At 73.6% G+C, this 453,968-nt stretch carries 438 protein-coding genes, 6 tRNA genes, 1 other RNA gene, 7 pseudogenes and 1 riboswitch (2 of these 453 only partly in view); of the genes and pseudogenes, 259 read left to right on the plus strand and 193 right to left on the minus strand.

Features of this window, described 5'->3' with window-relative positions; all coding sequences use genetic code 11:
- A protein-coding gene (locus ABC795_RS02145; RefSeq protein ID WP_347059211.1) for a DEAD/DEAH box helicase crosses the window boundary here: on the minus strand, positions 1–1,194 show its 5' end (the start). 1,323 nt of this gene lie to the left of the window's left edge; only the first 1,194 of its 2,517 coding nucleotides appear in the window; it begins with the start codon at positions 1,192–1,194; the stop codon falls past the left edge of the window.
- 278 nt (positions 1,195–1,472) lie between these two features.
- Here ABC795_RS02145 and ABC795_RS02150 point away from each other — a divergent pair, with 278 nt between their 5' ends.
- The 4 genes and pseudogenes from ABC795_RS02150 to ABC795_RS02165 all read left to right on the plus strand — a co-directional run bounded on the left by ABC795_RS02150 (position 1,473) and on the right by ABC795_RS02165 (position 7,646).
- Positions 1,473–3,737, plus strand: coding sequence for a sodium-translocating pyrophosphatase (locus ABC795_RS02150; RefSeq protein WP_347059212.1), 2,265 nt, complete (start codon positions 1,473–1,475; stop codon positions 3,735–3,737).
- 283 nt (positions 3,738–4,020) lie between these two features.
- Entirely contained in the window at positions 4,021–6,882 is a 2,862-nt protein-coding gene (topA, locus tag ABC795_RS02155) for a type I DNA topoisomerase (protein ID WP_347059213.1), read from the plus strand.
- Between the two features lie 184 nt (positions 6,883–7,066).
- Positions 7,067–7,299: pseudogene (locus ABC795_RS02160) on the plus strand (class I SAM-dependent methyltransferase).
- Positions 7,296–7,646, plus strand: a complete 351-nt coding sequence (locus ABC795_RS02165; protein ID WP_347059214.1) for a hypothetical protein — start codon at positions 7,296–7,298, stop codon at positions 7,644–7,646. Before ABC795_RS02160 ends, ABC795_RS02165 begins: the two are co-directional and overlap by 4 nt.
- Here the strand turns inward: ABC795_RS02165 and ABC795_RS02170 are convergent.
- Positions 7,633–8,472: a trans-aconitate 2-methyltransferase gene (locus ABC795_RS02170; RefSeq protein WP_347059215.1), complete on the minus strand. Its 840-nt coding sequence runs from the start codon at positions 8,470–8,472 to the stop codon at positions 7,633–7,635. The two genes, ABC795_RS02165 and ABC795_RS02170, sit on opposite strands and share 14 nt — an antisense overlap.
- A gap of 205 nt (positions 8,473–8,677) precedes the next feature.
- On the opposite strand from ABC795_RS02170, the gene tmk reads away from it, so the two are divergent.
- The 3 genes from tmk (at position 8,678) to ABC795_RS02185 (ending at position 12,260) form a co-directional block, all read left to right on the plus strand.
- Positions 8,678–10,945 (plus strand): dTMP kinase, encoded by a 2,268-nt coding sequence (gene tmk, locus ABC795_RS02175; RefSeq protein ID WP_347059216.1) that lies wholly within the window; start codon positions 8,678–8,680, stop codon positions 10,943–10,945.
- A complete protein-coding gene (locus ABC795_RS02180) occupies positions 10,942–12,129 on the plus strand; it encodes a DNA polymerase III subunit delta' (protein ID WP_347059218.1) in 1,188 nt (395 codons plus the stop codon). The genes tmk and ABC795_RS02180 overlap by 4 nt, the downstream gene beginning before the upstream one ends.
- A 58-nt stretch (positions 12,130–12,187) precedes the next feature.
- Positions 12,188–12,260, plus strand: a tRNA-Thr gene (locus ABC795_RS02185).
- Positions 12,261–12,508: 248 nt separating this feature from the next.
- Here ABC795_RS02185 and ABC795_RS02190 read toward each other — a convergent pair.
- Positions 12,509–13,003 (minus strand): inorganic diphosphatase, encoded by a 495-nt coding sequence (locus ABC795_RS02190; protein WP_347059220.1) that lies wholly within the window; start codon positions 13,001–13,003, stop codon positions 12,509–12,511.
- 55 nt (positions 13,004–13,058) lie between these two features.
- Between ABC795_RS02190 and dacB the strand changes: the two genes are divergently transcribed.
- The 12 genes from dacB (at position 13,059) to ABC795_RS02250 (ending at position 24,143) form a co-directional block, all read left to right on the plus strand.
- Positions 13,059–14,486, plus strand: coding sequence for a D-alanyl-D-alanine carboxypeptidase/D-alanyl-D-alanine-endopeptidase (dacB, locus tag ABC795_RS02195; RefSeq protein ID WP_347059221.1), 1,428 nt, complete (start codon positions 13,059–13,061; stop codon positions 14,484–14,486).
- A 99-nt stretch (positions 14,487–14,585) separates the two neighbouring features.
- Positions 14,586–15,674, plus strand: coding sequence for a zinc-dependent metalloprotease (locus ABC795_RS02200; RefSeq protein ID WP_347059222.1), 1,089 nt, complete (start codon positions 14,586–14,588; stop codon positions 15,672–15,674).
- A 7-nt stretch (positions 15,675–15,681) separates the two neighbouring features.
- Positions 15,682–16,710, plus strand: coding sequence for a tRNA lysidine(34) synthetase TilS (gene tilS, locus ABC795_RS02205; protein ID WP_347059224.1), 1,029 nt, complete (start codon positions 15,682–15,684; stop codon positions 16,708–16,710).
- The gene (gene hpt, locus ABC795_RS02210; RefSeq protein WP_347059226.1) at positions 16,707–17,291 is read left to right on the plus strand and encodes a hypoxanthine phosphoribosyltransferase; all 585 of its coding nucleotides are present in this window, start codon (positions 16,707–16,709) and stop codon (positions 17,289–17,291) included. The genes tilS and hpt overlap by 4 nt, the downstream gene beginning before the upstream one ends.
- Positions 17,292–17,729: 438 nt before the next feature.
- On the plus strand, positions 17,730–19,706 hold the full coding sequence (gene ftsH / locus ABC795_RS02215; RefSeq protein ID WP_347059227.1) for an ATP-dependent zinc metalloprotease FtsH: 1,977 nt from the start codon (positions 17,730–17,732) through the stop codon (positions 19,704–19,706).
- Positions 19,703–20,320 carry a GTP cyclohydrolase I FolE gene (gene folE, locus ABC795_RS02220; protein ID WP_347059228.1) on the plus strand — a complete coding sequence of 206 codons (618 nt, stop codon included), beginning with the start codon at positions 19,703–19,705 and terminating at the stop codon, positions 20,318–20,320. Before ftsH ends, folE begins: the two co-directional genes overlap by 4 nt.
- Before the next feature lie 13 nt (positions 20,321–20,333).
- A complete protein-coding gene (gene folP / locus ABC795_RS02225; protein ID WP_347059229.1) occupies positions 20,334–21,188 on the plus strand; it encodes a dihydropteroate synthase in 855 nt (284 codons plus the stop codon).
- A complete protein-coding gene (gene folB, locus ABC795_RS02230) occupies positions 21,181–21,558 on the plus strand; it encodes a dihydroneopterin aldolase (RefSeq protein ID WP_347059230.1) in 378 nt (125 codons plus the stop codon). The genes folP and folB overlap by 8 nt, the downstream gene beginning before the upstream one ends.
- Positions 21,555–22,058 (plus strand): 2-amino-4-hydroxy-6-hydroxymethyldihydropteridine diphosphokinase, encoded by a 504-nt coding sequence (folK, locus tag ABC795_RS02235; protein WP_347059231.1) that lies wholly within the window; start codon positions 21,555–21,557, stop codon positions 22,056–22,058. The genes folB and folK overlap by 4 nt, the downstream gene beginning before the upstream one ends.
- Positions 22,059–22,065: 7 nt before the next feature.
- Complete coding sequence (locus tag ABC795_RS02240; RefSeq protein ID WP_347059232.1) at positions 22,066–22,581, plus strand: DUF3180 domain-containing protein; 516 nt, start codon at positions 22,066–22,068, stop codon at positions 22,579–22,581.
- 81 nt (positions 22,582–22,662) lie between these two features.
- Positions 22,663–23,583 carry a helix-turn-helix transcriptional regulator gene (locus tag ABC795_RS02245; RefSeq protein ID WP_347059233.1) on the plus strand — a complete coding sequence of 307 codons (921 nt, stop codon included), beginning with the start codon at positions 22,663–22,665 and terminating at the stop codon, positions 23,581–23,583.
- Positions 23,583–24,143, plus strand: coding sequence for a dihydrofolate reductase family protein (locus ABC795_RS02250; protein ID WP_347059234.1), 561 nt, complete (start codon positions 23,583–23,585; stop codon positions 24,141–24,143). Before ABC795_RS02245 ends, ABC795_RS02250 begins: the two co-directional genes overlap by 1 nt.
- A 5-nt stretch (positions 24,144–24,148) precedes the next feature.
- Here ABC795_RS02250 and ABC795_RS02255 read toward each other — a convergent pair whose 3' ends face one another.
- Entirely contained in the window at positions 24,149–25,357 is a 1,209-nt protein-coding gene (locus ABC795_RS02255) for an ATP-binding cassette domain-containing protein (protein WP_347059236.1), read from the minus strand.
- Positions 25,358–25,455: 98 nt separating this feature from the next.
- Between ABC795_RS02255 and ABC795_RS02260 the strand changes: the two genes are divergently transcribed.
- The 3 genes from ABC795_RS02260 to ABC795_RS02270 all read left to right on the plus strand — a co-directional run bounded on the left by ABC795_RS02260 (position 25,456) and on the right by ABC795_RS02270 (position 27,948).
- Positions 25,456–26,082, plus strand: a complete 627-nt coding sequence (locus ABC795_RS02260; RefSeq protein ID WP_347059238.1) for an ABC transporter permease — start codon at positions 25,456–25,458, stop codon at positions 26,080–26,082.
- Positions 26,079–26,807, plus strand: a complete 729-nt coding sequence (locus ABC795_RS02265) for an ABC transporter permease (protein WP_347059240.1) — start codon at positions 26,079–26,081, stop codon at positions 26,805–26,807. The genes ABC795_RS02260 and ABC795_RS02265 overlap by 4 nt, the downstream gene beginning before the upstream one ends.
- Before the next feature lie 142 nt (positions 26,808–26,949).
- The gene (locus ABC795_RS02270; RefSeq protein WP_347059241.1) at positions 26,950–27,948 is read left to right on the plus strand and encodes a glycine betaine ABC transporter substrate-binding protein; all 999 of its coding nucleotides are present in this window, start codon (positions 26,950–26,952) and stop codon (positions 27,946–27,948) included.
- A gap of 69 nt (positions 27,949–28,017) precedes the next feature.
- On the opposite strand, the gene ABC795_RS02275 is transcribed toward ABC795_RS02270, so the two are convergent.
- Positions 28,018–28,626: a DUF1684 domain-containing protein gene (locus ABC795_RS02275; protein ID WP_347059242.1), complete on the minus strand. Its 609-nt coding sequence runs from the start codon at positions 28,624–28,626 to the stop codon at positions 28,018–28,020.
- A gap of 82 nt (positions 28,627–28,708) precedes the next feature.
- Between ABC795_RS02275 and ABC795_RS02280 the strand changes: the two genes are divergently transcribed.
- Positions 28,709–30,148, plus strand: a complete 1,440-nt coding sequence (locus ABC795_RS02280) for a DUF6779 domain-containing protein (protein WP_347059243.1) — start codon at positions 28,709–28,711, stop codon at positions 30,146–30,148.
- A 4-nt stretch (positions 30,149–30,152) separates the two neighbouring features.
- Here ABC795_RS02280 and ABC795_RS02285 read toward each other — a convergent pair whose 3' ends face one another.
- Positions 30,153–30,905 (minus strand): SDR family oxidoreductase, encoded by a 753-nt coding sequence (locus ABC795_RS02285; RefSeq protein WP_347059244.1) that lies wholly within the window; start codon positions 30,903–30,905, stop codon positions 30,153–30,155.
- Positions 30,906–31,203: 298 nt separating this feature from the next.
- On the opposite strand from ABC795_RS02285, the gene ABC795_RS02290 reads away from it, so the two are divergent.
- The 7 genes from ABC795_RS02290 (at position 31,204) to ABC795_RS02320 (ending at position 39,224) form a co-directional block, all read left to right on the plus strand.
- Positions 31,204–32,196: a DUF2520 domain-containing protein gene (locus tag ABC795_RS02290; protein WP_347059246.1), complete on the plus strand. Its 993-nt coding sequence runs from the start codon at positions 31,204–31,206 to the stop codon at positions 32,194–32,196.
- On the plus strand, positions 32,193–33,077 hold the full coding sequence (gene panC / locus ABC795_RS02295) for a pantoate--beta-alanine ligase (RefSeq protein ID WP_347059247.1): 885 nt from the start codon (positions 32,193–32,195) through the stop codon (positions 33,075–33,077). Before ABC795_RS02290 ends, panC begins: the two co-directional genes overlap by 4 nt.
- Positions 33,074–33,499, plus strand: coding sequence for an aspartate 1-decarboxylase (gene panD, locus ABC795_RS02300; RefSeq protein ID WP_347059248.1), 426 nt, complete (start codon positions 33,074–33,076; stop codon positions 33,497–33,499). The genes panC and panD overlap by 4 nt, the downstream gene beginning before the upstream one ends.
- Before the next feature lie 10 nt (positions 33,500–33,509).
- Positions 33,510–34,316 (plus strand): type III pantothenate kinase, encoded by an 807-nt coding sequence (locus tag ABC795_RS02305; protein ID WP_347059249.1) that lies wholly within the window; start codon positions 33,510–33,512, stop codon positions 34,314–34,316.
- Positions 34,317–34,327: 11 nt separating this feature from the next.
- Positions 34,328–35,848 carry a bifunctional lysylphosphatidylglycerol synthetase/lysine--tRNA ligase LysX gene (gene lysX / locus ABC795_RS02310; RefSeq protein WP_347059251.1) on the plus strand — a complete coding sequence of 507 codons (1,521 nt, stop codon included), beginning with the start codon at positions 34,328–34,330 and terminating at the stop codon, positions 35,846–35,848.
- A 146-nt stretch (positions 35,849–35,994) separates the two neighbouring features.
- Complete coding sequence (locus ABC795_RS02315; protein ID WP_347059252.1) at positions 35,995–36,348, plus strand: Lsr2 family protein; 354 nt, start codon at positions 35,995–35,997, stop codon at positions 36,346–36,348.
- A gap of 338 nt (positions 36,349–36,686) precedes the next feature.
- Positions 36,687–39,224 (plus strand): ATP-dependent Clp protease ATP-binding subunit, encoded by a 2,538-nt coding sequence (locus tag ABC795_RS02320; RefSeq protein WP_347059253.1) that lies wholly within the window; start codon positions 36,687–36,689, stop codon positions 39,222–39,224.
- 84 nt (positions 39,225–39,308) lie between these two features.
- On the opposite strand, the gene ABC795_RS02325 is transcribed toward ABC795_RS02320, so the two are convergent.
- Positions 39,309–40,268, minus strand: a complete 960-nt coding sequence (locus tag ABC795_RS02325) for an A/G-specific adenine glycosylase (RefSeq protein WP_347059254.1) — start codon at positions 40,266–40,268, stop codon at positions 39,309–39,311.
- Positions 40,269–40,345: 77 nt separating this feature from the next.
- Between ABC795_RS02325 and ABC795_RS02330 the strand changes: the two genes are divergently transcribed.
- Positions 40,346–41,017, plus strand: coding sequence for a MucR family transcriptional regulator (locus ABC795_RS02330; RefSeq protein WP_347059255.1), 672 nt, complete (start codon positions 40,346–40,348; stop codon positions 41,015–41,017).
- A gap of 18 nt (positions 41,018–41,035) precedes the next feature.
- Here the strand turns inward: ABC795_RS02330 and disA are convergent, their stop codons facing one another.
- From disA to ABC795_RS02350, 4 genes are all read right to left on the minus strand, one after another.
- Entirely contained in the window at positions 41,036–42,121 is a 1,086-nt protein-coding gene (disA, locus tag ABC795_RS02335) for a DNA integrity scanning diadenylate cyclase DisA (RefSeq protein ID WP_347059256.1), read from the minus strand.
- A gap of 117 nt (positions 42,122–42,238) precedes the next feature.
- Positions 42,239–43,606 carry a DNA repair protein RadA gene (gene radA, locus ABC795_RS02340; protein ID WP_347059257.1) on the minus strand — a complete coding sequence of 456 codons (1,368 nt, stop codon included), beginning with the start codon at positions 43,604–43,606 and terminating at the stop codon, positions 42,239–42,241.
- A gap of 99 nt (positions 43,607–43,705) precedes the next feature.
- Entirely contained in the window at positions 43,706–44,377 is a 672-nt protein-coding gene (locus tag ABC795_RS02345; RefSeq protein ID WP_347059258.1) for a copper chaperone PCu(A)C, read from the minus strand.
- 147 nt (positions 44,378–44,524) lie between these two features.
- Entirely contained in the window at positions 44,525–45,352 is an 828-nt protein-coding gene (locus ABC795_RS02350) for a UbiA family prenyltransferase (RefSeq protein WP_347059260.1), read from the minus strand.
- Between the two features lie 154 nt (positions 45,353–45,506).
- Between ABC795_RS02350 and ABC795_RS02355 the strand changes: the two genes are divergently transcribed.
- Genes ABC795_RS02355 through rlmB form a run of 5 tightly spaced genes read left to right on the plus strand, consistent with a single transcriptional unit; the run spans position 45,507 to position 49,689 of the window.
- The gene (locus ABC795_RS02355) at positions 45,507–45,989 is read left to right on the plus strand and encodes a CarD family transcriptional regulator (protein ID WP_347059261.1); all 483 of its coding nucleotides are present in this window, start codon (positions 45,507–45,509) and stop codon (positions 45,987–45,989) included.
- Between the two features lie 38 nt (positions 45,990–46,027).
- Complete coding sequence (gene ispD / locus ABC795_RS02360; protein WP_347059262.1) at positions 46,028–46,786, plus strand: 2-C-methyl-D-erythritol 4-phosphate cytidylyltransferase; 759 nt, start codon at positions 46,028–46,030, stop codon at positions 46,784–46,786.
- Complete coding sequence (ispF, locus tag ABC795_RS02365) at positions 46,783–47,295, plus strand: 2-C-methyl-D-erythritol 2,4-cyclodiphosphate synthase (protein WP_347059263.1); 513 nt, start codon at positions 46,783–46,785, stop codon at positions 47,293–47,295. The genes ispD and ispF overlap by 4 nt, the downstream gene beginning before the upstream one ends.
- Positions 47,296–47,320: 25 nt before the next feature.
- On the plus strand, positions 47,321–48,727 hold the full coding sequence (gene cysS / locus ABC795_RS02370) for a cysteine--tRNA ligase (protein ID WP_347059264.1): 1,407 nt from the start codon (positions 47,321–47,323) through the stop codon (positions 48,725–48,727).
- Positions 48,727–49,689: a 23S rRNA (guanosine(2251)-2'-O)-methyltransferase RlmB gene (gene rlmB, locus ABC795_RS02375; protein ID WP_347060672.1), complete on the plus strand. Its 963-nt coding sequence runs from the start codon at positions 48,727–48,729 to the stop codon at positions 49,687–49,689. The genes cysS and rlmB overlap by 1 nt, the downstream gene beginning before the upstream one ends.
- Before the next feature lie 2 nt (positions 49,690–49,691).
- Here the strand turns inward: rlmB and ABC795_RS02380 are convergent, their stop codons facing one another.
- The 3 genes from ABC795_RS02380 to ABC795_RS02390 all read right to left on the minus strand — a co-directional run bounded on the left by ABC795_RS02380 (position 49,692) and on the right by ABC795_RS02390 (position 53,156).
- Positions 49,692–50,972, minus strand: coding sequence for a DUF445 domain-containing protein (locus tag ABC795_RS02380; RefSeq protein ID WP_347059265.1), 1,281 nt, complete (start codon positions 50,970–50,972; stop codon positions 49,692–49,694).
- A gap of 42 nt (positions 50,973–51,014) precedes the next feature.
- On the minus strand, positions 51,015–52,277 hold the full coding sequence (locus ABC795_RS02385) for a trypsin-like peptidase domain-containing protein (protein ID WP_347059266.1): 1,263 nt from the start codon (positions 52,275–52,277) through the stop codon (positions 51,015–51,017).
- A 105-nt stretch (positions 52,278–52,382) separates the two neighbouring features.
- Entirely contained in the window at positions 52,383–53,156 is a 774-nt protein-coding gene (locus ABC795_RS02390) for an ABC transporter permease (RefSeq protein WP_347059267.1), read from the minus strand.
- A 139-nt stretch (positions 53,157–53,295) separates the two neighbouring features.
- Here ABC795_RS02390 and ABC795_RS02395 point away from each other — a divergent pair, with 139 nt between their 5' ends.
- Both ABC795_RS02395 and ABC795_RS02400 read left to right on the plus strand, forming a co-directional pair.
- Positions 53,296–53,988 (plus strand): hypothetical protein, encoded by a 693-nt coding sequence (locus tag ABC795_RS02395; RefSeq protein WP_347059268.1) that lies wholly within the window; start codon positions 53,296–53,298, stop codon positions 53,986–53,988.
- A 201-nt stretch (positions 53,989–54,189) separates the two neighbouring features.
- A tRNA-Thr gene (locus ABC795_RS02400) sits at positions 54,190–54,262 on the plus strand.
- Here the strand turns inward: ABC795_RS02400 and ABC795_RS02405 are convergent.
- The gene (locus ABC795_RS02405) at positions 54,262–54,660 is read right to left on the minus strand and encodes a DUF5313 family protein (RefSeq protein WP_347059269.1); all 399 of its coding nucleotides are present in this window, start codon (positions 54,658–54,660) and stop codon (positions 54,262–54,264) included. The genes ABC795_RS02400 and ABC795_RS02405 overlap by 1 nt on opposite strands.
- A gap of 74 nt (positions 54,661–54,734) precedes the next feature.
- On the opposite strand from ABC795_RS02405, the gene rarD reads away from it, so the two are divergent.
- The 5 genes from rarD to ABC795_RS02430 all read left to right on the plus strand — a co-directional run bounded on the left by rarD (position 54,735) and on the right by ABC795_RS02430 (position 61,432).
- Positions 54,735–55,652 (plus strand): EamA family transporter RarD, encoded by a 918-nt coding sequence (rarD, locus tag ABC795_RS02410; RefSeq protein WP_347059270.1) that lies wholly within the window; start codon positions 54,735–54,737, stop codon positions 55,650–55,652.
- Positions 55,653–55,768: 116 nt separating this feature from the next.
- On the plus strand, positions 55,769–56,107 hold the full coding sequence (locus tag ABC795_RS02415; RefSeq protein ID WP_347059271.1) for a DUF3263 domain-containing protein: 339 nt from the start codon (positions 55,769–55,771) through the stop codon (positions 56,105–56,107).
- A 323-nt stretch (positions 56,108–56,430) separates the two neighbouring features.
- A complete protein-coding gene (locus tag ABC795_RS02420; RefSeq protein WP_347059272.1) occupies positions 56,431–57,612 on the plus strand; it encodes a LytR C-terminal domain-containing protein in 1,182 nt (393 codons plus the stop codon).
- A gap of 56 nt (positions 57,613–57,668) precedes the next feature.
- Positions 57,669–60,560 carry an alpha/beta fold hydrolase gene (locus tag ABC795_RS02425; RefSeq protein WP_347059273.1) on the plus strand — a complete coding sequence of 964 codons (2,892 nt, stop codon included), beginning with the start codon at positions 57,669–57,671 and terminating at the stop codon, positions 60,558–60,560.
- On the plus strand, positions 60,560–61,432 hold the full coding sequence (locus ABC795_RS02430; RefSeq protein ID WP_347059274.1) for an ABC transporter permease subunit: 873 nt from the start codon (positions 60,560–60,562) through the stop codon (positions 61,430–61,432). Before ABC795_RS02425 ends, ABC795_RS02430 begins: the two co-directional genes overlap by 1 nt.
- Before the next feature lie 67 nt (positions 61,433–61,499).
- Here the strand turns inward: ABC795_RS02430 and ABC795_RS02435 are convergent, their stop codons facing one another.
- The gene (locus ABC795_RS02435; RefSeq protein ID WP_347059275.1) at positions 61,500–62,321 is read right to left on the minus strand and encodes an HAD-IIB family hydrolase; all 822 of its coding nucleotides are present in this window, start codon (positions 62,319–62,321) and stop codon (positions 61,500–61,502) included.
- Positions 62,322–62,379: 58 nt separating this feature from the next.
- Positions 62,380–62,521, plus strand: a riboswitch (SAM riboswitch).
- A 12-nt stretch (positions 62,522–62,533) separates the two neighbouring features.
- Between ABC795_RS02435 and thrC the strand changes: the two genes are divergently transcribed.
- The 4 genes from thrC (at position 62,534) to ABC795_RS02455 (ending at position 67,371) form a co-directional block, all read left to right on the plus strand.
- A complete protein-coding gene (gene thrC / locus ABC795_RS02440) occupies positions 62,534–63,835 on the plus strand; it encodes a threonine synthase (protein ID WP_347059276.1) in 1,302 nt (433 codons plus the stop codon).
- Between the two features lie 212 nt (positions 63,836–64,047).
- Complete coding sequence (locus ABC795_RS02445) at positions 64,048–64,248, plus strand: cold-shock protein (protein WP_089306482.1); 201 nt, start codon at positions 64,048–64,050, stop codon at positions 64,246–64,248.
- Between the two features lie 297 nt (positions 64,249–64,545).
- Positions 64,546–66,171, plus strand: a complete 1,626-nt coding sequence (gene groL, locus ABC795_RS02450; protein WP_347059277.1) for a chaperonin GroEL — start codon at positions 64,546–64,548, stop codon at positions 66,169–66,171.
- Between the two features lie 402 nt (positions 66,172–66,573).
- Positions 66,574–67,371: a DUF72 domain-containing protein gene (locus ABC795_RS02455; RefSeq protein ID WP_347059278.1), complete on the plus strand. Its 798-nt coding sequence runs from the start codon at positions 66,574–66,576 to the stop codon at positions 67,369–67,371.
- A gap of 9 nt (positions 67,372–67,380) precedes the next feature.
- On the opposite strand, the gene ABC795_RS02460 is transcribed toward ABC795_RS02455, so the two are convergent.
- The 3 genes from ABC795_RS02460 to ABC795_RS02470 all read right to left on the minus strand — a co-directional run bounded on the left by ABC795_RS02460 (position 67,381) and on the right by ABC795_RS02470 (position 69,952).
- Positions 67,381–68,022 (minus strand): hypothetical protein, encoded by a 642-nt coding sequence (locus ABC795_RS02460; RefSeq protein ID WP_347059280.1) that lies wholly within the window; start codon positions 68,020–68,022, stop codon positions 67,381–67,383.
- A gap of 107 nt (positions 68,023–68,129) precedes the next feature.
- Positions 68,130–68,960: an NmrA family NAD(P)-binding protein gene (locus ABC795_RS02465; protein WP_347059281.1), complete on the minus strand. Its 831-nt coding sequence runs from the start codon at positions 68,958–68,960 to the stop codon at positions 68,130–68,132.
- The gene (locus tag ABC795_RS02470) at positions 68,957–69,952 is read right to left on the minus strand and encodes a Gfo/Idh/MocA family oxidoreductase (RefSeq protein ID WP_347059282.1); all 996 of its coding nucleotides are present in this window, start codon (positions 69,950–69,952) and stop codon (positions 68,957–68,959) included. The genes ABC795_RS02465 and ABC795_RS02470 overlap by 4 nt, the downstream gene beginning before the upstream one ends.
- 38 nt (positions 69,953–69,990) lie before the next feature.
- Here ABC795_RS02470 and ABC795_RS02475 point away from each other — a divergent pair, with 38 nt between their 5' ends.
- On the plus strand, positions 69,991–70,275 hold the full coding sequence (locus tag ABC795_RS02475; RefSeq protein ID WP_347059283.1) for a DUF4031 domain-containing protein: 285 nt from the start codon (positions 69,991–69,993) through the stop codon (positions 70,273–70,275).
- On the opposite strand, the gene ABC795_RS02480 is transcribed toward ABC795_RS02475, so the two are convergent.
- The 3 genes from ABC795_RS02480 to ABC795_RS02490 all read right to left on the minus strand — a co-directional run bounded on the left by ABC795_RS02480 (position 70,232) and on the right by ABC795_RS02490 (position 74,379).
- A complete protein-coding gene (locus tag ABC795_RS02480) occupies positions 70,232–70,873 on the minus strand; it encodes a metal-dependent phosphohydrolase (protein ID WP_347059284.1) in 642 nt (213 codons plus the stop codon). The genes ABC795_RS02475 and ABC795_RS02480 overlap by 44 nt on opposite strands.
- The gene (locus ABC795_RS02485) at positions 70,870–72,144 is read right to left on the minus strand and encodes an ArgE/DapE family deacylase (protein ID WP_347059285.1); all 1,275 of its coding nucleotides are present in this window, start codon (positions 72,142–72,144) and stop codon (positions 70,870–70,872) included. Before ABC795_RS02485 ends, ABC795_RS02480 begins: the two co-directional genes overlap by 4 nt.
- Positions 72,145–72,594: 450 nt before the next feature.
- Entirely contained in the window at positions 72,595–74,379 is a 1,785-nt protein-coding gene (locus ABC795_RS02490) for a DEAD/DEAH box helicase family protein (protein ID WP_347059286.1), read from the minus strand.
- A gap of 365 nt (positions 74,380–74,744) precedes the next feature.
- Between ABC795_RS02490 and ABC795_RS02495 the strand changes: the two genes are divergently transcribed.
- Positions 74,745–76,832, plus strand: coding sequence for a DUF222 domain-containing protein (locus ABC795_RS02495; protein ID WP_347059287.1), 2,088 nt, complete (start codon positions 74,745–74,747; stop codon positions 76,830–76,832).
- Between the two features lie 151 nt (positions 76,833–76,983).
- On the opposite strand, the gene ABC795_RS02500 is transcribed toward ABC795_RS02495, so the two are convergent.
- A complete protein-coding gene (locus tag ABC795_RS02500; protein WP_347059288.1) occupies positions 76,984–78,669 on the minus strand; it encodes a DNA repair helicase XPB in 1,686 nt (561 codons plus the stop codon).
- A 104-nt stretch (positions 78,670–78,773) separates the two neighbouring features.
- On the opposite strand from ABC795_RS02500, the gene ABC795_RS02505 reads away from it, so the two are divergent.
- Positions 78,774–79,274: a DUF1648 domain-containing protein gene (locus tag ABC795_RS02505; RefSeq protein WP_347059289.1), complete on the plus strand. Its 501-nt coding sequence runs from the start codon at positions 78,774–78,776 to the stop codon at positions 79,272–79,274.
- A gap of 7 nt (positions 79,275–79,281) precedes the next feature.
- Here ABC795_RS02505 and ABC795_RS02510 read toward each other — a convergent pair whose 3' ends face one another.
- Entirely contained in the window at positions 79,282–81,534 is a 2,253-nt protein-coding gene (locus ABC795_RS02510) for a helicase C-terminal domain-containing protein (protein ID WP_347059291.1), read from the minus strand.
- A 52-nt stretch (positions 81,535–81,586) separates the two neighbouring features.
- On the opposite strand from ABC795_RS02510, the gene ABC795_RS02515 reads away from it, so the two are divergent.
- The 3 genes from ABC795_RS02515 (at position 81,587) to ABC795_RS02525 (ending at position 84,119) form a co-directional block, all read left to right on the plus strand.
- The gene (locus ABC795_RS02515; protein ID WP_347059292.1) at positions 81,587–82,111 is read left to right on the plus strand and encodes a hypothetical protein; all 525 of its coding nucleotides are present in this window, start codon (positions 81,587–81,589) and stop codon (positions 82,109–82,111) included.
- A gap of 114 nt (positions 82,112–82,225) precedes the next feature.
- The gene (locus ABC795_RS02520; protein ID WP_269191625.1) at positions 82,226–82,456 is read left to right on the plus strand and encodes a hypothetical protein; all 231 of its coding nucleotides are present in this window, start codon (positions 82,226–82,228) and stop codon (positions 82,454–82,456) included.
- A 7-nt stretch (positions 82,457–82,463) separates the two neighbouring features.
- Positions 82,464–84,119, plus strand: coding sequence for an AMP-binding protein (locus tag ABC795_RS02525; protein WP_347059294.1), 1,656 nt, complete (start codon positions 82,464–82,466; stop codon positions 84,117–84,119).
- On the opposite strand, the gene ABC795_RS02530 is transcribed toward ABC795_RS02525, so the two are convergent.
- The gene (locus ABC795_RS02530) at positions 84,116–84,427 is read right to left on the minus strand and encodes a hypothetical protein (RefSeq protein WP_347059295.1); all 312 of its coding nucleotides are present in this window, start codon (positions 84,425–84,427) and stop codon (positions 84,116–84,118) included. The two genes, ABC795_RS02525 and ABC795_RS02530, sit on opposite strands and share 4 nt — an antisense overlap.
- Positions 84,428–84,479: 52 nt before the next feature.
- The gene (locus ABC795_RS02535; protein WP_347059296.1) at positions 84,480–85,247 is read right to left on the minus strand and encodes an endonuclease/exonuclease/phosphatase family protein; all 768 of its coding nucleotides are present in this window, start codon (positions 85,245–85,247) and stop codon (positions 84,480–84,482) included.
- Between the two features lie 71 nt (positions 85,248–85,318).
- On the opposite strand from ABC795_RS02535, the gene ABC795_RS02540 reads away from it, so the two are divergent.
- On the plus strand, positions 85,319–85,891 hold the full coding sequence (locus tag ABC795_RS02540) for a hypothetical protein (protein ID WP_347059297.1): 573 nt from the start codon (positions 85,319–85,321) through the stop codon (positions 85,889–85,891).
- Positions 85,892–85,930: 39 nt separating this feature from the next.
- On the opposite strand, the gene ABC795_RS02545 is transcribed toward ABC795_RS02540, so the two are convergent.
- The 6 genes from ABC795_RS02545 to ABC795_RS02570 form a co-directional block, all read right to left on the minus strand.
- Positions 85,931–86,395 (minus strand): hypothetical protein, encoded by a 465-nt coding sequence (locus tag ABC795_RS02545; RefSeq protein WP_347059298.1) that lies wholly within the window; start codon positions 86,393–86,395, stop codon positions 85,931–85,933.
- A 154-nt stretch (positions 86,396–86,549) separates the two neighbouring features.
- Positions 86,550–87,008 (minus strand): hypothetical protein, encoded by a 459-nt coding sequence (locus ABC795_RS02550; RefSeq protein WP_347059299.1) that lies wholly within the window; start codon positions 87,006–87,008, stop codon positions 86,550–86,552.
- Positions 87,009–87,123: 115 nt separating this feature from the next.
- Entirely contained in the window at positions 87,124–88,755 is a 1,632-nt protein-coding gene (locus ABC795_RS02555; RefSeq protein ID WP_347059301.1) for a 3'-5' exonuclease, read from the minus strand.
- Positions 88,752–90,506 (minus strand): hypothetical protein, encoded by a 1,755-nt coding sequence (locus ABC795_RS02560; protein ID WP_347059303.1) that lies wholly within the window; start codon positions 90,504–90,506, stop codon positions 88,752–88,754. The genes ABC795_RS02555 and ABC795_RS02560 overlap by 4 nt, the downstream gene beginning before the upstream one ends.
- A 323-nt stretch (positions 90,507–90,829) precedes the next feature.
- Positions 90,830–91,147 (minus strand): DUF202 domain-containing protein, encoded by a 318-nt coding sequence (locus ABC795_RS02565; protein ID WP_347059305.1) that lies wholly within the window; start codon positions 91,145–91,147, stop codon positions 90,830–90,832.
- A complete protein-coding gene (locus ABC795_RS02570; RefSeq protein WP_347059308.1) occupies positions 91,144–91,503 on the minus strand; it encodes a DUF202 domain-containing protein in 360 nt (119 codons plus the stop codon). The genes ABC795_RS02565 and ABC795_RS02570 overlap by 4 nt, the downstream gene beginning before the upstream one ends.
- 158 nt (positions 91,504–91,661) lie before the next feature.
- Here ABC795_RS02570 and ABC795_RS02575 point away from each other — a divergent pair.
- Positions 91,662–91,847: pseudogene (locus ABC795_RS02575) on the plus strand (cold-shock protein); the annotation flags it as partial.
- A 223-nt stretch (positions 91,848–92,070) separates the two neighbouring features.
- Here ABC795_RS02575 and ABC795_RS02580 read toward each other — a convergent pair.
- Both ABC795_RS02580 and ABC795_RS02585 read right to left on the minus strand, forming a co-directional pair.
- The gene (locus ABC795_RS02580) at positions 92,071–92,532 is read right to left on the minus strand and encodes a DUF2771 family protein (protein ID WP_347059309.1); all 462 of its coding nucleotides are present in this window, start codon (positions 92,530–92,532) and stop codon (positions 92,071–92,073) included.
- Entirely contained in the window at positions 92,529–94,058 is a 1,530-nt protein-coding gene (locus ABC795_RS02585; protein WP_347059311.1) for an MFS transporter, read from the minus strand. Before ABC795_RS02585 ends, ABC795_RS02580 begins: the two co-directional genes overlap by 4 nt.
- 64 nt (positions 94,059–94,122) lie before the next feature.
- On the opposite strand from ABC795_RS02585, the gene ABC795_RS02590 reads away from it, so the two are divergent.
- Complete coding sequence (locus ABC795_RS02590) at positions 94,123–94,935, plus strand: DUF3027 domain-containing protein (RefSeq protein ID WP_347059312.1); 813 nt, start codon at positions 94,123–94,125, stop codon at positions 94,933–94,935.
- 7 nt (positions 94,936–94,942) lie between these two features.
- Here ABC795_RS02590 and ABC795_RS02595 read toward each other — a convergent pair whose 3' ends face one another.
- Positions 94,943–95,182 carry a DUF2530 domain-containing protein gene (locus tag ABC795_RS02595; RefSeq protein WP_347059314.1) on the minus strand — a complete coding sequence of 80 codons (240 nt, stop codon included), beginning with the start codon at positions 95,180–95,182 and terminating at the stop codon, positions 94,943–94,945.
- A 105-nt stretch (positions 95,183–95,287) separates the two neighbouring features.
- Between ABC795_RS02595 and ABC795_RS02600 the strand changes: the two genes are divergently transcribed.
- From ABC795_RS02600 to thpR, 5 genes are read left to right on the plus strand one after another with little or no spacing between them, the layout of a single operon-like run.
- Positions 95,288–96,850 (plus strand): NCS2 family permease, encoded by a 1,563-nt coding sequence (locus tag ABC795_RS02600; RefSeq protein ID WP_347059315.1) that lies wholly within the window; start codon positions 95,288–95,290, stop codon positions 96,848–96,850.
- Positions 96,851–96,877: 27 nt separating this feature from the next.
- The gene (locus ABC795_RS02605; RefSeq protein WP_347059316.1) at positions 96,878–97,312 is read left to right on the plus strand and encodes a MarR family transcriptional regulator; all 435 of its coding nucleotides are present in this window, start codon (positions 96,878–96,880) and stop codon (positions 97,310–97,312) included.
- 47 nt (positions 97,313–97,359) lie between these two features.
- Positions 97,360–98,694 carry an MFS transporter gene (locus ABC795_RS02610; protein WP_347059317.1) on the plus strand — a complete coding sequence of 445 codons (1,335 nt, stop codon included), beginning with the start codon at positions 97,360–97,362 and terminating at the stop codon, positions 98,692–98,694.
- A gap of 57 nt (positions 98,695–98,751) precedes the next feature.
- The gene (locus ABC795_RS02615) at positions 98,752–99,135 is read left to right on the plus strand and encodes a hypothetical protein (protein WP_347060750.1); all 384 of its coding nucleotides are present in this window, start codon (positions 98,752–98,754) and stop codon (positions 99,133–99,135) included.
- A 20-nt stretch (positions 99,136–99,155) separates the two neighbouring features.
- A complete protein-coding gene (gene thpR, locus ABC795_RS02620) occupies positions 99,156–99,698 on the plus strand; it encodes an RNA 2',3'-cyclic phosphodiesterase (protein WP_347060673.1) in 543 nt (180 codons plus the stop codon).
- Between the two features lies 1 nt (position 99,699).
- Here thpR and ABC795_RS02625 read toward each other — a convergent pair whose 3' ends face one another.
- The gene (locus tag ABC795_RS02625; RefSeq protein ID WP_347059318.1) at positions 99,700–100,200 is read right to left on the minus strand and encodes an aldo/keto reductase; all 501 of its coding nucleotides are present in this window, start codon (positions 100,198–100,200) and stop codon (positions 99,700–99,702) included.
- Positions 100,201–100,227: 27 nt separating this feature from the next.
- Between ABC795_RS02625 and ABC795_RS02630 the strand changes: the two genes are divergently transcribed.
- Positions 100,228–101,058, plus strand: coding sequence for a thioesterase family protein (locus ABC795_RS02630; RefSeq protein ID WP_347059319.1), 831 nt, complete (start codon positions 100,228–100,230; stop codon positions 101,056–101,058).
- A gap of 6 nt (positions 101,059–101,064) precedes the next feature.
- Here ABC795_RS02630 and ABC795_RS02635 read toward each other — a convergent pair.
- From ABC795_RS02635 to ABC795_RS02645, 3 genes and pseudogenes are all read right to left on the minus strand, one after another.
- Positions 101,065–101,406, minus strand: a pseudogene (locus ABC795_RS02635) (hypothetical protein); the annotation flags it as partial.
- Positions 101,407–101,530: 124 nt separating this feature from the next.
- A complete protein-coding gene (locus ABC795_RS02640; protein ID WP_347059320.1) occupies positions 101,531–101,980 on the minus strand; it encodes an ATP-binding cassette domain-containing protein in 450 nt (149 codons plus the stop codon).
- A gap of 136 nt (positions 101,981–102,116) precedes the next feature.
- Positions 102,117–102,419: pseudogene (locus ABC795_RS02645) on the minus strand (ATP-binding cassette domain-containing protein); the annotation flags it as partial.
- Between ABC795_RS02645 and ABC795_RS02650 the strand changes: the two are divergent.
- Positions 102,400–103,206 carry an RNA methyltransferase gene (locus ABC795_RS02650; protein ID WP_347059321.1) on the plus strand — a complete coding sequence of 269 codons (807 nt, stop codon included), beginning with the start codon at positions 102,400–102,402 and terminating at the stop codon, positions 103,204–103,206. The pseudogene ABC795_RS02645 and the gene ABC795_RS02650 sit on opposite strands and share 20 nt — an antisense overlap.
- On the opposite strand, the gene ABC795_RS02655 is transcribed toward ABC795_RS02650, so the two are convergent.
- Together ABC795_RS02655 and sepH are read right to left on the minus strand one after the other, a co-directional pair.
- Positions 103,203–103,676, minus strand: coding sequence for a general stress protein (locus ABC795_RS02655; RefSeq protein ID WP_347059322.1), 474 nt, complete (start codon positions 103,674–103,676; stop codon positions 103,203–103,205). The two genes, ABC795_RS02650 and ABC795_RS02655, sit on opposite strands and share 4 nt — an antisense overlap.
- Before the next feature lie 180 nt (positions 103,677–103,856).
- The gene (gene sepH / locus ABC795_RS02660; protein WP_347059324.1) at positions 103,857–104,777 is read right to left on the minus strand and encodes a septation protein SepH; all 921 of its coding nucleotides are present in this window, start codon (positions 104,775–104,777) and stop codon (positions 103,857–103,859) included.
- 255 nt (positions 104,778–105,032) lie between these two features.
- Between sepH and ABC795_RS02665 the strand changes: the two genes are divergently transcribed.
- The gene (locus ABC795_RS02665; RefSeq protein ID WP_347059325.1) at positions 105,033–106,502 is read left to right on the plus strand and encodes a circularly permuted type 2 ATP-grasp protein; all 1,470 of its coding nucleotides are present in this window, start codon (positions 105,033–105,035) and stop codon (positions 106,500–106,502) included.
- 13 nt (positions 106,503–106,515) lie between these two features.
- Here the strand turns inward: ABC795_RS02665 and ABC795_RS02670 are convergent, their stop codons facing one another.
- The 3 genes from ABC795_RS02670 to ABC795_RS02680 all read right to left on the minus strand — a co-directional run bounded on the left by ABC795_RS02670 (position 106,516) and on the right by ABC795_RS02680 (position 111,555).
- Positions 106,516–109,116: an ATP-binding protein gene (locus ABC795_RS02670; RefSeq protein WP_347059326.1), complete on the minus strand. Its 2,601-nt coding sequence runs from the start codon at positions 109,114–109,116 to the stop codon at positions 106,516–106,518.
- A 104-nt stretch (positions 109,117–109,220) separates the two neighbouring features.
- A complete protein-coding gene (gene serC / locus ABC795_RS02675; RefSeq protein ID WP_347059327.1) occupies positions 109,221–110,333 on the minus strand; it encodes a phosphoserine transaminase in 1,113 nt (370 codons plus the stop codon).
- Between the two features lie 103 nt (positions 110,334–110,436).
- Positions 110,437–111,555 carry a citrate synthase 2 gene (locus ABC795_RS02680; RefSeq protein ID WP_347059328.1) on the minus strand — a complete coding sequence of 373 codons (1,119 nt, stop codon included), beginning with the start codon at positions 111,553–111,555 and terminating at the stop codon, positions 110,437–110,439.
- Between the two features lie 204 nt (positions 111,556–111,759).
- Between ABC795_RS02680 and pdxH the strand changes: the two genes are divergently transcribed.
- Both pdxH and ABC795_RS02690 read left to right on the plus strand, forming a co-directional pair.
- Positions 111,760–112,407 carry a pyridoxamine 5'-phosphate oxidase gene (gene pdxH / locus ABC795_RS02685; protein ID WP_347059329.1) on the plus strand — a complete coding sequence of 216 codons (648 nt, stop codon included), beginning with the start codon at positions 111,760–111,762 and terminating at the stop codon, positions 112,405–112,407.
- A gap of 110 nt (positions 112,408–112,517) precedes the next feature.
- A complete protein-coding gene (locus ABC795_RS02690; RefSeq protein ID WP_347059330.1) occupies positions 112,518–113,771 on the plus strand; it encodes an MFS transporter in 1,254 nt (417 codons plus the stop codon).
- A gap of 118 nt (positions 113,772–113,889) precedes the next feature.
- On the opposite strand, the gene ABC795_RS02695 is transcribed toward ABC795_RS02690, so the two are convergent.
- On the minus strand, positions 113,890–114,573 hold the full coding sequence (locus tag ABC795_RS02695; RefSeq protein WP_347059331.1) for a UdgX family uracil-DNA binding protein: 684 nt from the start codon (positions 114,571–114,573) through the stop codon (positions 113,890–113,892).
- A 142-nt stretch (positions 114,574–114,715) separates the two neighbouring features.
- Between ABC795_RS02695 and ABC795_RS02700 the strand changes: the two genes are divergently transcribed.
- From ABC795_RS02700 to ABC795_RS02725, 6 genes are all read left to right on the plus strand, one after another.
- Complete coding sequence (locus tag ABC795_RS02700; RefSeq protein ID WP_347059332.1) at positions 114,716–115,633, plus strand: ATP-binding cassette domain-containing protein; 918 nt, start codon at positions 114,716–114,718, stop codon at positions 115,631–115,633.
- Positions 115,630–116,820 (plus strand): ABC transporter permease, encoded by a 1,191-nt coding sequence (locus ABC795_RS02705; RefSeq protein WP_347059333.1) that lies wholly within the window; start codon positions 115,630–115,632, stop codon positions 116,818–116,820. Before ABC795_RS02700 ends, ABC795_RS02705 begins: the two co-directional genes overlap by 4 nt.
- A gap of 38 nt (positions 116,821–116,858) precedes the next feature.
- On the plus strand, positions 116,859–117,839 hold the full coding sequence (locus ABC795_RS02710; RefSeq protein ID WP_347059335.1) for a TIGR03557 family F420-dependent LLM class oxidoreductase: 981 nt from the start codon (positions 116,859–116,861) through the stop codon (positions 117,837–117,839).
- A 117-nt stretch (positions 117,840–117,956) separates the two neighbouring features.
- On the plus strand, positions 117,957–118,817 hold the full coding sequence (locus ABC795_RS02715; protein ID WP_347059336.1) for a tetratricopeptide repeat protein: 861 nt from the start codon (positions 117,957–117,959) through the stop codon (positions 118,815–118,817).
- A 107-nt stretch (positions 118,818–118,924) separates the two neighbouring features.
- Entirely contained in the window at positions 118,925–121,729 is a 2,805-nt protein-coding gene (ppc, locus tag ABC795_RS02720; protein WP_347059337.1) for a phosphoenolpyruvate carboxylase, read from the plus strand.
- A complete protein-coding gene (locus ABC795_RS02725) occupies positions 121,722–122,828 on the plus strand; it encodes an inositol monophosphatase family protein (protein ID WP_347059338.1) in 1,107 nt (368 codons plus the stop codon). Before ppc ends, ABC795_RS02725 begins: the two co-directional genes overlap by 8 nt.
- Here the strand turns inward: ABC795_RS02725 and ABC795_RS02730 are convergent, their stop codons facing one another.
- Positions 122,829–124,232, minus strand: a complete 1,404-nt coding sequence (locus tag ABC795_RS02730; protein WP_347059339.1) for an NADP oxidoreductase — start codon at positions 124,230–124,232, stop codon at positions 122,829–122,831. It abuts the gene before it with no gap.
- Between the two features lie 83 nt (positions 124,233–124,315).
- On the opposite strand from ABC795_RS02730, the gene ABC795_RS02735 reads away from it, so the two are divergent.
- Positions 124,316–124,624, plus strand: coding sequence for a putative quinol monooxygenase (locus ABC795_RS02735; protein WP_347059340.1), 309 nt, complete (start codon positions 124,316–124,318; stop codon positions 124,622–124,624).
- Here ABC795_RS02735 and ABC795_RS02740 read toward each other — a convergent pair.
- From ABC795_RS02740 to ABC795_RS02750, 3 genes are read right to left on the minus strand one after another with little or no spacing between them, the layout of a single operon-like run.
- The gene (locus ABC795_RS02740) at positions 124,621–125,469 is read right to left on the minus strand and encodes a hypothetical protein (RefSeq protein WP_347059341.1); all 849 of its coding nucleotides are present in this window, start codon (positions 125,467–125,469) and stop codon (positions 124,621–124,623) included. The genes ABC795_RS02735 and ABC795_RS02740 overlap by 4 nt on opposite strands.
- Positions 125,470–125,517: 48 nt before the next feature.
- On the minus strand, positions 125,518–126,327 hold the full coding sequence (locus ABC795_RS02745; RefSeq protein WP_347059342.1) for a zinc finger domain-containing protein: 810 nt from the start codon (positions 126,325–126,327) through the stop codon (positions 125,518–125,520).
- A gap of 33 nt (positions 126,328–126,360) precedes the next feature.
- On the minus strand, positions 126,361–126,681 hold the full coding sequence (locus ABC795_RS02750) for a GNAT family N-acetyltransferase (protein WP_347059343.1): 321 nt from the start codon (positions 126,679–126,681) through the stop codon (positions 126,361–126,363).
- Positions 126,682–126,866: 185 nt separating this feature from the next.
- On the opposite strand from ABC795_RS02750, the gene ABC795_RS02755 reads away from it, so the two are divergent.
- Positions 126,867–126,939, plus strand: a tRNA-Arg gene (locus ABC795_RS02755).
- Here ABC795_RS02755 and ABC795_RS02760 read toward each other — a convergent pair.
- A complete protein-coding gene (locus ABC795_RS02760) occupies positions 126,901–127,716 on the minus strand; it encodes an alpha/beta fold hydrolase (RefSeq protein ID WP_347060674.1) in 816 nt (271 codons plus the stop codon). The two genes, ABC795_RS02755 and ABC795_RS02760, sit on opposite strands and share 39 nt — an antisense overlap.
- A 225-nt stretch (positions 127,717–127,941) precedes the next feature.
- Between ABC795_RS02760 and ABC795_RS02765 the strand changes: the two genes are divergently transcribed.
- The 5 genes from ABC795_RS02765 (at position 127,942) to ABC795_RS02785 (ending at position 132,003) form a co-directional block, all read left to right on the plus strand.
- Positions 127,942–128,637, plus strand: a complete 696-nt coding sequence (locus ABC795_RS02765; protein ID WP_347059344.1) for a response regulator transcription factor — start codon at positions 127,942–127,944, stop codon at positions 128,635–128,637.
- Positions 128,638–128,681: 44 nt separating this feature from the next.
- Positions 128,682–129,527, plus strand: a complete 846-nt coding sequence (locus ABC795_RS02770; RefSeq protein WP_347059345.1) for a sulfotransferase — start codon at positions 128,682–128,684, stop codon at positions 129,525–129,527.
- A 90-nt stretch (positions 129,528–129,617) separates the two neighbouring features.
- Positions 129,618–130,064, plus strand: a complete 447-nt coding sequence (locus ABC795_RS02775; RefSeq protein ID WP_347059346.1) for an SRPBCC family protein — start codon at positions 129,618–129,620, stop codon at positions 130,062–130,064.
- A gap of 62 nt (positions 130,065–130,126) precedes the next feature.
- A complete protein-coding gene (locus ABC795_RS02780) occupies positions 130,127–130,984 on the plus strand; it encodes an NAD-dependent protein deacetylase (RefSeq protein ID WP_347059347.1) in 858 nt (285 codons plus the stop codon).
- On the plus strand, positions 130,981–132,003 hold the full coding sequence (locus ABC795_RS02785; protein WP_347059348.1) for an MSMEG_6728 family protein: 1,023 nt from the start codon (positions 130,981–130,983) through the stop codon (positions 132,001–132,003). The genes ABC795_RS02780 and ABC795_RS02785 overlap by 4 nt, the downstream gene beginning before the upstream one ends.
- Here ABC795_RS02785 and ABC795_RS02790 read toward each other — a convergent pair.
- A complete protein-coding gene (locus ABC795_RS02790; RefSeq protein WP_347059349.1) occupies positions 132,000–132,416 on the minus strand; it encodes a PaaI family thioesterase in 417 nt (138 codons plus the stop codon). The two genes, ABC795_RS02785 and ABC795_RS02790, sit on opposite strands and share 4 nt — an antisense overlap.
- Entirely contained in the window at positions 132,413–132,772 is a 360-nt protein-coding gene (locus ABC795_RS02795) for a VOC family protein (protein ID WP_347059351.1), read from the minus strand. Before ABC795_RS02795 ends, ABC795_RS02790 begins: the two co-directional genes overlap by 4 nt.
- A 134-nt stretch (positions 132,773–132,906) precedes the next feature.
- Here ABC795_RS02795 and ABC795_RS02800 point away from each other — a divergent pair, with 134 nt between their 5' ends.
- A complete protein-coding gene (locus ABC795_RS02800) occupies positions 132,907–133,623 on the plus strand; it encodes a YbaK/EbsC family protein (RefSeq protein WP_347059352.1) in 717 nt (238 codons plus the stop codon).
- A 10-nt stretch (positions 133,624–133,633) separates the two neighbouring features.
- Here the strand turns inward: ABC795_RS02800 and mscL are convergent, their stop codons facing one another.
- The 3 genes from mscL to ABC795_RS02815 form a co-directional block, all read right to left on the minus strand.
- A complete protein-coding gene (mscL, locus tag ABC795_RS02805; RefSeq protein ID WP_347059354.1) occupies positions 133,634–134,071 on the minus strand; it encodes a large conductance mechanosensitive channel protein MscL in 438 nt (145 codons plus the stop codon).
- Between the two features lie 43 nt (positions 134,072–134,114).
- Positions 134,115–134,738: a Flp pilus assembly protein CpaB gene (gene cpaB / locus ABC795_RS02810; protein WP_347059357.1), complete on the minus strand. Its 624-nt coding sequence runs from the start codon at positions 134,736–134,738 to the stop codon at positions 134,115–134,117.
- Between the two features lie 92 nt (positions 134,739–134,830).
- Complete coding sequence (locus ABC795_RS02815; protein WP_347059359.1) at positions 134,831–135,166, minus strand: FmdB family zinc ribbon protein; 336 nt, start codon at positions 135,164–135,166, stop codon at positions 134,831–134,833.
- Between the two features lie 264 nt (positions 135,167–135,430).
- Here ABC795_RS02815 and ABC795_RS02820 point away from each other — a divergent pair, with 264 nt between their 5' ends.
- Positions 135,431–137,821: an excinuclease ABC subunit UvrA gene (locus tag ABC795_RS02820; protein ID WP_347059360.1), complete on the plus strand. Its 2,391-nt coding sequence runs from the start codon at positions 135,431–135,433 to the stop codon at positions 137,819–137,821.
- Between the two features lie 13 nt (positions 137,822–137,834).
- Here the strand turns inward: ABC795_RS02820 and ABC795_RS02825 are convergent, their stop codons facing one another.
- The 5 genes from ABC795_RS02825 to ABC795_RS02845 form a co-directional block, all read right to left on the minus strand.
- A complete protein-coding gene (locus ABC795_RS02825) occupies positions 137,835–138,308 on the minus strand; it encodes a DUF5313 family protein (RefSeq protein ID WP_347059361.1) in 474 nt (157 codons plus the stop codon).
- Between the two features lie 53 nt (positions 138,309–138,361).
- On the minus strand, positions 138,362–139,891 hold the full coding sequence (locus ABC795_RS02830) for a carboxyl transferase domain-containing protein (protein WP_347059363.1): 1,530 nt from the start codon (positions 139,889–139,891) through the stop codon (positions 138,362–138,364).
- Positions 139,888–141,075, minus strand: a complete 1,188-nt coding sequence (locus ABC795_RS02835; protein ID WP_347059364.1) for a CoA transferase — start codon at positions 141,073–141,075, stop codon at positions 139,888–139,890. Before ABC795_RS02835 ends, ABC795_RS02830 begins: the two co-directional genes overlap by 4 nt.
- Before the next feature lie 83 nt (positions 141,076–141,158).
- Entirely contained in the window at positions 141,159–142,496 is a 1,338-nt protein-coding gene (locus tag ABC795_RS02840) for an SLC13 family permease (RefSeq protein ID WP_347059365.1), read from the minus strand.
- A 41-nt stretch (positions 142,497–142,537) separates the two neighbouring features.
- Positions 142,538–143,131 (minus strand): 5-formyltetrahydrofolate cyclo-ligase, encoded by a 594-nt coding sequence (locus ABC795_RS02845; RefSeq protein ID WP_347059366.1) that lies wholly within the window; start codon positions 143,129–143,131, stop codon positions 142,538–142,540.
- A 26-nt stretch (positions 143,132–143,157) separates the two neighbouring features.
- Here ABC795_RS02845 and galU point away from each other — a divergent pair, with 26 nt between their 5' ends.
- The 6 genes from galU (at position 143,158) to ABC795_RS02875 (ending at position 148,123) form a co-directional block, all read left to right on the plus strand.
- Positions 143,158–144,078, plus strand: a complete 921-nt coding sequence (galU, locus tag ABC795_RS02850; RefSeq protein ID WP_347059367.1) for a UTP--glucose-1-phosphate uridylyltransferase GalU — start codon at positions 143,158–143,160, stop codon at positions 144,076–144,078.
- Between the two features lie 112 nt (positions 144,079–144,190).
- Positions 144,191–145,642 (plus strand): gephyrin-like molybdotransferase Glp, encoded by a 1,452-nt coding sequence (gene glp, locus ABC795_RS02855; protein ID WP_347059368.1) that lies wholly within the window; start codon positions 144,191–144,193, stop codon positions 145,640–145,642.
- Positions 145,643–145,650: 8 nt separating this feature from the next.
- Positions 145,651–146,283: a GNAT family protein gene (locus ABC795_RS02860; protein WP_347059370.1), complete on the plus strand. Its 633-nt coding sequence runs from the start codon at positions 145,651–145,653 to the stop codon at positions 146,281–146,283.
- Positions 146,284–146,473: 190 nt separating this feature from the next.
- Positions 146,474–147,193 carry a hypothetical protein gene (locus tag ABC795_RS02865; protein WP_347059372.1) on the plus strand — a complete coding sequence of 240 codons (720 nt, stop codon included), beginning with the start codon at positions 146,474–146,476 and terminating at the stop codon, positions 147,191–147,193.
- Between the two features lie 77 nt (positions 147,194–147,270).
- A tRNA-Ala gene (locus tag ABC795_RS02870) sits at positions 147,271–147,347 on the plus strand.
- A 131-nt stretch (positions 147,348–147,478) separates the two neighbouring features.
- Positions 147,479–148,123, plus strand: a complete 645-nt coding sequence (locus ABC795_RS02875) for a ScbR family autoregulator-binding transcription factor (RefSeq protein ID WP_347059373.1) — start codon at positions 147,479–147,481, stop codon at positions 148,121–148,123.
- A 147-nt stretch (positions 148,124–148,270) separates the two neighbouring features.
- Here the strand turns inward: ABC795_RS02875 and ABC795_RS02880 are convergent, their stop codons facing one another.
- A complete protein-coding gene (locus tag ABC795_RS02880; RefSeq protein ID WP_347059374.1) occupies positions 148,271–149,806 on the minus strand; it encodes a phospholipid carrier-dependent glycosyltransferase in 1,536 nt (511 codons plus the stop codon).
- 104 nt (positions 149,807–149,910) lie between these two features.
- Here ABC795_RS02880 and rsmI point away from each other — a divergent pair, with 104 nt between their 5' ends.
- Positions 149,911–150,765, plus strand: a complete 855-nt coding sequence (gene rsmI / locus ABC795_RS02885; RefSeq protein ID WP_347059375.1) for a 16S rRNA (cytidine(1402)-2'-O)-methyltransferase — start codon at positions 149,911–149,913, stop codon at positions 150,763–150,765.
- A 63-nt stretch (positions 150,766–150,828) separates the two neighbouring features.
- Here rsmI and ABC795_RS02890 read toward each other — a convergent pair whose 3' ends face one another.
- Positions 150,829–151,752, minus strand: a complete 924-nt coding sequence (locus ABC795_RS02890; RefSeq protein ID WP_347059376.1) for a DUF559 domain-containing protein — start codon at positions 151,750–151,752, stop codon at positions 150,829–150,831.
- A 163-nt stretch (positions 151,753–151,915) separates the two neighbouring features.
- A complete protein-coding gene (gene corA, locus ABC795_RS02895) occupies positions 151,916–153,040 on the minus strand; it encodes a magnesium/cobalt transporter CorA (protein ID WP_347059377.1) in 1,125 nt (374 codons plus the stop codon).
- Between the two features lie 199 nt (positions 153,041–153,239).
- On the opposite strand from corA, the gene ABC795_RS02900 reads away from it, so the two are divergent.
- The 7 genes from ABC795_RS02900 (at position 153,240) to ABC795_RS02930 (ending at position 160,891) form a co-directional block, all read left to right on the plus strand.
- On the plus strand, positions 153,240–153,911 hold the full coding sequence (locus ABC795_RS02900) for a hypothetical protein (protein WP_347059378.1): 672 nt from the start codon (positions 153,240–153,242) through the stop codon (positions 153,909–153,911).
- A 60-nt stretch (positions 153,912–153,971) separates the two neighbouring features.
- Positions 153,972–155,771, plus strand: coding sequence for a methionine--tRNA ligase (gene metG / locus ABC795_RS02905; RefSeq protein WP_347059379.1), 1,800 nt, complete (start codon positions 153,972–153,974; stop codon positions 155,769–155,771).
- The gene (locus tag ABC795_RS02910; protein WP_347059380.1) at positions 155,768–156,670 is read left to right on the plus strand and encodes a TatD family hydrolase; all 903 of its coding nucleotides are present in this window, start codon (positions 155,768–155,770) and stop codon (positions 156,668–156,670) included. The genes metG and ABC795_RS02910 overlap by 4 nt, the downstream gene beginning before the upstream one ends.
- Positions 156,671–156,789: 119 nt before the next feature.
- Positions 156,790–157,629 (plus strand): hypothetical protein, encoded by an 840-nt coding sequence (locus ABC795_RS02915; RefSeq protein WP_347059381.1) that lies wholly within the window; start codon positions 156,790–156,792, stop codon positions 157,627–157,629.
- A 346-nt stretch (positions 157,630–157,975) separates the two neighbouring features.
- Positions 157,976–159,067 carry a ubiquitin-like domain-containing protein gene (locus ABC795_RS02920; RefSeq protein WP_347059382.1) on the plus strand — a complete coding sequence of 364 codons (1,092 nt, stop codon included), beginning with the start codon at positions 157,976–157,978 and terminating at the stop codon, positions 159,065–159,067.
- Complete coding sequence (gene rsmA, locus ABC795_RS02925; protein ID WP_347059383.1) at positions 159,024–159,941, plus strand: 16S rRNA (adenine(1518)-N(6)/adenine(1519)-N(6))-dimethyltransferase RsmA; 918 nt, start codon at positions 159,024–159,026, stop codon at positions 159,939–159,941. Before ABC795_RS02920 ends, rsmA begins: the two co-directional genes overlap by 44 nt.
- Positions 159,938–160,891 (plus strand): 4-(cytidine 5'-diphospho)-2-C-methyl-D-erythritol kinase, encoded by a 954-nt coding sequence (locus ABC795_RS02930; protein WP_347059384.1) that lies wholly within the window; start codon positions 159,938–159,940, stop codon positions 160,889–160,891. The genes rsmA and ABC795_RS02930 overlap by 4 nt, the downstream gene beginning before the upstream one ends.
- A 24-nt stretch (positions 160,892–160,915) precedes the next feature.
- Here ABC795_RS02930 and ABC795_RS02935 read toward each other — a convergent pair whose 3' ends face one another.
- Together ABC795_RS02935 and ABC795_RS02940 are read right to left on the minus strand one after the other, a co-directional pair.
- Complete coding sequence (locus ABC795_RS02935; RefSeq protein ID WP_347059385.1) at positions 160,916–161,557, minus strand: TetR/AcrR family transcriptional regulator; 642 nt, start codon at positions 161,555–161,557, stop codon at positions 160,916–160,918.
- 89 nt (positions 161,558–161,646) lie between these two features.
- On the minus strand, positions 161,647–162,612 hold the full coding sequence (locus ABC795_RS02940) for an acyl-CoA desaturase (RefSeq protein WP_347059387.1): 966 nt from the start codon (positions 162,610–162,612) through the stop codon (positions 161,647–161,649).
- Positions 162,613–162,843: 231 nt separating this feature from the next.
- Between ABC795_RS02940 and ABC795_RS02945 the strand changes: the two genes are divergently transcribed.
- The 4 genes from ABC795_RS02945 to cysC all read left to right on the plus strand — a co-directional run bounded on the left by ABC795_RS02945 (position 162,844) and on the right by cysC (position 166,547).
- Positions 162,844–162,919: transfer RNA gene (locus ABC795_RS02945), tRNA-Gln, on the plus strand.
- A 30-nt stretch (positions 162,920–162,949) separates the two neighbouring features.
- Positions 162,950–164,458: a bifunctional UDP-N-acetylglucosamine diphosphorylase/glucosamine-1-phosphate N-acetyltransferase GlmU gene (glmU, locus tag ABC795_RS02950; RefSeq protein WP_347059388.1), complete on the plus strand. Its 1,509-nt coding sequence runs from the start codon at positions 162,950–162,952 to the stop codon at positions 164,456–164,458.
- A 13-nt stretch (positions 164,459–164,471) separates the two neighbouring features.
- Positions 164,472–165,452, plus strand: coding sequence for a ribose-phosphate diphosphokinase (locus ABC795_RS02955; RefSeq protein WP_347059389.1), 981 nt, complete (start codon positions 164,472–164,474; stop codon positions 165,450–165,452).
- 57 nt (positions 165,453–165,509) lie between these two features.
- Positions 165,510–166,547, plus strand: coding sequence for an adenylyl-sulfate kinase (gene cysC, locus ABC795_RS02960; RefSeq protein ID WP_347059390.1), 1,038 nt, complete (start codon positions 165,510–165,512; stop codon positions 166,545–166,547).
- A 102-nt stretch (positions 166,548–166,649) separates the two neighbouring features.
- Here the strand turns inward: cysC and ABC795_RS02965 are convergent, their stop codons facing one another.
- The 3 genes from ABC795_RS02965 to ABC795_RS02975 are packed head-to-tail and all read right to left on the minus strand — an operon-like array spanning position 166,650 to position 169,575.
- Positions 166,650–167,891 carry a GTP-binding protein gene (locus ABC795_RS02965; protein ID WP_347059391.1) on the minus strand — a complete coding sequence of 414 codons (1,242 nt, stop codon included), beginning with the start codon at positions 167,889–167,891 and terminating at the stop codon, positions 166,650–166,652.
- Complete coding sequence (gene cysD, locus ABC795_RS02970) at positions 167,891–168,802, minus strand: sulfate adenylyltransferase subunit CysD (RefSeq protein ID WP_347059392.1); 912 nt, start codon at positions 168,800–168,802, stop codon at positions 167,891–167,893. Before cysD ends, ABC795_RS02965 begins: the two co-directional genes overlap by 1 nt.
- Positions 168,799–169,575, minus strand: coding sequence for a 3'(2'),5'-bisphosphate nucleotidase CysQ (locus ABC795_RS02975; RefSeq protein WP_347059393.1), 777 nt, complete (start codon positions 169,573–169,575; stop codon positions 168,799–168,801). The genes cysD and ABC795_RS02975 overlap by 4 nt, the downstream gene beginning before the upstream one ends.
- 241 nt (positions 169,576–169,816) lie before the next feature.
- Between ABC795_RS02975 and ABC795_RS02980 the strand changes: the two genes are divergently transcribed.
- From ABC795_RS02980 to ABC795_RS02990, 3 genes are all read left to right on the plus strand, one after another.
- Positions 169,817–170,530, plus strand: a complete 714-nt coding sequence (locus tag ABC795_RS02980; RefSeq protein WP_347059395.1) for a 50S ribosomal protein L25/general stress protein Ctc — start codon at positions 169,817–169,819, stop codon at positions 170,528–170,530.
- An 88-nt stretch (positions 170,531–170,618) separates the two neighbouring features.
- A complete protein-coding gene (gene pth / locus ABC795_RS02985) occupies positions 170,619–171,185 on the plus strand; it encodes an aminoacyl-tRNA hydrolase (protein WP_347059397.1) in 567 nt (188 codons plus the stop codon).
- 210 nt (positions 171,186–171,395) lie between these two features.
- Entirely contained in the window at positions 171,396–172,901 is a 1,506-nt protein-coding gene (locus tag ABC795_RS02990; protein ID WP_347059398.1) for a sugar transferase, read from the plus strand.
- Between the two features lie 65 nt (positions 172,902–172,966).
- On the opposite strand, the gene ABC795_RS02995 is transcribed toward ABC795_RS02990, so the two are convergent.
- Positions 172,967–173,914, minus strand: coding sequence for a glycosyltransferase family 2 protein (locus ABC795_RS02995; protein WP_347059399.1), 948 nt, complete (start codon positions 173,912–173,914; stop codon positions 172,967–172,969).
- Positions 173,911–174,897 (minus strand): sulfotransferase, encoded by a 987-nt coding sequence (locus ABC795_RS03000; protein WP_347059400.1) that lies wholly within the window; start codon positions 174,895–174,897, stop codon positions 173,911–173,913. The genes ABC795_RS02995 and ABC795_RS03000 overlap by 4 nt, the downstream gene beginning before the upstream one ends.
- A gap of 109 nt (positions 174,898–175,006) precedes the next feature.
- Between ABC795_RS03000 and ABC795_RS03005 the strand changes: the two genes are divergently transcribed.
- Positions 175,007–175,795 (plus strand): WecB/TagA/CpsF family glycosyltransferase, encoded by a 789-nt coding sequence (locus ABC795_RS03005; RefSeq protein WP_347059401.1) that lies wholly within the window; start codon positions 175,007–175,009, stop codon positions 175,793–175,795.
- A gap of 57 nt (positions 175,796–175,852) precedes the next feature.
- On the opposite strand, the gene ABC795_RS03010 is transcribed toward ABC795_RS03005, so the two are convergent.
- The 7 genes from ABC795_RS03010 to ABC795_RS03040 form a co-directional block, all read right to left on the minus strand.
- Complete coding sequence (locus ABC795_RS03010; protein WP_347059402.1) at positions 175,853–176,827, minus strand: sulfotransferase; 975 nt, start codon at positions 176,825–176,827, stop codon at positions 175,853–175,855.
- A gap of 5 nt (positions 176,828–176,832) precedes the next feature.
- Positions 176,833–178,413 (minus strand): oligosaccharide flippase family protein, encoded by a 1,581-nt coding sequence (locus ABC795_RS03015; protein ID WP_347059403.1) that lies wholly within the window; start codon positions 178,411–178,413, stop codon positions 176,833–176,835.
- A 10-nt stretch (positions 178,414–178,423) separates the two neighbouring features.
- Positions 178,424–179,311 (minus strand): sulfotransferase domain-containing protein, encoded by an 888-nt coding sequence (locus ABC795_RS03020; RefSeq protein WP_347059404.1) that lies wholly within the window; start codon positions 179,309–179,311, stop codon positions 178,424–178,426.
- Complete coding sequence (locus ABC795_RS03025; protein ID WP_347059405.1) at positions 179,308–180,537, minus strand: hypothetical protein; 1,230 nt, start codon at positions 180,535–180,537, stop codon at positions 179,308–179,310. The genes ABC795_RS03020 and ABC795_RS03025 overlap by 4 nt, the downstream gene beginning before the upstream one ends.
- Positions 180,534–181,958: an O-antigen ligase family protein gene (locus tag ABC795_RS03030; RefSeq protein WP_347059406.1), complete on the minus strand. Its 1,425-nt coding sequence runs from the start codon at positions 181,956–181,958 to the stop codon at positions 180,534–180,536. Before ABC795_RS03030 ends, ABC795_RS03025 begins: the two co-directional genes overlap by 4 nt.
- A complete protein-coding gene (locus ABC795_RS03035) occupies positions 181,955–183,595 on the minus strand; it encodes a Wzz/FepE/Etk N-terminal domain-containing protein (protein ID WP_347059407.1) in 1,641 nt (546 codons plus the stop codon). Before ABC795_RS03035 ends, ABC795_RS03030 begins: the two co-directional genes overlap by 4 nt.
- 170 nt (positions 183,596–183,765) lie before the next feature.
- Complete coding sequence (locus tag ABC795_RS03040) at positions 183,766–184,818, minus strand: sulfite exporter TauE/SafE family protein (protein ID WP_347059408.1); 1,053 nt, start codon at positions 184,816–184,818, stop codon at positions 183,766–183,768.
- A 240-nt stretch (positions 184,819–185,058) separates the two neighbouring features.
- Between ABC795_RS03040 and ABC795_RS03045 the strand changes: the two genes are divergently transcribed.
- The 3 genes from ABC795_RS03045 (at position 185,059) to mfd (ending at position 194,849) form a co-directional block, all read left to right on the plus strand.
- Positions 185,059–186,066 carry a hypothetical protein gene (locus tag ABC795_RS03045; RefSeq protein WP_347059409.1) on the plus strand — a complete coding sequence of 336 codons (1,008 nt, stop codon included), beginning with the start codon at positions 185,059–185,061 and terminating at the stop codon, positions 186,064–186,066.
- Between the two features lie 330 nt (positions 186,067–186,396).
- Positions 186,397–191,148, plus strand: coding sequence for a PKD domain-containing protein (locus ABC795_RS03050; protein WP_347059410.1), 4,752 nt, complete (start codon positions 186,397–186,399; stop codon positions 191,146–191,148).
- 161 nt (positions 191,149–191,309) lie between these two features.
- The gene (mfd, locus tag ABC795_RS03055; protein WP_347059411.1) at positions 191,310–194,849 is read left to right on the plus strand and encodes a transcription-repair coupling factor; all 3,540 of its coding nucleotides are present in this window, start codon (positions 191,310–191,312) and stop codon (positions 194,847–194,849) included.
- A 28-nt stretch (positions 194,850–194,877) separates the two neighbouring features.
- On the opposite strand, the gene ABC795_RS03060 is transcribed toward mfd, so the two are convergent.
- Entirely contained in the window at positions 194,878–197,820 is a 2,943-nt protein-coding gene (locus ABC795_RS03060) for an acetoacetate--CoA ligase (protein ID WP_347059412.1), read from the minus strand.
- Entirely contained in the window at positions 197,817–198,488 is a 672-nt protein-coding gene (locus ABC795_RS03065) for a 4'-phosphopantetheinyl transferase superfamily protein (RefSeq protein WP_347059413.1), read from the minus strand. Before ABC795_RS03065 ends, ABC795_RS03060 begins: the two co-directional genes overlap by 4 nt.
- A gap of 136 nt (positions 198,489–198,624) precedes the next feature.
- Here ABC795_RS03065 and ABC795_RS03070 point away from each other — a divergent pair, with 136 nt between their 5' ends.
- From ABC795_RS03070 to ABC795_RS03115, 10 genes are all read left to right on the plus strand, one after another.
- On the plus strand, positions 198,625–199,647 hold the full coding sequence (locus tag ABC795_RS03070) for a SurA N-terminal domain-containing protein (protein WP_347059415.1): 1,023 nt from the start codon (positions 198,625–198,627) through the stop codon (positions 199,645–199,647).
- Positions 199,648–199,651: 4 nt separating this feature from the next.
- Positions 199,652–200,584, plus strand: a complete 933-nt coding sequence (locus ABC795_RS03075; protein ID WP_347059416.1) for a MazG family protein — start codon at positions 199,652–199,654, stop codon at positions 200,582–200,584.
- On the plus strand, positions 200,581–201,837 hold the full coding sequence (locus ABC795_RS03080; protein WP_347059418.1) for a mechanosensitive ion channel domain-containing protein: 1,257 nt from the start codon (positions 200,581–200,583) through the stop codon (positions 201,835–201,837). The genes ABC795_RS03075 and ABC795_RS03080 overlap by 4 nt, the downstream gene beginning before the upstream one ends.
- Positions 201,838–201,902: 65 nt before the next feature.
- Positions 201,903–203,180: a phosphopyruvate hydratase gene (eno, locus tag ABC795_RS03085; protein ID WP_347059419.1), complete on the plus strand. Its 1,278-nt coding sequence runs from the start codon at positions 201,903–201,905 to the stop codon at positions 203,178–203,180.
- A gap of 10 nt (positions 203,181–203,190) precedes the next feature.
- On the plus strand, positions 203,191–203,793 hold the full coding sequence (locus ABC795_RS03090) for a septum formation initiator family protein (RefSeq protein ID WP_347059420.1): 603 nt from the start codon (positions 203,191–203,193) through the stop codon (positions 203,791–203,793).
- Positions 203,790–204,305, plus strand: coding sequence for a DUF501 domain-containing protein (locus ABC795_RS03095; protein WP_347059422.1), 516 nt, complete (start codon positions 203,790–203,792; stop codon positions 204,303–204,305). The genes ABC795_RS03090 and ABC795_RS03095 overlap by 4 nt, the downstream gene beginning before the upstream one ends.
- Positions 204,302–205,252 carry a Ppx/GppA phosphatase family protein gene (locus ABC795_RS03100; RefSeq protein WP_347059423.1) on the plus strand — a complete coding sequence of 317 codons (951 nt, stop codon included), beginning with the start codon at positions 204,302–204,304 and terminating at the stop codon, positions 205,250–205,252. The genes ABC795_RS03095 and ABC795_RS03100 overlap by 4 nt, the downstream gene beginning before the upstream one ends.
- A 10-nt stretch (positions 205,253–205,262) precedes the next feature.
- Positions 205,263–206,030, plus strand: coding sequence for a uracil-DNA glycosylase (locus ABC795_RS03105; protein ID WP_347059425.1), 768 nt, complete (start codon positions 205,263–205,265; stop codon positions 206,028–206,030).
- A gap of 12 nt (positions 206,031–206,042) precedes the next feature.
- Positions 206,043–206,116, plus strand: a tRNA-Leu gene (locus ABC795_RS03110).
- A gap of 128 nt (positions 206,117–206,244) precedes the next feature.
- Positions 206,245–207,114, plus strand: coding sequence for a Bax inhibitor-1/YccA family protein (locus ABC795_RS03115; RefSeq protein ID WP_347059426.1), 870 nt, complete (start codon positions 206,245–206,247; stop codon positions 207,112–207,114).
- Positions 207,115–207,246: 132 nt separating this feature from the next.
- On the opposite strand, the gene ABC795_RS03120 is transcribed toward ABC795_RS03115, so the two are convergent.
- Together ABC795_RS03120 and ABC795_RS03125 are read right to left on the minus strand one after the other, a co-directional pair.
- Entirely contained in the window at positions 207,247–208,467 is a 1,221-nt protein-coding gene (locus tag ABC795_RS03120; RefSeq protein WP_347059427.1) for an acetyl-CoA C-acetyltransferase, read from the minus strand.
- Between the two features lie 124 nt (positions 208,468–208,591).
- Positions 208,592–209,623: an SGNH/GDSL hydrolase family protein gene (locus tag ABC795_RS03125; protein ID WP_347059428.1), complete on the minus strand. Its 1,032-nt coding sequence runs from the start codon at positions 209,621–209,623 to the stop codon at positions 208,592–208,594.
- 92 nt (positions 209,624–209,715) lie between these two features.
- Here ABC795_RS03125 and ABC795_RS03130 point away from each other — a divergent pair, with 92 nt between their 5' ends.
- Positions 209,716–211,086 (plus strand): DUF2252 domain-containing protein, encoded by a 1,371-nt coding sequence (locus ABC795_RS03130; RefSeq protein ID WP_347059429.1) that lies wholly within the window; start codon positions 209,716–209,718, stop codon positions 211,084–211,086.
- A gap of 58 nt (positions 211,087–211,144) precedes the next feature.
- Here ABC795_RS03130 and ABC795_RS03135 read toward each other — a convergent pair whose 3' ends face one another.
- The gene (locus ABC795_RS03135; RefSeq protein ID WP_347059430.1) at positions 211,145–213,130 is read right to left on the minus strand and encodes a VWA domain-containing protein; all 1,986 of its coding nucleotides are present in this window, start codon (positions 213,128–213,130) and stop codon (positions 211,145–211,147) included.
- Position 213,131: 1 nt separating this feature from the next.
- Positions 213,132–214,598, minus strand: coding sequence for a sigma 54-interacting transcriptional regulator (locus ABC795_RS03140; protein ID WP_347059431.1), 1,467 nt, complete (start codon positions 214,596–214,598; stop codon positions 213,132–213,134).
- A 70-nt stretch (positions 214,599–214,668) separates the two neighbouring features.
- Here ABC795_RS03140 and ilvA point away from each other — a divergent pair, with 70 nt between their 5' ends.
- From ilvA to ABC795_RS03160, 4 genes are all read left to right on the plus strand, one after another.
- Positions 214,669–215,934, plus strand: coding sequence for a threonine ammonia-lyase (ilvA, locus tag ABC795_RS03145; RefSeq protein WP_347059432.1), 1,266 nt, complete (start codon positions 214,669–214,671; stop codon positions 215,932–215,934).
- Positions 215,935–216,039: 105 nt separating this feature from the next.
- Positions 216,040–217,032: an ATP-binding cassette domain-containing protein gene (locus ABC795_RS03150; protein ID WP_347059434.1), complete on the plus strand. Its 993-nt coding sequence runs from the start codon at positions 216,040–216,042 to the stop codon at positions 217,030–217,032.
- Positions 217,029–217,832: an ABC transporter permease gene (locus ABC795_RS03155; RefSeq protein ID WP_347059436.1), complete on the plus strand. Its 804-nt coding sequence runs from the start codon at positions 217,029–217,031 to the stop codon at positions 217,830–217,832. The genes ABC795_RS03150 and ABC795_RS03155 overlap by 4 nt, the downstream gene beginning before the upstream one ends.
- 88 nt (positions 217,833–217,920) lie before the next feature.
- Positions 217,921–219,981: a M3 family metallopeptidase gene (locus ABC795_RS03160; RefSeq protein ID WP_347059437.1), complete on the plus strand. Its 2,061-nt coding sequence runs from the start codon at positions 217,921–217,923 to the stop codon at positions 219,979–219,981.
- Between the two features lie 93 nt (positions 219,982–220,074).
- On the opposite strand, the gene ABC795_RS03165 is transcribed toward ABC795_RS03160, so the two are convergent.
- Entirely contained in the window at positions 220,075–220,407 is a 333-nt protein-coding gene (locus ABC795_RS03165) for an RNHCP domain-containing protein (protein ID WP_347059439.1), read from the minus strand.
- 7 nt (positions 220,408–220,414) lie between these two features.
- The gene (gene greA / locus ABC795_RS03170; RefSeq protein ID WP_347059440.1) at positions 220,415–220,981 is read right to left on the minus strand and encodes a transcription elongation factor GreA; all 567 of its coding nucleotides are present in this window, start codon (positions 220,979–220,981) and stop codon (positions 220,415–220,417) included.
- Between the two features lie 181 nt (positions 220,982–221,162).
- Between greA and mca the strand changes: the two genes are divergently transcribed.
- The 3 genes from mca (at position 221,163) to ABC795_RS03185 (ending at position 223,859) form a co-directional block, all read left to right on the plus strand.
- The gene (gene mca, locus ABC795_RS03175) at positions 221,163–222,050 is read left to right on the plus strand and encodes a mycothiol conjugate amidase Mca (RefSeq protein ID WP_347059441.1); all 888 of its coding nucleotides are present in this window, start codon (positions 221,163–221,165) and stop codon (positions 222,048–222,050) included.
- Positions 222,047–222,376: a hypothetical protein gene (locus ABC795_RS03180; RefSeq protein ID WP_347059442.1), complete on the plus strand. Its 330-nt coding sequence runs from the start codon at positions 222,047–222,049 to the stop codon at positions 222,374–222,376. The genes mca and ABC795_RS03180 overlap by 4 nt, the downstream gene beginning before the upstream one ends.
- Before the next feature lie 232 nt (positions 222,377–222,608).
- The gene (locus ABC795_RS03185) at positions 222,609–223,859 is read left to right on the plus strand and encodes a geranylgeranyl reductase family protein (protein ID WP_347059443.1); all 1,251 of its coding nucleotides are present in this window, start codon (positions 222,609–222,611) and stop codon (positions 223,857–223,859) included.
- Between the two features lie 117 nt (positions 223,860–223,976).
- Here ABC795_RS03185 and ABC795_RS03190 read toward each other — a convergent pair whose 3' ends face one another.
- A complete protein-coding gene (locus ABC795_RS03190) occupies positions 223,977–224,789 on the minus strand; it encodes a hemolysin III family protein (protein ID WP_347059444.1) in 813 nt (270 codons plus the stop codon).
- A gap of 131 nt (positions 224,790–224,920) precedes the next feature.
- Here ABC795_RS03190 and ABC795_RS03195 point away from each other — a divergent pair, with 131 nt between their 5' ends.
- The 4 genes from ABC795_RS03195 (at position 224,921) to ABC795_RS03210 (ending at position 229,079) form a co-directional block, all read left to right on the plus strand.
- Entirely contained in the window at positions 224,921–225,709 is a 789-nt protein-coding gene (locus tag ABC795_RS03195; RefSeq protein ID WP_347059445.1) for an isoprenyl transferase, read from the plus strand.
- 60 nt (positions 225,710–225,769) lie between these two features.
- Complete coding sequence (locus tag ABC795_RS03200; protein ID WP_347059447.1) at positions 225,770–226,987, plus strand: DUF885 domain-containing protein; 1,218 nt, start codon at positions 225,770–225,772, stop codon at positions 226,985–226,987.
- 3 nt (positions 226,988–226,990) lie between these two features.
- On the plus strand, positions 226,991–227,380 hold the full coding sequence (locus ABC795_RS03205) for a hypothetical protein (protein WP_347059449.1): 390 nt from the start codon (positions 226,991–226,993) through the stop codon (positions 227,378–227,380).
- Between the two features lie 403 nt (positions 227,381–227,783).
- A complete protein-coding gene (locus ABC795_RS03210; protein ID WP_347059450.1) occupies positions 227,784–229,079 on the plus strand; it encodes a PhoH family protein in 1,296 nt (431 codons plus the stop codon).
- 85 nt (positions 229,080–229,164) lie between these two features.
- Here the strand turns inward: ABC795_RS03210 and ABC795_RS03215 are convergent, their stop codons facing one another.
- The 33 genes from ABC795_RS03215 to ABC795_RS03375 form a co-directional block, all read right to left on the minus strand.
- Entirely contained in the window at positions 229,165–229,311 is a 147-nt protein-coding gene (locus ABC795_RS03215) for a hypothetical protein (protein ID WP_347059451.1), read from the minus strand.
- Positions 229,312–230,265: 954 nt separating this feature from the next.
- Positions 230,266–230,511: a hypothetical protein gene (locus ABC795_RS03220; protein WP_347059452.1), complete on the minus strand. Its 246-nt coding sequence runs from the start codon at positions 230,509–230,511 to the stop codon at positions 230,266–230,268.
- A complete protein-coding gene (locus tag ABC795_RS03225) occupies positions 230,508–233,033 on the minus strand; it encodes a hypothetical protein (protein ID WP_347059453.1) in 2,526 nt (841 codons plus the stop codon). Before ABC795_RS03225 ends, ABC795_RS03220 begins: the two co-directional genes overlap by 4 nt.
- Complete coding sequence (gene flhA, locus ABC795_RS03230; protein WP_347059454.1) at positions 233,014–235,059, minus strand: flagellar biosynthesis protein FlhA; 2,046 nt, start codon at positions 235,057–235,059, stop codon at positions 233,014–233,016. The genes ABC795_RS03225 and flhA overlap by 20 nt, the downstream gene beginning before the upstream one ends.
- Positions 235,060–235,145: 86 nt before the next feature.
- Positions 235,146–236,297 carry an EscU/YscU/HrcU family type III secretion system export apparatus switch protein gene (locus tag ABC795_RS03235; protein ID WP_347059455.1) on the minus strand — a complete coding sequence of 384 codons (1,152 nt, stop codon included), beginning with the start codon at positions 236,295–236,297 and terminating at the stop codon, positions 235,146–235,148.
- Positions 236,297–237,061: a flagellar biosynthetic protein FliR gene (gene fliR, locus ABC795_RS03240; protein WP_347059456.1), complete on the minus strand. Its 765-nt coding sequence runs from the start codon at positions 237,059–237,061 to the stop codon at positions 236,297–236,299. The genes ABC795_RS03235 and fliR overlap by 1 nt, the downstream gene beginning before the upstream one ends.
- A 4-nt stretch (positions 237,062–237,065) precedes the next feature.
- Positions 237,066–237,341 carry a flagellar biosynthesis protein FliQ gene (gene fliQ / locus ABC795_RS03245; protein ID WP_347059457.1) on the minus strand — a complete coding sequence of 92 codons (276 nt, stop codon included), beginning with the start codon at positions 237,339–237,341 and terminating at the stop codon, positions 237,066–237,068.
- A gap of 2 nt (positions 237,342–237,343) precedes the next feature.
- A complete protein-coding gene (gene fliP / locus ABC795_RS03250) occupies positions 237,344–238,192 on the minus strand; it encodes a flagellar type III secretion system pore protein FliP (protein WP_347059458.1) in 849 nt (282 codons plus the stop codon).
- Entirely contained in the window at positions 238,189–238,626 is a 438-nt protein-coding gene (locus ABC795_RS03255; RefSeq protein WP_347060676.1) for a flagellar biosynthetic protein FliO, read from the minus strand. The genes fliP and ABC795_RS03255 overlap by 4 nt, the downstream gene beginning before the upstream one ends.
- A 5-nt stretch (positions 238,627–238,631) precedes the next feature.
- The gene (gene fliN / locus ABC795_RS03260) at positions 238,632–239,372 is read right to left on the minus strand and encodes a flagellar motor switch protein FliN (RefSeq protein WP_347059459.1); all 741 of its coding nucleotides are present in this window, start codon (positions 239,370–239,372) and stop codon (positions 238,632–238,634) included.
- Positions 239,369–240,349, minus strand: coding sequence for a flagellar motor switch protein FliM (locus ABC795_RS03265; protein WP_347059460.1), 981 nt, complete (start codon positions 240,347–240,349; stop codon positions 239,369–239,371). Before ABC795_RS03265 ends, fliN begins: the two co-directional genes overlap by 4 nt.
- A gap of 277 nt (positions 240,350–240,626) precedes the next feature.
- Positions 240,627–240,818, minus strand: coding sequence for a hypothetical protein (locus tag ABC795_RS03270; protein ID WP_347059461.1), 192 nt, complete (start codon positions 240,816–240,818; stop codon positions 240,627–240,629).
- Between the two features lie 186 nt (positions 240,819–241,004).
- On the minus strand, positions 241,005–241,487 hold the full coding sequence (locus ABC795_RS03275; RefSeq protein WP_347059462.1) for a flagellar basal body-associated FliL family protein: 483 nt from the start codon (positions 241,485–241,487) through the stop codon (positions 241,005–241,007).
- Positions 241,484–242,383: a flagellar motor protein MotB gene (locus tag ABC795_RS03280; protein WP_347059463.1), complete on the minus strand. Its 900-nt coding sequence runs from the start codon at positions 242,381–242,383 to the stop codon at positions 241,484–241,486. Before ABC795_RS03280 ends, ABC795_RS03275 begins: the two co-directional genes overlap by 4 nt.
- A gap of 28 nt (positions 242,384–242,411) precedes the next feature.
- Positions 242,412–243,182, minus strand: coding sequence for a MotA/TolQ/ExbB proton channel family protein (locus ABC795_RS03285; RefSeq protein ID WP_347059464.1), 771 nt, complete (start codon positions 243,180–243,182; stop codon positions 242,412–242,414).
- 3 nt (positions 243,183–243,185) lie between these two features.
- Entirely contained in the window at positions 243,186–243,467 is a 282-nt protein-coding gene (locus ABC795_RS03290; protein WP_347059465.1) for a flagellar FlbD family protein, read from the minus strand.
- 211 nt (positions 243,468–243,678) lie between these two features.
- Entirely contained in the window at positions 243,679–244,920 is a 1,242-nt protein-coding gene (locus ABC795_RS03295; protein WP_347059466.1) for a flagellar hook protein FlgE, read from the minus strand.
- Between the two features lie 67 nt (positions 244,921–244,987).
- Positions 244,988–245,410: a flagellar hook capping FlgD N-terminal domain-containing protein gene (locus ABC795_RS03300; protein ID WP_347059467.1), complete on the minus strand. Its 423-nt coding sequence runs from the start codon at positions 245,408–245,410 to the stop codon at positions 244,988–244,990.
- A gap of 19 nt (positions 245,411–245,429) precedes the next feature.
- The gene (locus tag ABC795_RS03305; protein ID WP_347059468.1) at positions 245,430–246,731 is read right to left on the minus strand and encodes a flagellar hook-length control protein FliK; all 1,302 of its coding nucleotides are present in this window, start codon (positions 246,729–246,731) and stop codon (positions 245,430–245,432) included.
- Between the two features lie 8 nt (positions 246,732–246,739).
- A complete protein-coding gene (locus tag ABC795_RS03310; protein ID WP_347059469.1) occupies positions 246,740–247,690 on the minus strand; it encodes a transglycosylase SLT domain-containing protein in 951 nt (316 codons plus the stop codon).
- Positions 247,678–248,160: a flagellar FliJ family protein gene (locus ABC795_RS03315; RefSeq protein WP_347059470.1), complete on the minus strand. Its 483-nt coding sequence runs from the start codon at positions 248,158–248,160 to the stop codon at positions 247,678–247,680. The genes ABC795_RS03310 and ABC795_RS03315 overlap by 13 nt, the downstream gene beginning before the upstream one ends.
- Positions 248,130–249,440, minus strand: a complete 1,311-nt coding sequence (locus ABC795_RS03320) for a FliI/YscN family ATPase (RefSeq protein ID WP_347059471.1) — start codon at positions 249,438–249,440, stop codon at positions 248,130–248,132. Before ABC795_RS03320 ends, ABC795_RS03315 begins: the two co-directional genes overlap by 31 nt.
- On the minus strand, positions 249,437–250,291 hold the full coding sequence (locus ABC795_RS03325; RefSeq protein ID WP_347059472.1) for a FliH/SctL family protein: 855 nt from the start codon (positions 250,289–250,291) through the stop codon (positions 249,437–249,439). Before ABC795_RS03325 ends, ABC795_RS03320 begins: the two co-directional genes overlap by 4 nt.
- Complete coding sequence (gene fliG / locus ABC795_RS03330) at positions 250,275–251,333, minus strand: flagellar motor switch protein FliG (RefSeq protein ID WP_347059473.1); 1,059 nt, start codon at positions 251,331–251,333, stop codon at positions 250,275–250,277. The genes ABC795_RS03325 and fliG overlap by 17 nt, the downstream gene beginning before the upstream one ends.
- Positions 251,330–252,922, minus strand: coding sequence for a flagellar basal-body MS-ring/collar protein FliF (gene fliF / locus ABC795_RS03335; protein ID WP_347059474.1), 1,593 nt, complete (start codon positions 252,920–252,922; stop codon positions 251,330–251,332). The genes fliG and fliF overlap by 4 nt, the downstream gene beginning before the upstream one ends.
- On the minus strand, positions 252,922–253,236 hold the full coding sequence (locus ABC795_RS03340) for a flagellar hook-basal body complex protein FliE (protein WP_347059475.1): 315 nt from the start codon (positions 253,234–253,236) through the stop codon (positions 252,922–252,924). The genes fliF and ABC795_RS03340 overlap by 1 nt, the downstream gene beginning before the upstream one ends.
- Positions 253,236–253,640 (minus strand): flagellar basal body rod C-terminal domain-containing protein, encoded by a 405-nt coding sequence (locus ABC795_RS03345; protein WP_347059476.1) that lies wholly within the window; start codon positions 253,638–253,640, stop codon positions 253,236–253,238. The genes ABC795_RS03340 and ABC795_RS03345 overlap by 1 nt, the downstream gene beginning before the upstream one ends.
- Before the next feature lies 1 nt (position 253,641).
- On the minus strand, positions 253,642–253,989 hold the full coding sequence (locus ABC795_RS03350) for a flagellar basal body protein (RefSeq protein WP_347059477.1): 348 nt from the start codon (positions 253,987–253,989) through the stop codon (positions 253,642–253,644).
- Between the two features lie 325 nt (positions 253,990–254,314).
- A complete protein-coding gene (locus tag ABC795_RS03355) occupies positions 254,315–254,743 on the minus strand; it encodes a hypothetical protein (RefSeq protein ID WP_347059478.1) in 429 nt (142 codons plus the stop codon).
- Positions 254,740–255,126, minus strand: coding sequence for a flagellar export chaperone FliS (fliS, locus tag ABC795_RS03360; protein ID WP_347059479.1), 387 nt, complete (start codon positions 255,124–255,126; stop codon positions 254,740–254,742). The genes ABC795_RS03355 and fliS overlap by 4 nt, the downstream gene beginning before the upstream one ends.
- Positions 255,127–255,154: 28 nt before the next feature.
- On the minus strand, positions 255,155–256,549 hold the full coding sequence (gene fliD, locus ABC795_RS03365; protein WP_347059480.1) for a flagellar filament capping protein FliD: 1,395 nt from the start codon (positions 256,547–256,549) through the stop codon (positions 255,155–255,157).
- A gap of 127 nt (positions 256,550–256,676) precedes the next feature.
- The gene (locus ABC795_RS03370; protein WP_347059481.1) at positions 256,677–257,570 is read right to left on the minus strand and encodes a flagellin; all 894 of its coding nucleotides are present in this window, start codon (positions 257,568–257,570) and stop codon (positions 256,677–256,679) included.
- Positions 257,571–257,709: 139 nt separating this feature from the next.
- Entirely contained in the window at positions 257,710–258,690 is a 981-nt protein-coding gene (locus ABC795_RS03375; RefSeq protein WP_347059482.1) for a sigma-70 family RNA polymerase sigma factor, read from the minus strand.
- Between the two features lie 198 nt (positions 258,691–258,888).
- On the opposite strand from ABC795_RS03375, the gene ABC795_RS03380 reads away from it, so the two are divergent.
- The 9 genes and pseudogenes from ABC795_RS03380 (at position 258,889) to ABC795_RS03420 (ending at position 265,785) form a co-directional block, all read left to right on the plus strand.
- Positions 258,889–259,374: a flagellar protein FlgN gene (locus tag ABC795_RS03380; protein ID WP_347059483.1), complete on the plus strand. Its 486-nt coding sequence runs from the start codon at positions 258,889–258,891 to the stop codon at positions 259,372–259,374.
- Between the two features lies 1 nt (position 259,375).
- Positions 259,376–260,779 carry a flagellar hook-associated protein FlgK gene (gene flgK, locus ABC795_RS03385; protein ID WP_347059484.1) on the plus strand — a complete coding sequence of 468 codons (1,404 nt, stop codon included), beginning with the start codon at positions 259,376–259,378 and terminating at the stop codon, positions 260,777–260,779.
- A gap of 5 nt (positions 260,780–260,784) precedes the next feature.
- Entirely contained in the window at positions 260,785–261,666 is an 882-nt protein-coding gene (flgL, locus tag ABC795_RS03390; protein ID WP_347059485.1) for a flagellar hook-associated protein FlgL, read from the plus strand.
- Positions 261,666–262,109, plus strand: coding sequence for a flagellar assembly protein FliW (locus ABC795_RS03395; RefSeq protein ID WP_347059486.1), 444 nt, complete (start codon positions 261,666–261,668; stop codon positions 262,107–262,109). The genes flgL and ABC795_RS03395 overlap by 1 nt, the downstream gene beginning before the upstream one ends.
- 92 nt (positions 262,110–262,201) lie before the next feature.
- Positions 262,202–262,375: pseudogene (gene csrA / locus ABC795_RS03400) on the plus strand (carbon storage regulator CsrA); the annotation flags it as partial.
- Positions 262,376–262,697: 322 nt separating this feature from the next.
- Complete coding sequence (locus ABC795_RS03405; protein ID WP_347059487.1) at positions 262,698–263,204, plus strand: hypothetical protein; 507 nt, start codon at positions 262,698–262,700, stop codon at positions 263,202–263,204.
- A gap of 71 nt (positions 263,205–263,275) precedes the next feature.
- Positions 263,276–264,367 carry a flagellar biosynthesis protein FliA gene (locus tag ABC795_RS03410; RefSeq protein WP_347059488.1) on the plus strand — a complete coding sequence of 364 codons (1,092 nt, stop codon included), beginning with the start codon at positions 263,276–263,278 and terminating at the stop codon, positions 264,365–264,367.
- Positions 264,368–264,673: 306 nt separating this feature from the next.
- On the plus strand, positions 264,674–265,021 hold the full coding sequence (locus ABC795_RS03415) for a hypothetical protein (protein WP_347059489.1): 348 nt from the start codon (positions 264,674–264,676) through the stop codon (positions 265,019–265,021).
- Positions 265,018–265,785 carry a hypothetical protein gene (locus ABC795_RS03420; RefSeq protein ID WP_347059491.1) on the plus strand — a complete coding sequence of 256 codons (768 nt, stop codon included), beginning with the start codon at positions 265,018–265,020 and terminating at the stop codon, positions 265,783–265,785. Before ABC795_RS03415 ends, ABC795_RS03420 begins: the two co-directional genes overlap by 4 nt.
- A 27-nt stretch (positions 265,786–265,812) precedes the next feature.
- Here ABC795_RS03420 and ABC795_RS03425 read toward each other — a convergent pair whose 3' ends face one another.
- The 4 genes from ABC795_RS03425 to ABC795_RS03440 form a co-directional block, all read right to left on the minus strand.
- On the minus strand, positions 265,813–267,459 hold the full coding sequence (locus ABC795_RS03425; RefSeq protein WP_347059493.1) for an NlpC/P60 family protein: 1,647 nt from the start codon (positions 267,457–267,459) through the stop codon (positions 265,813–265,815).
- 648 nt (positions 267,460–268,107) lie between these two features.
- Complete coding sequence (locus ABC795_RS03430; protein WP_347059494.1) at positions 268,108–268,299, minus strand: hypothetical protein; 192 nt, start codon at positions 268,297–268,299, stop codon at positions 268,108–268,110.
- A gap of 155 nt (positions 268,300–268,454) precedes the next feature.
- The gene (locus ABC795_RS03435; RefSeq protein ID WP_347059495.1) at positions 268,455–269,756 is read right to left on the minus strand and encodes a citrate synthase; all 1,302 of its coding nucleotides are present in this window, start codon (positions 269,754–269,756) and stop codon (positions 268,455–268,457) included.
- Positions 269,757–269,879: 123 nt separating this feature from the next.
- Positions 269,880–271,295: a class II fumarate hydratase gene (locus ABC795_RS03440; protein ID WP_347059496.1), complete on the minus strand. Its 1,416-nt coding sequence runs from the start codon at positions 271,293–271,295 to the stop codon at positions 269,880–269,882.
- 171 nt (positions 271,296–271,466) lie between these two features.
- On the opposite strand from ABC795_RS03440, the gene ABC795_RS03445 reads away from it, so the two are divergent.
- Positions 271,467–272,120 carry a hypothetical protein gene (locus ABC795_RS03445; RefSeq protein ID WP_347059497.1) on the plus strand — a complete coding sequence of 218 codons (654 nt, stop codon included), beginning with the start codon at positions 271,467–271,469 and terminating at the stop codon, positions 272,118–272,120.
- Between the two features lie 95 nt (positions 272,121–272,215).
- On the opposite strand, the gene glpX is transcribed toward ABC795_RS03445, so the two are convergent.
- Complete coding sequence (gene glpX, locus ABC795_RS03450; protein WP_347059498.1) at positions 272,216–273,268, minus strand: class II fructose-bisphosphatase; 1,053 nt, start codon at positions 273,266–273,268, stop codon at positions 272,216–272,218.
- 131 nt (positions 273,269–273,399) lie between these two features.
- Here glpX and ABC795_RS03455 point away from each other — a divergent pair, with 131 nt between their 5' ends.
- On the plus strand, positions 273,400–274,029 hold the full coding sequence (locus ABC795_RS03455) for a DUF4245 domain-containing protein (RefSeq protein WP_347059499.1): 630 nt from the start codon (positions 273,400–273,402) through the stop codon (positions 274,027–274,029).
- A gap of 196 nt (positions 274,030–274,225) precedes the next feature.
- Positions 274,226–274,447 (plus strand): hypothetical protein, encoded by a 222-nt coding sequence (locus ABC795_RS03460; RefSeq protein WP_347059500.1) that lies wholly within the window; start codon positions 274,226–274,228, stop codon positions 274,445–274,447.
- 26 nt (positions 274,448–274,473) lie between these two features.
- On the opposite strand, the gene ABC795_RS03465 is transcribed toward ABC795_RS03460, so the two are convergent.
- The 3 genes from ABC795_RS03465 to ABC795_RS03475 all read right to left on the minus strand — a co-directional run bounded on the left by ABC795_RS03465 (position 274,474) and on the right by ABC795_RS03475 (position 277,363).
- Positions 274,474–274,695 (minus strand): exodeoxyribonuclease VII small subunit, encoded by a 222-nt coding sequence (locus tag ABC795_RS03465; protein WP_347059501.1) that lies wholly within the window; start codon positions 274,693–274,695, stop codon positions 274,474–274,476.
- Entirely contained in the window at positions 274,692–275,951 is a 1,260-nt protein-coding gene (xseA, locus tag ABC795_RS03470) for an exodeoxyribonuclease VII large subunit (RefSeq protein ID WP_347059502.1), read from the minus strand. Before xseA ends, ABC795_RS03465 begins: the two co-directional genes overlap by 4 nt.
- Before the next feature lie 104 nt (positions 275,952–276,055).
- Entirely contained in the window at positions 276,056–277,363 is a 1,308-nt protein-coding gene (locus tag ABC795_RS03475) for a hypothetical protein (RefSeq protein WP_347059504.1), read from the minus strand.
- A 137-nt stretch (positions 277,364–277,500) separates the two neighbouring features.
- Here ABC795_RS03475 and ABC795_RS03480 point away from each other — a divergent pair, with 137 nt between their 5' ends.
- On the plus strand, positions 277,501–278,466 hold the full coding sequence (locus tag ABC795_RS03480) for a 4-hydroxy-3-methylbut-2-enyl diphosphate reductase (protein ID WP_347059505.1): 966 nt from the start codon (positions 277,501–277,503) through the stop codon (positions 278,464–278,466).
- A gap of 63 nt (positions 278,467–278,529) precedes the next feature.
- Here ABC795_RS03480 and ABC795_RS03485 read toward each other — a convergent pair whose 3' ends face one another.
- The 4 genes from ABC795_RS03485 to ABC795_RS03500 all read right to left on the minus strand — a co-directional run bounded on the left by ABC795_RS03485 (position 278,530) and on the right by ABC795_RS03500 (position 282,522).
- On the minus strand, positions 278,530–279,189 hold the full coding sequence (locus ABC795_RS03485) for a DUF6542 domain-containing protein (protein WP_347059506.1): 660 nt from the start codon (positions 279,187–279,189) through the stop codon (positions 278,530–278,532).
- A gap of 233 nt (positions 279,190–279,422) precedes the next feature.
- The gene (locus ABC795_RS03490; protein WP_347059507.1) at positions 279,423–280,502 is read right to left on the minus strand and encodes a DNA recombination protein RmuC; all 1,080 of its coding nucleotides are present in this window, start codon (positions 280,500–280,502) and stop codon (positions 279,423–279,425) included.
- Between the two features lie 119 nt (positions 280,503–280,621).
- The gene (locus tag ABC795_RS03495) at positions 280,622–281,152 is read right to left on the minus strand and encodes a methylated-DNA--[protein]-cysteine S-methyltransferase (protein WP_347059508.1); all 531 of its coding nucleotides are present in this window, start codon (positions 281,150–281,152) and stop codon (positions 280,622–280,624) included.
- Positions 281,152–282,522 carry a helix-turn-helix domain-containing protein gene (locus ABC795_RS03500; RefSeq protein ID WP_347059509.1) on the minus strand — a complete coding sequence of 457 codons (1,371 nt, stop codon included), beginning with the start codon at positions 282,520–282,522 and terminating at the stop codon, positions 281,152–281,154. Before ABC795_RS03500 ends, ABC795_RS03495 begins: the two co-directional genes overlap by 1 nt.
- A gap of 152 nt (positions 282,523–282,674) precedes the next feature.
- On the opposite strand from ABC795_RS03500, the gene ABC795_RS03505 reads away from it, so the two are divergent.
- The 5 genes from ABC795_RS03505 (at position 282,675) to ABC795_RS03525 (ending at position 287,655) form a co-directional block, all read left to right on the plus strand.
- Positions 282,675–283,574, plus strand: coding sequence for an ABC transporter ATP-binding protein (locus ABC795_RS03505; protein ID WP_347059511.1), 900 nt, complete (start codon positions 282,675–282,677; stop codon positions 283,572–283,574).
- Positions 283,571–284,413 (plus strand): ABC transporter permease, encoded by an 843-nt coding sequence (locus ABC795_RS03510; RefSeq protein WP_347059513.1) that lies wholly within the window; start codon positions 283,571–283,573, stop codon positions 284,411–284,413. The genes ABC795_RS03505 and ABC795_RS03510 overlap by 4 nt, the downstream gene beginning before the upstream one ends.
- Entirely contained in the window at positions 284,410–285,672 is a 1,263-nt protein-coding gene (locus ABC795_RS03515) for a sensor histidine kinase (RefSeq protein WP_347059515.1), read from the plus strand. Before ABC795_RS03510 ends, ABC795_RS03515 begins: the two co-directional genes overlap by 4 nt.
- Positions 285,669–286,301, plus strand: coding sequence for a response regulator transcription factor (locus ABC795_RS03520; protein WP_347059516.1), 633 nt, complete (start codon positions 285,669–285,671; stop codon positions 286,299–286,301). Before ABC795_RS03515 ends, ABC795_RS03520 begins: the two co-directional genes overlap by 4 nt.
- Before the next feature lie 97 nt (positions 286,302–286,398).
- Positions 286,399–287,655: a DUF222 domain-containing protein gene (locus ABC795_RS03525; RefSeq protein ID WP_347059517.1), complete on the plus strand. Its 1,257-nt coding sequence runs from the start codon at positions 286,399–286,401 to the stop codon at positions 287,653–287,655.
- 7 nt (positions 287,656–287,662) lie between these two features.
- On the opposite strand, the gene ABC795_RS03530 is transcribed toward ABC795_RS03525, so the two are convergent.
- Positions 287,663–287,860, minus strand: coding sequence for a hypothetical protein (locus ABC795_RS03530; protein WP_347059518.1), 198 nt, complete (start codon positions 287,858–287,860; stop codon positions 287,663–287,665).
- Between the two features lie 35 nt (positions 287,861–287,895).
- Between ABC795_RS03530 and ychF the strand changes: the two genes are divergently transcribed.
- On the plus strand, positions 287,896–288,969 hold the full coding sequence (gene ychF, locus ABC795_RS03535) for a redox-regulated ATPase YchF (protein WP_347059519.1): 1,074 nt from the start codon (positions 287,896–287,898) through the stop codon (positions 288,967–288,969).
- Positions 288,970–289,567: 598 nt separating this feature from the next.
- Complete coding sequence (locus tag ABC795_RS03540; protein WP_347059520.1) at positions 289,568–290,389, plus strand: DUF6602 domain-containing protein; 822 nt, start codon at positions 289,568–289,570, stop codon at positions 290,387–290,389.
- A 275-nt stretch (positions 290,390–290,664) separates the two neighbouring features.
- Here ABC795_RS03540 and ABC795_RS03545 read toward each other — a convergent pair whose 3' ends face one another.
- A complete protein-coding gene (locus tag ABC795_RS03545) occupies positions 290,665–291,402 on the minus strand; it encodes a tyrosine-type recombinase/integrase (protein ID WP_347059521.1) in 738 nt (245 codons plus the stop codon).
- Positions 291,403–291,616: 214 nt separating this feature from the next.
- On the opposite strand from ABC795_RS03545, the gene ABC795_RS03550 reads away from it, so the two are divergent.
- A complete protein-coding gene (locus ABC795_RS03550; protein WP_347059522.1) occupies positions 291,617–291,814 on the plus strand; it encodes a hypothetical protein in 198 nt (65 codons plus the stop codon).
- 57 nt (positions 291,815–291,871) lie between these two features.
- Here ABC795_RS03550 and ABC795_RS03555 read toward each other — a convergent pair whose 3' ends face one another.
- The 4 genes from ABC795_RS03555 to ABC795_RS03570 all read right to left on the minus strand — a co-directional run bounded on the left by ABC795_RS03555 (position 291,872) and on the right by ABC795_RS03570 (position 294,729).
- Positions 291,872–293,056 (minus strand): FAD/NAD(P)-binding oxidoreductase, encoded by a 1,185-nt coding sequence (locus ABC795_RS03555; RefSeq protein WP_347059523.1) that lies wholly within the window; start codon positions 293,054–293,056, stop codon positions 291,872–291,874.
- 199 nt (positions 293,057–293,255) lie between these two features.
- Positions 293,256–293,756 carry a hypothetical protein gene (locus tag ABC795_RS03560; protein ID WP_347059524.1) on the minus strand — a complete coding sequence of 167 codons (501 nt, stop codon included), beginning with the start codon at positions 293,754–293,756 and terminating at the stop codon, positions 293,256–293,258.
- Between the two features lie 125 nt (positions 293,757–293,881).
- Positions 293,882–294,118, minus strand: a complete 237-nt coding sequence (locus ABC795_RS03565) for a hypothetical protein (protein WP_347059525.1) — start codon at positions 294,116–294,118, stop codon at positions 293,882–293,884.
- A gap of 71 nt (positions 294,119–294,189) precedes the next feature.
- Positions 294,190–294,729 (minus strand): dihydrofolate reductase family protein, encoded by a 540-nt coding sequence (locus tag ABC795_RS03570; protein WP_347059526.1) that lies wholly within the window; start codon positions 294,727–294,729, stop codon positions 294,190–294,192.
- 155 nt (positions 294,730–294,884) lie between these two features.
- On the opposite strand from ABC795_RS03570, the gene ABC795_RS03575 reads away from it, so the two are divergent.
- The 4 genes from ABC795_RS03575 to ABC795_RS03590 all read left to right on the plus strand — a co-directional run bounded on the left by ABC795_RS03575 (position 294,885) and on the right by ABC795_RS03590 (position 298,265).
- Complete coding sequence (locus ABC795_RS03575; RefSeq protein WP_347059527.1) at positions 294,885–295,337, plus strand: nuclear transport factor 2 family protein; 453 nt, start codon at positions 294,885–294,887, stop codon at positions 295,335–295,337.
- Between the two features lie 295 nt (positions 295,338–295,632).
- On the plus strand, positions 295,633–296,250 hold the full coding sequence (locus ABC795_RS03580) for a hypothetical protein (protein WP_347059528.1): 618 nt from the start codon (positions 295,633–295,635) through the stop codon (positions 296,248–296,250).
- A 73-nt stretch (positions 296,251–296,323) separates the two neighbouring features.
- Complete coding sequence (locus ABC795_RS03585; RefSeq protein ID WP_347059529.1) at positions 296,324–297,313, plus strand: LLM class flavin-dependent oxidoreductase; 990 nt, start codon at positions 296,324–296,326, stop codon at positions 297,311–297,313.
- Positions 297,314–297,359: 46 nt separating this feature from the next.
- The gene (locus ABC795_RS03590; protein ID WP_347059530.1) at positions 297,360–298,265 is read left to right on the plus strand and encodes a DUF1028 domain-containing protein; all 906 of its coding nucleotides are present in this window, start codon (positions 297,360–297,362) and stop codon (positions 298,263–298,265) included.
- Between the two features lie 107 nt (positions 298,266–298,372).
- Here ABC795_RS03590 and ABC795_RS03595 read toward each other — a convergent pair whose 3' ends face one another.
- The 3 genes from ABC795_RS03595 to ABC795_RS03605 are packed head-to-tail and all read right to left on the minus strand — an operon-like array spanning position 298,373 to position 301,816.
- A complete protein-coding gene (locus tag ABC795_RS03595; RefSeq protein WP_347059531.1) occupies positions 298,373–299,197 on the minus strand; it encodes a succinate dehydrogenase/fumarate reductase iron-sulfur subunit in 825 nt (274 codons plus the stop codon).
- Positions 299,194–301,140 carry a fumarate reductase/succinate dehydrogenase flavoprotein subunit gene (locus tag ABC795_RS03600; RefSeq protein ID WP_347059532.1) on the minus strand — a complete coding sequence of 649 codons (1,947 nt, stop codon included), beginning with the start codon at positions 301,138–301,140 and terminating at the stop codon, positions 299,194–299,196. Before ABC795_RS03600 ends, ABC795_RS03595 begins: the two co-directional genes overlap by 4 nt.
- 13 nt (positions 301,141–301,153) lie before the next feature.
- The gene (locus tag ABC795_RS03605) at positions 301,154–301,816 is read right to left on the minus strand and encodes a succinate dehydrogenase cytochrome b subunit (protein ID WP_347059533.1); all 663 of its coding nucleotides are present in this window, start codon (positions 301,814–301,816) and stop codon (positions 301,154–301,156) included.
- Positions 301,817–302,022: 206 nt separating this feature from the next.
- Between ABC795_RS03605 and ABC795_RS03610 the strand changes: the two genes are divergently transcribed.
- From ABC795_RS03610 to ABC795_RS03620, 3 genes are all read left to right on the plus strand, one after another.
- Positions 302,023–302,631, plus strand: a complete 609-nt coding sequence (locus ABC795_RS03610) for a sulfite oxidase-like oxidoreductase (protein ID WP_347059534.1) — start codon at positions 302,023–302,025, stop codon at positions 302,629–302,631.
- Positions 302,624–303,358, plus strand: a complete 735-nt coding sequence (locus ABC795_RS03615; RefSeq protein ID WP_347059535.1) for an FAD-binding oxidoreductase — start codon at positions 302,624–302,626, stop codon at positions 303,356–303,358. Before ABC795_RS03610 ends, ABC795_RS03615 begins: the two co-directional genes overlap by 8 nt.
- 335 nt (positions 303,359–303,693) lie before the next feature.
- Positions 303,694–304,524 (plus strand): formate/nitrite transporter family protein, encoded by an 831-nt coding sequence (locus ABC795_RS03620; protein WP_347059537.1) that lies wholly within the window; start codon positions 303,694–303,696, stop codon positions 304,522–304,524.
- A 70-nt stretch (positions 304,525–304,594) separates the two neighbouring features.
- Here the strand turns inward: ABC795_RS03620 and ABC795_RS03625 are convergent, their stop codons facing one another.
- Positions 304,595–305,140: a DUF1990 domain-containing protein gene (locus ABC795_RS03625; RefSeq protein ID WP_347059538.1), complete on the minus strand. Its 546-nt coding sequence runs from the start codon at positions 305,138–305,140 to the stop codon at positions 304,595–304,597.
- 43 nt (positions 305,141–305,183) lie between these two features.
- Here ABC795_RS03625 and ABC795_RS03630 point away from each other — a divergent pair, with 43 nt between their 5' ends.
- The 4 genes from ABC795_RS03630 to ABC795_RS03645 all read left to right on the plus strand — a co-directional run bounded on the left by ABC795_RS03630 (position 305,184) and on the right by ABC795_RS03645 (position 308,278).
- Positions 305,184–306,038, plus strand: coding sequence for a HipA family kinase (locus tag ABC795_RS03630; protein ID WP_347059539.1), 855 nt, complete (start codon positions 305,184–305,186; stop codon positions 306,036–306,038).
- Positions 306,035–306,439 carry a DUF3037 domain-containing protein gene (locus tag ABC795_RS03635; protein WP_347059541.1) on the plus strand — a complete coding sequence of 135 codons (405 nt, stop codon included), beginning with the start codon at positions 306,035–306,037 and terminating at the stop codon, positions 306,437–306,439. The genes ABC795_RS03630 and ABC795_RS03635 overlap by 4 nt, the downstream gene beginning before the upstream one ends.
- Before the next feature lie 217 nt (positions 306,440–306,656).
- The gene (locus ABC795_RS03640; RefSeq protein WP_347060677.1) at positions 306,657–307,928 is read left to right on the plus strand and encodes an alkaline phosphatase PhoX; all 1,272 of its coding nucleotides are present in this window, start codon (positions 306,657–306,659) and stop codon (positions 307,926–307,928) included.
- Positions 307,859–308,278 (plus strand): alkaline phosphatase PhoX, encoded by a 420-nt coding sequence (locus ABC795_RS03645; protein WP_347060678.1) that lies wholly within the window; start codon positions 307,859–307,861, stop codon positions 308,276–308,278. The genes ABC795_RS03640 and ABC795_RS03645 overlap by 70 nt, the downstream gene beginning before the upstream one ends.
- 257 nt (positions 308,279–308,535) lie before the next feature.
- Here the strand turns inward: ABC795_RS03645 and ABC795_RS03650 are convergent, their stop codons facing one another.
- The 5 genes from ABC795_RS03650 to ABC795_RS03670 all read right to left on the minus strand — a co-directional run bounded on the left by ABC795_RS03650 (position 308,536) and on the right by ABC795_RS03670 (position 312,204).
- Positions 308,536–308,826 (minus strand): 4a-hydroxytetrahydrobiopterin dehydratase, encoded by a 291-nt coding sequence (locus ABC795_RS03650; protein WP_347059542.1) that lies wholly within the window; start codon positions 308,824–308,826, stop codon positions 308,536–308,538.
- Between the two features lie 82 nt (positions 308,827–308,908).
- Positions 308,909–309,619 (minus strand): phosphoadenylyl-sulfate reductase, encoded by a 711-nt coding sequence (locus ABC795_RS03655; RefSeq protein ID WP_347059544.1) that lies wholly within the window; start codon positions 309,617–309,619, stop codon positions 308,909–308,911.
- Positions 309,616–309,789, minus strand: a complete 174-nt coding sequence (locus tag ABC795_RS03660; protein ID WP_347059545.1) for a hypothetical protein — start codon at positions 309,787–309,789, stop codon at positions 309,616–309,618. The genes ABC795_RS03655 and ABC795_RS03660 overlap by 4 nt, the downstream gene beginning before the upstream one ends.
- Positions 309,786–311,459 (minus strand): nitrite/sulfite reductase, encoded by a 1,674-nt coding sequence (locus tag ABC795_RS03665; protein ID WP_347059546.1) that lies wholly within the window; start codon positions 311,457–311,459, stop codon positions 309,786–309,788. The genes ABC795_RS03660 and ABC795_RS03665 overlap by 4 nt, the downstream gene beginning before the upstream one ends.
- Before the next feature lie 262 nt (positions 311,460–311,721).
- Positions 311,722–312,204: an Rrf2 family transcriptional regulator gene (locus tag ABC795_RS03670; protein ID WP_347059548.1), complete on the minus strand. Its 483-nt coding sequence runs from the start codon at positions 312,202–312,204 to the stop codon at positions 311,722–311,724.
- A 27-nt stretch (positions 312,205–312,231) separates the two neighbouring features.
- Between ABC795_RS03670 and ABC795_RS03675 the strand changes: the two genes are divergently transcribed.
- Positions 312,232–312,993, plus strand: a complete 762-nt coding sequence (locus tag ABC795_RS03675; protein ID WP_347059549.1) for a (deoxy)nucleoside triphosphate pyrophosphohydrolase — start codon at positions 312,232–312,234, stop codon at positions 312,991–312,993.
- A 72-nt stretch (positions 312,994–313,065) separates the two neighbouring features.
- Here ABC795_RS03675 and ABC795_RS03680 read toward each other — a convergent pair whose 3' ends face one another.
- Positions 313,066–313,239 (minus strand): CsbD family protein, encoded by a 174-nt coding sequence (locus tag ABC795_RS03680; RefSeq protein ID WP_347059550.1) that lies wholly within the window; start codon positions 313,237–313,239, stop codon positions 313,066–313,068.
- Between the two features lie 370 nt (positions 313,240–313,609).
- Between ABC795_RS03680 and ABC795_RS03685 the strand changes: the two genes are divergently transcribed.
- The 6 genes from ABC795_RS03685 to mshB all read left to right on the plus strand — a co-directional run bounded on the left by ABC795_RS03685 (position 313,610) and on the right by mshB (position 320,335).
- The gene (locus ABC795_RS03685) at positions 313,610–315,265 is read left to right on the plus strand and encodes an ABC transporter substrate-binding protein (protein ID WP_347059551.1); all 1,656 of its coding nucleotides are present in this window, start codon (positions 313,610–313,612) and stop codon (positions 315,263–315,265) included.
- A gap of 184 nt (positions 315,266–315,449) precedes the next feature.
- On the plus strand, positions 315,450–316,373 hold the full coding sequence (locus ABC795_RS03690; RefSeq protein WP_347059552.1) for an ABC transporter permease: 924 nt from the start codon (positions 315,450–315,452) through the stop codon (positions 316,371–316,373).
- Positions 316,366–317,313 carry an ABC transporter permease gene (locus ABC795_RS03695; protein WP_347059553.1) on the plus strand — a complete coding sequence of 316 codons (948 nt, stop codon included), beginning with the start codon at positions 316,366–316,368 and terminating at the stop codon, positions 317,311–317,313. The genes ABC795_RS03690 and ABC795_RS03695 overlap by 8 nt, the downstream gene beginning before the upstream one ends.
- A complete protein-coding gene (locus ABC795_RS03700; RefSeq protein WP_347059554.1) occupies positions 317,310–318,362 on the plus strand; it encodes an ABC transporter ATP-binding protein in 1,053 nt (350 codons plus the stop codon). The genes ABC795_RS03695 and ABC795_RS03700 overlap by 4 nt, the downstream gene beginning before the upstream one ends.
- Positions 318,355–319,410 (plus strand): dipeptide ABC transporter ATP-binding protein, encoded by a 1,056-nt coding sequence (locus ABC795_RS03705; protein WP_347059555.1) that lies wholly within the window; start codon positions 318,355–318,357, stop codon positions 319,408–319,410. The genes ABC795_RS03700 and ABC795_RS03705 overlap by 8 nt, the downstream gene beginning before the upstream one ends.
- A gap of 34 nt (positions 319,411–319,444) precedes the next feature.
- Positions 319,445–320,335, plus strand: coding sequence for an N-acetyl-1-D-myo-inositol-2-amino-2-deoxy-alpha-D-glucopyranoside deacetylase (gene mshB / locus ABC795_RS03710; RefSeq protein WP_347060679.1), 891 nt, complete (start codon positions 319,445–319,447; stop codon positions 320,333–320,335).
- A gap of 200 nt (positions 320,336–320,535) precedes the next feature.
- On the opposite strand, the gene ABC795_RS03715 is transcribed toward mshB, so the two are convergent.
- The 3 genes from ABC795_RS03715 to ABC795_RS03725 form a co-directional block, all read right to left on the minus strand.
- On the minus strand, positions 320,536–321,207 hold the full coding sequence (locus ABC795_RS03715; RefSeq protein WP_347059557.1) for an EAL domain-containing protein: 672 nt from the start codon (positions 321,205–321,207) through the stop codon (positions 320,536–320,538).
- Positions 321,177–321,818, minus strand: a complete 642-nt coding sequence (locus ABC795_RS03720) for a GGDEF domain-containing phosphodiesterase (protein ID WP_347059558.1) — start codon at positions 321,816–321,818, stop codon at positions 321,177–321,179. Before ABC795_RS03720 ends, ABC795_RS03715 begins: the two co-directional genes overlap by 31 nt.
- Before the next feature lie 183 nt (positions 321,819–322,001).
- Positions 322,002–322,538: a GAF domain-containing protein gene (locus ABC795_RS03725; protein ID WP_347059559.1), complete on the minus strand. Its 537-nt coding sequence runs from the start codon at positions 322,536–322,538 to the stop codon at positions 322,002–322,004.
- 837 nt (positions 322,539–323,375) lie between these two features.
- Here ABC795_RS03725 and fdxA point away from each other — a divergent pair.
- Both fdxA and dapC read left to right on the plus strand, forming a co-directional pair.
- Positions 323,376–323,702, plus strand: a complete 327-nt coding sequence (fdxA, locus tag ABC795_RS03730) for a ferredoxin (protein WP_347059560.1) — start codon at positions 323,376–323,378, stop codon at positions 323,700–323,702.
- A 29-nt stretch (positions 323,703–323,731) separates the two neighbouring features.
- Positions 323,732–324,820: a succinyldiaminopimelate transaminase gene (gene dapC / locus ABC795_RS03735; RefSeq protein ID WP_347060680.1), complete on the plus strand. Its 1,089-nt coding sequence runs from the start codon at positions 323,732–323,734 to the stop codon at positions 324,818–324,820.
- Here dapC and ABC795_RS03740 read toward each other — a convergent pair whose 3' ends face one another.
- From ABC795_RS03740 to dapD, 4 genes are all read right to left on the minus strand, one after another.
- A complete protein-coding gene (locus ABC795_RS03740) occupies positions 324,821–325,351 on the minus strand; it encodes a YetF domain-containing protein (protein WP_347059562.1) in 531 nt (176 codons plus the stop codon).
- 1 nt (position 325,352) lies between these two features.
- On the minus strand, positions 325,353–326,348 hold the full coding sequence (locus tag ABC795_RS03745) for a potassium channel family protein (RefSeq protein ID WP_347059563.1): 996 nt from the start codon (positions 326,346–326,348) through the stop codon (positions 325,353–325,355).
- A gap of 573 nt (positions 326,349–326,921) precedes the next feature.
- Entirely contained in the window at positions 326,922–327,599 is a 678-nt protein-coding gene (locus ABC795_RS03750) for a hypothetical protein (protein ID WP_347059564.1), read from the minus strand.
- 47 nt (positions 327,600–327,646) lie between these two features.
- Positions 327,647–328,627 carry a 2,3,4,5-tetrahydropyridine-2,6-dicarboxylate N-succinyltransferase gene (gene dapD, locus ABC795_RS03755; protein ID WP_347059565.1) on the minus strand — a complete coding sequence of 327 codons (981 nt, stop codon included), beginning with the start codon at positions 328,625–328,627 and terminating at the stop codon, positions 327,647–327,649.
- 72 nt (positions 328,628–328,699) lie between these two features.
- On the opposite strand from dapD, the gene dapE reads away from it, so the two are divergent.
- The 9 genes from dapE to ABC795_RS03800 all read left to right on the plus strand — a co-directional run bounded on the left by dapE (position 328,700) and on the right by ABC795_RS03800 (position 336,470).
- The gene (dapE, locus tag ABC795_RS03760) at positions 328,700–329,827 is read left to right on the plus strand and encodes a succinyl-diaminopimelate desuccinylase (protein WP_347059566.1); all 1,128 of its coding nucleotides are present in this window, start codon (positions 328,700–328,702) and stop codon (positions 329,825–329,827) included.
- Complete coding sequence (locus tag ABC795_RS03765; protein ID WP_347059567.1) at positions 329,824–330,654, plus strand: TIGR00730 family Rossman fold protein; 831 nt, start codon at positions 329,824–329,826, stop codon at positions 330,652–330,654. The genes dapE and ABC795_RS03765 overlap by 4 nt, the downstream gene beginning before the upstream one ends.
- Position 330,655: 1 nt before the next feature.
- Entirely contained in the window at positions 330,656–331,024 is a 369-nt protein-coding gene (locus ABC795_RS03770; protein ID WP_347059569.1) for a DivIVA domain-containing protein, read from the plus strand.
- Positions 331,017–331,487 (plus strand): SRPBCC family protein, encoded by a 471-nt coding sequence (locus ABC795_RS03775; RefSeq protein ID WP_347059570.1) that lies wholly within the window; start codon positions 331,017–331,019, stop codon positions 331,485–331,487. The genes ABC795_RS03770 and ABC795_RS03775 overlap by 8 nt, the downstream gene beginning before the upstream one ends.
- Entirely contained in the window at positions 331,484–332,386 is a 903-nt protein-coding gene (locus ABC795_RS03780; RefSeq protein WP_347059571.1) for a DMT family transporter, read from the plus strand. The genes ABC795_RS03775 and ABC795_RS03780 overlap by 4 nt, the downstream gene beginning before the upstream one ends.
- A 126-nt stretch (positions 332,387–332,512) precedes the next feature.
- The gene (locus ABC795_RS03785; RefSeq protein ID WP_347059573.1) at positions 332,513–333,064 is read left to right on the plus strand and encodes a DNA-3-methyladenine glycosylase I; all 552 of its coding nucleotides are present in this window, start codon (positions 332,513–332,515) and stop codon (positions 333,062–333,064) included.
- Positions 333,065–333,170: 106 nt separating this feature from the next.
- Positions 333,171–333,338, plus strand: coding sequence for a DUF3117 domain-containing protein (locus ABC795_RS03790; RefSeq protein ID WP_347059575.1), 168 nt, complete (start codon positions 333,171–333,173; stop codon positions 333,336–333,338).
- 116 nt (positions 333,339–333,454) lie between these two features.
- Positions 333,455–334,948: a peptidase M17 gene (locus tag ABC795_RS03795; protein WP_347059577.1), complete on the plus strand. Its 1,494-nt coding sequence runs from the start codon at positions 333,455–333,457 to the stop codon at positions 334,946–334,948.
- 58 nt (positions 334,949–335,006) lie between these two features.
- On the plus strand, positions 335,007–336,470 hold the full coding sequence (locus ABC795_RS03800; RefSeq protein ID WP_347059578.1) for a hypothetical protein: 1,464 nt from the start codon (positions 335,007–335,009) through the stop codon (positions 336,468–336,470).
- Positions 336,471–336,473: 3 nt separating this feature from the next.
- Here the strand turns inward: ABC795_RS03800 and crtI are convergent, their stop codons facing one another.
- From crtI to ABC795_RS03815, 3 genes are all read right to left on the minus strand, one after another.
- Positions 336,474–337,976 carry a phytoene desaturase family protein gene (gene crtI, locus ABC795_RS03805; RefSeq protein WP_347059579.1) on the minus strand — a complete coding sequence of 501 codons (1,503 nt, stop codon included), beginning with the start codon at positions 337,974–337,976 and terminating at the stop codon, positions 336,474–336,476.
- A 54-nt stretch (positions 337,977–338,030) separates the two neighbouring features.
- Positions 338,031–339,692, minus strand: coding sequence for a SpoIIE family protein phosphatase (locus tag ABC795_RS03810; protein WP_347059580.1), 1,662 nt, complete (start codon positions 339,690–339,692; stop codon positions 338,031–338,033).
- Between the two features lie 137 nt (positions 339,693–339,829).
- Positions 339,830–340,948, minus strand: a complete 1,119-nt coding sequence (locus ABC795_RS03815; RefSeq protein WP_347059581.1) for a spore photoproduct lyase family protein — start codon at positions 340,946–340,948, stop codon at positions 339,830–339,832.
- A 52-nt stretch (positions 340,949–341,000) separates the two neighbouring features.
- On the opposite strand from ABC795_RS03815, the gene ABC795_RS03820 reads away from it, so the two are divergent.
- The gene (locus ABC795_RS03820; protein ID WP_347059582.1) at positions 341,001–341,777 is read left to right on the plus strand and encodes a 5-oxoprolinase subunit PxpA; all 777 of its coding nucleotides are present in this window, start codon (positions 341,001–341,003) and stop codon (positions 341,775–341,777) included.
- A 13-nt stretch (positions 341,778–341,790) separates the two neighbouring features.
- Here the strand turns inward: ABC795_RS03820 and ABC795_RS03825 are convergent, their stop codons facing one another.
- Together ABC795_RS03825 and ABC795_RS03830 are read right to left on the minus strand one after the other, a co-directional pair.
- Complete coding sequence (locus ABC795_RS03825) at positions 341,791–342,519, minus strand: ANTAR domain-containing protein (protein ID WP_347059583.1); 729 nt, start codon at positions 342,517–342,519, stop codon at positions 341,791–341,793.
- Positions 342,520–342,702: 183 nt separating this feature from the next.
- Positions 342,703–343,908, minus strand: a complete 1,206-nt coding sequence (locus ABC795_RS03830; protein ID WP_347059584.1) for a SpoIIE family protein phosphatase — start codon at positions 343,906–343,908, stop codon at positions 342,703–342,705.
- Between the two features lie 101 nt (positions 343,909–344,009).
- Between ABC795_RS03830 and ABC795_RS03835 the strand changes: the two genes are divergently transcribed.
- Both ABC795_RS03835 and ABC795_RS03840 read left to right on the plus strand, forming a co-directional pair.
- Positions 344,010–344,639 carry an allophanate hydrolase subunit 1 gene (locus tag ABC795_RS03835; protein WP_347059585.1) on the plus strand — a complete coding sequence of 210 codons (630 nt, stop codon included), beginning with the start codon at positions 344,010–344,012 and terminating at the stop codon, positions 344,637–344,639.
- Positions 344,640–345,491, plus strand: coding sequence for a biotin-dependent carboxyltransferase family protein (locus ABC795_RS03840; RefSeq protein ID WP_347059586.1), 852 nt, complete (start codon positions 344,640–344,642; stop codon positions 345,489–345,491).
- Between the two features lie 79 nt (positions 345,492–345,570).
- Here the strand turns inward: ABC795_RS03840 and lepB are convergent, their stop codons facing one another.
- Entirely contained in the window at positions 345,571–346,005 is a 435-nt protein-coding gene (lepB, locus tag ABC795_RS03845; RefSeq protein ID WP_347059587.1) for a signal peptidase I, read from the minus strand.
- Positions 346,006–346,152: 147 nt separating this feature from the next.
- The gene (gene glgA / locus ABC795_RS03850; RefSeq protein ID WP_347059588.1) at positions 346,153–347,325 is read right to left on the minus strand and encodes a glycogen synthase; all 1,173 of its coding nucleotides are present in this window, start codon (positions 347,323–347,325) and stop codon (positions 346,153–346,155) included.
- A gap of 72 nt (positions 347,326–347,397) precedes the next feature.
- On the opposite strand from glgA, the gene glgC reads away from it, so the two are divergent.
- Complete coding sequence (gene glgC / locus ABC795_RS03855) at positions 347,398–348,618, plus strand: glucose-1-phosphate adenylyltransferase (RefSeq protein ID WP_347059589.1); 1,221 nt, start codon at positions 347,398–347,400, stop codon at positions 348,616–348,618.
- Positions 348,619–348,632: 14 nt separating this feature from the next.
- Here glgC and ABC795_RS03860 read toward each other — a convergent pair whose 3' ends face one another.
- Positions 348,633–349,292, minus strand: a complete 660-nt coding sequence (locus ABC795_RS03860; RefSeq protein WP_347059590.1) for a class I SAM-dependent methyltransferase — start codon at positions 349,290–349,292, stop codon at positions 348,633–348,635.
- Positions 349,293–349,491: 199 nt separating this feature from the next.
- Between ABC795_RS03860 and sigE the strand changes: the two genes are divergently transcribed.
- From sigE to ABC795_RS03880, 4 genes are all read left to right on the plus strand, one after another.
- Positions 349,492–350,082, plus strand: coding sequence for an RNA polymerase sigma factor SigE (sigE, locus tag ABC795_RS03865; RefSeq protein WP_347059591.1), 591 nt, complete (start codon positions 349,492–349,494; stop codon positions 350,080–350,082).
- Entirely contained in the window at positions 350,079–350,642 is a 564-nt protein-coding gene (locus ABC795_RS03870; protein ID WP_347059592.1) for an anti-sigma factor, read from the plus strand. Before sigE ends, ABC795_RS03870 begins: the two co-directional genes overlap by 4 nt.
- Before the next feature lie 260 nt (positions 350,643–350,902).
- A complete protein-coding gene (locus tag ABC795_RS03875) occupies positions 350,903–352,186 on the plus strand; it encodes a trypsin-like peptidase domain-containing protein (RefSeq protein ID WP_347059593.1) in 1,284 nt (427 codons plus the stop codon).
- A gap of 82 nt (positions 352,187–352,268) precedes the next feature.
- A complete protein-coding gene (locus tag ABC795_RS03880; protein ID WP_347059594.1) occupies positions 352,269–352,634 on the plus strand; it encodes a twin-arginine translocase TatA/TatE family subunit in 366 nt (121 codons plus the stop codon).
- A gap of 91 nt (positions 352,635–352,725) precedes the next feature.
- Here the strand turns inward: ABC795_RS03880 and ABC795_RS03885 are convergent, their stop codons facing one another.
- Positions 352,726–353,877, minus strand: a complete 1,152-nt coding sequence (locus ABC795_RS03885; protein WP_347059595.1) for an Mrp/NBP35 family ATP-binding protein — start codon at positions 353,875–353,877, stop codon at positions 352,726–352,728.
- Positions 353,878–354,040: 163 nt separating this feature from the next.
- On the opposite strand from ABC795_RS03885, the gene ABC795_RS03890 reads away from it, so the two are divergent.
- Together ABC795_RS03890 and ABC795_RS03895 are read left to right on the plus strand one after the other, a co-directional pair.
- Complete coding sequence (locus ABC795_RS03890; protein WP_347059596.1) at positions 354,041–354,730, plus strand: AzlC family ABC transporter permease; 690 nt, start codon at positions 354,041–354,043, stop codon at positions 354,728–354,730.
- Positions 354,727–355,038, plus strand: coding sequence for an AzlD domain-containing protein (locus tag ABC795_RS03895; protein WP_347059597.1), 312 nt, complete (start codon positions 354,727–354,729; stop codon positions 355,036–355,038). The genes ABC795_RS03890 and ABC795_RS03895 overlap by 4 nt, the downstream gene beginning before the upstream one ends.
- Before the next feature lie 145 nt (positions 355,039–355,183).
- On the opposite strand, the gene ABC795_RS03900 is transcribed toward ABC795_RS03895, so the two are convergent.
- Together ABC795_RS03900 and ABC795_RS03905 are read right to left on the minus strand one after the other, a co-directional pair.
- The gene (locus tag ABC795_RS03900; protein ID WP_347059598.1) at positions 355,184–355,711 is read right to left on the minus strand and encodes a DUF1003 domain-containing protein; all 528 of its coding nucleotides are present in this window, start codon (positions 355,709–355,711) and stop codon (positions 355,184–355,186) included.
- Positions 355,704–356,942 (minus strand): CBS domain-containing protein, encoded by a 1,239-nt coding sequence (locus ABC795_RS03905; protein WP_347059599.1) that lies wholly within the window; start codon positions 356,940–356,942, stop codon positions 355,704–355,706. The genes ABC795_RS03900 and ABC795_RS03905 overlap by 8 nt, the downstream gene beginning before the upstream one ends.
- A gap of 23 nt (positions 356,943–356,965) precedes the next feature.
- On the opposite strand from ABC795_RS03905, the gene ABC795_RS03910 reads away from it, so the two are divergent.
- The 3 genes from ABC795_RS03910 (at position 356,966) to ABC795_RS03920 (ending at position 359,920) form a co-directional block, all read left to right on the plus strand.
- Positions 356,966–357,874, plus strand: a complete 909-nt coding sequence (locus ABC795_RS03910; protein WP_347059600.1) for a PhzF family phenazine biosynthesis protein — start codon at positions 356,966–356,968, stop codon at positions 357,872–357,874.
- A complete protein-coding gene (locus tag ABC795_RS03915) occupies positions 357,871–358,845 on the plus strand; it encodes a DMT family transporter (protein ID WP_347059601.1) in 975 nt (324 codons plus the stop codon). Before ABC795_RS03910 ends, ABC795_RS03915 begins: the two co-directional genes overlap by 4 nt.
- Positions 358,846–358,966: 121 nt before the next feature.
- Positions 358,967–359,920, plus strand: a complete 954-nt coding sequence (locus ABC795_RS03920; protein ID WP_347059602.1) for a CoA ester lyase — start codon at positions 358,967–358,969, stop codon at positions 359,918–359,920.
- Positions 359,921–360,005: 85 nt separating this feature from the next.
- Here ABC795_RS03920 and ABC795_RS03925 read toward each other — a convergent pair whose 3' ends face one another.
- Positions 360,006–360,413: a DUF4190 domain-containing protein gene (locus ABC795_RS03925; protein WP_347059603.1), complete on the minus strand. Its 408-nt coding sequence runs from the start codon at positions 360,411–360,413 to the stop codon at positions 360,006–360,008.
- A 196-nt stretch (positions 360,414–360,609) separates the two neighbouring features.
- On the opposite strand from ABC795_RS03925, the gene ABC795_RS03930 reads away from it, so the two are divergent.
- The 8 genes from ABC795_RS03930 (at position 360,610) to ABC795_RS03965 (ending at position 370,900) form a co-directional block, all read left to right on the plus strand.
- The gene (locus ABC795_RS03930) at positions 360,610–361,809 is read left to right on the plus strand and encodes an acyl-CoA dehydrogenase family protein (protein ID WP_347059604.1); all 1,200 of its coding nucleotides are present in this window, start codon (positions 360,610–360,612) and stop codon (positions 361,807–361,809) included.
- A 114-nt stretch (positions 361,810–361,923) separates the two neighbouring features.
- Positions 361,924–362,859, plus strand: a complete 936-nt coding sequence (locus ABC795_RS03935) for an NADP-dependent oxidoreductase (RefSeq protein ID WP_347059605.1) — start codon at positions 361,924–361,926, stop codon at positions 362,857–362,859.
- 79 nt (positions 362,860–362,938) lie between these two features.
- On the plus strand, positions 362,939–363,250 hold the full coding sequence (locus ABC795_RS03940) for an EthD family reductase (RefSeq protein WP_347059606.1): 312 nt from the start codon (positions 362,939–362,941) through the stop codon (positions 363,248–363,250).
- Positions 363,251–363,435: 185 nt separating this feature from the next.
- A complete protein-coding gene (locus ABC795_RS03945; protein WP_347059607.1) occupies positions 363,436–367,857 on the plus strand; it encodes an FtsK/SpoIIIE domain-containing protein in 4,422 nt (1,473 codons plus the stop codon).
- 34 nt (positions 367,858–367,891) lie between these two features.
- Entirely contained in the window at positions 367,892–368,188 is a 297-nt protein-coding gene (locus ABC795_RS03950; protein WP_347059608.1) for a hypothetical protein, read from the plus strand.
- The gene (locus tag ABC795_RS03955) at positions 368,185–369,429 is read left to right on the plus strand and encodes a hypothetical protein (RefSeq protein WP_347059609.1); all 1,245 of its coding nucleotides are present in this window, start codon (positions 368,185–368,187) and stop codon (positions 369,427–369,429) included. The genes ABC795_RS03950 and ABC795_RS03955 overlap by 4 nt, the downstream gene beginning before the upstream one ends.
- Positions 369,426–370,091 carry a hypothetical protein gene (locus tag ABC795_RS03960; RefSeq protein ID WP_347059610.1) on the plus strand — a complete coding sequence of 222 codons (666 nt, stop codon included), beginning with the start codon at positions 369,426–369,428 and terminating at the stop codon, positions 370,089–370,091. Before ABC795_RS03955 ends, ABC795_RS03960 begins: the two co-directional genes overlap by 4 nt.
- Positions 370,088–370,900 carry a hypothetical protein gene (locus ABC795_RS03965; protein WP_347059611.1) on the plus strand — a complete coding sequence of 271 codons (813 nt, stop codon included), beginning with the start codon at positions 370,088–370,090 and terminating at the stop codon, positions 370,898–370,900. The genes ABC795_RS03960 and ABC795_RS03965 overlap by 4 nt, the downstream gene beginning before the upstream one ends.
- Before the next feature lie 104 nt (positions 370,901–371,004).
- Here ABC795_RS03965 and ABC795_RS03970 read toward each other — a convergent pair whose 3' ends face one another.
- Entirely contained in the window at positions 371,005–371,301 is a 297-nt protein-coding gene (locus ABC795_RS03970) for a WXG100 family type VII secretion target (RefSeq protein ID WP_347059612.1), read from the minus strand.
- Positions 371,302–371,513: 212 nt separating this feature from the next.
- Here ABC795_RS03970 and ABC795_RS03975 point away from each other — a divergent pair, with 212 nt between their 5' ends.
- On the plus strand, positions 371,514–373,052 hold the full coding sequence (locus ABC795_RS03975; RefSeq protein WP_347059613.1) for an acetolactate synthase large subunit: 1,539 nt from the start codon (positions 371,514–371,516) through the stop codon (positions 373,050–373,052).
- A gap of 40 nt (positions 373,053–373,092) precedes the next feature.
- Here the strand turns inward: ABC795_RS03975 and codB are convergent, their stop codons facing one another.
- Together codB and ABC795_RS03985 are read right to left on the minus strand one after the other, a co-directional pair.
- Complete coding sequence (gene codB / locus ABC795_RS03980; RefSeq protein WP_347059614.1) at positions 373,093–374,400, minus strand: cytosine permease; 1,308 nt, start codon at positions 374,398–374,400, stop codon at positions 373,093–373,095.
- Entirely contained in the window at positions 374,397–374,894 is a 498-nt protein-coding gene (locus ABC795_RS03985) for a nucleoside deaminase (RefSeq protein ID WP_347059615.1), read from the minus strand. The genes codB and ABC795_RS03985 overlap by 4 nt, the downstream gene beginning before the upstream one ends.
- 378 nt (positions 374,895–375,272) lie before the next feature.
- On the opposite strand from ABC795_RS03985, the gene ABC795_RS03990 reads away from it, so the two are divergent.
- Entirely contained in the window at positions 375,273–376,487 is a 1,215-nt protein-coding gene (locus tag ABC795_RS03990; RefSeq protein ID WP_347059616.1) for an MFS transporter, read from the plus strand.
- A gap of 44 nt (positions 376,488–376,531) precedes the next feature.
- Here the strand turns inward: ABC795_RS03990 and ABC795_RS03995 are convergent, their stop codons facing one another.
- Positions 376,532–376,717: a hypothetical protein gene (locus ABC795_RS03995; RefSeq protein WP_347059617.1), complete on the minus strand. Its 186-nt coding sequence runs from the start codon at positions 376,715–376,717 to the stop codon at positions 376,532–376,534.
- 121 nt (positions 376,718–376,838) lie between these two features.
- Here ABC795_RS03995 and ABC795_RS04000 point away from each other — a divergent pair, with 121 nt between their 5' ends.
- From ABC795_RS04000 to ABC795_RS04010, 3 genes are all read left to right on the plus strand, one after another.
- A complete protein-coding gene (locus ABC795_RS04000) occupies positions 376,839–377,345 on the plus strand; it encodes a hypothetical protein (RefSeq protein WP_347059618.1) in 507 nt (168 codons plus the stop codon).
- A 234-nt stretch (positions 377,346–377,579) separates the two neighbouring features.
- Positions 377,580–378,128: a DUF4365 domain-containing protein gene (locus tag ABC795_RS04005; protein ID WP_347059619.1), complete on the plus strand. Its 549-nt coding sequence runs from the start codon at positions 377,580–377,582 to the stop codon at positions 378,126–378,128.
- Complete coding sequence (locus ABC795_RS04010) at positions 378,125–379,354, plus strand: hypothetical protein (RefSeq protein WP_347059620.1); 1,230 nt, start codon at positions 378,125–378,127, stop codon at positions 379,352–379,354. Before ABC795_RS04005 ends, ABC795_RS04010 begins: the two co-directional genes overlap by 4 nt.
- Positions 379,355–379,480: 126 nt before the next feature.
- On the opposite strand, the gene ABC795_RS04015 is transcribed toward ABC795_RS04010, so the two are convergent.
- The 4 genes from ABC795_RS04015 to ABC795_RS04030 form a co-directional block, all read right to left on the minus strand.
- Positions 379,481–380,059 carry a hypothetical protein gene (locus ABC795_RS04015; protein ID WP_347059621.1) on the minus strand — a complete coding sequence of 193 codons (579 nt, stop codon included), beginning with the start codon at positions 380,057–380,059 and terminating at the stop codon, positions 379,481–379,483.
- 56 nt (positions 380,060–380,115) lie between these two features.
- The gene (locus ABC795_RS04020) at positions 380,116–380,484 is read right to left on the minus strand and encodes a hypothetical protein (protein ID WP_347059622.1); all 369 of its coding nucleotides are present in this window, start codon (positions 380,482–380,484) and stop codon (positions 380,116–380,118) included.
- Between the two features lie 16 nt (positions 380,485–380,500).
- Positions 380,501–380,863, minus strand: a complete 363-nt coding sequence (locus ABC795_RS04025; RefSeq protein ID WP_347059623.1) for a hypothetical protein — start codon at positions 380,861–380,863, stop codon at positions 380,501–380,503.
- A gap of 180 nt (positions 380,864–381,043) precedes the next feature.
- The gene (locus ABC795_RS04030; protein WP_347059624.1) at positions 381,044–381,253 is read right to left on the minus strand and encodes a helix-turn-helix domain-containing protein; all 210 of its coding nucleotides are present in this window, start codon (positions 381,251–381,253) and stop codon (positions 381,044–381,046) included.
- 1,050 nt (positions 381,254–382,303) lie between these two features.
- Between ABC795_RS04030 and ABC795_RS04035 the strand changes: the two genes are divergently transcribed.
- The 5 genes from ABC795_RS04035 (at position 382,304) to ABC795_RS04055 (ending at position 386,790) form a co-directional block, all read left to right on the plus strand.
- A complete protein-coding gene (locus ABC795_RS04035) occupies positions 382,304–383,443 on the plus strand; it encodes an ArdC family protein (RefSeq protein ID WP_347059625.1) in 1,140 nt (379 codons plus the stop codon).
- Between the two features lie 241 nt (positions 383,444–383,684).
- Complete coding sequence (locus tag ABC795_RS04040) at positions 383,685–384,866, plus strand: ParB N-terminal domain-containing protein (protein ID WP_347059626.1); 1,182 nt, start codon at positions 383,685–383,687, stop codon at positions 384,864–384,866.
- A 69-nt stretch (positions 384,867–384,935) separates the two neighbouring features.
- Positions 384,936–385,130, plus strand: coding sequence for a hypothetical protein (locus ABC795_RS04045; protein WP_347059627.1), 195 nt, complete (start codon positions 384,936–384,938; stop codon positions 385,128–385,130).
- Between the two features lie 263 nt (positions 385,131–385,393).
- Positions 385,394–385,810 (plus strand): hypothetical protein, encoded by a 417-nt coding sequence (locus ABC795_RS04050; RefSeq protein WP_347059628.1) that lies wholly within the window; start codon positions 385,394–385,396, stop codon positions 385,808–385,810.
- Between the two features lie 56 nt (positions 385,811–385,866).
- A complete protein-coding gene (locus tag ABC795_RS04055; protein ID WP_347059629.1) occupies positions 385,867–386,790 on the plus strand; it encodes a diacylglycerol kinase family protein in 924 nt (307 codons plus the stop codon).
- Positions 386,791–387,120: 330 nt separating this feature from the next.
- Here ABC795_RS04055 and ABC795_RS04060 read toward each other — a convergent pair whose 3' ends face one another.
- Positions 387,121–388,194: an LLM class flavin-dependent oxidoreductase gene (locus ABC795_RS04060; protein ID WP_347059630.1), complete on the minus strand. Its 1,074-nt coding sequence runs from the start codon at positions 388,192–388,194 to the stop codon at positions 387,121–387,123.
- The gene (locus ABC795_RS04065; protein WP_347059631.1) at positions 388,191–389,246 is read right to left on the minus strand and encodes an iron-containing alcohol dehydrogenase; all 1,056 of its coding nucleotides are present in this window, start codon (positions 389,244–389,246) and stop codon (positions 388,191–388,193) included. The genes ABC795_RS04060 and ABC795_RS04065 overlap by 4 nt, the downstream gene beginning before the upstream one ends.
- A gap of 191 nt (positions 389,247–389,437) precedes the next feature.
- On the opposite strand from ABC795_RS04065, the gene ABC795_RS04070 reads away from it, so the two are divergent.
- The 17 genes from ABC795_RS04070 to ABC795_RS04150 all read left to right on the plus strand — a co-directional run bounded on the left by ABC795_RS04070 (position 389,438) and on the right by ABC795_RS04150 (position 405,855).
- A complete protein-coding gene (locus ABC795_RS04070) occupies positions 389,438–390,310 on the plus strand; it encodes a transketolase (RefSeq protein ID WP_347059632.1) in 873 nt (290 codons plus the stop codon).
- On the plus strand, positions 390,307–391,362 hold the full coding sequence (locus tag ABC795_RS04075) for a transketolase C-terminal domain-containing protein (protein WP_347059633.1): 1,056 nt from the start codon (positions 390,307–390,309) through the stop codon (positions 391,360–391,362). Before ABC795_RS04070 ends, ABC795_RS04075 begins: the two co-directional genes overlap by 4 nt.
- The gene (locus ABC795_RS04080; RefSeq protein WP_347059634.1) at positions 391,359–392,147 is read left to right on the plus strand and encodes an SDR family oxidoreductase; all 789 of its coding nucleotides are present in this window, start codon (positions 391,359–391,361) and stop codon (positions 392,145–392,147) included. The genes ABC795_RS04075 and ABC795_RS04080 overlap by 4 nt, the downstream gene beginning before the upstream one ends.
- A 107-nt stretch (positions 392,148–392,254) precedes the next feature.
- Positions 392,255–392,524 (plus strand): hypothetical protein, encoded by a 270-nt coding sequence (locus ABC795_RS04085; protein WP_347059635.1) that lies wholly within the window; start codon positions 392,255–392,257, stop codon positions 392,522–392,524.
- On the plus strand, positions 392,521–392,799 hold the full coding sequence (locus tag ABC795_RS04090; RefSeq protein WP_347059636.1) for a hypothetical protein: 279 nt from the start codon (positions 392,521–392,523) through the stop codon (positions 392,797–392,799). The genes ABC795_RS04085 and ABC795_RS04090 overlap by 4 nt, the downstream gene beginning before the upstream one ends.
- 340 nt (positions 392,800–393,139) lie before the next feature.
- Positions 393,140–394,141, plus strand: coding sequence for a tripartite tricarboxylate transporter substrate binding protein (locus ABC795_RS04095; RefSeq protein WP_347059637.1), 1,002 nt, complete (start codon positions 393,140–393,142; stop codon positions 394,139–394,141).
- A 42-nt stretch (positions 394,142–394,183) separates the two neighbouring features.
- On the plus strand, positions 394,184–394,600 hold the full coding sequence (locus ABC795_RS04100; protein ID WP_347059638.1) for a tripartite tricarboxylate transporter TctB family protein: 417 nt from the start codon (positions 394,184–394,186) through the stop codon (positions 394,598–394,600).
- Positions 394,597–396,102 carry a tripartite tricarboxylate transporter permease gene (locus ABC795_RS04105; protein WP_347059639.1) on the plus strand — a complete coding sequence of 502 codons (1,506 nt, stop codon included), beginning with the start codon at positions 394,597–394,599 and terminating at the stop codon, positions 396,100–396,102. Before ABC795_RS04100 ends, ABC795_RS04105 begins: the two co-directional genes overlap by 4 nt.
- Before the next feature lie 303 nt (positions 396,103–396,405).
- Positions 396,406–397,209: an IclR family transcriptional regulator gene (locus ABC795_RS04110; protein ID WP_347059640.1), complete on the plus strand. Its 804-nt coding sequence runs from the start codon at positions 396,406–396,408 to the stop codon at positions 397,207–397,209.
- Between the two features lie 155 nt (positions 397,210–397,364).
- Entirely contained in the window at positions 397,365–398,354 is a 990-nt protein-coding gene (locus ABC795_RS04115) for a substrate-binding domain-containing protein (protein WP_347059641.1), read from the plus strand.
- A 45-nt stretch (positions 398,355–398,399) separates the two neighbouring features.
- On the plus strand, positions 398,400–399,953 hold the full coding sequence (locus ABC795_RS04120; RefSeq protein ID WP_347059642.1) for a sugar ABC transporter ATP-binding protein: 1,554 nt from the start codon (positions 398,400–398,402) through the stop codon (positions 399,951–399,953).
- The gene (locus ABC795_RS04125; RefSeq protein WP_347059643.1) at positions 399,950–401,005 is read left to right on the plus strand and encodes an ABC transporter permease; all 1,056 of its coding nucleotides are present in this window, start codon (positions 399,950–399,952) and stop codon (positions 401,003–401,005) included. The genes ABC795_RS04120 and ABC795_RS04125 overlap by 4 nt, the downstream gene beginning before the upstream one ends.
- Positions 401,005–402,540, plus strand: a complete 1,536-nt coding sequence (locus ABC795_RS04130; protein ID WP_347059644.1) for an FGGY family carbohydrate kinase — start codon at positions 401,005–401,007, stop codon at positions 402,538–402,540. Before ABC795_RS04125 ends, ABC795_RS04130 begins: the two co-directional genes overlap by 1 nt.
- 10 nt (positions 402,541–402,550) lie before the next feature.
- The gene (locus tag ABC795_RS04135) at positions 402,551–403,471 is read left to right on the plus strand and encodes a hypothetical protein (protein WP_347059645.1); all 921 of its coding nucleotides are present in this window, start codon (positions 402,551–402,553) and stop codon (positions 403,469–403,471) included.
- Positions 403,468–404,154, plus strand: coding sequence for an HAD hydrolase-like protein (locus ABC795_RS04140; RefSeq protein ID WP_347059646.1), 687 nt, complete (start codon positions 403,468–403,470; stop codon positions 404,152–404,154). The genes ABC795_RS04135 and ABC795_RS04140 overlap by 4 nt, the downstream gene beginning before the upstream one ends.
- Before the next feature lie 10 nt (positions 404,155–404,164).
- On the plus strand, positions 404,165–405,712 hold the full coding sequence (locus ABC795_RS04145; RefSeq protein WP_347059647.1) for an AMP-binding protein: 1,548 nt from the start codon (positions 404,165–404,167) through the stop codon (positions 405,710–405,712).
- Positions 405,709–405,855, plus strand: a complete 147-nt coding sequence (locus ABC795_RS04150; protein ID WP_347059648.1) for an SDR family NAD(P)-dependent oxidoreductase — start codon at positions 405,709–405,711, stop codon at positions 405,853–405,855. The genes ABC795_RS04145 and ABC795_RS04150 overlap by 4 nt, the downstream gene beginning before the upstream one ends.
- A gap of 339 nt (positions 405,856–406,194) precedes the next feature.
- Here the strand turns inward: ABC795_RS04150 and ABC795_RS04155 are convergent, their stop codons facing one another.
- Positions 406,195–406,347 (minus strand): hypothetical protein, encoded by a 153-nt coding sequence (locus ABC795_RS04155; protein ID WP_347059649.1) that lies wholly within the window; start codon positions 406,345–406,347, stop codon positions 406,195–406,197.
- Between the two features lie 589 nt (positions 406,348–406,936).
- Between ABC795_RS04155 and mobF the strand changes: the two genes are divergently transcribed.
- The 3 genes from mobF to ABC795_RS04170 all read left to right on the plus strand — a co-directional run bounded on the left by mobF (position 406,937) and on the right by ABC795_RS04170 (position 412,138).
- Positions 406,937–410,590 (plus strand): MobF family relaxase, encoded by a 3,654-nt coding sequence (gene mobF / locus ABC795_RS04160; protein ID WP_347059650.1) that lies wholly within the window; start codon positions 406,937–406,939, stop codon positions 410,588–410,590.
- A 120-nt stretch (positions 410,591–410,710) separates the two neighbouring features.
- A complete protein-coding gene (locus ABC795_RS04165) occupies positions 410,711–411,820 on the plus strand; it encodes a tyrosine-type recombinase/integrase (RefSeq protein ID WP_347059651.1) in 1,110 nt (369 codons plus the stop codon).
- A 36-nt stretch (positions 411,821–411,856) separates the two neighbouring features.
- The gene (locus ABC795_RS04170; protein WP_347060681.1) at positions 411,857–412,138 is read left to right on the plus strand and encodes an ATPase, T2SS/T4P/T4SS family; all 282 of its coding nucleotides are present in this window, start codon (positions 411,857–411,859) and stop codon (positions 412,136–412,138) included.
- 343 nt (positions 412,139–412,481) lie between these two features.
- On the opposite strand, the gene ABC795_RS04175 is transcribed toward ABC795_RS04170, so the two are convergent.
- A complete protein-coding gene (locus ABC795_RS04175) occupies positions 412,482–413,417 on the minus strand; it encodes an IS3 family transposase (RefSeq protein WP_347060682.1) in 936 nt (311 codons plus the stop codon).
- Positions 413,418–413,618: 201 nt separating this feature from the next.
- Between ABC795_RS04175 and ABC795_RS04180 the strand changes: the two genes are divergently transcribed.
- Entirely contained in the window at positions 413,619–414,668 is a 1,050-nt protein-coding gene (locus ABC795_RS04180; RefSeq protein ID WP_347059652.1) for an IS110 family transposase, read from the plus strand.
- A gap of 20 nt (positions 414,669–414,688) precedes the next feature.
- Here the strand turns inward: ABC795_RS04180 and ABC795_RS04185 are convergent.
- The 5 genes and pseudogenes from ABC795_RS04185 to ABC795_RS04205 all read right to left on the minus strand — a co-directional run.
- A pseudogene (locus ABC795_RS04185) lies at positions 414,689–414,991 on the minus strand (transposase); the annotation flags it as partial.
- Between the two features lie 44 nt (positions 414,992–415,035).
- The gene (locus tag ABC795_RS04190) at positions 415,036–415,191 is read right to left on the minus strand and encodes a hypothetical protein (RefSeq protein ID WP_347059653.1); all 156 of its coding nucleotides are present in this window, start codon (positions 415,189–415,191) and stop codon (positions 415,036–415,038) included.
- Between the two features lie 52 nt (positions 415,192–415,243).
- Positions 415,244–415,966, minus strand: coding sequence for a class F sortase (locus ABC795_RS04195; protein WP_347059654.1), 723 nt, complete (start codon positions 415,964–415,966; stop codon positions 415,244–415,246).
- 20 nt (positions 415,967–415,986) lie between these two features.
- Entirely contained in the window at positions 415,987–416,535 is a 549-nt protein-coding gene (locus ABC795_RS04200) for an excalibur calcium-binding domain-containing protein (protein ID WP_347059655.1), read from the minus strand.
- A 128-nt stretch (positions 416,536–416,663) separates the two neighbouring features.
- The gene (locus tag ABC795_RS04205) at positions 416,664–418,019 is read right to left on the minus strand and encodes a DUF1524 domain-containing protein (RefSeq protein ID WP_347059656.1); all 1,356 of its coding nucleotides are present in this window, start codon (positions 418,017–418,019) and stop codon (positions 416,664–416,666) included.
- Positions 418,020–418,400: 381 nt separating this feature from the next.
- Between ABC795_RS04205 and ABC795_RS04210 the strand changes: the two are divergent.
- Positions 418,401–419,548 (plus strand): annotated as a pseudogene (locus ABC795_RS04210) (IS3 family transposase).
- 293 nt (positions 419,549–419,841) lie between these two features.
- Here ABC795_RS04210 and ABC795_RS04215 read toward each other — a convergent pair.
- Positions 419,842–420,000 carry a hypothetical protein gene (locus ABC795_RS04215; RefSeq protein ID WP_347059657.1) on the minus strand — a complete coding sequence of 53 codons (159 nt, stop codon included), beginning with the start codon at positions 419,998–420,000 and terminating at the stop codon, positions 419,842–419,844.
- Positions 420,001–420,305: 305 nt separating this feature from the next.
- On the opposite strand from ABC795_RS04215, the gene ABC795_RS04220 reads away from it, so the two are divergent.
- Positions 420,306–420,968, plus strand: coding sequence for a hypothetical protein (locus tag ABC795_RS04220; RefSeq protein WP_347059658.1), 663 nt, complete (start codon positions 420,306–420,308; stop codon positions 420,966–420,968).
- A gap of 258 nt (positions 420,969–421,226) precedes the next feature.
- Here ABC795_RS04220 and ABC795_RS04225 read toward each other — a convergent pair whose 3' ends face one another.
- On the minus strand, positions 421,227–421,430 hold the full coding sequence (locus tag ABC795_RS04225) for a hypothetical protein (protein ID WP_347059659.1): 204 nt from the start codon (positions 421,428–421,430) through the stop codon (positions 421,227–421,229).
- A gap of 177 nt (positions 421,431–421,607) precedes the next feature.
- Here ABC795_RS04225 and ABC795_RS04230 point away from each other — a divergent pair, with 177 nt between their 5' ends.
- The gene (locus ABC795_RS04230; RefSeq protein WP_347059660.1) at positions 421,608–422,030 is read left to right on the plus strand and encodes a WhiB family transcriptional regulator; all 423 of its coding nucleotides are present in this window, start codon (positions 421,608–421,610) and stop codon (positions 422,028–422,030) included.
- 14 nt (positions 422,031–422,044) lie between these two features.
- On the opposite strand, the gene ABC795_RS04235 is transcribed toward ABC795_RS04230, so the two are convergent.
- On the minus strand, positions 422,045–422,575 hold the full coding sequence (locus ABC795_RS04235) for a DUF4352 domain-containing protein (RefSeq protein WP_347059661.1): 531 nt from the start codon (positions 422,573–422,575) through the stop codon (positions 422,045–422,047).
- A gap of 273 nt (positions 422,576–422,848) precedes the next feature.
- On the minus strand, positions 422,849–423,163 hold the full coding sequence (locus ABC795_RS04240) for a hypothetical protein (RefSeq protein ID WP_347059662.1): 315 nt from the start codon (positions 423,161–423,163) through the stop codon (positions 422,849–422,851).
- A gap of 373 nt (positions 423,164–423,536) precedes the next feature.
- Here ABC795_RS04240 and ABC795_RS04245 point away from each other — a divergent pair, with 373 nt between their 5' ends.
- The 4 genes from ABC795_RS04245 to ABC795_RS04260 all read left to right on the plus strand — a co-directional run bounded on the left by ABC795_RS04245 (position 423,537) and on the right by ABC795_RS04260 (position 429,157).
- Entirely contained in the window at positions 423,537–424,250 is a 714-nt protein-coding gene (locus ABC795_RS04245; protein ID WP_347059663.1) for a pentapeptide repeat-containing protein, read from the plus strand.
- A gap of 1,500 nt (positions 424,251–425,750) precedes the next feature.
- A complete protein-coding gene (locus ABC795_RS04250; protein WP_347059664.1) occupies positions 425,751–426,602 on the plus strand; it encodes a hypothetical protein in 852 nt (283 codons plus the stop codon).
- 1,239 nt (positions 426,603–427,841) lie between these two features.
- A complete protein-coding gene (locus tag ABC795_RS04255) occupies positions 427,842–428,282 on the plus strand; it encodes a hypothetical protein (protein WP_347059665.1) in 441 nt (146 codons plus the stop codon).
- A gap of 335 nt (positions 428,283–428,617) precedes the next feature.
- Positions 428,618–429,157 (plus strand): class F sortase, encoded by a 540-nt coding sequence (locus ABC795_RS04260; RefSeq protein WP_347059666.1) that lies wholly within the window; start codon positions 428,618–428,620, stop codon positions 429,155–429,157.
- A gap of 345 nt (positions 429,158–429,502) precedes the next feature.
- On the opposite strand, the gene ABC795_RS04265 is transcribed toward ABC795_RS04260, so the two are convergent.
- The gene (locus ABC795_RS04265; RefSeq protein WP_347059667.1) at positions 429,503–430,039 is read right to left on the minus strand and encodes a hypothetical protein; all 537 of its coding nucleotides are present in this window, start codon (positions 430,037–430,039) and stop codon (positions 429,503–429,505) included.
- A 192-nt stretch (positions 430,040–430,231) separates the two neighbouring features.
- On the opposite strand from ABC795_RS04265, the gene ABC795_RS04270 reads away from it, so the two are divergent.
- The 3 genes from ABC795_RS04270 (at position 430,232) to ABC795_RS04280 (ending at position 431,298) form a co-directional block, all read left to right on the plus strand.
- Positions 430,232–430,432 (plus strand): hypothetical protein, encoded by a 201-nt coding sequence (locus ABC795_RS04270; RefSeq protein ID WP_347059668.1) that lies wholly within the window; start codon positions 430,232–430,234, stop codon positions 430,430–430,432.
- The gene (locus ABC795_RS04275) at positions 430,422–430,835 is read left to right on the plus strand and encodes a TadE/TadG family type IV pilus assembly protein (RefSeq protein WP_347059669.1); all 414 of its coding nucleotides are present in this window, start codon (positions 430,422–430,424) and stop codon (positions 430,833–430,835) included. Before ABC795_RS04270 ends, ABC795_RS04275 begins: the two co-directional genes overlap by 11 nt.
- Positions 430,836–431,061: 226 nt before the next feature.
- Positions 431,062–431,298, plus strand: coding sequence for a hypothetical protein (locus ABC795_RS04280; protein WP_347059670.1), 237 nt, complete (start codon positions 431,062–431,064; stop codon positions 431,296–431,298).
- 155 nt (positions 431,299–431,453) lie between these two features.
- Here the strand turns inward: ABC795_RS04280 and ABC795_RS04285 are convergent, their stop codons facing one another.
- Together ABC795_RS04285 and ABC795_RS04290 are read right to left on the minus strand one after the other, a co-directional pair.
- Positions 431,454–432,050, minus strand: a complete 597-nt coding sequence (locus ABC795_RS04285) for a nitroreductase family protein (protein ID WP_347059671.1) — start codon at positions 432,048–432,050, stop codon at positions 431,454–431,456.
- Between the two features lie 366 nt (positions 432,051–432,416).
- Positions 432,417–432,653: a hypothetical protein gene (locus tag ABC795_RS04290; RefSeq protein ID WP_347059672.1), complete on the minus strand. Its 237-nt coding sequence runs from the start codon at positions 432,651–432,653 to the stop codon at positions 432,417–432,419.
- A gap of 68 nt (positions 432,654–432,721) precedes the next feature.
- Between ABC795_RS04290 and cutA the strand changes: the two genes are divergently transcribed.
- From cutA to ABC795_RS04305, 3 genes are all read left to right on the plus strand, one after another.
- Positions 432,722–433,048, plus strand: coding sequence for a divalent-cation tolerance protein CutA (gene cutA / locus ABC795_RS04295; RefSeq protein ID WP_347059673.1), 327 nt, complete (start codon positions 432,722–432,724; stop codon positions 433,046–433,048).
- 124 nt (positions 433,049–433,172) lie between these two features.
- Positions 433,173–434,921 carry an EAL domain-containing protein gene (locus ABC795_RS04300; RefSeq protein WP_347059674.1) on the plus strand — a complete coding sequence of 583 codons (1,749 nt, stop codon included), beginning with the start codon at positions 433,173–433,175 and terminating at the stop codon, positions 434,919–434,921.
- Positions 434,922–435,052: 131 nt separating this feature from the next.
- On the plus strand, positions 435,053–436,084 hold the full coding sequence (locus tag ABC795_RS04305; protein ID WP_347059675.1) for a lipase: 1,032 nt from the start codon (positions 435,053–435,055) through the stop codon (positions 436,082–436,084).
- A 23-nt stretch (positions 436,085–436,107) separates the two neighbouring features.
- On the opposite strand, the gene ABC795_RS04310 is transcribed toward ABC795_RS04305, so the two are convergent.
- Positions 436,108–436,398, minus strand: coding sequence for a DUF6343 family protein (locus tag ABC795_RS04310; RefSeq protein WP_347059676.1), 291 nt, complete (start codon positions 436,396–436,398; stop codon positions 436,108–436,110).
- Between the two features lie 46 nt (positions 436,399–436,444).
- Between ABC795_RS04310 and prfB the strand changes: the two genes are divergently transcribed.
- The 15 genes from prfB to ABC795_RS04385 all read left to right on the plus strand — a co-directional run bounded on the left by prfB (position 436,445) and on the right by ABC795_RS04385 (position 451,171).
- Positions 436,445–437,554 carry a peptide chain release factor 2 gene (gene prfB, locus ABC795_RS04315; protein ID WP_347059677.1) on the plus strand — a complete coding sequence of 370 codons (1,110 nt, stop codon included), beginning with the start codon at positions 436,445–436,447 and terminating at the stop codon, positions 437,552–437,554.
- A 237-nt stretch (positions 437,555–437,791) separates the two neighbouring features.
- Positions 437,792–438,472, plus strand: coding sequence for a cell division ATP-binding protein FtsE (gene ftsE, locus ABC795_RS04320; protein ID WP_347060683.1), 681 nt, complete (start codon positions 437,792–437,794; stop codon positions 438,470–438,472).
- A gap of 59 nt (positions 438,473–438,531) precedes the next feature.
- Complete coding sequence (gene ftsX, locus ABC795_RS04325; RefSeq protein WP_347059678.1) at positions 438,532–439,416, plus strand: permease-like cell division protein FtsX; 885 nt, start codon at positions 438,532–438,534, stop codon at positions 439,414–439,416.
- Between the two features lie 129 nt (positions 439,417–439,545).
- Positions 439,546–440,022 carry an SsrA-binding protein SmpB gene (smpB, locus tag ABC795_RS04330; protein WP_347059679.1) on the plus strand — a complete coding sequence of 159 codons (477 nt, stop codon included), beginning with the start codon at positions 439,546–439,548 and terminating at the stop codon, positions 440,020–440,022.
- Positions 440,019–440,942, plus strand: a complete 924-nt coding sequence (locus ABC795_RS04335) for an NADP-dependent oxidoreductase (RefSeq protein WP_347059680.1) — start codon at positions 440,019–440,021, stop codon at positions 440,940–440,942. The genes smpB and ABC795_RS04335 overlap by 4 nt, the downstream gene beginning before the upstream one ends.
- Positions 440,939–441,832 (plus strand): amidohydrolase family protein, encoded by an 894-nt coding sequence (locus tag ABC795_RS04340; protein WP_347059681.1) that lies wholly within the window; start codon positions 440,939–440,941, stop codon positions 441,830–441,832. The genes ABC795_RS04335 and ABC795_RS04340 overlap by 4 nt, the downstream gene beginning before the upstream one ends.
- Positions 441,829–442,014, plus strand: coding sequence for a hypothetical protein (locus ABC795_RS04345; protein ID WP_347059682.1), 186 nt, complete (start codon positions 441,829–441,831; stop codon positions 442,012–442,014). The genes ABC795_RS04340 and ABC795_RS04345 overlap by 4 nt, the downstream gene beginning before the upstream one ends.
- A 9-nt stretch (positions 442,015–442,023) precedes the next feature.
- Complete coding sequence (locus tag ABC795_RS04350; protein ID WP_347059683.1) at positions 442,024–442,902, plus strand: hypothetical protein; 879 nt, start codon at positions 442,024–442,026, stop codon at positions 442,900–442,902.
- Positions 442,903–443,261: 359 nt separating this feature from the next.
- Positions 443,262–444,410, plus strand: coding sequence for a magnesium and cobalt transport protein CorA (locus ABC795_RS04355; RefSeq protein WP_347059684.1), 1,149 nt, complete (start codon positions 443,262–443,264; stop codon positions 444,408–444,410).
- Between the two features lie 98 nt (positions 444,411–444,508).
- Positions 444,509–444,883: a transfer-messenger RNA gene (ssrA, locus tag ABC795_RS04360) on the plus strand.
- Positions 444,884–444,995: 112 nt separating this feature from the next.
- Positions 444,996–446,486, plus strand: a complete 1,491-nt coding sequence (locus ABC795_RS04365; protein WP_347059685.1) for a hypothetical protein — start codon at positions 444,996–444,998, stop codon at positions 446,484–446,486.
- Complete coding sequence (locus ABC795_RS04370) at positions 446,483–448,180, plus strand: hypothetical protein (RefSeq protein WP_347059686.1); 1,698 nt, start codon at positions 446,483–446,485, stop codon at positions 448,178–448,180. The genes ABC795_RS04365 and ABC795_RS04370 overlap by 4 nt, the downstream gene beginning before the upstream one ends.
- Positions 448,167–450,215, plus strand: coding sequence for a hypothetical protein (locus tag ABC795_RS04375; RefSeq protein WP_347059687.1), 2,049 nt, complete (start codon positions 448,167–448,169; stop codon positions 450,213–450,215). The genes ABC795_RS04370 and ABC795_RS04375 overlap by 14 nt, the downstream gene beginning before the upstream one ends.
- The gene (locus ABC795_RS04380; RefSeq protein WP_347059688.1) at positions 450,215–450,646 is read left to right on the plus strand and encodes a hypothetical protein; all 432 of its coding nucleotides are present in this window, start codon (positions 450,215–450,217) and stop codon (positions 450,644–450,646) included. Before ABC795_RS04375 ends, ABC795_RS04380 begins: the two co-directional genes overlap by 1 nt.
- Positions 450,647–451,171, plus strand: a complete 525-nt coding sequence (locus ABC795_RS04385) for an ATP-binding protein (protein ID WP_347059689.1) — start codon at positions 450,647–450,649, stop codon at positions 451,169–451,171.
- Positions 451,172–451,359: 188 nt separating this feature from the next.
- On the opposite strand, the gene ABC795_RS04390 is transcribed toward ABC795_RS04385, so the two are convergent.
- Positions 451,360–451,920, minus strand: a complete 561-nt coding sequence (locus ABC795_RS04390) for an isochorismatase family protein (protein ID WP_347059690.1) — start codon at positions 451,918–451,920, stop codon at positions 451,360–451,362.
- A gap of 140 nt (positions 451,921–452,060) precedes the next feature.
- On the opposite strand from ABC795_RS04390, the gene ABC795_RS04395 reads away from it, so the two are divergent.
- Complete coding sequence (locus ABC795_RS04395; protein WP_347059691.1) at positions 452,061–453,647, plus strand: adenylate/guanylate cyclase domain-containing protein; 1,587 nt, start codon at positions 452,061–452,063, stop codon at positions 453,645–453,647.
- Positions 453,648–453,723: 76 nt separating this feature from the next.
- Here the strand turns inward: ABC795_RS04395 and ABC795_RS04400 are convergent, their stop codons facing one another.
- Positions 453,724–453,968: the 3' end of a potassium channel family protein gene (locus tag ABC795_RS04400; protein WP_347059692.1), read on the minus strand. 814 nt of this gene lie beyond the right edge of the window; 245 of the gene's 1,059 nt are visible here — the last part of the coding sequence; the start codon falls outside the window, past its right edge; the stop codon is at positions 453,724–453,726.

The raw sequence follows: 453,968 nt of genomic DNA on the forward strand, positions 1-453,968 counted from the left end.
CAGGGCGTTGGTGGTGGCGACGCCGAGCAGGTCGCCGGCGGAGAGGGCCCGTTCCAGCTCGCGCCGCTCCTCGGGCAGGTATCCGCCGCGGTAGGAGTCGACCCGGCGCACCAGGTCACCGCGCCCGCGGTCGGCCAGGATCCGGCGCGCCTGCTCGGCCACCGACTCGGCGCTGCGCCGCGACCGCACGAACGCCAGCGTCCGCGCGCCCCGCTCGACCAGGTCGGCGAGCAGGCCGGCGGCATCGGCGGCGGCCGACCGGCGCAGCGGCGCCCCGTGCTCGCCGGTGCGCTCGGTGAGCGGGGGCTCCCACAGCGCGAAGGTGGCTCCGGGGCGCGGAGAGCCGTCGTCGGTCACCGCGACGACGTCCTCGCCGACCAGCCGGGTCGCCGCGGCCGCGGGGTCGGCGACCGTGGCCGACGCCAGCACGAACACCGGCTCGGCGCCGTACCGCCGGCAGATCCGCCGGAGCCGGCGCAGCACGTGGCCGACGTGCGAGCCGAAGACCCCGCGGTAGGCGTGGCACTCGTCGATGACCACGTAGGCCACCCGCCGCAGGGTGCTCGACCAGCGTTGGTGGGCCGGCAGGATCCCGCGGTGCAGCATGTCGGGGTTGGTGACGATCCAGCGGGAGTGCCGCCGCACCCAGTCGCGCTCCTCGGCCGGGGTGTCGCCGTCGTAGGCCGCCGGCCGCACCGAGGGGTCGGCCAGCGCGGCCACCGACGCCAGCTGGTCGCGGGCCAGCGCCTTGGTCGGCGCCAGGTACAGGACGCAGGCCCGCGGGTCCTCGGCCAGCCGGGTCAGCGCCGGCAGCTGGTAGGCCAGCGACTTCCCCGACGCGGTCCCGGTGGCGACGACGACGTGGCGGCCCTGCCGGGCCAGCTGCGCGGCCGCCACCTGGTGCTGCCACGGCGCCCGGACGCCCCGGGCCGCCAGCCGCTCGCGGAGCCCGGGCTCCGTCCACGCCGGCCAGTCGAGGGTGCGGCTCTCCCGCACCGGGACGTGGTGCACGTGCGTGACGGGCCGCTCGTCGTCGGCGGTGTGCGCCAGCAGGTCGGTCAGCAGCTCGCCGCCGGGCGGCAGGGCGCCCGCGCCCGGCCCGCCGGGGGACGCCCCACCTGCCCGGTCCTCGCGCGCGAGGTCGTCGTCCGGGCCGGGAGGGGTGGCCGACCGGACCGGGTGGATCGTGGTCACGCGAACTCCTCGCTGGCGCTCGTCGTCCGCGCCCCCAGGGCTGCTGTCTGTCCGGGTGACCTCGCGAGCTCGGTCACCTCCCCACTGTCACACCTTCCGGCAAGCCGCCGCTGCGCCCGCCGAGGAAGCGGAGCGCGAGACGGTCTCACCAGGCGTGATCTCCCTTACACTTCCGGCGTCCTCGCCCCGGCCGGTCCCGGTCGGTACGCAGGACGCCGACCTCCGCCGATCCGGGGAGCACGGCGCCTCCCGGGCGGCCGCCGATGCTTGGAGGACACATGCCCGACGGTTCGCTGTCCGGCGGGGAGACGGCGCTGGTCGCCGTCATCCTCGTCATCTCCCTGGCCGCCCTGGCCTTCGCCGCCTACCTGGTCCGCGCGGTCGTCGCCGCCGATCAGGGCACGGAGAAGATGCAGGAGATCGCACGGGCGGTGCAGGAGGGAGCGGCGGCCTACCTGCGCCGGCAGTTCCGCACCCTCGCCGTCTTCGCCGTGATCGTCTTCGCCCTGCTGCTGGTCCTCCCGGTGGCCGACGGCGGGCTGGGCACGCGGCTGGGCCGGGCGGTGTTCTTCCTCGTCGGCGCGCTGTTCTCGGCGCTGGTGGGCTTCATCGGCATGACGCTGGCCACCCGCGGCAACGTCCGGGTGGCCGCGGCGGCCCGCGACGGCGGCTACCGGCCGGCCTTCCGCATCGCGTACCGCACCGGCGGCGTCTGCGGGATGATCACCATCGGTCTGGGCCTCTTCGGCGCCGCGCTGGTCCTGCTGCTCTTCGACGACACCGCGCCGGTGGTCCTCGAGGGCTTCGGCTTCGGCGGCGCGCTGCTGGCGATGTTCATGCGCGTCGGGGGCGGCATCTTCACCAAGGCCGCCGACGTCGGCGCCGACCTGGTGGGCAAGGTGGAGGCCGGCATCCCGGAGGACGACCCGCGCAACGCCGCGACCATCGCCGACAACGTCGGCGACAACGTCGGCGACTGCGCCGGCATGGCCGCCGACCTCTTCGAGTCCTACGCCGTCACCCTCGTGGCGGCGCTCATCCTGGGTCAGGTCTTCTTCGGCTCGGTGGGCATGGTCTTCCCGCTCGTGGTGGCCGCGATCGGCGTCATCGCCTCGGTCGTGGGCATCCTGGCCACCAACCCGGGCAAGAGCGACCGCAACGGCCTGGCCCCCATCAACCGCGGCTTCTTCGTCTCCGCCGCGGTGTCGCTGCTGCTGGTCGCGGTCGCCGCGTTCACCGTGCTCCCCGACACCGGCGGCGGCACCGACCTGCCGGTCAGCCCGCAGGTGCTCGGCCTCGTGGCCGTGCTCGTCGGCGTGGTCCTGGCCGCGGCCATCCAGCAGCTCACCGGCTACTTCACCGAGACCAGCCGCAAGCCGGTCAAGGACGTCGGCCGCAGCTCCCTCACCGGGCCGGCCACGGTCATCCTCTCCGGCATCTCGCTCGGGCTGGAGTCGGCGGTCTACGCCGCGCTGCTCATCGGCGGCGCGGTCTACGGCGCCTTCCTCATCGGCGGCGGCGCCGCTCTCTACGCGGTCGCGCTCGCCGGGTGCGGGCTGCTGACCACGGCCGGCGTGATCGTCTCCATGGACACCTTCGGCCCGGTCAGCGACAACGCCCAGGGCATCGCCGAGATGTCCGGCGACATCGACGCCGACGGCGCCCGCGTGCTCACCGACCTCGACGCCGTCGGCAACACCACCAAGGCGATCACCAAGGGCATCGCCATCGCCACCGCGGTCCTCGCCGCGACGGCGCTGTTCGGCTCCTACAACGCCCAGGTCGACGCCGCGCTGGCCGACGCGGGGACCACGCTCGGGAACGCCTTCAGCCTGGTGAACCCGAACAACGTCGTCGGCGCGGTGCTGGGCGCCGCGGTGGTCTTCTTCTTCTCCGGGCTCGCCATCAGCGCCGTGTCGCGGGCGGCCGGCCGGGTCGTGTTCGAGGTGCGGGAGCAGTTCCGCACCCACCCCGGGATCATGACCTACGAGGAGCGGCCGGACTACAGCAAGGTCGTCGACATCTGCACCAAGGACTCGTTGCGCGAACTGGCCACGCCGGGCCTGCTGGCCGTGCTCGCCCCGGTGGCCGTGGGCTTCGGGCTGGGCATCGGCCCGCTGGCCGCCTACCTCGTCGGCGCGATCGCGGCCGGCACCCTCATGGCGGTGTTCCTCTCCAACTCCGGTGGCGCCTGGGACAACGCCAAGAAGATGGTGGAGGACGGCAGCTACGGCGGGAAGGGCAGCGAGGCCCACGCGGCCACCGTCATCGGCGACACCGTGGGCGACCCGTTCAAGGACACCGCCGGCCCGGCGATCAACCCGCTGATCAAGGTGATGAACCTGGTGGCGCTGCTCATCGCGCCCGCTGTGGTCGCCCTGTCGGTGGGGGAGGACGCCAACACCCCGGTCCGGGTGGCGATCGCGCTCGCCGCGGTGGTCGTCGTCGTGGCCGCGGTGGTGGTCTCCAAGCGCCGCTCGGTCGTCGTCGGCGAGACGTCGTCGGCGCCGGACGACACGCGGCTCACCACCGCGGCCCCCTGACCGCCCGCCTGCCGTCCCCGGGGGCGACCGACCCCGTGGCCGGGACCGCCTCTGCCCGGGCCGGGAACACCGCCGCAGCAGTCACGTTGGTGCGGATGACGGCACGCCCACCGAGGGTCGCGCCCGGCGGCCCGGCCGCGGGGTGGCTTACCGTGGCCCGCCGAGGGGCGTTGCGCGGTGGCGCCCGTCCGGTCCCGGAGCCCCGGGCCCGGTGCACCAGGGCCACCTGGTGCGGACCGGTACGCCGCGCCGGCACCACCTCAGCACCACCGACAGGAGTCCCGTGCCCACGAAGACCACCAAGCCCGCGGCCGAGAGCGACCCGACGACCGACGGGGCGGCGAAGACGCCTGCCCGCCGGAGGTCGGCCGCGCCCGGCGGCAGGCCGCTGGTCATCGTGGAGTCGCCGACCAAGGCCAACAAGATCGCCGGCTACCTCGGCAGCGGCTACGTGGTCGAGGCGAGCGTCGGCCACATCCGCGACCTGCCGCGCAACGCCGCCGACGTGCCGGCCGAGCACAAGGGCGCGGCGTGGGCCCGGCTCGGGGTCGACGTCGACAACTCCTTCGAGCCGCTCTACGTGGTCAGCCCCGACCGCAAGCAGCAGGTCACCCGGCTCAAGCAGCTGGTGAAGGAGGCCAGCGAGGTCTACCTCGCGACAGACGAGGACCGCGAGGGCGAGGCCATCGCCTGGCACCTGGTCGACACCCTGAAGCCGCGCGTGCCGGTGCGCCGGATGGTCTTCCACGAGATCACCCCCGAGGCCATCGCCCGCGCCGTCGCCAACCCCCGCGAGCTCGACACCGACCTGGTCGACGCCCAGGAGACCCGGCGCATCCTCGACCGCCTCTACGGCTACGAGGTCAGCCCGGTGCTCTGGAAGAAGGTGCTGCCCAAGCTGTCGGCCGGCCGCGTCCAGTCGGTGGCCACCCGGATCGTCGTGGAGCGCGAGCGGGAGCGGATGGCCTTCACCTCGGCCGACTACTGGTCGCTGGAGGGCACCTTCGCGGTCACCGGCCGCGCCGCCGGCGCCGACGAGGGCGAGCCCACCACGGTGCGGGCCAAGCTGGTCAGCGTCGACGACAGCCGGGTCGCCACCGGCCGCGACTTCGACGCCGCCACCGGCCGCACCACCGGCGAGGTCGTGCACCTCGACGAGGCCGGCGCCCGCGGCCTGGCCGCCCGGCTCGAGGGTCGCCAGGTGAGCGTCAGCCGGGTCGACGAGAAGCCCTACCGCCGTCGTCCGTACGCGCCGTTCACCACCTCGACCCTGCAGATGGAGGCCGGCCGCAAGCTCGGCTGGTCCTCGGCGCAGACGATGCGGGTGGCGCAGCGGCTGTACGAGAACGGCCACATCACCTACATGCGCACCGACTCGACCAACCTGTCCGACGAGGCGATCAACGCCGCTCGTCAGCAGGCGCGCGAGCTGTACGGCGACGCCTACGTGCCCACCGAGGCCCGGCGCTACAAGAGCAAGGCCAAGGGCGCGCAGGAGGCGCACGAGGCCATCCGCCCGGCCGGCGACAGCTTCCGCACACCCGGCCAGCTCGCGGCCGGCCTTGCCCGGGACGAGTTCCGGCTCTACGAGCTGATCTGGCAGCGCACCGTCGCCTCGCAGATGGCCGACGCCGTCGGCCAGACCGTCAGCGTCCGGCTGGCCGGCCGCAGCAGCACCGACGAGGCGGTCGAGTTCACCGCCAGTGGCCGCACGATCACCTTCCCCGGCTTCCTGCGCGCCTACGTCGAGTCCCGCGACGAGGGCGCCGCGAAGGACGGCGACGACGACCACGGCAGCGACGACGCCGAGCGCCGGCTGCCCCGCCTGGAGCGCGGCCAGCAGCTGGACACCCAGGCGCTGGACGCCAAGGGCCACACCACCCAGCCGCCGTCGCGCTACACCGAGCCCAGCCTGGTCGCCCGGCTGGAGGAGCTGGGGATCGGCCGCCCCTCGACCTTCGCGTCGATCATGCAGACCATCCAGGACCGCGGGTACGTCTGGAAGAAGGGCAACGCACTCGTCCCCTCCTTCGTGGCGTTCGCGGTGGTCAACCTGCTGGAGCAGTACTTCACCCAGCTCGTCGACTACGACTTCACCGCCTCGCTGGAGGAGGAGCTCGACGAGATCGCCGGCGGGAACCTGCAGCGCGTCACCTGGCTGACCGAGTTCTACTTCGGCGGCGAGGGCCGGCACGCCGGCGCCATCGCCCAGTCCGGTGGGCTCAAGCACGTGATCGGCCAGCGGCTGGAGGAGATCGACGCCCGCGGCATCAACTCGATCCCGCTGCGCGCCACCGACCCCGAGGGCCGCCCGGTCGTCGTCCGGGTCGGCCGCTACGGGCCGTACCTGCAGGCCGGGGACGACGGCGGCCGGGTGAGCATCCCCGAGGACCTCGCGCCCGACGAGCTGACCGAGGAGAAGGTCCGCCAGCTGCTCGAGGCGCCCTCGGGCGACCGGGAGCTGGGCACCGACCCGGAGTCGGGGCACCCGGTCGTGGTCAAGGCCGGCCGCTACGGCCCGTACGTCACCACCGTCGTGCCCGAGGACAGCAAGGAGTCGCCGCGGACGGCGAGCCTGTTCTCCTCCATGTCGCCGGAGACGGTCACGATCGACGACGCGCTGAAGCTGCTGACGCTGCCGCGCACCGTGGGCACCGCGCCGGACGGCGAGGAGATCCAGGCGCTCAACGGCCGCTACGGGCCCTACCTGAAGAAGGGCACCGACTCCCGCTCGCTGGACGGCGAGGAGAAGCTCTTCACCGTCACCCTCGACGAGGCGCTGGCGCTCTTCGCCCAGCCGAAGCAGCGCGGGCGGGCGGCGGCCAAGGCCCCGCTCAAGGAGCTCGGCCCCGACCCGGTCACCCAGGGGCAGGTCACTGTGCGAGAGGGCCGCTTCGGGCCCTACGTGACCGACGGCGAGACCAACGCCAGCCTGCGCAAGGGCGACGACGTCGAGTCGATCACCATCGAGCGGGCGGCGGAGCTGCTGGCCGACCGCCGTGCGCGCGGCCCGGCGACCAAGAAGAAGGCCGCGAAGAAGACCACCGCCACGAAGGCGGCGGCGAAGAAGACGACCGCGAAGAAGACCGCGGCGGCGAAGAAGACGACCGCGAAGAAGACGGCCGCTCCGGTCACCGCGGGCTGATCCGGTGCCGTCGTCGGAGGACGACGCGCCGCGGGCCCGGGCGCGCTCGTTCGGGGTGGTCGCGGCCGGGTACGCCACGCTGCGCCCGACCTACCCGGCCGACGCGGTCGCCTTCGTCGTCGGCCGGGACCGGTCGCTCGACGTGCTCGACGTCGGCGCCGGGACCGGTCTGCTGACGGCGGTGGTGCGGGACCTGGGGCACCGGGTCCGTGCGGTCGACCCGTCCCCGGAGATGCTCGCCGAGCTCACCGCCCGCCTGCCCGGGATCGCACGGCCGTCGGGTCGGCCGAGGAGCTCCCGGCCGGCGACGGTTCGGTGGATGCCGTCGTGGCCGGGCAGGCGGCGCACTGGTTCGACCCGGTGCCGGCGGCGCGGGAGATCGGCCGCGTGCTGCGCCCGGCGGGATCCTCGGCTTGATCTGGAACACCCGCGACGACCGCGTGCCCTGGGTCGCCGCGCTGGAGGAGCTGATCGCGGACGAGTCGCGCGGGCACGAGGCCGACCAGGGGGTCGTCGACCGGTTCGCCCGGGAGCTGGCGGCCGACGTGCAGCTGACCGAGTCGGGCACGGTGCAGCGGGTACCCCCCGAGGACGTGGTCGGCGGCATCGCGACCCGCAGCTACGTGGCGGTCATGGACGACGCCCGCCGCGAGCAGTTCCTGGGGGAGGTCAGGCGGCTGCTGGCCGACCACCCCGGCACGCGGGGGCGCCCGGAGGTCGAGCTGCCCTACCGCACGCACGCCTACCGGCTCACCCCTCGCTGAGCGGCTCCAGGGAGCCGACGGCGAAGACGCGCCGGAAGGGCAGCAGCGTCGTCCCGTCGGCTCGGGGCGGGTAGGCCGTCCGCAGCGCGGCGGCGTAGGCGTCGGTGAACCGGCCGGCATCCGCGTCGTCGAGCCGGGCGAGCACGGGCCGCAGGACGGTGGACCGGACCCACGCCAGCACCGGGTCGGGTCCGGAGAGGACGTGCAGGTACGTCGTCTCCCAGACATCGGCCGACAACCCGGCCGCGGTGAGCACCTCGGCGTAGCCGGCGGGTTCCAGCACGGCGTCGGCCCGGGGCGCCACGTCGGCGAGCCGGTCGGCCCACTCCGCCGACCGGCACAGCGCGGCCAGCAGAGCGTGCGTGGGCGCGCGGAAGTTGCCCGGCACCTGGACGGCGAGCCACCCAGCCGGTGCCAGGTGTCCGGCCCAGCGGGCCATCAGGCCCGGGTGCCCGTCCACCCAGTGCAGGACGGCGTTGCTGACGACGACGTCGACCGGCCCGGCCGGCGCCCAGTCGCGCACGTCGCCGAGCTCGAAGGCGACCCGGCCCGGCAGCGCCCACGCCGTCGCGGCGGCCAGCATCTCGGGGGAGGAGTCGACGCCGGTGACGCGCGCGGCCGGCCAGCGCCGGGCCAGCGAGGCGGTGAGGGCGCCCTCCCCGCAACCGAGGTCCACGACGCGGCGCGGCGACTCCGCACCCACCCGGGAGAGCAGGGCGGCGAACGGCCGGGCGCGTTCCCCGGCGAAGCGCAGGTAGGTGTCCGGCTGCCAGCGGCCGGGTGAAGAGCCGCCGACCGGGTGCGTCGGATCCCCTGCCGCGGTCATCGTCCCCGACCCTAGCGGCGGCGTCACGGGGCAGCGGAACAGCCGGTACCGCATCCGCTGCCGGGTGGTTTGTCGGCGAAATCGTCGCGGCGGCCCGGTACCGTGACCCCGCCGCGGCCTGCTCCGCCCCGCCGACCACCGACTCTGGGAGCTCACGATTCCGGCCGACCCGACCGCACCGGTACCACCACCGCCCGACGAGTCGGTGGCGGCCGTTCCGGTCGAGGACCCGGCCACGCCGGGTGACGGCCTGCCCCCGGCCGGCACACCCGTGCCGCCGGACGCGCCGCCGCCGCTGCCCGAGGACGCTCCCGGGGCGGATGCCGTGCACGGTTCCGACGGCGACAGCGGCGTCGGGCAGGTGGCGAAGATCCGCGCGGTGCTGCGGATCCCCGACTTCCGCAAGCTGTGGCTGTCGATGTCGTTGTCCAGCTTCGGCGACTGGCTGGGCCTGCTCGCGATCACCGCGACCGCCACGATGGCCTTCGAGGACTACGCCGCGCAGAACTACGCCCTCGGCGGGGTGCTGCTTTTCCGGCTGCTGCCGGCGATCGTCCTGGGCCCGCTCGCCGGCGCGTTCGCCGACCGGTTCGACCGGCGCAAGACGATGGTGATCACCGACATCTTCCGCTTCGCGCTGTTCGCCTCGATCCCGATCGTCGACAACCTGCTCTGGCTGTTCATCGCCCAGTTCGTCATCGAGGCCTTCAGCCTGTTCTGGATCCCGGCCAAGGACGCCGCCGTCCCGAACATGCTGCGCAAGGACCAGCTGGAGCCGGCCAACCAGCTGTCCCTGGTCACCACCTACGGCCTGACCCCGGTCCTCGCCGCCGTCGTCTACGCGGTGCTCACCAGCGTGGGCAGCCGGGTCAGCGACGTGCTGCCGGGCGTCAACGAGGTCGACCTGGCCCTGTACCTCAACGCCCTCACGTTCCTGGTCGCCGCCGTGGTCATCTGGAACCTCCCCTCGATCAGCGGTCGCCGCGCCGCCGGGGCGGTCGTGGGCCAGCAGGAGAGCTTCCTGGGCTCGCTGGTCAAGGGCTTCTCCTTCGCCGGCCACACCCGGCTGGTGCGGGGCCTGGTCGTGGGCATCACCGGAGCCTTCGTCGCGGCGGGCGCGATCATCGCGACCGGGCAGGCCTACGTCTTCGCGCTGGGCGGCGGCCAGGCGGCCTACGGGCTGCTGTTCGGCGCCGTCTTCGTCGGCCTCGGCCTGGGCATCGGGATCGGTCCGAGCGTCGCCCGGGACCTGGCCCGCGAGCGCATCTTCGGGGTGGCGATCGTCGGCGCCGGGATCGTGGTGCTGCTGCTGTCCTGGTCCCCCGCGCTGTGGATCTCCCTGCTGCTGGTCGTCGTCATGGGCTTCTTCGCCGGCATGGCGTACCTCGCCGGCTTCACCCTGATCGGCACCGAGGTGGAGGACTCGATCCGCGGTCGCACCTTCGCGATCGTGCAGTCACTGGTCCGGGCGGCGCTCATCCTGTCCCTCGGCCTCGTGCCGTTCGGGGTCGGGGCGCTCGGGCAGCACGAGGTCGACCTCGGCGCGGTCACGCTGCCGCTCTCCGGCGAGCGGATCATGCTGTTCGCAGCCGGGCTGCTGGCCGTCTGCGTCGGCGTGCTGGCCTACCGGCAGATGGACGACGGTCGTCCGGTGCCGCTAGTCGCCGACGTCGTGACGGCGCTGCGCCGGGACACCACCGCCCGCCGCCGGTTGGCCGGCGGCGGGGTGCTCATCGCCTTCGAGGGCGGGGAGGGGGCCGGCAAGTCCACGCAGGTGCGCCGGCTGCAGGAGTGGCTGACCCACGAGGGGCTGGTCGCGCGGGCCTCGTTCGAGCCCGGGGCGACGCCGTCCGGGGCCGGGATCCGGTCCATCGTCCTGGACAAGGCGCACACCGGCATCGCGCCGCGGTCGGAGGCCCTGCTCTACGCCGCCGACCGGGCGCAGCACGTGCAGGACGTGCTGCGGCCGGCACTGGACGCCGGCGAGGTGGTGATCACCGACCGGTTCATCGACAGCTCGCTGGCCTACCAGGGCGCCGGGCGCACGATCCCGCTCGACGACGTCCGGATGCTCTCCCGCTGGGCGACCCAGGGGCTGCGGCCCGATCTCACGGTGCTGCTCGACCTGCCGCCGGAGGTGGGGCTGGCACGGGCCCGCGGCCGGGCGGCCGCCGACCGGCTGGAGTCGGAGTCCCTGGAGTTCCACCAGCGGGTGCGCCAGACGTTCTGCGCGCTGGCCGAGTCGGAGCCGGACCGGTACCTGGTGCTCGACGCGCGCAGGTCACCCGACGAGATCGCCGCCGCCATCCGCGTGCGGGTCGCGCAGCTGCTGTCCGGCCTCCCGCTGCAGACGCTCGCCCAGCCGGCCGAGCAGGCCCGCACGGCGCCCGCGCCCCACCACGACGAGAAGGCGGAGCCGGTGGGCCACCGCCCGCACGCGCAGACCGGCTCGACCACCCAGCTCCACCCGTGACCGCGCCGGTGACGGCGCCCACCGAGGGCGTCTGGACCCAGGTGGTCGGCCAGCCGGCCGTGGTCGCCGAGCTGCGGGCGGCGATCGCCGACCCGGCGGCGATGACCCACGCCTGGCTCTTCACCGGGCCGCCCGGCTCCGGACGGTCGGTGGCCGCGCGCGCGTTCGCCGCCGCGCTGCAGTGCCCCGCGGGCGGGGACGGCACCTGCCACGCCTGCCGGACCGTGCTGGCCGGCACGCACGCCGACGTGCACGTCATCGTTCCCGACGGGCTCTCGATCGGCGTGCTCGAGGCTCGCGAACTGGTGCGGGTGGCGGGGCGGGCGCCGTCCCAGGGCCGCTGGCAGATGATCATCGTCGAGGACGCCGACCGGATGAGCGAGGCGGCCGCCAACGCCGTGCTCAAGATGATCGAGGAACCGCCGCCGCGGACCGTGGTGATGCTCTGCGCGCCCAGCCTGCACCCGGACGACGTGCCGGTCACCATCCGCTCCCGCTGCCGGGTCGTCGCGCTGCGCACCCCGACGGTGGACGCCATCGCCGAGGTGCTGGTGCGGCGCGACGGCATCGACCCGGCGCTCGCCGCCTGGTCGGCGGCCGCCTCGGGCGGGCACGTCGGCCGGGCCCGGCGGCTGGCCCGCGACGAGGAGGCGCGGATGGTGCGCAAGGCGGTGCTCGACGTCCCGCTCCGGCTGGTCTCGCTGGCCGCGTGCCTCGACGCCGCCGACGACCTCGTCGGCTCGGCCAAGGAGGAGACCGAGGCCGCCACCGGGGCGCTCGACGGCGCCGAGACGGAGGCCCTGAAGACGAGCCTGGGCATGGGTGCGCGGGGTCCGGGCGTCGTCGCGGCGAGCCGGGGCGGCGCCGGCCAGCTCAAGGAGCTCGAGCGCCGGCAGAAGTCCCGGGCGACCCGCATCGGACGGGACTCGCTCGACCGGGCCCTGGTCGACCTCGCGGGGCTCTACCGCGACGCGCTGTTGCTCGACACCGCACCCGCGGAAAAGCTCCCGCTCACCCACCCGGACCGCCGCGCCGACGCCGAGGAACTGGCGCGCCGGATCGGTGCCGAGGGGGCGCTGCGCCGCATCGACGCCATCCTGGCCTGCCGCGAGGCGCTGGAGCAGAACGTGAAGCCCCAGGTGGCCCTGGAGGCGCTCACCGTGGCGCTGCGCCTGCCCTCGTGAGGCCCCCGGCCCCTGCGCGGAGCCACGCGAGCGGTGTCGTAGGCTGTGCGGGCAGTTCGCCGCCTTAGCTCAGTCGGTAGAGCATCTCACTCGTAATGAGAAGGTCGTCGGTTCGATTCCGACAGGCGGCTCCCATCAGCGGGCTCGTCCACGAGGACGGGCCCGCTGCGTCGTTCGGGGGCCGCGATACCGGTCGGCCCCAGCCCGGGTGCGGACGAGGCGACCCGCGGGCCCGCAGCCGTGCGCATCCGGGCGGCGTTCCGGGCGCCGGACGCGGCCGGCGGGCCTGCGCGCGGGCACGGCTGACGGCGGCACGCCTCCCGGGAGGTTGTGCCGCCGTCGGTGCGCTCGACGCCCGGGCCGAGGACCGGGCGATCGATCAGTGGTGCGCGGATGCTTCCTTGGCGCGCTCGATCGAGGCCAGGATCTCGGCCTCGGCGGCCGCGCGGCCGACCCACTCGGCGCCCTCGACCGACTTGCCCGGCTCGAGGTCCTTGTAGGTTTCGAAGAAGTGCTGGATCTCCAGGCGGTCGAACTCCGACACGTCCTCGATCTCCTTGAGGTGCGCCACCCGCGGGTCCGTCGCCGGCACGCAGAGGACCTTGTCGTCCCCTCCTGCCTCGTCGGTCATGCGGAACATGCCGATGGCCCGGCAGGTGACCAGGCACCCGGGGAACGTCGGCTCCTCGAGGATCACCAGGGCGTCGAGCGGATCGCTGTCCATGCCCAGGGTGTTCTCGATGTAGCCGTAGTCCGCCGGATAGCGGGTGGAGGTGAACAGCATCCGGTCCAAGCGGATGCGTCCGGTCTCATGGTCCAGCTCGTACTTGTTCCGCTGGCCCTTCGGGATTTCTACCGTCACGTCGAACTGCACGGACGTAGTGTGGCCCACGGGGGTCGACCCGGTCGGCGCAGGGCCCCCTCAGGGGGTGGGCACCATCTCGTCGAGCGGATCGACGATCGTCACGGCGAACTACGGGCGCTTCCGCCGGCGCATGGCGATGGGCATCGTGGCGCTGGTCCTGCTCCTCGCCGGCGGCGGCGTCGGGCTGGGCGTCCTGCTGGGCCCCGACGCGGGCTCCGACGGTGACGCCGTCGCCGTCCCCGACGCCCAGCTGCCCGAGCTGGGCGCCGTCGACCCGGTCCTGGCCGCGCTGTCCGCCGACGCGCCCGTCCCCAGCCCCGCCGTCCTCGAGGCCACGCTGACCCCGCTGGTGACCGGTCCGGCGCTGGGCCCCGGCACGACGGCCCAGGTGGTCGACGTCGCCACCGGCCGGGTGCTCTACGACCAGGACGCCGCGGCGCCCCTGACGCCCGCGTCCACCGTCAAGCTGCTCACCACCGCCGCGGCCCTGATCACCCTGGACCCGGCCGAGCGGTTCGAGACGACGGTCGTCAGCGGCGCGGCCCCCGGAGAGGTCGTGCTCGTCGGGGGAGGGGACCCCACCCTGTCGCGCACCGAGCCCTCGCAGACCTACCCGGGGGCGCCCACCATGGCCGACCTCGCCACCCAGGTGGTCGCCGGGCTGCCCGCCGGCACCGCGGTGACCCGCGTGGTCGTCGACAACTCGCTGTTCACCGGCCCGCTCACCGCCGGCGGCTGGGGGCCCGGCGACGCCCCCTCCAGCTACGCCGCACCGATCACCGCCGCCGCCGTCGACGGCGCCCGGGTCAGCCCCGGGGCGACGGCCCGCAGCGGACAGCCCGGCCTCGACGCCGGGGCGGCGCTCGCCGACGCCCTCGGCGCCCCGGGCGCCGCCGTCGTCCTCGGTCAGGCGCCCGCGGACGCGAAGACGCTCGGCACCGTGGAGTCGGCTCCGGTGTCCCGGCTGGTGGAGCAGGCCCTGTCGATGTCGGACAACGTGCTCGCCGAGTCGCTGGCCCGGCAGGTCGCGCTGGCCCGGAACGAGCCGGCCAGCTTCGAGGGCGCCGCGCGCGCCGTCGTCGACGCGCTCGAGGAGGCCGGGCTGGACGTCTCGGGCGTGACCCTCGCCGACGGCAGCGGTCTCGCGCAGGGGAACAGGGTGACCGCCGAGGTGCTCATCGCGGTGATGCGCGGCGCTGCCGACGGCAGCCTGGGCGACGCCTCGGGCCTGCTCGCCGGCCTGCCGGTCGCCGGGTACGACGGCACGCTCGCCGACCGCGGGGACGACGACCCCGCCACCGCGCCGGGCACCGTGCGCGCCAAGACCGGCACGCTGCTGGGGGTCAACGCGCTCGCCGGCACGGTGGTGACCGCGGACGGGCGGCTGCTGGCCTTCGCCGTGGTGGCCGACGAGGCCACCGGCAGCGAGGCGGCGGCGGAGGCGGCGCTCGACCAGATCGCCGCCACCCTCGCCGCCTGCGGCTGCCGCTGAGGACGGAGCCGGTCTCCCGGGCAGGCCGCGCGTACGGTGAGGCGAGATGTGCTTGTCAGCGTGGCGGAGCCGCTCCGCTCCTACACCGGAGGTGGGTCGATGAGCAGCGCCTCCTCGATGGTCGACTGGGACCTCGCCGGACGCACGGCCCGACGCCTGGTGAACTCGGGCCCGCGGACGACGCGGGAGGAGGCCGCCTCCGTCGTCGCCGAGCTGCACCGCGCGGCCGCCACCGCCGTGGCGCACGTCGAGGCGCTCACCGGTCTACGGCCGGTCCCCGGCGGAGCCATCCCCGAGGTGGCGGTCGTCGACCGGCCCGGCTGGGCCGACGCCAACGCCCGTGGCATGGCCGCGCTGCTGGACCCGCTGGTCGACGAGCTCGTCGCGCGCCAGGGCTCCCGGCCCGGCGCCCTGGCCACCGCCATCGGTGCCCGCGCCACCGGCGTGCAGGCAGGAGGGCTGCTCGCCTTCCTGTCCTCCCGGGTCCTCGGGCAGTACGAGATCTTCGGCACCGGCGGCCGGCTGCTCCTGGTGGCCCCGAACATCGTGGCGACCGAGCGGAAGCTCGGCGTCGACCCGTCGGACTTCCGGCTCTGGGTCTGCCTGCACGAGGTGACCCACCAGCTGCAGTTCACCGGGGTCCCGTGGTTGACCGGTTACCTGGAGGAGCAGATCGCGGAATTCGTGGCCGCCACCGACCTCGCTCCCGACGTGCTGCGCGACCGTCTGCAGGACGTGCTGCGCAGCGTCGCGGACGCGGTGCGGGGCGGCAGCGGCGACGGGGAGCCCGAGGGGCTGATGGCGCTGGTGCGCGACCCCCGCCAGCGCGCGGTCCTCGACCGGGTAACCGCGGTCATGAGCCTGGTCGAAGGGCACGCCGAGTACGTGATGGACGGGGTCGGGCCGGACGTCGTGCCGTCGGTGCGCACGCTGCGCAAGCGGTTCGCCCAGCGGCGCAAGGGGCGCGGCCCGGTCGACCGGGTGCTGCGCCGCCTGCTCGGGCTGGAGCAGAAGATGAAGCAGTACGCCGACGGCCGGACCTTCGTCGGCGGCGTCGTGGACCTCGCCGGCATGGAGGGCTTCAACCGGGTCTGGGAGGGCCCGGCGAACCTGCCGCTGATCGAGGAGCTCACCGCGCCGGAGCTGTGGGTCGAGCGGGTGCTCGGCCGCCCGGCCCTGCCCGCCTGACCGACGCGTGAGCGGGCCACCCCGCGCGGTCGCGGTGCTGCGCCACGCGGTGCGTGCCGGGCTGCGCGGCAGCGACCGGCCGGTGCTCGCCGCGTGCAGCGGGGGAGCGGACTCGATGGCGCTCGCCGCCGCACTGGCCTTCGAGGCGCGGAGCGCCGGAGTTCGCGTCGGCGGGGTCACCGTCGACCACGGCCTGCAGCCCGCCTCGGACCTGCGCGCCCGCCGGACCGCCGCGGTGCTCGGCGAGCTGGGCCTCGACCCGGTTCTCGTGCTGCCCGTCCGGGTGGGGGACGACGGCGGCCCCGAGGGTGCTGCCCGCAGCGCCCGGTACGCGGCCCTCGCCGACGCGGCCACCGAGCAGGGCGCCCGCGTCGCCCTGGGGCACACGCTCGACGACCAGGCCGAGACCGTGCTCCTGGGGCTGGGCCGCGGCTCCGGGCCGCGCTCGGTCGCCGGCATGGTGCCGGAGCGGGCCGACGGCGCGGTCACCTGGTGGCGCCCGCTGCTGGGCGTGCGCCGCGCGACGGCCCGCCAGTCCTGTGCCGACCAGGGGCTGCCCGTGTGGGACGACCCGTGGAACGCCGACCCCGCCTACACCCGGGTGCGGCTGCGCACCGAGGTGCTGCCGCTGCTGGAGGAGGTGCTGGGTGGCGGGGTGGCGCCCGCGCTGGCCCGCACCGCCGCGCTGCTCCGCGAGGACCTCGACGCCCTCGACGGCCTGGCCGCCACCGAGCTGGCCCGCCTGGCGGCGGAGTCCGCGGACGGCGGCCTGCCCGCCCGTCCGCTGGAGCCGTTGCCCGCCGCGCTGCGCCGCCGAGTGCTGCGGGGCTGGCTGCGCGCGGCCGGCGTCCCCGACCTGCAGGCGGTCCACCTGCGTGCGGTCGAGAGCCTCGTCACCCGGTGGCGGGGGCAGGGGGTCGTGGACCTACCCGGCGGCTCGGGTGTCGCCCGGGCGTCTGGCACTCTGGTGGTGCTGCCGCCGGGAGCCCGGGGCCGCACCCCCGGACCCGCACCCCGTGAGGAGCCCCTCCCGTGACCGAGACAGCCAGCACTCCCGGGCCGCTCGGTCCCGACCACGGCTACGGGCCGGACATCGACCACGTGCTGCTCAGCGAGGAGCAGATCCGGGAGAAGATCGCCGAGCTCGCCGCCCAGGTCGCCGCCGACTACGCGGGCACGGAGGTCCTGCTCGTCGGCGTGCTGAAGGGCGCCGTGCTGTTCATGAGCGACTTCGCCCGCGCCCTGCAGCTGCCCACCCAGATGGAGTTCATGGCGGTGTCGTCCTACGGGTCGTCCACCAGCTCCTCGGGTGTCGTGCGCATCCTCAAGGACCTCGACCGGGACATCACCGGCAAGCACGTGCTGGTCCTGGAGGACATCATCGACTCCGGCCTGACGCTGTCCTGGCTGCTGAAAAACCTCGGTGGCCGCGCGCCTGCGTCCCTCGAGGTCTGCGCCCTGCTGCGCAAGCCCGACGCGGTCAAGGTCGAGGTGCCGGTCAAGTACATCGGCTTCGACATCCCGAACGAGTTCGTCATCGGCTACGGGCTCGACTACGCCGAGCGGTACCGCGACCTGCCCTACATTGGGACGCTCAAGCCCGAGGTGTACCAGTAACTCCGTGACTCTGTCGTCCTCCGGACGACGATCGCGGCCAGGTGCCGTCCCCCTGCTGCGTTGAGCCGTTCTCGGCGCGCCTCGGAGGGCCTCCGGCCCCCGCTCGGCGTGCCGGTCTCGCGGAGCGGCTCGCCTCAGGTGCCGCGACTCCTCGCCGTTCCCGGCTCTCGTCCGGCGTGTCCTCGGCGCGCCTCGGGGAGCCTCCGGCCCCCGCTCGGCGCACCGACCTCGCCCGCGTGCCCGCGACGCTTCCCTCGGGGGAGGGACGGGTGGGGGTCCCCAGGTCGCACGCGGGAGTCGGACAGGATCGCCGGTGTACCGTCGACGGCGACGACGCTGCACCGAGCGCCGGGGTCCGCACCCGGGCCGTTGGCGGTGTCCCGGGACGATCAGGAGGGTCGACGGGCAGGCCGGCACGCCGGCGCCCGGCATCGGTGTATGGAACGCAAGAAGATCTTCCGCTCCGTCTGGTTCTGGGTCGTCCTCGTCATCCTGCTGGCCCTCACCGTCTCGTCGCTGTTCAGCGGCAGCGGCGGCCTGAAGGAGATCACCACCTCGACGGCCCTCGAACAGATCGAGGAGGGCAACGTCGAGTCGGCGACCCTCAACACCAAGGAGCAGACGCTCGACCTGGTGCTCACCGACGAGGTCGAGGGCGCCACCGAGGTCACGACGTCCTACCCGGTCGCGGTGGAGGGCGACATCGTCGACCTCCTGCGCGCGCAGGAGGGTGAGGACGCCTCGTTCGACACCAACGTCACCCAGGACAGCCTCCTGGTGAGCCTGCTGGTCAGCTTCCTGCCGTTCCTCATCCTGCTGCTGCTGCTGTTCTGGCTGTTCAACTCCATGCAGGGCGGCGGCCGCGGCGTCATGGCCTTCGGCAAGTCCAAGGCCAAGCAGATCACCAAGGACATGCCGAAGACGACGTTCGCCGACGTCGCCGGCGCCGACGAGGCGATCGAGGAACTGCACGAGATCAAGGAGTTCCTGGCCAACCCGGTGAAGTTCCAGGCCGTCGGCGCGAAGATCCCCAAGGGTGTGCTGCTGTTCGGCCCGCCCGGTACCGGCAAGACGCTGCTGGCCCGCGCCGTGGCCGGCGAGGCGGGCGTGCCGTTCTTCTCCATCTCCGGCTCGGACTTCGTCGAGATGTTCGTCGGTGTCGGCGCCAGCCGGGTCCGCGACCTGTTCACCCAGGCCAAGGAGAACTCCCCGGCGATCATCTTCGTCGACGAGATCGACGCCGTCGGCCGGCAGCGCGGCGCAGGCATGGGCGGCGGGCACGACGAGCGCGAACAGACGCTCAACCAGATGCTCGTCGAGATGGACGGCTTCGACGTCAAGGGCGGGGTCATCCTGATCGCCGCGACCAACCGGCCCGACGTCCTCGACCCCGCGCTGCTCCGCCCGGGCCGCTTCGACCGGCAGATCGCCGTCGACCGGCCCGACCTCATGGGGCGCAAGAAGATCCTCGAGGTGCACGCCAAGGGCAAGCCGCTGGCGCCCGACGTCGACCTGGAGACCGTGGCCCGCCGCACGCCGGGCTTCACCGGCGCCGACCTCGCCAACGTGCTCAACGAGGGCGCGCTGCTCACCGCTCGCAACAACGGCTCGCTGATCACCGACGAGACCCTCGAAGAGGCGATCGACCGCGTCATCGCCGGCCCCGAGCGCAAGACGCGGGCGATGAGCGAGAAGGAGAAGAAGGTCACCGCCTACCACGAGGGCGGGCACGCCCTGGTGGCGCACGCACTGCCCAACCTGGACCCGGTGCACAAGGTGACGATCCTGCCGCGCGGCCGTTCGCTGGGGCACACGCTCGTCCTCCCGACCGAGGACAAGTACACCCAGACGCGCTCGGAGATGATCGACACCCTCGCCTACGCCCTCGGCGGGCGCGCGGCCGAGGAGCTGGTCTTCCACGAGCCGACCACCGGTGCCGGCAACGACATCGAGAAGGCCACCTCGATGGCCCGGGCGATGGTCACCCAGTACGGCATGAGCGCCAAGCTCGGCGCGGTGAAGTACGGCAGCACCGACTCGGAGCCGTTCCTCGGCCGGGACATGGGTTCGCGTCCGGACTACTCCGAGGCCGTGGCCGCCGACATCGACGCCGAGATCCGGGCGCTGATCGAGGCCGCGCACGACGAGGCGTGGGAGATCCTGGTCGAGTACCGCGCCGTCCTGGACCAGCTCGTGCTCGAGCTGATGGAGAAGGAGACGCTGTCGAAGGAGGACATGGCGCGGATCTGCGCGCCGGTCGCCAAGCGCCCGTCGCTGGCCCCCTACAGCGGTTTCGGCAAGCGCACACCGTCGGACCAGCCGCCGGTGCTCACGCCGGCCGAGCGGGCCGGGCACAACGGCTCCGTGCCGCAGACCACCCCCGTCGGGGACGTCGGGGCCCCGGCCCAGCGATGAGTGAGATCCCGGCCGCACCGGAGGACCTGCTGCTGCAGCCGGCCGCCGGGGTCGACCAGGAGCGGGCGGCGGCGGCGGTCCGCGAGCTGCTGATCGCCGTCGGCGAGGACCCGGACCGGCCCGGCCTGCAGGACACCCCCGCCCGGGTCGCCCGCTCCTACGCGGAGACGTTCGCCGGCCTCTGGCAGGACCCGTACGACATCCTCGCGACGACGTTCGACGAGGACCACGACGAGCTGGTGCTGGTCAAGGACATCCCGATGTACTCGACCTGCGAGCACCACCTGGTGCCCTTCCACGGGGTCGCCCACGTCGCCTACATCCCGGGGGAGGACGGCCGGGTGACCGGCCTGTCCAAGCTGGCCCGGCTGGTGGAGGTCTACGCCCGCCGCCCCCAGGTGCAGGAGCGGATGACGCGGCAGATCGCCGACGCGCTCGACGACGCCCTCAAGCCGCGCGGCGTCCTGGTCGTGGTCCAGGCCGAGCACCTGTGCATGGCCATGCGGGGCATCCGCAAGCCCGGGTCCTCCACGGTGACCTCGGCGGTGCGGGGCCTCTTCCGGGAGAACGCGGCCACCCGCAGCGAGGCGATGAGCCTCGTGCTCGGCCGGTGAGCGCGGCGCGGCGATGAGCACGGAGCCCCTGCCGCGGACGGGACGCTGCCTGGTCATGGGCGTCCTCAACGTCACCCCCGACTCGTTCTCCGACGGCGGCTGCTTCGCCGACCCCGCCACCGCGATCGCCCACGGGCTGGCGATGCACGCGGCCGGCGCCGACTACGTCGACGTCGGCGGGGAGTCCACCCGCCCCGGAGCCGACCGCGTGGACGCCACCGAGGAGTGCCGCCGGGTGCTGCCGGTGATCCGCGAGCTCTCGGCCGCCGGGGTGCGCACCAGCGTGGACACCACCCGGGCCGAGGTCGCCGAGGCCGCGCTGGACGCCGGCGCCGTGCTGGTCAACGACGTCAGCGGCGGCCTGGCCGACGAGGGCATGGCCAAGCTGGTCGCCGGCGCCGGCGCCCCCTGGGTGCTCATGCACTGGCGGGGGCACAGCCGGGAGATGTACGCGGCGGCGCAGTACGGCGACGTCGTCACCGAGGTCTGCGCCGAGCTCACCGCACGGGTGGAGGACGTCGTCTCCGCCGGCGTGCACCCCGGGCAGCTCGTGCTCGACCCCGGTCTCGGCTTCGCCAAGCGCGCCGAGCACAACTGGGCGCTGCTGGCGGGGCTCGACCGGCTCGTGGCCCTGGGGCTGCCGGTCCTCGTCGGCGCGTCCCGCAAGACGTTCCTCGGCAAGCTGCTCGCCGGGCCCGGCGCTGGGGCCCGGCCCGCGGAGCAGCGCGACGCCGCCACGCTTGCCACCACGGTGCTCGCCGCCCAGGCTGGGGCGTGGGGCGTGCGCGTCCACGACGCCGCGGCGTCGGTCGACGCGGTCCGCACGCTCGAGGCCGTCCGAGCCGTGAAGGGAGCCGGTCGTGGCTGACCACCGCACGCCGGACCGGATCGTCGTCCGCGGCATCCGCGCCCACGCCCACCACGGCGTCTACGCCTTCGAACGGGAGCGCGGTCAGGTGTTCCGCGCCGATGCCGTGCTCGAGGTGGACACCTCCGCCGCCGCCGCCGGGGACCACCTGGACCGCACGGTCGACTACGCCGACCTGGCCCAGCAGCTGCACGCGGTGCTGAACGGGGAGCCGGTCAACCTGCTGGAGACCCTGGCCCAGCGGCTGGCCGACGTGTGCCTGGCCAACCCGCTCGTCGACGCGGTGGAGATCACCGTGCACAAGCCCGAGGCCGAGCTGGGCGTCCCGTTCGACGACGTCATGGTCACCATCCGGCGAGAGCGCCGGTGAGCCGCGCCGTCCTGTCGCTGGGAGCCAACCTCGGCGACCGCGCCGGCGCGCTCCGCGCAGCGCTGACGGCGCTCAAGGAGCACGGCCTCGTCGCCCGCTCCACGCTGTACGAGACGCCGCCGTGGGGACCGGTCGAGCAGCCGCCGTACCTGAACGCGGTCGCCGTCGTCCGGGGGGACCGTGACGCGCGCGGCTGGCTGGACCTGGCGCACGAGCTGGAGCAGGCGGCCGGCCGCACCCGGGAGGTGCGCTGGGGCGCGCGCACCCTCGACGTCGACGTGGTCACCGTGACGGGGGACGACGGCACGCCGGTGATCTCCGACGACCCGGAGCTGACCCTGCCCCACCCGCGGGCGCACGAGCGCGCGTTCGTGCTGGTCCCGTGGCTCACCCTGGACCCGACCGCGGCCCTCCCCGCACGGGGGAAGGTCGCCGACCTCGTGGCTGCCCTCGACCCCGCCGACGTGGCGGCGGTCGTGCGCTGGGACCACCTCCACTGAGCCGGCCGTGACCCCCGTCCGCCGCCCCGACCTCGCCGTGCTCGCCCTCGGGCTGGCCGTGGCGGCGTGGCTGCTCGTGCGCACCTGGTACGGGGAGCTGCCACCGCTCCGCTGGTGGCTGCCGGCGCCGCTGGCCGTGCTCGCCCTCGCCGAGGCGCTGGGGGCCCGCACCCTCCGGATCCGGCTGTCGGCGCTGCGCGAGGCCCGCGCCGGCCGGGGCCCCACCGACGGAAGGGCGCCCGCGGTGCGGCCGGTGGAGCCGATGCTGGTGGCCCGCCTGGCGGTCCTGGCCCAGGCCAGCGCCTACGTGGGTGCGGTGGTCACCGGCATCTGGCTCGGCGTGCTGGCCTACACCGGTCCGGCGGTCGGCCGGCTGCAGGCGGCCGGGAACGACACCGTCACCGCGCTGCTCGGCCTGGTGGCCTCCGTGGCGCTGGTCTCCGCCGCGCTGTGGCTGGAGTCGGTCTGCCGCGTTCCACCGGGCTCGGCCGACGACGAGCCGGCGCCCGGGGTGTCGGCCTAGCCCGGACATGCGCCGCCCGTACGGGGGACGGCGCAAGAACGGTCAAGCAGCTCCGCCTCCCCGCGACGCACCCTGGACCGCATGACGGGACGGGACCGGCTGCGCGAACTGCTCGACGCCGTGCTCGACGAGGACAACCACACCCTCGCGGAGATGGCCGGCGAGGCCTACGCCTCGCCGTTCCACTTCAGCCGGGTGCTGTCCCGCGACGCCGGCGAGGCGCCCGTGGCGATGCGGCGACGGGTGATGCTCGAGCGCGCCGCGTGGCAGCTGCGGCAGGGCGGCAGCGTCACCGAGGCGGCCTGGGCCGCGGGGTACGAGTCGGTCGAGGGCTTCAGCCGCGCCTTCGCCCGGGCCTTCGGCCGGGCCCCCAGCACGGTCGACGCGACGACCGGCCACTGGCTGCCGGCGCCGAACGGCATCCATTTCCACCCGCCCACCTCGCTGTGGGTGGAGAGCACGGAGCACGCCATGAACCCGCTCACCGAGCAGCTGGTGGCGCACGCGCTGGACGACACCCGCCACCTGATCGAGGTCGCGGCGGGCCTGACCGGCGAGGAGTACCGCGCGCGGCGGCTGCCCGGCCTGGTGGTGCAGCCGTGGGACGGCCCGGAGGAGTCGGTCCAGGCGGTGCTCGAGCACCTGGTGTGCACGGTGGAGGTCTGGCTGGCCTCGATCGAGGGCCGCGACCTGCCCGATCGCGACGACGACCCCGGCGCGGCCCGGCTGCTGGAGCGGCACGACGCAGCGGCGCCGGGCTGGCTGGCCGTGGTGCGGGACGTCGACCGGCGGGGCGGCTGGGACGACCGGCTGATCGACGCGCTGTGCGAGCCGCCGGAGAGCTTCGTGCTCAGCAGCGTCGTCGCGCACGTGCTCACGTACTCGGCGCACCGCCGCCAGCTCGTCCGTCACCTGCTGCGCTCCGCCGGCCGGGACATCGACACCGGCGACCCCATCGACTGGCTCCGCGCCCGCCGCGGCGAGACCCCTGGAGGAATTTGATGCTGACCTACTACACCGCCACCACCCTGGACGGCTGGATCGCCGATCCCGACGACTCCCTCGACTGGCTGTTCCGGCAGGAGGAGGGCGAGGGCGGGACGTCCGGGTTCGACGCGTTCATGTCCGGGATCGGGGCGCTCGTCATGGGATCGACCACCTACGAGTGGGTCCTCGCGCACGAGGCCGCCGCCGGGAACGGGTGGCCGTTCGCGCTGCCGACGTGGGTCATGACCAGCCGCGACCTGCCGGCCGGCGAGGGCGCCGACGTCCGGTTCGCCTCGGGCGACGTCCGTGCGGTGCACCACGCGATGACCGCCGCGGCGGGCGGGCGGCACCTCTGGCTGGTCGGCGGGGGAGACCTGGCCGGCCAGTTCGCCGACGCCGGGCTGCTCGACGAGGTCGTCGTCTCCGTCGCGCCGGTGACCCTCGGCGCGGGGCGGCCGCTGCTCCCACGACGGCTGGACCTGGAGCTGGTCGACGCCGCGGTCAGCGGCACGTTCGTGGCCGCGCGCTACCGCGTGGCCGGCCCGCTGCTCGAGGACCGGCGCGAGCGCCCCTGACACCCCTACCCGGATGCCGCGCCGGCGGTCTCGGGGGCCCGGCCCTCCACCGAGCGGCGCAGGGCCGCATGCAGCGACTCGGGGGTGAGCACGCCCAGGAAACGGTCGCCGTCCAACACGGCCACCCAGCCGGCCTCGTGCTGGAGCATCGTGGAGAACGCAGTCTTGAGCGACGCCTCCACCGGGACCCAGGCCTCCATCCGTCTGCCGGCGTCGCGCACGATGCCGCTGCCGGAGGCCCGGTCGGCCGACAGCCAGCCGTGCAGCGCCTGCCGGTCGTCGAGGACGACGGCCCAGCGGGCGCCGTTCCGGGCGAGCACGCTGCGCGCGTCGGCGAGCCCGTCGTCGACGTGCACGACCGGCGGGTGCTCGAGGTCGGCGGCGTCGATGCCGGTGACGGCCAGGCGCTTGAGGCCCCGGTCGGCACCGACGAAGTCGGCCACGAAGGGGGTCGCGGGGTTCCCCAGCAGCTCGGCGGGGGTGGCGAACTGCTCGACCCGGCCGCCGTGGCTCATGACGGCGATCCGGTCGCCGAGGCGCACGGCCTCCTCGATGTCGTGGGTGACGAAGACGATCGTCTTGCGCACGGTCTCCTGCAGCCGCAGGAACTCCGACTGCAGCCGCTCCCGCACGATGGGGTCCACCGCCGAGAACGGCTCGTCCATGAGCAGGACGCCCGGGTCGGCGGCCAGGGCCCGGGCCACGCCGGCCCGCTGCCGCTGACCGCCGGACAGCTGGTGGGGGTAGCGGTCCCCGTGGACGGCGGGGTCGAGCCCCACCACGTCGAGCAGCTCGTCGACGCGGGCGCGGGTGCGTCTCTTGTCCCAGCCCAGCAGCCGCGGCACGGTGCCCACGTTGACCCGCACGGTCTGGTGCGGGAAGAGGCCGACGTTCTGGATGACGTAGCCGATCCGCCGGCGCAACCGCACCGGATCGGCCCGCGTGACGTCCTCCCCGCCGATCAGGATGCGCCCCGTCGACGGCTCGATGATCCGGTTGATCATCTTCATCGTGGTCGTCTTGCCGCATCCGGATGGCCCCACCAGGACGGTCAGCTCGCCGGCGGCGAAGGTGAGGTCGAGCTCCTCGACGCCGACGGTGCCGTCGGCGTAGACCTTGCTCACCCCCTCGAGCCGGATCTCCGCAGCGCCGCCGGCCTCGCTGGGGGAGGCGGCAGGGGGCGGCGGCGGAGTCGGTGACGAAGTAGCGTCCACGTGGTGATCCTCCTGGGAGGCGCCCGGTGCTGAGCGCGGCGAGCGTCGAGCCGCTCGCGGTCGATGCGGCGCCGAATCCCTGGTTCGACCCGTCCTACGTGACATCCAACTGGACCACCATTGTGGGGTACCTGGGCGAGCACGTCCGGCTCACGACCGCCGCCGTGGTCCTCGGTGCGCTGATCGCGCTGCCGCTGGCCCTCCTGGCCCGCCGCAGCCGGTGGCTCGCCGGTCCGGTCCTCGGGCTCTCCACGCTGATCTACACGATCCCCTCGCTGGCGATGTTCGCCTTCGTCGCGCCGATCACCGGCATCACCGCGACGACGGTGCTCATCGGCCTGGTCCTGTACTCGCTGGTGATCCTGGTCCGCAACTTCCTCGCCGGGCTGCAGGCGGTACCGGCCGACGTCCGGGAGGCCGCGCGGGGCATGGGCTACGGGCCGGTCCGGCTCTTCTGGCAGGTGGAGCTCCCGCTGGCGCTGCCGGCGTTCATGGCCGGCATCCGGGTCGCCACCGTGTCCACGGTGGCGTTGGTGACCGTGGGCGTCATCGTCGGCCACGGCGGGCTCGGTCAGCTGATCACCGGCGGGTTCGCCGCGAACTTCTACCGCGCGCAGATCGTGACCGGCGCCGTGGGCTGCGTCCTGCTCGCCCTGCTCGCCGACCTGCTCCTGGCCGGCGTCGAGCGCCTGCTCACCCCCTGGGCCCGGCAGGCACGGGCATGAACCGGCTCGGCGACGCGCTCCTGTACCTCAACGACCCGTTCAACTGGACCCGGGCCGGCGGCATCCTCGACCTGCTCGCCGAGCACCTGCGGATCTCGGTCCTCGCCGTGCTGGCCGCCATGGTGGTGGCCCTGCCGGTGGGGATCGCGCTGGGGCACACCGGCCGCGGGGGCGCGTTCACCGTGGCGCTGTCCAACGTGTCCCGCGCCGTGCCGACGCTCGCACTGCTCACCGTCTTCGCGGTCACCCCGATCGGCTTCGGGCCGACGGCGACGACGATCGCGCTCGGCGTCTTCGCCGTCCCCCCGATCCTCACCAACACCTACGTCGGCTTCCGCGGGGTGGACCGGGACGTCGTCGAGGCAGCGCGGGCGATGGGCTTCTCGGGGTGGCAGGTGGCGATGCGGGTGGAGCTGCCGCTGGCCGCTCCGCTGCTCATGACCGGCGTCCGCACCGCCGCGGTACAGGTCGTGGCCACGGCCACGCTCGCCGCGCTGGTGGCCGGCGGGGGGCTCGGCCGGATCATCACGCTGGGGTTCCGCCAGCAGGACTACGGCGCCGTCGTCGCCGGCGCGATCCTGGTCGCCGCTCTCGCCGTGCTCACCGAGCTGCTCCTGGTGGCCGTGTCCTGGGCGCTCACGCCGGGGGAGAAGCGGCTGCCCTTCCTGCGGGTCCGCCGGGGCGGCCCGACCCCGGAGCCGACGTCGTCCAGCGTCCCCCTCTGATCACGCCTCGGTAACGGAATCCCGCAGGCGGCCGACTCGATTGCGTTGCGTGCAACGGAGCGGTTCGATGAGGCTGCGGGAGTCCTCCCGCCAGACACGCGTGACTGCGACAAGGCGGTCACGGGACACAGAAGGCGGGCTCATGCGCGCACGTATCCGATACATCGCCCCCCTCGCCATGGCCGCGGCCCTCACCGCGGCCTGCGGCGAGTCCGGCTCCTCCGGCACCGGCGGTGGCGAGGCCGGCGGTGACGCCCAGGCGTCGGGTGATGCCTGCGCCCCCGTCCCCGGCGACCAGCTGGTCGTGCTCGAGGACGACCGGCAGCTGCAGAACGCCGACAACATCATCCCGGCGGTGAACGCGGCCGCGGCCGAGGCCAACCCGGCGCTGCTCCCGACGCTGAACAGCGTCTCCGAGGTCCTGACCACCGACGACCTGATCGAGATGAACGCCGCCGTCGACGTCGAGCGGCAGGCCGTCGACGAGGTGGCCGCCGCCTACGTCGCCGAGCAGGGCCTGGACTCCGGGGTCAGCGGCGGGAGCGGCCCGATCGTCGTCGGAGCCGCCGACTTCACCGAGTCGCAGATCCTGGCCACCGTCTACGCCGACGTCCTCACCGCGGCCGGCTTCGACGCGAGCGTCCAGACCGTGGGCAACCGGGAGCTCTACCTGCCGGCCCTGCAGCGCGGCGAGATCCAGGCCTTCCCCGAGTACCTCGCCACCGTCACCGAGTTCATCGAGGGGGACGACAGCACCGAGGTCGCCTCGGGCGACGTCGAGGCCACCGTCGAGGCGCTGAGGCCGCTGGCCGAGGGCTACGGGCTGGTGTTCGGCGAGCCGGCCGAGGCGGCCGACCAGAACGCCTTCGCCGTCACCCAGGCGTTCGCCGACCAGGTCGGCGTCAGCACGCTGTCGGAGCTGGCCGACGCCTGCGGGGACGGATCGCTGATCCTCGGCGGGCCGGGCGAGTGCCCGACGCGGCCGGCGTGCCAGCCGGGACTGGAGGAGACCTACGGCCTGGAGTTCGCGAGCTTCCAGGAGTACGACGCCGGTGGCCCGCTGACCAAGGCCGCCATCCAGCAGGGCGAGGTCTCCCTCGGCCTGGTCTTCAGCTCCGACGGCGCCCTCGCCCAGCAGTAGAAGGACCCCCGCGCCCCCCGACGCTCGCAGGCTCGCGTCGGGGCCCTGCACGGGGGTCGTTCCAGCTCGTCACCGGTACCAGCCGCCGGGGGGCAGTTGCTCCCCGGCGGCAACGGGGGTGAGGACCCGGTTGCCCTCCGGGGCGAGGGGGCAGGACCACCGCGCGTCGTAGGCGCAGGACGGGTGGTAGGCGAAGTTGAGGTCGACGACCAGCCGGTCACCGGCCCCGCCCAGGTCGGCGCCCTTGACGGTGTCCAGCAGGTAGCGCCCGCCGCCGTAGGTGGTGCCGCCGGCGGTGCCGTCGCGCAGCGGCAGGAACACCCCGCCGCCGTAGAGCGCCACCCACCAGACGTCGAGCCGGCCCACGCCCGGCAGCGTCACCACCCCGATCCGGTCCAGCGGGACCACGCCGTCGGCGGCCGTGGGCACCTCCAGGCGCAGCGGTCCGGCCGGCTCCAGGGCCGGCTCGAACCGCAGCGCCGGATCGTACGGGGCCACCGGCAGGCCGGAGAACGCCGCCCGTGCGGCCGTGTCGAGCGGTGACTGGGGGTGGCCGGCGAACAGCTCGTCGCGGCCCGAGCGCCACTGCCGCCAGCCGGCCTCCGGATCGGCGGCGTCCCGGACGGCGGCGTGCAGCGCGGCCACGCGGCGGCGCCAGTCCAGCAGCGAGAGGTCCACCGGAGCACTGTCGCACTTCCGACCACGGTCGGCGCAGGAGCGGCTCCTCCCCGTGAGCGCCCCTCGTCGCTAGGCTGGCCTCATGCCCCGCCGTGAGGACGACGACGTCGCCCGCGGCCCTACCCTCCTGGGTGCCCGGACGCTGCTGCAGGCCGGTGGGTTCCTGCTCGCCGTCGGCGCCACGTCGGTGGTCTTCCTCACCGACGACGCCCAGCTGCTGCGGGTCGCCGTCGTCGCGGTGGCCTGGGCTTTCGTGCTCGCCACCTTCGCCGCGGGCCGCCGCGGCGCCGACCGGGTGCGCGCCGCGGCACGGGAGGCAGACCTGCGCCGCGCCTACGAGCTCGAGCTCGAGCGCGAGGTCGCCGCGCGCCGCGAGTACGAGCTCGAGCTGGAGAACCAGCTGCGCCGCGAGACCGAGGGCACGATGCGCGAGGAGTTCGACGCCCTACGCGGGGACCTCGCCGCGCTGACCGGCCTGCGCGACGAGGTGGCGCGGCTGTCGGCCCTGCGCGGGGACCTCGCCGCACTCGGCGGGCTGCGCGAGGAGGTGGCGCGGGTGGCCGCGCTCCGGGACGACGTCGCCACGCTGACCGGTCTCGCGGGCGAGCTGGGCCAACTGGCCGCGCTGCGCGAGGACATGGGCCGGCTGCGCGCGGAGCTGGCCGAGCAGCTGTCCAGCGAGATGCTGGTCGAGCGGATCGTCATGCGTACCCAGGCGAGCCGGCTGCCGGGCGAGGCGGCCGGCCTCGACGGGCCGGCCCGGACCCTCGACGGCGGGGCGACCTGGGCCGACGAGGCGCCACCCCGGGAGCTGACCGGTGGCTGGCCGGCGATCCGGCTGGACGAGCCGCGCCCCACCCGGCAGTTCGAGCAGGTGCGCACGAGCACGTGGTCAGCGGTGTCCCCGCCGGCTCCCACGCCCGTGCCCGTGACGCCCCCGCCGCCGGCCGCAGCTCCGCCGCCGGCCGCAGCTCCGCCGCCGGCCGCGGTGCGCCCGCCGGTGCCGGCGGCCCCCGCCCGCCGGGCACCCGCCGCGCCTCCGGCACCCGCCGCACCGGCCGCGCCGCCCGTCCCGGCGCGGGAGCCGGTGGCCTTCGGCCGGCACGACCGGGCCGCCGCGCACGACGGAGACCCGTACCCCGGCTTCCGCTGGTCGCAGCACTCGGCCGACGCCCACCTGCCGGTCACCGTCGCCTCCTCGGTGGTTCCGCCCTCTGCCGCGCAGCCTGCCGCCCCCCCGGCGACCCCGGCCGAGGACGCCCCGCGCCGCCGGCGGACGGACGGGTCCGTGGCCCCCCTGCCCGGCGAGGCGGCGCCCACGACCGCGCACCCGGCGGTGACGCCGCACTGGGCGGCGCCGCGACCGGAGACGGACGGGGTGCCGGGTCCGGGCACCTCCGACCGGCTCGCGCAGATCCTCGCGGAGAACGGCGTCAGCCCGTCGTCGGGCGGTCGCCGCCGGCGGCGCTACCGGGAGGACGGCGACTCCGACGACGTCCTGGCCCGGGTTCTCGGCCGCTGATGTCTCAGCGGGGGCCGCGCGAGAGCCCGCCGCCGTCGATCACGAGCGTCTGGCCGGTGACCCAGCCGGCGCCGTCGCCCAGCAGGTAGGCCGCGGCCTCGCCGATGTCCTCCGGCGTTCCCAGGCGGGCCATGGGGTAGGCCTGCGCGGCCTCCGCCTCGCGCCCCTCGAACAGGGCTCCGGCGAACCGGGTCTTCACGACCGCCGGTGCCACCGCGTTCACCCGCACCTTCGGCGCCAGCTCCACGGCGAGCTGCGTGGTCAGGTTGATCAGCGCCGCCTTGCTCACGCCGTAGGCGCCGATCTGCTGCGAGGACCGCAGCCCCGCCACGGAGGCGACGAAGAGCACCGATCCGCCGTGCTCGGACATCCAGGCCCGCCAGGCCTCCTGCACCAGGCCCAGCGAGGCCACGACGTTGGTGTCGAGGATCTTGCGGCAGGCATCGAGGTCCAGGTCCATGAGCGGTCCGTAGGCGGGGTTGATGCCGACGTTGCCGACGAGCACGTCCAGGCTGCCGAACGTCTCGACCGCGGTGCGCACGGCGGTCGCCCGGTGCTCCGGGTCGCCGGCGTTGCCGGCCACCGCCACGGCCACCTCCGGGCCGCCCAGCGTCTCGACCGCCTCGGCCAGCGCGTCGGGCTTGCGGGCGGTGAGCACCACCCGGGCCCCGCGGTCGACCAGGCTCCGGGCGATGCCCAGGCCGATGCCCCGGCTGCCGCCGGTGACCAGTGCGGTGCGTCCCTCGAACGTGTGCACGCTGCCTCCCTCGCCGATGTGCAGGCCGTCACGGTAGGGGGCGGGGCCGTTCGGCCGCCCGCCAGGGCCCGCCCGCCGGGGGCCACCGCGGGCGTGAGCCAGCACACAGCAACGAGGCGTTGCGGCGGGCGCACACTCGACACAGACTCGCCACCGGCAGGTCACCCGCGTGACACACACGGTTGCAGCGGACGCCGGCCGGCACGACCCGCACCACCCTGCACGACCGCGATCTTCGACCGCGGAGATCGCGCCCGACGTCCGGTACCCGCCAGGGACTGGAACGAGAGGTGCACCGATGCCTGCTGCCCGCAGGACCGCCCGTCCGACGCTGGGCCCCGCCCACGCGCCCCTCCGTCCGTCCGACGCGCCCGCACGCCTCCGCGTGGGCGTCATCGGCGCCGGCCGCGTCGGTGCCGTCCTCGGCGCCGCCCTCGCCGCCGCCGGCCACGAGGTCGTCGCCGCCTCCGGCCTCTCTGCCGCCTCCGCCGAGCGCGCCGCCCGGCTGCTGCCCGGTGTTCCGCTGCTGCCGGCCGACGCAGTGGTCTCCGCCGCCGACCTGGTGGTCCTCGCCGTACCGGACGACACTCTCCCCGGTCTCGTCGCGGGGCTCGCCGAGACCGGTGCGTGGCGCGCCGGTCAGCTCGCGTTCCACAGCTCGGGCGCCCACGGGCTCGCCGTCCTCGCCCCCGCGGAGCAGGCCGGGGTCCTTCCCCTGGCGCTGCACCCCGCGATGACCTTCACCGGCGCGCCCGAGGACGCCGACCGCCTCCCCCTCGCCCCCTTCGGCGTCACCAGCCGCCCGGAGCACCGCCCCGTGGCCGAGACGTTGGTCCTCGAGATGGGCGGCGAGCCGTTCTTCGTCGCCGAGGTCGACCGCGCGCTCTACCACGCGGCGCTGGTCACCGGCGCGAACCACCTGGTCACCCTGGTGGCCGAGGCAGCGGACCTGCTGCGCACCGCCGGTGTGAGCGAGCCGGCCCGGGTGCTGGCCCCCCTCCTCGGGGCCGCCCTCGACAACGGCCTGCGCCGGGGCGACCGCGGGCTCACCGGGCCGGTCAGCCGCGGGGACGCCGGCACCGTCGCCCACCACCTGGCCACCCTCGCCGAGCGCGCCCCGGACTCGGTGGCCGCCTACGTCGCCATGGCCCAGCGCACCGTGGAGCGGACGCTCGAGGCAGGCCGGCTCAAGGCGCACGAGGCCGCGCCGCTGCTGGACCTGCTGCGTCGGTCCACCCACCCCACCACCCCGCCGAGCGCGCGCTCCGACGACCCGGCCGGCTCGCGGTGAGCGCCGTCCGCGCCCAGCCGCCGACCCGCCCCACCACCCCCAGCCCAGCCGTCGCCGAGTCCGTCGCCGAGCTACGCCACCTGGTGGCCGGGCTGCCCGGCCCGGTCGCCCTGGTGCCGACCATGGGTGCGCTGCACGAGGGGCACCGCACCCTGGTCCGGAACGCCCGTGCGCGCGCCGGCGGCGTCGTCGTCTCCGTCTTCGTGAACCCGACCCAGTTCGGCCCCGGTGAGGACTTCGACCGCTACCCCCGCACCTGGGACGCCGACCTGGCCGCGCTCGCCGAGGAGGGCGCGGACGTGGTCTTCCACCCGCCGGTGGAGGAGGTCTACCCGCCCGGCGCGGTGGGCGTGACCGTCGACCCCGGCCCGCTCGGCGGCGTGCTGGAGGGTGCGGTGCGACCCGGTCACTTCGCCGGGGTGCTCACCGTCGTCGCCAAGCTGTTCGGCCTGGTCCGCCCCGACCTCGCCCTGTTCGGCGAGAAGGACTACCAGCAGCTCACGCTCATCCGGGCGATGGCCCGGGAACTGGCCCTGGGGGTGGAGGTCGTCGGCGTGCCCACCGTCCGCGAGGACGACGGCCTGGCGTTGTCCAGCCGGAACCGGTACCTGGACCCGGAGCAGCGCCGGACGGCCGTGGTGGTGAACCGGGCGTTGCGGGCCGGTGCCGCGGCCGGACGGCAGGGGGCCGACGCCGTCCTCGCCGCCGCGCGGGGCGTGCTCGCCGATGCGCCGCAGCTGGTCCAGGACTACCTCGAACTCACCGATACCGACCTGGGGCCGCCGCCCGCCACCGGCCCCGCCCGGCTGCTGGTCGCCGTCCGCGCCGGCAGCACCCGACTCCTCGACAACATCACGATCCAGCTGGGAGAGACCCGATGATGCGCACGATGCTCAAGTCCAAGATCCACCGCGCCACGGTCACCCAGGCCGACCTGCACTACGTGGGCTCGGTGACCGTCGACGAGGATCTCCTCGACGCCGCCGACCTGCTGCCCGGCGAGCAGGTCGCGATCGTCGACATCACCAACGGCGCCCGGTTGGAGACCTACGTCATCCCCGGTGAGCGGGGGACCGGCGTGCTCGGCATCAACGGTGCCGCCGCGCACCTCGTCCACCCCGGCGACATGGTGATCCTGATCAGCTACGGCGTCATGGACGAGACCGAGGCGAAGAGCTACATCCCGAAGGTCGTGCACGTCGACGGCGCCAACCGCGTCGTCGAGCTCGGCGGGGACCCGTCGGCCCCGGTGCCCGGGGCTCCCGACCAGCGGCGCAGCGACCTCGGCGTGCCCGTCCGGTGAGCGCACGGCCGTGCTGCTGACCGTCGACGTCGGCAACAGCCAGACCGTCCTCGCCACGTTCGACGGCGACCGGCGGGTCGGGTCCTGGCGGGTGACCACCGCGCCGCGGTCCACCGCCGACGAGCTGCGCATGCTCTGGCGGGGTCTGCTGCGCGACACCGAGGTGACCGGCGTCGCCGCCTGCTCGACCGTCCCGGCGCTGCTGCCGGCGCTGCGGCAACTGCTGGACTCCCTCGAGGTGCCGGTGGTGCTGATCGGCCCCGGCGTGCGCACCGGCGTCCCCCTGCACGTGGACAACCCGCGCGAGGTGGGCGCCGACCGCGTCGTCACGGCCCTGGCGGCCGCGGAGATGTTCGGGCGGTCGCCCGACGGCGGCCGCCGACCGGTCGTCGTCGTCGACTTCGGGACGTCCACCAACGTCGACGCCGTCGGCCCCGACGGGCAGTTCCTCGGCGGGGCCCTGGCCCCCGGCGTCGAGGTCAGCCGGGACGCGCTCGCCAACCGCGCCGCGCAACTGCGCTCGGTCGAGCTGACCCGCCCGCCCCAGGCGATCGGCAAGAACACCGTCGCCGCGCTCCAGTCGGGGCTCGTGCTCGGCTTCGCCGGCCTGGTCGATGGGCTGGTCGCCCGCATCGCGGCGGAGGTCGTGGCCCAGTTCGGCACCCCGCCGGTCGTGGTCGCCACCGGGGGGCTGGCCCCGCTGCTGGTCGACAGCTGCCGGTCGATCCGGGAGCGCGAACCCGACCTGACCGTCCACGGGCTGCGACTGGCCTTCCAGCGGCAGCAGGCCGCCGAGCGGCGGGCGGGCGCCCCGTAGGCTGGGCTCCCGTGACCGACGAAGGACCGAACGGGACGGGCGGCGACGACGGCGGCGAGGAGCTGCCGGAGCAGATGCGGGTCCGCCGGGCGAAGCTGGACCGGCTGCGCGACTCGGGCGTCGACCCGTACCCGGTGAGCGTCCCCCGGACGACGACGCTCGCCGACATCCGGGCCGCCCACCCGGACCTGGAGCCGGACACGCTGACCGGCGAGCGGGCCGGCGTCACCGGCCGCGTGATCTTCTACCGCAACACCGGCAAGCTCTGCTTCGCCACCTTGCGCGAGGGGGACGCCGAGCTGCAGGTGATGCTCTCCCGCGACCGCGTCGGCGAGGAGTCGCTGGCGGCCTGGAAGTCCGACGTGGACCTCGGCGACCACGTGTTCGTCACGGGCGAGGTCGGCACGTCCCGCCGGGGCGAGCTCTCGGTCTTCGCCGACTCCTGGCAGCTGACCGCCAAGGCGCTGCGCCCGCTGCCCGTGGCGCACAAGCCGATGAGCGAGGAGTTGCGGGTCCGCCGCCGCTACGTCGACCTGATCGTGCGCGACGAGGCCCGGCGCACGGTGCGCCAGCGCGCGACCGTGATGTCGACCCTGCGCGCCGGCCTGCGCTCCCGCGGCTACCTCGAGGTCGAGACGCCGATGCTGCAGACGGTGCACGGGGGAGCGGCCGCCCGGCCGTTCCGCACCCACATGAACGCCTTCGACCTCGACCTCTACCTGCGCATCGCACCGGAGCTGTTCCTCAAGCGCTGCATCGTCGGGGGCCTGGACCGGGTGTTCGAGATCAACCGGAACTTCCGGAACGAAGGCGCCGACAGCTCGCACTCCCCGGAGTTCGCGATGCTCGAGGCCTACCAGGCCTACGCTGACTACCAGGTGATGGCGACGGTCACCCGGGAGCTCATCCAGGAGTGCTCCGAGGCGCTCTTCGGCGACCACGTCGCCCGGCACCACGACGGCACCGAGGTCGACCTGTCGGGCGAGTGGCCGCAGATCCCGCTCTACACGGCGGTGTCCGAGGCGCTGGGGGAGGAGGTCTCCCCGGAGACGCCGATCGAGCGGCTGCGCGAGCTCGCCGAGCGGCACGACGTGGGCGTCGACCCCGCCTGGATCCACGGCAAGCTGGTCGAGGAGCTCTTCGAGGCGCTCGTCCAGCACACGCTGGAGGCGCCGACCTTCGTCATCGACTACCCGGTGGACACCTCGCCGCTCACCCGCGCGCACCGGTCGGCACCCGGCGTGGCCGAGAAGTGGGATCTGTACATCGGTGGCATCGAACGGGCCACCGCCTATTCGGAACTCGTGGATCCGGTCGTGCAGCGGGAACGGTTCACCGCGCAGGCGGCGCTCGCCGCGGCCGGTGATCCCGAGGCGATGGCGGTCGACGAGGACTTCCTCGAGGCGCTCGAGTACGGAATGCCGCCGACGGGTGGCATGGGCATGGGCATGGACCGCCTGATGATGACCCTGACCGGTCTCGGAATTCGTGAGACGATACTGTTCCCGTTGGTCCGCCCGATCAGTTCCTGATTAGGTCCGCAGCTCCGGCGTCATCCGTTAGGGCGGCGAGCGCTCCGCCATTACGGGAAAACAGTTCTCCGTGCTCTAATGGTCCTCGCACCCGCCGGGTGCTATTTCCGTCCGGCTCACCAGCCGCAGCGATTAGCGAGGAACGAATGGCACGCAAGGTCCAGGTCATCCTGAGCGACGACCTCGACGAGAATCTCCCGGCCGACGAGACCGTCAGTTTCTCGCTCGACGGCACCTCGTACGAGATCGATCTGGCGGAGAAGAACGCCCAGGAGATGCGTGACGTCTTCGCCCGGTACGTCTCTGCGGCCCGCAAGGTCGGCCGGGGCGCCGGTCGGGCCTCCGGCGGTGGCCGGACACGCGCCACCGGTGGCGGCGGGCGCATGGACCGCGAGCAGGCCGGCGCCATCCGCGACTGGGCCCGCAAGAACGGTCACGCCGTCAGCGACCGCGGCCGCATCCCCGCCAGCGTCGTCGAGGCCTACGAGGCCGCCCACTGACGCAGCTCCGCTGGGGAGCGGACCGCCTCACGGCGGGCTGATCCTCCTGCAGCACGAACCGCCGCGCTGCCCGCGGTGGGACGCGGAAGGCCCCGGGAAGCTTCGCTTGCCGGGGCCTTCCGCGTCGTCCGCTCACGGCGTAACGGGGGCGGAACACCACCCGGGTGGGGCCCGTTGCACCGGGCAGCCATCCACCGCACCGTCGCGTCACGACGGGGCGGCGTGGTCCGCGACTACAGTGGAAAGACCGGTGCCCCCGCGCGCCGACGGACGTCGGGTGCTCCTCCCCAGAACGGGGAGGGCAGTGCCGGACCAGCCGGTCAGAGGAGAAGCAGCAGATGTTCGAACGGTTCACCGACCGAGCCCGTCGAGTCGTCGTCCTGGCCCAGGAAGAGGCCCGGATGCTCAACCACAACTACATCGGCACCGAGCACATCCTCCTGGGCCTGATCCACGAGGGTGAAGGCGTCGCCGCCAAGGCCCTGGAGTCCCTCGGCATCTCGCTCGAGGGCGTCCGCCAGCAGGTCGAGGAGATCATCGGACAGGGCCAGCAGGCGCCGTCCGGTCACATCCCCTTCACCCCGCGGGCGAAGAAGGTGCTGGAGCTGTCGCTGCGCGAGGCGCTGCAGCTCGGCCACAACTACATCGGCACCGAGCACATCCTGCTGGGCCTGATCCGCGAGGGCGAGGGCGTCGCCGCCCAGGTCCTGGTGAAGCTCGGCGCCGACCTCAACCGCGTGCGCCAGCAGGTCATCCAGCTGCTGAGCGGCTACCAGGGCAAGGAGCCGGCCGCCGCCGGCGGGCCCGCCGAGGGCACCCCGTCGACCTCGCTGGTCCTCGACCAGTTCGGCCGGAACCTGACGCAGGCCGCGCGCGACCAGAAGCTCGACCCGGTCATCGGGCGGGCCAAGGAGATCGAGCGGGTCATGCAGGTGCTGTCCCGCCGCACGAAGAACAACCCGGTCCTCATCGGCGAGCCCGGCGTCGGCAAGACCGCCGCCGTCGAGGGGCTGGCGCAGGCCATCGTCAAGGGCGAGGTGCCCGAGACGCTGAAGGACAAGCAGCTCTACACCCTCGACCTGGGCGCGCTCGTCGCCGGTTCCCGCTACCGCGGTGACTTCGAGGAGCGGCTGAAGAAGGTCCTCAAGGAGATCCGCACCCGCGGCGACATCATCCTGTTCATCGACGAGATCCACACCCTCGTCGGGGCCGGTGCCGCCGAGGGTGCGATCGACGCCGCCAGCATCCTCAAGCCGATGCTCGCCCGGGGTGAGCTGCAGACCATCGGTGCCACCACGCTGGACGAGTACCGCAAGCACCTGGAGAAGGACGCCGCCCTCGAGCGCCGCTTCCAGCCCATCCAGGTCAGCGAGCCGACCCTCGCCCACACCGTGGAGATCCTGAAGGGGCTGCGCGACCGGTACGAGGCGCACCACCGGATCAGCATCACCGACAGCGCCCTCGTGGCCGCTGCGACGCTGGCCGACCGGTACATCTCCGACCGCTTCCTGCCGGACAAGGCGATCGACCTGATCGACGAGGCCGGCGCCCGGATGCGGATCAAGCGGATGACCGCCCCGCCGGACCTGCGCGAGTTCGACGACAAGATCGCGGCTGTGCGCCGCGAGAAGGAGTCGGCGATCGACGCCCAGGACTTCGAGAAGGCCGCGTCGCTGCGCGACACCGAGAAGCAGCTACTGGGCGAGAAGGCCGAGCGCGAGAAGCAGTGGAAGGCCGGCGACATGGACGTCGTCGCCGAGGTCGACGACGAGCAGATCGCCGAGGTGCTGGCCAACTGGACCGGCATCCCCGTCTTCAAGCTCACCGAGGAGGAGACCACGCGTCTGCTCCGCATGGAGGACGAGCTCCACAAGCGGATCATCGGCCAGGAAGAGGCCATCAAGAGCGTCAGCCAGGCGATCCGGCGCACGCGTGCGGGCCTCAAGGACCCGCGCCGTCCGGGTGGTTCGTTCATCTTCGCCGGCCCCTCGGGTGTCGGTAAGACGGAGCTGGCGAAGGCTCTGGCGCAGTTCCTGTTCGGTGAGGACGACGCGCTCATCCAGATCGACATGGGTGAGTTCCACGACAAGTTCACCGTGTCCCGCCTCGTCGGTGCCCCTCCCGGTTACGTCGGTTACGACGAGGGTGGTCAGCTGACCGAGAAGGTGCGGCGCAAGCCGTTCTCGGTGGTCCTCTTCGACGAGATCGAGAAGGCGCACGCGGACGTGTTCAACACGCTGCTGCAGGTGCTCGAGGACGGCCGGCTCACCGATGGTCAGGGTCGGATCGTGGACTTCAAGAACACGATCCTGATTCTCACGACCAACCTCGGTACGCGGGACATCTCGAAGGCCGTCGGTCTCGGCTTCCAGGCCGGGAACGACAACCAGAGCAACTACGAGCGGATGAAGCTCAAGGTCAACGAGGAGCTCAAGCAGCATTTCCGGCCGGAGTTCCTCAACCGCATCGACGACATCGTCGTGTTCCACCAGCTGACCGAGGACGAGATCGTCCACATCGTGGACCTCATGCTGGGCCGGCTGGAGACGCAGCTGAAGAACAAGGACATGGCGATCGAGGTCACCCCGGCGGCGAAGAAGCTGCTGGCGGCCCGCGGGTTCGACCCCGTCCTGGGTGCCCGGCCGCTGCGCCGGACCATCCAGCGCGAGATCGAGGACGCGCTGAGCGAGAAGATCCTCTACGGCGAGCTGGCCAGCGGCCAGATCATCGTGGTCGACGTCGACGACGCCGAGGGTCCCGCGCAGAAGTTCACCTTCCGCGGGGAGCCGAAGCCGCTCGACCTGCCCGACACCCCGCCGGTGGCCCTCTCGGGCGCCGACGGTGACGAGAACGGTTCCTCGGCCCAGGCCGAGTGACCCGGTAGCACCGACGACAGGGGCCGCTCCCACCGCGAGGTGGGGGCGGCCCTGTCGTCTGTCGTCCTCCGGCCCCTGTGACGATCAGGTCACCCGGGCTGAGGAGGTGTTGCATCCACCCCCTGAGCCCGGATCACCATGATCACCATGGTCGCCGGGGAGGCGGAAGAGGCCGTCCTCGGTCTGCTCGGCCAGCCCGTCGGTGAGCAGGGAGTCCAGGCAGCGGCTGCGCTGCGCCGGGTCGTCCCACGCCGGCTCCAGGGCGGCGGCGTCCACGGGCTCGGAGGCGGCGCGCAGGACGTCCAACAGCCGTCCGCGCACCTGCCGGTCGGTACCGGCGAACTTCTGCACCCGCCGGGCCGGCCCGTCGTGCGCCGGCGAGCCGGCCAGCCGCCAGGCGCACCGGTCGCGCACCGGGCACGCGCCGCACCTCGGCGTGCCGGTGACGCACACGAGCGCCCCCAGTTCCATCACGGCCACGGAGAAGCGCACGGCGCGGGCGTCGTCCTCCGGTGCCAGGGCGGCGATGTCGGAGAGATCGCCGGCCCGGGGGTTCCCCGCCTCCACGCGACCGTGCACCAGCCGCGAGACCACGCGGCGGACGTTGGTGTCGACCACCGGCTGCCGCTGGCCGTAGCCGAAGCAGGCGACCGCCCGGGCGGTGTACGTCCCGACGCCCGGGAGCGCCTCCAGCGCCGCCACGTCGGCCGGGACGACGCCGCCGTGCCGCTCGGTCACGGCGATCGCCGCCTCGCGCAGCCGCAGGGCGCGGCGGGGGTAGCCGAGCTTGCCCCACGCCCGGATCACCTCGGCCGGCGGTGCGGCAGCCAGATCAGCGGGGGTGGGCCACCGCTGCAGCCAGGCGCGCCACACGGGCTCCACGCGCGCCACAGGGGTCTGCTGGAGCATCACCTCGCTGACCAGCACGGCCCACGGGTCGACACCCGCGGCCCGCCAGGGAAGGTCGCGTGCGGCGGTCGCGTACCAGTCGACGATCGTCTCGCCGGCGGGCTCGGAGCCGGAGGTGGGGGACGGACCGGTCACGGTCACCCAGTCTGCCGTGCCGACGGCGCGGCGTGCCGAGCGGACCGGGCCCCACCGGGCGCACTACCGTTCCCGGCGTGTTGCACCCGGTCGGCCCGCTGCCCGCCGCCGTCTACTGGCGGCGCCGGCTGGTCGTGCTGGCCGTGCTGCTGACGGTCCTCGCCGGCCTGGTGTGGCTGACCGTCCGCTTCCTGTCGGGCGAGGAAGTGACCGCTCGGACGGAGGTCTCGGCGACCGAGCCGGCGGAGCTGCCGGCACTCGAGCGGGTCGTGCCCCCGGTGGAGCAGGTCCAGCCGCCCTCGACCGAGCCGGTGACCGCGCCGCCGGTGACCCCCGAGGCGCCGGCCGGACCCGCTCCGGGTGGGCCCTGCACCGACGACATGCTCGGGTTGGAGGTGCGCACCCCTGGGCAGGCGGCGGTGGGCAGCAAGCCCACGTTCGAGCTCGTCGTGGTCAACACCTCGTCGGTGCCCTGCGTGCGGCCGCTGGACAAGCAGCTGCAGGAGCTGGTGATGGTCGACGCCGCGGGCGCCCGGGTCTGGGGCAGCAACGACTGCTTCCCGGAGAGCAGCAGCGATCCGCGCACCCTGGCGCCGGGGGAGTCGGTGGTCTTCCCGGTGGTCTGGGGTGGGCTGACCAGCGAGCCCGGCTGCGCAGCCGAACGGGTGACTCCGCCGCCGGGCGCCTACGTGCTGCGTGGCCGTCTCGACACCAAGGTCTCCGGCGACGCCCCGCTCGTGCTCCGGTGAGGGAGACGTGGTCCTCGCTCAGCTGTAGCGGTCGAGGATCGAGGTCTCGGCCAGCCGCGACAGGCCCTCGCGGATGCCGCGGGCCCGGGCCTCACCGACACCCTCCACGGCCAGCAGGTCCTCGATGGTGGCCGCGAGCAGCTTCTGCAGACCGCCGAAGTGGTCCACGAGCCGGTCGATGATGCCCGCGGGCAGCCGGGGCACCCGGGCCAGCAGGCGGTAGCCGCGCGGGCTGACGGGGGAGTCCAGCGCATCCGGCGACGTGGGGAGCCCGTAGCAGCGGGCGACGGCCGAGAGGTCGAGGAGCTCGGTCGCCGTCAGGGCGCGCAGGTCGGTGAGCACCTGGTCGATGGTGCGGGGACGGCGGCCGCTGGGCGGGAGGTAGTCGCGCACCAGGAGACCGCGGTCCTCCTCGACGCCGGCCAGCATCTCGTCGAGCTGCAGGGCGAGCAGTCGCCCGTCGGTGCCGAGCTCGACGACGAAGCCCTCGATCTCGTCGGCGATGCGCCGCACCATCTCCAGCCGCTGGCTGACGCTCATCGCGTCGCGCACGGTGACGAGGTCCTCGATCTCCAGTGCGGAGAGGGTGCTGGCGACCTCGTCGAGGCGCAGCTTGTAGCGCTCCAGCGCCGCGAGCGCCTGGTTGGCGCGGGCCAGGATGGTGGTCGGGTGCTCGAGGGTGTACCGCCGGCCGGTGACGTACACGCTGATGATGTGCATCGACTGGCTCACCGAGATCACCGGGAAGCCGGTCTGCACGGCGACCCTCTCGGCGGTGCGGTGCCGGGTGCCCGACTCCTCCGTCGGGACCGTCGGGTCGGGCATGAGGTGCACGCCGGCCCGGACGATGCGGCTGCCGTCGTAGGAGACGATCACCGCGCCGTCCATCTTCGCCAGCTCGCGGAGCCGGGTCGCGGAGAGCGCCACGTCCAGCGCGAACCCACCGGTGCACAGCGACTCGACCACGCGGTCGTAGCCGAGCACGATCAGCGCGCCGGTGCGTCCGGCGAGGATGCGCTCGAGGCCGTCGCGCAGCGCCGTGCCAGGGGCGATGCGGCCGAGGAGCTCGCGCAGAGCGACCTCGGGGTCCACAGCGGCGGGCACGAGCGCTCCTGACGGTCGAGTGGTACGGGGGCTGAGTCTACGTCCCCGGAGAGGGGTCCGGGCGCGCTCGGGGTGGCCGCCCCGGTGGGCGACCTCTCGATACGAGACCCTACGGGCTCAGAACAGCTTGTGGAAGGCCGTTCCGAGGTCGGGGACCTCGATCAGGCGCATGCCTGCGGGGGCGTTGCCGGCGTCGGGGGGGACGAGCGCGACCCGGTATCCCTGGCGGGCGGCCTCGGCCAGCCGGCGACCGGTCCCGCCCACCCGCCGGATCTCGCCGGAGAGCCCGACCTCGCCGAGGGCCACCATGCCGGCGGGGAGCGGGGTGTCCTTGGCGGCGGACGCGATCGCCAGGGCCAGGGCCAGGTCGGCCGCCGGCTCGGCGATCCGCACGCCACCGACCGAGGCCGCGAACACGTCGGCATCGGCGAGCTTCACGCGCCCGCGCCGCTCCACCACGGCGTTGACCATGGCCACCCGCTGCCCGTCCAACCCGCTGACGGCGCGGCGCGGGGACCCGCCCCCGCCGGTGCTCGCCACCAGCGCCTGGACCTCGGCCACCAGTGGCCGGCTGCCCTCCAGCGTCACGGTGACGCAGCTGCCGGGAACCGGATCGGCCCGCCGTGACACGAAGAGCGCCGACGGGTCGGGAACGCCGACGACGCCGCTGTCGCCGATCTCGAAGCAGCCGATCTCGTCGGCGGGGCCGAACCGGTTCTTGGTGGCCCGCACCAGGCGCAGGGTGGAGTGCCGCTCGCCGTCGAAGGAGATGACCACGTCGACCAGGTGCTCGAGCGTGCGGGGACCGGCGATGGCGCCGTCCTTCGTCACGTGGCCGACCAGGATGGTCGTCATGCCGCGGCTCTTCGCCACGCCGGTGAGCGCCGAGGCCACGGCGCGCACCTGGGTGGAGCCGCCGTCGGTGCCCTCGACGGCGGGGGAGCGCACGGTCTGCACGCTGTCGAGGACCAGGAGCGAGGGGTTGACCGCCTCCACGTGAGCCAGCACGGCGGACAGCTCGGTCTCCGCGGCCAGGTACAGCTGGTCGTGCAGGGCGCCGATCCGCTCGGCCCGCAGCCGCACCTGCCCGGCGGACTCCTCGCCGGACACGACCAGCGCCGGGCCGTTGGCGGCGGCGACGCGCTGGGCGACCTCGAGCAGCAGGGTGGACTTGCCGACCCCCGGTTCGCCGGCGACGAGCAGGACGGCGCCGGGCACCAGGCCGCCACCGAGCACACGGTCGAACTCCGCGATGCCCGTGGGCACCGCGCGGGCCCCGGCCAGCTCCACCTGGGCGATCGGCCGGGCCGGGGCGCTGACCTGGCCGGCGGAGACGGCGCGGAGGCCGCTCACCGCGGCGCCGGTCTCCTGCAGCGTGCCCCAGGCTTGGCACTCGGGGCAGCGCCCGACCCACTTGGCCGATGCGTGGCCGCACTCGGTGCAGCGGTGGGCGGGGCGAGCGGACTTCACTCCGGGGGCGGGCACGGGCTGGACGCTAACCGCGGCTACCGACACTTCCGCGGAGAACGCGCGACGGCGGCTCCCCGGGAGGAGCCGCCGTCCACCGGTGGTGCGGGGGAGGGGTCAGCCGTGCTGCTCGTCGACGTTCTCCGGGTTTCCGCCGCCGGCGACCTCGGTGTCCCGCTGGTTGGCCCCCTCGCCGTGCTCCTCCTGGTGGAAGTCGAAGGACTCGTCGCGCTCGAGGACCTCGTCGGGCGTGGCCACCGGGGCGCCCACGCTGACCTCGCCGGCGTTCTCGAAGGTGAGGACCAGCTCGACGCGCTGGCCGGTGGTCAGCGCCTGGTCCAGGTCGGTCAGCGTGATCACCGGGCCGCCCTCGGCGCCGACGAACACGGTGGAGCGGGCCGGGATCTCGAGCTCGTCGGCGGCCCCCGCGCCGCCGCCGGAGGGGGTCGGCGCCTGCGGCGCCGCGCTGGTGGACGGCGAGGCCGCGGCGGTGTCGATGACCGCCTCGCCGAACCCCTCGCCGGTGATGCCGGTCAGCGTGTCGGCCTCGTTGGAGCCGTTCACGATGGCCAGCTCGAGGGTGGCGTCGTCGCCGGCCTCGTACGCGCCGCCCTCGGGGTAGGCGATGTTGACGGCGCGCAGGGTGATGTCGCCGACCTGGGCCATGGCGCCGGCCTTGTCGCGCTCCTGGGTGGCGGTCTGCGTCACCTGCCCCGCGCTGCACGCGGCGAGCGCGGGCGGGGAGAGGAGCAGAACGCCCATCGTGGCGGCGCGCAGAGCGCGGTTCACAGCCGTCGACCTCCAGCAGGACCGTGCCGGCCACCGCGGGATCGGTGGCACGGAGACCCCAGGAGCCTATCGGTCGCCTTCCTGCCCCGCCCGCAGGGACAGGTCGGCGCCGCGCCGCCCGGCTGCGGGCGGTGCCCGGCCGGGGGCTCAGGCCAGGGCTGCCCCGCCGCTGACCAGCAGGACCACGTCGAGGACCGTCAGGAGCAGCACGGCCGGGAAGGCCAGCCTGCGGAAGCGCGGCACGCCGCCCGACAGGCCGGCCACGACGGCGGCCGGTGCGGTCAGCGCGAGCGCCGCCCAGCCGGCCGCCGTCGGTGCGCCGCGCGGGCCGAGCACGAGTACCAGGGACGCCGCCGCGAGGAGCAGCGCCCCGGAGACGGCCGACGCCCGTGGCCCCAGCCGGTGGGGCAGCCCCCGGACGCCGGTGGCCAGGTCGTCCTCGAGGTCCGGCGCGACGTTCGCGAGATGGGCGGCCGCGCCGAGGGCGGCGCCCGCGGTGACGAGCCACCACGGGGCGACCGCGGTCCCGGGCGCGGCGGCGACCACCCCGGCGGGCAGGGCGCCGAAGCCGACGACGTAGCCGGCGCCGGACCACGCCGTGCGCTTGAGGCCGGCGTTGTAGGCCCAGCCGCTGGCGACGAGCAGGAGGAGGAGCAGGCCGGGCACGGCGCCGAGGAGGAGGGAGAGGACGACGGCGGTGGCGGCTGCCAGCACGGCCGCGCCGCGCAGCGACCGGGGCGTCAGGGCGCCCTGCACGACCGGCTTGTCCGCGCGCGCCACGGCCCGGTCGCGGTCGGCGTCGAGCCAGTCGTTGCTCCAGCCGATGGAGGCCTGACCTGCGAGAACGGCGGCGCAGAGCAGTGCGGCCCGGCCGGCCGGGACGTCCGCGGCGACCGCCAGGAGGGTGGCGACGACGGTGACCGCGACCGCCGGGCCGGGGTGGGTCGCGAGGACCAGTGCCCGGATGGTGGCCATCGGCCGGAACACCTCCGCAGGCACATGAATCACGCCGTGTCAACCCCTCCAGGGCTCCGGACCAGGCCGCTGACCTGCATCTTTACTGACCTGGCCCGATCCGTTCGCAAGTTTGCCGTGCTAACCTGGGGGAAGCGAAAGGGGTCACATACACATGGGCTTCACTGTCGGCGAGACCGTCGTCTATCCGCACCACGGGGCCGCTCTCATCGAGGCGATCGAGAAGCGAACCATCAAGGGCGTAGAGAAGGCCTACCTCGTGCTGAAGGTCGCCCAGGGCGACCTCACCGTGCGCGTGCCGGCCGACAACGCAGAGATCGTCGGCGTCCGTGACGTCGTCGGTCAGGAGGGGCTCAACCGCGTGTTCGAGGTGCTCCGCGCCCCGCACACCGAGGAGCCGACGAACTGGTCGCGCCGCTACAAGGCCAATCTCGAGAAGTTGGCCTCGGGTGACGTGAACAAGGTCGCCGAGGTCGTGCGTGACCTCTGGCGTCGTGACAAGGACCGGGGCCTCTCCGCGGGCGAGAAGCGCATGCTGTCCAAGGCCCGCCAGATCCTGGTGAGCGAGCTCGCGCTCGCCGAGGGCACCAACGAGGACAAGGCCGAGGTCCTGCTCGACGAGGTCCTCGCCAGCTGAGCGCTCCGCGCGACCCCAGGACGAACCGAACCGCTCCCGTGCACGCTGCCGCCATCGTCGCAGCGGCCGGGAGCGGTTCGCGTCTGGGCGCCGACCGGCCGAAGGCGCTGGTCCCGCTGGCGGGGCGCCCGCTGGTCACCTGGGCCGTCGAGGGCCTGCTGGCCGCCGGCGTGACCGAGGTCGTCGTCACCGTGCCGCCCGCCGAGCGCGCAGCCTTCGCGGCCGCCCTGCCCGCGGCGGTGCGGTTGGTCGACGGGGGCAGCACCCGCACGGCCTCCGTCCGGGCCGGTCTGGCCGCCCTGAGCGGCCCCGGCCGCCCCGTGGCCGACGTCGTCCTCGTCCACGACGCCGCGCGCCCGCTGACCCCGTCCGACGTCGTCGCCCGGGTGCTCGGTGCCCTGGCCGCCGGCGCCCCGGCGGTCGTGCCGGTCCTCCCCGTCGTCGACACCACGGTGGCGGTCGACGACGACGGCGTGGTCGTCGAGGCGGTGCCGCGCGCCCCGCTGCGCCGGGTGCAGACGCCGCAGGGTTTCGACCGCGCGATCCTGGTCGCCGCCTACGCCGCCCTGGACGACGCCGCCGAGCTGACCGACGACGCCGCCGTCGTCCGGGCCGCCGGCGTTCCGGTGCGCACGGTTCCCGGTGACGAGCGCGCCGCCAAGATCACCGTTCCGCACGACCTGGTCCTCGCGGAGATGAGCGTGCGGACGACGGGCGAGCGGGCATCGCAGGGAGCGCCGGCGACCGAGGAGCGGAACGAGCCCGGAGCCGAGCCGTCGTGCGAGGTGGCGCGATGACCGTTCCGGACCTGCCGCGCGTCGGCATCGGCACCGACGTCCACCCGATCGAGCCGGCCCGGCCTTGCTGGCTGGCCGGGCTCGAGTGGCCGGGTGCCGACGGCTGCGCCGGGCATTCGGACGGCGACGTCGTGGCCCACGCCCTCACCGACGCCGTCCTCTCCGCCGCCGGGCTCGGCGACATCGGCGGGCTGCTCGGCACCGACGACCCCCGCTGGGCCGGGGCGCGCGGCGCCGACGTCCTCGCCCACGTCCGCGAGGTGCTGGACGCGGCGGGCTGGCGGGTGGGCAACGCCTCGGTGCAGCTGGTGTCCACGACGCCGAAGCTGGGACCGCGTCGCGGCGAGGCCGAGGCGGTCCTGACCGCGGCCCTCGGCGCCCCCGTGAGCGTCACCGCGACCACCACCGACGGGCTCGGGCTCACCGGCCGGGGCGAGGGGCGGGCCGCCGTGGCCACGGCCCTGGTCGTCCGGACGGGAAGGCCGACGGTGCAGGCGCGCCGGCCCTGACCGGGGCCTCCGTAGACTCTGCGCAGTGAGCCTCCGCCTCTTCGACACCGCAGCCCGTGCGGTCCGGGACTTCGCGCCCCTGCGTCCGGGAGAGGCATCGGTCTACGTCTGCGGGCTCACCGTCCAGGGCCCGCCCCACGTGGGCCACGTACGCGCCGCCCTCGCCTTCGACGTGCTGCGCCGCTGGCTGACCGCCCAGGGGCTCGACGTCACCTACGTCCGCAACGTCACCGACATCGACGACAAGATCCTGGCGAAGGCCGCGGCGGCCGGCGTCCCGTGGTGGGCGTGGGCCTACGAGAACGAGCGTGCCTGCACCCGTGCCTACGACGTCCTCGGCGTCCTGCCGCCCACCTACGAGCCGCGGGCGACCGGGCACGTTCCCGAGATGGTCGAGCTGATGGCCCGCCTCATCCAGCGCGGCCACGCCTACGCCGTCGACGGCGACGTCTACTTCGACGTGCGGTCCTTCCCGGAGTACGGCGCCCTGACCGGGCAGCGGCTTTCCGAGCTGCAGCCCGCGGCCGACACCGAGACCGACGAGCGCAAGCGGGACCCGCGTGACTTCGCGCTGTGGAAGGCCGCCAAGCCCGGCGAGCCGGAGACCGCCTCGTGGCCCACGCCGTGGGGCCGCGGCCGGCCGGGCTGGCACCTGGAGTGCTCGGCGATGGCGAGGCGCTACCTCGGGGCCGAGTTCGACATCCACGGGGGCGGGCTCGACCTGCGCTTTCCGCACCACGAGAACGAGCAGGCGCAGTCCCGCGCTGCCGGTGACGGGTTCGCGCAGTACTGGTTGCACAACGGCTGGGTGACCCTCGGCGGCGAGAAGATGAGCAAGTCGCTGGGCAACACCGCCCTGGTCGACGAGGTCGTGCGGCGGGTGCGCCCCGTCGAGCTCCGGTACTACCTGGTGGCGCCGCACTACCGCTCGACCATCGAGTTCACCGACTCCGCACTGGAGGAGGCCGGGTCGGCCTACCGCCGGATCGAGTCGTTCGTGAAGCGGGCGGTCGAGCGGGTGGGCGCCGACGCGGGCGCGCCGGTGCTGTGCGCCGACTTCAGCAACGCCCTCGACGACGACCTCGGCACCCCGGCGGCCGTGGCCGCGATCCACGAGACGGTCCGCGAGGGCAACACCGCCCTGGCCGACGGGGACGACCGGGCGGTCGCGGGCACGCTGGGGTCGGTCCGGGCCATGCTCGGCGTGCTGGGCCTCGACCCGCTGGACCCGCAGTGGGCCGCCGCCGGCGCCGATGACGAGAAGCTGACCCGGGCAGCCGACGGACTGGTCGCCCTTGCCCTGGAGCAGCGCCAGGCTGCCCGGGCACGCAAGGACTTCGCGGCCGCGGACGCCATCCGCGACCAGCTCGCCGCCCTCGGCGTCACCGTCGAGGACACCCCTTCCGGACCCCGATGGGAGCTGACCTCCTGATGGCCGGCAACAGCCAGCGCCGCGGCCGCAGCGACGGAGCGGGCAAGAAGCGCGCCACCGCCGGGACCGGCGGCAAGAACCGCCGCTCCCTCGCCGGCCGGGGTGCCACCCCGCCCGCCGAGGCGCGGCCCGGGCACCCGGCCCAGCGCCGGGCGGCCGCCGACGCGAAGGCGCGGGCCGACCGAGCCCGCGCCCGCCAGCGCGCCGAGGAGTCACCGGAGCTGCTGCTCGGCCGCAACCCGGTGGTCGAGGCGCTGCGCGCGCAGATCCCCGCCACGGCGCTCTACGTCGTCACCGGTGACACGACGCGCGGCGGCACCGACGAGCGGATCGCCGAGGCCCTCGCGCTGGCGGCCGACCGTGGCCTGCCGCTGCTCGAGGTCGGCAAGGGCGAGTTCGACCGGATGTCTCAGGGTGCGCTGCACCAGGGCATCGGCCTGCAGGTCCCGCCGTACGACTACGCCCACCCCGAGGACCTGCTCGACATCGCCCGCGACTCCGGCCGGGCACCGCTGATCGTGGCGATGGACGGCGTCACCGACCCCCGCAACCTCGGCGCGGTGGTCCGCTCCGCGGCCGCCTTCGACGCGCACGGGGTCGTCGTTCCGCAGCGCCGCGCCGTCGGCATGACCGCCTCGGCCTGGCGCACGAGCGCCGGCGCGGCGGCCCGCCTGCGGGTGGCCCGCGCGGTCAACCTGCCGCGGGCGCTCGCCGCCTACCAGGACGCCGGGCTGCAGACGGTGGGCCTGGCCGGCGACGGCGACGTCGACCTGCACGAGTACGACGGCTTCGCCGACCCGGTGGCGCTCGTCGTCGGCGCCGAGGGCACCGGCCTGTCGCGGCTGGTGCGGGAGAAGTGCGACGTCGTCGTGCGCATCCCGATCGACCGGGACACCGAATCGCTCAACGTCAGCGTCGCCGCAGGCATCGCGCTCCACGCCGCGGCGGCCGCCCGCCGCTGAACTCAGCCGAGCAGCTGCGCCACGGTGTAGATGACCAGGCCGGCGAGACCGCCCACCACGGTGCCGTTGACCCGGATCCACTGCAGGTCGCGGCCCACCTGGAGCTCGATGCGGCGACTGGTCTCGTCGGTGTCCCAGCGCGCGACGGTGCTGCTGACCAGGTCTGCGAGGTCGCCGGAGAAGCGCTCCACGACGTAGCTGGCCGCGCGGGCGCTGTGCCGCTGCACCAGCTCCCGCACCGCGGGGTCGGTCTGCAGGAGGCGGGCTCCGTCGCGGATCAGCGCCGTCACCCGCGCCCGCAGCGGGGAGTCCGGGTCGGCGGCCGCGGCGAGCAGCCCGTCCTTGGCGGTGGTCCAGAGGGAACCCGACCAGGTGCGGACGGCGGGGTGCTCCAGCAGCTCCTTCTTGAACTCCTCGACCCGGGCGGCGGTGTCCGGATCGGTGCGCAGCGCGTGCACGTAGGCCTGCAGCCGGGCGTCGTAGGAGCGCCGCAGCTCGTGCCGGGGGTCGGCGCCGACCTCCTCCAGGAAGGCCTGCACACCGGCGAAGGCGCGGTCGAAGACCCGGTCGTCGACCCAGTCGGGCACCCAGGCGGGCGACGCGTCGCCCAGCTGCGCGCGGAAGACCAGCCGGTTCTCATCGAGGAAGCGGGCCATCAGCCGCAGCGCCGCGGACAGCACCTCCTGGTGCCGGCCGCCGTCGACCACCAGCTCGACGACCCGCGCCAGTGGCGGGGCGGCCGGCGTCTCGTGCAGCTTCCGGTCGACGAGCGCCGCGACGGCGGGCTGCACGTCCTCGTCCTTGAGCAGGTCGGTGAGGCCGGAGAGCACGGTGGCGGCGTCCCCGCCCAGGCGCTCGGCCCGGCCGGGCGCGGCCAGGAAGGCACCCAGCCGGCCCGGGACGTCGATGTTCCCCAGCTTCTCCTCGACGACCGCGCGGGTGAGGAAGTTCTCCTGCACGAAGGCGCCCAGGCTCTCGCCGATCTGGTCCTTCTTGCGCGGGATGATCGCGGTGTGCGGGATCGGCAGCCGCAGCGGGTGCCGGAACAGCGCGGTGACGGCGAACCAGTCCGCGAGCGCGCCGACCATGGAGGCCTCGGCCGTGGCCCGCACGTAGCCGACCCAGGCGCCGGCGTCCTCACCGAGCAGCACGCACCCGAGGAAGACCGCGGCGGCGAGCAGGAACAGCCCGGTCGCAAACCGCTTCATCCGGGCCAGGTCACGGGCCCGCGCCGGGTCGTCGAGCGCCCCGGTCAGGGGTGCGGTCGGTCGGGGTGCGGCCACCCGGCCCAGCCTAGGGACCGGGCCGGGAGCCGCCTCCGGGTGTCAGTTGGTCTTCCCCAGGGTGACCTCGACGGTCCGGGCGTCCGAACCACGGCGGACGGTCAGCTCGACGGTCTTGCCGGGCGCCTGGCTGCGGATCGCGGCGGTCAGCTCCGTGGACGTGGTCACCGGGCGGTCGCCGACAGCGGTGACGACGTCGCCGGCCTGCAGCGCGGCCTCATCGGCGGCGCTGCCCGGCTCGACGGTGGCCACCTCCGCGCCCGTGCCGACCTCGCGGTTCTGGTCGTCGGTGGCGGTGCGCGCGGTCACCCCGAGGAAGGCGCGGCTCGCGGTGCCGGTCGAGATGATCTCCTGGGCGACGCGCTGGGCGGTGTTGCCCGGGATCGCGAAGCCGACGCCGATGTTGCCGCTCTGCGACTGCCCACCCGGGAGGCCGGAGGCGACGGTCGCGATGGCGGTGTTGATGCCGATCACCTCGCCGGCGCCGTCGACCAGCGCGCCGCCGGAGTTGCCGGGGTTGATCGCGGCGTCGGTCTGGATGGCGTCCAGCACGGTGGCGTCGTCCTGCGTCGATGCGGTGGCGACGGCGCGCCCGGTGGCGCTGATGATCCCGTCGGTCACCGTGTTCGACAGGCCCAGCGGGGCGCCGATGGCGACGGCGACGTCGCCGATCTGCACCTCGTCGGAGTCGGCGAACGTGGCCGGCACGAGGTCCTCGGCGCCGTCGAGGCGGAGCACGGCGAGGTCGAAGTCGGGGTCGGTGCCCACGATCTGGGCGTCGTAGAGCGTGCCGTCAGCGGTGCGCACCTGCACCGTGCCGGAGCCCCCGCCGTCGCCCGCGACGACGTGGTTGTTGGTGAGCACGTAGCCGTCGGCGGTGAGGATGACACCGGAGCCGCTGCCCGCGCTGGCGCCCGTGCTCACGTAGACGGTGACGACGCTCGGCGCGGCCTTGGCCGCGGCGGCCGTGGCGGTGGTCGCCCGCTCCGGGTTCTCGATGGTCACGCTCTGCGCGGACGCCGAGGACGCCGTGGAGCCGGCCGGCTCGTCGAGCAGCGCGGTCACGCCGGCGCCGGCGCCGCCGCCGATGAGCGCGCCCGCGACCAGGCCCGCGAGGCCGATCCGCAGCCGTCCACCGCGTCGGGTCGTCGGCTGCTCGGGGGCGGGGGCGGGAGCGGATGAGGGCAGACCGCCGTAGCCGGGGTAGGTCACGGGGAACATGGGCTGCGGCGTCGTCGGCTGCTGCGGGGGCTGCCAGGTGAACTGGTGGCCCGCGCCGGGGTACTGGTGCTGGTGCTCGCTCACTGGTGGTCCTCTCCTCGCACAGCCGTCTGCGGCTGCTGCGTCGCTGTCCACTGTGCGACCGTCCTCTGGCGCAACGCTGGGGGGAGGCTGTGAGCTTCCTGGGTGCTACCGCGGCACGGGCAGGAGCCGCCCGCGCGCCACGAGCTCGGTGACCGCCCAGACGGCCAGCACCTCCGCCGCCAGCAGCCCGATGAGCACGAGCAGCTGCGCAGCGCCGGCCTCCAGCGGGTTGCCGCCGCCGAGCAGCACGCCGACGAAGGCGCCCGGCAGGGTGACCAGCCCGACGGTGCGCGTCTGGTCCAGCGGGGGCACGAGCGCGGTGCCGGCGACCGGCCGCGCGACCAGGAGGACGGCGTCGCGCGGTGGGAGCCCGAGGGCGAGCGCGGCCTCCACCTCGCCGTGCCGCTGGGCCAGCTCCTCCCGCAGCCGCCGGCCGGCCAGGGAGGTGGCGGTCATGGCGCCGCCGACGAGGATGCCGGCGATCGGGATGACGGCCTCTCCGCGCAGCGGCACGGTGCCGCTGACCAGGACGAGGGCCACGATGGGCGCCGCGCCGCCGAGGACGGGCAGTGCAGTGGCAGCCAACCGGGCGAGGGCCCCGGCGGAGCGCAGCGGCAGGTCGGTGGTGCGGCCGGCGGCGGTGACGGTCGCGACGGTGACCATGAGCAGCACGAAGGCGGCGGAGAGCCACAGGAAGTCGACGACGACCAGCAGGACGGCCGAGACGACGGCGAGCTGCACCGTGGCCCGCACCGCGGTGACCAGCACCGCGCGGTCCTCGCCGAGGCCGGACAGCCGGCCGCTGACGGCGGCCACTGCCGTCAGGGCGAGGAGGACGACGCCGAGCCGGAGGTCGAGGTCGACCACGGAGGAGCCCACGACCGCCGATCCTGCCGGGTGGGGCCGGCGTGCCCCGTGGCGGGTGATCGATCCGTGGCTCCGTGTGCATCACCGCCGGCGACGGGGTAGTGGCGGGGACGACGGGCGGTGCCCGTCATCCGCCCCGTTCCATCGCGCCGTGGAGACTGCCGTGCCCATCCGTGGTCCCTTCCTCCGGTTCCTGATCGGTCTCGGCCTGGCCTGCGCCGCCGTGGTGGCCGTCGTCGGCGGCATCGCCCTGCGCGGTCCCGGGCTCGTCGCCGTCTGCGTGTCCGGCGCCCTGGCCGGGTGCGTGGCCGCGGGGGTGGCCCGCGAGAACCCGACGCCCGCGCGCTGCTCCGCCCTCGAGGCAGTCGGCATGGTCGCAGCGGTGACGATCGGAGCGCTCCTGGTCGTCAGCGGCACGGCCGTGCTGGCCGGCGGCGCGGCGGCTCTGCTGCTCGTCGGTGTCGGGGTGGCCGCCTGGGCCGCGCTGCGCTGGGCGCGCGACCGCCGGGCGGCCGCCGCCCGGCCGGCCTCCGTGTCCGGCATCCACGCCGTCGCCGGCGGGTGGGTCCCGGCGCCGTCCCCGGCCGTCGCCGGGCAGGCGACCGCGGCGCTGGGCGAGGAGTGGCTGCGCACCGGCACCGAGCTGCAGGGCCCCCTCGCCCCGGCGGCGCGGCAGCGGATCGTGAGCCGGCGGGCCCAGGTGCTCGACGAGCTCGAGCGCCGGGACCCGGCCGGCTTCGCCCGCTGGCTCGCCGCCGGCCCCATGCACGGCCGCGACCCGGCCGGCTACGTCCGCAGCGAGCCGCCGCGCGCCGACCCCAGCACCGAGACCGAGGCGGCCTGAGGCGACCCTGCGTCGGCGCGCGGCCCGGTGGACCGGTCGGGTGGCGGTGGCGGGCACCCGGCGCCGTTCCGATGATCGCTCCGGGTCGACTCCGATCCCCGGCTCCCCGGACGACGCGCGGCAGCAGACGTCCTGACCGAGGTCCCGGAGCCGTGGCCCGGGATGTCCCTATCCTGGTGCGGGGCCTGGAGCTCATGTCCCGCCGGCGTGGCGCAATTGGTAGCGCACCCGACTTGTAATCGGGCGGTTAGGGGTTCGAGTCCCCTCGTCGGCTCAGTCGAAGCTGCCCGCGCCGTCCCGCCGATAGGGGGCCAGCCGCTCGACCCGGTCCCGCTCGGCCCGCTCGGTGCGCACCCGCGTGGCGGTGCCCGGCTCGTAGCCGGCCTTGGCCACCCGGTGCTCGATGGTCTCCACCATGTACGCCAGCGAGAAGAGCAGGCCCAGCAGCAGCCCGCCGCCCGCGGCGCTGAGCCGGTACACGAGCGGGACGGGGACCAGCAGCAGGCAGACGACGACGAGGGGCAGCAGCTGCACGGCCGCCCGCGCCAGGTGGCGCCACACCCAGGTGCTGCGCGTCGTGTCGGCCAGCACCCACGGCGCCAGTTCCCGGGGAAGCCCTCCACCGAGGGCGTACCAGACCCATTGCGCGGGGGTCGGCCGCTGTCTGCGCACGCTCCGACGGTAGGCCGCCGCGGAGCCGGGCGGCGCCCCGTCACGCCCGCCGGGCCCCGGCGTACCGTGCGGCCGTGGACGAGCGTCGCCTGGGGGTGGTCTCCGGGCTCGGCGCCTACGCGCTCTGGGGCGTGTTCCCGCTCTACTTCCCCCTCCTCGAGCCCGCCGGCGGGCTCGAGATCGTCGCGCACCGGGTGCTCTGGTCGCTGCTGTTCGTCGGGCTGCTGCTGACCGTCGTCCGCCGGTGGGGGCACGTGCGCGCGGCGGTGGGCAGCCCGCGCACGCTCCTGGTGCTGGCCGGGGCCGCGGTGCTCATCGCCGTGAACTGGCTGATCTACGTCTACGGCGTGAACTCCGGCCAGGTCGTGGAGACCTCGCTCGGCTACTTCATCAACCCGCTGGTCAGCGTGCTGCTGGGCGTGGTGGTCTTCGCCGAGCGGCTGCGCCCGCTGCAGTGGGTGGCCGTCGGCATCGCCGCCGTCGCCGTCGTCGTGCTGACCGTCGACTACGGGCGACCGCCGTGGATCGCGCTGGGCGTGGCCCTCAGCTTCGGCCTCTACGGCCTCATGAAGAAGCTCGTGAAGGTCGAGGCGGCGCCCGGGTTGTTCCTGGAGACGGCCCTGGTCGCCGTCCCTGCCGGCGTCGTCCTGGCGGTCCTGCACACCGGGGGCAGCGGGACCTTCGCCAACGCCGGCGTCGGGCACGCCTTGCTCCTGGCCAGCGCGGGGGCGGCGACGGCGGTGCCGCTCCTGCTCTTCGCGGCGGCCGCTCGGCGGATCCCGCTGTCGACGGTGGGGCTGCTGCAGTACCTGACCCCGCTGATGCAGCTGGCGATCGGCGTCTTCTTCTACGGCGAGCCGATGCCGCCCGCGCGGCTGGCCGGTTTCGTCATCGTCTGGGTCGCCCTCGCCGTCTTCACCGTCGACACCCTGCGACACGCCCGGGCCGGGGCCCGGAGGGCCGGCCGGGACGTGGTGGTCGCCACTCCCTGAGATCACCGGGAGCCCGGCGCGGCGCTCGGCCGGAAACGTCGGTGGCCGGGGCTACCGTCCTCCTCGAGCCGCCCGGGGTCCCCGGGAGGCGGAGCGTGGCAGGAGATGGACGAACCATGAGCAGCGACCCAGCCCCCGTGGTCTCCCCGCCCCGGGCCGAGGGGTCAGGGGAGGGAACCGCGCAGGTCGGCGGCGCGGCGCTGTCCCGGCGGGAGCACGACATGCTCGGTTTCGAGCGGCAGTGGTGGCGGCGGGCCGGTGCCAAGGAGACGGCGATCCGCGACCTGTTCGGCACGACGCCGACCCGGTACTACCAGGCGCTCAACGCCCTGGTGGACCGTCCGGAAGCGATGGCCGTCGATCCGTTGCTGGTCCGGCGTCTCCGTCGGCTGCGCACGGCGCGGCAGCGGACGCGTTCCTCGCAGATCCTGGGCAAGGGGAATCACATCGATTAGATTCGGTGACCGTGGGCAGGCACGCCGCGTCAGGCAGTGACGGACTAGGTCGAGGGAACCCTTCTGCGACCGCTGGGCGGCGCAGGACCGATGCCCCCGACGGTCTGTGGCCCGACGCGGACGTGCGCCTGAGCGACCACCCCACGGCTCCGGGGCGCGAGCGCTCCGAGCGCCGTCGGGACGCCCTGCTGAGCACGCCCACCGGCGAGGCCGCGCGTCAGGTCTCGCGCTCCCGCCTGCCGCTGCCCCCGGTCCCCGCCGGTGCCCGCCCGGCCGCATCCGCCGCCCCGGCCGCGCCCCGTCAGGCCGGGCACAGTCCTGCCGTGCCCCGTCCTGCCGTGGCGTCCGCGCCGCTCACCAGCGTCGCCCCGTTCCGCGCGGTGCCCACGCCCGAGCCGCGGGAGGAGTCCGCGGCACCGGTCCGCGGCGCCGACCTCCTCTCGCCGGCCGGCGCGGGCGACGCGCTCTTCGGCGCACCCACCCCGGCCGCCCCCCGCCCCGCCTCGTCGGTCCTGGTCGACGACGAGCCCCTCGCCACCACCGGCCCGAGCCGCGGCTCCGGCGGGCACGCCCCCGCACCCCGCGTGCCCCGCGTCCCGCGCCAGACGACGCCGTCGGGGGCGCCGTCGTCCTCCTACGGGGACTGGACCAAGCCCTCTCGCACCGAGGACACCGGCCGCTCCCGGCTCGGCGTGGACACCGGCGCGGACGTGCTGCGCGGGCCGGTGGCGCCGCCCACCACCGCCATCCCGGAGCGGAGGACGACCCGCGGTGGCGAGGCGGCGGAGCCCGAAGCCGAGTTCGAGGCCGCGTACGACGACCTCGACGCCGACGACCGCGCGGCCGCAGACGTCGTCCACGGCGCTGTGACCGGCCCGGTCAAGGGCGGACGGGCCGCCAACCGCGCCGAGCGCCAGGCCGCCGACGCCGCGCGCCGCAAGGCCGCCAAGCGCAACGGCACCCCCGAGGTGATCTTCGACGACGAGCCGGAGCGCAAGCCGCGCCGCGTCCTCACGGGCCTGGTGGCCATGGTCGTCGTCGCCGGCACCGTCCTCGGCGTCTACACGGTCACCGCCCCCGAGAACCAGGAGGCGGCGGCCCGGTCGGCGTCGGCCCCGCCCAGCGTGCCGACCGTCGCCCCGCCGAGCGCGGCCCTGCCGCCGCTCACCGTCGACCCGGTTCCCGTCGAGCCGCCGGTCACCACCCCCGTCCGGGTCCCGGTCACCGTCCTCAACGCCACCAACGTGACCGGGCTGGCAGGCAAGATCTCCGGGGTCGTCGTCGCCGGTGGCTGGGAGTCGCCCGGCGTGGGCGCCTACCCCGGCACGGACGTCGCCACCACCACCGTCTTCTTCACCGAGGGCGACGAGCAGCAGCGCCAGGCCGCCCTGCAGCTGATCGACCAGTTCCCCGACCTCGCCGGCCCCGCGCCCCGCTTCTTCGAGGTCGCCGACGTCCCGGCGCCCGGGCTGGTCGTCGTCGCCACGGGCAACTGGCAGCCCTGACCCGGGTCGCCCCGGGCTGCCGGAACACGGGCGGGCACCCGGCCGTTGGGCGCTTCGTGCGCTCCCTCCGCGGGCTCGTGCGTCCCCGCCCGCGCTCCGCAGCGCGCGCCTCGGCCGCCGCCCTGCTCGCCCTCGCCCTGCCGACCGGTCTGGTCGTGCTCGCCCCCCCGGCGGCGGCTGCGGAGGTCGGCACCGAGGTGGCCCGGGTGCCGTCGGGCTCCGGGGAGGACGCCGTCGAGCTCGACACCACCCTCTACCTCCCGGACACCGACGACCCGGCTCCCGCGATCGTGCTCGCGCACGGCTTCGGCGGCAGCAAGCGGTCGGTCGCCGACGACGCCGCCGACCTGGCCGGGCGCGGCTACGTCGTCCTCACGTACTCGGCTCGCGGGTTCGGGGAGAGCACCGGCCGGATCGGGCTCAACGACCCGCGCTACGAGATCGCCGACCTCTCCACGCTGCTCGACCTCCTCGCCGAGCGCGAGGAGGTCGAGCTCGACGCCGACGGCGACCCGCGGGTGGGGGTGGCCGGCGGGTCCTACGGCGGTGCACTCGCCCTGCTCGGCGCCGCCTACGACGAGCGGGTCGACGCCATCGCGCCGCAGATCACCTGGAACTCCCTGACCACCGCGCTCTTCCCGTCGCAGACCGGCGAGACGCCGGCCGACACGGTGGCCGCGGTTCCCCAGACGGAGGCGGCCGGTGTCTACAAGCGGCTATGGTCCGGGCTGTTCTTCGGCATCGGCTCCTCCTCGGGCGGCCCGCTGGACGCGCTCGGTGGCGCCGGCGGGGCGGCCGGCGGTGCCTCCCTCGGCGCACTCCCGCCCGCGCTGCTCGAGCAGGCCGCCGAGAACCCGGAGGCCGCCGGGCTGCTGCTCACCTGCGGCCGGTTCCGGGTCGAGGTGTGCGAGGCGTACCAGACGGCCGCGGCCTCGGGCACGCTCACGCCGGAGGTGGCCGCGGTGCTCGACCGCAGCAGCCCCGACGGCGTGCTCGACCGCATCGACGTGCCGACGCTGCTGGTGCAGGGCACCCAGGACTCGCTCTTCGGCCTCGGCCAGGCCGACGCGAACGCGCGTGGCATCGCGGCGGACGGGACCCCGGTCAAGGTGGTCTGGTTCGCCGGCGGCCACGACGCGTCCTCGTCGGACCGGCAGACGCAGGAGCTGCGCGACCAGATCGCCGGCTGGTTCGACTGGCACCTGCGGGGACAGGGCGAGGACCCCGGCACGGGCTTCGAGTTCCCGGCGCCCACCGGGCTGGGCGCCACGATCGGCCGGGTCCAGGGCGGCGGCCAGACCGTCGCCGCGGAGGCCTACCCCGGGCTGGACGGCGCGGAGCCGGCCACCCGCCGGTCGGTGACCGTCTCCGGGCCCGTGCAGCCGGTCGTCACCCCGGCCGGTGGCACGCCGGCCGCCCTCACCACCGTGCCGGGGCTGGGTGCGCTGACCTCCGCCCTGGGCGGGTCGACCGCGGAGATCCCCGGCCAGTACGCCGCCTTCGACAGCGCTCCGCTGGAGGAGGCCGTCGAGGTCGTCGGCGCCTCGACCGTCGACCTCGTGGTCGCCTCGCCCAGCGGATCGGCGACGCTGTTCGCCAAGCTCTACGACGTCGGTCCCGACGGCGCCACCACGCTGCCCGGTGGCCTGGTCGCGCCCCTCGCGCTCACCGGCCTCTCCACCGATCCGACCGCCCCGACGCGGGTGGGCGTCACGCTGCCGGGGATCGTGCACCGCTTCGAGGCCGGCCACCGGATGCGGGTGCTGGTGTCCTCCACCGACCAGGCCTTCGCGCTGCCCGACGAGGCGGCCGTCTACTCCGTCGGCCTGGCCTCGGCCGGTGCCGCGAACGGCGTGGCCGCGGGCGAGACGCAGCTCGCGGCGCCCGAGGTCAGCGGCCGGAGCGAGTCGACCGGCGGCACCTCGCGCTGGTGGGTGCTGCTCGCCGTCGTCGCCGGTCTGGGTCTGCTCGGCTGGCTGGCCGCCCGCTGGTGGGGGAGCCGGCGACGCCGGCAGATCTCGCAGGTGGAGCCGGACGGCGAGGACGTCCCGCTGCGGTTCACCGGCGTGACCAAGGCCTACAAGGACGGCTTCGTCGCCGTGCGCGACCTGTCGTTCGAGGTGCGGCGCGGCCAGGTGCTCGGCCTGCTCGGGCCCAACGGCGCCGGCAAGACGACGTCGCTGCGCATGCTGATGGGCCTCATCCGGCCGACCGAGGGGCGGATCAGCGTCTTCGGGCACGCCGCCGGTGCCGGCGCCCCGGTGCTGTCCCGGCTCGGCTCCTTCGTGGAGGGCACCGGCCTGCAGCCGCACCTGTCCGGCCGGGACAACCTGAGCCTCTACTGGGCCGCCACCGGCCGGCCGGCCGAGGACGCGCACATGGACGAAGCTCTCGCCGTCGCCGGCCTCGGCGCGGCCATCGACCGGCCGGTGCGCCGGTACAGCCAGGGCATGCGCCAGCGGGTCGCGATCGCCCAGGCCATGCTCGGGCTGCCCGATCTCCTCGTGCTCGACGAACCGACCAACGGGCTCGACCCGCCGCAGATCCACGCGATGCGCGACGTGCTGCGCTCCTACGCCGCCACCGGGCGCACCGTGATCGTCTCCAGCCACCTGCTCAGCGAGATCGAGCAGACCTGCAGCCACGTGGTCGTCATGGCCAAGGGGCAGAAGATCGCGCAGGGCACGGTGGAGGAGATCGTCGGCACCGGTGGCTCGGTGCTCGTGGGCCTGGCCGACGACGCCGACACCGACCGGGCGATCGCCGTCCTCTCGTCGCTGCCCGGGGTCACCGCCGCGCGCGGCGACGACGGCCTGGTCGCCGAGCTGGACGGCTCCCGCCGCGCCGACGTGCTGCAGGCGCTGGTGTCGGCCGGCATCGCCGTCGAGCAGTTCACGCCGCGACGACGCCTGGAGGACGCCTTCCTGGCCCTGGTGGGGGAGAGCTGATGGCCACGACCGACCACGTGCAGCCGACCGGCGCGGTCGCCGGCTACCGGCCGGAGCGGACGCTGCGGGTGTCGGTGGAGCTGCGGCGGCAGTTCAAGCGCCGCCGCACCCTCGGCGTCTTCGCCCTCATGATCGCGCTGCCGCTGGTGCTCATCGCCGCCCTCCAGCTGGGCGCCAGCGAGGAGGCGGCGGAGAACAGCCGGATCAACCTGGTCGACGTCGCGACGGCGAGCGGGCTGAACTTCACCCTGTTCGTGCTGTTCGCGACGACCAGCTTCTTCCTCGTGGTGGTCTACGCGCTGTTCTTCGGCGACACCGTCGCCGTCGAGGCGCAGTGGGGCTCGCTGCGGTACGCGCTGGCCACGCCGATCCCCCGGATGCGGCTGCTCCGGCAGAAGTGGCTGGCCGCGCTGGTGCAGTCGGTCGCGGCGCTGGTCACGCTCGCCGCGGTCGCGGTGGTCGCCGGCGGGATCGCGTTCGGCTTCGACGACATCAGGACGCCGGTCGGTGTGGGGATCGACCAGGGTGAGGGCATGCTCCGGCTGGCCGGGATGCTCGGCTACCTCGCCGTCCACCTGCTCGTCGTCGGTGCGCTGGCGTTCTGGTTCTCCACGATCACCGACGCACCGCTGGGGGCGGTCGGTGGCGCGGTGTTCACCATGTTCGTCTTCGCGATCCTCGACCAGGTGGAGCAGCTCGGGTCGATCCGCGACTGGTTCCCGACGGCGGAGGAGTTCGCCTGGACCGACCTGCTGCAGACACCGGTCGACGACGGCGACCTGTTCCGCGGCGTGATCCAGTCGCTGGTCTACATCGCCGTCTTCACGGCGCTCGGCTTCCGGCACTTCGCCCGCAGGGACGTGACCAGCTGACAGCCGTTCGTGCACGAACCGTCGTCCCGGACTGCCCAAGGCGACCGTTCGTGCACAGAATGCCGGGTCACAGGCTCTGGCGCACCGCCTGCGCCCAGCCCTCGCCCATGGCGGCGGCGGTCACCGAGGCGTTGGGGACCGCGGCCAGCGCCGCGGCCATCCCGTCGACCGCGCCGCCGTTCGCGGTGATCCACAGCCGGCCCACGGCGGGGGCCATGTCCAGGTCGCTGAGGCTGTCGCCGATCGCCACGGCGTCGTCGGGGAACAGGCCCCGGCGCTCCAGGTCCCAGGCGATCGCCGCCCCCTTGGAGATGCCGCGCGGCATCAGGTGGTAGACCCGCGGCGGCGCCGGGTCGTCGTGGAGGCCGAACCGGGACGACGCGGGGATGGCCCCGTTGTCCTTGAGCGTCAGCCACCCCACCCCGCGTTCGGCCAGCCAGGCGTCGGCGGCGAGCGGGTCCACCCGGCCGCGCAGCAGCGCGTCGGTGTGGTGGGTCGCGTGCCAGGGGGCGTGCCACTCCAGCCGGCCGGGGTGCGCGGCGACGAGGTCCTCGACCACGCCGAGCTCGGCCATCACGTCCATCGGCGCCCGGTCGCCGTAGCCGGCGGGCAGCTCGCCGCGCAGCCGGTGGGTGTGCCGCCCGGAGCCCCAGCCGATGATGGCGCCGAGCTCCGCGATGGCGCCGTCGGCGGCGAAGATGCGCGCGGCCTCCACCACCTGCTCGTAGGTCCGGCCGCTGACCAGCACCAACGCCACCCCGGCGCGGTGCAGGTCGAGCAGGGCGCCGGCCGGGCCGTCGGTCAGCTCCCGGCCGGCGGTGTGCCAGAAGGAGCCGCGCGGGCCGACCATGGTGCCGTCGAGATCGGTGTAGACGATGCGCGCTGCCACGCCCTCATCCTGTCCGCCGCGAGGTGCCGTACCGCCCGCGGGTACGCTTCGGATCGTTCACTCATCCAGAGGGGCAGAGGGACACGGCCCGATGAAGCCCCGGCAACCGCCGTCCGCGCAGCGATCTCATGGAGCAGCGCGGCGGGAGGTGCCAATTCCGTCCCGCGCGGCTCGACGGCCCGCTGCGGGGAAGATGAGGAGGTAGTCGTCGCATGACTCTCACCGCTCCCGGTTCCGTTCAGGCCGACTCGTCGGCAGGCGGCCCCACCCCGCCGTGTCCGGCTCGCGGGCTGGTCTGCCGCAACTGCGGCGCCACCTTCGGGCTGATCGCCGAGCACGCCTGCGCCGAGTGCTTCGGCCCGCTGGAGGTCGACTACGACCCCGAGCTGATGCGCGCGGTCACCCGTGAGCAGATCGAGGCCGGCCCGCAGAACATCTGGCGCTACGTCGCGCTGCTGCCCGTGGGCCAGGATCCCGCCGAGCGCGTGTCCCTCGACCCGGGCATGACCCCGCTGGTGCGTGCCGACCGGCTGGCCGCCGAGCTGGGCCTGACCGGCGGGCTCTGGGTGAAGGACGACTCGGCCAACCCCACCCACTCCTTCAAGGACCGCGTCGTCAGCCTCGCCGCCACGGCCGCCAAGGGCCTGGGCTACCGGAAGATCGCCTGCGCCTCGACGGGCAACCTGGCCAACTCCGTCGCCGCGCACGCCGCCCGCGTCGGGCTGCCGTCGATCGTGTTCATCCCGAGCGACCTGGAGCCGGGCAAGGTCGTGCAGTCGGCGGTCTACGGCCAGACGCTGGTCGCCGTCGACGGGTCCTACGACGACGTCAACCGGCTGACCAGCGAGCTCGCCGAGACGGACGAGTTCGAGGACACCGCGTTCGTGAACCAGAACGTGCGGCCGTACTACGCCGAGGGCTCCAAGACGATGGGTTACGAGCTCGCCGAGCAGCTCGGCTGGCGGATCCCGGCGCAGGTCGTCATCCCGATGGCGTCCGGCTCGCTGCTCACCAAGGTCGACAAGGCCTTCCGGGAGCTCACCGCCGCCGGCATCGTCGAGGCCACGGAGTGGACGATCTTCGGCGCCCAGTCGGCCGGCTGCGACCCGATCGCCACCGCCTTCGACAACGGCTGGGACGTCGTGAAGCCGGTCAAGCCCACCGGCATCGCCAAGTCGCTCAACATCGGCAACCCGGCCGACGGCCCGTACGCGCTCGACGCCATCCGGCGCACCGGCGGTGCCGTGGCCCGCGTCGGCGACGACGAGATCGTCCAGGGGATCCGCGACCTCGCCCGCACCACCGGGGTCTTCGCCGAGACCGCCGGCGGCGTGACCGTCGCGGTGCTGCGGAAGCTCGTCGAGGGCGGGCTCCTGGACCCGGCCAAGGAGACCGTCGTCCTCAACACCGGCGAGGGCCTGAAGACCCTCGACCCGCTGGAGCCGGTCGTCGGTCCGACGCACCGCGTCGAGCCGTCCCTGAAGTCGGTGCGGGCCGCAGGCCTCATCGACTGAGAGACGACGCCGTCCTCCGCATCCCTCGCAGGCTCGGGGCGGTGCCCGGGACGGGGCCGGTATCGATCGGGCGAAGACGACCCGACCAGGGCTTTCCTGATGTACCTTCTCGCGCGGATCCAGTTCCATGTTCGTGTTCGAGCGGGCGGAAGAGGTGGACCCGGTTCCCCGATCCAGAGGAGCCGTCCGCAGGTACGAACGTGGGAGCACACGTGGCACAGGGCACCGTGAAGTGGTTCAACGCCGAGAAGGGCTTCGGCTTCATCGCCGTCGACGGCGGCCAGGACGTCTTCGTCCACTACTCGGCCATCCAGATGGACGGGTACAAGAGCCTCGACGAGGGTCAGCGCGTCGAGTTCGAGGTCGTCCAGGGGTCGAAGGGGCCGCAGGCCGACGCCGTCCGCTCTGCGTGACCTGTCGTCCTCCGGACGACGCACCGCACCACCCGTGAGGCCCGGTTCCCCGCTCGGGGGGCCGGGCCTCCGTGCACGTCAGGCCACCCGCAGGAACGCCGACCGACCCCCCGTTCTTGCACTCGCCAAGGTCGAGTGCCAGACTCGTTTCTGGCACTCGGGGCTCCTGAGTGCCAATCAGGTCGGAACGGTGAGGCACCGGTCCGTGGGCCGACGGAGCGTCCACGTCGCTGGTGTCGTCCGTCGCGGGCGCCGAACCCGGCCGTGCAGCGATCGATGCATGGAGGACACCACCACATGGCCAAGATGATCGCCTTCGAGGAAGAGGCGCGCCGCGGCCTCGAGCGGGGCATGAACACCCTCGCCGACGCCGTCAAGGTGACCCTCGGCCCCAAGGGCCGGAACGTCGTGCTGGAGAAGAAGTGGGGCGCCCCCACGATCACCAACGACGGTGTGAGCATCGCCAAGGAGATCGAGCTCGAGGACCCGTGGGAGAAGATCGGGGCCGAGCTCGTCAAGGAGGTCGCGAAGAAGACCGACGACGTCGCGGGTGACGGCACCACCACCGCCACCGTGCTCGCCCAGGCGCTCGTGCGCGAGGGCCTGCGCAACGTCGCCGCCGGCGCCAACCCGATGGCCCTCAAGAAGGGCATCGAGAAGGCCGTCGCCTCGGTCACCGAGTACCTCCTCTCCACGGCCAAGGACGTCGAGACCAAGGAGCAGATCGCCGCCACCGCGTCGATCTCCGCCGCCGACCCCGCCATCGGTGAGCTCATCGCCGAGGCGATGGACAAGGTGGGCAAGGAAGGCGTCATCACCGTCGAGGAGAGCAACACCTTCGGCCTCGAGCTCGAGCTCACCGAGGGCATGCGCTTCGACAAGGGCTACATCTCGCCCTACTTCGTCACCGACGCCGAGCGCATGGAGGCCGTCCTCGACGACCCGTACGTGCTCGTCGTCAACGGCAAGATCAGCTCGGTCAAGGACCTGCTCCCGCTGCTGGAGAAGGTCATGCAGTCGGGCAAGCCGCTGGCCATCATCGCCGAGGACGTCGAGGGCGAGGCCCTGGCGACCCTGGTCGTGAACAAGATCCGTGGCACCTTCAAGTCCGTCGCCGTCAAGGCACCGGGCTTCGGTGACCGCCGCAAGGCCATGCTGGGTGACATCGCCATCCTCACCGGTGGCCAGGTCATCAGCGAGGAGGTCGGCCTCAAGCTCGACACCGCCGGCATCGAGCTGCTCGGCCGCGCCCGCAAGGTCGTCGTCACCAAGGACGAGACGACGATCGTCGAGGGTGCCGGGGACACCGACCAGATCCAGGGTCGGGTCAACCAGATCCGCAGCGAGATCGAGCGGTCGGACTCCGACTACGACCGGGAGAAGCTGCAGGAGCGCCTGGCCAAGCTGGCCGGTGGCGTCGCCGTCATCAAGGCCGGCGCCGCGACCGAGGTCGAGCTCAAGGAGCGCAAGCACCGCATCGAGGACGCGGTGCGCAACGCCAAGGCCGCCGTCGAGGAGGGCATCGTCGCCGGTGGTGGCGTCGCTCTCGCACAGGCCACGGCCGTCGCGTTCGACAAGCTCGAGCTCGAGGGTGACGAGGCGACCGGTGCCAACATCGTGCGCGTCGCGCTCGAGGCGCCGCTGAAGCAGATCGCCATCAACGCCGGCCTCGAGGGCGGCGTCGTGGCGGAGAAGGTCCGCAACTCGGAGACCGGCTGGGGCCTCAACGCCGCCACCGGCGAGTACGTGGACCTGGTCGCGGCCGGCATCATCGACCCCGCCAAGGTCACCCGCTCGGCGCTGCAGAACGCCGCCTCCATCGCGGCGCTCTTCCTCACCACCGAGGCCGTCATCGCCGACAAGCCGGAGAAGAACGCTCCGGCCATGCCGAACAGCGATGGCATGGGCGGCATGGACTTCTGAGTCCGGCCCCCTCGTAGCACCAGCACTGCCCGGCAGGGGCGGTCCGCTCTCCAGCGGGCCGCCCCTGTCGGCGTTCCGGGGCCCGCTCGCTGGACCAGTGGTGACCACCCGGGGGCGGAGCGGCAGGACGCAGGCCGAGGGCCCGCCATCGGCTGGTGACGGGGGGGAACCACGGTCGCGTGCGCACCGCCGCGACCCCTGTGCCGGGTGGGTCCTGTTCTGGTCATCGACTACTCCGCTGTCGCGCCGTCCCTACACCGCTGTGGGCCGGTCTCGTGGACGGAACAGTGGTCCGCGGGCACCGTTGCGGGCAGCCGAGCGCAGGGAGGCGACCTGTCCCCAATACGGGGGGCAGGCGGCTGCCGTCGCGTCAGCCCGCGCACCGCGGGGTAGCCGTCGGGCGTGACGGTGATCATCGGTACGTCGGGGTGGCAGTACCGCGACTGGCGCGGCGCCTTCTACCCGCAGAAGCTGGCGCAGCGGCTGTGGCTCGAGCACTACGTCGAGCACTTCGCCACCGTCGAGAGCAACAACGCCTTCTACCGGCTGCCCGAGCGGGAGACGTTCGTCAAGTGGCGGGAGCGCACGCCACCGGACTTCCGGTGGGCGGTCAAGGCCAGCCGGTTCCTCACCCACATCAAGCGGCTGCGCGAGCCGGAGGAACCGGTCGCCCGGCTGATGGGCCGCGCGGAGGGTCTGGAGGCCAAGCTGGACACGATCCTGCTGCAGCTGCCGCCCACGCTGAAGGCCGACCCGGAGCTGCTGCGCACCTGCCTGGCCCAGTTCCCCAGCGGAACGCGGGTGGCCGTGGAGCCGCGGCACGAGTCGTGGTGGACCGACGAGATCCGGGCGCTCCTGGAGCGCTACGGCGCGGCGCTGTGCTGGGCCGATCGGATGGAGCAGCCGGTCGCCCCGCTCTGGCGCACCGCCGACTGGGGATATCTGAGGTTCCACACCGGGCTGGAGAACTGGCGCTACCGGCCGGAGACCCTCCAGCTGTGGGCCGACCGGCTGGCCGCCACGTACGGGGAGGACGACGTCCTCGTCTACTTCAACAACGACCCGGGCTGCGCCGCGGTCATCGACGCATGCCTGTTCGCCGACGCGGTGCGCCGGACCGGGGGGACGCCGACGCGGGTGCCCACGGCCGACCAGGCGACCGGTCTGGCCTGGGCGCCGGTGGAGGTCCCCCCGGTCTGACGGCTCCGGTCAGCCCTTGCCGTTGCCGTTGCCGTTGCCCTCGCCGTTGCCCCGCCCTGCGCCCGCCGCGGCCCCGTCGGCTTCCTCGGCGCTCTCCTCGACCTGCTCGTCGGCGTCGCGGGCGGCCTTCTCGGCTGCCTTCTGGGTGCCCTTGGGCGCCTTCTCGGCCGCACGCGCGGTTTCCTCCCCGTCGTGAGTCACCTGGCGGTCCTGGGCCGCGGCGAGCGCGTCCCGGGCGTTGGCGTTGGCGTGGAAAAGGGCGTTGACCAGCCCGCGGCGGTCGCCGTCCTCGATGACCACCTCGGCCCCGGTCTCGACCTCGCTGGGCTCCTCGGTCTCGGTCTCGGTCTCGCTCTCGATCTCGGTCTCGCTCTCGATCTCGGTCTCGGTCTCGGTCTCGGTCTCGGTCTCGGGGGTGTCGTCGGTCGACCGGGCGGGAAGGGCGAGGTCGTAGGACCGGGGGAAGTCGAACGGCGTCACGGTCTCCACGGCGGAGGCGACGGTGTCCTGCACCGGGGCCGGCAGGACGCCGGCCGCACCGGCGCCGGTCACCCCCGCGGCCGCGATGCCCAGGCCGGTGGCCACCTGCGCCGCGGTGCCGGCACCGGCGATCTTGGCGACGACGGCGGCGAGCCCTTCGAGCAGTGCCATGGGTGGAGCTCCTTCCGAACGGGAACCGCGGATGCGGCGCTTCGAACGGGTATCGGCTCCAGGCGGAGGCGGCTGTAGCGGTGCGGCCCGATTCACCCGGACGGGCGCTACCCGGTCGGGGCGTCGGTCAGGTGCTGGGCGAACGTGCGCGGTGATCGGCCGAGCAGGTCGGTGAGCACCCGCGGGCTGCCGGTGAACCCGTGCGCGCGGTACCAGTCGAACATCGCGGTGCGGCAGTGACCGGCGTAGGTCGCGTCGTTGCCGGTCGGCGCGTCAACCGCGGCGACGGGGCGCCCGGAGCGGGCGGACAGCAGGCCGGCGACGTCGGGTGCGGTCAGCTCCTCGGGCCCCGCGGCCTCGAAGGTGCCGCTGTCCAGCCCGTCGGCCGTGAGCAGCACCGCCGCGGCCTCGGCGACGTCGCGCAGGTCGACGAAGGACTGCGCCTTCTCCAGGCCCCACGGGCTGCGCAGCTCGCCGCTCTCCGCCGCTCCGGCCAGCTGACCGTCGAGGTTGTCGGCGTAGGCGCAGGGCTGCAGCACCCGCCACCGCGCCGCCGTCCCCGCGACGGCGCCGTCGAGGGCCTCCTCGACCCGGTCCTTCGCCGCGTGGTGCGGCATCGCGCGGATCTGCGGCCGCAGCACCGAGTGGTAGACCAGCCGGCGCACCCCCACGCGGGCGGCGGCGGTGAGGACCGCGGGGGCGCCGGTGGCCTCCGACGGGTCGAAGTTGGGCCATATCAGGTAGAGGGCGTCCGCGCCGGCGCACGCGGCGGACAGGTCGCCGGTGAGGTCGCCGACGACCACCTCGGCGCCGAGGGCGTCCAGCTGCGGGCGCGGCCGGCGCGAGGGGACGACGGCGCGCACCTGCTTCCCGCGCGCCAGCAGGGCACGGACGACGGCGGTGCCGGTGGAGCCGCCGGCGGCGGTCACGACGATCACAGGACGTCGACCGCCTCGGCGTGCCGGACGCCGAGCTGCTCCGCCGCCTGGCCCAGCACGTCCTGCACGACGAGCGTGTCGGCCAGCGGCATGACGGCGCTCTCGGCCCGGCCCGCCCGCAGGCAATCGGTGACCTCGATCAGCTCGTGCGCGTACCCGGTGCCGGCCGGGGGCTTCGTGATCGTCTCCGGTTCGGCGCCGGTGCGGTGCAGCACGAACGTCGCCGGGTGGTGGAACCGGGGGAGGACGTCGATCCAGCCGGTCGTCCCGAACACCCGCGCCTGCCCGGGGAGGGCGTTGCGCAGCGAGGTGGTGAGCGCGGCCGTGCGGCCGTCGCCGAAGTCGAGGAGCAGGGCGGCGTCGGCGTCGGCCCCGGAGGGGAACACCGAGCCGGCGGCGAGGACGCGCTCCGGCGTCCCCAGCAGCATCTGGGCGAAGGAGACGACGTAGACGCCGAGGTCCAGCAGCGCGCCACCGCCGAGCTCCATGGCGAAGAGCCGGTCGAGCGGGTCGTACTCGCGGGCCACGCCGAGATCGGCCTGCACCGACCGAACCTCACCGATCGCGCCGTCGGCGATCAGCTCGCGCACGGCGACGACGGCGGGCTGGAAGCGCGTCCACATGGCCTCCATGGCGAAGACGCCGGTCTCCCGGGCCAGGTCGACCACCTCGTGCGCGCCGGCGGTGGTGGCGGTGAACGACTTCTCCACCAGCAGCGCCTTGCCCGCGCGGAGGGCGGCCAGCGCGAGCGCGTGGTGCTGCGGGTGCGGGGTGGCGAGGTACAGCACGTCGACGTCCGGATCGGCGATGATCGCGGCGTAGGAGCCGTGCGCCCGGTCCAGGCCGTGCCGGGAGGCGAAGGCGTCGGCCCGCTCCGGCGACCGCGAGGCGACCGCCACCGCCCGCGCGCCCGGCACGTGCGCGAAGTCGTGCATCACATTCTCGGCGATGCGGCCCGGCCCGATGACTCCCCAGCGGATCTCTGCACTCACCCGGCAGACGCTAGTCGGGGCGCGGCAGACTGCCTCCCGTGGCCGTGCTGATCGACTCCCCGGTGTGGCCCTGGCGCGGCCGCCGCTGGTCCCACCTGGTCAGCGACGTCAGCTACGAGGAGCTGCACGCCTTCGTCGCGGCGGAGCTGGGCATCCCGCGGCGGGCCTTCCAGGGCGACCACTACGACATCCCCGAGGACCTCTACGACGTCGCGGTCGCGGCGGGAGCGCAGCCGGTCGAGTGCCGCGAGCTGCTGCAGCGCCTGCTCGCGGCCGGGCTCAGGCTCCGGAAGGCCCGCCGGCCCGCTGCCTCAGCAGGGTGAGCTCCGCGGTCAGGTTCGCGCGGGCGAGCGGCTCCCACTCCGCGGCGGCGGGCAGCCGGTAGAGCCGGGGGAGCGCCAGCAGCTGATCCAGGACGGCGATCCGCCCGGCGGTGAACGTCTCGTCGTCCAGGTGCCCGTACTCGGCGCGGATCGCCGACGCGTAGCCCGCGTACGCCCCCGGCGGGCTGGCGAGCACCGCGAGGTCGGCGTCGCAGAGGGCTGCGCCGTCGGCGTCGCCGGGTGCCACGTCGTGCCCGTCGGTGAGCAGCACCAGCCGCACCACCTCCTCGACCCGCTCGTCCGGGACGAGCCCGCGCAGGCCGGCGCGGGCGCGGGCGGCGCTGAGCTGCTCGTTGTCCGTCCGCTGCGGGTCGTAGACGACGTCGTGGTACCAGGCGGCCAGCCGCACGGCGTCGGGGTCGGGGACGTCGGCGACCAGCCGCTCGACCAGGCCGAGGACCGCCGCGAGGTGTGCCAGGTCGTGGTACCGGCGGTGCGGCTCGCTCCACGCGGCGACGACGGCGGCCCACTCGGTGCGCGAGGTGGGGGAGTCGCCGGCCAGCGCGGCCCAGGCCTCGAAGCCGACCGGGCCGCTCACCGGAGGACCCCGCACGTGCGCACCGCGAGCAGGGCGAACGCGCGGGCGGCGGTGACCAGGTCGGCCACGGGTACCGACTCCAGCGGCCCGTGCGCGAGGTGCAGGTCGCCTGGGCCGTAGTGCAGCGTGGGGATGCCCGCGGCGGCGTACAGCCGCAGGTCGGTGCCCGCGGCGATGGCGCGCTCGGCCGGCTCGGCGCCGCCGGCGTCGACCACGGCGGACATGACCGCGGGCAGCAGCGGGGAGCCGGCCGGCAGCTCGCCGCTGGCGAAGGCGCCGCCGGTCCAGGTGAGCCGGACCGGGTGCGCGGCCAGCCACGGGTGCGCCGCGCAGAGCTCGGCCAGCCGCGCCTCGAGCGCCGCCCTCGCCGTCTCCAGGGGTTCACCGACCCGCACCCCGTACCGGCCCTCGGCGACCAGCCGGTCCGGGACGGAGCTGGCCCAGTCGCCCGCCTGTACCCGGCCGATGGAGATGCCGTGCGGGAAGCGGGCCTCGCCGAAGCGCGGATCGGCGTCGCGCTGCCGCTCGGCCTCGAAGGCGAGCAGCTCCCCGTGCACGTGCGCGAACAGCTCGACGGCGCTGACGCCGCGGTCGCGCATGGCGGCGTGGGCGGCGTGGCCGCTCACCTCCAGCCGGAAGGTGAGGGCCCCGCCGTGGGCGGTGACGACGGCCCGGGCGGTGGGCTCGGGGATGACGCACAGCTCGCCGGTGTGGCCGCGGCGCAGCGTGGCCCAGGCGCCGAGGCCGCCGTCCTCCTCGCCGACGACGCCGTGCAGCGCGAGCGGGCGGGCCAGGCGCACCCCCGCCGTCCGGAGGGCGTGCACTGCCGCCAGCAACGAGACCACCCCGGCCTTCATGTCGCACGCGCCGCGGCCGTGCACGGCGCCGCCGCTGATCCGGGGGACGAACGGATCGCCGGCCCACAGGTCGCGGTCGCCGGGCGGGACGACGTCGGTGTGCCCGGCGAACACCAGCGCCGGCGCGCCGTCCTCGGCGCCGTCGACCGTGCCGACGACGCCCCACGCCTCGCTGCGCACGACCTCCTGGCCGGGGGCGCCGGGGGCGCTCGCGGCCTCCACCAGGTCGATCGGCCACCGGTCGACGGTGCAGCCGAGCTCGTCCAGCCAGTCGCCGAGCAGGTGCTGGACCTCGCTCTCGGCCGCGCTCCCCCCGACCGACGGGACGGCGATCATGGTGCAGAGCCGGTCCACCGCCCACTGCTCGTCGACGGCGGACAGCACGCGCGCCTCGACGGCGGTGAGGTCGGCCATGCGCGGGAGTCTGGCACGCGTCGCCGACGGGCCGGGACGGTGCGGCGCCGGCGTGCGCGGGGACCTCGGACCGGCGCGGTCGTCCAGGCCGGGCAGACCGCCGCGAAGAAGCCGGCGTGGTCATCGTGTCAGCGCCCACGGTCGACTCCGCACGCAGGGCGAGCGCGGAGAACTGAAAAGTCCTGCCGGACGGGTGTCGGCCCGGAGTGCGCGGGTAGCCTCGAAGACGTCCGGGCCGGGTGCATCGTGCCCCCGGGTGCCATTTGGTTACGCCTTCACGGACTACCGCCCCGACCTCGGTCGGGGGCCTGGAGCCGCGTTGTGCATCTCGCCGCGAGGCGGCCGTCATCCGGTCCGGACCTCACTTCCCGATCGGCTCCACCCTCAGGGTGGGGCCGATCGTCGTGAGGGCCGCTCGGACCGCTCACCGCCCAGCGGGGGTCGCTCCACCTAGAGCATCGTGCGCAGGCGCTCCCGGCGCGCGCGGAGCACGTCGACCGACGCCGACGCCGACGGCGGGCCGGGCACCGACTGGCGCAGCTGGGTGTGCACCACGGCCTGCGGCTGCGAGGTGCGCGCCGCCACCCGGTTGACCAGCCGGTTGATCTCCCGGCGCAGCTCCGCGGCGTCGCGCCAGGAGCGGCCGGCGTCGTCCTCGTCGGGGTGGTCCTCGACGACCATGAAGTCGTCGCCGTCGTTCCGGTGGCTCGCCGCGATCCGCACCCGCAGCTCGTCGTCCCGCTTGGCCAGCAGCGACGCCGTCTGCTCGGGGGTGAGCAGGCCGGGGATGCCGAGGAAGTCCTCCTCCTCGGGCGCGACGAGCGCCGGGCGGCCCTCACCGGTGTGCGCCGTCCCGCCGTGGAGGACGTGCGCGAAGCGGGCGTCGGCCTCCAGCGCCTCCCACTGCTTCAGCTCGCCCTCGCGCGGCTCCCGTGGCGGCAGGTCGAGCGCCTCCAGCTCCTCGTCGGGCTGGGTCCTGGGCGGCGGCATCACGTGGTTGCGCTGCTCCTCCATGGACGCGGCCAGCGACAGCAGCGGACGGACGGCGGGGAGGAACACCGTCGCCGACTCGTGCGAGGCCCGGGAGCGGACCACGCGGCCGACGGCCTGGGCGAAGAACAGCGGCGTCCGGTAGGAGGTCATCCAGGCCAGGACGGCGGCCCGCGGGACGTCGACGCCCTCGGAGATCATCCGCACGCAGACCGCGATCCGGGCACCGCCCTTGTTGAACTTCTCGATCTTCTTCGACGCCTTCGGGTCGTCCGACAGGATCAGCTCTGGCGCCTTGCCGGTGACCCGCCGCACGATCTTGGCGTAGTCGCGGGCGTCGTCCTGGTCGCTGGCGAGGATCAGCCCGGCGGCGTCGGGCATGCCGCCCTCCTCACGGAGGTGGGTGATCCGGTCGTCCATCGCGGCGATGACGTGCGGCACCCACTGGCCCTTGGGGTCCAGCGCGGTGCGCCAGGCCTGCATCTCCACCGACTTGGTGCCGGCCTCGCTCAACGAGGCGGCGACGACCTCGCCGGCGGAGTTCCGCCAGCGCGAGGTGCCGGTGTACGCGGCGAAGACGACGGGGCGGACGACGTTGTCGGCGAGCGCCTCCTTGTAGCCGTAGGTGTAGTCAGCCCTGCTGACCAGCCCGATCCCGCCGGAGCCGTCGTCGCCCTCGAAGGAGTCCTCCTCGTAGCGGACGAAGGGGATGCGCTCGTCGGGCTTGGTGCGGAACGGCGTCCCGGTGAGGCAGAGCCGGCGGGCGGCCATGCCGTACGCCTCCTCGACCGCCTCGCCCCACGAGAGGCCGTCGCCGGCGTGGTGGACCTCGTCGAGGATCACCAGCGACTTCACGGCCGTGGAGCGAGCGGCGTGCAGCATCGGCTTGCCGGCGACCTGCGCGTAGGTGGTCACGTAGCCCTGCGTGCCGGCGCGGACCGGCCCGACGGCGTTGGTCAGGTTCGGGTCGAGGACGATGCCCATCGCGTCGGCGGCCTCGGCCCACTGCAGGCGCAGGTGGTCGGTCGGGCAGACGACGACGACGCGGGCGACCTCACGGCGGGACAGCAGCCGGGCGGCCAGCGTCAGGGCGAAGGTCGTCTTGCCGGCGCCCGGCGTAGCGGTGACCAGGAAGTCCTTGGGGGAGGCTTCCTCGTACTGGCCGAGGGCAGCCTGCTGCCATGCCCGGAGCGGTCGGCTGGTCGTCTGCGGGGCCCGGGCCGCCGCTGCTGCTGCAGTCGCCATGTCGGGGCCCATTCTGGTCGGCGACCGGGCAACACGCCCAACGGGGCCCTCCCGCGCGCCACCGCCACCGCCCCGTATGGAGGCGGCCACGCACGCCGCTGACCAGCGGTCTTTCGCTCGAGTCCCGACGGCGGTATGGCGTGGATCACCGGCGTGCCGGACCGACCCGTCACGTCACGCCGGTCACGCCCGACGCACGGGTCAGGGCAGCCCCGGGAGAAGCTCGTCCAGCGTCACCGGGAGGTCTCGCACCCGCGCGCCCGGCTGCTGGCCCGGTGCGCAGCAGATCACCGCACTGCCCGACTCGTCCCCGCTCCTGCCCGGGTCGGCGAGAACTGTCGGTGGTCGAACATACGATCGATCCCATGAAGGATGTCGCCCCGACGACGGGTGCCCCGCCGCGTGCGCCGTCGGCGGCCTGGGCGTCCGGGCCCCTCGGTGCGGTGCAGGCCGCCGACCGGGAGATCGCCCGGCAGACCGCACTGCGGGCGCGGGCGGTGGCCGAGTTCGCCGCCACCCGGCCCGCGTCGGCCGACCGGCAGCCGGGGGAGCCGGGTGCCATGAGCGGCGAGCGCCGGGCCTCCCGTCCCGAGGTGCTCGCCGACGTCAGCGAGTGGGCGGCTCAGGAGCTCGTCGTCGCGCTGTCGATCTCGTCGCAGGCGGCCGAGGCGCTGCTCGCCCGGTCGCTCACCCTCGTGCACCGGCTGCCTCGCACCCTGGCCGGGCTGGAGTCGGGCGCGCTCCACGTCGGGCAGCTGTGGCCGATGCTGGACAAGGTCGCGCCGATCGCCGACGCGACGGTCCGCGGTGAGGTCGAGGCCGAGCTGCTGGCCTGGGCGGCGGGACGGGTCGCCACACCCGCGCATCTGGGCGCCAAGGCGCGGCGCCTGGTGCTCCGGCGGGACGCCCGCGACGCCGCCGACCGGCTGCACCGGGCGCTGCGCCGACGCGGGGTGTCGGTGCGGCCCCACACTGAGGACGGGATGGCCGTGCTGAGCGCCCTGCTGACCGTGCCCGAGGCGCAGGCGCTGCTGGCTGCGCTCGGTCGGTACGCCGATGCCCTCGACGCCGACCCGGACGACCAGCGCACCCGCGGCCAGAAGATGGCCGACTGCCTGCTCGACCTCGTGCTGCGGCCCGGCGAGAACGGCCTTCCGCCCGTGCAGGCGCAGCTCACCGTGGTCGCCGGCGTGCGCACCCTGCTGGGTGGCGACGAACCGGGGGAGATCGGCGGGCAGCCGGTCCCGGCGGAGATGGTCCGCGCCCTCTCCCGCGCCCTGGGGCTGCTGCCCGATCCCGCGCCGCCCGGGAGGTGGCCAGGCGTGCCGCCGGGTGCCCGGTCGGCGGACCCGAACCGGATCGAGGGGCCGGGAGCGAGCGACGAGGAGGCCCTCGCCGACTGGTGGACGGCCACCGAGGCGCGGGTCCTCGAGGAGTGGGGCGGCGAGGACGATCCGCCACCCGAGGAGATGGCCCGGTACTGGGCAGAGGTCGCTCGCTGGGAGCGGATGCCCTCGGCGGCCGACCTCGGGAATCCGGACGACCCGGGGCCACCGGACGACCCGGGGTCACCGGCCGACGCCGGCTCGCCGGACCACGCGCTCGACCCCGTGCCCGACGAGGCGCTCGATTCCTGGTCCGACCGTGCGGCCGATACCTCGCCCGAAGACGCGATCGACCATGCGCCCGAGGAGGATCCCGCTCCAGGCGTGGCCGCGGGGCCCTCGGGGGGCGGCTGGGCTGCGGCGGACCGTGCCGTCCAGTCGGCGGGTGGGGTCCTGCTCGATCTGCAGCGGGCGGTCGGCCGTGCCCAGTGCGCGGTGACGGCGGCGCAGCGCCTCGACGCCCACGATGAGGACGCATGGCAGCGCGGCCCGGCAGGGCAGGTGTCCGCTGCGGCCGACGCGCTGGCCGCGCTCCGCGTCGCCGGCGTCGCGCAACGGACCGCGCTGACCTCCCTGCTCGACGCGACGGCCGGCGGCGGCCTGGTGGACCGCCCCCGGGTCGCGGTCGTCGACGAGCTGACCGGCGCCCTCCTGGCGCTGACCGACAGCCGGGAGCTGCGGCGGCTGGCGCACTGCGGCGCCGCGAGCTGCCGCCGCGACCCCGTCCGGTGCGACCACGACCTCGCCGGGCGACCCGGGCTCGGCCCGCCATCACCCACCGACGGCTACCGCCCCAGCGCAGCGCTGGACCGCTACGTCCGTGCCCGCGACCGCCGGTGCCGGTTCCCCGGCTGCCACCGGCCGGTGCCACGCGGTGGCGAGCTCGACCACGACCGGCGGTGGCCCGACGGCGAGACGAGCACGGCGAACCTCGTCGGCTACTGCACGTCCCACCACCGCGGAAAGCACCAGGCGCCCGGGTGGACGCACCACCTGGCCGCCGACGGCACGCTGACGGTGACGAGCCCGACCGGCCTGGTGGCGGGCACCTCGCCGCCGCCCTACTGAGGCGTCGACGGCACCACGGTCCGGCCGCATGGCGCGCTGCGTCACCGTCGCGCTCGGGGCGGACGCCCCGCAGGCGGTGGCCCGGGTGGAAGGTGTGGTGCCGGTCGGCTCCGTCGATCACCTGCCGACCGGCATCCGGTGACGCGAGGGGTCAGTCCGCGGGCTCGTCCACCCAGTCGGGGCCGTTGACCTCGCCTGGGCCGGCCAGGTCGGCGGCGTCGACGATCGTGTAGGCGTAGCCCTGCTCGGCGAGGAAGCGCTGCCGGTGCGCGGCGTACTCGCTGTCGAGGGTGTCGCGGCTGACCACCGTGTAGAAGTGCGCCTGCCGGCCGTCGGCCTTCGGGCGCAGCACCCGGCCGAGCCGCTGGGCCTCCTCCTGCCGAGAGCCGAACGTCCCCGACACCTGCACCGCGACGGCGGCCTCGGGCAGGTCGATGGAGAAGTTGGCGACCTTGGAGACGACCAGGGTCTTGATCTCCCCGGTGCGGAACGCCTGGAAGAGCCGCTCCCGCTCCTTGTTCGTGGTCGAGCCCTGGATGACCGGGGCGTCGAGCGTGGTGCCGAGCTCCTCGAGCTGGTCGAGGTAGGCCCCGATGACGAGCTTCTGCTCTTCGGGGTGGCGCTCGAGCACCCGCCGGATCACCGGCAGCTTCGACTGCGCGGTGGCCGCGATCCGGTACCGCTCCTCGGGCTCGGCGACGGCGTAGGTCATCCGCTCCTCGTCGTCGAGCGAGACCCGCACCTCGATGCACTCGGCCGGCGCGATGTAGCCCTGCGCCTCGATGTCGCGCCACGGGGCGTCGTACCGCTTGGGGCCGATCAGCGAGAACACGTCGTCCTCACGCCCGTCCTCGCGCACCAGCGTCGCGGTCAGCCCCAGCCGGCGGCGGGACTGCAGGTCGGCGGTCAGCCGGAAGATCGGCGCCGGGAGGAGGTGCACCTCGTCGTAGACGATCAAGCCCCAGTCCTGGGCGTCGAACAGGTCCAGGTGCCGGTACTCGCCCTTCCGGCGGGTGGTGATCACCTGGTAGGTCGCGATGGTGACCGGCCGGATCTCCTTGCGCTCACCGGAGTACTCGCCGATCTCGTCCTCGGTCAGCGACGTGCGGGCGATCAGCTCGCGCTTCCACTGCCGCCCCGCGACGGTGTTGGTCACCAGGATCAGCGTGGTGGCCTTCGCCTCGGCCATCGCCGCGGCGCCGACCAGGGTCTTCCCCGCGCCGCAGGGCAGCACGACGACGCCCGAGCCACCGGCCCAGAAGCCCTCGACGGCTTCCTGCTGGTAGTCGCGCAGGTGCCAGTCGGCCTGGTCCAGCTCGATCGGGTGGGCCTGGCCGTCGACGTAGCCGGCCAGGTCCTCGGCCGGCCAGCCGACCTTCAGCAGGGCCTGCTTGAGCCGGCCGCGCTCCGACGGGTGGACGACGACGGAGTCGGAGTCGATCCGCGCGCCCAGCATCGGGGCGACCCGCTTGGAGCGGATGACCTCCTCCAGCACCGCGCGGTCGGTGGTCGTGAGCACCAGCCCGTGCACCGGGTTGTTGGCCAGCGTCAGCCGCCCGAACCGGTCCATCGTGTCGGCGACGTCGACCAGCAGCGCGTGCGGCACCGGGTAGCGGGAGTACCGCACCAGGGCGTCGACGACCTGCTCGGCGTCGTGCCCGGCCGCCCGGGCGTTCCACAGCGCGAGCGGCGTCACCCGGTAGGTGTGCACGTGCTCGGGTGAGCGCTCCAGCTCGGCGAACGGCGCGATCGCCGACCGGCAGTCACGGGCCAGCGGGTGGTCGACCTCGAGCAGCAGGGTCTTGTCCGACTGCACGATGAGCGGACCGTCGTTCACGCATCACTCTTTCCGTCGCGGGAGGTGCCGGGCGCGAGCCGCCGCACCGGACCATCCACCGTAACCCCGTGCGGCCCCGGGACCTTCCCGCCTAGGTTGCTCCCATGGGCCGCCCGCGCACGTGGTTCGCCGCCTGCGCGGTGCTCTACGCCGCCGTCTGGGCGTGGTCCTGGACCCGGCTGCCGGAGCGGGTGCCCACCCACTTCGGCGGCGGCGGCCAGCCCGACGACTGGAGCAGCCGGGCCGCCGCGCTGTGGTTCAGCGGGCTGCTCGGCCTCGGCATGGTCCTGCTCTTCGCCGGCCTGGTCCAGCTCGTACGGCGGGCTCCGGCGGCGATGGTGGACGCGCCACGCCCCGAGTACTGGAAGCGGCCGGAGAACCTCGGCCGGCTGCGGAAGATCGCCGTCGCGGATCTCTGGCTGCTCGGCGCCTGGACGCTGCTGCTGCTCACCGCCGTCGACTGGCTGGTCGTCCGGGCCGCGACGGCGGAGGACCCTGCTCTGGGCCCGTGGCCGCTGCTCCTGGTGGGCGGCTACCTCGTCGGCGTCCTGGGCCGGGTGGTGTGGATGGTCACCCGCCGTTATCCGGTGCCGGAGAACGGCTGACCCGGGCTCAGACCGTGTCGTCGGGCTCGACGAGGGCGACCGAGGTGATCCGGTGCACGGCGAACGTGCGGTTCTCCCCGCGCCGCTCGTCGTAGCCGGAGAGGAAGCCGCCGGCCAGCGACACCGGCTGCACCACCCGCTGGCTGCCGCTGCCCTGGGCGTCGACGTAGCCCAGCCACACGGGCACGCCCTCGCGGACCGCGCGGGACAGCAGTTCCAGCGTCGACGCCGTCGTCACGCCGGGCACCTGGCGCACCGCCTCGCCGCGGCGGGCGGCCAGCGCGGCGTCGCCCGCGCGGATCTCGCGGACCGTGGCGTCCAGGTCGTCGGCCGAGAGCGGGCGCGGCGCCGGATGCGACTCGCTGCCGGTCCGGCGGCCGGCGGCGCGGGGCCGGGCCGGCGGGCGGGTGAGGACGGCGCCGCCCGGGTTCTCGCCGGCCGGCGCGTAGCCCGCCTCGCGGAGCACCGTGAGCACCTCGTCAGCCCCCAGCCCGCTGACCAGCACGCCGGGTGCCAGCCGGCGCAGCTCGGCGGCGGCGGTGCGGCGGTCGTTGAGCACCTGGGAGAGCAGCCCGTGGTCGTCCGAGCGCACGTACGACTCGATCGCGCCCACCCGCAGCCGCCCGTGCTGGCGCGCGACGTCGTCGACCAGGTAGTCCAGGGCCTGGGGCACCGGCGTGCGTGACGCGCGGGCGAAGAAGTCGTGCAGGTCCGAGGCCGACCACCCGGCGTCGAGCGCGCGGCGGATCGAGGACTCCGAGACCCGGAACACCGTCGCACCGCCGGAGGACTCGACGTCGGCGACGACGGACAGGGTGTCGGCCAGCTCCGCGACCAGGGGACCGGGGGCGATCAGCGAGAGGTCGGGCTGGGCGAGCACGTGGTCGACCGGCTCGGGCAGCAGCCCCCGCATGCCGTCCGCGGCGCCGTCCTCGCCCGCCGCGAGCAGCCCGCGGCCGGCGCTGGTGAGCACCCCGGACACCAGGACGCCGAGCCGCGCGGCCTCGGTGAGCATGTCGGGCACCGGGGCGAGCCGGTCGGCCCGGCGCGGGGTGCGCCAGCGCAGCAGCGCGGTCAGGTCCTCCGGCGCCAGTCCGGAGCCCGGGGGCTGCTCGGCGAGCACGGTGAGCGCCGCGCGGCGGATCGCCGGTGCGGTGTGCCGCACCAGGTCGGGGGAGAGCGCGTTGGCCGCCTTGCCCGCGAGGTCGCGCACCCCGACCAGCGAGGGCAGCCGCACGCACTCCAGCCAGCCGGCGGCCAGCACGGCCCAGCGGTCGGCGAGGTCCTGCTCCCGCCACAGGTCGTAGGCTCGGGTGGGCAGCCACTCGTCGCGGTGCGGCCCGCCGACGTCGAGCAGCCCGCCGGCGTTCGCCAGCTCCAGCAGCCAGGCCGCCTCCGGCTCCGTCACGTGCAGCGCCCGCGCCAGGCGCTTCTGGTCGCGCACGCCCACGCCGCCGCTGCGCAGCAGCCCGGCGGGCTCCTCCTCGAGCAGCGCGAGCAGCTCGCCGATCCGGCCGACCGCCTCCAGCGCGGCGCCCGCGGCCCGGCGATCGAGCACCGCGCGGTCCTGGGTGACGAGGTCCGGCTCGGGCCGGTGCCGCGGCGGGCCGTAGGGCCGGTCGCCGCGCAGCAGCAGGCCGATCTCGCGGGGCAGCTCGACGTTCAGCGCGTCGATGCGGGCGAGCAGGCCCCGCTGCAGCAGCCGGCGGGCCGGCGTCGCCGAGCCGTTGGTGGGCGCGTCGGGGAGGTGGCCCACCGGCCGGTCGCCGGCCAGCTTCTCCAGGACGGCGCGCTCCTCGGGGGCGAGCTCGGCCACCGCGGCGGGGAGGTCGGCGGGCAGCTGCACGCGCAGGTCGAGCGCGCGGCGCCCCAGGCCGGCGGGGTGCCGGACGGCGCGGCGCACCGGGTCGGGGGCGTGCAGCAGGTCGTCGCCCCACAGCAGCGCCCGGGTGGTGAGGACCTCGACCGCGCCGGTGAGGACGTCGTCGGCCACCTCGGGCAGCGCGGCGATCAGCTCGTCAGGGGCCATGCCGTCGGTGGGTGCGAGCAGGACCACGTCGAGCACCTGCAGGGTGGTGGCGTCCAGCTCGTCGAGCGCGCGGTCGACCGACACCGGCACCGCCAGGCGGCTGGCCAGCGCCACGACGTCGGAGGGGGCGGGGCGGGCGACGTCGGGCCGGGCCACCAGCAACGCGCGCAGCTGCTCGTCGCTGCGGGTGCGCAGCCAGGCAGCGAGCGTCGCAGGGGCTTCCGTGGACATCCGGTCCACGCTACGTCGCCGACCGCGCCGGTGCTGCTGCCAGCATGGGTGCATGCACCCGGCGAGTGACGATCCGCAGACCAGGACGGCCCTCGCCGCGTACCAGGTGGGTGCCCTGCGCTGGCTCGGGGGCGGCGTGATCGCCATCGTCCTGGGGGCCCTGCTCGGTGCCGCCGCGGTGTCGGCCGCCGGTGAGGGCGGTGGGCGCATCCCCGGGGCCGGGCTCGCCGTCATCGCCCTGGTGGCAGGCGGGCTGGCCGCCGTGGTCGCGGGGGCCGGCGCGCTGCTGCGCACCCGCCGCTGGGCGCGGGCCCTCGCGGGCGCTCCCTGGCGCACCGGGACGCTGCGGATCGCCGGCCCCGCGCTGCTGGCGTTCGAGCCGGCGGGCTACGACGAGCTGAGCGGCGAGCCGGTGCGGCTGCGGCTGCTCAGCACCGCCGTCTGGCGCACCCGGGCGGTGCAGGCCCTCGACGGCGGCACCGTGCAGGCCGCGCCGGTCGGCGGCGGCCGGTGGGTGCTCACCGCCGATGGCGCGGGCACCGTCTACGGCGCGCGCGAGGTGGCCCGGCCGCGCTGAGCGCGACACCGGCCACCCCTGCCGGGGCGGGCGTGCGCCTCCCGGGCGGGATCGGCCAAGATGAGGAGGGACGGTGCACCGTGCGGTGCACCCGGTACCGCACACGGAGGCGTCATGGCCAAGCGCAACGAGAAGCACGCGCACCTCGTGGAACCCACCTGGGGCGAGTCCGAGGACGGCGGCCCGCCGCTGACCGAGCTCTCGGCCTCGGTCGCCGGAGGGCTGTCGCCGTTCGGGCAGGACCACGACTTCCCGCTCCCGGCCGACCGGCTGCGCTACGCCCACCCGACGGACAAGCCGAACCGGGCCGGCGTGCAGACCCCCGAGGGTCGGCGCCGGCGGTGAGCGAGCGATGACCGCACCCGCGCTGCCGTCCTACAGCAGCGGAGCCTCGACCATCCCCCTGCTCGGGGACACCATCGGGGCGAACCTCGATCGGACGGCGGCGCGGGTGGGCGACCACGAGGCGCTCGTCGAGTGCGCCTCCGGTCGCCGCTGGACCTATCCACAGCTGGTCGACGACGTCGACGCCTGCGCACTCGGCCTGGACGCCCTCGGCGTCCGGAAGGGCGATCGGGTGGGCATCTGGGCCCCCAACTGCGCCGAGTGGGTCTTCGTCCAGTACGCGACGGCCAAGCTCGGCGCGATCCTGGTCAACATCAACCCGGCCTACCGCACCCACGAGCTCGGCTACGTGCTGAAGCAGGCCGGCATCTCCGTGCTGGTGAGCGCGCCGGAGTTCAGGACCAGCGACTACCGCGCCATGGTCGGCGAGGTCCGCGGTGAGTGCCCCGCCCTGCGCGAGGTCGTCTTCCTCGGCTCGCCGGAGTGGGCGCGGCTCGTGGCGACCGGCCGGGCGGGTGACCGCGGGCTCCTCGCCCAGCGGGAGACGGAGCTCTCCGCCGACGACGCGATCAACATCCAGTACACCTCGGGGACGACGGGCTTCCCGAAAGGCGCCACGCTCACCCACCACAACCTGCTCAACAACGGCTTCTTCGTGGGCGAGGGCTGCGGCTACACCGAGGCCGACCGCGTCTGCATCCCGGTGCCCTACTACCACTGCTTCGGCATGGGCATGGGCAACCTCGGCGCCACCTCGCACGGCGCGACGATGGTCATCCCGGCGCCCGGCTTCGACCCCGCGCTGACGCTGCAGGCCGTCCAGGACGAGCGGTGCACCTCGCTGTACGGCGTCCCCACGATGTTCATCGCCGAGCTCGGCCTGCCCGACTTCGCCGACTACGACCTCTCCAGCCTGCGCACCGGCATCATGGCCGGCTCGCCGTGCCCGGTGGAGGTGATGAGGCGGGTGGTCAGCGAGATGGGCATGACCGAGGTGACCATCTGCTACGGGATGACCGAGACCTCACCGGTGTCCACCCAGACCGGCGCCGACGACGACCTGGAGCGCCGCACCGCGACGGTCGGGCGGGTGCACCCGCACCTGGAGGTGAAGGTCGTCGACCCGGCGACGGGGCTGACCGTGCCGCGCGGGACGCCGGGGGAGTTCTGCACCCGCGGGTACTCGGTGATGCTCGGCTACTGGAACGAGCCGGAGAAGACCGCCGAGGTCGTCGACCGCGCCCGCTGGATGCACACCGGCGACCTCGCCGTCATGGACGACGCCGGCTACCTGAACATCGTCGGCCGGATCAAGGACATGGTCATCCGCGGCGGGGAGAACGTCTACCCGCGGGAGATCGAGGAGTTCCTCCACACCCACCCCGACGTCGTCGACGCGCAGGTGATCGGCGTCCCCGACGAACGCTACGGCGAGGAGCTCATGGCCTGGGTCCGGCTGCGCGAGGGAGCCGAGCCGCTCACCGCCGAGGCGCTGCGGGAGTTCTGCGCCGGCAGGCTGGCGCACTACAAGGTGCCGCGGTACGTGAAGGTCGTCGACGACTTCCCGATGACGGTCACCGGCAAGATCCGCAAGGTGGAGATGCGCCAGGTGTCGGTCGAGGAGCTGGGGCTGCAGGGGGCGGCGGCGATCCGGAACGCTTAGGCGTTCACCTTCGACGACGACGGCGCGAGCCGGACGATCAGCGTGGAGATCAGGCTGCCCGCGACGACCCAGATCACCGCGGCCAGGGCGGCGTTGACCGCCTCGGCGATCCTCGGGTCCGACGGGGTGAACAGGTCCTCGGTGAACCAGCCGAACGAGTTCCGCCAGCCGGCGGCGAACTCGACCAGCGGGTTCGCCGGGTTCGCCTGGAACAGCACGAACACCGCGTGCACCACGAGGACCGCGGCGATGACCGCGAACACCACGCGCACGATGCTGGCGACGAGCGACAGGATCCGGGCGGCCATGCGGATCATGATCCCACCCGGTGACGACGCTCCGCGACCGGGCGTCCGCAGGTCAGCCCGCCTCGACGGGCACCACGAGCGCCCGGTGGTCCGACAGCGGCAGGCGGACCGCCTCGGCCGGGCCGCTCGCGCGGAGGGCCCCGCGCACCAGCACGTGGTCCAGCTGCCGGGTCGGCCGGGGCGCCGGGAAGGTGTCGGCCGTGGCGATCGGCGTCAGCCTGCTGTTCCGGGCGGCGGCGCGCTGCTGCATGTTCAGGTCGCCCATCAGCACCAGCGGCTCCCGCGTGCCCTCGAGCGAGCGCACCAGGGTGCGCAGCTGCCGGCCGTTCCAGCGCGGGATGAACGACAGGTGGGTGTTGCAGACGGTGAACTGGCCGAACGGGCCGTCCAGCACGGCGGCCACGGCCACCCGCGGCTCGTCGCGGGCCAGGAACGGCCGGCGGGAGTCCGGCGACCACAGCGGCACGCTGACCTGCAACGGGGCCAGCCGGACCACCCGCCAGGAGACGACGGGGTGACGCGACAGCAGGGAGACGCCGTAACTGGCCGATCCGGGCTGCTCGTCACCGGTGGCGGCCATCCAGGTGCCACCGGGCGTTCCGGAGAGGGCGGCGACGAACTGCGAGTCCACCGCGCCCATCGCCTCGGCCGCGACGGCGGTGAGGTCGGCGCCGAGCGACCGCGGCTGGTCGCGATCGACCTCCTGCAGGCCGAGGACGTCGGCGTCCAGCGCCTTCACCGCCGCGGCGAGCCGGTCGACGTCGACCCGGCCGTCGTCGAGGGAGCGTCCGTGCAGGAGGTTGAAGGTCGCGATGCGCACGGGACCTCCATAGCCGCGCAGTGGCCCGATACACCGTGCACATCCCGCCCGATGCGGGTAGCAGCACCGTCGTGCCGCATCCTGAGGAGCTCCGTGAGGACGTCCGCGACCTGCTCAAGCGCACGGGCGTCGCGCTCAAGCAGGCCGGGGTCCCGTTCGCGCTGTGCGGCGGCTACGCCGCGTGGATGCGGGGCGCGCCCGAGCCCGACCACGACGCGGACTTCCTCGTTCCGGCAGCCGAGGCCGAACGGGCCGCCAAGGCGCTGGCCGACGCCGGCCTGGAGGTGACCGACCCGGCCGAGGACTGGCTGCTCAAGGTGGTGCGCGGCGACGTCTTCGTCGACGTCCTGTGGCGCACCTGCGGCCGGCCCGTCGAGGCCGACCTGATCGAGCGGGCCGACCTCATGCCGGTGCTCTCGGTGGAGATGCCGGTCCTCGCCGCCACGGACATCCTGGCCGGCAAGCTCATGGCGCTCGACGAGCACTACTGCGACTTCGCCCGGCTGCTGCCGGTGGCCCGGGCGATGCGCGAGCAGGTCGACTGGCCGCTGGTGGCCTGCGAGGTGGCCGGCAACGACTTCGCCGTCGTCTTCCTGGCCCTGCTGGACCGGCTGGGCATCGTTCCCGACGTCGTCCCCCGATGACCTCCGCGGCCGCGTGGGTGGCGGCCCCCTCGGTCCGGTCTACCGCACCGGGTCCAGGACGCGGTCGAACACCGCACCGGTCGCCTGCGCCTGCACGTACTTGTCCACGACGTCGACCACCAGGTCCCTCGCCGACCACCGCAGCGGGTGGTACAGACCCAGGGCGGTGTTCAGCGCCACGTCCCCGGCGTACACGACGGCGAACACGGCGTTGACCGCTCGCTGGCCCCGCAGCGCCCGGGCGGCGGCGACGCCGTAGGCCGCCCCCCACACGGCCCCGAGCGCGACGTGGGTGAACCGGTTCAGCCGTCGGCGACCCTCGGGCGACCGCGGGCGCACGGGGGTCACCTCCTCGGCGAGCTGGGCCGGGGCGTAGCTGTCGCCGCGCCCGGTGAGGGGCATCTCCACGAGCCGCTGGAACCCCGTCATGACGACGGTTCCGGCCAGCCCGGCGACGACGCCCCGCACGATCAGGTCTCCGGTCGGTAACTGCTGCTTCCGCATGGGAGTCGGCGTACCCCGGCCGTCCAACCCGACACGGGTGGGACCGGACTCAGCCCGGGATGAGTTCGGCAGCAAGATGAGTTGGTGGGTATAAATCGCGGACGGTGAAATGCCCAACGGCGTCCCGCGTTGGGGCCCTTCCGGACCGCCGTCTCTACACGAGGTCGACGAAGGTGTCCTCGCCTGGTCGCCAGACGTCCCACTCCTTCGTCTCGAAGAAGTGCAGGAGCGCAATCTCCGGGCCCGGCAACTCGTCCAAAGTCGGCCGAATCTCGAGAATCCGGTCGTCGAAGTGGAGTTGCATGCCGCTCGACGGGTCGTCCCGAACAAGGGTCACCGTGGCTCCGATGCACTCGCAAAGCGCATCCCGGTAGCCGGGCGCTCCGAACGTCAATGAGTGGGTGGCAGTCACGGCCTTCGGCCACACCAGACAGTCCAGCCTGGGGCTGTCGATGAGATGGCCGTCTTCCCCGGTCTCCTCGAAAGTGAGTTCGAGGAAATCGTGGATAAAGGTCACCGAGATCAGTTTCGCGCCCAGCAGGCGATGTAGCAGCGACTGCCGAGGCGACGGACCGCTACCTGAATCGGGCCGGTCTTGCCGGTTCCACTTCACGCACCCATCCTGGCCGAGCCATCCGCCGGCAGTCGGGAAGCTGGCCGAAGGTCGCCGTGAAGCCGCTGTCAGAGCTGGCTTCGGACAGGGCCAGACCAGGCCGTTGGCCGGACGTTCAGTGGTCGATCGCGAACCGGCCCGGACGGGTCCGCTCGGGGTGCCCAGGATGGTGGCGGCGGACCGGAATGGGGTTGCCGTTGCGGTCCGCCTTGCCGCTCGGACGGAACTGTCGGCGGGCGAGCTGGCCGGCGATGCGGTTGCGGACCTCACGTAGTTCGGTCCAGCCGTCGTCGGTGCTGTCGCCGCGGTGCAGGAGGGCTTCGTCGCAGATGTTCCGCGCCTCGGTGAGGCGCTCGGTGCTGGCGGCGGTGGCCACGCGGCGGGCGTGGGCGGCGACCAGGCGGGGGTCGCGGCCCCCGGCTGCCCAGGCGTAGCGGCCGACGAGTTCGGCCCGGTTGGGCTGCCCGGTGGTCATCCAGTGCTGGTGGACCAGCCAGGCGGCGTGATCGGCCAGCACGGACATCTTCTTGTCCCGCCAGGTGGTGAACACGCCGCGGCCGGTGTCCACGCCGCTGGTGTGCAGGAAGGAGCGGGCCGACTGGCCGCCGTCGAGACGGCCGAGGGCGGCAGCGGCGACCGGCTGGTGCCAGGTGTCCAGCGGGCAGGGCCGCCGCTCGCGGCAGGCCGGGCACCGGTCGTCGTCCGGGCAGGAGCCGACGGCGGTCAGCTTCGGACGCCACTTCGTGAACCAGCGCAGCGCGGTCGACCGGTTGGGCAGCGCGGCCAGCAGCGGATGCAGCGCGCCGAGCACGGTGGCGGCACCCGCGGCGTCGGTGGCGAGCGCGGTGGCAAGGGCCGGTTCCAGAGTGGTGAGCAGCTCGTCGGGCGGCAGGCCGGCCGTGGCGACCCGGTCGTCGAGGTAGGGACAGCGCAGCCGGGCACACTCGGCGACCTGGTCCAGCCACGCGGCGAGGTCGTCGCGCTTGGGGCGCGCCGGCAGCAGCTGGGCGTGCCCGGCGGTGTGTTCCTCGGGCAGGTCGAGGGCCGGGGTGTCGTCGGGCTGGCGGTCCCGGCGGCGGGACTTGCCGGCGGCCTTGATGGCGCCGGTGCGGGACTTGCGCCCTGCCATCGCGGTGGTGAGCAGTTCGTCGAGGTCGTGGGCACCGGCCGCGGCGGCGCGACGTAGCAGGGCGAGGGCGGCGCGGGCGGTGGCGTCGGCGTCGCCGTGCGCGGTGTGCGGGGCGGTGTTCACCAGGTCCAGGGCGTCGAGCAGCTCGGCCAGGGAACCGACGCGCAGCCCGACGTGCCGGGCCAGGGCGCCGGTGTCGAGCACGGCCACGTCGGGCAGCTGCGCCCCGGCACGGGCGAACTCGAGCTGGAGCCGGGACACGTCGAAGGGGGCGTTGTGCGCGACGAGCACCAGCCGCTCACCGTCGGTCGGGGTGAGGACGGCGGTCAGCTCGGCGACGGCCTCGCCGAAGGGCCGCTCGTGGGCGAGGTCGGCGTCGGTGAGCCCGTGCACGGCCTGGCTGTCGGCGTCCACCGGCACGCCGGGCTGGAACCGTCGCGACCAGGTGCCGACCAGGCGGCGCTGGCGGTAGGTCAGAACGGCCAGGTCGATGATGTGGTCGCCGTCGGTGCCGTTGCAGGTCTCGACGTCGAGCACGGCCAGCCGCAGGGCGCCCCACAGCGCGGTGAGCGCGACCTCGACGTCCGCGCCGTGCCCGGCGTGGGTGTCGGCGTTCACGCCAGCCCCCGGCTCTCGGCGAGGTCGAGGATGAGCAGGGCGTCGCGGAGCGAGGAGTAGCGGCCGTCCTCCGGCCGCGGATCGGCGATGGCGCGCAGCGGCGTGGTCCACCCGGCGGTGCCGGTCCGCTGCCCGACCGCCCGGGTGGCGTCCTCGCGCAGCAGCGCCACGACGTGGCCGATGTCGTCGAACGCGCCGTGCTCACGGGCGACGACGAGGTCGAACAGCCGGTTCGTGCGCTCGATGTTGCCGAACGCGGTGCGACGCAGCGCCAGCAGCGGCTCGACCCGCTTGGCCATCACCTTTTCCAGCCCGCCGGTGCTGACCGGCACCTCCGGGTGCAGGCGCAGCCGCGGGATGGCCGCGGCGAACGGCTCCTCGTAGTTGTTCCGCCGCCGGCGCACCTTGTCCAGCGGCAGCCCGAGGCGGACACAGCGCGCTTCGAGCTCATCCCACCAGCGGGACCACGCGGCGAGGTCGGTGAGCGCCTCGGCACGGCTGAGCGTGGCCAGGTGCTCGGCCAGCTCCGGCCGCAGCGCGTTGCCGGTGGGTCCCTTCACGAACGCGCCGCGGGTGTCGGCCAGGCCGGTGCGCACCGCCCGGCCGACGTGCCACAGCGACGGAACGAACGTGGTTCGGCTCGGGTCGTAGTGGCTTTCCACCGCCCGGGCGATGCCGGTGCCCGCGTCGGCGACGACGAAGTCCGGCGTGTAGCCCAGCTCGTCGAACAGCAGCCGCCAGGCCGGGGCGTTGCTCTTGGGCATCGCCCGCACCAGGCGCAGCGGCAGCGAGCGGTCCGGTCGGGTCATCGGGTCCGGCGGCGGGGCTCCCCACCCCACCTCGCCCGCGACCAGCAGGAAGAACCCGTCGTCGCGGCGGGCAACACCGCCGGTGGCCCGGTTGCGGCCGTAGACCGGGATGTCGTCGAGCAGCAGCACCTGCGGCCGGTCCAGCGGCGTCCCGGCGGCACGCTGCGGATCGAGCCGGGCGGTCTCGGCGGCGGCCTGGGCGCGCAGCCGCCGCTCCACGTCCTCGAAGACCACGGGAGCGAACGCCTCGCACCAGTCGGCGGCTACGTGCCAGACGTTGGTGCTGTCCGCGGTCCGCCGGTTCTTCACCTTCGCCTTCGGCTCCCCGCCATCGGCGGCAGGCTCATCGGTGGTGGCGCTCGGCGCGGCGGTGGTGGTCGGCTTGTTCGCCCGGCTCTTGCGCGGCCGACGCCCCTTGACCCGCACCCGGGCCGGGCGGCGCAACGGCCGCGGCGCGGTCTGCGACGGAGCCGGTGCCGCAGCCTCCGTGGCCGCGGCGGCAGCCGCCGCCTCCGCCTCCACCCACCGAGCGGCGTCGGGCTCGCTCATCCCGTCGGCGACCAACTCGGCGAACCGGTCCGCGTCGGCCTGCGCCATCCGCAGCGCCCAGCGCGACACGTCGGCGTAGGACCCGCCCAGGGACAGTTCCAGCAGCCCACGGGCCACGATGCGGGTCGGCCAGGTGTGCCGGCGGGCGACCGCAGTCTCTCCGTGATGGTGCCCGCGCAGCTCCTCGCACTCCGCGCAGCCGCCCTCGGCCGGATGGACGTGCGCACGCGGCAGCGGCGGGGTGAACACGTGCTTGACCAGCCTGGGTCGGCCGCGCTCGTCGAGCACCGGCTGCCCATTCTCGTCCAGCTCCTTGCGCCTGCACTGATAGCGCTGCCGCGGCTGTGGCGTGCTCCGGGCGTAGCGGCCGAATCGGATGACCGAATGGTCCACATTCGCGTGCTGCGCGCATTCCGGCGGCTTGGTCCGCGGCCGGGGGTCGCGCACCGGCTCCGCCCTATCGACGGCGACGGAGAACTTGTGCCGGTCCCCGCCCTGCGGTGAGCAGCGGTAGCGCCGCCGGACCCCGGTCGTCGTGGTCAGCAGGCCAACTGACGCAACCAGCGAACCGGGGTGTTGGGGGCACACCTGAACCGGCGCCGTCTTCGGTCGCCCACGCGTTGCCGCCAACTCCACCCCCGGAAAGTGCTTTCACGGGGGAAATCGGCATTCGAATGGACTTCCTTTATACCCACCAACTCATCTTGCTGCCGAACTCAGCCCGGGACGAGCACGGCGACGGCGGCGGCGAGCGCGGTGAGCACCACCACGCCGGTCGCCGCCAGTGCCGGCACCGACGTGGTCACCGCCCGGCCGCCGGCCACCCGGTCCTGCACCTGCCGGTAACGCGCCGGGGCCAGGCCGCCCAGCACCCCCAGGCCCAGCAGCGCGGCCACCCCGGCCACGACGAGCAGGGCCGGGTGCCCGACCTCGAGCGCGCGGTGGCCGAGCAGCGCGGCGACGGCCAGCACGCCCAGGCCGGTGCGCTGCCAGGCCAGCGCGGTGCGCTCGGGCTGGGTCTCCACCGGCGTCACCCGCGCATCACCTCGACGCCGACCAGCACGCCGACCACGACCACGACCGCGGCCACCGCGGCAGCGATCGCGGGCACGGCGTAGCTCGACGGGAGCGCCCGCCCCGCGGCGATCGCCGCCTCGTTGCCCCGCCACCGGCGGTAGCCGGCCAGCGCGGTTCCCAGCCCGATCAGCACGAGGGCCAGGGCCACGGCGGCGCTGCCCCAGCGCACGCCCAGGTCGGGGGCGTAGGTGGCGACGGCGACCCCGCCGGCGACCAGGGCCAGCCCGGTCCGCAGCCAGGCCAGCAGCGTGCGCTCGTTGGCGAGGGTGAACCGGTAGTCGGGATGGTCGGGGCCGTCGGCGCGCTCGGGCACCGGCCCAGGGTAGGGACGGCGGCGCGCGTCCGCCGCAATCGGCAGGTCGGGGGTGCGTCGCGGCGGCTAACCTGTGCAGCGGGTGGAGCGTGCCGCCCGTCCTCGTCGTCCGACCGGCCCGCGGGCCCCGCCATACCGAGAACTGAGGGGAATCCACCGTGCCCACCGGCAGAGTGAAGTGGTTCAACGCGGAGAAGGGGTTCGGGTTCCTGTCCCGCGAGGACGGTCCCGACGTCTTCGTGCACAAGGACGCGCTCCCCGCGGGTACCGACCTCAAGCCCGGTCAACGCGTGGAGTTCGGCATCGTTGCCGGCCGCCGCGGTGACCAGGCGCTGCAGGTGCGGCTGCTGGACCCGCTCCCATCGGTCGCCGCCACCGTGGCCGCGAAGAGCCGCAAGAAGCCCGACGAGCTGGTGCCGATCATCGAGGATCTGATCAAGCTCCTCGACGACGTGTCCGAGGGCCTGCGCCACGGCCGCCACCCCGAGCGCGGGCACGCCCGCAAGGTCGCCTCGGTGCTGCGCGCGGTCGCCGGCGACCTGGAGGGCTGAGTCCCGCGGGGGACGTTCAGCCGGTCAGGTCGCCCCCGGCACGCAGGAAGCCGATCGGCCAGGCGCCGGTGAACTCGCCGCAGTCGCCACCCTTGTCCTCGACGACGACGAGGTAGAACGCGGGGGGGACGACGTCGGAGGAGCTGATCTCCGCGAACGTCTCCGTGCCCGCCGGGACGTCGACCTCGCCGATCACCTCCTGCAGCGACTCGTCGAACACCTGCACCTGCCAGCCGCGCTCGGCGATCGGCTCGGGGACGGTCAGCGAGATGGCGGTGCCGGGGGAGACCTCGACCACCGGGGGCGTGGTCGCGTAGCGCTGCCCCTCGCCGTCCAGGCAGTACTGGGTCGGCCGGGCGGTCACGTCCTGGCTCCCGGCCTGCACCCGGACGTCGCCGGGGGTGTCGGGCTCGCTCGCGCAGGCGGCCAGGGAGCCGGCGGCGCAGAGGGCGAGCAGGGACGCGGTCGGCCTTCTCACGTCCACGACGGTCCCACCGGCGTCGTCGGCGCGTCCGGGGACCCCGTCGCCGCCAGCGGCGTGCGGCTGCGGTAGAGGGTCCACAGGACCAGCCCGACGGCGAGCGCGAGCAGCGCCGCGGCGACGGTGAACCCGATCCAGCCGGTGGGCGGCAGCGCGATGCCCAGCGCCCCGCCGACGACCCAGGACAGCTGCAGCATCGTCTCCGACCGGGCGAAGGCCGAGGCCCGCAGGCTCTCGGGCACCTCGCGCTGGATGATCGCGTCCAGGGACACCTTGCCCAGCGCGTTCGCGACGGCGGACACGGCGGCCACCACCACCGCCATGCCGAAGCCGTAGAACACCGCGGCGAGGACGGTGACCACCGTCGCGCCCGAGGCCGCCCACAGCACCAGCCGGTCGGGTGCGGCGGTGTGCAGCCGGGAGCCGACCGCCGTTCCGGTGAAGCTGCCGGCACCGGCCGCGACCGCGAGGGCCCCCAGGGCGAGGGTCGCCTCCCAGCCGTCGGCGAAGGTCGCCTGCACCAGGAACGCCATGAAGATCGTGAGGAACCCACCCAGCCCGCGGAGGGCCGCGTTGGCCCGGAGCGCGAGCACCACGTGCGGGGTGACCCGGCGCCGTCGGCCGGGCAGCGGGATCTCCGTGGTGGTGAGCACGTCGGCCGGCTCCTCCCCGGTGGGGACGTCGACGTGCGGGGGCAGCCGGACGGCGAGCACCGCGCCGGTCAGGAACACCGCGGCCGTCGCCCACAGCTCCCAGTCGAAGCCGACGAGCGCGGCGACCCCGGCGGCGAGCCCGCCGGCGACCCCGGCGGTCGCCAGGCCGAACACCGACAGCCGGGCGTTCGCCGAGGTCAGCGACATGGCGACGGGCAGCACGCGGGGCACCACGGCGGCCCGCAGCACGTTGTGCGCCTTGGAGAGCACCAGCACCCCGAGCGCCGCCGGGTACAGCCAGAGGTCGTCGAAGTGGGCGGCCATCACCAGCGCCAGCACCGCACGGCCGCCCAGCGAGACGCCCATGGCCCACCGCCGGCCGCGCTGCAGCCGGTCCAGCGCCGGCCCGACGACCGGGGCGAGGAGGGCGAACGGGGCCATCGTCACCAGCAGGTAGAGCGCGACGTTGCCGCGCTGGGCGTCGGTCGTGGCGGCGAAGAAGAGCGTTCCGGCGAGCGAGACGGCGATCATCGCGTCCCCGGCCATGTGCAGGGCGTTGACCCACAGCAGGTGCGTCAGGCCGCTCTCGCCGGCGCCGTCGGCGCGGCTGGCCGTCCGCACCTTCCGCGCCGCGGCGACGGTGAGCTCACGGCTGCGTGCGGCGGCGACGCGGGTGACCGTGAGCTTGGCCGGTCCGGCCGCCGCCGGGCCCGGTGGCGGGGTCGCCGACGGAAGCGGCCGGGTCTGCGCCCGCGCGACGTCGAGGGGTGCCGTGCCGACCCGGTCCGGGTCGGCGGGCACCGACCGGCGGGACAGCCGCGACCGCCGGGGAGCGCCGGGCGGACGACGGGAGGCGGACACGATCGCCATGGTGCCGCACCGACCCGGGAGTCCGGTCGGAGCCGGACGCGGGGTCGTCCGCCACAATGGGTGGGTGTCCGAGTCCTCCGCAGCAGCCCGGCCCGCCTCCGCCGCGGTCGACCCGCTGACCGCCGCGATCGAGCCGGCCCGCGCGGCCGCCGTCGAGACGGCCGGCGACGCCGACGCAGTCGGCGAGCACCTGGGCGCCACGCCCGAGACCATCCCCTCCGGCGAGGCCGGGTCCTCCCTGGGTGAGGTGCTCACCCACACCTTCGCCAGCCGGCTGCCGGGGTACGTCGGCTGGCACTGGGCGGTCACCATCGCGCGCGTTCCGGGCGAGGACCGGATCACCGTGGACGAGGTGGTGCTGCTCCCCGGTGACCAGGCGCTGCTGGCGCCCGCCTGGGTGCCGTGGCACGAGCGGCTGCGCCCGGGCGACCTGTCGGTGGGCGACGTCCTGCCGGCCACCGAGGACGACCCGCGGCTGGCGCCGGCGTACACGGTCGACGACGACTCCGCCGACGACCCGGAGGGCCGGGTCGTCGCCGGGGAGATCGGCCTGGGCCGGGAGCGGGTGATGTCCCGGGAGGGCCGGTCCGAGGCGGTGTCCCGCTGGAGCGCAGGGGAGTTCGGCCCGACGTCGCCGATGGCGCGGCAGGCACCCGGCCCGTGCGCCACCTGCGGCTTCTACCTCCCGCTGGCCGGGTCGTTGCGGCAGACGGTCGGCGCCTGCGGCAACGCCTACTCACCCGGCGAGGGGCGGGTGGTCACCGCCGACTACGGCTGCGGCGCGCACAGCCAGGCCACGCTGGTGGTCGTCCAGGACACCGAGGTGGTCACCTCCGCCCGCTACGACACCTCGGAGTACGACGTCCTGAGCGACTGACCGCGGCTCAGCCGCGGTCGCGGTCGCGGTCGCGGTGCTGCAGCTGGCCCTGCAGCTTCATGACGCCCAGGCCGAGCACCGCCAGCCCGATGGCGGCGACGCAGGTCCAGGTCCACATCCGGTCCACGCGGTCGCCCAGGAGCAGCAGCACGACGAGGGCCACCGCCCACACCCCGGTCCCGGCCAACACGACGCGGGCGGTGTCGACCTGGAGCGGCGGCGGGGCCTGCTTGAGTGGACCGGGCACGAGGGCACCCTAGATCGCCGCTGGGGCACGGGTGGACGTGCCCGGCCCGGCCGTGTGGCACGCTGTCGCCGCTCGTTGGCCACCCGCACCGCCCGGAGAGTCCGCATGCCCCAGCAGTCCCGTCCTTCCGGTGGCGCCAGCGCCTCGGGCTCCCCGGCCGACGGCGGCACCCCGGCCGACGTCTCGGCCGGCACCCCGACGCCGCGACGCAGCGAGGGCCCGCGGTCCAGGCCGAAGAACGGCCTGGACCGGTACTTCGAGATCAGCGCCCGCCGCTCGACGGTCACCCGCGAGGTGCGCGGCGGTCTCACCACCTTCTTCACGATGGCCTACATCGTGGTGCTCAACCCGATCATCCTGACCAGCATCGCCGGGCCCGACGGCACGCCGGGCGCCGACGTCGAGGGCACCGTGCTGCCCTTCGGCTCCATCGCCGCGGTCACCGCGCTGCTCGCCGGCGCGCTGACGCTGCTCATGGGGATCGTCGGCCGCTACCCGTTCGCGCTGGCCACCGGCCTCGGCATCAACGCGCTGGTCGCCGTCTTCGCCGCCACGCAGCTCTCCTGGCCCGAGGTCATGGGCCTGGTCGTGCTCGAGGGTCTACTGATCACCGTGCTCGTGCTCACCGGCTTCCGCAAGGCCGTCTTCGAGGCCATCCCGGCCCAGCTGAAGACGGCGATCGCGGTCGGCATCGGCTTCTTCCTCGCCATCATCGGGCTGGCGGACGCCGGCATCATCCGCCCCGGGAACCCGCTGATCAGCTTCGGCATCGGCGGGCAGCTGGCCGGCTGGCCGATGCTCGTCTTCGTCGTCGGCCTGCTGCTGAGCAGCCTGCTGGTCGTCCGCAAGGTCAAGGGCGCGCTGCTCATCGGCATCGTGGCGACGACGGTGCTCGCGATCGTCGTCGAGGCGATCGCCGAGGTCGGCCCCCGCTTCGGGGCCGACGGCGCGGAGAACGAGCGCGGCTGGGCCCTGCAGGTGCCGGCGCTGCCCGAGGACGTCGTCGGCAGCCCCGACTTCTCGCTGCTGGGCAACTTCTCGCTGTTCGGCGGGTTCGAGCGGATCGGCGTCCTCGCCGCCCTGCTCATCGTCTTCTCGATCATGATCGCCGACTTCTTCGACACGGTCGGCACGGTCACCGCCGTCGGGGCCGAGGGCGGCATGCTCGACGAGAACCGCAACCTGCCGCGGTCGCAGCCGGTCCTGCTGGTCGACTCGCTGGCCGCCGCCGCGGGTGGCGCCGGCAGCGTCTCGTCGAACACCACCTACATCGAGAGCACCGCCGGTGTGGCCGACGGCGCCCGGACCGGGCTGGCCAGCATCGTCACCGGCCTGCTCTTCCTGGTCGCGGTGTTCTTCACCCCGCTGGTGGCCGTGGTCCCGTCGGAGGCCGCCGCCCCGGCGCTGGTCATCGTCGGCGCGCTGATGATCAGCCAGATCAAGCACCTCACCTGGGACGACATGTCCCTGGTCATCCCCGCGTTCCTCACCATCGCGCTGATGCCGTTCACCTACTCGATCACCAACGGCATCGGGGCCGGCGTCGTCAGCTTCGTCCTGCTCCGCGTGGCGGTGGGACGGCGCCGGGAGATCCATCCGCTGATGTGGGTGGTGGCCGCGATGTTCCTCGTCTACTTCGCCCTCGAGCCGCTGCAGCAGCTCTTCTGAGCGGCCTCCTGAGTTATGCTAACGATCGTGGGCCGGACGACGCTCGGCACCGCCGCGCTCGCCCACGAGCTGCGGCTGGCGGTCATGCGCTTCTCGCGGCGGCTGCGCAACCAGCGGGTGGACACCTCGGTCACGCTCACCCACCTCGCGGCGCTGTCGACGTTGCAGCGGCACGGCCCCATGAGCCCGGGTGAGCTGGCGAGCCACGAGCGGGTCCAGCCGCCGTCGATGACCCGGGTCGTCGTCGCGCTGGAGAGCGCTGGGCTGGTCACCCGCACCCCGCACCCGACCGACGGGCGCCAGGTGATCATCGACCTGACCCCGGCCGCCGAGGAGTTGCTCTCGGCGGAGGCGCGGGCGCGGGAGGCGTGGCTGGCCGGCCGGCTCCAGGAGCTGACCGCCGAGGAGCGGGCGGTGCTGCGCGAGGCGGCCGAGATCATGGACAAGCTCGCCAGTGGGTGACCTGCACGAGCACTGACCAGCGGGCGCCGTCCGAGCAGGGCAGGGGGATGTTCCGGGCCCTCCGGGTGCGGAACTTCCGCCGCTACGCCTCGGCCAACCTGCTCAGCCTCACCGGGACCTGGATGCAGCGCATCGGCCAGGACTGGCTGGTGCTGCAGCTGTCCGACGACAGCGGCGTCGCCCTCGGCCTGATCACCGCGCTGCAGTTCGGGCCGTCGCTGCTGTTGAGCATGTACGGCGGGGTCCTCGCCGACCGCTACCCCAAGCGCCGGCTGCTGCTGATCAGCCAGGGGCTCATGGGGCTGCTGTCGCTGGTGCTGGGGACGCTGGTGGCTACCGGCGCGGTCCAGCTGTGGCACGTGTTCGTGCTGGCCGGGGCCCTCGGCTCCGTCTCGGCCGTCGACGTGCCGGTGCGGCAGGCGTTCGTCTCGGAGATGGTCGGGCCGGGGCTGATCACCAACGCCGTCAGCCTCAACTCGACGATCTTCAACGGTGCCCGGCTGGTCGGGCCGGCGCTGGCCGGCCTGCTCATCGGAGCGGCGTCGGGGAACACCGCACCGGCCTTCTTCCTGAACGCGGCCAGCTTCGCCTTCACCATCGCCGCGCTGGCCGGCATGCGCGCCGACGAGCTGCTGCCCAGCCCTCCGGTCGCCCGGGGCCGGGGCCAGCTGCGCGCCGGGCTGGCCTACACCTGGGCCCATCCCGACCTGCTGCTCGCGATGGGCCTGGCGTTCGTGACCGGCACCTTCGGCTTCAACTACCAGGTCACCATCGCGCTGATGGCCCGCGAGACCTTCGACCTCGGTGCCCAGGCGTTCGGCCTGCTGTCCACCTGCTTCGCCGTCGGCTCGCTCAGCGGCGCCCTGCTGTCCACCCGGCGCAGCGTCCGCCCGCGGCAACGGTTCCTCATCGGCTCGGCGGTGCTGTTCGGCGTCTGCACCGTCGTCGCCGGGCTCATGCCCACCCACGTCGCCTTCGCGCTGCTCCTTGTGCCGACCGGTGCGGCGGCGCTGGTCTTCAGCGTGGCCAACAACAGTTTCGTCCAGCTCGGTGTCGAGCCGCAGATGCGCGGCCGGGTCATGGCGCTGTACTTCATGTGCTTCATGGGCGGCACGCCCGTCGGGGCGCCGCTGGTCGGCTGGGTCTCCGAGCACCTCGGCGCGCCGTGGGGCCTCATCCTCGGCGGGGGAGTGTGCGTCGTCGCCGGGCTCGGTGCGGCCGCGGTGCTGGCCCGCCATCGATCGGTGCGCGTGCGGCTGGACCGGGCGCCGCTGCGGTTCCGCCTGCAGGTCGGCCCGCAGGGCCCCGTCGTCCCGCCCCCGCAGGTGCGGGCCGCGGAGGAGAGGCTGGCCGAGAAGGCGCCGGGGCAGCAGTCGCTCTGAGCGGGCTCGCGCGCGTACCGTCGGCGGCACGATTCCGCACGTGCGCAGGGGAACGCCATGGTCGCTCTCGTCCAGCTCGTCGCGCTGCTCGCCGCGTTCGCCGCGCTGGTCGCCGGCATCGGCCCGCTGACCCGGTGGCTGGAGGCGTGGTCCGCGCGCCGCCACGCCGCCCGCCACCCGGCGCCGCCCGGCCGGCCGTTGCAGCTCGTGGCGGCGGACCTGCGCCGGCTCGGCTGCCAGGTCGAGCTCCTCCCGGCCGGGGCGCCGATGGCCCGCCGCCGCGCCGTGCAGGCCGCCTACGACGACGTGCTGCTCGAGGCCGCCGCGATGCTCGGCGAGGCCTCGGACCTGGGCGCCCTGCGGGACGACCGGGCCCGCGCGATCGAGCGGCTGCGGCTGGTGAGCGCCCTCCGCCGGGCCGGTCTGCAGGTGCCGGCCTGAGCCCCGGCCCCGCGCACCGGCTGTTCGTCGCCGTCGACCCGCCCGGGGAGGCCCGACGGCACCTCGACCGCGCGCTCGCCCCGCTGCGCGACGCCCCCGGTGCGCCCCGCTGGAGCCGTTCCGAGCGGTGGCACCTCACGCTGCTGTTCCTGGATCGCGTGCCGGACGCCGTGGTGCCGGCCCTGGTCTCCGCCGCCGGACCGGCGATCGCCGCCACCCCGCCGATGACGCTGCGGCTGGCCGGGGCAGGGCGGTTCGGCTCGCTGCGCCGTCCGCAGGTCGCCTGGGCCGGGGTCGAGGGCGACGTCGCCCCGCTGGTCGGGCTCGCCGGCCGGCTGGCCGACGCCGCGCGGGGTCTCGGCATGCCGGTGGAGAACCGCCCGTTCCGGCCGCACCTCACCCTCGGCCGGTGGCGGCCCGGCCGGCCCGCCGACGGCAGCCTGACCGACCGGCTGGCCGGCTACCGGGGGCCCGGGTGGCCGGTGACCGAGGTGCGGCTGGTCGAGAGCCACCTCGGCGCGACCGCCCGGTACGAGGCGCTCGCCACGTGGCCCTGCAGCTGAGCTACGGCCCCGCGTCAGGGGCCCGGCCCGACGATCGGCGCGGTGACCGCGGGCTGGTGCAGCAGCCAGGCCAGGCCGACGTCGGCCGGGGCGTGCCCCAGGTCCCGGAGAGCGCCTCGTAGGCCTCCAGGGCGGGGCGGTGGGCCTCGATCCGCTCCTGCCGGCGCAGCGACCCCTCGCAGGCTCGGACGATGTTGCGGGCGGAGAGGAACCTGTCGTTGGGCCAGTCCGACATCCCGCCGTAGACCTTGGTGGCCAGCACAGTCTTCTCCCTGCGCCCCTCGCCGCGGGCGAACCAGCTGCCGAGCACCTCCTCGGTGCGGCCCTTGCCGGCGTCGACGCCGTAGACGTTGGCGGTGTCGAAGAAGTTCACGCCCTCGGCGAGGGCCCGGTCCATGGTCGCGTGGGAGTCGCCCTCCTCGGTCCTCCAGCCGAAGTTCATGGTGCCCAGGCACAGCCGGGAGACCGAGAGGCCGCTGCGGCCGAGGTGGGTGTAGTCCATGCCGGCGGCCCTGGCACCCTGTCCGGCGTGCCGCAGAACGATGACCGGGTCCTCTCCGACTTCGACGCCGCCACCGCGGTGCGTCGGGGGGAGGGCGGCGCGCTGGTCGCCGACCTGCACCCCGGGTGGGAGGTCGGCGGCGGCATCCTCAACGGCGGCTACCTGCTGTCGGTGGCCGGCCGGGCGGCGGTGCTGGAGAGCCCGCACGCGCACCCGGTCGCGATGTCGGCGAGCTACCTGCGCGCGGGCGCAGCGGGCCCGGCCGGCCTCGCCGTGACCCCCGGCCCGGCCGGTCGCACGCTGGCCCACTCGACGGTCGTCCTCTCCGACAGCAAGGGTCCGGTCGTCACCGTGCAGGCCACCACGGCCACCCTGGGCGACGGCGAGGTCGAGTACTCGACGCCCATGCCGCAGGTGCCCGCCCCCGAGCAGTGCCTCGACATGGCCGCGAACGCCCACCTGGCCGCGGTGCCGATGCACCTGCCGGGCCTCACCGCGCACGTGCAGAGCCGGCTGGACCCGGCGACCGCCACGTGGGCGATGGGGCAGCCCTCGGAGGAGCCCGTGCTGCGGGCGTGGGTGCGGCTGGCCGACGGCCGCCCCGCCGATCCGCTGGCGCTGCTGACCTTCGCCGACGTCCTGCCGCCCACCAGCTTCGCGACCGGCCGGATGGGCTGGGCGCCGACGGTGCAGCTCCAGGTCCTCGTCCGTGCGCTGCCGGCACCGGGCTGGTGCCTGGTGGAGGCACGGGCCACCGAGATCGCCGACGGCTGGTCCGACGAGGACTACCGGGTCTGGGACTCCACCGGCCGGCTGGTGGCGCAGAGCCGCCAGCTGGCGCGCACCGCCCGTCGGTGAGGCCGGTCAGCGGGGGAGGTCGAGCTCTCCGGTGAGGTAGCGCTGGACGGTGGGAGCCATCCCCGCGACCAGCGGCTCCGGTGCGGACGAGGCCAGCGGCTCCACCTTCAGGACGTACCGCGCCATGACCAGCCCGATCAGCTGGCCGGCCACCAGCGCCCCCCGCGCCTCGCGTTCGGCCGGCGGCAGGTCCAGCGTGCCGACGACCCGGCGCAGCACCTGCGACACGAGGAACTCCCGCAGCAGCTTCGCCGTCCACTCGTTGCCCACGGCGGACCGGACGAGCGCCAGCGCCGCCGGCTGCATGGGGCCGTCCCAGACCCGCAGCAGCGTCCGGACGAGGTTCTCGCCGAGGTTGTCGCGCCCCCCCCCCCCCCCCCCCCCCCCCCCCCGCGAGCACCTCGGGCAGCAGCTCGGCCGGGTTCGCCGGTGCCTCGATCGCGGCCAGGAAGAGGACTCCCCGGGGCGGCGGTCACGCCGCGACCTCCGTCCGGGCGCGGACGACGGCGAGGAACGCCGCCTCGAGGTCCTGGGAGCCGCCGTCGGCCCGCAGCTGCGCGGGCGTGGAGTCGGCGAGCAGCTCCCCGTCGTGCAGCAGGAGCAGCCGGTCGCACCGGCCCGCCTCGTCCATGACGTGGCTGGACACGATGAGGGTCGTGCCCCCCGCCGCCAGGGCGTGGAACCGGGCCCACAACTCGGCCCGCAGGACGGGGTCGAGCCCGACGGTCGGCTCGTCGAGCACCAGCACCTCGGGATCGCCGACCAGGGCGCAGGCCAGAGACGCGTGCCCGCGCTGGCCGCCGGAGAGGTCGCCCACCAGCTGTCGCGCCGCACCGGCCAGGCCCACGTCGGCGATGGCGGTGTCGGCTGCGGCCGCATCCCGCCCGTGGAGCGCGGCGAAGTAGCGGGCGTTCTCCCGCACGGTGAGGTCGGGGTAGACGCTCAGGGCCTGGGTGACGTACCCGACGCGGGCGCGCAGCGAGGGGGGGAGGGGGGCCGGCCGGTGCGCCCAGGACGGTGACGGTGCCCGAGCGCACCCGCTGCACGCCGACCACGGCGCGCAGCAGGGTGGTCTTCCCGCTGCCGCTCGGCCCGAGCAGCCCGGTCACCTGCCCCCGGGGGACGGTGAAGGAGAGACCGGGGAAGACGCGGCGGCGCCCCCGGTCGACGACGAGGTCGGTGGCGGTGACGGCGTCCATGACGCGCCCCCCAGAACTCATCCAGTGATGAACTCGACGCTGGATGAGTTGCCGGCGCGGCGTCAACGGGGCTCGTGGTCCCGTCGGGCCCAGGGGGTGGGTGCGGTGGGCCGGCCGGTCAGCGGCGGGCAGAATCGGCGGCGTGCCCGCTCCCGTCGTCATCACCGATCCGCGCGACGAGCGGGTGGCCGACTTCCGCGACCTGAAGGCCGGTGACCGCCCGGCCGGCACCCCGCGCGGCACCGGGCCGGTGATCGTGGAGGGCGTTCCGGCGGTGCAGCGGCTGCTGGCCTCCCCGTACCGGGTGCGGGCGGTCTTCGGCGTGCCCGGGCGGGTGGCCGCGCTGGGCCTGCCCGACGACGTCCCGGCCTACGAGGCGGACAAGTGGGTGCTCTCGGAGGTCATCGGGTTCCGGCTCACCCGGGGCGTGGTCGCCTCCGCCGACCGCCGGCCCGCCGACGACCTCGACGTCGTGCTGGCCGGATCCGAGCCGGCGGCGCCGCGCCGGCTCGCCGTCCTCGAGGCGCTCAACGACGCCGAGAACCTCGGCTCGATCGCGCGCTCGGCGGTGGCGCTCGGCGTGGACGGGCTGCTGCTGGACCCGCGCTGCGCCGACCCGCTGTACCGCAGGTCGGTGCGGGTCTCGATGGGGCACGTGCTGTCACTCCCGTTCGCCGTGCTGCCCGGGTGGCCGGCCGGGATCGAGCGGCTGCACCAGGCCGGGTACCTGACGGTCGCGCTCACCCCGGCCGCCGACGCCGTCGACCTCGCCGACGTCGATCCGCGGGCGCACCCGCGCACCGCGGTGCTGCTCGGCGCCGAGGGGCCGGGGCTCACCCCGGAGGCGCAGCAGGCGGCGCGGGTGCGTGCCCGCATCCCGATGCGGACGGGGGTGGACTCCCTGGGCGTCGCCGCCGCGGCGGCGGTCGCCTTCGCCGCGCTGCGCTAGCCGCGCAGCGAGAATCGGGCGAGCAAGGCGCGGGCCTCCTCGGCGTGCGCCGGGTGGCACATCACGTCGTAGCGGCTCGCGGTGATCTTGCTCGTGCTGGTGAAGTCGCGTCGGCCGCGGGTGGCGGCGTACCCCATTCCGCCGAAGGCCGCACCGAACGCCAGACCGATGAGCAGGCCGGTGAGGACCGAGCCGACCCAGCTGCCTCCGTCGGGCGTGAAGATGCCCAGCAGCAGGCCGACGAACAGACCCCACCAGGCGCCGCCGGCCGCACCGGCGGCCACCGCCCGCCCCATGGTCATGCGGCCGGTGACCGTCTCCACCATGCGCAGGTCCGTGCCGATGATCGTCACGTTCTCCACGGCGAACTTCTCGTCCGACAGGTAGTCGACCGCCGCCTGCGCCCGCTCGTAGCTGTCGTAGGACCCGACCTGCACGCCGCCCAGCGGCATCGACACCGAAGCACCCATGCCTGGTCGACTACCCGGCGGAGGCCGGTTTTCCACTCGGACGAGGCTGTCGGCCCGAGCCCGGTGCACTCCGGCGGATCGGCCGGTACCCGCGGTCAGGTCGGCGGGGACCATCCTCGTCCACGACGAGCTCGCTGCACACGCCGGGCGCAGTGGTGACCGGGCGGACGACTCTCGCCACTAGCGGTTGCGGCGGACCCCGAAGACGATGTCCTCCCACGCGGGGATGCGGGCGCGCGGGTCTTCGTCGTCGTCCGGGGCCGCACCGCCGCCGCGGCCGAGTACCACCGTGTCGTGCTCGGCCACCTCGTCGAGGAGCGCGGCCATCGCCTCGTCGTCCTCGGGGGAGCCGTCGGGTGCGTGGACGTCGCGCACGACCGCGTCGCCCTCCGCCGGTGGGAGGGGGTCGGGTGGGGGGGGAACCGGCTCGGGGGCGCGGACCACCGCGACCGGGCGGCTGCGGGTGATCGGTGCGGGCCCCCCGGAGGGCACGTCGGGAACCACCCGGACCAAGCGGGTGCCCTCGGCGAAGTCGGTCGTCGCGGCGTCGGCGGGGGTGACCGTGCGGGAGGGCAGGTCGTAGTTCCACCGGGCGGTGCCGGATTTCGCCCCGGCGCGCCAGGCGGCGGTGACCACCCAGGTGCCTTCGTCGCCCCGGAAGGCGTCCCACTCCACCGCGTCGATGTCGGTGTCGATCAGCCGCAGCCGCTCCACCATGAACTGCTGGAGGACCGCGCCGGGAGCGCCCTCGCTGAGCCGGACCCGGGCCTCGCGGGCCTGCCCGGCCACGCGCTCGCGCTCCTGCAGCACCGGGTGGGCGAAGCGCATGATCCGCTCCACCCGCGCGCCGGTGGCGGCGGCGACCTGCTCGGGCGTCTCGCCGGAGCGGATGCGGGACTGGATCACCCGCGGCGGCAGCTCGGTGCCCAGGTCGACGTCGATCTGGGTGAGCCGGCGGGCGTCCCCGCGGGCGGCGGCACGGAGGCGGTCGTCGATCGGGAGCTCGAACCGCTCCCCGCTGTCGGGGGAGTCGGGGCCCTCCGCGGAGAGGATGAGACTCTTCCCGTCGTCGGAGAGCGCCACGAGGCGCAGCGTGCGCATGGGCGACCTCCTGCAACCGGCGCGGCGGGCCCGAGAGGGGGCCCGGTCCCCGAGGCTATCGGGGCCCGGCGGGCGCCGCGCGCAGGCGGCCCGGCGTGGCGCGCAGGGCCGCGGGCACCGCGTCCCCCGGTGGGGGTCCCTGGATGGGCGGACCTCGCCGGTGCTGCTGCTCGCCGGCGAGGGGCACGCCATCGTGAGCCGCGACCACCTGGTCGAACTGGGCGGGCGCCTGGCCGCCTGGTTCGATCGGTGGCTGTGAACGGGGAGCTCTTCGCCGGATACGCCAGCGCCCGCACCGACGAGGCCGTCGATGCGGCCGGTCGCCTGCGCGACGGGTGGGCCGTGCCCACCGCCACCCTGGAGCAGCTCGGCACCGACGGGCTGACCGCCGCCGGCCGGCACCTGGCGGCCTGGCGCGAGGAGCACGGCGTCACCGTCTCGACCTGGGTGGACGGCCGGCAGGAGGTGCGCCCGGTGCCCACCGACCCGGTGCCCCGGCTGGTCGACGCCGCCACGTGGGCCGCGCTGGCGGCGGGTGTGGCCCAGCGGCACCGGGCCCTCAACGCCTTCCTCGCCGACGTCTACCGCCCGGCCGGGCGGCGGCGGGGCGACAGCGACCGCGCCCCGGAAGTGGTGCGGGCCGGCGTGCTGCCCGAGTGGGCCGTGGCGCACGCACCCGGCCGAGACCCGGAGGCGGTGGCCCGTGCCTGGCCGGGCCAAGCCCGGGCAACGGTGGCGGCGGCCGACCTGGTGCGCACCAGCGGCGACCGCTGGGTGGTCGCGCGCGACGACCTGCGGGTGCCGTCGGGGATCGGATACGCGCTGGCCGACCGGGCGAGCGCGCGAGCGGCCGTGCCGGAGCTGTTCGCCGGTCTGCAGCCGAGGGAACCGGCCGATGCCGTCGCGCTGCTGGCCGAGGCGCTGACCGCCGCTGCGCCGCCGGCGACGGCCCGCCCGCCGCGGATCGCCGTGCTCACCCAGGGTGAGAGCGCCGGCGCCTGGTTCGAGCACCGGGTGCTGGCGGAGGCGCTGGGAGTGCCGCTGGTGCGGGCCGGTGACCTGTGGCCGCGCGGCGACGGGGGGCTGGAGGCCGCCGTGGACGGCGGCCGGGTGCCGGTCGACGTCCTCTACCGGCGGTTCGACGACGCGCTGCTCGGCGTCTACCCCACGGGAGCGGGCCTGCCGCTGGACCTCGCCCTCACCGAGGCCGTCCGGGCCGGCCGGCTCGGGGTCGCCAACGTGCCGGGGAACGGGGTGGCCGACGACGCGGCGGCTTACGCCTGGGTGCCGGCGCTGATCGGCTTCTACCTGGGGGAGGAGCCGCTGCTGGACTCGGCGCGGACGTGGGTGCTCGCCGACCCCGCCGCGGAGGCGGCCGTCCGGGACCGGCTGCACGAGCTGGAGGTGGAGTCGGTCGCCGGGTACGGCGGCCGGGACGTCGTCTCCGGCCCGGCCTGCTCGGGGGCCGAGCTGGCCGCGTTGCGCGAGGAGATCGCCGCGGCGCCGCACCGGTTCGTGGCCCGCGAGCCACTGGAGCCCTCGACGTCCCCGACGCTGGTCGACGGGGTGCTGCGGCCGCGGCCGGTGGACCTGCGGGTCTTCTCCGTGGCCGGTGCCACCACCACCGCGCTGCCCCTGGCCCTGACCCGGGTGGCCGCCGGGGACGGGCCGGACCTGCCGGGCGCCCCCGGCGACGGGACCAAGGACACCTGGCTGCTGCGCTGAGACCGGCCGTCGGTCAGACGGCGGAGAGCCCCGACCGGATCCGCACCGTCGTGCCGGAGGGGCTGGGCACGGCGGTGACGTCGCCGAAGGCGCTCATCAGCGTCGAGCCGCGACCGCGGTCCATGCTGGGCACCCGTTCCCGCCACTGCCCGTAGTCGCGGATCGTGATCTCGACGAGGTCGCTGCTGACGGCGGCGGACACCTCGACGAACGGCTCGATCGGGTGCTGGGCGTGCTCGATCGCGTTGCTGGCCGCCTCGCACGCGGCGAGGAGCAGGTCGTAGGCGTGGTCGGGGTCGACCCCGGCCTCGTCCAGCAGCGCGCGCAGCCCGCGCCGCACGACCGGGATCGACGCCGGTTCCGACGGCAGCCGCCAGTGCGCCCGGTGGGGGCCGGCGGAGGTGGCGGCCGGTGGCACGGGCGACGGATCCGGACGGCCGACCGGGGTGGCGGCCGGCGGTGCGGGCAGCGGCACCGGCTCCGGGGCCCGGACGGGTGCCGGCTCCGGTGAGCCGGCGGGGGCCACAGCGCGCCCGGCGGCCCGCTCGAGCGCCACGCGCACCCGGGCGATGAGCTCGGCGGCGCGGAACGGCTTGGCCAGGTAGTCGTCGGCGCCGGCTTCCAGCCCCTCGACCGAGGCGTCCTGCCCGGCCCGGGCGGTGAGCATGATCACCGGGATGTGCCGGGTGGCCGGGTCCGCCCGCAGGGCGCGCAGCAGCTCGAAGCCGTCGATGCGCGGCATCATCACGTCGGTCAGCACCAGGTCCGGCGCGCGCTCGGCGACCGCGGTGAGCGCCTCCTCGCCGTTCGCCGTCGTGCGCACCGTCCAGTGCGGGCCCAGCAGCCGGGTCAGGTAGGCGCGCATGTCGGCGTTGTCGTCGACGACGAGCACGTCGGCGCCGCCGGCCGTGCCCGGAGCCGTGCCGGCGGGCCGCGAGGTCTCCTCCTCCCAGCTGGCCGCCTCGCCGCGAGCGGCCTCGGACGGAACCGCGGACGGGCCGGCCGGCGCGGCGTCGGGGTGCCCGGACGGGAACGCCACGGTGAACGTGCTGCCCCGCCCCGGCTCGCTGGTGACCGTGACGGCGCCTCCGTGCAGCGCGGCCAGCTCCTGCACCAGGGCCAGGCCGATGCCGGTGCCCTCCCGGGTGCGTGCGGCGGACCCCCCGACGCGGTGGAACCGCTCGAACAGGTGGGGCAGCTCCTCGGCGACGATGCCCACGCCGGTGTCGGTGACGGTCAGCACGAAACCGTCGTCCGCGCCGCGCAGGGTCACGCCGATGCCGCCGACGAAGGTGTACTTCACCGCGTTGGCCAGCAGGTTGACGACGATCTTCTCCCACATCCGCGGGTCGACGAAGGCCGGCCGGTCCAGGGGTGGGCAGTCCACGGTGAGCCGCAGGCCGGCCCGCTCCGCGGCCGACCGGAAGATGCCGGCGAGCTCCGCGGTGAAGGCGGCGACATCGGTCTCCACCCGGACCGGCGTCGCCCGTCCGGCCTCGATGCCGGCGAAGTCCAGCAGGTCGTTGACCAGCCGCTGGAGCCGCTGCCCGTTGCGCAAGGCAAGGGTGAGCTGCTCGCGGACGTCGTCGGTCAGCGGCGGCTCGGCGTCGTCCAGGACGTCGTTGATCGGCCCGAGCAGCAGGGTGAGCGGCGTGCGCAGCTCGTGGCTGACGTCGGCGAAGAAGGTGGTCTTGGCGCGGTCCAGCTCAGCCAGCGACTCGGCCCGCTCACGCTCACGCTCGAACGCGCGGATGTTCACCACGGCACCGGCGAACTGGCCGGCCACGAGCTCGAAGAACGAACGGTACTCGGCGTCGAGTGCCCGGTTCGGGCTCTTCCCGGCCAGGAGCAGGCCCACCGGCTCCTGCTCGCCCGCAGCCGTGAGCGGGAGGACGACGGCCTCGGAGACCGGGTCACCGAAGGGGCCGCCGGTGATGCGGAGCCCGTGCACAGCCGAGCGGAGCTGCTCTCCGTCGCCCGCCGCGGTCTCCGGGAGGAGTGCGCTGTCGCAGCCGATCGATGCCACGCGGCGGAGCACCGGTTCCCCGGGCTCTGACAGGTAGAGGGCCGCGAAGGGCACGTCCAGGCCGTCGTCCTCCAGTGCCCGGCACATGGCCGTCACCGTGTCCCGCTCGTCACCGAGCCGGTTGCCGACCGTCGACAGGTGGTGCAGCAGCCGCTGGCGCCGGGCGGCCAGCACCTCACCGGTCACCTCGGTGCAGACGGCGTGCATGCCGGCCACCCGACCGGCGTCGTCGAAGGCGGGTGCGTGGGACACCGTGAAGTAGGTCTCCTCGCGGTAGCCGGAGCGGGTCAGCAGCACCAGCAGCTTCGGGATCCATGAGGACTCCATCGTCGCCATGGCGTGCTCGATGGGCGGGCCCACCGTGTGCCATGTCTCGGCGAGGGTGTCCCGGATGCGGTCACCGATGGCCGGGTGCTTCTCGCCGATGACCGGGGCGAAGGCGTCGTTGTAGAACTGCAGCTGGTCCGGTCCCCAGGTCAGCAGCATGGGGAAGCGGGACACCAGGACGGTCCTGATGGCGAACCACAGGCTGGCCGGCCAGGAGTCCACGGGGCCGATGGACGTGCTCGCCCAGTCGATGCCGGCCATGATCCGCCCAGCCTCACCGCCGACGGCGAAGAGGTCGCCCCGTCGGGACCCGACCTGCCGAACTCCATCGCCATCTCGCGCCCGGGGCACCTGCTCGTCCCCGTTCAGATACGCTCAGCCACGTAATCGATGCAGGCGGTCAGCGCCGTCACGTCGTCGGGGTCGACGGCGGGGAACATGCCGACGCGCAGCTGGTTGCGGCCGAGCTTGCGGTACGGCTCGACGTCGACCACGCCGTGCGCGCGCAGCGTCGTGGCCAGCGCGGCGGCGTCCACCGAGTCGGCGAAGTCGATCGTGCCCACCACGTAGCTGCGGTGGTCGGGGTCGGCGACGAACGGCGTCGCGTAGGACGACCGCTCCGCCCAGCCGTAGAGGCGGCTCGAGGACTCCCGGCTGCGGCCGACGGCGCCGGAGAGGCCGCCGAGGGAGAGCATCCAGTCGATCTGGTCGGCCAGGAGGAAGAGGGTGGCGACGGCCGGGGTGTTGTAGGTCTGGTCCCTCGAGGAGTTGTCGACGGCGATCGACAGGTCGAGGAACCCGGGGATCCAGCGGCCCGACGCCTTGATCTCGGCGATCCGCTGCAGCGCGTCCGCCGACATGAGGGCCACCCAGAGGCCGCCGTCGGCGGCGAAGGACTTCTGCGGCGCGAAGTAGTAGACGTCGGTCTGCGAGACGTCGACGGGCAGGCCGCCGGCGCCGCTGGTGGCGTCGACGAGCACGAGCGCGTCCTCGGTGCCTGACGGGCGGGCGATGGGCGCCATCACGCCGGTCGAGGTCTCGTTGTGCGCCCAGCCGTAGGTGTCCACGCCCGCGGTGGCGGTGGGGAGGGCCAGCGAACCGGGGGCGGCCGACACGACCACCGGGTCACCGAGGAACGGGGCCTCGTTCGCGCTGGAGGCGAACTTGGCGGAGAACTCCCCGTAGGTGCCGAAGGCGGCGCGGTCGCGGATGAGGCCGAAGAGCGCGGCGTCCCAGAAGGCGGTGGTGCCCCCGTTGCCCAGCACGACCTCGTAGCCGTCGGGCAGGTCGAACAGCGCGGTGAGCCCCTCGCGGACCCGCCGGACCAGGGTCTTCACCGGCGCCTGCCGGTGCGAGGTGCCCATGACGGCCGCACCCTCGCCGGCCAGCGCCCGCAGTGCCTCGGGGCGCACCTTGGACGGCCCACACCCGAACCGGCCGTCGGCAGGCAGGAGTTCGGCGGGGATGGTGATGCTCATCCGTGGGGAGCCTTCCGGTTCACGTGCGTGGGGTGCGCCAGGCCCCGAGGACGACCCGGGTCGCGGAGTGCTGCCGGGCCGTCGTCGTCGGGAGCAGGCCTGCTCAGATCGAGGCGGCCTCGGGGTCGATGGTGTTCCAGCCCTCGACCTCCTGGGGCTTGCGGGAGTCGGGACCGATGTAGCGGGCCGACGGTCGCACGAGGCGGCCGGTGTTCTTCTGCTCGAGGATGTGCGCGCACCAGCCGGCGGTGCGGGCACAGGTGAACATCGAGGTGAACATGTGGCTGGGGACCTCGGCGAAGTCCAGGACGATGGCCGCCCAGAACTCCACGTTCGTCTCGACCGGCCGGTCGGGACGCCGCTCCCGCAGCTCCTTGAGGGCGGCGTTCTCCAGGGCGAGGGCGGCCTCGAAGCGGGGCGCACCCAGCTCCTGGGCCGAGCGGCGGAGCACGCGGGCGCGGGGGTCCTCGGCGCGGTACACCCGGTGGCCGAAGCCCATCAACCGCTCCTTGCGGTCGAGCAGGTCCTTGACGTACTTCTCGGCGTCGCCGGTCTTCTCGACCTCGTCGAGCATGTGCAGCACGCGGGAGGGGGCGCCGCCGTGCAGCGGGCCGGACATCGCGCCGATGGCGCCGGACATGGCGGCGGCGACGTCGGCACCGGTGGAGGCGATGACGCGGGCGGTGAACGTCGAGGCGTTCATGCCGTGCTCGGCGGCCGACGTCCAGTAGGCGTCGACGGCGGCGACGTGGCGGGGGTCGGGCTCGCCGCGCCAGCGCACCATGAAGCGCTCGACGATGGTGGAGGCCTCGTCGATCCGGCTCTGCGGAACGGCGGGGACGCCGATGCCCCGGGCGGACTGCGCGACGTAGGACAGCGCCATGACCGCGGCGCGGGCCAGCTGGTCGCGGGCCTCGTCGGCGCTGATGTCGAGCAGCGGGCGGTAGCCCCAGAACGGCGCGAGCATGGCCAGCGCGGCCTGCACGTCGACCCGCACGTCACCGCTGTGCACCGGGATCGGGAACGGCTCGGCCGGCGGCAGGCCCGGGCCGAACTTGCCGTCGACCAGCAGGGCCCAGACGTTGCCGAACGTGACCTTGCCGACCAGGTCCTCGATGTCGACGCCGCGGTAGCGCAGCGAACCGCCGTCCTTGTCGGGTTCGGCGATCTCGGTCTCGAAGGCGATGACGCCTTCGAGGCCGGGTACGAAGTCGTCGGCCATCTCGCATGCTCCTCTGCGCGCGGACCCACGTGCGCGCAGGGGGCTGGCGCACGATTGCGCAACGACCCTAAAGCCGTCGGCCCGGTCCTGGCACACGGGGGGCGCTCCCGTGACCTCCGGGCGGCCCGGCCGGGTGCCGGAGCGCCGCACCCGGCGTGCCTCCCCTCGCGCGCCGATGCCGCCCGGCGGTGCCAGCATGACGGCGTGCCCGACCTGACCCGCATGCGGAACGACTACACGCTCGGCAGGCTGCGCGAGGAGGAGCTGGCCCCCACCTGGGTCGAGCAGTTCGACCGCTGGTTCGCCGACGCCGTCGCCGCGCAGATCCCCGAGCCCAACGCCGTCGTGGTGGCGACCGCCGACGCAGCCGGAGCGCCGGACGCCCGGATCGTGCTGATGAAGGGCTACGACACCGACGGCATCGTGTTCGGCACCAGCTACGCGTCGGCCAAGGGGGCGCAGCTGGCGGTCAACCCCCGGGCGGCGCTGGTCTTCCCGTGGCACGCGCTGCAGCGCCAGGTGCGGGTGACCGGGCGGGTGGAGCGGATCGGCGACGCGGCCTCCGACGGGCTGTGGGACCCGCGGCCGCGCGGGTCGCAGCTGGCGGCGGCCGCCTCGGTGCAGTCGACCGTCGTCGACTCCCGGCAGGAGCTCGAGCGGCGCGTGCGGCTGCTCGACGAGCAGACGCCGGAGGGCAAGCTGCCCCGGCCGGCGGCGTGGGGCGGCTACCGGGTGGTTCCGGAGCGGGTCGAGTTCTGGCAGGGTGGCGCCGACCGGCTGCACGACCGGTTGCGGTTCGTGCGCGACGACGCGGAGGGTGGGAGCTGGCTCGTGCAGCGGCTGGCCCCGTGAGCGCTCCGCACCCCCCTTCGGGTCCGCTGGACCCGGTGGACCCCGTCGAGCCCGGCCGGGGGGTGGAGGAGCCGGTCCCGGCACCGGTGCGCAGGCGTCGCGGCTGGGCTGTGGACACCACTCCGCTGCAGAACCCGGCCTACCGCCGGCTGTTCGGCGGGGTGGCCCTCACGATGATCGGCCAGCAGATGACGCTGGTCGCCGTCCCCTTCCAGGTCTACGCGCTGACCGGTGACAGCTTCTTCGTCGGCGTCACGTCCGTGGTCGCGCTGGTCCCCCTGATTGTGTTCGGTTTGCTCGGCGGCGCGATCGCCGATGTCATGGACCGGCGGCGGCTGATGCTGATCACCTCCACCGGAACGGCGGTCGCCAGCGCGTTGCTCGCCGTCCAGGCGCTGCTTCCGGGCGGCGGCAACCTGGCGCTGCTGTGGGTCCTCACCGCCTGCGTGTCGGGGTTCGCGGCGGTGAACCAGCCGGCCCGCAGCGCCGCCATCCCAGCTGTCGTCGGCATCCCGCTGGTCCCGGCGGCCAACGCGCTGGCGATGACGGTCCGCCAGGTGGGCGTGATCGCCGGGCCGCTATTGGCCGGCGTGCTCATCGCCAGTGGCGAGGTGTTCCTGACCTACCTGGTGGATGCGGTCGGTTTTTTCGTCGCGGCGCTCCTGCTCCGCGGGCTGCCGGCGCTGCCGCCCGGCGGTCGCACCGCCGCGGTGCGGCTGGGTGCAGCGGTGCGCGGCGTGGGGGAGGGGTTCGCCTTCCTGCGCACGCAGCCGGTGCTGCTCATGACGTTCGTCGTCGACATCGTCGCCATGCTCTTCGCCTGGCCGCAGGCGGTGTTCCCGGAGCTGTCCCAGACCAGGTTCGACGACGCGCCCAACGCACTGGGCTGGCTGTTCGCCGGCGTCTCCGTCGGCGCGCTGCTGATGGGGCTCACGTCGGGCTGGGTGTCCCGGATCGACCGGCAGGGTGCGGTCGTGCTGGTCGCGATCGTTGTCTGGGGCGTGGCGATCATCGGGTTCGGCATGGCGTCGACGCTGTGGTCGGCGGTCCTGTTCCTCGCGGTGGCCGGCGCGGGCGACATGGTCAGCGCGGTCCTGCGGTCGGCGATGCTGCAGCTGGCGGCGCCCGACGACATGCGCGGGCGGATGCAGGGCGTCTTCCTCGTCGTCGTCGCCGGTGGACCCCGGCTCGGTGACCTGCGGGCCGGGGCGCTGGCCAGTGCGACGGGCGTGACCGTCGCGATGGTCTCCGGCGGGGTCGTGGTGGTGCTGGCCATGGTCGCCGTCGCGCTGCTCGTGCCGTCGTTCTGGCTCTTCCGCGCCTCCCGGTCGACCGTCGACCGGGCCCCGGGTCCCACCGCCTGACCGCGGGGCGGGTCCGACCGAGCTCGCCCGCCCCCGAGAGTGGCGAGGCCGGCCGGACCCCGGGTCTGCATATCCGATCCTCCCCGGTCCTACCCATCGGTAACGGAACGGGGCGGAGTCAGGCCAGCGCCGCGGCGACCACCGCGAGGTCGGCGACCAGGGCGTCGTAGGCGGCCGCGCGGGCCACGTCGGGGGTGCGCAGGATCGCCGACGGGTGCGTGGTCGCGAGGATCCAGGTCTGGTGCGGGGCGTCCTCCTCCTGGTCGGCCTCGGGCAGCGCGGCCTCGGCCGTCCGCACCCCGGGCGGGGTCCAGGGCATCAGCTGCCCGTGCTCGCGGGTGATCCGGAACGACGGCGAGATCAGCGCCCTGGCCGCTGTCGCGCCGAGGGCGACGACGACCTCCGGCTGCAGGACGGCGAACTCCGCCTCCAGCCACGGCCGGCATGCCCGCAGGTGCTCGGGGCGCGGCGTCTGGTGGATCCGCCGCTTGCCCTTGACCACGTGCCCGAAGTGCTTCACGGCGTTGGTCACGTAGGTCGCCGACCGGTCGATCCCGGCATCGGTCAGCGCCTTGTCCAGCAGCCGCCCGGCGGGGCCGACGAACGGCTCCCCCCTGCGGTCCTCCTGGTCGCCGGGCTGCTCGCCGATGAACACCACCCGGGCGGTCTCCGGGCCCTTCCCGAACACGGTCTGGGTCGTGTCCTGCCACAGCTCGCAGGCGCGGCACCCGGCGGCGGCGCCGCGGAGCTGGTCCAGGCCGGCGCCGGGGGGCGGCTGGGCCACCCCGTCGTCCTCGCTCATGCCCCGATGACACCGCATGCAGGCACCGGCCGCGAGGCGGGCGGTCACCCGCCGTCGACCTGCGGGCCGCGGCGTCCCACCCTGCGAGATCGTGAGGAGCGCTACGGTTCGGCGCGGCAGCGCTCGACGGCAGGGGGGACAGGTGCTCGAGTTCGACGGCCTCCGCAAGAGCTACGGCGACAACCCGGTGCTCGACGACGTGGGCTTCAGCGTCCGCCCGGGATCGATGTTCGGCTTCTGCGGCTCCAACGGGGCGGGGAAGACGACGACGATGCGGATCGCCATGGGGCTGGTCGTCGCCGATGCCGGCGAGGTGCGCTGGCACGGCCGGCCGCTGGACCAGCAGCTGCGCCGCCGGGTGGGCTACATGCCCGAGGAGCGCGGGCTCTACCCGAAGATGAGGGTCGGCGAGCAGATCACCTACTTCGCCCGGCTGCACGGGCTCGACGCCGCCGCCGCCGGGCGGGCGTCGGCGGAGTGGGTCGAGCGGCTGGGCCTGGGCGCCCGACGGGGTGATGCGGTCGAGAAGCTGTCCCTGGGCAACCAGCAGCGCGTCCAGCTCGCCGCCGCGCTGGTGAGCCGGCCGGAGGTGCTCATCCTCGACGAGCCGTTCTCCGGACTGGATCCGGTGGGCGTCGACTCCCTGGCCGAGGCGCTGCTGGACCAGGTGCGCACCGGCGTCCCGGTCGTCTTCTCCAGCCACCAGCTCGACCTGGTCGAGCGGCTCTGCGACTCCGTCGGCATCCTCGCCCGCGGCCGCATGGTGGCGGCCGGCACCGTCGACGAGCTGCGCCGGCGGGAGGCCGGCCGGCTGCTGCGTGTCGTCGTCCCCGACGCGGCTCCGGGCTGGGCCACCGCGCTCCCCGGCGTCCGGGTGGTCTCCGAGCAGGCGGGCGACACGCTGCTGGAGCTCGCCCCCGGCACCGACGACCAGACCGTCCTGGCGGCCGCCCTGGGCACCGGCCGGGTCGCGCACTTCGCGTGGCGCGAGCCCAGCCTGGTCGAGCTGTTCCGCGAGGCGGTCGCCGATCCGCGCACCGACGAGGAGGTGGCGGCGTGACCGCCCCGACCCGCTCTCCGGAGCAGACGCCGGGCAGCGCCGAACTCGTGCGGCTCGTCGCCGGCCGCGAGATCTCCACCCGCCTGCGGGACAAGAACTTCATCGTCGGCGTGGTGCTGACGGTCCTGCTGCTCGTCGGGATCATGGCGTTCCAGGTGGCCATCGGCTCCAGCGGCCAGGAGAGCCGGCTCGGTGTCGTGGGCGACGCCTCGCGGCTGGCTCCGGCCGTCGAGGCGCAGGGCGAGGCCGTCGGCCTCGACGTCACCGTGGTCGAGCTCGCCGACGAGGCGGCCGGGCGGCAGGCCCTCGAGGACGAGGACGTCGACGGCGTCCTCCTTCCCGGCGCCCGCCCCGAGCTGCTGGTCGACGACCGCGACTCGACGATGGAGGCGGTGGTGAGCGCGGCGGTCAGCGGGGTCGCCGTCGGCCAGCAGCTCGCCGAGGCCGGGGTCGACCTCACCGCGGTGCCGGAGGTCGAGGTCACGGCCCTCCAGGGGGACGGCGACGAGCAGCAGGTGCTGGTCGCGATCATCGGCGTCGCGCTGCTCTACGGCCTGCTGATCCTGTTCGGCCAGTTCGTCGCGCAGGGGGTGGTCGAGGAGAAGGCGAGCCGCGTGGTGGAGCTGCTGCTGGCCACGATGCGCCCCTGGCAGCTGCTCGCCGGGAAGATCATCGGGCTGGGCGTCCTCGGCCTCGCCCAGATCGTCCTCATCGGTGTGATCGCCGTGGGTGGTGCGTTCGCCTTCGACCTCGTCGCGGTGCCCGGCGACCTCATCGGCACCGTCGTCTCCGTGGTCGCCTGGTTCGTGCTGGGATACGCCTTCTACGCGGCGGCCTTCGCCGTGGCGGCGTCCCTGGTCAGCCGGCAGGAGGACCTCGGCAGCGTGCTGACGCCGATGATGCTGCTGCTCGTGGTCGGCTTCTTCATCGGCATCCAGGCCGCCGCCGAGCCGGGCGGCACGCTCGCCGTCGTCACCTCGTACGTGCCCGGGCTCTCGCCCCTGGTCATGCCGGTCCGGCAGGCGGCGGGTGAGGCGGCGCTGTGGGAGGTGGCTCTGGCGGTCGTGCTCATGCTCGGCGCCATCGTCGCGGCGGTCCGGCTGGGCGGGCGGGTCTACGCCGGGGCTCTGCTGCGCACGAGCGGGAAGACGAAACTGCGGGAGGCGCTGCGCGGCGGTCGCGGCTGAACCGGTTGGGCGCAACCGGGCCGGGGTAGCCGCGCGGCATGGCGATGCAGCTGGGCTACACGATGATGACCGAGCAGGCCGGCCCCAAGGACCTGGTGGGGCACGTGGTGGGGGCCGAGGGAGCGGGCTTCGACTTCGCGGTCAGCAGCGACCACTACTTCCCGTGGCTGGACGAGATGGGCCACTCGCCCAACGCCTGGGTCACCCTCGGCGCGGCCGCCCAGGCCACCAGCCGCATCCCGCTCATGACCTACGTGACGTGCCCGAGCTTCCGGTACCACCCGGCGGTCGTCGCGCAGCAGGCCGCCACGCTGCAGATCCTCTCCGACGGACGCTTCACGCTGGGGCTGGGCGCTGGGGAGAACCTCAACGAGCACGTCGTCGGCGCCGGTTGGCCGCCGGCCGACGTCCGCCAGGAGATGCTGGTCGAGGCCATCCAGATCATCCGGAGCCTGTTCGACGGCGACGGCTACACCAACTTCCGCGGCGAGCACTTCGACGTCGAGTCGGCCAAGCTCTGGGACCTCCCGGAGAAGCGGGTGCCGATCGGCGTCGCCTCCGGGGGCAAGCAGGCGTCCACGATCGCCGGTGAGCACGCCGACGCGCTCATCGCCACCGAGCCCAAGCCCGGGCTGGTGGAGCAGTTCGACGCCGCCGGCGGCACGGGCAAGCCGCGGATCGCCCAGATGCCGATCAGCTTCGGCACCGACAAGGCCGCCGCCGTCAGCCGGGCGCACGCCCTGTTCCGCTGGTTCGGCCTGGGCTGGAAGGTCAACTCCGAGCTCCCCGGCCCGACGGCCTTCGACGCCGCCAGCCAGTTCGTCCGCGAGGAGGACGTGGAGGGCAGCATCCCGTGCGGGGACGACGTCGAGGCGGTGATCGCCGGTGCGAAGGCGTACGCCGACGCCGGCTTCACCCACCTGGCGCTGGTGCAGATCGGCGGCGACCAGCAGCAGCCCTACCTTGAGTGGGCCCGGCGCGACCTCATGCCGGCCTGGCGCGAGGCGTTCGGCAGCTGATCTCCCGGCCCGGGGACAGCTGATCGGGTGACCGGAGCCCCCCGGGCCGCTCCCTTGGGGTGAGGTTCCCGCGCAGAGGGGCGCGCGAGCGGTCATGGCGCCGCGATCATCGACGTCATGACCGAGGACCTGGACGGGCGGCTGCGGCGGCTGCTCGGCTCCGACGACGCCGACGCGCTGATCGACCTCGGCTGCGACCTGGCCGACGCCGGCCGGCAGACCGACGCCGAGCACTGCTTCCGGCGCGCCTTCGACCTCGGTGACTCGATGGCCGCGTTCAACCTCGGGAACTCCCTCGCCGCCCAGAACCGCTGGGCCGAGGCGGTGGACGCCTACGAGACCGCCCTGCGCGGTGGCGAGGCCCACGCCTGGCGCAACCTCGGCCTGGTGCTGGAGGACCTCGGCGACCTGGCCGGCGCGATGCGCGCCTACCGGGGCGCCGCGGCCGCCGGCGACCTGGAGGGCGGGCTGCAGCTGGCCTTCCTGCTGCGGGAGCAGGGCGAGCGGGAGCAGGCGATGGCGGTGGCGGAGGAGTTCGCCGCTGCCGGTGACGAGGAGGCGGCGGCCGTCGTCGCCTGCTGGCGTTGGTGCTCGACGCTGGACCCCGCCCTGGAGGACGCGCTGCGCGCCGGCCAGCACCACTTCCCGGCCGCCCGCGCCGACCTGGCGCACCTGCTGCGCGAGACCGGCCGCTCGGCCGAGGCCCGTGCGGTGCTGGAACGCGGCGCCAAGCTCGGGGAGCAGGTGGCCTGGCTGCCGCTGGGCAACCTCTACCGCGAGGAGCTGGGCGACGAGGAGGCAGCCGAGGAGGCCTACCGCAGCGGCATCGCCGCCGGTGATCCGTACTGCCACCAGAACCTGGCGGTGCTGCTGGCCGACCGCGGCGATCTGGAGGGCGCCGTCGAGCAGTTCCGGCTCGGCGCCGAGGCCGGGGACCAGCTGGCCGCCCAGTGCCTGCGGGAGCTGGAGCTCGACTGAAGAACGACCCCGTCCCCCTCACCCTTCGCAAGCTCAGGGCGAGCCTCCGGACGGGGCCGTTGCGGGCAGGACATGAACGCGACACCTGCGTCCCCGATACTCGGGATGTGTCCGAAGCCACGGTCGACGTCGCTGATCTCCGCCACCACGGGTCCTCCGGTCCCGGTGACCGCGCCGACGACGAGCCGCTGCGCGCGGACATCCGGCTGCTCGGGCGCGTCCTCGGCGAGGTGATCGGCGAGCATGCCGGCCCCGACGTGCTGGAGCTGGTCGAGTCCACCCGCGTGGAGGCCTTCCGCATCCGCCGCTCGGAGGTCGACCGGGCCGACCTCGCCCGCCGGCTGGCCGGGCTCGACGTGCGGTCGGCCAACCACCTGATCCGCGCGTTCAGCCACTTCTCCGTGCTGGCCAATCTGGCCGAGGACATCCACCACGAACGCCGCCGCCGGCACCACCGGCGCGCCGGGTCCCCGCCGCAGCAGGGCAGCCTGGCAGCGTCCTTCGCGCTGCTCGACCAAGCGGACATCCCGGTCGACACGGTGGCCCGCGAGCTCGCCGGCGCCCTGGTCTGCCCGGTGGTCACCGCGCACCCTACCGAGGTCCGCCGCAAGACCGTGTTCCAGGTGCAGCGCCAGGTCAGCCGGCTGATCCGGGAACGGGACCGCGCGGGCGACGGCGACGGCGACGCCGACTGGTCCGCGCAGCTGTGGCGCTCGGTGCTCACCCTCTGGCAGACGGCGCTGCTGCGGCTGTCCCGGCTGCGGCTGCAGGACGAGATCGACGAGGCGCTGCGCTACTACGAGCTGTCGCTGTTCGACGTCGTACCTGCCATCAACGCCGAGCTCCGGCAGGCCGTCGAGCAGCGGTGGCCCGGCGCCGGGGTGCTGCGCCGGCCGATGCTCCTGCCCGGCTCCTGGATCGGCGGGGACCGGGACGGCAACCCCTTCGTCACCGCCGAGGCGCTGCGCCGGGCCACCACCCGGCAGGCGGAGACCGCGCTGGGCCACCACCTGGCGGAGCTCGCGCAGCTGCGCAGCGAGCTGTCCATGTCCGATCGACTGGTCACGCCCACTCCGCAGCTGTACTCGCTGGCCGAGGCCTCGCGTGACGACTCCCCGTTCCGCGCCGACGAGCCCTACCGGCGGGCGCTGACCGGGATCTCCGCGCGGCTGGCGGCCACCGCCGTCCGGGTGCTGGGCTCCGTCCCCGGTGGCGCCGAGGCCGCTGGCATCCTCCCGCCCTACGAGAGCCCCGACGAGCTGCGCGCCGACCTCGACGTCGTCGACACCTCGCTGCGCAGCCACGGCGCCGGGCCGCTCGCCGACGACCGGCTGCTGCGGCTGCGGGGGGCGGTCGAGGTCTTCGGCTTCCACCTGTGCGGGCTGGACCTCCGGCAGAACTCCGCCGTCCACGAGCAGGTGGTCGCCGAGCTGCTGGCCTGGGCCGGGGTGTGCGAGGACTACGCATCCCTCGACGAGCCGGCGCGGGTGGCGCTGCTGGCCGGCGAGCTGACGCTGCGCCGGCCGCTGGTGCGCCCGGACGCCGAGCTGTCCGACGAGACCCGCAAGGAGCTCGACGTCCTGCTCGCCGCCGCCGACCAGGTGGCGCTGCTGGGCCCGCGGACCATTCCCAACTACGTGATCAGCATGTGCGGGTCGGTGAGCGACGTGCTGGAGGTCGCGGTCCTGCTCAAGGAGGTCGGCCTGCTCGACCCGGCCGGTGCCGACGGCCCCACCTGCCCGGTGGGCATCTCGCCGCTGTTCGAGACGATCGACGACCTGCAGGCCGCCGCCACCACGCTCGGCGCCGTCCTCGACCAGCCGCTCTACCGCTCGCTCGTCGCGGCCCGGGGCGACGCGCAGGAGGTCATGCTGGGCTACTCCGACAGCAACAAGGACGGCGGCTACCTCGCCGCGAACTGGGCGCTGTACCGGGCCGAGCTGGACCTGGTGGAGGTCGCCCGCCGCGAGGGCATCCGGCTGCGGCTGTTCCACGGCCGCGGCGGCACCGTCGGCCGCGGGGGCGGCCCCAGCTACGAGGCGATCCGGGCCCAGCCGCCGGGCGCGGTGGCCGGCGCCCTGCGCATCACCGAGCAGGGGGAGGTGATCGCCGCCAAGTACGCCGACCCCGACCTCGCCCGCCGCAACCTCGAGGCCATGGTCGCCGCCACCCTGGAGTCCACCCTGCTGGACGTCGAGGGCCTCGGCGACGACGCCGAGGAGGCCTACGCGCTGCTCGACGACCTCGCGGCCCGCGCCCGGCAGGCCTACCGGGACCTGGTGCACGAGACGCCCGGCTTCGTGCAGTGGTTCCGGGCGGCCACCCCGATCGGGGAGCTGGCCGAGCTGAACATCGGCAGCCGGCCGCCGTCGCGCAAGGCCGGCGACTCGATCGCCGACCTGCGCGCGATCCCGTGGGTGTTCAGCTGGTCGCAGACCCGGATCATGCTGCCCGGCTGGTACGGCACCGGATCGGCGCTGGAGTCGTGGGTGGACGGCTCCGAGGAGCGGCTGGAGCGGCTGCGCGACCTGCACCGGCGGTGGCCGTTCTTCCGCACGGTGCTGTCGAACATGGGCATGGTCCTGGCCAAGACCGACCTGGGGCTGGCCGCCCGGTACGCGGAGCTGGTGCCCGACGAGGAGCTGCGGGCCCGGGTCTTCGACCGGATCACCGAGGAGCACGGGCGCACCTGCCGGATGGCGCTGGCCATCACCGGCGACGACGACCTGCTGGCCGACAACCCGGCGCTCGCCCGCTCGATCCGCAACCGGTTCCCGTACCTGGAGCCGCTGCACCACCTGCAGGTCGAGATGCTGCGGCGCCGGCGCAGCGGCGAGGACGACGAGCTCACCAGCCGCAACATCCAGCTGACGATCAACGGGATCGCGACCGCGCTGCGCAACAGTGGCTGAGCGCTGGTTCCTGCGCCGGCCCGCACCGGACGGTGACCACCTGCGGGTGGCGGTCGGCGGCGCCGACGTGCGGGCCGCGGCGCTCACCCTGGGGATGCCGCCCGCCGGGCTGGCGCCGGCGGTGCACGACCCGCGGTTGCGGGCGCTGCTGGGCGGCGGGCAGGCCGCGCTGGTGCGACGGCAGTGGCATCCGGACGGCTACGCCGAGGCGGTCGTGCTCCGGCGCACGGGCGTTCCCCTGGACCACCCGGCAGTGCGCGCGCTGGCCGCCGGGTGGGGCTGCGAACGGGCCCGGCTGGGCAGCACCGACCGGTCGATCGCCGTCCCGGCGCCCGGGCCCGACGCGACCGAGGCCGACCGGTTCCGCCACCTGGCGGCGCTGGCCGCGACCCGGGTGGAGATTGCGGTGGCGCTCGCCCGCGACAGCGGCGAGGAGCGCACCAAGGGCGACGGCAGCCCGTCGATCGCCGCCGACGAGGCCGCGCACGCTGCCGCGGTGGAGGTGCTGGGCCCGCTGGGGATCACCGTGCTGAGCGAGGAGCGGCGGGACCGCCCGGTCGGCGCGGGGGAGCCGTGGATCGTGCTGGACCCCCTCGACGGCACCGGCAACTTCTCCGCGGGGCTGCCGCCGTGGGCGTTCTCGGCGGCGCTGGTGCGCGACGGCGTCCCGGTCGCCGGTCTGGTGGCCGACCTGGCCTCGGGGCGGCGGTGGACCGGGCTGGGCGGGGTGGGCGCCGAGCGCGACGCGGTGCCGATCTCCCCGCGGCCGGGCAGCACCGTGGTGGTGCCGAGCGGGCCCGAGGGCGGGGCGGTCGTCGTCCCCTCGACGGCGCGCCGGGTCCGGGTGACCGGCTGCACCGCCGTCGACCTGTGCCTGGTGGCCGACGGCTCGGCCATGGCCTGGCACGACCTCGACCGCAGCGGCACCCACGTGCACGACGTCGCCGGTGGCCTGGCGGTGCTGCTGGCGGCGGGCGGGGTGGCGCGCACCGGCGACGGGCGGCCGCTCACGCTGGACCCGGACACCGACGGGCTGATCCGGTTCGTGGCCGCCGGGTCGGCCGGGGCCGCCGAGGAGCTGATCCGCGCGGTGGGCTAGCTAGCCCGCCGTGGCCGCGCGGACGGCGGCCATCAACGTCTCCCGCTCGTGCAGCGTGGTCCGTGCCCGGCCGCGGGTGGCGCCCAGGGCCTGCTCGGCGGCGTCGATCGCGCGCCAGTCGTCGAGCAGCACCGGTTCTGCGCCCCGGGCCTGGAGGGTGTGCACGAGGTCGTCGACCGGCCCTCGCACGCGCAGCGTGCCGTCCGCGGCGTCGGCCAGGAGCCCTGCGACGGTCTCCCGCGCGTCGTGCTTGTTGTGCCCGACCACGCCGCTGGGACCCCGTTTGATCCACCCGGCGACGTACTCACCGGCCGAGGGACGGCCGTCGCGCAGCACCCGCCCGATGCCGTCGTGGGCAACGGTCCCGGTGCGCTCGTCGACCGGCAGCCCGGGCAGCGGCGTCCCGAGGTAGCCCACCGACCGCACCACGAGGTCGGCCGGGACCACCTCGAACCGGCCGGTGCCGATCGCCCGGCCGTCCCCGTCGACGGCGGTGCGCTCCACCTCGACGCCGGTGACCCGGTCGGTGCCCAGCAGCCGCACCGGCCGCGAGTAGAAGCGCAGCCGCACCCGGGTACGGCCGGCCTCGGGCACGTGGCGCGACCAGTCGCGCAGTACCTTGAGGTTGCGGCTGGCGTTCCGGTCGGTGGCCGCGCGCGCCTCGGCGTCGGCGTCGAGCTCGAGGTCGGCGGGGTCGACCAGCACCGTGGCCGCGGCCAGCTCGCCGAGCTCGCGCAGCTCCTGGGTGGTGAAGGTGGCCTGCGCCGGGCCGCGGCGGCCGAGCACGGTGATCTCCTCCACCGGCGCGGCGGCGAGCACGTCGATGACGTGCTGCGGCATGTCGGTGGGCTCCAGCTCCTCGGCGGTGCGGGCGAGGATCCGGCCGACGTCGAGCGCGACGTTGCCCACGCCGATCACCACGGCCGACCGGACGCCGGCGAGGGCCGCCTCCACGGTGGCGCGGTCGGCGTCGGGGTGCCCGGTGTACCAGGCCACCACGTCGGTGGCCGCCAGGCTGCCGGGCAGCTCCTCGCCCTCGATGCCCAGGTGCCGGTCGAGGGCGGCGCCGTAGGTGTAGACGACGGCGTCGACGTGCGCGCGCAGCTCGGCCAGGGTGAGGTCCGTGCCGACCTCCACGTTGCCGACGAACCGGACCAGTGGGTGGTCGAGACTGCGGTGCAGGGTGTCGCGGATGGCCCGCATCTTCGGGTGGTCGGGGGCGATGCCGTGGCGGACGAGGCCGAACGGTGTCGGCAGCCGGTCGACCAGGTCGACGGCGACGGGGATCTCGCTCTGCCGGGTGAGCGCGTCGGCGGCGTAGATGCCGGCGGGGCCGGCGCCCACGATGGCGACCCGCAGCGGGGCGCCGGTGGTCGGGGGAGGGGGAGCGCTGTCGTCGACCACGACTGGCATCCTGACCCGACCGGGGCCGCTCCACCAGAGCAATCGCCCGGGCCGTCCCGTTCCCGCTGCCCCAGGAGGCATCCGTGTCCGTCGTCGTCGTCGCCACCATCACCCCGAAGCCGGACGCGGTGGACGCCGTCCGGGAGGCGATCCTCGCCGCCGTGCCGAAGGTGCACGCCGAACCCGGGTGCGAGCTCTACGCCCTGCACGAGGCCGATGGCGTCTTCGTGATGGTGGAGCGGTGGGAGAGCCCCGAGGCGCTGCGCGCGCACGGCAAGGCCGAGGCCCTCACCACCCTGGGTGCGGCGCTGGCCGACAAGCTGGCCGCCCCGCTGGACGTGCGCCGGCTCGCCGCCGTTCCGGCCGGGGACCCGGACAAGGGCGCGATCTAGCCCCGGGCGGGCGCTTCGCGGCAGGCGTGGTCGTGGTCGAGGTCGTCCTCGACGTACTGGACCAGGGCCACGCCGCCGCCGGGCACCAGCGGGTCGTCGTCGCAGGCGGTGCGGGCGTCCGCGCGGTCGTCGGCCCCGGCGAGCCAGCTGTCGAGGCCGGCCAGGTTGCTGTCCCCGGGCACCTCGCCGACGATCCGGCGCCACTGGTAGCCGGTGGAGTACACGCCTACCCGGCCGCCCCGGTCGGTGAGGTACTCGGTCATGCCCTCGAGCGTCGCGCGGTTGCGCTCCAGGGCGTCACCGGACCCCGACTGCCAGGTGTTCGTCGTCTCGACGTCCAGCCACCAGGTGTAGTGCTCCGGCCGGCTGTCCAACTGCACCGCCCGGGCGGCGGGCCAGAAGAACGACTGGACGCTGGTGCGCGCCCGTTCCCAGCCGTACTGCCAGCTGCAGGCCGTGGAGTTGGCGCCGTCGCAGTCGCCGTAGGGCGTCTCCCCGGCGGACGGCCACGTGGTGACCAGGTCGCGCACCTGGCCGGGGTTGGCGGTGTTGAGGTACAGCTGCAGCGGCGGCTGACCGGGCACCGCGCCCGACGAGCCCACCGCCCACTCCAGCTGCTCGGACAGGCAGGGGTTGGTGCGGGTGGCCAGCCCGCCGTTGACCCCGACGACGGCGAACGCGGCGTCGCCGGGCAGGTCGGTGCCGCACTGCGGGTAGGAGACGTCGTAGCCGGTGCTGCGCGAGGACTCGCTCCGCTCCACGGGGGCGGCCGAGGCCGCGGCGGGGACGCCCAGCAGGCCGGCCACCGCGGTCAGCGTGATGGTCCATCGTGACCGGCGCCTCATCCTTCCCGACGGTACACGCGAGGAAGGGCGTCGGGGCGGAGCCGCAGGTCAGACGGCCTGGCAGACCGGGCACCAGTAGAGATTGCGCCCGGCCATCACCTGGGTGCGGATCTCGGTGCCGCAGAGCCGGCACGGCAGGCCCGTGCGGCGGTAGACGTAGTGCGCGTCCTCCCGCCGGACCGCGCCGCTGCGCCGGGAGCGGTCCTCGGGCCGGGTGGTGACGATCCGGCCCATCCGGACGCCGCTCCGCAGCAGGGTGACCAGGTCCCGCCACATCGCCGCCCACAGGTCGGCGTCGACCTGCCGGCCAGGGCGGAACGGCGAGACGCGGTGCCGGAAGAGCACCTCGGCCCGGTACACGTTCCCGACGCCGGCCAGCACCGACTGGTCCATCAGCAGGGCACCGATGGCGGTGCGGCTGCCGGCGATGCGCCGGTGGGCGGCGGTGCCGTCGGCGCGGGGGCGGAGCGGGTCGGGGCCCAGCCGGTCCAGGATCCGGTCCACCTCGGGGGTGGCCAGGACCTCGCAGGCGGTGGGCCCGCGCAGATCGGTCCACACGCCGGCGCCGTCGGGCCCGTCGGCCTCCCAGCGCATCCGCAGCGCCCCCTTCGCCGGGGGCGGCGTGCCGGCGCCGGTGGTGAAGCTGCCGTAGAGGCCCAGGTGCACGTGCAGGCTGTCGCCGCCGAAGCGCGCGAAGAGGTGCTTGCCGTAGGAGAAGACCTCGTCGAGCACCCGGCCGTCGAGCAGACCGGCGCCGGCCTCGAAACGCCCCTGCGGGCTGGTGACGTGCACCGGCCGGCCGGCGAACAGCAGCTGCTGCTCGCGCGCGAGGCGGAACAGGGTGTGGCCCTCGGGCATCCGCGCAGCCTAGGTGGCCCCGCGGAACGGCGCTCAGTGGTCGGCGGTCTCCAGCCCGAAGTGCGGGCGGTCGTCGACGGCCACCAGGTAGGTCAGCTCCGGGTGCTGCTGGATGTAGCGGCGGACGAAGGAGCAGTACGGCAGCACGGTGAGCCCGCGCTCGCGGGCAGCGTCGAGCACGCCGGCGACGAGCGTCGTCCCGATGCCCTGGCCGCCCACGGACGGGTCCACCTCGGTGTGCGGGAGGGTCATCTGCCCGTTCTCCACGTGGTAGCTGGCCAGTCCGACGACGCGCTCGCCCTGCCGGACCTCGAAGCGTCCCCGTTCGGGGACGTCGACCACCGTGGTCTCCATCGTTCGTCCACCCTCCCTGGGCTCCGACGTCGGTGCCGGAACTCGGCATGCGTCCCAGTACGGTAACCCGCTGGAACCGCGCCGTCTCTCCTCCGTACGGGCGAGAGTCGGGTGCAGCGCGGGTTCCACCAGGCCACCCGCTAGCCTCTCGGCGAAGGTCCGGGCGCGGGTCAGACCGCGCCGAGGCCCCCGTAGCTCAGGGGATAGAGCATCGGTTTCCTAAACCGTGTGTCGCAGGTTCGAATCCTGCCGGGGGCACGTCGAGCGCGCCGAGGCGTTCCCGGCGGCTCGATCGGGGAGCTCCCGGCCGCGGGCGGCGGTCTGCTCGACGATCCGGACGATCGTCCCGGGCCGGTCCGAATGGGGCGCGTGACCGGCGGCCAGCAGCGGGCGGAACCGGGAGCCCGGGATCCAGGGCAGGTAGCGGACGGTCTGGCCGGAGCTGATCCAGTCGGCGGCGCCCTGTACCAGGGTGACCGGGCACCCGATCCGGTCCATGCCGCGGGGGACGTCGAGCAGCAGCGCCCAGAGCAGGATCCGCCAGTAGTCGCGGGAGTCGGCGAACCCCTCGCGGGCGCCGATCGCCTCGTCGCGCCGGGTCGCCCACGGACGGGCCTTGAGCGGGAACAGCATCGCCGCCCGGCCGACGGCGGAGCGGGAGAGCGGCTCCACCAGCGGCTGCGCGGTGCGCATGACGACCCGGGCGAGCGCCATGCCGCTGCCCTGGACGACGCGCTCGGGCAGGACGTTCAGCCCGGACGGGCCGATGGCGACCACCGAGCGGGCGCGGCCGCGACGGGCGAGCTCCAGCGCGAGCCGGGCGCCCAGGGAGTTGCCGAGCACGTGCACCCGCTGGAGTCCCGCCTCGTCCAAGGTGCGTTCCACCGCGTCGGTGAGCGCGGCGACGGTCGGGCGCTCGGGCAGGTGCGGCGAGCGGCCGGTGCCCGGGAGGTCGACGTTGAGCAGGTCGAAGCGCTCGGCCAGGGCGGGGACGACGGCGGTGAAGTCGCGGTGCGAGCTGCCCATGCCGTGCATCAGGAGCAGAGGCTCGCCCGATCCGGATCGGGACCCCCACAGCAGCGGTGCGGTCACCGTCCGGTCGTACCCGCCGGGACGCCAGCCGTGGCGTGACGTGCACCACCGGGGGTGCGGTCCGCGGGCGCCGTGTCCGCTGCCGTGAAACTGCTGCTCAAGCACTGGGTTCACCCGGTCGATGGAATGCAGGTCAGGTCGTCACCCCACGTGAGCGGAGCAACCAGCGTGTCCATCCCCAGTGCCGCCGTCACCCGGGTCCTCGTCCTCGCCGACGCGCCGGTCCTGCGTCGCGGCCTCGTCGGCATGATCGACGAGACCGCCGGCATGCAGTCCGTCGGCGCCCCCGGGGAGACCCGGCGGGCGGTCCCGCTGGCCGAGTCCGCCCGCCCCGACGCCGTCGTCGTCGAGCTCGGGGCCGGACGCGGCGCCACGCTGAACGCCTGCCGCGACCTGCGGCGCCGTTTCCCGCGGGCGGCGATCGTCGCCGTGTCGACCTCCGAGGACGCGGCCGTGGTCAACGAGGCGCTGGCCGCCGGCATCCGCGGCTACCTGCTGATGAACACCTCCGCGACCCTCCTCGGCTGGGCGATCCTGGCCGCCCGCGCCGGGCGCACGGTCGTCGACCCGCAGATCCGCCGGGTTGAGGGCGGCGCCGCGCCGGTGGGCCGCGAGCTGACCCCCGAGGTGCCGCTGACCCGACGCGAGTCCGACGTCCTCGACGAGCTGATCCTCGGCCAGTCGAACCGGAAGATCGGCGAGAACCTCTTCATCTCCGAGGACACCGTGAAATCCCACGTCAAGGCGATCCTGCGCAAGCTCGGCGCCCGCGACCGGGCGCACGCGGTCTCCATGGTCCTGTCGGCCCGCAACGGCTGCACCTGCGGCGCGCACAGCCTGACCGCCGCGCCCGTCGAGGTCTGACCCGGGCAGACGGCGAGCACCCGGGGTGGCGCTAGGTTGCCCCGATGCGTCCTCCGACCGTCGACAGCGGCAGTGCCCGTGCGCAGGTGCAGCGGCTCTTCGTCGTCGGCTGCCCGCGGTCGGGCACCACGCTGCTGCAGTCCTTCCTGGCCGCCCACCCCGACGTCCACTCGTTCCCGGAGACGCACTTCTTCTACCGGCTGCGGGCCGCCGGTGACCGCGCCGAGCGGGGGCTGATCGGCGCCGAGCTCGCGGCGGACCTGCCCCAGGTCGCCCGTTTCCTGGGCCGGCCCGGTCTGCCCTGGCCGGTCCCCCCGACCGTGCGGTCAGTGGCCGGTTCGTTCGTGGCGACCGCGGACGCGGTGACCAGGGACGCGGGCCGCACCGCATGGGTGGAGAAGACCCCGGCCAATCTCTACGCGATCGACCTCATCGAGCGCCTCGTGCCCGGTGCGCGCGTCCTGCACATCGTCCGGGACGGCGCTGACGTGGTCACCAGCCTCTGCGCCGTGGCCGGCGGCTGGGGCAGCACCTACACCGTCGACCAGGCCCTCGACCTGTGGAGCGAGTGCGTCGCCCTCACCGCAGCGCACCGCGACCGGCCGGGCCACCACGTCGTCTCCTACGCCGACCTCGCGCAGCAGCCCGAGCCCACGCTGCGGGCCACCTGCTCGGCGGTCGGGCTGGAGTACTCCCCGGCGATGGTCGAGGGCCGGGCCGCCGCCGCGCGCGGCCTGATCAAGGACTTCGAGCACTGGAAGGGCGACAACGTCGGTCCGCTGCGGTACCGCCCGCGCGAGAGGTTCGCGCAGGCGTTCGACGCCGCGACCCGCCGTCGGATCGAGGAGCGGGTGGGCGCCGTGCAGCTGCCGGAGGCCGCCGTCCGCTGAGCCGTGGAGCCCGGCCGGGCGGGCCCCTGTGGGTTCCCGTGCTGGGCCACGGTGGGCACAGCCGGTCCACCGGCGGGCAGGATGGGTGGCATGGGTCAGGTCGTCGCCACCACCGAACGGGTCCTTCGCGCACCGGCGGACGTCGTCCGTGCCGCGCTCGCCGACTACGCCGTCACCCGGCCGCAGGTGCTGCCCGAGCAGTACAGCGACTACCGGGTGGACGCCGGCGGGCAGGGCGCCGGCACGACGGTGCACTGGCGTCTGCAGGCCACCTCCAAGCGGGTGCGCGAACAGGACGTCGTCGTCACCGAGACCCCGGACGGGGCGCTCGTGGAGACCGACACCAACTCCACCATGGTGACCACCTGGACCGTCTCCGGCGCCGACGCCGGGGTCAGTACGGTGCGGGCCCGCACCACCTGGACCGGCGCCGGCGGGATCGGCGGCTTCTTCGAGCGCACGTTCGCCCCGAAGGGGCTGGCCCGCATCCAGGACGCCATGCTGACCCGGCTCGAGCAGGTGCTCTCCGCTCGCTGACCGGGAGGCCCGAACGACCGGTGCCGGCGGCGCATCCGCCGTTCGGCAGGGACGATGGGCGGGTGACCCTCGCACCACCCGCCGTCCCGGGGGCCGGCGCCGCGCTGGACGCCCTCGCCGACCTCGTCGCCGACGGAGACGTCGTGGTCCTGTCCGGGGCGGGTCTCTCCACCGACTCCGGCATCCCCGACTACCGGGGCGCCACCGGCAGCCTGCGCCGGCACACCCCCATGACGTACCAGACGTTCACCCGCGACCCGCTCGGCCGGCACCGCTACTGGGCCCGCAGCTTCGTGGGCTGGCGGCAGATGCGCGCGGCCCGGCCCAACGACGGGCACCGCGCGGTCGCCGCCCTGCAGGAGGCCGGGCTGCTGTCCGGCGTCGTCACGCAGAACGTCGACGGACTGCACCAGGCCGGCGGCGCCCGGGACGTCGTCGAGCTGCACGGTGGGCTGGACCGCACCGTCTGCCTGGGCTGCGGCGACGTCGCCGACCGCGCGGCGCTGGACGAGCGGCTGCGGGACGCGAACCCGCACTTCGGCCCGCAGGCCGACGAGATCAACCCCGACGGCGACGCCGAGCTCCCCGACGACGTGCTGGACGGCTTCGTGATGGTCGACTGCCTGGCCTGCGGGGCCGGGCCGCTCAAGCCCGACGTCGTCTTCTTCGGTGAGACGGTGCCCCGCGACCGGGTCGACCACTGCTTCTCCCTGGTGGAGGACGCCGGCAGCCTGCTGGTGCTCGGGTCCTCCCTCACCGTCATGAGCGGCTACCGCTTCGTGCTGCGGGCGGCCAAGCTGGGCATCCCGGTGGGGATCGTCAACGTCGGCGCCACCCGCGGTGACGCGAAGGCCGACGTGCGGGTCGACGCACCGCTGGGCGAGGTCCTGCCGGCGCTGGCGGCCCGCCTGGCCGCATGAGCCGGGAGGTCCAGCGCACCGACGACGCGCGGCGCGAGCGCTGGGAGGCCGCCCTGCGCGCGCCCGGGGTTGACCGCGTGTCGGACCGGGCAGGAACCGCCGCGATGCAGACCTTCGTGCCCGTGGCCGACTTCGAGGAGAGCGCGCGGCTGCTCGACTCCCCGCGGCTGGGCAAGCAGCGGGTGGAGACGCTCCAGATCCTCCGGGCGCTGGAGCTGCCCGACTACGGCTGGGCGAGCCATCCGGTGGTGGCGATGTGGCGCGGCCGGACGGCGGCGCTGGTGAGCTACGGCCTGGCCATGGTGCGGGTCTGGCGCGAGCGCGGTTTCGCCGACACCACGGGGACGCTGATCGGCGAGTTCGCCCCCGACGTCGTCGGCGTGCCCCAGGCCGAGCTGGCGGCCGCCGGTCTGCTCCCGTCCTGGATCGGCAACGAGGCGCTGCACCTCTCGCACCGTTCGAACCTGATCGCCAAGGACCCGGACTTCTACCGCGGCCGGTTCGCCGAGCTGTTCGGCCCCGAGCCCGACGACCTGCCCTACCTCTGGCCCGGTCCGGACGACCTGCCGCCGGCGCCCGAACCCGAGGGCGTGCGGGTGTGGGTGGTGCGGCCGCGTGCGCACAACGAGCTGGGAGCCTGCCTGGCGGCCGGGGTGATCGGGCTGGGTACGCAGTCGGGCATCGACGTCGACGCCACCGGGATGGATCCTCCCGAGCTGCGGGCGCTCTCCAAGGACATCTCCGGCCGCCGCCCGGCCAAGGACCTCCGCCAGCTGTCGGCGTTCCTCGACGAGATGAAGCCCGGGGACCCGGTGGGCCTGCCCATCGAGCACGGCGCCGGGCTGCTGGTCGGCGAGGTGGTGGGGGACTACCTGTTCCAGGGCCGCGAGCTGCTGCCGCACCGGCGGCCGGCGCGCTGGGACAGGGTGGTGCCGCGCGCGGCCGCCCGGCCGCCCGCGACCCTCCAGGACCCGCGCGCGCTGTTCCAGGTCGTCCTCGACCCGGCGGTGCTGGGCTAACCCGGCAGCGGGACGTTCTGCAGCCGCACCTGGCCGCGGGCGACGAGCTTGCCGTCCTCGGCGCGGGTGAGCAGCACCTGCCAGAGCTGCTGGGTCCGGCCCTGCTGGACCGGCTCGGCGACGACCTCGACCCGGCCCCTGGTCGTGGAGCGGATGAAGTCGGTGTTGTTGTTGACGCCGACGGAGAACTGGCCCTGGTCCCGCACCGCCGTGCTCGCGCCGATGCTGGCGGCGGACTCGACGACCGAGCAGTAGACGCCGCCGTGCACCACGCCCCACGGGGTGTGCTGGTCCGGGCCGAGGTCCACGTGGCCGGCCACGCGGGTGGCGGTGGACTCGGTGACGGTGAACTGCATCGCCGCCACGAACGGGCTCGCGACCCTGGGGTCGTCCGGCGGCTGTTGCTCGCTCACGCGTCCCACACCAGGCAGAAGGGGTGGCCCACCGGGTCGGCGTAGACCCGGAAGTCACCGCCGCCGCCCGGGAGCGTGCGGGCACCCAGCGCCAGCGCCTTCGGCTCGGCCTCCTCGATGTCGGCGACCCGGATGTCGAGGTGGAACTGCTGCGGGCGGTCGGGGTCCGGCCACGCGGGAGGCTGCAGGTCCGGCGCCTGCTGGAAGGCGATCCGGTACCCGGCGCCGGAGACGACGACCCAGTCGTCGCCGGGGCCGCCCTTGCTCACCTCCATGCCGAGCAGCTCGGCGTAGAAGCCGGCGAGCGCGTGCGGGTCGGGCGCGTCGATCACGACGGAGTGCAGCTGACCGATCATGGCTCCATCCTGGCGCTCCGCCCGGTGCGGCGACAGCCGTTTCCCGGCCACCGGCCGCAGCGATCCGGCCCCGGGATGCACGCCCGGCGGCGCGTGACCGAGGATCGAGCCGTGCCGTCCCCCCACGCCGCCCGATGACCGCCCCCGCCCTCGGCTCGCTCCGCTGGCTGCCGGCGGCCGAGCGCCCCGACCTGCTGGGGCCGCCGGTCGCCGCCGCGCTGCCGGGGCTGCCCGGCTCGGCGTGGGTCGCCGAGATCGCCGAGGACCTCGCCGACACCGCCGCGTTCTCCGAGGCCTACGCGGTGCCGCTGGCCGCCTCCGCCAACTGCGTGGTCGTCGCCGCGCGCCGGGGCGGGGAGACCACGCTGGCCGCCTGCCTGGTGCTGGCCACCACCCGCGCCGACGTCAACGGGCTGGTGCGCCGCCACCTCGGGGCGCGGAAGGTCTCGTTCGCCCCGCAGGACGTCGCCGTCGCCGAGACCGGCATGGCCTACGGCGGCATCACGCCGGTGGGGCTGCCTGCGTCCTGGCCGGTGCTGGTCGACGCCGCGGTCGCCGCGGCCGAGCTGGTCGTCATCGGCTCGGGCACCCGGGGCAGCAAGCTCGCGGTGCCCGGGGCGCTGCTGACAGCGCTGCCCGGTGCGGTGGTGCTGGACGGTCTCGGCCAGCCGCTGCCGAGCGTCCCGCCCGCACCGGATCTGGCTACTGCACCGGCTCCCGCTCCGGTGCTCTCGCCGCGGGAGCGGGTGCCCGACGACAGCGACGTCGGCTGGGGCGAGCGCCCCTCGGACGTCTCCGACGACGACCGGCGCTACCTGGAGGACCGGCCGCCGCACTGGGGGAGCGACTGAGCCGTCGCGCTCAGGGAGCCGGGGGGCCGGGCTGCCCCGCGCCGGGCCCTGCCGGGCCCAGGCCCTGCTGGGCGCGCAGCAGGTCGCGGATCTCCACCAGGAGCTCCAGCTCCGTGGGGCCGACCGGCCCCGGCTCCTCGCCGCGCGCGCGACGGTCGAAGAGCCGGTGCACGGGCAGCACGACCAGGAAGTAGATGATCCCCGCCGTCAGCACGAAGGTGATGACGGTGCTCAGGAACGCGCCCCAGGTGAAGTCCTGACCGTCCACCCGGACGGTGCCGCCGAGCTCGCCGCCACCGCCGATCAGGCCGATGAGCGGGGTCAGGAACGACGAGGCGAACGCGTTGACCACGTCGGTGAACGCCGCGCCGATCACCACCGCGACGGCCAGGTCGACGACGTTGCCGCGGATCAGGAAGTCCTTGAAACCGTTCAGCACGCCGACCATCCAAGCCGTACCATCCGCGCACGCTGCGGGCAGCCGGTGCCGGTCAGGGCGGGGGCAGGCTGACCGTGAGCGTCGCGCCGGCCGAGGCGGCGGCGAGCCGCGCCGCGGTGGCCTCGTCGACGGCCAGGACCAGCAGCCCGGCACCGGGGTCGTCGGCGTCCGACGCTGGTGCGGCCAGGACCCGGGCGCCCGAGGCCACCCGCTCGGCGGACGAGGCGTCGGTGCCGGTGGCCAGGACGTCGACCCGGTCACCGGCGCGGACCAGGGCGGCGACCGTCAGGTCCGCCAGCCGCACCGGGGCCGCCACCTGCCCCGGGAGCAGCAGGGTGCTCAGCCCGGCCCCGACCAGTCGCGCGTCGCTGAGCGGCTCACCGCGGCGGACGTGGCCGGCGAGCACCCGGTGCACCAGCAGGTCGGGCGCGCCGACCACGCCGTCGGGCACCGCCTCCGGCGGCAGCCGGACGAGCGACAGGTCGCCCTGGGCCAGCGCCGTGCCGGCGGGCAGGTCGGCCGCGGCGACCACCACTGGGACGGGAGCCGGCCCGGTCGCCCCGGCCGGGGTCTCTGCCGGCTGGAGCGCGAGCACCAGCGCCAGGACCGCCAGCAGGGCGGCCGCGGCCCGGCGGGCCACCAGCAGGGGAGAGCGGGGACGGCGCAGACGCGGCATGCGACGACCATGCCCGGAGCCGGGGCGGTCCCGGAGGGGCCGGCGGGAGCTGTGGAGGAGCGGCGGGCCTGTGGATGCGGTACCCGCCGTCGTCAGTTGGCGGCCTTGGCCCCGCTGCCGGGCGCCGAGGAGGTGGTCGACGAGGTCGAGGGGGAGGAACTCGACGAGCTCTCCTTCGCGGGGGCCGACGAAGACGTGCCGGAGGAGGAGCCGTTGCTGCCCGAGCTCTCCGACGCCGTGCTGCTCTTCCGGCTGTCGGTGCGGTAGAAGCCCGAGCCCTTGAAGACGACGCCGACCGAGCCGTAGACCTTGCGCACCGGGGCGCCGCACTCGGGGCACTCGGTCACCGGAGCGTCGGTGAACGACTGCACGACCTCGAACTCGTGCTTGCCCTCGGTGTTGGTGCAGGCGTACTGGTACGTGGGCACGGCGTGGCTCTCCCTGGTCGAGCGGAGGTGGGTGCCGGGTTGGCACTCTCGCCCGGCGACTGCCAATGATGCGCCATGCCGCCACCCCCGTCCACGTGTGTGGGCGGGTGTCCGCCTCCGGCGCCCCGTGCGGGTGATCACACGGCGGTAGGAGCGACGCGCCGGACCCGGTGGGCCCGACCGGTGCCGCGCGCGCACCGCTCGACCAACCACCCCGGGGCTTGGCACGATCCGGGTCGTGACCAGCGCATCCACCGCGGCACCATGAGCACCGACACGACGGCGGCCCCCCGGGCGGCCGCGCCGCACGTCGCCGACAGCCACGACGTCATCCGGGTGCAGGGCGCCCGGGTGAACAACCTCGAGGACGTCAGCCTCGAGATCCCGAAGCGCCGGCTGACGGTGTTCACCGGGGTCTCCGGCTCGGGCAAGAGCTCGCTGGTGTTCGGGACGATCGCCGCGGAGTCGCAGCGGCTGGTCAACGAGACCTACAGCGCCTTCGTGCAGGGCTTCATGCCGACGCTCGCGCGGCCCGAGGTCGACCGGCTCGACGGCCTGACGACGGCGATCGTCGTCGACCAGGAGCGGATGGGCGCCAACCCCCGTTCCACCGTGGGCACGGCCACCGACGCCAACGCGATGCTGCGCATCCTGTTCAGCCGGCTCGGGCAGCCGCACATCGGTCCGCCGACCGCCTTCGCGTTCAACGTGCCGACGCGCAAGGCGAGCGGTGTCATGAGCACCGAGAAGGGCGGCCGGGTCGAGAAGAACGTGGTGCGCGACGTCGTCTACCTGGGCGGCATGTGCCCGCGGTGCGAGGGCATGGGCTCGGTCTCCGACGTCGAACTCGCCGCGCTGTACGACGAGGACAAGTCGCTGGCCGAGGGGGCGCTGAGGATCCCCGGCTACAGCATGGACGGCTGGTACGGCCGGATCTTCCGCGGCGCCGGCTTCGACATGGACAAGCCGATCGCGAGATTCAGCGAGGAGGAGCTGCACGACCTCCTCCACAAGGAGCCGACCAAGATCGAGGTCGAGGGCATCAACCTCACCTACGAGGGCGTCATCCCCAAGATCCGGAAGTCGATGCTCTCGAAGGACGTCGACGCGATGCAGCCGCACATCCGCGCCTTCGTGGAGCGCGCGATCACGTTCCAGCCCTGCCCCGAGTGCGACGGCACCCGGCTGAGCCCCGGGGCCAGGTCGTCGCGGATCCGGGGCGAGAACATCGCCGACCTCTGCGCGATGCAGATCAGCGACCTCGCCGACTGGATCCGTGAGCTGCACGAGCCCACCGTGGCGCCGGTGCTCGCCGGCCTGCAGCACCTGCTCGACTCGTTCGCCGAGATCGGGCTGGGCTACCTCTCGCTCGACCGCCCGGCCGGCAGCCTCTCCGGCGGTGAGGCGCAGCGGACCAAGATGATCCGCCACCTCGGGTCCTCGCTGACCGACGTCACCTACGTCTTCGACGAGCCGACGATCGGCCTGCACCCGCACGACATCGCGCGGATGAACGAGCTGCTGCTGCGGCTCCGGGACAAGGGCAACACGGTGCTGGTCGTGGAGCACGAGCCGGAGACGATCGCGATCGCCGACCACGTCGTCGACCTCGGTCCCGGCGCCGGCACGGGCGGCGGCGAGGTCGTGTTCGAGGGCACGGTGGACCGGCTGCGGACCAGCGGCACGCTGACGGGCCGGCACCTGGACGACCGGGTCTCCGTGAAGCCGTCGGTGCGCGCGCCGTCGGGCGCGATGGAGGTGCGCGGCGCCGGCACCCACAACCTGCGCGACGTCGACGTCGACATCCCGCTCGGCGTGCTGGTCGCCCTCACCGGCGTGGCCGGGTCCGGGAAGAGCTCGCTCGTCTCGGGCTCGGTCGCCGGGCGGGACGGCGTCGTGGTGGTCGACCAGGGGGCGATCCGCGGTTCGCGCCGGAGCAACCCGGCCACCTACAGCGGCTTGCTGGACCCGATCCGCAAGGCGTTCGCGAAAGCCAACGGCGTGAAGCCGGCGCTGTTCAGCGCCAACTCCGAGGGCGCCTGCCCGACCTGCAACGGCGCGGGGGTCGTCTACACCGACCTCGGGGTCATGGCGACCGTCGAGTCCACCTGCGAGGACTGCGAGGGAAAGCGGTTCCAGGCGGCGGTGCTGGCGTACGCGCTCGGCGGCCGGAACATCGCCGAGGTGCTGGCGATGCCGGTGACCGAGGCGGCCGGGTTCTTCGGCGAGGGCGAGGCGCGCACCCCGGCCGCGCGCACCATCCTCGAGCGGCTCGCCGACGTGGGGCTCGGCTACCTCACCCTGGGGCAGCCGCTCACGACGCTGTCGGGCGGGGAGCGGCAGCGGCTGAAGCTGGCCACCCAGCTGGCGGAGAAGGGGACCGTCTACGTCCTCGACGAGCCGACGACCGGCCTGCACCTGGCCGACGTCGCGACCCTCCTGGCCCTGCTCGACCGGCTGGTCGACTCCGGCCGGTCGGTGATCGTCATCGAGCACCACCCGGCGGTGATGGCCCACGCCGACTGGATCATCGATCTCGGTCCCGGCGCCGGCCACGACGGCGGGCGGGTCGTCTTCGAGGGCACGCCCGCCGACCTCGTCGCCGCCCGGTCCACGCTCACCGGCGAGCACCTCGCGGCCTACGTCGGCCGCTGAGCGCCCGCCTCGCTCAGCGGCCGGTGCGGTCGCGGTAGCGGGCGGCGCGCTTGGCCGCGGCGGCCCGCTTCCGTTCGGTCTCCCGCTGCTGGCGGCCGACACCGGCCCGGTCCCGGAGCGCGGTGGCGGTGCCCGCCGGATAGCCGGCCTTGACCACCCGGTTCTCGGTGGTCTCCGGCATGTAGGCCAGCGAGAAGATGAGCCCCAGGAAGATCCCGCCGCCGACGACCGCGAGGCGCAGCGCCAGCGGGGCGGGCAGCAGCGTCACGACCAGCGCGATGGGCACGGCCAGCTGCACCAGCATCCGGGCGATGTGCCGCACCCACCAGGTTCCGGTGGTGGTGTCGTGCAGCACCCAGCCGCGGTGCCGCCCGGGCAGCCCGCCGCCGAGGGCGTACCAGAGCCACCGGTGGGGCGCCGGCCGGACGACCGGGTCGTCCTGCTCCGGGCGGGGGTCGGCCATGGCGCTGCCATCCGCGGGGTCCACGCCCCCATGGTCCCAGCACCCGTGATGACCAGGTGGCCTGATCATCACGGAGGTCAGCGGCCGAGGTGGCGGTAGCGGTGCAGCCGGGTGCGGAAGCGCTCGGTGTCGTCCCGGCCGAGCAGGCCGGCCAGCTCCTCGCCCAGCACCCGGCCGAGCCGCAGGCAGAACTCGGTCGGCTCGTCGGCGGCGTCGGGCCGCTCGGGCACCACCCGGTCGACGATCCCGGCCCGCCAGAGGTCGGTGGCGCGCACGCCCTGGTCGGCCGCCATCTCGTCGGCGCGCTCGACGGTGCGGTGCACGATCGCCGAGGCGCCCTCCGGGGGCAGCGGCCCCAGCCAGCCGTTGGCCGCGGCCAGCACCCGGTCGGCGGGGACGAGTGCGAGCGCCCCGCCGCCGGTGCCCTGCCCGAGCAGGACCGCCAGCGTCGGGGCCTTGAGCACCACCAGGTCGTGCAGGCAGCGGGCGATCTCCCCGGCCAGCCCGCCTTCCTCGGCCTCGCGGGAGAGCGCGGCGCCGGGGGTGTCGATGAGGGTCACCAGCGGCAGCCGCAGCTGCTCGGCCAGGTGCATGCCGCGGCGGGCCTCCCGCAGCGCGGCCGGGCCCAGCGGCGCCGAGAACGACTGCCCCCGCCGGTCCTGCCCCAGCACGACGCACGGAGCCCCGCCGAATCGGGCCAGCGCCAGCAGCAGGCCGGGGTCCTTCTCGCCCGCCCCGGTGCCGGAGAGGCCGACGACGTCGGTCGCCGCGGTGCGCAGCAGCCGCCGCACCCCCGGCCGGTCCTCCCGCCGGGAGGCGGTCACGACGTCCCAGGCGGTCCGGTGGTCCTCCGGGTCGTCGGCGCCGGTGCCGTCCTCGGGCGTGGGCCGTTCGGCGTCCCGGACGTCGAGGTGCCAGGTCTGCCGGGCCGACAGCACGCGCAGGGCGCGGTCGGCGACCTCGGCGATCTGCTCGTGCGGGACGACGGCGTCGATCAGCCCGTGCTCGGCCAGGTTCTCGGCGGTCTGCACGTCGGCCGGGAAGGGCTCGCCGTAGAGCGCCTCGAACACCCGGGGCCCCAGGAAGCCGATCGAGGCGCCCGGCTCGGCGATGGTGACGTGGCCGAGCGACCCCCAGGAGGCGAGCACGCCGCCGAAGGTCGGGTGCCGGAGGTACACGAGGTACGGCAGCCCGGCCTCCTTGTGCCGGGCGATGGCGGCGGTGATGCCGATCATCTGGAGGAAGGCGACCGTGCCTTCCTGCATGCGGGTGCCGCCGGACACCGGGGCGGCCAGCAGCGGGAGCCCCTCGTCGGTGGCCCGCTCCACGGCGGCGATCAGCCGTTCCGCGGCGGCGACCCCGATGGAGCCCGCGAGGAAGCCGAACTCCCCGGCGACGACGGCGACACGGCGGCCGCGCAGCGTCCCCTCGCCGGTGATGACCGACTCGTCCTGCCGGCTCTTCTCCGCGGCGCGGGCCAGCTCGGCGGCGTAACCCTCGCTGACGTCGCGGGGCGGGATGGGGGAGTCCCAGGACTGCCACGACCCGGGATCGAGCACCAGGTCGCGCAGGGCCCGGGCATCGAGGCGGGCGGGGGTGGCCCTCACGTGGCGGGGCCGTTCAGCCAGGCGCGGATCGCGTCGCCGTCGGCACCGAGCACCGGGGGAGCGGCGTGCTCCCGGCGGGTGGTCTCCGTCTCGCCGTCCGGACCCGGGTGGAAGAAACGCAGCGGCGGGCCGGGCAGCTGCAACGGGCCCAGCGTGGCGTGCTCGACGTCGACGAGCAGGCCCTGGGACAGCGCCTGGTCCCAGGTGTAGACCTCGTCGAGGGTGCGGACCTTCCCCGAGGGGATGCCCACCCGGCCGAGCCGGGCCAGCAGCTCCTCGGCGGAGATGTCGGCGAAGGCGCCCTCGAGCAGCGCGATCACCTCCTGGCGGTGCTCCACCCGGTCGCCGTTGGTGGCCATCCCGGGTGCTTCGGGGTCGAACCCGAACTCGGCGCAGAGCCTGCGCCAGAGCGAGTCGTTGGCGCAGGCCACCTGCACGCTGCCGCCCTTGCAGCGGAACAGCCCGTAGGGGGCGATCGAGGGGTGGTGGTTGCCCTGCGCGGCCCCGACCTCACCGGCGACGGTCCACCGGGTGCCCTGGAAGGCGTGCACGCCGACGATCGCAGCGAGCAGGGAGGTGCGCACCACCTGCCCGCGACCGGTCCGCTCCCGTTCCATCAGCGCGGCCACCACGCCGTAGGCGCCGTACATGCCGGCCAGCAGGTCGCCGATCGGCACGCCGACCCGCTGGGGGTCGTCCGGCCCGGAGCCGGTGAGCGACATGAGGCCGCCCTCGCCCTGCGCGATCTGGTCGTAGCCGGCCCGACCGCCCTCGGGGCCGTCGTGGCCGAAGCCGCTGATCGCCAGGGTCACCAGCCGGGGGTTCAGCTCGGCGAGCACGTCGGTGCCGAAGCCCAGCCGCGCCAGCGTGCCCGGGCGGAAGTTCTCCATCAGCACGTCGGCACGGCGGAGCAGCTCGGTGAGCACCGCCTTGTCCCCGTCGTCCTTGAGGTCGAGGGTGATCGACTCCTTGTTCCGGTTGGTCGAGAGGAAGTAGGTCGACTCCCGGTCGCCCTGGTCGGGCTGGACGAACGGCGGCCCCCAGCTGCGCGTGTCGTCACCGCTGCCGGGGCTCTCCACCTTGATCACCCGTGCGCCGAGATCGCCCAGCATCATCGCGGCGTGCGGCCCCGCCAGGGCGCGGGTCAGGTCGACGACGAGCACGCCGTCCAGCGGTCCGGACACAGGTCTCTCCCTCGGTCATGCCCCGCTCCCGCGGTGGCGTGCGTGCAGTCTCTCAGCGCTAAGCAATCTGGGCCAGGATCCCCTCAGAGCCAGCCGGGGACGACGAAGACCAGCCACGACAGCAGCGGCCCGACGGCCACGACGATCGCGGCGTAGGCCAGGATCTGCTTGTAGAAGCGGTCGCGGTCGATGTCCTGCGCATTCGCCAGCACCAGCGCACCGTTCGTGGAGAACGGGCTCACGTCGACGATGGTCGAGGCCACGGAGAGCGCGACCACCACGCCCACCGCGCTGATCTGCCCGGCCTCGAGGAACGGCACGGCGAGCAGGATGGCCACGCCGATGATCGCCGTCGACGACGCGAAGGCCGAGACCACTCCGCCGATGTAGGCGAGGAGCAGGGCGATGAGCAGCGGCACGCCGAGCCCGATGACCGCGTCGCCGACGTAGTCGATCGTGCCGGCCTCCTCCAGCACGGACACGAAGGTCAGCACGCCGGCGATGAGCAGGATCGTCGACCAGCTGATCTGCGTGACCGCCCCCTTGTGCTGCTGCGCCGAGAACAGCGCCAGGACGACGGCGACCGTGATCGCCACGAAACCGATGTCCAGGTCGAAGGCGAGCGCCAGGACCGCGACGACGACCAGCCCGATCAGCGTGAGGACCTGCTCGAACCGGACGGGTTGGGGGCGGTCGGGGTGGATGTGCTCGTCGTCGTCGCCGCCGACCGCGGGGCCGGGCGCCGCGCCGTGGCCGCGGACCAGCGTGCCGTGGGCGTGCTCGGTGTGCGCGATGGGCTCGGCGGCCACCGTGCGGCCGATCAGCTTCCGCCCGCCCAGGACGAAGAACAGCACGACCGCGATGGCGATGTTGAACAGGAGCGCACCGAGGAAGACCGTCAGCGGGCTGCTGGGCAGGCCCTCGCCCTCGACGATCGTGTTGACCGTGACGCCGTAGACGCTGATCGGGGAGAAGCCGCCGCCCTGGGCGCCGTGGATGACCATCATGCCCATCAGCAGCGGGCTGATGTCGTGCCGCGCGGCGAAGGTGAGCGCGATCGGCGCGATGATCGCCACCGCGGCCGGGGAGAGCGCTCCGATGGCGGTGAGCACCGCGGTGACGAAGAACATCACCCACGGGATCGCGGCGACGTGGCCGCCGACCATCTTCACCGCGCCCCTGACCAGCAGGTCGACGGTGCCGTTGTTCTGCGCGATGGCGAACAGGTACGTGACGCCGATGAGCGTCAGCACCAGCCCGGCGGGGAAGCCGGCGATGATGTCGTCGGTCGTCATCCCCACCGACAGGGTGCCGACGACGAAGGCGGCGACGAACGCCAGCGCCCCCATGTTGATCGGCAGGAACGTGGCGATGGCGAAGATGACGACCAGCGCCACGATGGTCACGATCTCTGGGGACACGATCCCTCCACGGCGTCGGGGGCGACGAGGGTCCCACTGTCTCAGTGACCCGCTGGTAGCGCCTGCCATCCGCCGGACGGGGTGACCACGGCGGTCACACGCACGTCGTGGGCCTCGGTGGGCAGGTGGTCGACCAGTTCGTCGTCGAAGACGACGGCCACCAGCACCACGTCCGGGCGGGTGTGCCGCAGGGCGCGGTCGTAGTACCCGCCGCCGCGGCCCAGCCGCGCCCCGTCGCGGGCGACCGCCGCGGCCGGGACGACCACGGCACCGGCCGCCCCGATCGCCGCCGGGCCCAGCCGCGGACCGGGAGGCTCGAGCAGGCCGAACCGCCCGGGCGCCAGCTCTCCGGTGTGCTCCGCCCAGTCCAGCTCCCGGCCGCGGGCGGGCACGACCGGGAGGAGCACGCGGGCGCCGCCGACGCCGAGGGCTGCGGGGAGGTGGCCGTGCCCGGCCTCGGTCGGGTCGGGCACGAACGCGGCGATCACCGGGGTGCCCGCCAGCCGCCTCGCGAGCGTCGCCGCCACCGCCGCCGAGCCCGCCGCCCGCTCGCCGCCCGGCCGCGTCGCCCGGCGCCGCAGCAGCTCCGCACGGACCGCCGACTTGGCGATGCCTCCCTCGGGCGAGGTGCTCACCGGCGCAGGCTAGCTAGGCTGCCTGCATGTCGACGTCCAGCACCCGTCCGGCCCGGAAGGCGGTCATCCCCGTCGCAGGCATGGGCACCCGGTTCCTGCCCGCCACCAAGGCCGTGCCCAAGGAGCTGCTGCCGGTGGTGGACCGGCCAGCGCTGCAGTACATCGTCGAGGAGGCCGCCCGCGCCGGGCTGCCCGAGGTCTTGATGGTCACCGGCCGGAACAAGGCCGCCATCGAGGACTTCTTCGACCGCACGCCCGAGCTGGAGGCCGCCCTGGAGAAGAAGGGCGACGCCTCGCGGCTGGCCGCCGTGCACGAGTCCACCGAGGTCGCGCAGGTGCACTTCGTCCGCCAGGGCGAGGCGCGAGGGCTGGGCCACGCGGTGCTCCAGGCGGCCGCCTTCGTCGGCGACGAGCCGTTCGCGGTGCTGCTGGGCGACGACCTGATCGACGCCCGCGACCACCTGCTCGAGCAGATGCTCACCGTGCAGGCCCAGCACGGTGGCTCGGTGGTCGCGCTGCTCGACGTCGGCCGGGAGAACATCGACAAGTACGGCGCCGTGGCCGTCGAGCCGACCGCTGACGGCGGCGACGTCGTCGCGATCACCGGTCTGGTCGAGAAGCCGCCGGTCGACGAGGCGCCCAGCAGCCTGGCGATCATCGGCCGCTACGTGCTCGCCCCGGAGATCTTCGAGGTGCTCCGGAAGACGCCCCCCGGCCGCGGCGGGGAGATCCAGCTGACCGATGCGCTGGCCACGCTGGTCGAGCGCGGTGCGCCCGTCCACGGGGTGGTCTTCAGCGGCCGGCGCTACGACACCGGCGACAAGCTGGACTACCTCAAGGCCGTCATCCAGCTGGCCGTCGAGCGCGACGACCTCGGCCCATCGCTGCGCGGCTGGCTGCGGAACTTCGTCACCGAGCTGCCCGCCGAGGGCGCGTCGTCGTCCTGACCGGCGCCCGCGAGGGCACGATCGGACCGCGGCGCGACGCCGGCCCCCTCCGGGCCGGCGCCGCCGCAGGTGCGGCGCCGGCGGACGGCGCCGCGGGACGACGGTGGTGAGGATGTCCGGGCAGAACGACGACGGCAGCATCGGCGGCGGAGGTTCCCGGGTTCACCGGGACACCGCCCAGGTCGACATGCCCATGGCGCCACCGCGGGTCACCGGCCCGGTCGGGCCGCGCGGCACCCAGGCCGGGTCCGGGCCCCCCGGCGACCAGGTGCCCGCGCCGCGCGGGGCCACCGGCCCCGTCCCGCTGCCGGCCGACGGCCGCTCCGACGCCTCGCCGCAGGTGCGCACCGTCGAGCGGCACCTCGACGAGATCCTCGCCGCGGTCCCGCAGCCGGACCCGATCGAGCTGGCGGTGCTCGACGCGCAGGGGCTGCTGTGCGCCGAGGACGTCGTCAGCCAGCGGGCGCTGCCCGCCTTCGACCAGGCGGCGCTGGACGGCTACGCCGCCCGGGCCGAGGACGTCGCCGCCGCCACCGTGGCCGAGCCGGTGGAGCTCCCCGTCGTCGGCGAGAGCGGGGCGGGGGTCGGCGAGCCGTCGTCGATCGGGCCGGGGCTGGCGCTCAAGGTGGCCGCCGGGGCGATGCTCCCCTCCGGCGCCGACGTCGTCGTGCCGGGGGTGTGGACCGACAACGGTGCGGCCCGGGTCTCGGTCCTCGCCGGGCCGCCGGCCGGCAGCTACGTCCGCCTCACCGGTGACGACGTCGCCCCGGGGGACCCCGCGGTGCACGTCGGGACCCCGATCGGCCCCGCCCAGATCAGCCTGCTCGCAGCCGTCGGGCGCGAGCGCGTGCTCGTCCGGCCACGACCGCGGGTCGCCGTGCTGAGCGCCGGCCCCGAACTGGTGGACGTGAGCGCCACCCCCGCGCCCGGCCAGGCGGTCGACGTCAACAGCTACGCGCTGGCCGCCGCGGCCCGGGACGCCGGTGCCGACGCCTACCGGTCGGGCATCCTGCCGAGCGACCAGCGGCGCCTGACCGAGGTGCTGGAGAGCCAGCTGCTGCGTAGCGACCTGGTGCTGATCTCCGGCACTTTCGGCAGCGGCGGGTTCGACATGGTGCAGGAGGCGCTCGCCGGTCTCGGCCGGATGCGGTTCCGCCAGGTCGCGATGCACCCCGGGCCCGCGCAGGGCTTCGGCCGGCTGGGCCGCGACGAGGTGCCGGTCATCTGCGTGCCGGGGGAGCCCGTCGCCGCGCTGGTCGCCTTCGAGGTGTTCGTCCGGCCCGCCATCCGGTTGATGCTCGGCAAGCGCCAGCTGTTCCGTCGGACCGTGCAGGCGATCGCCGGCCAGCAGCTGCTCTCCCCGCTGGGGTACCGCCAGTACCTGCACGGCACCGTGATGCGGCACCCCGACGGCGGCTACGTGGTGGAGCCGGTGGGTGAGGCCACCGACGCCCTCCTGGCCCGGATGGCGCGGGCGAACTGCCTGATCGTCATCGACGAGGACGTCACCGAGGTCGCCGCCGGCGGTCTGGTCACCGTCATGCCGCTGCTGCTCGGCGGCTGACGCGACCCGTGATCGATCCCGTCCTGCACCCGGGCTGGCCCGCGAGCCTGGCCTGGGGCCCGGTGGAGCTCCACCCGCTGCGCCGGGACGACGCCGCGGAGTGGAGCCGCCTCCGGCTGGCCAACGAGGACTGGCTCCGCCCGTGGGAGCCGACCGCCACCGTCGGCTGGCAGGCCCGGCACGCCCCGGCCGCCTACCGGGCGATGCGACGGGTGATGGCCCGCCGGGCACGGCAGGGCGCCTCGCTGCCGTTCGCCGTCCGGGTCGAGGGCCGCCTGGTCGGTCAGGTGACGGTGGACAACATCGTGCGGGGCGCGCTGCGCGCAGGATCCCTCGGCTACTGGATCGACCGCTCGGCCGCCGGGCGGGGCGTCGCCTCGCTGGCGGTGGCCCTGGTGTGCGACCACGCGTTCGGCCCCGCGGGCCTGCACCGCCTGCAGGCCGACATCCGGCCGGAGAACCTCTCGAGCCAGCGACTGGTGGAGCGGCTGGGGTTCCAGCGGGAGGGCCTGCTACGGCGCTACCTGGACATCGACGGCGGCTGGCGCGACCACCTGGCGTACGCCCTGCTCGCCGAGGACCTGCCGGGCGGGGTGCTCGACCGCTGGCGAGGGATGGCCCCGGGTCGACCCGTCGACTGATCGGCTCGCCGACATAGCACGCACGGTGGGCGTCGCCGGGGTGGATGACGAGGACGCGCCGTCCGTCGTCACACCGGTCCCACAACACATCGGCGACACGCCCGCGCGCCTCCCTGATCCCGCCCGCCCTGCTGCATAACCTCGCCCGGCGAGTGGCTGATGTGACAGGTGGTGTCGTATGGGATCGGGCGTGCTTCTGGCGGCTCTGGTCGTGCTGTGGTTCGTCGTGCTGGTGCCCATGGTGGTGACCCGCGGCGACGGGCAGGACTGCCGGGCGGAGCCTGCCGACTCGGGTCGGACGTTGCAGCGGCGGAGGTCGGTGGACACGGTGCGGCACGCGGAGACCGAGCGGGTGTCGATCGACCGCGAGGTCCTGCGCACCAGCGGCGAGCTGAGGGTGGACGTGCACGCGGCGCGCCGCCGTGCGCTGGGTGGCCTGGTGGCCCTCACGGTCGCGTCGCTGGCCGGCGCGCTGCTCCTCACGCCGTGGCTGTGGATCGCCCAGGCGTTCTTCACCCTCGCGACGGTCGGCTACGTGCTCGTGCTGCGGAAGGTGGTCCGCCGCGAGCGGCTCGCCGCCCGCCGCGCCGCCCGGGCCGCCGCGCGGCAGGCCGCGCGCGCCTCGGTCCGCCCCGCCGCCCGTCCGGCGCCCGCGCCGGCCCCGGCGCCCGTCCAGCGCACGGCCTCCGCCGAGGTGCACGGGACGGTCGCGCAGGACGCCCTGCCCGGGCTGCAGCACCCGAGCCTCCCGCTCGCCCCGGTGCACACACTCCGCCCGGGGCGGGTCGTCGCCGCCCGCACGCCGGCGCCCGCCGGCTGGCAGAACAGCGCCGTGGTGGGCCTCGACGACGACGACATCGGCTTCGCCGACATCGACGAGTACGAGCCGCCGCGCGCGGCCAACGCCTGAGCGGTCGCCTGCGACTCTCCGGCCCCGCCCCGGTGGCAGGGCCGGAGAGGCCTGGCGGTAGTCTTCCTCCAGCACTTGGGGCTGTGGCGCAGACCGGTAGCGCACCTCGTTCGCATCGAGGGGGTCAGGGGTTCAAATCCCCTCAGCTCCACCAGCACAGCGTCGGCGCCGTCGGGGTCCCACCCCGGCGGCGCCGACGTCGTTGTGTCGGACGGCGGATCGCACCGCCGCGACCGCTAGGCTCCCCGGCGACACGGGGCAGGGCGTCCCGCAGGAGGCGGTTGCGTGGCTGAGACACCCGTGGGCGCCCCCTCCTCGTCGGGGCGGGCCCGCGGGCGGGCCGGCGACAGCGCCGCCACCCGCCAGCTCATCATCGACGTCGCCGCCCAGGAGTTCAGCGAACGCGGGTACGCGGCCACGTCCCTCGCCGGCATCGTCGCCGGCACCGGGATGACCAAGGGTGCGCTCTACTGGCACTTCGAGTCCAAGGAGAGCGTGGCGATCGCGGTCGTCCACCAGATGTTCGAGACCTGGCCGGTCATGCTGCGCGGGGTGATGGACTCCCACGACGACGCGCTCGCAGCACTGGTCGCCGTCACCTACGTGGCGGGGGAGCAGTTCGCGCGGGACCCGGTCGTCCAGGCCTCCAAGCGGCTGATGTCCGAGCTCCCGCCGGACGCCCTGGCCAAGCTGCCGCAGCCCTACGTCGGCTGGCAGCACGCGCTGACCCAGCTGATCACCGAGGGGCAGCAGCGGGGGCAGATCAACGCTGCGGCCGACCCGGTGGGCACCGCCCAGGTCATCGTGGCGAGCTTCTTCGGCATGCAGCAGGTCTCGCAGGAGCTCAGCGCCCGGCGCGACCTCGCCGGCCGGCTGGACTCGTTCTGGTCGCTGGTCCTCCCGCAGCTGCAGCCCGGCTCCCCGGCCTGACCGCCGGGCGGGAATCCCCGCCATGACGACACCGGCGCCGGGCACCCCGCGGGGTGCCCGCCCCGCGCGGGCGCGGGTCGCTGTCGCGCCGAGGGAACGCTGCTCGACGTGGGGCCCCAGGCCGCAACCACGCGCGGCCACCCCGAGTCAGAACCATGACGGGAACCACATGCGCTGCAGCCACTCCGCGTGCGAGAGGGGCTGCCCGGTGAGCACCGGCCAGAAGTGGACGAAGGTGGCCGCCACGACGGCGACGTAGCCGCAGGCGGCGGCCAGGCCGACACGCCGGCGCCACTCGGCCGCGCCAGGGCGCCCCACCACGTCCTGCAGCGCCAGCGCGACCGCGAGCACGAAGAACGGGAGGACCGGCGCCATGTAGAAGATGAACATCGTGCGCTCGAGGTTCACGAACCAGGTCAGCCAGCCCGCCGCGATGCCGACGGCGACGGTCAGGGCCGCCGGATCCCGCCGCGCGACGATCCGCCACAGCAGCCAGACCGCCGCGGGCGCGAAGGCCAGCCACAGGGTCGGCGTCCCGACCATGAGGATGTAGCGCACCACCTGCTCGCCCTCGGCGTCGACGAGGCCCTGAGGGTTCCACAGCAGGATCGGTCGGCCGTTGACCAGCCACGACCAGGGCCCGGACTCCCACGGGTGCGGGCTGGACAGGCCGTTGTGGAACCGGAGCCACTCGGCGTGCTGGTGCCACAGCGAGCGCAGCGCGTCGGGCACCCACGGGAACGCCGTCTCCGGGTTCTGCTGGGCCCAGGCCTTGCCCTGCGACGTCTCGCCGAGGAACCAGCCGGTGAAGCTCGCGAGGTACGTGAGCACCGGCACGGCGGCCAGTGCCCAGAGCGCACCGGGCAGCCCGCGGCGGGCCGCCGTCCGGGTGGGCCGCCGCACCCCGGCCTCGCGCCAGGCCGCGCGGTCCCAGAACAGCGACAGGACGGCGAAGAAGGCGAGGAACCAGACCCCGCTCCACTTGACCGCACAGGCGCAGCCGAACAGGAACCCGGCGGCGATCCGCCAGCCGCGCGGCCCGAGCCGGAACCCGCCGCCCGCGACCTCGCCGGCCGCCCGGACCCGGGCCCGCACGACGTCGCGGTCGACGAGCAGGCAGGCGACCGCACCCAGCACGAACACCTGCAGGAACACGTCCAGCAGGCCGATGCGGGAGATCGTGAACGCGAAGCCGTCCACCAGCAGGAGCAGCCCGGCGAACAGGCCGACCGTCGTCGACCCGGTCAGCCTGCGGGCCAGCCGGAACAGCACGACGACGGCGATCGAGCCCGCCACCGCCGACGGGAAGCGCCAGCCGAAGGAGTTGTAGCCGAACAGCAGCTCCCCGGCCGCGATCAGCCACTTTCCCAGCGGCGGGTGGACGATGAAGGAGTAGCCGCGGTTGTACTCGTGGCCCCAGACGAGCAGCTCCTGCGCCTCCGGCGGGTAGTACGCCTCGTCGAACAGCAGGTCGCGCGGGTAGCCGATGCCCCAGAGCCGGACGGTGAGGGCGAGCGCGCCCAGGACGGCGGCGATGATCCACGCCGTCCGGCGGTCACCGGGCAGCGGTGGGACGACGTCCCTGCGCGGCCGGGGAGGAGGCAGGCGGCGCACCCTCGGGGGCACCGGAGGCGGAGCACCCTGCGGGTCCCCGCCCACCCGTTCGGGCGTCAGCACCGCCATGCGGTCAGGGTAGACAACGGACCGGCCTGCCCTCCGGCACTCGCAGGCTCGCGCCGGGCCCCTGCGGGCGGGCCGGAGAGACGGGTCGTGGCAGGCTCGTCGGCGTGAGCGGACGGCTGGTGCTGGGTGGCGCGCCCCTCGGGCAACCCGGGGACGTCGGTCCGCGGCTGCGGGCGGCGATGGCCACCGCCGACGTCCTCGCGTGCGAGGACACGCGGCGGCTGCACCGGCTGGCCGCCGACCTCGAGGTCACGCTGACCGGCCGGGTGGTCACCTTCCACGAGTCGGTGGAGCGCGCCCGGCTGCCCGGGCTGCTGGCGGCCCTGGCCGAAGGCCGGACGGTGCTGCTGCTCACCGACGCCGGGATGCCCTCGGTCTCCGACCCGGGCTACACGCTGGTACGTGCGGCGATCGACGCCGGCATCGAGGTGACCTCGGTGCCGGGGCCGTCCGCGGTGATCACGGCGCTCGCGGTCTCCGGCCTGCCGGTGGACCGCTTCTGCTTCGAGGGCTTCCTGCCGCGCAAGGGCGGCGAGCGGCGGTCCCGGTTCGCCGGGCTGGCCGACGAGCGCCGCACGATGGTGTTCTTCGAGTCCCCGCACCGGCTGGCCGACGCGCTCGCCGACGCCGCGGCCGTGCTGGGGGACGACCGGCCGGCCGCCGTCTGCCGGGAGCTGACCAAGACCCACGAGGAGGTCCGGCGCGGCGGGCTGGCCGAACTCGCCACCTGGGCCGCCGACGGGGTGCGCGGCGAGATCACCCTCGTCGTCGCCGGGGCGCCGGAGCGGGCGGTGGACCTGACGCCTGCCGAGCTGGCGGCGGAGGTCGCGGCGGAGGAGGCGGCCGGCGCGCCCCGCAAGGACGCGATCCGGGCGGTCATGGCCCGCACCGGGCTGCCGCGCCGCGCCGTCTACGACGCCGTCGTTGCCGCCAAGTCCCCCCGCGCGCCCAAGGCATAGGAGGCTTTGCCTGCGGTTTCCACCCCCTGACCGTATGCAGAGCCTCCTATGCCGGGAAGTTCCTCAGCTCACTCGCAGCTGCGCCAGGCGGGCACGGTAGACCTCGAGCACCTTCGCTCGGACGCCCTCGGGATCACGTAGGACGTCCGCGTACGTGAATCGGAGGACGACCCAGCCGAGCGCGGCGAGCTCCCGGTCACGAGCCAGGTCCCTGCGGCGGTCTGCAGGTTCGGTGTGGTGCCGGGCGCCGTCCAGCTCGACCGCCAGCTTCACCTCCGGCCATGCCCGGTCGAGCCTGATCCGACGGCCCGGGAGCTGCACCTGGTGCTGGCCGACGCTCGACGGCAGCGAGCGGTGCCGGAAGACGCCGAGGACGCCGTGGGCCTCGAGCTCGCTCCTGCAGCCGTCGGTGATCAGGTCGATGGTCTGCCGCAGACCGCGCCGGCCGGGCACGTTCGGGCGCTCGGCCAGCGCCTCGTCGAGCTGCTCGGCGGTGACCAGTCCGCGGTTGGTCACGTCCAGGGCGAGCGGACGGCGATCCGCCGGCGGCAGCAGAGGCCATGAGTCGACGAGGGCCCGGGGAAGTGCTGTCACGAGAAGACCACGTCGCTGCACGCACTGAGTCGACTCGGGGTCGAAGCGCAGCCGGCGGTGCACCAGCAGGTCGGGCGCCCCGGCCCTCTTGACGCGCTGGTCCACCGTCAGGTGCAGCGGCCGGTCGAGAGCGCGCAGCCCCCAGACGGCGAGCGCGGTCGTGTGGCTCAGGGCCGCGGCCGGCCCGGCGTGCAGGAGTGCCGCTCGCAGCACCGTCGCGTCGTCGTCGACCCCGTCGCGCAACCGGTACACCCTCGGGAAGATGCGGACGAGGTGACGGCGGCCGACGTAGCTGTCGAGCACCTGGCGCGGCACTCGTTCGAGCAGCTGGCGGCGTGTGATCACGCCGCCGTGGTCGCGTACCGCCTCGCCGATCACCTGCCGCCAGTTCATGCGGGGCAGCCTCGTCGACGCCGTCCTCCGCTGGCCGCCGGCGAAGCGATCTGTGGACAGACCGCGGACGCCCCGACCTGGCGCCCCCAGCGGGCATAGGAAGCTACGCCTATGGACCGGGTCTCGAAACCGTGGGCGAAGCCTCCTATGCCCGGGGAGGCAGCTACAGCCAGCCGTTGCGTCTGAAGCCCCGGTAGAGCAGCACGATGGCCGTGAGGATGACCAGCAGCACCGCCGGATAGCCCCACTTCTCGTCCAGCTCGGGCATGTAGGTGAAGTTCATCCCGTAGATCCCGGCGATCGCCGTGGGGACGGCGATGATGCCGGCGTAGGCGGAGATCTTCCGCATGTCCTCGTTGTCGGCCATCTGCGTCCGCGCCAGGGACGCCTGCAGGATCGAGGTGAGCAGCTCGTCGAGCCCGCTCACCTGGTCGCGCACCCGGACGGCGTGGTCGAAGACGTCGCGGAAGTAGGAGCGCATCGCGTCGGGCACGACGTCGACCGGCCGCTCGGCCAGCTTCTGCAGCGGCACCTCCAGCGGGGAGACCGCCCGCCGCAGCGACATGAGCTCCCGCTTCAGCTGGTACAGCCGGCCGACGTCGTCGGTGCGCTCGGGGCTGAACACCGAGGCCTCGAGCTCCTCCACGTCCTGCTCGACCGCAGCCGTGACGTCGACGAAGGAGTCCACCACGAGGTCGGCGACGGCGTAGAGGACGGCGGCGGGCCCGAGGCACAGCAGCTCCCGCTGCTCCTCCAGCCGGTGGCGGAGCTCGCCCAGTCCGCCGTGCTCACCGTGTCGGACGGTGATGACGTAGTTCGGCCCGAGGAAGACCATCACCTCTCCGGTGTCCACGACCTCGCTGGTCGCGGTGAGCTCGTCGTGCTCGACGTAGGTGGCGGTCTTGAGCACCATGAACAGCGCTTCGTCGTAGCGCTCCAGCTTCGGCCGCTGGTGGGCGTAGACGGCGTCCTCCACCGCCAGCGGGTGCAGGTCGTACTCCTCGGCGATCGCCCCCAGCTCGTCCTCGTCCGGGGCGTAGAGGCCCAGCCACACGAACCCGCCCCGTTCCTCGGCGACCCGCAACGCGTCCGCCGGGCGCAGCGCCTCCTGGCGGCGGCCGTCCACGTACACGGCGCAGTCGATGACGGCCGCCGTCCCGGGTCGGCGCGTCGGCATCTGCTCCTGCCGCCCGGCCGGGCGGGGCCGCAGCGTGGGCGGCGATCCCGGCGGTGGTACCTGGGAGGCCAGTTCGAGCGGTGCCACCGGTGGGTCGTCCCTGGTGCTCACGGCGGGTCCCCCTCCTCCCGGGTCGTCGGGGCGGTGTGCAGCGTAGGCGCGCGCATCCCCGGTGGCCGACGCTGCCGTCCCGTGCGGACGGGGAACGGCACCGACCCCACGGGGTGACGCCGGCCTCCGGCGGGTCCAGCGGGCCACCCGGGGCGCCGACCTGACGGTGACAGCCCCCACCGGTCAGGGAGAGATCTTCGTGGCGAGCACCGTTCTCGACATCCGCGACACCGTCGGGTCCCGGTACGCCGTCCCGGCGCGGTCCGCCACGGTGGACGGCGGCTCGTCCGACGTGCGGCGTCGCGTGCCCGCTGCCGCCCTCGCGGCCGGGCTGCTCGCCGTCCTCGAGGCGATCGGCCTGCTGGCCACGGGGCTGACCAGGATCGACGCCGTCCTCGCCGCACCGGTCCGGCCGGCCGGCTGGCTGGTCCTCCTCGGCCTGGTCACCCTGGCCGGCTGGATCGTCCTGTCCGCCGGTGCGGGCGCAGCGCTGGTCGACGGCTCCGGCCGCAGGCTCCTGGTGCTCACCTCTCTCGCCGAGCTCGTGGTCGTCTCGCTCCTGGGTGCGGTCGCGGTCGTGCTGCCGCTGCCGGAGGTCCTGACCGGCGGCGTTCCGCTGCCGTTGCTGTTCGCGGCGGCGATCGCGCTGCCGGTCGGCAAGCTGCTCCTGGCCGACGCGCCGTCGGTGCGGGAGTGGGTACGGCGGGGCCCGCGCGTGCGGGTGCGCCGACCCGATCCGGTGTCGGTCCACCGGTCGCTGTGCACGGTCACCCTCGGCCTCATCGCCCTGGTGCTGGGTGGCCTCGTCGTCCTCGACCCGGCCGACGCGGACCCGGCCGGGCCCGCCACGAGCGTCGTCCCGCAGCGCTGAGACCCGCCTCTCCCGCCCGCGCGGGGGATCGGCTGGACCACGCCGCCTAGGCTCATCGGCGTGAGTGATCGGCACATCCTGACCGCAGTCGCCTGGCCCTACGCCAACGGCCCGCGGCACATCGGCCACGTCTCCGGCTTCGGCGTCCCCTCCGACGTCTTCAGCCGCTACCACCGGATGGCCGGGAACCGGGTGCTGATGGTGAGCGGCACCGACGAGCACGGCACCCCGATCACGGTCGCCGCCGACGCCGAGGGGATCACGCCCCGGCAGATCGCCGACCGGAACAACCGGATCATCGTGGGCGACCTGCAGTCCCTCGGGCTCAGCTACGACCTGTTCACCCGGACGACGACGGCCAACCACGCGCAGATCAGCCAGGACATCTTCCTCGGCCTGCTCAAGAACGGCTACGTCTTCCCGAAGACGACGCTCGGCGCGATCAGCCCGAGCACCGGCCGCACCCTGCCCGACCGCTACATCGAGGGCACCTGCCCGATCTGCGGCTACGACGGCGCGCGCGGCGACCAGTGCGACAACTGCGGCAACCAGCTCGACCCGATCGAGCTGGTCAACCCCGTCAGCAAGATCAACGGTGAGACGCCGAAGTTCGTCGAGGAGGAGCACTACTTCCTCGACCTGCCGGCGTTCACCCGGGCGCTGGGCGACTGGCTGGGCACCCGCACGAGCTGGCGGCCCAACGTCCTGAACTTCAGCGTCAACCTGCTGGAGGACCTCAAGCCGCGCAGCTACACCCGGGACATCGACTGGGGCGTGCCGGTGCCGCTCGACGGGTGGCGCGACCGGCCCGACAAGCGCATCTACGTCTGGTTCGACGCCGTCGTCGGCTACCTGTCGGCGTCGATCGAGTGGGCCCGCCGCTCCGGGGAGCCGGACGCCTGGCGGCAGTGGTGGCAGACGCCGGACGCGGACGCCTACTACTTCATGGGCAAGGACAACATCGTCTTCCACTCCGAGATCTGGCCGGCCCAGCTGCTCGGCTACAACGGCGCGGGCGACAAGGGTGGGACCCCGGGCTCCCTCGGCCGGTTGAACCTGCCGACCGAGGTGGTCTCCAGCGAGTTCCTCACGATGGAGGGGCGCAAGTTCTCCTCCTCCCGCAACGTGGTCATCTACGTCCGCGACTTCCTCGCCCGCTATGACGCCGACGCGCTGCGCTACTTCATCGCCGTCGCCGGGCCGGAGAACCAGGACACCGACTTCACCTGGGCGGAGTTCCTGCGCCGCAACAACGACGAGCTGGTCGCCGGGTGGGGCAACCTGGTCAACCGCACGGTGTCGATGGCGGCCAAGAACGTGGGCGCCGTCCCGGCCCCTGGGGAGCTGACCGAGGCCGACCGTGCGCTGCTGGACACGACGTCCGGCGCGTTCGCACCGGTCGGGGAGCTGCTGTCCCGCAACCGGCAGAAGGCGGCCATCGGCGAGGCGATGCGGGTCGTCGCCGAGGCGAACAAGTACCTGTCGGACCAGGCGCCGTGGAAGCTCAAGGAGGACCCGGCCCGCCGGGACACCGTCCTGCACACGGCGCTGCAGGCGATCAAGGACTGCAACGCGCTGCTCACCCCGTTCCTCCCGCACTCGGCGCAGAAGGTGCACGAGCTGCTCGGCGGGACCGGGGTCTGGTCACCCGCCCCGCGGATCGAGGAGGTCGCCGACCTCGACGACGGCTCGCCGTACCCCATCATCACCGGGGACTACGACGAGGGGCAGGCCGGCTGGGGGTCCACCCCGATCCCGCCGCCGGGCACCCCGTTGGTCCCCCCCACCCCGATCTTCAGGAAGCTCGACGACTCGGTGGTGGCCGAGGAGCTGGCCCGACTGGAGGAGAAGGCGCAGTGAGCCGGTCGGCCGCGTCGCGCGCCAACAGGCGCGGCGAGCCGCCGCCGTCCCCCGAACCGCTGCCGGCGCCCGCGCTCGACAGCCACACCCACCTGGACATCGTCCTGGGGGAGCGCCCGGCGATGAGCGAGCACGGCGAGTGGGCGTCCGAGGCCGCCGTCGACGCGGAGATCGCCGCGGCCGAGGCGGTCGGCGTCCCGCGGCTGGTGCAGGTCGGTGTCGACGTCGCCTCCTCGCGGTGGTCGGCGGCGCTGGCGGCCCGGCACCCCAACGTGCTGGCCGCCGTCGCGCTGCACCCCAACGAGGCCGGTGACGGCCGGGCGACCGACGAGGCGCTCGCCGAGATCGACCGGCTGGCCGCGCTGCCGAGGGTGCGCGCGGTAGGGGAGACGGGGCTGGACCGGTACCGCACCGGCCCGGAGGGCTGGGCGGCCCAGGAGGCGTCGTTCCGGGCGCACATCCGGATCGCCAAGGAGCACGGCGTCGCGCTGGTCATCCACGACCGGGACGCGCACGAGGAGATCCTCCGGGTGCTCGAGGACGAGGGCGCCCCCGAGCGAACCGTCTTCCACTGCTTCTCCGGCGACGCGGTGTTCGCCAGGGCCTGCGTCGAGCGGGGCTACGTGCTGTCGTTCGCGGGCACGCTGACGTTCGGCAACGCCGGGTACCTGCGCGAGGCGGCGGCGCTCACCCCGCCGGCCCAGCTGCTGGTGGAGACGGACTCACCGTTCCTCACCCCGGTGCCGTTCCGGGGCCGCCCGAACGCCTCGCGGCTGGTTCCGCACACGGTCCGTGCGCTGGCCGAGGTCACCGGCACGGAGCTGGCCGAGCTCTGCCACGCTCTCACCGCCACCGCCGAGCGCGTCTTCGGCAGCTGGGCGGACGACGACCACCGGTAGCTGCAGGGTCGTTCCGAGCGGGGGGCCGGAGTCTCCCCCGGCGCGGGACATGTGGGGCTCAACAGAAATGGGGGACGGCACGTGGCCGCGTTGTCGTCCGGAGGACGACAATCAACACCGTGGGTCGTCTCATCGCGGTCGTGGTCTTCGTCGCTCTGCTGGTGCCGGGCGTGCTGCTGGCCCGTGCCTGGAAGCTCGCGGCGGATCGCCGCGCGGTCGCCGGCGGGGCGGTGGAACTGGCCGAGCCGACTCCGGAGGGGGCGGCGACGCTGCGTCGGCAGGCGGCCCACGGACGCCGCTGGCGGCGGCTGGGCCTGCTCCTGGGCCTGGCCGGGATCGTGGTCAGCGTGGTCGTCCTCGCCGAGGCGTCGGTGTTCCTGTGGATCCCCGTGCTCTCGGTCGGGCTGCTGGCCGGGGTCCTGCTGGCCGAGGTGACCCGCCCGCGCCCGCGGTGGGCGCTGAGCTCGCCGCCGCGCCGCCCGCGCCAGGTCGAGCAGATCTCCCCCTGGCTGGTCTGGACGATGCGCCTGGTGGTCGCCGCCGAGCTGGTGACGGCCGGGTGGCTGTGGTCCTCCGGTGCGCTGGGTGACACCACCGTCTGGGCGGTGGTCGTCGTCCCGCTGGCGGCCTGGCTGCTGGCGGAGGGCGCACTGCTCAGGGCGCTGGTCCGACCGCTGCCCGCCAAGGGGGCCGACGTGCCGATCGACGAGGCGCTGCGCACGTGGACGGCCCACCTGGTGGTTGCGGCCGCGAGCGTGACCGCCCTGCTGCCGTTCGGCACGCTCCTGCTGCGCGCCGGGCTGGACCTCGGGGAACGGGTCAGCGAGAACTTCGACGTCCTCCCCGTGGCTCTCGTGGCCGGTGGGTTCTCCGCGCTGGCCGCCGGGCTGGCCGTGACGGGCTTCCTGCTCAGCTGGCTCCGGCCGGTGCGGACGAGCGCGCCTGCGCTGGCGGGGTGACACCGCGCCGTCCCCGACCCGCGGAAGACCGCCCACGCCGTGTGCTTGGTCACCCCCGTACGAGTGCCGCGCTCACGTCCCATCCGCATCACCCGGCTCGTCCGTCACGATCGGTGTGGGCGCGTCTACGGCGCGCAGCTGGCCGGTCTGCTTCACTCGTCGTGCACCGATGCCACGCGCAGAGTGTTCGTTATCGTGTCGTGATCGACAGCCGGGGTGGAGAGCGACCCGGGTGGCGCGCGACCGGGATCTCCCGGCGGCCGCTGCCCGAGCCGGCACCCGCGGGCGGGCCGCCCCGGCGGCCCGGCCGTTCTCCTGCCCGGGTTCTGTGACCCCTGGAAGTGTCGTGCGCCGCTCCCTGCAGCTCAGCCTCTTCGCCCTCGTCCTCCTCGGACTGGTGGGCGGGACGCTGGCCTTCTTCCTCGCCCAGAAGTCCGTCGCGCTCACCGTCGACGGTCAGGCCCGCGACGTCGGCACCTACGCCGGCACCGTGGGCGACCTGCTGGAGGAGGAGGGCATCACCCTGGCCGCCCACGACGTCGTCCTGCCGTCGGCGGACCAAGAGGTGGCCGACGGCGACACCGTCGTCCTCAACCGGGCCCGGCCGCTGCAGCTCACCGTGGACGGCGTCTCGCGCTCGGTGCACGTGACCGCGCTGTCGGTCGAGGAGGCGCTCGACCAGCTCGGCTTCCGCGCCGACGGCCTGGTCCTCTCCGCCAGCCGCAGCGACCGCCTGCCGCTCGAGGGCATGCAGCTGTCGATCACCACGCCGAAGCAGATCGTGCTGGTGGCCGACGGCGCGGAGCGCATGGTCACCACGACCGCCGCGACGGCCGGCGACCTGCTCGCCGAGCAGGGCATCGCGCTCACCGACACCGACCGCACCAGCCTCAAGCCCACCCAGGCGCTGCTCGACCGGATGCGCCTGCAGGTGTTCCGGGTGCAGGTCACCGAGGTCACCGAGACCACCCCGGTTGCGCACGGGCGCGTGGAGACCAAGGACGCCGAGGCGTTCGCAGGCGACGAGACGGTCACCCAGCGGGGCGTCGACGGCGAGCAGACGACCACCTACCGCGTGACCGTCGTCGACGGCCAGGAGACCGGCCGGGAGCAGCTGTCCACCGCCGTCACCCGGGCGCCGGTCGACGAGCTGGTGTCGGTCGGCACCAAGGCGCGCCCGACGAACAGCCCCTCCGCCGACGGCCTCAACTGGGCCGCCCTCGCCGCGTGCGAGTCCGGCGGCCGCGCGAACGCGGTGAGCGGCACGGGGAAGTACCACGGGCTGTACCAGTTCTCCGTGGCCACGTGGCAGGCGGTCGGGGGGAGCGGTCTCCCGTCGGCCGCCCCGGCCGATGAGCAGACCTACCGCGCGCAGCTCCTCTACCAGGCCTCGGGTGCCGGCCAGTGGCCGCACTGCGGGCCCCGCCTGTTCAGCTGAGCCCCCGCTGAGCACCACACCCGAACAGGCCGACGGGCTGCTGGGCCCGGCCGCGATCCGCGACCTGGCCCAGCAGCTCGACCTGCGTCCCACCAAGGCACTCGGGCAGAATTTCCTGCACGACGCGAACACGATCCGGCGGATCGTGCGCACCGCGGGGGTGCGGCCCGACGACGTCGTCCTGGAGGTCGGCCCCGGCCTCGGCTCGCTCACCCTGGGCCTGCTCCCGGTGGCGGCGCACGTGACGGCGGTGGAGATCGATCCCCGGCTGGCGACCCTCCTGCCCCGGACCGTCGCCGAGCGCCGGCCCGACCTGGCCGACCGGCTCACCGTCGTGGAGGGCGACGCCCTCCGCGTGACGGAGCTGCCGGGGCCGTCCCCGACCGCGCTGGTCGCGAACCTGCCCTACAACGTCGCCGTCCCGGTGCTGCTGACCCTGCTGGAGCTGCTGCCGACCCTGGACCGGGCGATGATCCTGGTGCAGGCCGAGGTGGCCGAGCGGCTCGCCGCGGCACCCGGGGCCCCGGCCTACGGCGTCCCCTCGGTGAAGGCGGCCTGGTACGGCGAGGTGCGCCGGGCCGGCAACGTCGGACGCCGGGTCTTCTGGCCCGAGCCGAACGTCGACTCCGGCCTCGTGGGCCTGGTCCGTCGCCCACCGCCGCCGGGCGACCGGGAGGCGACCTTCGCCGTCGTGGACGCGGCCTTCGGCATGCGCCGCAAGGGCCTGCGCGCGGCGCTCGCACGGTGGGCGGGCAGCCCGGCCGCGGCGGAGGCGCGGCTGCGGGCGGCGGGCATCGATCCCTCCGCCCGGGGCGAGCAGCTCTCGGTCACCGACTTCGCACGCCTGGCGGCCACCGAGGCGGTGCAGGCGTGAGCAGCGGCGCGACCGGGACCGCCCGGGAGGCCGTGGTCGTCCGGGCGCCGGCGAAGATGAACGTCCACCTGGGCGTCGGCCCGCTGCGCGCCGACGGCTTCCACGGCCTGGCCACCGTCTACTTCGCCGTCTCGCTGCACGACACGGTCACCGCCCGGCCGGGGGAGGGGCTGTCCCTGCGGCTCTCCGGCGAGGGCACCGGCACGGCGAGCGGCCCGGGGCAGGTGCCCAGCGACCGCACCAACCTGGTCTGGCGCGCGGCCGAGCTGCTGGCGGAGTCCGCCGGCGTCCGGCCCGACGCGGACCTGGAGGTCGCGAAGAACATCCCCGTCGCCGGGGGGCTGGCCGGCGGCAGCGCGGACGCCGCCGCGACGCTGGTGGCCCTCGACGTGCTGTGGGGCACCCGCGCCGGCCGCGAGGACCTCCTGCGGCTGGCTGCCCAGCTCGGCAGCGACGTGCCGTTCGGCCTCGTCGGCGGTGTCGCCCTCGGCACCGGGCGGGGTGAGCACGTGTCTCCGGTGCTGGCCGCCGGCCGGTGGCACTGGGTGCTCGGCATGGCCGGAGAAGGGCTGTCCACCCCGGCGGTCTACGGCGAACTCGACCGGCTGCGCGCCGAGGGCCGGGTGCCGGACGTGACCGGGCCGACGCCGCCCGACCCCGTCCTCGCCGCCCTGCGCGCCGGCACGGCCGCCGAGCTCGCGGCCGCGCTGTCCAACGACATGCAGCCGGCCGCGCTGAACCTGCGGCCCGACCTTCGCCGGGCTCTGCGCGCGGCGGAGGACGCCGGTGCCCTCGCCGCGCTGGTGAGCGGATCGGGCCCCACGGTGGCGGCGCTCGCGCCCGACGAGCAGGGCGCCGTCCGGCTGGCGGCCGAGCTGGCCGGGGCCGGGGTCTTCCGCACCGTGCGCGCCGTCACCGGGCCGGTGCCCGGTGCCCACGTGGTGCCCTAGCCGGAGGGGACGCGTCGGGCCCGGCTACGGGTGCGGGTCGAGGTGGGACAGGCCGTTGTACGCCAGGTTCACCAGCTGGGCGGCCACCTCGTGCCTGCCCGGGGAGCGGGTCTCCAGCCACCACTGGCCGGCCAGCGCCACCATGCCCACCAGCGCCTGGCTGTAGAGCGGGGCCAGCTCCGCCCGGTAGCCGCGGATCGCGAACTCCCGTGCCAGGACGTGCTCGACCTGGCGGGCGAGGTCGCCGATCAGCGACCCGAACGAGCCGCCCCCGCTCGTCACGGGGGTGTCGCGGGTGAGCACCCGGAAGCCGTCGGTGTCCGCCTCGATGTAGTCGAGGAGGACCAGCGCCGCGCGCTCGAGCAGCTCCCGGGGGTGGCCGGGCGCCGACACGGCGGCGCCGAACCGGTCGAGCAGGCGGTGCATCTCCCGGTCGACGACGACGGCGTGCAACCCCTCCTTGCCGCCGAAGTGCTCGTAGACGACCGGCTTGCTCACCGCGGCGTGTGCGGCGATCTCCTCGACCGAGGTTGCCTCGAACCCTTTGAGGGCGAACAGCTCGCGGCCCACGTCGAGCAGCTGGCTCCGCCGCTCGGGACCGGTCATGCGCACCCGGCCCCGCTTCGGACGGGACCCGGCCGGGGACGCCGTGCCGGATGCGCTCACCCCGCCACCGTGCCCGGAGGACGGCTCCGGCCCGGGCGCCCGGGAGATCGCGGGATGCCCCGGCGGAGGAGACGCCGGGGAGGGGACCGTCAGCTGCCGGCCGCAGCGGGGGCGCGACGCTTGGCCGCGAGCCGCACCGGGTCGGGCCACTTCACGTTCGACGCCCAGCCGAGCTTCTCGAACACCCAGATGGTGCGGGCGCTGATGTCGATCTGACCGCGCAGCACACCGTGCCGCGCGCACGTGGGGTCGGCGTGGTGGAGGTTGTGCCACGACTCGCCCGCGCTGAGGATCGCCAGCGGCCAGAAGTTCGTCGCCCGGTCGCGGCCGGGGGAGACGAAGGGCCGGTCACCGACCACGTGGCAGACCGAGTTGATCGACCAGGTGACGTGGTGCAGCAGGCCGATGCGCACCAGCCCGGCCCAGAAGAACGCCGTCCAGGCGCCGGCCCAGCTCATCGTCACCAGGCCGCCGATGACGGCCGGGAGGAAGAGGCTGATCGCCGCCCACACCGTGAACAGGCGGTCGGTGGTGACCAGCGCGGAGTCCTTCATCAGGTCGGGTGCGTAGCGCTCCTGGCTGGTCTTGCGCCGCTCGAACAGCCAGCCGAGGTGGGCGTGGAACATGCCCTTGAGCAGCGCGCGGGCGTCGGTGCCGTAGCGCCACGGCGAGTGCGGGTCGCCGTCGCGGTCGGAGAAGGCGTGGTGCCGCCGGTGATCGGCCACCCACTGCACGACCGGGCCCTGCACGGCCATCGAGCCGGCGACGGCCAGCAGCAGCCGCAAGGGGCGCTTGGCCTTGAAGGAGCCGTGCGTGAAGTACCGGTGGTAGCCCACGGTCACGCCGAGCAGCGTGAAGAAGTAGAAGCCGACGGCGAGCCCGACGTCGAGCCAGGACAGCCCCCAGCCCCACACGGCCGGGACGACCGCCGCGATGGCGAGGAAGGGCACGACCACGAAGGCGTAGAGGGTGACGATCTCGAGGACGCTCTTGCGCCGGCCGATCGCGTTGGCCGGCAGCCCGGCGTGTGGTTCTGCGGCGCGCGGAGGCGCCATGGGTCGGGTGCGAGCAGGAGCGGACAAGGGGCCTCCGGGCGATCGAGGTGGGGATGCGGCCGGCGCGGCTGCGGCCCGGCTCCGTGGCCGTAACCTACGCCTCCGTAGGGAAGCCGGCGACCCGAGCGGGGGACGGCGGACCCCGGGGCAGGTGCCCACCACCGCCACCGGGCCCTAGGCTCGCTCCGGGCGGCCGTGCACCGGCGCCCCCGGGCCGCACCGGCACCGGGATGGGGGATGGGGTAATCGGCAGCCCGCCGGCCTTTGGAGCCGGGAAGTCTCGGTTCGAGTCCGAGTCCCCCAGCCAGACGTCCGTCGTCGCCGACCGAGGAGATCCGTGCCCCACGTGCAGCCCGCCGCCCCCGCACCCGCCCCGCCGGTGGCCGCCGTCGTCGTCCTGGCCGCCGGGCAGGGGACGCGCATGCGCTCGTCGCGGCCCAAGGTGCTGCACGCCCTCGGGGGGCGCAGCATGCTCGGCCACGTGCTGGCAGCCGCCGCGCCGCTGGGCGCCGGCGCGACGGTGGTGGTCGTGGGCTCCGGTCGCGACCAGGTCGAGCAGCACCTGGCGCAGATCGCGCCCACCGCGGTGCCCGTCCTGCAGGAGGAGCAGCTCGGCTCGGGGCACGCGGCCGCGGTCGCCCTGGCCGCCGTGCCCGACATCGAGGGCGCCGTCCTGATCGTCAACGGGGACTCCCCGCTGCTGACCACCCGGACGCTCGACGCCCTCGTGGCGGCGCACGACGCGGCCGGCAGCGTCTTCACGGTCCTGACCGCCGAGGTCGATGACCCGACCGGACTGGGCCGGATCGTCCGGGACGAGCGCGGGGCGCCGCAGGCCATCATCGAGGAGCGGGACGCCACGGCGGAGCAGCGCGCGATCCGCGAGGTCAACGCGGGCGTCTACGTCGCCGCCGCCGGGACGCTGCGGCGCGTGCTGGCGGGGCTGGCGACCGACAACGCCCAGGGCGAGCAGTACCTGACCGATGCGCTGGCCCCGCTGGTAGCCGCTGGTGCGCCCACCGCCGCCGTGGTCGCCGAGGACCCCGACGACGTCCTCGGCTGCAACGACCGCCGCGAGCTCGCCGCCCGCCGGCGGACCCTGAACGACCGGGTCCTCGACGAGCTGATGCGCAGCGGGGTCACCGTCGTCGACCCCGCGACCACGTGGGTCGACGTCACGGTCTCGGTGGGCCCCGACGCCGTCCTGAGGCCGGGCACCCAGCTCGAAGGGGTGACGTCGATCGGGGCGGCCGCGGAGGTGGGGCCGGACACGACGCTGGTCGACACCGAGGTGGGGGAGGGTGCCTCCGTCGTCCGGTCGCACTGCCTCGGGGCCGTCATCGGGCCGGAGTCCACCGTCGGCCCGTTCAGCTACCTGCGCCCGGGGACGCGGCTGGCGGGCGACGCCAAGGTCGGCGCCTTCGTGGAGGCCAAGAACGTCGAGGTGGGGGAGGGGTCGAAGGTGCCGCACCTGTCCTACGTCGGCGACGCCACCATCGGCCGGGGCGCGAACATCGGCGCGGCCACCGTCTTCGTGAACTACGACGGCGTGACCAAGCACCGGACGACCATCGGCGACCACGTGCGGGTCGGCTCCGACACCATGCTCGTGGCGCCGGTCACGGTGGGGGACGGCGCCTACACCGCCGCCGGGTCGGTCATCACCTCCGACGTCCCCCCGGGGGCCATGGCCGTCGCTCGGGCCCCCCAGCGGAATGTGGCAGGCTGGGTACGTCGCCGACGGTCCGGTACGCCCGCTGCGGAGGCCGCGGCAGCGGCCGAGAGCCGGACCGCGGCACCCCGGGAGGACCGGTCCGAGCCCTCCCGCGCGGACTCCGACAGCTAGGGACGGCGAGCCGATGAGTGCCATCCGGCAGACGACGAACAAGAGCATGATGCTCTTCTCCGGTCGGGCCTACCCCGAGCTGGCCGACGAGATCGCCGGTCACCTGGGCGTGACGCCCACCCCGACGGCCGCCTACGAGTTCGCCAACGGGGAGCTGTTCGTGCGCTTCGAGGAATCGGTGCGCGGCTGCGACGCCTTCGTGGTGCAGAGCCACACCGCCCCGATCAACACCTGGCTCATGGAGCAGCTGATCATGGTCGACGCGCTCAAGCGCGCGTCGGCCAAGCGGATCACCGTCGTCGCGCCGTTCTTCCCGTACGCGCGGCAGGACAAGAAGCACCGCGGGCGCGAGCCCATCTCCGCCCGCCTGGTCGCCGACATGTTCAAGACCGCGGGCGCCGACCGGCTGATGACCGTCGACCTGCACACCGCCCAGATCCAGGGCTTCTTCGACGGTCCCGTCGACCACCTCTTCGCGCTGGACCTGCTGGTCAACCACGTCTGCGAGCGCTGGGGCGACCGCGACATCACCGTCGTCTCGCCCGACTCCGGCCGGGTCCGCGTCTCCGAGCGGTGGAGCGACAAGCTCGGCGGCACGCCGCTGGCGTTCATCCACAAGACCCGTGACCCGCTGGTCGCCAACGAGGTCGTCGCCAACCGCGTCGTCGGCGAGGTCGAGGGCCGGCTCTGCATCCTGGTCGACGACATGATCGACACCGGTGGCACGATCGTGAAGGCCGCGGAGACGCTGTTCGACGCCGGCGCCGCGGACGTCATCGTCACCGCTACGCACGGCGTGCTGTCCGGCCCCGCCGTCGAGCGGCTGTCCAACAGCAAGGTCAGCGAGGTCATCGTGACCAACACGCTGCCCATCGAGCCGGCCCGCCGGTTCGACAAGCTCACCGTCCTCTCGATCGCGCCGCTGCTGGCGCGCGCGATCAAGGAGGTCTTCGAGGACGGGTCGGTCACCAGCCTGTTCGACGGGGCCAGCTGAGCACCCACCCGCCCGCGTCGCTGGGCGCCGGGCCGACGCCCTGGGAGGATGGCCGGCGTGCCCGCTCGTTCCAGACTCAGTGACGCCCAGGTCGCCGCCGTGGCGCGCCACCACTTCGGGCTGAGCGCCCCGGTGCCCGACCTGCCCGCGGGCGACGCGTTCGAGGACGCCCAGGGCGTGCCGGTGGCCGTCCGCGAGAGCGACGGGTTGGCGGTGGCCGAGATCCCGCGCTGGCGCTCGCCCGCGGAGGTCGCGCGGCGGCTGGCGGAGCGCGGCTGGTCGGCACCGGCCGCCTGGGTCGGCCGGCCCCCCGCCGACGCCACGCAGCTGCCCGCGCGCGTCCTGGCGCTGCTGCCCGTCGCCGGGACGCCGGCGGACTCCGCCGCCGTCTCCGCCGGCGCCGCCGCCTGGGCCGACGTCCGCGCGTCCGGGCGCGAGGTGGAGCTCGTGCTGGTGCCGGTGACCGCCGCCCACCCGGAGGTCGCCTGGGCCGACCTGGCCGCCGCGTACGGCGGGACCCTGCTGGGCGAGCGGGTCGATCCCGAGCCGGCGCGGACGGGCGGGCAGGTGCTGTTCTTCACCGGCCTGTCCGGCGCGGGCAAGTCGACGATCGCCGGTCGCGTGGTCGAGCTGCTGCTCGAGGCCGGCTCGGCGGTCACGCTGCTCGACGGCGACGAGGTCCGCCACCACCTGTCGGCGGGGCTCGGGTTCTCCCAGCAGGACCGCGACACCAACGTGCGGCGGATCGGCTGGGTGGCCGCGCAGATCGCCAAGCACGGCGGAATCGCCGTCTGCGCCCCGATCGCCCCCTACGCGGCGGTGCGGGCCGATGTCCGGCGCGAGGTCGAGGCCCAGGCCGGGCGGGGCAGCTTCGTGCTGGTGCACGTCGCCACCCCGCTGACCGAGTGCGAGGCCCGCGACCGCAAGGGGCTCTACGCGAAGGCCCGCCGCGGGGAGATCCCGGCGTTCACCGGGATCAGCGACCCCTACGAGGCGCCCACCGACGCCGAGGTCACCGTGGACACCACGGGCAAGGACGTCGAGGCGTGCGCCCGGCTGGTGCTCGACGCGGTCCTGGCCGGCCGGGTGCAGTAGAGGTCAGCGGGTGCGGCCGGTGTGCCGGTCCTGCACGACCAGGCGCGCCGAACCCGGGCTCAGGTGCCTGCGCTCCTCGCGCGTCCCGGGGGGCCGGGCGGGCTACAGGACCATCCCGGCGCCGACGGTGGCGTTGGTGCCCTCGTCGACGAGGATGAAGCTGCCGGTGGTCCGGTTGACCCGGTAGGGGTCGGTGAACAGCGGCGCGGTGACCCGCAGCTGCAGCCGCCCGATCTCGTTGAGCCGGAGCCTGGCGGTGTCCTCGTCGCGGTGCAGGGTGTTCACGTCCAGCCGGTACCGCAGATCCCTAACCATGGCCCGGGCCGACCGCGTCGTGTGCTTGATCACGTACTTCCCGCCCGGCCGCATCGGCTCCTCGTGCAGCCAGCAGACCATCGCCTCGACGTCCTGGGACGAGGTGGGCTGGTTGTTGGGACGGCAGATCATGTCGCCGCGGGAGATGTCGAGCTCGTCCTCGAGCCGGATCGTCACCGACATCGGCGGGAACGCCTCGGCGACCGGGCCGTCCCTGGTCTCGATCGCGGCGATCCGCGACGGCAGCCCCGACGGCAGCACGACGACGTCGTCACCGGGCTTGAGGACCCCACCGGCCACCTGCCCGGCGTAGCCGCGGTAGTCCGGGTACGACTCGGAGAACGGGCGGACGACGTACTGCACCGGGAACCGCGCGTCGATCAGGTTCCGGTCGGAGGCGATGTGCAGCTCCTCCAGGTGGTGCAGCAGCGAGCTGCCCTCGTACCAGGGCATGTTCGCCGACCGGGTGACGACGTTGTCGCCGGCCAGCGCCGAGACCGGGATGACCGTCAGGTCGCCGACGTCGAGCTTGGCGGCGAAGTGGCGGAACTCGTCGGCGATCGCGTCGAAGACGCCCTGGTCGTAGTTGACGAGGTCCATCTTGTTCACGCACAGCACCAGGTGGGGCACCCGCAGCAGCGAGGCCAGGAAGGCGTGCCGACGGCTCTGCTCGAGCAGGCCCTTGCGGGCGTCGACCAGGATCAGCGCCGCGTTCGCCGTCGAGGCGCCGGTGACCATGTTCCGGGTGTACTGGACGTGCCCGGGGGTGTCGGCGACGATGAACTTCCGCTTCGGCGTCGCGAAGTAGCGGTAGGCGACGTCGATGGTGATGCCCTGCTCCCGCTCGGCCCGCAGGCCGTCGGTGAGCAGCGCCAGGTTGGTGTACTCGTCACCGCGCGCGGCGCTGGTGCGCTCCACCGCCTCCATCTGGTCGCTGAAGATCGACTTGGTGTCGTACAGCAGCCGGCCGATGAGCGTCGACTTCCCGTCGTCCACCGAACCGGCGGTGGCGACCCGCAGCATCTCCATCAGAAGTACCCCTCACGCTTGCGGTCTTCCATCGCGGCCTCGCTGGCCCGGTCGTCGGCGCGGGTCGCGCCCCGCTCGGTGACCCGCGTGGCCGCGACCTCCTCGACGATGTCCTCGACGGTGCGCGCCGCGGACTCCACGGCGCCGGTGCAGGTGACGTCCCCGACGGTGCGGTAGCGCACCGTCGCCTCGAAGACCTCCTCGCCCGCGGCGGGCGGAACGTGCTCGTTGGGCCACAGCAGCATCCCGTCGCGCAGGAAGAGCTCGCGGCGGTGGGCGAAGTAGATGGACGGCAGCTCGATGCCCTCCCGGCCGATGTACTGCCAGATGTCGAGCTCGGTCCAGTTCGACAGCGGGAAGACCCGGATGTGCTCACCGCGGTGGTGCCGGCCGTTGTAGAGCGACCACAGCTCCGGGCGCTGGTTCTTGGGGTCCCACTGGCCGAACTCGTCGCGGAAGGAGAACACCCGCTCCTTGGCACGGGCCTTCTCCTCGTCGCGCCGCGCCCCGCCGAAGGCCGCATCGAAGCCGTGCTGCTCGATCGCGTCGAGCAGGGTGACCGTCTGCAGCGGGTTGCGGCTGGCCCGGGGGCCCTTCTGCTCGCGCACCCGGCCGGTGTCGATCGACTCCTGCACCGATGCCACGACCAGCGCGACGCCGGCCTCGGCGACCCGGCGGTCGCGGTAGTCGATGACCTCGGGGAAGTTGTGCCCGGTGTCGACGTGCATCACCGGGAAGGGGATGCGCGCCGGCCAGAACGCCTTCTCGGCCAGGTGCAGCATCACGATCGAGTCCTTGCCGCCGGAGAACAGCAGCACGGGGCGCTCGAACTCGGCGGCCACCTCCCGGAAGATGTGCACCGCCTCGGCCTCGAGAGCGTCGAGGTGGCCCAGCTCGTACAGCGTGGTCATGCGCGGATCCCCCCATCGGAGCGGGCCGGTCCCAGGTCCGCCAGGGCGCCGAGCAGCCGCTCGGTCAGCTCCGGCCGGCAGACCACCAGGTCCGGCAGGTACGGGTTCGGCTGGTTGTAGGCCAGCGGTGAGCCGTCGAGCCGGCTCGTGTGCGCCCCGGCGGCGCGCGCGACGGCGACCGGCGCCGCGGAGTCCCACTCGTACTGGCCGCCGCCGTGCACGTAGGCGTCGGCCTGCCCGCGGACCACGGCCATCGCCTTGACGCCGGCCGAGCCCATGGGCACCAGCTCGGCGCCGAGCGCGGCGGCGAGGTCCTGCACGAGCGCCGGCGGGCGGCTGCGGCTGACGGCCAGCCGTACCGGCCCCACGGCGCGCGGAGGCAGCGTCGCGGGAGCCGCCGTGCCCAGCGTGACGCCCTCGGCGGGCAGCGCGACCGCACCCGCGACCAGCTCGCCGCGCTCCCAGAGCGCCACGTGGACGGCCCAGTCGGCGCGGCCGGCCTCGGCGAACTCCCGGGTGCCGTCCAGCGGGTCGACGATCCAGACGCGCTCGGCGCTCAGCCGGGCGGCGTCGTCCGCCCCCTCCTCGGAGAGCACTGCGTCGCCCGGGCGCTCCTCGCGCAGGCGGGCCAGCAGGTGCTCGTGCGCGGCGGCGTCGCCGGCGTCCTTGAGCGCGTCGGTGCCGGGGAAGGAGCCGGTCCGGACGCGGAGGAGCACCTCGCCGGCCGACGTGGCGAGGGCGTGCGCGAGGGCGTGGTCAGTACCTGAGTGCATTCGTCTTCCATTCACCGGCGGTGTCCCGATACTGGGCGATCGGGCGCCGGTGCAGCACCCGCCCTCATCCCTCCGGGTCAGGCGCCGGCCCGCCGCGCGGCTGGGGTAGCCTTTCTCCCGTTGCCCGGCGAGGGAGACGGTCCGTCCGTACTCCGTGATCGACGTGCGTGTGCCCCGTGGGGTGTGCTGCGCCCGGTCGCCGGACCGCAGACCGATCCACCCTTCTGAGGAGCACACCACCGTGGCTGACTTCCGCCTCGACGCCGAGACCCGCACCGAGTTCGGCAAGGGCAGCGCCCGCCGCACCCGCCGTGCCGGCCGCATCCCGGCCGTTCTCTACGGGCACGGCCACGACGTCGTCCACCTGTCCCTGCCGGCCCGCGAGTTCGCCGCGGCCCTGCGCAACGGCGGTTCGAACGTCCTGCTGACCGTCGTCCTGGACGGCCAGGAGCAGCTGGCCCTGACCAAGGCCGTGCAGCGCGACCCGCTGACCCGCGTGCACGAGCACGTCGACCTGCTGCTCGTCCGCCGCGGCGAGAAGACCACCGTCGACGTGCCGATCGTCGTCGTGGGCGAGCCCGCGCCCGACGCCATCCCGAACCACCAGCTGAACACCGTCTCCATCGAGGCCGACGCGACGCGGCTCCCGGACAGCATCGAGGTCGACGTCACCGGCCGCGGCGCGGGCCAGAACATCACCGCCGGCGACCTGGTCCTGCCGGCCGGCTCGACGCTGATCACCGACTCCGAGGCCCTGGTCATCGGCTTCCTGGGTGCGCCCACCGCCGAGGCCCTCGAGGCCGAGCTCGCCGAGGCCGAGGCCGAGGCCGGCATCGAGCGCGAGGAGTCCGACGAGGCTGCCGAGGGCGTCGGCGAGGGCGACGTCGTGCCCGAGCCGCTCGACCAGGGCAGCGGCGAGTCGATGGACGCCGCCGGGAACAGCACGAACGACTGAGGCATCCGCTGACCGAGAGCACCGACCGCAGGGGCGCCGGCACCGCCGGCGCCCCTGCGGCGTCCCCGTCCCCGAGGGGCCGTTCCTGGTGGTCGGGCTGGGCAATCCCGGCCCCGCCTACGCCGGGAACCGGCACAACGTCGGTGCGATGGTCCTGGGAGAGCTCGCCCGGCGCGCCGGGATCCGGCTCACCGCGGGCAAGGGCGCCCGTGCCCGGGCGCTGGCCGGGGAGGGGCGGCTGGCCGGGCGACGGGTCGTGCTCGGCCAGCCGCTGACGTACATGAACGAGTCCGGCGGCCCGGTCCGCGGCCTGCTCGACTACCACAAGCTGTCGCCCGAGCAGCTCGTCGTCGTCCACGACGAGCTGGACATCCCCTTCGGCGCGGTCCGGCTCAAGCGCGGTGGCGGGGAGGGTGGCCACAACGGCCTGCGGTCGATCACCCGCTCGACCGGGACCAAGGACTACCTGCGCGTCCGGGTCGGCATCGGCCGCCCGCCCGGCCGGCAGGACCCCGCCGACTTCGTCCTCAAGGACTTCTCGGGCGCCGAGCGCAAGGAGCTCGACCTCCTGCTGGTCGACGCCGCCGACGCCGCCGAGGCCCTCCTCGCCGCCGGTCTCGAGGCCGCGCAGAACCAGGTGCATCCCCGCAGCTGACCCACCCGGGGCGCCGGCCCGGCCCGGCAGGACGGCGCAGGGCCCGTTCGGGTGAAGCGCGCCCGCTGCGGATTGACGCCTCGGGTGACTCTCGGTGAGTGTGGCTGGCAATCAGCACGCTCACGCATGCGGATGTCGCTGCTGAACGGCCCGCCACCAGGCCGCGGGCATGGTTGCGGCTACGGTGCGTGACATCGTTCGGGGGGACGCATGCTTCTGGACCGCCAGCAGACGAGTACGGGGGCGGACATCGTGCCGGGGTCGCCCGGTGGATGGACCGCCGGTGCCCGGCCACGTCCGCGGCCGCTGGGCCGGCGCTCCTCGCCCGGGTGGGTGCGGTCCTACACCGTCGCACTGGTCACCGCCGAGACGCTGATGGCGGGTCTGGCCGGCTCGGCGGTCCTGCTGACCCGCGCCGGGGAGGTCACCCCGGGCACACCGTTGCTGTGGGCGGCCCTGGCCCTGCTCGTCGCGTGGCCCGGCCTGCTGGGCGCGACCGGCGCCTACTGCCAGCGGGTGTACGGCACCGGCAGCGACGAGTACCGCCGGGTCGGTCGCGCCGGCTTCCTGGTCCTGGCCCTGGCCAGCTTCCTGTCCTACATCGCGGCCCTCGACCTCAGCCGCGTCCTCGTCGTCGTCGCCATCCCGGCTCTCACGGTCGCCAGCCTCCTCGGCCGGTACGTGGCGCGCAGCCGGCTGCGCCGCCTGCGCGCGCAGGGGCAGTGCACCAAGAAGGTCGTCGTCGTCGGTCGGGGAGGCGCCGTCCTCGAACTGGTCACCCGGCTGCAGCGGGAGCGCTACGCCGGTCTCGACGTCGTCGCCGCGGCGGTGACGCCGGCCGACCGCGCCCGCGTGGCCGACGAGGCCGGGGTGCCGGTCGGCGGCCTGGACGACGTCCTCGCGCTCGCAGCCGCCCACGACGCGGACACCATCGCCGTCACCTCCGCCAGCGAGACCGCCGCGCAGTACCTGCGCCAGCTCTCCTGGCAGCTCGAGGGCACCGGCATCGAGCTCCTGGTGGCCCCCGGCCTCATCGAGGTGGCCGGTCCCCGGCTGCACATCCGCCCGTTCGAGGGGCTGCCCCTGCTGTCGGTCGAGCAGCCCTGCTTCGAGGGCTGGCGCCGGGTGGTCAAGGGCGGGTCCGACCGGGTCGTCGCGGCGATCGCGCTGCTGCTGCTGGCCCCGGTCATCGCGCTGATCGCCGTCGCCGTCGGCCTCACCAGCCGCGGTCCGGCGCTGTACCGGCAGGAGCGCGTCGGCCTGGGCGGGAAGTCGTTCACGATGCTGAAGTTCCGCAGCATGGTGGTCGACGCCGACCGCCAGCTGGACACGCTGCGCGGCGACAACATCTCCGACGGCCTGCTGTTCAAGTTGCGCGCCGACCCGCGCGTCACGCCGGTGGGCCGCCTGCTGCGCCGGCTGTCGCTGGACGAGCTGCCCCAGCTGCTCAACGTGCTCGGCGGCTCCATGTCGCTGGTCGGCCCCCGGCCCCCCCTGCCCGACGAGGTGGCGCGCTACGACACCTCGGTCAGCCGGCGGCTGCTGGTCAAGCCCGGCCTGACCGGGCTGTGGCAGATCTCCGGGCGCAGCGACCTGTCGTGGGAGGAGTCCGTGCGCCTGGACCTGCGCTACGTCGAGAACTGGTCACTGGCGACCGACGTGCTGATCCTGGCCAAGACCGTGCGCGCCGTCCTCAGCCGCTCGGGCGCCTACTGAGCTACCGCTGACGGACGAGGGCCCCGACCGCGCGGTCGGGGCCCTCGCCGTCGGGGGAGCCGGGATCAGACTCCGCGGCCGTGCCGGTGCAGGGTGGCCATCACCGTGTCGGCGGACACCAGCCGGGCCGCCACCGCGAGCGCGAGGAAGGCCCGCGGCTCCGACCGGCGCCGGCGCAGCGCCCGGAGGGCCCACCGGGCCGCCGCCCGGCGCTGGCCGAGGGCGGCGTGGCCGAAGGCCAGCTGCCCGAGGACGCGGGCGGCGCCGGTGTCGTCGGCGGCGATCGCGGGGTGCCGCCCGAGCATCCAGGTCAGCGACGCGACCCGCGTCTGCCACTGGCGCGAGAAGTGCGAGCTGCGGCCCCACAGCACCCGGACCAGCGGCTCGTCCACGTGCGGGATCGGCGCCAGGGATGCCGCTCGCAGCAGCATGTCCCAGTCCTCGTTCTGGCTGCCGGGGATGGCTTCGTCCACCAGGCCCAGCGATCCCAGGAGCGCCGAGCGGCGCAGCAGCAGGGTGGAGCTGTGCAGCATCGCCATGCGGCTGCGCGTCAGCTGCGCGAACGTCACCTCGTCGGCGCCGGCCAGACGGGGAACCTCCTGGTCCTCGAACGCCACGCGGATCGCGGTGGTGACCAGCGGCGCCCCGGGGTGCTCCCGGGCCCGCGCCAGCTGCGCACGGAGCTTCCCGGGCAGCCAGGTGTCGTCGTCGTCGCAGAAGGCCACCCAGTCGGTGTCCAGGGCGAGGATGCCGGTGTTGCGGGCCCCGGCGAGCCCCGGGCTCCGTTCGTTGGTCACCACGCGGACCCGCCGGCCGGACCGGCTGAGGCCCTCCAGCGACCTGTCCGGCTCGGCTCGGTCGTAGACGACCACGACGTCGAGGCCGGCGGCCTCGTCGGGGCCGAGCTCCTGGCCGAGCACGGTCGCCAGGGTCTCCCGCAGCAGCTGCGGGCGGTCGTGCGTGGGGACGACGACGCCGACGGTCGGTGCCCCGGGGGCGCCCGCCGGGGTCACCGCGCGGCCCGGCGGAGGTAGCCGTAGACCGCCAGGAGCGGCAGGGTCAGCGCGCTGACCAGCCGCTGGTCGCCGGCCGGTAGCTCCCGGCGCCAGGCGTCGTCCCGGCGCAGCGCGAGCGGGCCGGTGCGGAAGCGCATCGGGTTCCCGGCCACGGTGTGCGCCGGGGAGAGGACGACCGAGTGCCCGTCCACGACGCGCGCTCCCGAGCCGGCGGGGAGCCCCGCGAAGACGGCGAGGTCCTCCACGGCGGTCGCCGGCCGCGCCACGAAGTCCTCGTAGCGGAGCCGGCGGGTCGGGGTCCCGAGGCGGCGCAGGAGCGCGAACAGCACGTTGTGCCCGACCCACAGGACCGACGACCGGGTGGGGGAGTAGCGGGTCATGAGTGCCTCGCCCCCCGCCTCCGGACGCCGCACCTCCTTGGTCCAGGAGTAGGCGACGCCGCGGGGGTCGCGGACGACGTGCACCACGCGCAGGTCGAGGTCGGGCGCGGTGCGCAGGCAGAAGGCGAGCGAGGAGTGCTTGCTCGAGTCGATGACGACGGCCCCGCCCGAGACCTGGCTGATCGCCCGGTAGAGCGTCCGGTACGTGGCCACGTACTCGGCCAGCCGCGGGTCACCCCGGCGCAGGCGGGCGCGGAGCACCAGCTGCGGGATGTGACGCGAGCGGTCCACCTCGGCGCGCAGCGCCACCATGCGAGCGGCCAGCGCGGGTTCCCAGCCGCCGAACGCGACCGCGCCCACCTCGGTCCAGAACGGGCAGCGGCTGAAGGGCTCGCCGCAGCCGCACGTCTCGTCGTCGAGGACGCCGCGCTGCCACAGGTGGACCACCTCGCCCACCGAGCACACCCCCGGGAGCTCGCCGAGCACCCGTTCGAGCACCGTGCTCCCGCTGCGGCCGAGGCCGCCCAGGTAGAGGACCCGGGGACGCTCCCCGGCGGGGACCGCGGGCGCCGGGACGCCGTCGACGCTCGGAGAACTCACCCGTCCAGGATCCCACCCGGCATGATCGATGTGACCCACCGTTACCCCCTTGGGGGGAGGCTGGGGGAAAAATCCGGTGAACGGCCTGTCAGACGTTCATGATCAGCAGATGACAGCGACGGAGAGTGAGCGGCGAGTCGAGGTCGGTGGCCTCCCGATCGACGTCCTCACCGAGGAGCAGGTCGTCGAGCGCGTGCGCGCGGCGCTCGTCCTCGGGCACGGCGGCTGGATCGCCACGCCCAACGTCGACCACCTCCGTCGTGCCTCGCGCGATCCGCGTCTCGCCTCGCTCATCGGCTCCGCGGACATCAGCGTCGCCGACGGTGCCCCGGTGGTCTGGGCCGCCCGGCTGGCCGGCCGCCCGCTGCCCACCCGGGTCACCGGCGCCGACCTGCTCTGGTCGCTCAGCGCCGCGGCGGCGCAGGACGGCCACAGCGTCTTCCTGCTCGGCGGCGAGCCCGGTGTCCCCGACCGGGCGGCCGAGGCGCTCCGGGCGGCCTACCCCCGGTTGAAGGTCGTCGGCGCATGCTCCCCGCCGTTCGGGTTCGAGCACGATCCCGAGGAGCTCGGGAAGTGCCGCGAGATGCTGCTCTCGGCCCAGCCGGACATCGTCTTCGTGGGGCTCGGCTTCCCCAAGCAGGAGCACCTCATCGACGCCTTCACCTCGCTGCTGCCCTCGGCCTGGTGGCTCGGGTGCGGCGCGGCGCTGCCCTTCGCCGCCGGCGAGCTCAGGCGGGCACCCCGGTGGATGGGGTCGGCGGGCCTGGAGTGGCTCTACCGCCTGGCGCACGAACCACGGCGGCTCTTCCGCCGGTACCTCGTGGAGGACGCCCCCTACGCCCTGGTGCTGCTCAGCTGGGCGCTCGGCACCCGGGTGCGCGCTGTCCGCCAGCACTGAGCCCGCACCGCACCGGCGCCCTCGGGCGCCGACGCCGGCGTCGTGCCGTCCCGGCGGTCAGACCTCCGTGGCCGCGCGGGGGAGGACCCGGGCCGCGACCTCCGCGGTCAGCTCGCGGACCCGCTCCGCCTCGTCGGGGGTCAACCGGGACCGGAAGGTGGACAGCGCGGTCGCCGAGCCCATCGGCCGGTACGCCGTCCGGGAGAGCCCGCCCGTGAGCGACCACCGGTGCGAGCCCTGCTCGGCTCCCGGGCGTTCGGTGGTGGCCTCGCGCACCCGGCCCTCGGCTTGCGCCGACCAGGTCAGCCCGAACCTCCCGTAGAGGTCGGCGAACCCGTCCAGGGGCTCTCGCACGAGGGATTCGTAGGACACCACGTGCACCCCGGGCAGCGGCCGGAACGCCCGGTCGACGACGTCGTAGGTCGCCTCCCACAGCAGGCAGATGCGCGCCAGCCAGTCGTCGGAGCCGACGGCGCGCTGCATCCGCTCGACGTAGGGGCCGAGGTGGTCGCGCACCAGTGCCGGCTGCTCGAGCAGCTCGTGGAAGTGCATCGTCCAGCCCAGGCTCTTCCAGCTCCCGACGAAGGACACCGGGTCGCGCACCAGCACCACCGCCCGGCAGCCCATCTCCCGGGCCAGCCAGCCGGTGGAGAACACCGCGAACGGGTCGTCGAGCATCGCCCGCCGCGACCGCAGCCGACCGAGCGTGAACGCCGTGCCGTACTTGGCCATCCGCGCCAGGTCGTAGGCCGCGCGGTTCTGCCGCACCTCGGCGCGGAACTGGTAGCGCAGGCCCAGGGTGAGCGCGAACGCCCGGCGCCACTCGGCGTCGTCGTCGGTGCTGACGTACTGGAACTGCCGGGTCACCCGGGCGTCGAGCACGCCCGGCGAGTGGCCCGGCGGGTGCTGCGGGTTCATCGGCTCGTTGACGTAGACGACCTCGCCGGAGGCCTCCAGCATCTTGCCGACCCAGCTCGTTCCGCTGCGGGGCAGGCCGGTGACGAGCAAGGGCGAGTCGATCGGGGTGGTCATGCGGTTCACCTCACCGGAGGAACGCCGTCGAACGCGGCATCGGAGGAACGTCGGGATGTCGCCCGGGGCAGGGCGCGGAGGCTGTCCAGCGCCAGCACGGCGCGCAGCCGCCAGCAGCCGGCGGCGTACAGGACGACGCCGAGGCCGGTCGCGGCCACGGCGGGCAGGAGGCCGTCGCCGGCGGCCAGCCGGACCAGCAGCGGGAGGACGGCGAAGCAGCCCAGCGACAGCGCCACCGCCGTCCCGGTGCCGGCGCCGAACGGGTGCATGCGCAGCGAGCGCCACACCTGCGCCAGCGGCAGGAAGTTGTTGACGCCGATCGCCGCGGCCCAGCCGATGGCCGCGCCCAGCAGGCCCAACGGGGGGATGAGCAGCAGGTCGACGACGACGTTGACGGTGAGGGCGAGCAGCGCGTTGCCCAGGTTCCACCGGGACCGGCCGCCCATCAGCAGCACGACGTCGACCATGCCGATCGACGTGGCGACCAGCATGGTGGCGGCCAAGACCAGCACGACGGTCACCCCGGCGTCGTAGCCGGCGCCGAACCAGTCGAGCAGGCCGTCGGCGTAGGTCATCACGAGCAGGTAGAACGGCCAGCAGAGCAGGACCAGCCACCCGGTGGCCGTCCGGTACACGGTGTTCCCGGCGGCCCGGTCGCCGACGGCGAGCAGCCGGCTCAGCCGCGGTTCCACCACGCCGGCCAGCGCCTGGTTGATGAACTGCCCGACCACCAGGAAGCGGGTGGCCGCGGTGTAGACCGCGGCCGGAACCGGTCCGGCGAGCAGCGTGAGCAGCACGATGTCCAGCCGCTGAAGGGCGAGCTGGACGACGCTGGTGACCGCGCGCGGCCCGGTGAAGGACCAGAACTCCCGCCACGTTCCCGGGCGCACCCGGGGGCCGGTCCGCGGGGTGGTGTGCGCCCGCTGCAGCCGGGCCAGCCACCAGCCGGCGACGAGGGCGGACAGCACCCAGGGCGCGGCCCACGCGGCGGTGACCGCGACGACCGAGCCGCCGGCCGCCACCGCCGCCACGGCGGCGAGCTGGACCACCGGGCGCCCGACCTTGTCGACGACGACCGTGGGGAGGATCGGCCCGTGCCCGCGGGTGGCGGCGACCAGCGTGTCCGAGACGGTGGTCAGCGGCAGCAGCACCGCCAGCACCCGCAGCGCGGTGGCGGTGCTGCCCACGGCGTCGTCGGTGAACAGCCGGGCGAGCGGCTCCGCGGCGAGCAGCAGGGCGCCGGCCAGCACGAGCGAGAGGGCGACGACCGGGGTCAGGGCCACCCACAGGAAGCCCGGCACGCGGGCCGCCGTGCCCAGGCCGTGGGCACGGGAGATGGCGTAGACCAGCCCCGTGCCGGTGCCCAGCCGGGCGACCATCTCGGCGATCAGGAAGACCGACGTCAGGGTGAAGAAGATCCCGGCGGTGGCCTGTGGCAGCGTCCGGGTGATCACCAGGACGACGAGCACCCCGGTGACGGCGGAGACGCCCGCGCCCGCCAGGCTCAGCGCACCCCCGCGGGCGAGCCCGCGCAGGCCGGCCCGGTCCCGGGCCGAGCCGGTCGGGGGCGGGGGAGCGCTGTGCACCGTTGCGGCGTCAGGCGAGCGGGACACCCTGCGCCCGCCAGCTCAAGGAATGCCCCAGCCAGGCCGCGAGCCGCTCGTCGTACGGGGCGAAGTGCTCCTCCAGCCGGGCCCGCAGCTCCTCGGGCATCGGTGAGCGGGGTCGGGCGTTGTGCCGCTCGAACACCGGGTAGCCGGTGTGCGGCAGGCCGAGGAAGCGCAGCACCGCGTCGTGGACCGGCTCGGGGTCGGTGAAGAAGGCGTGGCTGTCCACGACGTGCATGCGGTCCCGGCCGAAGACCGCCTCCAGCCGCTCGAGGTGCTCGATGTAGCGGCCGCGCTGCAGGTAGCCGTGGTGCTGGTGGCCGTGGCTGCGGTAGGCCGGGTCGGCGGCGAGCCGCTCGGCCTCTCCGGCCAGCCGCTCCTCCTCCAGCGCCAGCGCGGTCTCGAAGTCCTCGGTCTCGAAACCGCGGGCGAGCTCGTGGGCGTGGGCGGAGTACGCCCGCTCCACCGGGTCGCGCAGGAGGACGATGACCTTGACCTCGGGCAGGTCGCGGTCGATCCGCTCGGCGGCCAGCGGGTGGAACATGTAGTACGGGCTGGACTCGAAGGTCAGCGGACGGGTGCCGGTGCGCCGCTCGACCCGGGTGGCGGTGGCCTCCAGGGGGAAGTGGCTGCGGTACCAGCCCATGCCCTTGCCGTAGCTGGTGTCGAAGTAGTGCACGCCCTTGTGCAGCACGGCCTTGAGCACGGCGGGGTGCTGGCTGAGGGTGCGGTACATCGACGTCGTCCCGCACCGCTGCCCCCCGACGATCAGGAAGCCCGGGGTCATGCGGGCCCCGCTGGTCACCCGTCCGAACGAGGTGGTGGCGGTCTGCGCCAGGCGCTTGGCGGCGGCCGAGCGCCGCAGTCGCTGCATCATGTCCAGGTCTCTCCCTCGAGTTCCGCGATCCCCCGGTCGAGGGCGGGCAGCAGCCACACCCCGACGTTCCCGAGGCGGGCGCCCGCCTCCAGCTGGCGGTCGGTCAGGTAACGGGTGGCCAGGTCGGCCGAGTACAGCAGTGCGGTGAGCAGTCCGGTCCGCGGCGCGACGCCGAGCGGCGCGAGGAGCGCGGCGGCCCCGAGGACCGTGCCGGCGGCAGCGGCCGGCGGGTTCTCGAGCCGGGCGACCAGATCGGTCTGCAGGCGGTGGTGGAGCAGGTCGGAGCCGACGGGGACCGCCGTCCGGAAGCGCTCCCAGTCCCACACCAGCAGCCCGCCGGCGACGGCGGCCATGTTCCACGGCGTCCAGTCGCCGTGGGACGCGCCGAAGGAGAGCGGGACCGCGCCGGCCGCACGCCCGATCCGGTCGACCGACGTCCGGAGCCGCTCGGCGGCCGCGCCGTCCGGCAGCCGGTCCAGGCGCTCGCCCAGCTCGCGCCAGTACCCCGAGGACGAGAGGACGACGTCGTCCACCCGGCCGATGGCGGCGACCTCCCCCACGGCGGCGGCCAGCGACCCCGCGTCGAGCGGGCGGCGCGGCTGCCAGACCGGCAGCGCCGACTGCACGAGCAGCCGGTGGCCCTGCCAGGTGCCGTCGTGGAGCAGCGCGGGCACCCGCACCGACCCGGTGTCGGCGGCGGCCAGCGCGGTCAGCGCGGCGGCCTCCTGGCCGACCAGGGAGTCGGTCAGCGCGTCGACGCCCAGCTTGGCGTACGCGAGCGTGCGCCCGGCCGGGTCCAGCAGCTGCAGGACCGGCTTGCGGTTGGCCCGGGGCGGGCCCAGGTGCATCCCCATGACCACCTCGCGGTCCAGCACCGTGCCGAGGTGTGCGACCAGGCTGCCCGACGCGGCGCCCCGGGGGAGGCAGATCTGCAGCCGTCGGCGCCAGACCACCCGGCCGAGCCCGGCCCGCAGGCCGGCGGCGAGGACGGCGGCCTTGAGCCGGGCGGAGGCGTGCCGGCCCTCGCCGGAGTGCCGGACGACGGCGGAGGCGGCCCGGCGGCCGGTCGGCGCCAGCAGTCGCGGGTGGCGTGCGCTGGGCAGCAGGAGGTACTCACCGACCGGCTCCGTCCCCGCGGCCCCGGTCGCTCCTACCGCCACGGTGTGCGGAGCCGGCCAGAGCCGGGGCGCCACCTCGTCGAGGTGGGTCAGCCGGTCGTCGCTCACCGCGCGCTCCCCGCGGCCAGGGCCGGCGCCCGGCCGGCCGGGCGCACGGTGCCGTCGTCCGCGGCGCGGCGGGCCTGGTCGTTGCGCCACAGCAGGGCGACCGACAGGAAGGAGATCAGCAGAGGGACCACCAGCGCGTTGTAGAGGAACATGTACACGAAGGGCAGCCCGATCGAGAGGAAGGCGGCGGCCGCCAGCGGCGAGCGGTCGCGGCGGTAGGCCCACAGCACCCGGACGAAGAAGCCGAGGTAGAGCGCGGCACCCACGACGCCCTGCGCGATGAGGAGCAGCCACAGCTGCCCGTTGCTGCCCAGCAGCGGGTTGCCGCAGTTGGAGCAGTCCTCGTCGCGGCCGACGGCGATGGAGTTGCTGCTGCCCAGCGCCCGACGGGTGGAGCCGAAGCCCAGCACGGGGGACTCCTCGACGACCTCGAGGGTCTTCGAGACGGTGAACCCGCGGATCCCGTCGCTCTTGGGGTTGTCCAGGCGCTGCTGGATCGTCGACGTCAGCGGGGTCGTCAGCACCAGCACGACGACCAGCACGACCGACGCCGCGAGCCCGAGCAGGGCACCGACGCTCCCGTTGCGGGTCAGCCAGACGACGGCGAAGACGACGGTGAGGCCCAGGCCGATCCACACGCCGCGGTTCAGCGAGTGCACGACCGGGACGGCAGCCAGGGCGAGCACCAGCACGCCGGCCAGCCGGCGGCCGCCGGGACGGCGCAGCCACCCGATGGCGAACCAGCCCAGCAGCAGGCTCAGCGCGTAGCCCCAGGTGTTGGTGTAGCCGAACGGCGCGGCGGGGCGGCCGGCCGTGTAGCCGAGCACCTGCTGCAGCTGGGCCGCGGTGGGGTGAACGAGGCTCTGCACGAAGGCGTTCTGCGCGACCGAGTCGGGCAGCAGCATCTCGACCGGCGAGGTGAACGCGAACTGGTCCGCGAACGTGCCCAGCAGCCCACCGGCGACCACGACGACGAACAGGCCCCCGAGGTGCCGTACGGCCCGCGCCCGCGGGTACTCGTCCTCGGTCAGGTTACCCAGGTACAGCATGGCGACGGCCACCGCGACGTACCCGGCCAGGTTGAACCCGACGGAGATCAGCCGGTCGGTGGCCTCGCCCGGGAGCGTGCCGGCCGGGTCGATGCCGAGCATGACCGTGCTCGCGACCACCCACAGCAGGAAGACCACCCACAGCCCGAAGCCCGGGGGCACCCGCACCGGGCGGCGCCGCCGCAGCTCCCAGGCCATGGGCAGGACCAGCACGAAGACGATCAGCGTCCCCATGCCGAGCGCCCACCACAGCGGGTAGCCGACGAACAGCGCGGTCAGCGGCCAGCCCGGCCGCCAGACGGCGCTCGAGGTCCGCCCCGCCGGCGCGCCGGCCGCCGGTCCGCGGGGGCGGACCGGCACCGGCGCGGTCACGTCCGGGCTCGGCCGGCCGGGTCGGGCACCTTGGCCGCGGGAACGGCCGGGCGCCCCGGTCCGCGCCCGGCCTCCACGCGCGGCGTGGGCTCGGCCGGGGCGTCGTCGCCCGTAGGCGCCGGCATGTGCTCGGCGGTGGTGCGGGCGCCGTCGTAGCGCACGAGCACCGCACCGACGACCGAGGTGTTCATCGACTCCAGCTGCCCGAGGGCGTCGGCGACGTCCCGGGCGGTGGTCCGGCCCGCCTCCACCACGAGGACGGCGATCTCCGCCACGTTGGCCAGGGTCTGGACGCTGGAGTCCTCCCTGGTGGCCGGCGCCTCGATCACGACGACGTCGGCGCCGGCGTCCAGGAGCGCGTCGACGACCTTCCGCGGATTGCGGGTCTGGAGCAGCGCGTCGGCCCGGTCGGCGTCCCGGCCGGGGCTCACGATCCGCAGCGTCGGGATGCCGGCGAACCGCTGCGCCACCTCGGCAGCCGAGCGGTCCCCGGCGAGCACCTCGGCCAGGCCGGCCCGCCGCGGTCCGTCGAGCAGGGAGGTCGCCGTGGCACCGAAGACGTCGGCGCAGACCAGCACGACCTCCTCGCCGGACCGGGCGAGGGAGGCGGCGAGGTTGGCCGCGACGGGGCCGCCGCCGCGCTGGGTGCCGGCCACCAGCACCACCCGGCGGGAGGTCTCGGCCAGCGCGGTCACGACGTGGTTGCGCAGGCGGGCGTGGGCCCGGCCGTCGGTGCTGAGCGGCGCGGCGAGGGAGACCTGGCCGTCGGTCAGCGGGTTCTCCGGCGCCGAGGCGACCCGGACGCCGGTGCGGCGCTGCAGGTCATGGCCGTCGCGCAGGACGTCGTCCCGGCGATGCCGGAGCACCGCGACGCCCAACCCGAGCAGGACGCCGAGGACGACGCCGGCGGCCAGGGTGATGTACCGGTCGGGGCTGCTCGGGGAGGCCGGCAGGGTGGCCCGGGTGACGACGCGGCCGGGGGAGACGGTCTGGGACCGCACCTGGTTCTGCTGTGCGCCGAGGTTGGCCAGCTGCTGGTTCAGCGCGGCGGCCTGGTCGGCTGCGCGGCCGCGCTCGGGGCTGCCGTTGGGCAGGGTGGCGACGGCCTCGGTGGCCACCCGGAGCTCCTCGCCGACCGCGTCGATCCGCTCCTGCAGGGCGTCGTCCTGTACCTCCAGCGCATCCTCGGCGGTCGCCCGGCGGCCGTCGAGGTAGGCGTCGGCGAAGGCGCGCGCCCCGGCCTGTGCCGACTGCGCGCTCGACCCGACGAAGGCGATCCGGAGGATCTCGGTGTTGGGCGGCACGGTGACGCTGACCCGGTCGGCGAGGTCGTCGAGCTCGTCGGCGGGGACCTCGAGCACCTCGGCGGCGGCGGAGACCGTCTCGGTCGAGGTGAGCAGCTGCGCCTCGGTGTCCAGGTTGATCTCGTTGCGGCCGGTGCCCGCCACCGAGTCGGCGTCGGTCGCCGTCACCAGCACGGCGGTCACCGACGTGTACTCGCGGGGTGCGAGCGCCAGGTAGGCCAGCGCGACGGCGAGGCCCGTGACCAGTCCCAGCAGGACCGTGACCCACTGCCGACGGATCAGCACCACGTAGTCACCCAGTCCAGCAGCAGTCAGCCCGTCGTCGGTCGGCACCGTCGTCCCTCCAAGTCCGCAGATCCCGGGCCACCACGGACGGCGGCCCACGCCCTGGTCTGCCCGGGCGCGGTGATGTCGATCTGCCTGTGCGGTCAGTGGATCACCCGCCGGCGCCCCGTCGGGGGGTCTCGGGCGGGGTCGCCACCCGTATTGGGGAGACCCCCCGGTCAGCCGAACGGAGCAGCGATCGGAGGGGGTGCCGACGTCGTCGTCGGCTCTCCGCTGCCGGGCCGGTGGACGGCCCGGTCGGGGCGCCGGCGGGTGGCCCAGGCGTCCCGGAGGTAGTGGGGACGGGCTGGGAGGCCGTGCCGGGAGCGCGCCGCCCACCACAGCAGCGAGCCGACGACGACGACGATCCCCAGCACCACGACCATGGCGACGTCGCCGAGGCCGAGCAGCTTGAGCCCGGAGGCGAGCAGCACGAGGGCCAGCGCCCGGCGGACCAGGCCACCGGGGGCCCGGGACGACAGCCGGGCCCCGAGGTAGACGCCGGGCAGGCAGCCGATCAGCAGCGACGTGGTCAGGTCCAGCCTGAAGTCGCCGAAGAGCAGGTGGCCCAGCGCGGCCGAGGTGACCAGCGGCACCGCCTGGACCAGGTCGGTGCCCACGAGCGACGAGGCGCTGAGCCGCGGGTACAGCGCCAGCAGGGCGATGATGATCAGCGAGCCGGACCCGACCGACGTCATGCCCACGATCAGGCCGCCGACGACGCCGACGAGCACGGTGGCCAGCGGCCGGGTGCGCAGGGGGGTGTCCACCGGCTCCTCGACCACCGGCGCGGGCAGGCCACCGCGACGGACCCGGGCCCGCTCGGCGGCTCGCCGTCCGCGGTCGACCATCGCCAGGTAGGCCTTGCCGATCAGCCCGGCGGCCGCCAGGAGCAGTGCGACGCCGAGCGCGAACTTGGTCCACTCCTGGACGCCGGCGCTCGATCCCAGGGCCCTGGTGAGCAGCACCCCGCAGAACGCGGCGGGCACCGAGCCGAGGGTCAGCCACCCGACCAGGCGCATGTCGACCGTGCCGCGGCGCAGGTGGACGACGCCGCCGACGGGTTTCATCACGGCGGAGACCACCAGGTCGCTGGAGACCGCGGCCAGGGGTGGGACGCCGAAGAAGAGCACGAGCACAGGCGTCATCAGCGCGCCGCCGCCCATGCCGGTCATGCCGACGACGACGCCGATCACGAGCCCGGCCACGACGAGCGCGACGTCCACGTCCACGCTCCGTCCCCCTGTCCTTCGCGGTACCCACCCGTGATGACAGGTGGCCCGGTCAACGTAGGCCGGGGCACCCCTTGGTGTCCCCGCGCCGCGTCCGGGCGTCACCCCCGAGGGTGGTTCGACCGGTCGTGGCGCGGATCTGCAGGCCGGGCGTGTTCCAGTAGCGTCCAGCCCCCGCATCCCCACGGCTCGCCGCGGACGGGGCACGACCACCCCTCCGTCGGCCGGGAGCGCTCCTCGATGACCCCAGGCACCGGTGCGGGATCGGCTGCGGCGGGCCACCGGCCCCGGGCCGGCCGCAGGTTCCCGTGGCCGGCCCGGGTGGCCGCCTTCGCCGCGGGTCTGCTGGTCATCCTGGTCGTCGTCTCCTCCGGCCAGGCCCGCTCGTCGCTGTGGGCCGATGCCGCCTACGCCACGCGCTGCCTGGCGGTGGGCGCCGCGGTGACCGCCGACCCGGGCTCCGGGCGGTCGAACCTGGAGACCTTCCTCCGCGAGGACGAGCGCATGGGGCCGCTCACCATCCGGCGGAGCTTCGACTCCGCCCTGCCGAGCAGCTTCGACCGCTCGGCGGCCGCGGGGGACCCGGAAGCCGGACTGCACACGTTCGTCTCCTGGAAGCCGCCGGGCGGTGACCACCGCGGCGCGGCGGCGGGCCGGTACGACGAGCAGGTCGCCGCCTGGGCGCGCAGCGTGCCCGACGGGGTCTTCGCCACGTCGTTCCACGAGCCGGAGAACGACATGACCGGGCCGGAGTTCGTCGCCTTCCAGCGGCACCTGCACACGGTGGTCACGGAGGCCAACCCCGGCATCCACTGGGGTCCGGTCTACATGGCGTACTGGTGGGACCCCGCCCGGCCCTCCCACTACATCGGCGACCCGGCCCTCTGGTGGCCGGGGGACGACCACGCCGACTTCGCGGGCCTGGACTGGTACGGGGCCGACCCCGAGCCGATGACCAGCAGCCCGTCCTTCCTGCACTGGTACCGGTTCGTGGAGCCGACCGGGCTCCCCCTCTTCATCACCGAGTACGGCCAGTACGTGCTGCGGGACGGGGAGCAGCCCGATCCCGCTCTCCTGCAGGAGCGCGTCGACGCCATCCGCAGCGACGCCGCCTGGATCGCCGAGCACCCCCGTATCCGGATGTGGCTGTACTGGCAGGGCACCGGCCGGCGCGGTGACTGGCGGCTGCACGACGAGGCGTCCCGCGAGGCGTGGCGCGCCGTCGCCGAGACCGGATGCCACGGGTGAGCCGGCCCCACATCCACTACGGCTGGTAGTCGATCGAGGGCGCCCGGAGGCTGTCCGGAACCCCGGCCGCGCACTCTCGCCCGATGCTCGGGCCAACGTTGCTCTGGGTGATCATCGCTGGTGACAGCGGTCCACCGGTCACTCGAGGAGCGTTCCTCGCCTGCCCGACCCGTTCGCCCGTCCACCCGGACGAGCGAATGGCCACCGTTTTCCTCGACCGGCATGACCACGCTCTGTGATGCTCCCGCCCGGAAAGCAGCTCGCCGACGTCGGATCGCGCCGGGCTCGCCGTGTGAGGGGAAACGGGGTTCGGGGGACATGGTTTCGAGGTTGAGGCTGCTGTGCGGCCTGGTGGTGACCGCCATCCTGGCGACGCTGATCGGCGCCACGGGCCCGGCATCCGCGGGTGCTGCGCACGACGGCGTGGTGTCGGAGGCGCCCTCCGCCCGCACTCCGCAGATCCTGGACGGCCGGGTCCTCGACCTCGCCGAGGTCGGCGACCGCATCGTGGTGGCCGGCACCTTCACCCAGGTGCGGGACGCCAACGGCAACGGCGGGACGACGTTCGACCAGGCCTACGTGTTCGCGTTCGACCCCGTGACCGGGGCCGTGGACCGCTCGTTCCGGCCCCAGCTGAACGCGACGGTCAACGCGGTCAGCGCCGGCGCGGGCGGCACCGTCTACGTGGGTGGCACCTTCACCATCCTCAACGGCGCCGCCTCCCGCAACCTGGTCCAGCTCTCGCTGGCCACCGGGCTGCGCACCGACGGCTTCCGCGCCGGCAACATCAACGGTGCGGTCAACGACCTCGAGGTCTCCGGGAACCGGCTCTTCGTCGCCGGGATCTTCACCACCGTCGGCGGGGTCCCGCACGGCGGCCTCGCCACGGTGGACGCGACGACCGGCGCCCTCGACGAGTACATGGGCATCGACGTCCTCGAGAACCACAACTGGCCGCGCGGCACGGCCCGGGCCGCGGTCGGCGTCGAGAAGATCGCGATCTCGCCGGACCGGTCCCGGCTCGTGGCGATCGGCAACTTCCGCACGGCCGACGGCCTTCCGCGCGACCAGGTGGTGTCGGTGCAGCTGCAGGCCGGCAGCGCGGTCGTCGACCCGGACTGGCGGACCACCCGGTACGAGCCCGCCTGCTCCTCGTGGAGCTTCGACACCTACGTCCGCGACGTCGACTTCGCCCCGGACGGCAGCTACTTCGTCATCGTCTCGACCGGCGGGTCGCACCCGGGCACCCTCTGCGACGCCGCGGGGCGCTTCGACACCGCCTCGACCGGCCAGGCGGTCGAGCCGCGCTGGGTCAACGAGACCGGCGGCGACACCCTCTTCTCCGTCGAGGTCACCGGCAGCGCCGTCTACGTCGGCGGGCACCAGCGCTGGATGAACAACCCGACCGGCCGGGACTCCGCCGGCCCGGGTGCGGTGCCGCGGCCCGGCCTCGCCGCCCTCGACCCCTCCACCGGGCTGCCGCTGGCCTGGAACGCCGCCCGGCACCCGCGCGGTGTCGGTGCGCAGGCGATCCTCGCCACCGCGAGCGGGCTGTACGTGGGCAGCGACACCGAGTACATCGGCAACCGGGAGTACTTCCGCCCCCGGCTGGCCTTCCTCGAGCTGGCCGGCGGCAGCTCCGTCGCGCCCGCGCCGGCCCGGCAGCTGCCGGCGACCGTCGTCCTGGCCGGCGGGACCACGACGGGGTTGCTCGTCAGCAACAACGTCGTCCGTGGCCGCTTCTTCGACGGGACGGCAGCGGCGGCGGACGTCTCCATCGCCACCGGCGACACCGACTGGAGCCGGGCCCGGGGCGCCTTCATGGCCGGGGACACCCTCTACTACGGCTACCCGTCGGGAACGAGCTACGCCCTCTACCGGCGGACCTTCGACGGGGTCACCTTCGGTGCGGCGACGCTCGTGGACCCGTACAACGACCCCGAGTGGAGCGACGTCGCCACCGGATCCACCCGGAACGGCGAGCCGATCCGCTACCGCGGCGCCCTGCCGTCCTTCTACGGCCAGCTCTCCTCGGTGACCGGCATGACCTACGCCGACGGCCGCATCTACTACACCCGCAGCGGGGCGCTGGGGCTGTACTACCGCTCCTTCTCGCTCGACAGCGGGGTCGTCGGGGGCACCGAGTTCACCGCTGCGGGCTCCGGCTTCGGCAGCGTCGCCGGCATGTTCGTCTCGGGCGGGCAGCTGTACTGGGCGAACTCCGTCAACGGCGAGCTGCGCCGGATCGCGCTGGTCGGCGGGGTGCCCAGCGGCGCCTCGGTCGTCGCGGCGGCCGGCCCGTGGACCCGGGGCGGCGCCGACTGGCGGACGCGGGCGATGTTCCTCGGTCCGCAGCCGAACGTGGCGCCGACCGCGTCGTTCGCTTCCGACTGCCTCGGCCTGGTCTGCTCGCTCGACGGGACCGGCTCCACCGACGGCGACGGCACGGTCACGGCGTACTCGTGGGCCTTCGGCGACGGCACCACCGCCACCGGGCCGGAGCCGAGCAAGACGTACGGTGCCGCGGGCTCCTACCAGGTCACGCTCACGGTGACCGACGACGACGGCGCCACGGCGAGCACCACGCGGACGGTCACGGTGGCGCCGGTCGCCAGCGGTGAGGGGATCGCGGTGCGGGACTCCGTCGGCACCTCGGCGCGGGTCGTGACGTCGGCGTCGCTGACCGTGCCGGCCTCGGTGCAGGCGGGTGACGCACTGGTCCTGGCGCTGACCACCAACTCCGACGCCGCGGGCCAGGTGCCGGCCGGCTACACGCTGGTGGGCACGCAGACCTCGGGCACGTCGATGACCACCCAGGTGTTCTCCCGGGTGGCCACGGCGGCCGATGCCGGCTCCACGGTGACCGTCGACCTGACCAAGCAGGCCAAGGTGACCCTCCAGCTGGCGGCCTACTCGGGCGTCGACTGGCGGAGCCCGATCGCCTCGGTCACCGGTGCCGCGGACGTGGGCGGCACGGCGCACACCACCCCGACGACCACGGTGGAGACCGGCAGCTGGGTGATCTCGGTGTGGTCGGACCGCTCGTCGTCGGCCCGCAGCTTCACCGCGCCGTCCGCGGCCGTGGTCCGGACCAACCTGTCCGGTGTCGGCAACGGGGACATCGCCTCCCTGATGGCGGACCGGGGCGCACCCGTGCCGGCCGGCCAGGTGGGTGGCCTCACCGCCACCGTGCCGGTCGCCAGCAACCGCGCGACGATGCTCACCGTCGTGCTGGCCCCGGGGAACGGCAGCACCCCGCCGGCGAACGTGCCGCCGACGGCGGCCATCGAGTCGACGTGCGCGACGCTGACGTGCTCGTTCGACGGGACGGGCTCGTCGGACACCGACGGGACCGTGACCGGCTTCGCGTGGGACTTCGGCGACGGGCAGGTCGCCTCGACGGCGACGGCGGAGCACACCTACGCCACCGCGGGTGAGTACGAGGTGTCGCTGACCGTCACCGATGACGACGGCGCGACGTCCGTGGCCACCTCGACGGTGACGGTGGCTGCGCCGCCCCCGCCGGTGAGCGCCGGGATCGGGCTGCGTGGCTCGGCGGGCACGTCGGACCGGGTGGTCACCAGCGCGGCGCTGGAGGTGCCGGGCTCGGTGCAGGCCGGCGACGGGCTGGTGCTGGTGCTGTCGACGAACTCGACGGTGACCGGTGCGGCTCCGGCCGGCTGGACCGAGGTCGGGCGGGTGTCGGCCAATGACCAGAACCCGACGACGCAGGTGTTCTCGCGGGTGGCCGGTGCCGGTGACGCCGGGACGACGGTGACCGTGGCCCTCAGCGGCCAGGCGAAGGTGACCCTGCAGCTGATGGCCTACTCGGGGACCGCGGAAGCCGGCCCGGTGGCGTCGTTCACCGCGGCGGCCGACGGTGCGGGTACGGCCCACACCACTCCGACGGCCACCGCGGCGGAGGGCAACTGGGTGTTGTCGGTGTGGTCGGACAAGCAGCGCGACGAGCGGCAGTGGACGCCGCCGTCGGCCGGGGTGACCGAGCGCAGCAACATCGCCGGGGTCGGCAGCGGGGACATCGCCACGCTGCTGACCGACAGCGGCGGCCCGGTCCCGGCCGGCCCGGTCGGTGGGCTGACCGCCACGGTGCCCACGCCGAGCAACCGCGCCACGATGCTCACCCTCGTGCTCGCGCAGGGGGGCACGGTCGCGCCGCCGGCGAACGTGCCGCCGACGGCGGCCATCGAGTCGACGTGCGCGACGCTGACGTGCTCGTTCGACGGGACGGGCTCGTCGGACACCGACGGGACCGTGACCGGCTTCGCGTGGGACTTCGGCGACGGGCAGGTCGCCTCGACGGCGACGGCGGAGCACACCTACGCCACCGCGGGTGAGTACGAGGTGTCGCTGACCGTCACCGATGACGACGGCGCGACGTCCGTGGCCACCTCGACGGTGACGGTGGCTGCGCCGCCCCCGCCGGTGAGCGCCGGGATCGGGCTGCGTGGCTCGGCGGGCACGTCGGACCGGGTGGTCACCAGCGCGGCGCTGGAGGTGCCGGGCTCGGTGCAGGCCGGCGACGGGCTGGTGCTGGTGCTGTCGACGAACTCGACGGTGACCGGTGCGGCTCCGGCCGGCTGGACCGAGGTCGGGCGGGTGTCGGCCAATGACCAGAACCCGACGACGCAGGTGTTCTCGCGGGTGGCCGGTGCCGGTGACGCCGGGACGACGGTGACCGTGGCCCTCAGCGGCCAGGCGAAGGTGACCCTGCAGCTGATGGCCTACTCGGGGACCGCGGAAGCCGGCCCGGTGGCGTCGTTCACCGCGGCGGCCGACGGTGCGGGTACGGCCCACACCACTCCGACGGCCACCGCGGCGGAGGGCAACTGGGTGTTGTCGGTGTGGTCGGACAAGCAGCGCGACGAGCGGCAGTGGACGCCGCCGTCGGCCGGGGTGACCGAGCGCAGCAACATCGCCGGGGTCGGCAGCGGGGACATCGCCACGCTGCTGACCGACAGCGGCGGCCCGGTCCCGGCCGGCCCGGTCGGTGGGCTGACCGCCACGGTGCCCACGCCGAGCAACCGCGCCACGATGCTCACCCTCGTGCTCGCGCAGGCCTGAACGGCCGGAACGCACCATCGCGGGCCCCCGACCGATCCGGTCGGGGGCCCGTTGCCGCGTCGTCTCCGCGCCGGCGGCGGCACCGGTGGCGGCCGTCTAGCCTGGAGCGGGGCGCTGCCGCACTCGGCGGGCCCGATCCGATCCCCGGGAGAAGAAGAAGCGTGAGCCTGCGCGGCGTGCTCGACGTCGTCCTGACCGACCCCGGGATGGCCCGCGTGGTCGCCGCGGCGGGGAGCGCCGACCTCGCCGTCACCGCGCCGCCGCCGGTGCAGCCGCTCGTCGCCGCCGCCCTCGCCGCACCGGGGGGCGCGCAGGTGCCGGTCCTCGTGGTGACCGCCGGCGAACGGGACGCCGACGCGACCGCCGACCTGCTCCGCTGCTTCGTCCCGGACCGGCGGGTCGAGGTGTTCCCGGCCTGGGAGACGCTCCCGCACGAGCGGCTGAGCCCGCGCGCGGACACCGTCGGCCGCCGGCTCGCGGTGCTGCGCGACCTCACCCACCCCGGCGCCAACGGCACGATCGACGTCCTGGTCGCCCCGGTCCGCAGCCTCCTGCAGCCGCTGGCCCCGGGCCTCGGCGACCTCACGCCGGTCGAGCTGAAGCCCGGGGACAGCGCCGAGCTGGACGACATCGCGCAGGCGCTGTCCGACGCCGCCTACACCCGCGTCGAGCTGGTCGAGAAGCGCGGTGAGTTCGCCGTCCGCGGTGGGCTGCTCGACGTCTTCCCGCCGACCGAGCCGCACCCGGTGCGCGTCGAGTTCTGGGGCGACGAGGTCGATGAGCTCCGGTACTTCTCCGCCGCCGACCAGCGCTCGCTCGACGAGCGCCCCGACCGCCTCTGGGCGCCGCCGTGCCGGGAGCTGCTGCTGACCGAGGAGGTGCGCGCCCGGGCCGCGGCACTGGCGGTCGAGCACCCCGGCCTCCTGGAGATCCTGGGCAAGCTCGCCGAGGGCATCGCCGTCGAGGGCATGGAGTCGCTGACCCCCGCCCTCATCGGCGACGCCGCCATGCAGCTGCTCACCGACCTGGTGCCCGCCGGCACGCACGTCCTGGTCTGCGACCCCGAGCGGGTCCGCAGCCGGGCGGCGGACCTGGTGCGCACCGCCGAGGAGTTCCTCGCCGCCTCGTGGGCGACCGCCGCGGAGGCCGGGGAGGCGCCCCTGGACCTGGGGGCGTCCTCCTTCCGCGACCTCGCGGAGGTCGAGACCGCGGCCCGGATTCGCGGCCTGCCCTGGTGGACCACCGGGGCCTTCACACTGCAGGCCGAGGACGACGAGCGACAGGTCACCCTGGAGGCGGCTCCCGTCGAGCGCTTCCACGGCGACCAGGGCGCCGCCGTCGAGCGGATGCGCGGGTGGCACCGGAACGGCTGGCGGGTGGTCGTCACCTTCGCCGGCCCCGGCCCCGCCCAGCGCGCCGCCGACCAGTTCACCGAGGCCGACCTCGGCGTCCGGCTGGTGCCCGACGTCGCCGGTCCCCCCGACGCCGGGCTCACGCACGTCACCCAGGGCAACCTCGAGAGCGGGTTCGCCTTCCCGGGCGTGGGGCTGGCGCTGCTCACCGAGCACGACCTCACCGGTCAGCGCGGCACCTCGATGCGCGACGCGGTCAAGATGCCCGCGCGGCGGCGCAACGCCGTCGACCTGGTACAGCTGCAGCCCGGTGACCTCGTCGTGCACGAGCAGCACGGCGTCGGCCGCTACATCGAGATGATCAGCCGCACGGTCAACGGCGGTCAGCGCGACTACCTGATCGTCGAGTACGCCCCGTCGCGCCGGAACCAGCCGCCGGACCGGCTGTTCGTGCCGACCGACGCGCTGGACCAGCTCACCCGCTACGTCGGCGGTGAGGCGCCCGCGCTGTCCAAGCTGGGCGGTGCCGACTGGCAGAAGACGAAGAGCTCGGCGCGCAAGGCGGTCAAGCAGATCGCCGGCGAGCTCATCCGGCTGTACTCCGCGCGGATGGCCACGCAGGGGCACGCCTTCGGCCCCGACACCGTCTGGCAGCGCGAGCTGGAGGACGCCTTCCCCTTCCAGGAGACGCCCGACCAGCTGGCCGCCATCGACGAGGTCAAGGCCGACATGCAGCAGACGGTGCCGATGGACCGGATCATCTGCGGCGACGTCGGCTACGGGAAGACCGAGATCGCGATCCGGGCCGCGTTCAAGGCGGTGCAGGACGGCAAGCAGGTCGCCGTCCTGGTGCCGACGACGCTGCTGGCCAACCAGCACTTCAAGACGTTCTCCGAGCGGGTCGCCCAGTTCCCGGTGACGGTGAAGGTGCTGTCCCGGTTCCAGTCGGACAGGGAGACCACCGAGATCCTCCGGCAGCTCGCGGCCGGTGAGGTCGACATCCTGGTCGGCACCCACCGGCTGCTGCAGCCGACCACCCGGTGGAAGGACCTCGGGCTGGTCATCGTCGACGAGGAGCAGCGCTTCGGCGTCGAGCACAAGGAGTACCTGAAGACCATGCGGACGGCGGTCGACGTCCTCTCGATGTCGGCAACCCCGATCCCGCGCACCCTGGAGATGAGCCTCACCGGCATCCGCGAGATGTCGACGATCCTCACCCCGCCCGAGGAGCGGCACCCGGTCCTCACCTACGTGGGCGCCTGGAACGACAAGCAGATGGCCGCGGCCATCCGCCGCGAGCTGCTGCGCGACGGGCAGGTCTTCGTCATCCACAACCGGGTGCAGTCGATCGACAAGGCGGCGGCGAAGATCCGCTCGCTGGTGCCCGAGGCCCGCATCGCCGTCGGGCACGGCCAGATGAAGGAGCACGAGCTCGAGCGGATCATGGTCGGCTTCTGGGAGAAGGAGTACGACGTCCTCGTCGCGACGACGATCGTGGAGTCCGGCCTGGACATCCCCAACGCCAACACCCTGATCGTCGATCGCGCCGACACCTTCGGGCTCTCCCAGCTGCACCAGATCCGCGGTCGGGTCGGCCGCGGGCGGGAGCGGGCCTACGCCTACTTCACCTACGACCCGACCCGCGCCCTCACCGAGACCTCGGTCGACCGGCTGACCACGATCGCCAACAACACCGATCTCGGCGCGGGCATGGCGGTGGCGATGAAGGACCTGGAGATCCGCGGCTCGGGCAACCTGCTCGGCGGCGAGCAGTCCGGGCACATCGCCGGCGTCGGCTTCGACCTCTACGTCCGGCTGGTCGGCGAGGCCGTGGCCGACTACCGGGCGCAGGTCACCGGCGAGGAGGCGCCCGCCGAGCCGGTGGAGGTCCGCGTCGACCTGCCGGTGGACGCGCACCTCCCGCACGACTACGTGCCCGGCGAGCGGCTGCGCATGGAGGCCTACCGCAAGGTCGCCTCGATCTCCGACGACGAGCAGGCACAGGCCGTGCTCGACGAGCTCACCGACCGCTACGGCGCTCCTCCGGCGCCGGTGCTCAACCTGCTCGCCGTGGCCCGCTTCCGGGTGGCGATGCGGGCGCTGGGCGTCACCGAGGTGTCGCTGCAGGGTCGCAACATCCGGGTCGGCCCGGTCGACCTGCCGGAGTCCAAGCAGATGCGGCTGGCCCGCCTGGCCGACGGAGCCTCCTACAAGGCCGCCGTGCGGACGATCTCGCTCAAGGTGCCGGTGGGCCCCGACCGCCGGACGCCGCTGCGCGACGTCGCCCTGCTGGAGAACCTGCACGCGACGCTGAAGGCGGTGCTGGACCAGCCGGTGACTGCTGCCTGAGCAGCCGGTAGGCGCTGCGTCGGCGGGTCTACCGCAGGGTCGCGGAGATCCGAGCGGCCAGTACTTCGGCGTTGCGGGCGCTGAGCACCCCTGCGTGCCGCTCGCCGCGGTCCCAGTGCCGACCAGGAACCTCTGTGACCATGAGGTGGGGCGCCACCCGCCGCCAGGCCTCGAGGTTGTTCCCGACGACCGGGAGCCGTTCCTCGGCGAGGTAGTACGTGACCGCGCCGCCATAGGCTGAGGGCACGTGCCGGTTGAGGACCTCCGCGGCCCGCCAGAACATCTCCCACTCGGAGCGTGTCGTCCCGGGCTCCACGCGCCTGTCCAGCCGTCGCAGCACCGCCCGGACCAGGTTGCCCGACGTCACGGACTCGAAGACGGTGGCCCCACGGCGCGCTGCCCGCTCCCGTCGGGTCATCGCCGCGTCGGGCGGCAGGACGTCGATCAGTCCGAGATAGGAGACGCGGTGGCCGAGGTCGCCGAGCGCGACGGCGACCTCGTGGGCGACGACGCCCCCGAAGGAGTAACCCAGCAGGCTGTAGGGACCCTCCGGCTGCACTCGCAGCAGCGATGCGATCGCGTCCTGCACGAGTTCCGGAACGTTCTTGGCCCGGTCGGCCTCGTCGACGAGCGACAGGCGCAGCCCGTGGATCGGCCGCGTCGTGTCGAGGTGCTCGACCAGTGCCGCGTACAGGTTCAGCTGTCCCCAGGCGTCGCTGAGCAGAACCAGCGGCCGTCCGCGCCCCGGCCGCAGCACGACGAGGGTCTCCGCAGTGGCGGAGCCGGCCTCGAGGATCGCGTCGAGCAACCCGTGCAGGGTCGGGCGCTGCGCGAAGCGCTGCACCGGCACATGGACCCCGAGGTCCAGTTCCACCCGGCGCAGCAGGCTCATGGCCTGCCGGGATGTGCCACCCAGGTCCGTGAAATCGCCGTCGACGGCGGCGTCGCCGATCCCGAGCACCTCGCACCAGATGCGGCTCGCTGCCTGGGCGAGTCCCACGTCCATCGGTCCGCCGGTGGGCGGTACGGGGAAGGAGCCCGGACCCGCATCCCCGTGGACGGCGGTGGTGATGGCGACCGTGCTCTCCGGATTGCGCAGGGCGTCGCGGTTGACCACCGGGTCCCCATTGACCGCGTCTCGCGCTGCCCTCTCGGAGTACTTGCCGTTGTGGGTCACCGGCAGCTCCGGAACGGCGACGACCAGTGACGGCACATGTGCCGGCGAGCCCTCGACACGCAACTTCTGCCGGATTGACCGTGCCAGCGCGCGGTCCATGGTCGCACCGGGCCGGAGGACCACGAGGAGGACCATTCGGCACGTCCCCGGCTGGTCGGCGACACGCTGCTCGACCGCCATGGTGTCGGCGACCTCCGGCAAGCCTCGCAGCACTGTGCGGATCTCGCTCGGCCCGATGCGGACCCCGTCGATGTTGAGGACGCCGTCCGATCGACCGTGCAGACGGGCCGACCCGTCCGTGTCGAAGTCGACGAGGTCCCCGTGCGTCCACATGCCCGGGTGTCGGGCGAAGTAGGAGGCGTGGAACCGGGTGCCGTCCGGGTCCTGCAGAAGACCGATGGGGCGGGAGGGGAAGGGCCTCCGGCAGACCAGCTCACCGACGGCTCCCACCAGTTCGCGGCCGTCCTCGTCGACGGCCGCCACGTCGAGCCCGAGGCTGCGCACCTGGGACCGCCCTCGGCGGACCGGCCGCTCCGGAGACCCGAGGACGAAGCACCCCAGGATGTCGGTGCCGCCGGAGATGGACTGCAGCGGAATGGCCCCGATGGCGTCGGCTGCCCAGTCGTACTGCCAGTCGTGCAGCACCCCCCCGGTGGAGAGGACGGCGCGCAGTCGGCAGAGGTCCACGGCATCCGCGGGGCGGTAGCCGGCGTCCTGGCACAGCTGCAGGTAGGCGGGACTGGTCCCGAAGACCGTGACGCCCTCCTCGGCGACGAGCTCCCAAAGGGTCCCCGGACCCGCGACCGGCCCGTCGTACAGCACGACGTGAGCGCCTACGGCCAACGCTGACAGCTGCCAGTGCCACATCATCCACGCCGTGGTGGTGTGAAAATAGAGCGTGTCGTCGGGGCCGAGATCCCCGTGCAGGCGGTGCTCCTTCACGTGCTCGAGCAGGGTGCCACCGGCGCCGTGCACCATCGCCTTCGGTGGACCGGTGGTGCCGGAGGAGAACATGACGAAGAGCGCGGAGTCGAAGGGGCGCCGTTCCCACGGCACGGGCGTCGGTGACACTCCCGCCACCACATCGGCGAGTCGATCGGACCGCGTGCTGTCGCGGGGCAGCGGGAGGTCGTCCAGGGCGACCAGCCCGCGGACCGTGCGCAGGCCGGCCTGGAGTACCGATACCGCCTCCGCCGGCATGCCGACGCGGTCCACCACCAGGAGCGCCGGCTCCAGCTGAGCGAAACGGCCGAGCAGCGTGGTGGTCCCCATGTCCGGCGTGGCTGTCGACACGACGGCGCCCACGGCAGCCCCGGCCAGTGCCGTGATGGCTGCCTCGGCCGTGTTGGACGCGATGAGGACCATCCGCTCGCCCGCCCGCAGCCCGAGCTCGGTGAGCGCGTTCGCAGTTCGCTGCACGCGGGTCCGCAGGTCGGCGCGGGTGAGGCGCTCGGCCGGACGCCCGGGATGGACCCAGCTCAGGGCGATGCGGTCCTCGTATGCGGGCAACGGCCGCAGGAGGGCCTCCGCGTAGTTGAGTCGGACACCGGGGAAGAACTGTGCGGTCTCGACGTCGTCCCCGGTGAGCACCACGTCCGCACTCCCGGACCAGGGCAGCTCCGTCCAGAGCAGGAAGGTGCGCCAGAACTCCTCGAGGCGCTCCACGGAGAAGGCGTGGAGGGCCTCCCCCTCCAGTCGGACGCCCGCCACGTGCTCGCACCGTGCGCGGAACCCGGCGAGCTGGGGGTCGCGGTCGGCACCGGTCGCACCGATGCCCGTTGCGCCGTCCCTCACGTCGGCATCACCCACCGTGGTCCGGTCGCGAGGCTCGCTAGCCACCCGTCCGGTACCGGCAGACCGTCGACGTGCCACCCGGCCACGATGCCGTCTGCGGACCCGATAGGCGTCACGGACCCGGCGGGATCTCCGTGGAGCCCCGTGCCGGCCGCCTTGAGGACGGCCTCCTTCTGCGTCCAGCTTCGTGTGACCGCCGCGGCGCGATCGGCCGCACGGAGGCTCACGAGTGTGGCCCGCTCGCCGTCGGTCAGCCAGGCCTCCTCAAGCACCTCCGGGGCCCATGGGGCGACCTGCTCCACGTCGACCCCCACCCGAGCAAGCCGGCTGAGCACCACGACTCCGATGGTCCCGCTGGCCGAGCAGCTGACGTCCATGACGGGATCCGCGACCGACGGGACGACGAAGGGACGTCCGGCCGCAGTTCTGCCCAGCGGCACGCGACGGGGATCCAGCCGGAGTTCTGCCCCGAGCGCGGAGCGCAGGGCCGCCCGTAGCAGCACCCGTCGCGCCCGGACCGCAGGGACCCCGCGCCGTGCTCTGGCCAGCTCCACGGGAGTGAGGGTCAACTCCGCCCTGGACACGGTGTCGGCCCCCTGCGCCAGGTCGACGAGCCAGGCGTCGACACCGGCGACGGGGACGGCGATCTGCTCGACCGAGAAGTCCACCGGGGTGGCGCCCCAGGGTGTACCGCCGTGACCTCGAACGTCCCGGATCAGCGGACCTCCTCCAGACGTGGGCGCTGCGCCCCTGCGTACGACCTTCGTACCACCCCCCGCGGGAGCACGCGGTTTCCCAGGACTGATGTGGCAGTCTCCCGGCGTGCTGATCCACCGCGCTGCCCGCGCCAGCGCCGCCGTCGCACTGGCCGCCGTCGCCCTGGCCGGTTGCCGGTCGGCCCCGGACGTCGCCGCGTACGTGGGCGACGAGCAGATCACCGTCGACGAGCTGGACGCGGCGGTCGCCGACCGGCTCGCCGACGACGCCGTGGCCGCGGCCGCCGAGGGCCGGGAGACCGAGCTCACCCGCCGGGTGCTGGGGCTCCTCATCGAGGGCGAGGTGCACGACGCCGCCGCCGAGCGCTACGGCGTGCAGGTCACCGAGGCGGAGGTGACCCGGCGGATCGAGGAGCTGCTCGGCGGCGACGACCCCGACGAGGTCTACGGCCGCCTCGCCCAGCAGGGCGTCGGCCGGGCCGACGTGCGCGAGAGCGTGCGCCAGCAGCTGGTGCGCCTGGAGCTCGCCGCCGCCGAGGGGGAGGTGGCCGCTCTGGCGGAGCCGGCGCTCCGGGCGCGGTACGAGGAGGTCCGGGAGGAGCTCGGCCAGGTCGAGTTCGGCTACGTCACGGTGCCCGACCAGGCGACCGCCGACGCGGTCGTGGCGGAGCTGGCGGCCGACCCGGCCGGCTACGCCGAGGTGGCCGCCCGGTTCCCCGGCCCGTACACGCTGCCCGCGCTCGACCGCCGGGCCCTCGACGAGCTGCCGCCCGCCCTCGCCGGACCGCTCGGGACGGCGGGGCCGGGGACGGCGGTCGCGGTGCCGGTGCCCGAGACCGGGGGGATCGTCGTCGCCTTCCGCGCCGGCACCACCTACCCGTCGTTCGAGGAGCTGCGCCCGCAGCTCGAGAACGAGGCAGGTGAGGAGGTGGAGGCGGCCGTGCAGCCCCTGCTCGACGACGTCCGGGCCGACCTCGACCTGACGGTCAACCCGCGCTACGGCGTCGTCGACGAGGGGCGGCTGCTGCCCGCCGACGGCGGCGTCGTCGACATCCTCGACCACGCGGCCGTCCCGGGGGCGGACGGGGCCGTGGAGCCTTCGGCAGACTGACCGGGTGCCCGTCGCCCTCGCCGTCACCGTCAGCCCCCACCTGCCCGGCCTGCTGAGCCCCGCGGGGTGGCGGGCGGTCTCCTCGGGGCGTCCGCTGGCCGCGCTGCCCGGGGCCGCCGGCACCGCGGAGGTGCTGCGCGCCGACGGGCTGGCCGTCCTCGACGTCCCGGCCGTCGACGCCGCCGGTGCGCTGGACGGGGACGTCGTGCTGCTGGTCCCCGTCGGGGAGCCGGTGCCCGGTGCGGAGGTCGTCGTCGCGGCGCCCGAGCCGGCGGGGGTACGGCTGCTCGACGTCGTCGCGGTCATGGACCGGCTGCGCTCGCCCGGGGGCTGCCCGTGGGACGCCGAGCAGACCCACGCCTCGCTGCGCGGCTACCTGCTGGAGGAGGCGCACGAGGCCTACGACGCGATCGTCGACGACGACCCGGCCGCGATGCGCGAGGAGCTCGGCGACGTCCTCCTGCAGGTCGTCTTCCACGCCCGCGTCGCCGCCGAGGCGGGGGAGGAGCGGCGCTTCGACGTCGACGACGTGGCCGGCGACCTGGTCGACAAGCTGGTCCGCCGGCATCCGCACGTGTTCGGCGACGCGGGCCCGCGCGACGTGGCCCAGGTGGAGGCGGGCTGGGACGAGATCAAGAAGGCGGAGAAGCAGCGCCGCTCACCGACCGAGGGGGTCTCCCGGTCGCAGCCGGCGGCGTCGTGGGGCGCCGCCCTGGTCCGCCGGGCCGGGCGGGCGGGCCTCGCGACGCCCGCGCCGGCGGAGCTGACCGTCGACAGCCCCGAGGCGCTCGGCGAGCGGCTGCTCGCCGTGGTCGCGGCCGCCGAGGCCCGCGGCTGGGACGCCGAGGACGCCCTCCGCGAGGCGGTCCGCCGCTACGCCGGCGAGCTGGACGCCGAGGCCGAGGAGCGCGCCGACCCCGCAAGGAGCGCCCCGTGATCCCCGAGGCCCCCGCGTCCGCACCGCTCGCCACCGCCGTCGAGGAGGTCGAGGAGCTGGTGCCCGACGACGCCTGGCAGGTGCTCGCGCTGGTCGCCGCCGCGGCGCTCGCGGCCTGGCTGGTCGGCGTCCTGATCGGCGTCCTGGTGCGCCGGCTGGCCCGCCGCTCGGTGGTCGCCGGCGACCTGTCCCGGCGCGGCCGGACGCCGCTGCGCACCCTGCTGGTGCTGATCGCCGTCACCATCGTGCTCGACGCCGGGCCCCAGCTGGGCGGCTGGCGGGATCCGGTCGTGCGGGGACTGGGCCTGGCGCTGGTCGCGACCGTCGGCTGGCTGGTGGCGGTGGCGGTGCAGGTGACGGCCGATCTGGCGCTGGCCCGCTACGACGTCGACGTCGTCGACAACCGGCACGCCCGGCGGGTCCGGACGCAGATCGGCCTGCTGCGCCGGCTGGCGATCGTGCTGGTCGCCGTCGTCACCGTGGCCGCGATGCTGCTGACCTTCCCCACCGCGCGCACCGCGGGCGCCAGCATCCTGGCCAGCGCGGGCGTCATCTCGATCGTCGCCGGCCTCGCCGCGCAGACCTCGCTGGCCAACGTCTTCGCGGGGCTGCAGCTGGCCTTCACCGACGCGATCCGGGTCGACGACGTCGTGGTGGTGGAGGAGGAGTGGGGCCGGATCGAGGAGATCACCCTCACCTACGTCGTCGTCCACGTCTGGGACGACCGCCGGCTGGTGCTGCCCTCCACGTACTTCACGACCACGCCGTTCGAGAACTGGACGCGCAAGGAGTCCGCCGTGCTCGGCTCGGTCGAGCTCGACGTCGACTGGACCGTGCCGTTCGACGACATGCGCGCCGAGCTGCACCGGCTGCTCGAGGGGGAGGAGCTGTGGGACCGACGGGTGTCGGTCCTGCAGGTGACCGACGCGGTCGGCTCGGTGGTGCGGGTCCGGGTGCTGGTCAGCGGCAAGGACGGACCGACGCTGTTCGACCTGCGCTGCCACGTCCGCGAGGGGCTGGTCGGCTGGCTGCAGCGGGAGCACGGCCGCGGGCTGCCACGGGTGCGGGTCGAGGAGCTGCCGGGGGCGACCGGGCGGCACGGGCCCGTCGCCGCGCCCCTGCCGGCTGGGCCGACCGAGGGCGCGTCGCTGTTCACCGGCAGCAGCGAGGCGCTCGAGCGCTCGCGGGCGTTCACCGGCCCCAGCGGGGCCGAGACGGCCGACCGGGACACCGCGCCAGGGCCCCGGAGCTGACCGTCGCCGCCCTGGTCGGGTGAGGCGGGCGGTGCGGCAGCGCGCGGCTGGTTAGGCTGCGTCCCGTGCCGAGCATCGATGCCGTAGGCGCGCGGGAGATCCTCGACTCGCGCGGAAACCCCACCGTGGAGGTCGAGGTCGCCCTCGACGACGGGACCATCGCCCGGGCCGCCGTGCCCAGCGGTGCGTCCACGGGCGCCTTCGAGGCGGTGGAGCTGCGGGACGGGGGTGAGCGGTACGGCGGCAAGGGCGTCACCAAGGCCGTCGACGGCGTCCTCGACGTCATCGGCCCGGAGCTGGTCGGCTACGAGGCCAGCGAGCAGCGCCTGGTCGACCAGCGGCTGCTCGACCTCGACGGCACCCCGGACAAGTCCCGCCTGGGCGCCAACGCCATCCTCGGCGTCAGCCTGGCCGTCGCCCGCGCCGCGGCCGACTCCGCCGGCCTCCCGCTGTTCCGCTACGTCGGCGGCCCGTCGGCGCACCTGCTGCCCGTGCCGATGATGAACATCCTCAACGGTGGCGCCCACGCCGACAGCAACGTCGACGTGCAGGAGTTCATGATCGCCCCCATCGGCGCCGCGACCTTCGCCGAGGCGCTGGCCATGGGCACCGAGACCTACCACGCGCTCAAGGCCGTGCTGAAGGGGCGCGGGCTCGCCACGGGCCTCGGCGACGAGGGTGGCTTCGCGCCCGACCTGCCGAGCAACCGCGACGCGCTGGACCTGATCGCCGAGGCGGTCGAGAAGGCCGGCTACTCCCTCGGCTCGGACATCGCGTTCGCCCTCGACGTGGCCGCGACCGAGTTCCACGCCGACGGCGGCTACGACTTCGAGGGGCAGTCCCGCTCGGCGGAGTACCTCGTCGACTACTACCGCGGCCTGGTCGACGCCTACCCGATCGTCTCCATCGAGGACCCGCTGGACGAGGAGGACTGGGACGGCTGGATCGCGATGACCGCCGCCCTCGGCGACCGGGTGCAGATCGTCGGCGACGACCTCTTCGTCACCAACCCGGCGCGGCTGGCCGACGGCATCGCCCGCGGCGCGGCCAACGCGCTGCTGGTGAAGGTCAACCAGATCGGCACCCTGACCGAGACCCTCGACGCGGTGAACCTGGCCCACCGCGGCAGCTACCGCTGCATGATGAGCCACCGCTCCGGTGAGACCGAGGACACCACGATCGCCGACCTCGCCGTCGCCACCGACTGCGGGCAGATCAAGACCGGTGCCCCGGCGCGCAGCGAGCGCGTGGCCAAGTACAACCAGCTGCTGCGCATCGAGGAGGAGCTCGACGACGCCGCCCGCTACGCCGGTGCCGCGGCGTTCCCCCGGCTGGACGGCTGAGCCAGGACCGATGAGCAGCGTGCGGGGCCGGCGGGCCGGTGGCGACGGTCCGCGGGCGACCGGCCGGGTGCCCCGGGTGCACTCGACCCGGCCGGTCCGCACGGGCCTGCGGACCAGCGCGTCCAGCCGGCCCGGGCAGCGGCGTCCCAACCGCCGGCCGGAGCGGCGCCCGGCCGGCCCGGCTGCGGCCCGTCGCCGTCCGATGTTCACCGGACGCGCGGTCGTGCTCGTCGGGCTGGTGCTGCTGCTGGCGCTGACCCTGGCCGGCCCCATCCGGCAGTACCTCGCCGGGCAGGCAGAGCTGACCCGGCTCGCCGCCGAGGGAGAGGCGCTCGACCAGCGGGCGGCCGACCTGGAGGCCGAGCTGGACCGGCAGTCCGACCCTGCCTACGCGCAGCGGCAGGCACGGGAGCGGCTGTCCTACGTGCTTCCCGGTGACCGCCTGCTGATCGTCGTCGACGGGGAGGCCGTCGAGGGCGACGCCGGCACGCTGGCCGCCGCGGCCGAGCAGCCCCAGCCGCTGTCCTGGTACGAGGGGCTGATGCGGTCGGTGGCCGACGCCGACGGCGGTGACGGGACCGAAGAGACGGGCACGGGAGGTGCGGGCGGGTGAGCGAGCCGGTCACCCCGGAGGACCGGGAGGTCGTCGCCCGGCAGCTCGGCCGGCCGCCGCGAGCGCTGGTGGGCGTGGCGCACCGCTGCCCCTGCGGCCAGCCCGACGTGGTCGAGACCTCGCCGCGGCTCGAGGACGGGACGCCGTTCCCTACGCTCTACTACCTGACCTGCCCGCGGGCCTCGGCCGCCGCCAGCCGGCTGGAGTCGACCGGGCGGATGCGGGAGTGGCAGGACGAGCTGGCCACCGATCCGGAGCTGGCCGCGGGCTACCGCGCCGCGCACGAGAGCTACCTCGCCGCCCGTGACGCCAAGGACGTGCTGCCCACCCGCGCCTCCGCGGGCGGCATGCCCGACCGGGTGAAGTGCCTGCACGCGCTCGCGGGTCACGCGCTGGCGGCCGGCCCCGGCGCGAACCCGATCGGCGACCGCGCCGTCGAGGGCATGGGGGAGTGGTGGGCCAAGGGGCCCTGCGCCCGCCCGGAGGGCCCCGGCCCCGAGGACGACGCGTGACCCGCGTCGGGGCGATCGACTGCGGCACCAACTCCATCCGCCTGCTGGTCGCCGACGTGCCCGCCGAGGGCGGGCACACCGACCTGCTCCGCCGGATGGAGGTGGTGCGCCTCGGCCAGGGCGTGGACGCGACCGGCCGGCTGGCGCCGGAGGCGATCGAGCGCACCCGCCTGGTGCTCGCCGAGTACGCGGCGCAGGCCCGCGAGCTGGGCGCCACCGCGGTGCGGATGGTGGCCACGAGCGCCACCCGGGACGCGGCCAACCGCGCCGACTTCGAGCGGATGGTCCTGGCCACGCTGGGCCGCGCCCCTGACGTGGTGACCGGCCGCGAGGAGGCCGAGCTGTCGTTCCTCGGCGCGACCGGGTCCGTCGCGGAAGCGGCGGCGACGCACGGCCTGCAGCCACCCCGGCCGCCGTACCTGGTGGTCGACATCGGCGGCGGCTCGACCGAGTTCGTCCTGGGCGACGCCGGCGGCGTGATCGCCGCGCGGTCGGTGGACATCGGCTGTGTCCGGCTCACCGAGCGGCACCTGCACGACGACCCCCCGACCGCCGAGCAGGTCTCCCTCACCGAGCGGGACATCAGGACCGCGCTGGCCGAGGTGACCGCCGAGGTGCCCGTGCGGCGGGCGGCCACCCTGGTCGGACTGGCCGGGTCGGTGACCACCGTGGCCGCGCTCGCCCTGGACCTGCCCACCTACGACTCCGAGGCCATCCACGGCTCGCGGATCCCGGTGGACGACGTGCGGCGGGTGTCGGCGGACCTGCTCGCGGCTCCCCGGGAGCGGCGGGCGGCGTCGCCGGTCATGCACCCCGGCCGGGTCGACGTCATCGGTGCCGGCGCGCTGGTCCTGCGGGTGCTCATGGACGAGTTCGCCCTGCCGGAGGTCGCCGTCAGCGAGCACGACATCCTCGACGGCATCGTCCTGCGCCTGGCCCGCGGCTGACCCGCTCCGCATGGCACTCGACGCCGACGGCTTCCCGGTCACCCGCACGCCGGCCGGGGTCGTCCGCGGCGCCCGTGCGGCCCGGGACCTCGCCGTCCTCGACGCCCGCATCTCCGGCTGCTACGCCTGCCCCCGGCTGGTCGCGTGGCGGGAGGAGGTGGCCAGGACCAAGCGGGCCTCCTTCCGCAACCAGGACTACTGGGGCCGGCCGGTGCCCGGGCTCGGGCCGGCCGACGCCCGGATCGCCGTCGTCGGGCTGGCGCCGGCCGCCCACGGCGGGAACCGCACCGGCCGGGTCTTCACCGGCGACCGCAGCGGCGACTGGATCTTCGCCGCGCTCTCGCGGGCCGGGCTGGCGAACCAGCCGACCTCCACCCACATCGGCGACGGACTGGAGCTCACCGACGTCCGGGTGGCTGCCGCCGTGCGCTGCGCACCGCCGGCGAACGCGCCCACGCCGGAGGAGCGGGACACCTGCTCGCCGTGGCTGGCCCGGGAGCTGGAGCTGCTGCCGCGGCTGCGGGTGGTCGTCGTCCTCGGCGGCTTCGGCTGGACGGCGCTGTGGCCGGTCCTGGCCGCCGCCGGGTACGCGCTGCCCCGGCCGCGGCCGGCGTTCGGCCACGGCGTCGAGGTGGCGCTGTCCGGGCCCCGAGGCCCGCTGACGTTGCTGGGCAGCTACCACGTGAGCCAGCAGAACACCTTCACCGGCAGGCTCACCGAGCCGATGCTCGACGCCGTGCTGTCCCGTGCCACGGAGCTCGCGGGGGATCCCCGCTAGCGTGCAGGGCACGCCCCCGTAGCCCAATCGGCAGAGGCAGGCCCCTTAAAAGGGTCCCAGCGTCGGTTCGAACCCGACCGGGGGCACCGGAGGGGCATCCGTTTCCCCTCGTGCGGGTGTCGTGGAACGCTTCGGGCGTGTCCGGCGTTGACCTGACCGAGTGGGGTGCACCAAGTTGGCTCCACGATCCAGAAGTCACCTCGAGGAGATGACGATGCCCAGTAGGAACCCGGCGTTCAGCCGTGGGTTCGGTAATGCGGGCCCCGGCCAGCAGTCCGCCGGTTGGGGCAACGCCCCCCAGTACGGCGGGCCCCGGTACGGCGCGCCGCAGTACGGGGCCCCGACCCAGTACGGCGCCCCCGCGCCGCAGCACGACGCGTACACCGCACCGTCCCCGTACGGGACGACCGAGGCGACGCGGTACATGACCATGGACGACGTCGTCCAGAAGACGGGTCTGTCCTTCCTCGTCACCGTCGTCTCGGCGGCGGTCACCTGGGCGCTCCTCCCCCAGGAGCTGGCGTGGGGCCTGGCCCTGCCGTCGGTCCTGGTCGCCTTCGTGCTCGGCCTGGTGATCGCCTTCAAGCAGATCGCCAACCCGGCCGCGACGCTGGCCTACGGTGCGCTCTACGGCGTCGCCCTGGGTGCGATCAGCGAGGCGTTCAACGACGTCTACCCGGGCATCGTCATGCAGGCGCTGATCGGCACCTTCGGTGTTTTCGCCGGCATGCTGGTGGTCTACAAGACGGGCGCCATCCGCGTCACCCCCAAGCTGACCCGCTGGGTCATGGCCGCCGGTATCGGTGTCCTGGTCCTGATGGTGGCCAACTTCGTGGCCGCGTGGATCGGCGGCGGCAACGGCCTGGGCCTGCGCGACGGTGGTCCGCTGGCGATCGGCTTCAGCCTGCTCGTGATCGGTGTGGCGGCGTTCTTCCTGCTGCTCGACTTCGACATGGCCGACGAGGCCATCCGTCGTGGGGCGCCGGCCAAGTTCGCCTGGTACATCGCCTTCGGTCTGCTCGTGACCGTCATCTGGCTGTACATCGAGATCCTGCGCCTGCTGAGCTACCTCCAGGACGACTGACCTCGTCCGCACACGAGACAGTGGCCCGGTCCCCGCAAGGGGGCCGGGCCACTGTCGTGTCAGGGGTCTCCCGCGCCGCCGGCGCGGGGTCCTCCGGGGACTCCCCGTGCGGAGAGCCCCCGGAGGATCGAATCAGGAGAGGCGCTCGAGCACCATCGCCATGCCCATGCCGCCACCGACGCACATGGTCTCCAGACCGAAGGTCACGTCCCGAGTCTGCAGGCCGTTGATCAGCGTGCCGGTGATCCGGGCGCCGGTGCTGCCGAAGGGGTGCCCGACGGCGATGGCGCCACCGTGCACGTTCAGCTTCTCGATCGGGACGTCGAGGTCCCGGTAGCTCGGGATGACCTGCGCGGCGAAGGCCTCGTTGATCTCGACGAGGTCGATGTCGTCGATGGTCATGCCGGCCCGCTGCAGGGCCAGACGGGAGGCGTCGACCGGGCCGTAGCCCATGATCTCCGGCGAGAGGCCGGTGACCGCGGTGGAGACCACGCGGGCCAGCGGGGTGAGACCCAGCTCGGCGGCCTTGGTGTCGCTCATGACCACCACGGCGGAGGCGCCGTCGTTGAGCGGGCAGGCGTTGCCCGCGGTGACCCGGCCGTCGGGGCGGAAGACCGGCTTGAGGCCGGAGATGCCCTCGAGCGTGGTGCCGGGGCGCGGGCCGTCGTCCTTGGTGACCACGGTGCCGTCGGGCAGGGTGATCGGGACGATCTCGCGCTCCCAGAAGCCGTTGTTGATCGACTCCTCGGCGAGGTTCTGGCTGCGGACGGCGAACTCGTCCATCTCCTGGCGGGTGACGCCCTTGAGCAGCGCCAGGTTCTCCGCGGTCTGCCCCATGGCGATGTAGACGTCGGGGATCTCGCCGTTCTGGCGCGGGTCGGTCCAGGAGTCGGCGCCGCTCTCGGCCACCTTCGCCACCCGGGCCTCGGCGTCGGCGAAGACCGGGTTCTTGGTGTCGGGGATCGCGTCGCTGTTGCCCTTGACGAACCGCGAGACGGTCTCCACACCGGCGGAGATGAAGACGTCGCCCTCGCCGGCCTTGATGGCGTGCATGGCCATGCGGGTGGTCTGCAGGGACGAGGAGCAGTAGCGGGTGATCGTCGTGCCGGGCAGGTGGTCCATGCCCAGCAGCACGCTGACGACGCGCCCCATGTTGAAGCCCTGCTCGCCGCCGGGCAGGCCGCAGCCGAGCATCAGGTCGTCGATGTCGGTGGGGTCGAGGGCGGGCACCTTGTCCAGGGCGGCACGGACGACGGCGGCGGCCAGGTCGTCGGGCCGCATGTCCTTCAGCGAGCCCTTGAACGCACGACCGATGGGTGAGCGCGCGGTCGCGACGATGACGGCTTCGGGCATGAGAGCCTCCACGATGAGGGGGGTCCGGGCGCGGATCGCCGGACGTCGGTCACCTCGAAACTACCCGGCCCCGTCCCGGGTACCGCCCCGAGCACGCGAGGGGTGGGCAGGACGGGGTCCTTTCTCAGCCGGCGACCGGCGTCCCCGCCTCCGCCTCGGCGTGTTCCGCCTGCTCGGGCGTCGGCACCTCGGTGGGGCGGCGCCGCCGCAGCAGCGCCCACGGGCCGCGGGGGCCGGTGTCCGAGCCGGCCACCTCGGCGGCCTGCACCTCGGTGCCGGGACGGTTGGCGGCCCGTGCCGCGGCGTGGGCGACGGGCCGGACGGTGTCGCGGCGGAGCGAGCGCAGGCCCCGGTCCGCGCGCGCCGGCCACACGCCGAGCGCGTCGGCGACCGACGGCAGCAGGACCGCTGCCGCCGCGGCGTAGCCGGCGCCGCTGGGGTGGAACTCGTCCACGCTGAACATGGTGCGGTCGGAGGCGAACGCGGGCCCGAGCAGCGAACCGAGGGAGACCGTCCGGCCCCCGGCCTCGACGACGGCGACGGTCTGCGCGGCTGCCATCTGCCGGCTCCACCGGCGGGCCAGCGTGCGCAGCGGCTGGGCGATCGGCCGGATGGTGCCCAGATCGGGGCAGGTGCCGACGACGACCTCGCAGCCGGCCGCGGTCAGCCGGCGGACCGCATCGGTGAGGTGGCCGACGGAGACCGCCGTCGAGGTGCGGGCGGTGACGTCGTTGGCCCCGATCATGATCACCGCGACCGTCGGCCGCTCGGCCAGGGCGCGGTCGACCTGCACCTCCAGGTCGGCGGCGCGGGCGCCGGACTTCGCCAGGCGCACCAGGCGGACCGGCCGCTCGGCGAGCTCGGCCAGGCCCGCGGCGACGAGCACGCCGGGGGTCTCGGCGGCGCGGTGCACGCCGAGCCCGACGGCGCTGGAGTCACCCAGCACGGCCAGCACGATGGGCGTGCCGCGGCCCCGGCCGTAGACCCCGTCGCCCGACGGCGGGTCGCCCTTGGTGGTGCGGGCCTCGACCCTGCGGCGGGCGGCCCGTGCCTCCTCGCGGAGCAGGGCGACCAGGGCGGCCCCGGCGATGCCCACCCCGCCGCCGCCGTACGCGGCTCCGGTGGCCAGCCGTCGGGCCGTGTCCGTGCGGATCATGGTCCCTCCGTCCCTGGTCGGTGCATGCGTCGGGGCGCCACCGACGTTATCGGCCCCCTACGGTGCAACCTGTGCCCCCATCCCTCCCTGGTGTGAGCCAGTCCCCCGACCCCGACGACCGGACGCGGCAGATCGTCGACGTCCTCGTCGAGGCCTTCGGCGAGCTCATGGACGCCGACGCCGACGCCTTCCGTACGAAGTTCCGCAAGATGGCGGCCGATCCATTCGCCTTCTACCGGGGGAGCGCCCCTCTGTTCTACGCCGACATGGCGACGACGGAGGATCGGTGGTGCGACGAGCGCACGTCGCGCGTGTGGATCCAGGGTGACCTGCACGCGGAGAACTTCGGCACCTACATGGACAGCGCCGGCCGGATCGTCTTCGACGTCAACGACTTCGACGAGGCCTACCTCGGGCACGTCAGCTGGGACCTGCGCCGCTTCTGCGCCAGCTTCGCGTTGCTGTCGTGGCGCAAGGCGCTCGGTGACGACGTCATCAGCGAGCTGCTGGGCGTCTACCTCCGTGCCTACCTGGAGCAGGTGGAGGCGTTCACCCGCTCCGACGAGGACCGGTCGTTCGCGCTGCTCGCCGGGAACACCGAGGGCGCGGTGCGCGAGCTGATCCTGGAGACGACGGCGCGCACCCGCATGGGCCTGCTGGACCGCATGACCGTGGTGGAGGACTTCCAGCGGCGCTTCGCCGACCGGGCCCGCAACCGCCGGCTCGGCGACGAGGAGCGGGACCGCGTGCTCGCCGCCCTCGAGCGCTACCGGGAGACCGTGCCGAAGGGGCAGCGGCGCCGGGAGGTCACCTACGACGTGAAGGACGTCATCGGCACCGGCGGGTTCGGCATCGGCAGCGCCGGGCTGCCGGCCTACAACGTCCTGCTCGAGGGGTACGACCAGGCGCTGGAGAACGACGTCGTGCTGTCGCTGAAGCAGGGCAACGTGGCGGCGCCCAGCCGGGTCGTCACCGATCCGGAGATCCGCGGTTACTTCGAGAACGAGGGCCACCGCACGGCGTTGAGCCAGCGGTCGCTGCAGGCGAACACCTCGCAGTTCCTCGGTTACACCGAGATGGATGGGCGGGGCTTCGTCGTCGCCGAGCTCTCGCCCTACGAGCTCGACCTGGACTGGGACGACCTCACCGAGCCCGAGGAGATCGCCCCGGTGCTGACCCAACTCGGCCGCGCCACCGCGAAGCTGCACTGCGTCGGCGACGCCGACAGCGACCACACCTTGGTGCCGTTCCAGACCGAGGAGGCGATCACCGCGATGGTGGGCGACCGGCGGGAGGAGTTCGTCGCCGACCTGGTCGAGTTCGCGCACTCCTACGCGCACCGCACTCAGACCGATCACCGGCTGTTCGTGAACGCCTTCCGCGCGGGGGCCATCCCGGGGATCAGCTCCAGCGGCTCGCTCCCCCTGCCGGGGGGCCGGCGCGCGCGCCGAGTGGGCAGTTGACGCCGGCGACGCGCGCCGGCGCGCCGTCCCGATCGACCGCGACTGGGCACTCGACCGCTCAGCGCGCGCGTCGTCCCCGGCGGGTGCGGAGGTAGTCGGCGACGACGTACTCGCCGAGCCGCTCGGTGTCGGGCTGGAACACGCGTCCACCGGCCCGCTGGGTCAGGTCGTGGACGAAGTGCACCAGGCCGGGGTCGGGGTCGAGGGCGAAGACGTTCACCGTCGCCCCCGACCGGGCCACCCGCTCCACCTCGGCCACGGTCCGGGCGATCGTCTCCGGCATCGGCGGCCAGCAGAAGAACGGCGTCCCGTCGTCCTCCAGGTGGGCGGTCGGCTCCCCGTCGGTGACCACCAGGACCACCGGCTCGGCGTCCCGGTGCCGGGCCAGGAACCGCCGGGCCAGCATCAGCCCGTGCTGGAGGTTGGTGCCCTGCAGCGTGTCCACGGAGAGCTCGGCGAGGGTCTCCGGGCGCAGCACCTGGGCGGTGGACGAGAAGCCGATGATCTCGATGGCGTCCTGCGGGAAGCGGGTGGTCACCAGCGAGTGCAGCGCCATCGCCGTCGACTTCGCCGCCGCCCAGGTCCCGCGCAGCGCCATGGAGTAGGACAGGTCGACCAGCAACGCGACGGCGGCCCCGGTGCGCCGCTCGGTCTCCACCACCTGGAAGTCCTCGACGGCGATGTGGACCCGCCGCTGCCCCTCCCGGCGTGGCTCGCCCGCCGTCCGCAGCACGGCGTTGCGGACGGTGCGGACGACGTCCAGCGGCTGCTCGTCGCCGAACCGCCACTCCCGCGAGCCGCCGGTGAGTTCCCCGGCCGCCCCGGCGTCGGCGACGTCGTGCTCACCGCGGCCGGTGGCGTCGAGCTGGGCGAAGACCCGGCGCAGCGCGGTCGCACCCAGCCGGCGGACGGCCTTGGGAGAGAGCTCCAGGGTGCCCCCGGACCGGTTCAGGTAGCCCTGGCGCTCCAGCTCCCGCTCGAGCTGCCGGAGGGCGGCCAGGTCGTCGGCGGCGGAGCGGCCGAGCGCACGCTGCAGCAGCTCCTCGTCGACGTCGGCCAGCGAGGCGCCGGCGTAGCCCTGCGAGAGCTGGTTCGACAGCGCCTCCAGGTCGGCGAGCTCGGCCACGGCGCTGGTGGCGTCGCCCAGGCCGAGGGACTGCTCGCCGTCGGGGACCTGCCCGCGCTGCCCCCACGGCAGATCGGGGCGGGCCTGGCGCAGCGCGTCGGAGAGGTGGGCCATCTCGCTGGCCAACCCCATGTCCTCCATCGTCTGCGCCATCAGGTCGGCCAGCTCGGCGCGCTGCTCGGGGGAGAGGCCGGCCATCATCCGCTCCTGCGCGGCCGCCCGGCGGGCCAGCGAGTCGATGAGCTCCTCGACCGACTGCGGCTCGTCGGGGAAGAACTGCCCGTGATCCGCCATGAAGTCGGCGAACTGCTGGTCGGTGTCCTCACCCCGGTTGTGCGCGTCGACCAGCCGGGACAGGTCGGCGACCATGTCCTTGACCGCCTGCAGGTCCTGCTCGCCGGCGTCCTGCAGCGCCTGCTTCATCGAGGCGAACGAGCTGTCGAGCACCTCCCGGCGCAGCAGGTCCTGGATCTGCTCGTAGGCCTGCCGCCCCTCCGCCGAGCGCCACGACCAGTCCTTGAGCGCGCGGACCGCCCCGGAGGTGTCCTCCGGCAGCGCGTCGAGCTCGGCCTCGGCCAGGCGCGCGGCGTCGTCGGGGTCGGGGAACAGCTCGCGGCGCTCGGCCCCGACGGCCCGGTCGAGCAGCTCCCGGACCTCCTGCAGGGTGCCGTCCATCCGCCCGGCGGTGCGCGCCTGACGCAGCCGGTCGCGCACCGCCCGGCGCAGCTCGTCGAGCCCGCGCCGGCCCTCGGTGCCCCGGCGGAGCAGCTCGCGCAGCGCCTCGCGCACCCCGCTGCCGCCCAGCACCGAGTCGCCGATCTCGTCGACGGCGTTGCCCAGGTCGTAGGGCGGGGCCAGCGGGTCGGGGCCACCCCGCCAGGCCCCGTACCGGTAGCCGCGCGGACGTCGCGTGCTCACGTCAGGCCCCGTAGACGGTGCGGCCGCCGTCGGTGTCCTTGGCCAGCCGGCGGGTGAGGTGCAACCCCTCCAGCGCGAACTCCACGGCCGCCGCCGCCTGCTCGGCGGACTGGTCGCCCTCGGGCACGCCGAGCCGGCCGAGCAGCTCGGCCAGTTTCGGGATCGTGCCCAGCTGGCCCAGCAGCACCGGGGCGGGCACCAGGTCGCCGGACTCGACGGTCTCCCCGCCGGTGAAGTGCTCCTGCAGGCCGGTGAGGTCGAGCCCGGCGCAGCGGGCGCGGAACGTCTGCGCGGTCGCCTGGCGCAGCAGGTGCTCCAGGATCTCCAGCTCGCGGTCGTCGTCGGGGTCGGAGCCCGCGTCGGCGAACTCCACCTTGCCGCGGCTGGCCGGGACGATGCTCGGCAGGTCCACGACCCGGGCCACCGGCCGCGCCTCCCCAGCCACGGCGGCGCGGCGGACGGCGGAGGCGGCGACGGTCTCCAGGCCCGCGATGGCGAACCGGGCGCTGACGCCGGAGCGCTGGTCGACGTGGCTGGACTCGCGGACCAGCCGGGTGAACCGCGCGACGATCTCCACCAGGTGGGCCGGGACGACGGGCGCGTCGAGGGAGTCCTGCCCGCCCGGTGCCCCGAGCCCGCTGGTCTGCGCCTCCTGCTCCAGCAGCCGGATCTCGTCGGCGAGCTCGATCGGGTAGTGGGTGCGCACCTCGGCGCCGAACCGGTCCTTGAGCGGGGTGATGATCCGCCCGCGGTTGGTGTAGTCCTCGGGGTTGGCGCTGGCCACCAGCAGCAGGTCCAGGGGGAGCCGCACCCGGTAGCCGCGGATCTGGATGTCCCGCTCCTCCAGGACGTTGAGCAGCGCCACCTGGATGCGCTCGGCGAGGTCGGGCAGCTCGTTGACGCTGAAGATGCCGCGGTTGGTGCGGGGGACGAGGCCGTAGTGGACGGTCTCCGGGTCGCCGAGCGTGCGGCCCTCGGCGACCTTGATCGGGTCGACGTCGCCGATGAGGTCGCCGACGCTGGTGTCCGGCGTCGCCAGCTTCTCGCCGAACCGCTCGCTGCGGTGCAGCCAGCCCACGGGAGCGGCGTCGCCGTGCTCGGCGATCTGCCGGTGTGCCCAGACGCTGACGGGGCTGAGCGGATGCTCGTTGAGCTCGCTGCCGACCAGGACCGGTGTCCACTCGTCGAGCAGTCCGACCAGGGTGCGGATCAGCCGGGTCTTGCCCTGGCCGCGCTCACCGAGGAGAACGAGATCGTGGCCGGCGATGAGTGCCCGCTCGACCTCGGGGAGCACGGTGTCCTCGAAGCCGACCATGCCGGGCAGGGTCGCCTCGCCGGCGGCGAGGCGGGCGAGCAGGTTGGCGCGGAGCTCCGCCTTGACCGGGCGGAAGGGAACGCCGGTGGCGCGGAGCTCGCCGAGGGTGGTGGGTGCGGGGGCGGGGGTTGCCGGTGCGGGGGTGTCCGTCACCTCCGCCACGGTACGACGAGGAACGCGGGTCCGGGCGTCCGTCGGCGCCGCCGCCTGCGAGGATCCCCGGGTGACCGGATCCGGTGGGCCGCCGCTCGTCACCGGCAAGGACGTCGAGGCCGCGGCGGAGCTGCTCGCCGGCGTCGTCCGGCGCACCCCGCTGGAGCACTCGCGCGGGCTGGCCGACCGCGTGGGCGGCCCGGTGTGGCTCAAGTGCGAGAACCTGCAGCGCGCCGGGTCGTTCAAGATCCGCGGTGCCTACACGCGGATCGCCCGGCTGAGCGACGGCGAGCGGGCCCGCGGAGTGGTCGCCGCCAGCGCCGGGAACCACGCCCAGGGGGTTGCCCTCGCCGCGCGGCTGCTGGGCGCCGAGGCGACGGTCTACATGCCGGAGACCGCGCCGCTGCCCAAGGTGGCCGCCACGCGCCACTACGGCGCCACCATCGAGATGCTCGGGCAGTCGCTGGCCGAGCCGCTGGTGGCCGCCGCCGAGCACGCCCGGCGGACCGGAGCGGTCTTCATCCACCCGTTCGACCACCCGGACGTCATCGCCGGGCAGGGGACCGTCGGGCTGGAGGTCCTCGAGCAGTGCCCCGAGGTGGCGACGGTCCTGGTCTGCGCCGGCGGCGGGGGACTGGTCTCCGGCATCGCGGCCGCGGTCAAGGAGCGCCGTCCCGACGTGCGGGTCGTCGCGGTGCAGGCGGAGTCGGCGGCGGCACTTCCCGGCTCGCTGGCGGCGGGGCGTCCGATCGCGCTGGAGAGCATGGTCACCATGGCCGACGGCATCGCGGTCCCGATGCCCGGGGACCTCACCTTCGCCCACGTGCGGCGCCTGGTCGACGAGGTGCGCACGGTCAGCGAGGAGGACCTGTCCCGGGCACTGCTGTTCTGCCTGGAGCGGGCCAAGCTCGTCGTCGAGCCGGCCGGTGTCGCGGCGGTGGCCGCCGTCCTGGCCGACCCGGCGGCGTTCGCACCGCCCGTGGTGGCGGTCGTCTCCGGCGGCAACATCGACCCGGTGCTGCTGCTCAAGGTCGTCCAGCACGGCATGGCCGCGGCGGGGCGGTACCTCTCGCTGCGCCTGCGGGTGCCCGACCGCCCGGGCTCGCTGGCCGCCGTCCTCGCCGAGCTCGCCGCCGTGGGCGCCAACGTGCTGGAGGTCGAGCACGAGCGCACCGGCACCCGGTTGCGGATCGGCGAGGTGGAGGTCTTCGTCGTCCTGGAGACCCGCGGGCCCGCGCACGCCGACGAGGTGGTGTCCGCGCTGCGCCGGGCCGGCTACGCCGTCACCCCCGAGCAGTCGCGCACCGATGAGTCCACCGGGCGCCCCCGGTCCTAGCTCCCGACCTCGCACCGTGCGGGGCGCGGAGCGAGGAGCACGGATGTGCACGCCATCGAGGAAAGCGTTCGAGAAGTGTCACCGCCGCCCCCTAGCGTGCGTCTCATGACCGACGCGATCGTGGTCGAGGGGCTGGTCAAGCGCTTCGGCGCCACCACCGCGCTCGACGGGGTGTCCCTGACCGTGGCCGAGGGCTCGGTGCTCGGGCTGCTCGGCCCGAACGGCGCGGGGAAGACGACGGTGGTGCGCATCCTCACCACCCTGCTCGCCGCCGACGACGGGCGGGCGGAGGTCGTGGGGCTCGACGTGGCCCGCGACGCCGACCGGGTGCGCGCGGCGATCGGGCTCACCGGCCAGTACGCCGCCGTTGACGAGTACCTCACCGGCTTCGAGAACCTGGAGATGGTCGGGCGGCTCTACCGGCTCGGCAAGGCCGAGGCGCGCAGGCGGGCCGGCGAGCTGCTCGAGCGCTTCGACCTCTCCGGGGCGGCGAACCGGCCGGCGAAGACCTACTCCGGCGGCATGCGGCGCCGCCTGGACATCGCGGCCTCGCTGATCAACCGCCCGCCGGTGCTGTTCCTCGACGAGCCGACCACCGGTCTCGACCCGCGCAGCCGGCTGGCCATGTGGGAGTTCATCTCCGAGCTCGCCGACGGCGGGACGACGATCCTGCTCACCACGCAGTACCTGGAGGAGGCCGACCGGCTGGCCGACCGCATGGTGGTGATCGACCGCGGCCGGGTCATCGCCCGCGGCACCGCCGACGAGCTCAAGGCGCAGGTGGGGGGCCGGCGGCTGGAGTTCACCGTCACCGACGCCAGGGTGCTCCCCGACATGGTGCAGCGGCTGGCGCCGCTGGCGGTGGACCAGCCACAGGTCGACGGGCCGGGCCGACGACTCAGCCTGCCGGTCAGCGGTGGAGCGGAGGTGCTCGCCGACGCGCTGCGCCGGCTCGACGGCTGCGCCGCGGAGATCGTCGACGTCGGTCTCCGACGCCCCGACCTCGACGACGTCTTCCTGGCGCTGACCGGGCGGGTCGCCGAGGACGGCGACGAGGCTGCCGCGCCCGCTGCCGCGACCGTGGGGAGTGACCGATGAGCTCGCTGTCCGTCGCCGTCGAGGACGGCCTGACGATCACCCGCCGCAACCTGGTCAAGGTGAAGCGGGTACCGGAGCTGATCGTCTTCGCGACGCTGTCGCCGATCATGTTCGTGCTGCTGTTCCGCTACGTGTTCGGCAGCGCCATCCCCATCCAGGGCATCAGCTACGCGGAGTTCCTGTTGCCCGGGATCTTCGCGCAGACCATCGTCTTCGGGAGCACGATCACCGGGGCCAGCCTGGCCGAGGACCTGCAGAAGGGGCTCATCGACCGGTTCCGCTCCCTGCCCATGGCGCCGTCGGCCGTGCTGGTCGGCCGCACCGTCGCCGATCTCGCGCTCAACGCGCTGTCCATCGTCGTCATGGGCGTCACGGGGCTGGTCGTCGGGTGGCGGATCCGGTCGTCGATCGGCGAAGCGCTGGCCGGGTTCGCGCTGCTGCTGCTGTTCGCCTACGCCATGAGCTGGCTGATGGCGACCGTCGGGTTGCTGGTCCGGGCCCCGGAGGTGGTGCAGCAGGCCAGCTTCATCGTGATCTTCCCGCTCACCTTCATCGCCAACACCTTCGTCCCGACGGACAACTTCCCGACGGTGCTGAAGTGGATCGCCGACTGGAACCCGGTGTCGGCGGTCGTGCAGGCGGCCCGGGAGCTGTTCGGCAACACCGCTCCGATCCTCGAGGTCGCCGACGCGTGGTCCCTGCAGAACCCCGTGCTCTACACGCTGCTGTGGTCGGCCGTCCTGCTCGCCGTCTTCATCCCTCTCTCGGTGAGGATCTACCAGCGCACGGCCAGCCGTTGAGCGAGCGCGCCTGCGCTGGCACCGGATCGCGGCACCGCTCGCGGTGGCCCCTGCGGCAGGTCACGGCGGGGGTGGAGACTGGCGACCGATGAGCGCCGAGTCCACCCCCGCCCTGTCCGTCGACAACCCGCTCGCCGCGCCGTCGGAGCTGCCGTTCGGGCTGCCCCCGTTCGGCGGGATCACCCTCGAGCACTGCCGCGAGGCCCTGCTGGCGGGCATGGCCGAGCACCGGCGGGAGGTGGCGACCATGGTCGAGGACCCCGAGCCGCCGACCTTCGAGAACACCATCGTGGCGCTGGAGCGGTCCGGGGCGCTGCTGGATCGGGCGTGGTCGGTGTTCGGCAACCTCTCCTCCTCGGTGGCCACCCCCCGGCTGCGGGAGATCGAACGGGAGATCGCCCCGCTGGCCGCCGCGCACGAGGACGCCCTGCGGCTGGACCCGGCCGTCTTCGCCCGGGTGGACGCGGTGCACGGCGCCCGGCACGACGCCGGGCTGGACGCCGAGGCGCTGCGCCTGGTCGAGCGTTACCACCTCGACTTCGTGCTCGCCGGCGCCCGGCTCGACGACACCGACAGGGCCCGTCTCGGCGAGCTGAACCAGGAGCTGTCGGAGCTCTCGACGACATTCGGGCAGAACCTCCAGCTGGCGACCGAGACCGCGGCGGTCCACGTCACCGACGCGGCCCAGCTGGACGGGCTCACCGGCGAGGAGCTGGCCACCGCCGCGCGGGCAGCTGCCGACCGCGGCCTCGACGGGTACCTGCTGACCCTGGTGCTCCCCACCGGCCAGCCGGTGCTGACGAAGCTGCGTGACCGGGAACTGCGCCGCCGGGTGTTCGAGGCGTCCACGAACCGGGCCTCGGCCGGCGAGCACGACAACCGGCCGGTCGCCGAGCGGATCGCCCGGGCGCGCGCCGAGCGTGCCCGGCTGCTCGGCTTCGACACCCACGCCGACCTCGTGCTCGCCGACTCCACTGCCCGCACCACGGCCGCGGTCGACGAGATGCTCGCCTCGATGGTGCCGGCGTCGGTGGCCAACGCGGAGGCGGAGGCCGACGTGCTGCGGGAGGTCGCCGCCCGCGACGGCGTCGAGCTCGCCGCCTGGGACTGGGCCTTCTACTCCGAGCAGGTGCGGACCGAGCGTTACGCCGTCGACACCGCCGCGCTGCGCCCCTGGTTCGAGCTCGACCGGGTCCTGGTCGACGGCGTCTTCTCCGCAGCGGTTCGGCTCTACGGCTTCCGGTTCACCCCGCGCCCCGACCTCGCCGGCTACCACCCCGACGTCCGGGTGTGGGAGGTCCGCGACGCCGACGGCGCCGAGGTCGGGCTCTACCTGGGTGACTTCTTCGCCCGCGAGGGCAAGCGCGGCGGAGCGTGGATGAGCTCGTTCGTGCGCCAGTCGCGGTTGCTCGGCACCCGCCCGGTCGTCGTCAACAACCTCAACGTGTCGCGGGCGCCCGACGGACAGCCCACACTGCTCACGCTCGACGAGGTGAACACCCTCTTCCACGAGTTCGGGCACGCGCTGCACGGGCTGAGCTCCGCGGTGACCTACCCGCGCTTCTCGGGCACCGCGGTGCCGCGCGACTTCGTCGAGTTCCCGAGCCAGGTCAACGAGATGTGGGCGCTCTGGCCCGAGGTCCTGGCCGACTACGCGCGGCACGTGGAGACCGGCGAGCCGCTGCCGAGTTCGGTCGTCGAGGCCATCGACGCCGCGCAGCTGTGGGGCGAGGGCTTCGCGACGCTGGAATACCTCGGCGCCACCCTGCTGGACCAGGCGTGGCACCGCATCACCCCGGAGACCGGGATCGGCGACCCGGTGGCCTTCGAGCGCGCCGCCCTCGAGGCGGCGGGTGTGGCCTCCGCGCTCGTGCCGCCGCGGTACCGGACCACGTACTTCCAGCACGTCTTCGCCGGCGGGTACTCGGCCGGCTACTACTCCTACATCTGGTCGGAGGTGCTCGACGCCGACACCGTGGAGTGGTTCAAGGAGAACGGCGGCCTGCGCCGGGAGAACGGCGACGTCTTCCGGCGGCGGCTGCTCGCGGTGGGTGGCTCGGTAGATCCGCTGGATGCCTTCCGCGCCGTGCGTGGCCGCGACGCCGACCCTCAGCCGCTGCTCCGCCGCCGGGGCCTGGCGCCGGCCTGATCGCCGGGGCCGCCGCCGCTCTGGGGGGCCAGCTCCCGCGCTGCGGGTCCTGCAGAACTCCCGAGCCGGGAGTTTTCGCCCCCAGAGCGCCACTCAGAGCCAGGGAAGGCTGAGCACCAGGTCCAGGTCGTCAGGAGCGTCGCCGTCGCGGACCAGCCGGTTGGGCTGGCGGTGGCCGCACGCCGTGCAGCGGTGGACCACCTGCCAGCCCTTGCCCGACTTCTCCACCAGCCCGATCGGCTCCATGGGCTGCCGGCACTCGCTGGCGCGGTCGCCCGGCAGGTCGTCGACGTGCAGCGACCACAGGCAGTACGGGCAGTGGTTGCGGTAGTGCCCGTCGGTGTTCGCCGGCACCCGTGCGGCGCAGTGCACGCACGGGAAGCCGGTGTTCTCCGCCCGCCGGGAACGGGCGCGCGGCGTGGTCACCGAACGGTCAGGGGACGAACGGTTCGATGCCGACGACCTCGACGGTGATGCTCCGGCCGTTGGGCGCCTGGTAGGTGACCTTCTGGCCCGGCTTCGCGCCCATGATCGCCGCGCCGAGGGCCGATTCGGGGGAGTAGACGGTCAGGTCCGTCGTGCCGGCGATCTCGCGCGAACCGAGCAGGAACTTCTCGGTGTCGTCGTCGCCCTCGAACCGGATGGTGATGACGGTGCCGGTGGCGGCGTGCGTGACCTTCGTCGGCGGCTCGCCCACGTGCGCCTTGCGCAGCAGGTCGGTGAGCTGGCGGATGCGCCCCTCCTGCTTGCCCTGCTCGTCCTTGGCGGCGTGGTAGCCGCCGTTCTCCTTGAGGTCGCCCTCCTCGCGGCGGGCGTTGATCTCGGCGGCCATGGCCGGGCGGTTTGCCACCAGCTGGTCGAGCTCGGCCTTCAGCCGGTCGTGGGCCTCCTGGGTGAGCCAGATGCCCTGGTCCTGCTCGTCAGTGGGGGTGGACACGTGGGAGAACTCCTGGAACTCGGGGTGCCGTCCGGTGCGGACGGCGGTGGTCGATCCGGCCAAGCTAACACCGCGGGAGCGGCCGACGCTGCGATGCGCGGCCCCGCCCGGGATGCGGAACCGCAGTGTATCGGGGCGTGATCGACGACACGTTCCGGGCGTTCGGGCCGCTCACCCGCGAGGCGTCTGCCACACACGGATGACCATCCGCCGTCCTCGTCGTCCGGCGAGGGACACTGTCCGGGTGACCCAACCCGACCAGCTGCGCCTGCTCGCCGTGCACGCTCACCCGGACGACGAGTCGAGCAAGGGCGCCGCCACGATGGCGAAGTACGTCGCCGAGGGCGTCCGCGTGATGGTGGCCACCGCCACCGGCGGCGAGCGCGGCTCGGTGCTCAACCCGGCGATGGACCGCCCCGAGGTCTGGGAGCGGCTGCCGCAGATCCGCGTCGAGGAGATGGCCAGGGCCCGCGAGATCCTCGGCATCGAGCAGGAGTTCCTCGGCTTCGTCGACTCCGGGCTGCCCGAGGGCGACCCGCTGCCCCCGCTGCCGGAGGGCTGCTTCGCCCTCGTGCCGATCGAGGAGGCCGCTGCTCCGCTGGTCGCGCTGATCCGCCGCTTCAAGCCGCAGGTGATCACCACCTACGACGAGCGCGGCGGGTACCCGCACCCCGACCACGTCAAGACCCACGAGATCTCGGTGCACGCCTTCGAGGCCGCCGGCGATCCAGACCGGTACCCGGAGCTCGGCGACCCCTGGCAGCCGAGCAAGCTCTACTACCACATGAGCTTCACGCTGCCGCGCACGAAGGCGCTGCACGAGGCCATCCTCGCGACCGGCGCGGAGTCGCCCTACGCCGAGTGGCTGGAGAAGTGGGACCCCGCGCACGACATCTCCCACCGGGTCACCACCCGCGTCCCGTGCGGTGAGTACTTCCCGGTGCGCGACGCCGCGCTGATCGCGCACGCCACCCAGATCGACCCGCTGGGCCGCTGGTTCGCCTGCCCGGTGGACACCCAGCAGCAGATCTGGCCCACGGAGGACTACGAGCTGGCCCGCTCGCTGGTCGACACCACCACCCCGGAGGACGACCTGTTCGCCGGCATCCGCAGTGAGGTGACCGTCCGATGACCGCACCCGTGGACGCGGTGAGCATTCTCGCCGCAGCTCAGCAGCAGCTCCCGCAGGACGTCGGGAAGGCCGGCCCGCTCGGCCTGCTCCTGATCGTGGTGCTCTTCATCGCGGCCGCGCTGCTGGTCAGGTCGATGAGCGGCCACCTGAAGAAGCTGCCCCGCAGCTTCGACTCCGCGGACCAGGAGGAGCGGGTCGACGTCCCCGACGACCTCTCCGGTCTGGACGAGGCCCGGCGCGAGCCCGGTCAGGAGCTGCTAGACACCCTGCGGCGGGCGCCACTGGCGATCGAGCCGCCGCGCCGGGACGGCGACGCCCGGAGCTGACCTCCGCCCGGGAAGACCGCGGCGGAACGCGCTCCGGTCTGCCCGTTGGCTCACCCGGCGAAGCGGCATGGTCTGGGGTCCGCTCTGGGCGCAGCGACGGCCGTTCCCGTGGACGCCCGTCCGCGAGTGGCCGACCGAGCTGCGGGGGGACATGGCCTCGGTCGAGGAGGTCCGGGCCCGGGGCCGCAGGTCGGCTGACCCCGGTGGCCGGCGGCCAGGGACACTGGCTGCCGTGCCCGTCGACGCCGTTCCCGCAGCCAGCGACGTCCTCGTGGTGGGTGCGGGCCCGGCGGGGTCCGCCGCCGCCGCGTGGGCGGCCCGTGCCGGGCGCGACGTGGTGCTCGCCGACGCCGCGGTCTTTCCGCGTGACAAGACCTGCGGTGACGGGCTGACCCCGCGGGCGATCGCCGAGCTGGACCACCTGGGCCTGGGGGAGTGGGCACGGTCGAAGGCCCGCAATCGGGGCCTGCGCGCCGCCGGGTTCGGCCGGGAGTGGCAGCTGCCCTGGCCGGGTGGCGCCTTCCCCGACCACGGCAGCGCCGTGCCGCGCACCCAGCTGGACGCCCGCATCCGGCAGGCGGCGCTCGACGCCGGCGCGGTCGCCGTCGACGGCGCCCGGGCCGTCGACGTCGAGCGGGACGGCGACCGGGTCACCGGTGTGGTGTTCGAGCACGCCGACGACAGCCGGAGCACGGTCTCCTGCCGGCGGCTCGTCGTCGCCGACGGGGTGCGCTCCCCGCTGGGCCGGGTGCTCGGGCGCGAGTGGCACCGCGACACCGCCTACGGGGTCGCCGCGCGTGGCTACGTGACCTCCGGCCGCGCTGACGATGAGTGGATCTCCTCGCACCTGGAGTTGCGCGGCGCCGACGGCGAGCTGCTGTCCGGCTACGGCTGGGTTTTCCCGCTGGGCGCGGAGGCCGGCGAGGTCAACGTCGGCGTCGGCACCCTGGCCACCTCCCGCCGTCCGGCCGGAGTGCAGCTCAAGGCGCTGCTGGAGACCTACACCGAGTCCAGACGCGGGGAGTGGCGGCTGGACGGCGATGTCCGGCTGCCGGCGTCGGCGCTGCTGCCCATGGGGGGTGCGGTGTCCGGCGTGGCCGGGCGGAACTGGGCGCTGATCGGGGACGCGGCCGGGTGCGTGAACCCGCTCAACGGCGAGGGCATCGACTACGGCCTGGAGACCGGGCGCACCCTCGCCGGGCTGCTCGGCGAGGACGACTGGACCGCGGCGTGGCCGGCGACGCTGCGCCGGCACTACGGCGAGGCGTTCTCCATCGCGCGGCGGCTGGCCGGGCTGCTCACGGTGCCGCGCTTCCTCCCGGCGGCCGGGCCGGTCGGCATGCGCTCGCGGGCGCTGATGACCGTCGCGCTGCGGGTGATGGGCAACCTCGTCACCGACGAGGACCGCGACGCGGTCGCCCGCCTCTGGCGCACGGCGGGACGGCTGTCCGTGCGCTTGGACGACCGCAAGCCCTTCAGCTGACCACCAGCGGCGACAGCCGGTCCGGGCGAGCGGGGGCCCGAAGGGTCCCCCGAGGGCGGACGGGAAGGGCTCAGCGCAACCGGCGAACGGTAATCGGCCGCGGTGTCTGACCGGAGGTCAGACGAAGGGAGAGTTGTACACCGCGAAGTACACGGCGATGTAGTGGCAGATCGCTGCGACGACGGTCATCGCGTGGAAGACCTCGTGGTAGCCGAAGGTGCCCGGCCAGGGGTTCGGCTTCTTGATGCCGTAGGCGATCCCGCCGAGGGTGTAGAGCACCCCGCCGACGGCGAGCAGCACGAGCGAGGCGACGCCGGCGATGTGCAGGATGTCGGTGAGGATGAAGACGGCGACCCAGCCGAGGCCGATGTAGAGCGGGACGCCGACCCACCGCGGCGCCGTCGGCCAGGTCATCTTGAGGCAGACGCCGGCCAGGGCACCGGCCCAGACGCCGGTGAGGACCCAGTAGCCGGTCGGCTGGTCGACGGCGAGCAGCGCGAACGGCGTGTACGTGCCCGCGATGAACAGGAAGATCATCGAGTGGTCGAGCCGCTTCATGGTCTTCCAGCCGCGCGGTGACCAGCGCCGGCGGTGGTAGAGGGCGCTGATGCCGAACAGTCCGCAGATGGTGAGGCAGTAGACCGCCACCGACCACCCCGCCCGGGCGCCCTGCATCGAGGCCAGCGGAACGAGCACCGCTCCGGCGACGATCGCGCCGAAGAAGGAGAACAGGTGGATCCACCCCCGCGCGCGGGGTCGCGTGTCGGGGTGCTCCCAGTCGTCGTCGTCGAAGTCCGCGGCGGTCCAGGTCTGTTCGACCTGCTCGCCCTCCGCCGCGACGGTGCCGATCGCCTGCCGGTCCTCGGACTGGAGCTCCGCCCCGTCGGCCTCCACCCGGACTGCGGCGCGATCGGAGGGTGGAACGGTCATGGGCCCGAGGCTACGGAGCCGTAGATTGTCCGTCATCCGGAACGGGCTGTGAGCTTCCTGCCAGGCCGGATGCCGGTGGAGGCGCGACCGGCCCGGCGGGCTCCCGGCCGACCGGCGGCGAGGGGCCTAGGGTGACCGCCGTGGGGGTGCGCCGGCGGGTCCGTGACGCGCTCATCCAGCTCTACGAGCGGCGGCTGGCGCGTGCGCTGGTGGACGCCGACGTGCCGAGGCACGTCGGCGTGATCATGGACGGCAACCGTCGGTGGGCGCGCTCGATCGGCCTGGAGGACGTCGTCCACGGGCACCGTCGGGGCGCGGACAAGATCGTCGACCTGCTGGGCTGGTGCGACGACGCCGGGGTGCAGGTGGTCACCCTGTTCATGCTCTCCACCGACAACCTGCGCCGGCCCGACTCCGAGCTGCAGCCGCTCCTGCGGATCATCGAGGACGTCGCGGTCGACCTCTCCCGCCCGGGCCGGCGGTGGAAGGTGCGGCAGATGGGGGCGGCGGAGGTGCTGCCGCCGGAGACGGTCGCCGTCCTCAAGCAGGCCGAGGAGGACACCTGCGACCGGGCGGGGGCGACGGTGAACCTCGCGGTCGGCTACGGCGGACGGCGGGAGATCGCCGACGCGGTCCGCTCCCTGCTGGCCGAGCACGCGACCCGCGGCACCTCGCTGGAGGAGCTGGTGGAGGTGCTCGACGTCGAGCACATCGCCGACCACCTCTACACCCGTGGCCAGCCCGACCCCGACCTGGTCATCCGCACGAGCGGAGAGCAGCGGATGTCGGGCTTCCTGCTGTGGCAGACGGCCAACGCGGAGTTCCACTTCACCGACGTCTACTGGCCGGACTTCCGGCGGATCGACTTCCTGCGTGCGCTGCGTGACTACTCCGCGCGCCACCGGCGGTTCGGCGAGTAGGGCCGGCCGACGCCCGGCACCGGCGGTCCGGGCCGCGGCCGCGGCTGCGAAACTGCCTCCATGACCGCGGGAGCTCTCGACGTCGCCCTGGAGTACGTGCGGCTGGGGCTGCGCTTCGACCGTCTGGAGTCCGGCTTCGTCGACGCCTACACCGGCGACCCGCGGATCCGGGCGCAGGTGCAGGACGAGCCCGCCCCCACGCCGCAGCAGCTGCGCGACCGTGCGCGGGAGCTCCTGCGCCACCTCGACGCTGCGGGCCTGCCCGACGACCGGGCGGACTTCCTCCGCGGTCAGCTCACCGGCCTGGAGTGCAGCGCCCGGAAGATGAGCGGGGAGCCGGTCGGCTTCGTCGAGGAGGTCCGCAGCTACTTCCAGGTCGACGTCGAGCTCGGCGACGAGGCCGCGTACGCCGGCGCGCACGCGGAGCTGGACGCCCTGCTGCCCGGCGACGGCTCGCTGGCGGAGCGGTACGCGGCGCACCGGCGTCGGGAGGAGTGCCCGCCGGACCGGCTGGAGACCGCGGTGCAGGCGCTGTCGAGCGCGCTGCGCGACCGGGTGCGGGGCCAGTACGGGCTCCCGGAGATCGAGACGGTGCGGTACGAGGTGGTCACCGACAAGCCGTGGTCGGGGTTCAACTACTACGAGGGCGGCTACCGGTCCCGCGTCGCCATCAACGCCGATCTGCCGCACCGGCTCTCCCAGCTGCCGCACCTGGTGGCGCACGAGTCCTATCCCGGGCACCACACCGAGCACTGCCGCAAGGAGACCGGTCTGGTCGAGCGGTCGGGGCGGCTGGAGCACACGGTCTTCCTGGTCAACACCCCCGAGTGCCTGATGGCCGAGGGACTGGCCGACCTCGGCGTGCCGGCGGCCATCGGCGAGGACTGGGGGGCCTGGTCGGCGGAGATCCTGGGTGACCTCGGGCTTCGGTTCGACGGCGTCCTCGCCGAGCGGATCGCGGCCGCGGCGGCCCCGCTCAACCGGGTGCGGCAGGACGCCGCGGTGCTCCTGCACGACCGGGGGGCCGACGCCGACGAGGTCAGCGCCTACCTGCAGCGGTGGGCCCTGGTCAGCCCCGAGCGGGCCCGGCAGCAGATCCGCTTCCTCACCGATCCGCTGTGGCGGGCCTACATCTCCACCTACGTGGAGGGGTTCGACCTGCTCTCGCGGTGGCTGGCCGCCCGCCCCGCGGCGCAGCCGGTCGCCGACCGCTTCGTCCGCCTGCTCGACGAGCCGCTGACCCCGCAGCGGATCGCCGCCGAGATCCCGGCCGCCTGACCCGTGCGCGCCCGTTACCCGGCACGGGCCCGGTTCCTGGGGCTGTGGACCGCGGGCTGGCTGGCCGCGCTGCTCGTCGCGGGCATGGTCCGGTTCGGTGACCCCGCGGTGCAGTGGCCGGTGCTGCTGGTGCCCGCCGTCTGGGCGCTGGTCGCGCTCCGGCCCCGGCGCCCGGCGCGGGGTCCCGTGCACTCCCGGCGTCACGAGGACCGGTGGGCCGACGAGGAGGAGTGGGCCGACGAGCGGTACGAGGACGGGCCATACGACGAGGCGTGGGACAAGGGGGCGTGGGACGGCGACGACCGCCGGTGGCCGCCACCGGGCGAGCGCACCGACACGGTCGAGCGACCGGCGCTGCGCCCCCGGTCCGACGGCACCGGCGAGCGGTGGTGACCGGCCCCCGCTGACGCCCCCGGGCAACCGGCGGCTACGGCACCGCGACCGCGTGGTGGGGCGTCGTCGACGACGGTGCTGCCGGCGGTGCTCGGGTGGTTCCCGGGGGTGCGCCGGTTCCGCCGCGGATCGGACTGCCCGACCGTGTGGGACCGCTGGTGCGGTTGAGCCGTACGGGTGACACGCATTCCTTCTCGTCGGGTGCACGTCACGCGGATGTCACTCCCCGGGCCTAGCGTCCGCGGTGAACGGCGAGCTGCCCTCGCCGTTCACGGGAGGCCCGGTTGGTGCGACTGCGTTCGTCGTCCAGAGGGGCCGGTACCCGGCCCCTGTGCCGGGGCCCGGTCACCTTCGAGCCGGGGCGCGCTCTGTCATCGGAGTGGCGCCCCACGGGAGCCGACTCGTGAACACTCGCCGCACGTTCGTCCTCGACACCTCGGTCCTGCTCTCCGACCCCGGCGCGCTGCTGCGCTTCGGGGACGCCGACGTGGTGCTGCCGCTCGTCGTCATCGGGGAGCTGGAGGACAAGCGCAACCACCCGGAGCTGGGGTGGTTCGCCCGCCAGACGCTGCGCATCCTGGACGACCTGCGGGTCACCCACGGCCGGCTCGACGCCCCCGTCCCGGTGGGGGAGGAGGGCGGCACGCTGCACGTCGAGCTCAACCACAGCGACCCGTCGGTGCTGGCGGCCGGCTTCCGGAACGACAGCAACGACAGCCGGATCATGATGGTGGCGCTCAACCTCCGGGCCGAGGGCAGGGACGTCTGCCTGGTGACCAAGGACGTGCCGCTGCGGGTCAAGGCGGCGGCGGTCGGCCTGGAGGCCGACGAGTACCGGGTGCTCGACGCCGTCGACGCCGGCTGGACCGGGATGGCCGAGCTGAGCCTCGAAGACGTGGAGCTCGACGAGCTCTACGAGACGGGCGAGGCATTCCTGCCGGCTGCGGCCGAGCTGCCGACGCACACCGGTCTGGTGCTGCTCTCCTCGCGCGGCTCGGCGCTGGGCCGGGTGCTGCCCGACAAGCAGGTGCGCCTGGTCCGCGGTGACCGTGAGGCGTTCGGGCTGCACGGGCGCTCGGCCGAGCAGCGGGTGGCCCTGGACCTGCTGCTGGACCCGGAGATCGGCATCGTGTCGCTCGGTGGCCGGGCGGGCACCGGCAAGTCGGCGTTGGCGCTGTGCGCCGGGCTCGAGTCGGTGATGGAGCGTCGGGCGCACAAGAAGGTGGTCATCTTCCGACCGCTGTACGCCGTCGGCGGGCAGGAGCTCGGCTACCTGCCGGGCAGCGAGGGCGAGAAGATGTCGCCCTGGGCGCAGGCGGTCTACGACACCCTCGGCGCCCTGGTCTCCCGGGAGGTGCTCGAGGAGATCGCCGCCCGCGACCTCATCGAGGTCCTCCCGCTCACCCACATCCGCGGGCGGTCGCTGCACGACTCCTTCGTGATCGTCGACGAGGCGCAGTCGCTCGAGCGGGGTGTGCTGCTGACCGTGCTGTCCCGGCTGGGCAGCAACTCGCGGGTGGTGCTCACCCACGACGTCGCCCAGCGGGACAACCTCCGGGTCGGCCGGCACGACGGGATCACCGCGGTCATCGAGAAGCTCAAGGGGCACGTGCTGTTCGCGCACATGACGCTCACCCGGTCCGAGCGCTCGCCGATCGCCGCACTGGTCACCGAGATGCTGGAGGACCTGCCGCTCTGACCTGAGCCGCGGCCGCTCCGGGGGTGTTCCTCGTGCTGTGCGGGTCCTGCAGGCCCCCGCAGCGCGAGGACCGCCCCTGGAGCAGTCAGCGACGGCGGTCGGCAGCCCGCTCGTGCGCTCGGCGCACCCGGGCGGCGAGCCGGTGGGATGCGGCGAGGTCCGCCCACACCCAGCGCACCACGTCCCAGTCCTCGTCGCGGACGGTGTCCTCGCGGAGCTTCTCGGCGAACACCGCGTCGCCGGGTGCCTCCCCCGGCCGCAGGAGCCGGCCGTACTTTCACCCGGCCGTCGAACTCACCCACCAGGCGGGCGTCCTCCCAGGCGAAGTCCGTACGCCCGACCAGCTCGCCGCCCCCGGACCGGACCTCGAACTGGAGCGCCGACGGTGCGAGCTCCCACCTGTGGAGGATCACCCGGCTGCGGCTCTCGCCGACGCTCTCGCTCCGTCCGTCTGCCGCGGCCACCGCCCGCGCTGCGCTCCGGGCGCCCGGCGCCCCCACCACGTCGAACAGCCGGGCGCGCAGCGCGTCGTGCGTCAGCAGCCCCCGGTGCAGGGCGCCGTCGATGCTCACGACCGCCGTCTCGTGCGGCTGGGACCGTGCCAGGTCCAGCACCGTGCGGACGGGGTCGGTGACCGGCACCCCGCCGACGTCGACCACCTCGTCGTCGCGGAGACGGGCGACGTGGCAGCAGATCACGCCGCTGCGGTCGCTCCGGGCGCCGGTGGGGCGCGTCACGTGGACGCGGTCGAGGGGAACGTTCCACAGCGGCAGCCCGAGGAGGACCGCGGCCGACTGGTGGCTCACCACCGCCGGCCGGCGCAGGGCCGCCAGGGTCGCGCGCACCAGCAGCCCGTGGCGTGCGGTCGACGCGGGCGCGAGGACGCCGTCGACGTAGGCACCCCGGCGCAGCCGGGTCAGGCTGCCCGAGCGCACCGCCCGGGCCAGCTCGTCGTCGGACCAGCCGGCGGCGACGGCCTCGCGGCGCAGGAGCAGGGAAGGGGTGTCGGGTGGTTCGGTCATGCGCCGACCGTCCGGCGCGGGGAGCGTCCTCACCAGTGCCCGGGCGTTCCGGTGGACGGACGTGCCGGCTGTGGACGACGGTGCTCTGAGGGTGCACGTTCGCACTCGTGGAGTCCTGCGGGACCCGGCAAGCGGGAGAAGCACCCCCAGAGCGACCGGTCGGGTCAGGCGTCGGCCGGCTCGTCCGCCGGTGCCGGCCGCGGCGCGGGGCGGCGCCGCGGCTTGGGAGCGGGCGTGACCGGGGCGACGACCGTCCGCACCAGCGCGACCGCCGCCCAGCCGGCGGCCAGGCACCACGGCAGCCGGTTCACCACCTCCTCGGTCGTGAAGTCACCGCGCACGCCGAGCGCGAGCACCGGGACCGCCAGCACGAACCCGACGAGGAGCACGTCCCAGCGCAGCGGGTTCATGCCTGCGGGCCGTCCAGGCGCTCGCAGAGCAGCGACGCCCAGCGGTGCGGCGTGGCGCGCGCGCCGTCCAGGAGGGCCACGGGCACGGTCAGGCGCTGCAGCACGGCCGCGGGGTCGGCGCTGAGGTCGGTGTCCTGCACGACCAGCGCGTCCACCCGGGCCAGCCCGTCGAGCCAGAGCTCCAGGTCCTCGGGCTTGCGGGTGGCCTCCACGACGGCCCACACCGCCACCGGCGACCAGACGTCCAGCATCTGCCCCATCCAGTGGGCGTCGCTGCGCAGCGGGGCGTCGACGGCCACGATGGTCACCGTGCCGGCATGGGCCGCCTCCTGACGGCGGTCGATCGCTGCGTCGGTGGTGGTCATGCGGCTGCCCTGGGAAGCGAGGCCGGCCAGGTCGCCGCGCGTCGCCCACTGCACCCGGTAGGGGTCCAGGCGGAGCGAGGCGGCGAGCGTCCGGGCGGCGCGCAGGGTCTCCACCCCGGGGCCGACCACGAACAGCACGTCGCCGGCGCCGCTGGGCGGCTCGGGCACCTCGGGCAGCCGGACGGCCAGCGCGTGGGTGAGCGCGGCGTAGGTGCCGTCGGCCTCGACCCGGTCGGTGAAGTCCTCACCGAGCAGCTCACGCGGAAGGCCCAGCCCGGCGAGCCGGGTGACGACCTCGTCGGGCGCAGCCGGGGCGGGCGCGGCCCGCGGTGCGGCTGCCGCCGGGGCCTCGACGGGCGCGAGCGCCTCGTCGGCGTCGTCGAGCTCCGGCATCACCGGCAGGTCGTCGTTCGCCATGAGCGGTGCCACGGGCAGCCGGGTGACGGTCGCCAGCGCACGCGGGGCCGGGGCGGTGACCTCCGGCGCGGGAGCCACCTCGGGGGCACTGGGCGTCCCCGGACGCGTGGACGGGACGGCGGGACGGGAGGACGACGGCGGCACGGGGGGCAGGCCGCGACCCCGGGCACCCGGCAGCGGCGGGAGGAGGGAGACCCGCGGCAGAACGGTGGTCGCATCGAGGGACATGGGCAGGGGAGCGGGGTCGCTGGCGGTGCGGGCCAGCATCGGCGCGACCTCCGCGGACTCGACGATCCCGGCTGCGGCGACCTCCGCGGCCACCGCCTCCTCGGCCACCTCCTCGGGCTCCTCGGCAGCGACTGCGGACTCCTCCGCCACCGGCTCGTCGTCGACAGCCGGGGCGACGGGTGCCTCCGCGGTGACCGGCGGCAGCCGGTCCTCGACGTCGGCGGTCGGCTCTCCCCACAGCAGCGTGGTCGCGGCAGACGCACCCCAGCCGAGGTCGGACACCGTCGCCCTGGGAGCCGGGGCGCCGAACAGGGGGGACGACGACGCGGACGCCGGGAGCTCGGTGGCCACCACGGCCTCGGCGACCGGTGCCGCGACGGACTCCGGGAACAGCGGGGCAGCCGGTTCGACCGCGCCAGGCTCGACGATCTCCACGGGGGACGACGGTTCGGAGAGGGAGGGCGCGATGACGGCCGGCTCGGCGATGGCCTCCTGCGGCGAATCCCCCGCGAGGATCTTGCGCAGGATGCCGGTGATGGCCTCGTCGGAGTGCCCCTGCGCCAGAGCTGCGCGCAGCGCCTCGGCGATCTCCTCCTGCCGCGTGGACGGTGACGGATCGACGGGCTGCTCCGACGCCATGCAGGCGGGCAACGCGGTCGCGGACGTGGAGGCCGGCGCGGTGGCCTGGTCTCTCGCCGTGGGGTCCTCCTGGTGCGCAACCTCGGACCGCGACGACGGGTCTGCTGATCGGATGGCCGCAGCCAGGCCCGGGTGGGGTGCGGGAGTGCCGGTCGCCTCGTACGCAACGATCGCGGGAGCCGGCTCCGAGGCGGGCTGCTCCAGCGCCTCGGCGACGGCCTGGCGCACCTCGCGGTCGCCGGACACCATGCGGGCCAGCGCGGCGGTGAAGGGTGAGGGAGCCAGGGCGTCGTCCTGCGACGCGGTCGCCGGCTTCTCCGCCGGCGCCGGGGTGGTCCGCAGGCGCGGAGCGGCGGTGGCCGGCTCACGGGCGGCGGCCCGGAACGTGGCGCGAGCGGCCGCGGGGGCGCCGCCCAGCAGGCCGGTCAGCTCGTCGAGCCGGTCGTCGAGGCGGGCATGGCGCTGCACGTCGTCGCCGACCGGACGCACCGACAGCTCCGGCGCCGGGGCGCGGTGGGCCGTGCCGGAGGGCGTCTCCGGCGAGCCGGCGCGCGCGGCCTCCGCGGCCCACGCGGCGGCCCCGTTGCGGGCGGGCGCCGTCGTGCGGGCGCGCGCCGGGACGGCCGACGCCAGCGGGGAGTCGTACGCCTCCACGCCGGCGGTGGGCACGGGGCCGGCCGACGGTGGGACGCCGGGCCGGACGAACTGGTCGGGCGCCACCTCGGCGACGTAGCGCTCGGTGGCGAAGAAACCGAGCACGCCACCGGACCGGACCCGGCGCACGCCCACGACCCGGGCGTGCGGCCCGAACTGCTCACGCGCAGCTGCGATCGCGTCGTCGCGCGTAGCGGCCTCAACGGATCGCAACGGCACCGCTCACCACTCCCAGCGACTCGATCTGGGCCGTCCGGGACACCTCCGCGTAGGAGATGACCGGCAGCCGGGGCAGGATCTGGCGCATCAGCCGCGCGAGGGCCGCGCGGACCTGGGGCGAGCAGACGAGGACCGGGGACAGACCCTGCCGCTCGGCGTCCTCGAGCAGGCCGCTGCAGCCGTGGACCAGGGCGTCCACCGCGCCGGCATCGAGGGCCAGGACGGCGCCCATCTCGGTCTGCCGGACCGACTCGAGCAGCCGCTGCTCGAAGCCCGGCTCCAGCGTGAGGACGTGCAGCCGCTCGTCGGGCGTGACGTAGGGCTGGCTGATCGCCGACCCGAGCGCCGACCGCGCCGCCTCGACGAGGCCGTCCGATTCGGTCGAGTGCTTGGCACGCACAGAGAGTGCCTCGAAGATGCGCACCAGGTCCCGGATCGACACACCCTCGGCGAGCAACGCGTGCAACACGCGTTGCACCTCTCCCAGGGTGAGCAGCGTGGGGGTCAGCTCCTCGACGACGACGGGGTGCGAGCGGCGCACCATCTCCACGAGCAGGCGGACGTCCTCCCGGCCGAGGAGCTCGGCGGCGTTCTGGCGGACGACCTCTGCCAGGTGCGTGGTGATGACCGAGGAGCGGTCGACGACGGTCGCCCCGGCCATCTCGGCGGCGCGCTGGAGCTCGGCGGGGACCCACTTGGCGGCCAGGCCGAAGACGGGCTCGCGGGTGGGCTTGCCGGGCAGGCCGTCCAGGGCATCACCGATGGCGAGGACGGTGCCCGCGGGGGAGCTGCCCTTGGCCACGGGGACGCCGTTGAGCCAGATGACGTACTGCGACGAGGGCAGGTCCAGGTTGTCGCGGGTGCGCACCAGCGGGATGACCAGACCGGTCTCCATGGCGACCTTCCGGCGCAGCGCCTTGACCCGGTCGAGCAGGTCGCCGCCGCGGGCGGTGTCGACCAGGTCGACGAGGTCGAATGCGACCTCGAGCTCCAACGGGTCGACGCGCATCTTCTCGGCGATCGCCTCGGGGGAGTCGGGTGCCGGCTCCAGCTCGGCCGCCGCGGCTGCGGCCTCGGCCTCCTCGTCGACCTCCGGCTCGTCGGTCATCCGGGTGGAGAGGAACAGGAAGAACCCGCCGACGAGCAGGAAGGGCAGCTTGGGCAGGCCGGGGATCAGGCAGAGCGCCAGGGCGGCGCCGCCGGCGATGCGCACCGGCTGCTTGAACCGGCCGAGCTGGGCGATCAGGTCGCTGCCCATGTCACCCTCGGTCGCCGACCGGGTCACGATGATGCCGGTCGCGGTGGACATCAGCAGCGCCGGGATCATCGACACCAGGCCGTCGCCGACGGTCAGCAGCGAGTACGTGCTGACGGCCTCGGCCGGGGCCAGGCCGCGCTGCATCAGTCCGATCGCGAACCCGCCGATGAGGTTCACCAGCGTCACGACGATGCCGGCGATGGCGTCGCCCTTGACGAACTTCGATGCGCCGTCCATCGAGCCGTAGAAGTCGGCCTCGGCGGTGACCTCGTGCCGGCGCTTGCGGGCCTGGGCCTCGTTGATCAGGCCGGCGTTGAGGTCGGCGTCGATGGCCATCTGCTTGCCGGGCATGGCGTCGAGGGTGAAGCGGGCGCCGACCTCGGCGACGCGGCCGGCGCCGTTGGTGATGACCACGAACTGCACGATGGTCAGGATCAGGAAGATCACGAGCCCGACGATGAGCGAGCCGCCGATGACGATGTGCCCGAAGGCCTCGATCACCTTGCCGGCGTAGCCGTCGGTGAGCACGAGGCGGGTCGAGGAGACGTTCAGCGACAGCCGGAACAGCGTCGCCACCAGCAGCAGCGACGGGAAGACGGCGAAGTCGAGCGGCTTCCGGATCTGCATGGCGACCAGCAGGACCAGCAGCGAGACGGCGAGGTTGACGCCGATCAGCAGGTCCATCATCTCGGCCGGCAGCGGCACCACCAGCATGAGGACGATGGCGACGACGCCGATCGGGACGGCGGCCTTGCCCAGGCCCTTCACTCGCCCGCTCCGGGGGCGGCGAACAGACGCTGGCTCACCCCTCCTTCATCGGCAGCCCGCTGCGGAACCGGTACCGGGGTCCTCTTTCAGGCGGCGGCGGCGGTGGGGCGGCGCCGGCCGGCCTTCGGCAGGTCGGTCGTGTCGGGTGCCTCGAAGCCGGGGCGGTGGAACCCGCCGCGGACCCCGCGCGCACCGAGGTGCATGACGAAGGCCAGCACGCGGGCGACCGCGGTGAACAGCTGCGGAGGCACCTCCTGGCCGAGGTCGCAGGAGGCGTGCAGCGCCCGGGCCAGGGGGATGTCCTGGACCATCGGGACGCGGGCCTCGGCCGCCTTCTCGCGCAGCTTCGCCGCGACCGCCCCGGCGCCCTTGGCGACCACGCGCGGCGCACCCTTGGCGGCGTCGTACTTCAGGGCGACGGCGACGTGCGTCGGGTTGACCAGCAGGACGTCGGCTTCGGCGACCTCGCTCATCATCCGGTTGCGCGACATCGCCATCTGCACCCCGCGGCGGTGCGCCTTCATGTGCGGGTCGCCCTCGGCCTGCTTGTGCTCCTGCTGGATCTCGTACTTGCTCATCTTGAGCTGCTTCCTCGTCTTCGTCCGCACGACGACGTAGTCGGCGACGGCGATGACCAGGCCGGTGACCGCGACGACGCGGAACATCAGCACGGCCGAGTCGGTGAAGGTGGCCGCGACGGCCGAGAGCGGCAGCGCGCCGGCGGAGGACACCAGCGCCTGCGCCCGGTCGCTGGTGATGACCACGACCGTGCCCAGCGCGGCGGTCTTGATCAGCGCCTTCGCCGCCTCCCAGAGGCCCTGGGTGCCGAACATGCGCTTGAGGCCCGGGAACGGGTTGAACTTCTTCAGCTTGGGCTGCATGGGTTTGGTCGTCACGTGCACGCCGCCCTGGGCCGCTGACGAGGCCACCCCCACGAGCATCAGCGCGATGGCCGTGGGGAGCAGCGTCGTCAGGAAGGCGATCAGGGCCTTGCCCAGCAGGGCGGTGACGGCGGCGGGCTGGGGGTCGTCGACCACCGTGCCCACGTGCACGAACAGCTGCTGCGCGGCGTCGAAGGCGTTGCCCACGAGCATCGGCAGCAGGAAGCTGGCGGCCGCCACGCCCAGCCAGGTGCCCAGCTCCTGGGTGCGCGGGATCTGCCCGTCCTTGCGCGCCTTCCTCAGGCGCTGGGGAGTGGGCTTCTCCGTCTTCTCACCACCCGGTCCGTCCTTGGCCATCAGCCGCCGCGCAGGGAGATCATGGCGCGGGTGCCGTGCTCGAGCAGGGCGTCCAGGGCCGGGGGGAGCAGGGGGAAGGTGAGCCCCAGCATCGCCAGGGTCAGCATGATCTTCACCGGGAAGCCGAGGGCGAAGACGTTGAGCGCCGGCGCGGCCCGGCTGAGCAGGGCCAGCGCGACGTCGGCGAGCAGCAGGACCGCGACCATGGGCCCGGCGATCTGCAGCGCGGCCAGGAACATCATGGAGAAGGCCGTGATGAGGACCGCCGCGATCTGGTCGGTGGGCACCTCACCGCCGACCGGCAGCCCCTCGTAGGAGGTGGCGAACCCCTTGACCATGAGCAGGTGCCCGCCGCTGGTGAACAGCAGGGTGCTGGCCAGCAGGTAGTGCAGCTTGCCCAGGGAGCTGTTCTGCGTCATCGCCATCGGGTCGTAGCCCGGCTGCAGCGAGAAGCCGCCGGTGACGTCGAGGATGTCGCCGGCCATCTGGACGGCGGTGAACAGCACCTGGACGACGAAGCCCAGCGCCGCGCCGATGACCACCTCGGTGAGGGCGGTGACCAGGAGGAAGCCGGCCGTCGGCGTCGGCAGGGTCGGGGCGATCTGGGCCGACAGCAGCACCGACAGCGCGAGGGCCAGGGCGCCCTTGACCGCCCCGGGGATGACCCGGGAGTTGAACGGCGGGGCGAGCAGCACGAAGCCGGCGGCGCGCGCCGTGCCGAGGAGCAGGGCCGCGAGGGTGACCGCCGGGACCGAGAGGTCCACGGCGCTACGTCCGGTCGAGCAGCGCCGGCAGCTGGTCGAACAGGGCGTGGGTGAAGCTGACCAGCTCGGCGAGCACCCAGTTCCCGGTCACCAGCAGGGCGATGGAGACGGCGATCATCTTCGGGACGAAGGAGAGCGTGGCCTCCTGGATCTGCGTCGCCGCCTGGAACAGCGAGATCAGGAAGCCGACGAGCAGCGCGGTCAGCAGGATGGGCGCGGCGACCTTCGCGGCGACCATCATGGTCTGCGCGGCGATCTCCGTGACATCGGCGTCACTCACGGCTACCCCACCCCCCCGTAGGAACCCACCAGCGCGGTGGTGATCAGCGCCCAGCCGTCGACGACGACGAAGAGCAGCAGCTTGAAGGGCAGCGACACGATGGTCGGCGGGACCATCATCATGCCGAGCGCCATGAGCGCGGCGCTGACGAGCATGTCGAGGACCAGGAACGGGATGAAGATGACCAGCCCGATGATGAACGCGCTCTTCAGCTCCGAGAGCACGAACGCCGGGATCAGCGTCGTCATGCTGACCTGCGTCGCATCGGCCGGGGCCTCCTCGCCCGACAGCCCGATCATCAGCTTCAGCTCGTCCTCGCGGGTGTTGTCCAGCAGGAACTCGCGCAGGGGCACGACGCCCGCGTCGTAGGCCTGCGACACCGACATCGCGCCGTCCATGTACGGCTGGACGGCGAGTGCGTTGATGTCGGAGAACACCGGGCCCATCACGAACAGCGTGAGGAACAGGGCGATGCCGGTGAGCACCTGGTTCGGCGGCGAGGTCGCCATGCCGAGCGCATTCCGGGTGAGCCCCAGGACCACGATGATCTTGGTGAACGACGTGGCCAGCAGCAGCACCGAGGGCGCGACCGACAGCACGGTGATCGCCAGGATCAGGGTGATGGAGCTGCTCGGCGAGCCGTCGCCGATGGAGATGTCCACGGTCCCGTCGACCACCGGGGCGACGGGCGCGGTGGGGTCGGTGGGCGCCGTCGGTGCGGCCGACGCCGGGCCGGCGAGCAGGACCGCCGCCACGGCGACGACCAGCAGCGCCAGCAGCACGACGGCGGCACGATGCCGGGTCGCGCGGCCGGTGGCCGGTCGCGGCAGCGGGCGCACGAGGGCCGTCATGACCGGCGGACCGTCCGCTCCCGCAGCTCGGCGACCAGCGTGCCCCAGCCCTGGCGGTCCAGCACCGACCCGGCCAGGACGCCCTCGGCGGAGGAGCGGGCGGCGGGCACCGGGGTCGCCGGTGCGTCGTCGGCGTCGGCCGGCCCGTCGGCGGCGCGCAGCCGGGCGGGTGCGCGCCGCTCGCCGAGCGCGGCCTCCACGGCGTCGCCGTCGACCTCGGCGAGCAGCGTGACCTGCTCCTCGGTGGCGCCGATGACCAGGACGACGTCGGCGATGCGCACCACGTTCACCGAGCTGGTGCGGCCCATGCGCTGCCGGGCCACGACCTCGATGAGGCCGTTGCCCTGGCCGAGCCCCTTCTTCTTGGCCAGCCGGGCGGCGAACCACAGCACGCCGCCGATCAGGGCCAGCGACAGGAACAGCCGGATGATCATCCAGGTCACGAGGCCTGGGCTCCCAGCTCTGCGGCGTCGGTGACGATCTCGCTGATCCGCAGCCCGAAGTCCTCGTCGACGACGACCACCTCGCCGCGGGCGATCAGTGTGCCGTTGACCAGCAGGTCGGCGGGGGCGCTGGCGGCGCGGTCGAGCTCCACGACCTCGCCGGGGTGCAGCGAGAGCAGCTCCTGCACGGTCATCCGGGTCCGCCCGATCTCGACGGTGACCTCCATGGCCACGTGCCGGAGCAGCTCGATGCTGCCGCGTTGGTCACGGGTGGCCGGAAGGGTGACCTGGAGGGCCAGGGTCGCCTGGTGCTCGCCGTCGGCCAGGAGCGGGACGGCGACGAACATGCCCTTGTCGCGCAGCCCGTCGAGCGCGGCCACCGGCTCCTCGGTCCGCTCGGAGGCGACCCGCACCCGGCCGAGGGTCGCCGCGGCCGCCTCCAGGGCGGGGCGCAGCGCGGAGGCGACGTCCATCTGCCCGACGGGGGAGTGCTGCAGGGCGTCGACGACCTCACCGGAGATCACCAGGACGACGTCGCCGGACACCTCGCCGGACAGGCCCGCGGTCACCGCGATCGCCGCGGCCGGGGGGAGGGGCACGGTGTCCGGGTCGCTGACCGGGGCGCCGGCGGTGAGCACGGAGGTCGAGGGGACCAGGGCTGCGGCCGCGCGGGCGGCCGCGGCGACGACCGACGTGACGGTCTGGGAGTCCTGCGAGTCGGTGCGGAGCGCGGTCATGCGGAGTCCTTCGCGGCGTGCGGAGCGTGCGGGGTGGGGACGATCGAGGCGGCGAGTCGCCGCCGGTGGTTGCTGGCGATCGCGTAGGCGAACGTCACGTCGTTGGTCGTGACCTCCAGCGGGCTGTCCCGCGGATGGCGGAGCAGCAGCACGTCGTCGACGGCGAGGGAGAGCAGGTCGGAGGAGGAGACGGTGAGCGGGGCGAAGCGCACGCTCACGTCGACCGGCACGAGGTTCAGCCGTGCGACCAGCGCTTCACGGGCGCGCTGCCGCTTGCGCAGAGCCGACTCCGACAGCTGCGGGGACGCCGCGTTGTTCAGCGCCTGGGCGAAGGAGGAGAACGGGAGCACGAGCGTCGCCTCGCCCTCCCGGCTGCCGACGGCCATGGCGAAGGTGGCGACCATGACGGTGTCCGAGCCGGCGGCCGCCTGGGCGAGCTGGGGGTTGTACTCGCGCCCGAGGAGCACCGGCTGGACGCCGGTGATCGACGACAGCGAGGTGGCGAACTCGTCCAGCAGCCGATCGAGCAGATGGTTGGTGATGGTGGTCTCCATCGCCGTCATCGGCCGGTTGGGCTGGGCGGCGTTGCCCGAGCCACCGAGCATGTGGTCCAGCATCGCCATCGCGATGTCGAGGGGGAACGCCAGGAGCCCCTTGCCGGCCAGCGGCTCCATGCTGAACGTCGTGATGAAGCTGGGATCGGGCAGCGTCCCGATGTAGTCGTCGTAGGAGAACTGCTCGATGCCGCCCAGCTCCAGGCGGGCGCCGGTGCGGAGCAACGTCGTGAGGATCGTCGTCGCCTGGCGGGCGAAGGCCTCCTGGGCGATCTGCATGACCCGCACGTGCTCGCGGGAGAGCTTCGTCGGGCGGCGGAAGTCGTAGGTGCGCGGCTCCCCGCGGCGGCTGCGGCCGCCCGGGCCGGCGGCAGCCGGGGCCGGCGCGGCGGCCGGGGCCGGTCCGGTCTCGGGGGTGGTCACGCAACCCCTCATCGGCGGGGACCACGGGCACCCTGACCGGTCGGCCGGGGGACGCCGTGCCGCCCGGGGGGTGCGGTACGGGTGGGGCGGGTGATGCCGCATTCCGGTGCCCTCCGTGACCGAAGGGCACCGCTGAGTGGTCGGACGGGCGCTACTGCGTCACGTACTCCGTGTAGTACGGCGCATTCTCAGTACTCACCAGCGCCTCCTCCGATCACACCCGGTCGGCGGGGGACAATGTGCGCTGAGTGGTAGCTCCAGGGGCTGAAAGCCCCACTCAGCGCACATTGCCCAGCTGACTCAGCCCGACCGGGTCGAGGATCCGAACTTCGACGGACGAGAGCGGCACGACGGCGGCACCCATGATGTCGGTGTTCACATCGAGCCACATCGGGCGCGCCTCGCTCGCCGTCAGCGTCATCGGCGCCAGGTGTTCGGACTCGAAGACGTCACGCGAGACCCAGACCACGACGACCTGCGAACCATCCGGACCCTGTCGGGTTTGCAACGTGACAGGGGCCGCGCCTCGCCCGGTGGCGGGTAGTGGTCGCCAGCTCTTGGTGACCGGTCGACGAGGCGTCCATCCACCTTCGTCGGCTATGCATTGCTGGTAAGGCCGGAGAACTCGGGGATTAGCGAAACTGTTCGTCGCGTTTCACTGGGTTACGTACTCGGTGTAGTAGATGCCCATGACGGCCTTGACGTCGTGGTCGGTGTAGGCCTCGATGATCTTCGCCTGCAGCGACTCCTTGAGCGCCTCGCGGGCACCGGTCACGTCCCGCGGGTCTGCCTGTGAGAACGTCGAGATGATCAGGTCCATGGCCTTGGAGCCGTCCGGCCCGCCACCACCGTGACCGCCACCCGCGGCGCCGTCCTCGGTCAGCTCCAGGGCCACGCCGATCTTCAGGTAGCCGCCACCGGCGAGGTTGACCGCCACCGGGTCCAGCGCGAGGAACGTGCCGCTGGACACCGGCTCCTCCTCCGCCTCGGCCTTGCCCGAGCCGGCGAACAGGAAGAAGTAGGCGGCGCCCGCCCCGGCGAGCACGGCGACGGCCAGCACGAGGAGAAGCTTCTTCTTCCCGCTCTTGGCCTCGGTCTCCTCGCCCTCGGCGGGGGCGTTCTTGTCCTGCTTGCTCATTCGGGATCTCCCTGGTTGGCGGCGTCGATGCCCGGCAGGAGGGCGTTGGCCTCCGCCGAGGCGGTGGACAGGACGACGACGTCGACCCGCCGGTTGACGGTGACGGCGTTCGGGTCCGCCTCGGGCACCAGCGGCCGGGTCGAGGAGTAGCCGGTGGCCGACATCCGCGGCTGCGGGACGCCCTCGGCGGCCAGGTACCGCAGGACGGTGGTGGCGCGATACGTCGACAGCTCCCAGTTCGAGGGCCACGGGCCGCCCCGGGTGACCGGCAGGTGGTTGGTGTGCCCCTCGACCCCGAGCTCGTTGGGCAGCCCGGCGACGGCGGGCGCGACGGCGGCGAGGATGGCGCGGCCATCGGGCCGCAGCGCCGCCTCCTCGGCGTCGAAGAGCACCTGGTCGGCCACGATGTGCACGACGAGGCCGCGCTCGTCGATCTCGTAGCGCGCGGCGCCGGCGTAGCCGGCCGCGGCGAGCGCCGCCTCGATCCGGTCGCGGGCCGCGGCGAGCTCGGCGTACGCCTGCTGCGCCTCGGCGGCGACCCGCTCGGCGCGCTCGGCCGCCGCCTGGGCCGCGGCCTGGTCGACCTGCGCCTGCTGCACCGTCGGGTCCGGCGGGATGGCGGAGGCGATGTCGATCACGGCCGGCAGCCCATCGAGCACCGAACCCTCGGGGGTGGAGCTGGGCTGCACGGTGATCGGGGTGCCCAGCGTCTGCGCCAGGCCCTTGGCCAGGGCGGCGAACTTGGCCTGGTCGACCTGGCTCATGGCGAAGAGCACCACGAAGAGCACGAACAGCAGCGTCATCATGTCCGCGTAGGACACCATCCACCGCTCGTGGTTCTCGTGCTCCTCCTCCTCGTGCTTCTTGCCGCGGCGCCGGACGCGCCCGGCGCTCACGACCCGGTCCGGGCGGTTCCGGGCGTGCTCACGCGGCTTCCTTGGCGACCGAGCCCGGCGGCACGAGGGAGGTCAGCTTCAGCCGGACGGCGCGCGGGCTGGTACCGGCCTGGATCTCGGTGATGCCCTCGACGAGCAGCTCCATCTGGGCGGCCTGCAGCTCGCTGACCCGCATGATCTTGGCGCCCATCGGCAGGAACCAGAAGTTGGCGGCCATGACGCCCCACAGGGTGGCGACGAACGCCGCGGCGATCATCGGGCCCAGCGCCTCGGGGTTGCTGAGGCTCCCCATCACGTTCATCAGGCCGACGATGCAGCCGACGATGCCGATGGTCGGCGCGTAGCCGCCCATCGTGGTCATGAACTTGGCGGCGACCTTGTCCTCGGACTTCTTGGCGGCGATCTCGCTCTCGAGGACCGCGCGCAGCTCCTCGGGGTCGGTGCCGTCGATGGCCATCTGCAGGCCGCGTCGCAGGAACGGCTCCTCGATCGCCTTGGCCTGGGCCTCCAGCGCCAGCAGGCCTTCCTTGCGGGCCTTCTCCGCGAGCGTCACCAGGATCCGGATCTGGTCGGTCGGCGGCGCCACCTTGGCCGGCATCACCGCCATCGTGAACCAGGCGGGCAGCTTCTTGATGTCGTCCATCGTCTGCCCGGACATCGCCGCACCGAACGTGGCGACGATGACCAGGATGATCGCCGGGAGGAAGATCAGCGACGTCGGGTCGGCGCCCTCCATGACCATGAAGGCGAGGAGGGCGACGAGCGAGACGCCGAAGCCGATGAGGGTGGCCGGATCCACGGATCAGCGCTCCTCTCGGACGGGGAACGGCACGACCGACGAACCGCTGACCTGCTGCCCGGGGATGTGCCGGCGGTAGGTTCCCCGGTCCATCGCGTAGGAGATGGCGAGGATGCCGGCGCGGTGCTCGCGGATCTCCTGGAGGACCTCGTCCACGCTCTCCCGAACCACGTACTTCGTGCCGTCCACCAGGAAGGCCACCGTGTCCGGGTGGCCCTCGACCCTTTCGATCAGGTCGGGGTTGAGCGCGAACTGGTCGCCGTTCAGGCGCGTCACTCGGATCACGGGGTCGGTCCTCTTGCTCGGTGGGGCCCGTGCAACGGGCGGCACTGTTCTCATCGGTCCCGGGACGGGCTTCCTTGAGCCGAAAGGTCCTGGCCGGGGGCGTGGCACGGACGGCCCGGTCACCCGTCCGGGTGATCGGGCCGTCGGCCTTCCGCCTCCCTCCCGCCCGGTTCCCGGCGTGCGGTCGACGGGGAGGGAGGGAGGTCCCGCATCAGCGCTTGAGGTTGACCAGGTCCTGCAGCAGCTCGTCGGACGCGGTGATCACCCGGCTGTTCGCCTGGAAGCCGCGCTGGGCGATGATCAATCCGGTGAACTCCTCGCTGAGGTCCACGTTGGACATCTCCAGCGCGCCCGACATCAGTTCGCCGCGGCCTCCGACGCCCGCCTGGCCGATGTTCGCCAGCCCGGAGTTCACGCCCACGCGGAAGGCCGAGTTGCCGGCCTTCTCCAGCCCGCTCGGGTTGTTGAAGGAGGCGAGGGCCAGCCGGCCGAGCGGCTGGCGCAGGCCGTTGGAGTAGACCCCCATGATCGTTCCGTCGTTGCCGAGCGAGAAGGACTGCAGGGAGCCCAGCGCGTAGCCGTCCTGCTCGGGGGCGGTGACCTCGCTCGAGCCGGCGAACTGGCTGATCTCGGCCAGGTCCACGGCCACCGGGCCGGGCCAGCCGGCGGCGGCGGGGTCGAACGCGATCCCGCCGGCGGGTGCGGTCATGGCGCCGGCGACGTCGAAGGTCACGGTGCCGTCGAAGGCGGTGCCGTCGGCGTGGGTCAGCGCCAGCGCCGCGCCGCCGGCGTTCTGCACGGTCACGTTCCAGGTGTCGGCGGCGGTCTTGCTGAGGGTGTAGGTGACCCGCTGCTCGACGCCCTGGGCGTCGTACATCTTGGTCGGGGCCTGCACGAAGGAGCCGATCGGCGCGGCCGCGTTGAGGTTGCCCTCCAGCCGGCCGGTCGTGGTGGCCGACGGGTTGACGATCTGGCCGTAGGGCACGGACAGGTTCTGGATCGGGCCGTTGGGGTTGATGGCGCCGTTCGCGTCGGCCACCCAACCCTGCAGGATCGAGCCGTCGGGGGTGACCAGCTTGCCGGTGGCGTCGAAGTCGAAGGAGCCGGCCCGGGTGAACAGCTGCTGCCCGCCCGCCCCCGCGACGACGAAGAAGCCGTCGCCCTCGATCATGAAGTCGGTGGACCGCCCGGTGGACTGCGCCGCACCGTTGGTCCAGTTGGTGGTGATCCCGGCCAGTTTGACGCCGAGGCCGATCTGCGCGGGGTTGGTGCCGCCGCGGTCCTCGGCAGGCTGACCGCCGGCGCGCACCGCCTGGGAGAGCGTGTCCTGGAAGACCGTGGCGCTGCTCTTGAAGCCGACGGTGTTGACGTTGGCGATGTTGTTGCCGGTGACGTCCATCTTCGTCTGGTGGGCACGCAGACCGGAGATGGCGGAGAACATGGAGCGGAGCATCGGGGATCTCCTCCGGGTGGGGTCTCGGGGTGGGGGAGCGCGGGTCGGCGCGGGGTCGGGGGAGGCGTCAGCGGGTGCCGACGTCGGTGATCCGGCCGACGGGCACGGCGACGCCGCCGATCGTGGCCTCCGCCTCGGCCCTGTCGGTGGCCAGGCGGACGGAGCTGACGACGCCGGTCTTCGAGACGCCCGTCGAGTCGGTGTAGGTGACGGTCTGGCCGACCATCGCGCCCGCGCTGCTGGAGCGCTGGAGCGCCAGCATCGAGGCGTTCTGCTTGGCGATCTCCTCGAGCTTCTCCACCTGGCTGAACGTCGCCGTCTGGGCCATCAGCTGGTTGGTGTCAGCCGGGTTGCCCGGGTCCTGGTACTTCATCTGGGCGACCAGCAGCTTGAGGAAGGTGTCCTTGCCCATCTGGTCCCCCCGGTCCACGGTGCCCGTGGCCGAGTAGGTCGCGGCGGCGCTGGTGGCCCCGCTCACTGCGTCCGGCATCGGTGGGTGGCTCCTTCTCTCAGGCGAGCACGTCCACGCCGGACGACGTGGATCGGGCGCGGGGCTGGTTCGGTCGCCCCTCTCCGCTATCGGCAGTCCGCCCCCCGGACCGGAAGCGCTCGCCGCTCCCGTCCTGCGCGGAACCACGGTCGCCGGACCCCTGCTGCGCCTGCTGCTCCGCGGCGTGCCGGGCCAGCCAGGAGCCGCCGGCGTCCGGGTCGACCTCGACCCGCGACGGGCTCAGACCGGCGGACTCCAGGTCGCGGCGGAGCTCGGGGAGGGCGTCCAGGAGCGCGGCGCGGCCCAGCTCGTGGGCACCGCGCAGGGTGAGGTCGAGGCTGCCCTGGTTGACGGTCACCTTGACCTCGACCGGGCCGAGGTTCTCGGGGGTGAGCACCAGCGTCATCGTGTGCGAGCCGTCGCCGGCTCCGCTGAGCATCGCCACCTGCCGGGCGACCTGGCCGGACACCGGGAGCGAGGCGCCCGCCCCGGTGGCCGGGGCGGCGTCCGCCGCAGCCGCAGCGGCGGACGCCGTGACGGGCGCCGGAACGGTGCCGACCGGGGACGTGACCGGTGCCGCCGGCCCAGGGGCCGTCTCCGCGGTGGTCTGCGTCCCCGGCACGGACGTGAATGGGGCGTCCTGGCGCGGCTCGCCGTCACCGGGTCCGCCGGACCCCGGCGGCGTGGACCCCGCAGGGGGGACCGGAACCGGCGCGCCGGCGGGCGTGCCCGCACCCGCCGGCTGCGGACCGGCGGTCTCTTCGGTGCCGGCCGGGGTCGCGGTCGCGGCGGCGACGGTGACCACGGGCGGCGGCACCGCGGCCGTCGTCCCGGTGGCCGGCGCGCCGGCGGGAGTCGGTACGTCGCCCGCTGCCGCGCCGAGCGCGCCGGTCGCTGGGGCGGGCACGGCCTCGACGGCCGCTGCTGCCTCGGCCGCGAGCACCGGGGGGACCGGCCCGGCCGGCACAGCCCCCGCCGGGAGGACACCGGGCAGCGCGGCGGTCGCCGGCTCCGCGGAGACCGGTCCGCCGGCCGCCGGGGTGGCGGTCGTGGCCAGGGCCAGCGCCCACAGCGCGGCGGCCACGCCGGCCGCGGCGGTGTCGACGACGGGGATCGTCCCCTCCTCCGGGAGCTCGCCGTCCTCACCCGCCGCCGGCCCGCCGGAGGACTGCCGGCCGCCGCCGGCCGTGGCGTCGCGGAGCCCGCCCCGGCCACCGGCCAGGGCGCCGTCCAGGGCCGACGCGAAGGGCGCCGCGCTGTCGGTGGACCCGCCGGACGACGTCGTCGACGCGGCGCGCGCGGCCGGGGCGGTGGTGGTCACGGGAGCTGTCATCGGTAGGCCTCTGCCTTGCTCATCACGGAGCGGACGTAGTTCTCGGTCTCCGGGTAGGGCGGGATGCCCCCGTAGCGGCTGACCGTGCCGGGGCCGGAGTTGTACGCCGCCAGGGCCAGCTCGGTGGAGCCGAACTGCCGGGTCAGGCTGCTGAGGTACGTCGCGGCCCCGTCGATCGCCGAGGCGGGGTCGAGCGGGTCGACGCCCAGGCCCCGGGCGGTCGCCGGCATGAACTGCATCAGGCCCTGCGCGCCGGCCGGGGAGACGGCCGAGGAGTTGAAGCCGGACTCCTGCTGGGCGACAGCGGCGAGCAGCGGTGCGTCGATGCCGTGCTTGCTCGCGGCGCGCGTGAACAGGTCGGCGTAGGGCACCCCGGCCAGCGTGCCGCCGCCCGCCGGCGCCGCCGTGGCACCCGTCGGCTCGGCGAGCACCCGGCGGATCACCGTGGGGGTGCCGACCGCCTGCACCTTGACCGTCTCGCCGGCCTGGGGCGCGGCGATCATCTGGCCGTTGCCGAGGTAGATGCCCACGTGGTCGATCCCCGCACGGGACGAGGAGTTGTCGAAGAAGACCAGGTCGCCCGGGCGGGCCGCGGCGAGGGAGGCGACGGCCTTGCCGGTGGTCGCCTGCTGGGAGGAGGTCCGCGGCAGCTCGATGCCCAGGTCGCCGAAGACCCGCTGGGTGAAGCCGGAGCAGTCCAGCCCCTTGCTCGGGTCGGTGCCGCCCCACAGGTACGGGACGCCGAGGTACTTCTGGGCCTGGGCGACCACGGCGCTCTCCGATGCGGTGCCCGCTGCGGCCGGCCAGGTGCTGACCGACGAGGTGCCGGTCAGGCCGGCGGCGCCGGCGGCCGACGCCCAGGCCGCGGCCGACGCGGTGGTGGCGGCCGGCCGGAACCGGGCCTGGATCTCGAAGATCCGGGCCTGGACCGCACTCACTCCGTCCATGCCGTCCCCCTCGTGGTGTCGGTGCACCGGCCCGCCCGGCCGGTGACCAGGTCGTCGGTGGCGCGCTCCTCGGCGACGTCGGCGGCGTGCTGCAGGGCGGCGCGGTGGCGCTCGGCGAGGCGTTCCAGCCCCTTGGTGCGCTGGGCGGCGGCGGTCCACTCCGCGCGCACGGCCTCGGCCTGCTCGGCCTGCGCCGTGGCCAGCGCCCGGGCGTCGGCGGCGTCGGTGGCGGCCGTGCGCAGCAGCACCATGGCCGCGACGAAGGAGCCGGCCGGGAGCGACGGCGGCAGCACCGCGGCGGTCAGGGCCGTCTCGTGCTCGGTGGCCCGCCGGTCGGCGTCGGCGGCCACGCTCGCGGCCGCGGCGGCCGCGGCTGCCGCGGCGCGCTCCTCGGTGCGGCGCAGCTGGAGCACCGGCTGCAACCGGAAGGCCACGTGCTTCATCCGCCCCTCACGATCCGCTGCAGCCACGCCCACGCCTCGGCCGGCGAGGTCGACTCGCCCAGCGGCTGCTGCAGGAACGCGTCGATGCCGGGCGCCAGCTGCCGGGCACGGTCGACCAGCGGGTCGCTGCCGGCCTGGTAGGCGCCGATCTCGATGAGCTCGCGGACGTCGCGCAGCGCCCCCATGAGCCGGCGGATCTCCCGGGCGTCGGCCATCTGCGCCGGCGGCACCACGGCGCCGGCGACGCGGGAGATCGACTCCAGCACGTCGATGGCGGGGAAGTGCCCGGTCGTGGCCAGCTTGCGGGTGAGCACGATGTGCCCGTCGAGGATCGAGCGGGCGGTGTCGGCGATCGGCTCGTTGTGGTCGTCGCCCTCGACCAGGACGGTGTAGAGACCGGTGATCGAGCCGGTCGCGCCGGTGCCGGCCTTCTCCAGCAGCTGCGGCATCATCGCGAAGACGCTCGGCGGGTAGCCCCGGGTCGCGGGCGGCTCCCCGGCGGAGAGCCCGACCTCGCGCTGGGCCATCGCCGTGCGGGTGATGGAGTCCATCAGCAGCAGCACGTCGCGGCCCTCGTCGCGGAACGCCTCAGCGATGCGGGTGGCGACGAAGGCGGCCTTCAGCCGCACCAGCGGCGGCTCGTCCGAGGTGGCGACGACGACGACCGTGCGGGCCATGCCCTCCGGGCCGAGGTTCTCCTCGATGAACTCGCGCACCTCGCGGCCACGCTCGCCGATCAGCCCGATGACCCGGACGTCGGCGTCGGTCCCGCGGGTGATCTGGGCGAGCAGGCTGGACTTGCCGACGCCCGAGCCGGCGAAGATGCCGAGGCGCTGGCCCTTGCCGCAGGGGACCAGGGTGTCCAGCGCGCGGACGCCGAAGGTGAGCGGCTCCTGCACGCGGGCGCGGGAGAGCGCGTGCGGGGTCTGCGTCTCCAGGTCGACCCAGGACACCCGGCTGCCCAGCGGCGGACCGCCGTCCACCGGCCGGCCCAGGCCGTCCAGGACGCGGCCGAGCAGCGCCTCGCCCACCGGCACCTGCAGCGGGCGACCGGTGGCGCGCACCGGCGCGCCGGCGTGCACGCCGGAGAGCCCGCCGAGCGGCATGCAGGTGAGCCGGTCCCGGCCGACGGCGACGACCTCGGCCAGCAGCGGACGGCCGGCGGGGTCGATCTCGACCAGGTCGCCGACGGCGGCGCTGACGCCGTCGACGCTGAGGGTCAGGCCCATGGCGCCGGTGACGGTGCCGGTCACCTGCGGGCGGGCGGCGGCGCGGGCGCGCTCGAGGACCGCGGGGGAGACGCTCACGAGCCGAGCACCGCCTGCACGCGGGCCAGCGCCGTGCCCAGCTGGGCGTCGATCCGGCGGGGACCGGACTCGGCGATCGCGCCGGCCCGCTCCACGGCCAGGTCGGCGACGACGCGCACGCTGTCCGGCAGCTCCGCGAGCGCGTCGGCGGGCACCTCGGCCAGGTCGTCGGGGTGCAGGCGCACGACCGTCGGCGCGTCGGCGGGGCAGAAGGACAGCGCCCGGCGGACGGCGTCCATGACCGGGTCGGTCGCCAGGGCCAGCTCCCGGCCGAGGATCTCCTCGACCAGGGTCAGCACCGTGCCGACGATCGAGTCGCGGATGTCGTCGGCCACCGGGCGGACGGTCTCCTCCAGCTGCCGGGCCGCCGCGCCCAGCGCGGCGGTCGCGGACACCAGGCGGCGCTCCCACCGCGCCTGGACCTCGGCGAGCCGTTGCTCGGCGGCGCGCTCGGCCTCGGCGACGACGGCGTCCGCGGCCAGCAGGCCCTCGGCGTGACCGGCGGCGAAGCCCTCGGTGCGGGCCTGCGCCCGCAGCCGGGCGAGCTCCTCGGCGTAGACGTCGCCGAGCCGGAACGACGGCTTGCTGCCGGCGACCGGCTGGTCCTCGGCGCGGCGCACGCGCGTCCGGCGCTCGACCGGCGAGGGCTGGAACGGGATGGCGGGGGAGGGGGCCGCGGCCACCGCGGTCACCGGTGCCGCCGTCCGAGCCGTGGGCACGGCCGCGGCGGTACCGCGCTCGGCCGCGACCTCCCGGTAGGGACGGGCGAGCGCGGCGGAGCCACCGCGCAGGATGGCGCCCTCCCGGGGAGGCCGGTGGCCGCCGGGGGCGTCGTCACGCGACGAACTCATCGTCCCCGCCGCGGCTGATGGTCAGGACGCCCTGCTCCTCGAGGGTGCGGATGACCGCGACGACCTTGGCCTGCGCCTCCTCGACGGTGCGGGTGCGCACCGGGCCGAGCAGCTCGATCTCCTCGGTGAGGTTCTCGGCGGCGCGCTCGGAGAGGTTCCGCTTGATCTTGTCCTGGACGTCGGGCCGCACGCCCTTGAGCGCGGTGGCCAGGTCGTTGGCCTCCACCTCGCGCAGCACCAGCTGCAGGGAGCGGTCGTCGATGGTGACGATGTCCTCGAAGACGAACATCTGCGCCCGGACGGCCTCAGCCAGCTCGGGGTCGCTGGTGTCCAGCCACTCGAGGATGGAGCGCTCGGTCGGCCGCGGGGAACGGTTGATGATCTCGACGAGGGTCTCGACACCGCCCACGGTGGTCATGTCCTGGTGCGCCAGGATCGAGCCCATCCGGCGGCCGAGCTCCTCCTCCACCAGCCGCACCATCTCCGGTGACGTGCGGTCCATGGTGGCGATGCGGTGGGCGACCTCGGCCTGCTGCTCCGGCGCGAAGCCGGTGAGCACCTCGGCGGACTGGGCGGCCGTCAGGTGGGCGAGCACCAGCGCGGTGACCTGCGGGTGCTCGTCCTTGAGGAAGGTGACCAGCTGGCGGACGTCGGCGTTGCGCAGCGAGGCGAACGGCACCTCGGTGTAGACGACGTTGAGCCGGGACAGGATGCCCTCGGCCTGGTCCTGGCCCAGGCCCGCGGCGAGGATCTCGCGGGCGAACTCGACGCCGCCGCGGCCGATGAACTGCTGCGCGGTCATCAGGTGGTGGAACTCGCGCATGACGCCGTCGACGTCGTCGAGCTCCACCGAGCCGAGCTTCATCAGCTCGCGGGTGAGCGCCTCGACCTCGCGGGGGCGCAGCTGGGCGAGCAGGACGCCGGCCTCCTCCTTGGTCATCTGGGCGAGGAAGACGGCGGCCTTGCGCAGGCCGGGCATCTCCGGCCGCGGGGGGACGGCGACGGCCGCGCCGGGCACCGTCGGGATGCTCGCGAGGGTCATGGCTTCGTCTCGCTCAGCCAGCCGCGCAGCATGGCCGCGACCTCGTCGGGACGTTCGCTGACCATCGTCGAGATCTCCCCTCGCACCTTCGCCCGTTGGACGGCTTCCAGCTCCAGGACGGCCTCGTCGGGCTCGATCTCGTGCCGGGTGCTGGCCACCCGCAGGCGGTCGAGCTCGGCGAGCACGTCGTCGTCGAGCTCGAGTGGCTCGTAGTCCTCCTCGTCCTCGACCTGGCGGCGCGAGCGCAGCCAGACGACGAGGACCACCAGGGCGATGCCCGCGGCGATGCCGCCGGTGCGGATCATCGACCACATCTGCTCGCTGGCCTCGGCCTCGCGGGCCGCCTCCATCGCCGCGGCGGCGTTCTCCGCGGCGGTGGCGTCGAAGGGCAGCGAGGCGACCGTGATGTCGTCGCCGCGGGCCTCGTCGAGGCCGACGGCGGTGACCATGAGCTGGGTCATCTGCTGCTGGTTGAGGTTGCCGGCGACCGCGTCGTCCATGACGACGGAGACGGTGAGCCGGTTCAGCTCGCCGGGGGCGCCCTGCACGACCTCGGTGGTCTCCCCGACGGCGTTGTTCGCCGTCGTGGACTCCTTGTTGTAGGTGGAGTCGCCGCCGCCGACGACCTCCGCGGCGTCGGGCATGTTCTCCGGGCCCAGGACGCCGCCGACCGGGGCGCCGCCACCGGTGTACTCCTCGGTGGTGATCTGCTCCGAGATCGGCGGGGTGCCCTCGTCGAACGTGTAGGTCTTCGAGGTGGTGCTGCGCTCGGAGAGGTCGACGTCGGCGCGCACCGAGACGACGGAGCGGCCCGGGCCGACGACCGAGTCGAGGATCTTCTGGGCGCTGGCCGACAGGCGGTTCTCGTACTCCTGCTCCACCTGCGAGCGGGCGTCGCCGGCGGCGGCGGTCACGCCCGTGCCGGCGGCCGAGAGGACCTGACCGGTCGAGTCGGCGACGGTGACCTGGTCGGGGTCCATGTCTCGGATGCTGGCGGAGACCAGGTTGGTGACCGCCTGGATCTGCTCGCCGGAGAGGGTGGTGCCCGGCGTCAGGTCGAGCAGGACCGATGCGGTCGGCTCGGCCTTGTCGCTCACGAAGACCTCGTCCTCGGGCAGGGCGACGTGCACGACGGCGGAGTTGACGCCCGCCAGCGCCTTCAGCGTGTTGGCCAGCTCGCCCTCCAGGGCGCGCTGGTAGGTGACCTGCTGCTGGAACTCGCTGGTGGTGATGCCCTGCTCGTCGAGCAGCGCGTAGCCGGTGTCCTGGCCGGCGGGCAGGCCCTTGCCGCTCATGCTCAGCCGCAGGTCGTAGACGGCGTCCTTGGCGACCATGATCGTGCCGCCGCCGTCGGACAGCTCGTAGGCGATGCCCTGGGCGTTGAGCTCGTCGACGATCGCCGAGGCGTCGGCGGCGGCGAGGTTGGAGAACAGCGGGGCCTGGGTGGGCGTGGTGATCCAGCTGTAGAAGAAGACCCCGCCGAGGGCCAGCCCGGCGAGCAGCAGACCGATGACGACCCTCTGCCCGAGACTGATCGTGTCCATCGTGGAGCGGGCACGCTCGAGCGTCCCGGCGAGCGCGGACTGCATCAGATCTGCATCCTCATGATCTCGTTGAACGCCGCGACGGCCTGGTTCTTGATCGTCACGACCATCTCGGTGGCCACGCCCGACTCAGCGCTGGCGATCATGTAGTCGTGCACGTCCCTCAGGTCGCCGGTGGCGGCCTGCACGGCCAGGTCCGAGGTCACCGACTGGGTGGCCTGGAGCCTGTCGAAGGTGGACGCCAGGACGGCGGCGAAGCCGTCGGCACCCTCGGTGGCGGGCGTGCCGCGGGTGCTGCCGGCGACGCCGGAGACCGCGCCGACACCGACGGGCGGGATGCCGCCGAGCGGGATCGTCATCAGCGCTTCCCGAGCTGGAGGGCCGCCTGGTAGGCGTTCGTGGCCCGCTCGACGACGGCGAGGTTCGCCTGGTAGCCGCGCTGCGCCATCATCATGTGGGTCATCTGGTCGCCCAGGTCGATGTCGGGGTACCTGACGTAGCCCTCGGCGTCGGCGAGCGGGTGGTCGGGCTCGTGGACCAGCCGGCCCTCGGGGTCGCCGAACTCCGCGCGGGCCACCCGCACGCCGCCCTCGCCGGTCCCGTAGTCCACGGCCTGCGCGACGACGAGCCGCGCCTGGAAGGCGTCCTCGTCGGTGCGCCGGACCGTATTGATGTTGGCGATGTTGTCGGCGGCGGCGTCGAGCCACTTCCGGTGCGTCATCAGCCCGGACTGGGAGATGCTCAGAGCGTGGAACGTGCTCATGTCAGGACGTCCTCAGTGCCGTGCGCATCGAGTTGTACTTCCCGTCGAGCGCGTTGAGCGCCAGCTGGTAGCGAAGGCCGGTCTCGGTGGCGATGACCGTCTCCGCGTCGAGGTTGACGTTGTTGCCGTTGGTGTTGGTCGGCTCCAGCGAGCGCGCGGTGGTGCCGCCCGAGATCGCCGGGGTGGACCCGCTGCTGACGGCCCCGCGCAGCGACGACTCGAAATCCGTGCGCCCGGCCAGGAAGCCGGGGGTGTTGACGTTCGCGATGTTGTCGGCGGTGACACGCTGCCGCTTCGCGAGCCCGGCGAGGGCTGCGTGCAGGACCGTCGAGGTGGCGTCGCCGATCATCAGGCGGCTCGCCGACGGGTGGAGCAGGACACGATCGACCTCCGGGTACGCGGAAGACACTCGCGAACGAGTGCTGGGCCGCCGATCCGTGGCGAAGGTGGTGCTCTCCGTGCACAAGCCTCATCGGCACGGCTGGGTGGTGACCTGACCGCGCTCTCGCGACTGGAGGGATGGCAGTGACCGTACGGGGCTGTGGTGACGACTGTGACGACCGAGAGGTTCCGGGCGCGCACGTCCAGTGACCGACGCCCCCGGACGCACGACGGCCGGTCACCGCGGTGGGCGGTGACCGGCCGAAAGGCTCGGGGGTATGAGTGGTGTCAGTTCACAGGGCCCGGTCGACGAAGGAGGCGACGGGCCGGATCGGGCCGTAGGACATGCGGGCCGCGACGTCACGCTGCTTCTGCGACTGGGTGATCCGCTCGATGAGCTGCTCGGCCACCTCGAGTTGGTGCTGCAGCAGGCTGGCGGCCCGCTCGCGCAGGTCAGCAGGGATGGGACCGAGCTGGGCAGGGGGGACCCAGTCCTCGGCGCGCTGGCCCCACGCCGCGATCTCTTCGGTGCGTCCGCGGGCCAGGGTGTGCTCCACGGCGAGGACGTCACCCTCGAGATCGGACAGCGCCTGCTGCCAGTCCGACGGCGGGCGATGGCGATCGCTGCCGCCGCTGGACCCGCGGCCGTCGGAGGGCGGTGGGTGGGGGCGGTACTCGAGGTCCGCCGACGCGGTACCGCGCACCGGGCCGACGGCGGTCATGACGAGCTTGTCGCCAGACTGATCGCGGCCTGCCGCCACGCGTCACGCAGCGGCTCGACGACCTGTCGGCAGGCCGAGATGCGATTCGCATCGAGCTTGACGTTGGCCTGGACGAGCTCGCCGATCAGCCAGTTGTAGAGGGCAGCCAGTCGCGGACCGCCCTCCCAGACGTCCACCTGCAGGCCGGACAGCAGCTCGAGCACGATCTCCTGAGCGTGCTGCAGCTGCTCGTTCGCCTCCTGGCGTTCGCCAGCCGCCACCGCCTTCTGCGCCCGCTCGAGGTCCAGGGCGAGGCGGTCGTAGAGCATCACGAGGATCCGCTGCGGCGAGGCGGTGGCGACGGTGTCCCCCATGTAGCGGGCACGGAGGGAGGTGGCACTCACGGGTGAACTCCTGGAGTAGTGAGTCGGGTCAGGACGAGGTCGGGAGGGACGAGAGCTGTCCGGCCAGCCAGTTGGACTGCTGCTGCATGCTGCTCAGCGCGGTCTCCATCGCGGTGAACTGGCGGGTGAGGGTCGCGCGCCGCAACTCCAGGCGGCGGTCCCAGGCATCGATGCTGTCCTGGATGTCGTCGGCCTGGCTGTCGCGGCTCTTCGCCAGGGTGGTCAACGTGCCGGTCGTGGTGTCGGTCGCGAGCTGCGCCAGGTCCATCAGCCGTTGCACCGCACCTGGGGCGCCGTCGTCCGCCGTGTCCGCCACCTTGTCGGGGCCCGGTCCGGTGGGGGTGCCGACGAACAAGGACTGCACGAGGGCCGGGTCGTCGGCAAGCGCGGTCAGGAACTTCTCCCTGTCGAACTCGATGCTGCCGCCGTTGCGGGCCAGTTCGAGGCCGGCAGCGGCGGGGGAGCCGTGCGTGCCGACGCCGTAGGACACGGCGCCCAGCACCTGGCCGGCCAGCCGGCCCAGGGAGCTGTCGCCCTTCAGCGTGGCCGCCGGGCCTCCGGTGGGGTTGGTGGCGACCTTGATCGAGGCCAGCGCGGCGTTCGCCGCGTCCACGAGTGCCTGGACCTTGTCGGCGACCGCGCCGGGGTCGGAGGCGACGTTGACGGTGACCGGAACGCCCTTCTCCGCCTTGTTGACGGTGATGGTTGCGCCGGGCATCAGTCCCTCGAAGGTGTTCGTGGGGGAGGTGACCGTGTAGGCGCTGGCGGTGGTGCCGACCTTCAGCGCCGCGTCGGTGCCCGTGGTGATCTCGGTGAAGGCGCTCCCCAGCCCGAACTTCGTCTCCGCGCCGGAGGACGTCGCCGTCACCTGGAGCTGGTACTTGCCCGGGGCCACCTGGACGGCGGTCGCGCTCAGCCCGTAGTTGCTGGCGTTGATGGCGCTGACCGCGTCGGCGAGGGTGCCGGTGCCGCCGACGCTGATCACCTTCGGCTTGCCGTCGGCGTCCACGGCGGGGGTCACGTTGTCGGCCTGGTACACCGTGAGCTCGGTGAAGCCGGCCGGGTCCTTCGTGTTCGTCCACGCCGTTCCGTTGCTCACCACCGAGTGGCTGGCCGCGACGCTCTCCACGCTGAACGTCAGGGAGCCCGGCTGCGGGGCGACGCCGAGGGCGACGGCGACGCCGGCCGCGGTGCTCGTGGCCTTGGCCGAGCTCCACGTCGCCGGCTTGAGCACCGTCTCGGCGGCCGCGCGCAGGGCGTCGAACTTCGTGTTCAGGGACCGGTAGCCGGCGGCGGCTGCCTCGGTGGCGCTCAGCCGGGTCTGCAGCGCAGTCTGCGGCGCGCCCTCCGCCTTGATCAGCGCGTTGATCAGGCTGGTCGTGTCCAGCCCGGAGGCCAGGCCGTCGACGCTCATGCCTGCCATGTCGGATCTCCTGTCTCGGGCCGGGCGGGTCGTTCGGGTGCCGGGGTGCCAGTGAGGGGGGAGGCCGGCCGGCCTCCCCCCTCACCGGGATGGTGCTGTGGGTGGTGCTAGTGCTACGCGGCTGGGATCAGCCGAGCAGGCGCAGCACGCCCTGAGAGGCCTGGTTGGCCTGCGCCAGCATCGCGGTGCCCGCCTGCGAGAGGATCTGCGAGCGGGTGAAGTTCACCATCTCCTGGGCCATGTCGGTGTCGCGGATCCGCGACTCCGAGGCGGTCAGGTTCTCCGCCGTCACGTTCAGGTTCTTGACGGTGTGCTCGAACCGGTTCTGCAGCGCACCCAGGCCCGCACGGGCGGTGGAGACCTCCTTGATGGCTGCGTCCACGGCCTTGATGGCCAGGCTTGCGCCACTCTCCACGGCAACGACATCGTCAGTCGTGTCGGCGGTTCCCTTGTCGTCGGCGGGGGTGCCCACGTCAGTGAGCTTCAAGGCATTCACGCCGAGGTGCGTGGCGTTGAAACCCTCGCCCGACGTGCCCGACGAAATCTTCACGTTGATCGAGTCGCCTGCTGCATAGCCGACCTGGAAGTCCTTGTTGAACTTACCGTCGAGCAACTGAACGTTGTTGAACGTCGTCTTGTCGGCGATCCGGGTGAGCTCCGTGGCCAGGGCGTCGTTCTCGGCCTGCAGCGCCTTGAGCGAGTCGGCGTCGTTGCTGCCGTTCGCGGCCTGCACCGACAGGTCGCGCATGCGCTGGAGGATGGCGTGCGTCTCGGTGAGCGCACCTTCAGCGGTCTGCACGACCGAGACGGCGTCCTGCGTGTTGCGGACGGCGACCTTGAGGCCACCGATCTGCGAACGCAGACCCTCGGAGATGGCCAGCCCGGCCGCGTCGTCGGCGGCGCGGTTGATCCGGAAGCCGGAGGAGAGCTTCTCCAGGGACTTGTTCATCTGCCCGTCGGTGACGGACAGGTTGCGGTACGAGTTCATCGCCGCGATGTTGGTGTTGACGACCAGACCCATGATGTTCCTCCTTGGACGGGGTCCTGCTGATGACTCCCGCTGCATCCGTGCTGCGGGCCGTGCTGGTGTCGCACTGCTGATTACGGCGTGGGGCGGCTGGGGCTTGAGTCGAATCCGCCGACTTTTTCGCCGCGTTCACTCAGCCGAGCCGTGCCGTCGTTCCGCGGCCGGCGACCGGCCAGCGTGCACGCTGGTGGGGGAGCGGGGGAGTCGCCGCCGGCACCGGCCTGCGGCCCGTCACCCGCTCGAGATAGCTGCGTTGCTGGTTGCGCGCACGCACCCCGCCGTCGGCCGGAACGCTCTGTCCCTCCCACAGCTCGCTCATCGCCGCGTGCAACAGGGTCAGCGCGCGGGCGCGCATCTGGGAGACCCGGGAGAGGGTGACCCCGAGGTCTTCCGCGATGTCGGTCAGAGATTCATCACCGAAGAAATTGCGCTCGATGACCTCGTCGAGCCGGTCGGGCAGGGCCCGGATCGCCTGGTGCAGGTGACGGGCGCGCTCTCCCCGCAGGACGGCGCGCTCGGGCGACTCGCCGGTGTCGGGGAGGTCGAGCGACGTCCCGTCAGGGCCGGCCTCGGCGTCGATGCTCACCATGACGGCCCGGTGCACGTCGACCTGGAGGTGGTCGAGGTCGCTGCGCGCGACGCCGAGGCTCTGCGCGAGCTCCTCCCGCGTGGGTGGCCGGCCGAGGCTGATCGTCAGCGCATCAGCGGCGGCGTCGGTCCGGCGGGCCGCGGCCCGCACCGAGCGGCTGGCCCAGTCACCGGACCGCAACTCGTCGAGTACCGCACCCTGCAGGCGGGCGAGGGCATAGGTGGAGAAGGAGGCCCCAGCGGCCGGGTCGAACCGCCGGGCCACCTCCACCAGCGCCACGTGGGCACAGGAGAGCAGGTCGTCGCGGCTGACGTGGCTCGGCAGGGAGATCCGTGAGGCGACGGTGTTCACGGCGAACGCAGCCAGGGGCAGGTGCTCGGTCACCAGTGCGTCGACCTCCTGCTTGGACGGCCCCGGTACCGGGACGGGCACCCGGCCGTTCTGGAGCCGGTTTCGCGCGGGCCGGTCGACCGCGGCCCGCTCACGCGCGGGGCGCTCGGTCGCGAAGGCACGAACTGGGGTCACGTCCGTATACCTCGGCGGGCGCAGGCGAGGTCGGCACCACCGTCGGCGGATTTCCCACCGAACCTGAACGCCATTTGCGCGCTTCGGCTTGACCCCCTCCGAACGGGTGCCGATGGCTGGTGCGACGAAGGTCGACGGCCGGCTCCCCGGACCCGGCCGAGCGCGATGCCGGAGAAGACGACGGAAGGTGGTGGACGCGTGGACTACCAGCACCTCTCGACGTTGCTGTGGCGGGAGCAGGAGCTCCTGGATCTGCTGCTGTTCAAAGCCGAGGAGAAGCAGTACCTGATCGTCACCGGCAAGACCCGGTGGCTGCAGCGCATCGCGCACGAGATCGAGATGATCCTCGATCAGCTGCGCACGCTCGAGGTCCAGCGGGCGGCCGCGACCGAGGTGATCGCGGAGAGACTGGGGCTCGGTGCCAACCCGTCGCTGCGCCAGGTCGCCGAGGTCGCCCCGGTGCCCTGGAACGACCTTCTGGCCAAGCACCACGAGGCCCTGCTCGTCCTCGTCACCGACCTGCGCAGTCTCTCCGACGCCAACCGTGAGCTGATCGAGGGCGGCCTGGCCGCGATCGGCGACGCGCTCCTGCAGATGCGCACCCCCTCGGCCGGTACCTACGGCGCCACCGGGCGGCACTCCGACGGCAGCAATCGTGCCGTCACCCTGGACGGAGCACTCTGACGTGAGCACTTTCGGCGGCCTGAACACGGCCACCACGTCCCTGTGGGCCCAGCGGCGGGCTCTCGACGTCACCGGTCAGAACATCGCCAACGTCAACACTGAGGGCTACTCCCGCCAGCGGGTCGACCTGCAGGCCATCGGCGGCAGCGCGGTGCCGGCGTTCCACTCCACGAGCACTGGTGTGGGTGGTGGCGTCAACGCCGAGGACGTCGTCCGGATCCGGGACGCCTTCCTGGAGGGGCGCGCCCAGACCGAGCACGCCAACAACGCCCGCCTGGCAACCGAGGCCGAGACCCTTGGTCAGGTGGAGACTGCTTTCCGCGAGCCCGGCTCCACCGGCCTCCAGCGCCAGCTCACCGACGTGTGGGACGGCTGGGAGGACGTGGCGAACGCGCCGGACACCGGTGCAGCGCGAGCCCAGGTCCTCGAGCGGATGAACGCCCTGGTCGGCGGTCTCCGCTTCGCCTCCGCGTCGCTCGACGCACAGTGGACGCAGACCAGGGAGAACTTGACCGTCCTCACCGAGGACGCCAACGCCGCGGCCCGGGGCATCGCCGATCTCAACCTGGCCATCCAGCGCGCCACCCACACCGGTCTTCCTGCCAGCGACCTTGCCGACCAGCGAGACCTCCTGGTAATGAAACTGGCCGACCAGGTGGGCGCCAGGGCACGGCCGGGCCAGGACGGCATGGTGGACGTCGTCGTCGGTGGCTTCACGCTCGTCGGCGGGTCCAGCGCCTCGCAGCTGGCGCTCGCCGGCAGCCCGGACTTGGCCGGCACCGCGACCGACAAGCTGCGATTGGTCACCGCGGTCGGAGAGCTCACCGTGAGCCCCGGCGGCAGGGCGGCGGGTTCACTGAGCGCGCTCAACGGAACCCTGCCGAAATACCGGACCGAACTCGACACGTTGGCCCGGGGCGTGGCCGGCGCCGTCAACGGCTTGCACACCACCGGCGCCTTCGACCAGCACGGTGACCCCGGCGGCCCGGTGTTCGAGTCCTCGGACGGCGCGGACATCACCGCCGCGAGCATCCAGTTGGCGTTCAGCGACCCGGCGCTCATCGCGGCCTCGGGGCGCAGTGGTGGCCCGAGCACCGACAACAGCAAGGCCGATGCGATCGCGCAGCTGCGCCACGACGTCGGCGGCCCGGACGCGAACTACCGCAAGCTCGTCGTCGCGCTCGGTGTCGAGGCAGCGGTGGCCAACCGCAATGTGGAGATCCAATCCGTGATCACCACCCAGGTGGACGCCGCCCGGGAGTCGGTGGCCGGTGTGAACCTCGACGAGGAGATGACCAACATGCTGTCCTTCCAGCACGCGTACGCAGCGGCGGGCCGCCTGGTCACCGCGATCGACGAGATGCTCGACGTGCTCATCAACCGCACCGGCCGCGTGGGGCTGTGATCTGAATGCGCATCACGCAGCGTGCTGTCAGCCTGACCAGCCTGCAGGGCCTCAGCCGCAACCTCGACGCCTTGGGCAAGCTCCAGCAGCAGCTCACCTCCGGCCGGCTCGTCAGCAAGCCGTCGGACTCACCGACCGGCACGAACAAGGCCATGCAGACCCGCTCGGAGCAGGCCGGCACTGCCCAGCAGGCCCGCAACGTCACGGACGCGTCCAGCTGGCTGTCGCAGGCGGACACGACACTGCAGCGGATGCTGGACGCGGTGGGGCGGGTCCGGGACCTGACGGTGCAGGGCCTGAACACCGGAGCCGCGTCGGAGGCGAGTCAGCAGGCGCTGGCCGTCGAGGTCGCCTCGCTGCGTGAGGGTCTCATCGCACTGGCCAACACCAGGGTGCAGGGACGACCGATCTTCGGCGGCGTCACGGCCGGTACCGATGCCTACCACGCGGACGGCACCTTCCTCGGCGCGGAGGACTCCACCATCACGCGGCGGGTGTCGGACAGCGAGCTGCTGCGCGTCGACGTCACCGGGCCCGAGGCGTTCGGCGAGGGTGCCGGCAACCTGTTCGCGATCGTCGGGCGCATCGCCGCCGACCTGACCGGCAACCCCGCCGGGCTGAGCGGCGACCTCGCCGATCTGGACGCGGTGGCGGACGCCATGCGCACCGCGGTCGCCGACATCGGGTCGCGCGCCGCCCGGCTCGAGCGGATCCAGCTGGTCAACAGCGACCGGGCGCTCTCGCTCGAGACGCAGCTCGCCCAGACGGAGAACATCGACCTGCCGTACACGATCATGCGGCTGCAGATGCAGCAGACAGGCTACGAGGCCGCGCTCGCCGCCACGGCGAAGGCCATCTCCCCGACGCTGCTGGACTACCTGCGCTGATGACCACCCTCACCGACGGCCCCCGAGCGGGTCCGACGACGACGGCACCGGCTCCGCCCCCGGTCCAGGTGCTGTCGTTCGCCGAGCCGCTGCCGGGGTTCCCCCGCCACTCCGACTACGTCCTGGTCGCCGGGGACACCGCCGGGTTGCTGTTCTGGCTGCAGGCGGTGGCTCCGGACGGTCCACGGTTCCTCGCCGTCCCGGCCCGGGACTTCTTCCCGGACTACGCGCCCGTGGTGCCGGCCCCCGTCCGGCGGGAGCTGGGTCTGGCCGACGCCGCGGACGCCCGGGTCTACTGCCTGGTCAGCGTTCCGGACGGCGATCCCGCCGCGGCCACGGCCAACCTCCGGGCCCCGGTCGTCGTCGCCCCCGCGACGCACCGGGCGCGGCAGGTCGTGCAGACCGACGGCGCCCATCCCCTTCGGCGGCGCCTGCGCCGATAACCTCAGTGCCACCGCGTCGGTGACGCGGCTCCTGTGCCCGCCTCCGCGGGCACCGCCACGGACGGCCACCACACACCCATGGAGGGGTACTCGTGCTCACACTCACCCGCAGCGTCGGCGAGACGATCCGCATCGGCGACGACATCGAGGTCCACGTCGTCGAGGTGCGCGGCGGCACCGTGCGGCTGGGCTTCAAGGCCCCCCGCGAGGTCGCCATCCACCGCGAGGAGGTCTACCGGCAGATCGCCGAGGCGAACCTCCTGGCCGCCCAGGTCACCGCGGACACGCTGGGCGCTCTCGCGGCGTTCGCGCCGGCGCCCCGGGCGGACGCGGACGCCGGCACCGCTGCCGCCGACGGCCCGGTCGAGGCGGCGGGCTCCGGGGACTGACACATCTGCACGGCTGCCGGGGGTTCACCTCGGCAGGCAGTGCCAATCTGACGGCGCCGCCGTCGTGGTGGGGTCCGACACGGGCAACTATTGCCGAAGCTTGACCCCGACAACTGCGTCGACACGGCGAGTTGTGTGCCGAGCTCGGCGCGTGCATGCGGCAGATTCCTCCCCAAGCAAGTGACAGGGGGCGATCGAGATGGCACGCAACGCATTCACCGCTTCGGCGGCCGGCGACCAGGCCGGTGAGCAGGAGTCCGTGGTGGTCCACGTGCAGCTGCGGCCGCGCCGCGGCTCCACCCGCAAGTGCCTCGCGGCGCTCGCGGCGCTGGCCGCTGAGCACGAGGACGCGGTCTTCGCCGTCACCGGCCTGAGCAAGGACGACCGCGTCGTCCGGGTGACCGTCGGGGTCGACCTCGGTCCCCGCACCGCGGTCGCCCGGTTCTCGCCGCAGGCCCAGGCGGCGTACGCCTTCGTCTCGGCGCTGTTCACCTCGCTGTACGACCACATGCCGGTCTACACGGCCGAGCCCAGCGGCGCCGAGCGCGCCGCCGCCACCGCGCTCCTCGAGCACGCCGCCGCGGGCGCCGCCCGTGCCGACGCGCTCCCCGTCGACGCCATCGACGCCCTCCCGAGCCAGTCGTCGCCGATCTCGCCCGTGCCCTCGCCGCGCCTCCCCGGCCCGGGGGAGCGCATCCCGGCCTGACGGCCTCCCGAGCGGTACGCCGGCGCCGGCCTACCCGGCACCTCTTCTTCCCCGTAGCGCCAGGAGTTCCCATGCCCGACCGCATCCCGACCGCGGACGACAGCGCCCGCAACCGCACGCCCCTGGTGTTCGGCGGCATCCCCGAGGCCGAGGGGTGGGCGCTGGCACCCATCACCCCCCGCGACCGGGTGCACTTCCGCGTCGACCACGAGCTGCCGCTGGACGAGTTCCGCCGGGAGCTGCCCGACGGCGTCACGGTCAGCTACGACGAGGGCGACGGTCTCTACCGGGTCGACGGGGCCTGCGGCTCGGCCGCCGTGCTGGCCGACTGGATCAGAGCCTGGTGCTCCGGCCGCGGGGTGACCACGATCGGGCTGCGCGCCGAGACGGGGGTCCGCCGGCGCACCCCGCGTGACCTCCCGCCGGACTTCCTGGCCGACCTGTGCCGCCACTACGGGCCGGTGAGCCTCAAGCGGCTGCAGCGGAACATGAGCACGATCCGCCTGCACCTGCCCGACCCCGACGACCTGGGGCAGCAGGTGTTCGAGTGGGTGCTCAAGGCCGTGGCCCAGTACGACGAGACCAAGTCGGTTCCGTTCGGCGCGTTCCTCGCCACCCAGCTGTCCAAGTGGGTGCACGACCTGGGCCGCAACGCCCATGGGCGCACCGCCGCCGACACCGAGCACAAGCAGCAGAAGGCGATCGCCGCCTTCATGGCCGAGCACCAGCGGCGGCCGAGCGAGAAGGAGCTCGCCGCCTACATGGGGCAGAGCATCGCCACGCTGCGCCGCAACTCCCAGACCGTCGCCACCCTCAACGGGCTGCGCAACCTGCAGTCCCTCGACGGCGCTCCCGAGGCGACCGAGATCCTGCTGCCCGACTCCGCCGAGGCGCCCGACGAGATCATGGGGGAGGCCGAGCAGACGCTGCTCTCCCATGCCCTCACCGCCGCCTGCGCCCCGGACCCCGACGCGCGCCGTGACCAGCGCGCTGGTCAGCCCAACGTCCTGGGCTGGGCGACGTGGTACCTGACCACCTGGGGCGGGCAGACCAAGACGCAGCTGTCGGCCGATCTCAACACCTCGGTGCGGAACATGAACGTCTACGCCGACCGGGTGGAGAAGGCCCTCAAGCACCGGCTGGCCGAGCTCGCCGACCAGTAGCGCCCCCGCCCCGTCGGAGACGGGACACCGAGATCCCGTGGGCCCGCACCTCCGTGCGGGCCCACGGGATCTTGCGCATCCAGGGTGCCCGGTCCGTCCGCCGGTGCCAGGGGTACGCGCGGGGCGGGACGTGCTGCCGCGTCCCAGGCGACCCCGCTCGCGGGTCGATCCCGGAAAAGCGCCGGTGAGGGGTCCGTTGGTGCCTGCACCTGCCGATATCCACTGTGTGACGCCCCGTCCGAGCAACCGCCACCGCGCTGTCCCGGCGTCGCCGGCGACCGGACCGCGGAACCGGGACGACCTCCGGTGAGCGCGCTGCCGTCCGGGGACACCGGTGCGCCGGTCCTGCTCCCGCACTGGCTCGACGCCGCTGCGCGGACGCTGCTCGCCGACACCGTGCGGACCGCGCTGGGGGACCGGTCGGTGCACCCCGTCGCCGCGGTCCACCTGCAGGACGTCCTCACCGAGCTGCACGTGGCCGCTGCCCGCGAGGCCGTCTGGCCCGCGTCGACCGCCCGGGTCCGGCTGGCCACCGGCTGGGACGAGGACGTCCTGCCCGTCCGGCTCAGCCCGGCGGAGCTCGCCGGCGTCCTGGCGCTGCCGGACCTGCCCGACCGGCTCCGCGGTCTCCTCGACGCCCGGAGCCACGCGTGACCTCGAGCCTGTTCGGCACCGCGCCGTCCGCACGCCTGCTGCACCGCTTCCGGGCGGCCCCGGTCGAGGTCGTCGACCTGCACGACGTCGCGGCCGAGCTGCTGCCGCGCCTGGCTTCCCCGCGGCTGCAGCTCGACCTCGTCCGGCGCCCGGGTGCCGGGACCGTGCTCCACCTGGAGGAGGACGAGCGGGTCCAGCGGGTGTCGCTGACCGATCTCGCCGACGACATGAGCCGCGCCGGGGTCCCGGGCACGGCCGCGGGCATCGCCGCCGCGCTGCGGACCTGGGTGGCCCGCCGCCCGGTCACCGATGCCGCCGCGGCCACCGCCGGGGTCGCCGTGCTCGACTGGGCCGACGGCTCGGAGACCTCGATCGGCTGGACCGTCGTCGTGGTGCGGGGGGAGCTGGCGCTGCCGTGGGCGCCCTCGCCGGCGGCGCGCACGGCGGAACTGCACCGGGTCCGGTCCGCGGCCACCGGCCGGGCGCACGACGTCCGGCTCGAGCTGCGGGTGGAAGGGCCCCTGGCGCTCTGGTCGCACCGCACCGTGCCGGTGCTGGCCTCGGCCGCATTGGTGGCTCCCGAACTGCTCCTGCACCGGATCGCCGGGGCGGGCCTGGCGCTGCCCGACATGCACGTCGTCGTGACGCCGCACCGGCCGGTCGCCTGCGCGGGGCCCGGCGTCGCCCGGCGGCTGGCCGGTCAGGCCAGTGACGCGAGCGTCACGCTGCCCTGGCGCCGCGTCGTCGACCTGCCCTGGATCTGAGCGCGGGTCCCGCGTTCCGCACAGGGCTCAGGAGATGTAGCCGTACTCCCAGTGCCACGGCTCGGGCTTCTCGCCACCGGGGCTCGCCCAGCCGGGCTGCACGAACCCGAAGCGGCCGGCGTTGGCGGTCATCCAGGTCCACTGCGGCGTGCCGGCGACGTTGACCCCGCCGCCGAGGTCGACCGCCAGTGCCCAGCCGTGGTTGGACGCCCCCGGGACGGCGGCGAGCCCCGGCTTGGCGTAGAACGCCGCGACCTGCGCCCCGAGGGACCGGTACGAGTCGGTGATCCGCAGGGGGACGCCGAACTCCTCCGTGAACGCCGCGTCCAGCCGGGCGTAGGAGGCGGCCGCGTCGCAGCGCAGCGCGTGGCCGGCGATGCCGAGCCGGCACAGCGCCTCGGCGGGGATGCGGCCGTTCTCCCAGCCGCCCCACCGGGGGCTCACCGGGCCGGGTTGCGGCAGCGGGGCGCCGCACGCGCCGGTCCCGCCGCCGGCGGGGAGCGCGGGGTTGACTGCGCCGGGTGCGGGCGCGGTGACCCGCACGGCCGACGAGCCGGCGGCCATCGCCCGCACGGCCACCTGGTAGGACGCCGCGGAGGCGCCGACGACGTCGCCGTCGCCGACGTAGATGCCGACGTCCTGGCCGCCGGGGGAGAAGACCAGGTCGCCCACCTGCACGTCCCGGGCGGGCACCGCCGGGCCGGAGGCCCACTGCGCCTCGGGACTGCCCGGCAGCGCGTACCCGGCGAGCAGCCAGGAGGCCGCGGTGAACCCACCGCAGTCGTAGGTCTCCGGCCCGGCGGTGCCCGGCAGGAAGGGCTTGCCCAGCTGGGAGAGGGCGTTGCTCACGGCAGCCACCGTCTCGGCGGGGAGGACGGTCACCGGCTCGCTCCCGATGACCGCCCAGGCCACCCCCGGCACGGGCCGGCCGTCGGCGTCGAGCGCCGGGGACATGCCGGCGGGGAGGCTCGTGAGGTCGGTCAGTGCGGCCGCGGGGGGCGGCGCGATGCCGCCGGTGGCGAGCCGGCCGAGGTACTCCTGCCAGCGGCGCGTCGCCGCGGCGTTGCGTTCCTGCTGTGCGCCGGCGGCTCGGACGGTGCCCAGGGCGGCGAGCCGACCGGACACCTCCGGGCTGAGGTCGTCGACCTCGGCCCGCACGGCGGACAGGACGTCGGCGGCGCGCCGGTCGGCGGCAACCACGGCGGCACGCGCATCGGCCACGCGGGCCACGGCGGCCTCGAGCCGGGCGGCGCTGCGGGCGGCCTGGACGACGTCGGCCGAGCGGTCCGCCCCGGCGCGGTCGGCGAGGGCCTGCTGGTACAGCACGCCGGGGGTCGCCTCGGCGTCGTGCAGGTCGAGCCCCAGCACGGGGTAGCGGCCGATGGCGTCGGCCCGGTAGAGGTCGGCCGCTCCGGCGCCGACGGCCTGTTGCCGGGTGGCGAGCTCCTCGCGCGCGGCCTGCTCGGCGGTGAGCGCATCGGTGAGCCGGGTACGCCGCAGGGCGGCCTCGCCGGCCAGCCGCTGGTAGCGGTCGGCCTGCTCCAGCAGTGCGCTGCGGGCGGTGAGCGCCAGCGTCGTCGGGTCGAGCGCGGAGCCGGTGCCGCCGGGAGCCTGCGCCCCGGGCAGCAGCAGGGCCAGCGCAGCGGGGATGAGCAGCGCGCTGGTCGCGACCACACCGAGGCGCGTCGACCACGTCGAGCCGGTGCGCTTCCGGCGGGCGGCGCGTATGCGGCCACGGGCCGGCCCGCGGCGCACCGCGGCGCGACCGGCGGTCGGGCGCCCGCGGCCGGTCGCACTCCGGGACGAATCCGGGCCTGCGGCGCCGGAGCGGGCGGCGACGGCTGCGCGGGCCGCGGCCAGCTGCTCGGGGGTGACACCGGAACGGGCGGCGGCCGCCTGGCGCAGGGCCAGTGCCTGCCGCAGCGCCGTGGCCTCCGCCGGGGTCAGGGGCGGTCGGGCCGGGGCGCGCTTCGCACCCGTCGCCGACCCGGCCGGGCGAGCGGCGGCCGTGCGGCGGGGAGCGGTGCGAGGGGCGGCAGCACGGGAGGCGGCGTCGCGTGCGGCGGTGCCGCGGGCCGGGGTGGTCCGGGTCGGGGACGCCGGTCCCGACGTGGTCGCACGCGTGGACGTACGCGATGCGGCCACTGCGTCCCCCGGGCGATCTGGTCGTGACGGATGGGGCTCCTGGTGCCGTCGTGGCCAGGAGCTCTCGCACATCCATCGACACGCCGTGGGAGATGCTTGAAGAGCCGGTCCCCGGATGGCACCCGTTCGGGGTGGGGTGGACCTCGGAGGAGGACAGGGGGCGCCAGGGCGCGCGCCTCAGGGCGCCCACCAGGCGCCGTGCCGGTGCTCGAGCGGGATCCGCAGCTCGCCGCCGTCCTCGGTCGAGACGACGAACTCCAGCTTGGTGATCCGGACGGGGGCGCCCTCGCCGTCGGGCTCCAGGAACCGGCCGGTCGCCAAGGGCATGGGCGGCAGGACGAGGAGATCCTCGTCAGGGGGCTCGGCCATGCGCGGTCCTTCCGAGAGCGGGGGTCCACCCACCGTAGGGATCGCGCCCCGGAACGCAACGGGCCGGGTGACCTGGGAGGGTCACCCGGCCCGGTTCGGCCCCGTCCCGGCGCTCGCCCCGGGCCTGCTGGGGGCGAGGAGGGCGGGGTGCTTCCTCAGCGGGCGTCGACGGGTACGTAGTCCCGTTCGGTCGCGCCGGTGTAGAGCTGCCGGGGGCGCCCGATCTTCGTCGTCGGGTCGGCGATCATCTCCCGCCACTGCGCGATCCAGCCGGGCAGCCGGCCGATCGCGAACAGCACGGTGAACATCCGCGTCGGGAAGCCCATCGCCTGGTAGATCAGCCCGGTGTAGAAGTCGACGTTCGGGTAGAGCTTGCGCTGGATGAAGAACTCGTCGTTCAGCGCGATCTCCTCGAGCTGGCGCGCGAGGTCGAGCAGCTCGTTGTTGCCGCCGAGCTTGTCCAGCACGGTGTCGGCCGTCGACTTCACGATGGCCGCGCGGGGGTCGTAGTTCTTGTACACCCGGTGCCCGAAGCCCATGAGCTTGACGCCGGGCTCCCTGTTCTTCACCCGCTCGACGAAGCGCGGGATGTCCCCGCCGTCGGCCCGGATGGCCTCGAGCATCTCCAGCACCGACTGGTTGGCGCCGCCGTGCAGCGGGCCGAAGAGCGCGTTGATGCCCGCGGACACGGAGGCGAAGAGGTTGGCGTGCGAGGAGCCGACCAGCCGGACCGTCGAGGTGGAGCAGTTCTGCTCGTGGTCGGCGTGCAGGACGAACAGCATGTCCAGCGCCTTGGCGAGGTCGGGGTCGACGTCGTAGGGCTCGGCCGGGAACCCGAAGGTCATGCGGAGGAAGTTCTCCACCAGGCCCAAGGAGTTGTCCGGGTACAGGAACGGCTGGCCGACCGACTTCTTGTACGCGTACGCGGCGATCGTCGGCAGCTTCGCGAGCAGGCGCAGCGTGGTGATCTCCACGTGCTCCTCGTCGAAGGGGTCCAGCGAGTCCTGGTAGAAGGTCGACAGCGCGCTGACCGCCGAGGAGAGCACCGGCATCGGGTGCGCGTCGCGCGGAAAGCCGTTGAAGAACTGCTTCAGGTCCTCGTGCAGCAGCGTGTGCCGCCGCAGCTTCTGGTCGAAGGTCGCCAGCTGGTCGGCGCTGGGCAGCTCGCCGTAGATCAGCAGGTACGTGACCTCGAGGAAGCTGGACTGCCCCGCGAGCTGGTCGATCGGGTAGCCGCGGTAGCGCAGGATCCCGGCATCACCGTCGATGTAGGTGATCGCCGACGTGCAGGCGGCGGTGTTCACGAAGCCGATGTCGAGGGCGACCTTTCCGGTCGTCGCCAGCAGCTTGCTGGTGTCGATGCCGTCGGCGCCCTCCGTCCCCGTCTTCACGGGGAGCGGGAGCTCGCCGCCCGGCCAGCGCAGGGCTACGTCTGGGGTGCTCGCTGTCTCGGTCATCGGGGACGACGCTAGCGCTCCTGCGCCCCGATCGCGCCCCGATCGCGCCCCGATCGCGGCCCGGGTCGCCGCGCGGGAGCGGGAGGAAGACCGATTCGTGTCCCTCGCGCTCCCGCGCGACCGTCAGGGGTGGGTCATCGAGAGGACGTCGAGCGCCTCGTCGAGCTGCTGCTCGGTGAGCCTGCCCTGCTCGACGTAGCCGCGCTCGACGACGACCTGGCGGATCGTCTTCTGCTCGGCCAGCGACTGCTTGGCGACCTTGGCGGCCTCCTCGTAGCCGATGTACTTGTTCAGCGGCGTGACGATCGAGGGAGAGGACTCGGCGTAGGTGCGGCACTGCTCGACGTTGGCGGTGACGCCGTCGACGCAGCGGTCGGCCAGCAGCCGGCTGACGTTGGCCAGCAGCCGGATCGACTCGAGCACGTTGCGGGCCATCAGCGGCAGCGTCACGTTGAGCTCGAAGACGCCGGTGGTGCCGGCGTAGGTGACCGCGGCGTCGTTGCCGATGACCTGGGCGCCGACCTGGATGACCGCCTCCGGGATCACCGGGTTGACCTTGCCCGGCATGATCGAGCTGCCCGGCTGCAGGTCGGGGAGCTGGATCTCGCCCAGGCCGGTGCGGGGGCCCGAGCCCATCCACCGCAGGTCGTTGGCGATCTTGATCAGCCCGACGGCGATGGTCTTGAGCTGCCCGGACGCCTCGACCAGCGAGTCCCGCGAGCTCTGCGCCTCGAAGTGGTCGCGGGCCTCGGTGAGCGGCAGCTCCATCTGACCGGCGAGCTTCTCGATGATGGCGGCGGCGAACCCGGGCGGGGTGTTGATGCCGGTGCCGACGGCAGTGCCGCCGAGGGGCAGCTCGCCGATGCGGGGCAGTGAGGCCTCCAGCCGCTCGACCCCGTAGCGCACCGCCGCGGCGTAGCCGCCGAACTCCTGCCCGAGCGTGACCGGGGTGGCGTCCATCAGGTGGGTGCGGCCGCTCTTCACGACCTCGGCGAACTCCTCGGCCTTGCGCTGCAGCGAGGCCTCGAGGTGCCGCAGCGCCGGGATCAGCGTGACGACGACGGCCCGGGTGGCGGCGATGTGGATCGCCGACGGGAAGACGTCGTTGGACGACTGGGAGGCGTTGACGTGGTCGTTCGGGTGCACCGGCGCGCCGAGGGACTCGGTGGCCAGCGAGGCGATGACCTCGTTGGTGTTCATGTTGCTCGACGTGCCCGAGCCGGTCTGGAACACGTCGATGGGGAAGTGCTCGTCCCAGTCGCCGCGGGCTACGGCCCCGGCGGCCTCGGTGATGGCGTCGGCGATCGACCGGTCGAGGACGCCGAGGTCGGCGTTGACGGCGGCCGCCGCGCCCTTGATCGCCGCCAGCGCGCCGATCAGCTCCCGCTCGATCGGGGTCCCGGAGATGGGGAAGTTCTCGACGGCGCGCTGCGTCTGCGCTCGCCACTTGGCCCAGGAGGGAACGCGGACCTCTCCCATGGAGTCGTGCTCGATGCGGAAGTCTCCGCCGTCCTGCGCTGCGCCGTTCTGCTGGGCCACGCTGTTCTCCCGGTGGTGTGGATGGTGACAGTGCTCCGCACGGGACCCTAGATCCCCGTGGGGGACCGGGTCGGTTCCGCCCTCGCCGCGGCCCGCCGAGGAAGGCCCTGAGCGCCGGCGCACCTGCGCCGTCGACGGTGCCGATCCGGCACGAGCCCTGAGGAGGGCCTCATGTCCCAGCCGCCTCTCACCCCGGACCCCGGCGGCGCGCCGTCCCCCCAGGAGCCGGCGGTTGCCGGCTGGCCGCCTCCGGGAGGCTGGGCCACCCCCGCGGCGCAGCCGGTGCCGGACTGGGCGTCGACGACGTCCTGGCAGCCGTCGGTGCCGGCCGCTGCGCCCGTACCGGCCGCACCGTCCGGGCGCGGCCGCTGGGCGGTCGCCGGTGCTGCCCTGGGCGGGCTGGCCGTCGGTGCCGTGGCCGCCACCTTCCTGGTGGGCGCGGTCTTCATCGGCAGCGCCGAGGACATCGGCCGCGCGATGGCCGAGGAGCTGACCCCCGGACTCACCGAGGGCATCCGCCAGGGGATGGCCGACGGCGCCCAGGACCAGATGGACGCCGCCATGGGCATGCTGGACCAGAGCATGGGATGGTACGCCGGCACGCCCACCGGTCCGGTCGACCAGTTCCCGCCGGTGGAGCCCGGGGACCTCGGCCCCGACGGGGCCCTGGACGCCTATGCGCAGACCTGCTTCGACGGCGAGCTCCAGTCGTGCGACGACCTCATGTACGAGTCGCCGCCGCTGTCGGACTACGAGGAGTACGCCAGCACCTGCGGCGGCCGGGTGAAGCCCTATGCGGTGATGGCCTGCACCGAGCTGGAGTGAGCGCGGGCGCCTTCGCGGCGTCGGAAGCCGTGCCCCGGCCCTCCCGCAGGGGCCCGCGGCGAGCCTGCGAGCGGTGGGGGCGGGAGAGTCCTTCCTCAGTTCCGGTCGAAGGGCACCGCGGAGTAGGCGCGCAGCTTCTCCAGCGAGTGCAGGCTGTCGATCGAGCGGATCGTGCCCGAGCGGGAGCGCATGACCAGCGACTGGGTCGTGCAGCCGCCGGCGCTGTACCGGACCCCGCGCAGCAGCTCGCCGTCGGTGATGCCGGTGCCCACGAAGAAGACGTCGCCGTGCACCAGGTCGTCGATGTGCAGCACGCGGTCGAGGTCGTGGCCCGCGTCGAGGGCCTTCTGCCGCTCGTCGTCGTCCTTGGGCCACAGCCGGCCCTGGAGCGCGCCGCCCATGCACTTGAGCGCGCAGGCGGTGATGATCCCCTCCGGGGTGCCGCCGATGCCCAGCAGCAGGTCCACGCCCGTGCCCTCGCGGGCGGCGGCGATCGCACCGGCGACGTCGCCGTCGGTGATGAACTTGATGCGGGCGCCGGCATCCCGGACCTCCTGCACCAGCTGCTCGTGGCGCGGCCGGTCGAGGATGCAGACGGTGACGTCGCCGACCGAGCTCTTCTTGGCCTTGGCGATGCGGCGGATGTTCTCCCCGACCGGCGCGGTGATGTCGACGACGTCGGCCGCGGCCGGGCCGGTGGCCAGCTTCTCCATGTAGAAGACCGCCGACGGGTCGTACATGGCACCCCGCTCGGCGACGGCCATGACCGCGATCGCGTTCGGCATGCCCTTGGCCATCAGCGTGGTGCCGTCGATCGGGTCGACGGCGACGTCGCACTCCGGCCCCTGGCCGTCGCCGACCTGCTCGCCGTTGTAGAGCATGGGCGCTTCGTCCTTCTCGCCCTCACCGATGACGACGACGCCCTTCATGCGCACCGTGCCGATGAGCGCGCGCATCGCGTCGACCGCCGCGGCGTCACCGCCGTTCTTGTCGCCGCGGCCGACCCAGCGCCCGGCCGCCATCGCGGCCGCCTCGGTCACGCGCACCAGCTCCAGCGCCAGGTTCCGGTCGGGTGCGGGGCGGTCGTTGGCGAAGCCGTGCCCGGCCGTCGTCGAGGGGAGGGGGCCATCGGGAAGGGGCAGCGACACGGGACCTCCTGGTTGGGCCACCGGGTGGTGGCGGTGCCCCGGCCCGGCCGCGCCCGGCGTGTACGCGCCGGGCGGATGCTGCGTGGGCGCTGGGCGGCGGTGGGGAAGCGATCGCCTGCGATCCTAGGGGCATGACCGGAATCGGCCCGACGAGCCAGCGTCCCCAGGTCCCCGACGACGCGGCGGCCCCCGGAACGGAGGCGCCCCCGCCGCCGTCGGCAGTGCAGCGCGCGAACCGGCTGAGCGCGGCCAACATGCTGCGCTCGCTGCTGCCCCTGGTGCTGATCTGCCTGCTGATCGTGGGCTGGGTCTCGATCAACAACGACCCGGGGGACCCGGTGCGCGAGATCGACCCGAGCAGCACGATCCAGCTGGCCCAGTCCCGGGCGGAGTACCCGGTGCTCGTCCCCGGCGGGCTGGGCGAGGGGTACCGGCCCACGAGCGCGCGCACCGATGCCGGCAACGCCTCCCCGGGCGACGCGGTCACCCTGCAGATCGGGTACCTGACGCCCTCCGGCGGCTACGCGGGCTACGTCGTCACCGACGCCGCCGACGCGGAGGCGGTGGGCGCGGTGCTCGATGGGGCGACCGAGGCCGGCGCGGTCGAGGTGGACGGCGAGCAGTGGACCCGCTCGACGACCGAGCGCGGCGAGACGGCGCTGTCGCGGGTGGCCGACGGCGTCACGGTGGTGGTCACCGGATCGGCCGCTGACGACGAGCTGACCGCGGTCGCGGCCGCGGTGCGGCCCTGGTCCGGCTGACCACGCGGTCGGGGGTCGCAAGGTCACGACATGGTGACTCCTCGGTGCGTCCCCGCGCCGCGGCGTCCCCGCGGCGGGAGGGTGGCGGGATCGACCAGTGACCCGACCGCCCGAGGAGAGCCCGATGCCGCCACGCGAGGAATGCCCACGCAGTGATCACCGGGCCCCGGCCGACGGGGGGTCGTGCGCCTGCGGCATGGTCACCCGGATCCCGGTGGCCCGGGCCGCAGGTCCGACCGACGTGCGCGACGTGCTGGCCCGCTGCCTGGACGAGGAGACCGCCGGCGCGCTCGCCGGGGCCATCCCCTCCGCTGGTCGAACGCCGGAGCTGCAGCAGCGCATCGAGCGGGTGCTGGCGGCCCTCGCCGACGCCGGGCTCGTGGTCGCCCCGGACACCCGGCTCCGTCCGCCGGCCTGAGCCGGCGGTTCCGGGTGCCGGGCGGCTCAGGCGTCGTCGGCGGGCGCGGCTGCGGCCAGGCGCTCGCGGGCGCGGTCGAGCCAGTGCTGGCAGAGGCGGGCCAGCTCCTCGCCGCGCTCCCACAGGGCCAGCGACTCCTCCAGCGTGAGGCCGCCGGCCTCCAGCCGCCGGACGACGTCGGCGAGCTCCTCGCGGGCCTGCTCGTAGGTGGTCGTCGGCTCGGGGGCGCGCTCGTCGGTGACGCTCATGCGGGGTCCTCCTGAGGGGTGGGAACGGCGTCGGCGTCGGGGGCTGCGGCCCGGTCGACGCGCACGGGGAGCCGGCCGCCGGCGACCCGGACCCGCAGCAGCTCGCCGTCGGCCACCTGGGCGGGGTCGCGCACCAGCGCACCGTCGGCCTGCTGCACCAGGGCGTAGCCGCGCTCCAACGTGGCGGCGGGGCTGAGGGCGGACACCCGGGCCCGGGCGTGCTCGAGGTCGCGCTCGGCGGCCTCGACGCGATGGGTCAGCGTCCGGCGCGCCCGGGTGCGCAACGCGAGGACGTCATCCTCCCGGCCGTGCAGCAGCCGGGCGGGCGAGGCGAGCACGGGACGGGTGCGCACGGAGTCCAGCCACCGCTCCTGCTGCTCCAGCCGCGCGACCACGAGGTGCCGCGCGCGGGCGCGCAGCCCGTCGACCAGGCGCCGCTGCTCGCCGATCTCGGGCACGATCCGGTGCGCGGCGTCGGTCGGGGTGGCGGCCCGGACGTCGGCGGCGTGGTCGACCAGCGTCGTGTCGGTCTCGTGCCCGACCGCGGTGACCACCGGCGTGCGGCAGCTCGCGATCGCCCGCACCAGCCCCTCGTCGGAGAAGGGCAGCAGGTCCTCGACCGAGCCACCGCCACGGGCGACGACGATGACCTCGACCGCCGGGTCGGCGTCGAGCTTCCGCAGGCCCTCGATCACGTTGCCCGCCGCCTGCGGGCCCTGGACGGCGCAGTTGTGCATGGCGAAGCGCACCGCCGGCCAGCGTCGGCGGGCGGTGACCAGCACGTCGCGCTCGGCGGCGCTGTCCCGGCCGGTGATCAGACCGACCACCCGGGGGGCGAAGGGCAGTGGCCGCTTGCGGGCGGAGTCGAACAGGCCCTCGGCGGCGAGCAGGCGGCGGATCCGCTCGATGCGGGCCAGCAGCTCACCGAGGCCGACCGCCCGGATCTCCGTGGCCCGCAGCGAGAACGAGCCGCGGGCGACGTAGTAGTCCGGCCGGGCCCGCACGACCACCCGGGTGCCCTCGGTGAGCTCCAGCCCGGGCCGTTCGGCGATGTCGCGGTGGCAGGTGACCGGCACCGACAGGTCGGCGGCCGGATCGCGGAGGGTGAGGAAGACCGTGGCCGCGCCGCTGCGCCGGGACAGCTGGGCCACCTGGCCCTCGACCCACACCTCGCCGAGCCGGCCGATCCAGTCGGCCACCTTCCGGGCCACCGTGCGCACCGGCCAGGGGGACTCCGGGGTGGACGGGGCGGTCATGTCCCGAGCGTGTCAGACGGCACCGACAGCAACCGGACGCCCCCTGCCCCGCCCCGGCCCGTGCCGGGGCCCGCTGCGAGCAGTGGGGGCAGGGGGGTTCTTCCTCAGGCGCCGCCGCGGGGGGCCAGCGGGCTGGACTCGACCGCCTGCTCCTCGAGCTTCTCCAGCCGGTTGCGCAGCATCCGCAGGTACGGCTCCCGGGCGCGGGTCGCCTGCTCGTAGGCGAGGAGGTCGGAGACGGTGTTCAGCTGGTAGCCGCGGAGGCGGCCGCGCAGCTGGGCGATGGAGAAGGTGTCGTAACCGTCGACGGGCGCGGCCCCGGCTGCCTGGGCGCCGGAGACCTCGCTGCCGCCCTGCGGGTCGTCGGTCGGGGAGTCCGAGGTTTCGCCGACGGCGTCGACGGTCGCGCCCTCGGCGATCGCGGCGTCGGTCTCGTCGGTGTCGGCCGGGCCCTCGTCGGTGCGCACCCCGGTGGCCGCGGCGACGGGGGTGCCGCCCTCGTCGACGGCGACGTCGGGCCCGGCGTTCGTGCCGGTGGCCGCGGTGTCGGTGTCGGAGGTGTCGGTGTCGGAGGTGTCCCTGTCGGAGGTGCCGGCGACGCTGCCGTCGGTGGTGGCCACGGTCTCGTCCGCGCCGGTCTCCTCCGCCGGGGCCTCGACGGCCGCCACGCCCTCGTCGGTGATCGCCGCGTCGACCGTCGCGATGTCGCCCTCGGGGGTGAGCACGTCGACGGAGGTGGACGTGGCGACGTCGGCCGTCGCCTCCGTGTCGGCGACCGCGGGCGCGGGGTCGGACTCCAGCAGGGCCGCCTCGAGGGCGTCGGCGTCCTCGGTGACCACCGCGTCGCCGGCGGCCGGCCTCAGCGGGTCGGTGTCCGGGGTCGTCGGCACCGCCTCGTCGATGGCGAGCTCGTCGAGCACCTCCTCGGTGGTCGGTGCGTCGGCCGCCGGCAGGTCGGTGAGGGACTGCTGGGCCTCGTCCGCGCCGTCGGTGAGCTCCTCGGCGTCGTCGGCGAGGTCCTCCACCAGCTCCTGGCTGAGGTCGTCGATCGCGGCGACGACGGCGTCGGCGGCCGGGTCGTCGGGGAGGTCGGCCACCTCTTCGTCGGTGATGGTGCCGGCGTCGCCGACCCGGTCGAAGGCCGAGCCACGGAAGCCCGCGGCGGGCGCCTCGTCGTCGTCGAACGTCGCCATGCCCGGTTCGGCGTCGCCACGCAGCCCGACGAGCAGCTCGTCGCCGCGGGCGACCAGCCCGGCGTAGGTCTGCTGCACCTTCATCGCGTGCTGCATCGCCATGCCGATGACGCGCACCGGCAGGCCGGGCAGGGTCTCGGGCAGCTTCCGGGCCTCGTCCAGCACGGTGGCCGCCAGACCGGCGGCAGCGCGGACAACCTCGGGGATCTCACGGGCCATGGGCACAGCGTGCCCCAGAACGTTCCGACCGACACCCGGTGTGTGCGAATACACCCCGTGGTGCGGCCCTGCACACGGCCCCGTCGCGAGCTCGCGAGTGACCGGGGCCACAGGCTCCTTCAACTACCATGGCGGGCATGGCTGATCAGCGCGGACGTGTCCTGCTGGCCGATCCCCGGGGGTACTGCGCCGGCGTGGACCGGGCGGTGGTCGCCGTCGAGCGCGCCCTGGAGATCCACGGCGCGCCCGTGTACGTCCGGAAGCAGATCGTCCACAACAAGCACGTGGTGGCGACGCTCGAGCGCCGTGGCGCGATCTTCGTGGACGAGACCGACGAGGTGCCCGAGGGCTCGGTCGTCGTCTTCAGCGCGCACGGGGTCTCCCCGGCGGTGCACCAGGAGGCGGCCGCCCGGCAGCTGCACACCATCGACGCCACCTGCCCGCTGGTCACCAAGGTGCACCAGGAGGCCAAGCGCTTCGCCCGCGACGACTACGACATCCTGCTGATCGGTCACCGCGGCCACGAGGAGGTCGAGGGCACCTCCGGGGAGGCCCCGGCCCACATCCAGCTCGTCGACGGCCCCGAGGACGTGGCGAACGTCCAGGTGCGCGACCCGGAGAAGGTCGTGTGGCTGTCCCAGACCACGCTGTCGGTCGACGAGACGCTGGCGACGGTGGACCAGCTGAAGAACCGGTTCCCGGGGCTGCAGTCGCCGCCGAGCGACGACATCTGCTACGCCACCCAGAACCGGCAGCAGGCCGTCAAGAAGATGGCCGGTGAGTGCGATCTGGTGCTCGTGGTCGGCTCCACCAACTCCTCGAACTCGGTCCGCCTGGTCGAGGTGGCCCTGGAGGCCGGGGCGCGCGACAGCCACCTCGTCGACTACGCCGCCGAGATCGACCCGGCCTGGCTCGAGGGCGTCGGGACCGTGGGGGTCACCAGCGGCGCCTCGGTGCCCGAGATCCTGGTCAGCGAGGTGCTGCACTTCCTGGCCGCACGGGGGTATCCCGACGTCGAGACGGTGAAGGCGGCCGAGGAGCGGCTGGTGTTCGCGCTGCCGCACGAGCTGCGCAAGCGCCGCGGCGAGCCCGTGGCGGACTGATCCGACGACGACGAAGCCCCGGTCGCGCTCAGCGTGGCCGGGGCTTCGTCGTGCCAGGGGAGGTCAGCGGCGGGTGACCAGCCGCACGAGGGACAGCACCACGGCGACGGCGGTGGCGACGGCCATGGTCGGGAAGCCGCGGACCAGCAGCGTGGCCATGGTCGGCAGGTTCAGCGTCGCCGAGGGGGCGAGGCTGATGTTGGCCACGGCGACCAGCGTGAACACCAGCGGCGGCGCGACGACGACGGAGAGCAGGTCCCGCTTCCGGACGAGCAGGGTGGCGATCGAGATGCCGGCCGACAGGGTGACCAGCGTGATCATGCCGAGGCCCATGCCGACGAAGGAGTCGACGGCGCAGCCGGCGAGGGTCAGCAGGAAGACCCCGAGGACGGCGACCGAGCCGCGGAGGCGGCTCTCCCGGGCGCCGTCGGGGGAGGCGGTGCGACCCCGGCTGCTCTCCTGGGCCGCCCGCGCGGCGGCGGGTCGGCCGCCCACCGGTTCCTGCCGGCGGGTGCCGGCGGGCGGCCGCGCGTAGCGGTCGTGGGCGTACCCGTGCTCAGCGGCGCGGAGGCGCTCAGCGGCCCGGCCGGGCGCCGGCACGGGTGGGCGCGACGGGCGGCCGGTGCGCTCGTCGCCGGAGGAGGCGCGCGGTGCCCGTGCGGGGTGCGGCCGTTCGGGGCGCCTGCCGCCCTGCCATGCGCCTGCCGTGCTCGCCGTGGCCATGGCGCACCTCCGTCCCGCTCCGCAGGGCGACCCGACTGGCCGACCTCCGGGGCAACGGTAGCGACCCGAGCTGGGAGTTCGTGGGAAGACGGCACCGCGTTCCCAGGAGCCGGTGGGAGGCCAGTCACGCCCCGTGGTGGGTGTGACACGGGGGGCGGACGAGCCCCGCCTCTCGGCGCCGGCAGGGCGCGCCCGGGAGCCGGCGCGCCGCTGAGCCCGACACGCCCTCCGGCTCAGCCGGACGTTCCGTCGCGCTCCTGCCCGGCGACGTCCGGCCGACCGAAGTCGTCGGCGGGCCGGAGGGTGCGGATCGTCGCCTCCACCTCGACCGGCTCGGGTACCGGCGACTCGGCGATGCCGAGGTCGTCGAACCGCCGGGCGGCGGTCAGCACCGAGCGCTCGTAGGAGCCCACCGTCTCGTTGTAGCGGCTCAGCGTCGTCGACAGGGCCGAGCCCAGACGGGTGAGGTGCCCGGACAGCGTGCTGAGGCGGGCGTGCAGGCGGCGGCCCACCTCGAGCACCTGGTCGGCGTCGCGCGCCAGCCGCTCCTGCCGCCAGGAGTAGGCCACGGTGCGCAGCAGCGCCAGCAGCGTGCTGGGCGTCGCCAGGACGACGTCGCGGGCGAACCCGTACTCGAGCAGCCCCGGCTCCGCCTCCAGGGCGGTGGTGAGGAAGCCGTCGGACGGCACGAACAGGACGGTGAAGGGCGCCGCCGGGCGGAAGGCGGTCGGGTAGCGCCGGGCGGACAGCGCGTCGACGTGGGCGCGCAGCTGGCGGGCGTGCATCGCGACGCGCTCGGCCCGCACCGCCCGGTCCTCGGCCTGCACGGCCTCGATGTAGCCGGTGAACGGGACCTTGGCGTCGACGATCACCTGCCGCCCGTCGGCCAGGGTGACGACGAGGTCGGGGCGGACGCCGGCGCCCTCGTCGTTCGTGCCGGCCGGCTGCTCCACGAAGTCGCAGTGCTCGAGCAGCCCGGCGACCTCCACCACCCGCCGCAGCTGCACCTCGCCCCAGCGGCCCCGGACGTGCGGCGTGCGCAGGGCGGTGACCAGCGCCGCCGTCTCGTGCTTCAGCTGCGCGGACGCCTGACCTACGCTGCCCATCTGCTCGCGCAGCTCCCCGTGGGCGGTGGCGCGGGCCCGCTCCATGCCGGCCAGCAGCCGGTGCAGGTGGTCCAGTGACTCGTGCACCGGTTCGAGCCCGGCGTCCTCCGGCCGCCGGCGGGCCTGCAGCGTGACGACGCCGAGGGTGATCGCGGCACCCAGCAGCGCGCCGAGGAGGAGCCCGAGGAGCAGGGAAGCGGCGTCCATGCCGTGGAGGGTGCCGGAGGCGACCGACAGTTCCGGGCAAGGGTCCGGTTCGTCAGCGCGTCCCGTCCCGTTCGAGGGCGCCGCCGCGGGCGGGCGGGCGGTGGCAGGGAGGTCCTTTCTCAGGCCGGGACCGGTGCGTGCTCCGCTTCGTGGTCGAGCAGCCAGCGCTTGACCGGCGTTCCCCACCGGAATCCGCCCAGCCCGCCGTCGGAGCCGAGGACCCGGTGGCAGGGGACGAACAGCGCCGTGGCGTTGCGGGCGCAGGCGTTGGCCGCGGCGCGCACCGCGGCCGGGCGGCCGCAGCGCGCGGCGAAGGCGGCGTAGGTGTCGGGCCGGCCGGCGGGGACGGTCCGCAGGACCTCCCACGCCTCCTGGAGGAACGGCCCGGACCGCTGCTGGACGACGACGTCGTCGATCGCGGCGACGTCCCCGGCGACGAAGGCCTCCACCGTGTCGAGGACGGGAACCCGGCCGACCGGGGCGGACGCGTCCGGCCGCAGGGCTGGGTGGACCACGGCGAGCAGGTCGGCGACGTCGGCGGTCCAGCCGCTGGCGAGGACGAGCTCCCGGCCGTCGTCGTCGGTCGTCACGACCGCGGTGAACGGGCCGGCCGGGGTGGCGGTGGTCGCGTGGCGGGCGGGACCGGTCATCAGGCGCTCCTCGGGAGGGCAGGGGGAGGGAAGGCGGCGGGAGCCGGGCGGGTGAACAGGGACGGCACGGCGAGCGCCCACAGGTGCAGGACGGCGTAGGAGCTCCAGGGCCGCCACCGGGTCGCGGCGTCGGTGTCGCTGCTGCCCAGTGCGGCGAGGGACCTCCGGAGAGCCAGGTCGCCCGGGAGCCAGACGTCCGGGTCGGCGAGCCCGCGCAGGCCCACGAGGGCCGCCGTCCACGGGCCGATGCCGGGGACGGCGAGCAGCGCGTGCCCGGCCTCGGCGCGCTCCGCGCCGGGTCCGAGGGTGATGGTCCCGTCGGCCAGCGCGGCGGCCAGCGCGTGCACGGTGCGCCGCCGTGCGCCGGTGAGGCCGACCGCGCCGAGGTCGGCGGCGGCCAGCGCCTCCGGGCGCGGAAAGGCGTGGGTCAGGGTGCCGACCGGCTCGGCCATCGGGGTGCCGGCCGCCGTGACCAGGCGGGCGGTCAGGGTGCGGGCACCGGCGACCGACACCTGCTGGCCGAGCACGGCGCGCACGGCCAGCTCCTCGGCGTCGGGCGAGGCCGGCACCCGCCGTCCCGGGGCAGCGGCGACGAGGGGGGCGAGCGCCGGGTCGGCGGCCAGGACGTCGTCGACCGCGCCGAGGTCGCGCAGGTCGGTGAGCCGCAGCCGGGCACTGACCGCGGCCGCGCCGTCGGGTGCGGGGGAGAGCCGGACCACCGCGGGACCGTGCGGCAGGTCGAGCACCCGGGAGAACGTCGTTCCGTCCCACTCCTCCAGACCCGGGACGGCGTGCGCGCCCAGGAAGAGCAGCACCTCGTCGGCGGCGTACGGGGCGCGTGCGGCGAGCCGGAGGGAGAGCCAGCCGGGTGGCCCCCCGTGCGTGCCACGCCGGCTGCGGCGCAGCTCGCCGGGGGTCGCGGCGAACACCTCGCGCACGGTGGCGTTGAACTGTCGGATGCTGGAGAAGCCGGCGGCGAAGGCGACGTCGGCCATGGGCAGGTCCGTCGTCTCGACGAGCACCCGCGCGGTCTGCGCGCGCTGGGCGCGGGCCAGCGCCAGGGGGCCCACGCCCAGCTCGCCGACGATCAGCCGGTGCAGTTGGCGCTCGGAGTAGCCGAGCCGGGCCGCCAGCCCCGGCACGCTGGAGCGCTCGACCTCCCCGTCGGCGATCAGCCGGACGGCGCGGGCGACGGCGTCGGCGCGCACGTCCCACTGCGGGGAGCCCGGCGCGGCGTCGGGCCGGCAGCGGCGGCAGGCGCGGTAGCCGGCGCCCTGGGCCGCGGCCGCGGTGGAGAACCAGCCGTCGAAGCGCGCATCCCGGCCGGCGACGGCGCGGTAGCAGCGCTGCCGGCCCAGGGGTTCGCTCACGACGTCGAGCATGCCAGTGCCGGACGCCGGTCTCTGGCGGTTTTCGGACGCCGCGGTGGATCGGCCTCCGCGGTGGCTGTCCACCGATCGGTGGACCGCGGATCAGCGCTTCGGTCGTCCTCCCCGGCCCTTTTCCCGGCCAGTGTGGGTGCATGACGACGACTGATGAGGCGCCGGCCCTGCCGGGTGCGGCGTCCGGCGATCGACCGGCCGTGCGCGTGCGCGGCCTGGTCAAGCGGTACGGAGGGCGGGCCGTCGTGGACGGCGTCGACCTCGACGTGCGGCGGGGCGAGGTGTTCGCGCTGCTGGGCCCGAACGGGGCGGGCAAGACCACCACCGTCGAGATCCTCGCCGGGCTCCGCCGGCGGGACGGCGGATCGCTCGAGGTGCTGGGGGAGGACCCGGCCGGGGCCGATCGGCGCTGGCGGGACCGTGTCGGCGTGGTCGGGCAGAGCACCGGCGCCGGCGACGCGCTCACCGTCGGGGAGACCGTCGGCCACTACGCGCACTACCACGCAACCCCGCAGGACAGCGCCGAGCTGCTCGACGCGGTGGGGCTGTCGGGGACGGCGGGTACGCGCGTCGACCGGCTCTCCGGCGGGCAGCGGCGGCGGCTGGAGGTCGCGCTGGGGGTGCAGGGGCGGCCGGAGCTGCTGTTCCTCGACGAGCCCACGACCGGGCTCGACCCGGTCGCCCGCCGGCAGTTCTGGACGCTGATCGAAGGGTTGCGCGACCGCGGCACGACCGTCCTGCTGACCACGCACTACCTCGACGAGGCGGCGCACCTGGCCGACCGGGTCGGGGTCATCGCGGCGGGCCGGCTGGTCGAGGTGGCCACGCCCAGCGCCCTCGGTGCCGGGCTGCGGCAGGAGGCGACCGTGCGCTGGACCGAGGACGGCGCCGCGCGCGAGGTGGTCACCACCGCGCCGGCCGGCGTCCTGCGCGATCTGCTGGCCGCGACCCCCACCGGGGAGATCCCCGACCTCACCGTCACCCGCCCCGGCCTGGAGGACGTGTACCTCCGGCTCGTCTCCGAGGGAGCGCCCCGATGACCGCCTTGCTGCCCACCCCGGCGCCGCCTACCCAGCGTCCGGCGCCGCCGAGCGCCGTCGCCATCGGGTGGGCCCGGGTGGCCCTCGAGCTCCGGTTGTTCATCCGGGACCCGGGCCAGCTGGTGTTCTCCTTCGCCTACCCCGTCGTGATGCTGGTGATCTTCGGGTCGGTCTTCGGCGGCCAGGAGGTGGTGCCGGGGGTGGACTTCCGGCAGTACTTCCTGGCCGGGATCGCCGCGACGGGGGTCATGTTGACCAGCTTCCAGGCCGTCGGCATCGCCATCACCGAGGAGCGCGACCGAGGCGACCTCGTGCGGCTGCAGACACTGGGCACCCCGCCGCTGGCGTACGGGATCGGGAAGGCCGGTCAGGTCCTGCTCACCACCGTCGTCCAGCTGACCGTGCTGCTGGTGGTGGCGACGACGGTCTACGACGTGCCGATGCCCGACGACGCCGGCCGCTGGCTGACCTTCGCCTGGGTGGCCGTGCTGGGCATCCTGGCCGGCACGGTGATCGGCATCGCCGTGTCGTCGTTCGTCGGGAGTGCGCGGGCCGCGGGGGCCGGCATCCCGGCGGTCGCCGTCGTCCTGCAGTTCTTCTCCGGCGTCTTCTTCGTGTACTCGGAGCTGCCCGGCTGGATGCAGCAGCTCGCCGCGGTCTTCCCGCTCAAGTGGATGACGCAGGGGATGCGCTCGGTCTTCCTGCCCGACGCGGCAGCGGTCGCGGAACCCGCGGGCAGCTGGGAGCACGGGACCACTGCCGCGGTGCTGGCCGCATGGGTGATCATCGGCGTCGTGGTCTGCGTCCGAACCTTCCGGTGGCGACGGAACGCCGGATGAGCCTGCGCCACCGGCTCGGCGTCGCCTTCCTCCCTCCGGCTGAGGAGGAGGGGGGCGCCGAACCGCTGTCCGAGAGCGGGTGGCGGGCGACCGTCGTCGGGATGCACGTCATCTCGGCGGCGTTGTGGACGCTGGCCGTGGCGACGGCGGTTGCCGACCACGACGGTGGGCGGCTGGCCGCCGTCCTCGGGGTGCTGGCGGCGTTCGCGGTGGCCTACGTGCTGGCCGGCGCGCCGGCGCTGAGCGGCAGCGCGCCGGTCCGTGCGGTGGTCTACCTGGCGGTGCTCGTCGCCGGCTTCTGCATGCTGGGGTTCCTGTCCCCGGAGCTGTTCTTCCTGCTCTTCCTCGCCTATCCGCAGGTGTGGTTCGTCGTGCACGGCCGGACGACGGGTGTGGCGTGGACCGTGCTCCTGGCCGCCGCCACCGCGACCGGCCCGCTGGTGCACGCCGTGTCGGGGGAGCTGGCCCGCGAGGTGCTGCTGCAGACCGGCATCAGCCTGCTGTTCAGCCTGGCGCTGGGGCTGTGGATCAGCCGGGTGCTGCACCAGAGCGCCCACCGCGCCGAGCTCATCGAGCAGCTGGAGCGCACCCGGGTCCAGCTGGCCCGGGCCGAGCACGAGCGAGGTGTGCTGACCGAGCGGGAGCGGCTGGCCCAGGAGGTGCACGACACCCTTGCGCAGGGCTACACGAGCATCGTCGTCCTGGCGCAGACCGCGACCGCCCAGCTCGCCACCGATCCGCCGGCCGCCCGTGACCGGCTCGCGCTGATCGAGGAGGTCGCGCGGGAGAACCTCGCCGAGGCACGCGCCATGGTGGCCGCGTTCCGGCCGGTGGCTCTGGACGGCTCGACGCTGGTCGAGGCGCTGGCCCGGCTGGCCGAGCGGTTCGGCCGGGAGACCGGGCTACCGGTGCGCGTGGACACCGCTGCGCTGGCCGGTGGGCTGGCGCTGCGCCGCGACGAGGAGGTGGTCCTCCTGCGCGGGGCGCAGGAGGCCCTGGCCAACGTGCGCCGGCACGCGGCGGCGCAGGCGGTGGTCATCCGGGTGTCGGTGGTGGGCGGCGAGGGGGCGCGGCAGGTGTCGGTGCACGTGGAGGACGACGGGGTCGGTTTCGACCCGTCCGGCGCGCGGGGATCGGGGCTCGAGGGGCTGCGCGACCGCGCCTCCTCCGTCGGCGGCGAGGTCGACGTGGTGTCGTCGCCCGGCGAGGGCACGCGGGTGACCGTGCGGGTGCCGGCCTCGCGGGCGGAGGCACGGTGATCCGGGTGGTGGTGGTCGATGACCATCCCGTGGTCCGGGGCGGCCTCGTCGGGTGGCTCGACGCACAGCCCGACCTCCATGTGGTCGGGGAGGCGGGCGACGGGGCGGAGGCGCTGGTGCAGGTGGCCGAGCTGGAGCCGGACGTCGTCCTCATGGACCTGCGCATGCCGCGCATGGACGGCGTCACCGCCATCGTCCGGCTCGCGGCGGCGCACCCGGCGGTCCGGGTGCTGGTGCTCACCACCTACGACACCGACGCCGACATCGTGCGGGCGGTCGAGGCAGGTGCCACCGGCTACCTGCTCAAGGACACGCCCCTGCCGCAGCTGGCCGAGGCGGTCCGCGCCGCCGCCCGCGGTGAGACGGTGCTGGCGCCGCCCGTGGCCGCCCGGCTGGTGTCCCGGATGCGGGCGCCGGCGGTGGACGCGCCGACCGCGCGTGAGCTGGAGGTGCTGGCCGGGGTGGCCCGTGGGCTGACCAACGCGGAGATCGGCCGGCAGTTGTTCATCGGGGAGGCGACGGTGAAGACGCACCTGCTGCGGCTGTTCGCGAAGCTCGGGGTCGACGATCGGACGCGGGCGGTGCTGGTCGCGGTGGAGCGGGGGTTGCTGCCCTCGCCGGGGCGGTGACCGCTGGGCTCGTCGAGGACCTCCTCCGATCTGTGGACGAGCCGCTCACCTGGGAATTCGCCCTGCGCCGGCGGCTGGCCGGCGGTATTCTTCGTACATGCGTTCGACGGGTGGGTTCGATGCGGTGAGCCGGTTGGCGGCCGCGCTGGACGACCTGGCCGCCGAGGACCTGGCGGGCCGGTTCGGCCCGGAGTTGCTCGACCGGCTCGGTGGCCTGTTGACCGCGTCGAACCGGCTGGCCGCGCAGGTGGCGCGCACGGTGCGGGAGTGCGAGCTGACCCAGGCCGCCGAGCACGACGGGCTGAAGACGATGGCCTCCTGGCTGCGCGGCCACGCCGGGTTCTCGGCGGCTGCGGCGTCGCGGTTGGTGGGTTCGGGGCGGGCGCTGGCGGAGCTGCCGGCGGTCGCTGCCGCGGCGGTGGCCGGCGTTGTGACGCCGGAGGGGGTGGCCGCGGTCGCGCCGGTCGCGGCGCCGAAGCACCTGGCCGCCGCGCAGGCGCAGGGCGTCGATGTGGCCGGGGTGGCTGCGGCCTTGGCGGAGGTGGCGGCGACCCAGCCCTACGCCGAGCTGCGGCAGGTGGTGCACCACTACCTGGCCCGGCTGGACCCCGACGGACCCGAACCCGACCCGACCGAGCAGCGGTCGCTGGTGATCGTGCGGCACGCCGACGGATCGGTGTCCTTGCGCGGTGAGCTCGACGCCGTCGGCGGGGAGAAGCTGCAGGCCGCGGTCGAGTCGATCACGCAGGCCACCCGCCCCTCGGGTGACACGCGGACGCGGGCGCAGCAGTCCGCCGACGCCCTGGTGCAGCTGGCCGACAACCAGCTCGCGGCCGGGTCCCTGCCGGTGCTGCGGACGGTCAAGCCGCACGTGGTGGTGCGCGTGGACCTGACCGACCTGGTCGACCCTTCGAGGGGCCCGACCGCGGGGCGGATGGGCTTCGGGGCGACGATCTCCGCCGCCCGCGCCCGCTGGCTGGCCTGCGACGGCACCATCACCCGCATCGTGCTCGGCCCCGAAGGTCAGCCCCTGGACCTGGGCCGCAGCCACCGGGTCGTGCCACCCCATCTGCGCCGGGCGGTGGAGGCCCGCGACGGCGGCTGTGTGTTCGCCGGCTGCGACGCCCCGTCCCACTGGTGCGACGTCCACCACCTGATCCACTGGGCCGAGGGCGGCGACACCTCACTGGACAACTCAGGGCTGCTGTGCGAACGGCACCACACCAAGGTCCACCACGGATTCCGGATCGAACGACAACCCGACGGACGATGGCGCACCTGGCGCCCCGACGGCACCGAGATCCTCATCCTCCCCCGCCGCACCGAGCAGACGGCCGACGCGCGCGCGGGCTGATCGGCCACTACCGGCCGAGCGCCGCCCGGTGGGGTTCGCATTCGCGTGCCTGCACCAGGACGCCGAGGTTGTAGCCGGTCAGGGCCGTGCCGTACCGGCGGGCGGAGGCCGCGAGGCGCCCTACCCAGCCCAGCCCGTCGTCGTCGCCGACCCCGGCGGTCGACGAGTCGCCGAGGAAGCACACGCGGAGATCGGCCGGCGGCATGGGTGGCGAACCAGCGACGCCTACGCTGGACTCCCGTGAGCCTCACCATCGGGATCGTCGGCCTGCCCAACGTCGGCAAGTCGACCCTCTTCAACGCCCTGACCAAGAACGACGTGCTGGCGGCGAACTACCCGTTCGCGACGATCGAGCCGAACGTCGGTGTGGTGGGCGTGCCCGACCCGCGGCTGGACAAGCTCGCCGAGATCTTCGGCAGCCAGAAGATCATCCCGGCGACGGTGTCGTTCGTCGACATCGCCGGCATCGTGCGCGGTGCCAGCGAGGGGCAGGGGCTGGGCAACAAGTTCCTCGCCAACATCCGCGAGAGCGACGCCATCTGCCAGGTGATCCGGGCCTTCACCGACCCCGACGTCGTGCACGTCGACGGCAAGGTGAGCCCGGCCGACGACATCGAGACGATCAACACCGAGCTCCTCCTGGCCGATCTGCAGACGCTGGAGAAGGCGATCCCGCGACTGGAGAAGGAGATGCGCAAGGACAAGGAGCGCGCCGCGCTGCACGCGGCCGCCGTCCAGGCGCAGGAGGTGCTCAACGAGGGGAAGACCCTCTTCGCCGCCGGCATCGACCCCACGCCGCTGCGCGAGCTCGGGCTCATGACGACCAAGCCGTTCCTCTACGTCTTCAACGTCGACGCCGACGAGCTGGCCAACACCGAGGCGCTCGACGAGCTGCGGGCACTGGTCGCCCCGGCGGAGGCCATCTTCCTCGACGCGCAGACCGAGTCGGAGCTGATCGAGCTGCCGGCCGACGAAGCCGCCGAGCTGCTCGAGTCCATCGGTCAGAGCGAGCCGGGCCTCGACCAGCTGGCCACGGTGGGCTTCCGCACCCTCGGGCTGCAGACCTACCTGACCGCCGGCCCCAAGGAGGCACGCGCCTGGACCATCCCGGTCGGCGCCACGGCTCCGCAGGCCGCCGGTGTCATCCACACCGACTTCCAGCGCGGCTTCATCAAGGCCGAGATCGTCTCCTTCGACCAGCTGGTCGAGGCCGGCTCCATGGCCGAGGCGAAGGCCAAGGGCTGGGTGCGCATGGAGGGCAAGGAGTACGTCATGCAGGACGGCGACGTGGTGGAGTTCCGCTTCAACGTGTGACGCAAGCCACAGTGTTGTGGAGTTGGGCGGGGAACTGCACTCCGTACGCCGATGGACGGGGCTAGCCTACGCGCTGCATCTGCCGGGGCTGGTGAGGTTCGATCGCCGGACTTATGGTCATGCCGCCTGTCGATGATGTTTTCGGAGCCCTACCTACATTAGGAGCACTCGTGGGCGGCACGCGAAGAGATAAGCGCAGCCCGTACTCGTGGGCTGCCAGTGTCGCGCTTCTCGTTGGGGCGATCCTCCTCGTTGTTTGGTTCTCCACGGACGAGGGTTGGGCCCGAGCTTCCGCCCTGGTCTTCTTCGTTGGGAGTCTCGCGCTCTTCTCCGTAGATGGCTGGCGAGCCAGGAGAAGTAGTCGGAGTGCTCCCTAGTCAGCTGCTTCTATTAGCAGATGTGCTGATAAGTCGCCGTGGGACGGGGCTAGCTCACACGCTGCACTTCTCGTGAATCATTGGCAGCTCGGCGTCGTTGCCGAACGATCCGCATGAGGATTTGTATCGAAGACCCTCCGAGGCTCTGCGGACTTAGACGGATAGAAATCTCCGGCGAGTCAGTTGGCGCATACACTGGCGACTTGGCATGCTATCGACCTATGGTGTCGATAGCGCGGCAGGTCTTGGAATCTCTGGCGGCAGAGACAACGGCGCGATTGAGTACCGCCGACCTCATCTCACATCCCGGCGAGCGGGGCAGAGCTCGCGAGCACATTCTTACTCAGTTTCTACGCCAAATAGTCCCCAAGGCTTTTGACATTGAGACTGGCTTCGTGATCGACACGCGCGGAGGTCAGAGCCTGCAACAGGACTTGATCATCGTGCGCCGTGATTATCACCCTGTGTTCACGGTAGGAGGCATCAACTTCTTCCCCGTTGAGGGCGTGGCTGCCGTTGTCGAAGTCAAGTCGGGACTGTCGACCACCACGCTGGTAGAGGCACTGCGGAATGCCGCATCAGTCAAACTGCTAGACCGGACAGCCTCGGGCAGCAACTACTTGGTCATTGGCGGACCAGGAGGGTTCCCTGCCCACGCGCTGAATCCTCAGTTCGTAGTCGACCCCGACAATCACCAGCATCAAATCTTCTCGCTGATTGTCGCGGCTAGGCTCGATGTGAAGATGGAGACGCTGGTTGACAGGCTTGCGGATCACATCTCTAACGAACCGCGAACTACGTGGCCCAACTTCATCTCCATAGCTGGCGCGTTCTCCGTTGGATACAACTCAGACGTTAGGAGTGACCAGATGGGTGCCGTTGGGCTGCGGGTCTTCGATCCGTCCATGGCTCCCGACAACTCCGACCCACTGGTAGACCTAGCGATAGAATTGTGGAGCTTCTTGCGTGTCACACCCCTGGTCGATGTTCGCCCGTTTCAGTACGTGATGGGCAGCCAGACAGGGGTCAACGTCGACTTCTGAGCTGCACACCTTGCTCGGCGCTTCGGGAAGGCCCGGACTTGCTGCTCCCAACAGACACCCGGTGCTCCTCGCGTTGCGTTCACCCCTAGTACGGGCCGGCGATCCTGGCGTCCCGGCATCCGTATCCTTTGGGCACGTCGGGACGTGCGGCCCTTATCTGCTATGGACAACACATTTTCTCCGGGCCGTCAGATTGAACTCGGCGCGCCCATGCTCGATCCAAGGTGGCAGTTGTGGCAGGTCTTGCGAACAGTGCGCCCATCCCGGTGAAGCTTTTACACGAAACGGACGTAGAACCGCAGGCTGACCGACACGTCGTGATGACGCATCTGCCGCCGCAGGACCTCCGGAGAGCACCCTGCGTTGACCAAGTTGGTAGCGAAGGCGTGTCGGAGCCTGTGGGGGGTCAGGTCCGGGATGCCGGCCCTCTTGCCTGCCCTGCGAATCCCGACGTAGACCGTGTTGGCGGCGCGGGCGAAGTCGTGGTGCCGGTACTCGTCAGCGAACCACGGTGGGACGGTCACTGGCCCGGCGGTCTTGGGCGTGCTGATCGTGCCGTCCGGCAAGCGTTGACGGTCCACCGTGATGACGTGCCGCTTGATGGGCTGGTTCGTGCAGGCTTCCCCTAAGCGCAAGCCAGCGAAGAGCATGGCGAAGCCCCACATGCGATAGGAGGAGTTCTCCAACGCGGCCCTTAGCTCAGTCAGGTCGGGAATCTCGTAGTCCTTCCTGACGGGCTTAGGGCAGGGGAGAGGTAAGCCCAGGCATGCCCGGAGGTTGATCGCATGCTTGCGCCGTGTATTGGGGCTGAGCACGCGCTGCAACTTCGTCGTCAGCATGGCGACTGTGACGGAATCGAACGGAACGTCCGCCAAGTCCAAGGCTCGCAGTGAGGCCAGATATTCGCGGAGGGTCGTCTCCTTGATCGCGCGATTTGCTAGGCGCGCCAGCGCCACGTCGTGACACGTAACGGCGTCGTGTAGTTGCACCCGGAACTCCATCAAGATCGTCATGCAGGACGGCGACGTCGTGGAGTTCCGCTTCAACGTGTGACCTGCCCCCGGACGGCGCGGGCGGGAAGTCACTGCCCGGCACCCGCCCCTCCGTCGGCTCGGGTGGGACAGTGGCCTACAGGAGCTGCCTTCTGCCGTCGATGTGTCCGAGGAACCGGACGCATCCGGTGGCTCCGCCGGGTGACCGGCTGGAACTCATGACCGAGGAGACCCGATGGACTACCTGCGACAGCTGCAGGCGGAACGGCCGCTGCTCTTCGGGCTCGCGCTCCTGGTGGCGTTCCTGGTCGGCTTCCGGCTGGCGCTCTTCGTGGTCGAGCTCGTCATCGGGCCTTTCGGGCTCCCGGCCTGGGCGCCCATCGTGATCCTGGTGGGCGGCCTCGTCCTCATCGCCCGTCGGCAGCAGCGGTAGCGGAGGACCGGGTCGCCCGGCCCACGCGTCCGATCGGCGGCGGTGTCATCCGGGGGGTCAGACCTTCCCCCGAAGAATCCGGCGCCAGTAGACCTGCGGAAGGCCGTAGCGGTCGAAGAGCCACGGCCAGCGGCGGGGCTTGAAGGGGTCGAGGAAGGGCACCGACGGGCTCGCGGCACCGTCGCGGTCGACCTCGTTGAGCATCAGCTTCCGGTGGCTGACCGTGATGGGCATGACGGTGTAGCCGTCGTAGCGCTTCAGCTGCTCGCCGTGCTGGGCCGCCGCGATGTTCCTCGCCAGGACGTCGACCTGTTTCCGCAGCGCACCACCCGAGGGCCGGGTGGCGAGGTCGGCTGCGTCGCCGATCGCCCAGATCGACTCGTGCCGGCGGGACCGCAGCGTCTCCGGGTCGACGTCGACCAGGCCGGAGGCCTCGCCGGCGGACAGTCCGGCGTCGGCGATCCAGCCCGGTGCCCGGTAGTGCGGGACGGCGTGCGCGAAGACGATGTCCTCGAGGATCCGGGGGCCGGTGCGCGAGGTGACCTGCAAGGCGTGGGTGTCCCAGTCCACCCGCACGATCCGCGCCTCCCGCAGCACCTCGACGCCGTAGTCCGCGAACGTCTCCTCGAGGTAGCGGTCGGCCTCCGGGATGCCCGTCGCCGTCGCCGCCGGCAGCACGAGCCGGACGTCGACGGAGGGGAGCACGCCGGCGCGCCGCCAGGAGTCGCAGGCCATGAGCAGCGGCTTGAGCGCGGTCGGCGCGCAGGACGCCGGCTCCGGCGGCACGGTGAAGACCACCGAGCCACCGCGCACCGATGACAGCCTCGGCCAGACCTGCGGCGTGCTGCCCGGCACGTACGTGGAGGCGACCCATCCGTCGGCGTACGCCTGCAGCAGCCCGGGCGTCGCCTCCCAGTCCTCGACCAGTCCGGGGCAGAGGACGAGCGTGTCGCAGTGCAGTGTCCGCCCGCCGCGCGTGTGCAGCGTCATGGCCGCGGGGTCGACGGCCTCGACGCCGTCCCGGATCCAGGTGCACCCGTCGGGGACGACGTCGGCCATCGGCCGCTCCAGGTCCGCCATGGTCGCCTCGCCCGCGCCGACGTAGTTCAACAGCGGCTTGTACCGGTGCACCGGCTGCGGAGCCACGACGGCGACGTCGGAGGCGCCGTCCCGGAGCAACCGCGCCGCCAGGGAGATGCCGGCGTTTCCGCCGCCCACGATCAGCACGTCGGAACGTTCCACGCCAGCTCCCTGGAGAGGGCCACGGACTCCGTCGACGCCGCAGCTCGGCCACCGTCTCGAGCCTGCCCAACTCCACCGGGTTCCGCACGGCGTACACCCAGGAGCGGCCGCCCGGGCGGCAGGGGTCCGGGACCGCCGCGTCAGCGGGTGGCCGCCGGGCCGGGGGCCCGGCGACCACCCGCGGAGGGGGCGCTGCGGGTCAGGTGGTGACGAGGCCGCGAACGCTGCTGGTGAGGGTGAGCGCCAGCCGGCGGGTCACACGCAGACCCTGGTCGGCCAGGGCGTAGGTGGTCTCGATGACCTCCTCCGGCCGCACCAGCGCGGCCGGGACCAGGCTCCGGACGATCGTCGCCACACCCCGCACCAGGCCGGCGACCGCGTCCTCGCTGCTGTCCGCCGCGGCGGCCAGCTGCCGGCGGGCCTGGTCCTGCTCCTGTGCCCGCAGCTCGACCAGCAGGTCGCGGCGGACGGCGAGCACGAGCTGGCGGGCCCGCTCGTCGTGCGACCCGTTGCGTGCCTCCTGCAGGACCTGGGCGGCCAGCAGCTCGCGCGCCCGGTCCTCGGCCTCCTCGTGCGTGCGGACGACCTCCTCGAGCTCCGGCGTCGCGGGCCCGGTGCCGGGCGCGTCGTCGTCGGACTGCTTGCGGTTCTTCGGCCCGGTGGCGGGCGCGGCCGGCGACGCGGGTGCGGGCGTGGTCATGGCTTCCTCCTGGATCGGTCCCGTTCGGACACCACGAGGCTCCGGGCGGAAGGTGACCTCCGGGAGAGCGGCGCACGCACGGCAGGGAAGCGGCCCGCCAACAGTCGCACCGCGACCGCCGGGGATCAGCCGGCGAGGCGGGCGCACTCCTCGCAGCGGGCGATCTCGGGGTGCGACGGCCAGTCCTGCGCCGCTGTCGCCCGCACCAGCTGGCCGCACAGCGACGCCTCCAGCCCGTCGACCACGGGCTTGGCGACGGCGTGCACGACGTCCTCGGCGCGACCGGGCCGGGCGTCGTCCGCCCGGACGTCACGGCCCATCCAGCCGACCCGGATGCCGATCACGAAGAGGCTCGCCGTCATGGCGCCAGAGTGGGCACCGAAGGTGTCGGCCGGGTGACGCGCTCCCGAACACCTGACGGCGACGCGGCGGCTCACTCCTCGCGGACGGGGCGGTAGACCAGGTGCAGGACGCCGGTGGGGAAGGCCTCGGAGTGCACCAGCTCCAGCGGCGTGCGGCCCAGCTCGTCGGTCCACCGCCGCTCGCCGGAGACCACGATCGGGTCCACCAGCAGCACCAGCTCGTCGAGCAGGCCGGCCTCGAGCAGCGAGCGCACCGTCGTCAGGCTGCCGGACATGCCGATGGTGCCCTCGGTGCGCTCCTTCAGCGCGCGCACGCCGGCCACGTCGCCCAGCACGGTCGTGCCGGCCCAGTCCGAGCTCTCCAGCGTCGTCGACAGCACGTACTTGGGAATGGGGTTGATGAACTCGGCGAAGTCGTCGTTCTCGTTCCCCGGCCAGTACTGGGACCACTGGTCGTGCAGGACCCGGCCCATCAGGTAGGCCTCGCACCGGCCGGTGTGGCGGTCCACGGCCTCGCCCATGGCGTCGTCGAAGTACGGGAAGTGCCACTGGTCGGGTCGCTCGGCGGAGCCGTCGACGGTGGTGAACAGGCTGGCGGCGATCTGGCCCACGGGGAACTCCTTCGTACGGCGGGCGGATGTCCGGGGGTAGACCGCACCCACATCCGGAACTCATCGCCCACGCGCTCGCCGGTCCGGCCTGCTCCGGGCAGGGTGAGTGACTTCGGGCGGCCGGGAAGCGGCCGCTCGCGTCCGAGGAGGTCCGTGTGTCCCGTCCGCCGTTTCCGCCGTTCACCCTCGAGACCGCCCGGCAGAAGGTGCAGGCGGCCGAGGACGGGTGGAACACCCGCGACCCCGAGCGCGTCGCGCAGGCCTACACCGAGGACACCGTCTGGCGGAACCGGGACCAGTTCATCCGGGGCCGGGACGAGGTGGTCGCCTTCCTGACCCGCAAGTGGGAGCGCGAGTTCGACTACGCCCTGCGCAAGGAGCTGTGGGCGTTCACCGAGGACCGGATCGCCGTCCGGTTCCAGTACGAGTGGCACGACGCCGAGGGCCGCACCTGGCGCTCCTACGGCAACGAGAACTGGGAGTTCGCGGCCGACGGCCGCATGCGCCGGCGCGAGGCCAGCATCAACGACGTCCCCATCGCCCTCGAGGAGCGCTGGATCCTCGGCCCGCGGGAGGACGGCGACACGACGCCGCTCCCGCTGCGCTGAGGGGCGTCAGGGCTTCGTCGTCACCTGCTGGGCGGGGAGACCCTGACCGCGGCACCAGGGGGCGATCCGGGGGTCACCAGATGCTCGCAGGGCCGCGCGGGCGGCACGCTCGTGGCATGACGAAGCCGTGGCCGGGGGGCGCCGGCGTCCTGGTCCACCTGCTCCTGTGGGTGCTCATGCCGTCGGGCCCGGCGCGCGGCGCTGAGCCCCCTGTGGGACGGGCATCGTTCCGTGACCGGCCCAGATCGGTCAGGATGAGCCGTCCCCGCCCCAGACCTGCAACGGAGCACCCGTCGTGACCGTCCCTTCCGGGCACCAGCCGGCCCCCATGGTGGTGCCGCAGTTCTTCGTCAGGCAGCGGGTGACCGTCATGGTCAACCGCTACGAGATCCTGGCGGCCAACCCCGACGGCAGCGAGGGCGGGCTCATCGCCCTCGCCGAGCAGAAGCGGCTGAAGCTGCGGGAGGAGGTCGTGTTCTTCGCCGATGGGTCCCGGAACCGGCGGGTGTTCTCCTTCAGGGCCCGGCAGCGGCTCGACGTCGGCGCCGAGCACGACGTCTTCGACGAGTACGGGCAGCCGCTCGGCTACTTCCGGAAGGCGTTCGGCGCCAGCCTGCTGCGCTCCACCTGGTACGTCTCCGCGCCCGGCGTCGAGGCGGTGGGCCAGGAGCGCAACCCGTTCATCGCGGTGCTGCGCCGGGTGTGGAACTTCATCCCGTTCCTGAACAACATCCCGGTGCCGTTCCTCTTCCACTTCGACTTCACCGACAGCCGGACCGGTGCGCTGGTGATGAGCAGCGAGAAGCGGATCGCGCTGCGGGACCACTACACCGTGACCGTCCCCGACCCGCGCCTGGACTTCCGGGTGGCGGCGGCGATGGCCGTGGCCCTGGACGCGCTGCAGAGCCGCTGACGGGCCCGGAAGCGGGGGAAGCCCTCGGGGCCGGACGGCGTTGCGCTGGGCAACCGACGTGAAAGGCCCGCACATGAGCATCAAGCTGTCCGTCCTCGACCTGGCCCCGATCCCGCGCGGGGAGACGCCCAGCAGCGCCATCGCCGCCAGCGTCGCCCTCGCCCAGCGCGCGGAGGAGCACGGCTACGAGCGGGTCTGGTACGCCGAGCACCACAACATGCCGACGATCGCGTCGTCGGCCACCAGCGTGCTCATCGCTCACGTGGGCGCGCAGACCCGCACGATCCGGCTCGGGGCGGGCGGCGTCATGCTGCCCAACCACTCGCCGCTCACCATCGCCGAGCAGTTCGGCACCCTCGACGCGATGTACCCCGGGCGCATCGACCTCGGTCTCGGGCGCGCTCCGGGCAGCGACCAGAACACGATGTACGCCCTGCGCCGCGACCCGCGCTCGGCCGACACGTTCCCGCAGGACGTCCTGGAGCTGCAGGCCTACCTGGCCGGCGAAACCCGCGTGCCCGGCGTCGACGCCATCCCCGGCAAGGGCTCCCGCGTGCCGCTCTACGTCCTCGGTTCCTCGATGTTCGGCGCCACGCTGGCCGCGGCCCTGGGTCTGCCCTACGCGTTCGCCTCGCACTTCGCACCGGCGATGCTCGAGCCCGCCGTCGCCGCCTACCGGCAGGAGTTCAAGCCCTCGGAGCAGCTCGCGGAGCCCTATGTCATCGCCGGGGTGAACGTGGTCGCGGCCGACAGCACCGCCGCCGCCCAGGAGCAGCTGCAGGCGGTGCGCCGCAACCTCGCGATCGGCCTGTTCGGCCGCGGGCAGGACCTCACCGACGAGCAGGCCGACCAGCTGCTCGCTCAGGGTGCCGGGCACCACGTGAGCACGATGCTCACGCACACCGCCGTGGGCACGCCGGCCGAGGTGCGCGAGCACCTGGACGCCTTCACGAAGGTCGCCGACGCCGACGAGCTGATCATCGCCCACCAGTCGGGCACCCTCGACGGCCGGCTCCGATCGGTCGAGCTCCTGGCCCAGGCGATGGAGTCGGTCACCGCGTGACCGGCCGGTGTTTCGCCCCCGGGGGAGACGCGGGTAGGCCGCGACCGTGACGTACTCGATCGTGGCCCGTGACCCCGAAACCGGGGAGATGGGCGTCGCCACCCAGTCGCAGGCCTTCGCGGTCGGCAACAGCGTCCCCTTCGCCCTGCCCGGGCACGGGGTCATCGCCACCCAGTCCATGGCCGAGCCCATGTACGGAGCGGTCGGGCTGGACCTCCTCCGCGGCGGGTTCACCGCCCAGGAGGTGCTGACGGCGCTCAGCAGCGTCGACCCCCAGCCCGAGCGCCGGCAGGTCGCCGTGCTGGGCCTGGCCGGCGACTTCGCCGTCTACACCGGCACCAGCTGCGTCGACGCCGCCGGGCACCTGCTGGGCGACACCTGCGTGGCGCTGGCCAACATGGCCAGCTCCACGGCGGTGTGGGAGGCGATGGTCGAGCGGTTCGAGGTCTCTGCCGGTCCGCTCGCGCAGCGGCTGCTGAGTGCGCTGCTGGCGGGGGAGGAGGCCGGTGGCGACTTCCGGGGACGCCGGTCGGCGGCGATCATGGTCGTCCGCGCCACCACGACCGGTCGCCCGTGGCACGACATGGTGGTCGACCTGCGGGTCGACGACTCCCCGGACCCGCTGGGTGCCCTGGCCGACCTCACCGTCACCCGGGCCCGCTACCAGGACGTCGTCCGCGCGTTCCAGCAGGCGATCGACGGCGACCCGGTCACCGCCGACCGCGAGCTGGAGCTGCTCCGGCCCATGGACCCGGTCTCCGAGCCCGACCAGCTCATGTGGCGGGCGGTCGTGGCGGCCCTGGCCGGCCGCGAGGACGACGCCCGCGCGATGCTCGTCGACCTCGCCGCGTCCGCGCCCCAGTTCATCGAGGCGGCCAGCCGCTTCGGCAAGGCCGGGCTGATGCCCGCTGACGTCGTGGAGCGGATCATGCCGCCGGTGCCCGCCACCTGACCCTGCAGTCGACGAGCCGCGGATCGCGCTCGCCTGTGCACGAAAGCCCCCTCCGGCGTCCGGAGAGGGGCTTTCGTGCCCAGCCGCACCACGTGGGTGCGGCGAGGTCAGCTCTTCGGCCGTGCGCCGGCGCGCAATGCGCCGAGCAGGTCGTGGTTGAGCCGGGAGATCGTCTCCATCGAGATGCCCTTGGGGCAGGCGGCGGAGCACTCGCCGATGTTCGTGCAGCCGCCGAAGCCCTCGCGGTCCTGCTGCGCCACCATGTTGACCACGCGGTCGTTGCGCTCGGGCTGGCCCTGGGGGAGCAGCCCCAGGTGCGTCACCTTCGCCGCGGTGAACAGCATCGAGGAGGCGTTCGGGCAGGCTGCCACACAGGCGCCGCAGCCGATGCAGGTCGCGGCGTCGAACGCCGCGTCCGAGTCGGCCTTGGGCACCGGGGTCGCGTGCGCCTCCGGTGCGGTCCCGGTCGGCACGCTGATGTAGCCGCCGGACTGGATGATCCGGTCGAGCGCCCGCCGGTCGACCGCGAGGTCCTTGATGATCGGGAACGCGGTGGCCCGCCACGGCTCGATGTCGATCGTGTCGCCGTCGGCGAAGGACCGCATGTGCAGCTGGCAGGTGGTGGTCTGCTGCGGGCCGTGCGCCTGGCCGTTGATCATGACGCCACACATGCCGCAGATGCCCTCGCGGCAGTCGTGGTCGAAGGCGACCGGGTCGTCGCCCTGCATGATCAGCTGCTCGTTGAGCACGTCGAGCATCTCGAGGAACGACATGTCGGGGGAGATGTCGGTGATCTTGTAGGTCACCATCTTGCCCTTGACCGTCGGCCCCTGCTGGCGCCAGATGCGCAGGGTCAGGTTCATCCCGCGCTTCTCGGCCCCGGGGTTGCCGACGCTGGACCGCATGGGGGCGTCGTGCCGTGTGGCTGTCACTTGTAGCTCCGCTGGGCGAGGTGGACGTACTCGTACTCGAGGTCTTCCCGGTGCAGCACCGGGGGCTGGCCCTCCGGCGTCCACTCCCAGGCGGCGACGTAGGCGAAGTTCTCGTCGTCGCGCAGCGCCTCGCCCTCGGGGGTCTGGCTCTCCGCGCGGAAGTGGCCACCGCAGCTCTCGCGGCGGTGCAGGGCGTCGATGCACATCAGCTCGGCGAGCTCGATGAAGTCGGCGACCCGGCCGGCGTGCTCCAGCGTCTGGTTGAACGAGTGCCAGTCGCCGGTCACCTTCAGGTTGGTCCAGAACTCCTGGCGGATCTCCTGGATCCGGTCGATGGCCTTGCGCAGGCCCTCGTCCGTGCGCTCCATGCCGCAGAGGTCCCACATCAGCTGGCCGACCTCGCGGTGGAAGGACGCCGGGGTGCGGTTGCCGTTGATGCTGAGCAGCTTCTGCACCTGCTCCTGCACACCCGTGAGCGCCTCGACCGCGGCCGGGTGGCTCTCGTCGACCTTCTCGAACGGGCCGTCGGCGAGATAGCTGCTGATCGTCGACGGGAGCACGAAGTAGCCGTCGGCCAGGCCCTGCATGAGCGCGCTGGCGCCGAGCCGGTTGGCGCCGTGGTCGGAGAAGTTGGCCTCACCGATCACGAACATGCCGGGGATCGTCGACTGCAGGTCGTAGTCGACCCACAGGCCGCCCATCGTGTAGTGCACGGCCGGGTAGATCCGCATCGGGACCGCATAGGGGTCCTCGCCGGTGATCTGGGCGTACATGTCGAAGAGGTTCCCGTACTTCGCCTCGACCGCCGGGCGACCCAGCCGCTCGATCGCCTCGGCGAAGTCCAGGTAGACGCCCAGGCCGCCGGGGCCGACGCCGCGGCCCTCGTCGCAGACGTTCTTGGCCTGGCGCGAGGCGATGTCGCGGGGCACCAGGTTGCCGAACGAGGGGTAGAGGCGCTCGAGGTAGTAGTCGCGGTCGGACTCGGGGATCTCCCGGGGGTCGCGGTCGTCGCCGCGCTCCTTGGGCACCCACACGCGGCCGTCGTTGCGCAGCGACTCCGACATCAGGGTCAGCTTCGACTGGTAGTCGCCCTTGACCGGGATGCAGGTCGGGTGGATCTGCGTGTAGCAGGGGTTGGCGAAGTACGCGCCCCGCTTGTGCGCCCGCCAGATCGCCGTGGTGTTGGAGCCCTTGGCGTTCGTGGAGAGGTAGAAGACGTTGCCGTAGCCACCGCTGGCGATGACGACCGCGTCGGCGAAGTGGGTGCTGATCTCTCCGGTGACCAGGTCGCGGGCGACGATGCCGCGGGCGCGGCCGTCGACGACGATCAGGTCGAGCATCTCGGTGCGCGCGTTCTGCTCGACGGTGCCGGCCGCGATCTGCCGCTCCAGCGCCTGGTAGGCGCCGTAGAGCAGCTGCTGGCCCGTCTGGCCGCGGGCGTAGAAGGTGCGCGAGACCTGCGTGCCACCGAAGGAGCGGTTGTCGAGCAGGCCGCCGTACTCGCGGGCGAAGGGCACGCCCTGCGCCACGCACTGGTCGATGATGTTGACGCTGACCTCGGCGAGGCGGTGCACGTTGTTCTCGCGCGAGCGGAAGTCGCCGCCCTTGACCGTGTCGTAGAACAGCCGGTGCACGCTGTCGCCGTCGTTGCGGTAGTTCTTGGCGGCGTTGATCCCGCCCTGCGCGGCGACGCTGTGCGCGCGGCGCGGGCTGTCCTGGTACCAGAACGACTTCACCTTGTAGCCGGCCTCGCCGAGCGTGGCGGCGGCGGAGCCGCCGGCCAGGCCGGTGCCGACGACGATGATCGTCAGCTTGCGGCGGTTGGCCGGGTTCACCAGGCGGCCGCGGAACTTGCGCTCGCTCCAGCGCTCGCCGATCGGGACGTCGGTCGGGGCCTTGGTGTCGGCGATCGGCTCGCCGACGTTGAACAGCTCGAGAGGCATCTGGGGGAGCTCCTTAGTCGATGAGCCCGAAGAGGACGGAGAAGGGCACCAGCAGGAAGCCGATGGTGAGGAGGGTCGCGAACGCCACGGCGAAGAGGCTGACGGTCTTCTCGCGGCGGCGGTTGCTCTGCCCCAGGGTCTGCGTGGCGCTCCAGATGCCGTGCCGCAGGTGCATGCCCAGGAGGATCACCGAGATGGCGTAGAAGATCGTGACGAAGGGGTTCTGGAAGCTGGCGACCAGCCGGTCGTACGGCGTGCTGTCGAAGCCCTCGGCGTTCACCGCCCCGAGGGTGAGGTCGAGGATGTGGTAGATGATGAAGGCCCCGATGATCACGCCGCCCCAGCGCATCGTCCGCGAGGCGTAGCTCTGGGCGGTGGCCTTCTTCGTGACGTAGCCCTGGGGGCGGGCGTGCTTGGCCTGGCGCCACAGCGAGACGGCGGCCCAGAAGTGCGCCACCACGGCGACCAGCAGCACGATCCGGATGATCCAGAGCGTCGTCTGCCCCGGCAGCGCCGGGTTGCCGACCGTCCGGATCCAGCCCGAGTACGAGTTGAACGCCTCGGCGCCGGAGAAGGCCTTCAAGTTCCCGATCACGTGCGCGATCAGGTACAGCACCATGATGATGCCGCTGACGGCCATCACGGCCTTCTTGAAGACCGAGCTCGTCTTCGCCACCTTGGGGGTCCTGCGCTGCGCGTGCGTCACCGTCACCACAAGGCCCCACGCTAGGACTACACGGGGCTTGCCACCAAGCCAACACGAGGTGACACACCTCATGTAAGGGGACCCTCACCACACGTGAGGAGGGGTGCACCGGGCATCGGTGCACGTCGCGGGTGGGAACGCTGGTGGCCGGCCCGCCCGTGCGGGATCGTGTGCCGGTGCCCACCCCCACCCGTGGATTCCTCGGCCGCCGTCGCGAGCGCGACCCGCGGCTGCCCCCCGGCCAGTACGACGTCGGCGGTGACTGGCCGGTGCTGACCGCCGAGCCCACCCCGCGCATCGCCCCGGAGACCTGGAGCATCACCGTCGACGGGCTGGTGGAGCAGCCCACGACCTGGTCGTGGGACGAGGCGCACCGGCTGCCACCCTCTGAGTACCGCGGCGACATCCACTGCGTCACGACATGGTCGAAGCTCGACACCCGGTTCTCCGGCGTCAGCGTCGACACCTTGCTCGAGGCGGCCCGGCCGACCGCCGAGGCGCACTTCGTCATGGCGACGTCGAGGACCGGCTACACGGCCAACCTGCCGCTGGCCGACGTCACCGGCGGCAAGGCGTGGCTGGTCTGGGACTTCGACGGCCGCCCGCTGACCCCGGAGCACGGCGGGCCCGTGCGGCTGCTGGTTCCGCACCTGTACTTCTGGAAGAGCGCCAAGTGGGTCAGCAGGCTGACCCTGCTCACCCGGGACCAGCCCGGCTTCTGGGAGCAGAACGGCTACCACGACCGCGGGGACCCGTGGCGCCAGCAGCGGTACCAGGGTGACTGAGGCCCTGGGTGCCGACGTCGTCGGAGCGGCGCCCAGCGGCGGGTGGCGGAGCGCCGTCGTCGCGGGCGTCCGCCGTCCGGTGCCCCGCTCGGTCCAGCTGCGGCTCGACGTGGAGGACCGGGTGGACCACCTGCCCGGTCAGCACTACGTGGTGCGGCTGACCGCGCCCGACGGGTACACCGCGCAGCGCTCGTACTCGATTGCGTCGGCCCCCGGCGATCCGCTGCTGGAGCTGTTCGTGGAGCGGCTGGACGACGGCGAGGTCTCCACGCACCTGGCCGACGTCGTCGAGCCCGGTGACGTGCTCGAGGTCCGCGGTCCGATCGGCGGCTGGTTCGTCTGGGACGGCGAGAGCCCGGCGCTGCTGCTCGCCGGCGGCAGCGGGGTCGTGCCGTTCGTCTCGATGCTGCGCACCGCGCGGGCACTGCGGCGCACCGACCTGCTGCGGATCGCCGTCTCGGTGCGGACCCTGGAGCAGCTGCCGTACGCCGACGAGCTGCTGCAGGCCGGGGCGCTGGTCGTGACGACGAGGGAGGCGCGCGGCATCCGGCCGGCCGGCCGGCTCACCGGGGCCGACCTGGTGCCGCTGTGGGAGCCGGGCCAGACGGTGTACGTCTGCGGCTCGGGCGGGTTCGCGGAGTCGGCCACCGGGCTGCTGGTGGAGCTGGGCGTGCCCCCGTCGGTCATCCGGGTGGAGCGTTTCGGCCCCAGCGGGGCGCCGGTCTGATCGGGTGGTCCACTGGGCCGGGTCAGCCCGGCCGGGTGCCCGCCGCCTCGGCGAGGTTCGGCCAGACCTCGCCCGCCGCGGCGTGGCGCGCGCTGCCTCGGCCAGCGCGGCGGAGGCGAGCACGTCGGCCGACTGCGGCCGCGGACCGGGCGGGGGCGCGGGGCGACGACCTGCGGCGCGGTCCGTACGCCGGACCCATGACGCGCGTCGCGGTCGCTCCGGTCGGCCGCGATCTCGCCGCCCCGGGTGTGTGGCCGGCGTGCCCTCGGGTAGGCCGCCGGAACGGACGTACCGCCCGTTCCCCGGTCCCGGTGTCCGACGATCGGAGGAGCACCGTGGAGGACCAGGAGCAGGACCAGAAGCGTGCCGAGCTGGGGGACACGGACGTCCCCGCCGAGGACGAGATCGCCGAGGCGTTCGAGAAGATCGTCAGCGAGGGCGCCCAGCGGCTGCACCGCCGGTGGCGGGAGGTGCTGGCGACCGGCCTGGCCGGCGGGCTCGAGGTGGCCGTCGGTGTGCTGGCGCTGCTGGCGGTCCTCGCCGCGACCGGCAGCGAGCTGCTCGCCGGCCTCGGGTTCAGCATCGGCTTCATCGCGCTCATGCTCGGCCGCAGCGAGCTGTTCACCGAAGGTTTCCTGGTCCCGGTGACCGCAGTGTTCGCCGGTCGTGCCGGGACCGCGCAGCTGGCGAAGCTCTGGGCCGGGACGCTGGTCGCGAACCTGGTCGGCGGCTGGCTGGTCATGTGGCTGGTCGTGCTGGGGTTCCCCGACCTGACGGACGTCGCCGTCGAGTCCGCACGGCACTTCGTCGAAGCTCCGCTGGACCTCCAGTCGGCCTCCTTGGCCTTCCTCGGCGGCAGCGTCATCACGCTGATGACGCGCATGCAGCACGGCGCGCACTCGGAGGGCGGCAAGATCGTCGCCTCCGTCATCGGCGGCTTCCTCCTCGCCGGCCTGATGCTGTTCCACTCGATCCTCGACTCGCTGCTGATCTTCGGCGCCCTGCACGCCGGCGCCCCGTTCGGCTACGGGGACTGGCTGGCCTGGTTCTGGTACACCGTGCTGCTCAACATGGCCGGAGGACTGTTCGTGATCACGCTCATCCGCCTGGTGCGGAGCAAGGAGCTGCTCGAGCGGGAGCGCGCGGCGGTCGCCGCAGGTCGGTAGGGGCGCGCCTCCACCCGCGGCCTGGCCGGCGTCACCATCCTGGCGGCGGGTTCCTGACGCGCCGCGACGTCTACCCCCGCGCCGCCCGGCGGATCGTCGAGACGTACCGCGCGGTGCCCAGGCGCTGGAGCGCCAGGCTCAGCGGGCCGGCGATCCGGGCGGCCGGTGAGGCCAGCCGGAAGAACACCCGGATCCGGTAGACGACGTCGCCCTCCGGCGTCAGCCGCACGGTGAACCGCTCCTCGCCGCTCTCCGGATGACCGGGCAGGGTGCCGTAGGCGAAGCCGCGCTCGTCGACCTCGGTGCCGGCCCAGACGACCCGGCAGGGGAGGTCGTAGCCGAACCGGGGAAGCCCGGCGGTGAGGACGACGACGGTGCCCGGCGCGCCGGCCGGGCCGTCGGCGCGCACCCGGAAGCCGGCGCCGCGCTGGGCGCGCCAGTCGAGGACGGCGGCGGTGGCCCGCTCGAACGCCGCCGGCCCGGTACCCACGACCGCGGCGTGCTCGGCGGAGTGGTAACCGGCCGGCAGCACGGGGCTCCCGGTCGCGCCCACCTCGGCGTAGGTCAGCGGTGCACCGCGGAAGTCGGCCGGATCGGTCGCGCGCAGGAGGCCCACGCGACCAGTGTGGCCCGCTCCGCGCGGGTAGGTTGACCGCACTGTGCTGCCCGCCGTCACCGCCACCCGCTACGTCACCCCGCTGCGCGAGGGTGGTTCGCTGCCTGGGCTCATGGAGGCCGACGACCTCGGCACGTACGTGGTGAAGTGGCGCGCGGCCGGGCAGGGCGTCAAGGTGCTCGTCGCCGAGGTCGTCTGTGCCGAGCTGGCCCGGGCGCTCGGGCTGCCGGTGCCCGCTCTGGTCACCGTCGACGTCGCCGCCGAGCTGGCGGTGGGCGAGCCCGACCACGAGGTCCAGGAGCTGCTGCAGCGTTCGGCCGGGCGCAACCTGGGGCTGGACTACCTCCCCGGCGCCCTCGACTTCGAGGCCGGTGCCGACGGCGTCGACCCGGAGCTGGCCGGCCGGGTGCTGTGGTTCGACGCGCTGATCGGCAACGTCGACCGGTCGTGGCGCAACCCGAACATGCTGTTCTGGCACGGCCGGCTGCAGCTGATCGACCACGGTGCCGCGCTGACGTTCCACCACCACTGGCCCGGCGCCGAGGCCGCCGTCACCCGGCCCTACGACGCCTCGTCGCACGCCCTGGTCGAGTGCGCGCCCGACGTACCGGCGGCCGACGCGGCGCTGGCCCACCGGGTCACCCGGCCGCTGCTCGAAGCGGTGCTGGCCCAGGTGCCCGACGAGTGGCTGGCCGACGACGGCGAGCAGCCGGTGCACGCCGTCCGCGCCCGGTACGCGGGGCAGCTGCTGGCCCGGCTGGCCGCCCGCGACGCGTGGCTGCCCGGGCTGGTGTCGGCCGCGGCGGCCGGAGGAGCGGGCCGCCGGCGTGCTCCCGTCGGTGCCAACCGGCCCGGGTGGCTGGGTCCGCCGCCGCCCGAGGGGATGAGCCAGCGATGAGCGCGCCGACGGCGAGGGACACCTTCGAGTACGCGGTGCTGCGGGTCGTGCCGCGCGTGGAGCGGGGCGAGTCGCTCAACGCCGGCGTGCTCGTCTACTGCAGGCAGCGCGACTACCTGGGCTCCCGGCTGTACCTCGACGTCGAACGGTTGCGGGCCCTGGACCCGACCGCCGACCCGGTGGCGATCGGCCGGGCTCTGCAGGCGGCCGCCGACGTCTGCTCGGCCGACCCGGGCGCTGGCGCCGCCGGACGGGAGGCGCTCGGCTCCCGGTTCCGGTGGCTCACCGCGCCGCGCAGCACCGTCATCCAGCCGGGGCCGGTGCACACCGGGCTCACGACGGACCCCGACGCCGAGGCCGACCGCCTCCTGTCGCTGCTGGTGCTGCCCGTCGCCGGTTGACCGCCACCGGTCGCCTGCGATTGACCGTCGGATCACCGGGCCGTGGCGGCGGCCGGTTTGGCTGCGAGGGCCCCCACCTCTTCGCGACCAGAGGGACCGATGACCGACATCCGCAAGCCGCGCGCCCGCGCTCCTGCCGCTGCTGACCACCGTCCGGCACGGCAGTCGCAGCCACACGACCTGCTTCTACAAGTGCGGGAACGCCTGCGACAGCGCCATCCCCAACCCGACAACCCCACCTTCGCCGACGTCGTCCAGAGCTCGTTCAGCCGGCGCAGCACGCTCAAGGCGGTCGGCGTCAGCGCCCTCGTCGTCGCCGCCGGACCGGTCCTCCCGGCCGCGGCCCACGGCCCCTCCAGGCGCGACGGCGACGGGAGCGGCGGGGGCCCGACCTTCGAGCCGGTCGAGCAGAACTTCCTCGACGAGCTCGTGGTCCCCGCCGGCTACGCCTACAGCGTGGTCATGCGGTGGGGGGGACCCGGTCGAGGACGGGGCGCCGCCGTTCGACGTGGACGCGCAGACGCCGGACGCGCAGGCGAAGCAGTTCGGGTACAACTGCGACTTCATCGGCTGGCTGCCGCTGGGCGAGCGCAAGGCGCTCCTGGTCGTCAACCACGAGTACACCGACGAGCAGCTGATGTTCGCCGGTGTCGCCGACGAAGAAGGCGCCGGGGACATCCCCGACGAGCAGAAGCGCATCGCCGTGATGGTGCACGGCATCTCGGTGGTGCAGGTCCACCGTGTCGGCCGGACGGGTGAGTGGCGAGCGACGCCCGAGCGCGACCGCAACCGCCGGATCACCACCGAGACGACGTTCCACCTGACCGGGCCGGCCGCCGGCTCCGAGTACCTGCGGACCAGCGCGCACCCCGAGGGCCGGACCGTCCTGGGCACGCTGAACAACTGTGCCGGCGGGGTCACCCCGTGGGGGACGACGCTGCACGGCGAGGAGAACTTCAACCAGTACTTCGGGACGACGGCGCCGATCAGCGACGCCACCCAGCTCGCGGCGCTGCGGCGTTACGGCGTCGGCCCGGAGGACGTCCCCACCCGCCGGTGGCACACCGTCGACCCGCGGTTCGACCTGAGCAAGGAGCCCAACGAGGTCAACCGCTTCGGCTGGGTCGTCGAGGTCGACCCCTACGACCCCACCTCCACGCCGAGGAAGCACACCGCCCTGGGTCGCTTCAAGCACGAGGGCGCCGACGTCCAGATCGCCACGGACGGCCGGGTGGTCGCCTACTCCGGCGACGACGAGCGCTTCGACTACATCTACAAGTTCGTGTCGGGGAAGAAGTACCGGGAGGGTCACGACAGGGCGACGCGGCAGCACAACATGACCCTGCTGGAGGACGGCGACCTCTACGTGGCCCGATTCACCGGCGACTCCCGGCCGCGGAGATCGACGGGAGCGGTCGCCTGCCCTCGGACGGCGAGTTCGACGGCACCGGCCAGTGGATCCCGCTGGTCGAGTACGGCCAGTCGATGATCCCCGGCAAGGACGTCGCCTGGGTCCTGACCTTCACCCGCCAGGCCGCCGACCGGCTCGGCAAGCTGGTCGACGAGAACGGCGACTTCCCCGACCCCGCGAACGTCCAGGTCATCGACCCGGCGAAGCTGCCGACCATGATGGACCGGCCGGAGGACATCCAGGTCAACCCGGTCAACGGGCGGGTGTACGCCGCCCTGACCAACAACTCGAACCGCACCGGGCAGAACGGCCGGCCGGGTGCGGACGAGGCGGACCCGCTCACCCGCTCCTGGGCGCGGCACGAACGACGGCCTCTTCGCCGTCCCGACGGCCGGCCCGGAGCGGGGCCACCTCAAGGGCGTTCCTGACCGTTCCCTTCGGAGCGGAGTACAGCGGTCCGATGATCCCGGCCGACGGCCGGTCGGTGTTCGTGTCGGCGCAGCATCCGGGCGAGACCACGGGCTCGACGCGCGACCACCCGTCGAGCACGTGGCCCGACCGGCTGCCCCAGCGGCCGTTCCCGAGGCCCAGCGTCGCGGTGGCTACCGCACCGACGGTGGGCGCGTCGGCAGTTGAGGAAGGAGCGCGAGCCCCGCACCGGTCCGGTGCGGGGCTCGCGCCGTCCCTAGGGGAGGAGGGCGTCGATCCGGCGGGCGAGCTCCAGGTCCAGCTCGCTGACGCCGCCGGCCGAGTGGCTGACCAGCGTCAGGTGCAGCGTCCGGAAGCGCAGGTCGACGTCGGGGTGGTGGTCCATCTCCTCCGCCACGTCGGCGATGGCTCCGATCGCGGCCACGGCGTCGCGGAAGCCGGGCAGCTCGATGGTGCGGTGGATCCCCTCGCCGTCCCCCGACCACCGGGGCAGACCGTGGAGGGCAGCGGCGAGGTCGTCGGGGGAGAGGCGGGGTGGGCGGGGCATGCGTCCATGGTGCCGTGCTGGAGCGGCCTCGTCCCGAGGCTCACCCTGAGCGTGCGAAGGGTGAGGAGGACGGGGTCCTCCTTCAGGTGTGCAGGCCGCACTCGACCTTGTTCTTGCCCGCCCAGCGGCCGGCGCGCGGGTCCTCGCCCGGCGCGACCGGGCGGGTGCAGGGCGCGCAGCCGATCGAGCCGTACCCGACCTCGAGCAGGGGGTTCACCGGGATCTGGTGCTCGGCGATGTACCCGTCGACGAGGTCCTGGGTCCAGGCCGCGATGGGGTTGACCTTGACCATGCCGCGCTTCGCGTCCCAATCGACCAACTTGGTGTGCTCACGCGTCGCGGACTCGTCGCGGCGCACACCGGATCCCCACGCGTCGAAGCCCGCGAGGGCCTCGGCCAGCGGTGTCACCTTGCGCAGCGAGCAGCACAGGTCCGGGTCGCGCTCGTGGAGCCGGGGGCCGAAGTCGCGGTCCTGCTCGGCGACGGTCCGCGGCGGGGTGACGTTGAGCAGCGTGATCGGGAGGACGGAGCTGATCCAGTCGCGGGTGCCGATGGTCTCGGCGAAGTGGTAGCCGGTGTCGAGGAAGATCACGTTGACGCCGGGGATCGCGCGGCCGGCGAGGTGGGCCAGCAGCCCGTCGGCCATCGAGGACGTGACGGCGAACCGGTCACCGAACTGCTCCCCGGCCCAGGTTAGGACCGCAAGGGCCTGCTCGACCGGGTCGGTGATCCCGGCGAAGCGGGCATCGGCGTCAGCTGCGAGCTCCGGAGTCGGCGAGATGGCCGTGGTCATTGCTGCACCCCCGTGGCGAGAAGTCGGACGGTGAACGCACGGAGGCAGGCGCCGCAACGCCAGCCGCCGGCCGACTCCCCGTCGTAGGGGGTCAGCTCCTCGTCCCCGCAGTACGGGCAGTGGAACACCGGCAGCTGCCGGGTCCTTCCCGTGTCCGGCTCCTCGGTCACAGCAACCAGTCCTCGTCCGCGCGGGAGACGTAGTGGGCGAAGGACTCGCCCGGCGTCCGGCGATCGAGGAAGCCCCGCAGGACGCGCTCGCAGTAGTCGGCGGTCTCGGCCTTGGTCACCTTGTGGCCGCGGAACTTGCGGCCGAAGGTGGCCTCCACCCCGAGGTGACCGCCCAGGTGGACCTGGAAGCCCTCGACCATCTCGCCGGCGTCGTCGCGCACCATCGAGCCCTTGAACCCGATGTCGGCGGTCTGGAACCGCGCGCAGCTGTTCGGGCAGCCGTTGACGTTGATGCCGATCGGCGTGTCGAAGTCCGGCAGCCGGCGCTCGAGCTCGGCGTAGAGCTCCTGCGCGTGGTGCTTGGTCTCGACGATCGCCAGCTTGCAGAACTCCAGGCCGGTGCAGGCCATGGTGCCGCGGCGGAAGGCGCTCGGCCGCACCTGCAGGTCGTGCTCGGCGAGCGCCTCGACCAGCGCCTCCACCTTCTCGTCGGGCACGTCGAGGATGACCAGCTTCTGCTGCGTCGTCGTCCGGATGCGGCCCTGTCCGTGCTCGTCGGCCAGGTTCGCGATCGTGGTGAGCAGCGTGCCGGTGATCCGGCCGGTGCGCAGGGCGAACCCGACGGCGTTGCGGCCGTCCTTCTGCCGGCTCACGCCGACGTGGTCGCGCTGGTCGTGCTTCGCGGGGGCGGGGGCGGGGCCGTCGGGCAAAGCCTCGTGCAGGTACTCGTCCTGCAGCACCTGGCGGAACTTCTCCGGGCCCCAGTCGGCGATCAGGAACTTGATCCGGGCGCGGTTGCGCTGCCGTCGGTAGCCGTAGTCGCGGAAGACCGACGTGCAGGCGGCCCAGACGTCGGTGACCTGGTCGGGCCGGACGAAGACGCCGATCCGCTGGGCGAACATCGGGTTGGTGGACAGCCCGCCGCCGACCCACAGGTCGTAGCCGGCCTCGCCCGCCTCGTTGACGACGCCGACGAACGAGACGTCGTCGATCTCCGGCTCGGTGCAGTGGTCGACGCAGCCGGACATCGACGTCTTCCACTTGCGGGGCAGGTTGCTGAACTCGGGGCTGCCCAGGTACTTCTCGACGGTCGCGGCGATCACGTCGGTGGCGTCGAGCACCTCGTCCTCGAGGATGCCGGCCAGCGGGCAGCCGAGCATGACCCGCGGGACGTCCCCGCAGGCCTCCATCGTGCTCAGCCCGACCGACTCCAGCCGGCGCCAGATCTCGGGCACGTCCTCGATGCGGATCCAGTGGTACTGCACGTTCTGCCGGTCGGTGACGTCGGCGACGTCCCGGCCGAACTCGGTGCTGATGCCGCCGAGGACCCGCAGGGCGTCGCTGGTCAGCTGCCCGCCGTCGATGCGGGCGCGCATCATGAAGTAGGAGTCCTCGAGCTCCTCGGGCTCCAGCACGGCGGTCTTGCCGCCGGGGATGCCCTGGGCGCGCTGGGTGTAGAGACCCATCCAGCGCATGCGGCCCCGGAGGTCTCCGGGGTCGATGCCCTCGAAGCCGGTCTTCGAGTAGATGTCGAGGATCCGCTGACGCACCTCGAGGCCGTCGGAGTCCTTCTTCATCCGCTCGTTGGGGTTGAGCGGCTCGCGGTAGCCCAGCGCCCACTGACCCTGACCGCGCTGCGGCCGGTTGCTGGTGCGGGTGGGGGTGCTCACGTGGCGTACTTCTTCCTGCGCTCGCCGTCCGCCCGGCAGGCTGGCCGGGGGATGCGGGGCGCTGCTGGTTCGGGACGCAGCGGGGGCAGCTGCGCGGGGGACCTGGGTCAGCGCGCGGCGCGACAGGCGGCGCTGGAGACGAGCGCCAGATCGATGTGCAGGCGCGCGACGAGCAGGCTGCCGCGGTCCGTCATGCCCCGATACTCCCATATCCCGACCGATCCGGTGTGTGAACCATCCGACGGTGCGGTCGGGGAGCCCGTCAGTCCCGCGACGGAGCGCTGAACGACCGCCAGGCGTCGTCGATGGCGACGAGCTCGGCCGCGTGCGGAGGGAGCTCCCCGGCGACGACGTCGGCCACGGTGACGCCCTCGAGCACCTGCCGGTAGGCCTCGCGGGCGGCGACCCACACGCCGGCCAGCCCGGCGGCCGACCCGGGGTAGACGACGTCCTCGGGGCGCTGGCCGTGCACCTCGGCCAGGAAGCCCTGCTCCACCCGCATGACGCGGGCGATGGAGATCTCCGAGGCCGGCAGCGCCAGCCGGTAGCCGCCGTCCCGGCCGCGCTGGCTGGTGACCAGCCGGGCGTGCTGGAGGTCGGCGAGGATCGCCTGCAGGAAGCGGTTGGGGATGTTCTGGGCGGCGGCGATGCGGTCGCAGGTCAGTGCCTCGGGCGCGGCCGCGGCGAGCTCCACGACGGCTCGGACGGCGTAGTCGACCCGGGCGTTGATGCGCACGGAGCCCATAGTGCCGTCATCTGGGAGAGTGCCCGGGTGTTCCGGCTGCGTTTCACCACGATGGTGGAGGCGCCGCTGACCGTGGCGTTCGACGTCGCCCGCGCCCTCGGCCGTCCCTGGCCGGTGCCGCTGGAGGAGGTCGTGTCCGTGCGGCCGGAGCGGGACGTCTACGTGGCGGGGCCGGGCTCCGGGCTGCGGTGGCTCACCCACTCCCGTCGGTTCTCGGCCACGGGCGCCGGCACGCGGGTCGACGAGCAGGTCGACTGGGAGACCGGGCTGCCCGGTGCGCTCGGGTCCGCCGTCGACCAGGTGGTGCTCCGCCGCCGGATCGTGCGGGCGATGCAGTCGCACCTCGACGCCTACGCCGCCGCGGCGGCCCTGCGGGCGCGCGACGTGGTGCAGGTGGTGGGGGCCGCCCTCGTCGACGGCGACCGCGTGCTGGTGGCGCAGCGCTCCGGCGGCCGCTTCGACGGCTGCTGGGAGTTCCCGGGCGGGAAGGTCGAGCCGGGGGAGTCGGAGCTGGCCGCGCTCGTGCGCGAGTGCGAAGAGGAGCTCGGGGTCGCCGTGGCCCCGCAGGCGTTCCTCGGCGAGGTGCCACTGGACGGCGTCGTTGCCGGCGGTGCGCCCGGGGCCTCGACGATGCGGGTGTGGTGGGCGCGGATCTCCGACGGCCGGCCGCTGGCCCGCGAGCACGCCCAGCTGCGGTGGGTGGCCGCCGCCGAGCTGGAGGCGCTCGACTGGATCCCCGCCGACCGCCCCCTCCTCCCCGCCGTCCGGGCCCTCCTCGCCCGCCTCTGACACCGCCCCCTCGCCGCACCGCGGGCGCCGGTGTCCTCCACGCGTGCGGGGGACGGGGAGGAGCAGGCGCTCCTACTTCTTGAAGACGTCCTTGACCTTCTCGCCGGCCTGCTTGAGGTTGCCCGACGCCTGGTCCGCCTGGCCCTCGGCCTGCAGGTCCCGGTCGCCCGTCGCCTCGCCCACGGACTCCTTGCCCTTGCCCGAAAGCTCCTCGGCCTTGTTCCGCATCTTGTCCATGCCGCTCATCGCGCCGTCCTTCCGCCGCTCGCCGGTCGTGTGCGGGGCGGGTTACCCGCGCCGGCGGGCGCCGACACGACCGCCGCTGAGCTGCTGAAACCCCTCCGGCGAACCCTCGGTGACGGCCGGACGACCGCCCGCCCGACCGGTAGCACGGCGTGGAAGTTGCGGGGAATGCGCGGATCGTGAGCCCAGGTCACAACTCGATGACGGCCGTGGACACCCTCTTCCGGGCGTGCCTAGGGTCCACCCGTCACAGCTCGGGACGTCATCCCCGGTTGTGTTCGGTTCGTGACCAGTCAGTCGTCCATTCGCCCGCGGGGCCGTGGCTCGACCTGTCCGTTCCCCCCGCCTGAGCGGGACGAGGGAGGCATTGCACGTGAAGTTGAGCAAGCGCAGAGGTGCGCTCGTCGCGGGTGGCGTCGCCGCCGCGATGGTGCTGACCGCATGTGGCGGTAGCGACGACAACGGGGGCGGTGGGGGCACCGCCGCCGAGGGTGGCTCCTTCAGCCTGGCGATCAACAACCCCGAGAACCCCCTCGTCCCGGGCAACACGACCGAGACCGAGGGCTCCCAGGTCGTGAAGGCTCTGTGGACCGGTCTCATCCAGTACGGCGAGGACGGCGAGGTCGAGTACACCGGCATCGCGGAGTCGATCGAGTCGGACGACAACACGACCTGGACCATCACGCTCAAGGACGGCTGGACCTTCCACGACGGCACCCCGGTGACCGCCTCGTCCTTCGTGGACGCGTGGAACTACACCGCCTACAGCCCGAACGCCCAGGGCGCCTCGTACTTCTTCTCGAACATCGTGGGCTACGACGAGCTGCAGGCCGAGACCGACGACGAGGGCAACGTCGTCGCCGACCCGGCCGCCACCGAGATGACAGGCCTCCAGGTGGTCGACGACCAGACCTTCACGGTCACGCTGAACGGTCCGTTCGCCCAGTTCCCGGTGACCGTCGGCTACAACGCCTTCTTCCCGATGGCTGAGTCCTTCTTCGAGGACCCCGAGGCTGCCGCGCTCGACACCCCGGTCGGCACCGGCCCGTTCCAGGCCGAGGGCCCCTTCGAGGAGGGGGTGGGCATCACGCTGTCCAAGTACGAGGACTACGCCGGCGAGGACGAGGCCCAGGCCGAGACCGTGGACGTGCGCGTCTACTCGGAGATCTCCACCTCCTACACCGACGTCCAGGGCGGCAACCTCGACGTGGTCAAGGACATCCCGGCGGACGCGATCACCACGGCGCCGTCGGAGTTCGGTGACCGGTTCATCCAGCGCCCGTCGTCGTCGTTCACCTACCTCGGCATGCCCACCTACGTCGAGCGGTACTCGGACCCGCGGGTCCGGCAGGCCATCTCCATGGCGATCGACCGCGAGGCGATCACCGAGGCGATCTTCAACGGCACGTTCACCCCGGCCACCGACGCGATCGCCCCGGTCGTCGACGGTTACCGGGAGGGGGCGTGCGAGTACTGCGAGCTCGACGTCGAGCGGGCCAACCAGTTGCTGGACGAGGCCGGCTTCGACCGTAGCCAGCCCATCGAGCTGTGGTTCAACGCGGGCGCCAGCCACGACGCCTGGGTCGAGGCCGTGGGCAACCAGCTCCGCGAGAACCTCGGCGTCGAGTACTCCCTGCAGGGGAACCTCGAGTTCGCCCAGTACCTGCCGCTCGCTGACGACCAGGGCTTCACCGGGCCGTTCCGGCTGGGCTGGGCCATGGACTACCCGAGCCCGCAGAACTACCTGGAGCCGCTGTACTCCACGGCTGCGTTGCCGCCGAACGGCTCGAACACGGCCTTCTACTCGAACCCCGAGTTCGACGAACTGGTCGCCCAGGGCAACCGGGCTGAGAGCAACGAGCAGGCCATCGACTTCTACCAGCAGGCCGATGACGTCCTTCTCGAGGACATGCCCATCCTGCCGATGTTCTTCGGGGTCGAGCAGATCGTCCACTCGGAGAACGTGTCCAACGTGGTGATCGACGTCTTCGGCCAGATCGACGTCGCCGGGGTCACCGTCAACGGCTGACGCCGCACGGAGCACCCGCACCACCGCACCATCCTCGCCGCCGGGGCGCTGCCCGACAGGGCAGCCCCCGGCGGCTTCCGTGAGTCCGACGGCAGCGTGCTCCTCGGCTCCTTCCGGGGCGCCGACTGGCAGAGTGATTCGCACGCCGCTCGGGAGGGCGGCCGCAGACCCTTCGAGGGGAGACATGGGCCGCTACATCGCGCGCCGACTGTTGCTCACCATCCCCGTCCTGTTCGGGGCCACTTTCCTCATCTTCGCGATGGTGTACGCCCTGCCCGGCGACCCCATCCGCGCCCTGAGCGGTGACCGCCCGCTCGCGCCCGCGGTGATCGCGCAGCTGCGCGACGAGTTCAACCTCAACGACCCCCTGCTCGTCCAGTACTTCAAGTACCTGGTCGACCTGGCCCACTTCGACTTCGGCACCGATTTCCGCGGCCGCCCGGTGCTCGACACCATCGAGCAGCGGCTGCCGGTGACGGCGCGGCTCACGCTGGTGGCGGTGGCGTTCGAGGTGCTCATCGGTGTGGTCGCCGGTGTGCTGGCCGGCATCCGCCGCAACGGCTTCTTCGACAACCTCGTGCTCGTCTCGACGACTCTCATCGTCTCGGTGCCGATCCTGGTGCTCGGCTTCCTCGCCCAGTACGTACTCGGTCTCCGGCTGGGCTGGTTCCCCATCTCGGGGATCAACGAAGGCTGGTACAGCTATCTGCTGCCCGGCCTGGTGCTGGCGGCGGGCTCCGTCGCCTACGTCGCCCGTCTCACCCGCACGAGCATGTCCGAGAACCTGCGCGCCGACTACGTCCGGACGGCGCGAGCCAAGGGGCTGACTCCGCGAACGGTGGTCGTCCGGCACACGCTGCGCAACAGCCTGATCCCGGTGGTCACCTTCATCGGTGCCGACGTCGGCACGCTGATGGGTGGTGCCATCGTGACCGAGGGCGTCTTCAACATCCCGGGCCTCGGCCGGGCCGTCTTCGACGCCATCCGTGCCCAGGAGGGCGCCGTGGTCGTCGGGATCGTCACCCTGCTGGTCTTCTTCTTCATCTTCTTCAACCTGGTCGTCGACGTGCTCTACGCCGTGCTGGACCCGAGGATCCGCTATGACTGACCCGAAGCAGACGACCGTCGGCCATGCCGAGGTCGGTGCCGGCGGTATGACCGGGGCGACCGACGGTCCGGAGGACGTCGCCGGCACGCAGAACAGCCTGTGGAGCGACGCCTGGAAGAACCTGAAGCGGAACCCGCTGTTCTGGGTCGGCTCGATCCTCATGGTGCTCTTCCTGACCATGGCGGCGTTCCCGCAGCTGTTCGCCCGCGGGGCCGACCCGCGGTCCTGCAGCCTGGCGAACTCGGCGGAGCCTCCATCGGGCGAGCACTGGTTCGGCTTCGACCAGCAGGGCTGCGACTACCTGGCCAACGTGGTCCACGGCGCGCGGAACTCCCTGCTCATCGGTGTGGTGGCCGTGCTGGTGATCCTCTTCCTCGGCGTGGTGGTCGGGGCGGTGGCCGGCTACTACGGCGGGATCACCGACAGCATCCTGGCGCGGGTCGCGGACATCTTCTACGCGTTGCCCCTCATCCTCGGTGCGCTCGTCCTGCTGCGGACGGCGTTCGAACGTCCCGGTCCCATCGCGGTGGCAGTGGCGCTGGCGGCCTTCGGCTGGATGACGGCGATGCGACTCGTCCGGTCGCAAGTGATCGCAGTGAAGAGCAGTGACTACGTCGCCGCGGCGCGCGCGATGGGCGCGTCCGACGGCCGCATCCTGCTCCGGCACATCCTGCCCAACGCCGTCGCCCCGGTGCTCGTCTACACGACGATCACCATCGGTGTGCTGATCGCCGCGGAGGCGACGCTGACCTTCCTGGGAGTCGGTCTGCAGCGACCGGCGATCTCGTGGGGTCTGCAGATCAACACCGGGCAGAACCTGCTGCGCATCGCGCCACACCTCGTCCTGTTCCCCAGCGCCGTACTGACCGCGACGGTCATGGCTTTCGTCATGATGGGCGACGCCCTGCGCGACGCTCTCGACCCGAGGCAGCGTTCATGAGCACCGCGTCCACGTCCATGTCCTCCGGCGCGGCCAGCCGCGGGAGCGCCCCGCTGCTGCAGGTCGAGGACCTGCACGTGCGGTTCCGCACCGGGTCCGGCGTCGTCAACGCCGTGAACGGGGTGAGCTACACCCTCTCGGAGGGCCAGACCCTCGCCATCCTCGGCGAGTCCGGGTCCGGCAAGTCGGTGTCCGCCCAGGCGATCATGGGCATTCTCGACTCGCCGCCGGCGGAGGTCACCGAGGGGCAGATCGTCTTCGAGGGCCGGGACCTGCTCACGCTGCCCGCCGAGGAGCAGCGCAAGGTCCGTGGTCCGGGGATCTCGATGATCTTCCAGGACGCGCTGTCGTCGCTGAACCCCGTGTACAGCGTCGGCTTCCAGATCGGCGAGATGTTCCGGGCGCACCGCGGCATGTCGCGCAAGGACGCCAAGAAGCAGGCCGTCGAGCTGATGGACCGGGTCCGCATCCCCGCCGCAGCAGAGCGGGTCGACGACTTCCCGCACCAGTTCTCCGGCGGCATGCGGCAGCGGGTGATGATCGCGATGGCGATCGCGCTGGACCCGCGGATCCTCATCGCCGACGAGCCCACCACGGCCCTGGACGTGACCGTCCAGGCCCAGGTCATGGACCTGCTCAAGGATCTGCAGCGGGACACCGGCATGGGCCTGATCCTGATCACCCACGACCTCGGCGTGGTCAACGAGGTCGCCGACGACGTCGCGGTCATGTACGCCGGCCGCATCGTCGAGCGGGGCACCGTCGACGACGTGTTCGGCAACCCCGCGCACCCCTACACCGACGGGCTCATGCGCTCGATCCCGCAGCTGGAGGCCAAGGGTGGCCGGCTGCAGCCGATCGGTGGGCAGCCACCGAACCTGGCCGCGATCCCGTCGGGCTGCCCCTTCCACCCACGGTGCCCCGAGCGGCGGCTCGGTGCCGCCGCACTCCCCGGCCGCGACTGCGCCGGCGACGTCCCGCCGTTGCGGCGCGTCGTCCCCGGCCGCGAGGCGGCCTGCCACTACAGCGAGGAGGTCCTCGGTGTCTGACACCGTCGACGGCGCAGCCACCCCGTCCCCGGCGGCGGCGCCGGGTGAGGTACTGCTGGAGGTCAGGGAGCTCAAGAAGCACTTCCCGCTGACCCAGGGCGTCGTGTTCAAGCGCACCGTCGGCCACGTGCGTGCGGTGGACGGCGTGGACCTGTCCATCGGCCGCGGGGAGACCGTGGGCCTGGTCGGCGAGTCCGGCTGCGGGAAGTCGACGGTCACGAAACTGATCGTGGCCCTCGAGAAGCCCACCAGCGGGCAGATCCTCTACAAGGGCGACGACGTCACGAAGATGAGCGGCCGTGCGCTCAAGCGGTACCGGCGCGAGGTCCAGATCATCTTCCAGGACCCCTACGCCTCGCTGAACCCGCGCATGACCGTCGGTGACATCGTCGCCGAGGGCTGGTCGGTGCACGCCGACATCGCGCCGAGGAAGGGCCGGCTGCAGCGGACCCAGGAACTCATGGAACGCGTCGGGCTCAACCCCGACTTCGTGAACCGGTACCCGCACCAGTTCTCCGGCGGCCAGCGCCAGCGCATCGGCATCGCCCGGGCCCTGGCCCTGCAGCCGGAGGTCATCGTCTGCGACGAGCCGGTCAGCGCCCTGGACGTCTCGGTGCAGGCGCAGGTGGTCAACCTGCTCGAGGACCTGCAGAAGGACTTCGGGCTGTCCTACCTGTTCATCGCGCACGACCTGTCCGTCGTGCGGCACATCTCCGACCGCGTCGCCGTCATGTACCTGGGCAGCATCGTGGAGGAGGGCACCGACGCCGAGGTCTACGGCTCGGCCGCCCACCCCTACACGCAGGCGCTGTTGTCGTCGGTGCCGGTGCACGAGCCGCACCTGCGCGGGCTCAAGGAGCGGATCCTCCTCGAAGGCGACGTGCCGAGCCCGGCCGACCCGCCGTCGGGCTGCCGGTTCCGCACCCGCTGCTGGAAGGCGCAGGACATCTGCGCCACCGAGGCGCCGGCGCTGGTGGACCGGGGCCAGGGCCACCCGTCGGCGTGCCACTTCGCCGAGGCCCGCCGGGTCATCCCGACGGAGGCCTGAGCACCTCGGCGGGGCGGGGCAGAATGCTCGCGTGATGCCTGACCGCCGGCTGCTCCTGGTCCACGCCCATCCCGACGACGAGACGATCAACAACGGGGCCACGATGGCCCGCTACGTCGCCGAGGGCGCCGGCGTCACCCTGCTCACCTGCACGCTGGGGGAGGAGGGCGAGATCCTGGTGCCGGAGCTGACCCAGCTGGCCGCCGACCAGGCCGACCAGCTCGGCGGCTACCGGATCTGTGAGCTGCGCGCCGCGATGGCCGCCCTCGGAGTCGAGGACGTCCGCTTCCTCGGTGGGGCCGGGCGCTACCGGGACTCCGGGATGATGGGCACGCCGGCCAACGAGCACCCGCGGGCGTTCTGGCAGGCCCACCTCGACGAGGCGGTCGCGCATGCCGTCGCCGTGGTCCGCGAGGTGCGCCCGCAGGTCGTCGTCACCTACGACGAATTCGGCGGCTACGGCCACCCCGACCACATCCAGGCCCACCGCGTCGCCATGGCGGCGGTGGCGGCCGCGGCCGACCCGGCGTACCGCCCCGACCTGGGCGGGCCGTGGAAGGTGGCGAAGGTCTACTGGAACGCGATGCCGCGTTCGGTGGTCCGGGAGGGCATCGAGGCGCTGGCGGCGCTGGGGGAGGCGTCGCCCTTCGAGGGGCTGGGGGACCTCGAGGAGGTGCCCTTCGCCGTGCCCGACGAGGTGGTCACCTGCGCCGTCGACGGCCGCGCGTACGCGGGCAGGAAGGACGCCGCGATGCGGGCGCACCCGACCCAGATCACCGTCGACGGCCCGTTCTTCGCCCTGTCGAACAACCTCGGCCAGGAAGTCCTGGGCGTCGAGTACTACCGGCAGGTGTTGGGCGAGCGCGGCCCCGGCAGCGGTCCGGACGGCCGGGAGGACGACCTGTTCGCCGGTCTGCCCGGGTGAGCCGTCGGCCGTGGGCCGCGGTGGCCTGGGGCGCGTGCGCAGTCGCCGTCGCCGCCTGGCTGGCGCTGGTGGAGGTGTTCTGGCTGCCGCTGCGGGTGGGCGGCGTCCTGGTGCCGGTGTCGGTCGCCGCCGCGGTGGTCGGCAACGTGCTGCTCGTCCGGGCCGCGCTGTGGCTGAGCGGGTCCAGGGCGGTGGCCGTGCTACCCGCCGTCACCTGGCTGGTGGTCGTGGTCGGCGCGATGGTGCGCCGCCCGGAGGGCGACCTGCTGATGGGCGCCGGCGGCGCGCTCGGCATCGTGAACGTGGTGTTCCTGCTGGCCGGTGTGCTGGCCGGCGCCCTCGCCGCCGGCCAGGCGCTCGGCGCCCCGCCCCGCGCGGTCATGCCGGCGGCGGCGGAGCCCGCCGGTAGCGGTACCGGTGGTGCTCGGTGAATCCCCCCCCGGCGAGCCGCGGCACCCTCCACTCAGCGGTGGGAGCGCTGGACCGGGTTCGCCGCGGCCGGCGTCGGCCGCGGCGTCGAGCCAGCCCAGCAACCGCTCGGCCGGCATCGGGCGGGAGATGTGGTAACCCTGCGCGACGTCGCAGCCCCACTCGCGCAGCGCGGCCAGGGAGTCGGCGTCCTCGACGCCCTCCACCACCATGCTCATGCCCAGGTCGCGGCTCAGCTGCAGGGTGCTGCGCACGATCGCCGCGGCCCGGGGGTCGCTGCTGAGGTGGGTGACGAAGCTGCGGTCGAGCTTCAGCTCGTCGACCGGCAGCGCCCGCAGGTAGGACAGCGAGGAGTAGCCCGTGCCGTAGTCGTCGACGGAGAGCCGCACGCCCAGCCGGCGCAGGCCGGCCATCACCTGCTGGCTGCGGGCGGCGTCGGCCATGAGGCGTCCTCGGTGATCTCCAGGACGAGGGCCTCGGCGGGCACCGAGAACGCGTCCACCAGCATCTCGACCTGCTCGGGCAGGGCGACGTCCTGCAGGTTGGACACCGAGAGGTTCACCGCCACGGACAGGTCGTGGCCGTGGGCCCGCCACGACTGCAGGTCGCGTAGCGAGCGCTCCAGGACGCCCAGGGCCAGCCGGCGCATCAGGCCGGCCTGCTCGGCGAGCGGCAGGAAGGCCCCGGGGTAGAGCAGCCCGCGGTCGGGGTGGTTCCAGCGGATCAGCGCCTCGACGCCGACCACGGTGCCGGTCCGCAGGTCGAGCCTGGGCTGGTAGTGGTTGTCCAGCTGCTCGCCGTCCAGGGCCGAGCGCAGCTGCTCGAGGGTCTCCAGCCGGTCCCGGGTGGCCGGGGTGCCGTCGGGCGCCCACACGTCGTAGCCGCGCCGGCCGCGCTTGGCGGCGTACATGGCGGTGTCGGCGCGGGCGAGCAGCAGGGAGCGGTCGTGGCCGTGGTCCGGGGACAGCGCGATCCCGGTGCTGGCGTCGATGTGCAAGGACATCCTGTCCAGCACGAAGGCGTCGCGCAGCTCCGCGCCGATGTCCTCCGCCACCTCGCGCGCGGGCGGCGTCGGCGTCGGGCAGCAGGACGGCGAACTCGTCGCCGCCCATCCGGGCCAGCAGATCACCCGGGCCCAGCGCGTGCTGGAGCCGGGGACCGACCAGGCAGAGCAGGTCGTCGCCGACGGTGCGCCCGAAGCTGTCGTTGATCTCCTTGAACCGGTCGAGGTCGATCGTCACCAGCGCGCACCGGCGGTCCCGACCGCCGGCCGGCCGATCAGACGCCCCTGGATGACCTGCTCGTGCGACTCGGGCCAGTCGATGTGCCAGACCTCGCCGATGCGGTCGTCGGCCTCGGCGAGGTAGGCGGCGCTGCGGTCGGTGCCCGCCAGGCGCTGGACCGCGCGGGCCAGCGCCTCCGCGGCCTGGGCGGCCCCGATGGCCCGGGAGCCGTCGACGAGCAACTGCTGCACCACCCGGGCGGTCGCGAGGGAGGCCGCGCGGGCCTGGCTCGCGCGCGCCCGCTCGATCACTCCACCGAGGTGGGCCCCGGCGGCGGCGGCCACCCGGCGGACGTCCTCGGAGAACGGGCGCAGGCGCGTGCTGTCGAGCATGAGGACACCGGCCAGCTCGGGGCTGCGGCCCAGCGGGACGGTCAGCGCCGAGGCGATGTGGAAGGAATCGACCCACCAGCCGGGAACCAGGCCGGAGTCGCGGTCGGCGGTCATCGCCTCCCCGGTGCGCAGCACCGTCTCGGCCAGCGGCAGGGCCACGGGGGCGTTGCGGAACTGTGCCAGGTGACGAGGTCGCGACGGCCGTCGGCGTGAGCGGCCATCCGCGGGACGAGCCGGCCGTCCTCGAGCAGGAGGATGCAGGCGCGCTCCACCTCGCCGAGCTCGCGAGCTGGCGGCAGGCCGAGCCGAGCAGGCGGTCCATGGACTGCGCCTGCCCGGCGGACTCGATCAGGCCGAGGAGCACGGCGGCCTGGTCCAGTCGGCGCTGCTCGGAGCGGCGGGTCCACGCCTCGGCCAGCGCCGCGGCCAACGTGGGGCTCACCTGGCGCAGCAGGTGCGGTGCCGCGGCGGCCGTCGGCGGAGGCGACGACGGCCTGGTGGGAGGTGATCACGGCGGACGGGAAGGGAGCGTCGGAGACGTACGCGGGGGTGCCCAGCGCCGGGTGCTGGGGCGGCGGGTCGCCGGAGGGGCTCATGGCCTGCCGGAAGGGGACGACGAGCTCGGTGGTGGCCTCGTGCACCCACACGGACACGCGGGTCGCCCCGGGGATGCGCGCAGCCGGGACAGCAGATGCACCAACGCCGCCTGGGCGTCGTAGGGCGACGCCGCCGACGGGCGCCGTGGCGTTGCCTCGTGGTGGGACATCTCGGACACGTCGTCGAGATCGGCGACTGGCTCGCGTCCTTGAGGAGGCCCGTCGGCGCCCACCCTGATCGGGGGAGCCCGGCGGGTCCTCGGGGTTCTCGACACCCGCCAGGGGGAGGCGGCGGGTGGCCCGTCGAACGCCGCAGGGCGCCGGAGGTGATACTAGGTGCGCATCTGGTGCCCCGGCCGCGGTCGGCGGCGCCGCCGGAACGTCCCCGGGAGGGAACCCCGTGACCTACGTCATCACCCAGGCCTGCGTCGACGTCCTCGACAAGGCGTGCATCGACGAGTGTCCGGTGGACTGCATCTACGAGGGCGACCGGATGCTCTACATCCACCCCGACGAGTGCGTCGACTGCGGTGCGTGCGAGCCGGTGTGCCCGGTCGAGGCCATCTACTACGAGGACGACGTCCCGGACAAGTGGAAGGACTTCTACAACGCCAACGTGGAGTTCTTCTCCGACCTGGGCAGCCCGGGCGGTGCCGCCAAGACCGGCAAGATCGGCAAGGACCACCCGCTGGTGGCCGCCTTGCCGCCGCAGGGCGAAGACCACTGACGGCTCCCGCTGCAGGGCCGTCCCGCGCCCTGCCGGACTTTCCCTGGGACTCACTGGCGGCGGCGCGGTCGCGTGCCGCCGAGCACCCGGGCGGGGTGGTCGACCTGTCGGTCGGCACCCCGGTCGACGAGACCCCCGCGGTGCTCCGCGAGGCGCTCGCCGAGGCCGCTGACGCGCCGGGATACCCGACCGCGCTGGGCACCGCCGCGCTGCGCACGGCCGCCGCGGACTGGCTCCGCCGGCGGCTGGGGGTGCGGGTCGCCGAGCCGCTCGGCACCGCACCCCCGCTGATCCCGACGGTCGGCTCCAAGGAGCTCGTCGCCCTGCTGCCCACTCTGCTGGGCCTGCAGGGCAGCGCGAGCACCGTCGTGGTCCCCGAGGTCGCCTACCCCACCTACGAGGTGGGTGCGGTGCTCGCGGGCCTGGCCGTCCGCCGCTGCGACACCCCACCGGCCGAGGCAGCCGGCGTCTCCCTCGTCTGGCTGAACTCGCCGGGCAACCCGCACGGCCGGGTGCTCTCCGAGGAGCAGCTGCGCGCGTGGGTGATGTGGGGCCGCACCCACGGGGTGCCGGTCGTGGCCGACGAGTGCTACATCACCCTGGGCTGGGACGTGGCGCCCCGGTCGATCCTGCACCCGGACGTGGCGGGGGCGGAGCACACCGGCCTGCTCGCCGTGCACTCGCTGTCCAAGCAGTCGACGGCGGCCGGCTACCGCGGTGGGCTGCTCGCCGGCGACCCCGACCTGGTGCGCCGGGTGTGGGAGGTGCGCCGGCACCTCGGGCTGCTGGTACCGGGTCCGGTGCAGGCCGCGATGACCGCAGCCTTCGACGACGACGCGCACGTCGACGCGCAGCGCGAGCGCTACCGCGGCCGGCGGGATCGGCTGGCCGCCGCCGTGCGTGCCGCCGGGATGCGGATCGACCACTCCGAGGCGGGGCTGTACCTGTGGGCCACCCGCGACGAGGACTGCTGGGTCACCATCGACCGGCTGGCAGCGCTCGGGATCGTGGCCGCCCCCGGCAGCTTCTACGGTCCCGCGGGTGCCCGGCACGTCCGGCTGGCGCTGACCGCCACCGACGAGCGGATCGCGGCGGCCGTCGAGCGCCTGACCTCCTGATCAGGCGTCGGGTTCCCGCACCGATCCGAGCGCCGAGCCGTCCCCGGCCTGCGCCCGCTTCACCACCGAGAAGCGCCCGTCGGTCTCCATGACCACCGCCTCGGCCTCCGCCAGCGAACCGAGACCCTTGAGGCGGGCGACCCCCTCGAGCTCGGTCGGCGTCACGCGCTCGGCCCGCAACGCGTCGTGCAGCAGCCGACCGCGGTAGTAGAGGAGCCGCGGTGCCGCCGTGAGCAGCCGGTCGGCCCGGGACGACCGGACCTGGAGCCAGGTGGCGGCGAACTGGAGGAACACCAGCATCGCGAAGGCGGTCACCGCCTCGGCCAGGGCGACCTGCCGGGCGGTCAGCACCCGACCGAACGTCGCCCCGATCGCCACCGTGATGACGAAGTCGAAGGAGTTCATCCGGGCGAGCGTGCGCTTGCCCGACACCCGCAGCAGCACGACCAGTGCCAGGTAGCCCAGCGTCGCCATGACGACGATGCGGGCGATCGGCTCCCAGCCGCCGAACCAGAACACCACCGAAGACACGTCACTCCTCCCAGTTCCAGCCGTCACCGCGGACGAGCCCGAGCATGGTCCGCCGGCGGTCCGCCTGCTCCGCCACCGCCGCGGTGAACTGCTCGTCGGCCACCGTGGGCACCCCTTGCTCGCGGAGCGCCGAGAGCCGCGGGGCCGGCGGAGCGGCCGGCGCGGCGTCGATCGAGGCCGCCTCCTGGGCGTCCTGCAGGAAGGTCCGCACCGACGACCGCGCGGTGCGCAGGGCCGCCGGGTCGGGGCGCTGGTCGGCGGGGACCCCCGCAGTCATCAGCAGGAGCGCGTCGTCGAGCACGGCGGCGGCCTTCACCGGGGACTTGTCGGGCGAAGCGGCGTGGTAGTACTGCAGCACGGGATAGGACAGGTACTGCTCGGTCAGCCGGGACAGCTGCGACGACAGGTCGGTCAGCTGCCGGTCCAGGGGGTGCAGGTTGCGACCGTTCCACCCGCTGAGCACGAACTCCTCGCCGGACCGCCCGAGGCCGGCGACCTGGCTGGCGAAGGCCCGCTTGCCCACGACCGCGGACACCACCGACAGCAGGTAGGTGACCGCCAGGGTGATCAGGGACATCCCGGTCAGCGCCACGAGCCCGGACACCACCTGCCACAGACCGTCCGCGGGGACGAAGTCGCCGTTGCCGACCGTGAACATGGTGTAGCCCACGAACCAGATCCGCCCGGTCCAGTCCGCGGTGCCCGGGCCGCCGGAGCGCATCAGGGCATCGGGGTCGGAGGCGAACAGGCACACCCAGCCGGCCCAGAGCAGGACGATCCACTGCAGGACGGTGAGCACCAGCACCAGCGGCCCGAAGACGCTCAGCCGGCGGTGTCGCCGCCGTCCGAAGACAGCCAGGGTCCCCTTCCACAGCCATGTGGTCACGCGGCCGGTGACCGGGCCGGCGGAGCCGTCCACCCACAAGGCTGTCCAGAGGGCGTCGATGATGGTGAGCCCCACCAGGAGCAGACCGACGACGGCGAAGAGGATCTCCATGTGATGGTCTGTGCCCCGGCGAGCGGGCTCCTCACGCCTCGACGGTGGAGGCGTCAGCAGTCCGACACGGGAACCGTGCCCTTCGGCCGGCGCGGTCCGTGCGCGTTCAGGCGTTCGAACGGTCGCGCCCCTGGTCAGGCGCGGCCGTCGGTCGATCTCGTCGTGCGCGACCCATTCGGGTCGACCACGCCCCGACCCGAGGATCCCGCCCGCCATGCCAGCTGCACGTCCTTCCTCGCCCGCCTCCTTCTCCGCGTTCCGCCGTGTCGCCCTCCGCTGGGTCGCCACGATCCTGACCGCGCCGGCCCACTGGCGGGATCTGCAACGGCGTGGTCGACCAGCTCGTCCACCGCGACGCCGTGCAGGGGAACAGCTCGAGGCGGCGGCGCGGGAGAGTGGGTTCGAGTTGCTCAGGGACGACCAGCGCGGCGAGCCATTCCGATCAGGCCGCGCCGAGGGCCTCCGCCTCGCGGGGATGAAGCGGCTCGACCCGATGACGACGTGGGGTCCGTCCGCCGCGCCCGTGTCCGGTCCACCCGACCCCAGCGGGGGATGCAACGTCTTCGTCCCGGATCAGGAGCAGGCGAGGGTGCCGGCCGCCAGGGCCGCCGACAATTGCCGCGCCATGCCCTCCCACTGCTGGTAGAGCTCCGGGAAGCCGGAGCGCTGGACCGCCTGCGCCATCTCGGTGAGCCGGCCGGCCTCCCACCCGGGGACGGTCACCAGGCGGTCGTAGAACTGGCCCGCCGCGTACACCGGGTCCTGCACCTGCTCGGGGGTGCCCCAGCCCTGCGAGGGACGCTGCTGGAAGAGGCCGAGGGAGTCTCGGTCGCCGTAGTCCAGGTTCCGCAGCCGGGACTCCTGCTGCGCGGTGGCGAGGGCGATGACGACGGCGCGGTCGGGAAGACCGCGCTCGCGGCCGACGCGGGCGATCGTGTCTGCGTTCCCCGCCTGCTCCGCGGTGACGCTGACCGAGCCGTCCGGCACCGTGCAGGTGCCGGCCGCGGGGAAGGTCCGGTGCTCCTCGGTGCCCCACGCGACGCCGGCCAGCACGGCCGCGGCCACCAGCAGGGCCGGCCACCAGCGGGCGGCGGCGGAGAGCCCCCCCGAGCGGCGACCCCGGCCCGGCCGTCCCGCGGCGGGGCGGCGGGCCGGCCTCCGGCGGGCGCTGCCCCGCCGTGCGGGAGGCCGCGGCCGGGGCGTCCTGCGCGCCCGAGCGGCGGCGTGCGTCGCGGTGCGGGCGCTGGTCATCGCCTGCGACTGTAGGTGCCGCGCCTGGCGACTCCCCGGAACGGCCGTCAGTTGGCGTGCAGCTCCGCGTTCAGCGCACCCCAGGTGCCCTCGCGGACGAGGACCTCCAGCGCGCCGGTGATGCTGTTGCGCCGGAAGAGCAAGCCGTTCCGGCCGGACAGCTCCCGGGCCTTGACGACCGAGCCGTCCGGGAGCGTGACCCGGGAGCCGGCGGTCACGTAGCAGCCGGCCTCGACGACGCAGCCGTCGCCGAGGGATATGCCGACGCCGGCATTGGCGCCGAGCAGGCAGCCGCTGCCGATGGAGATCACCTGCGTGCCGCCGCCGGACAGGGTGCCCATGATCGACGCGCTGCCGCCGATGTCGCTGTCGGCGCCCACGACGACGCCGGCGCTGATCCGGCCCTCGACCATCGAGGGGCCGAGCGTCCCCGCGTTGAAGTTCACGAACCCCTCGTGCATGACGGTCGTGCCCTCGGCCAGGTGGGCGCCCAGCCGAACCCGGTCGCCGTCGGCGACCCGGACGCCGGAGGGGATGACGTAGTCGACCATCCGCGGGAACTTGTCGACGCCGAAGACGGTTACGTGGCCGACGGCGGCGCGCAGGCGGTGGGCGTTGAACCCGGTGGCCTCCACCGGGCCGGCGCTGGTCCAGGCCACGTTGGTGAGCAGGCCGAAGACGCCGGTCATGTTGGCGCCGTGCGGCCGGATCAGCCGGTGCGAGAGCAGGTGCAGCCGCAGCCAGACGTCGTGGGTGTCCACCGGCGGGGCGGCGAGGTCGGCGATGACCGTGCGGACGGCGATCACCTCGACGCCGCGGATCTCGTCGCGGCGCACCAGACCGCCGTAGTCGGGGCCGAGCTCGCCGGAGAGCTCGAGCGCGCCCAGCCGGGTGGTGCCCGTCGCGGCACCGGCGGGCGCGCCCAGCCGGGGCTCGGGGTACCAGGTGTCGAGCACGGTGCCCGAGGGGCTGACGGTCGCCAGACCGGCGGCCACGGCTGAGACGGGAGCGGACGCTGCGTCAGTCACGCCGACGACGCTACCGAGCAGCTCCCGCGCCGCGGCGGCCGGTCGGCCCTGCGGGACCTAGGCTTCCTCGTCGTGAGCACCCCGCCGCAGCTCGACCTGTCCGCCGACGTCCTCGCCCTGACCCGCGCACTGGTGGACGTGCCGTCGGTGTCCGGCAGCGAGACGGCGCTGGCCGACGCGGTCGAGTCAGCCCTGCGCGCGCTCGGCGGCCTGGAGGTGCAGCGCGTGGGTGACGCCGTGCTCGCCCGCACCAACCTCGACCGGCCGACCCGAGTCGTCCTCGCCGGCCACCTGGACACCGTGCCGATCGCCGACAACCTGCCCAGCCGGCTGGACGAGGCGACCGGCCGGCTCTACGGCTGCGGCACCAGCGACATGAAGGCCGGCGACGCGGTCATGCTGCGGCTGGCGGCGGTCTTCGGGGTGCCCGGCGCCGAGCCCGCGCACGACCTGACGTTCGTCTTCTACGACAACGAGGAGGTCGAGGCGGTCAAGAACGGCCTCGGCCGGGTCGCCCGCGAGCGGCGGGGCTGGCTCTACGGCGACCTCGCGATCCTGCTCGAGCCGACCGACGGCGAGATCGAGGCCGGCTGCCAGGGGACGTTGCGCGCGGTGCTGGAGACGAGTGGCCGCCGGGCGCACAGCGCTCGCAGCTGGCTGGGGGAGAACGCCATCCACGGGCTGGCCGACGCGCTCACCGTGCTGGCCGCCTACCGTCCGCGCGAGGTGGAGATCGACGGCTGCACCTACCGGGAGGGGCTCAACGCGGTGGGCATCGCCGGCGGGGTCGCCGGGAACGTCATCCCCGACGCGTCCTCCGTCACCGTGAACTTCCGCTACGCCCCCGACCGCGACGAGGACGCCGCCGAGGCGCACGTCCGCGAGGTCTTCGCCGACGCGCTGGCGGCGGGGGCCACGCTGACCGTCGTCGACAACTCCGGGGGAGCGCTGCCCGGGCTGGCCGAGCCGGCGGCCGCTGCGTTCGTCGCGGCCGTCGGCCGTCCCGCGCGCGCCAAGCTCGGCTGGACCGACGTCGCCCGGTTCGCCGCCTTCGGCATCCCGGCGGTCAACTACGGCCCGGGTGACCCCCAGCTGGCCCACACCCGCGAGGAGCACGTCGCCGTCGCCCGGCTGCAGCCGGCCCTCGACGCGCTGACCGCCTACCTGTCCGGGACCCCCGTCACGAGGAGCGAGGCATGACCACCCCACCGAGCGACGAGCGCCGGGAACGGCCCACCCGTCACCGCGGGCCCATCATGCTGCGGGGCGGCGAGCCCGACCCGAGCAACCAGGACAGCACCACCGACCAGCGGCTGCTGGACCGGCGGGGACCGGCGGACTGGGTGCACACCGACCCGTGGCGCGTCATGCGCATCACCTCGGAGTTCGTCGAGGGCTTCGGCCTGCTCGCCGAGCTACCGCGGGCGGTCAGCGTGTTCGGCAGCGCCCGCACCCCGCGCGACCACCCGCACTACGCCACCGGCGTCGCCCTGGGGGCGGCGCTGGTGGAGGCGGGGTACGCGGTCATCACCGGCGGCGGGCCGGGCGCCATGGAGGCGGCGAACAAGGGCGCCTGCGACGCCGGTGGCATGTCGGTCGGCCTGGGCATCGAGCTGCCGTTCGAGCAGGAGCTCAACGAGTGGGTCGACGTCGGCATCTCGTTCCGCTACTTCTTCGTGCGCAAGACGATGTTCGTGAAGTACGCGCAGGCCTTCGTGATCCTGCCGGGCGGCTTCGGCACCCTCGACGAGCTGTTCGAGGCGCTCACCCTGGTGCAGACCCGCAAGGTCACCCGCTTCCCGGTCATCCTGCTCGGCACCGAGTACTGGTCGGGCCTGGTCGGCTGGATCCGCGACACGATGGTCGCCGAGGGCACGATCAGCCCCGGCGACCTGGACCTGATCACGGTGACCGACGACGTCGCCGAGGCGGTGGCGGCCATCCAGGCCGCCGAGGCGTCGCGCCAGGCCGGGGACAACGGCGGGGGGATGCGGGCACCGCTCGACACCCGCCCCTCCGACGCCTGAGGTGCTGTCCTTCCTCGTCTTCGTCGTCGCCGCCCTGCTGGTCGGCGGGGTGCTGTTCGTGGTGGCGGCGCTGCTCCTCGGGAGGGGGGAGACCCAGCCCCCGGCGGAGCCGGACCGTTCGCCGGTGCACCTGCCCGACGACCGGCGGGTGGTGTCCGAGGACGTCCGGTCGCTGCGGATCTCGGTCACCCTGCGCGGCTACCGGATGGCCGAGGTCGACTGGCTGATCGACCAGCTCGCGCTGGCCCTGGACGAGCGGGACGCCGAGATCGCGGCGCTGCGGGCCGAGCTCGCCGCACGCGCCCACGAGGAGCTGCCGACCGACCCCGGGGTCGCGTCGTCCGACGAAGGGGGGACCCGGGATGCCTGAGCTGGTCGAGCGGATCGAGGTGGCGGCGCCACCGGAGCGGGTGTGGGCGGCGCTGACCGCCTGGACCCGCCAGGGCGAGTGGATGGTCGCGACCGACGTGCGGACCGTCGCCGGGCCGGCGCAGGGCGTCGGTGGCCGGCTGGCCGCGCGCACCGGGCTGCCGCTGCCCGGCGGGCGGCACGTCGGGCTGCTCGACACCATGGTCATCACGAAGTGGGACCCGCCGCGGCTGGTGGAGGTGCAGCACACCGGGCGGCTGGTGCGCGGCCCCGGCATCTTCGAGATCGAGGGCCGCGGAGAGCACAGCTCCTTCGTCTGGACCGAGCGGCTGCACCTGCCCTACGGCCCGCTCGGGCAGGTCGGCTGGGTTCTGGTCAAGCCGTTCGCGCTCGTGGGCATCCGCCGGTCGCTGAAGCGGTTCGCGGCCTTCGCCCGCACCTTCGAGCCGGCTGCGGAGGCGTGAGCCGGCGGGGCTGGGCGCTGTTCCTCACCATGTCGGTGATCTGGGGCGTGCCCTACCTGCTGATCAAGGTGGCCGTCGGGGAGGTGTCCCCGGTGTCGGTCGTCTTCGCCCGCTGCGTGGTCGGTGCCGCCCTGCTGCTGCCCTGGACGATCGCCCGGGGGCTGCTGCGCCCGGCGCTGCGCCACTGGAAGCCCCTCCTGCTGTTCACCGCGCTGGAGATGACCGCGCCCTGGCTGCTGCTGTCCTACGCCGAGCAGAGCCTGTCCAGCTCGCTCACCGGGCTGCTGGTGGCGGGCGTGCCGTTCGTCGCGGCCCTGGCCGCGCGGCTGGCCGGTGAGGACGAGCGGCTGACACCGGTGCGGCTGCTCGGCATGGGCATCGGCGTCGTCGGCATCGCCGTCCTCCTGGGGCTGGACCTCGAGGGTGCCCACCTCCTGCCGATCGTCGCGGTCGGCCTCGTGGTGGTGGGGTACGCGACCGCCCCGCTGGTGGTCAGCCGCGCGCTGCCCGACGTCCCGGGCGTGGCCGCGGCCTCGATCGCCCTGGTGGTCACCGCGGTGGTCTACGCGCCGTTCGCGGTACCCCGGCTGGGCCGGGTGGCCGACGCGTCGTCGGCGGCGCTGCTGTCCCTGCTCGGGCTGGGCGTGCTGTGCACCGCGGTGGCGCTGGCGTTGTTCTTCGCGCTGATCCGGGAGGTCGGCCCCCAGCGGGCGCTGGTCATCACCTTCGTCAACCCGGTGGTCGCCGTGGTGCTGGGCGTGCTGCTGCTCGACGAGCCGTTCACCCTGGGCCTGGCCCTCGGGCTGCCGCTGGTGCTGGTCGGCTGCGTCCTCGCGACCCGGCGCGGCCCCGCACGGCCGGCGCCGAGCGTCGCGGCCGTCGACTCCGCCGCCCGGTAGCCAGCCCAGCCGGCGCAGGCTCGCGAAGGTGTCGATGCCGGCGCGCACGCCCGGCGACGGTACTGGCGGCGGTCCCGCCTCACCGGTCGGCCGGGAGCGTCGGTGGCCGGCGCTAGCGTCGGGTGCGTGCAGCGCTGCGCCTGGGCCACCAGCGCCCCCGAGTACGTCACCTACCACGACGAGGAGTGGGGGACGCCGCTGCGCGGGGACGACGCGCTGTTCGAGCGGCTCACCCTGGAGGCGTTCCAGTCCGGGCTGTCCTGGATCACGATCCTCCGCAAGCGCCCCGCCTTCCGGGCGGCGTTCGCCGGCTTCTCGATCGACGCGGTCGCCGCCTTCACCGCCGAGGACCAGGCGCGGCTGATGGCCGACGCGGGCATCGTGCGGAACCGGGCGAAGATCGCCGCCGCCGTCTCGAACGCCCGGGCGGCGCAGGAGTTGCCCGAGGGGTTGTCGGACCTCCTCTGGTCGTTCGCCCCGGCCGGTCCGCGGCGGCGCCCGGCCACCCTCGCCGACGTGCCGGCGACCAGCCCGGAGTCGGTCGCGATGGCCAAGGCGCTCAAGGGGCGGGGCTTCGTCTTCGTCGGCCCGACCACGGCATATGCGCTGATGCAGGCCACCGGGATGGTCGACGACCACGTCGCGGAGTGCTTCCGCGCATCACCCGCACGGGCCTGATGTTGGACGTCGGCCGCCCATACGGGATCATTGCTCCAGAGCTCACAGCATCGGACACCACGCGCCTGTTCACGGAGCAGGTGTGTGGCTGGCGAAGGAGGCACGCATGGCGGCCATGAAGCCGCGCACGGGTGAAGGTCCCCTCGAGGTCACCAAGGAAGGGCGCGGCCTGGTCATGCGCGTACCGCTGGAAGGCGGCGGTCGCCTGGTGGTGGAGCTGTCGCCGGACGAGGCGGCCGCGCTGTCGGAGGCACTGAAGGGCGCGATCAGCTGACACCTCCCGCGAGCCTGCCCCCGGGCAGCCCCGCGCAGGACGACACGGCCCCGGCCGTCGGCACACCGTCGGCGACCGGGGCCGCGCCGTTCCCCCGGGTCGAGGTCCTGCCCGCCGTGCCCGCCCTCGGGCCCGACGACGTGCTGGCGGTGCCGGTCGCCACCGGTGCCGTCCTCCCGCCGTGGCTGACCGCCGCCCCGGAGCCGGTCGTGGACCCGGGCCTGCTGGCCGGTGCGCTGGCCGACACGGGCAACACCGGCCGGCTGCGCCACCTCACGAACGTGCCGATCGCCGGCCGCCGTCCTCGCAGCGTCGTCGCCGTCGGTGTGGGTGACGGCGCGCTGCCGGACGTGCGCAGCTACGCGGCCGGCGCCGTCCGGCGGGGGCAGACGCTGGCCGCCCACGGCGCCCGGCGCCTGGTGCTGCCGTTGGACGGCGCCGTCGCCCCGGCGGGGGCCGCGGAGGTCCGGGTCGCCGTGGAGGCGGCCCTGCTCGCCGGGTACCGGTTCCGCGACTCCTCGCGGGCGCACCCGCCCCGGCTGGCGACCGTCGTCGTCGTCCTCGCCGACGCCGGCGATCCCGCGGTCGCAGCCGCCGCCCGCGCCGCGCAGGTCGCCGCCGCCGCCGTCGCCTGGGCCCGCGACCTGGTCAACACCCCGCCCAGCACCAAGAATCCCGCGTGGCTGGCCGAGCAAGCCGTGGACCGGCTCGCCGGGCTGCCGCACGTGGAGGTCACCGTGCTGGGCCGGGCGGAGCTGACGGCCGGCGGCTTCGGGGGAGTCCTCGCCGTCGGTGGCGGCTCGGCCGCCCCGCCGTGCGTCGTCGTCGCGGCCTACCGGCACCCGGACGCCGGGCCGGCGCACCCGGTCGTCGTCGGCACGGGCACCACCTTCGACACCGGCGGCCTCTCGCTCACCCGCTCGGCCGCCGTGCGGCACACCAAGACCGACACCGCCGGGGGCGCCGCCGTCCTCGCCGCGGTGGAGGCCGCTGCGCGCCTGGCGCTGCCGGTCGCCGTGACGGCGGTCGTGCCGGTGGCGGAGAACGCGGTGTCGGGCTCGTCCTACCGCCCGTCGGACGTGGTCCGGCACGTGGACGGTCGCACGACGGAGGTGCGCACCACCGTGGCCGACGCGCGGCTGGTCCTCGCCGACGCGCTGGCCCACGCCCGGCTGCGGCTGGGGGCGACCGCGCTGGTCGACGTCGCCGTGCTGACCGCAGCGGCGAAGGTGGCCCTGGGCGCCCGCACCGCGGCGCTGTACGCGACCACCGACGGCCTGGCCGCCGTCCTCGCTGCCGCCGGGGCGCAGGCCGGCGAGCCGTCCTGGCGGCTGCCGCTGGCCCAGGAGCACGAGGAGTCGCCCGACGACGGCGTCGCCGACGCGACGGACGCACCGGCCGGGCCGGGCGCGACCACCGCGGCGCTGTTCCTCCGGCCGTTCGCCGGGAACCTGCCGTGGGCCCACCTGGACATCGCCGGCCCGGCGCGCGCCGGCGCCGACGAGGGAGAGCTGGTCCGGGGCGGCACCGGGTTCGCGACCCGCACGCTGCTCCGCTGGCTGGAGGCCGGTGCGCCGGTCGCGCCGGGCGTGCGGCAGGCGGACCGGTAGGGCCCCGCTGGGCAGGCGCGAGGGCCCCGGGAGAAGCTGGTGCCGTGGTGGACGAGCGATGAGCGAGGACCAGGGGGTCGTGTTCCCGGCCGGGCCCGACGGACGGCGCAGCACCGCGGCGCTCGGCCGCGCCGTCGTCGCCGACGCGCTGCGGCCGGTGGACGCAGCCGGGGCGTTGGCCGCCGAGCGGGAGACGAACTGGCGGGCGGGCTACCTGACCCACTTCCGTCGGCTGGTCGAGGCCGGGCTGACCGCACCGGAGGCCGCCCGGGCGATCGCCGACGCCGGCCTCGTCGCCCTCCACCGGCGCATGCGGGTGGCCGGGCCGGGCGGCGAGACCGGGTTGGACGGACTGGCCACCGTGCCCGCCGGCCGGTCGCTGCACACCGCCGCGGTGACCGGCACCGCCGAGCCGGAGCGGGAGCTCTCGCTGCCCTTCCACGGGAGCCGGTTGCGGGGTGACGCCCTGCTGCGCCAGGTGGATGCCTGGGTGGCGTCGGGGGTGATCGAGCCCTCGTGCGGCGACGCGGTGCGCACCGTCGCGGCGCACCCGGAGTGGCTGTCGCTGCCCGACCGCACCGTGGTGGTGCTGGGCGCCGGCGCGGAGATGGGCCCGCTGACCGCGCTGCTGCGGTGGGGTGCACGGGTGGCGGGGCTGGACCTGCCCCGCGCACCGCTGTGGGAGCGGGTGCTCGAGACCGCCCGCTCAGGCGCCGGGACGCTGCTCGTGCCGATGGCCGACCCGGGTCCGGACGCCGGCGCCGCAGGTGCGGGAGCCGACCTGATCGCCGAGGTGCCGGCGGTCGCCGACTGGACCGCCGGGCTGCCCGGCAGCGTGGTCCTCGGCAACTACGTCTACGCCGACGGCGCCACGAACGTGCGGGTGTCGGCGGCCGTCGACGCGCTCACGGTGCGGGTGGCGGCGGAGCGCGGCGACCTCGCCCTGGCGTTCCTCGCCACGCCCACCGACGTCTTCGCCGTGCCCGCCGATGCTGTCGAGCAGTCGGTGCGGGCGTACGCGGGCCGGACCCGCACGGCCAAGGTGCTCGGCCGGCCGCTGCGCACGGTGTCGGGCGGGCGGCTGCTGCAGCGCGCCTACGTGCCCGGGACCGACCCCGGCATCGCCGACAGCCTGGTGGCGCAGCAGGGCCCGAACTACGCCCTGGCCAAGCGGCTGCAGCGGTGGCGGGCGACGGTCGCGCGCGCCGCGGGCAGCACGGTGTCGATGAACGTCGCCCCGCCGACGCGCACCCGGTCGGTGGTGAAGAACCGGGCGCTTGCCGCGGCCTACGCGGGTGCCCACCGGTTCGGTGTCGAGATCTTCGAGCCGGCCACGTCCAACGTGCTCATGGCCGCGCTGTTGGTGCACGACCTGCACACCGGTGGCGGACCGGCGCAGGAGCACCCGTGGGAGGACGAGGCGCACGCGGCGGCGCACGGCGGCCTGTGGCGCGGGGCCTACCAGCCGCGCAGCGCTCTCGGGCTGGCCGCGCTGCTGGGCTACGGCTCCGCCCGGGGGTGAGGGTCAGGCCGGGCCGACGAGCCCGGCCACGATCTCGGCCGACAGCCCCACCAGCGGCAGGCCGCCGCCGGGGTGCGCCGAGCCGCCGACCAGGAAGAGCCCGGGCACCCGGGAGGCGTTCGCCGGGCGCAGGAAGGCCGCCCGCGGGCCGTTGCTCGAGGTGCCGTAGATGGAGCCGCCGACGCTGCCGGTGTCGCGCGCCAGGTCGGCCGGCGTCCGGACCACCCGCCAGCGGAGGCGGTGCCGGACGTCGAGCCCGCGGTGGGCCATGACCTCCAGCACCCGGTCGGCGTAGGTCTCCGCCAGCCCCGGGGCATCCCAGTCGACGCCGTGCGCCGGGTCGTGGCGGGGGGCGTTGACCAGGACGAACCACGAGGCGCTGTCGTCGTCGGGCACGAGCGCGGGGTCGTCGGGTGCGCTGACGTAGACGGTGGGGTCGGGCACCGGGGCGGGTCGGCCGGCGTACCGGCCGGTGCCGAAGACCGCGTCGAACTCCGCGTCGTAGTCGTCGGGGAACAGGACGGTGTGGTGCGCCGGGGGCGGGGTCCGGCCGCGCAGCGCGAGCAGCAGCACGAACCCCGACAGCGACGGCGTCGCGCGGGCCAGGTCCCGCCGCACGCCGCGGGTCCGCGGGTCGGCGGGCAGCAGGTCGGCGTGCAGGGTGGCGGCGTCGACGCCGGAGACGACGACGTCGGCGCGCAGCCGCTCGCCGTCGGCCAGCTCCACGCCCGCCGCCCCGCTGCCCTCGACGAGCACCCGGCGCACCGCGCAGCCGGTGCGCAGCACGGCGCCGTGCCCGACGGCCCGGTCGAGCACCGCCGACCCGAGCCGGTGCAGCCCGCCCCGCACGTACCAGGAGCCGAACGCCTGCTCGGCGTACGGGACGGTGGCCAGCACCGCCGGTGCCCGGCGCGGATCGGAGCCGGAGTACGTGGCGTAGCGGTCGAGCAGCGTGCGCAGGTGCCGGTGGTGCAGGCGACGGCGACCGAGGCCGCGCAGCGACTGCCAGGGCGCGATCGCGGCGACGTGGGCCGGGTGTCGGGCCAGCCGGGCGAGCGTCGCGGCCCCGGCTAGCGGGGTGCGCAGGAACGGCTGCTCGCTGATCCGCCACATGGTCGCGGCCCGGTCGAGGAGGGCGCTCCACTCCCGGCCCGCGCCGTCGCCCAGCGCCTCGTCCAGCGCGGCGGGCACGGCGGCGGGCTGCCCGGGCACGGTCAGCCGGGTCCCGTCGGCGAAGCGGTAGGCGACCGCCGGGTCCAGCCGCACGAGGTCGACGGCGTCCTCGAGCGGGCCGCCGGTCGCGGCGAAGAGGTCGCGGTACACCTGCGGCAGGGTGACCAGGCTCGGCCCGGTGTCGAAGGCATGCCCGTCGCGGGCGAACCACCCGAGCTTCCCGCCGATCCCGGGCGACTGCTCGACGACGGTGACCGCGTGGCCGAGGGCCGCCAGCCGCGCGGCGGCGGCGAGACCGCCGAGGCCGGCACCCACCACCACGACCCGCGCCACCTGCTCACCGTAGGCCGGGGCGCGGACCGGCCGGTCCCGGCGGTGCCGTCGGTGTCAGCGGGGGACGGACAGCGCGAGGACGGCCAGGTCGTCGTGCTCGTGCCGGGAGCCGGCCAACTGCTCCTCCACCGCGGCGGCCACGGCGGCGACGGTCTCCTCGGCCCCACCCGTGGGGACGCCGGCCACGACCCGCAGCAGCGCGTCCTCGCCGAACTGGGCTCCGTTGTCGTCGCGGGCCTCGGTGACCCCGTCCGTGTACAGCACCAGCGTCGCGCCCGGCGGGAGGTCGAACGCCTCCTCGGGGAACGCGACGTCGGGGTCGATGCCCAGCGGGCGGCCGGGCCGGCCCACCGGGTGGGCGTGGCCGTCAGGGTGGCGCAGCAGCGGCAGCGGGTGACCCGCCACGCTCAGCGTCGCCCGGTGGCCCTCGGCGGTCGGCTCCAGCAGCAGGCAGCACGCGGTGACGAAGCGCAGCGGCGCGCTGCCCTCCTCGTGCAGCAGGGCGGTGTTCACGGCGGTCAGGATCTCGCCGGCGCTGCCCGACGCCGCGGCGCGCGCGGTGTGGCGGGTGACCGCGGTGACGGCCGCCGCCTCCGCCCCGGTCCCGCAGACGTCGGCGATCAGCACCATCCAGCGACCGTCCGGCAGCGGCATGACGTCGTAGGTGTCGCCGCCGACGAGGGCGGCCTCACCACCGGCCCGGTAGGTGGCCGCCAGCCGGATGCCGGGGATCGTCGGCAGGTGGGAGGGCAGCAGGCTGCGCTGGAGGGTGTCGGCCAGCTCGCGGACCACCGACTCGGCGCGCAGCCGGGCGAGGAACTGGCCGATCTGCCGGCCGGCGTGGGCCAGCACCTCCACCAGCTCGGCGGGCACCGGCCGGTGCACGGTGGAGAACAGCTCGCAGACGGCGAGCAGCGAGTCACCGCTGAGCACCGGGAAGGTCACGGCGGTCCGCAGGCCGTCCTCGCGGGCCGCGCGGCCGCGGACGAGCTCGTCGTCCGAGGCCAGGTCCTCGGCGACGACCGGGGCCCGGCGCAGCCACGCCTGGCCGGGCATCCCCTCGCCCCGCCGGAAGCTCCGGTGCGCGGCGTCGGCCTCCAGCGCGGGCACCGCGGCGTCGGGCGCGGTCCAGGTGCCGGCGTGCACCAGCCGCCCGCCGTCGCCGTCGGGCTGCCACAGCTGGGCGGCGTCCCAGTCCAGCTCGGTGCAGAGCGTGGGCAGCAGCTGGTGGAAGGCGACGTCGGCGTCCCGCGCCTCGGTGAGCGCCGCGGTGACCCGCAGGGTGGCGGCGAGGTAGCGGCTGACCTGCATCTGCCGCTCCAGCAGGATCGTCGTGCTGGCGTCGCGGAGCACCCCGACGATCGACGACTCCGCGGCCGAGGCGCCGGGGAACGGCTCCACCCGGGCCAGCGTGACGTCGATGGAGACCTCGTGGCCGGCGACGTGCAGCGCCGGCAGCTGGGTGGTGTTGCCCACCAGCTCGCCCTGGCCGGTGGTGAGGAACCGGGTGATGTGGCCGCCGTGCCCGGACCGGAACCGGGGCGGCATGATCTCGGTGAGGTCGCGGCCGAGCAGATCGGCCGGGGCATACCCGAGGAGCCGGGACACCGCGGGATTGACGTAGGTCACCCGGCCGCCGGCGTCGGCCACGACCACCGTGTCGGGCAGGGCCGACAGCAAGGTCGCCGCAGGCACTCCAGAGGTGGATTCGGGCACCGTTCCCCCTCGAGCACGAGCGTTTCCGACGGGCCGTTCACGCCCCGTCACGGCTATCAGCCTCTCACACAGTGGGTGATGAGGCGGACACGAACCGTCGATATGTGTCCATGTCGACAATGCGACACGTCGACCCGTCAGAAGGCGTACCGGATGTCCAGCCACGGCGCGCGCCGGGCCACCAGTTCCCGCAGCCGGGCGATCGCCGTCCGCTTGATCGGGGCGCGGTACCGCACGTTGTCCTGGCCGTTCTGGCTGCGCTTGGGCTCCTGCAGGTCGGGGCGCCACAGCAGCTGCTCGGCCGTGGGGTGCCACCCGAGGTTCACCTCGTGCAGCGCCTCGTTGTGGGTCAGGAAGATCACCTCGGCGGCGGCCTGCGCCTTGGCCGCCGGCCCGAGCTCGTCGTCCAGCCGGTCCAGGAGCCGGCCCCAGTCCTCCTCCCAGCCCGGGCGCAGCACGACGGGGGAGAGGTTCAGGTGCACCTCGTAGCCGGCCGCCACGAAGTCGTCGACGGCGGCGATCCGGTCGGCGATCCGGCTGGTGCGGACGTCGAGCACCCGGGCGTCGTCGTCGGGCATGAGGGAGAAGCGGATGCGGGTGCGGCCGGCCGGGTCGAGGTCCAGCAGCCCGCGGTTGACGTACTTGGTGGCGAAGGACGCCTTCGCAGTCGGCAGGTCGCGGAAGGTGGTCACGAGGTCGGCGACGTTGTCGCTGACCAGGGCGTCGACGGAGCAGTCGCTGTTCTCGCCGATGTCGTACACCCAGCTGGCCGGGTCGCACTGGTCGGGTTCGGTCTTCGGTCCCTGCCGGGCCACGTGCCGGCGCAGGTGCCCGGTGATCTGCTCGATGTTGGCGAAGACGGTGATCGGGTTGGCGAACCCCTTGCGCCGGGGGACGTAGCAGTAGGCGCAGGCCATGGCGCAGCCGTTCGCCGTGCCGGGCGCGATGAAGTTCGCCGAGCGGCCGTTGGGCCGGGTGGCCAGGCCCTTGCGGACGCCGAGCACCAGCGTCTCGCTCTTCACCCGCACCCAGCGGTCGACGTTGCCCGCGTTGCCGTGCAGCTCCGGGATCTGCCAGTGGCTGGGCACCTCGACCACCTCGGCGTCGGGGAACCGGTCCAGGACCTGGCGGCCGCGGGAGGACTCGGCCGCTGCCGGCTCGGCGTAGATGCGGCGGATCCGGAGGAGGTGGTTGGGCGGCATCGGCGCCGGCGGCGGCCCGACCTCGAAGAGCGTGAGCGGCTCGGCGGCTCCCATGTTCCGGGCAGCGTCGCGCGGGCGGCCGCCATTCCGGTGCCAGACTTCCCGGGTGAGCGCATCCGGCCCCTCCCGCATCGACCTCAACGCCGACCTCGGGGAGGGGTTCGGCGTGTGGCGGCTGGGCGACGACGACGCGCTGCTCGACGTCGTGAGCAGCGCCAACGTCGCCTGCGGCTTCCACGCCGGTGACCCGGTGACGATGCGTCGCGTGTGCACGGCCGCCGTGGCGGCCGGGGTCTCGATCGGCGCGCAGGTGTCCTACCGCGACCTGGCCGGGTTCGGCCGGCGGTTCGTCGACGTCGCGCCGGCCGAGCTGGCCGCCGACGTGCTGTACCAGCTCGCCGCGCTGGACGGCATCGCCCGGACGGCCGGGGGACGGGTGTCCTACGTCAAGCCGCACGGGGCGCTCTACAACGCGGTCGCGCACCACGAGACCCAGGCGCGGGCGGTGGTGGAGGCCGTCGCCGGCTACGACACCGGTCTCGCGGTGCTGGGCCTGCCCGGCTCGGTGCTGCTGGGCAGCGCGGCGGCCGCCGGGCTGCCGACCGTGGGGGAGGGCTTCGCCGACCGCGGGTACGCCCCCGACGGCACGCTGGTGCCCCGGGGAGCGGCGGGAGCGCTGCTGCACGATCCCGCCGCGGTGGCCGAGCGGGCCGTCCGCATGGCCGCCGAGGGCACGGTGCGGGCGGTGGACGGCAGCACCGTGCGGGTCGACGTGCGGTCGGTCTGCGTGCACGGGGACACCCCGGGAGCGGTCGACCTTGCCCGGGCGGTCCGGGGCGCGCTGGAGACGGCCGGGCTCCGGGTCGCCCCGTTCGTCGGCTGAGGCGTCGGTGGCGTCAGCCGCGGGGGCGGAGGTCCTCGACCAGGCGGCGTCCGGTCAGCAGCTCCGCCGCGACCTGGTCCACGGACCGCCCCGCGGTGTAGGCGTCGGTGCGCAGGAGCGCCAGCGCCTCGGCGGGGTCGACGTCCAGGGCGACGCTGACCTTGCCCATCGCCTCCCACACCGCCGCCCGCCGGCGCGGCGCCGGGCCCTGCATCCAGCCGGGCCCCTCGGCCGGGGTCCAGGTGGACCACACCGCCGCGTCGCCGAGCGAGGAGGTCACCAGCTCCCCGACGGCGACGGCCTGGAAGACGTCCAGTTCGGGAACGGCCGCGGAGTGCGTGAAGAAGAGGTCGAGCGCGCCGTCGCCGGCGGGCCCCGGCTGCAGCGGCAGGGCGACGACGGCGCGGAACGGCGTCGCGCCGAGCAGCAGCTCGGCGAACATGGGCCACCGCCGCCGTAGGTCCTCCTCGACGGCGAACACCGGCTGACCGGTGGACTGGCTCGTCATGCACGGGCCCTCGCCGGTGGTGAACTGCATCCGCTCGGCGCTCGACGCCTCCGGGCTGCTGGCCCCCAGCGGAACGCGGCGCCCGGTGCCGTCGAGCAGGCTCAGGCCGGCGCCGTCGACCCCGAGCAGGGCGGCGCACGCGCGGCTGAGCCGCACGGGGAGCAGCTCCGGCCCGGCGAGCTCCGGGCCCGACTCCCGTGCCAGCGCGGCCTCGAAGCGGCCCGCGATGGTCACGCCCGATTGTCTGCCCGGCGGGCCGGGTGCACATCCGGTGACGCAGCTCTCCCGATGTCGGGCCGGTCGCTCATCCGGCGGAGCCCCCGGGCCGGTGGGTGCAGGCCGCCTCCCGCACGCCTGAGTCCCGGTCGGCCGACAGCAGCCGCCCGCGGGTGCCCGGACGGAGTGCTCGGGGCGGCATCACAGCGTCAGCTGGTCCTCGTGCCCGGTCCGCCACTCGACGAGCACGATCGTGGCGTCGTCCTGCAGCCGGCCCGCCTGGTGGTCCATCACGCTGCGCATCAGCCGCCGGAGCGTCTCCGGCGGCGGGTCGCCGGCCGTCTCCGCGCGCACGACGAAGTCCGCGAGGCGCTCCTCGCCGAAGAACTCGCCCGCCGGCGAGCGGGCCTCGGTGATGCCGTCGGTGTGCAGGAGCACCCGGTCACCCGGGCGCAGCTGCACCTCGCACTCGTGGGCCGGCCCCTGCTGGAGCCCGAGCGGCAGGGCCGGCCGGCAGGGGTGGGCGGGCAGGAGGACGCCGTCGCGCACGACCAGGGGGGCGCCGTGCCCCGCGTTGACCCAGCTCAGCCGGCCGGACAGCAGGTCGAGCCGGGTCAGCAGCGCGGTGGCGAACTGGCTGCCGGGGAACTGCCCGGCGATCGCGGTGTTCATCGCCTCCGACGTCGCGGGGAGGGACCGCTCGTGCCGGCGGGCCGAGCGGTACGCGCCGACGGCGACCGTGGCCAGCAGCGCCGCGGGCAGGCCGTGGCCCATCGCGTCGAGGACCATGAGATCGGCGACGGGGCCGTTGACGGCGTAGTCGAAGGTGTCCCCGCCGATCCCGTAGGAGGGTTCCAGGGCCGCGGAGATGACGACGCGCTCGGTGCCGAAGGTCAGCGGCGGGACGAGGTCCCACTGGATCTCCGCGGCGAGGCTCATCGGCCGGGTGCGCCGCAGCCGCGCGAACACGTCGCTGTAGGCGCTGCGGGTGACGCACAGCTCGGCCACGAGCGCGGCGAAGGCCCGGCGTTCGTCGTCCTGCTCCGCAAGGGGCTCGGCGTCGAACAGCAGCTCCAGGACACCGACCCGTTCCGCGCCGTCGAGCAGGGGCACCCACAGCCGCACAGCGGCGTCGTGGCCGGGGGAGCGGGTCACCTCGACCCGGCGGAAGGCCAGCCCGCCGACCGAGCCGTCGACGGTCAGCGGGGTGCGCGGCGGAACGTCCTCCCCGGGAACCGGCACGAGGGAGGACTGCTCGTAGTCGGCCAGGTAGACCACGGCCGCACGGGCCCCCAGGAGCGTCGCGTGGCGGGAGACGACCGTGCCGAGCCGATCGGCGGGGAGGTGGTGCGACGACCGGAGCAGGGACCGCAACGGGTCCTGCCCGGCGGGGGTCGTCGAGGTCACGACGGTCCAGCATTCCACCGGCGCGCGGACCGGGCGACCGGAGCGCGGGGGGCAGATGCGCTGGTCACGTGCCCGGATGACCGATGTTCCATCATGGGCCGGTGTCCAACGGCGGAGGGATCACGCGGGCCGTGCCCTACGGGGACCGCGCGGTCCTGGTGGAGGCGGCGGACCCGGCCGACGTCCCGGGTCTGCGGGCCGCCCTGGCCGCCGCGCCCCTCGCCGGGCAGGTGGACCTGGTGCCGGCGGCGCGCACCGTGCTGGTGGTCCTCGACCGCCCGCCCACCGAGCTGGACCTCGCCGTCCTGCGGCGGCTCGTGCCGGCTGAGCTCTCCGCCGGTTCCGCCGGGGCCACCGTCGAGCTGCCGGTGGTCTTCGACGGTCCGGACCTCGCCGAGGTCGCCCGGCTGACCGGGCGCACCGAGGACGCCGTCGTCGGCGCGCTGACCGCCGCCCGGTTCGTCGTGGCCTTCGGCGGTTTCGCCCCCGGCTTCGGCTACCTGACCGGGCTGCCCCCGGCGCTGCACGTGCCGCGCCGGCCGACCCCGCGCACCCGGGTGCCGGCCGGCGCGGTGGCTCTGGCCGGCCCCTACGCCGGGGTCTACCCGCGGGCCTCGCCGGGCGGCTGGCAGCTGGTGGGGCGCACCGACGCGGTGCTCTTCGACGTCGACCGGGACCCGCCGGCGCTGCTGGCCCCCGGCACGTCGGTCCGGTTCCGGGTGGTGGGCTGAGTGCTCACCGTCCTCGCCTCCGGGCCCGCCACCACGGTGCAGGACGCCGGCCGGACCGGCTGGGCGTCGATCGGGGTGCCCCGGTCGGGCGCCGCCGACGCACCGGCGGCGGCGCTGGCCAACCGGCTGGTCGGCAACCGGCCACCGGCGGCGGTGCTGGAGGTGACGGCCGGGGGGCTGCGGGCCCGCGCGGAGCGCACCCTCCTGGTGGCCGTGACGGGCGCGCCGGCGCCGGTGACCATCAGCGGGCGCCCGGCGCCGTTCGCCGCCCCGACGACGCTGCCCGCCGGTGCGGTCCTCGCCCTGGGCGCGCCGCGCACCGGCCTGCGCAGCTACCTCGCGGTGCGGGGCGGCGTCGACCTGCCCCCGGTGCTGGGCTCGCGCAGCACGGACACCCTGTCGGGGCTGGGGCCGCCCGTCGTCACTCCCGGGCTGCGGCTCCCGGTCGGGTCGCTGGCGGGGGAGGAGCCGTTCGTCGACGTCGCCCCGGTCGCCGCGCCGTCGGACCGGCCGGTGCTGCGCGTCCTCCCCGGACCGCGGCGGGACTGGCTCGACGAGGCCGCGTGGCCGGCCCTGGTCCGGGCGGAGTGGCGGGTCAGCCCGGACAGCGACCGGGTGGGCCTGCGGCTGGCCGGCCCCCGGCTCGGCCGGGCCCGCGACGGGGAGCTGCCCAGCGAGGGCCTGGTGCCGGGAGCGGTGCAGGTGCCGCCCGACGGCGCGCCGGTGCTGTTCCTCGCCGACCACCCGGTCACCGGCGGCTACCCGGTGCTGGCCGTCGTCCGCACCGCCGACCTGGCCGCGGCGGCCCAGCTGCGCCCGGGTGACGTCGTCCGCTTCCGGACGGCTCGCTGAACGTCACCGCAGCGGCAGGATCGCCGGGTCGTCCGGTTCCCGCGCGATGCGCGCGGCCACCGCCCGCCGGTCAGCAGGGTCAGCACGGTGTGGTGGGCAGCGTGCGCGGCAGCGGCCACGCTCCGGCGACGACCACGCCGGTGATCCCGTCCTCGCCGACCGGTCCGAAGACGCGGGAGTCGATGGACCCGTCCCGCTGGTCGCCGAGCAGGAACACCGAGCCGTCGGGGACCTCGACCGGCCCGAACCAGACGCCGTCGAGGTGCGCCGGGTCGCTCCAGGGCTCGCAGATCGTCACGCCGTCCACCACCGGAGTGCCGTCCTCGATGGCGACGGACTCCCCGCCGAAGGCGACGACCCGCTTGGCCACCGGATCGGCGTCCGGGCGCCGGACCCGGCGCGGGTGCGCAACGTCCTCTCGTGAGGGGGTTCCGGCGGCATCTCCGCCAGGGCGGCAGGGGCCCCGATGCCGGGGCGACCGGTGATCGGGTGAGGAACGGGCGGTCGTCGGCATGCGGTCCTCCGTGCGAGCGGGCGCGGAGCCCCTCCGGCGGGGCGCGACCGGATGCACAGTCTCGGAGCGACTCACCAGGGCGGACAGCCGAGGGGTGGGGACGTGCGTGCCCCCGATGTGAGGGGCCGCGGTCCTCCCGCCGCCGGCTCACCCACGGGCGGCCAGGACCTCCGCGTAGACCTCCACGGTCTGCCGGGCGATCGCGGCCCAGCCGAACTCGGCGACGACCCGTTGGCGGCCGGCGGCGCCCATGGCGGCGGCGCGCTGCGGATCGGCCAGCAGCTCGGCGGTCCGGGCGGCCAGGCCCGCGGCGAAACCGGCGGGGTCCGTCTCGTCGTAGGGCACGAGCAGACCGGTGCGGCCGTCGTCGACCACCTCCGGGATCCCACCGACGGCGCTGGCGACGACTGCGGTGCCGCAGGCCGCCGCCTCGAGGTTGACGATGCCCAGCGGCTCGTAGACCGACGGGCAGACGAACACGGTGGCGCCGGTGATCAGCGGCACCAGCTGCTCGCGCGGCAGCATCGCCTCGATCCAGACGACGCCATCGCGGCGGGTCTGGAGGGCGGCGACGGCGTCGGCGACCTGCTGCCGCTCGGCCGGGGTGTCGGCGGCGCCGGCGCAGAGCACCAGCCCGGCGTCGGCGGGCAGCAGGTCGGCGGCCGCGAGCAGGTGGGCGAGCCCCTTCTGGCGGGTGATCCGGCCGACGAACAGTGCGTAGGGGCGGTCGGGATCGACGCCCAGCGCGCGGACGGTCTCCGGCTCGGGCACCGGGCGGTAGGCCTCGGCGTCCACGCCGTTGTGCACGACGTGCACCCGGGTGGGGTCGAGCTCGGGGTAGACGGCGAGCACGTCGTCGCGCATGCCCGCGCTGACCGCGATGACCGCGTCGGCGGCGAGGTAGGCGGTGCGTTCGGCCCACGAGGACAACCGGTAGCCGCCGCCGAGCTGCTCGGCCTTCCACGGCCGGCGCGGCTCCAGGGAGTGCGCGGTGATCACGTGCGGTGCCCCGTGCACCAGCGCGGCCAGCAGGCCGGCGGTGTTGGCGTACCAGGTGTGGCTGTGCACCAGGTCGGCACCGGCCAGGGCGGCGGCGATCTCGACGTCGACGCCCAGCGCCTGCAGCGCCCCGTTGGCGCCGGAGAGGCCGGACGGGACCGGATGGGCGGTCGCATCGGCCCGCTCGCCCCCGAAGCAGTGGACGTCGAGGTCGGGCCCGTCGGGCAGCGCGCGCAGCGCCGCGACGAGGTGTTCGACGTGCACCCCGGCGCCGCCGTAGACGTCCGGCGGCCACTCACGCGTGACGATCCCGATCTGCACGCCATCACCCTAGGGGGGCGTATGTGGCGGACGCAGGACGCCGCGGCCCCGAGCAGCGGATACGGTGCTCCCATGCGCGGCGGTCCACGGGTGCTCGGCATCGTCCTGGCAGGCGGTGAGGGGAAGCGGCTGTCGCCGCTGACCCAGGACCGCGCCAAGCCGGCGGTCCCCTTCGGGGGCAACTACCGGCTCATCGACTTCGTCCTCTCGAACCTGGTCAACGGCGACGTCCGGCAGATCGCCGTGCTGACCCAGTACAAGAGCCACAGCCTCGACCGGCACATCACCCAGACCTGGCGGATGTCCCAGCTGCTCGGCAACTACATCACCCCGGTACCGGCCCAGCAGCGGCTCGGCCCGCGCTGGTACACCGGCAGCGCCGACGCGATCTTCCAGAGCCTCAACCTCATCTACGACGAACGGCCGGAGATCGTCGTCGTCTTCGGCGCCGACCACGTCTACCGGATGGATCCGGCGCAGATGATCGACCAGCACCTGCAGACGGGGGCGGGGGTGACCATCGCCGGGCTGCGGGTGCCCCGCCGGGAGGCGACCGAGTTCGGCGTCATCGACTCCGACGCCGCGGGGAAGGTGCTCGGCTTCCTGGAGAAGCCGGCGGACCCACCCGGCCTGCCGGACTCGCCCGAGGAGAGCTTCGCCTCCATGGGCAACTACGTGTTCACCACCGACGCCCTGCTCGAGGCGTTGCGCACCGACGCCGAGGACGAGGACTCGGTCCACGACATGGGCGGCTCGATCATGCCCATGCTCGCCGACGCGGGGGAGGCGTGGGTCTACGACTTCTCCACCAACGTCGTCCCCGGGGCGACCGAGCGCGACCACGGCTACTGGCGGGACGTCGGGACGATCGACGCGTACTACGACGCGCACATGGACCTGGTGTCGGTGACGCCGGTGTTCAACCTCTACAACGACCGCTGGCCGATCCTCACCCTGCCGCCGCAGCAGCCGCCGGCGAAGTTCGTGCTGGGCGGCCGCGCGGAGGAGTCCATGGTCAGCGCCGGGGCCATCATCGGCGGTGGTGCGGTGCACGGCTCGGTCGTCTCCCCCGGAGTGCGGGTGGAGCGCGGGGCCAGGATCGAGCAGAGCGTCGTGATGGACGGCGCGTACATCGGTGAGGGCGCACAGGTCCGGCGGGCGATCCTGGACAAGAACGTCGTCGTCCCGGCGGGTGCGCGGATCGGCTTCGACCACGACCTGGACCGGGAGCGCTACCACGTCAGCGCCGGTGGCGTCACAGTGATCGGCAAGGGCACCCGCGCGTTCCTGTAGCGGGCCCGTCGCCGCTAGCTGCGCCTGGTGGCGACCAGCAGGCCGCTGCCCATCGGCAGGACGGCGGACAGGAGGGTCTCGTCGTCGCGGATCGTGCGGGCGATCTCGCGCCAGGCCACCGACTGCGGGTCGCGGGCGGTGCGGTCGGCGACCCGGCCGCCCTCGAGCAGCCCGTGGCAGGTGAGCGTGCCGCCGACCCGCACCAAGGCGAGCAGCGCGGCCAGGTGCTCGGAGTACTCGCGGGGCGGCCCGGCGCAGCAGACCAGGTCGTAGCCGCCGGGGGAGAGCCGGGGGAGCACCTCACCGGGGGTGCCGAAAATCAGCCGCACCCGGCTGGCGGGTACCTTTGCCTCGGCGAACGCCGAGCGCGCCGCGCGGAGCTGCTCGGGGTCGGCGTCCAGCGCCGTGAGGACGCCGTCGGGCCGCATCCCGCGCAGCAGCCACAGGGCGGCCAGCCCGCCACCGCTGCCGATCGAGACCACCGAGCGGGCCCCGGACGTGGCGGCCAGGACGGCGAGGGTGGCGCCCACGGGCGGCTCCACCGGGGCGGCGCCGGACAGGAAGTGCGCGCGCTGCCGAGCGGCCGCCATCTCGGGCGACTCGGCGGCGAAGCGGTCGGCGTAGGCGGCGCCCTGGTCGGTGCCGCGCCCGCGCGGCGGTTCCTCGGCGCTCATCAACAGCCGAGGGTAGTGGCCCGCGCCGCGGCTCCCGTGCGCGCGGCCGTACCTGTGCGTCTCCTGGGAGCCGCGGTGCGCGGGAACACGGATGTGCCGATCGTCCGTTGATCAGGACGTGCGCTTGAAGCGACCCGTGCCCGCCCGACCCGCCGACGCCGGGAAGGTCCTGACCACCCCGGTCTGCGATCCTGGTGGCGTGTCCGAGCCCACTGCACCGCAGCCCGTGGGTCCCGTCGCGGATCCCGACGCGTGGGTTGCCCCGTCCTGGGAGCAGGTCGTGCGCGACCACTCCGCCCGGGTGTACCGGCTGGCCTACCGGCTCTCCGGCAACCCGCAGGACGCCGAGGACCTGACGCAGGAGACCTTCGTCCGGGTGTTCCGGTCCCTGGCCGACTACTCGCCCGGCACCTTCGAGGGCTGGCTGCACCGGATCACCACGAACCTGTTCCTCGACATGGTCCGCCGCCGGCAGCGGATCCGGTTCGACGCGCTGCCCGAGGACACCGAGCGGCTTCCGGGTCGGGCGCCGAGCCCGGAGCAGGTCTACGCCGACACCCACCTCGACCCCCAGGTGCAGGCCGCGCTCGACGCGCTCTCGCCCGAGTTCCGGGTGGCCGTGGTCCTCTGCGACATCGAGGGCCTCACCTACGAGGAGATCGCCGCGACGCTCGGCATCAAGCTGGGCACGGTCCGCAGCCGTATCCACCGCGGCCGGGTCCAGCTGCGCGAGGCGCTGGCGCACCTGGCCCCGCGCCGCGCGGGCGTTCCCGGGGAGCTCGGGGCATGAGCATCCCGGAGAGCCACCTGGCGCAGGAGGCGATCGCCGCGCTCGTCGACGGCGAGCTGACCGCCGGACCCGCGAACCGGGCCGCACGGCACCTTGCCGGCTGCGCCACCTGCCGCATGGCCGTGGCCGCGCAGCGCGAGGCCAAGGAGGCCCTGCACGACTCGGCGGACGTCGCGGTCCCCGGTGACCTCATGTCGCGGCTGTGCGCGATCCCCTTCACCGCCGACGTCCCGGGCTCGGGGGACGGGACCGGGACGATGAGCGCCGCGCCCGGCGAGCTGACCGTCTCGGGCAGCACGGGCGCCTGGTCCCTCGACCTCACCGAGGGTGCCCACCGGCGCGGTCCGTTCGGCGGGCGCTGGTTCCGCCGCGGGGTGGCCGGGACGCTGGTGGGTCTGGGCGCCGGGGTGACCGCCCTGGCGCTCAGCCTCCCCGCCGACACGGGGCCCGCGACCCGAGCCGACACCCCCCGCCCGCAGCAGCACACCGAGGTCGCCCCACCGGTGGTGCGCACCGTCACCGTGGACACCTCCGCCGGTATCCCGGGCGGTACCCCCTGACCGAGCCCAGGGATCACGCGCCCGGCGACGCGGCCGTCTTCGCCCGGCCCGAGGGCCAGTCGGGCGCCTTCGACGAGACCGCGGCGCAGCGGCTGAGCCCCCGCTCCGTCCCCGCGCCGCAGCCCACCCCCGCGCAGGCCGGCGCGTTCGGCCGGCCCGAGCACGTCTCGGGCAGCTTCGCCGGCGGTCGCCCGGCGGCCCCGCAGCGGCCCGTCCCGCCGCCCCCGCCGGAGGCGCTGCTGCGCGCGTTCGGCCCGCCCGTGCCCGGCCGCGGCGGTCTGCAGGACCCGCCCGGCGGCCGCCCGGGCGCCCGCCGGACCGCCACCGGCCCCTGGTGGAAGGCCGACGCGCGCAGCGATCCCTGGCGCGACCCGGCGTCCCCGGCCGGCCTCGGTGCCCCCGCCGTGTACGAGGAGGACGACCAGCCGGGCCCGGTCGTCGTCGACGCGCAGGGCCGCCGCAAGGTCCGGCTGCGGGACCTGTCGGTGCGGCTGACCACGCTCGCCGTGCTCGCCCTGCTGGTGGTCGGGCTCGTCGGCGGCGGGGTCGGCTGGTACCTCACCCGCACCGCCGACGAGACGCCGCTGTTCACCCCCGGCACGACGCTCTCCCAGGTCGACCCGGGCATCACCCGGGAGCCGGGGTCGGTCTCCGACATCGCCGACGCCGTCATCCCCGCGGTCGTCTCGATCGAGGTGCGCGTCGGCCAGGCCGGCGCCACGGGCTCCGGCGTCGTGATCGACGGGGAGAACGGCTACATCGTCACCAACAACCACGTCATCTCCGGTGCCGACGAGGTCGAGGGCGCGGAGATCCGGGCGGTGTTCTCGGACGGCAGCGGGTCGGCCGCGCGCATCGTCGGCCGTGACCCGGCCAGCGACCTCGCGGTCATCAAGGTCGAGAAGCCGGGCCTGGTGACGGCCTCCCTCGGCCGCTCCGCCGAGGTCGTCGTCGGCGATCCGGTGGTGGCCATCGGCTCGCCGCTCGGGCTGGCGGGCACGGTCACCAGCGGCATCGTCAGCGCGCTCGACCGGCCGGTCCGGCTGTCCGGCGAGGGCACCGACACCAACGCCGTCATCAGCGCGGTGCAGACCGACGCCCCGATCAACCCCGGCAACTCCGGCGGGGCGCTGGTCGACGCGAGCGGCGCGCTGGTCGGCATCAACACCGCCATCGCGTCCACCGGGGCCGGCGGCTCGATCGGCCTGGGCTTCGCCATCCCCATCGACACGGTGACGCGGATCGCCGAGCAGCTCATCTCGACCGGGTCGGCCGTGCACGCCACGCTCGGCGTGAACGCCCGGTCGGTCACCGACGGCACCCGGGACGGCGCCCTCGTGCTGAACGTGGAGCCGGGCAGCCCCGCGGCCCAGGCGGGCATCCGCGAGGAGGACGTCATCATCGCGGTCGACGACACCCCGGTCGGCAGCTCCGAGGAGCTGGCCGTGGCGGTGGACGCCCGCCGGCCCGGCGACCAGGTCACCGTCGAGCTGGTGCGCGGGGGAAGGTCCCGCACGGTCGAGGTGACCCTCGGCGCCGCCTGAGCCGGGGGGCGACCGGGCAGGGGTTCGGCGCCTACGCTGGAGCCGGTGACCGCGCGGGCGGTCGGGCCAGACGGGAGCGACGGTGTTCGACTCGATCGGCTGGGGCGAGATCGCCGTCCTGGCGCTCGCGGCGCTGTTCATCTTCGGCCCCGAGCGCCTGCCCGACCTGGCCAAGGAGGCCGCCTCCGGGCTGAAGCGGATCCGCTCGGCCGTCACCGGGGTGCGCGAGCAGGTCAACGAGTCGCTGGGCGACGAGTTCTCCGACCTGCGCGACCTCGACCTGCGCAAGTACCACCCGAGGACGTTCATCCGCACCCAGCTGCTGGGTGACGAGGAGGACGGTCCGGCGCGCCCGACCGGCGCCACCGGCGCGACGGCGGCCACGGTCGTGGCCGCACAGGTGCGGGACCGCGCCGTTCCGCCGCCGTTCGACATCGACGCGACCTAGCCCCGGACGCACTCTGGGGGTGTTCCTCCCGCTCCCGGCCCCCTGCAGGACCCGGAAGCGCGAGGAACACCCCCAGAGAGGGCCGGTCAGCTCAGTGCTTGACCGGGGTGAGACCCAGGGACATGCCGGACAGGCCGCGCTGGCGGACGGCGAGCCCCTCGGCGATCTTCTCCAGGGCCTGCGCGGCGGGGGAGTCGGGGTCGGCGAGCACGATCGGCGCACCGGCGTCGCCGGCCTCGCGGAGGCGGGTGTCCAGCGGGATCTGGCCGAGCAGCGGCACCCGGGCACCGAGCGTGCGGGTGAGCGCGTCGGAGACCGTCTGGCCACCGCCGGAGCCGAACACCTCGACCCGCGAGCCGTCCGGCAGATCCATCCAGCTCATGTTCTCGATGACGCCGACCACCTGCTGGTGGGTCTGGGTCGCGATCGCGCCGGCTCGCTCGGCCACCTCGGCGGCGGCCAGCTGCGGGGTGGTGACGACGAGGATCTCGGCGTTCGGCAGCAGCTGCGCGATGGAGATGGCGACGTCGCCGGTGCCCGGCGGGAGGTCCAGCAGCAGGACGTCCAGGTCCCCCCACCACACGTCGGCGAGGAACTGCTGCAGCGCGCGGTGCAGCATCGGCCCGCGCCACACGACCGGGGTGTTGCCCGGGGTGAACATGCCGATCGAGATGACCTTCACGCCCATCGACTGCGGCGGCATGATCATGTTGTCGACCTGGGTGGGCTTGTCGTCCACGCCCAGCATGCGCGGCACGGAGTGCCCGTAGATGTCGGCGTCCACGACACCGACGGCCAGGCCGCGCTTGGCCAGGGACGCGGCGAGGTTCACCGTGACGCTGGACTTGCCGACGCCGCCCTTGCCGGAGGCGACCGCGTAGACGCGGGTCAGCGAGCCCGGCTGGGCGAAGGGGATCACCGGGTCGGCGGCGTCGGTGCCGCGGACCGTCTTGCGCAGCTCGGCGCGCTGCTCGTCGCTCATGACGTCGAGGGCCACCTGCACCGACGTCACGCCGGGGACGGTCGACACGGCCTGGGTGACCCGGGTGGTGATCGTCTCGCGCATGGGGCAGCCGGCGACGGTGAGGTAGACCTCGACGGCGACCGAGCCGTCCGGCCCGATCCGCACATCCTTGATCATGCCCAGCTCGGGGAGCGGGCGGTTGATCTCCGGGTCCTGGACGGTGGCCAGAGCGGTGTTGACGGCGTCGAGCGCGGGCGTGCCGGTCAGCTGGTCGGGCATCGTGTTCGTCTGTCTCCTTCGACGGGGGACCGGCGTCCGGCGGTCGGCGGCAGCCGCGGCGACCTGCGCGATCGGTCGCCTGCCACTGTACGGCGGGCGGCGCTCCGTCCGGTCCCCCGGAGGGTGATCCGGGACGCACCCGGGGCGTCACTAGGGTCGGCTCGTGTCGCCTGACCGGTCGCAGACCCTGCGAGACGCCGTCGGTCTCGGTCTCGCCGTCGGCCTCTACGGGGTGGCGTTCGGCGCCGCGGCGGACGCGGCGGGACTGGACGTCTGGCAGGCGCTGGTGCTCTCCGCCGTCATGTTCACCGGCGCCTCCCAGTTCGCCCTGATCGGCGTGCTCGGGGCCGGCGGTAGCGCCCTCGCCGCCGTCAGCAGCGCGTTGCTGCTGGGCACCCGCAACACCGTCTACGGCGTGCGGCTGGTGCCGCTGCTGCGGCCGCGGGGCCGCGTCCGCCGGGCCGGGACGGCGCACTGGGTGATCGACGAGACGACGGCGCTGGCGCTGGCGGCTCCTGACCGGGCGCTCGCCGGGCTGGCGTTCCTGGTGGGCGGCGCGACGCTCTACCTGACCTGGAACGCGACCACCGTCGTCGGTGCGCTCGGCGCCGCCGCGCTCGGGGGTGCGGCGCGGGCGGCGCTGGACGCCGTGGTCCCGGCCGCGTTCCTCGCCCTGCTGTGGCCCCGGCTGGGCCGGTCCTTCCCCGAGCCCGCCGTGCAGCGCCGGGTGGCGCTCGGCGGCGCGGCGGTCGCGCTCGCGCTGACGCCGCTCGTCCCGCCCGGGGTGCAGGTGGTGGCCGCGGTGGTGGCGGTCGCCCTGGCCGGCCGGCCGCGGCGCGCGGTGGCCTCGTGAGCGCCACCTGGACGGCGGTCCTCGTCGCCTCCGTCGGCTGCTACCTGCTCAAGCTGGCCGGGCTGTCGGTGCCCGCGTCCTGGGTCGAGCAGCCGTGGGTGGCGCGGATCGTCGACTTCGTGCCCGCAGCGCTGCTGGCCGCCCTCGTCGTCGTGCAGGGACTGACCAGCGGCGACCGGATCGTGGTCGACGGCCGGCTGGCCGGGCTCGCCGTCGCTGCGCTGGCGCTGGCGCTGCGGGCGCCGTTCATCCTGGTGCTGGTCCTCGCGGGGGCGGCGGGCGCGTTCGTGCACGTCCTGGCCGCCTGACCGGTGTTCCAGGCCGCGGCCTGCTCCGGCTTGCCGGCTTCGCGGTGCTCGGTGCCGACCCGGCCCCGTGGCCGGTGAGGTGATGGCCCTGGCTGGCTGGCCGGCCTGCTGCGCCGGCTGTTCCACCTGGGCTGACCGGCCGAGGTCAGGGCACCGGGTCGGCCTGCTCCCGGCGCTTCCTGCTCTTCTTCTTGCGGTCGCCGTCGTCGTCGGTGTCCTCGGGCAGCAGGCGGTTGAGCTCGCCGCGGATGAAGTCGCGGGTGGCCAGCTCGCCGACGGCCACTCGCACCGCCGCGAGCTCCCGGGCGAGGTACTCGGTGTCGGCGCGGGTCGACGCGGCCCGGGCGCGGTCCTCCTCGGCCTGCACCCGGTCGCGGTCGGCCTGGCGGTTCTGCGCGAGCAGGATCAGTGGAGCGGCGTAGGCGGCCTGCGTCGAGAAGGCGAGGTTCAGCAGGATGAACGGGTAGGGGTCCCAGCGCAGCCGCACGGCGAAGACGTTCAGCGCGATCCAGACGACGACCATGATCGTCTGCACCGCCAGGAACCGGCCGGTGCCGAGGAACCGCGCGATGCCCTCGGCGAACTGGCCGACGGCGTCGGGGTTCAGCCGCAGGAAGCTGCCGAACCGGCGGGCGCTCCCGCGGGGGACGTCGAGCCGGGGGCCGTCAGCCACGGCGGGCTCGCTCCCGCCAGTCGTCGGGCAGCAGGTGGTCGAGGACGTCGTCGACGCTGACCGCACCGACCAGCCGGCCCTGCGCATCGACCACCGGCGCGGCCACCAGGTTGTAGGTGGCGAAGTAGTGGGTGACCTCGGCCAGGGGCGCCTCCGGCTTCAGCGGCTCGAGGTCGTCGAGCACCCCGCTGACCAGCGTCGACGGCGGTTCGCGCAGCAGCCGCTGGATGTGCGCGAGGCCCAGGTACCGGCCGGTCGGCGTGGCCGACGGCGGGCGGCACACGTAGACCTGGCTGGCCAGCGACGGCGTGATCTCCTCCTGGCGCACCCGCGCCAGCGCCTCGGCGATCGTGGCGTCCGGGGCGAGGATCACCGGCTCGCTGGTCATGATCCCGCCGGCGGTGTCCTCCGAGTACTTGAGCAGCTGCCGCACCGACTCGGCCTCGTCGGGCTCCATCAGCTCCAGCAGCCGATCCCGGTCGACGTCGTGCAGCTCCGACAGCAGATCGGCGGCGTCGTCGGGGTCCATCTCCTCGAGCACGTCGGCCGCCCGGCCCTCGTCGAGGGTGCCGAGGATGGTGATCTGCTCGGCCTCGGGCAACTCGCCGAGGACGTTGGCCAGCCGCTCGTCGTCCATCGCCTCGGCCACCTCGTGCCGGCGCTTGATCGGCAGCTCCTGCAGCGCGTGCGCCATGTCCGCGGCGTTGAGCTCCCGGTACGTGGCGATCAGCGTCTCCGCGCCCTGCCCGGTCTGGGGCAGCGCCAGCCCGGTGACCTCGTCCCACTCGAGCTGGTGCAGCTGGCCGCGCCGGCCGAGGCGGCCGGGCTCCTGGACGGCGAGCCGGGAGAGCAGCCAGTCGCCGGTGCGGGTCTGCTCCATGCCGGCGTCGACGACGTAGGCGGTGCGACCGGACTCGTTGATCCGCACCTGCCGGTCCAGCAGCTCGCCGAGCACCAGCGTCTCGCCGGCCCGCTGCTCGAACCGCTTGAGGTTCAGCGTGCCCGAGGCGAGCAGCACCGCGCCCGGGTCGATGGCGGTGACCCGGCCCATCGGCACGAAGATCCGGCGCCGGGCGACGACCTCCACGACCACGCCGAGCACCCGCGGGCACGCGGTGCCCACGCGCAGGGCGACGACGACGTCGCGGACCTTCCCGATGCGGTCGCCGTTGGGGTCGAACACGGTCAGCCCGGCGAGCCGGGAGACGTACGCCCTGCTCACCGTCGTCACGGGCGAAGGCTACCGTCGGGGCCGTGGCTGCCCCGGTCGAGCTGGACTACGAGGTCGTCGACGTGTTCGCCGGGCAGGCGTTCGCCGGTAACCCGCTGGCCGTCGTCTTCGACGCCGACGGCCTGACCACCGCGCAGTGCCAGGCCCTGGCGAACGAGTTCCACCTGTCCGAGACGTCGTTCCTGTCCGCTCCCACCGAGCCGGACGCCGACCGTCCTGGGTCGGCCGCGGGTCCGCAGGCCGACTACCGGGTCCGCATCTTCACGCCGTTCGCCGAACTGCCCTTCGCCGGACACCCGAGCGTCGGCGCGGCGCACACGCTGGTGCGCACCGGACGGCTGCCGGCCGGGACGCTGCGCCAGGAGTGCGGCGCCGGGGTGCTCGACCTGGTGGTCGACGCCGACGGCGCGACGCTCTCCGGGGGCCGGCCCACCCTCCAGGACGGCCCGGCCCCCGCGGAGCTCGCCGCCGCCGTGGGGCTGGCGGCGTCCGACGCCACGGGCGTGCCCGCCGACGTCGCCGGCTGCGGACTTCCGTTCGCCTACCTCTCGGTGAGCCCGGAGGCGGTCGACCGGGCGGTTCCGGACCGGTCGCTGCTGGCCGGGCTCGACGTCGGGGAGGGGATCTCGGTGCTGTCCTGGGACGCCGCGTCGGCCACCGCCCGCGCCCGGGTCTTCGCCGCCGATCTCGGCTGGGGCGAGGACCCCGCCACCGGCTCCGCCGCCCTCGGCACCGGGGTGTGGTTGGTGCGGCGCGGCCTGCTCGCCGGCGAGGGCACGTCGTCCTACACGGTCCGGCAGGGCGAGCGCCTGGGCCGGCCCTCGGTCCTCGAGTGCACCGTGACCGCCGCCGGCCGCCGGGCGGTCGCGGCCACCGTCCGGGGCGCCGTCGTCCCGATCGCGCGCGGCCGGATCCGGGTGCCGCTCTGGTGAAGGACCCTCCTGCCCCCCGCCGCTCGCCCGCTCGCGGCGGAGCACTGCAGGAGGGCCACGCGTCCTCGGCCTGGGCGCTCCACCGCCCGGGGAGCCGCGAGGTCGGCCTGCTCTCCCTCGCCGTCGTCGGCATCTCGCTGTCGGCGCCCCTGACCGCGATGGTGACCGCGCCGATGCTGGCGCTGGCGTTCTGGCGCAATGCCGCCGGCGCGGCCGCGCTCGTCCCGGTGCTCGTCACCCGCGAGCGCGGCACGCTCTCCGGGCTGAAGGCGCGGGACCTGCGCAGCTCGGTCGTCGCGGGGCTCTTCCTCGCGGCGCACTTCGCCGCGTGGCTGCCCAGCCTGTCGATGACGACGGTGGCCGCGTCCGTCGCGCTGGCCACGACCACGCCGATCTGGACGGCGCTGGCGGCGCGGATCTCGGGGGTGCGGCTGTCGGCCGCGGTCTGGTGGGGCCTGCTCCTCGCGTTCGCCGGCGTCGTGCTGATCGTCGGGGTGGACGTCACGGTGAGCGCCGAGGCCCTGGCGGGAGATGCCCTGGCGCTGCTGGGGGCCGTCTGCGCCGGCGGGTACGTGCTGGCCGGGGCGCGCGCCCGCCAGCGGCTGGCGACCTCGGCCTACGCCGTCCTCTGCTACTCCGTGTGCGCCGCCGTGATCGCGGGCGCCGCGCTGCTCGTCGACGTGCCGCTGGCCGGCTTCGAGGCCCGCGACTGGTGGCTGATCGCGGGCATCACCGTCTCCGCGCAGCTCTTCGGGCACACGCTGCTGAACCTGGTGCTCTCGTCGGTGGGCCCGACCGTCGTGAGCCTCGCCGTCCTGCTCGAGGTGCCGGGCGCGCTGCTGTTCGCACTGATCCTGCTCGGCCAGGTCCCGCCGCTGCTGGCGCTGCCCGGCGTCGTGCTGGTGGTGGCCGGGGTGGCGCTGGTCGTGCGGGCCGGCCGGCCGACGATGCTGGTCGAGCCGGGCACCTGAAAAAGGACCCCGTCGCCCCCCACCACTCGCTGGCTCGCGGCGGGACCCTGCGACGGGGCCGATACGCCGTCGCTACCCTCCGGTAGCTGAAGACGCCGTCGTCTGCATGAAGAGAGGCACCGTGGCCGAGCTCCGATCCCGTCGTTCCAACCTGGCCGTTCCCGGCAGCAACCCCCGCTTCCTGGAGAAGGCCAAGGGTCTGCCGGCCGACCAGGTCTTCCTCGACCTGGAGGACGCCTGCGCGCCGCTGGCCAAGCCCGGCGCCCGGAAGAACATCGTCGCGGCCTTGAACGAGGGCGGCTGGGGCGACAAGATCCGCACCGTCCGCGTCAACGACTGGACGACGGAGTGGACCTTCCAGGACGTGGTCGAGGTCGTCGGCGGAGCCGGCGCGAACCTCGACTGCATCATGCTGCCGAAGGTCGCCGACGCCGCCCAGGTCAAGGCGCTGGACCTGCTGCTCACCCAGATCGAGAAGGCCAACGGCCTCGAGGTCGGCCGGATCGGCATCGAGGCGCAGATCGAGACGGCGCAGGGCCTGATCAACGTCAACGACATCGCGTTCGCCAGCGACCGGATCGAGACGATCATCTTCGGCCCGGCCGACTTCATGGCCAGCATCAACATGAAGTCGCTCGTGGTGGGTGCCCTGCACCCCGACTACCCGGGCGACCCGTTCCACTACATCCTCATGCAGATCCTGATGGCCGCCCGCGCGCGTGGCGTCCAGGCGATCGACGGCCCGTTCCTCCAGGTGCGCGACGTGCCGGCCTTCGAGGAGGTCGCCAAGCGCTCGGCGATGCTCGGCTTCGACGGCAAGTGGGTGCTGCACCCCGGCCAGATCGACGCTGCCAACGAGATCTACGCGCCGTCGCAGGAGGACTACGACCACGCCGAGCTGATCCTCGACGCCTACGACTGGGCGACGTCGGAGGCCGGTGGCAAGAAGGGGTCGGCGATGCTCGGGGACGAGATGATCGACGAGGCCAGCCGCAAGATGGCGCTGGTCATCGCGGGCAAGGGCCGCGCCGCGGGCCTGTCCCGGACTTCGTCCTTCACCCCGCCGGAAGGGTGACGCGTACCTCCGGACGCCGGCCGCAGCGGCCCCGTCCGGAGGCTCGCCGCGAGCTTGCGAGCGGTGAGAGGGACGGGGTCCTCTTTCAGGGGCCGAAGCCGGTGCTGGTCAGCATCGCGAAGGCGACGATCCACAGCACGATCACCAGCACGAAGAACGCCGTCACCAGGCCCCCGACGACGATCCCCGCGAGGGCCAGCCCGGCGCCGTCCTCGCCGGTTCGCTGGATCTGCCGACGGGCCGCGATGCCGAGGACCAGCCCGGCCGGCGCGAAGACGAACGCCATGACCAGGGCGAGGATGGCCAGGGTGTTGGTCGGCCGGCTCCACTGCGGCGGGCCGTAGCCGGGCGGTGGACCGTAGCCGGGCGGTGGGCCGTAGCCCCACGGCTGCCCGTGGCCGGGCGGCGGGTACGCCGCTCCGGGCGGGGCGTACCCGCTGCCGGGTGCCGCCTGCGGCGGGTCGCCGAGGTGCAGCCCGTCGTCGTGGGTCATGGGTCCTCCTGTCCCGTGCGGTCCGTGCAGCGGCTACTCCACCACGGCCGTGGTGGGACCCCGGGGGACGCCACGCGGTCGGTGCGGCGCACGGAGCGGCCGGGGCCGGGTGACCAGGCACCCGCCGGGGCGGCGGCGGCCGTGTCTCATACTCCTCGGTAACTCGGACACCGCAGTCCCGAAGGAGAGCAGCCCGTTGACCCGCTTGGCGCAGACCGCTGATCTGACCGACATCCAGCGCGAGATCCTGTCGACGGTCAGGAGCTTCGTCGACCGCGAGATCATCCCGAACGCGCAGGAGCTGGAGCACGGCGACACCTACCCCCAGGAGATCGTCGACGGGCTCAAGGAGCTCGGCATCTTCGGGCTGATGATCCCCGAGGAGTACGGCGGCCTCGGCGAGTCGCTGCTCACCTACGCGCTGGTGGTGGAGGAGATCGCCCGCGGCTGGATGAGCGTCTCGGGCGTCATCAACACCCACTTCATCGTGGCGTACATGATCAAGCAGCACGGCACGCAGGAGCAGAAGGAGCACTACCTGCCCCGCATGGCCACCGGCGAGGTGCGCGGCGCCTTCTCGATGTCCGAGCCGGGTCTTGGGTCCGACGTCGCCGGCATCCGCACCAAGGCCGTTCGGCAGGCCGACGGGAACTACGTCATCGACGGCCAGAAGATGTGGCTGACCAACGGCGGCAGCTCCACCCTGGTCGCGGCGCTGGTCCGCACCGACGAGGGCGCCGAGAAGGCCCACCAGAACCTCACGACGTTCCTCGTCGAGAAGCCTTCCGGCTTCGGCGAGGTCAAGCCCGGGATCACCATCCCCGGGAAGATCGAGAAGATGGGCTACAAGGGCGTCGACACCACCGAGCTGGTGTTCGACGGCTACCACGCGCAGGCCTCGGACATTCTCGGCGGGGAGCCGGGCCGCGGCTTCAGCCAGATGATGGACGGCGTCGAGGTGGGCCGGGTCAACGTCGCGGCCCGCGCCTGCGGCATCTCCATCCGCGCCTTCGAGCTCGCCGTCGCCTACGCCCAGCAGCGGGAGACCTTCGGCAAGCCGATCGCCCAGCACCAGGCGATCGCCTTCCAGCTGGCCGAGATGGCCACCAAGGTCGAGGCCGCCCACCTGATGATGGTCAACGCCGCCCGCCTCAAGGACGCCGGCAAGCGCAACGACGTCGAGGCCGGCATGGCCAAGCTGATCGCCAGCGAGTACTGCGCCGAGGTGACCACGCAGTCCTTCCGCATCCACGGCGGCTACGGCTACTCCAAGGAGTACGAGATCGAGCGCCTCATGCGCGAGGCGCCGTTCCTGCTCATCGGCGAGGGCACCAGCGAGATCCAGAAGACGATCATCAGCCGCGGTCTGCTGAAGACCTACCAGCTCAAGGGCTGACCGGTCCCGTTCTCGGGCCCCGTCCCGTTTCGCCGGGACGGGGGCCGGGTCGTCTCGACCGTGCGGACGCCCGGGCCCCGGACCATCCCCGACCCGACGTGCTAGGCAGGACCCATGCGAGCCGTGGGAGTGACCGAGTTCGGCGGGCCGGAGGCCCTGCACATCGTCGACGTGGCGCCCGAGCCCCTGGAGCCGGGCCAGGTGCGGCTGCGGGTCGAGGCGGCCGCGGTCAGCCCGACCGACACCCACGCCCGCTCCGGCGCCTACGCCGAGCGCGACCCGGTCAAGACCCCGCCGTGGGTCCCCGGCATGGACGTCGCCGGCACCGTCACCGAGGTCGGCGAGGGGGTGGATCACCTCGCCGTCGGCGACCCGGCCATGGGCATCGTCGTCCCGTCCGGCCCGCACGGCGCCTACCGCGAGGACAAGGTGCTGCCCGGCGACTCGGTGGTGCGGGCGCCGGCGGGCGCGACCGCCGTCGAGGCGTCGACGCTGCCGATGAACGGGCTCACCGCCCGGCTCTCGCTGGACCTCATGGGCCTGCGGCCCGGGCAGGTGCTCGCGGTGACCGGCGCGGCGGGTGCCTACGGCGGTTACGTGGTCCAGCTGGCAAAGGCCGACGGGCTCACCGTCGTCGCGGACGCCTCCGAGTCGGACGAGGAGCTCGTCCGCGGCCTGGGCGCCGACGTCGTCGTCCGTCGCGGCGAGGACGTCGCGGCGCGGATCCGCGAGCAGTTCCCCCAGGGCGTGGACGGGCTGGCCGACGGCGCCGTGCAGGACGCGCAGGCGCTGCCCGCCGTCCGGGACGGGGGAGCGGTGGCCACGGTGCGCGGCTACCGGGGGAACGGCGAGCGCGGGCTGCGGTTCTTCCCGACCCTCGTCCGGTCGGTGGCCACCGACCGCCCGGCGCTTGACCGGCTGCGCCGGCAGGTCGAGGAGGGTGCCCTGACCCTGCGGGTCGCGCGCACGTTCCCCGCGGAGCAGGCCGCGGAGGCGCACCGGCTCCTCGAGGCCGGCGGTGTGCGTGGCCGGCTGGTGCTGACCTTCTGAGGTCGCGCCGGACGCCCTGCAGCTGATTGGCTGCACGGACCCGGGCGGCGGAGCCCGGCCGATGGGGAGGTCCGGCGAGATGGTGCACAGGCTGGTGGTCAACTACGGGACACCCGACGACCCGGCTGCGTTCGACGCCTACTACCGCGAGACGCACGTCCCGCTCGCGTTGGCGCAGCCCGGCCTGGTGAGGCTGACCTTCGGCCACCCCACCGGCATGGACCCGGCCCAGCCGACGCCCTACCTGGTGGCCGAGCTGGACTTCGACTCCGCCGACGCCATGGCACGGGCCATGGCCTCACCCGAGGGCCGGGCGGCCGGCGCCGACCTCGCCAACTTCGCCACCGGTGGGGCCACCGTCGTCCACTTCGAGGTGCACACCGCCACCTGACCCCGGCCCGGGGATCCCTCGACCGGGCTGTCCACAGGCGCCGATGGACCGGAACCGGCGCGTCCGTCTAGCGTTCCCGCGGCATCCGGCCCCGGCGGACCCCGACCGGCGGACCGTTCCGGGGTGGTCCGCTCCTCCCGGCGGGGGCCGGCACGGGGCGGGCGGGAACCGGCGAGGGGTGGTCCGTGCGCGTCCAGGTGAGCGTGGGGCAGGCCGACGGTTCCCTGCTCGACGTCGCCCTCGACGTGGACGACGACCTGCCGATGGGCCGGGTGGCCGCGGAGCTCGGCCGGGTCACCGGCCGGCCCGCCGAGGGCGTCTGGGTCGCCGGGGAGCGGGTCGACGACGACCGGCCGGTGGGGGAGAGCCCCCTGGTCGACGGCGCGCTGGTGCACCTGTCGGCGGCCGACGCCGTCGCGCCCGTCCGCCCGTCGATCCGGGGGTGGCAGCTGCGGGTGCTCAGCGGCCCGGGCAGCGGGCTGGTCGCCGAGCTGCCCATGGGCGAGCACGAGCTCGGCCGCAGTGGAACGTTCGGGTTCGCCGACCGCTCGATGTCGCGCCGCCACGCGCTGCTGCGGGTGGGCGCCGACGGCGCGCTCCTGCGGGACCTCGGCTCGGCCAACGGCACCTTCCTCGAGGGTGAGCCGGTGCCCGAGGAGGAGCCCGGCGTCCCGGTCGGTCCCGGCCGGCTGGTGCAGCTCGGCGACACCCGGCTGCTGGTCGGGCCGGCGCCGCCGGCCGACGCCGCCGTCGAGCCGGCCGGCCCGGGCGCGCGGGCGTTCGTCCGGGCGCCGCGCCTCCTGCCCTCGCAGCGGGAGGTCCGCGTCCAGCTGCCGCAGGAGCCCAGGACGCGGGAGCCGCGCCGGTTCCCACTGGTCGTGATCCTGTCGCCGCTGGTGGCCGGCGTCCTGCTGGCCGTCGTCCTGCGCTCGCCGCTGTACCTGGTCTTCGCCGTCGCGGGCCCGGTGATGATGGTCGCCAACGCCGTCGCCGACCGCCGGCAGGGCGCCCGCGAGGCGCGCCGGGCCCGGGAGGAGTACGAGCGGGACCTGGGCCGCGCCCTCGAGCGCATCAGCACGGCGCTGGCCGAGGAGACCGCCCGCCGCCGCGCCGCCCATCCGGACCCGGCCGCGGCCCTGCTCACGGCCGTCCTGCCCGGCCGGCGGCTGTGGGAGCGGCGCCGCACCGACCCCGACGCGCTCGACCTCCGGCTCGGGTCGGCGGACCTGCCCTCGCAGCTGGTGGTCACCGACCGCTCCGCACCGGACGAGCCGCTGGAGCAGCGCACCGTACGAGCCGTGCCCGCGGTCGTGCCGCTGCGCGAGGCCGGCGTCGTGGGGCTCGCCGGCCCGGCCGAGCCGCTGGCCGGGCTGCTGCGCTGGGTGGTGCTGCAGCTGGCCATCCATCACCCCCCGCGCGACCTGGCTCTGACCGTCCTGGCGCCGCGCGGCCGCACCGACTGGAACTGGGTGCGCTGGCTGCCGCACGCCCGCCCGGCCGACGGCGCGGGCCCGGTGGCGTTCGTCGGGAACGACCCCGAGACGGTTCCCGCGCGGGTCGCCGAGCTGACCGCCCTGATCCGGGCCCGTCGCGACGCGGTGACGACCGGGGCCGGCCGGGTGCTGCCGGAGTCCTTCCCCGCGCACGTGCTGGTCGTCCACGGCTTCCGGCCGCTGCGGGTCACGCCCGGCCTGGCGCAGGTGCTGCAGGACGGGCCGGCCGTCGGCGTCTACGCGGTGTGCGCCGACGAGGAGGAGCGGTTCCTGCCCGAGGCGGCCACCGCGACGGCGGTGTTCGACCCGGACGGCGAGGCGACGCTGTCGATCAGCCGCAGCGGCCACGACCCGGTTGCCGGCGTGCTCGCGGAGCCGGTGGCGGCCGCGTTCGCCGAGGGCGCGGCCCGCGCGCTCGCGCCGCTGCGCGACGTCAGCCTCGCCGACGACGACGCCGTGCTGCCCGACAGCGTGCGGCTGCTCGACGCCCTCGGGCTGGAGCCGCCCACCGTGGACGGCGTCCGCGCGCAGTGGCAGCTGGAGGGCCGGACCACACGCATGGTGCTCGGCGCGGGCCTGCACGGACCGTTCACCCTCGACCTGCGTACCGACGGCCCGCACGGGCTGGTCGCCGGAACCACCGGCGCGGGGAAGTCCGAGTTGCTGCAGACGATGATCGCGTCCCTCGCGGTGGCCAACCGCCCGGACGCGTTGAACCTCGTGCTGGTCGACTACAAGGGCGGCAGCGCGTTCAAGGACTGCGTGCACCTGCCGCACACCGTCGGCATGGTCACCGACCTCGACGCCCACCTGGTGGAGCGGGCGTTGACCTCGCTGGGCGCCGAGCTCCGGTACCGCGAGCACCGGCTCGCCGCCGCCGGTGTCAAGGACGTCGAGGACTACGTCGACCTGCAGGCGCGTGAGCCCGGTCATCCGCCGCTGCCGCGACTGCTCATCGTCATCGACGAGTTCGCCTCGCTGGCGCGGGAGCTGCCCGACTTCGTGGCCGGGCTGGTGGGCATCGCCCAGCGCGGCCGGTCGCTGGGCATCCACCTCCTCCTGGCCACCCAGCGGCCGAGCGGGGTGGTGTCCCCGGAGATCCGGGCGAACACCAATCTGCGCATCTCGCTGCGGGTCACCGACGGCGCCGACAGCAGCGACGTGCTGGACGCGCCGGACGCCGCCCGCATCCCCCAGTCGGCGCCCGGGCGCGGGTTCGCCCGGCTCGGCCACGGCGCGCTGGTGCCGTTCCAGGCCGGCCGGATCGGTGGCCGCCGTCCGGGCCAGGGCGCGGAGGCCGCCGCCGCGCCGTTCGCCGTTCCGCTGGGCTGGCACCAGGCCGGGTACGCGGCCCCGCAGCGGCCGGCGACGGCGGACCGGCGGGCGGGCGTCGAGATCACCGACCTGTCGGTGCTCGTCGAGGCGGTCCGGGGCGCCGCGGACGCCGAGCGGGTGCCGGTGCAGCGCAGCCCGTGGCTGGCGGCGCTGCCGTCGCGGGTGCTGGCCACCGACCTCGAACCGCCCGCCGCCGGGGCATCGGCGGTCCGGCTGCCCTACGGGCTGCAGGACCTGCCGGCCCGGCAGGAGCGCCGGGTCGCCGCCTTCGACCCGGCGACCGACGGGCACCTGCTGGTCATCGGCTCACCCCGGAGCGGCCGGTCGCAGCTGCTGCGGACGCTGGCCGGGGCGGTCGGCTCGCGGTGCTCGACCCGCGACGTGCACCTCTACGCTCTCGACTGCGGCAACGGCGCGCTGCTCGCCCTGGAGGACCTGCCGCACTGCGGCGCGGTGGTGCCCCGCGCGCAGACCGAGCGCGCTGCCCGGCTGCTCGACCGGCTCGGCCACGAGCTCGAACGCCGTCAGCAGGTGCTGGCCGAGGGCGGCTTCGCCGACCTTGCCGAGCAGCGCCGCTCGGCCCCGGTCGACCACCGGCTGCCGCACGTGCTGGTGCTGGTCGACCGGTGGGAGGGCTTCACCCCCACCCTCGGCGAGGTCGACGGCGGGCGGCTCACCGACATCTTGCTGACCCTCGTGCGCGAGGGCGCGTCGGCCGGGATCTCGGTCGTGCTGACCGGCGACCGCTCGCTGGGCACCAGCCGGCTGGCCTCGCTGACCGACAGCAAGCTCGTGCTGCGGCTGGCCGACCGGGGCGACTACCCGCTGATCGGCGTGCCCGGCAGGCAGGTGCCCGACGGGTTGCCGCCAGGGCGGGGGGTCACCGTCGACGGCGCCGTCGAGACCCAGGTCGCGCTGCTGGCCGGGGACGGATCCGGGCAGGCGCAGGCGGCGGCGATCGCCGGGATCGCGGAGGCCGCGCAGGCGCGGGACGCGCTGCTGCCGCGGTCGGCCCGCCCCTTCCGCGTCGACGCGCTGCCCTCCCGGATCACCTTCGAGGCGGCGTGGGACCTGCGGCCGGCGGAGCCCGGTCCGGGCTTCGCGCTGGTCGGGGTGGGCGGAGACGAGCTGGCCGGCGCCGGACCGGACCTGGCGGGCGGCGGCCGGGCGTTCGTGGTCGCCGGGCCCGCCCGCTCGGGCAAGAGCTCCGTGCTGGCCGTCATGGCGGAGTCGCTGCTCCGGCACGGCACGTCGGTCGTCGTCTGCGCGCCGAAGCCGTCGCCGCTGCGCGACCTGGCGGGGCGCTCCGGCGTCGTGGCGGTGGTGGAGGACGCCGCGGCTCCAGCCGGGTGCTGGCGGGAGTTGCTCACCGCCGATCCCGGGCGTCCGCTGGTCCTGCTCCTCGACGACGGCGACCTCCTGCGCGACTGCCCCGCGGCGGAGGTGTTCCGCGAGGTGGTCACCGGCTCCCTGCCCGGACGCGGCCTCGTGCTCGCGGGCACCGCCGACGGGATCTGCACCGGGCTCTCCGGGTGGCAGGTGGACGCGCGGAAGGCCCGGCAGGGGCTGCTCCTGTCCCCGCAGGGCAGCACCGACGGGGACCTGGTCGGCGTCCGGCTGCCGCGCAGCGCCGTCGGCGGGCCGGTGCGGCCGGGGCGGGGCCTGCTGCACCTGGGCGACGGGGCGGTGCGCGCCGTCGCCGTCCCGACGCCCCCGGCCCGGACCGGCCGAGCGCCTGTGGAAAACGGCGAACCGGGCCGTCGGGTCTCACTACGGTGAGCGGGCCGGCGCCCCTTCCGACGTGGAGACCCCAGTGAGCGATCTGTACATCGACGGAGCGGTGCTCGCCCGGGTCCACGCCGACCTCCTCGGCGTCCGGGACCTCCTGGAGCAGCCCGCCCGCGAGATGCGCGAGGTGACCGGATCCGCGATGGGTTCGCCGGCGCTGGCCCGGCGGATGGACGAGTTCGGAAACGAGTGGGCCTACGGCATCGGCAGGCTGGGTCGGTTCGCCGCCGACGCCGCCGACGCACTCGACCGGATCTCCGCGACCTTCCGGCAGGCCGACGCGTCGCTCGCCGACGCGCTGCGGGAAGCGGGCGGGCGATGAACGGCAGCTTCGCCTCCCTGGGGTTCGACCCGGCTCCCGGGGACGTCGGCTCCGCCGCGCAGGTGGCCGCCGGTGTCACCGGCGCGGCCCGTGCGCTGGAGGAGATCTCCGCGGTGCTCACCGGAGCCGCCGGCGGCGAGTGGCGGGGTTCGACGGCCGTCGCCTTCCGCGAGCTGCTGTCCGGGGAGTTGCGGCCCAGGGTCGAGGCCGCGGCCCGCTCGTTCGACGAGGCGAGCCGCGCGCTGCACGACTGGCTGGACACCATGCACGCCGGTCAGCGCCGCGCGCGGGCCCTGGAGGCCGAGCACGCCGAGGCGGTCCGGCGGGCGCACGCCGCCCACGCCTCCTACGCCGCCGTCCCGGCCGCCGCAGCCCCGGGCGGGACGCCGACCGCGGAGCAGGCCTCCGCCGAGGCCGACCGGCTCCGGGCCCGCGCGGTCGCCGGGCGGTCGGCGGGGGCGGCGGACGCAGAGGTGGACCGGATCACGCGGGAGGCCCGCGCCCTCCTCGCCGGCTACGAGCAGTCCGGCCGGGAGGTGGCCGGCCGGCTGCAGCGGGCGATGGACGTCGTTCCGGACGAGCCCGGCTTCTGGGCCGGGCTCGCCGAGGACGTCGGCGCGGTGCTCGCCGTCGTGGGGGAGGTCGCCGACGGCCTCCGCGACGTGCTGGTGGAGGTGCTGGACCGGTTGGCCCCGCTGCTGGACGTCGTCGGTGACCTCGCCGGACTGCTGAGCACTGCATGCGGGTTGCTGGCGTTCGTCCCGGGGCTGCAGGTGCTCGCCGGCCCGGCCGTCGCGCTCGGTGTGCTGGCGGCGGGTGCCCACCACCTCGCCGCGGTGGGCGAGACGGGCAGCTTCACCGAGGCGCTCACCGACCCGGCCGTCCTGATGGACGCCGTGGGGGTGGCCCTGGGGGTCGGCGGCCTGGCGATCGGCACGCGGCTGCTCACCGCGGCCAGGGTGAGCCGCGCCGCGTCCGCCGCCGGTGGCCGAGCCACCGGCACGGTCCCGGAGCCGGTCGCCCTGCGGATGGATGCGGTGCCGACCTACTTCCAGCTGGCGCGTAGCACCAGCTACCAGATGTCCGAGGGTGAGCTGGTGTGGCGGATCGCCCGGTCGCACGTCAGCGCCGGTGTCGTCGCGACCACCGCGATGGGCGCCCGGGGCACCCTGGACACCGCCGGAAGGCTCGCCAGGTGGGAGTTCGGCCCGCTCACCCGGCAGCCGAGGGCGGTCGCGTGACCGCCTCCCCGTCGGTGGTCGCCGAGCTGTGCGTCCCCGCCGACTGGGCCGAGCTCCTGCTCCCCGACGACGACGCGGCCCACGCCTGCTTCGACGAGCTGGCCCGTGCGTCCTGGCCGTCCGGGCCGGTCGAGGTCCGGGCCGCCGGCGCCCGCGCGCTGCTGTCCTGGCGGGCGGCGGTGCTGGCCCGGGGGGCGGTGAGCCACGGGGTGGTCAGCGCTCCGCACCCCGGCGGCGGCACCGCCACCTGGCACGTGCTGAGCGCCGTCGTGACGCTGCCGGCGGTGGGCGAGGTGGACCTCGGCGCGCTCCTCGCCGAGCTGCTGCGCGCGCAGGGGACCGAGGAGCTGCTCCACGTGGAGGCCTTCGAGACCGATCTGGGGCTCGGGGTCGGCGTCGTCGCCGAGCACACCGTCGTGCCTCCGCCGCAGCTCGGGGCCCTGGCCGCCCGCGGGATCGAGGTCGTCGCCGGACCGGTTCGCGTCGGGGTCGCCGCCGCGCTCGCCTGCGCCCCGGGCGCGGAGCAGGGCCTGCTGGTGGTGGGCGTGAGCCTGGCCCCCGAGCAGGTGTGGGAGGTGGCCGGGCTCGTGGCCGTCGTCGCCGGGCGTTCACGACTGCACCCGGCGCCGTCCGGGAACGAGGAAGAGGACCGGTCAGGATGACCGCCGCGCAGAGCCCGTCGCCCGTCGACCGGCCCGTCCACCACCCGTGGGCGAGCCGGGCCGAGCTGCTGGCCGCCCGCGCGGAGGCGGTGCCCGCCCTGGAGCGGCGGCTCCTGAGCCTGCGCCGGGTAGCTCGCCAGACCGCGCTGACGCTGCTGTTCCTGTTCGCCGGGGGGTTCGTCGGCACGGCCGTGGACCAGCGCCACCACGAGCCGGTGGTGCTGGTCGTCGTCGCGGCCGCCGGACTGGCCGGCGTGGCGGCGGGCGTCTCGGTGATCCGCACCGAACGCGAGAACCGCCGGTGGAGAAGGCAGCTGCTCGGCTGGGCCGCCGCTGAGCGCGCCGGCCGGGCGCTCCCGCGCGGGCTGCTGCGACCGGAGCACCGCTCTCCCTTCGACGCGCACGGCGACGCCGACTTCGTCGACGTCGCCGAGGAAGCCCGGGTGGCGGCGACGGTCCGTACGAGGAGCGTGCGGCTGGTGGCTCACTCCGTTCCGGCGGTGGTCGCCGTGCTGGCGGGTGTGGTCGGTGTGCTGGGGATCGCCACCGAGCCGTTGGACGTCTCCCGCGTGGTCTTCGGCGTCTTCGCCGGTGTGCTGGGGATCGCCGGGCTCGTGGCCGTGGGGGCGCAGGGGCGGTACCTGTACGGCCTCGACCGGGCCCGGGCCCGGCTGGCGGAGGACGTCGCCCGCCTGCCCCGTGCCTCCGAGATTCCGGAGCCGCCTTTCGCCGTGCGCGTGCTCATCCCGGCCGCGCTCACGGTGCCGTTCGCGCTCCTGCTGATCCACCGGATCGCCTCCTCCGGCTGATCCGCCGTCGGGCGACCTGCGGTCGTCGTCCCGGGGTGCACGCAACGCAGGACGGAAGGCCGCCTCGCATCCGGCGAGGCGGCCTCCCCGGGGAGCCGGGCGGGTCAGCGGCCGAGCGCGCCGGCCAGCTGGACGTCGGCGTCCCGGAAGGTGGCCGCGGCCTGGTTCAGGTACTGCGCCATGCCGTCCAGGCCGGCGATCATGTTCCGCGCGCCGGCGGTGAACTCGTCGTAGGACGCCTGGAAGGTGCGGCTGGAGCTGTCGGTCACGTACGCCTCGGCGACGAGCTGGTCGACGAGGCCCTTGAGCTGACCGAGCATGCCGTCGATCTCGGCGCGGCCGTTGGTGAGCCGGCCGGCGGCGTCCTCCATCTGCTGGTAGGTGACGTTGACGTTGGCCATGGTGGTGTCCAATCGGGAGGGCCGGCCGCGAACGGAGACCGGCGGATCAGCGGGTCTGGCGGGACGGTATCGACGGCGACCGTGTCGCCGGAGCGTTGTCCACAGGCACCGCGCAGACCCTCGAGCGTGGCCCGGAACCGCGGCGACGAGATGCTCCGGCGAGGCGTCGACTCGGGTCGCCTCCTCCAGCGGTCCGTGACATGGTCCGGTTCGTGAACGGCGCCCAGGCACTGATCAGGACCCTCGTCGACGCGGAGGTCGACGTCTGCTTCGCCAACCCCGGCACCTCGGAGATGCACTTCGTCGCGGCACTGGACGACGTGCCGGAGATGCGCGGTGTGCTGACCCTCTTCGAGGGGGTCGCCACGGGCGCGGCCGACGGTTGGGCACGGATGACCGGCCGACCGGCCGCGACGCTGCTGCATCTGGGCCCCGGCATGGGCAACGGCCTGGCCAACCTGCACAACGCCCGGCGCGGGCGGGCGCCCGTGGTCAACGTGGTCGGTGACCACGCCCGCTCGCACAAGCGGCTCGACGCACCGCTGGAGTCCGACATCGACGCCGTCGCCGGCACGGTCTCGCGCTGGGTGCGCCGTTCGCTGTCACCGGCCGACGTCGCCGCCGACGCCGTCGACGCGGTGGCCGCCGCCCGCTCCGGTGGCATCGCGACGCTCGTCCTCCCGGCCGACGTCTCCTGGGAGGAGGGCGCCGAGGTGGCCGCGCCGCGGCCGGTGCGGCCGGCTCCGCAGGTGGCGCCGTCGGTGATCGAGGACGTGGCCACAGTGCTGGCCCACGGCGAGTCGGTGGTGCTGTTCCTCGGCGGTGACGCCGTGACCGAGGACGGCCTGCTCGCCGCCGGGCAGGTCACCGCCGGCACCGGCGCCCGGCTGATGACCGAGACGTTCCCCGCTCGCGCGGCCCGGGGCGCCGGCCTGCCCGACGTCACCCGGCTGCCCTACCCGCCCGAGCTGGCGATGGCCGCGCTCGCCGGGACAAGGCACCTCGTGCTCGCCGGAGCCACCGCTCCGGTGCACTTCTTCGGCTACCCCGGCGTCCCCGGCCACCCCGTGCCCGAGGACTGCACGGTGCACGTGCTGAGCGAGCCGGGCGAGGACGGCGTCGCGGCCCTGCGGGCGCTCGCGGCGCTCGCGGCTCCCGACGCCGAGCCGGTGCTGCTGGAGGCCTCCCGTCCGGAGCTGCCCACCGGGGAGCTGACCCCGCGCACGATGGCGGCGGTGATCGGTGCCCTGCTGCCCGAGCGCGCGATCGTCGTCGACGAGGCGCTCACCTCCGGGGTGGGGCTGATGGAGCTGACCTCGGGCGCGCCCCGGCACGACTGGCTGGCGCTCACCGGGGGCGCCATCGGCGACGGGCTGCCGATGGCCCTGGGTGCGGCGGTGGCCTGCCCCGACCGCCCGGTGATCGGCATCCAGGCCGACGGCAGCGCCATGTACACGATCTCGTCGCTGTGGAGCTACGCCCGCGAACAGGCCGACATCACCACGATCATCTGCGACAACGGCTCCTACGCCATCCTCCAGCACGAGCTGTCGCGGGTCGGCGCGGCGAACGACGGCGAGCGGGCCGCCAGGCTGCTCGACCTCGGCGGTCCCCAGCTGGACTTCGTCTCGATCGCGCAGGGCATGGGCGTGCCGGCCACCCGCGCCACCACGGCCGACGAGCTGGCCGAGCAGTTGCAGGGGGCGCTCGCCGAGCCCGGACCGCACCTGATCGACGCCGTCCTGCGGTGAGCGGTGCGGGGGCCGGCGACCGCCCCCGCACCGCTCCCGGTCAGGCCCCGGTGGTCGCGGGCGCCGGCCGACGGCCCCGCTGCACGGCCAGCACGCCGGCGACGGCGACGACGACGCCGACCACCGGCGGGATGAACCACCCGGCCTCGTTGCTGACCCAGGCGGCGAACGCGGCCACCACGTAGACCGCGAGGTTGCGCCACTCGACCGCCGGCAGCGCCGACGTCGCCGGCATGCCGCCCCGCCAGCGCGCGAGGAAGTCGCCGATGACCACGCCGCCCAGGGGTGGGATCAGGATGCCGAGCCACACCAGGTAGTCGATGAGGTTGTCGTAGATGCCGGTGATGGCCAGCAGGGTCCCCACGACCACGCCGCCGATGACGAAGGGCTTCTTCGACCGCGAGTCGGCGATCTCCGCGCCCGCGACGCCGAAGTTGTAGGCGGTGTTGTCGTTGGTGGTCCAGAGGTTGGCCACCAGGAAGACCAGCCCCCAGCCGACCAGCCCGAGCTGGTACAGGACGAGCACGAAGTCGCCCTCGCCGAACGCCAGGGCGCCGACCGCGCCGAAGCCGAGCATCAGCAGCTCGCCGATCAGGAACGCCACCACGCACGCCCAGAAGCCGACCGTGGGCGTGCGCGCGAACCGGGTCCAGTTGGGCGCCTGCGTGCCACCGGAGGCGAACGTGCCGACGACGATGGTGACCGCGGCGGCGATCGGCATCGTCCCCCCGGGCTCGATCGCCGTCAGCCCGCTCCAGCCGCCGACCTCCTCCAGCGACCGCCAGGTGACCCAGCCGGCCAGCACGAGCATCAGCGGGACCGACACCACCGACAGCGCGTACATCCCCCGGTAGCCGTAGTAGGCGGTGACGCCCATGAGGGCGCCGCCGGCCACCATCAGGGCGATCTCGGTGGCCCGCCCCTGCCACTCCAGGGCGCTGGCGGTGAGACCGGCGAGCGTGGCGACGGTGACCCCGTACCAGCCCACCTGGGTTCCGCCCAGCAGCAGGGAGGCGAGCTTGGCGCCCCGGGTGCCGAGGGAGTACCGGCACATCATCACGGTGGTCAGGCCGGTCCGGGCCCCGATGCCACCGATTGCCGCGACGTAGACGCCGAGGACGGCGCTGCCGAGGAGCAGCACCCAGATCAGCGAGGTGACGTCGAACGCGGCGCCGATCTGGGCGCCGGCGAGCATCGTGGGCGTGAAGAAGGTGAAGCCCAGCAGGACGATCGCCAGTGAGAACAGCGACCGCCGGGCGTGCGCCGGTACCGGGTCGATCGGGTAATCGGGATCGATCTCGGCCGGCGCGGGGGAGACGTCGTCGCGACCGGTGACGCGGCTGCTCATCGGTCGCCCTCCGGCTGCGCCACGGCGGTGTCGTCCTCGCCGATGTCCTCGTTCCACAGGGCCGGGTGCTCGGCGATGAAGTCGCTCATCATCCGGGTGCACTCCGGGTCGTCGAGGACCAGCACCTCGACGCCGTGCTCGGCCAGCCAGTCGTGGCCACCGGAGAAGTTCTGCGCCTCGCCGACGACCAGCCGGGAGATGCCGAACTGGCGGACCAGCCCGCTGCAGTACCAGCACGGGGACAGCGTGGTGACCATCGTCGTCCCCCGGTACGAGGGCTGGCGGCCGGCGTCGCGGAAGGCCGAGGTCTCGCCGTGCACCGACGGGTCGTCGTCCTGCACCCGTCGGTTGTGCCCGCGGCCCAGCACCGTCCCGTCCGGCCCGAACAGCGCGGCGCCGATCGGGATGCCGCCCTCGGACAGCCCGGTTCGTGCCTCCTCCAGGGCGATCCGCAGCCAGGAACGGGCTGTCGCCTCGTCCAGGGAATTCGTCATCGAGCGTCGTCCTCTCCCCGCCGGCCGGAGTGACCGGGCGTCGCGGCCATCGTGGCCCCGGTCCGCGGATGTCTTGTAACGGCCTTGTTGCGTTCAGTGGTCGCAGGGTCGGTGTCCCTGTGGGCGCCGTCAAGGCCCACAGAAACGATCGGCTACACGTGTGCAGGGCGGGACCAGGCTCGACCAGCGGGTGGCGCGGCGCCTCGGGATGACCGGAGGGATCTTCCCGTGCCGCCGGGGGAGGGCCCTCGGCCGTCCCGCCGGTTCTGGCGGACGACGACGACCGGCCGGCGGGAGCCCCGGGTGTCCGGCGTCCGGCGGGGCTGCCTAGATTGCCTGGAAGTGGACGGTGGAGATGGACAGGATCTCGGCCCCGCCGTGCCCCGTCCGTCGCGGCGGCTGATCACCGATCCCGTCTTCGGTCCCTACTGGGGCGGCAAGCTGCTGGCCAACGTCGGCATCTGGATCCAGAACATCGCGAGCGCGGCCCTGGTCTGGCAGCTGACCTCGTCGGCGTTCCTCGTCGGGCTGGTGAGCTTCGCCCAGTTCGTGCCGCAGCTGGTGCTGACCCCGGTGAGCGGTGCGATGGCCGACCGGGGGAGCCCGCGCAAGCAGATCCTGCTCGGGCGCACGTTGTGCACGCTCGGCGCCGCCGTCCTGGCCGGCTGGGTGCTGCTGACGCCGGAGGTGACCGACGTGCCGCCGTGGGTCGTCATGGTCTGCGCGCTGGTCGTGGGGATCGGGTTCTCCGTCGGCGGCCCGGCGATGCAGGCGCTGCTCCCGTCACTGGTGCGGAAGGGCGAGGTGGCCCCGGCCGTCGCGCTGGACAACCTCACCTTCTCGGTGGGCCGGGCCGTCGGACCGGCGGTGGGCGGCGTGGTCGCCGCCACCGCCGGTTACGGCGTCGCCTTCGGTCTGGCCGCCGTCGGCCATCTCGTCTTCCTCGTAGCGGTGTTCCGGCTCCGGACGCCGGGCGCGGCGACCGCGCCGGGCCCGCGGCTGTCGGTCTCCGCCGGGGTCCGGTACCTGCGCACCGATCCGGTGGTGGGTGTCCTGCTCCTCGGCGTCACCGCGGTCGGCATCGGCGCGGACCCGCCCGTGACGCTGGGGCCGTCACTGGCCGACGTCCTCGGGGGCGGTCCGGAACTCGTCGGCGTGCTGGCCTCGGGCTTCGGGGCGGGCGCGTTTCTCGGCTTCTTCGTCCAGGCGGGCCTGGTGCGGTACCTCGACCACGCCTGGCTGGCCACCGGCGGGCTGGTGCTGCTCGCGGCCTCGGCGGTGGGGGTGGCGGCGAGCTGGAACGTGCCCGCCGCCGTCGTCGCCTTCGTGGTGGGTGGCGTCGGCCTGACGCTGGCGATGAACGGCATCACCACCCTGCTCTACGCCCGCGTCCCGCGGGAGTACATCGGCCGGATCATGGCCCTCTGGCTGGTCGGCTTCGTCGGCTCCCGGCCGCTGGCCGCGACCCTGAACGGCGCGCTGACCGACCTGCTGTCGGTCGGCGCCGCCCTGGTGACGACGGCGGTGATCGTGCTGGGCGCGGCCGCGGTGTGCCGGCCCGCGGTGCTGCGGCGCCCGCTGCCCCCGAGCTGAGCCCGGTCAGCGGGTAGGCACCTCCCGGGCGAGGACGAGCGACGTCACGACGAGCCAGACACCCCCGAAGACGAAGTCGAGCAGCCCCGAGGGGCCACGGGGGTCAGGGCGACCACCACCGCGAGCACCATGACCAGGGACGGCACGGCCGCGATGCGCGCGCTCTCCCAGCCGGTGGTGAGAAGTACCTGGGCCGTGGCGCCGTTGCCCAGGTCGGCCTCCCGGTTCACCCGACCGGGTAGACGCGGTCACACGTCCGTCCACAGAATGCCTGTTCGCGTCCCATCGGACTGATCATCTTCCTAGAGTCCCGTCGATTCGATTGCTCGCGGGCTCGACGGGGGATGGGGCGTGCCGACTGCTCTGGACGTCGTGGACGGCGAGGTCCGCGAGCTGATCCGCCGGCGTGGGCTGGATCCGTTCACCGATCCGGGCCCGGTGCGGCTGCTGGTGCGCGACGTCGTCGCCGACTACTCGGAGCGCTCGCTCACCTCGGCGCTGCCGCCGATCGGCGACGTCGAGTCGGTGGTGCGCGACGTGCTGGACCGGGTGGCCGGGTTCGGGCCGCTGCAGCGCCATCTCGACGACCCGGAGATCGAGGAGATCTGGGTCAACGAGCCGGGCCGGGTGTTCATCGCCCGGCGGGGCCGCAGCGAGCTGACCACGACGATCCTGGCGCCGGGGGAGCTGGCCGACCTGGTGGAGCGCATGCTGCGCACCTCGGGTCGGCGGATCGACATGTCGACGCCGTTCGTCGACGCCATGATGCCCGACGGCTCCCGGCTGCACGTGGTCATTCCCGACATCATTGCCGGGCGCGCCGCCCACCGGCCAATGGTCTCCCTACCCCCGTCCTGAGCTGCGTGTATAGGTGTGGGAGGTCGTTGGCCGCCAACGGCGAGTTGTGGGTGTCCTGCGGACTTTCTGCGGACTCTGTGCGGACCACATCCGACGATGGTGATCATCGATCGATCGGTTGCATCGAGCGCCCGCGGTCACCTGTGCAACACTTCGTCCGCACGGCAGCGCGACCCACGGGGGTGTTCGGACCATGGTGAGCGGCTCCTTTCATGCGAGGTGGCTGGGTCCTTCGTGACGCCGTTCCCAACGGTGCACAGCTCCGGCCTGCTCTATGGCAACCTTCCTGACAACAACGCTCAAGAGCAGCTGAGCGTCAACTACGTCCGGTCGGTCGCCACCGCGGCCCGGTGTCACGCCAAGGTCGAGGAGACCGACTTCGAGGGCGTCGACGTGCACATCAAGTCGATGCAGATCGCCCACGATGTCCCGTTTCCGTCGGTCGAGGCACAGCTGAAGTGCACGCAACGCGAGGACCTCGTCAGGGACGGACGCATCGCCTGGCAGCTCCAGCGGGACAACTACGACCAGCTCCGCCTCGCGGTGGCGATCCCACGCATCCTCATCGTGATGCTCTGCCCCGCGGACTTCACCGCCTGGCTTCAGCAGGATGACCAGCGGCTGTCGATGTCCCACGCCGCCTACTGGGTCAGCCTCCGCGGCGAGCCGGAACTCAAGGCAGAACAGAAGACGAAGACCGTTCACGTCCCCCTGTCGCAGCCCTTCACCGTTGAGGCGCTTCTCGACATGATGACGAGGACTGGCAAGGGGGAGGCACTATGACTGAGTCCTCCCTCGAGCAGGTCCGCCAAACTGGTCTGACCTCCTCCAGCGTCGCTGCCTACCTGTCAACGACTGGCTGGTCGATGGTCCACGACGGCCGGGCCCTGCAGAGCTGGGTCTATGGCGACGTGCCGACGCCCGACCAGGTGCTCCAGCTCCCGACCGATGACTCCTACGCGGACTACGACCAGAACCTCCGCCGGGTGCTCCGCCAGCTCCAGGCGCTGAACGGGTGGGACGCTCAACAGCTAGCGACTCACGTCCTCGGCGCCCGCTCCGACATCCTCTACATCCGCGCGTCCCAGTACAGCTCCGACGGGAGCATCCCGGTGCGCGAGGCGCAGCAGCTACTCGACGGTGCGGTGGACATGGTCACTGCGGCTGCACGGTGGACGTACCAGCCACGCAGAAGCTTCTCGGGTCGTCCACCCGACGCCGTCAAGGAATTCATCGACGACGACCTCCGCATGGGGCACACCCAACGAGGCAGCTTCGTCATCACGATCCTGACGCGGCTGGACGAGCCGGAAATCGACCAGCCCGGCGACCGAACACCTGCACTGGTGCCGCCGGCCGAGGTGGGAGGGCAGTCGCTGCATCAGTCCCTGACCAGCGGTTACGTAGCACCTTTCCAGCGTCGCGTCATGAGCACATTGGCCTCAGGCCTGTCCTACGTCAGGACCGCCACCGAGACCGCGCTGAACAGTGACGACGGGGTCGCCGCAGTTGACCTCGACGAGGCGGTGCAGCGCGGCGTCAGCGCCCAGCTGTGTCAGGCATTGGGTGAGATGACCGAACAGGTTGGCATCCAGTCACTCGACCTCTCGTTCAACTGGGCGCCGGCCGAGCCGAGTCCTGCCCCGCCGGTAAACCGCGTGGTGTTCGCCCGGCCGACGGCGCCTGTCCTCATGGACCTGCGGGAACGTCTCACGCCATCACCACCGGCGGAGCGGCGGGCCAGCGTGACTGGATACGTCACGCGCCTGGAGCGCGGCCAGGACGCCGAGGAGGGAACGGTCACAGTCCAGGGCTTCGCAGACACGCAGGAGCAGCGATCGGTCCGCGTCTTGCTGACTGGCGACTCCTACACAACCGCTGTACGGGCGCACGACGCACGTCAGCTCGTCCAGGTGTCTGGCCGCCTCACCCGAGAGGGCAACGCCTACTTCTTGCGCGGCCAGGTAAGCCTCAGTCGCGTTACCGTCACGACGACCGAGCCGCGATAGCTGCGCAGCAGCCAGCTGGTTGCACCACTGGGGATGCTCACAGCCGCGATTTCGGGCCGCGGCCTGGGCGACCGCGGGTTCAGTAGAGGTAGCGGTCGATGCCGGAGCCGTGCGCCCACATGTGGTTCATGCGGTCGGCGGTGCGGGCGTGGGCGGCTTCCTCGGCGTCGATGAGCACGCAGTCGGTGCCGGGCGGTGTGGCCCGCAGTCGGGCGGTGAGCAGTCCGGTGTCGTCGGTTGGGGAGAGGTCGAACAGGCCGGCCAGCCGTGCAAGAGCGAGACCAGGTCGGTGCGGTCGCCCGAGCGGCAGCCGCCGGCGAGCTGCTCGGCGTGGGCGTCGACCAGCTCGCCGATGTCGGCATCCAGCCCAGGGTGGCCGAGGGCAGCGGCGGTCGCGGAAAGATGATCCATGTCGGCGGCGGGCAGGATGAGCGCAGTCATCGGCGCGTGCTCGTAGCGGCCGTCCGGGGCGAGCAGCCGGCCGGACCCGAGTCCCCGGGACCGGGTGGGCGCCAGGGCGGTGAGCAGGCGCTGCACGGCGGCGAGGGCGACCCGGTCGGCCAGCGGCGGCGGCACCGGCAGCGGCTCCGTGCCGGCGCTCGGGTCCCGCCGGTCGTCGTCCTCCCACGTGCCCAGGCACAGCAGGATTTCTTCCAGGGCGCGCAGCGGCGCGAGCGGCTCGCCGTCGCGGTCGACGACGAGCACGGTGCGCTGCCCTGCCGGGTGTATCTTGCTCGGTGCGGGGGTGACCGGTCGGCTGCTCAGTCACGGGGGGACCACCGCTCGGTGGCCGACCGTCCGGTCATGCCGGTGACTCGGCCGATGTCGGCCCACGAGGCCCCGGCCGCGAGCGCGGTGCACACGGCCTCGTCCAGCGCGCGGGCGGCGGCGGCCTGCCGGGCGGCGGCCTGTTCTACATCTTCGAGGGCTTGCCATCCGGCGATGTGTCGGCGCCAGTCCTGTCTCACCCGGTTCTCGTCGGCGGCCTCCAGGTCGGCCCACGGGCCGGCGGTGGCCAGCCGCCGCGCCGCCGGGTCGGCTAGCTCCGGCGGTACGCGCGTCCAGGGGGTGCCGCGCCACCCGCAGGTGCAGCCGGCGGCCCAGCCGACGACCGCGGCGTCGGGGCGCACTCCTCCGCCTGCTCGATCACCTCATGGCGGACCTGGCCGCTGGTGCAGGTGCAGCCGGCGGCCCAGCCGACGACCGCGGCGTCGGGGCGCACTCCTCCGCCTGCTCGATCACCTCATGGCGGACCTGGCCGCTGGTGTGGGCGTGCACGATCCCGTCGCCGCGGATGAGCGTGCCGTCCTGCCAGAGGCCCTCGACGGTGGAGCCGTCGCGGTAGGTCAGCCGCACCCGGTCGCCGTTGCACGGCCCGTCGTCGGGTCGGCGGGCCACCAGCAGGCCGCGGGCGCTGCTGGTGCCGGCGCCTTGCGCGCCGTCGGCGAACAGTGGCACCACCCAGCCCTCGTGCTCCTGGTCGTCCACGACCGGGCCCATCCATCCCATCGCTCCTCCTCTCCGTGCGTGTGCGCAGCGTCGCCGTTCCGGCGCTGCCGAGGCATGTCCCAGCCGGCTTCTGTGGATGGCCGTCGTTGTCCACAGACAGGGCTGGCCGCCAGGCCTCACCGTGTGCCCGGAGTCGGCAGCGGCCCCGTGGCCCGTGCACCGCTCTCCGGAGGCGTGGGGCTATCGGCGCGGGGACTGGTCTGCTTGTGCGTCGATCCAGGTGCGCAGGTCGGCGCGGCGGTAGACGACGCGTCGGCCGAGTCGGAAGCTGTTCGGGCCGGTCCCCAGGTGTCGCCAGTACCGGAGGGTGGCGACGGGCGCGCGGAGCACGTCCGCGGCCTCGGTGATCGTGAGCAGCTCGGGCTCGTGGTCGGCGGTGGGATCGGGCATGGCTGGCTCCGAGGGTCGTCGGTGGCGGTGCCTTCACCACAGAAGGCGCCATTTCGGGCCCGGTGGTGACACTTCACGGCCAGCTTCGTCTGACGATCTCCGGTTGTTCTGCTGTAGTGGCGCGTCTGGCGTCACCTACCAGCGATGGAGCCCGTTCATCTGCCGACGCCGGGGGACGGTACCGGGATAACCGGGTGGACAGCCCCCCTACTGCGGCCCGGGTTCGGCCACATCTCGACAATCAGGCTGCCGACCGTCTCCTGTTCTTCTCCAGCCGATGCCCGGTTGTCCTCCGCGGCGCTGTCCGCAGACCGACCCGCGTCGCCCGTGCTTCTGAAGCACGTTCTCCGGTAGGCCGGCGGCACACGAGGCCCCGTGTGCTTGCGCCGCAGAGGCTGGAGAACCACTGGAGGTTCGCCGCTGACCGGGGGTTCCTCCCGTTGCCCTCCTGTTTGCCAATGCAGGCGAGCATCGGGGCGCTTCTGCGCAATTGTTCCCTGTGGACAACCGCACTCGTCCACAACATCCGGACGGACGCCCTCGGGCGAGCGCTGACCTGGCCACGCTCGACCCATGGCGCTGGACACCCCCTCCCGAGCACCGCGAGATCGCGGAGCCGGTGACCGGTTCGCTACAGCCCGCCGCGACGTGTCGGGTGACCGAGGCTCCCCGGCCGGTGGGGACGCCGTCGACGTCGTCGCGCCGCGGCCGTTGGGGCAGGCCAGGAGCACCCTCCGGGCCACGCTGCGCGTGGCGCCGGCTGCGCCGTCGTCAAGGTCCGCCTGCGGCGGGCTGTCCTTGCTGGTCCCCCGACCCGTCCGGCAGCTCAGCGTAGGGGACCTCCCGCGCCGTCTCCTCCCGACCGGACCAAGATCCTTCCGCCCTTCGGGCGCTTCGCTACGGAAGCAGTCTTGGTCCGGTCGTCCCCCGCCGCCGCTCCCGGCCCCTGAGCAGAGCTCTGTGCCGGACGGGCCGGGGGAATGGGTGGCAGGACACCTGTTCCGCAGGTCCTCCCGTACCGGCTTCGGCTCCAGTTCCGGGAGGGTCCAGATGACCACCACCAGCACCACAACCAGCGCCACAACCAGCAGCGCGGCCAGCGGCACGAGCAGCAGTCGGACCGGCAGGGGAAGCCGGAGTCGGCGGCCGCAGCTGACTCCGGCGCAGCGGGAAGCGGCCGACGCCGCGCGGGCGGCGAAGATCGCCGCCCTGCACGAGCAGATCGGCGAGCGCGTCGAGGCGCTGACGGCCGATCCGCAGTGGCGGGCGATGCTCGATGCCGCCGCGAAGTTCCACACCTACAGCCTCAAGAACCAGCTACTGATCACGCTGCAGGCCGCGCGGCTGGGCATCAGCCCGACCCGCGTCGCCGGGTTCACCACGTGGAAGGCGCTGGGCCGCAACGTGGTCAAGGGGTCCACCGGGCTCGCCGTCCTGGCCCCATGCACCTACACGCGCAAGGACGCCGGCACTGGCACCGGGCAGGACACCGACCGGGCCGCACCCGCCGCCGGGACGGCCGGGGAGCCGTCCGGCGGGGACACCGAACGATCAGCCGGGGCGGCGCGGGTACTGCGCGGATTCCGGGTCGCGCACGTCTTCGACATCTCCCAGACCGAGGGCGAGCCGCTGCCGGAGATCCGCCCGGAGCTGCTGACCGGTGACGCCCCCGTCGCCCTGTGGCAGGCACTGGCCGTGCAGGTCGCCGCGCACGGCTACACGCTCGTCCGCGAGGACTGCGGACAGGCCAACGGCGTCACCGACCCGGCAGCCCGCACCGTGCGGGTCCGCCCGGACGTCAGCGACGCGCAGGCGGTCAAGACCCTCGCCCCACGAACTGGCGCACATCGAGTGCGGGCACACCGCCGACGGCTTCGACTACCGGGGCTGCCGCGGGCGAGCCGAGGCCGAAGCCGAGTCGGTCGCCTACATCGTCACCGCCTGGGCCGGGCTGGACTCCGGCGGCTACACCGTCCCCTACGTCGCCGCCTGGTCGGCCGGGGACACCGACGTGGTCCGCGCCGCCGCGACCAGCGTGACCGCCGCCGCCCGCCGCATCCTCGACCGCCTCGACGGCGGCGAGAGCAGCGAGAACGCCGCGGGGGACGGGGAAGCCGCCCCGCAAGTCGGACCGGCCGGGCCGACCGCTGGTGCCCTTGCCACTACCTGAGCGGAGAGAGCGCGACATGACCGCCACCAGCACCCCCACCGAGAGCACCGCCACCCCGCAGAGAATAGAAGGAGAACCCGCCATGACCACGACAGTTGCCGCCTGACCACCGGCCGGGAGAGCGCGTCCGACGAGCCTTCCGCCACCGGGACCGCCCGACGTGGCGACATCGAGTCCGGCCAAGCGGAACACGTCGACCCGGCCGCTCCCGGCAGCCCACGCGCCGACACGGGCGACGACAGCGGCCGGGCGCACCGGCTGGTGTGGCTGGACCCCCGGACGCTGGCTGTGCACCCCCGCAACATCCGCGACGACCTCGGCGACCTGTCCGGGCTGGCCGGCTCCATCGCCGCCCAGGGCGTGCTGGAGGCCCTCACCGTGATCCCGCACCCCGCCGCCGACGGCACGCCGGGCCACCAGATCGTCGCCGGGCACCGGCGGGCGGCCGCCGCGATCCTCGCCGGAGTGACCGCGCTGCCGTGCGTGCTGCGCTCGGACCTGGCCCTTGAGGCCGCCTCCGCTGACGGCGACCGGGCCGCCCAGGCCGGGCACGTGGGGGCGATGCTGGCCGAGAACCTGCACCGCCAGGGCCTGAGCCCGGTGGAGGAGGCCCGCGGGGTGCAGGCGATGCTCGACCTCGGCGTGCCGCTGACCAGGGTCGCCAAGTCGACAGGGCTGGCTCGCAAGCGAGTCGCCAAGGCCGCCGGGGTCGCCCGGCTGGACGGCGAGACCGCCGCCGCGGTCGCCGGTGCCGGGCTGACCCTGGACCAGGCCGCCGTCGTCGCCGTCTACGCCGACGACGCCAACACCACCGCCGCCCTCATCGCGGCCGCGGGGGAGGGGCCGGGGCAGTTCGCCCACGCGCTGACCCGCGCCAAGCAGGCGAAGCAGGAAGCGGAGCAGGCCGCCGCCCTCCTGGCCGAGCTGACCGCCGCCGGGCGCACCGTCCTGGACGAGGACACCGGCCGCGCCGCCACCCGGCTGGCCGACCTCAAGCACGACGGCCAGCCACTGACCACCGACGACCACGCCGGCTGCCCCGGCTCGGCGGTCTACGTGAACACCAGCGGCTGGCAGGGGCCGAAGGCGGTGGAAGTGTGCACCGACCCGGCCGGCAACGGCCACCGCGACCGCTGGACGGCCAACGCCCTGCCCGCCGGCGCACCAGGCGAGGAACCCAGCGAGGACGAGCGCGAGGCCGCCGCGGCCGAACGGCGGGCCACCATCGAGAAGAACAAGGCGATGGCGGCAGCCAACGAGACCCGCCGCGAGTGGATCAAGGGCCTGCTGCAGCGCAAGACCGCACCCAAGGCGGCGCTACGGTTCACCGTCGAAACCATGGCCACCGACCCCCGGGCACTGTCCTGCTGGCTGTCCGGGCAACCCAACCGCGCCCAAGACACTGCCGCCGCCGACCTCGGCATCGACGCCCCCGGCCAGTAGTGGACCACCCGGGACAAGCCCGCGCCCACGCTGACCAGCGGCGAACAGGTACCCGACGCCCGGCTCGCCGTGGCGCTGCTGGCCCACGTCGCCGGGGCCATCGAATCGGGCATGCACCGCCAGTCCTGGCGCAACCCCGGCGCCGGCGACGGCCGCTGGCTGCGGTTCCTGGACTCGTGCGGCTACACACTCGCCGACATCGAACGGCAGATCGTCGACGCCGCCGACCAACCCACCGCCGACCCCGCACCCGACGCCACCTGACCAGCGTCCGGCCGTCCCCGCACCCCCGCGGGGGCGGCCACGCCAGGGCGCGGGCCGGTTCATGTGACCGGCCGGCGGCGGGGGTCGCGCGAGGCCCCGCCGCGGGCGCGTCGAGACCAACCGCCAGCACGCTGCCGGCGGGCCTGCCGGCCCGACCCGCTCACCAGCACCGCGGCCGCCGCCGCACACCCGTCACCGGCCGCGCCTGTCAGATCTCATCGGCACACTCACCCCCGACCCGACGGTCGGGAGAGGAGAACCCAGTGATCCTCGAACCCAGAGCCGCCGACCTCGACCCGGTCGACGTGGAAAACGCCCTGCTGCGCGCCGCCCTCGGCGACTACTCCGACGAGGCAGCGATCCTCCTGCTGATCACCTCCGGCCACTGGCTGCCCCAGCTGCAGCACAGAGGGCTGATCACCCTCGACGGGAACGTCGACGGCGAGGGACTGTGGGCCCATATCGCCTGGGCGGACCTCGACGGGGCCCTGCGTATCGGCACGATCATCGGCAGCAGCAGCCAACGTTGGGTCCTGCTCGCTGCAGCGGGGTGGTCATGGGACTCCTCGTCTCGGACGGTGCGCTGTCCTGCAGAGCAACGGTCGCACCGCCGCCGGCGTTTCCCGGGACGTCGCTCGACCGCGACCGGCGGGGCGTCCAGGCGACGTGGTGCATCGTGAGGGTCGTGCGCGTCCCCTCGTGCGCGCGCCACCGCTGGCAAGAACGGAACTCATCGATGCAGCAGGTGTTGGCCCTGGTGAATCGGGCCGCGGGAACCGCCGACGGCGGCTCCGTCGAGGCGGCGTTGACCACGCGGCGCGGGGGCGCCGACGTGGCCGTCGTCACGACCGGCGACGCGGAGGAGCTGCTGCGGGCCGAGACGGGCCGGGGTGACAGACAGCTGGTAGTCATCGGTGGGGACAGGTCCGTCCACGCGGCGGTCACCGCGCTCGACGCGGTTGAGGGCCTGGACCCCGGGCAGCCCATCGGGATCATCCCGCTTGGCACCGGCAACGACCTGGCGCAGGCGATCGGGCTGCCGCTGGACCCGGCGGTTAGCGCCCTCGTCTTTCTGAGCGGGACCCCGCGCCGGCTGGACCTCGTGCGGGACGACACCGGGGGCCTCGTGGTGAACGCCGTCCACCTGGGGGGGGCCGGCGCCCGGGCGGGCGCCGAGGCGGCTCGGTTCAAGGACCGGCTGGGATCAGCGACCTATCCGGTGGGGGCCGTCATCGCCGGCGTCACGACCACCGGCTGGCCCCTGCGGGTGGAGGTCGACGGCCGCGTCGTCGCGCACACGGATGCGGGCTGGACGTCGGACGGAGCGGTGGACGTCCTGATGGTCGCCCTCTGCAATGGGCCGACGATTGGGGTGCCGACACCGCTGGCTCCGGACGCCCTCGTGGACGACGGCCTCGTCGACGTCGTCGTCTCCACCGCCACCGGTCCGGTGGACCGGGCCGCGTTCGCGGCGGCGCTGACCGCAGGAAGGCACGTCGGACGTGACGACGTCGTGGTGGTCCGGGGGCGGCAGGTGACCATCAGGGGTGCGCCCGTCGACCTCGTCGCGGACGGCGAACTCGAGGAGGCCGTGGATGCGCGGACGTGGAGGGTGCAGCACCACGTGCCTGGTCGGTGCTCGTCCCACGCTGAGGCGTAGCGGCGGCGCGCCCGGGGGACTGACCGGACATGACCGACGGGCAGCAGTAACCCGAGGTGGAGCAACGGCTGGCCAAGGGCCTCGACCCGGAGCGGCACGAGAAGCCGTCCGAGGGTGTGCCGCAGGACCTGGCCGACGACGACGGCGACCACGCGAAGTCCAGCTGAGCAGCCGCTGCGCCCTTTGCCACACGCCCGGGTTGGCGGGTGTGCATCAGCTAAATGTCCGAGGGAAGACCCGCTACATACGCGGACCGAGGCCCGGTTCCGGATGGACGGCGTCGCGACGTGGTGGGGTCACATGGAGGTGTGCGCTGCGTTGGTTGAGGAACTACAGCAGCAGGTCGCGTGGCCGGGGAGGCGGCGTGGAGGTGCCGGTCAGCTCATGGCGTACGAGCGGAAGGACCTCCGTGCCGATGCGCTGCCAGTTCTCCAAGACCTCCGCGGGCTCGGGTCCGAGCGGCACCCGGCTGGCGATCTTGACGACGTCGACGCGCCAGTTCCGCACGAGGTCGACGAGCTGCTCGGCGCACTGCTCGGGTGTACCGAGCACGAGATTCGGACCGGCGTTGGCGATCGTGAAGTCGGCAGCGCTGGTGAAGTCACGGTGGTGCAGTTGACCGCGGTCCCAGTAGTAGCGCTGCTCGGTCAACCACAACGGTGCGTATCGCTGTTCGGCGGTCTCGCGGCTGTCTGCCACCCAGCAGTGCCGTGACAGCACGGACACCGGCCGCCGTCCGGCGGCCTCCGCCTCGCGGGTGTAGGACGCCCAGTGCGCATCCCAGGTCGGCTGGTCGAACGGAAAAGCCACGGCCCATCCGTCACCGATCCGGCCGGCGGCAGCGATGGCCTTCGGGAACTGCGCGCCGATCCAGATGGGGATCTGCCCCTCGACTGGGCGGGGGTGCACCTCACCGCGCAGGCTCCGTCCGGCCCACTCCGTGTCGATGACCTGGCCGGCCCAGGCCGCACGGAGAATGCCCACCACCTCGACCAGCCGGGTCAGCCGGCGCTCCGCGGGCGCGCCGAACAGATCGAAGTAGTCGGGGTGGAAGCCCGCACCGAGCCCGGCTACCGCACGCCCCCCGCTGAGCGCGTCAAGCTGGGCAAACTGCTCCGCGGTGCCGATGGGGTGGTGCAGCAGGGGGAGATGGACGTACGTCCCGAGGAAGGCGCGCGAGGTCACCGCGGCGATGGCGGCCAGGAGCCCGAGCGGGTCGGGCGCTACACACTCACTCCGCCCGTGGCGCTCCGCGACCAGGATCCCGTCGAAGTTCGCCTCGTCGAGGACCGTCGCCTCGCGGAGGCAGTGGCGAAGTGCGGCGGTGACCTCGTGGCGGTCGGACCGATCCGGGGCATATCCGCCGAAATGCGTCTGCACGGTCCCGGCGAACAACGGTGTCATCGGGTCCCCAGCGCTTCGACGCGCGCGATGGCCGCCCGGATACCGGCATGGTCGACCGTCGCCGGCGTCTTGTCGCGGTGCGGGCTGCCCAGGCAGCGTTGCGTGATCGTGTCGAGTTCGTCGGCCGTAGCGTCGGGCAGACCGAGTTCGGCGAGGCTTGTGGGGAGATCGACTGAGTGCAGAAAGCCGCGCAGGTCGAGCAGCTCGGCGTCCGAGGCGTCCTCGACTGCCAGCTGCACGAGGAGCCCGTACGCCACGTGCTCGCCGTGCATCGCTTCCTTTGCCCCGCGGACACTCTGCAGTCCCCGCACCAAGGAGTGCGCGATCGACAGCCCCCCGTTCTCGAACGCCAGCCCAGACATCAGGATTGTCGCCTCGACGGTGTCCTCCAGTGCCTGGTCGACTTCGCGGCGACGTACGGCGGCCAGTGCCGCCGGTGCGGACGCGCGCAGCGCCTCGTAGCAGCAGTCCGCGATCGCGCCGGCCACCTGCAGGGAGAGGGTGCCGTGCTGGTTGGTCCCGCCGGCGGCCCGGCAGGAGCGGGCCTCGAACTTCTTGGCGACCGCGTCGCCGATGCCGGCCGAGAGGAAGCGCGCCGGCGCGCCCCCGATGAGGGCCGTGTCGACGAGGACCAGTTCGGGATTGCGGCCGGTCTGGATGACCTCCACCATCCGGTGCTGGTCGTCGTACACCGCGACCGCCATCGCGGCGGGACTGTCGTTGGAGGCGACGGTCGGCACGGTGACGAAGGCGTCCCCGCGCGTCCAGGCGACCGCGCGGGCCAGGTCGATCGCCTTTCCGCCACCAACTCCGAGCAAAACGGTCTCCCGGCCGCGGGGGGCCTCGATGCGCGCGACGGTCCGGGCGATGTTCTCGTGAGTCACCTCGAGGTCCACCTCGAGACACTGGATCTCCACTCCGGCCGCACGCAGCGACGTGGTCAGCCGGTGACCCACCAACGCCGCGATGCCGGCGTCCAGGAGTGCGACGGCCGTCGTGCCGAGTCCGGACACCAGGCCGCCCGCGGCGTCCAGGGCGCCGGCCCCCTGCACGTACCGCTGAGCCGCCCCGAACACGCGCAGTCCGTCGGGCAGGGCAGTGGAGGGACTTGCTTCGTTCACGGCGACTTCCTCGTCCGGTCGAATAGCACGGTGGCGGGCCGTAGCTTATTGACCCGGTCTATGACTACCATCCAGTTGTTCGGTGTTCCACTCAATGATTCGCACCGAGGAGACGGCCCCGTATGAGTTCGCCCCAGTTTGACGCTTCCGGCCCGCCCGCCGTGGAAGAGGAGGTGCTCGACCGCGTCCGCGAGCGTGCCTACTTCGTGCGGGCCGAGACCGTGCGCCTCATCTCCATCGCCAAGACCGGTCACTACTCCTCGACGTTCTCGTGCGCGGAGATCCTGGCGGCCCTGTATTACGACACGCTGCGCCTGTTCCCCGGGGAGCCCCGGCACCCTGACCGGGACCGCTTCCTCATGGGCAAGGGGCACGCGGCCGTCGGGGTCTACCCGATCCTGGCCGACCTCGGGTACCTCGACCGCGAGGTGCTCGACGGCTACACCCGCCTGGGCAACCCGCTCGGCGATCACCCCGACATGACCAAGGTGCCGGGGGTGGACTTCAGCTCCGGCTCGCTGGGTCACAACCTCTCGGTGGGCCTGGGCATGGCCCTCGGCGCGAAGATGACCGGTCGGCAGTTCCTCACGTGGGTGCTGCTCGGCGACGGTGAGCAGCTCGAGGGGCAGATCTGGGAGGCAGCGGCCGCCGCCGGTCACTACGGCACCTCCAACCTGGTCGCCGTGGTCGACCGCAACGGGTACTGCCTGGACGGCAAGGTCGATGACGTCATCACCGTCGAGCCGCTCCCTGACCGTTGGAAGGCCTTCGGCTGGGACGTGATCGAGGTGGACGGTCACGACGTCGCCGCGGTGACGTCCACCTTCCGTGCGCTGCGGGACGACACGAGTCGGACGAAGCCGGCCGTCGTCATCGCGCACACGGTCAAGGGCAAGGGGGTCGGCTTCATGGAGCGCGACTTCGGCTGGCACCTGGGGTGGCTCGCGCCCGAGGACGAGGCAGCTGTCCACCGCGAGCTGGAGGAGACCCGATGAGCGCCGAGCCGACGATTCTGCCCGAGGGTCTGGTCGAACGGCTGACTCCCCGTGGGGCGGACGGGGCGCCCATGACCAGCGGGTCGTGGCACATCCCGAGCATGCTCACCCAGTCCAACGGCCTGCTGAGCCTGGGCCGCAACCTCGGGGAGCTGGTGGAGGAAGGCCGCCCCGCGGTGGTGCTCACCCCCGACCTGGCCTTCTCGAACGGGCTGTGGGGCTTCCGGGAGCAGCACCCCGAGCGGTTCCTGCAGATGGGCATCAGCGAGCAGAACATGGTGTCGGTCGCCGCCGGGCTGGCGACCACCGGCCTGCAGCCGTACGTCGCTGCCTTCTCCTCCTTCCTCGCGCTGCTGTGCTGCGAGCAGATCCGCACCGACATCGCCTACACCCAGCTGCCGGTGCGCCTCATCGGCCACCACTCGGGCATCTCGTTCGGGTTCTACGGCACGTCGCACCACGCGACCGAGGACATCGCGATCATGCGCTCGATCGCGAACATGACCGTCGTGGCCCCCGCGGACCCGATCCAGATGGGCAAGGCTATGCGGGCCTACGTCGACCACCCGCTCCCGGTCTTCTTCCGGATGGGGCGGGGGCGTGAGCCGCAGGTGTACTCCGGGGACGCCGAGTTCGTGCCCGGCAAGGCGATCGTGCACAGCACCGGTTCCGACCTCACCATCATCACGGGTGGGACGTCCCTGCACCCGAGCCTTGCGGCCGCCAAGATGCTGCGCGAGGCCGGCGTGGACGTCGGGGTGGTCGACCTCCACACGGTCAAGCCGATCGACCGGGAAACGATCCTCGCCGTCGCGGGGTCGACGCGTCAGCTGATGAGCGTAGAGGAGCACAACGTGCTGGGCGGGCTCGGGAGCGCGGTCGCCGAGGTCCTGACCGAGGAGGGAGCCGCCGTGCCCCTGCACCGTCACGGGATCCGCGACGAGTACGCCCCCGTCGGGCCGCCCACGCACCTGTACCGGCACTACCGCCTCGACGCTCCGGGCATCGCGACCGAGGCCCGTGAGCTGCTCCAGCGGCGGGGTCTGCTGTGACCACCGGGGGACGCCCGGTCGCGGTGGTCACCGGAGGAGCGCGGGGGCTCGGCGAGGCGATCGCGACCAGGCTGGCGGCCGACGGGCACGACGTCGTGATCGCGGACATCCTGGAGGAGACCGCGCGCGAGACGGCCCGGAGGATCGGCGACCAGGGAACCGGCGGCGCGCTCGGGGTCGGGGTCGACGTCCGGGACGACGCCAGCGTGGACGCCGCTGTGAACCAGGTCCGCGATGCCTTCGGGCGGTTGGACGTCCTGGTGAACAACGCCGGTGTCGTGGTGCGGTCCCGCTCGGAGGAAATCAGCACGGACGAGTGGCTGCGCGAGCTGGACATCAACCTGGGCGGGACCATGCGGTTCTCCCGGGCGGCGTTCGGCATGCTGCGCGAGAGCCCCAACGGCTCCATCGTCAACCTCGCATCGGTCGGCTCCACGCTCGGACTGAACCTGCGGCTGGGGTACACGGCCACCAAGACCGGGATCGTCGGGGTGACCAGGGAGCTGGCCGCCGAGTGGGGCCGTCAGGGGATCAGGGTGAACGCGGTGGCGCCGGGCTACATGGACACCACCATGACCCGGACGGGACTCGCGGCCGGCGTCCTCGACGAGCAGCTCCTGCTCCAGCGCACGCCGCTCGGCCGGCTCGGACGTGCCGACGAGGTGGCGGCAGCGGTCTCGTTCCTGGTCTCGCCGGACGCCTCGTTCGTCACCGGCGTGATGCTTCCGGTGGACGGCGGGATCATCATCGACGGAACCTTCCACCGCCTCGACGACCAGGCGTAGTTCCGGAGGCCCGTGGCGCAGGGCAGGGCGCACGCCGTTGCCTCGCCCCGGCACGAGCTGCGAACGCCCGCTCCGTGGGCGACCCGACCCAGAACAGGAAGAAGAGCATGCTCGAAGCCGAGGACAGGACCACCGACGAGTCGACCCTGCCGTACCGCGGCGAGCAGCCGTACGGCGTTCCGGACGACCTGGTCATCCCGCACGTGCTCGAGCTCGATGACGCGGACGAGCGCCTGTGGGTCCCGCAGGCCAAGGACGTGTCGTTCCGGCCGCTACTGCTCTCGGTGAGTCAGGGCTACTTCGTCAACATCCTGCGCGTGCGGCGCTCGGGCGTACTCTCCCGCCATCGGCACGCTGGCCCGGTGCACACGCCATGACCCTGCGGGGCAGGTGGCACTACCTGGAGCACGACTGGTGGGCGGAGGAGGGCGGTTACTCCTTTGAGCCGCCGGGTGACATCCACACGTTGGTCGTGCCGGACGGCGTGGAGGAGATGGTCACGCTGTTCCACGTCACGGGCGCGTACATCTACGTCGATCCGGACGGAAACCCGGTCGGCGTGGAAGACGTGTTCACCAAGCTGGGGAACGCCCGCCGGCACTACGAGGACGTCGGCCTGGGCGCCGACTTCGCCGACCAGTTCATCCGCTGAGGTCCCGGGAAGGGAACGGCGGGGCGGTGGGCGCGCACGTCCGGCTCCGGACCGTGCGAGAGTCCCTCTCACTCACTTGACAGGACCGTGCGAGAGTCCCTCTCACTCACTTGACAGGTGTCCCACTCAATGGCCTAGTGTGATGTATCACGAACGTCACAGGAGGTGGGCCCCAACGGCGCATCGGGGGTAGCCGACGACGGGTCGCCTGCGACGCCGGCGTGGCTCCGGCCCGCCCTCGGCCCACGGAATCCCAGCGCCGGATCAGCCCTGCGTGCGGCGGAGATCCGGCCGCCCGAATGTCCGCAAGCAATTCCAGCGTCTCGACCGGAGGAGAACCATGAGCACTCGGAACAGCCATCGCATGGTCTGGAGCGTCGGTATTACGCTCGTCGCGGCGTCGGTTGCCGGCTGCGGTGCGGGGGACAGCGGCTCGGGTGGCGGCGGGGACTCGTTTCCGGACGATACCATCGAGATCGTCGTGGGTTTCGCGGCAGGGGGCAGCACGGACACGAGCGTGCGCGCGCTCGCGGCCGAGGCCGAGGAGACGTGTGACACCAACGTCATCATCAGCAACCAGCCCGGTTCCTCGGGCGCCATCGCGCTGGACGCCGTCGCGAATGCGGAGCCCGACGGGTACACGCTCGCGACGACCGCCACGGAGCTGAGCCTGCTGCACCACCTCGGCATCAGCGACGTGACGCACGAGGACTTCGCTGCTGTCATGCGGTATGCCCTCGACCCGCATGGCCTGTTCACGTCGCCGGACTCCCCGTATGACACCCTCGACGACGTGATCGCCGCCGCGGAGAGCGGGACGACGATCAACGTGGCCACGGCCGGAACCGGCGGGGTGTACCACCTGGCGATGGAAGCGATCGCGCTCGACGCCGGGGTGTCCGGAAGCTTCGTCAACGTGCCGTTCGACGGTGACGCGAACGCCATCCCCGCAGCCATCCGCGGCGAGGCCGATCTGGTCATCACGCCGGTGAACCAGGTGCTGGACGAGATGGAGGCCGGCGACCTCGTCGGGCTGGCCAGCTTCTCGGAGGAGCGTGTCGACATCGCGCCCGACCTGCCCACGCTGGTGGAGCAGGGAATTGATTGGACGTCGGCGTCGGTCTACGGGCTCGCCGCTCCCGCGGGGACGCCGGAGGAGCGAGTGGCTGCCCTCGACGAGTGCTTCTCGGCAGCCTTCGAATCCGAGGGGTTCCAGTCGTTCATGGAGGACCGGGGGATCACCCCGGCGCAGCTGGGCCACGAGGAGTTCGACGAGTACCTGCGCGAGTCCTCCGAGTCGTTCGGTGAGGTCATCGACGCCACGGGCATGACGGCGGGGTAAGGCAGCGTGCGGATAGGGGCCGGCGACCGTGTCACGGGAGTAATGCTCATTCTCGTGGCGGTCGCTGTCTACGCTCTGACGCTCGACTTCCCGGCGCCCGATTCGGGCGATCCGGGGGTGGCGGTGCTGCCCCGTGCCGCAGCAGTCTTCCTGGGGCTCTGCGCCATTCCCCTCCTTCTGCGTCCGGAGCCGGGCTCGCCGCTTCCCCGTGGAGCGGCGGCGTGGCGGGTGCTGGCATCGGTCGGTCTGCTCCTGGCGTACATCGCCGCACTCGAGCCCGTGGGCTTCACGCTGTCCACCGCGGTGTTCCTGTTGCTGCAGGGCCTGATCCTGGCTCGTAGCCACATCGTCGCGCTGTCCGTCTCCGCCGTCGTGGTGGCGTTCGGGCTCTACTACCTCTTCCGGGAGCTCCTGGGTGTCCCGCTTCCCCGGAGCCCGTGGTTCGGAGGATTTCTGTGACCGACTGGGTGACCGGTCTGACCGCGGTCGTCGAACCCGCCGTCGTTCTCATGATTCCCGTCGGCGTTCTCCTCGGGATCATGGTGGGCGCCATCCCGGGCCTGTCGGCCACCGTCGGCATCACGCTGTTCCTGCCGTTCACCTTCGCCCTGGATCCTCTGACCGGCCTCGTGCTCCTGCTGGGCATCTACAACGGGGCCAGCTACTCGGGGGCCATCCCGGCGATCCTGATCCGCACACCCGGGACGCCGGCAGCCGCGGCCACGGTCCTCGACGGCTACCCCATGACGCAGAAAGGTCTGGCCGGCCAGGCGCTGAGCGTCTCGCTGTTCGCCTCGGTGGCCGGCGGGTTGATCGGTGGACTGCTCCTGGCGCTCTTCGCTCCACCACTGGCCGACGTCGCGCTGAACTTCGGCTCGGCACAGTACTTCGCCGTGGCCATCCTCGCCCTGACCATCATCGGTTCGCTGGGCGGGCACTCGGTGGCCAAGGGGTTCATCAGCGCGGCGCTGGGCCTGCTCGTCGTGAGTGTCGGGTACGACTCCGTCTCGAACTACGCTCGGTTCAGCTTCGGCAACGTGCAGCTGAGTTCCGGTCTGGAATTGATCCCGTTGCTCGTCGGCTTGTTCGGTGTGGCCGAGGCGCTGCTGCAGATCGAGAAGCACGCCGTCGCCTCGGGCCGGGTCCCGCTGGGCTCCTTCCGGATCTCGAGGTCGAAGCTCCGATCCCTGACTCCCGGCGTGTTCGGCGGAACCGGCGTGGGGTTCTTCACCGGTCTGCTTCCCGGGGTCGGAGGCGACATCGGCGGCTTCGTGGCCTACAACGAGACGAGGCGCTTCGCGCGCGACAAGTCGGCGTTCGGCCAGGGAGACCCGCGGGGCGTCGCGACGGCGGAGGCAGCGAACAATGCGAGCAACATGGGGTCCCTGGTACCTACCCTGGCGCTCGGCATCCCCGGCAACACCCAGGCTGCGGTCATGATGGGCGCACTGCTGATCCACGGGCTCCAGCCCGGTCCCGCCCTGTTCAGCGGTCGACCGGACCTTGTCTACGGTTCCTTCGTCGCGATGCTGCTGTCCTTCGTCGTGATGCTTGTGCTCGGACTGGCCGGCGTGCGCCTCTGGGCACGCATGATCCAGGTCCCCAGCCAGTACCTCTGGCCGGCAGTCCTCGTGCTCTCGGTGGTGGGGTCCTACGCGGTCCGGACCAATCCGTTCGATGTCCTGGTGATGGCGGGGGCCGGCGTGCTGGGCTATTTCATGGCCAAGGCCAGTATCCCGGTGGCCCCCTTCCTGATCGGTGTCATCGTCGGGCCCATCGCGGAGGAGAACTATCGCCGCGCCATGATCACGCATGACGGCAGTTACAGCTGGATGCTGGAGCCGTTGACGTTCACGTTGCTCGCGCTGGCTGTGCTGTCCGTGGTCGGCTCGCTGTGGCGGAGCCGGCGGGACAGGCGGCGAGCGGATGCCGAAGCGCAGGGAGTGTCCGGCGGCGTGTAGTCCGGGGACCGTCCGCGACCTCGCTCCGTGGTGCGGGGCGGGCTCGTGGACCGCCCTGGATCCGGCGAAGGCTGTGTTCTCGGGAGGAGGCCGGGACCGTGCAGGCACTACCGGAGTACGACGACGAGACCCCCGGCGCGGCGGGGGCACTCCCGTCCGGGGTCCTCGACGAACAGCACTTGTTCCAACAGGCGCCGGCTCGTCGTGCCGGCGAGGTGGCAGCGGCGGTCCCGGTCCCGGCGGTGCCGGGCCTCCGCGCGGGCCGTGGGACGTCGGAAAGCGGCGTACCGCAGAATTCGGCGTATGACTGAGGATCGGCCCGTCCTGGAGGGCGTCAGCGTCCTCGGCAAGATCTCCGCTCTCCTCGAGGTTCTCGCCGCCCGCGATCAGGCGGCGGCTGCGGAGCTGGCCGAGCTGCTCGGCGAGCCCCGCAGCAGTGTGCACCGGATGCTGCGCCAGCTGCACGACATCGGCTGGATCGAGCCCGCCGGGCCGCGGGGTCAGTGGGCCATCGGTCTGCATCTGTTCCGCCTGGGGTCGAGCGCGGTGCGGCGCATGGACGTACGCCGGGCGGCCCTGCCGCACATGCAGGAGCTGAACGAAGCCACCGGCGAGACCGTGTTCCTGATCGTCCAGCGCGGCATGGAGGGCGTCTGCATCGAACGCATCGAGGGCCGCCGGGTGCAGAGCATCGCCCTGGTGCTCGGCGGCGCGGTGCCGCTGCACGTCGGCGCGGGGCCGCTGTGCCTCCTCGCCTGGCTCGATGACAACCAGCACCGGGAATGGTTGATCCACGCCGCCGAACACGGCCTCGAGCAGATGAACCTGCCGACCCCACCCACGGTGAGGCAGGTCGAGGCACGCTTGCGGGAGATCCGCGAACGGGGTTACGCCCTGTCCGATCGCGACGTCACACCCGGCATCGCGGCCATCGGCGCACCGGTCTTCGACTTCCGCGGCCAGCTGGTCGCGGCGATCTCCGTGAGCGGCATCGCCGAGTCCGTCCTGGACCCCGGCCTTCGCCTCGCGGAGCGGGTCATGGAGGCCGCGCGACGGACGTCGTTCGACCTGGGCTTCGGCGTCCGGAGCACCCGCAGCAACGAGTAGCCGTCACGCTGCACCGGCTGCGGACCTCGTGATTGACACCACAGTCTCACTCTGCTGTCATGTGTCCGCCAGGTCGGACAACGGAATGCGGTTCACGAGTACGCCTCCGCGGAACTGGCAGTCGGCGTCAGGGTTCGCGTGGGAGGTCTGTTCAGATGAGATTCGCGAAGAACGCGCTTGCCGGTACTTGTGCGGTGCTGGTGGCTGGGTCGCTGGCCGCGTGCGGCGGCGAAGAGGGCAGCGGCGGGTCGGGTGGCGGCGGTGGCGAGGACTACACCGTCGGCATTGTCGCCCTGGATGCCACCCAGGTCACGGCCAACCGGGAGCGCCGGGCCGCCATGGAGACCATGGAGGAGATGGGCTGGGAGACCGTCGAGGTGAACTCGAACGGGAACCCGGCGGAGGCCATCTCCGCCATGCAGAACTTCGTCCAGCGCGGAGTGGACGCGATCGTCGTCCAGACCTACACGGCCGACCAGCTGGCCGCCGGCCTCGCGGCGGCCGAGGCGGCCGACATCCCGGTGTTCTCCAGCGCCGGCGGTGATGCGACCGGCGGCATGGCCGGCGCGGTCGAGCTGGTGAACGCCGCGGCGGTCAACGATCCGCTGATCGAGCTGCTGGAGAGCAAGGAGGACGTCGAGCTGCTGCAGCTCCGGTACACGCCGGGCGCGCCCTGCCGGGTTCGCGCGGACGACCTCGACGAGAAGCTCGAAGACCTGCCGCACGTCAACGTCACGCGCCAGGAGGTGACGATCCCGGGTGGCCAGCAGTCCGCGCAGCAGGCAACGGCGGGGTGGCTCCAGCAGTACCCGGACACCCCCGGAACCGACCTGGTGATCTGGCCGTGCTTCTCGGAGGCCGCCCTGGGTGCCATCGCCGCCGAGGCTCAGCTGGGCCGCGGTCCCTACGAGCTCTACACCTGGGACATCTCCGAGCCCGCTGTCCAGGCGCTCCAGGACGGGACGATGAGCGCCGTGCTGTGGATCCAGGTCGAGGAGGCCGGTCAGCAGCTGGCCGAGCTGATCAACGAGTACCGGGAGAACCCGGAGGGCTGGGAGCCCACGACCGTCGCTGCGCCGTCGGTGCTCCTGACGCCGGAGAACATCGACCAGTACCTCGAGGAGAACCCGGACCTGGCCGGCTAGGACGACGCACGGCACGAGGGGACTGGGTCCGAGATGGGGAAGTCGATGCGTGGGAGCAGTGCCGTGGAGGCGGCCGCGCCGCTGTTCGCCTCACACCGCCTGGTGATGGAGTACGGCGCCACGCGGGCGTTGGCCGGCGTGGACGTGATCATCGAGCGGGGGCAGGTCCACGGTCTGCTCGGTGCGAACGGGGCCGGCAAGTCGACCCTCATCAAGATCATCGCAGGGCTCCAGCCCCCCACGTCCGGCCGCGTCGAGCTCGACGGCAAGCCGTTCCTCCCGCGGACTCCGGGTGAGTCGATGCGGGCCGGCATCCGGGTCGCGCACCAGGAGCTGGCCGTCGTGCCCGGGATGTCGGTGCGGCAGAACCTGGCCCTGGGGCAGCGGTTCCGGGGCGGGGTGACGGAGGCGGACTACCGGGCGCTGTTCGAGGAGTGGGGCATCGATGTCCCCCTGGGCACGCCGATCGCCCAGCTCGCTCCCGCCCTCCAGGCGGCGGTCTCCCTCGCCCGTTCGCTGGTGGGGAACAGCCGGCTGATCCTCCTCGACGAGCCCACCGCCTCGCTCGGGCCGCACGAAGTGGCGGGGCTGTTCCGCATCGTGCGCCGCAGGGTGGCCGAGGGGGCGGCGGTGGTGTTCGTCAGTCACCGGCTGGGTGAGGTCAGCGAGGTCTGCACCCACGCCACGGTGTTGCGCAACGGTTCCGTGGTCAGCAGCGGGCCCACGACGGGTCTGGACGAGCACGAGCTCGCGGAGCTCATCGCCCCCAGCGCTCCGGTGACCACCTCGACCGCGGACGAGGCAGCCGCGTCCCTGCGCGAGGTGTCGCGCGACACCGCCGGTGCCGCGGTGCTGTCGGTCCGGAGCATGCAGCTGCAGACCGCCGTCGCGGACGTGAGCTTCGACATCGCCCCGGGTGAGGTGCTCGGCCTCGCCGGTCTCGTCGGTGCCGGGCGCACGGAGGTCGTCGAAGCCCTCATGGGCCTGCGCCGACTCCTCGGCGGCACGATCGAACTCGACGGGCGGCCCTACCACCCGCGCAACCCTGCGGACGCCGTTCGTCGCGGGGTCGCTCTCGTCCCCGAGGAACGAGCCGCCCAGGCCATCTTCCCGAGCCGCGACGTCGTCTTCAACTGCTCGAGCTCGCGATTCCGCGAACTCGGTCGCGGTCCGGGTGGCTGGGTCATCGCTCCCAAGGCCTACGAGCGGACGACCCGGACCGTCATGGAAGACCTCCGGCTCAAGGCCGGCTCGCTCAAGGACCTGATCACGTCGCTGAGCGGTGGGAACCAGCAGAAGGTCGTCCTGGGGCGCGTGCTCTACGACGGCCTCCGCCTGCTGCTGCTCGACGAGCCCACCCGCGGCGTGGACGTCGGAGCTCGTCGTGACTTCCAGAAGCTGATCCGCCGGGTGGCCGACAGCGGCGTGGGGGTCCTTTACATCAGCTCCGAGCTGGCCGAGCTGTCCTTCTGCGACCGCATCCAGGTCATGGCGGAGGGGCGTACCACGATTGAGGCGCCGTCCGGGGCCGACTTCGACGAGGACGACCTGACCCGCCTCTGCTTCATCCGACGCACTCCGACGGGAGCACGGTCATGACCAAGGCTTGGAGCACCGCCGCGACCATCCAGGACGACCTCGGTCCCGCCGAGGACGGCCACGAGGTCGTCGCGAGCACCCGTGGCGTCCGCGTCGTCGGCTTCTTCGGCAAGTACGGGACGCTCGTCGTCCTCGGCGTGATGATCGTGCTCTTCACAGCACTGCTGGGGGAGAAGTTCTTCTCGGTCAGCAACTTCGAGAACATCCTCGTCCAGTCGACGATCAGCGTGGTGATCGCGCTCGGGCTCACGATGGTGCTCATGGTCGGCGAGTTCGACCTGAGCGTGGGGTACGTGGCCAGCCTGGCCGGGGTCATGACCGCTGCCCTGTACGGCGGCAGCACCGGCAACAAGCTCCTGATGGTCCTCGCGGTGGTCGGCACCGGCGCGCTGGTCGGCCTGATTAACGGACTCGTGGTCACCAAGCTCGGGGTCAACGCCCTGGTCGCCACCCTCGGCGTCGGAAGCCTCGTGGTGGGCGTGAACTACTACGTCACCGAGGGGACGCCCCAGAGTCTCGACGAGTCGGGGCTGGACCTGCTGCAGATCTACCTCGGCAGGATCGGTCCGATCCCTTGGGCCGTCGTCGTCCTGATCGGGGTCACAGCGCTCCTGTGGCTGGTCCTAAACAAGACCACCTTCGGCCTCGAGGTCCAGGCAGTGGGCGGCAACCGGGTAGCGGCCGAGCTCAGCGGTATCCGCGTGCACCGGGTCGTGATCGCGGCGTTCGTCATCGGCGGCCTGCTCGCCGCGCTCGGCGGGCTGCTGATCACCGCCAACGTCGGCAGCGGGCAGAGCACCGGCGGTGAGGGTTTCCTGCTCTCGTCCTTCGCGGCGGCGTTCCTCGGATCCGCAGCCCTCCGCAACGGGGAGTTCCACGTCCTCGGGACCCTCATCGGCGTGCTCACCGTCGCGGTGGGAATCAACGGCATGGCGATCTACGGCGTGAGCGCCTCGGCGTCCTACATCTTCCAGGGCGCTCTGCTGATCGCTGCGGTCGGCATGAGCACGGCCGCCCGGCGGAGGATCGCCGGGCGAAGGGTGGGCCACTGATGCCGGCCCCCGTGCTGCCGGGTACCGGACGGTTGCTGGTCGGCATCGACAAGGGCACGTCGGTCACCAAGACCGCCGTCTTCGACGAGACGGGCCGCCAGGTCGTCAGCGCGAGCCGGCGCATCCAGCAGATCCATGACCTGCCGGGATGGCACGAGGAGGATCCGGAGGAGACCTGGGCGAGGACCGCCGCGACGATCCGTGACTGCATGACCGTGCTGGGACCGCGCGCCGCGGACGTGGCAGCGGTCGGCGTGGTCGGGCACATGGGCGGTGCCTGGTTCGTGGACGGCGAGGGGCGTTCCGTGCGCAACGCCATCGCCTGGCCCGACACCCGTGCCAACGCGGTCGTCCACCGTCTCGAGAACGGCCCGGATCATGAAGAGTACCTTCGGCTCACCGAGACCGCCGCGCTCCCGGGCATGACGGTGATGCTGCTGGCTCATTTGCGGCACAGCGAGCCCGAACTCCTCGGCGGGACCAGCCTGGTGCTCAACGCCAAGGACTTCATCCAGCTGAGGCTCACCGGGCGGGCGGTCTCCGAGCCCTCGGACGCCGCCTTCGTGCCGGTGGACATCGACACGCTCGCCCACTCCGATCGCGTCTTGGAGATCCTCGATGCGCTGCCGTGGTCGGGGAAGTTCCCCGATCTCGTGCGGTCGGGCGAGGTGATGGGAGAGGTCACGGGAGCGGCCGCCGAGCACACCGGGCTCCCGGTCGGCACGCCGGTCGTCGCCGGCCTCGGCGACGCTCCGGCCGCCATGGTCGGCTGTGGCGCACTGGTTCCCGGGTCGGCGGTGTCGATCCTTGGGACGAGCTGGTTGAGCGCCAACGTGGTGAGCGACCCGCACGGCGGCACGCGCGGGATCGGCTGGATGTATCCCATGCCCAACGGCATGTTCGCGCACTTCGTGGCGAACCAGTCCGGTGCCAGCACCCTGGACTGGTGGCTGGAGCGGCTGGCGCCCGAACTGGTGGAGGCCCGAGACTTCTCCGTCCTCGACCGGGAGGTCCTGGCCCGTCCGGAGGCGAGGACCGCGCTCACCTTCCTGCCCTACCTCTCCGCGGCCGGGCTGCAGGCGCCGTTCAAGGACCCCGCGCTGCGCGGGACGCTGCTCGGAGTAGAGGACGCCAGCACCCGCGGCGACGTGTTCCGGGCCGTCTACGAAGGCATGGCCTATGCCATGTACGACTGCTACTCCGCCTTCGGCGGGCCGCCGAAGACGCTCCGGCTGACCGGTGGTGGAGCGGCCAGCGCGATCTGGCCGGGGGTGCTCAGCAACGTCATGGGGGTTCCCGTCGAGCTCCTCGCGGCGGACGAGGGCGCTGCGCTGGGCGTCGCCGCGCTGGCCGGCACCACCGTCGGTCTGTGGCCGTCGCTGGACGATGCCGTCGACACCGTCGTCCAGGTCACCCGCAGGCTGGAACCGGACCCCGAGCTGCACGGCGCCCACCAGGACCAGTTCGCGCGCTTCAAGGACGCGCAGACGCTGGCCTGCAGCTTCTACAACGCCCACCGCGGCGAGCACAGTTGAAGGGAATACCGTGAGCTTCATCCGCACAGTCCTGGGCGACGTCGACCCCGCCGAGCTCGGGTCCACGCTGATCCACGAGCATCTGCTGACGTCGCCGCCGCCGTACGCCAGTCAGGACGACCCCGATTTGGAGTTCGGTGACCAGGCAGGGGCCACCAGCGAGCTGGAGGCGTACGCAGCCGCCGGCGGCGGCGGGCTGTGCGAGCTCACCACCGTCGACTACGGGCGAGACGTGTCGGTGGCGGTGGCCGCGTCCCGGGCCTCGGGGGTGCACGTCGTGCAGGCGACCGGCATGCAGAAGGGCATCTACTACCCGGCCGGCACGTCTCGCCGGGACGTCGACGACCTGGCCGACGAGTTCGTCGCCGACATCGAGAAGGGGATCGACGGCACCGGTGCCAAGGCCGGCGTGATCAAGGTCGGCACCTGCTCGACCGAGGCGGTGTGGGACGTCGAGGCCAAGGTGATCCGCGCGGCGGCGCGAGCTGCCGTGCGTACCGGCGCCCCCATCCTCACCCACACCCAGGCCGGCCATCTCGGCTCCGAGCAACTCGACCTGCTCCTCGACGAGGGGCTTCCGGCCGATCAGGTGTGCCTGGGCCACCTCGACCGCAACATCGGCTGGGAGTACCTCCGCGGACTCGTCGAACGAGGCGCGTGGGTCGGCCTGGACCAATGGACCAAAGACAAGTACGGCACGGACGCCGCGCGCGCAGACATGGTGCGACGGCTGGTCGACGCCGGGCACACGCGGATCACTGTCTCCGGCGACCTCGGGCGGGGCCGGTACCAGCCCGCCTACGGCGGATCGCCGGGGTTCGCCGCCTGCCACGCGGCCATCCGGACGGTCCTGGCCGACAACGCGATAGCGGACCTGGTGCTGATCGAGAACCCGGCACGATTCCTCGCCTTCCGCGGAGGGAACCGATGACCACCGCTCCCGTGACCGCCGCGCTGTTCGACCTGGACGGCACGTTGCTCGACTCGCGTGCCGCGGTCATCGACGCCTACCGGCTCGCCGCCAGGGCCTACCCGAACGGGCTGGAGAACCTGGCTGCGATCCCCGAGGGCCGGCTGCTGGCGATGCGGGTGATCGAGTGCTGTGCTCTGATCGCGGGACCGGCGCTCGCCGAGGACTGCGCCGTGCGGTACGACGAGAACTACCGTCTGCGCACCCGCAAGAAGGTCCAGGTGTACCCCGGCGTCGTCGAGGCGCTCGCCGCCCTGCGAACCGAAGGCATCCGGCTCGGCGTGGTGACCAACAAGGGCCTCGCTCGCACCCCCGGCGACATCGCGCCTCTGGACGGACACGGCAACGGGGCCGAGTTGTTCGACGTCGTGGTGACGGCCGCCGACACCGTCGAACGGAAACCGTCGCCGCGTCCGATCCAGTGGGCCCTGGAGAAGACGGGCTGGGCACCAGGGTGGGCGGTGTACGTCGGCGACGGACCTCATGACGCCCAGTCGGCCTTTGGTGCCGGGCTGTCGTTCGTGGGCGCGGGCTGGGGGTACTACGGCCTGGCGGATCTGAAGGCCGCGGGTGCGGACGTCGTGTGCCAGGACGTCGGCGAGCTCGTGGACGCGGTCCGGGGTGCCCTGGGAGCCGGTATCTGAGGGCCCTGCGATGACCGTGACCAGCTTCTTGTCCCTCACTCCGACCCGCTTCCTGGACCGGGCCTCCGCGGTGTTCGCGGATCGCCCGGCGGTGCGCGACGGGGACGTCACGCTCACCTATCACCAGTTGGCGCGCCGCGTCGATGCCTTGACCGGTGTGCTCGCCGCCCGCGGCGTCGGCACCGGTGACCGCGTCGCCGCCCTGTGCACCAACTCGCACGTCATGCTCGAGTTGCACCACGCGGTGCCGCTGCGTTCGGCAGTCCTGGTCCCGCTCAACATCCGGCTCACCACCGAGGAACTCCGCTACATCCTGAAGCACTCGGGCGCCCGACTGCTGGTGGTCACTCGCGAGTTCGCCGACCGTGGCACCGAGCTGAGCCGGGACCTGGGCATCGAACTGCTTGAGGGCGACGGCGCGGACACCGACTACGAGCGCGAACTCGCCACCGCCACCCCTGCCCGGATCGAGGTGGACGACGAGCGGGCCCTACTGGCCATCAACTACACCAGCGGCACGACCGGACGACCCAAGGGAGTGATGTACCACCACCGCGGTGCCTATCTGCAGGCGCTGGCGATGGCTTATCACGCTCGGCTCGATCCGGGCTCCTCGTACCTGTGGACGCTTCCGATGTTCCACTGCAACGGCTGGACTTTCCCGTGGGCGGTCATCGCTGCGGGCGGTACCCAAGTGGCGCTCAGATCGGTGGATCCGCAGGAGATCTGGCGGCAGCTGCGCGTGGACGTCACCCACTTCAGCGCAGCACCCACGGTCCTGACGATGATCGCGGAGCACCCGGCAGCCGGCCCGCTCGAGAAGGCGGTGCAGGCCACCACCGGTGGCGCCCCGCCGACGCCGGCGCTGCTCCGGCGCATGAGTCGGCTCAACATCGAGGTGACCCATCTCTACGGTCTGACCGAGACGTTCGGGCCGGTGGTGGTCAACCAGTGGCAGCCGGAATGGAACGCCCTCGACGAGGAAGCGACTGCCGCACGTCAGGCGCGTCAGGGGATCCCGAACATCATCGCCAGTCCGCTGCGGGTTGTCGACTCCTCGGGCATCGACGTCCCCGCGGACGCGACGACCGTCGGTGAGCTTGTCGTCCTGGGGAACGACGTCATGCTCGGCTACTACCGGGACGAGGCGGCCACGGCGGAGGCGGAGATCGCCGGCTGGTTCCGCACCGGTGACCTGGCGGTGCTCCATCCCGACGGCTACGTCGAGATCGCCGACCGCTTGAAGGACGTGATCATCTCGGGTGGCGAGAACATCGCTTCCGTGGAGGTGGAGCGTGCGCTGGATCAGCACCCCGCGGTGGTGGAGAGCGCGGTGGTGGGCGTTCCTGACGAGAAGTGGGGCGAGATTCCAGTCGCCTTCGTGACCACGCGGCCGGGTGCAGACGTCACCGAGGCCGAGCTCGTGGAGTTCGTCCGTGCGCACCTGGCGCGCTACAAGGTCCCGAGGCGCATCGCCTTCACCACCCTGCCCCGTACCTCCACCGGGAAGATCCAGAAGAACATGCTCCGTGACGTCGCGTTGGGGACGGATAGGTGACCCCGTCGGTCCTCGATCGCTTCTCGCTCGCCGGCAAGGTGGCCCTGGTCACGGGCGCGAGCTCGGGGCTGGGCGCCGGATTCGCGGTCGCCATGGCGGGCGCAGGCGCCGACGTGGTGCTCGCCGCGCGTCGGCGTGACTGACTGGAGGCGATCGCCCGCATCGGCGGGAGGTCACTGGCCATCGGGTGAGACGTCACCGACCCCCAGGCCTGCAGCGATGCGGCTGAAGCTGCTGTGTCGCACTTCGGGCACTCGGCGTGCTCGTGAACAAGGCCGGTGCAGGAACGGCTGTACCGGCCCTGCGTGAGACCCCGGCTCAGTTCGGCGGTGTCGTCAAGGCCCACCTCATGGGCGCCTACTGGATGGCACAGTCCGCCGCCCGGGTCAGAAGCCCGGGGAGCAGCATCGTGAACATGGCCAGCCTCCTGGCCCTGGTGAAGTCCTATGCACCGCAGGCCGCGTACGCCGCCAGCAAGGTCGTCACCCAGTCTGGCCGTGGAGCACGGCTCGCACCGAGGACGGCCACCAGCGGTCGCCGACACGGGTGGTGGGCACGCGTTCCGCGTTGAGCTGGTCGGCGATCGCGGTTTGCGTCGCGCCGCCCTGGCACAGCTCATTGATGCGCTCTGCCACGTCGTCGGGTTGGACTCGCGGGCTCCCGATGCGAACCCCCTTCGCCCTGCCAGCCGCCCCAGTCCTCGACGAACGCCTTGCGGGCAGCCAGCCCGGCCCGAGGTTCAGCACCGCCACTGGCGACAACGTTGCGAATAACCTCGAACAGTGCGTCGACATCCGCCGCGACCGCCACGCGGACATCGACAGGCTCCTGGCGCAGGCTCGACACCGGACACGTGTCAACGCGGGGGACGGACGGTGAACTGCACGCGGGCGCTGCGCGCAACTGAACGACCCGACGCTTTTGATCGCAGCATCCCTTCTCTCATCGCTCAACTGCAATCAACCGCTCCCATTGCTCCCGAATCAACTACTCCACATGGCGTCGAATCTCATACCCTCTGAATGCGCGCCGGACCTGTCCGTCAAGACGCCAGACCTTTCCTTCAAGACGCCAGACCTTTCCTTCAAAACGCCAGACCTTTCCTTCAAGACGGCACGCATGCTACCTTCGGAGGTAGGTAGGGCCCCGCTTCGCGGGGCCCATTGCCGTTTGCAGGGGCGACTTGTTGGTCATTGTCGGGTGGCGTTGAGAATGCACGGTGGGATGAAGATCTACGCCGGCGCGCCAGCGGCTGCCCGGCAGTACGTGGAGGCCGACCGGGGCCGGGCGGATGACTACTACCTCACCGAGGGCGCCGGCGTGGCCCGCCGGTTCAGCGTCACTGAGGGGCGGGTGACCGAGCTGGCTCCGCTGACCGGCGACGCCTACGAGACGTGGGTGGCCGGCTGTGACCCGGGCACCGGCGAGCCGCGGGGGCAGCTGCGGGGTGACGGGCATGCGGTTCGGTTCGTCGAGGTGGTGGTCAACGGCCCGAAGACGTGGTCGCTGGCGGCCGCCCTGCATCCGGACATCGCGGCGGCGTATGACGCGGCCCAAGCCCGGGCGGCCGAGCAGATCATCGGCTGGCTGGGGCAGCACGCCACTACCCGGGTCGGTCCGCGCGGCGGGCAGGTGCAGGTGCCGGTGGAGGTGGCCGAGGCGGTGACGGTGGCGCATTACACGTCGCGGGCCGGGGATCCGCACCGCCATCTGCACCTGCAGATTCTCGCCCGGGTGTTCGCGGCCGGGAAATGGCGCGGTCTGCACACCGTCGGCGTCCGCGATTCACTCGCCGCGATCAACGGTATCGGGCACGCGGCGGTCGCCTGTGACCCGCAATTCCGGGCCGCGCTCGCCGCCCACGGATATGCATTGAATGGTGATGGCGAGATACGGCAGCTCGCGAATTTCGTGGGCGCCTTCAGCGCGCGAGCCGCGCAGATCGCCCGGAACATCGACAACTACGAACGAGAATGGACCGCGGCGCATCCCGGCGAATCGCCCGGCCCGGCGTTGCGCCGCTCCTGGGACGCCCGGGCGTGGGCGCAGGGCCGCCCGGACAAGGTGCTGCCACAGCCGGGGGAGGACCTCACGGCACGGTGGCTGACCCAGCTGGCAGCGCTGGGCTACCGCGACCGGAATGTTCCCACCGACCTGACACCCACCGCGGTCGGCGGCCTGGACCGGGAGCAGGCGGTGGAGCGGGTGCTGGCCCGGCTGGGCGCCGCCCGGTCGGCGTGGAGCGCCGCCGACATACGAGGGGAGGTCGAGCAGCTGTTCGCCGCCGTCGGCATCGTCACCGACCCGGCGGTGCGCATCGAGCTCGCCGAAGACCTCACCGCCCGCACCCTGTCCCGCTGCGTGCCGCTGCTGGACCGCGCCGGGGTGCCCGAGCACATCCGGGCCTGGACCTCAAGCCCGGTGCTCGCCGTCGAGGCCGACCTCACCGCCCGCCTCGCCTCCCGCGCCACTGAGCGCTGGGCCGGCGTCCCGGGCACCGACCTGACGGTCGACGCCGCGGTGGGTGCCACGCGGTTGGATGCCGGACAGGCAGCTGCGGTCGCTGCGCTGGCCGGCCCGCGGCGCCTGGTCGTGATCGAGGGTGCGGCGGGCGCCGGCAAGACCACCGCGCTGGCCGCCACCAGGACCCTGCTCGCCGAGCAGGGTCGCCGGCTGGTGGTCGTCACCCCGACGCTGAAGGCGGCCAAGGTCGCCGCCGCGGAGGTCGGCGCGGTCGCCGGGTCGGCGGCCCGGCTGGCCTTCGAGTACGGCTGGCGCTGGAACGGCGACGGCGCGTGGGCCCGCCTGCCCGTCGGCCACACCGACCCGGTCACCGGCCGCGCGTATGCCGGGCCCACTGACGGGGCGCGGCTGCGGGCCGGTGACCTCCTCGTCGTGGACGAGGCGGGCATGCTGGACCAGGACACCGCCCGGGCCCTGCTGACGATCGCCGACGAGTGCCAGGTGCACGTCGCGCTGCTCGGTGACCGGCATCAGCTGGCGGCGGTCGGGCGCGGTGGCGTCCTGGACCTCGCCGCGGCCCAGGTCCACCCGACCGAGCACCTGACCCTGGTCGGGGTGCACCGGTTCACCCGCACCGACGCCACCGGCCGCACCACACCGGACACCGACTACGCCGAGCTGACCCTGGCGATGCGCGCCGGGAAGAACTCCGGGGAGGTGTTCGACGCGCTGCTGGCTCGCGGGCAGATCCGGCTGCACCCCGACGCGCAGGCGCTGCGGGAGGCGCTCGCCGCCGGCGCGGCCGAGGACTACACCGCGGGCGAGCGGGTGGCCGTGGTGGCCGCCACACGCGAGCAGGCTGCTGTGTTCAATGCCGCCATCCGGGACCGGCTCGTCACCGACGGCCGGGTCGACGACGTCGCGGCGGTAGTCACCGGGGCCGGGGAGCGGATCGGCGTCGGCGACCGGATCGCCACCCGCCGCAACGACCGCGACCTGCAGGTCGCGAACCGCGACGTGTGGACGGTCACCGGCGTCGACCGGGACGGCGGGCTGCTCGTCACCCCCGACGGCACACCGCCTGTCACCCCCGCCGGTGGCGTGCGCGCATCTGTCACCCCCGCCGTTCCCCCGGCCGGGACAGGGGCGCGGATGCTGCCCGCCCACTACGTCACCACGCACGTGGAACTGGCCTACGCAACCACCGCGCACGGCACCCAAGGCGACACCGTGACCGCCGCGCACCTGGTGGTCGGCGAGGACACCGGCGCCGCGGCGGCCTACGTCGGAATGACCCGGGGCAGGGAGGCCAACACCGCCCACCTCGTCGCCGCCGACCCCGCCGCGGCGCGGGAGCAGTGGCTGGCGGTCTTCGCCCGCGACCGCGCCGACCTCGGCCCGGCACACGCCGCCCGGCTGGCCGCCGCCGAGGCCGCCCGCTACGCCCCGCAGCGCCCGCTGGAGCAGGCGCTCGCCGACCTGCACTCTGCGTGGACGGCCGAGCAACGCTGCCTGGACCGGCTCGCCCGCGACCTGCCGCGCCGGGACACGCTGCGCGAGATCGTCGCGCTCGAGTCCGCCCACGCCGACCAGGCCGCCGCACTGACGGATGCCTATCGGCAGACGGGAATCGACGCCCGGCACGCCACGGCGCGCGCCGACGCCAGCGGCGCGGCCGTCGCCGCCGAGATCGACCGGATCCGCGACACGCTGCTCGGCAGCTGGGACACCGGGCGTAACGCCGCCCGCGACGCCGGGCAGGTCGTGCTCGATGGTCCCGGCCGGCTCCGGCTTCGGCGGGCGGCGGTGAACCGGGCCGGCGAGCAGCTGGTCGACTGGGCGGACGCCTGGCGGCCCTACCTGCCGGCGATGCCCACAGACCCGCAGCAGATCGCGCGCCTGGCTGACCGGTCCGACGACCGACCGCGGCTGTGGACCGCCTTCGACTCCTACGCCCGCCACCACGCCGAACACGCCCACCCGGAGCACGCTCAGCTGCGCGCAACCGCAGCCACCGCGCAGGAGGCCCACCGGCACGCCGGAGCCGCGGTGGCCGATGTCCGCCGTCAGCAGGAGGAGCGGCTCGCCCGCTTCGGATCTCTCGCCTGGACTTTCAACCCGGCGGAGCGGCTGGCCGACACCGACCGGGACATCGCCGCTGACCGCACCGAACTGGCCGCCATCCGAGCTCGCATCGCGCGACTGACGGCCGAGCCGGCTCTCCTCGCCCAGCCGGCCGACCAGCTAGCCAGAGCGCGTAACCACTGGCGGGCCCACCACGACCCCGAGCTCGCCACCACCCAGACACCCGCCTCCCCGTCGGCGCCACCCCAACTGGTCGTCCGACCGCCGCGCCCCGAGGACGTCCGACGGCTCGCACTCCATCCCGACGCGGGCCTGGGGACGCCTCGGTGAATCCCCAGGGTGGCAGGAGTCGGCAGACAAATCCGATTCGCGGTGTCAGCGTTCGGGTCAGCAGACGAGCCGAGACTGTGCTGGCCATGGCCAGATTCAGGACCAGGGAGGCGATGAGCGGTGGCGTCGATCGCGAAGAGACCCGACGGGACCTTTCGGCCGCGGTACCGGGACGAGAACGGCAAGGAGCACGCCCGGCACTTCAAGCGGAAGGTCGACGCCCAGCGGTGGCTCGACGAACAGACTGCGGCGTTGGTGCGCGGTGACTGGGTTGATCCGAAGAGGGGCCGGAGCACCTTCCGTGATTATGTCGAGACGTGGCTGCCGGCGCAGCCGCTGCGCGACTCCTCCCGACGGGCCTACGACTCCTATCTGAGGAATCATCTGCTGCCCGCGTTCGGGGACAAGCGACTGTCGGCAGTCACGAGAACTCAGGTGCTCGCGTTTCGTCGCGCGATCGAGGCGAAGCTGTCGCCGACGACCAGTCGGCAGATGATGGCGCTACTGGCCGGCATCTTTGCCGACGCCGTCGAGGACGGGTTTCTCGCCAAGTCACCGTGTCGGGACACCGTTCCGCCTCGGCCGCACCGGGAGAAGGTCGTCCCCTTGACAGTCGAGCAGGTTGCGGCCTTGGTCGACGCCGCGCCGGACCGGTACCGCGCCCTCGTCGTACTGGGCGCCGGCTGTGGCCTGCGGCTCGGCGAGGCGCTGGGCCTCAAGGTGAGCAGGGTCCGGTTTCTGGAGCGGGAGCTGGACGTCGTCGAGCAGTTGACGCGGGTGCCGGGGGCGCCACCGAAGCTTGCACCGCCGAAGACCCGCGGCAGTATCCGCACGGTGCCGCTGGCCGACGTGGTTGCCTCGGCGCTGGCCGAGCATCTGGCGGGGTTCCCGGCCGGACCGGACGAACTCGTCTTCCGGTCGCGCACCGGCGGCCCGATCTGGGCCAACACCTTCAACAACTCGGTGTGGCGGCCGCTCCGCAAGCGCGCCAGCCTCCCGACCGCGCGGTTCCACGACCTGCGGCACTTCACCGCCTCGGCGCTGATCCGCTACGGGGAGTCGGTGAAGACCGTGGCACACGTCCTGGGCCACGCGGACGAGACGGAAACTCTGCGGACCTACTCGCACCTGTGGCCTGACGCGGACACCCGAACCCGTGCGGCTGTCGACGCGGCATTCGCGCCATCTGCGGACTCCGTGCGGACTGAGGGGGTCGCATACCTGCATTGACCTGCGCGAATAGGCTGAGAGCGCGTCATTCCCGACATCACCCGCCGCCACATGGCCGTCAACATCCGCAAGTTCGTGCTGCAGGCGCACTCGCTGGACGAGCTGGTGGCGCTCGGCACAGTCACCGCAGCCGCAGCCCGGTTCCTGGAGGCCGCCGTCGCCTCCGGGCTGAACATCCTGGTCTCGGGTGGCACGCAGGCCGGGAAGACGACGCTCACCTTCTGCATAGCTTGGCGTACCAGCGCGCGAGGGGGACTTTCTCAACCCTTCGCGCCGAACGTCCATGGGCAGTTAGGTATCCCGGCTCCTCTGCTCTGACTGCTCGGCGCCATCTGGTGGCTCCACGACGAAGCGGTAGCGCGAACCCCTACCCGGACGGGCATCCACGCCGCTGCCCCCGAGTGGCTTCAAGTTGTGGTGCGTCGAGCACAACTCGATGCGGCCGTCGTCGAAGACGGACACGAACACGTCTCCGGTGACGTCAACACGTCGACTGCCCATTCGTTTGACCCCCTCTTTGGAAATGCAGGCGCGAGCCAGGCATACCCTGCAGGCGCAGCGCCACCCGGGCGGAAGAGGGGTGTCCCCGCAGCCCCCGCTTAAGCAGGGACCTGAGTGATCGGGACTGCCCCGACTTCAGTTGACTCGGCGGGTGGGATGGTCAGGCCGCGGTAGCGGCGAGGTTGAGTGTCTCGTACTCGACCGGTGTGAGTCGGCCGAGGCGGCGTTGCCGGCGCTGGCGGTGGTAGGTCCGTTCGATCCAGGTGATGATCGCCAGCCGTAGTTCTTCGCGGGTGTCCCAGCGCTGGCGGTCGAGGACGTTCTTCTGCAGCAGCGCGAAGAAGGACTCCATCGCGGCGTTGTCGCCGCATGCGCCGACCCGGCCCATCGACCCGACCAGCCCGTTGTTCTTAATCGTGCGGACGAAGGCGGTTGAGCGAAATTGACTGCCGCGGTCCGAATGCACCGTCGTGCCCACCGGGCTGCGCCGGATGATGGCGTTGCGCAAGGCTGCGACGGCAAGCGAAGCCTTCATCCTCGAGTCGATGGAGTAGCCGACGATCCGCCCGGAGTAGACGTCCTTGATCGCGCAGAGGTAGAGCTTCCCCTCGCCGGTGTTGTGCTCGGTGATGTCCGTCAGCCAGGTGACGTTCGGCGCGGTCGCGGTGAAGACGCGGTCGACCAGGTCATCGTGCACCGGCGGACCGGCCTTGCGGTTCAGGCCGCGCTTCTTGGCGAACACCGAGCAGATCTGCTGCTGCGAGCACAGCCGCGCGACCCGGTTCTCGCCCGCGGCGATGCCCTGTTCGCGCAGCTCGTCGGCGATGAACCGGTAGCCGAACGCCGGGTCGTCGGCATGGATGTCGTAGGCGGCGTTGATTAGGTGGGCGTCGTCCCAGTCGCGCTGGCTGATCGGGTTGGTCTGCCACTTGTAGAAGGCCTGCTTGGAGAAGCCCAGCACCCGGCAGGTCACCGCGACAGGGATGTTGTCGGCGGCGAGCTCTTGGACCAGCGGGTACATCTGTAATGGATGGCGGCTGGCCCGTGGCCGGCTGAGACGCTGGGCCTCGGCCTGTACGTGTGACTCCGGGTATATCCGACCTGCCGCTGGCGGTGGTGTCTTAAAAATGACCTGTCCACGTACGGGCCGAGGTTCGGCCCTCCCGCCCAGATGCCTTGATTAGAAGCCTGTCCGCCCATCGGTCGACGATGGGCGTGACTCATTACAGATGTGTCTCTGAGCGACTCCACGGGTCCGAGCTGATCGTTCCGCCCGCGCAATCGATCGAGGAGACTCATGAGCATCGTCGCTGAGACCGTCGAGCACGTCGTCGGCATCGACACCCACGCCCGCACTCACACCTACTGCCTTCTGCATGCCCGCACGGGAGCAGTCGTCGATACCGCGACCTTCCCGACGTCAAAGGCGGGCAACGCTCGCGCGATCGGCTGGATCGTCCGCCGCGGGCAGGGCAGCATTCTCGCCGCCATCGAGGGCACCTCGTCCTACGGCGCCGGCATCAGCGCAGCTCTGCTCGAGCGCGGGTTCGACGTTGTCGAGGTACGACCGGCCGCCCGGTCCACGCACGCCCACGCCGGCAAGTCCGACACCCTCGATGCCGAAGCAGCTGCTCGTTCGGTGATCGGCCGCGACTACGAAACCCTCGCTCGGCCCCGCCAGACGGGTCCCCGCGCGGCCCTGCGGATCCTGCTGGCTTCCCGCTCGATCATCGACCAGCAGCGCACCGCCAACCGTAATGCGCTCACGGCGCTACTACGCACCGTCGACCTTGGCGTTGACGCGCGCCAGCCCGTGACCGACGCCCAGATCCGCACCATCGCGGCCTGGCGCAGCAGCCGGACCGCCTCATCGGAGGCGTCGGTCATCGCGAGGCGCGAAGGCCGTCGTCTCGCCGTCGCGGTGCTGGAGCAGACCGAGTCGCTCAAGACGAATCACCGTGAGCTGCGTCAGCTGACCGAACAGCTTGCCCCCGGCCTGCAAAACGTTCCCGGACTCGGACCGGTCACCGCGGCGATCATCGTCTGCGCCTACTCCCACCGAGGGCGAATCCGCTCCGAAGCAGCATTTGCAGCCCTGGGTGGCGTTGCACCGCTACCGGCGTCCTCAGGGAACACCACCCGGCACAGGCTCTCCCGATCAGGGGACCGGCAGCTCAACCGCGCATTCGACATCGCCGTCCGCACCCGCATGAGCTACGACCCCGACACCCGCGCCTACGTCGCCCGCCGACGCTCCGAAGGACGCAGCAACCGAGAGATTCGCCGTTGCCTCAAGCGCTACGTCTGCCGGTCCGTCTTCCGCCAACTCCAGACCAGCATGGCTTGACGCCAGGCATAGAAGCGTCATTTTGGGAGGACGTCGCGGGCGAAGTAGGCCGTCGCCCGCCGCAGGATCTCGTTCTCCTGCTCCAGCAGCTTGTTGCGCTTCCGCAGCTCCCTCAGCTCGGCGGAGTCGTCCTTGCTCCCGCCGCCGCGGTCGCCCGATGAGGGCGGAGCGAGTCCGTCGTCGCGGTCGGCGATCTTCAGCCAGCGCTGCAGACAGGACTCCGAGATCCCGAAGTCCCGGGCGACCTGGGAGATCGATGCCTCGCCCTTGCGGGCTACGGCGATGACGTCACGCCGGAACTCCGGCGGGAACGGCTTGGGCACGATGCTGATCCTTCCAGCGAGGCCGCAGCCTCACAGGCAGGGAGTCAACCCAACCGGGGGCAGTCCCCTTCGACAGCGAGCGTCGTCCAGTCCGGCATGGCCCGGTCGGTGGCGGCCATGACCCGCAGCTGCCCGCGCAGCCCAGCGGTGGCCCGCTCGAGGTCGTTGTACGGCAACGCCGCGGCCGCCCGATACGTCATGCCCTCCAGGGTGACCAGGCTCGGGCGGGCCGGAACCCGTACACGCCGGCCGTCACCCCATTGGGGCGGGCTCACCCACCGCCGCAAGACTCGCAAACACGATGACGTTGTCGACGTAGCCCCTAGCGTCCTCGTCGAACACTCCGCCGCACGTGATCAGGCGCAGACCGGCGTCACCGATGTCCCCGTACACCTCTTCGGTCGGGAACTCCTCCTTGGGATGAACCTCGACACGATCGACAAGGAACGTCACCACCGCGCCGTCAGCACGGTCGATCAACACCGTGTCCCCCGGGACCAGCTCACGCAGCCCATAGAAGGCGCCCGGTTCACCCGCCCAGTCAACGTGGCCGGCCAGCACCGCCGGACCCAGCTCACCAGGTGTGGGGCTGCCCGTGTACCAGCCCACCGGGTAGGCGCCTGGCGGAACCTCCATGGACCCATCCGGTTCAAGGCCTAGCCCCATGACCTGAGAGGTCACTCCCAGTGCCGGAATCTGGACCCGAACCGGAGCACTGGCCGACAGGTGCCGCGAATCGGCCGGTAGCGCCGGTTCCACAGGTGCCGGTGCAACCGCAACCTGGGAGAGATCGAGTCGGGCGGAATGGCCGGCGTCCGGAGGCAGGACGACCAGCGTTGCGACGCCGAGGGCGGCGAAAGCAGCAGAGGCCGCCGCCCAGATGCGGGTGGCGCGGGGCCAGGGCCGGGATGCACTAGTGCCCGTCACAGCATCCGCCCCGCCCGAGGTGGGCGGCGGCGGATGCTGCGCGGGCACTAGTGCGACCGTCCTACGGTTCAGGCGTCCGTGCGGGCGCTACGACGAGCAGCGAAGGCCGCGCCACCGGCGGCAGCCAGGGCCGTTCCACCGAGAACGTACGAGATCCCAGCGCCATCCTGGAGGGCGCTACCGTCACCGGCGGCGACCCCGCCCGTGGGCGTCTGGGTGACCTGGCCGCCGGTCATCCCGCCGCCGTCCGTCGTGTCGTCATCGTCGTCGCCGCCCCCGTTGTCACCGTCGGCAGGCTGAGGCGACTGGGTGGGCTCGGTCGGCAGGGAGTCACCGGCCGGCAGGTCCTCGCAGGCGATGCCGTCATCGTCGGCGTCCAGGCCCTCCGGGTCGCTCGGGTCCGCATCGAAGAAGGCCTGCGCCTCCTCCTGCGTGGCGTAGTTTTCGCAGTTGTGTTCATCGGCAAGGGCCGTGCCCGAGAAGCCGAAGGACAGGCCGGCGGTGATGAAGATGCCAGCGGCAGCAGTCGTACTACGACGCATGATTCTCTCCCGATTGTGGTTGGTTGAGACGCCCGTCACCCTCGCACAGCCTTCAGCGACCTGCAGAGCAGTCATCAACTACGCGCACCCCGTGGAACCGTTCTCGACCACAACCTGCCCCGAAGCCAGACGCTGGCCGGGCGCCACCGACACGAAGCGCCCCACCTCCTGCAGGAGGTGGGGCGCTTCGTGCGTTCGGGCGGCTAGTTCTCGCAGCCGATCCCGTCGCCGTCTCGGTCGAGGTGCGTGCCGTACCCGGGATCGCCGACCCTCACCGGTGCGGCCCCCGCATCCCTTGCCGCGGTGCAGTTCTTGAAGTACGTCCCCGACGGAGCCGGCGGCGGAGGCGGAGGCGGCGCGGGTGCCGGTGCGGGTCTCGGCGCGGGTGCTGGTGCCGGCACGGGCACCACGGGCGCAGGCCGCGGAGCAGGCGCCGGAGCGGGCCGCGGCGCAGGCACAACCGCCGGCGGAGGAGGCGGCGGCGCCGTCTCCCGCTCCGGCACGTTCACCACGATACCGGCCGGCAGCGGCTCGTTCGGGCAGGCGGACAGCACTGTGGCGATCGCGTTCTTCTCCGCCTGCGTCATCCACAGCGGGTAGGTGGCCTTCACCGCCACCTGACGGGCCACGTAGGCGCACCGGTAACCCTTGTTCGGCGGCAGCCACGTCGCCGCGTCGCCGTCACCCTTCTGCATGTTGAGCGGCCCGTCGACGGCCAGCAGGTTCAGCGGGTCGTTGGCGAACTGCCTACGCTGCGCCTCGCTCATCTGCTGGGCGCCCTTCTGCCAGGCGTCCGACAGCGCCACCACGTGGTCGATCTGCACATCCGAGCTGGTGTCCTGCCCGCGCTGGAAGGGGATGGTGCGAGCCGAGTACGGGTCGGCGAGCGAGCCGGTGAGCACCACGCAGTTGCGGGTGCCCGGCTTGAACGTCTCGCCGGTCAGGTCCCGCTTAAGCATGTCGTTGCGGGTGTCGCAGCCGTTGCGGTCGGTGTCCAGCCAGCCGGAGCCGAACAGGTCCCGGTCGTAGCCGGTGCGCGGGGCCCGACCCTTCACCTCGATGGCGGCGAGGGCGGCCAGGGCGGTGGTGGGCGCGGCCCCGCCGACGGCGACGTCTGCGGCCCCATCCGACAGCTGGCCGGGTTCTCCCGCGCCCTCCGGAACCGGGGACTCTTCGGCCGCCGCCAGGGACTCCTCGGCCGCCCGGATCGCAGCTTCTTCGGCTTTCTCCGCTTCCCGCTCCCGGGCCTCCGCACGCCGCGCCTCAGCCTCCGCCTCTTCGGCCTCGGCCTCCGCTTCGGCCTGAGACTCCGACGACGCCGTGCTCGTGTCGGTGGGCGCGGCGGTGGCCGTGCCGACGACCAAGAGCAGCACGGCGACGCCTGCGACCCCGCCAGCAACCTTCCGGCTGGCGATACCCGGCAGCCGGCCACGGACTGCGGCGACCAGAGCCACCAGCAGACCGACCAAGCCGAGCATGACCAGCCCACCGGACAAGCCGCTCGAAGCGAGCCCGACTATCACAAGGAGCAAGGCGAACCCTGCGGCGACCCAACCCACACCGCGCCAGGCACGCGCGAACCTATCCCCGGCCATCCGGCCCCCGTCCCATAAGTGGAACTGGAAAGTAGCGGTTACGGGTCCCCACCGACAGGGGTTCGCCGAAACCGCCAGCGGCAGTGCCGTCATACCCCCGTCCCAGACTGGTAGCGCCTTCTTCGCGCGAGGCCCGCACCGGTCGGGGATGGTCATCAGGGCAGGACGTCGTCACCGCCGCGCCCTTGAACCGGCCGGACTCGGACGCTGGGCAGTCCCGTGCGCGGTCTGACCTGCGGGCATGGCTGTGGTCGCGGTGTGGTCGCACCGTCCGGCATGGTCCGCCCCCGCTTCCGCGGAGTCGAGTAACTGAAATCCTGGCCACTTGACCCCGGAGGAGGGTTCGTGGGCAGGCGTGGTTATCCACCGGAGTTCCGGCGGAAGGTGCTCGACCTGGTCGAGGCCGGCAGACCGGTCGCCGATGTGGCGCGGGATCTCGGCATCAGTGCCGAGTCGATCTACACCTGGCGCCGGCAGGACCGGATCGACAAGGGGCTGCAGCCGGGGCTGAGCAGTGCCGAAAAGTCGGAGCTGACCGCGGCGAAGCGCCGCATCGCCGAGCTCGAGGCGGAGTTGGCCATCCATCGCCGGGCCAGCGAACTGCTGGGGAAGGTGGTGTCCCCAAAAGGCGGTACGAGGCCATCGCGGTGATGGCCGGCGAGGGCCTGCCGGTGCAGCTGGCATGTCGGGTGCTGAGCGTCTCCGAGTCGGGCTACTACGCCGCCTTGAGCCGTCCACCGTCGGCCCGGGCGATCCGGCATGCGTGGTTGACCGACCAGATCCGGGAGGTCCACGGGGCCTCCAACGGCACCTACGGGGCGCGGCGGGTGCACGCCGAGCTGACTCTTGGTCGCGGCCTGACGGTCGGCCACGGGGCGGTCGAGCTGCTGATGACTCGAGCCGGAATCCGTGGCGTGACCGGGCGGCCGCGCTGGCGCCGACCTCGGCCGGAACTGGTCTCCAAAGACCTCGTCGACCGGGACTTCACCCGGTCCGGGCCGAACCAGCTGTGGGTCACCGACATCACCGAGCACCCCACGAGGGAGGGCAAGGTCTACTGCGCGGTGGTGCTCGATGCCTACTCTCGGCGGGTGGTCGGCTGGTCCATCGACGCCTCGCCGACCGCGGCCCTGGTCACCAACGCGCTCGGGATGGCGATCGACTCGCGCACCCCGCCGCCGGGTGCGGTGATCCACTCCGACCGCGGCGTTCAATTCGGTTCCTGGGCGTTCACCGACCGCGCCAAGGCCTCTGGGCTGGTGCCCTCGATGGGTAGCATTGCCGATTGCTTCGACAACGCGATGATCGAGTCATTCTGGTCGCGGATGCAGGTGGAGCTGCTCGATCGCAAGCGGTGGAACACCCGCATCGAGTTGGCCAACGCGATGTTCGAGTACCTCGAGATCTGGCACAACCGACGTCGTCGGCACAGCGCCCTTGGCTGGCTGTCACCGATAGAGTTCGAGACCCAGAACAAGATTGTGGTGGCCTAAGGGTTCCAGTTGCTCGACTCCGCCAGACGCGGGGCATCCCAGAGCCTCCATCAGACCCGGGGCGGGACAGTCCTCTGGAGCTGCTCAAAGGGGTTAGCGATGAGCGGCGCCGCCGCGAGGGTCGTCGGCTTCTGTCGTGGGGGCCGCTCATCGGCCGAGCTCGAGGCCCTGGACGGCTTCCGCCGTTCCCATCACTACGCAGGCGGCTCGGTGAACGCCGAGACAACCAACGACAGGGGCATCTCATGACTGACAGAACGGTGCTTGCCCGCCTCACCGTGAGGAGCGGTGAGTCAGTCGCGCTCCAGGAATACCACTTCCCGCCGCAGCTCGAGCAGCTCCCTGCGGATTGCGCTCGTGCCCCAATGCACCGAGACAGCGATGAGAGCCATCTGCACCAGAACCACCATGACGATGAGCAGCAGCCAGACGGCGGCACCAAGTTCTTCCACACCCACATCCTCGACCGCCGTCCCTGCGGCGTCTTCCTCCTGATGAGTGGCCGGGAAGGGGCATCTCATGGCTGACCGGACAGTCACGTCATGCCACGGCGGTACACACACATAGAAGCTTCGGCGCTCATGGCTGCCGTCGGCGCCGACCCGGCACGGCCCTTCACTAGGTCGCCGCACGCGCCGGTTTCCCTAGTTCGGGTGTGTCCCGGCCTCGAACGCTCAGTTCTGCTCGCGAATGCGAGAAGATCCCGAACCGACTTGGTTCCTGCCTGGGACCTGCGGTTTCCGGGGAGAGGGGCACGTTGCGTCGCTTTGCTGACACCTTCCAGAAGCGCTGGCTGATGCTGGGCGCTGCCGCTCTCCTCGTCGTCTTGCTGGCCGGCCTGGCCGGCTGGGGTGGGAGCACGCTGGCGAACAACGCCGCCGCGAGCAGGGCGCAGTCCACGGCCGCGGCCACCACGAGCCCGCTGAGCGCGACGTCGCCGAGTGCGCCCCCCGCGGCACCGTCCCTGGAGGCGTCGCCCGAGCCGGCCGCTACCTCACCGGTGGTCGAGGAGAGCCCGGCTGCGACTCCGGCGCCGTGGACGCCCAGTCCGGCCCCCGCTCGTGCTCCGGCGCCCGCCCCGGCGCCCACACCGGCACCTGCCCTCGCCCCCGCGCCGGGGCCAGTTGCGGCCCCGCCCTCGGCCCCCGTGCAGGCGCCCGCCCCCGTGCAGGCGCCCGTCCCCGTGCAGGCACCTGTGCCCGAGCCTCCGCCGGTCAACTGCTCGCCATACCTGTCCGCCAAGGACGACAACCGGAACCGATACCAGGCTCAGCTGGCCAACAACAACATCGAATACAACATGGCGCTCAACAGCGGAGACCTCGATAAGGCCGCCGCTCTCTACAGCAAGGGCCAGTCGATCCAACAAGCGTGGTCCCAAGCCGACCAGCGGCTTGCCGCCCAGTACCCCGGCTGCTAATCGGGGAAGCTTCCGGCGGCCCACCGTCTGTGGGCAACTCGGCGCACGCCGACCGGCCGTCCTTGGCAGGATCGTCGGCGTGAAGGGGTCCCACCGGCGGCTACGTCACCGCTCCGGAGCAGCCAGACTCGGTGGGGCGGCTCTGCTTTCAGTGGCCCCTTCGCTTGAAGCGTGGCGCGATCGAGAGGTGGGGCGCGGGCTGAGTCGAGTCGAACGGGTGGCCCTCCGTGCTGCTGTTAGCGGCCGGAGAGACGTTGATCAGCTGGCCTCAACTGTGGCGGACCACTCGAACCAAGTCCGCCCGTGTAGACCCGGGGATGGCGTGGGGCCTGCGACGTTGAGCGTCGTCCAGTCCGGCGTCGCGTCATCGCACACGGCCATGAGCCGCAGCTGACCGCGCAGGCCGGCGGTTGCCCGCTCCCGGTCGTCGTACGGCAGCGCCGCTGCTGCTTTGTAGATCATCGACTGAGGCTGCCCGCCCGCAACCACATGGATGCCAGCCGCTGTGGACTCGTCACCCGGAAGAGCGAGCCGTTCCCCATGACGGCTAAATGGGCAGCCCTCGGGCGCGTTCACACCGCACCGCATTACCCCTGTGACGTAATGGAGCGGTGACGACGGACACCTGCGCCGACCCGTATGCCGTGGGCGATACCGCCCGAGGCGCTGCCACAGTGGCGGAGGCTGGCCGAGGTTTTGCACGTCGAAGGGCCGGCGCCGTGCGAGGAAGGCGACCCGGACGCGTGGTGGCCCGACCGGGCGGCCGACCCGCTGGCCGTCCGCATCTGCGGCGGCTGCCCCGCCAAGGTCGAATGTCTCGACTACGCGCTCGCCGCGGACGAGCGCGACGGGCTGTGGGGCGGGCTCACCCGAGCAGAGCGGGTGGAGGTTGCCCGTCAACGAGGGCAGGCGCCACTGTCGCCGCCGGCGGTGGCCCGGCACGGGGAGAACAGCACCTATGCGGCCGGCTGCGACTGCCGGCCGTGTACGCAGGCTCATACGCGCTACGTCGCCGACTGGCGGACCCGACGGAGGTACGCCGAGACCACGAGGTCAGCGTGATGGCCGTCCAAGGATCAGCCGGTGACCTGCCAAGTCGCAGTGGGTCCGTCGAAGCTCGGCGCCCAGTCGATGAGCAGCGGTCCCTCCGGGGCGTCGAACGCAACCTCTCCCCGCACCTGGCGGCCGGCAGTGAGGTCCATCGACAGGGAAGTGCGCAGAGGTGCGTTGTCAGCGGGGTAGACGATGCCCGCCTCGTCCTGCGCCCTGAAGTCATACGAGGACACAAGCAAGGCCCCAGGCTCCCGGCGCTCGCTAACCTGAACCGTCACATCAGCGACTAGCCACGACCCGTTCACGGGTGTTGCCGAGCTGTACTCAGCTTCCGGGGCGGTGATCCGCCGAATTCCGTTGAGGGTGACCGTGCCGGCTGTGATGCCGCCGTCGAACGGCACGGGCTCTCCGATCGTCGCGAACTCGGGCGCCGTGTACTCCGGCTCCGTGGGCGTGGGGTCGGCGTTAGCTTCGACCTCCTGATCGAGAGCCTCGTCGCCACCTTCCATCTCCCCGGCGCAGTACTCGACCCACTCCGCCTGCGTGAGATCCATGTCGGGGTTGTCGCAGTCTGCCGCCGACACGTCAGGGCGGATGTCCTCGTTACTGAGCGGCTGCGGCCGACTGCCGCACCCGGCGAGAAGCGCGCACACTGCGACAGTGGCTAGGACACTTCGGATCATGATCTCCCCCTGACAGCATCGATGCTGGTATCTGGACGCTAGCGGACCGGAACGCACCCTGACTTGTCTCGCCGCATCACAGCTCGGAGAACCCACTGAGTCCCCGCCGACTACGGATCGGCGGGGGCTCGGTGCGTTGGGCGGTCAGGCGTTGGGGTCGCCCTCCACCAGGTCGGCCGCCGCGGTGAGAGCCGCAGCGAGCTTGCGGGCGTCCACAGCCGTGAACGGCTCGTCGTCGAGAAGGATCTGAGGCTCCTCCCCTCCGCTGGTGAACCAGTCGTACCGCTTGATGCGGATCTCGTAGCTCGGGCCGGCCTCGAGCTTGACGATGTCGGGGGCGCCGGAGTGAACCAAGACCTGGTCATCCGGGTGCCCGTCGGTGAAGTGCTCGTCGGACACACACCAGCTGGGGCAGTCGCGTGACGGGGTCGTGATGGCGGGAACCGGAGTGGCAGTCATGGCGGCGGGGCTCCTTCTGTCACGTGCCGCTGGTGTGTAGCGGCGGGGTGGACACGTCCTCGTGGACAGGGAAACCATGACCCTTGCCGTCCCGGTCGTCTTCCTGGTGCTGCCCGTCTCAAACCGGCCCATACGACAGGCCCGCAGCTAGCCACCGGCGTCTCTCGCCGGCCTAGTAGACGGCTCGCCTCAACGCCCGCTCCGGTATGGCTGGCCTCTGTCGTGGCGACGTGGTCCACTGCCCGCCATGGGGCTAGCCGGCCATAGGCGTCGCCGTCGCGCGCGGCCCGAACCGACTTTGTCGGCTTCGCCGCGCTCGGAGCTGTATCGCGAGCTGGGCATTGGAGTCCTTGTCGCAGCCCTCACCCTGGCTGTGACCTTTCGGATGGAAGATCGATTCATCGAGCGCCAAGAACAAGCGGAGCAAAGGCGCTTTGGGCAGGCGGAATTGTTAGAGAACGTTCGATTTGTCAGGGAACGCTCACAGGATGCGGCGGCATATAAGCCGTTCGACGACATGCGGCTTCGGGGAGCACAGCTTTCAGGATTGCGCCTCGGGTGTGATAGGAGCGAGCCAGACGCTTTCGACACCTGCGCAACTTTTGCACGGGCCGACCTTAGGCGCGCCCTGCTCAATCGGGCCGATCTGAGTGGGGCCTATCTGTTCCGCGCCGATGCTCAGGAGGCTCAGGCCGAGGAGGCCCAATTCATTCGGGCAACATTAGCAGAGGCTGATTTCAGGTCGGCCAACCTGCGGGGAGCCTTCCTGCAGCTATCTTCCGCCAGCGGCGTGTTATTGGCTAATGCGGACCTGACTCGGGCTTCTTTGCTTGGAGCGCACATGGACGGCGCAGACCTAAGAGGGGCGGTCCTGGACGAAACAATCCTTGGAGACGCCGACTTGCGCGGCGCCAATCTGGCGGGCGTAGACATGACGACGTCAGACTTTATCGGCGCGACCGTTCAGTGCTGCGGCGATGACGTGATCCATCCCCCGAACTTGGACGGCGTGTGTTACGACGACAGCACGCTCTGGCCTGAAGAGCACCGCCCCGTCGCGCCGCCGGAGTGTGCAGCATGGAAGTAGAAGCGCCACGTCCAGACACACTGTCGAGAACGTCGCAAGAGTCGGGCCGGCGGGCTGAGCCACGCCGGGCAGCGCAGGTCGTCTTCTTGATGCTGCCGGTCCAAAACCGGCATCTTGCTCAGCGACCAACATGCTCCTCCAGGCTGGGGTTCCGCTACACGGCCCCCGGTCCCGCCGTCATGGTGACTGGCGGGACCGGGGGAGTCTTGCTAGCCCTCGGTTAGCAGGTGGGAACTTTCCCGTTATGCCCAAGCGGGACCAGTAGGCCTTCATAGGCCCATCCTTGAGCGGGATCTGATGGGCTGGCGACCAAGTACTCCCTGGAACGCTCCGTACTCGGCCAGTGCAGTTTGAGCCATCTTGGGCCAGCGGCTGATTCTGGCATTGGGTCAAAACTGGTAACCGCCACGCAATCGACCCACACCGTTGCGCGGTTACCGACGCTTCCAATCTGGAAGCCGCTGGCCTCGGGGGTGTTTCGGATAATTAGGCCAAGGTCGCCCGTGTGTACCACCGCGTAAGGGTACGGACCGTCCCCGAGCTCCGAGGGAGCGCGGTTGCGGAAGTCATCGGCCAGCGCGTCCGCGAACGCGCTGTCGCTCACGCTGAGGTCGAGGGGGCTTGCTCCGTAGTAGAGGCAATCTCCGGTGCCGAGCGTGACGCAACCACCCGAACCGTTGCCGTCCATGCTGATGTCACCCCCGACCGTGGTCTCGGATCCCGCTGTGCTCGGCTCGTCTTTGGTCAGCTGCAAGACACCCAGCGGCACGGCGACCACGCTTGCGATGGCTCCGATGGCTCCCCACGCAAGCCTCCGGCGCTTTCGATTTCGTTGCGTGGGACTTTGCCCCCCGGCTGACGCCGCTATCTCGGGGGCCCGAGGAACTGGAATCGAAACCGCCGTGTGGTCTGGCTCGTTGGCGGCGGGTGGGGGAGTGGGGGTGATTGACGACATGGCTCGCGCCTCCGGCGAGGAGGTTTACGCGGACGGCCTGAGGTCGCTCAAGAGCGGTACGAGGCCGCGTCGCGCCCGAGTCGCAGGCTGTTGGCCTGCTAGGGCGCGGTCCTGACTCGAACGTCAGGGCGTCGTCACGCCGACGCACCCTAAGCGGAGGATGCATCACCGGCAGCGAGCTGTCGAGCTGCCGGAGAGAACCCGTCATCTCTGCGGGAAGGCGTCACGCGGTGTGGCTTGTCGGACACGCAACAGCTTGCTCGACCGTCGATCAACGTGCGTCTGTGGGTCTTGAGGCCCCGTCGTCTCCTCGGTGCTGCCGGTCACCGTCCTCTTCGCCTTGTAACATTTACGGGGATACCGGCGTTGTTGCGCCGGGACGCTGGGGGCTGCAGGGGCGATCCTCCGGAGGGTCTGCGCCACGACCTGAGCAGCGCCCAGCCAGAGCATCAAGCATCACGCTGTGCAGCATGACTGTCGCTCGTCGCCGATATCCTGTGTGCGAGGCACACGAATCGGGTGCCCAAGGCTGCCAGGGGGTCCGCATGTCAACAGTGGACGAATCGCCCGAGTCGGCTTCCAAGGATGCAGGGGAGCGCAGTACGAAGCTGCTGGCCGCCACGGGCGTCCGGAACGACGAAACTCCTGATGGGGCGACGCTGGACTATAAGGGGAAGCAACTCGATTTCAAGGGTAAGCAGTACGGATTATGGACAACGATACTTACCCTGGTCGTCGCTATTCTCGGGGTTGTCGTCACCCTTCTCGGATTCAAGACGGGCAATCAGTCTGAGGATATAGACTCGTTGAAGGGTCGAATCGATTCTCTGCAGCGCATAAACGGGGACCGGGCCGAAGAGCTGCGAACGCTTGAGGAAGAGATTGCGCTCCTTCGAACTCAGCGGGACGACGCCGTCAGTGATCGAGACGCTGCCCAAGCAGCACTCGATGAAGCCAACGCTCGTCTGGAAGAGCTGGAGCAAGAGGGAGATGGCGACAAGCCACCGGACGCGCCGACTGCGGACGGTGGCGAAGTTCGGTCGTTCGTCCTGCCATTGTCCCGCAGTTACAATGGTTCGGCTGTTGATCTGGACGCGGCGGCGGTGCGCGAGGCCGGCGTCGACCTGAGGTACGAGTCCAAGGACGGCCAGTTTGCGCTCGTGGCCACCTATGGGAAGACGATCAGCACTAATATCGGCGTCGAAAGCCCCACTCGCGTCCAATGTCGGGATGCGGTTGACAAGCGCCCCCTTGCCCAAGATGACAGTTGGGGATCCCTTGCGGTTAACCAGCAAGCGTGCATCGTGTCGGATTACGGCATGTCGCTACTGACGATCAGTTCCATCGCCGAGAACGGAGACGTCGGCATAACTCAAGTCTATTGGCGGATCGACTAATTGTGCAGGGCGCCTGATGACTAGCCGTAGCCGTCCGCCGCGTTGGTCATCAATCAATTTACCTTGTGACCCGTTTAGGGCTGCTCTCCTCATGCTCATGGGGTGAGGATCATTGACGCCAGGGGCCTGAGCGGTCAGCCGGAGGGGGCCGCCTTTGGTCTCGCGTCATGCCGGTTGGTCGGGTGTTGAGGGCACCGTCCCGTTCACCTTGTGATCGCTAATGGTTTCTTTCGCCCGGTGCAGATGAAACGTTGACCGTCACGGGAACAGCGCGGTGCCGGCGAGAACGACGCATTTGCGGGTGTGTGCTTGGAGGTCTCGCCGGTGAGGTCGCGCGCCAGGATGTCGTTGCGGATGTCGCAGCCGTTGCGGTCGGCGTCGCTCCAGCTCTCGCCGAACAGGCCGCGGTCGTAACCGGTCCGCGGCGCCCGGGCAGCCTGAGCCTCTGCAAGGTCCCCAAGGGCGGACGCGCAGCCCTCTACACCCAGGCCGCGATGGGGCAGGCCCTGGTGACTATTAAGGAAGCCCTTGCGGTCGCTCCGGGATTCAGCAGGTGCGGCTCACCGTCCTGCGTCACGTCGGCGCCGACGCCTACGGCCGACCCAAGCTTCAATGCCTGCTGGCCGGCACATGGACCCGACAAGCCCTTAAGGTGACGCCTGGGCCCCGCCGACGCCGCTACCGTCGCGCAGGACACCGCCACCGAGCTGTTCATCAAGCTGCGCGGCGGCAAGGCACTGGAACCGCTGAACGTGAACTCGCAACCGGATCCAGCAGCTGCTGGGGGTCGTCGACATCGAGCGCCTCGTTCGAGATTGATTGAGTCGTAACCGGGCTTCGCCAAGGACGCGCAGAGATGCCGCACCGCGGCTTTGGGCAGTGCTGCCCCACGCTCGTTGACCAGGGAAGTTGAGCCCCTCGGGCGCTGTCCTGCCCGGGCATGACTGTGCCGTGGTCACCTGTGCGGCCAAGGCACGGACATAGCGCCCGCGGGGAGCTGCTCCCAGTGGGCGAGTGGCTGGCCGAGGTGCCTGCGCCGCAATGTGGGGGGTGGTCCTCGGTCAATCACGCAGATGGGCAACGGGTGAGACCCGTGGGGTCTATGCGAGGTGAACGGGCGAGAAGTGCTAACCCGGGGGCCGAACATGGTCATGAGCGGACCGCGAGGTATCGGTAACGCTGTGGAACCTTACTTATGAGGGCGACAGTTCCCTCGCCCCACAGACTCTGGAGCCGATCATGCGTTGTCGTACCACTGCTATTGCCGGTGTCTTCTTCACCGCTGCTCTGTCCCTCGGTGTCTCTGGCACCGCCCACGCCGCCGACACGTTCAACTGCCCGGACTTCGTCTCGCAGGCGGACGCCCAAGCTGTCTACAACGCCGACCCGAGTGACCCGAACCAGCTGGATCGCGACAACGACGCTCAGGCCTGCGAGGACCACGACTACGTCGCCAACGCGGGGACCGTCACCAGCGCCATGGCCCTCGGCACCACGAGCCAGGCGACCGCCGGCACCACGGGCCAGGTGACCAGCCGTCCGGCAGGTGCCGTGGCCGCCGGCGACGGTAGCTCGTCCAGCGACGCCAGCGCGCTTCCCTACGTCCTGGGCGGCGTCGCTCTGACCGCGGCCGGTGGGGCCGCGTTCGCTGCGCGGCGTAGCTCCCGCGCGACCGTCTGACCGCACGAGACGTGCACCATCGCGCACTTACCACCCGCCCCGGTTTCTCAGAGACCGGGGCGGGTGGTGCGGTGCGCATCGTCAGGGCGTACCCCCCGCCACTCCCTTCGGCGCGAGCGTCGAACACCGAGGCCGAGCTTGAGGCCCTCCTCGCCCGGCCGCCTCGAGTCACCCGCTACGGACAGCACAGTCGCCGCGCTGCCCGGAGCGCCCGGCCACGTGCCGCCCGTTTCTGGGCGGGCACCTCCGCGGTACTCGCCGCCGCAGGGATTGCAGCAGTCGTCGTCCTGCCCCAGAACACGACTGACCCCGTTCGACTCGACGTTCCCCTCGCCGTGGTCGCCCCGCCGGTTCCCGCGACCGCGACGTCGTCCGCACCCCCTGCCGAGCTGGTCAGTCCGGCATCCAGCGCACCACAGCTGCCGGCCAGTACTCCCACTCGGGTTCAGATACCGGCCCTCGCAGTCACTTCTCGGATCATGGAGCTCGGCCTGGAGCGGGACGGCTCCATGGAGGTTCCGCCGGGCGCCTATCCCGTGGGCTGGTACGACGGCAGCCCCACACCCGGCCAGCTCGGGCCCGCTGTCCTCGCCGGCCACGTCGACTGGGAGGGCGATCCGGGAGCGTTCTACGGGCTACGGGAGCTGCGGCCAGGGGACACCGTCGTCGTCGACCGCGCCGATGGCACCGTCGCAACCTTCAGCGTCGACCGCGTCGAGGAGTACGCCAAGGCCAACTTCCCGACCGAGAAGGTCTACGGCGACATCGACCACGCCGGTCTGCGCCTGATTACCTGCGGCGGAGCCTTCGACGAAGACACGGGGGACTACCAGAGCAACATAATCGTGTACGCCAGCCTCACAACGGTCGGCTAGATGTGATGCCCAGCTAGGCGCAGGTCCCGAGGCGCACCCCAGTCGCGGTTACACCTCTCAGGTCATTGGCGCGGCCACGAAGGCGCATGTGGCGCTGGCCCCTTTACTTGCTGCGGGTGCCGCTGCCTAATGTCGTCCCGATGCAGACCCGCGAGCCCGACCTCGATCGAGGGCGGTGCATGGGTTGGGAGATCGGCGCGCATGTGTCCCGTCCATCGTCGTGTTAGCCCTGTGACCGTTACGGGCATCTTCCGCTGGCCGCCGGACGGCACGGGCAGGACGTCCGCTGTAGGACGTGCCCTGCATGCGGGGGCGACTTACGTCACCCAGAGCAGGGCGTGCCTGTCACTCCAGTTGCAGTCCCAGGAGCAACTCCCCGTCGAGACGCCGTGTCCAGCTTCGGCCGTTCGCGTCCACGAACGAAACGCCGACGGTCGACCAGGGGCGACCTGGACGACCGGACGCCGTGAAAGGGATGCGAATGTCGTGCGCACCAGGATCAACCCGATACAACTCCTCTATGCGAGCGTAAGAGAGACGCGTCTGCCGCAAGAAGGAGTGATGAGAACCCATGCTATAGATTTCTGCTTGGTCGGTGAAATCGAAAGGGTTAGAGTCCCTGCTTAGCGCCACGAAAGCCACTTGGGAGATTGGTCGATCGCTAGCGTTGAGGAGCGTTGCGTTCACGATCAAGGGCTCCTCATTCTGCCATATGCGATAGAGGGACACTTTGGACGCCTGTTCCATCTGTCTGTCCAGTATGGTCGACCGATACTGACGCGCGGCGATAATGATTCCAATGCCCGTGAGGATCGCGCCGACGGCGCCACCGATTGCCCCAACGGTTTCGGGGGTCAAATCCCACGCCGGACTGGCGGCCATGGGCGTGATGTTGCCATGCGCGCTTCGCACTCGCGCCGCGGAGCGTCTGCATGCCCTCGCCGCCGCTCGTGTGGCTAGGTCCCGGGAAGGTACGCGGGGTCAGTAGGTCACCGTCCTCTTCGCCCTCTTCCCGGGGCTCATCAGCATCGTCTCACTGGCGCAGTGAGCCCGCGGACAACCGAAAGGAAGACCATGCCCGTTCTCATCTCTGCCGCCCTGGCTGCCCTGGCCGACCGCCTGCGCGGTGAGGATCCCGAGCGGGGGGACGTGCCCGGCTGGGTGATGATCACGGTGATGACCGCCGCCCTGGTGCTGGCGATCCTCATCCCGTTCCGCGCGGCGATCGTCGATGCGGTCACGAACGCGCTGACGTCGGTCACGGGTGCGGGCTGAGCGGCTCCGCCGCGGCGAGGACGGTGAGCGGGGGAGCGCCGTCGTCGACTTCGTCATGGTCTCGCTGCTGATCGTGGCGCTGCTGCTCGCGGTGCTGCAGGTGGCGGTGTACGTGCACGTGCGCAACGTGGTCACCGCCAGCGCCCAGGAAGGGGCGCGGTACGCCGCCAACGCCGACGTCGGCTCGGCCCCGGGTGCCGCGCGCACCGTGGAGATCGTGGCCGCGGCAACCTCGGTGCGGACGGCCCAGGGGATGGCGTGCACGTCGGAGGAGGAGCTGGACACCAGCGGCGCGACGCTGGTGGTGGTGCGCTGGTCGGGGTCGGTCCCCTCGCTGCTGGCGGCGTTGGGCGACGTGCTGCCGCTGGAGGTCACCGGCCGGGCGATGAAGGAGGCCGCGTGAGGTGGTTGCGCGCCCGCCTCGGGCAGATCGAGGGGGAGCGCGGGTCGGCGCTGGTGGAGTTCGTGTTCGTCGCGCTGGTGGTGTTCGTGCCGCTGGTCTACATCGTCGCGGGGTTCTCGGCGGTGCAGCGCGGGGTGTTCGCCTCGCAGGCCGCAGCGCGGGAGGCCGGGCGGGCGATGGCACCGCACCGGACCCGCTCACCGGGCACGAGCGGGCGCTGCGGGCCGTGCAGCTGGCGGTGGAGGACCAGTCGGTCGAGGCCACCGACGTCCGGCTGGCCTACGCGCCGGCCGGTGCGGGCTGCGATGCGGCGGGCGGCTACTCGCCGGCGTTCGTGCCGGGGGAGGAGTTCTCCGTCTGCGTCACCGTCACCGTGCGGATCCCGCTGCTGCCGGAGTTCGTCGAGGCCAACACCGCCACCGGCCAGTTCGTCGTCGAGCGCGATCGCTACGTCGACGGCTGACGCCGCATCGAGGGGTTGTTGTCAGCGACGGCGCCTCCGCTTCCCGAACAGCCCGCGGGTGGGCTCCCGGCCGAGCGCCGACGCCTGGCCGGGGCGAACGAGCGGTGGGCCGGTGACTCGTGCGCGGAAGCCGGGCCCTGCCCGGTCGGGCGTGCTCAGTCCTGCGCCGGGCCCGCCGGCACGGGCACCAGCAGGGTGTCGAGCGGCAGCCGCTCCCGTGCCGTCCGCTCGCGGGCGGCCAGCGCCTCGGGCAGCTGGGCTTCCTCGTCGCGGCGGCCGAGGGCCAGGACGACGAGCGGCACCACCGGGGCCGGCAGGTCGAGCAGCGCGGCGACCCGGTCGCGGTCGAAGCCGCCGAGCTGGTGCACCGCCAGCCCCTCGTGCTCCGCCTGCACGGAGAGGTGCGCGACCGCCTGTCCGGTGTCGTACACGGCCCACGGTCGCGGGGCGCCATCCGGGCCGGCGGTCTCGGCCGCGACGACGACGAGCGCCGACGCCGCGTGCGCCCACAGCTGATTGCCCGCCGCCAGCGCCTCCTGCACGGCGGCGAACTCCGGCGTCCCGCGGCGGGCCACGGCGAACCGCCACGGCTGGCTGTTGTTCGCGCTCGGCGCCCACCGGGCGGCCTCCAGCAGCGCGGTCAGCTGGACGTCGGTGAGCTCGTGGGCGGTGTCCAGCCCGCGGGGGCTCCACCGGCCGGCGAGCAGCGGGTGCAGGGGAACGGCGGTGACGGCGGTCTTGCTGACGGTCATGACAGCCGCAGCGTGGATCGAACGCTCGAGCATTCCGTGCGGTCGCTCACCCGACGAGACCCTGGCTGGGTCGGCGGGCCACTCGGTCCTGCAGGGCGGGGCTCCCGCCCTCGTGCCGGGGCTCCGCCGGGAGCGGGCTGCTCGCCCTCGGCGTCGTCGCTGCGATCGCGCTGCACTTCGTCGTCATGGCGCCGCTGGCCGCGCCCGCCGGGGGGAGACCTTCCTGCGGTGAGGGTCGACGACGTACTCCGGCGCCACCCGTGTTCTCGTCACGTCCCGACGCCTGCCCGTGACTGGGGTCGCGGCGGCCACTGGGGGAACCGAGCAGCCGCGGCGGCGGGCGCCGCCGCGGCCACGCCGGTGGGGTCAGCCCCCGCGCTCCACCTCGGCCTGCACCACGCCGCGCACCGCGCGCAGCAGCGCTTCGTCGGAGGTGTCACCGCGGTCGAGGGCCTCGCGGGCCGGTCCGGGCAGCAGGCTGCCGTCCACGGTGTCCAGCCAGGTCACGTCCCCGCCCATCCGTCGGCCGACCTGCAGGCCGTCCCCCTCCGGGCGCAGCACGTACTCCTCGCCGTCCAGCTGGATCGTCATCTCGTCGGTCATGACCGCCCCCTACCCCCGGGACCACCGGTTCCACGCAAGGACCGCATCGGGCGGGGGAGGATGCCCGCATGGACGAGGAGTGCTGCGAGGTCGTCGTCACCGCGGACGACGCGGACTGGCTGGCCGGCTTCACCCGCACGCTGGTCGAGGAGCGGCTGGCCGCCTGCGGCCACCACCTCGCGCCGATCCGGTCGGTCTACCGCTGGGAGGGGGCGGTGCAGGACGGCAACGAGGCCCGGGTCGCGCTGCACACCCGCCGGTCGCTCGTGCCGGCGGTGGTGGCGCGCACCCGTGAACTGCACCCGTACGAGGTGCCCTGCGTCATCGCGCTCCCGCTCGTCGGTGGCGACCCCGACTACCTGCGGTGGATCACCGACGAGACGCGGCAGCCTTGACCGGGTAGCTGTAGCGCTGACCCTTTGCGGGTACGGGGCCGTCGCCGGCGCGTGGCGGCCACCGCTCCTGCCGATGCACGCAGCAGGATGTGCGGACGGCGCACCGCGACCTACCGGAGGGGACGTGGCAGCAGCACCTGGGGAGCGCGAGCTGCCCCTCGACGTGCGCCGCAGCGCGGGCTCGTCCGGCCGGGACGCCGCGCTCGTGGAGGCGGTGCTCGATGCCCTCGCCTCCCCGACCGTGCTGCTCGACCCGGCCGGCCGCGTGGTCCTGGCCAACTCGGCGTGGACCGAGGCGGGGCGGGAACGCCAGGCGCCGATCCTGCCGGGGGAGGACTACCACGCGCTCGCCTTGCACCTGCGCGACGACGCCGACGCCCGCCGGCTGGTGCGCGAGCTGCGCGAGCTGTCCCGGGGCGAGCGCACCGAGGTCTCGGTCGACCGCTCCGTCCCCGACCCCGCGGGCGCCGCCACGAGCTGGTTCCACGTGCAGGCATCCCGCGTCGACCAGGCAGGGCACGTCGTCGTCACCCACCTCGACATCACCGCCCGCGTCCGCGCCGAGAAGGCATCGGCCTGGCGGGCGCGCCACGATTCGTTGACCGAGCTGCCGAACCGGGCGCACCTGCACGAGCTCATCGACGCCGAGCTCCTGCACCGCCGCCGTCCCGCGGTCGCCGTCCTCTTCCTCGACGTCGACGGCTTCAAGGACGTCAACGACTCCCTCGGCCACGAGGTCGGTGACGAGCTGCTGCGCCAGCTGGCCGGCCGGCTGCTCGACAGCACCCGCGCGCAGGACGCCGTCGGGCGGCTGGGTGGCGACGAGTTCGTCGTCCTCTGCCGGGACTGCGACGCCGACGGTGCCGAGCTGCTCGCGCACCGCTGCCAGGCCACCTTCGAGCAGCCCTTCGAGCTGGACGGGACGACCCACCGGCTCAGCGCCAGCATCGGGATCGCCGCCATCCCGGCCGGGGACCGCGCCGGCGTGCGGTCCACCGACCTGGTCCGCGACGCCGATCTGGCGATGTACGCGGCCAAGGCCGCCGGGCGGAACCGGGTGCGGATCTTCAGCCCGGACCTCCGAGCCCGGGTGCAGCGCAAGGTGCAGCTGGCGGCCGAGCTGCGGGACGCCATCTCCGTCGGCGGGCTGCTCCTGCACTACCAACCGGTGGTGGAGCTGGCGACGGGGGAGATCGCCGGTGTGGAGGCGCTGGTGCGCTGGCGGCATCCCGAGCGCGGGCTGGTGCCGCCGTGCGACTTCGTGCCGGTGGCCGAGCAGCACGACCTGATCATCCCGCTCACCCGCTGGGTGCTGGCCGAGGCCTGCCGGCAGGTGGCCGCCTGGCGCGACGAGGGCGTCGCCGTGGTCGCCGGGGTCAACGTCAGCGCGGCGCACCTGGTCACCGGCACCCTCGTCGACGACGTCGTGACCGCGCTGCGCGGCGCCGGTCTGCACGCCCGCCAGCTGGTCGTCGAGCTGACCGAGACCAGCGCCGCCGAGGACCCTGCCCGCGCCGCCCAGCAGTTCCGGCGGTTGCGCGACCTCGGCGTCGAGTCCTCCATCGACGACTTCGGCAGCGGCTTCTCGTCGCTGAGCCAGCTGGTCGCCATCCCCGCCGGCGTGCTGAAGATCGACCGGAGCCTGGTCACCGGGGCCGACGATCCGGACGGCTCGTCGGCCGCGGCGGTCGCCGCCGTCGTCGGGCTGGCCCGGGCCTGCGGCATGCGGAGCCTGGCCGAGGGCGTGGAGACGGCGACGCAGCTGCAGCGGGTCACGGAGCTGGGCTGCCGGTACGCCCAGGGCTTCCACATCGCCCGGCCGATGCCGGGCGACGAGTTCCCGGGCTGGGTCCGCCGGTACCGGGCCGGCTGAGCGTCCCGGCCCGACGGGTCGGTCCCACGGTGCGGTCGCCCGAGTGGTGCGGAGCACAACCGTGTGGACACTTCGTCGTTGTGTTGCAGAGAGCGCGCGACCAGGCGCGACCCGCAGGAGGAGACGACCCGATGCCCAGGCCCAGGCTGCTGACCGCTCTGACCGCTGCGCTGGCCGCCGTCCTGCTGGGCGGCGGCGTCGCCGGGGCGGCGCCCACCTCGACGGAGACGGGGGAGTACGCGCCGCTGGACCAGCGCGGCCCCGCGCTGTTGGTGCCCAAGGCGGCCCTCCAGGAGAGCCTCACCTGCAACGGCCCGCTGCGCGGCCTGGAGCAGGACCCGATCCTGCTGGTGCCGGGCACGACCATGGACCCACAGGTCGGGTTCGACTGGAACTACATGCGGGCCTTCGACCAGCGCGGCTGGCGCTGGTGCGCGGTGACACTGCCCTCCGACGCGACCGGCGACATCCAGGTGGCCGGCGAGTACCTGGTGCACGCCATCCGCACCATGAGCCAGCAGGCCCACCGCGACGTCGACGTGGTCGGCTGGAGCCAGGGCGGCATGGTGCCCCGCTGGGCGCTGCGCTTCTGGCCCGACACCCGCCCGCTGGTCGACGACCTCGTGGGCCTCTCGCCGTCCAACCACGGCACGGTCCTCGCCGACACCTCCTGCAGCACCGGCCCGTGCACGCCGGCCAACCACCAGCAGGCCTCCCAGTCGGAGTTCCTGGAGGCGCTGAACAGCGGGGCGGAGACCTTCGCCGGCGTCGACTACACCGTCGCCTACACGGCGGCCGACGAGATCGTCGTCCCGAACACCCCGCCGGTGGCCAGCTCGGCGCTGCGCACCGGCCCCGGTCGGACCGCCAACATCGCGACCCAGGAGGTCTGCCCGGCCAACGCCGCCGACCACTTCGCCATCGGCAGCTACGACCCCGTGGGCTACGCGATCGTCGTGGACGCACTCACGCACGACGGCCCGGCGGTGCGCGGGCGGATCCCGCTCACCACGTGCGCCGAGGTGTTCCAGCCGGGGGTCGACCCGGCCACCTTCACGGCCGACTACGCCGCCTTCGTCGGCTACGCGGTCGACAGTGACGGCGACGCCCCGGAGGTCGAGGACGAGCCGGCGCTCGCCGCCTACGTGTACGCCCGCCGTTGACCGGCGCGGCGGGCCGGGCGGGCTCAGCCCGGCTCGCCGCGGGCCTTCCGCCGGGCGATCACCACGATGTCGACCGCGGCGACGGCGGCGAGCACGAACAGCACAACCGGGAACGCCACCGGCACCGGGTCGGCCCTGAGCATGAGGATCCCGCCCCCGATGCAGATGACCAGGCCGAAGACGGCCAGGACGAGCCGGAGGGTGAGCGCCGACCGGGCCGGGGGCGCACCACCGACACCCGCCGTGGGGTCGTGGTGGTCGGGGAGGCCGCGGGCGTAGTCCTCCCGGGAGCGTGGTCGCTTCGGGTCGGTCATGGCATCCCTGCGTACCCGCGCCGGGAGCGCACTACCCTGGGTCGACGTGGCCGCTGACTTCTCCGTCGTCCTGGACGAACTCGACACGACTCTGAAGTCGATCGAGGCCGTTCTCGACGTCGACCGACTCCGCCGGGAGGTGGCCGAGCTCGAGCAGCAGGCCGCCGCCCCCGACCTCTGGGACGACGTCGAGGCCGCGCAGGCGCTGACCTCCAAGCTCTCCTACATGCAGGGCGACCTGCGCCGGGTGGAGGAGCTGCGGAGCCGGCTCGACGACGTCGGCCTGTTGCACGAGATGGCCGCCGAGGAGGGCGACGAGGCCACGACGGCCGAGGCCGAGCGTGAGCTGGAGGCGCTGCGCAAGGTGCTCGACGAGCTCGAGGTCCGCACCCTGCTGTCGGGCGAGTACGACTCGCGCGAGGCGCTGGTGACGATCCGCTCGGAGGCCGGTGGGGTCGACGCGGCCGACTTCGCCGAGATGCTCATGCGCATGTACCTGCGCTGGGCCGAACGCCACAAGTACCCGACCGAGGTCCTGGACATCAGCTACGCCGAGGAGGCCGGCATCAAGTCGGCCACCTTCTCGGTGAAGGTGCCCTACGCCTACGGCACTCTCTCGGTCGAGCAGGGCACCCACCGGCTGGTGCGCATCTCGCCGTTCGACAACCAGGGCCGCCGGCAGACGTCGTTCGCCGGCGTCGAGGTGCTGCCCGTCGTCGAGCAGACCGACCACGTCGACATCCCCGAGAACGAGATCCGGGTCGACGTCTTCCGCTCCTCCGGTCCCGGTGGCCAGAGCGTCAACACGACCGACTCCGCCGTCCGGATGACCCACATCCCGACCGGCATCGTCGTGTCCTGCCAGAACGAGAAGAGCCAGATCCAGAACCGCGCCGCTGCGCTGCGCGTGCTCCAGGCCCGGCTGCTCGTCGTGCGCCAGCAGGAGCAGAAGGCGGAGATGGACGCGCTCAAGGGCGAGGGCAGCAGCTGGGGCAACCAGATGCGCTCCTACGTCCTGCACCCGTACCAGATGGTGAAGGACCTGCGCACCGAGCACGAGACCGGCAACACCGCGGCGGTGCTCGATGGGGACATCGACTCGTTCATCGAGGCGGGTATCCGGTGGCGCAAGCAGCAGGAGGCCACCGCCGCCTGAGGGAGGACCCCTCTTCGCCAGGCCTCGCCGGCCCGGCGCGGGCCCTGCAGAGGAGCCGGCAGGTGGGTCCTTCCTCACGTTCCGGGCCGGATCGGGGCCGGATGCGACCGTCCGTGACCGGCTGACCGGGCCGTTGCAGGGACGCGGTGACAGAGGGCGAGAACGAGTCCGGAGCGTTCCGTGGCGAACGGGCTGTGCGGGGCCCCGGGACTAGTACCGTGGCGCCTCGTGATCGAGATGCAACACGTCACCAAGCTGTACCCGGCCAGCGGCCGGCCCGCCCTTGACGACGTGTCGACGGAGATCGACAAGGGGGAGTTCGTCTTCCTCATCGGCTCCTCCGGTTCGGGCAAGTCGACCTTCCTGCGGCTGCTGCTGAAGGAGGACGACCCGACGTCGGGCACGGTCTCGGTGAACGGCAAGACGCTCAACACCATGAGCAAGTGGCAGGTGCCCAAGCTCCGCCGCACCATGGGCTGCGTCTTCCAGGACTTCCGGCTGCTGCGCAACCGCACGGTGGCGCAGAACGTCGCCTTCGCCCTCGAGGTCATCAACAAGCCGCACCGGACGATCAAGCGGGTCGTCCCGGAGGTGCTGGAGATGGTCGGGCTGGAGGGCAAGGCCAGTCGGCTCCCCGGCGAGCTCTCCGGTGGGGAGCAGCAGCGGGTGGCCATCGCCCGCGCGTTCGTCAACCGGCCGCTGGTGCTGCTGGCCGACGAGCCGACCGGAAACCTCGACCCGGAGACCAGCGAGGGCATCATGCTGCTGCTCGAGCGGATCAACCGGACCGGCACCACGGTGATCATGGCGACGCACGACTACCACATCGTCGACTCCATGCGCCGCCGCGTCATCGAGCTCAACGGGGGAGTCCTCACCCGCGACCAGTCGCGCGGTGTCTACGGCGTCGGCCGCTAGCAGCGCCCGCCGCACCGACACCGCCGACCGCGTCCGCACGCATCCACGACAGGAAATCCATGCGCGTCAACTTCGTGCTCTCCGAGGTGGCCACCGGGCTGCGTCGCAACCTCACCATGACGGTCGCGATGATCCTGACCACGGCTATCTCGCTCGGACTCATGGGCACCGGCCTGCTGATCGCCGGGATGATCTCCGACATGAAGGAGATCTACTACGACAAGGTGCAGGTCTCCATCTTCCTGGCCGACGACGTCACCGACGAGCAGCGGGCGGCGATCGAGTCGGAGCTGGCCGCCTCGCCGGAGGTCTCGAACTTCATCTACGAGTCGCGCGAGGAGGCCTACGAGCGCTTCCGGCAGCAGTTCAGCCAGCAGCCCGAGCTCGTGGAGAACACCCCGGCCGACGCGCTGCCGGAGAGCTTCCGCGTCGAGCTGGTCAACCCCGAGCGCTACGAGGTCATCGCGGCCGAGTTCCCGAACGGGGAGAACGGTGTCGACCAGGTGCGCGACGAGGGTGACTTCCTCGACCGGCTGTTCAGCCTGCTCAACGGGGCACGTAACGCGACCATCGCCGTCGCGGTCGTGCAGGCGCTCGCCGCCCTGCTGCTGATCTCGAACACCATCCAGCTGGCCGCGTTCAACCGCCGCAACGAGACCAACATCATGCGGCTGGTGGGTGCCTCGCGCTGGTACACCCAGCTGCCGTTCATCCTCGAGGCGGCGTTCGCCGGCCTCGTCGGCGGCCTGCTCGCCGCCGGCGGGCTGATCCTGACCAAGGTCCTGTTCATCGACCGGACGCTGGCCGGGCCGATCAAGGCGGGCATCATCCCGCCGGTCCAGTGGGACGCGATCATCACCAACAGCGTCGTCGTCTCCGGCGTCGGGGTCGCGCTGGCCGGCATCGCCGCGTACGTGACGCTCCGGTTGTACGTAAGGTTGTAGGGGCGAGCCGCCCCGCGAGGCGGCCGGGGAGTGGAGGCCGGAGGCCGCCACCACGAGGGCCGGGGCACGCTCGTGGCAGATGGGGACGGCACCTGGCCGCGGTGTCGTCCGGAGGACGACGGAGGAACGTTGCCGCGAGAGACCGGGCGCAAGCTCATCGCCCAGAACAAGAAGGCGCGGCACGACTACTCGATCCTCGACACCTTCGAGGTGGGTCTGGTGCTCACCGGCACCGAGGTGAAGAGCCTGCGTGCCGGCCGCGCCTCGCTGGTCGACGGGTTCGCCTCGATCGACGACGGCGAGGTGTGGCTGCAGCACGTGCACATCCCCGAGTACGTGCAGGGCACGTGGACCAACCACGCCCCGCGGCGCAAGCGCAAGGTGCTCATGCACCGCGTCGAGATCGACAAGCTGGTCGGCAAGACCCGCGAGGGCGGGCTGACCCTGGTGCCGCTGGACCTGTACTTCAAGGACGGCAAGGTCAAGGCCACGCTCGCGCTGGCGAAGGGCAAGAAGTCCTACGACAAGCGGCACGACCTCGCCGAGCGCGACTCGCGCCGCGAGATCCAGAAGGCCTTCGGGCGGTACGTGAAGGGACGACGGTGAAGGGCATCGCCTACGAGCGGTTCGGTGGCATCGAGGTGCTGGAGTTGCGGGACGACCTGCCCGAGCCGCCGGTCGGCCCGGACACCGTGCTGGTCCGCACCCGCGCTGCCGGGGTCAACCCGGTCGACATCGGCATCCGCGAGGGCGGCCTGGCCGGGTTCTTCCCGCACCACTTCCCGATCATCCCGGGCTGGGACCTCGCCGGCGTCGTCGAGGCGGTCGGCCCCGCGATCGTCGACTTCGCCCCGGGCGACGAGGTGTTCGGCTACCTGCGGCGCGACGACGTCCAGTGGGGAACGGCGGCCGAGCTCGTGCCCGCTCCGCAGCGGTGCCTCGCCCCCAAGCCGGAGTCGCTGTCGTTCACTGAGGCCGGCGCGCTGCCGCTGGCCGGGCTGACCGCCTACCAGGCGCTCACCGAGGCGCTCGAGGTCGGGGAGGGCGACCGGGTGCTGGTGCACCGGGCGGCCGGCGGCGTCGGCTTCTTCGCCGTGCAGATCGCCGTCGCCCTGGGCGCGACCGTCATCGGCACCGCCAGCCCGCGCAACCACGGCTTCCTCACCGACGCCGGCTGCGCCGAGGTGCTCGACTACTCGGCCGGCCCGATCAGCGGGCAGCTGTCCGAGAAGGTCGATGCGGTGCTCGACCTCAACGGCGGGAACGCCCTGGCCGACGCGCCCGAGCAGGTCCGCGACGTCTCCCGCATCGCCAGCGTCGTCGACCCGTCGGTGAACGGGACGGGGGGCCGCTACGTGTTCGTCCGGCCCGACCGGCACGACCTCGAGGAGCTCGGCCGGATGGCCGACGCGGGGCAGCTGCGGGTGGCGATCGCCAAGGCGTTCCCGCTGGAGCAGACGGCCCAGGCGCAGGAGCTGGTCGCCGGCGGGCACGTCCGCGGCAAGGTCGTCGTCACGGTCCCGTGAGCGTCCGACCGCCGGCCGGCGACGCCGACGTCCCCCGGTACTGGCGGGAGCTGGGACTGCCCGGGCTCGTCGACGTGCACGTGCACTTTCTGCCCGAGCGGGTGCAGGCGAAGGTCTGGCAGTACTTCGAGGCAGCGGGGACCCACTACGGCTCCGAGTGGCCGGTCACGTACCGGCTGCCGGAGGACGAGCGGCTCGCCGTCCTCCACCGGCTCGGCGTCCGGGCCTTCCCGACGCTGCCATACCCGCACAAGGCGGGGATGGCCGCGTGGCTGAACGAGTGGTCCGCCGGGTTCGCGGCCGGCCGCCCGCAGGTGCTCCGGTCGGCGACGTTCTTCCCGGAGCCGGGGGTGAACGACTACGTGTCCGGGGCACTGGGCGCCGGCGCGCGGGTGTTCAAGGTGCACGTCCAGGTGGGGGCGTTCGATCCCCGCGACCCGCTGCTCGACGCGGTGTGGGCCCGGCTGGAGGAGACCGGCACCCCGGTCGTCATCCACTGCGGCTCCGGCCCGCTGGCCGGCGAGCACACCGGACCGGAGCCGATGAACGGGCTGCTCGAGCGTTATCCGCGGCTGCAGCTGGTCATCGCGCACCTCGGCATGCCCGAGTACCGGGACTTCCTCGACCTCGCCGAGCGCTACGAGCGGGTGCACCTGGACACCACGATGTTCGCCACCGACTTCACCGAGCGGCTGATGCCGTTCGACCCGGCCGACCGCCCGCGGCTGGCGGCGCTGCGCGACAAGGTGCTCCTCGGCAGCGACTTCCCCTCGATCCCGTACCCCTACGCCCACCAGCTGCAGGCGCTGCACCGGCTGGATCTGGGGGAGGAGTGGCTGCGCGCCGTGCTCTGGCACAACGGGGCGCGGCTGTTCGAGATCGCGGCGTGATCCCGGACTTCCGGCTCGCCGCGCTTCGGGGAGCCGCCGCGAACGGCTGCCGCGCCGCCGCTCTCGACGTCGACAGCGACGACGTGACCGGGGCGCTGCGGGTCTACGAGCGCCCCGGGTTCGAGACGGCGCGCACAAACGTCGCCTGGTCGGTCGCGCAGCCCCCGGTGGCGAGTCGCTAGGGTCCGGCCATGGTCAGCGTCGATCAGCCCGAGCCTGCGTTCGATCCCGCACTCGTCGGCCGCGCGCACCGCGCGATCGACCCGCTGCACTCGCACCTCTACTTCGCCCCGGAGCAGGACGAGCACCTCGGTGCGGTCGGCCTGCGGCCGGGCCGGATGGTCTACTTCGCCGGCCGCGCCGCCCCGATGGGGGCCGTGGGGGCCGGCGTCGTGACGGCGACCTTCTACAACTTCTCGCCGTCGCTGGTCGCGCACATGATCCCGCGGGCCTGGACGCTCGCCGCGCCCGAGCAGGTGCTCACCGCCCGGCTCGATGCCGCCCGCGCCTCGCTCACCCGCCTGCTCGGCGAGGAGGCCGCCGGCTCCCCGGAGGTGGCCGAGCTGGCCGGACTGCTCCGCGAGGCCTGCAGCGACCTGAGCGCCGAGGGCCGGCCGCTCTACGGCGGGCACGCCGACCTGCCGTGGCCGGAGGAGCCGCTGCTCGCCCTGTGGCACGGGGCCACGCTGCTGCGGGAGCACCGCGGCGACGGGCACGTCGCCGTCCTGCTGCACGCCGGGCTCACCGGCCTCGAGGCGCTGATCACCCACTGCGCCACCGGTCGCGGATTCACCGTGCAGGCCGCCAAGGCCACCCGCGGGTGGAAGGACGAGCAGTGGGACGCCGCGTGCGCCGCGCTCGCCGACCGCGGGCTGCTCGACGACGCCGGGCTGACCGAGGAGGGCGCGGAGTTGCGCGCCCGCATCGAGATGCAGACCGACGCGCTCGCCGCCGACCCGTGGCTGTCGCTGGGCGCGGAGAAGACCGCGCGGGTGGTCGAGATCGGCAAGGGCCTGTCGCGCGTGCTGACCGCGAACGGCGCGTTCGGCCAGGGCATCTTCGGCCGCTAGACGACCCGCTGGGACGGCGGGAGCGCACGGGTGCTGCTCCCGCTGGTGGTGGACCTGGGCCCGGGGGCCGTCGGCCGATCCGCGGCCGGGAGCCGGTCACCCGTGTGGGCGAGGACACCCTCGGGTCGTCGTCGCCGGCGTGGGACCATGGGCGACGGCCGGAACGCGAGGGCGGGCGGCTCGACCCGGGAGGAGGACGTCGTGCGCAGCGAACCTCCCAGTACCGGTCCCGAGGTCCTTCCCGCCTGCTGAAGGAGCCCGTTCTCCCCACCCCTCGCACGCCGCGACGGGACCGGGAACGGCGGCTGGCGAGAGGACCTCCGGTGTGCCTCGTCGTCCCCTGCCCTCCGGAGCCCGTCATGACCGAGCGCCGTCTCGCCCCGCTGACCGCCCTGACCACCCTCACCCGCCGTCCGCGGCTGGAGCCCGGGCCGCCGCCGAGCGGGGCCACGGCGTCCGCGACGGTGCCCGACGCCCCGGCCGAGCCGTCGCGGATCGTGGACAACGCGGTGTACTCCGAGGGCCGCCGCATCGCCACGCCGGAGACCGCGGCCGAGAGCCGTGAGGAGCTGGCCGCGGGGGAGGAGCGGCTGGCCTGGATGGGGCTCTACCGCCCGCAGCCGAACGAGCTGGGCGCGCTGGCCGAGCTGTTCGACCTGCCCGAGCTCGCCGTCGAGGACGCCATCAAGGCCCACCAACGGCCGAAGTTCGAGCGCTACGGCAGCACGCTGTTCGTCGTGCTGAAGGCCGCGCGGTACGTCGACGCCCTGGAGGAGGTGGAGTTCGGGGAGCTGCACCTGTTCCTCGGGCCGGACTTCGCCGTCACCGTGCGGCACAGCGAGTCCCCCGACCTGGCTCGCGTGCGCCGTCGGCTGGAGAGCGAGCCGGCGCTGCTGGCGAAGGGCAGCGAGGCGGTGCTGTACGCGGCCCTCGACGCGGTCGTCGACGGGTACGGGCCGGTGGTCGAGGGCCTGGCCAACGACATCGACGAGATCGAGACCCAGGTGTTCGGCGGTGACCCCGGTGTCTCCCGGCGCATCTACGAGCTGTCGCAGGAGGTGCTGGAGTTCCAGCGCGCGGCGCAGCCCCTGACCGGCATCATCGCCGCGATCACCGCCGGTTTCGACAAGTACGGCGTGGACGAGGAGCTGCGCAGCTACCTGCGCGACGTCGCCGACCACGTGGTGCAGGTCAACGAGCGGGTGGAGGGATTCCGCCTGCAGCTGCGCGACATCCTCACCGTGAACGCGACGCTGGTCGCGCAGCGGCAGAACGAGGAGATCCGCGAACTCACCGAGACCAGCATCGCGCAGGGCGAGGAGGTCAAGAAGATCTCGGCCTGGGCGGCCATCCTGTTCGCGCCGAGTCTCGTGGGCGGCGTCTACGGCATGAACTTCGACCACATGCCCGAGCTCGACGAGGTGTGGGGCTACCCGTTCGCGCTGCTGCTGATGTTCGGGGTCAGCCTCACGCTCTACCTGGTGTTCAAGCGCCGCGACTGGATCTGAGCGCGGGACCTGCAGCGGGTCGGGGCGCATCCGTGCGGTCCCGGGCGTCGGGAACAACCTGCTTGTGCGGCCGGTTATCCTGTCTGCACAACTACACAGGGGGTGATTGGTCTCGACTTCGGTCGGGTGTCCAGGGGAAGCGAGCCGAGGAAGGCAACGATGAGCTCGTTAACCACGCGTTGCAAAACACACAAGCGCCGACTCCAGTCAGCGCGAGTTCGCCCTCGCTGCCTAAGTAGCGAGGCGACTCTGTCAGCCCGGGTTCGTCATCGGCCCGGATCCTGGCATCAGCTAGATGACTCACCGTGAGCGCCGGTCGCGGGTGCTCGCGGGACAACAAACAGCGACTGGGCCCGTCACATCGACTTGTTCGCGAGATCGATGGGGTCGAGCAGAGGCAGTAGCGGACTGCGCTCGGAGAAGCCCTGGATATGCGTCGAAGGACGCGGGTTCGATTCCCGCCACCTCCACCAGTGAGATCCATGGAGTGTCTTCTAACTCCTTGTATCTCATCTTGCCTGCTAGTGTCTTCCACCTGAGAGACGCCGCCGGTCGTTCACCGGGGTATCCGGGGGAGGACCAGCAGTGCGGATCGTCGTCATCGACCGACGACTACTGGGTCAAGAACCGCTGTCCCTCCCTGAGGGGCAGCGGTTCGACCCATCCCTCGCTCGCGGGGTCTTCGACGAGCGAGGGCTGCCGGACGGCTTCCCGTTCGTCGTGGACGACGACGGGGGCGTGACGGGCTGTCGGTACCTGAACCAGTACCTGCTCGACGCCCATGCCCAGCGCGCGTTCGACCTGGGCAACATGCGACGGTTCCACGTCTACCACCTGGCGCGATTGCTGAGGTACCTCCGCCAGACTCGGGCGGAGCGGCTCGCCGAACAGGTGGGGCAGCCGGTCGAGGACTGGCTGGCCGAGAACGGGGAGCCGAAGGTCGACCTGATCGAGGCAGCCCGCGAGGATCTGGTCGGCTACCGGGACAGCCGCCAGGGCGCGGTCGAGTTCACCACCCTCGACACCGAGATGGGCTGCCTGTCCTCGTTCTTCCGGTACGCCACCGCGATGCACTGGATCGCGGCCGATCCGACGCCTCGATGGGGTGATCGGAACACGCTCATGTCCCGGCAGCGAAAGGTCAGGCAGGCGCGGTTCCTGAACCCCGCGCAGACCGCGCACTTCCTCGCCGTGGGCCTACGCGGTGACGGAGCCGACGAGGAGTCGCGGCCCGCCGCTCCCGAGCGGGACTTCGTGTACGGACTGTTGCTCGGCACGACCGGCCTCCGGAGGGAGGAAGGCGCATTCGTTCTCGACAACGAGATCCCCCCGCTGGCGGACATGCCTCCGGATGGCGTGCACGTCTTCCATCGCATCGGCAAGAAGGGCGTCACCCGAGCCGTCTACGTGACCGCTGAGGTAGCCCAGGCGGTCGACCTGTACCGGCAGACCGAACGGGCCGCTCTCGTCCGGCGGCATCAGCCCTCCCTGCGACGGCTCCGCCGCGAGGGACGCCTCCTCGTCGTCGATGACCTCGCCCGGCTGCGCGGCCAGCCCGCCGTCGTCATCGACGGGCACACGCGCTCCACACTCACCCTCACCGATGAGGACCGCGCCCGCACCGTCCGGATCCTCGACGACGGCACGATCGAGCCGCTCGGCCTGTTCGTCGCACGGGGACTACCCCCAGTGCTGGCCTACTGGAACCAACTGTTCAGCGACGCCCGGAACCGGGTCTTCGAGCGCGGTGGCCCCAACCGGCCACCCGAGCACATCACCGTCACGCCGCACACCCTTCGCCACACCTTCGCCGTCCGGATGCTCGCCGCCCTGATGAAGGAAGGACGGGAGCGGACAGGCCAGCCCTACCTGCTGCTGGCCAATCCGGTGCTGACCGTCAAGGAGTTGCTCGGACACGCCGATGTGTCCACAACCTACGACTACCTGTACGCCGCCGAGACGTGGCAGGAGGAGGTACCGCGCACGTTGCGGTCCATCGCCGCCGGACTTGTCGGACACACCAGCGATGATCCCGGCGACGACGTGCAGGACACCGACGACGAGGACGAGGCGTGACGCGAGGCTCCTACAGCACCCCGACAACACGTCGGTACTCGACAGCAGCCCTCGCCCTCAGCGACCCCCGCTCCTACGCCTGGCAGGACTACGGACGCACGATCACATCGTCGGTCACCCCTACCGACTACGTCCTCCCCACACTTGCTGCCGCCCTCGCCGACAAGTGGCTGGAGGTGGCGCGCGGCAACGGGCAGGTGATGAAGGAACTGCTCACCGCAGTACGCGCCTTCCTCCGGCACCTCGGCCAGCAGCCTCACGTGGTGGGCAGCGAGAGTTCCTTCGGCCTGGGTGACCTGCGTCGTCGACACCTCGATGCCTGGGAAATGGACCTGCTCGCCGCACACCGGACAGCCAAGACGGACACCCACTACCGCTACGCGGTTCACCTCTTCGCGCTGTTCGACCGCATCAACAGGGACGCGCCTGGCGTGCTGCATCCCGAGGTCGTGCGGCGCTTGGAGAACGACACCCGCCTCCGCCATCACCGCAACGAGGGACTGCCCGCCTTCGCGTCGAGGGAGGTCCGGCGGATGCGGTCCCAGGCCCACCGCCTCGTCTACAGCCACCTTGGGGCGCAGACGGCTGAGCCTTCGCTCCCGCCGCCTCCGCGCGTACTGGTCGCCGCCCACGTGCTGCTGAGCCTCGCCGCAGGCGAGCCGCCGGAGGTCATCCGCGCCCTGACCGTCGACCACGTGGTCGCAACCGCCGCGCCCGAGCACGACCAAGCCGTCGACGGGCTGACCCCCGCCGCTCGGCTCGCGTGGCTGGCCGAGCGGGACCTGGTGGAGCAGTACGCCGTCACCTGGCAGAAGAACCGGGCGCAGGAGACCTACCAGGAGGTCTACACCCGGCACGATCACGCCGCTCACCGGGCGCTCACGTGGCTCATCCGGCTGACCGCAGGGCTGCGGGCTCGCAGCGGCCTATCCTCGCTCTGGCAGCAGCAGCGGCCCGACGGACGGATCACGGAGCCGCTCTGGAACACCGATGCCTTCCGCATCCGAGGCTGGATCGCCGAGGCGGGCATCGAGGTCAGCGAGCCGCAGGTCTGGGGGCGGTTCCGGAAGGTCGTCGTCGCCAGCGAGGCGCTCGCCAACCCACGTCGCTACCTCAACAGCAAGCGGCGGCACGGCGCCGAGACGTTCTTCCGGCACTACACCAACAGCGAGGTGCTCCGCGCCGAAGCCGGGCGCCTGCTCATCGACAGCGCCAACGACATGTTCGAGGCCGCGCTCGCCGGCCCCACCGTGGTGACCCCGGAGGCCGAGCAGTTGCTCGCCGAGGGCCAGGAAACCCCCGGCCTCGACGGTGTCACCGCTGCCGCGCTGCTGCGCGGTGACCTCGACGGACCGCAAGCCGCCTGTCGCGATCCCAAGGACAGCCCCTACGAGGCGCCGGGGGTGACGTGCACGAGGTCGATGACCGGGACCTGCTTCGGCTGTGGCAACGCCCTCATCACCCAGTACCACCTCCCAGCGGCGCTGGCCATCGCCGAGGTCGCCGATCCCGTCCGCGCCGCCGACCCGCAGGTCTGGCTGGACCACTGGAAGCCGATCTACGAGATGATCACCGAGGTCGTCCTGCCTGCATTCCCGACTGAGGTCGTGGAGGCTGCCCGCCAGCGGATGGGGATGGTCCCGCTCGACCTCGGCACACGCAACGACATGCGGGGCACCGATGACGTTGCTTGACCGTGCGACCGACGCCCGACCCAGCGCCTTCACGCCGGGTGAGGCCGTGTGGGCGCTGGAGCCAGCCGGACCGCGCTACGGCCAGACCGTCTGGGACTTCGGCCCCATCGTCACCCGCATGAGCCAGGGCGAGCGCCGCATCGACTTCGCCGACATCCCGGACGGCTACCGCACCGATGTCACCGATCTGCTCATGGTCCTCGCCCAGCCCGACCACCCGGCCGTTGTCGAGGCCGGGGTGGTCCGCCGCGCCGACCCTGCTCCCACGTACGCCGTCTACGGCGCCTACATCCGTCTGCGCCTGCTCGCCAACTGGGGCGCTGACCGCTCGCTGCCGTCGTTCGGGGCCTGGCGCCAGCAGCATTGCGACGACCTGCTGAGCGACCTCCAGACGGGACGCCACCGGGAGGACGGGCACGGGCTCACTCCTGGCACGATCCGGGGCTACGTCGAGGCCCTCAAGTCGCTGCGCGACTACCGCGCTGTCCTGCCCGAGGGCTTGTCCTTCCAGCCGTGGGGAGCGCGGTCAGCCAACGAGGTCGCCGGGGACGACGGACGCGGCGTGGAGAACGAGACGGCGCCCCTCCCCTGGGACCTCTGGGCGCCTCTGCTCGCTGCATCGTGGGCCATCGTCGACCGTTGGTCGGTCGACATCATCCCCGCCGTCCAGATGCAGCGGGAACTACCCGCACGTCCCGCTGGACCGGCCGCCGGGAACGCTTGGCGCATCCTCCAGGCATGGGACGCGGCGGGTGGAAAGGTCCCGCTGCACACCGGTTTCGGACGCAGCCCCGGTGAACGCGGCGAGGTCAACACGACGCTGTTCTGCCGCATGCTGCGTATCAACGACTCAATCTTCAAGCCGGTTCACCCCGCCTACCGGCAGGAAGCGGTGGACCTGCTGGATGCCGCTGCCGCCGAGAAGTCACGCGGCGTCCTCGGCGGATTGGTCGAGCCCACCGCCTTGGTCTCGCACGACGACGGCGCCCAGGCCCCGTGGGTCAGCGAGATCGGCTTGGGTGAAATGGAGTTCCTGGTCAGCGTGCTGCGCGCTGCCTGCTACGTCGTCATCGCCTGCCTCACCGGGATGCGCGATGGCGAAATCCAGGAACTGACGCGGGACTCGATCACCACACGCGACGGCCTGCCAGCGCTGGCCAGCACCCAGCACAAGGGCAACGACGACCTGGACGGCGAGGACCGCGCCTGGTGGGCGCCGCAGCCCGCCATCCGCGCCTGCGAAGTCCTCGCTGCCGTCAGCCCGCACCCCACCTACCTGTTCGCGCGGAGCGCCACCAACGCAGGCTCGTACAACGGCGACCGGGACATCCCCCGACTCCTCGCCTTCGTTAACGGAGACCCCGCGACCCGCCCCGGACGGGGCGCCGGGCTCGCGCTCCGGCGGATCGAGGTGACCGACTCGGACAGCATCAACGCACTGACCCTGCGGCGCTCCTTCGCCGTCTACGCCACCACCAAGCCCGGTGCCGAACTCGGCCTGGGCATCCAACTCGGGCACTCCGCCTGGCGCATGACGAGCGGCTACATGAGCGACGGTCAACAGCGTTCCGTCCGGCACCTCGACGGGATTCGCAAGGGCATCCTCCGGAAGGAGGCTGAAGCCCTCATCGTCGGAACGACCCCTGTCGCCGGACCCGCCGCCCGGCACATCACCGCCTTCCGCGCCCAGATCGTCGCCGACCCCGCCCGTGCGGAACGCATCGCCGACACTCTCGCCGAACGGCTCCACTTTGGCCTCACCAACGACTGCATGTGGAACCCCGCAACCAGTGGCTGCGGAGCCGAGCGCCCGCGCCTCGGCGACCACGTCTGCATCGGCTTGGACTGCACCAACGCCCTCGCCACCGAGGTCCACAGCCCCGTCTACCAGGACGCCGTCGCCCGCATCGACGCCTACCTCGATCAGGATCGAGGCAGTCAGGACCTGCGGGAACGGATGCAGCGCGACCGCGCCAACCTTGTCCGCGCCCTCCGCGACCTCCGTCGCGACACCGCCAGCCCATTGGAGGCGTGATGCCAGCCAACCGCAAGCGCGTCTCCGACGAGGTGATGGCCCGCGTCTCCGCCGCTATCGATGCCCTTGCCGCTGACGCGAGCGCGCCACGGACCAAGCGTCAGGTCGAGCACCTCAGCGGCCTCAGCCATGACGCCGTCGCCCGCGCGTTCCGGCAGGACGCCACGGAAGCGGACAACTCGTACCGGCTCAACGAGAAGATGGATCAACTACTCGCGCCTAGTGGCTCCGGCAGGCGCAGCCCCGTCGCCGAGGAGAAGCACCAGGACAAGCAGAAGATCGCCGAACTTAAGCAGCAACTCAGTGAACTCAACCGGCAACTGGACCGCTACGCCATGACCCTTTTCGCGCATCACCTCTCGGACAACCCGGCCGCTGCGACGACGAGCGACGTAGTGCCCATTCGTCGCCACAAGAAGGTGCGCGACTGAATGCTCATCGTCGTCTCAGGGCTACCGGGTACCGGAAAGTCCGCTGTTGCCGCCGTGCTCGCTGGCCGATTGAAGGCCGTCCATCTATCTATCGACCCAATCGAAGATGCGCTCAGAGGCGCTGGACTGCCGCCGTCCTGGGAAACCGGGGTCGGTGCCTACGAGGCGGCTCGTGAGATGACTGAACAGAACCTTCTCCTCGGCCATGCGGTCGTGGTGGATGCGGTGAACGACAGTGAGCCAGCGAGAGGCACTTGGCGCCTTGCAGCCCAACGCGCGGGAGCAGACCTCACCTTCGTCCTCTTGACCCTTGCCGACGCCGAGGAGCATCGGCGTCGACTTGAAGGGCGCGCACGCGGACTGCGCCATGTTCCTGAGCCAACGTGGCACCAGGTCCAAGAGCGTGCCGCTGGCTACGTGGATTGGCCGGACGAGGACTGCCTCCGGGTGGACGCGGCGCCTTCGGTGGAGGAGATCGTCCTCGCGGTACACAAGACACTGACCGGGAAGACACCGTCTTTCTGACAGTTACCTCCACCACCCCTGTTGCGTGCGAGAGCCCCGGTCGCTGACCGGGGCTCTCGTGCGTCCGGCCCCGGGTCGCTGCCGTCCCTTCTCGCGGTCGGGCACGGCGCGCCCCGGGCGTCCAGGTGATCAGGTCCGTGGCCGGCGCTGCTCTCCGGTGGCCGCCGCGCCGAGCCGTGGCGGACCGGTCAGACGCCCGAGAAGTCGACCTCCGCGGTGGGGGTGACACTGCCCCGGCGGCCGGGCGCGGACGCGAGGTCCCAGTAGGCGTTCGTGTAGGCGATCGCCTGGTCGGGGCCGATCGGGACGCCCCACTGGCGCAGGTCCTCGGTGGTGTGCGCGTCAGCGACCAGGGTGGTGTCGTACCCGCGGACCAGGGCGCCGTGCAACGTCGAGCGGATGCAGGCGTCGGTCTGCGCGCCGGTGACCACCAACCGGCCGATGGCACGCTCGGCGAGGTGCTCCTCCAGGCCGGTGGCCTCGAACGAGTCGCCGTAGCTCTTGTGCACCAGGGGCTCGGAGTCCAGGCGCGCCAGCTCCGGGACGTACTGCCACTCGTCGGAGCCCTGCGGCAGGCCCTCGTCGGAGTGCTGGACCCACACCACCGGCACCTGCTCGGCGCGGGCCTTCTCGACGAGCTGCCGGATGTTGCCGACGACGCGGTCGCGCTCGTAGGCGTTGCCGACCACGCCGTTCTGCACGTCGATGACGAGCAGGGCGGTGCGCGAACGGTTCTCCAGTGCGGTCATGGCTGCCTCCGTGGACTCCGGGACGTCGCGGTCACCGTAGAGCGGACCGGTGACGCTTCGGCGTCCGCCGAGCCCGCCGGTGCGGCCACGATCGGGGGAGCCTCCGCAACCTGCGCCCACCGGACCTCGTTGCGCCGACCGTGACCGACGAGCAGGGCCACCGGCCGCGCACGGTGGCCCGCGACGGCGGCTGGACAGAGTGGGCGCCCAGCGGCCGGCTGGCCGTCCCGGTCATCGTGCTGCTGGTCGCCGCGGCCAACCTGATCGGGGTCGGCACCGTGGTCCTGCTGCTGATCGGCGTGGAGGACAGCAGGGGCAGCCCCGGCCGCACGGTGGTGCTCTGGGCGGCCGGGGCCTACCTCGCCCTCGCACTGCCGCTCGCCGTCGTCGCGGGGCTGCGGCGGCAGCGGGCCACGAACCGCTGGCTGATGGCCGGCCGGGAGCCGACGAGCGGCGAGGCGGCGCACACCCTGCGGTTACCGCTGGACACCGCGCTCATCGCCGCTCTGGTCTGGCTGCTGGGCGCGGTCCTCGTGGGCGCCGTCGGGGCGGTCACCCTCCCCGACGCCCGGGTAGGTGCGCGGATCGCCGTCGCCGTCGTCCTCGGCGGCGTGGTCACCGCCGGCGTCACCTACCTGCTGGTCGCCCGGGCGGCGCGGGCCGTCACCGCCCACGCACTGGCCGCCCACCCGCCGGCCGGCGCGCTCACCCTGGGCGTGCGCATCCGCCTACTGCTCACCTGGGGGCTCACCAGCGGCGTCCCCATGGTCGGCGTCATCCTGCTGTACCTGGACCCGAGCAACCCCGACGGCCCCGGCCGCACGGCGGTCATCTTCCTCGTCGTCGTCGCGCTGCTGGTCGGTGCGCTGGCCACCGTCCTCACCGCCCGGGCCGTGGGCCAGCCGCTGCGCGACCTGCGGCGCGCGGTGCAGCAGGTCGGCCGGGGGGACTACGACGTCGACGTCGTGGTCGACGACGCCGGCGAGATCGGGCTGCTGCAGGAGGGGGTGAACTCCATGGCCGCGGGCCTGGCCGAGCGGGAGCGGCTGCGCGACCTGTTCGGGCGGCACGTCGGCACGACGGTCGCCCAGCGGGCGCTGGCCACCGGCGTCTCCCTCGGCGGGGAGGAGCGGACCGTGGCGGCGCTCTTCGTCGACATCGCCGGCTCCACGTCGCTGGTCCGCCGCACCGGCCCGGAGGAGATGGCCGGCCTGCTCAACCGGTTCTTCGCCGTCGTCGTCGAGTCCATCGAGGCCGAGGGCGGCCTGGTGAACAAGTTCGAGGGCGACGCCGCACTGTGCGTCTTCGGTGCCCCGGCCGACCACCCCGACCCGGCCGGCGCGGCCCTGCGGGCTGCCCGGCGGATCTGCGACGCCGTCGCCGAGGCGGGGGAGGTCGACGTCGGCGTGGGGGTCGCCTGCGGCCGGGTGTGGGCGGGGCAGGTGGGCGCGGCCAGCCGGCTGGAGTACACCGTCATCGGCGACCCGGTGAACGAGGCGGCGCGGCTCACCGAGCAGGCGAAGGAGCACCCGGGCCGCGCCGTGGCCAGCGAGTCCACCGCACGGGCGGCTGCCCCCGAGGAGCGCGCGCACTGGGTGCAGGACGCCGAGGTCGAGCTCCGTGGCCGCGGCGAGACCACGACCACGTGGGCGCGTTGCCGGGGCGAGTGGAGCACGAGGCGTTCCCGCGGGAACGCCTCCGACCCGCACAGGTGGTCGCCGGCCTGAATGAGCCGGATGGCGATCGGGGACGACGCCGGAGCGGGCCCATGCCAGGACGGGATCCGGCGGCCAGGAGCGACGACTACTGCGTCGGGGAGCGGGTCCCCTTGCCCGCTTCGTGCGCCTTCACCACGACCAGCACGTCCTCCGGCTGGAGCGTCCCGATCAGCGGGTCGTCGAAGCGCAGCGTGCGCCCGCCGCGGGTCACCGACAGCACGATGTCGCGCAGCTGCCGGGGGCCCAGGCCCACCTCGTCGGTGGTGACCGTCCGCTGGTGGAGGTCCAGCCCCTGCCCACCGGTGACCAGGTCCTCGACCACGGCCACCA

Origin of the sequence: Blastococcus sp. HT6-30 (assembly GCF_039729015.1) — a bacterium.
GTDB lineage: Bacteria > Actinomycetota > Actinomycetes > Mycobacteriales > Geodermatophilaceae > Blastococcus.

Excerpts from the sequence above, each read along its gene's own strand:
- ABC795_RS02150 (WP_347059212.1), top strand. The coding sequence starts at position 1,473 with ATGCCCGACGGTTCGCTGTCCGGCGGGGAGACGGCGCTGGTCGCCGTC.
- ABC795_RS02170 (WP_347059215.1), bottom strand. The coding sequence starts at position 8,472 with ATGACCGCGGCAGGGGATCCGACGCACCCGGTCGGCGGCTCTTCACCC.
- ABC795_RS02200 (WP_347059222.1), top strand. The coding sequence starts at position 14,586 with ATGAGCAGCGCCTCCTCGATGGTCGACTGGGACCTCGCCGGACGCACG.
- ftsH (WP_347059227.1), top strand. The coding sequence starts at position 17,730 with ATGGAACGCAAGAAGATCTTCCGCTCCGTCTGGTTCTGGGTCGTCCTC.
- folE (WP_347059228.1), top strand. The coding sequence starts at position 19,703 with ATGAGTGAGATCCCGGCCGCACCGGAGGACCTGCTGCTGCAGCCGGCC.
- folP (WP_347059229.1), top strand. The coding sequence starts at position 20,334 with ATGAGCACGGAGCCCCTGCCGCGGACGGGACGCTGCCTGGTCATGGGC.
- ABC795_RS02245 (WP_347059233.1), top strand. The coding sequence starts at position 22,663 with ATGACGGGACGGGACCGGCTGCGCGAACTGCTCGACGCCGTGCTCGAC.
- ABC795_RS02250 (WP_347059234.1), top strand. The coding sequence starts at position 23,583 with ATGCTGACCTACTACACCGCCACCACCCTGGACGGCTGGATCGCCGAT.
- ABC795_RS02265 (WP_347059240.1), top strand. The coding sequence starts at position 26,079 with ATGAACCGGCTCGGCGACGCGCTCCTGTACCTCAACGACCCGTTCAAC.
- ABC795_RS02270 (WP_347059241.1), top strand. The coding sequence starts at position 26,950 with ATGCGCGCACGTATCCGATACATCGCCCCCCTCGCCATGGCCGCGGCC.
- ABC795_RS02280 (WP_347059243.1), top strand. The coding sequence starts at position 28,709 with ATGCCCCGCCGTGAGGACGACGACGTCGCCCGCGGCCCTACCCTCCTG.
- ABC795_RS02290 (WP_347059246.1), top strand. The coding sequence starts at position 31,204 with ATGCCTGCTGCCCGCAGGACCGCCCGTCCGACGCTGGGCCCCGCCCAC.
- panD (WP_347059248.1), top strand. The coding sequence starts at position 33,074 with ATGATGCGCACGATGCTCAAGTCCAAGATCCACCGCGCCACGGTCACC.
- ABC795_RS02315 (WP_347059252.1), top strand. The coding sequence starts at position 35,995 with ATGGCACGCAAGGTCCAGGTCATCCTGAGCGACGACCTCGACGAGAAT.
- ABC795_RS02320 (WP_347059253.1), top strand. The coding sequence starts at position 36,687 with ATGTTCGAACGGTTCACCGACCGAGCCCGTCGAGTCGTCGTCCTGGCC.
- ABC795_RS02350 (WP_347059260.1), bottom strand. The coding sequence starts at position 45,352 with ATGGCCACCATCCGGGCACTGGTCCTCGCGACCCACCCCGGCCCGGCG.
- ABC795_RS02355 (WP_347059261.1), top strand. The coding sequence starts at position 45,507 with ATGGGCTTCACTGTCGGCGAGACCGTCGTCTATCCGCACCACGGGGCC.
- ispF (WP_347059263.1), top strand. The coding sequence starts at position 46,783 with ATGACCGTTCCGGACCTGCCGCGCGTCGGCATCGGCACCGACGTCCAC.
- rlmB (WP_347060672.1), top strand. The coding sequence starts at position 48,727 with ATGGCCGGCAACAGCCAGCGCCGCGGCCGCAGCGACGGAGCGGGCAAG.
- ABC795_RS02415 (WP_347059271.1), top strand. The coding sequence starts at position 55,769 with ATGAGCAGCGACCCAGCCCCCGTGGTCTCCCCGCCCCGGGCCGAGGGG.
- ABC795_RS02430 (WP_347059274.1), top strand. The coding sequence starts at position 60,560 with ATGGCCACGACCGACCACGTGCAGCCGACCGGCGCGGTCGCCGGCTAC.
- thrC (WP_347059276.1), top strand. The coding sequence starts at position 62,534 with ATGACTCTCACCGCTCCCGGTTCCGTTCAGGCCGACTCGTCGGCAGGC.
- groL (WP_347059277.1), top strand. The coding sequence starts at position 64,546 with ATGGCCAAGATGATCGCCTTCGAGGAAGAGGCGCGCCGCGGCCTCGAG.
- ABC795_RS02460 (WP_347059280.1), bottom strand. The coding sequence starts at position 68,022 with ATGGCACTGCTCGAAGGGCTCGCCGCCGTCGTCGCCAAGATCGCCGGT.
- ABC795_RS02485 (WP_347059285.1), bottom strand. The coding sequence starts at position 72,144 with ATGGCCGACCTCACCGCCGTCGAGGCGCGCGTGCTGTCCGCCGTCGAC.
- ABC795_RS02490 (WP_347059286.1), bottom strand. The coding sequence starts at position 74,379 with ATGGCGACTGCAGCAGCAGCGGCGGCCCGGGCCCCGCAGACGACCAGC.
- ABC795_RS02495 (WP_347059287.1), top strand. The coding sequence starts at position 74,745 with ATGAAGGATGTCGCCCCGACGACGGGTGCCCCGCCGCGTGCGCCGTCG.
- ABC795_RS02505 (WP_347059289.1), top strand. The coding sequence starts at position 78,774 with ATGGGCCGCCCGCGCACGTGGTTCGCCGCCTGCGCGGTGCTCTACGCC.
- ABC795_RS02510 (WP_347059291.1), bottom strand. The coding sequence starts at position 81,534 with ATGTCCACGGAAGCCCCTGCGACGCTCGCTGCCTGGCTGCGCACCCGC.
- ABC795_RS02515 (WP_347059292.1), top strand. The coding sequence starts at position 81,587 with ATGCACCCGGCGAGTGACGATCCGCAGACCAGGACGGCCCTCGCCGCG.
- ABC795_RS02520 (WP_269191625.1), top strand. The coding sequence starts at position 82,226 with ATGGCCAAGCGCAACGAGAAGCACGCGCACCTCGTGGAACCCACCTGG.
- ABC795_RS02525 (WP_347059294.1), top strand. The coding sequence starts at position 82,464 with ATGACCGCACCCGCGCTGCCGTCCTACAGCAGCGGAGCCTCGACCATC.
- ABC795_RS02530 (WP_347059295.1), bottom strand. The coding sequence starts at position 84,427 with ATGGCCGCCCGGATCCTGTCGCTCGTCGCCAGCATCGTGCGCGTGGTG.
- ABC795_RS02545 (WP_347059298.1), bottom strand. The coding sequence starts at position 86,395 with ATGCGGAAGCAGCAGTTACCGACCGGAGACCTGATCGTGCGGGGCGTC.
- ABC795_RS02585 (WP_347059311.1), bottom strand. The coding sequence starts at position 94,058 with ATGGCGATCGTGTCCGCCTCCCGTCGTCCGCCCGGCGCTCCCCGGCGG.
- ABC795_RS02600 (WP_347059315.1), top strand. The coding sequence starts at position 95,288 with ATGCCCCAGCAGTCCCGTCCTTCCGGTGGCGCCAGCGCCTCGGGCTCC.
- ABC795_RS02610 (WP_347059317.1), top strand. The coding sequence starts at position 97,360 with ATGTTCCGGGCCCTCCGGGTGCGGAACTTCCGCCGCTACGCCTCGGCC.
- ABC795_RS02615 (WP_347060750.1), top strand. The coding sequence starts at position 98,752 with ATGGTCGCTCTCGTCCAGCTCGTCGCGCTGCTCGCCGCGTTCGCCGCG.
- ABC795_RS02625 (WP_347059318.1), bottom strand. The coding sequence starts at position 100,200 with ATGGACTACACCCACCTCGGCCGCAGCGGCCTCTCGGTCTCCCGGCTG.
- ABC795_RS02655 (WP_347059322.1), bottom strand. The coding sequence starts at position 103,676 with ATGGGTGCTTCGGTGTCGATGCCGCTGGGCGGCGTGCAGGTCGGGTCC.
- sepH (WP_347059324.1), bottom strand. The coding sequence starts at position 104,777 with ATGCGCACGCTGCGCCTCGTGGCGCTCTCCGACGACGGGAAGAGTCTC.
- ABC795_RS02670 (WP_347059326.1), bottom strand. The coding sequence starts at position 109,116 with ATGGCCGGCATCGACTGGGCGAGCACGTCCATCGGCCCCGTGGACTCC.
- serC (WP_347059327.1), bottom strand. The coding sequence starts at position 110,333 with ATGAGCATCACCATCCCCGCCGAACTCCTGCCTGCCGACGGCCGGTTC.
- ABC795_RS02680 (WP_347059328.1), bottom strand. The coding sequence starts at position 111,555 with ATGGCCGACGACTTCGTACCCGGCCTCGAAGGCGTCATCGCCTTCGAG.
- ABC795_RS02695 (WP_347059331.1), bottom strand. The coding sequence starts at position 114,573 with ATGAGCGAGGACGACGGGGTGGCCCAGCCGCCCCCCGGCGCCGGCCTG.
- ABC795_RS02710 (WP_347059335.1), top strand. The coding sequence starts at position 116,859 with ATGGCGATGCAGCTGGGCTACACGATGATGACCGAGCAGGCCGGCCCC.
- ABC795_RS02715 (WP_347059336.1), top strand. The coding sequence starts at position 117,957 with ATGACCGAGGACCTGGACGGGCGGCTGCGGCGGCTGCTCGGCTCCGAC.
- ABC795_RS02740 (WP_347059341.1), bottom strand. The coding sequence starts at position 125,469 with ATGAGGCGCCGGTCACGATGGACCATCACGCTGACCGCGGTGGCCGGC.
- ABC795_RS02745 (WP_347059342.1), bottom strand. The coding sequence starts at position 126,327 with ATGCCCGAGGGCCACACCCTGTTCCGCCTCGCGCGCGAGCAGCAGCTG.
- ABC795_RS02750 (WP_347059343.1), bottom strand. The coding sequence starts at position 126,681 with ATGGAGACCACGGTGGTCGACGTCCCCGAACGGGGACGCTTCGAGGTC.
- ABC795_RS02760 (WP_347060674.1), bottom strand. The coding sequence starts at position 127,716 with ATGCACGGCATGGGCAGCTCGCACCGCGACTTCACCGCCGTCGTCCCC.
- ABC795_RS02770 (WP_347059345.1), top strand. The coding sequence starts at position 128,682 with ATGCGTCCTCCGACCGTCGACAGCGGCAGTGCCCGTGCGCAGGTGCAG.
- ABC795_RS02775 (WP_347059346.1), top strand. The coding sequence starts at position 129,618 with ATGGGTCAGGTCGTCGCCACCACCGAACGGGTCCTTCGCGCACCGGCG.
- ABC795_RS02785 (WP_347059348.1), top strand. The coding sequence starts at position 130,981 with ATGAGCCGGGAGGTCCAGCGCACCGACGACGCGCGGCGCGAGCGCTGG.
- ABC795_RS02795 (WP_347059351.1), bottom strand. The coding sequence starts at position 132,772 with ATGATCGGTCAGCTGCACTCCGTCGTGATCGACGCGCCCGACCCGCAC.
- ABC795_RS02800 (WP_347059352.1), top strand. The coding sequence starts at position 132,907 with ATGACCGCCCCCGCCCTCGGCTCGCTCCGCTGGCTGCCGGCGGCCGAG.
- mscL (WP_347059354.1), bottom strand. The coding sequence starts at position 134,071 with ATGGTCGGCGTGCTGAACGGTTTCAAGGACTTCCTGATCCGCGGCAAC.
- cpaB (WP_347059357.1), bottom strand. The coding sequence starts at position 134,738 with ATGCCGCGTCTGCGCCGTCCCCGCTCTCCCCTGCTGGTGGCCCGCCGG.
- ABC795_RS02820 (WP_347059360.1), top strand. The coding sequence starts at position 135,431 with ATGAGCACCGACACGACGGCGGCCCCCCGGGCGGCCGCGCCGCACGTC.
- galU (WP_347059367.1), top strand. The coding sequence starts at position 143,158 with ATGTCGACGTCCAGCACCCGTCCGGCCCGGAAGGCGGTCATCCCCGTC.
- glp (WP_347059368.1), top strand. The coding sequence starts at position 144,191 with ATGTCCGGGCAGAACGACGACGGCAGCATCGGCGGCGGAGGTTCCCGG.
- ABC795_RS02880 (WP_347059374.1), bottom strand. The coding sequence starts at position 149,806 with ATGGCGGTGCTGACGCCCGAACGGGTGGGCGGGGACCCGCAGGGTGCT.
- ABC795_RS02890 (WP_347059376.1), bottom strand. The coding sequence starts at position 151,752 with ATGAACTGGCGGCAGGTGATCGGCGAGGCGGTACGCGACCACGGCGGC.
- ABC795_RS02940 (WP_347059387.1), bottom strand. The coding sequence starts at position 162,612 with ATGGCGCCTCCGCGCGCCGCAGAACCACACGCCGGGCTGCCGGCCAAC.
- ABC795_RS02955 (WP_347059389.1), top strand. The coding sequence starts at position 164,472 with ATGAGTGCCATCCGGCAGACGACGAACAAGAGCATGATGCTCTTCTCC.
- ABC795_RS02965 (WP_347059391.1), bottom strand. The coding sequence starts at position 167,891 with ATGGAGATGCTGCGGGTCGCCACCGCCGGTTCGGTGGACGACGGGAAG.
- cysD (WP_347059392.1), bottom strand. The coding sequence starts at position 168,802 with ATGACCACGCTGTACGAGCTGGGCCACCTCGACGCTCTCGAGGCCGAG.
- ABC795_RS02975 (WP_347059393.1), bottom strand. The coding sequence starts at position 169,575 with ATGCACTCAGGTACTGACCACGCCCTCGCGCACGCCCTCGCCACGTCG.
- ABC795_RS02990 (WP_347059398.1), top strand. The coding sequence starts at position 171,396 with ATGCTTCTGGACCGCCAGCAGACGAGTACGGGGGCGGACATCGTGCCG.
- ABC795_RS03005 (WP_347059401.1), top strand. The coding sequence starts at position 175,007 with ATGACAGCGACGGAGAGTGAGCGGCGAGTCGAGGTCGGTGGCCTCCCG.
- ABC795_RS03010 (WP_347059402.1), bottom strand. The coding sequence starts at position 176,827 with ATGACCACCCCGATCGACTCGCCCTTGCTCGTCACCGGCCTGCCCCGC.
- ABC795_RS03020 (WP_347059404.1), bottom strand. The coding sequence starts at position 179,311 with ATGATGCAGCGACTGCGGCGCTCGGCCGCCGCCAAGCGCCTGGCGCAG.
- ABC795_RS03045 (WP_347059409.1), top strand. The coding sequence starts at position 185,059 with ATGACCCCAGGCACCGGTGCGGGATCGGCTGCGGCGGGCCACCGGCCC.
- ABC795_RS03070 (WP_347059415.1), top strand. The coding sequence starts at position 198,625 with ATGTGGCAGTCTCCCGGCGTGCTGATCCACCGCGCTGCCCGCGCCAGC.
- ABC795_RS03090 (WP_347059420.1), top strand. The coding sequence starts at position 203,191 with ATGAGCAGCGTGCGGGGCCGGCGGGCCGGTGGCGACGGTCCGCGGGCG.
- ABC795_RS03105 (WP_347059425.1), top strand. The coding sequence starts at position 205,263 with ATGGCACTCGACGCCGACGGCTTCCCGGTCACCCGCACGCCGGCCGGG.
- ABC795_RS03115 (WP_347059426.1), top strand. The coding sequence starts at position 206,245 with ATGCCCAGTAGGAACCCGGCGTTCAGCCGTGGGTTCGGTAATGCGGGC.
- ABC795_RS03120 (WP_347059427.1), bottom strand. The coding sequence starts at position 208,467 with ATGCCCGAAGCCGTCATCGTCGCGACCGCGCGCTCACCCATCGGTCGT.
- ABC795_RS03125 (WP_347059428.1), bottom strand. The coding sequence starts at position 209,623 with ATGATCCGCACGGACACGGCCCGACGGCTGGCCACCGGAGCCGCGTAC.
- ABC795_RS03150 (WP_347059434.1), top strand. The coding sequence starts at position 216,040 with ATGACCGACGCGATCGTGGTCGAGGGGCTGGTCAAGCGCTTCGGCGCC.
- ABC795_RS03155 (WP_347059436.1), top strand. The coding sequence starts at position 217,029 with ATGAGCTCGCTGTCCGTCGCCGTCGAGGACGGCCTGACGATCACCCGC.
- ABC795_RS03160 (WP_347059437.1), top strand. The coding sequence starts at position 217,921 with ATGAGCGCCGAGTCCACCCCCGCCCTGTCCGTCGACAACCCGCTCGCC.
- ABC795_RS03180 (WP_347059442.1), top strand. The coding sequence starts at position 222,047 with ATGACCGCACCCGTGGACGCGGTGAGCATTCTCGCCGCAGCTCAGCAG.
- ABC795_RS03190 (WP_347059444.1), bottom strand. The coding sequence starts at position 224,789 with ATGACCGTTCCACCCTCCGATCGCGCCGCAGTCCGGGTGGAGGCCGAC.
- ABC795_RS03200 (WP_347059447.1), top strand. The coding sequence starts at position 225,770 with ATGACCGCGGGAGCTCTCGACGTCGCCCTGGAGTACGTGCGGCTGGGG.
- ABC795_RS03220 (WP_347059452.1), bottom strand. The coding sequence starts at position 230,511 with ATGAACCCGCTGCGCTGGGACGTGCTCCTCGTCGGGTTCGTGCTGGCG.
- ABC795_RS03235 (WP_347059455.1), bottom strand. The coding sequence starts at position 236,297 with ATGGCCAAGGACGGACCGGGTGGTGAGAAGACGGAGAAGCCCACTCCC.
- fliP (WP_347059458.1), bottom strand. The coding sequence starts at position 238,192 with ATGACGGCCCTCGTGCGCCCGCTGCCGCGACCGGCCACCGGCCGCGCG.
- ABC795_RS03255 (WP_347060676.1), bottom strand. The coding sequence starts at position 238,626 with ATGATCATCCGGCTGTTCCTGTCGCTGGCCCTGATCGGCGGCGTGCTG.
- fliN (WP_347059459.1), bottom strand. The coding sequence starts at position 239,372 with ATGACCGCGCTCCGCACCGACTCGCAGGACTCCCAGACCGTCACGTCG.
- ABC795_RS03275 (WP_347059462.1), bottom strand. The coding sequence starts at position 241,487 with ATGAGCAAGCAGGACAAGAACGCCCCCGCCGAGGGCGAGGAGACCGAG.
- ABC795_RS03295 (WP_347059466.1), bottom strand. The coding sequence starts at position 244,920 with ATGCTCCGCTCCATGTTCTCCGCCATCTCCGGTCTGCGTGCCCACCAG.
- ABC795_RS03300 (WP_347059467.1), bottom strand. The coding sequence starts at position 245,410 with ATGCCGGACGCAGTGAGCGGGGCCACCAGCGCCGCCGCGACCTACTCG.
- ABC795_RS03310 (WP_347059469.1), bottom strand. The coding sequence starts at position 247,690 with ATGGACGGAGTGAGTGCGGTCCAGGCCCGGATCTTCGAGATCCAGGCC.
- ABC795_RS03325 (WP_347059472.1), bottom strand. The coding sequence starts at position 250,291 with ATGAGTTCGTCGCGTGACGACGCCCCCGGCGGCCACCGGCCTCCCCGG.
- fliG (WP_347059473.1), bottom strand. The coding sequence starts at position 251,333 with ATGACCCTCGCGAGCATCCCGACGGTGCCCGGCGCGGCCGTCGCCGTC.
- fliF (WP_347059474.1), bottom strand. The coding sequence starts at position 252,922 with ATGCAGTCCGCGCTCGCCGGGACGCTCGAGCGTGCCCGCTCCACGATG.
- ABC795_RS03340 (WP_347059475.1), bottom strand. The coding sequence starts at position 253,236 with ATGACGATCCCGCTCGGCGGCATCCCGCCCGTCGGTGTCGGCGCGGTC.
- ABC795_RS03345 (WP_347059476.1), bottom strand. The coding sequence starts at position 253,640 with ATGAGCACGTTCCACGCTCTGAGCATCTCCCAGTCCGGGCTGATGACG.
- ABC795_RS03350 (WP_347059477.1), bottom strand. The coding sequence starts at position 253,989 with ATGATCGGCGACGCCACCTCGACGGTCCTGCACGCAGCCCTCGCCGGG.
- ABC795_RS03355 (WP_347059478.1), bottom strand. The coding sequence starts at position 254,743 with ATGACCGCCGTCGGCCCGGTGCGCGGTACCGCGTCGGCGGACCTCGAG.
- fliD (WP_347059480.1), bottom strand. The coding sequence starts at position 256,549 with ATGGCAGGCATGAGCGTCGACGGCCTGGCCTCCGGGCTGGACACGACC.
- ABC795_RS03370 (WP_347059481.1), bottom strand. The coding sequence starts at position 257,570 with ATGGGTCTGGTCGTCAACACCAACATCGCGGCGATGAACTCGTACCGC.
- flgL (WP_347059485.1), top strand. The coding sequence starts at position 260,785 with ATGCGCATCACGCAGCGTGCTGTCAGCCTGACCAGCCTGCAGGGCCTC.
- ABC795_RS03395 (WP_347059486.1), top strand. The coding sequence starts at position 261,666 with ATGACCACCCTCACCGACGGCCCCCGAGCGGGTCCGACGACGACGGCA.
- ABC795_RS03405 (WP_347059487.1), top strand. The coding sequence starts at position 262,698 with ATGGCACGCAACGCATTCACCGCTTCGGCGGCCGGCGACCAGGCCGGT.
- ABC795_RS03410 (WP_347059488.1), top strand. The coding sequence starts at position 263,276 with ATGCCCGACCGCATCCCGACCGCGGACGACAGCGCCCGCAACCGCACG.
- ABC795_RS03430 (WP_347059494.1), bottom strand. The coding sequence starts at position 268,299 with ATGGCCGAGCCCCCTGACGAGGATCTCCTCGTCCTGCCGCCCATGCCC.
- ABC795_RS03435 (WP_347059495.1), bottom strand. The coding sequence starts at position 269,756 with ATGACCGAGACAGCGAGCACCCCAGACGTAGCCCTGCGCTGGCCGGGC.
- ABC795_RS03445 (WP_347059497.1), top strand. The coding sequence starts at position 271,467 with ATGTCCCAGCCGCCTCTCACCCCGGACCCCGGCGGCGCGCCGTCCCCC.
- ABC795_RS03455 (WP_347059499.1), top strand. The coding sequence starts at position 273,400 with ATGACCGGAATCGGCCCGACGAGCCAGCGTCCCCAGGTCCCCGACGAC.
- ABC795_RS03460 (WP_347059500.1), top strand. The coding sequence starts at position 274,226 with ATGGTCACCCGGATCCCGGTGGCCCGGGCCGCAGGTCCGACCGACGTG.
- ABC795_RS03465 (WP_347059501.1), bottom strand. The coding sequence starts at position 274,695 with ATGAGCGTCACCGACGAGCGCGCCCCCGAGCCGACGACCACCTACGAG.
- xseA (WP_347059502.1), bottom strand. The coding sequence starts at position 275,951 with ATGACCGCCCCGTCCACCCCGGAGTCCCCCTGGCCGGTGCGCACGGTG.
- ABC795_RS03475 (WP_347059504.1), bottom strand. The coding sequence starts at position 277,363 with ATGGCCCGTGAGATCCCCGAGGTTGTCCGCGCTGCCGCCGGTCTGGCG.
- ABC795_RS03480 (WP_347059505.1), top strand. The coding sequence starts at position 277,501 with ATGGCTGATCAGCGCGGACGTGTCCTGCTGGCCGATCCCCGGGGGTAC.
- ABC795_RS03485 (WP_347059506.1), bottom strand. The coding sequence starts at position 279,189 with ATGGCCACGGCGAGCACGGCAGGCGCATGGCAGGGCGGCAGGCGCCCC.
- ABC795_RS03490 (WP_347059507.1), bottom strand. The coding sequence starts at position 280,502 with ATGGACGCCGCTTCCCTGCTCCTCGGGCTCCTCCTCGGCGCGCTGCTG.
- ABC795_RS03495 (WP_347059508.1), bottom strand. The coding sequence starts at position 281,152 with ATGACCGGTCCCGCCCGCCACGCGACCACCGCCACCCCGGCCGGCCCG.
- ABC795_RS03505 (WP_347059511.1), top strand. The coding sequence starts at position 282,675 with ATGACGACGACTGATGAGGCGCCGGCCCTGCCGGGTGCGGCGTCCGGC.
- ABC795_RS03510 (WP_347059513.1), top strand. The coding sequence starts at position 283,571 with ATGACCGCCTTGCTGCCCACCCCGGCGCCGCCTACCCAGCGTCCGGCG.
- ABC795_RS03515 (WP_347059515.1), top strand. The coding sequence starts at position 284,410 with ATGAGCCTGCGCCACCGGCTCGGCGTCGCCTTCCTCCCTCCGGCTGAG.
- ABC795_RS03525 (WP_347059517.1), top strand. The coding sequence starts at position 286,399 with ATGCGTTCGACGGGTGGGTTCGATGCGGTGAGCCGGTTGGCGGCCGCG.
- ABC795_RS03530 (WP_347059518.1), bottom strand. The coding sequence starts at position 287,860 with ATGCCGCCGGCCGATCTCCGCGTGTGCTTCCTCGGCGACTCGTCGACC.
- ABC795_RS03540 (WP_347059520.1), top strand. The coding sequence starts at position 289,568 with ATGGTGTCGATAGCGCGGCAGGTCTTGGAATCTCTGGCGGCAGAGACA.
- ABC795_RS03545 (WP_347059521.1), bottom strand. The coding sequence starts at position 291,402 with ATGACGATCTTGATGGAGTTCCGGGTGCAACTACACGACGCCGTTACG.
- ABC795_RS03550 (WP_347059522.1), top strand. The coding sequence starts at position 291,617 with ATGGACTACCTGCGACAGCTGCAGGCGGAACGGCCGCTGCTCTTCGGG.
- ABC795_RS03560 (WP_347059524.1), bottom strand. The coding sequence starts at position 293,756 with ATGACCACGCCCGCACCCGCGTCGCCGGCCGCGCCCGCCACCGGGCCG.
- ABC795_RS03565 (WP_347059525.1), bottom strand. The coding sequence starts at position 294,118 with ATGACGGCGAGCCTCTTCGTGATCGGCATCCGGGTCGGCTGGATGGGC.
- ABC795_RS03585 (WP_347059529.1), top strand. The coding sequence starts at position 296,324 with ATGAGCATCAAGCTGTCCGTCCTCGACCTGGCCCCGATCCCGCGCGGG.
- ABC795_RS03600 (WP_347059532.1), bottom strand. The coding sequence starts at position 301,140 with ATGCCTCTCGAGCTGTTCAACGTCGGCGAGCCGATCGCCGACACCAAG.
- ABC795_RS03635 (WP_347059541.1), top strand. The coding sequence starts at position 306,035 with ATGAGCGCGCCGACGGCGAGGGACACCTTCGAGTACGCGGTGCTGCGG.
- ABC795_RS03650 (WP_347059542.1), bottom strand. The coding sequence starts at position 308,826 with ATGCCCCGCCCACCCCGCCTCTCCCCCGACGACCTCGCCGCTGCCCTC.
- ABC795_RS03655 (WP_347059544.1), bottom strand. The coding sequence starts at position 309,619 with ATGACCACGGCCATCTCGCCGACTCCGGAGCTCGCAGCTGACGCCGAT.
- ABC795_RS03670 (WP_347059548.1), bottom strand. The coding sequence starts at position 312,204 with ATGGGCTCCGTGCGCATCAACGCCCGGGTCGACTACGCCGTCCGAGCC.
- ABC795_RS03680 (WP_347059550.1), bottom strand. The coding sequence starts at position 313,239 with ATGAGCGGCATGGACAAGATGCGGAACAAGGCCGAGGAGCTTTCGGGC.
- ABC795_RS03690 (WP_347059552.1), top strand. The coding sequence starts at position 315,450 with ATGGGCCGCTACATCGCGCGCCGACTGTTGCTCACCATCCCCGTCCTG.
- ABC795_RS03695 (WP_347059553.1), top strand. The coding sequence starts at position 316,366 with ATGACTGACCCGAAGCAGACGACCGTCGGCCATGCCGAGGTCGGTGCC.
- ABC795_RS03700 (WP_347059554.1), top strand. The coding sequence starts at position 317,310 with ATGAGCACCGCGTCCACGTCCATGTCCTCCGGCGCGGCCAGCCGCGGG.
- mshB (WP_347060679.1), top strand. The coding sequence starts at position 319,445 with ATGCCTGACCGCCGGCTGCTCCTGGTCCACGCCCATCCCGACGACGAG.
- ABC795_RS03715 (WP_347059557.1), bottom strand. The coding sequence starts at position 321,207 with ATGGCCGACGCCGCCCGCAGCCAGCAGGTGATGGCCGGCCTGCGCCGG.
- ABC795_RS03745 (WP_347059563.1), bottom strand. The coding sequence starts at position 326,348 with ATGGAGATCCTCTTCGCCGTCGTCGGTCTGCTCCTGGTGGGGCTCACC.
- ABC795_RS03750 (WP_347059564.1), bottom strand. The coding sequence starts at position 327,599 with ATGACCAGCGCCCGCACCGCGACGCACGCCGCCGCTCGGGCGCGCAGG.
- ABC795_RS03765 (WP_347059567.1), top strand. The coding sequence starts at position 329,824 with ATGACCACCCCACCGAGCGACGAGCGCCGGGAACGGCCCACCCGTCAC.
- ABC795_RS03775 (WP_347059570.1), top strand. The coding sequence starts at position 331,017 with ATGCCTGAGCTGGTCGAGCGGATCGAGGTGGCGGCGCCACCGGAGCGG.
- ABC795_RS03790 (WP_347059575.1), top strand. The coding sequence starts at position 333,171 with ATGGCGGCCATGAAGCCGCGCACGGGTGAAGGTCCCCTCGAGGTCACC.
- ABC795_RS03800 (WP_347059578.1), top strand. The coding sequence starts at position 335,007 with ATGAGCGAGGACCAGGGGGTCGTGTTCCCGGCCGGGCCCGACGGACGG.
- ABC795_RS03815 (WP_347059581.1), bottom strand. The coding sequence starts at position 340,948 with ATGGGAGCCGCCGAGCCGCTCACGCTCTTCGAGGTCGGGCCGCCGCCG.
- lepB (WP_347059587.1), bottom strand. The coding sequence starts at position 346,005 with ATGCCGACGACCGCCCGTTCCTCACCCGATCACCGGTCGCCCCGGCAT.
- glgC (WP_347059589.1), top strand. The coding sequence starts at position 347,398 with ATGCGCGGCGGTCCACGGGTGCTCGGCATCGTCCTGGCAGGCGGTGAG.
- ABC795_RS03860 (WP_347059590.1), bottom strand. The coding sequence starts at position 349,292 with ATGAGCGCCGAGGAACCGCCGCGCGGGCGCGGCACCGACCAGGGCGCC.
- ABC795_RS03870 (WP_347059592.1), top strand. The coding sequence starts at position 350,079 with ATGAGCATCCCGGAGAGCCACCTGGCGCAGGAGGCGATCGCCGCGCTC.
- ABC795_RS03885 (WP_347059595.1), bottom strand. The coding sequence starts at position 353,877 with ATGCCCGACCAGCTGACCGGCACGCCCGCGCTCGACGCCGTCAACACC.
- ABC795_RS03925 (WP_347059603.1), bottom strand. The coding sequence starts at position 360,413 with ATGACCCACGACGACGGGCTGCACCTCGGCGACCCGCCGCAGGCGGCA.
- ABC795_RS03935 (WP_347059605.1), top strand. The coding sequence starts at position 361,924 with ATGCGAGCCGTGGGAGTGACCGAGTTCGGCGGGCCGGAGGCCCTGCAC.
- ABC795_RS03940 (WP_347059606.1), top strand. The coding sequence starts at position 362,939 with ATGGTGCACAGGCTGGTGGTCAACTACGGGACACCCGACGACCCGGCT.
- ABC795_RS03955 (WP_347059609.1), top strand. The coding sequence starts at position 368,185 with ATGAACGGCAGCTTCGCCTCCCTGGGGTTCGACCCGGCTCCCGGGGAC.
- ABC795_RS03965 (WP_347059611.1), top strand. The coding sequence starts at position 370,088 with ATGACCGCCGCGCAGAGCCCGTCGCCCGTCGACCGGCCCGTCCACCAC.
- ABC795_RS03970 (WP_347059612.1), bottom strand. The coding sequence starts at position 371,301 with ATGGCCAACGTCAACGTCACCTACCAGCAGATGGAGGACGCCGCCGGC.
- codB (WP_347059614.1), bottom strand. The coding sequence starts at position 374,400 with ATGAGCAGCCGCGTCACCGGTCGCGACGACGTCTCCCCCGCGCCGGCC.
- ABC795_RS03985 (WP_347059615.1), bottom strand. The coding sequence starts at position 374,894 with ATGACGAATTCCCTGGACGAGGCGACAGCCCGTTCCTGGCTGCGGATC.
- ABC795_RS04010 (WP_347059620.1), top strand. The coding sequence starts at position 378,125 with ATGACTGAGTCCTCCCTCGAGCAGGTCCGCCAAACTGGTCTGACCTCC.
- ABC795_RS04025 (WP_347059623.1), bottom strand. The coding sequence starts at position 380,863 with ATGGGATGGATGGGCCCGGTCGTGGACGACCAGGAGCACGAGGGCTGG.
- ABC795_RS04030 (WP_347059624.1), bottom strand. The coding sequence starts at position 381,253 with ATGCCCGATCCCACCGCCGACCACGAGCCCGAGCTGCTCACGATCACC.
- ABC795_RS04035 (WP_347059625.1), top strand. The coding sequence starts at position 382,304 with ATGACCACCACCAGCACCACAACCAGCGCCACAACCAGCAGCGCGGCC.
- ABC795_RS04055 (WP_347059629.1), top strand. The coding sequence starts at position 385,867 with ATGCAGCAGGTGTTGGCCCTGGTGAATCGGGCCGCGGGAACCGCCGAC.
- ABC795_RS04060 (WP_347059630.1), bottom strand. The coding sequence starts at position 388,194 with ATGACACCGTTGTTCGCCGGGACCGTGCAGACGCATTTCGGCGGATAT.
- ABC795_RS04070 (WP_347059632.1), top strand. The coding sequence starts at position 389,438 with ATGAGTTCGCCCCAGTTTGACGCTTCCGGCCCGCCCGCCGTGGAAGAG.
- ABC795_RS04075 (WP_347059633.1), top strand. The coding sequence starts at position 390,307 with ATGAGCGCCGAGCCGACGATTCTGCCCGAGGGTCTGGTCGAACGGCTG.
- ABC795_RS04085 (WP_347059635.1), top strand. The coding sequence starts at position 392,255 with ATGCTCGAAGCCGAGGACAGGACCACCGACGAGTCGACCCTGCCGTAC.
- ABC795_RS04090 (WP_347059636.1), top strand. The coding sequence starts at position 392,521 with ATGACCCTGCGGGGCAGGTGGCACTACCTGGAGCACGACTGGTGGGCG.
- ABC795_RS04095 (WP_347059637.1), top strand. The coding sequence starts at position 393,140 with ATGAGCACTCGGAACAGCCATCGCATGGTCTGGAGCGTCGGTATTACG.
- ABC795_RS04100 (WP_347059638.1), top strand. The coding sequence starts at position 394,184 with ATGCTCATTCTCGTGGCGGTCGCTGTCTACGCTCTGACGCTCGACTTC.
- ABC795_RS04110 (WP_347059640.1), top strand. The coding sequence starts at position 396,406 with ATGACTGAGGATCGGCCCGTCCTGGAGGGCGTCAGCGTCCTCGGCAAG.
- ABC795_RS04115 (WP_347059641.1), top strand. The coding sequence starts at position 397,365 with ATGAGATTCGCGAAGAACGCGCTTGCCGGTACTTGTGCGGTGCTGGTG.
- ABC795_RS04120 (WP_347059642.1), top strand. The coding sequence starts at position 398,400 with ATGCGTGGGAGCAGTGCCGTGGAGGCGGCCGCGCCGCTGTTCGCCTCA.
- ABC795_RS04125 (WP_347059643.1), top strand. The coding sequence starts at position 399,950 with ATGACCAAGGCTTGGAGCACCGCCGCGACCATCCAGGACGACCTCGGT.
- ABC795_RS04130 (WP_347059644.1), top strand. The coding sequence starts at position 401,005 with ATGCCGGCCCCCGTGCTGCCGGGTACCGGACGGTTGCTGGTCGGCATC.
- ABC795_RS04140 (WP_347059646.1), top strand. The coding sequence starts at position 403,468 with ATGACCACCGCTCCCGTGACCGCCGCGCTGTTCGACCTGGACGGCACG.
- ABC795_RS04145 (WP_347059647.1), top strand. The coding sequence starts at position 404,165 with ATGACCGTGACCAGCTTCTTGTCCCTCACTCCGACCCGCTTCCTGGAC.
- mobF (WP_347059650.1), top strand. The coding sequence starts at position 406,937 with ATGAAGATCTACGCCGGCGCGCCAGCGGCTGCCCGGCAGTACGTGGAG.
- ABC795_RS04180 (WP_347059652.1), top strand. The coding sequence starts at position 413,619 with ATGAGCATCGTCGCTGAGACCGTCGAGCACGTCGTCGGCATCGACACC.
- ABC795_RS04190 (WP_347059653.1), bottom strand. The coding sequence starts at position 415,191 with ATGACGTATCGGGCGGCCGCGGCGTTGCCGTACAACGACCTCGAGCGG.
- ABC795_RS04200 (WP_347059655.1), bottom strand. The coding sequence starts at position 416,535 with ATGACTGCTCTGCAGGTCGCTGAAGGCTGTGCGAGGGTGACGGGCGTC.
- ABC795_RS04225 (WP_347059659.1), bottom strand. The coding sequence starts at position 421,430 with ATGATCTACAAAGCAGCAGCGGCGCTGCCGTACGACGACCGGGAGCGG.
- ABC795_RS04230 (WP_347059660.1), top strand. The coding sequence starts at position 421,608 with ATGCCGTGGGCGATACCGCCCGAGGCGCTGCCACAGTGGCGGAGGCTG.
- ABC795_RS04235 (WP_347059661.1), bottom strand. The coding sequence starts at position 422,575 with ATGGATCTCACGCAGGCGGAGTGGGTCGAGTACTGCGCCGGGGAGATG.
- ABC795_RS04240 (WP_347059662.1), bottom strand. The coding sequence starts at position 423,163 with ATGACTGCCACTCCGGTTCCCGCCATCACGACCCCGTCACGCGACTGC.
- ABC795_RS04250 (WP_347059664.1), top strand. The coding sequence starts at position 425,751 with ATGTCAACAGTGGACGAATCGCCCGAGTCGGCTTCCAAGGATGCAGGG.
- ABC795_RS04255 (WP_347059665.1), top strand. The coding sequence starts at position 427,842 with ATGCGTTGTCGTACCACTGCTATTGCCGGTGTCTTCTTCACCGCTGCT.
- ABC795_RS04265 (WP_347059667.1), bottom strand. The coding sequence starts at position 430,039 with ATGGCCGCCAGTCCGGCGTGGGATTTGACCCCCGAAACCGTTGGGGCA.
- ABC795_RS04270 (WP_347059668.1), top strand. The coding sequence starts at position 430,232 with ATGCCCGTTCTCATCTCTGCCGCCCTGGCTGCCCTGGCCGACCGCCTG.
- ABC795_RS04285 (WP_347059671.1), bottom strand. The coding sequence starts at position 432,050 with ATGACCGTCAGCAAGACCGCCGTCACCGCCGTTCCCCTGCACCCGCTG.
- ABC795_RS04290 (WP_347059672.1), bottom strand. The coding sequence starts at position 432,653 with ATGACCGACGAGATGACGATCCAGCTGGACGGCGAGGAGTACGTGCTG.
- cutA (WP_347059673.1), top strand. The coding sequence starts at position 432,722 with ATGGACGAGGAGTGCTGCGAGGTCGTCGTCACCGCGGACGACGCGGAC.
- ABC795_RS04305 (WP_347059675.1), top strand. The coding sequence starts at position 435,053 with ATGCCCAGGCCCAGGCTGCTGACCGCTCTGACCGCTGCGCTGGCCGCC.
- ABC795_RS04310 (WP_347059676.1), bottom strand. The coding sequence starts at position 436,398 with ATGACCGACCCGAAGCGACCACGCTCCCGGGAGGACTACGCCCGCGGC.
- ftsE (WP_347060683.1), top strand. The coding sequence starts at position 437,792 with ATGCAACACGTCACCAAGCTGTACCCGGCCAGCGGCCGGCCCGCCCTT.
- ftsX (WP_347059678.1), top strand. The coding sequence starts at position 438,532 with ATGCGCGTCAACTTCGTGCTCTCCGAGGTGGCCACCGGGCTGCGTCGC.
- ABC795_RS04350 (WP_347059683.1), top strand. The coding sequence starts at position 442,024 with ATGGTCAGCGTCGATCAGCCCGAGCCTGCGTTCGATCCCGCACTCGTC.
- ABC795_RS04355 (WP_347059684.1), top strand. The coding sequence starts at position 443,262 with ATGACCGAGCGCCGTCTCGCCCCGCTGACCGCCCTGACCACCCTCACC.
- ABC795_RS04375 (WP_347059687.1), top strand. The coding sequence starts at position 448,167 with ATGACGTTGCTTGACCGTGCGACCGACGCCCGACCCAGCGCCTTCACG.
- ABC795_RS04380 (WP_347059688.1), top strand. The coding sequence starts at position 450,215 with ATGCCAGCCAACCGCAAGCGCGTCTCCGACGAGGTGATGGCCCGCGTC.
- ABC795_RS04385 (WP_347059689.1), top strand. The coding sequence starts at position 450,647 with ATGCTCATCGTCGTCTCAGGGCTACCGGGTACCGGAAAGTCCGCTGTT.
- ABC795_RS04390 (WP_347059690.1), bottom strand. The coding sequence starts at position 451,920 with ATGACCGCACTGGAGAACCGTTCGCGCACCGCCCTGCTCGTCATCGAC.